The organism is Enterococcus sp. DJ147D b (genome assembly GCF_058216655.1).
Window position 1 is genome coordinate 1 of record NZ_CM177104.1, and the last position, 461,373, is coordinate 461,373.

A 461,373-nucleotide genomic window follows, 5' to 3' on the forward strand; every position below is an offset into this window, starting at 1 on the left:
ATGGTATCCCTCGATGCTTTATGGAACGAATTAAAAACTACTTATCAAAGAGATTTATCTCCAGCGAGTTATAATACTTGGATTGAAACTGCAATACCTCGCTCACTAGACAAGCATCAATTTGTCTTAGAGGTTCCAAGTAAGATTCACAAAGAATATTGGGAGAAAAATCTAGCTACAAAAATTGTTGAAGTTGGCTATATGTTGACTGAAGATGAAATTATTCCACGTTTTGTCACTGGTGATGAGATTAAACAAGAAGAAATCGTTATTGAAAAAAATGAGAAGCCAGCTGTCGTTGCCCCGATAAAAAAAGCCATGTTAAATCCTAAATACACTTTTGATACATTTGTCATAGGTAAAGGAAACCAAATGGCGCATGCTGCAGCATTAGTTGTAGCAGAAGATCCTGGATCTATTTATAATCCACTCTTCTTTTATGGTGGTGTTGGTTTGGGTAAAACTCACTTGATGCATGCAATTGGTCATCAAATGTTGTTAAGCCAACCAAATGCAAAAGTAAAATATGTAAGCAGCGAAACTTTCGCAAATGATTTTATCAATTCAATCCAAAATAAAACTGCTGAAGAATTTCGCCAAGAATATCGGAATGTTGATTTACTATTAGTAGATGACATTCAATTTTTTGCAGAAAAAGAAGCTACCCAAGAGGAATTTTTCCATACATTTAATGCACTGTACAATGAAGGTAAACAAATCGTATTAACAAGTGATCGTTTGCCCAATGAAATTCCAAAACTACAGGAACGCCTAGTTTCACGCTTTGCTTGGGGACTTTCTGTCGATATCACGCCACCAGATCTGGAAACTAGAACAGCAATTTTACGAAAAAAAGCTGCTGCTGAGCAATTAGAGATCCCAGATGACACCTTAAGTTATATTGCAGGTCAAATAGACTCGAACATTCGCGAACTTGAAGGAGCTTTGGTTCGAGTTCAAGCTTTTGCCGCAATCAATAGCTCAGATATTTCAACTAGCTTGGCCGCTGATGCTTTAAAGACATTAAAATCTGGAAAAGGTCATTCTCAATTGACTATTTTACAAATCCAAGAAGAAGTTGCTAAGTATTACCATGTTCAGCTGAAAGATTTAAAAGGGAAGAAACGTGTCAAGTCTATTGTTGTTCCACGTCAAATTGCGATGTATCTTGCACGCGAGCTCACAGACAGTTCATTACCAAAAATTGGTGCTGAATTTGGCGGAAAAGATCATACAACTGTCATCCATGCACATGAAAAAATTCAACATTTGATGGATTCAAGCATGAGCATGCAAAATGAAGTTTCAGAAATCAAAAATTTCTTACTTAATTAGTTTGTGGATAAATATGAAAGTTTTTCTTTTTTTATCCACAGTTTGTCCACAGTCTTTTTTTCTACGGACAATTATGGTTTCACTAGTTTTCCACAAAATTAACATGCCCTATTACTTTTATTATTTTAATTAACTAATAATAAATTAACTAATCAAAAGGAGATTCATCATGAAAGTTACTTTAAATCGAGCTAGCTTTATGCAAGAACTACAAACTGTTCAAAGAGCTATCTCAAGTAAAACGACTATCCCAATTTTAACTGGGGTCAAAATCACGTTAACTGACGAAGGTTTAACTTTAACAGGGAGCAACGCAGATATCTCAATTGAAACACTTTTATCTGTTGAAAACGAAAAAGCTCAAATGCAAATTGAATCTACAGGTTCAATTGTTTTACAAGCACGCTTTTTCAGTGAAATTATTCGTCGTTTACCGGAAGAAAATTTTACTTTGGAAGTTTTAGAAAATAAACAGGTAGCAATTACTTCTGGTAAAGCTAACTTTACTGTCAATGGATTAGATGCAGATAATTACCCACATTTACCAGTTGTTGAAAGTCATAACCAAATGAAATTACCAGTACATGTATTAAATAAACTGATTAATGAAACAGTTTTTGCTGTTTCTCAACATGAAAGTCGCCCAATTTTAACTGGGGTGCATTTAATTTTATCGGATGAATCTTTATTGGCTGTTGCTACAGATTCACATCGTTTAAGTCAACGAGTTATACCAGTAGAACAAACAGCTGATCATTTTGATATTGTTATCCCTGGTAAAAGCTTGACAGAACTTTCTCGCTCGTTGACAAACGAAGAAGAGATTGTTGAAATTAGTATCATGGAAAACCAAGTACTCTTTAAGACAGAAACAATGTTCTTCTATTCTCGTTTACTAGAAGGAAACTATCCTGATACAAATCGTTTAATCCCATCAAGCTTTAACACAGAAGTTGAATTTTCAGTACCAAGCTTATTAGCTGCGATTGAACGTGCTTCATTATTGTCTCATGAAGGTCGCAATAACATTGTTCGTCTATCTATTAATCCAGATTCAGTTGTGTTATATGGAAACTCACCTGAAATTGGTAAAGTAGAAGAAAGCCTAACTTATACGACTAGTAGTGGAGATCCATTAGAAATTTCATTTAATCCAGATTACATGAAAGCTGCTTTACGTGCATTTGGGGATATGAGTATCAAAGTTAAATTCATTTCAGCTATTCGTCCATTCACACTAGAACCAGCTGAAGAAGGTGTTCAATTTATTCAATTAATCACGCCAGTTCGAACAAATTAATCTTTTTTTTCACTCTTTTGCAAAATACTTTGAAAAGAAATAGAAAAAATAAATTTTTAAACAGAGGGCCCTAAAATCAATTTTAAGGCTTTCTGTTTCTTTTTATTCAAAAGACCTTTTTAGAATTAAATCTTCTTATATTTGAAAATATGTGGGAAAATTTGTTTTATTCCTCAAAAAAAGGTATAATAATGCTATGTTTAATAATGAAAATGAGGGATGGATATTGAAACAACAAGTCATTTTAGAAACAGAATTTATGACGTTGGGCCAAATGTTGAAAGAAACTACTGTTATTGGTAGTGGTGGCCAAGCAAAGTGGTATTTAGCTGAAAATACTGTTTTAGTTGACGGTGAACCAGAAAACCGTCGTGGAAGAAAACTTTATCCCGGGATGATGATTGAAGTTCCAGATGTAGGAACTTTTTTTATGGTAAAAAAAGGAAAAGTGAATAATGAGGCTGAATAAGCTCCACCTTAAAAATTATAGAAACTATGATGAATTAACTATGGATTTCTCCAAGAATTTGATTATTTTTTTGGGGGAGAATGCTCAAGGAAAGACGAATCTATTAGAAAGCATTTATGTACTGGCTATGACACGAAGTCATCGTACAACCAGTGAGCAGGAACTAATTGGCTGGGAACAAGAACAAGCGCTTGTTCAGGGAGAAATTAGTAAAGGTTCTTCTAAACTTCCTTTAGAGATTTTACTATCTAAAAAAGGACGTAAAACTAAAATCAATCATATTGAACAAAAAAAATTAAGTAGTTATGTTGGGCAGCTAAATGTCATTTTATTTGCACCAGAAGATTTATCATTAGTGAAAGGTAGCCCTCAGATACGACGAAAATTTTTAGATATGGAATTAGGCCAAATTAATCCTATTTATCTGTATAATTTGGTTCAATATCAGTCAATTTTGAAACAAAGAAATCAATATTTAAAGCAATTGAGTGAAAAAAAACAATCAGATTTGCTTTATCTAGATATTTTATCGGAACAATTGGCAGACTTTGGAAGTAAAGTGTTAAAAGCTAGAAGCCAATTTATTAAAAGATTAGAATTTTGGGCCAATTCACTACATCAACAAATCACGCATCAAAAAGAACAGCTAAGAATTGAATATGTGACTACGCTTAATTCTTTAGAAAATCAAACACAAGAACAAATTCAAAAACAATTTTTAGAAGAATTAGTGAAAAATCAAAAAAAGGATCTATTTCGAGGTACGACAACAGTAGGACCCCATCGAGATGACCTTCATTTTTTTATCAATGAAAAAAACGTTCAAATTTATGGTTCACAAGGACAGCAGAGAACTACTGCTTTAAGTGTAAAATTGGCCGAAATCGATTTGATTAAAGAAGAGACAGGTGAGTATCCAATTTTGTTATTGGATGATGTGATGAGTGAATTAGATGATAACCGCCAATTACATTTGTTGGAGACTATTGAAGGAAAAGTCCAAACTTTTTTAACAACGACAACACTTGACCATGTAAAAAATAAAATGACCGTTGAGCCAGAAATATTCTATGTTCAACAGGGAAAAATAAAAGGAGACGAAACTGAATGACAGAAGAAAAAAGTTTAGTGGATCGCGCTAAAGAATATGATGCCAGTCAGATTCAAGTATTAGAAGGACTGGAAGCCGTTCGTAAACGTCCAGGGATGTATATTGGGACAACAAGCTCAGAAGGATTACACCACTTAGTATGGGAAATCGTTGATAATTCAATTGATGAAGTATTAGCTGGTTTTGCTACTTCTATTCATGTAATTATTGAAAAGGACAACAGCATAACAGTCATTGATGATGGTCGTGGTATACCTGTTGGTATTCAGGCTAAAACAGGTCGTCCTGCTGTTGAGACAGTTTTTACTATTTTGCATGCTGGAGGTAAATTTGGCGGTGGCGGATACAAGGTGTCTGGTGGTCTTCATGGTGTAGGATCTTCTGTTGTTAATGCATTGTCTACGTCGTTAGATGTCAGAGTTTATAAAGATGGAAATGTTTATTATCAAGAATATCGTCGAGGTGCAGTTGTCGATGATTTGAAGATTATTGACACAACTGATCGTCATGGAACAACTGTTCATTTTATTCCAGATCCAGAAATATTCACTGAAACAACTGTTTTTGATTTTAATAAATTGGCAACACGTATTAGAGAATTAGCTTTCTTAAATCGTGGCATGCATATTTCAATTGAAGACAAGCGTGAAGAAGAACCGGTTATTAAAGAATATCATTATGACGGTGGTATTAAGAGCTACGTCGAATTTTTAAATAACAGTAAAAATGTCTTGTTCCCAGAGCCAGTTTATTTGGAAGGTGAGCAGCAAGATATCACAGTCGAAGTATCAATGCAGTATACAGATGGTTATCATTCAAATATTATGAGTTTTGCCAATAATATTCATACATATGAAGGTGGAACACATGAATCTGGATTTAAAACGGCACTGACACGCGTTGTTAATGACTATGCAAGAAAACAAAAATTGATGAAAGAAAATGATGACAATTTAACTGGGGAAGATGTTCGCGAAGGTTTAACAGCTGTTATTTCAATTAAACATCCCGATCCACAGTTTGAAGGTCAAACGAAAACAAAACTAGGGAATTCTGAAGTTCGTACTGTAACAGACCGCTTGTTTAGTGAACATTTTATGAAATTTTTACTTGAAAATCCAAGTGTTGGGCGACAAATCGTTGATAAGGGATTACTAGCATCTAAAGCACGTTTAGCTGCTAAACGGGCACGTGAAGTTACTCGACGCAAAGGCGCACTAGAAATTAGTAATTTACCAGGAAAATTAGCGGATTGTTCAAGTAATGACCCTGAAAAGTGTGAATTATTCATCGTCGAAGGAGACTCTGCGGGAGGATCAGCAAAACAAGGACGTGATCGACAGTTCCAAGCAATTTTGCCAATTCGTGGGAAAATTTTAAACGTCGAGAAAGCAAGTATGGATAAAATTTTAGCCAATGAGGAAATTCGTTCATTATTTACAGCAATGGGTACAGGGTTTGGAGCAGATTTTGATGTATCAAAGGCACGTTATCACAAATTAGTCATCATGACCGATGCCGATGTCGATGGCGCTCATATCAGAACATTACTATTAACACTGTTCTATCGTTACATGCGTCCAATCGTAGAGGCAGGCTATGTTTATATTGCACAACCACCTTTATACGGGGTAAAACAAGGAAAGAAAATCACTTATGTTCAGCCTGGAAAAAATGCAGAAGAGGACTTGAAAAATATTATTGCGACCTTACCTTCATCACCTAAACCAAATGTTCAGCGTTATAAAGGTCTAGGGGAAATGGATGACCATCAACTATGGGAAACAACCATGGATCCTGCTAATCGAATGATGGCTCGTGTAACTGTAGATGATGCAATTGCTGCAGACCAAATTTTTGAAATGCTGATGGGGGATCGCGTAGAACCTCGACGTGCGTTCATTGAAGAGAATGCACACTACGTTAAAAACTTAGATATTTAATCATGAAGGGGGAAAAGAATTGTGAGTGAAAAATTTAGTGAAAACATCCATGATGTCAATCTAACCAATGAAATGAAAGACTCCTTCATCGATTATGCAATGAGTGTTATTGTAGCTCGTGCATTACCTGATGTTCGAGATGGATTGAAACCAGTTCATCGTCGTATCTTGTACGGAATGAATGAATTAGGTGTGACACCTGATAAACCACATAAAAAATCAGCCAGAATTGTTGGGGATGTTATGGGTAAATACCATCCCCACGGTGACAGTGCTATTTATGAATCTATGGTTCGGATGGCTCAGCCATTTAGCTATCGCTATATGCTAGTTGACGGTCATGGAAACTTTGGCTCTGTAGACGGTGACGGAGCTGCCGCAATGCGTTATACAGAAGCTCGAATGAGTAAGATTGCTATGGAAATGCTAAGAGACATTAACAAAAATACAGTTGATTTCCAAAGTAACTATGATGATACGGAAAAGGAACCAGAAGTTCTTCCTGCTCGGTTCCCTAACCTTTTGGTCAATGGAACAACTGGTATTGCGGTAGGAATGGCAACAAACATTCCACCACATAATTTATCAGAAGTTGTGGCAGCAATTGATTTATTGATAGAAAACCCAGAAGTTACGACAAATGAACTAATGGAAGTGTTACCCGGACCTGATTTTCCAACTGGTGGTCTAGTTATGGGGAAATCTGGAATACGCCGTGCATATGAAACAGGTAAAGGATCAATTACTGTTCGTGCAAAAGTTGAAATCACTGAAATGCCAAATGGGAAAGAACGAATTTTAGTTACAGAATTACCATACATGGTAAATAAAGCGAAACTAATTGAACGAATTTCTGAACTTCATAGGGATAAGCGAATTGAAGGAATTACTGATTTACGAGATGAATCTTCTCGTGAAGGAATGCGTATTGTTATTGATATTCGCCGTGATGCTAGTGCTTCTGTTATTTTGAACAACTTATATAAAATGACTTCACTACAAAACTCGTTTGGATTCAATATGTTAGCAATTGAAAAAGGTGTTCCAAAAGTTTTAAGTTTGAAAGAAATTCTTGAAAATTATGTTGAACATCAGCGTGAAGTAATTACACGTCGTACAATTTTTGACAAAGAAAAAGCTGAAGCAAGAGCACACATTTTAGAAGGTTTACGAATTGCGTTAGATCATATTGATGAAATTATTGCTATTATTCGTGGATCAAAATCTGACGATATTGCAAAAGCAACAATGATTGAACGATTTGCTTTGTCAGATCGTCAAGCACAAGCCATATTAGATATGCGTCTTCGTAGATTAACTGGTTTAGAACGTGAAAAAATCGAAAATGAATATCAAGAGTTACTAAAACTAATTGCAGATTTGACAGATATTTTAGCTAGACCAGAACGAATTACTGAAATCATCAAAACGGAACTTGCTGAGTTAAATCAACGTTTTGGCGATAAACGTCGGACAGAACTTTTAGTTGGTGAAGTTTTGAGCCTAGAAGATGAAGATTTAATCGAAGAAGAAGAAATCGTTATTACTTTGACAAATAATGGTTACATCAAACGTGTTGCTAATAACGAATTTAGAGCCCAAAGACGTGGTGGACGTGGTGTACAAGGTATGGGCGTTCATAATGATGATTTTGTAAAAAATCTAGTATCTTGTTCAACCCATGATACTTTACTATTCTTCACGAACAATGGAAAAGTATATCGTGCAAAAGGATATGAAATTCCAGAATATGGGAGAACTGCTAAAGGAATTCCTGTTATTAATTTACTTGGAATTGATTCTAGTGAAAAAATCCAAGCAATTATTGCTGTGACAGGGAAGGCAGAAGAAGGCCATTATCTGTTCTTTACTACTCGCCTCGGAACTGTAAAACGGACAGCGGTGACAGCATTTTCTAATATTAGAAGTAATGGTTTGATCGCCATCGGATTAAAAGATGGTGATGAGTTAGTCAATGTCTTACTAACAAATGGCGAATCGAACATTATTATTGGAACACACAATGGTTACTCTGTTACGTTCAAAGAAGAGGCTATCCGTGATATGGGTAGAACAGCTTCTGGTGTAAGGGGAATTCGTTTAAGGGAAGAAGACTATGTCATTGGCGCAGCTTTGATGACAGAAAATCATGAAGTTCTTGTAATTACAGAAAAAGGATATGGAAAACGCACAAAAGTATCCGAGTATCCTGTAAAAGGTCGTGGTGGTAAAGGAATTAAGACGGCTAATATTACAGAAAAGAATGGTCCTTTGGCAGGATTAACGACTGTTACTGGTGAAGAGGATATCATGTTGATTACGGATAAAGGTGTCATTATTCGATTTAATGTATCAACTGTCTCTCAAACTGGTCGTTCAACATTAGGTGTTCGTTTAATGAAAATGGAAGCTGATACGAAAGTTGTAACGATGGCAGCAGTTGAACCTGAAGCGATTGAAGAAGTTGCAGATGTAAATTCAGAAAATGATGTAGAAGAAACAACAGAAGAATAAAAATTTTCTTTGAAAATCATGTATAATAAGAGTACCTTAATTTTTAAGGTACTCTTATTTTTTTGTTGCGCAAAGAGTGGCTTACGTGTATAATTAAAGATTGTGAGTAGTCTAATTATATTAGAAAACTCTCCTTGCTCTTGGAATAACAAGAGCCTAAAGTCCATAGGGAGGTGAAATCAATGGAAAATACGAAATATGAAATCATGTATATTATTCGTCCAAACATTGATGAAGAAGCAAAAACTGCTTTAATCGAACGTTTCGATACAATCTTAAAAGATAACGGAGCTGAAGTTATCGAATCTAAAGATTGGGAAAAACGCCGTTTAGCTTATGAAATTAACGGTTACCGTGAAGGTATCTATCACATCGTTAAAGTGTCTTCTCCATCAAATGCAAGTGCAATCAATGAGTTTGATCGTCTTGCTAAAATCAACGACGATATCGTTCGTCACATGATTGTTAAAGAAGAAGCTTAATTTGTTTCACATGGAACAAAAGAAAACGATGAGAGGAGATGGCTGTTTTGATTAATAATGTTGTACTAGTTGGACGTCTGACTAAAGATCCGGATTTACGATATACATCAAACGGAACTGCAGTAGCAACGTTTACTCTGGCCGTAAATCGTAATTTTACAAACCAAAGTGGAAATCGAGAGGCTGATTTTATTAACTGCGTTATTTGGCGTAAATCAGCAGAAACAATGGCTAACTATGCACGTAAAGGTACACTCTTAGGTGTTACCGGACGTATTCAAACACGTTCTTATGATAATCAACAAGGACAAAAAGTTTATGTTACAGAAGTAGTAGCTGATAACTTCCAATTATTGGAATCTCGTTCTGCATCAGAGAATCGTCAACAAAGTGGCGGGTATCAAAGCTCAAACCAATCAACAAACACATTTGGTGGAAACAATAACTTTAATCAAACATCTCAATCATCCAACGGTATGCCTGATTTTGATCGTGATACAACTGATCCATTTGGTTCAAGTTCAACGATTGACATTTCAGATGATGATTTACCATTCTAAACGAATTGATAGGAGGGAAATAGAATGGCACAACAAAGAAGAGGCGGACGTAAACGTCGTAAAGTAGACTACATTGCTGCTAATCATATTGAATATATCGATTATAAAGATATCGAATTGCTAAAAAGATTTATCTCAGAACGCGGTAAAATTTTGCCACGTCGTGTAACTGGTACTGGCGCTAAAAACCAACGTAAACTTACTGTTGCAATTAAACGCGCTCGTATTATGGGCTTACTACCTTTCGTTAGTGAAGACTAATAAATTGTAAAAGTTGAAGCAACAACCTAAAAGGTTGTTGCTTCTTTTTTATATAAAAGAGAACTAGTTTTTGATTTAGTGAGCAATATAGATGTTAGTCGCTTGTAATGATGAAAATATGGTAAAATTGAACTAATTATTAGTGGGAGGGAGAACATGGAAAATGAAAATTTAAATTTTACCCCTAAACCATTCTTCTTTTTTTTATTTATTCTAATTGAAGTTACGGTCATTCTAGTGTTTCCATTTCGATTAATTAGTGCATTAATTGTACTGATCATGAATGCGCTTTGGTTCCGTTATTGGTTGAAAGTGAGTCGATGGTTAGTTTTAAGGAATCGAGAGAAAATTCAACAAGCATCAACTGTGGCAGAAACCAACCTTGCATATGTTTCAGAAATTATGCCTGTAGGGGTAATCGCTTACCAGCCAACAACACAAAAAATCGAATGGTTAAATCCCTTTGCTCTAGATATAAAAGATAAGAGTGCGTTATCGGAAACTGAATTATTGGATGCTTTTTTCTCTGCAAAGGAAAAAAATAAAAATCAATTATATTTAGCAGATAAAACCTTTCAGTTTGATTTAGATACAATCAAAGGGGTTATTTACTTCAGTGACGTTACACAAAATCAATTATTAAAATTGCATCAAACAAATGTACAACCCGTGATTGGAATTTTGTCAATTGATAACTATGCAGATGCAATTGATAAATTAGATGATAAAGAAATTTCTTATCTAAATTCATTCATTACCACCTTGATTTCTGATTGGATGGACGAATATCATATTTTTTATAAGAGAATAAACGCAGAGCGTTTTTTCTTTTTTGCACAAATGATTGACTTAAAAAAGATGATGGAAAAGAAATTCGATTTGTTGGACCGATTGAGAGCTGAAGCGGAGAAACAAAATTTACCGATTACACTAAGCATGGGTGTTGCATATGGGCAAAAAACGTTAGAAGAAATTGGCGATGAAGCGCAGAATAATTTAGATATTGCTCTAGTTCGCGGGGGCGACCAAGTTGTTGTTAAAGAAGTTCATGAGGGATCAAAACCAACTTACTATGGTGGGAAATCAGCAAAAAATGTAAAAAGAACAAGAGTAAGATCCCGTGCAATGAGTACTGCATTACGGAAAATATTTACGGAAACAAGTGATGTGTTTATTATGGGACATCGTTTTCCAGATATGGATGCTTTAGGTTCTGCTTTCGGTGTTAGTTGTTTGGCACGATTCAATCAAAAAAAAGCATATGTTGTGATTAATGAAGACGAAATTATACCAGATGTTTCCAGATGTTTAGAAGAAATTCATAAGCATCCAGAACTAGAAGCTCAAATAATTTCGCCAGAGCAAGCGATGGAGATTAAACAGGATAATGATTTGTTAGTTATGGTAGATTATCATAAACCGTCATTATCAATCTCACAGAGCTTATACGACCAATTTGACAAAATTGTTATCATTGATCATCATCGACGAGGAGAAGAATTTCCCAATAAACCATTATTAACTTATATTGAATCCTCCGCGTCATCAGCCTCAGAATTGGTCACAGAATTGATTCAATATCAAAGTACGAGAATCAATAAACTTGATCGTTTTGAAGCAACTCTTTTGCTTGCTGGGATGACTGTAGACACGAATAGTTTTAATGTGAGAACTACAGCTCGAACATTTGATGTGGCTAGTTATTTAAGGTCTTGCGGAGCAGATGCATCATTAGTACAATATTTATTAAGTTCTGATTTAGATACTTACTTAGAAATCAGTGATCTAATTGCGCACAGTGAGTATGTGACAGAAGATATTGTTGTAACAGCAGGAACAAATGAGAAAGAGTATAATAGTGTTATTGCCGCTAAAACAGCTGATACACTGCTGTCAATGATTGATATTAATGCTGCATTTGTTATTACTAAGCGAACGGATGGCTTGATTGGGATTAGTGCAAGAAGTAGCGGAACAATCAATGTCCAACTCATCATGGAATCTTTAGGTGGCGGTGGCCATTTTACTAATGCAGCGACACAATTGGAAAATACCACGGTTGAAGAAACAAAAGAGCAGTTATTGGCAGCAATTCATAACAATATAAATCAAATATATGATAAGGAGTAGGCCAAATGAAAGTAATTTTCTTACAAGATGTAAAAGGAAAAGGCAAAAAAGGGGACGTTAAAGAAGTTCCAACTGGATATGCACAAAACTATTTATTAAAAAATAATTTAGCCAAGGAAGCTAATAAAGGAAGCATCAGTCAATTAGCTGGACAGAAAAAAGCGCAGGAAAAGCATGAAGCAGAAATTTTAGCTGAAGCAAAAAAATTAAAAGATTTTCTTGAAAAAGAAGACACAGTTGTTGAAATCAAAGCAAAAGCTGGTGAAGACAGTCGTTTGTTTGGATCAATTCCATCAAAACAAATTGCAGAAGGCTTGAACAAACAATATAAAGTAAAAATTGATAAACGAAAAATAGAATTGGAAACACCGATCAGAGCTTTAGGTTACACCAATGTGCCAGTTAAATTGCATCATGATGTAACTGCGATAATTAAGGTACATGTTATACAAGAATAAAAAGTACAAAGCGGCTGTTTTGAGAACACCGTGAATAAAGTTGTGGCTCCAAATGATCAGCTTCGAAAAAAAAAACTGTCAAAAATAGCTCCACATGTTTTTGAACAATTATGAATTATCTGAGGCGTTGCTTGGGAAACACTATTTATTTGGAGAAAGGAGGTATGACAATTCCTTGTCACACCTCCTTTCTTACGGTGTACATTTCAGTTATTTTCTTGTAAAATGAAGCAACTGAAGACAAGGAGCGATAAGTATGAGTGAAGTGTGGCAGGATCGAATCCCACCGCAAAATATTGAAGCGGAACAAGCAGTCTTAGGCTCTGTTTTTCTTGATGCAGAAACGATCATTGATGCCATGGAATACATAGAGCCAAAAGATTTTTATCGTCGTGGTCATCAAATTATTTTTGAAACAATGATTGAATTGAATGATCGGAATGAAGCAATAGACGTTGTGACTGTGAAAGATCGATTAGAGCAAGGAAATCTTTTAGAAGATGCCGGAGGATTGAGTTACCTTTCAGAACTTGCTTTGGCAGTACCTACAGCTGCAAATGTGGCTTATTATGCCAAAATTGTTGAAGAAAAATCTTTACTGCGAAATTTAATCCAAACCGCAACTGGAATTGTAACTAAGGGTTTCGAGCAAGGTGAAGAAGTTCAGTCGATTTTAGATGATGCGGAACGAAGTATTTTAGAAGTATCTGAAAAAAGAAATCGTAGTGGTTTTTTATCAATTGCAGAAGTTTTGAACTCTACGATTGAAAATATAGATCAGCTTGCACAAAATAATGAAGAGATTACTGGTTTGCCGACAGGGTATCAAGGTTTAGATAAAATGACTGCAGGGTTCCAAGCGGAAGAATTAATTATTATTGCTGCTCGTCCTGCAGTAGGTAAAACAGCATTTGCTCTGAACATTGCTCAAAATGTGGGAACAAAAACAGATCGTTCTGTAGCAATTTTTAGTTTAGAAATGGGTGCGGAATCGTTAGTAAATCGTATGCTTTGTGCAGAAGGATCTATTGAAGCTAGTCATTTACGAACGGGACAGTTGTCAGAAGAAGAGTGGTCCAACTTAATTGTCGCTATGGGAAGCTTGTCACGAGCAAATATTTATATTGATGATACTCCGGGTATTAAAATTTCTGAAATTCGTGCGAAGTGTAGAAAACTGGCACAAGAAAAAGGAAATTTAGGGTTAATCTTGATTGATTACCTACAATTGATTGAAGGAAGTGGACGAGAAAATCGCCAACAAGAAGTGTCTGATATTTCACGTCAGCTGAAAAAATTGGCAAAAGAGTTAAAAGTACCTGTCATTGCTTTATCCCAACTTTCACGTGGTGTAGAACAGAGACAAGATAAACGTCCAGTTCTTAGTGATATCCGGGAATCTGGATCCATTGAGCAAGATGCCGATATCGTGGCGTTCTTATATCGTGATGACTATTATGATCGTGAAGGCGGCGAAGACGGAGAGGCGACAGAACCGCAAAATGATAATGTAATCGAAGTGATCATTGAAAAAAACCGAAGTGGCGCACGTGGGACTGTTGAGTTACTTTTTATAAAAGAATACAATAAGTTTTCTTCACTTTCACCAAGGGAAGAATTCTAAATGATTTTATTTGAGAAAAGTTTGGTTTTATTGTGTAGACAGTAAAGCCGAGCTTTTTTATTATAGAAATTTTTTAAATAATTAGTAAATTGTTCGTAAATAAACCGTTTTTACGAAATAAAATAAAATATCATTCGATTTTGTTTGAATATATAGGTGTAAATTGGTACAATAGTTCAGGATCAAATAATATAAAATGAGGTGTTCGAATGTCATCTGTAGTAGTAGTAGGTACACAATGGGGCGATGAAGGGAAAGGAAAAATCACTGACTTCCTTAGTGAGAACGCAGAAGTAATCGCACGTTACCAAGGTGGCGATAATGCAGGACATACAATTAAATTTAGTGGTGTTACGTATAAACTGCATTTAATTCCTTCTGGGATTTTTTACAAAGATAAAATCAGTGTGATTGGGAATGGTGTTGTTGTTAATCCTAAATCTTTAGTAAAAGAGCTTGCCTATCTACACGAAAAAGATATTACGACGGACAATTTAAGAATTTCTGACCGTGCGCATGTCATCTTGCCATACCACATTAAATTAGATCAATTGCAAGAAGATGCGAAAGGCGAGAATAAAATTGGAACAACGATCAAAGGAATCGGACCTGCATACATGGATAAAGCAGCACGTGTAGGGATTCGAATCGCAGATTTATTAGATAAAGAAATTTTTGAAGAACGTTTACGTATGAATTTAGAAGACAAAAATCGTCAATTTGTTAAAATGTTTGACTCTGAACCAATTTCATTCGAAGAAATTTTTGAAGAATATTATGAGTATGGTCAACAAATCAAACAATATGTGACAGATACTTCAGTCATTTTAAATGATGCGTTAGATGCTGGGAAGCGCGTGTTATTCGAAGGTGCACAAGGTGTTATGTTGGATATTGATCAAGGAACATATCCATTTGTTACTTCATCTAATCCAGTTGCTGGAGGCGTAACAATTGGTAGTGGCGTTGGCCCATCAAAAATCAATAAAGTGGTTGGTGTATGTAAAGCTTATACTTCACGTGTAGGCGATGGTCCTTTCCCAACTGAATTATTTGATGAAACTGGTGAACAAATTCGTAAAGTTGGTCGGGAATATGGTACAACAACTGGCCGACCACGTCGTGTTGGATGGTTTGATACAGTTGTTATGCGTCATTCAAAACGTGTATCAGGGATTACGAACCTTTCACTTAACTCTATTGATGTTTTAAGTGGCCTAGACACAGTAAAAATCTGTACAGCTTATGAATTAGATGGAGAATTAATTTATCATTACCCAGCTAGCTTGAAAGAATTAAAACGTTGCAAACCTGTATATGAAGAATTACCAGGTTGGTCTGAAGATATTACTAGTTGTAAAACATTAGCAGAATTACCAGAAAATGCTCGTAATTATGTAAGACGTATCTCAGAGCTTGTAGGCGTGCGTATTTCTACTTTCTCAGTTGGACCAGATAGAAACCAAACAAACATCTTAGAAAGCGTGTGGGCGCAAATTTAAGACACTTTTAGCCCATATAGATAACTGAATCAGGACATTTCTTTTAGAAGTGAGTTATCTTGGGAAAACTTTTTAATATAAAACAACTGAAACTTGAAGTAACCTTGAATTTATTCATGTTGCTTCAAGTTTTTTCGTAAATAATAGCCATAAATTCCTTTTGATTACAAGACGTTTGTTATAATGTAGTAGTTAGGCGGGTTAAGAATAAAAAAGGAGTTGAATCATGTGTATCAAATAGTGACTGATTCTTGTTGTGATTTACCTTATCAGGTATTAAAAGAAATAAATGTCGACTTTTTATCAATGAAAATCCAGCTAAATGGCGAAGAATTAATTGACGACTTAGGAAAAACTTTTGATTATGAAAAATATATGAATGAATTAAAAGGTGAAGCAATGCCAACCACTTCACAAATAAATGTGGGTGGCTATTTAGAATTTTTCCGATCATATGTTGAAAAAAAGATTCCTGTCCTTTATGTTGCTTTTTCTAGCGCAATGAGCGGTTCTTATAGTAGTGCAATGCAAGCTGTTGAGCTATTGAAGGAAGAGTACGAGAATCCAGAAATTTATGTTTTTGATACAAAGGCGGCTAGTATTGGTGAAGGACTGTTGGTTTTAGCTGCAGCCAGATTAAAAGAAGAAGGAAAGCCTCTTGAAGAAGTTTTAGAGTGGTTGAAGAATAATTATTTAAAAGTTCGCTCTTGGGTAACTGTTGATGATTTAAAACATCTTGAGCGTGGGGGAAGAATTTCTAAGACAAGTGCGACATTAGGAAGTATTTTAAGTGTAAAACCTATCATTACCGTTGATGAAGCAGGACGTTTAACAAACGTTGATAAGGTTCGTGGAAGAAATAAATCCATTCAAAAAATTGTTGATGAAACGATCCAATCAATTGTAGCACCTCTTGAACAAACCATTTATATTGCTTATGCAGGAGATTTAGAAAGTGCTGAAAAAGCTAAGAAACAATTAGAAGAAAAAATCCAAGTAAAAAATATTGTGCTTTATCCATTAGGACCAACGATTGCTAGCCATACTGGTTATGGTTGCATTGCTATCTTTTCAATGGGGACGAGTCGTTAATCCATAATAAAAAAAGCGTAGGGCAGTTAATTGTCCCTACGCTTTTTTGTGGGTTTTATGAAAATAATACATCCATATTTTTCTTGACATCAGGATTTTCTAAAAACTCATCATAGGTTGTATCTGCTCGATCAATTACACCTTTATCAGAAACAGCAATAATACGGTTTGCTAGTGTTTGGATAAATTGATGGTCATGAGAAGCAAATAGGATAGAACCAGTGAAAGCCATCAATCCATCATTTAGAGCAGTAATTGACTCTAAATCTAAATGATTTGTTGGATCATCGAGCACTAAGACGTTTGCTTTTGAAAGCATCATCTTTGAAAGCATACAGCGAACTTTTTCTCCCCCAGATAAAACGTTAACTGGTTTTAAGACTTCTTCTCCAGAAAAGAGCATTCGTCCTAAGAAGCTTCTCAAGAAAGTGTTGTCGTCTTCTTCTTTACTTGCATACTGACGTAACCAGTCAAGGATCGTTAAATCAGTATTGAATTCTTTTGTAGTATCTTTCGCTAAATAAGAGTGACTGGTTGTTACACCCCAGCGAACAGTCCCAGTATCGGGTTTGATTTCGCCCATGATTACTTTAAACAATGTAGTAGTTGTAATATCATTATCTGCTATAAAAGCAACTTTGTCTTCCTTGTTTAAAGTAAATGATATATCTTTTAAGATTTGTTTACCATCAATGGTTACACTCACATTATCTACTTGTAAAAGATCATTTCCAATTTCACGTTCAGGTTTAAATCCAACAAATGGATAGCGCCTTGAAGACGGTTGAATGTCATCTAACGTAATTTTTTCTAGCATTTTTTTACGTGAAGTTGCTTGTTTAGATTTCGAAGCATTTGCACTGAAACGCGCAATAAAGTCTTGCAGTTCTTTGATTTGTTCTTCTTTTTTGGCATTTGCATTTGCTTGAAGTTTTGTTGCAAGTTGGCTAGATTCTAACCAAAAATCATAGTTTCCGACATAAAGTTTGATTTTACCGAAGTCCAAATCTGCCATGTGCGTACAAACTTTGTTCAAAAAGTGACGGTCATGTGATACTACGATTACAGTGTTTTCAAATTCAATTAAAAATTCTTCTAACCAATTGATTGATTGAATATCCAGTCCATTGGTAGGTTCGTCCAGCAGTAATACATCAGGTTTACCAAAAAGTGTTTGCGCCAGTAAAACTTTTACTTTTTGACCAGCAGTTAATTCACTCATTAATTGATGGTGTAGTTCTTCAGGGATATTTAAGCCTTGTAATAAAACTGCTGCTTCTGGTTCAGCTTCCCAACCATTTAGCTCAGCAAACTCTCCTTCTAATTCTGCAGCACGAATGCCGTCAGCATCAGAAAAGTCTTCCTTCATATACAAAGCATCCTTTTCTTTCATTACTTCATACAATCGTTTGTGTCCCATGATAACAGTTTCTAAAACAGTATATTCTTCATAATCAAAATGATTTTGTTTCAAAACAGCCATACGTTCATTAGGACCTAAAGTAACATTCCCAGTTGAAGGTTGTAAATCTCCAGATAAAACTTTAAGGAAAGTTGATTTACCTGCTCCATTTGCACCAATCAATCCATAACAATTTCCCGGAGTGAATTTAATATTAACGTCATCAAACAGTTTGCGATCTGAAAAGTGCAAACTTACATCATTTACAGTAATCAATTTTTTTCCTCACTTATATTTATAGTAGTTTTGACGAATTTGAGTCTTATAGAATTATAAAGGGGAAAGGTAAAAGTTTCAAGGTAATACCAATTTTAATTGTGTTTCACGTGGAACTTAAAAATTTTGCTGAAAAATTTTTAGCGAGATAGACAGCATAACTTTTGACGCACGTCGAAAGTGCGTCTAGTATTAGTTATGTAAATAAAAGAAAGAAGGTATGAAAATGAATGAAAATAGAAGAATGGTTGATTGGGGATCACTACTGATAGGTATTTTATTTGTAATTGTATCGCTATTATCATTTCAAGACCCAGTTGGAAATTTAGTGGCAATTGTTATGGTATTTGCAGTATTTGCTTTTTTAAAGGGAATTTTTGAAATTATTGGTCGTAATCGCTTGAAAGAATTAACCGGTTATAAAGCAAAAATGCCTTTAGTAGTTGGAGTTATTGATATTCTAATTGGACTCTTTTTGCTGTTTAACGTAAATGCAGGTGTGATGGCCTTGCCTTTTGTATTTGCTATTTGGTTTATTATTGATTCGGTGTTTGCTTTATTTGTTACTGATCTGGCAAAAAATATCAGTACAGGATATTATTGGTTTACAGTTATTATCAATATTTTAGGTATCTTTTTAGGTATCGTGTTACTTTTTAACCCAATTTCTTCAGCATTAACTTTGAGTTTCTTAGTTGGTTTTTACTTTATGATGTTTGGAATCACTCATATTGTTTATGCATTTAGATAAAAAAACAAAAAAAATGCGTATGCTTTTTGAGCATACGCTATTTTTTTATAGACTTTCGTAAATTTCATGAAGGACTGGCATGTCATGTACTTCATATTTTTGTTTGAAACTTTCAATTTCTTCAGTTGAATAAAGACGAGGATCCAGATGTAGATCTTCAACTGGTAATGGACGCTTATCTGAAATTTTGACATCGATGACTACTGGGCGAGTTGATTTTGCCGCAGCATCAAATGCAGGTCGCAATTGTGAGAATTCAGTGATTGTGAAACCATCAGCCCCCAACGCTTCTCCTGCTTTTCCAAAATCAGCACCTTCCAAAAAGACGCCAAATTTATTTTGCTCAGAATCTTCTTGCTCAGCTTCGATAAAACCAAAGGATTCATTTGAAAAAACAACATTGATAATAGGTAATTGATATTTTACTTGAGTAATAATATCTTGCATGACCATTGCAAATCCACCATCACCACTGAGTGTAAAAACTTGTTGTTCAGGATAACTTAATTTTGCAGCAATCCCAGCCGGAACGGCGTAACCCATCGTGGCAAACCAACCAGATGTTGTATGCTTTTGTTGACCATTTAAATCTAATAGACGAATAGATTGGATCGTTGTATTACCGACATCTGTTACAAAAATAGCTGATTCTTCTGCAATACGATTGATTTCATTGTATACAGCTTCGGGACGAATTGGCTTATCAGCTTTGGTTGCAAATGATTGAAGCCAGTTGACCCAATTTTCTTTGTTTTTTTGGTTCGCAAGTAACCAGTTATCTGAAGGACGTGATTTTCCAACTTCAACCAGAGTTTGCAATGTTGTGATAGCATCTCCTAAAATAGCTAATGAAGTTTGGTGTCGACGACCAAATTTTGACGCATCAATATCTACTTGTACAAATTTAGCATCAGGATTGAAGAAGTATTTGGCAAAAGGAAAATCACTTCCTACGAAGAAAATTAAATCAGCTTCAGCCAATGCTTCATTTGCAGGTTTGGTAGCGACACGCCCAGCAAAACCAAGAAAATTAGGATAGTTATCTGGAACAATCCCCTTTCCTAATACAGAAGAAACAACAGGCATTGAAAAATGTTCTGAGAAAGCTTTGATTTGTTCAAACCCTCCACGAGTCCCTTGGCCAATATAGAGTACAGGTTTCTTTGCTTCACTGATGTATGGTAAAGCTTTGATTACTTCCTCTTTTTTTGGTAGCAAAACATTGTTCTGGTGGGTAGAGGCTGTACTGAATTCTTGGTCTTCGATATCTGCATAACCAAAATCAACTGGGATAGTTACTATGGCAACACCATTGTATTTATAAGCCGCTTTGATAGCTTCATCGGTTACATGAGGGAGACTTTCTGGTGTCATTACTGTTCTATTATAGACACTAACATCGGCAAACATAGGGTTTTCATTTAATTCTTGGAAAGCATTATAATTCATTGCAGTCGAAGCGACTTGACCAAGAAATGCAACTACTGGTACATGATCCATTTGTGCGTCATACAGCCCATTGATTAAGTGTGTAGCTCCAGGACCAGCCGAGCCAAATACAGCACCAATTTTACCAGTCAATTTTGCATCTGCCGCGGCAGCAAGTGCTCCTACTTCTTCATGACGAACTTGAATATATTTAACAGAGTGTTTTTCTTGGTATAAAGCATCCATGATGGAATTAAAAGAGCCGCCAGGGATACCATAAATATGATCAATGCCCCAACTTTCTAAAACTTTGACCATAGCTACGCCTGAATTTATGGTTGACATATGATGTATCACTCCTTTTATTTTGTTAGACTCAGTATAACTCTTTCTTTATTTTGTCCCAACTAATTCGTTTTTTCACATAATAAGTTGTGATAGGTGTCGAAAAAATACTTTTTTTAGTATGATGAATAAGTAAACGAGAAAGGAGAAATCAATGGTTACTTGGTTATTAGGGTTAGATCCATGGGTACAAGCATTAGTGGGAACAGGATTCACTTATTTTATGACAGCGCTAGGCGCAGCACTTGTATTTTTCTTTAAAGACATCAAGAAAGAGTTATTAAATTTGATGCTAGGATTTGCTTCGGGAATAATGATTGCTGCCAGTTTTTGGTCATTGCTAGATCCAGCAATCTCAAAGGCAGAAGAAAATGGTGACATTGCCTGGTTGGTTGTAAGCATAGGATTTGGTTTAGGGGGTGTCTTTCTTTACATAGCAGATAAGACGTTACCTCACATGCATTTTGGTCCAAAACATGAAGTAGAAGGATTCCAAACACATTTGAAACGAACGATTTTATTGGTTTTTTCGATTACATTACACAATATACCAGAGGGATTGGCAGTAGGTGTAGCGTTTGGGGCAGCTACGAATGCTAGTGATCCTAAGGCAGCAACGTTAGCCGCTATTTCAGTAGCTTTAGGAATAGGCATCCAAAATTTCCCTGAGGGTGCAGCAGTATCGATTCCATTGAGACAAGAAGGGTTAAGTCGAAGAAAAGCGTTTTGGTATGGGCAGGCTTCGGGAGTGGTCGAACCAATTGCAGGAGTGTTAGGTGCATTGCTTGTAACGAGAGTTTCGCTATTATTGCCTTATGCGCTAGCTTTTGCTGCGGGTGCAATGATTTACGTTGTTGTAGAAGAATTGATTCCAGAAGCGCAACAAACGTTGTCAAGCCGACGACACTTTGCGGTATTTGGTGTCATGCTCGGTTTTATGATTATGATGATTTTAGATGTAGCATTAGGATAACAGACTTGATTAAACTTTTATTCAAAGAAAAAACCAGAGAAAAATTTCTCTGGTTTTTTTACTTTTTGAATAAAAATCATAAAAAATTGAAGGCTCTCTAGTTGTAGTTAGAAAATATTTTTTGAGATCTCTTCTTTTTTCGTGCAATAATTAGTAGTATCGTCTATTGTTACCGGACGTGCCTGTAATCAATCGGACTAGCCAAATAGCAATAGCCAATGGGATGAGTAATTTGATTGCAAACCACAAGAATCCGCTTAGTAAACCAACAAACAGACTGATAACAGAGCTAGCGATGATTAGAAAAAGAATTAACAAGAATACTTTTCCGATTATATTTTTTTGTCCCATGAACTATTCCCTCATTTCATATGTTTTTTCTATATAAAAAGTTTAACAAATTTTTACTTTTTTCACGTCCAACTAAAGACTGATTATTTCATCAGACTTCAGATGATTATCTTTTGCTTTTTTTGAATGTTTCCATATAAAATAAGCGAAAGGAGAGAAAATTATGACAAAGAATCGTTTAGAAGCATTTACAGATGCAGTTATTGCAATTATTATGACCATTTTAGTTTTAGAATTACATCAACCAGGTTCAGATACTTGGTCGGCATTAATTGGACTTGAACATAAAATTTTGATTTATGTAATCAGTTTCTTTACACTGGTTATTTATTGGAATAACCACCATCATTTATTTTTAGTGGTCAAAAGAATAAACGGACAAGTATTATGGCGAAATAGCGTTTTTATTTTTTCTTTATCTTTATTCCCATTTGCAACTGCTTGGATCAGTGAATATATTAATAGTCTAGTGCCTGAACTTGTGTATGGGTTAGTGACCTTGTTTGCTAATGTTACCTATTATTTTCTAGCAAGAGAACTCGCTAAAGTAAATAAAAAAGAAAGTGTTGTGAAAGAATTACTGATTGATTACCGGAAATCTTATCTGTCCATTGGACTGAATATTTTAGGATTATTATTGGGATGGTTAGTCGCACCTATAGCAGTTTTAGTTGTAAATGTATTGATTTTATTGATGTGGTTCATTCCAATAAAAAGAGTAGAACAGTATTTTGGATGAAAAGAAAGGTGTAGGACAAACAGTCTTGCACCTTTCTTTTGTGGATTAAACATATGCATAAAAGTTTTCCACAGTGGATAACTTAAAAAACATCAAAACAAGGAGGGCAAACGTGTTATTTATAAATGATGAATTAGCACATTTTTACCGTATTCATTTAAGAGATAAACATCTAGTTTTTTATACCTTTGGGGGGTATTTTTAGTAGTAAGTAGTGGCTAGAATGGTTAGGTAAAAGAAATGTTATGTTGTTGAAGGAAAAGGGAACAGTTTTCTTATACTGAGATAGATAGGTTACAATAAATAAAAAGGAAAAAAATAATGAATAATTTACGTAAATTGCGATTAGAACACCAATTAACTATTCGAGAGTTAGCTGACATTTTAGCTTGTGACTTCTCTTTATATTCAAAATATGAACGCGAAGAGCGGAGTATTCCAATTAAATTACTGATCATACTATCCGACTTTTATGGAACGAATAGTGATTTTCTACTAGGACGGACAGATTATCCCAAAAAACTTCCATCGTCTAAAGAGCCATCTGAATATGATCGTACATAGAATTACTAATAAAAGAATGCTAACTAAAATTTGATATATCAAATTTTAACTAAAGATTAGATAAACAGTAAATAAAAAATAGATAGATCAAAACAATAGTTTACTTTGGTAATCTTATCAGATTGCTGAGCATTTTCATAAAGATAAAAATGCGGAATTTATTAGCTTTGCAATGTATGAGGTTTTTACTACATAAGCTATTACATGGATGTTAAATAACATAGAAATCTTCCATAGTGGAAAGGAATAAAAAAATGTTTGTTGAGTAAAGAAAGAGTGAGTCTAGCAAAAGATTCATTGTCAAACTATTCTTCAAGGAGTACATTGATGGTAGAAAATAAAAGAATTGAGACAATCAAAAAATGACACAAAAAGCATCAGCAGAAATCCTAAATGTCACACCTCAATCAGTATTTAAAGAGGAGTGAAATGTGGTAATCTGGATATTCAAACACGTTTAATACTAAGCAGATATTTTTGAATTTTCTTTTTTCAAAAATGAAAAGGGGTGAGCAGATGAAAAGGTCTCAAAATACGAATATAGAACAAGTTTCAACTGATATAAAAGTCTTGATTTTTGACTTGAGTGGGAGTTTCATGAGTGATAAAGGCTTGTTACAAACACAAATTTTGAATAGTAAATTACAGTCACTGATGAATAAAAACGAAAAAAATATCATAGTAGACACATATGGATCTAGTCAGATAAATAAATACGGAGAACAAGCAGATGTTATTCTATTGACGCCTTCATTTAGTTTTGCACGAAAAGAAATTGAAAAACAATTTCCTATAATACCTGTGATTGAAATATCAAAGAGGGACTATGGCTTGTTGAATATTGAAAATATTTATCAAGAGATTCTCAACTTAGTAAAGTAAAAATTAAGAAATAACTAAGTAAAAAAAGGCAGCTTTTGAGTAAACAACTCAGAGGCTGTTCTTACACAAGGTGTTGCTAGTTTTCGTACATTTCCTACTTCTAGTAACATTATAGCCACAGCAAGAGAGTACCTATATATCATCAGTTGTTAAAGTGCTTGAACTAGGTGTCGTTAAAATTAACTCAGAAAAAGCTTATGACCATTATTTTACATAAATCATCAAGTGGCAGCAGCTTTTTCTAATTGTTTTTTGAGTAACTAAATTTAACTACTAAATTTGCTATACTAGTAGATGAAAGCGAAAACAAGTTATTGCTATAACTCAAAAGGACTGATTTTATGAAAAAAGTTTTTTCTCGCGTATTTATTAAAGACACCGCTGGGGATTTCTTGGTGATTAGGGACAGAGTAGATGTTTGGAATTTTCCAGGTGGGAAAAAAGAAATTGGTGAAACTACAATGGAGTGTGCCATACGTGAAGTGTACGAGGAAACTGCGTTACGAATTTCTCAAGTGGAAGAAGTTTATCAAGCGGATTTTCTTTTTGAAGAGGTGGAATGGGAAGGACATTTCTATTTTGCTTATCAGGCTTCAGGGCGTCCAACATTGAATGAGCCTAATAAAATTAAAGGTGTACAATTTATTTCTGAGCTAAGCTCTGTTGAATTTTCTCCTAGTTTAGCTTCGTTGTTTCAATGGCTTTCTAGACAAGATGATTTAAAGACAGCACAGACAACTTGGTGTTAAAAAATACGCAGTTACTTTTATATTTAACTTTTTAAATATGTTATCTTCCTGACTAGATAGTCAGTTTTTTTATGGTAAATAAGTCACTCTGTTTTTACCTTAGAAAGAAAGATGGTACGCTTGTTTTATTCGATAGAAGGTAAGGAGGAACGTCATGTTTTTAGCAATAAACGAAATCAGGTATTCAAAGTTGAGGTATGCTTTGGTAATTGGGGTTATGTTTTTGATTGCATATCTAGTATTTTTTTTAACAGGCTTAGCTTATGGATTAGCTCAAGACAATCGGACAGCGATAGATAAGTGGCAAGCAGACGATATATTATTAGCAGATGAAGCGAATAATAATTTAAATATGTCAATGATTCCATTAACGAAATTTGATGAGGTAAAGGCGGAAAAGAAGGCCTACCTAACACAAACTGCAGGTGTGATACAGAAAGAAAAAGGAAAAGAAAAAATTGATGTTACTTTTTTTGGAATTAATCAAGATCAATTTTTAGCTCCGAAAATCAGTGATGGAAAAATGTTCCAGTCTGATGATGAAACAGTGGCGGATAGTAGCGTAAAAGAGCAGTATGGCTTGAATTTGGGTGATACAGTTCAGCTTGCGGGGAGTGATAAAAAATTAAAAATCGTAGGATTCACGAAGAATGCAAAATTTAGTGTTGCTCCAGTTTTATATATAACAGTGAGTGCTTATCAAGAAATTCGTTTTGAAACACAAGGTAGTCAGACTAGCGAAAAAACGAGAGTCAATACGATAATTACTAGAGGACATGTAAGTAAAATTCCTGATAATCTAAAAAAAATTAGTATTAAAACATTTATAAATGATTTGCCTGGATATAACGCACAAGTCTTAACATTTGGTTTTATGATTGGCTTTTTGATTGTGATTGCTGCAATTGTGATTGGGATATTTATTTATGTTTTGACTATGCAAAAGGCAGAAATCTTTGGTGTTATGAAAGCGCAAGGGATTTCTAGTAGATACATCGCCAATTCAGTAATTGTTCAGACTTTTTTATTGGCTATTATCGGCGTGGTAGCGGGATTAGCAGGAACGCTGGGGACAAGTTTATTGTTGCCTGAAGCCGTGCCGTTTCAAATAAATCTTCTGTTCTTTTTAAGTATTAGTATCTTGATGATTGTGATAGCTGTTTTAGGTGCCTTGTTCTCTGTAAGGACAATTGTAAAAATTGATCCATTAAAAGCTATCGGATAGGAGAAGACAATGAAAGCAATTGAATTCAAGCAAGTAAAAAAATCATTCAAAGATGGTGATTCCGTTATTGAAGCTTTAAAAGAAACTGATTTTTCAGTTGAAAAAGGAGAATTTGTAGCAATTATTGGTCCTTCTGGTTCTGGCAAAAGTACACTTTTAACGATTGCTGGAGGGTTACAGGCTCCTTCTGCTGGACAAGTATTGATTAACGATCGTCCATTTAGTGAAGAAAAAGAAAAGCAGCGTGCAGCTTTGCGCTTTAAGGAAATTGGCTTTATCTTGCAGGCATCTAATTTGGTTCCTTTTCTAACTGTAAAAAAACAATTGAAATTAGTTGATAAAGTTAGTAAAGAAAATCGATTAGATAATGGGATTAAGCTGTTAGAACAGTTGGGTGTAGGTAGATTACTTGATAAATACCCTGAAGAATTATCAGGAGGAGAACGTCAACGTGTAGCAATCGCTCGAGCATTGTACCATGATCCGACAATTATTTTAGCAGATGAACCAACAGCAAGTCTTGACTCAGAAAAAGCTTATGAGGTAGTAAAAATATTAGCTGAAGAAACCAAAGAAAAACAAAAAGCAACGATTATGGTGACACATGATACACGTTTGATTGAACATTGTGATCGTGTGTTGGTGATGAAAGATGGTCAGTTAACAGAACAGAAAGAGTAATTAATTATTAAAAGTGATCATTAATTTGTTTTAAAAATAAAAGCACTTAGGAGTTATTTCTCCTAAGTGCTTTTATTTGAATTAATAAGGGAGATATTTCGAGTAATTTTCAGTAAGAGAATTTATACCTAAAGCAGGGAAGGCTACTTTAGGTATAAGTTATTATCTTACAAAATTAAAGTTCGCAAACAAAAAATAGTCTTGCCTGCTCAATTTTTAACGCCAACCTAGACCAGGAGCGACATCTTTTACAATGGATTCAAGCAAATGAACGTTATATTCAACTCCTAAAGTATTCGGAATAGTTACAAGAACGGTATCTGCTTCTTTGATTGCTTCGTCTTCCGCTAATTCTTTTACGATTTGATCGGGTTCGCCAGCAAATGTTCTACCAAAAATTGTTGGATTTTGATGATAAGCTAAGAAACCAACTTGATCATACTTGGAATCATCATTTCCACCGAATAAACGACGATCTAAATCACTTGTAATTGGTTGAATGGAACGAGTAACAAGTGTTCTTGGTTCAAAATCATGACCTGCTTCTTTCCAAGCTTCTTTGTAGACACGTAATTGTTTTGCTTGTTGGACGTGGAAAGGTTCGTTTGATTCGTTATTAACAAGTGTAGATGATTGAAGATTCATTCCATGTTTAGCTGCCCAAATAGCTGTTTCTTGTGAGCCTGCTCCCCACCAAATACGTTTTTCTAAACCTTCTGAATAAGGTTCAATACGCAATTTTCCAGGTGCTTGTGGGAACATTGGTATTGGATTTGGTTCAGCAAAACGTTCACCTTTCAATAACTCTAAAAATTCCAGTGTTCGTTCACGTGTAACTTCTTTGATTTCTTCTTCACTGTAATCATAACCAAAGTATTTCCAACCATCGAGAACTTGTTCAGGTGAACCACGACCGACGCCTAATTGCACTCGTCCTTGAGTAATGATATCTGTTAATCCAGCATTTTCTGCCATGTAGTAAGGATTTTCGTAACGCATGTCGATTAATCCTGTTCCAATCTCAATCTTACTTGTTTGTGCACCAATCGCAGAAAGTAGTGGAAATGGTGAGCCGATTTGTGGTGCAAAATGATGGACACGGAACCAAGCACCATCAATGCCGAGTTTTTCTGCTTCAACAGCTAGCTCAATTGATTGTAGATAAGCATCTTGAGCTGTTTTTACTAAAGAACCTTGATCCATCCAATGACCGAAACTTAAAAAGCCAATGTTTTTCATAATTGAAATCCTCCTTAATCTTGAATAATTTTACTTACTTTTAATAAGTTGGATTCATTCTACTACTTTTTGTTTAAAAACGCGAATAATTGTTCCGGTGGTGAAGTGAGCTAAAAATAGTTGGCTTTTTTGACAAAAACAGGAACTACCTGATCTTCCATAGGACTTTATTTATTATCTATACTCGACTGATCATAAAGGGGTTACATTCGTAATACCTTTTAAAATCATTTATATTTATAGTAACGAAAATTATTTGAATCAGATATTTCTGACATGTTTGTAAGTATCAGTCATGCTTAAAAAGTGTGAACGTTAGCCATTTCAACAAATGTGTGGGGATGGTTAAGAATATCGTGATTACCGAAAAAGACTAGAACAATATAGATCAAAAATAGAAGGAATACTGATTTGATTGTAGGAGGTGGAAAGGTGATAGGGATTCTTTACTTTATTGTCATTGTTTTAGCTAATGCCGTTGGGGCAATTTCTGGAATGGGTGGTGGCGTGATCATCAAACCTGTTTTTGATTTTATTGGCGCACATGACGTGGCGGCTATTTCTTTTTATTCTGCTACAGCAGTATTTACGATGTCTATTGTTTCTACTGCGCGTCAATTGGCGAGTGGTCGAAAATTTGATTGGCAAATTGTCAGTTGGGTATCAGCTGGGGCAGTATTAGGAGGAATTTTAGGAAACAGTGCATTTGAAGCTTGTTTAAATTGGTTTGGAAATAATGATATTGTGCAGTTGATTCAAATCATATTGACTGTGTTTACCTTGATTTTTGCTTTTGTTTATACAAAATATGATTGGAAAAATTTTCAACTCATACACGTTGGTTGGTATTTTATTTGTGGATCGATCTTAGGATTTTTAGCTAGTTTATTAGGGATTGGCGGTGGTCCAATCAATGTCTCGTTACTCATGTTGCTATTTTCACTACCAATTAAAGACGCAACAGTTTATTCTATTTGTACCATTTTCTTTTCACAATTTGCAAAATTACTTACGATAGCTTTTACCACAGGATTTAATCGCTATGATCTAACTATGTTGTGGTTTGTGATTCCAGCCGCAATTATTGGTGGTTTACTAGGAGCAAAATTCAGTAATATTTTATCGCCGAAAAGAGTTACGGCTGTCTTTCAAGGAGTGATTATCCTTGTACTATTCATTAATCTTTACAATGCTTATCAGTTATTACAATAGGAAGATACGGAAGATTACTTTAGACAATTGAGAAGTTATAACATGAGCCTTGTACCACTATCGTCAAGAACACTATAAGTTTTAAAAAAGAAACCATGAGTTCCTATCAAAGGACTCATGGTTTCTTTTTTTTCTTTCCACTCAATAGCTTATTGGGTTTTTGAACAGTAGAGCTAGCGTGATTAGATTTAAACTGTGACCAAAAGTGTGATTATATATCACGTGATTCAAGTGGTTTATATCGGTGTACTGTGATATGAATTTTTAGTGATGAACAATTATTTTTCAAAAATTTTAATTGAAAATTGCAGTAATAACTTTTTTAATTGTTATTTTTGAGCATATACAGAATGAAAAAATTTTTTTAGTTCCATTGCTTTATCGTTGTTATCTAAAAGATAGAAAATATTAATTAATCCCTCTATTTTGTTAATGTCGATGGTCGCTACGTTTTCTTCGCAAATCGGTGATAATGTGCTAAATATTTTATAGTAAATTTGTTCATATACATTTTTAGATTTTACTGCAAGTCTCTTTAAAGGAGCTAGAAAAATAGAAAGTAAATCTAAGTTTTTTCTTTCAAAGCTTAAATAGCAACCATTTATTAAAAATGATGTATAAAGAGATGGATAAAAATTATTTTTGTAAAATAGTTTCATTTTTTCTTCACTATTTTTAAACAGCAATTTTATTGTGTCAGTTGGAAAGATAAACATTAAATTATTAAAAGTCGTCAATTCAAAATAGCCCCAGGTTTCAATTCTAAATAGCCGGTCCCTAATGTATCTAATCTCTTTTTCAAATACTTCCAAATTTAATACATCCTTTTCTTTAGCTAGTAGCATATTAAATTGGATAAGTAAAATAAAATAGTACTCATCATTTGTTTGTTTAAACAGAGAAAGTAGTTGATTTCTAAATTCTTCTATTTTTTGGGGGGTAGAATTCTTATAAAGAATTTCTACAAAATTTTTGGCTGTAGCTTCTTTCAAAGTAATCTTGTTGTTTTGCAGATAAAACATAAATTCTGGTAATTTTATATTCATTCTGTCTAAGTATCTAAGTAATATTTCAGAAGAAAGAAGTGTGTGTCGGGTCTCGAATGAACTTAAAGTTGTTCTAGAAGAAATTTGTTTTGTTAAATTTGCTTGAGATATTTTACGTTCAACTCTTAACTTTTTTAACAGGTCAGCTTGATCCATAGATACCTCCTAAAACAGACGCATTTTTGTTCATTTTAACACATGAATAAGAATTAATAATAAACTAATTTTGAAAAAATGAAAAGGAGGAAATAATTATGAATCCATATACATGGGAAATTGAGCCACCACAAAAAATTGAGAAGTAAAAAGTAGAAAGAAATCGGAGGGAAAATATCATGATGAGAAATTTCAACCTAGAAAAAATTATAAAAATAATGTTGCTAAGTATGTTGTTAACATTAGTATCCCCCGCAGTGACTAATATTGTATATGCTGAAACAGATAGTCAACCTAAAGAGACTGAAGTAAACAACCCTGAAAATGTAAATAAATCTTTTGATAAAATGCAATCGATTGCGTCTCAATCACAAGAAATTACTAGTCCAACAGTTATTGAGACGATGAAAAATAACACATTAAATTCTATCAAAGAAAAAAAACTAATTCTTAATGGACAAAATATTAATTTACTTTGGAATGACTCAAAATTTTTATCTATAGATGAAGAAGAGACAAATTATAAGTCCATCTCTGTACCAATAGAAGGGAAAGAATACAGTTACTTTAGTAATTTAACAGTAGTATTTGATAAAAATGAAAATGTAGTAACTTATTCAGAAAGTTTAATCACAAAAAATCAAGTAAATAAGTTTGTTATTGATACGTACATTGAAGGTAAAAAAGTTAGCACTCAAAATACGGATATAGATTATATAAATAATTCTAAATTAAAAGAAGGCTTGTTCAGTCTTAAACAAAGTGTGAAAGAAAGTAAAAATGTAAATACTAGAGGTATCGGAGCAATCGCAGGATGTATAGCGGCAATCGCAGGAATAAACGGAACAATAGCATATTTGATTGCAGGAACTTGCATTGCAGCATGTCCAGCTGTTGCACCGATTTGTGCAGCTTGTATAGCAGGTGTTTGTACAATAGGCGCTGCAGATATTGGTGGGGTCATTGCTTGTTTTAAATTATAATGAGGGAGAGTGGTTAAATTGTGATAGGAAAGAAGAGAAAGATTATTTTCTTATTGTTTGTTATTATTTTAATGAGTGGTGAAACATATTTTTACGCTAATCAAAAAGAAAAAAATTTTAATCCCTTGAATAGTATAAATAGTAATCAAATTCAAAAGCTAATTGATAATACCGATACTGGATACATTTATATTGGTAGACCTACATGTGAAGAATGTCAGGAATTTCTCCCCAAATTAAGATCTGTTTTAATAAAAAAAAGACAAAAAGTATTTTATTATAACACTGATAATGCCCGTAAGGAAAATCAAGACAAACTTGTAAAAGAATTAAATAATTTAAACGTAAAGATAGTACCAACAATTCTTTATATGAAAAAAGGAAAGATAGACGAGAAATTAGAAGGCTCTACTAATAAAAGTGAGATTGAAAAGTTTTTAGCGTACGAATAAAACTGTTGGTTAGAGAAGGTGTAGACTCTGGAAAAAAAATCTAAATTAATATTTTTTGTTGGAATTTGTAATTTTATATTGGCCATCTATTGGTTAATCTCGAATTTCAATGAAATGCATCCACAAGATATTTTTATAATTGGTTGGCTTATCGTAAATTTTATTTTCCTACTTAGTAGTACTATAAAAAAATAGTTCGAGAACAGGGGTAAAAATAAAAAATAGTTGAATACTGTAACCACAAAAAAAGAAAACCGCTAGAAAACCTATAAATTAGGCATTTCTAGCGGTTTCTTTTTTTATTTCCATTCAATGATGTATAAAAAGAGAGAAATCGGGAAACTTGATTTTAAGATAATTTACTAGATTAAAAAAGTATAGCTTTGTACTAAATTTATAAGAACTGTGATAAAAGTGTGATAATTATTTTTTCATTTCAGTAAACTATATAAAAACTAGCAAAATAAAATAAAATTAAAAGCTCACATTGTCCTCTGTATCTATATTTATTTACCAAACAATGTGCATAGTTTAGGAATCAATTTTTTACAAAACTAAGGTACTCTATCAATCTATTAAATAAAGCTGACCTACTCATGAAAAAATACTTAGCCACTTCTTCAAAAGAATTAAACTTCAAAACTACTTTCCTAACAAAAAAATTTTTTGAAATATATAAATAACTCTTGTTTAGAGTTATTATAATTATATATTGTGAAATAGAATATATATTAGGAGGAGTATTTATGCTTAAAAATTTTTTACAAAAAGTTACACATAAAACAGAAGAAATAAATTCAAAAGAAGTTTTATCTAAAAATTATCGTGAAGTAAAAGGATTATCTTTTGTACAGAACAGTGATGAAACAATAGTGATAGATTTTTTAAATAATATGGATAAAGAGTTTCCGGTAGGAAAAATAGGTTGGAGACAGCAGGGAGATTATTTTGAACAATTTCTAGCAGCTGTTTTTCGATTAGCTAATTATGAAGTTGAAATAACTAAAAAAGAATATAAAAAAGACAGATATGTATATACTGGGGATAATAATATAGACTTAATTATAAAAAAAGATAATGAATGTATTGCAGTGCAAGCAAAACATTATCGTCTAAACACTAAAGCACCAAAAATTATTACAGTGGATTATATTAAAAATTATTCTGGAATCTCAGATAAGGGATGGACAAATAAACTATTCATTACTACTTCTTTATTTAATCCATATGTATACATAGAAATAGAAAAAAATGAAAAGGCACAAAATATTGAGTGGTATGATAGATATGGTCTGTTACAGCTACTGAATCAGCTGATCCCAAACACTATGGAAAAATATATTTTTTTGAAAAGTTTGCCTGAAAAAGTTGTTAAATGTCCAAAATGTGAATCTGGATTTATTGTAGATAAATGGAGTGAGAGCAACCATAGTTATTTTAGAGCTTGTACTATGTATCCTGAATGTAGACATACAGAAAAGATTCCTAGTAATTAGGAAATTACAATAAGCGTTCATTAGAAACTAGGGGGAACGAATGCTTATTTTTAACTTTATGAAAGATAAAAGTGGAATAGTGTTAAAAATCAATTTAAGAAATAAAAGGAATAACTGTGATAAAAGTGTGATAATGAAAAAATAAACAGCCAACAAACATCGATTTAACAACGTTTGTTGGCTGTTTTTTATTATTCCCACTCCACAGTTGCAGGTGGCTTAGAAGTAATATCGTACACAATACGGTTTACGTGTGCGACTTCATTTACGATGCGGACAGAGATTTTTTGTAAGACATCCCAAGGAATACGAGCAAAGTCAGCTGTCATTCCGTCAATTGAAGTAACGGCACGGATACCGACTGTGTAATCATACGTACGTCCATCACCCATAACACCAACTGAACGGATGCCAGGTAAGACAGTAAAGTATTGCCAGATATCACGGTCAAGTCCAGCTGCTGCAATTTCTTCACGCAAGATAGCATCTGATTCACGAACGATTTCTAATTTTTCTTCGCTAATTTCACCTAAGACACGGATACCAAGACCAGGTCCAGGGAATGGTTGGCGCCAAACGATAGAGTCAGGCATTCCAAGTTGAGTACCTAATTCACGTACTTCATCTTTGAAGAGTGTATTCAGAGGTTCAATTAATTCAAATTGCATATCTTCAGGTAATCCACCAACATTGTGGTGAGATTTGATTGTTTGAGCTGTTTCAGTTCCACTCTCGATAACATCAGTATAAAGTGTTCCTTGCGCTAAGAAAGAAATACCTTCTTCGCCAGCCAATTTGGTTGCTTCATCATCAAAAACATAAACAAATTCATTCCCAATGATTTTACGTTTTTGCTCAGGATCAGAAACACCTTTTAGTTTGTTTAAGAAACGTTCACGTGCATCTACTTTAATGATATTTAAGCCAAATTTTCCACCTAAGCTTTCCATTACTTGATCTGCTTCGTTTTTACGTAACAAACCGTGGTCAACAAAGATTGATGTTAATTGGTCACCAATTGCTTTTTGTAAAAGAACACCGACAACACTAGAATCGACTCCGCCAGAAAGGCCAAGTAAAACTTTTTTGTCGCCAACTTGTTCACGGATTTTTTCAACTTGCATATCAATAAAGCTATCCATTGACCAATCACCTTGGCAGTGGCAGACATCGAATGCAAAGTGACGTAATAATTCGATTCCGTATTCAGAATGACGCACTTCAGCATGGAATTGGATTCCATAAAAGTTACGCGTAGTATCTTGAATCGATGCGATAGGACAGTCTTTACTTGTACCAACGATTTCAAAACCTTCGGGAACTTTTGTTACGAGGTCACCATGACTCATCCAAACAGTCTGTTCTTTTGGTGTATCACTAAATAACACAGCATCATCTGTTGTAACTTCCAATAAAGCTTTTCCGTATTCACGGTTTTTAGCAGGTTCAACTTTCCCACCAAGATTGTACGTAATTAACTGCATTCCGTAACAAATTCCTAATACAGGTATACCTAAATTGAAAATCTCAGGATCAATGCTAAAAGCACCTTCGTCATAAACACTGTTTGGTCCACCAGAAAGGATAATTCCTTTTGGATTCATAGCTTTAACTTCTTCTGCAGTAATTCGGTGGCTCAATAATTCAGAAAAGACTCCTAGATCACGGATGCGTCGTGTAATCAATTGATTATACTGGCTACCATAATCTAATACGATAATCTTTTCAACGTTCGTCATATCGGCAACGTTTGTCACATTTATTACCCCTATCCATTTAAATTTATCTCAAAATAGTTTTACTATTTTAAAATGCTAATATTTGCGCATGAAAATCGAATCAATGATATGATTTTCAGTTTTATGGAGAATTATATCCGCTCTACCACGTGTAGGCAAGATATATTCCTCTAAATTTTTTAAATTCACATTTTTCCAGACTTCTTTGGCCATTTTAAAGGCATCTTCACGATTACCGATTGCAAAACGATAATAATAATTCTCAGGATTTTGAAAAGCTGTGTCTAACAGCGCTGCAAAACGATCAAGATACCATTTTTCAATCAAATCGGGTTCAGCATCAACAAAAACAGAAAAATCAAAAAAGTCACTAACGTAAATTTGTTGGTTAGCTGGGAGTTGTAAAGTATTAATTCCTTCAACTATTAAGATATCTGGTTGCTGGATGACTTCATACTCGTCAGGAATAATGTCATAAACATCATGAGAGTAAATTGGAACTTTCAGCTCATCTTTTCCGGACTTCACTTGATTTAAAAAATCAATTAGCATTTCCATATCATAGCTTTCAGGAAATCCTTTACGATCCATGATTCCTTTTTCACGCAAGACCTTATTGGGATACAAAAAACCATCAGTCGTAATCAACTGAACGTTCCGTCGTTTTAACGTACGCGACAAAATCGTTTGTAACAAGCGTGCAGTTGTACTTTTTCCGACAGCAACACTCCCTGCAATTCCAATAATGAAAGGTGACACAGGTACATATTTATGGAGAAAGAGTCCTTTACTTAATGATAAAGATTCGAATTCTTTCATATAAAGATGAATGAGGTGCGTTAAAGGAACATAAATATCTTGAACATCTTGCATCGAGATTCGATCATTCAAGCTTTTGATACTGTCTAGTTCCACTTGTGTCAGTGGTGCTTGTCCATTACGATAAAATTCTTGCCATTCTTCCCTTGCAATACGATAATAGTTCATTGGGTCGTTCATAATAGCCTCCTGCGTTCTCTCCCGTCAATGGATTTATTCTAACATAAAATAGTGTTAAACCCTACCTCTTATAAAGGGAATGAAGAGACTTTTTCACGAATTTAGAAACATAGCTTTAACCTATCAGTTTGATTTGTTAAAATCAAAGAAAGAAACAGCTGAAACAAAGAAACTTGAAACGAAAGAGCGCTTGTTTGTTTTCAATGAAAACGGTAGACTATGTACAGCAAAGACAGAAGAAGGATGGAAAAGATGACAGATCATTATTATACAGAGCGTCCCAATGTTGCCCATGACTTTGAGCAATGGTCGTTTGAATTAAAAGGGAAATTATTTCACTTTGTGACAGATGCTGGCGTATTTTCACGTGAAACGGTGGACTATGGTTCGCGTGTGTTAATCGACGCGTTTGATTGGCAAGAAATCCCAGCTAAAGGAAACGTCTTAGATGTTGGCTGTGGTTATGGACCAATTGGATTAGCCATTGCATATGCCAGCCAACGTATGGTTGAAATGGTAGACATTAATTTACGTGCAGTGGAATTAGCACAAGGAAATGCGAATCGTAATCAACTGGCGAACGTGGACATTCATCAATCAAATATTTACGAAAACGTGCATCAAGAAAAATATGCAGCGATTATTAGCAATCCACCTATTCGTGCTGGAAAAAAAGTTGTTCACGAAATATTGACAGGTGCCTATCCGCTCTTAGAAACTGGTGGAACGCTAACAATTGTCATCCAGAAAAAACAAGGCGCACCAAGCGCACAAAAGAAAATGGAAGAAACTTTTGGTAACGCAACAATTGTTACCAAAGATAAAGGTTATTACATTATTAAAAGTGTAAAAGAATAAGTTTGGTTATCGATTATTATTGCAAGGGACATTCAACTTTCGAATATTCCTTGCAATTTTTTTGTCCAAAAATTATTTTCATTTTAAGAAAGTGCTATCAATTAACTATTTTTTTAGAAAAGGTTTTGTTACACTGATTAAAAGTTCAAGTTGAGGAGGAGAAAAAGTGAAGTTAACAATTAGAGATATTGCGGAGATGGCTGGTGTATCAGTTACAACTGTTTCGCAAATTTTGAATAATAAAGGTAGTCGCTTTAGTGACAAAACTAGAAAAAAAGTTTTGAATATTGTCAATGAACATCATTATAAGCCAGATTATTTTGCTTCAAATGTAATCAACCGACATTCAAAAACAATTGGAATGATTGTTCCAGATGTAACAGACTTTTTTTTCTCGAAACTAATTGAAGGTGTCGAAAGCTATTTAAATCCACTTGGATATATAATTATGTTGTGTAATTCAAGACACAAACAAGAAAATGAAATCAAATATTTACGTGAGTTGGCACATCGTTCAGTGGATGGGATTTTATTAGCTACGCCAAACGTTTTACCAGAGGCCTATGCGCTAGACAGTGGATTTTATAAAAATATGCCGATTATTTTGATTGATCGTGGCTTAAACCGTCGAGATAGTGGTCGTTTAATTGTCAAAGAATATGAGGGAGCGTATCAAGCTGTTTCACTATTTATCAAACAAGGACACACAAAAATCGGTATGTTAAAAGAAACAACTGGCTATTATCAACTAGAAGAGCGTTTCAATGGTTACCGACATGCACTAAAAGATCATGGACTACCATTTAATGGGAAATTCGTTGAGCATGGCGAATTAACGGTTCAAGGTGGATACGATGCGACTAAAAAATTATTGGAACACAAAGATATTACAGCAATTTTTTGTGGAAATGATGCAATGGCAATTGGTTGTTATCAGGCCATTCATGAAATGGGAAAGACAATTCCTGATGACATTTCAGTTATTGGCTTTGATGGATTAAAATTATCTGAGTACATGATTCCACAATTAACAACTGTACAACAACCTAGTTTTGATATTGGATTTTATGCAGCTCGTTTTCTAATCGATACAATTGAATTCCCTCAACGCAAAGTTCCGAACAAAGTCTTTGAGACAAAATTAATTATTCGTGAGAGCGTAAAAGCATTGACAAATAGCTAAGTGGGCGTTATATTGCTTATGTAAGTGTTTACAAATGCAGGGCAAAGCCTTTTGCGTTTTTAGTAAACCAGTTTACTAAAGTGGTTTACCTTTTATGAAAATAATGTATAATACCGAATGAAGGCTAGGAGGATCAAGCGATGCGAATGGTAGATTTGATTGAAAAAAAGAGGGATGGAAAAACCTTAACAAAGGATGAGATTGATTACATAATTACTAATTATACAGACAATCAAATTCCGGATTATCAGCTCAGCGCATTATTGATGACAATCTTTTATCAAGATATGACTGATGAAGAAATTACAAATATGACTTTAGCAATGGCAAATTCTGGTGACGTGATCGACCTTAGTTCTTTGAATGGTATTAAAGTTGATAAACATTCTACTGGTGGAGTTGGAGATACGACAACTTTGATCTTAGCGCCGTTAGTTGCAAGTGTGGGCGTGACTGTAGCAAAAATGTCAGGACGTGGGCTTGGATATACTGGTGGAACGTTAGATAAATTAGAGGCGATTCCTGGATTCAAAATTGAACTTTCTGACGAAGAATTTATTCGGATTGTCAATGAAAGTCAAGTTGCTGTTATTGGACAATCAGGAAATTTAGCGCCAGCAGATAAAAAACTATATGCTTTACGTGACGTAACGGCGACTGTTGATTCAATTCCTTTAATTGCTAGTTCAATTATGAGTAAGAAAATTGCAGCTGGTGCGGATGCAATTGTTCTAGATGTAACAACTGGTGACGGAGCTTTCATGAAAAACATTGAAGATGCGAGACGCTTAGCAAAAACAATGACAAGTATTGGCAAACTTGCTAATCGTCAGACAATAGCAGTGATTTCTGATATGTCTGAGCCATTAGGGGAAGCCATCGGAAATAGTTTAGAAGTAGTTGAAGCAATTGAAACATTACAAGGACATGGACCAGAAGACTTGATCGAAATGTGTTACGTATTAGGTAGTCAAATGGTTGTTTTAGCTAAGAAAGCTGATTCCGTGGAAGAAGCGCGTGTGATGCTACAAGAAGCCTTAACTTCTGGTAAAGCCTTAGAAAAATTCAAAGAAATGATTCAAAATCAAGGTGGAGACATTCGCGTAGTTGAAAAACCAGAATTACTTTTGACAGCGCGACATCAAGTAGAACTTCCTGCAAGATCTGCTGGATTAGTTTCTAAAATCGTTGCTAACGAGTTAGGTATCGCAGCAATGATGCTGGGAGCCGGTCGTAAAACAAAAGAAGATGCAATTGATCATGCTGTGGGTTTGAAATTACACAAAAAAATTGGTGATTCAGTACAAGAAGGTGAATCATTATTAACTATTTATAGTAATACAGAAGAGCTTTCACAAGTTATCGAATTATTATATCAAAACATTGAAATTAGTGATTCAGCTACAAAACCAATTTTAGTACACGATATTATTACTGAGTAGGAAGGAAGAAAAAGATGGAATTAAATCGAATGATTGACCACACAATTTTAAAAGCAGATGCGACAGAGGAAGATGTGTTACGCATTATTGAAGAAGCAAAAAAATATCATTTTTATTCTGTATGTATCAATCCAACCTGGGTTTCATTGGCAAAAGAACAGTTAAAGGGTGAACCTGTTGCAGTTTGTACAGTAATCGGTTTTCCTTTAGGAGCAAATACTTCCGCTGTTAAAGCATATGAAACAACAGATGCAATCAATAATGGTGCAGACGAAGTAGATATGGTTATCAATATTGGCGCATTGAAATCAAAACAATTCAATAAGGTTCAAAAAGATATTGAGGCAGTAGTTGAAGCAGCAAAAGATCGCGCACTTGTTAAAGTGATTATTGAAACAGCATTGTTGACAAATGACGAAATTGTCAAAGCTTGTGAACTTGCAAAAATCGCAGGAGCAGATTTTGTTAAAACTTCAACTGGATTTTCAACAGGTGGTGCTAAAGTAGAAGATATACGTTTAATGCGTGCAACTGTTGGTCCAGAAATGGGTGTGAAAGCTTCTGGTGGTATCCATAACGAAGAAGAGGCCGTGGCAATGGTTGAAGCAGGTGCAACACGAATTGGTACAAGTGCTGGAGTTGCTATTATGTCTGGTGCTGTTGGTGAAGGATACTAAAATGAGTGAAGTGACAAAACAAGAATGGATTGACATTGCGGTAGCAGCACTCGACAAAGCATATGTTCCGTATTCACATTTTCCAGTGGGTGCATGTCTAGTAACTGATACAGGGAAGATGTATCAAGGTGTAAATATTGAAAATGCTTCTTTTGGATTAACAAATTGTGCTGAACGAACGGCATTTTTCAAAGCTGTATCAGAAGGCGAGAAACAATTTTCTCATTTTGTTGTTGCTGGTCACACACCAGAACCAATTTCACCATGTGGTGCTTGTCGTCAAGTGATGGCAGAATTTTGCTCACCAGAAATGCCAGTCACGTTGGTTGGCGATGAAGGTGTGACAAAAACAATGACGGTTAGAGAACTACTACCGTATGCATTCACAGAAAAAGATCTATAACCTACGTTCATTCAGTCAGCTGACTGTTGAAAAAACAATTATTTTAGGGGGCTTTACAGAAATGAAAAAAGCAAAATTATTTGGTTTGGGTGCCGTAGCATTAACAGCTGGATTACTTCTATCTGCATGTGGCAATGGCAATAGTGGAACAGATTCAACTGATGGTGGAAGTTCATCAGCAGGAACAACTGCAGCATTAATCACAGATACAGGCGGTGTCGACGACCGTTCATTCAACCAGTCAGCTTGGGAAGGTCTAGAAGCTTGGGGTAAAGAACACAAGCTTTCACGTGGAAACGATGGCTACCAATATTTCCAATCTTCAAATGAATCAGATTATATTCCAAATATCGACCAAGCTTTAACAGCGGGATTCCAAACAATCTTTGGAATTGGGTATAAATTACAACCTGCTATTAAAGAACAAGCAACAAATAATCCTGAAACAAACTTTGTTATTATCGATGATGTTATTGATGGTGTAGATAACGTAGTTTCTGCAACATTTAAAGATAACGAAGCTTCTTATCTAGCTGGGATTGCTGCAGCTTACACGACTGAAACAAACGTTGTTGGTTTCATTGGTGGAGTAAAAGGTGAAGTTATCGACCGTTTTGATGCTGGATTTACAGCTGGTGTTGAAGCCGGGGCGAAAGAATTAGGTAAAGAAATTGAAGTGAAAAACCAATATGCTGGTGATTTCTCTGCGCCAGATAAAGGACGTTCAATTGCACAAGGTATGTACGCACAAAATGCAGACATTATCTTCCATGCTTCAGGTGGAACTGGTAACGGCGTATTCCAAGAAGCAAAATCATTAAATGAATCTGGCGACAAAAAAGTTTGGGTAATCGGTGTTGACCGTGATCAATCAGACGAAGGTGGCTATACTCTAAACGGCGAAGATAAAAACTTTACATTAACATCTACACTTAAAGGGGTAGGAACTGTTGTTGAAGATTTAGCTCAAAAATCTGCAGATGGTGATTTTCCTGGTGGAGAACATACTGTTTATGGCTTGAAAGAAGATGGTGTTGGCTTAACAAAAGGTCAACTTTCTGATGAAGCACTAAAAGCAGTTGATGCTGCTAAAGAAAAAATCATTGCAGGCGATGTAAAAGTTCCAGAAGTTCCAGAAAGCAAATAATAATTTTTCTATAGCCTTGTTAGACAACTGTTTGACAGGGCTATGGTTTCAATTTTAGTAGTTGTTTGTTTATTCAAGTGGTCAAATTTTGACTATTTGAATAAGGGAACACCCCCTGAAGTGAGTTTACTTCAATTTGCGAGGATAGATTTCCGATAGCCAGAAATCTTTACTCATCGTTGCCCTAGATAGAAATCGTTAGGATGTGAAAAATGTGGTTCAAGAAAATATTGTCATCGAAATGCGGAATATTACCAAGCAGTTTGGAACATTCAAAGCAAATGACAACATCAATTTGCAAGTAAAAGCTGGGGAAATCCATGCGTTACTTGGAGAAAACGGTGCTGGCAAGTCAACATTAATGAACGTTTTATCCGGTCTTTTAGAACCAACATCAGGAGAAATTTTGATGCATGGGAAACAGGTTCAAATCACAAGCCCGACTAAAGCCAATCAATTAGGGATTGGGATGGTTCACCAACATTTTATGTTAGTTGATGCGTTTACTGTTACTGAAAACATAATTTTAGGTAGCGAGCCAAGTCGGATGGGAATCGTTGATCGCAAAAAGGCACGTGAGGAAATTCAAAAAGTATCAGAACAATATGGTCTATCAGTTAACCCGGATGCTTATGTTCGTGATATTTCTGTTGGAATGGAACAGCGTGTCGAGATCTTAAAAACACTTTATCGTGGTGCAGATGTCTTGATCTTTGATGAACCAACAGCTGTTTTAACACCACAAGAAATTGATGAACTAATTTTGATTATGAAAGAGTTAGTTAAAGAAGGTAAATCAATCATTTTGATTACCCATAAATTAGATGAAATTAAAGCAGTAGCGGATCGTTGTACAGTTATTAGACGGGGTCAAGGGATTGGAACTGTTAATGTGAAAGATGTTAGTTCACAACAACTTGCTGACATGATGGTTGGACGTACTGTTTCGTTTAAAACGGATAAAAAAGAGGCTCGTCCTCAAGAAGTTGTCCTGGCAATTGAAGATTTAGTTGTAAATGAAAATCGGGGATTAGAGGCAGTGAAAAGTCTGAGTCTTGAAGTTCGTGCTGGAGAAGTTTTAGGAATCGCGGGAATTGATGGTAATGGGCAATCTGAGTTGATTCAAGCATTAACAGGCTTACGAAAAGTTGAAAGTGGCAGTATTCGCTTAAAGGGTGAGGAAATCAGTAACAAACGTCCGCGGAAAATTACGGAGTCTGGTGTCGGGCATGTTCCAGAGGATCGTCATAAATATGGTTTAGTTTTAGACATGACATTGTCAGAAAATATTGCTCTTCAAACGTATTACCAAGCTCCTTATAGTAAAGGTGGGCTATTAAATTATTCAGTTATCAATGAACATGCAAGAGACTTGATTGATGAATATGATGTGCGAACAACGAATGAATTAGTCCCTGCTAAGGCTTTATCAGGTGGAAATCAGCAAAAAGCAATTATTGCACGTGAAATTGATCGCGACCCTGATTTGCTGATTGTTGCGAATCCAACACGTGGATTAGACGTAGGTGCTATAGAATTTATCCATAAGCGTTTGATCGAGCAAAGAGATAAGTTTAAAGCAGTGTTGTTAGTCAGCTTTGAATTAGAAGAAATTTTAAATGTATCTGATCGAATTGCCGTGCTTCACCAAGGTAAAATCGTTGGAATTGTTAATCCAAAAGAAACATCTGAAAATGAATTGGGACTATTAATGGCGGGCTATTCTTTAGAGGAAGCAAGAAAAGAGTTAGAAAAGGCGGGTGGCGCACATGAATGATCGTAGCGAAAAACTCCGTAATTTACTTGTACCTATTTTTTCAGTAATTTTAGGATTAATTTTAGGTGCATTATTGATGGCAGCTTTTGGATATAATCCAATTCAAGGCTATTCTTCTATGTTGGAAGCTGCGCTAGGTTCACAACGAAGTATTGGTGAAACTTTACGACAAGCAACACCGCTTATCTTTACAGCATTAGGATTTTCAGTGGCGAATTCAGCGGGATTCTTTAATATCGGGCTTTCTGGACAAGCGCTATGTGGTTGGATCGTTAGTGTGTGGTTCGCGTTGGCTTTTCCAGATTTACCAAAAGTGATTTTGCTTCCAGCTTGTGTCATCTTAGGCGCTTTGGCTGGTGCAATGGCCGCGGCGATTCCCGGCTTGTTGCGTGCGTTCTTTGGAACCAGTGAAGTAATTGTCACGATTATGATGAATTATATTTTATTATATTTAAGCACTTATGCTTTACATGACATAATGCCAGAAAGTTATCGTTCAAGTTTGGATTCATCAAATCTAATTAGTCAAAATGCTTCATTAAGAGTTCCTTGGCTAACTCAAATGTTTGGTGGCTCACGAGTAAACGCTGGTTTATTCTTAGCTTTGATTGCTTTGTTCCTTGTATGGTTACTTATGAAAAAGACTACTTTAGGTTATGAAATTCGTTCCGTTGGACTAAATCCTTTTGCATCAGAATATGCGGGGATGAGTAGCAAACGAACAATTGTTTTATCCATGGTTATTTCTGGAACACTTGCAGGATTAGGGGGCGTAGTTGAAGGTTTGGGAACGTACCAAAACTTCTTTGTTCAAACAACTTCTTTAGCAATTGGATTTGACGGAATGGCAGTATCTTTATTGGGATCTGGTTCAGCAATTGGTGTGTTGTTATCAGCAATTTTATTCAGTATTTTGAAAATTGGTGGTTTGGGAATGCAAACAGGCGCCGGTGTGCCATTTGAAATCGTGAATGTATCGATTGCATTGATTATCTTCTTCATTGGTATTAATTTCTTAATTCGCTTGATTATGGCAAAATTTTTCCAAGGTAAAAAACAAGTAGCTGTAGTTGAAACAATTGAATCTAAATCAACGCATCAAGATCAAGAAGGAGGGAATTTATAATGACAGCTGTAGAATTGATTGCTCTAATCCTTACGTCAACATTAGTTTATTCCACACCTTTGATTTTGACATCGTTAGGTGGAACGTTTTCTGAACGAAGCGGAATCGTTAACGTTGGTTTAGAAGGAATTATGGTAATGGGCGCTTTCAGCTCAATCGTATTCAACTTAACAATGAGTCCATCTTTAGGTGCGATGACGCCTTGGATTGCCATTCTAGTTGGTGGGATAGTTGGTGTTTTATTTTCATTACTTCATGCAGTGGCAACTGTTAGTCTTCGTGCAGACCACATCATTAGTGGTACGGTCATCAACTTGATGGCACCTGCGTTAGGGGTATTCTTAGTTAAAGCATGGTACGGAAAAGGACAAACAGATAACATCACAAGAAATTTGGGCTACTTCTCATTTCCTGGGTTATCAAAAATTCCTGTAATCGGTCCAATTTTCTTTAAAAATACTTTCTTGCCAGCTTATTGTGCCATTTTAATTGCTGTAATTGCTTGGTTTATCATTTTTAAAACAAGATTTGGCTTACGTCTTCGTTCTGTCGGAGAAAATCCACAAGCTGCAGACACTTTAGGTATTAACGTTTATGCGATGCGTTATTCAGGCGTTTTACTTTCAGGTTTATTAGGTGGCATGGGTGGAGCAGTATTTGCTCAATCAATCTCAGGTAATTTCTCTGCTGGAACGATTGTTGGTCAAGGTTTCATCTCGATGGCAGCAATGATTTTTGGTAAGTGGAATCCTTTGGGCGTAATGGGTGCATCACTATTCTTTGGTTTTGCACAAAGTTTGAGTATTATAGGAGCACAGCTTCCAGTAATTTCTTCCATCCCGCCAGTGTTATTACAAATTGCGCCTTACTTGTTAACAATTATCGTCTTAGTTGTTTTCTTAGGACAAGCATCTGGTCCAAAAGCAAATGGAAAGAATTATATCAAATCCAAATAATTTTTAGTTAATAAAAAGGGTGGGACTATGGGAAATGTTTCTTCGTCTCGCCTTTTTTGTTTAGTTTAAAGTAGAAAAGATGAAAAGAAAGAAGGAATCGAAATGTTTAAACGCGTACACTTAATTGTAATGGATTCAGTCGGAATTGGGGAAGCACCTGATGCAGACAAATTTAACGATGTTGGGTCAGATACTCTAGGGCATATTGCAAAAGAAGCAGGTTTAACAATTCCTCACCTAGAAAATTTAGGTTTAGGTACGATTCGACCATTAGACGGTGTAAAGGCTGTAGCTGATCACCAAGGCTATGCAACAAAATTAGAAGAAGTTTCTGTTGGTAAAGATACTATGACAGGGCATTGGGAAATTATGGGATTGAATATCAAGACACCATTTCGGGTATTTCCTAATGGATTTCCTGATGAGCTATTACAACAAATTGAAGAGTTTTCTGGACGAAAAATCGTTTGTAACAAGCCTTATAGCGGAACAGCTGTAATTGATGATTATGGTGAACATCAAATGAAAACAGGCGACTTGATTGTTTATACGTCTGCAGATCCTGTTTTGCAAATTGCTGCACATGAAGAAATTATTCCTTTGGAAGAGTTGTATCGTATTTGTCAATTTGTTCGCGATATTACGAAAGATGATCCATATATGATTGGCAGAATTATCGCACGTCCTTATATTGGAGAACCAGGAAACTTTACTCGAACAAGTAATCGCCATGACTATGCTCTTGATCCATTTGGTCACACAGTTTTGGACTCATTAAAAGAAGCTGGTAAAGATGTGATCGCTGTTGGTAAAATTAATGATATCTTCAATGGTCAAGGAATCACTCAATCTGTCCGCACTAAAAGTAATATGGATGGTGTAGATCAACTGTTAAATGTGATGAAGCAAGACTTCAATGGATTAAGCTTTACTAATTTAGTAGACTTCGATGCTTTATTTGGTCATCGTCGTGATGTTGTTGGTTACGCACATGCAATAGAAGAATTTGATTTACGTATTCCGGAGTTGCTTGATGCAATGAATGATGATGATTTATTGTTGATTACAGCAGATCACGGAAATGACCCCACATTCCCAGGAACAGATCATACACGTGAATACGTACCATTATTGGCTTATAGTAAAAAAATGAATGAACAAGGAAGTTTACCACAAGGTTACTATGCGGATATCTCAGCAACAATTGCTGAAAACTTTGAAGTACCAGCAACGGAAAATGGTGAAAGCTTCTTAAAATTACTGAAATAATTGTTACTAAAAACCATAACTTAGGAGAAAAAGAATGAAAAAATTAAGCGAAATGTTACAAGAAACAACTCAATTCATCCTTGATAAAGGGGTAAAAGAAATTGAATTTGGTATGATTCTTGGCTCAGGTCTTGGTGAGTTGGCAGATGAAATTGAAGATGCAATTAAGATTCCATATGACACAATTCCTTTCTTCCCAGTTTCAACGGTTGTTGGACATGCGGGACAACTAGTTTACGGTACATTATCAGGTAAAAAAGTTTTAGCGATGCAAGGACGTTTTCATTTTTATGAGGGGCATTCGATGCAAACAGTTACTTATCCAGTCCGAGTAATGGGTGCACTTGGTGCGCATTCAGTGATCGTAACAAATGCTTGCGGTGGCGTAAATGAATCTTTTGTACCAGGTGATTTGATGTTGATTAGTGATCACATTAATTTTACAGGCACGAATCCATTGATTGGTCCAAATGAAGATGAAATCGGCCCACGTTTCCCAGATATGAGTCAAGCTTACACACCTGCATACCGAGAATCTGCAAAAGAAGTTGCTAATAAGCTAGGGTTAGACTTAAAAGAAGGTGTTTACATGGGGTATTCAGGTCCGACTTATGAAACGCCAGCAGAAATCAAAATGTCACGTGTCATGGGTGCTGATGCAGTCGGAATGTCGACCGTTCCTGAAGTAATTGTTGCGGCACATGGAGGTTTAAATGTATTAGGTATTTCTTGTATCACGAATTTAGCGGCAGGAATGCAAGCAAATTTAAATCATGAAGAAGTAGTGGAAACAACGGAACGTGTTAAACAATCATTTAAAGCTTTAGTGAAAGAAACACTAGCAGTATTATAAAAAAGAGTATTAGTTGAAATTGAAGGAGAGATAAACTGAATGAGTGTTCATATCGAAGCAAAACAAGGTGAAATTGCTGACAAGATTTTACTTCCAGGAGACCCGTTACGTGCAAAATATATTGCAGAAACTTTTTTAGAAAATCCTGTTTGTTATAATCAAGTTCGTGGAATGCTAGGTTACACAGGAGAGTATAAAGGTGAGCGTGTTTCTGTACAAGGTACAGGGATGGGTATGCCTTCAGCAACGATTTATGCGCACGAACTAATTAATTCTTATGGCGTGAAAAAATTGATTCGCGTGGGGACTTGTGGTGCATTATCAACCGATGTCCATGTGAGAGATTTAGTGATTGCTCAAGGAGCAGCAACAAGTTCATCTATGATTGAAAAGAATTTTCAGCAATTCCATTTCCCGCCAATTGGTGATTTCGATTTATTATTGAAAGCTTATGAATTTGCTAAAGGAAAAGGGTACACAACTCATGTAGGAAATGTTTTGTCAGAAGATACATTTTATAAGGATGATTTAACTGAAACACTAAAATTAGCTGAACTTGGTGTTTTGGGTGTTGAAATGGAAGCTGCAGCACTTTATTATCTAGGTGCGAAATACAAAGTACAAACGTTAGGAATTATGACAGTTAGTGATCATTTGATTACTGGAGAAGAAACAACGGCACAAGAACGTCAAACAACGTTTAATGAAATGATTGAAGTTGGTTTAGAGACAGCAATCGCAAAATAATTGTAGAAAAAGCTTGGAACGACTATTATTAATATTGGTTCCAAGCTTTTTTAATAAGTAAGGAGGAAAAGAAATGGAAAATTTTCGCTTTGATGTAGCAACAGATATTCGTTTTGGAAAAGATCGTTGGGATGAATTACCAGAGGTCTTAAGTCACTTTGGAAAAAATGTTTTACTTGTTTATGGTGGAGGAAGTATTAAGAAAAATGGTGTTTATCAAAACATCATGAGTCGTCTACAAGATCATGACTTTAATGTAACAGAACTAAGTGGGGTAGAACCCAATCCTCGTATTGAAACAGTTAGAAAAGGGATTACTCTTTGCCAAGAAAATCAAATTGATGTGATTCTTCCAGTTGGTGGAGGGTCAACGATCGATTGTGCTAAAGTAATTGGTGCAGGTTTTTTCTATGAAGGAGATCCATGGGATTTAGTTATCAAAAAAGCAAGTGTTGGGAAAGTGTTACCCTTAGTAACAGTGTTAACACTTGCAGCGACAGGGAGTGAAATGAATCGAGGAGCAGTCATTTCAAATCCAGAGACCAATCAAAAACTTGGCCTAGGTGGTTGGGAAATGTTACCTAAAGTTTCATTTCTTGATCCAACCACAACATTCACTGTACCAAAGAATCAAACTGCGGCAGGTTCAGCAGATATTTTCAGCCATCTAACTGAAAATTATTTTAAACGGACAACTGGAACAGATATTCAGGATTTCGTTGCAGAAGGGATTTTTAGAACAGTCATTAAAAATTGTCCAATTGCATTGAAATATCCAGACGATTATGATGCACGGGCAAACTTAATGTGGGCTAGTACCTTAGCTTTAAATGGATTAACTGGTAGTGGAAAAACGGGTTCGTGGTCCTGCCATCCAATTGAACATGAGTTGAGTGCATTTTATGATATTACGCACGGCGTTGGCTTAGCCATTTTGACCCCACGTTGGATGAACTATGCATTGAATGAAGAAACTGAAGAAAAATTTGCCCAATTTGCTCGTAACGTGTGGGGAATTCAAGAGTCAGTAAATCATCTTGCTGCAAAAGAAGGAATTCAGAAAACTTATGATTACTTTAAAGCATGTGGTATTCCTATGACTTTACCTGAAGTAGGGATCGATGAAACCAAATTTTCTTTGATGGCAGAACAGGCTGTTAAACACAGCCAAATTGCAACAGATGCGTATGTTCCATTGAACGAACAAGCAGTCGAAGAAATTTTGCGTGAGTGTTTGACAGAATCTAATTATTTATAATTAAAAAAGGAGTGGCGATAAAATCGCCACTCCTTTTTTTGGCTTATAATCAATAAAAATTATAAGTAGTATTTTTTAGCAACAGTTAGATCATCATTCAATTCATAAACAAGTGGTTGACCCGTTGGAATTTCAAGATCCATGATGTCTTCGTCAGAGATACCTTCAATATGTTTTGCTAAAGCGCGTAATGAGTTACCATGTGCAGCTACTAAAACAGTTTTGTCATCTAGTAATGCTGGAGCAATATGATCTTGCCAGAATGGTAAAGCACGTTCCAAAGTAACTTTTAAGTTTTCGCCACCAGGGATATCGCGTTTGTCTAACATAGCGTAACGACGTTCGTTTGCAGCTGAACCTTCGTCAGTTTCATCCAATAATGGAGGAAGAGTGTCGTAAGAACGGCGCCAAATATGAACTTGTTCGTCACCATATTTTTCAGCAGTTTCTTTTTTGTTCAAACCTTGTAATTTACCATAGTGACGTTCGTTTAAGCGCCATGATTTTACTTGAGGTACCCAAAGTTGATCTGAGTATTCTAAGATAAGGTTACAAGTTTTGATGGCACGAGTTAAAACAGAAGTATAGGCAATGTCAAATTCGATTCCAGCTTCTTTGATTTTGCGTCCGCCTTCTTTTGCTTCTTCGATACCTTCTGGTGCTAAGTTTACATCAGCCCAACCAGTAAATTGGTTTAAAGCATTCCATTCACTAAGACCGTGACGAGAAAAAACTAATTTTGGCATGTTTTGTGCTCCTTTTTAAAATATATTTATTTCTGAAAATTTCAGTTCTCGTTTATTGTACAATTTTTTTGAAAAGATTTCCATTGAAAATGATAGAAGATTAGGTTCAGATACGCAAAAAATATAAAAAAATAAGCAATCTTCGAAAAGATTACTTATTTTTAATTAATTATATAATTGCTCAATATCTTTTTCTGGAAGATTTATATATTTATAGCAAGTTCCAACAGAAACCCCACATTTTGATGAAATAAATTGGATTGTTTCTTTTTTTTCATAATAAAGACGACGAATTTTTTTGATAGTTTTGGCATCAATTTTAGGACGACCACCAATTTTTCCTTTTTTACGTGCTTCATTCAAGCCAATTAAAGTACGTTCTTTAATCAATGAGCATTCCATCGTAGCTAGACCTTCCATCAATTGAAAGTAAATTTTGCCCATTGGTTTACGAGTATCGATTTCTTCGGCAATACTTACTAAGTGAAGCCCACGATCGTTAAAAAGTTTTGTGAATTCCGTTAATTGTCTCGTTGATTTGCCAAGACGATGCAGTTGGCAAATGACAAGTGTGTCTCCTTGTTGCATTTGTTCAATGACGGATTCTAATTTGATCATTGTCTCAGCATCTTTTGATTCGTACGTTTCATGGAAAATTTCCTGACAACCAAAGGTAGATAGTTGTTCAACCTGAGTTGTTAAATCAACATCGTTTATGGTTGTGCGTGCATAACCAATAATTTTCATGATGATTCCTTTCTAGCGGTGATTTTTAAACAGAATACAATAGTAAAAATTTAGCATAAAGTCCATAAAAAAGATAGTATTTTAGCGGATTTTATCTAGAAGGTTTATCTGGAAATATTATACTTTAGGAGCGTGTGGTGTATCCAAAATTTGCACCCCATTGTCAGATCCGACAACTACTTTTGAAACAAGATTCAAGAATAAGCCATGTTCAACAACACCAACAAGATTATCTAAGTAGTCGGCAAGTGTTTCTGGCTGTTCAATAGTTTGAAGATGTAAATCAATAATGAAATGTCCACTATCAGTTTTAAGGGTTTCACCATTCGTTGTTTTTCGTAAAACTGGATGAAAACCTTTTGCTTCAAATAGACGTAGCAACTGTTGTGAACCATATGGGATAACTTCAACAGGGAGAGGAAAATTCCCGAGTTTTTCGACTAGTTTTGATTCATCGACGATCCAAATCGTTTCTTTTGAATAGGTAGCGACGATTTTTTCGAATAGTAAGGCCGCACCTCCGCCTTTAATTCCTTGAAAATCAGTACTGATTTCGTCTGCACCATCAATCGTTAGGTCAACTTCAACAACATCATCAATACTCTTTAATGGAATACCGAGTTTTTCGGCTTGTTCTTTCGTTGCATTTGATGTTGTTACACCTACGATTTTTAGTCCCTCTTCTCTCATCCGGCGACCAAGTTCTTCTACCATATAATAAGCAGTAGATCCAGTTCCGAGACCAACGATCATACCATCTTTGACAAATTTTGCGGCTTCGATACCAGCCTGTTGTTTTAGATTCATGTTTGCTTTCCCCTTTTTTTGAGTTTGAGCTTTCCAGCTTATTTTAGCGTTTATTTCAGTAAAAAGATACCTTTCTTTAGAGTCAATTTGAATGATTTTCAAAAAAAATATGGAACAAGTTGACATGGGTTTTCATTCATGCTATTCTAACGAAGGTGCTTTATCTACAGGTCTCTGTAAAGAGACGTGCTGACTGTTTATCAAAGCATATTTGATAAAGATGCAGACATTGCATTTATTTTTTATCGCAAAAAAAGAACCACCTGGATGTGTGGAACTAGATGCGAATGAGGGAAGGAGGAAACAAGGAATGCCTACAATTAACCAATTAGTACGTAAACCTCGTAAATCAAAGGTGGAAAAATCAAATTCACCTGCTTTGAACAAAGGATATAACAGCTTTAAGAAAACTCAAACTAACGTGAACTCTCCTCAAAAACGTGGGGTAGCAACTCGTGTGGGAACTATGACACCTAAAAAACCGAACTCAGCTTTACGTAAATATGCTCGTGTTCGTTTGTCAAACTTGATTGAAGTTACTGCTTATATCCCAGGGATTGGTCATAACTTACAAGAACACAGCGTTGTATTATTACGCGGTGGACGTGTAAAAGACTTACCAGGGGTACGTTACCACATCGTTCGTGGTGCACTAGATACTGCTGGTGTTAACGATCGTAAACAAAGCCGTTCTAAATACGGTACTAAGAAACCTAAAGCTTAATTTTAATTAATTAGCCAAACAAACAATTAAACTTTACTTCTATATAAGAGGTAAATACTAAGAACTATATTTCGGAAGGAGGAGTTACGGATGCCACGTAAAGGTCCTGTTGCAAAACGTGATGTTTTACCAGATCCTATTTATAACTCAAAATTAGTAACTCGCTTAATCAACCGTGTAATGGTTGATGGAAAACGCGGGATTGCAGCTAACATTATCTATAATGCCTTTGATTTAATCAAAGAATCTACAGGTAACGATCCATTAGAAGTGTTTGAACAAGCAATGAAAAATGTAATGCCTGTTCTTGAAGTTAAAGCACGTCGTGTTGGGGGTTCAAACTATCAAGTACCAGTTGAAGTTCGCCCTGAACGTCGTACAACTCTAGGTCTTCGTTGGGTAGTAAACTACGCTCGCTTGCGCGGTGAACACACAATGGAAGAACGTCTAGCTAAAGAAATCATGGATGCTGCAAACAATACAGGTGCTTCTGTTAAAAAACGTGAAGACACTCATAAAATGGCAGATGCTAACCGTGCGTTTGCTCACTACCGCTGGTAAGATTCTCTCTGTTTGGTCGGCTTTATGCCGACCTCAGAAGATGTCCTTATTTTTAGCAACTAGATAGTAAAGAGAGGAGAAACAAGGAGAATGACCAGAGAATTTTCTTTAGATAATACTCGTAATATCGGTATCATGGCCCATATTGATGCTGGTAAAACAACTGCTACTGAACGTATCTTGTACTATACTGGTAAAATCCATAAAATTGGTGAAACTCATGAAGGAGCTTCACAAATGGACTGGATGGAACAAGAACAAGAACGTGGAATTACGATCACTTCTGCTGCAACAACTGCACAATGGAAGGGTCACCGAATCAACATCATCGACACACCAGGACACGTAGACTTCACTGTTGAAGTTGAACGTTCATTACGTGTACTTGATGGTGCTGTTACAGTTCTTGATGCACAATCAGGTGTAGAACCTCAAACTGAAACAGTTTGGCGTCAAGCTACAACTTATGGTGTACCTCGTATTGTATTTGCAAACAAAATGGATAAGATCGGTGCTGACTTCTTATATTCAGTATCAACTTTACATGACCGTTTGCAAGCAAATGCTCACCCAATTCAATTACCAATTGGTGCTGAAGATGACTTCACAGGAATTATTGACCTTGTAACAATGAAGGCTGAAATCTATACAAATGATTTAGGTACTGAAATTGAAGAACGAGAAATTCCAGAAGAATATCTTGAACTAGCTGAAGAATGGCGCGAAAAATTAGTTGAAGCGGTTGCTGAAACTGATGAAGAACTTACTTTAAAATACTTAGAAGGTGAAGAAATCACTGAAGCTGAGTTAAAAGAAGGTATTCGTCGTGCAACACTTAATGTAGACTTCTATCCAGTATTGTGTGGTTCAGCATTCAAGAATAAAGGGGTTCAATTGTTATTGGATGCTGTTCTTGATTACTTACCATCACCATTAGATATTCCTGCTATTAAAGGGATTGATCCTAAAACTGATGAAGAAGTTCTACGTCCTGCAGACGATGAAGCTCCATTCTCAGCATTAGCATTTAAAGTTATGACTGACCCATTCGTAGGTCGTTTAACTTTCTTCCGTGTGTACTCTGGTGTTTTAAAATCAGGTTCATACGTACAAAACGCAACAAAAGGCAAACGCGAACGTGTTGGTCGTATCTTACAGATGCACGCTAACTCACGTTCAGAAATCTCTGAAGTTTACGCTGGAGATATCGCTGCTGCTGTTGGTTTGAAAGATACAACAACTGGGGACACACTTTGTGACGAAAAGAATTTAGTAATTCTTGAATCAATGGAATTCCCAGAACCAGTTATCCAAGTCGCTATTGAACCTAAATCAAAAGCTGACCAAGATAAAATGGGTGTTGCTCTTCAAAAACTATCTGAAGAAGATCCTACTTTCCGTGCTGAAACAAACGTGGAAACAGGCGAAACTGTTATCGCTGGTATGGGTGAACTTCACTTAGACATTATCGTAGACCGTATGCGTCGCGAATTTAAAGTTGAAGCTAACGTAGGTGCTCCTCAAGTATCTTACCGTGAAACTTTCCGTGCTGGTACTCAAGCCGAAGGTAAGTTTGTACGTCAGTCTGGTGGTAAAGGTCAATACGGTCATGTATGGATTGAATTTACTCCAAACGAAGAAGGCGGCGGCTTTGAATTTGAAAATGCAATCGTCGGTGGGGTTGTTCCACGTGAATACATCCCAGCTGTTGAAACAGGTTTGAAAGATGCTATGGAAAATGGTGTCTTAGCTGGATATCCATTAGTTGATATCAAAGCAAAACTTTACGATGGTTCATACCATGATGTCGATTCAAATGAAACTGCCTTCCGTGTTGCTGCTTCTATGGCATTACGTGCGGCAGCTAAGAAAGCTAATCCAGTTATCCTTGAACCAATTATGGCTGTTGAAGTAGTTATTCCAGAAGATTACTTAGGTGATGTTATGGGACACGTTACTGCACGTCGTGGTCGCGTTGAAGGTATGGAAGCTCGCGCTGGCGGACAACAAGTTGTTCGTGCTATGGTTCCTCTTGCTGAAATGTTTGGTTATGCTACAACGCTTCGTTCAGCTACTCAAGGTCGTGGTACGTTTACTATGACATTTGACCACTACGAAGATGTACCAAAATCAGTTCAAGAAGAAATCATTAAGAAAAACGGCGGAAAAGCTGAATAATTTCTTAAAAACTTGATAATCACGTAAAGAGATTATCTAAAGAGACTATATTTTTAATATAGTTTCGTGTAAAATAACTATCGATGATATGGGCATGTGATGTACGTTGAGTACATCATGTTCCTATCAGATAAATAAAAAATTATATTGTATTTTGGGAGGACATTTTAAAATGGCAAAAGAAAAATTTGACCGTTCTAAACCACACGTTAACATTGGTACTATTGGCCACGTTGACCATGGTAAAACTACATTAACAGCTGCAATCACAACTGTACTATCTAAGAAAAACGGCGGCCAAGCTATGGCTTACGATCAAATCGATGGTGCTCCAGAAGAACGTGAACGCGGAATCACTATCTCAACAGCTCACGTTGAATATGAAACTGACACACGTCACTATGCTCACGTTGACTGCCCAGGACACGCGGACTACGTTAAAAACATGATCACTGGTGCTGCACAAATGGATGGAGCTATCTTAGTAGTTTCTGCTGCTGATGGTCCTATGCCTCAAACTCGTGAACATATTCTATTGTCACGTCAAGTTGGTGTTCCTTACATCGTTGTATTCTTGAACAAAGTTGACATGGTTGACGATGAAGAATTATTAGAATTAGTTGAAATGGAAGTTCGTGACTTATTAACAGAATACGAATTCCCTGGTGACGATGTTCCTGTTGTTGCTGGTTCAGCTTTGAAAGCTTTAGAAGGCGACGCTTCATACGAAGAAAAAATCCTTGAATTAATGGCTGCAGTTGACGAATATATCCCAACTCCAGAACGTGACAACGACAAACCATTCATGATGCCAGTTGAAGATGTATTCTCAATCACTGGTCGTGGTACTGTTGCAACTGGTCGTGTTGAACGTGGACAAGTTCGCGTTGGTGACGAAGTTGAAGTTGTTGGTATTGCTGAAGAAACTTCAAAAACAACTGTAACTGGTGTTGAAATGTTCCGTAAATTATTGGATTACGCTGAAGCAGGCGATAACATTGGTGCTTTATTACGTGGTGTTTCACGTGATGATATCCAACGTGGTCAAGTTTTAGCTAAACCAGGTACAATCACACCTCATACAAAATTCTCTGCAGAAGTATACGTGTTGACTAAAGAAGAAGGTGGACGTCATACTCCATTCTTCACTAACTACCGTCCACAATTCTACTTCCGTACAACAGACGTAACTGGTGTTGTTGAATTACCAGAAGGAACTGAAATGGTTATGCCTGGCGACAACGTAACTATGGAAGTTGAATTAATTCACCCAATCGCTATCGAAAACGGTACTAAATTCTCAATCCGTGAAGGCGGACGTACAGTTGGTGCTGGTGTCGTTACTGAAATCAAAGCTTAATTTTTAAGCTTACTCAAAGCAACATTATATTCGGACTTAAAAGCTCGAAACAATCATTGTTAGTGATTGTTTCGAGCTTTTTCTTTTTTTATGAAAAAATATGAAAATAAATTGAATTTCCAAAGAAAAAGCCTTGCGTTGTATGTTTTAATATACTATAATTACAAAGGTGCGTTTACCTTGGTGAATTGCACAGACGGAATCAGGTTGATTCTTGTCGGCTAAGAAACGAGAGGTTGCGACACGCCCGGACGCTTTGCCACGAACGAGCGTGACGGAAATTTTCGTGGAGCTATGTCTACTTTTCAAAATAGGCGAAGGAGGGAACAAGATGGCAAAACAAAAAATTCGTATCCGTTTAAAAGCGTATGAACACCGTATTTTAGATCAATCAGCGGATAAAATTGTAGAAACTGCAAAAAGAACTGGAGCTAGTGTATCTGGTCCAATTCCATTACCAACAGAACGTAGTCTTTACACTGTTATTCGTGCGACTCATAAATACAAAGATTCTCGCGAACAATTCGAAATGCGTACTCACAAACGTCTAATTGACATTGTGAACCCAACACCAAAAACTGTTGATGCTTTGATGAAGCTAGACTTACCATCTGGTGTAAACATCGAAATCAAACTATAAAAAATTAAATTAATGGAGGTGTACTCATGACCAAAGGAATCTTAGGGAAAAAAGTGGGAATGACACAAATCTTCACTGAATCTGGTGAATTAATTCCAGTAACTGTTGTAGAAGCTACTCCAAACGTAGTACTACAAGTGAAAACAATGGAAACTGATGGCTACGAAGCTATTCAAGTTGGTTACCAAGATATGCGTGAAGTTTTATCAAACAAACCTGCGAAAGGTCATGTTGCAAAAGCAAACACGGCTCCTAAGCGCTTCATTCGTGAATTCAAAAATGTTGAGCTAGGAGAATATGAAGTAGGAAAAGAAGTTACAGTAGATGTTTTCCAAGCAGGAGACATTATTGATGTAACAGGTACTACGAAAGGTAAAGGATTCCAAGGGGTTATCAAACGTCACGGCCAAAGCCGCGGACCAATGGCTCACGGTTCTCGTTACCATCGTCGTCCTGGGTCAATGGGTCCAGTTGCACCTAACCGTGTATTCAAAAATAAACGTCTTGCTGGCCGTATGGGTGGCAACCGCGTGACAATCCAAAACTTGGAAGTTGTTCGCGTTGACGCAGAAAGAAACGTAATCTTAATTAAAGGTAACGTTCCTGGAGCTAAGAAATCATTAATCACTATCAAATCAGCTGTGAAAGCTAAATAATAGTAGGAAGAAAGGAGGAACTAAGGAATGCCGAATGTAGCATTATTCAAACAAGATGGTAGCCAAAACGGTGAAATCACACTTAACGAAGAAATTTTCGGAATCGAACCTAATGAAAGTGTTGTTTACGATGCAATCGTTATGCAACGTGCTTCATTAAGACAAGGAACACATGCGGTTAAAAATCGTAGCGCTGTTCGCGGCGGTGGACGTAAACCATGGCGTCAAAAAGGAACAGGTCGTGCTCGTCAAGGATCTATCCGCTCACCACAATGGCGTGGAGGTGGCGTAGTTTTCGGACCAACACCACGTTCTTACAGCTACAAACTTCCTAAAAAAGTTCGTCGTTTAGCAATGAAATCTGTTTTATCAGAAAAAGTTGCTTCAAATAACTTGGTTGTTGTTGACGCATTAAGCTTTGACGCACCAAAAACAAAAGAATTTAAAGAAGTTCTTGCTAACTTATCTGTAGACGCTAAAGTATTAGTAGTTTTAGAAACTGGCAATGAGTTCGCTGCTTTATCTGCACGTAACTTATCAAACGTTTCTGTAGTAACTTCTGATAATGTTAGTGTTCTAGACGTTGTTTCTAACGTGAAAGTGTTAGCAACACAAACTGCTCTTACTCAAATTGAGGAGGTGCTTGCATAATGAACTTACTAGACGTAATCAAACGCCCAGTGATCACTGAAAAATCTATGCTTGCTATGGATGATAAAAAGTATACTTTCGAAGTTGACACTCGCGTAAACAAAACTTTAGTAAAACAAGCGGTAGAAGCTGCTTTTGACGTTAAAGTCAAAAACGTGAACATCGTGAATGTTCGTGCGAAATTCAAGCGTATGGGCAAACATGCGGGATACACTAAAAAACGTCGCAAAGCGATTGTTACATTAACAGAAGATTCAAAAGAAATTCAATTATTCGAAGCTGCTGAATAAGCACTATCTTGAAAACTTATTATAAATAGGAGGGAAAAACGTGGCGATTAAAAAGTACAAACCTACCTCAAATGGTCGTCGTAACATGACAGGTTCTGATTTTGCTGAAATCACAACATCAACACCTGAAAAATCATTGTTACAACCATTGAAAAACCATGCTGGTCGTAATAACAACGGTCGCATCACTGTACGTCATCAAGGCGGCGGACACAAACGTCAATACCGCGTAATCGACTTCAAACGTAACAAAGATAACGTTGTTGCTACTGTTCAAACGATCGAATATGATCCAAACCGTTCAGCAAACATCGCGTTAGTACACTACGAAGATGGAGTGAAAGCTTACATCTTAGCACCAAAAGGACTACAAGTTGGAATGAAACTTGTTTCAGGTCCAGATGCAGATATCAAAGTTGGTAATGCTCTTCCTTTGGAAAACATTCCAGTTGGTACTGTTATCCATAATATCGAAATGAAACCTGGTAAAGGTGGACAATTAATTCGTTCTGCTGGTACAAGTGCTCAAGTACTTGGTAAAGAAGGCAAATATGTATTGATCCGCTTAAACTCTGGTGAAGTTCGTATGATTTTAGCTGCATGCCGTGCAACTATCGGTTCTGTAGGTAATGAACAACATGAACTTATTAACATCGGTAAAGCTGGACGCTCTCGTTGGATGCGCAAACGCCCAACAGTACGTGGTAGCGTAATGAACCCTAACGATCACCCACACGGTGGTGGTGAAGGTAAAGCTCCGATCGGACGTAAAGCACCAGTTTCTCCTTGGGGTCAACCAGCTCTTGGTTACAAAACTCGTAACAAGAAAGCCCAATCAGACAAACTTATCGTACGTCGTCGCAAGACTAAATAATTTCTTTGACCATGTGTCGCACATTTTGAGAGGAGGTTCACCATGGGTCGTAGTTTAAAGAAAGGACCTTTCGTCGATGAGCATTTAATGAAAAAAGTTGAAGCTCAAGCGGGGGTTGAAAAGAAAAAAGTTATCAAAACTTGGTCACGTAGATCAACAGTATTCCCAAGTTTTGTTGGATATACCATCGCAGTTTATGATGGACGTAAACATGTACCAGTTTACATCCAAGAAGACATGGTAGGACACAAATTAGGTGAATTTGCACCAACAAGAACTTATCGTGGCCACGCTGCAGACGATAAGAAAACTAAACGTTAATTTGAGGGGAGGATAAATCCAAATGGCAGAACAAATCACATCAGCTAAAGCAACTGCAAAAACAGTTCGCACTTCACCTCGAAAAGCCCGTTTAGTAATTGACCTTATCAGAGGTAAAAGTGTTGCGGATGCAATTTCAATTTTGAAATTCACACCGAACAAATCTGCTGGAATCATCGAGAAAGTCTTGATGTCAGCAGTTGCAAATGCAGAAAATAATTTTGACTTAGACGTTGAAAATTTAGTAGTATCTGAAGCTTTTATTAACGAAGGACCAACAATGAAACGTTTCCGTCCACGCGCAAAAGGTTCAGCTTCTCCAATCAACAAACGTACAAGTCATATTACAGTAGTCGTATCAGAAAAATAAGGAGGGATAATCAGTGGGTCAAAAAGTACATCCAATTGGAATGCGTGTAGGCATCATCCGCGACTGGGATGCTAAATGGTATGCTGAAAAAGAGTATGCTGAATTCTTACACGAAGATCTAAGAATCCGTAAATTTATTTCAACTAAACTTGCTGATGCCGCTGTGTCAACTGTTGAAATCGAACGTGCTGCAAATCGCGTAAACATTTCAATCCACACAGCTAAACCAGGTATGGTTATTGGTAAAGGCGGTTCTGAAGTTGAAAGCCTAAGAAAAGAATTAAATAAATTAACTGGTAAAAGAATTCACATCAACATCGTGGAAATCAAAAAACCAGATTTAGATGCTAAATTAGTGGGCGAAGGAATTGCACGTCAATTAGAAAACCGTGTAGCTTTCCGTCGTGCGCAAAAACAAGCTATCCAACGTTCAATGCGTGCAGGCGCTAAAGGGATCAAAACTCAAGTATCTGGACGCTTAAATGGTGCTGATATTGCACGTTCAGAAGGATACTCAGAAGGAACTGTTCCTCTTCATACATTACGTGCGGATATCGATTATGCATGGGAAGAAGCAGATACAACATACGGAAAACTAGGAGTTAAAGTGTGGATCTATCGTGGAGAAATTCTTCCAACTAAAAAAAACACTGAGAAAGGAGGGAAATAATCATGTTAGTACCTAAACGTGTAAAACACCGTCGTGAATTCCGCGGAAAAATGCGTGGTGAAGCTAAAGGTGGTAAAGAAATCGCATTTGGTGAATATGGCTTACAAGCTGTTGATTCACACTGGATTACAAACCGACAAATCGAAGCTTCTCGTATCGCAATGACTCGTTACATGAAACGTGGTGGGAAAGTATGGATTAAAATTTTCCCTCACAAATCTTATACTGCCAAAGCAATTGGGGTACGTATGGGTTCTGGTAAAGGGGCACCTGAAGGATGGGTTGCACCAGTAAAACGTGGTAAAATCATGTTTGAAATTGCAGGCGTTCCTGAAGAGGTAGCTCGTGAAGCGTTACGTCTAGCTTCTCACAAATTACCAATGAAAACTAAGATCGTAAAACGTGAGGAAATGGGTGGTGAATCGAATGAAGGTTAAAGAAATCAGAGAATTAACCACTGCCGAAATGCTTGATCAAGAAAAACAATTAAAAGAAGAATTGTTTAATCTTAGATTCCAATTAGCAACAGGTCAATTAGAAAACACTGCACGTATTAAAGAAGTACGTAAATCGATTGCACGCATCAAAACTGTATTGCGTGAACAAGCTAAGTAATTATGGAAGGAGGCCATTAAGCGTATGACTGAAGAAAGAAATCAACGCAAGGTTTATCAAGGTCGTGTAGTTTCAGACAAAATGGATAAAACAATCACCGTTGCTGTCGAAACTAAGAAAAATCACCCTATCTATGGCAAACGCATGAACTATTCTAAGAAATACAAAGTGCATGATGAAAACAACACTGCCAAAGTGGGAGATATCGTGAGAATTATGGAAACTCGTCCATTATCAGCTACAAAACGTTTCCGTTTACTAGAAGTAGTCGAAGAAGCAGTTATTATCTAATAACACGAGATTTTCCTATATAGATTGAATGCAAAATCTGAAAGGAGGATACACAACGTGATCCAAGCAGAAAGTCGTTTAAAAGTCGCTGACAATTCAGGCGCACGTGAAATTTTGACGATCAAAGTCCTTGGTGGATCTGGTCGTAAAACTGCTAATATCGGTGATGTTATCGTTGCTACGGTTAAACAAGCAACGCCAGGTGGGGTTGTCAAAAAAGGTGACGTCGTTAAAGCCGTTATCGTTCGAACAAAATCAGGAGCTCGTCGTACAGACGGTTCATACATTAAGTTTGATGAAAATGCTGCAGTGATTATTCGTGATGATAAAAGCCCTCGTGGAACACGTATCTTTGGGCCAGTTGCACGTGAACTACGTGAAAACAACTTCATGAAGATCGTTTCACTAGCACCAGAAGTTTTATAATCTTGAGACACTTATCAAAGGAGGTGCGAAACAGTTATGTTTGTTAAAAAAGGCGATAAAGTTAAAGTTATCACTGGAAAAGACAAAAATAAAGAAGGCGTTGTATTAGCAGCGTTTCCTAAAAAAGATAAAGTCATTGTCGAAGGTGTGAATATTGTCAAAAAACACCAAAAACCTTCTCAGGCTGCTCCTCAAGGTGGTATTGTTGAGATGGAAGCTCCAGTTCATGTTTCTAACGTGATGGTGATCGACTCTACTGGTGTAGCTGGCCGAGTTGGCTACAAAGAAGTAGATGGCAAAAAAGTCCGTGTTTCTAAAAAAACCGGTGAAGTTCTAGATAAATAATAATTTTAAGGAAGGAGGGTCTTACTGAATGAACCGCCTAAAAGAAAAATATCTTAAAGAAATTACTCCATCATTGATGGAAAAATTCGACTATAGCTCTGTTATGCAAACACCTAAAGTTGAAAAAATCGTCATCAACATGGGTGTTGGTGATGCGGTATCAAACGCTAAAAACTTAGACAAAGCAGTTGAAGAATTAACTTTAATCACTGGACAAAAACCAATGATTACTAAAGCAAAAAAATCAATCGCTGGATTCCGTTTACGTGAAGGAATGCCAATTGGTGCAAAAGTTACTTTGCGCGGAGAAAGAATGTATGAATTCTTAGACAAATTGGTTTCAGTTTCACTACCACGTGTACGTGATTTCCATGGTGTAAGTAAAAAAGCCTTTGACGGTCGTGGAAACTATACTTTAGGTATTAAAGAACAATTGATCTTCCCAGAAGTAGATTATGATTTAGTAGATAAAGTACGCGGTATGGACATCGTTATTGTAACAACAGCTAACTCAGATGAAGAATCTCGTGAGTTGTTAACACAATTAGGTATGCCATTCCAAAAATAATTAAAGGAGGCGAACTACGTGGCTAAAAAATCAATGATTGCTAAAAACAAACGTCCTGCAAAACATTCAACACAAGCTTATACTCGTTGCGAACGTTGCGGACGTCCACATTCAGTTTATCGTAAGTTCCATCTTTGCCGTATTTGCTTCCGCGAACTTGCCTATAAAGGTCAAATTCCCGGCGTGAAGAAAGCTAGCTGGTAAAAAGTAAATTCGCATAAGAAGGAGGTAATTAGTTCAATGGTCATGACAGATCCAATTGCAGATTTTCTAACTCGTATCCGTAATGCAAACATGGTTAAACATGAGTCTTTAGAAGTACCTGCATCAAAAATCAAACGTGACATCGCTGAAATCTTGAAACGTGAAGGTTTCGTCCGTGATGTTGAATATATCGAAGATGACAAACAAGGCGTAATCCGTGTTTTCCTAAAATTTGGTAAAAACGGTGAACGTGTTATCACAAACTTAAAACGTATTTCTAAACCAGGATTGCGTGCTTATGTCAAAGCTGACGAAGTACCAAAAGTATTAAATGGTTTAGGTATCGCAATTATTTCGACTTCTGACGGTGTTATCACTGACAAAGAAGCTCGTGAAAAAAATGTCGGCGGCGAAGTTATCGCTTACGTATGGTAATTAAGTAGAATCTACAAGGAGGTGTCTTTAAGTGAGCCGTATCGGAAATAAAATCGTAGTCATTCCTGCAGGAGTAACTGTTACTCAAGATGGAAATGATATTACAGTTAAAGGACCTAAAGGTGAATTAACACGTACTTTTTCTTCAGATATTACTATGAATATTGAAGGAAATGAAGTTACTTTCACTCGTCCAAACGACAGTAAAGAAATGAAAACAATCCATGGAACAACTCGTGCTAACTTCAACAACATGGTTGTCGGTGTTAGTGAAGGTTTCCAAAAAGCATTAGAACTTATTGGGGTTGGATACCGTGCACAATTACAAGGTTCAAAACTTGTATTGAACGTTGGTTATTCTCATCCAGTAGAAATTACACCACCAGCTGGTGTTACAGTTGAAGTTCCTGCCAATACACAAGTAATTGTTAAAGGTGCGAACAAAGAAGCAGTTGGCGAATTAGCTGCGAACATTCGTGGTACTCGTCCTCCAGAACCTTATAAAGGTAAAGGTATTCGCTATGTTGGTGAATATGTACGCCGTAAAGAAGGTAAAACTGGTAAATAATCGTAATTTGTTCAAATTACGATTCGCGGCCTAACGGCTAGCATTATTAAAGAGGTGACAATTGTGATTACAAAACCAGATAAGAATAAAACACGTCAAAAGAGACATCGTCGTGTACGTAATAATATCTCTGGTACTGCTGAGCGCCCACGCTTGAACGTTTTCCGTTCTAATAAAAACATCTACGCGCAATTAATTGATGACGTAGCGGGTGTAACGCTAGCAAGTGCCTCTACCTTGGATAAAGAAATTTCAGGTGGAACAAAAACAGAAACAGCTACTGCTGTGGGTAAATTAGTTGCTGAACGCGCAGCTGAAAAAGGCATTAAAGTAGTAGTCTTTGACCGTGGTGGATACCTTTACCATGGCCGTGTGCAAGCTTTAGCTGAAGCTGCTCGCGAAAATGGACTAGAATTTTAGAAGAAGGAGGAATACCATTCATGGTTTACATTGATCCAAAACATTTGGAATTAGAAGACCGCGTTGTTGCAATCAACCGTGTAACAAAAGTTGTTAAAGGTGGACGTCGTCTACGCTTTGCTGCTTTAGTTGTTGTCGGTGATAAAAACGGACACGTAGGTTTCGGTACTGGTAAAGCTCAAGAAGTACCAGAAGCAATCCGTAAAGCAATTGAAGATGCGAAGAAAAACTTAGTTGAAGTACCAATGGTCGGTTCAACAATCCCACACGAAGTTATCGGTACTTTTAGTGGTGGTAGAATCCTAATGAAACCTGCTGTAGAAGGTTCTGGGGTTGCTGCTGGTGGACCAGTTCGTGCCGTATTAGAATTAGCAGGGGTGGCTGATATCACTTCTAAATCATTAGGCTCAAATACACCAATCAACGTTGTTCGTGCAACTGTTGAAGGTTTGAAACAATTGAAACGTGCTGAAGAAGTTGCAGAACTTCGTGGCAAATCAGTTGAAGAAATTATCGGATAAGGAGGACAAAAATAATGGCTGAATTAAAAGTTACTTTAAAACGCAGTATTATCGGACGTCCTCAAAACCAACGTGACACTGTTAAAGCGTTGGGTCTTACAAAGATTAACAGTTCAGTGGTTAAGCCTTCTAATGAAGCTATTAAAGGTATGATCAATACTGTTTCTCACCTAGTGGACGTTGAAGAAGTCTAATAATTAAGAACTAGATTATTTAAGGAGGTGCCAAACCTATGAAACTTCATGAATTAAAACCTGCAGAGGGTTCACGCCAAGTACGCAATCGCGTTGGTCGTGGTACTTCATCTGGTAACGGAAAAACTTCTGGACGCGGTCAAAAAGGTCAAAAAGCTCGTTCAGGCGGTGGTGTACGTTTAGGATTCGAAGGTGGACAAACTCCATTATTCCGTCGTTTACCAAAACGCGGATTTACTAACGTAAATCGTAAAGAATATGCTGTCATCAACTTAGATATTTTGAACCGTTTTGAAGATGGTGCAGAAGTAACACCTGTTGCTTTAGTTGAAGCTGGAATCGTTAAAAACGAAAAAGCTGGGATTAAAGTATTAGCTAACGGTGAATTAACTAAAAAATTAACTGTTAAAGCAGCTAAATTCTCGAAAGCAGCTCAAGACGCTATTGAAGCGGCTGGTGGTTCAATCGAGGTGATCTAATGTTTAAACTATTAAAAGATGCTTTTAAAGTAAGAGACATTCGATCTAAAATTTTCTTTACTGTATTTGTACTATTTGTTTTCCGTCTGGGTGCCCATATTACGGTACCAGGCGTGAATGCTAGTACATTACAAAATCTTTCTTCTTTACCATTTTTCAACATGTTGAACTTGGTAAGTGGTAGTGCAATGCAAAACTTTTCTATTTTCTCAATGGGGGTCTCGCCATACATTACTGCTTCAATCGTCATTCAATTATTACAAATGGACATTGTTCCTCGTTTTGTTGAATGGTCGAAGCAAGGAGAAGTTGGACGTAAGAAATTAAATCAAGCTACTCGCTATTTAACATTAGTTTTGGCTTTTGTTCAATCAGTAGGGATTACTGCTGGATTTAATCAATACGCTCAATTAGGCTTTGTAAGCAATCCAAACGTGTCTACATATGTAACGATAGGTTTAATTTTAACTGCCGGTACAATGTTTGTTACATGGTTAGGAGAGCAAATTACAGAAAAGGGAATCGGAAACGGTGTATCAATGATTATTTTCGCAGGTATCATTTCTCGATTACCTGATAGTATCAAAGAAATTTACGAAGATTACTTTGTAAATATTGATTCTTCTGATATTTGGAAATCTGCAATTTTTATTGCCGTTTTACTTATCGCGGTTTTATTGATCGTGACATTTGTAACATTTTTCCAACAAGCTGAACGCAAGATTCCAATTCAATATACGAAGCGTGTAGCAGGTGCACCAACAAGTAGTTATTTACCATTAAAAGTAAATGCTGCTGGTGTTATTCCGGTTATTTTCGCTAGTTCGTTTATTGCTACTCCTAATGCTGTTTTACAAGCATTAAGTGGTAGATTTGGGTCTGAAAATTGGTATAAAATCATGATGCAAATTTTCAATTATAATACGGTGCCTGGTGCAACGATTTATACTGTTTTGATTATTGCATTTACATTTTTCTACGCTTTTGTCCAAGTTAACCCTGAGAAATTAGCGGAGAACTTACAAAAACAAGGAAGTTATATACCTAGCGTGCGCCCTGGTAAGGGGACTGAGGAGTATGTCTCAAGCTTATTAATGAGATTGAGTACAGTTGGTGCAATCTTCCTTGGACTTGTGGCTTTATTACCAATTATCGCTCAGATGATTTGGGATTTACCACAATCGATTGGGTTAGGTGGTACAAGCTTACTGATTGTTATTGGTGTAGCTTTAGAAACTGCAAAACAGTTAGAAGGCTTAATGCTGAAACGCAAGTATGTTGGCTTTATCGAATAAGTAAGAAAGCGTGTTGAGGTTCTTTCCTCAACACACGTTCTCACATTTATTAGGAGGGAAAGCAATGAACCTCATTTTAATGGGGCTGCCAGGTGCGGGAAAAGGAACACAAGCTGAAAAAATCATTGATGCTTATGGTATTCCTCATATCTCAACTGGAGACATGTTTCGTGCGGCTATCCAAAATGAAACAGCTCTAGGCTTGGAAGCAAAGTCTTATATGGATAAAGGTGCATTAGTTCCTGATGAAGTAACAAATGGAATCGTGAAAGAGCGCCTAGCAGAACCTGATACAGAGAAAGGCTTTTTATTAGATGGCTTTCCTCGTACAATCGAGCAGGCTGAAGCTCTAGACGTAATGCTAAAAGATTTAAATAAAAAAATTGATGCTGTCATTGATATCCATGTTGGTGAAGAAGTTTTGGTTGAGCGATTAGCTGGCCGTTTCATCTGCAGCAATTGTGGAGCAACTTATCACAAAATTTTCAATCCTACAAAAATTGAAGATACATGTGATCGTTGTGGGGGGCATGAATTCTATCAAAGAGAAGATGATAAACCTGAGACGGTTAAAAATCGTCTGGCTATCAACATCAAAAATAGTGAACCAATCCTTGCTTTTTATAAAGATCACGGTTTGCTTCATACTATTGATGGTGATCGTGAAATCGATGCTGTGTTTACTGATGTACAAAAAATCATTGAAAAATAGCATGATTGCCCGTAGCCAACTTGCTTTATGCAGTTACTCTTGTAAAGTTCAATAAATTATGATAGAATATGTCAGTCCGACTTCTAGAGATTCCTCTAGATGATCCATTTTGAGAATTTTGAGGTGGGAACTGCAGTTTCCGCCATTTTATCGTGTGAAAATGCGAAACAAGTACAAGGAGGTACTGTGCGTGGCAAAAGAAGATATGATTGAAGTCGAAGGTACAGTCGTCGAAACTTTGCCGAATGCAATGTTTAAAGTTGAACTAGAAAACGGACACCAAGTTCTTGCTACTGTTTCAGGTAAAATTCGTATGCATTATATCCGTATCTTACCTGGTGACAAAGTAACGGTTGAATTGTCTCCATACGATTTAAGCCGTGGCCGTATCACTTATCGCTTTAAATAATTGTACTCCGTAAAACTACAGGAGGTATTATCATGAAAGTAAGACCATCAGTAAAACCAATGTGTGAACATTGTAAAGTAATTCGTCGTAAAGGACGCGTTATGGTGATTTGCCCAGCAAATCCAAAACATAAACAACGTCAAGGATAATTGGAGGTGTAACAAGTATGGCTCGTATTGCAGGAGTAGATATTCCTCGTGATAAACGTGTAGTAGTTTCACTTACTTATATCTATGGTATTGGTAACACTACTGCTCAAAAAATCTTGGCTGATGCTGGTGTATCTGAAGATGTTCGTGTTCGTGATTTAACGAATGAACAAACAGATGCTATCCGTGCTGAAGTTGACAAATTAAAAGTTGAAGGTGACCTTCGTCGTGAAGTGAACTTAAACATCAAACGTTTGATGGAAATCGGTTCATACCGTGGTATCCGTCACCGTCGTGGTTTGCCAGTTCGTGGACAAAACACAAAAAACAATGCACGTACTCGTAAAGGTCCAGCTCGTTCTATCGCTGGCAAGAAAAAATAATTCTTAAGTGAAGGAGGTTAGAACTTCATGGCAGCAAAAAAAGTGAATCGTAAACGCCGTGTGAAAAAGAATGTAGAAGCAGGGATTGCACATATCCACTCTACTTTCAACAACACAATCATCATGATCACTGATACTCACGGAAATGCATTAGCGTGGTCATCAGCTGGTTCATTAGGTTTCAAAGGAAGCAAAAAATCAACTCCTTTTGCCGCTCAAATGGCAGCAGAAACTGCTACTAAAGCAGCAATGGAACACGGATTAAAAACTGTTGAAGTAACAGTTAAAGGACCTGGTTCTGGACGTGAAGCAGCAATTCGTTCATTACAAGCAACAGGTTTAGAAGTGACTGCAATTCGTGACGTGACTCCAGTTCCTCATAATGGTGCCCGCCCTCCAAAACGCCGTCGTGTTTAATGAGTGCCGCTCATTTTGAGTTTCTATAGTAACGTCATTGAACAAGACACTTTTCGTTTTGAAAGGGGTAAAGATAAGAATGATTGAGTTCGAAAAACCAAGAATCGCAAAAATTGATGAAGAAAAAGATTATGGCAAGTTCATCGTTGAACCTCTTGAAAGAGGGTATGGGACTACTTTAGGGAATTCCCTACGTCGTATTTTATTATCTTCTTTGCCAGGTGCTGCCATCACTAATATTCAAATCGATGGTGTACTGCATGAATTCTCTACTATTAAAGGTGTTAGAGAAGACGTCACTCAAATCATCTTGAACATTAAAGGCTTAGCGCTTAAAATGTATGGCCAAGAAGAAAAAACCCTTGAAATCGATATTACCGGACCTGCTACAGTAACTGCTGGCGATATTATCGTTGATAGTGATGTAGAGATTCTGAACAAAGATATGTATATCTGTAGTGTCTCTGAAGGAGCTACGTTCCATGCTCGCTTAACTGTGAAACCTGGACGTGGTTATGTTCAAGCAGATGAAAATAAAAAAGAAGATATGCCAATCGGTGTTCTTCCAGTCGATTCAATCTACACACCAGTTCGTCGTGTAAACTACCAAGTAGAAAACACACGTGTTGGTCACCGTGAAGATTTTGATAAATTGACGATGGAGATTTGGACAGATGGTTCGATTGAACCATTGGAAGCAATGAGTTTATCTGCGAAAATCATGACGGAACATTTAGATATTTTTGTGAACTTAACTGATGAAGCAAAAAATGCTGAAATCATGGTCGAAAAAGAAGAAACACAAAAAGAAAAAATGTTAGAAATGACAATTGAAGAATTAGACTTATCTGTTCGCTCTTATAATTGTTTGAAACGTGCAGGAATTAATACTGTACAAGAACTTACGAATAAATCTGAGCCAGAAATGATTAAAGTCCGTAACTTAGGTCGTAAATCATTGGAAGAAGTTAAGGCAAAATTGCATGACTTAGGTTTAGGTTTACGTAAAGAAGATTAAAACCTTTTACGAAGGAGGGAAACCAACGTGAGTTATCGTAAACTAGGACGCACATCTAGCCAACGTAAAGCGATGTTGCGTGATTTAACAACTGATTTATTAATCAACGAACGTATTGTGACAACTGAAGCTCGTGCGAAAGAAGTTCGCTCAACTGCAGAAAAAATGATCACTTTAGGTAAGCGTGGAGATTTGCATGCTCGTCGTCAAGCGGCTACTTTTGTACGTAATGAAGTTGCTAGCGTGCGCGAAGAAAACGAAGACATCGTTATTGAATCAGCTTTACAAAAATTATTCAATGACATTGCACCTCGTTATGCAGAACGTCAAGGTGGCTACACTCGTATCTTGAAAACAGAACCAAGACGCGGTGATGGTGCACCAATGGTTATCTTAGAACTTGTCTAAAATCACACTAATAACATCACTTTATAGATGATTCTTTTAGAGTGTTATGATGTTGGAGCTTTGCTCCGAGTCTAGCTCAGCGCTACTCCCCAAGTTTTTAGCTTGGGGAGTATGCACTCATCATAAAGTGTTTTTTTGTACCTTCAATTAACTGTCTTGACATGTTTTATTGAAGGTACAAAAAAACATTTTATTCAAACAATAAATAATTGAAAATTTAGTTTTTTTTTGATAGTGTTAGAAAGAACTTTAGGATGAAGAAGGAGTAAGCATGGAGCCAATTATTGATTTGAAACATATAAATTACACATATCAGCCTGATGACCTTCGACCAGCATTAAAAGATGTCTCATTTACAATTAACAAAGGAGAATGGGTTGCAATTATTGGGCACAATGGTTCTGGAAAATCGACTCTTGCTAAAACGATTAATGGTTTGATTTTACCAGAATCTGGTACAGTAGCAGTAGAACAACAAACACTTAACGAAGAAAATATTTGGACGATTCGGCAAATGGTTGGAATGGTGTTTCAAAATCCAGATAATCAATTTGTTGGTTCAACTGTGGAAGATGATGTTGCTTTTGGCTTGGAAAATCAAGGTATTCCTCGCGAAGAAATGCTCGTACGTGTAAAAGATGCGTTAGAAAAAGTTCGTATGAGCGAATTTGCAACTCGAGAACCCGCTCGCTTATCTGGTGGACAAAAACAACGTGTAGCAATTGCTGGTGTAGTTGCTTTACGGCCAGATATTATTATTTTAGATGAAGCAACTAGCATGCTTGATCCTGAAGGTCGAGAAGAAGTTATTTCAACTATCAAAAAAATTAAAGAAGAAAGTCAATTAACTGTCATTTCTATTACACATGATATTGACGAAGCTGCAAATGCAAATCGTATTTTAGTCATGCGTGAAGGAGAACTAGTTGGCGAAGGGACACCGGAAGAAATATTTTCTGCTGGTCCAGATTTGATTCGTCTGGGATTAGACTTACCATTTCCAGAAAAGTTAAAAAGCGCGTTAAAAGAGCGTGGGATAGATGTTCCTGATGAATATATGACAGAAGAAAGGATGGTGAATTGGTTATGGACATCCATTTTGAGAAAGTAAACTTTACTTATCAACCAAATACACCATTTGAACAAAGAGCATTATTTGACATTGATCTGTTAATCAAAGAAGGAAGTTATACTGCTTTGGTCGGGCACACAGGAAGTGGAAAGTCGACATTATTACAACACTTGAATGCTTTGGTTAAACCAACGAGTGGTTTTGTACAAATTGGTGATCGAAAAATAACTCCGGAAACTGATAACAAGAATCTAAAACCAATTCGTAAAAAAGTGGGCATTGTGTTCCAGTTTCCAGAAGCGCAATTATTTGAAGAAACAGTTGCTAGAGATATCGCATTTGGACCAAAAAACTTTGGTGTAGGGGAAGAAGAAGCTTTAGAAATTGCTAAGGCAGCATTGATTCAAGTTGGCTTAGATGAAACATATTTGAATCGATCACCTTTTGAACTATCTGGTGGACAAATGCGTCGGGTTGCTATTGCAGGAGTTCTTGCAATGAAACCTGAAGTGTTAGTTTTAGATGAACCAACTGCAGGGTTGGATCCTCAAGGAAGAAAAGAAATGATGGAGATGTTTTGGCGGCTTCATAAAGAACAAAATATTACTATTGTATTGGTTACTCACTTAATGGATGATGTGGCTAACTATGCTGACTTTGTTTATGTTTTAGAAAAAGGGAAAATCGTTAAGAATGGTGAACCGAGAGAAGTCTTTCAAGATTTAAATTGGTTAAAAGAAAAACAATTAGGTGTGCCTACTGCAACGGAATTTGCTGAATTATTGAGTGAAAAAGGAATTAGAATGTCTGAAATACCTTTAACAGCTGAGGAATTAGCAGACGAAATTGTACGTTTGTCTGGGGGAATTGCTCATGATGAATAAATTGATTTTCGGACGGTACATGCCAGGGGATTCATTCATTCACAGATTAGACCCTCGAGCAAAGTTATTAGCTAGTTTTTATTTTATTGGGATTATTTTTTTAGCAAATAATTGGCAAACATATCTTCTTCTAGCGGTGTTTACTTTATTCGCTGTTTCATTATCAAAAGTGGACATGAAATTTTTCATTCGTGGCATTCGCCCATTGATTTGGTTAATTTTATTTACTGTAGCACTACAAGTTTTATTTACAAGTGGTGGCGAAGTTTATTGGCATTGGGGAATTTTTAATATCACCCAATATGGTGTATTGAATGGCATTTTCATTTTTTGTCGATTTGTTTTGATTATTTTTATGTCAACATTACTTACTTTGACAACCCCACCTTTAGAATTATCTGATGCAATTGAATATTTATTGCGTCCGCTAAAAGTTGTTCGTTTTCCCGTCCATGAAATCTCACTGATGTTGTCTATTGCATTACGTTTTGTGCCAACATTGATGGATGAGACAGAAAAAATTATGAATGCGCAACGTGCACGTGGTGTTGATTTTGGTGAAGGTAACTTAGTTCAAAAAATGAAGGCCATTATTCCTTTATTGATTCCTTTATTTGTAAGTAGCTTTAATCGAGCAGAAGATTTAGCAACTGCTATGGAGGCACGAGGTTATCGAGGCGGTGAAGGGCGTACGAAGTATCGGATGCTTCATTGGCACAATCAAGATACGATGGTTATGGGCGCTTTTGCTCTATTAACAGTCATTTTAGTGGTATTACGTGGTTGATAAAAATTAGTAAATTGATTATTATATGAAAAAAGAGAGGCGCCGTGACGATGTCACAGCCTCTTTTTTATGGAAAGATAAGGAGAGAAAAAATGGTACGTTACAAAGCAATCATTGCGTACGATGGTACAAATTTTCATGGTTTTCAAAAGCAACCAAATGGTCGAACTGTTCAAGATGAGTTGGAAAAAACATTAAAAAAAATGGCGAATGGACAAACTATTACTGTTTTTGGTTCTGGTCGAACAGATTCTGGTGTTCATGCAGTTGGACAAGTTATTCACTTTGATTATCCGCAAGAACGGCCTTTAGAACGTATGCGATTTGCTTTGGATACTCAATCGCCAGAAGATATTGCAGTTAAAGAAGTGGAACTTGTTGCGGAAGATTTTCATGCGCGCTATATGGTTCATGAAAAAACGTATCAATTTCGAGTAGATATCGGCAAGCCGAGAAGTCCGTTCCGTCGACATTACGCGAGTTATTACCCTTATCCATTAGATTTGAAGAAGATTGAACGAGCTTTGCCAGACTTGCTTGGTACGCATGACTTTACTTCGTTTTGTGCTGCAGGTAGTTCAATTGAAGATAAAACACGGACAATTTATGAAGCAACAATGCAAGTAAATGATGCAGGAGATGAATTGTTGTTTACATTTAGAGGAAACGGGTTTCTGTACAAAATGATTCGTATTTTGGTGGGTACTTTATTGAAAATCGGGAATGGTCGTATACCGGAAGATGCAATTCCAGAAATTATCGAAAAAAAAGATCGTAATTTAGCAGGTCCAACGGCACACCCAGAGGGTTTATACTTGTATGAGGTAAAATATAAATAAATAGTATGATACTTCGTTAAATAGCCATTAGAGGGCAAAAAAGCACACCAACTACTTTAGTTGGTGTGCTTTTTTCGTCTAAAACATTTAATTGAGGGAATCTGTGCCGTCTAAAATTCTTTTTCGACCTAAAAGATAAGAATACAGAGCAAAAAGTAAGATGCAAATGACGAATAGAATACTGCCAAGCTTAAATCCTTTTGGTAAGTAACTAAAAGTAATTGTGTGTTTGCCTTTTGGAACTTTGATCATTACAAAAGCATCTTGGAAGCTTTCAATAGGTACAGCTTTTCCGTCAACTTTTGCTTGCCAACCTTCATCATAAGGAATGGTTGTCACAAGCATGCTGTCTTGGTTTGAATTGACTGTGCCAGTTGCTTTGTGACCTGAAGTGGTCAGATCAACACCTTTATTTTTAATCTGATTCATAGCAGCTTGATAGGCAATAATATTTAGTCCAAGAACTTCTGGTTCCATGAAGCTCACTTCTTTTGTTCCATAAAAACTAGTTGTAAAAGTTACTGTAGTATCAGTAGGATAGTAGCCTAAATCATAATATTGACCAGAGATATTAATTTGAGTTTGTCTTGAAGTTCCATTTACTGTAATAGTTGCACTAGAGCTTTCCAACTGGGCATAATTTGTTGGGAATAAGCTTAAATAAGCCTGTGTATTTGCAGGAACTTGGACTTCCCAAGTCAATTCTTTTGCTTGATTGTCGGTTATTTCAGAATAAGTGACACCAGTTGTTGTATTAGTGATTTTCGTATTTGTTTGTTTTTTCAATGTAGGTTTGTAGAACGAGTAATACTCTTCTTGTAAACCGGAAAGTTCATTGATTAAGTTTGTCTGACTCGTTAAATTATCAGTTGCTGGTTGTTCGATATCATCGACTGTCAATGGAGCAGTGAAAGCAAGAGGTAGAGCATTGATATTTTCATATAGTGTGTAATCACCACTTTGTCCAACTTGATTGAAGCCGTATTTGCTGAAAGTATTTCCATTTTTGCTGATGTTATATTTAATACCAGTAAATCCATCCATTAGCAATGTATTATTTGCATAACGGATATTTAAATTGGTACCGCGAGAACGAAAGCCAAGTCGGTCAAGATAAGAAGAAGAGTTACGATTACGGATTGAAGAAAACATACTGATGCCACTATAACCATAGTTTAATGAATCATTGGCAGAAACAGGATCTAAATTTTCTAACCGATAAAATGTGTCAGATTCTTTCTTAGTTTTTTGGACTAACTCTTGAATATTTGGATAAGGATCTGTAAATAAACTGCGTGAAGCATAGTTCCAATCATCTAAAATGCCGTGAATCATGCTATTCGTATTGACTACTGCCTCAGAAGACATTAGAAGCAATAATAAAATACTTAAATGTTTCATAGGAATCTTTTTGAGTTGGAAAAATCCAACAGCAATCGCATAAAGAATCAAAAAGACGATTGTTAAAATAAAGGATGTTGACGTTACATATGTGTAGCTTTCAGCTGGTTTAAGCGCCCAAGAAATGGAGAAGATGGCAGCTAATATGAGTGTGATACCAACAAAAAGTCCGTGATCGTTCTGTTCTAACTTTTCCCAACCATAACCGGCAAGCAAAATGACCAGAAAAGAAAACAAGTAGGCATAGCGGAATAAGAACATATTAGGTGCGTGCATCCCGTGCCAGAATAAATTTAAGGGGACAAGATAGAAACTTGCAATTAAAATTATGAACAAACTTCCAAACAAAAGTTTATTTTTTAATTTGATTTTTCGACTAACAAAGTAAAAAATACAAAGAACTAGTGGAAACAATCCCGCGTAGACAAATGGAATCGATCCGTATTTCGTTGTGTCATAGACACCGATCATGTTTTTCATCGCTAAATCCAAGAAGGAAGTTGCTTCCGTTTTTAAGGTAGTTATTTGGCTCAGTTCCTCACCATTAGATCGTAAATCAAGTATAGCGGGTAAGATGATAATCATTGATGCACCACCAGCTAATAACGAAGTAATCCCGTAAGGTAGAATAGTTTTTTTGTATTTGGACCAATTGGTAAAAAGTCTCGCTAAGAAATAAAGAAAAGAGAAAACGCCAATCATGAAGCCCATATAAAAGCTAGATAAAAATAATAATAAGTAGCTAACAAATAAAACAAGAGGCTTTTTCAAATCCATCACGCGATGAATACCTAAAATGACTAGCGGTAGATAAACGAAAGCATCTAACCACATAATGATTTCTGAGTGTGCTGTGATAAAAGAAATCAACGCATAACTGATACTAAGTGCCACTTGGCCCCAGTGTGGGATTTTAAATGTTCTTCCTAAAAACCAAAAAGCTAAACCCGCACTAGCTACTTTGATCAAGGTTAAAAAGTAAAGTGCATCAGGCATGTACTGATTTGGAAAAAGGAAGACTAAGGGTGTAAAAATTCCTCCAAGATAGTAGGAGATTAGGGATAAATAGTTTAATCCCAATGAAGCATTCCATGTATAGAAAATACTTTGTTTTCCTAAAAGCATATTTCGGAAGCTGGCATGGAAATTCGAAAATTGTGAGAATGCATCACTTGCTAAAATACTTCTGCTACTACCAGGATAAATTCCGATGCTTAAATAAATAAGTGCCAGAATAATTAGTGGAATGAAAAAGCTAGCAACCATATATGGCCAATTTTCTTTGAAGAATAGTTTGTAATTTTTTTTCATTTTATTTTTCACCAAATTTCTATTAAGTTGTTTTAAGTTTATCATACTCAGGTTTTTCTCCACCAAAAAAGAGCACAATTTTCATGAAAAAATAAAAAAATGAAATAAATAACACTGGTAAGTTTAAAAAACCTAGGAATTTATGATCTGATAAAAAATAAACCAATCGAATTTTTGTTAATTTTACAAGGTTTAACCTATTGACAGCATTTGAATATAAGCGTATATTTTAGATGTAAAAAAAACATATATTACTCATTTGCGTTTAGAAGCAAGTGGCACATAAAAAAGAACTTAGAACAGCTATCTCAATGGATAATTGCTCTAAGTTCTTTTTCTTTCCTAGATGTTTTTAGTTGATATCATAGTATGTAAGAACGGTTTAAGAAGTTGTGCTCCAAGCACAACTTCTTTTTTTGAAGAATCAATAACGATCCTGAAAATAAATCCAAGAAAAAAACCGTTCATACGATGAACGGTTCGCAGTCCTGATTCAATTAAACGCGTTCAACTTTTCCTGATTTCAAAGCACGAGTTGACACCCAAACTTTTTTAGGTTTTCCGTCGATCATAACGCGAACTTTTTGTAAGTTAGGTTTAACAGTACGTTTTGTTGAGTTCATAGCGTGTGAACGGTTGTTTCCACTTGAAGTCTTGCGACCTGTAAAGTAACAAACTTTAGCCATGTAAATTTCCTCCTTTGCCTTGATATTGGAGCAATAGAATAATTAAGCTCATACCAAACTAACTTATCATATAAGGAGGTAATTTGCAAGCACATTTATCGAGTTATAATTGACATTTCTGCATAATAATTGTAAATTATACAGGGTTGCTAATAAACATTTTGAGGGTTTTAAGGTACTTTGAAAGTAACTGCCTTTTATTTCACGTTATGCTATGATAAAATATTATAGAAGAAAAATGGGCTATTTTTGCCCGTTAAGGAGGCTTATTCATGGCTGTAAAAATTCAAACTTCAGCTGGAACCATTGAAATTACCAATGATGTGATTGCAACAGTTGTTGGTGGCGCTGCAACGGACGTTTTTGGTGTTGTTGGCATGGCCAGCAAGAATCAAATTAAAGATAATATTACTGAGATTTTGCGCAAAGAAAACTATTCTCGTGGAGTAGTTGTTCGTCAAGAAGAAAATGGTATTGCAGTTGATGTATATACAATTATTAGTTATGGAACAAAAATTTCTGAAGTTTCACGTAATGTTCAGGAAAAAGTAAAATACAACTTAGAGGCATTATTAGGTGTAACAGCCAATTCAGTTAATGTCTTTGTACAAGGTGTTCGTGTACTGCCAGACTAGGCAGGAGACTTGCTAGTAACTCAGCAGTCGATCTGAAGGAGGATTATCCAGGTGAGTGTAACAGAAATCAGTGCAAGCCAGTTCCAAGAAATGGTTCAGGCCGGTGCGAATCGTCTGCAGGCAAATGCAGAGTATGTCAATTCATTAAATGTCTTTCCAGTACCAGATGGGGATACTGGAACAAATATGAACTTATCAATGACTAGTGGCGCAAAAGCCGTAGTCGACTCAACTTCTGAAAAAGTTGGCGAATTAGCCGCTGTGCTTTCTAAAGGACTTCTTATGGGAGCTCGAGGAAACTCAGGAGTTATTTTGTCTCAACTATTTCGCGGATTTTCAAAACAAATTCCAGAAGTAGAAACATTGAATGCAACAAACTTAGCAGCAGCTTTCACACATGGGGTTGAAACTGCGTATAAAGCAGTGATGAAACCAGTTGAAGGAACGATTTTAACTGTTGCTAGAGAAGCAGCCAAAGCAGGTGAAAAGAAAGCGAAGTCTACGGATGACGTAGTCGAAGTAATGACTGCTGTTGTTAAAGGTGGAAAACGCGCATTAGCGAAAACACCTGATTTATTACCTGTACTAAAAGAAGTTGGGGTAGTAGATAGTGGCGGTCAAGGGTTATTGTTTGTATACGAAGGTTTCTTGAGTGCATTAAATGGTGAATTCCAAGTTGATGACGTCTATGAACCATCTCCTGCAGAAATGGATGAGATGGTAAATGCAGAGCATCACCGTAGTGTACAAGGACAATTAGCAACGGAAGATATCCATTTTGGCTATTGTACAGAAATCATGGTTAAAATTGGCGAAGGTCCGACTGTTGACAGTCAATTTGATTACGAAGGCTTCCGTAATTACTTAGATGGACTTGGTGATTCATTATTAGTCGTAAATGATGATGAGATTATCAAAGTACATGTTCATACAGAACATCCCGGTGAAGTAATGAATTATGGTCAAAAATTTGGTTCATTGATTAAAGTAAAAGTTGACAACATGCGCTTACAACATGAAACGATTTTAGAACATGATGAAGATGTCCAAGAATTTACAGAAGAAAAAGCACGTGTTCCTTATGGCGTGGTAGCTATCGCGGCAGGACAAGGAATCCAAGAACTTTTTGAAAGTCTAGGTGCTAACTATGTGATTAGCGGTGGACAAACAATGAATCCAAGTACAGAAGATATTTTGAAAGCAATTAAGGATGTTAATGCTGACCAAGTAATTGTTTTACCAAATAACAAAAATATTTTCATGGCTGCAGATCAAGCAGCTGAAGTTGCTGAAGTTCCTGTTGCAGTTGTTCCGTCTCGAACGATTTCTCAAGGCTTGACAGCGATGTTATCATTCAACGATCAAGCTTCATTAGAGGAAAACAAAGCAACGATGACTGATGTATTAAGCAGTGTCATAAGTGGTCAAGTAACCCACGCAATCAGAAATACTTCAATTGATGGAGTAGAGATTGTTGAAGGCGACTTTTTGGGAATGATCGATGGGAAAATCGTTATTTCAAATCCTGATATTTTGGCTACTTCTTTAGCTACTTTAAAACAAATGATTAATGAAGATACTGAAATTGTGACAATCCTTGCTGGTGAAGGCGGTACAGTCGCACAAGCAGAGGAGTTGGCAGCAACGCTAACGGAAAAATATCCTGATTTAGAAATCGAGATTCACCAAGGAGATCAACCAGTCTATCCTTATCTGTTTTCTGCTGAATAGGAGAACTTGTCACTAAACTATCATTTTATGGTGCAGAAAGTATGAAGGACCTCGGTTTTCGATTCACTTTGATCGAAAACCAAAGTCCTTTTTTTGTTAAGAAAGGAGTGAAGTTGATGCGAACGTTAATGGATCCAGTTACTGTGCTAGCTGGTGTAGGAGAAAAAAGAGCAGAAAGTCTGGCTAGTTTGGGCATACATACAATTGAAGATTTGCTAACGTATTATCCTTTTCGTTATGAAGATATACAAGAAAGAAATTTAATCGAGATCCAAGATCAAGAAAAAGTAACGTTAAAAGGATTGGTTGTTTCACCGCCGGTATTGAGTCGTTTTGGATACAAAAAAAGTCGGCTACAGTTTCGGATGATGCAAGACCACGCTGTTTTTAACGTTTCGTTCTTTAATCAGCCTTATCTTAAAGATAAAATTATTTTGTCTGAAGAAATTGCGGTTTACGGTAAATGGGATTCCAAAAGAAAGGCACTGAGCGGGATGAAAGTCCTTGGCTCAAAGACGTTAGATGATTTTTCACCAATCTACCATGTCAATAAGTCAATCAGACAAACAACGTTGGTTGATTTGATCAAAAAAGGTTTTGACGAGTACGGTGATTTAGTTGAGGAAAATCTTCCTTATACATTAGTGGACAAATATCGTTTGCTTGATCGTCAAACGGCAGTTAGAAGTATGCACTTTCCCAAGAATCATGAAGAAAATCATCAAGCCAAACGACGTGTTGTTTTTGAAGAGTTTTTCTTGTTCCAAATGCAGTTACAAGGACTTAAACATGCTGAAAAATCCGAAAAAAATGGAATTGAAGTTTTGTATGACGTTCAAAAGCTCAAAGAATTCACTCAAAGTTTGCCATTTGAATTAACGGAGGCTCAAAAACGAGTAACAAATGAAATTTGCCGTGATTTACGTAGTCCTCAACATATGCAACGTCTCCTGCAAGGGGATGTTGGTAGTGGGAAAACGGTGGTAGCAGCAATTGCTTTGTATGCAACCGTTACAGCAGGATTCCAAGGTGCATTGATGGTGCCCACTGAAATTTTAGCTCAGCAACATATGGAAAGCTTTGTACAATTATTTTCAGATAAACTTTCTGTTGCATTGCTAACGGGTTCGACAAAAGCGAAAGAAAGACGTGAGCTATTAGAACGTTTGGAAAATGGCGAAATAGATGTAGTGATTGGGACTCATGCATTGATTCAAGAAGGCGTGGAATTTAAAAATCTTGGGCTAGTCATAACAGATGAACAGCATCGTTTTGGTGTCAACCAACGCAAGGTTTTACGAGAAAAAGGATGGCAGCCAGATGTTTTATTTATGACAGCGACGCCGATTCCAAGAACACTTGCTATTACTGCCTATGGTGAAATGGATGTATCCATTATTGATGAACTTCCAGCAGGACGGATTCCGATTGAAACTAGATGGATTCGCACACCGCAATTAGATAGTGTCTTAGAGTGGACAAGAAAAGAGTTACGTAAAGGACATCAGATGTATGTGATTTGTCCATTGATTGAAGAATCAGAAGCACTCGATGTTAAAAATGCTGTAGAAATTTATGAAAAACTCAGTAATTTATTCGCATCAGAGTACGAAGTGGGTTTACTGCATGGAAAAATGAAGAACCAAGAAAAAGAAAATATCATGGAAGACTTTAAAGAAAATCAAACACAAATTTTGGTTTCTACCACAGTAATCGAAGTTGGAGTGAATGTTCCAAACGCAACGGTTATGCTGATTATGGATGCAGATCGGTTTGGTTTAGCGCAGTTGCATCAGTTGCGTGGTCGGGTTGGTCGTGGAAGTGACGCTTCATTTTGTATTTTGGTTGCTAATCCAAAAAACGAAATGGGTGTAGAACGGATGAAAATCATGACGGAAACGAATAATGGTTTTGTTTTAAGTGAAAAAGATTTAGAATTACGAGGGCCAGGAGAAGTTTTTGGTTTCCGACAATCTGGGTTACCGCAATTTGCGATTGCAGACTTAGTAGCAGACGGAAATATTTTAGAAGTAGCTCGTGAGGAAGCGACAACCATTTGGCAGAAAGTTAATTGGCAAGTCTTGCCGGAATACCGAGTGTTAGTCCAAAGCTTACAATTAGAAAGTCAAGACAATCGTTATTTTGATTAGCAGATGTGCTATACTTTGAAATGATGAACGAAAGAGGAGTGAAGACAATGAGAATTGCGGTAGATGCAATGGGCGGCGATCATGCACCACAAGCAATTGTGGAAGGTGTTGCTTTAGCTCGACAAGATTTTCCAGAGATTGAATTTTTATTGTATGGGAAAGAGTCAGAAATCAAAAAGTATTTAACAAATGAAAAAAATATTACGATTATTCATACAGATGAAAAAATTAGTAGTGATGACGAACCAGTGAAAGCAATCCGTCGTAAAAAAACAGCCTCAATGGTTCTTGCTGCACAAGCTGTTAAAAATGGGGAAGCAGATGCAATTTTTTCAGCAGGAAATACAGGTGCGTTACTTGCTGCCGGTTTATTTATCGTTGGCCGAATTAAAAATATTGAACGTCCTGGTTTGATGTCAACCTTACCAGTCATTGGAAAAGAAAATGCTGGTTTTGACATGTTAGATTTAGGTGCGAATGCTGAAAATAAACCAGAGCACTTACTTCAATATGGAATTTTAGGTTCGTTCTACGCACGAAAAGTTCGTGGAATTGGGCGTCCTCGTGTAGCCTTGTTGAATAATGGAACAGAAGCGACAAAAGGTAGCGAATTAACGAAACGTGCATACGAGTTATTACAAAATGAAACAAGCTTGAACTTCATTGGAAATGTAGAAGCACGCGAATTGTTGAATGGTGTGGCTGATGTGGTTGTGACAGACGGCTTTACTGGAAATGCTGTTTTGAAATCAATTGAAGGAACAGCGCTAAATATGATGGATTTATTGAAATCTGCAATTTTGAATGAAGGAATCAAAGGGAAGATGGGCGCTTTATTATTAAAAGATGGATTACGTTCATTAAAATCTGAGATGGATTATTCTAAACATGGCGGTGCGGTTTTATTTGGATTAAAAGCTCCTGTGATCAAAACACATGGCGCAACTGGTCCTGATGCCGTTCGTTATACGATTCGTCAAATCCATACAATGTTAGAAACAAATGTTGTGGGACAGTTAGTTGAGCAATTTGAAAGCTCTGCAGATTAATTATCATTTAATGTAAACGATGTGAAATATGAGATAATGAAAAAAAGGTAGACATTTTCAAGAAATGTCAGTAAAATTAGCCTTGGTTAAGGCAGTTGTCTCGATTGTTGGAGGTGAAAACATTGACTCGTGAAGAAATATTTAATAAAGTAGCAAAAATTATTTCAAACCATTTTGAAATGGATACAGATAAAGTTACAGATGACTTGAATATCAAGGATGATTTGAAAGCTGACTCAATTAGTATCATGGAATTTGTTTTGGAGCTTGAAGACGAATTTGGAACAGAAATTTCGGATGAAGACGCAGAACAAATTGAAACTGTGGGCGGCGCAGTAAATTATATCTCAGAACATCTAAAATAATTTAAACCCACGTATAACCAAAAGACCTAAAAATCTTCGTTGATTTTTAGGTCTTTTTCTTTAAAAGCACCTTTTTTAATCTAATGCAAATGGTAGCGGTTGTAGTAGATTCAGTTTTCAGACAATTCAGGCAACAATTTCAATTGTGCTTGCAAAGTAAAACGGTTTTCTATATAATTATTAAGAAAATATTATACTTCGTTAAGAATAGGATTGGTTTAAATGATTTTATTCTGTGTGAGTATTATTTTATTAACGAAAAACTTCCATCTAGGGAGCAGAGAGGGGTATTCGATTGTCGGATAATCAATTATTAGATGTTCAGAACCTACACACAGGCTTCCGTATCAAAGATGAATTTTACGATGCAGTAGACGACGTTTCTTTTACTTTAGATAAAAACGAAATCTTAGCAATCGTTGGAGAATCTGGTTGCGGAAAAAGTACATTAGCTACCACTATTATGGGGCTACTGGATCCTAACAATACCAAGATTACAGGAGAAATTTTATATAATGATTTAAATCTAATTGATTTAAATGAAACACTTTATAACAAGATTCGTGGAAATGATATTGGAATGATTTTTCAAGATCCATTGTCAGCATTGAATCCTTTAATGAGAATTGAAGACCAAATTAAAGAGGGTCTTTCTTATCACACAAAAATGAATGCAGAAGAACGCCAAGCAAGAGCACTAGAATTATTAGATCAAGTAGGGATTCCTAATCCGACTCGAGTGGGACGTCAATATCCGCACGAATTATCTGGTGGGATGCGCCAACGTGTCATTATTGCGATTGCAATTGCATGTAAACCGCCAATTGTCATCGCTGATGAACCAACAACAGCGTTAGATGTGACAATTCAAGCACAGATTCTTGATTTATTAAAAGACTTACAGGAAGAGACAAAAACAGGAATTATTTTGATTACTCATGACTTAGGTGTCGTGGCTGAGATGGCAGATCGCGTAGCCGTTATGTATGGTGGACAATTCGTTGAGGTTGCTGAAGTTGAAGAATTGTTTGAAAATCCAAAACATCCATATACACGTTCATTATTGAACTCCATTCCTCAAGAAGGTCAACATGAAGAAGAGTTACATGTAATTGAAGGTGTTGTTCCTTCACTGAAAAATATGCCACGCAGGGGTTGTCGTTTCGCTCCACGAATTCCATGGATTCCAGAAAGTGATCATGAGAAAGACCCAATTCTTCATGAAGTAGCACCGAACCATCTTGTTCGTTGTTCATGCTATAAACATTTTCATTTTAGAGACGAAAAAGGAGAGGTGTAGATGACAGAATTAATCACAATTAATGATTTAAAAGTTCACTATCCGATTCGCAGCGGTTTTTTCAATCGAGTAAATGATTATGTTTATGCTGTAGATGGCGTCGACTTCGTTATTGAAAAAGGAAAGACGTATGGTTTAGTTGGAGAATCTGGTTCAGGAAAATCAACGACGGGTAAGGCGATTGTTGGGCTAGAAAAAGTGACGGATGGTCAAATCATTTATCAAGGAACAGATGTAACAAAGCGTAGTAATCGTAAGAAAATCGAGTACAACAAAGATGTTCAAATGATTTTCCAAGATTCAATGTCTAGTTTAAATCCTAAAAAGCGAGTATTAGATATCATTGCGGAACCAATTCGCAATTTCGAGCGGTTAAGTGACCAAGAAGAGAAGAAAAAAGTAAAAAGTTTACTTGATATTGTTGGGATGCCAGAGGATGCACTGTACAAATATCCACATGAGTTTTCTGGTGGTCAGCGTCAACGTTTAGGTGTTGCTCGTGCTGTAGCAACAAATCCAAAATTGATTGTAGCAGATGAACCAGTTTCAGCGCTTGATTTATCTGTACAGGCGCAAGTTTTGAACTTTATGAAACGAATCCAACAGGAATTTGGACTTAGTTATCTATTTATTTCCCATGACTTAGGTGTTGTTAAACACATGTGTGACAATATCGCTATCATGTATAAAGGTCGTTTCGTTGAAATCGGAACAAGGGAAGATATTTACAATGACCCACGTCACATCTATACAAAACGTTTACTGTCTGCAATTCCTCGAATCGATGTTGAGAATCGCGAATTGCATAAAGAGAATCGCCGAAGAGTTGAACAAGAATACATCAATAGTCAAAAGGATTATTACGATTCAACTGGTCGGGTGTACGATTTACGTACGTTATCAACTACTCATAAAGTAGCGTTAAAAGATGGAGGTGCTAGCTAATGTGGAAAACAATCCTACGTCGTGTGTTATTGATGATTCCTCAAGTTATTATTCTTAGTGTTTTAATTTTCATGTTGGCAAAAGCCATGCCTGGTGACCCATTTACTGGATTGATCAATCCAAACCAAGATCCAGCTGTAATTGAGCAAATGCGACAAGCTGCTGGGCTAAATGATCCGTGGTATGAACAATATTTCCGTTGGATTGGAAATGCGTTACATGGAGATTTTGGACAAAGTTTCTTATACAAACGTTCAGTTGCTGACTTGATTGGTGAACGGATCGTCAATACGTTGTACTTATCTATTTTGACAGTTATTCTAACGTATTTGATTGCTGTACCGTTAGGAATGTTAGCAGGGCGTTACCAAAATTCGTTTTTGGACAAAGCTGTAGTTATCTATAACTTCTTCAGTTTTGCTGTACCATTGTTCATTTTCGGTTTAATCATGTTATTCATTTTTGGTTACCGTTTAGGTTGGTTCCCAACAAGTGGTTCACAGACTTTAGGTTTAAGTGGTGGATTTTTTGCTCAATTTGCCGATCGAATGAAATATATTTTATTACCGTCAATCACGCAAGCATTCTTGGCTACGGCGGTTACGATTCAATATCTTCGAAGTGAAGTAATTGATTCAAAATCATTAGACTTTGTAAGAACAGCACGTTCAAAAGGTGTACCAACTAAGAAAGTTTTTAGTCGTCATATCTTTAGAAATGCTGCTTTACCAATGGCTTCACAGATGGGGTACGAAATTACTTCATTGATTGCCGGTTCAGTGGTTATCGAGAAGATTTTTGGTTATCCGGGTGTTGGTAAATTATTTATCGATGCGATTGGTCAACGTGATTATGCTGTTATTACTTCTTTAGTATTGATTTTAGGGATTGCAACATTAGTGGGAACCTTGCTTTCAGATATTATCATGAGTATTGTTGATCCACGTATTAGAATCCAATAAAAATCAATCAAAAAAGGAGGATGAGTCAAATGAGTGAAAAGAAAGATGTCGTAGCGCAAGAAAGTGTCCCACCAATGGGCTTGCGTATGATTGCACGTGAATTTAAAAAAGACAAAATAGCCATGTTTTCATTGGGCTTATTAGTTCTTTTATTGTTGTTTGTCTTTATTGGTGCTATTTTAACAGACCAAGATAAAGTAATGTATGTAAGTATTTTTGATAAATACGCTGAACCTGGAGCAATTTCTACACAAGGTCATAAATTTTTGCTTGGTGCAGATGAAGGCGGACGAGATGTTTTTGGTCAATTAGTGATTGGTGCTAGAAACTCTGTGTTGATTGGTTTTGCGATTACGATCATTACTTCGATCATCGGGGTTGGACTAGGAATCATTTCTGGTTATTACGGTGGAATGATTGATAATATTTTGATGCGAATTGTTGATTTCGTCATGATTTTGCCAATTATGCTGATTATTATCGTATTTGTTTCAATTATTCCTAAATACAATGTTTGGTCATTCATTTTTATCATGAGTGCATTCTACTGGGTAGCGAAAGCACGACTCTTTAGAAGTAAAACATTGTCAGAAGCAAGACGTGATTACGTTAGTGCATCGAAAACAATGGGGACAAGTGATTTTAAAATCATGTTCCGTGAAATTATGCCCAATTTAAGTTCATTGATTATTACCAACTTAACAATGAACTTTGCAGCAAATATTGGAATTGAAACTACTTTGACTTTCTTAGGTTTTGGATTACCTACGAATGTACCAAGTTTGGGAACGTTAATTGGTTACGCAAGTAGTGGTGAAGTGTTAGTTAATCGTCAATGGATCTGGTTACCCGCGTCAATGCTAATTTTAGTTTTGATGTTGTGTATAAACTATGTTGGTCAAGCATTCAAGCGTTCTGCTGATGCGCGTCAACGTTTAGGATAGAACGAATAAGGGGGATATAGGAATGAAGAAAACGATTTTTGGAGTAGTAACATTGTTATCTGTCGTAACGCTCGCAGCTTGTGGCGGCGGCAGCGGTACGGATTCTTCTGGAAATGCTTCAGGAGATAAAGGGGATAGCCAAGCTTTATCATTCCCACTTGCAACAAAAAATGATAAAGAGGCAATTAAAGATGGTGAATTAGAAGCCGCAGTTGCAACAGATAGTCAATTCGCTGGGTTGTTCCAATGGGAATTCTATCAAGATGCGTTTGATGCAGCATTCATGGCACCATCACATGAAGCATTGTTTTCAAATGATACAGATTTCAAAATCACTGATGATGGAGCAGCTACTTTAGACTTAGACCAAGATAAAAAAATTGCAACAATCAAACTGAAAGACAATGTGAAATGGTCTGACGGAGTGGATGTTACGGCAGACGACGTGATCTTCTCTTACGAAATCATCGGTCACAAAGACTATACAGGTATTCGTTATGATGATACTTTCCGTAATGTAATTGGTATGGAAGAATATCATGATGGCAAAGCAGATACAATTTCTGGAATTAAAAAAGTAGATGACAAAACAGTTGAGATTGAATATAAAAAAGTTGAGCCAAGTATGTTACAAGCTGGCGGTGGCGTTTACTCATATGCTGCTCCAAAACATACACTTGAAGGCGTAGCAATCAAAGACATGGAATCAAGCGATCAAGTTCGTAAACACCCCGTAACTTTTGGTCCTTATTACATGAGTAATATTGTCGCTGGTGAATCAGTAGAATATTTACCAAATGAGTACTACTGGAACGGCACACCAAAACTGAAAAAAATTACTATGAAATCAGTACAAACAGCAAGTGCGACAGAAGCATTGAACTCTAAGTTGTATGACATGATTTTCCAAATGCCAACAGATACTTATGAAACATATAAAGATATCGAAGGCTATACAAACTTAGGTCGTGAACAAACTTCATACACTTACCTTGGATTTAAATTGGGTAAATGGAATAATGAAGAAAGCACAGTGGAATATGATCCTAATTCAAAAATGGCTGACAAATCATTACGTCAAGCAATGGGTTATGCTTTAGACAATGACTCTGTAGGTAGCAAATTCTACGCTGGCTTAAGAAGCAATGCAACTTCATTGATTCCTCCAGTATTCGAGTCTTACCATGATTCTAAACTAAAAGGTTATACACAAGATATCGATAAAGCAAACAAATTATTAGATGACGCAGGATTTAAAGATGTTGATGGTGATGGCATTCGTGAAGACAAAGACGGCAAAGAGTTAACAATTAAATTTGCGTCAATGTCAGGTGGCGAAACAGCACAACCATTAGCTGATTACTATGTACAACAATGGAAACAAATTGGTTTAAATGTTGAATACACAACTGGACGTTTAATTGAGTTTAACTCATTCTATGACAAACTAAAAAATGATGATCCTGAAATTGACGTTTACCAAGCAGCTTGGAATACAGGAACTGATCCAAATCCAAGTGGACTATGGGGACCAAATGCAGCATTTAACTACACACGTTACGAATCTGAAGAAAACACAAAATTAATTGATGCAATCAATTCAAGTGATGCGTTTGATGCAGATTTCCAAAAAGAAGCATATCAAAAATGGCAAGAATATGCGTTTAAAGAAGCCTTTGCAATTCCAACATTATTCCGTAATGAAGTTTTACCTGTAAATAATCGCGTAAAAGACTGGAACTGGGCATACGACGAACGTAATCCTTGGGCAGAAGTTTCTGTGACAGATGCTTCACGTTAATCAAAATTTTTAACAGGAACTATTTTCGCTAATGATTTTACGATGAATAAGGTCAACCACTTGTTGGTTGGCCTTATTTTTTAGTTAGATATAAAAAATGAGGAAGAGTAAGATAGGCGACCACAAGTTTTCGAAAATTTGAGAACTTTTTTCTAGAAACAAATCTAATTGTTCAAAGCAAACTATGTTGAACCACAACGTTTTTCTTAAAGCTTTCTTACTTTTTAGCCAAACATTTCAAAATTATCAAAAAACCAGTATAATAAGGAAGTATGAAAAATATCCTATAAAAGGAATGTGGAAAATGGACAATCAGCTGACAAAAGAACTCAAAGAAAAATATACAATCGTTTTTCACGATCTAAATTTACTTGAACAAGCTTTTACTCATTCATCCTATGTGAATGAGCATCGCAATTTACACCTATCAGACAATGAACGTTTGGAATTTTTGGGAGACGCAGTATTAGAATTGATGGTTTCTCAGTATTTGTATCGCTTGTATCCAGATTTACCAGAAGGAAAATTGACAAAAATGCGTGCAGCAATCGTTCGTGAAGACAGTTTATCAAAATTTGCAAAAGAATGTCATTTTGATAAACATGTCTTGTTAGGTAAAGGTGAAGAAAACTCTGGTGGACGAACACGCCCTGCGTTACTATGCGACCTATTTGAAGCTTTTCTAGGTGCTTTGTATCTGGACCAAGGCTTCAAAACAGCACACGCATTTATCGAGCAAGTTATCTTCCCAAAAGTCAAAGCAGGTGCTTTTTCACATGAGATGGATCACAAAACCAAATTGCAAGAAGTCTTGCAAAAATCAGGAGATGTTTTTATTGAATATCGCTTGATTAAAGAGGAAGGCCCCGCCCATGAACGTATCTTTTGGATTGAAGTCTATGTTGATGATCAATTAATAGGTACGGGTCAAGGAAAATCAAAAAAATTAGCAGAACAAGCTGCCGCTGAAAATGCATTAGCAGCCTTGGAAGAGTAAGTGAGGGAAAGCTTTCGTGTATTTGAAACGAATTGAAATCGCTGGGTTCAAGTCATTCGCTGATAAAACAGTGATTGACTTCGAAAACAGTGTTACAGCAGTTGTCGGCCCAAATGGTAGCGGAAAAAGTAATATCACGGAAGCCATTCGTTGGGTCTTAGGTGAACAATCGGCGAAAAGTCTGCGTGGTGGAAAGATGCCAGATATTATTTTTGCAGGTTCAGATTCCCGTAAGCAACTAAATGTAGCAGAAGTAACAGTTATTTTAGATAATGAAGACCATTATCTACCATTGGAATACAATGAAGTCAGTGTGACACGTCGTTATCGTCGAACAGGGGAAAGCGATTTTTTTATCAATAAACAATCTTGTCGTTTGAAAGACATCCAAGAATTGTTTTTAGATTCTGGGTTGGGAAAAGAATCTTTTTCAATCATCTCACAAGGGAAAGTTGAAGCGATTTTTAGTAGTAAACCAGAAGACCGTCGTGGAATCTTTGAAGAAGCGGCGGGTGTTTTAAAGTATAAACAACGTAAGAAAAAAGCTGAACAAAAGCTTTTTGAAACAGAAGATAACCTTAGCCGAGTTCAAGATATCATCTATGAATTAGAAGAACAGCTAACTCCTTTAGCTACTCAAAGTAAGGCAGCAAAGGAGTTTTTACGCTTAAAAGAAGAGTTGACTGAAACAGATATTGCTCTAATGATTGCTGAAATCGAAACGGCGAGAACTGAGTGGACACAACGAGAAGCTGAATTAAAACAATTTAACCAAGAATTAGCGAACGTAACTGAACAAATACAAGAGCATGAATCAATACTTGCAACTTGGCGTAAACAAAATGCTCAAGCAGATCGTGTGATTGAAAAGAATCAGCAAAAATTACTTGCTTTGTCAGAAAGTCTAAAGCAAACAGAAGGACAAAAAGATGTCTTACTGGAACGCTCAAAACATACGAAACAAAGTACACAAGAATACCAAGCATCTTTAGCGGAAGCGCAGAAAAAAGTTCAACACTTTGAAAAACAACAAGCTAGTTTAACAAAAGATGTCGACAAGAAAGAAGCGGAAATCCAGCAAGCAGAAGCACAATTGATGGTGACCCAACAAGAACTTGAAAAATATCAAAAATCGACAAAAGAATTATTAGCTGAATTACGTGATCAATATGTCGATTTAATGCAAGAACAAGCTGCTGTCGGAAATGAATTGAAATATTTAGAACGTCAGTATCAGCAAGAGACAGCAAAGAGCCAACAAACACTGGCAAAACAAACAGAAGTTCAAGCAACTGTCGCAGAATTGTCGACAAAAAAAGCAGAATTAGTGGAGCAACAAACGAAACTGGCTCAATCATCAGAAGAAACAAAAGCAAAAGTGGCAGCTATTCAGACTGAAGGAAAGAAATTCCAAGAACGGTTGAATACTGAGCACCCCAAAATGTATCAACTGATGAATCAGGTGCAACAGTTACGTGCACGACAAAAGAGTTTGCAAGAAATCCAAGAAAATTACTTTGGTTTTTATCAAGGTGTACGTTTAGTATTACAACACAAACAACAATTATCTGGCGTTGTAGGTGCAGTTGCTGAATTAATCGATGTTCCAGCGGATTTCACCTTAGCGATCGAAACCGCACTAGGCGGGGCTGCACAACATATTATTGTTGAAAATGAAGTGGATGCAAGACAAGCAATTACTTATTTGAAACAACAAAAAGGTGGGCGTGCAACTTTCTTGCCATTGACAACGATTAAACCACGTCAATTACCTGCTCATGTTGCAGCACAAGCAGCGACTATCGAGGGTTTTTTAGGCGTAGCAAGTGAACGAGTGACTTACTCAGATGCAATCCAATCAGTAGTGAATAATTTATTGGGAACGATTCTTTTAGCAAAAGATCTAGCCAGTGCGAATGCAATTGCACAAACGATTCATTATCAATATCGCGTGGTTTCCTTAGAGGGAGACGTGATGAACGCAGGTGGTTCGATGACTGGTGGAGCCAATAAACGTGGAAATCAAGGAAGTTTATTCGCTCAAAATCAAGAATTGAAACAATTGACTAGTGAGTTTGACCAAGCAAATCAAGAACTACAAGTTCAAGAAAAGAAAGTGCAAGTTTTACAAGAAAAAGTGACGACACTTAGTGAAGAATACGAAGCAGCACGAAGTGTGATGGAACAGTTACGTTTTGAAGAGCAAGAAGTTGCAAATAAACTTCAAAATATCTCAAATGATTTAACACGATTTGAAAAAGAACAACAGATTTCTAATTTTGAGACCCGTGAGTTAAATCAATTTATCGAAACTTATGAAAAACAACGTACAGAATTAGCAACGAAGCAACAAGAATTGGAAGAACAACGCACGAAAATTGACGAAGAAATCAAATCTTTAAGTCAAGAAAGCGATCAAATGGAAGCCCGTCGTGCGCAAATCCAAGGACAAAAAGCGCAACAGCAAGCGGATCTTGCTGTATTAAAAGAGCAATTTAACCACTTGCAGATCCAGTTACGTGGTGCGCGTGTCCAAAAAACAGAGGCAATGGAGCGCCAGACAAGTTTAGAGAAACAGTTAGCAGCGTTAACTGCAAACTTTTCTGATCATGAGTTGACAGAAGAAAGTTTAGACGAAAAAATTCACGAATTATCTACCCAACGTGAACAGCTCCAGATTGAGCTTCAAGAAGTGAAAACGTCTCGCGACGCAACCCAAGTTGAAATCGATCAATTAGCTGAAGTATTGGCACAACAAAATCAAGAACACAAAGTTCGTTTAACTGAGCAATCAAAACTTGAAGTGAATAAAGACCGCGCAGAAATGCTGTTAGACCAGCATGTTACGTACTTAGAAACAGAATACCAAATGACCTTTGAAAAAGCTGTGGTCGATTATCAACCAACAACAGATGTTTCAGGTAGCAAAGAAAAAGTAGCGGCATTGAAACGAAGTATTGAAGCACTGGGACCAGTTAACTTGAATGCAATCGAACAATACGAACAGGTGAATGAGCGTTATACGTTTTTATCTACTCAACGAGATGATTTGCTTTCTGCGAAAAATCAGTTGTTTGAAACAATGGATGAAATGGATGACGAAGTTCGCACACGTTTTAAAGAAGTTTTTGAAGCAATCCGCAAAGAATTCAAAGTCGTCTTTCCGAATATGTTTGGTGGTGGTCGAGCAGAACTTGTCTTGACTGATCCAACTGATTTATTGAAAACAGGAATTGAAATCGAAGTTCAACCTCCAGGTAAAAAATTACAAAGTCTAAGCTTACTTTCGGGTGGGGAGCGCGCATTAACGGCAATTGCTTTGCTGTTCTCAATCATTCGTGTTCGTCCAGTACCATTTTGTATTCTTGATGAAGTAGAAGCAGCTTTGGATGAGGCAAATGTGACACGTTTTGGTAACTATTTACGTAATTTCCAAAATGATACCCAATTTATTGTTGTCACACACCGTAAAGGAACAATGGAAGCTGCAAATGTTTTGTATGGCGTAACGATGCAAGAATCTGGTGTTTCAAAAATCGTTTCTGTCCGTATGGAAGATCTTAAAGAAGACGAGAATCTTGTTGTGAAAGAGTAGGAAGTAAATATGATTAAATTAGTAGCCATTGATTTAGATGGAACATTACTAAATGAAGAAAAACAAATTTCTGCTAGAAATAAAGAAATTTTAGCGCGAGCAAAAAATCAAGGAGTCAAAATCGTTTTGTGCACAGGTCGTCCACTGGCGGCTATGGCACATTATTTAACGGAATTGGATCTGCTTGATGCAGGTGATTACAGCATTACGTTTAATGGTGGGCTTGTTCAAAAAAATGACACAGGCGAGATCATGGCGAAAAAAGTAATGACTATTGCAGATATTGAGCAATTGGCCCAGTTAGCACAAGAGTTGTCTTTGCCGCTAGATGTGTTATCTGATGGTATTGTTTATCAATTGCCAACAGCTCCTGAAAAACAATCACTTTATAATGTGTTGAATAAAGTTTTGGATTTCCGTCCAGGAACTTTGATGGACGTTAAAAAGGCAAATGTTTTGAATAAAGCAGTTATTGCTTATGCACAAGAAGAACTAGATCCAAAAATTAAAGAAATTCCAAGTGTGTTCCATGAGCAATTTGAAATCATCAAGACTCGTAGTATGTTGCTAGAATTTATGCCAAAAGGTGTTACTAAAGCGTATGGAATTTCTTTACTAGCAGAAGAGTTAGGGATCACCCAAGCAGAAGTCATGGCAATTGGTGATGAAGAAAATGATTTACCAATGATCGAATACGCTGGAATGGGTGTTGCAATGGCAAATGCTGTTCCTTTAGTTAAAGAAAGTGCAGACTATTTGACTGCAAGCAATATTGAAGATGGTGTTGCACAAGCAATTGAGAAATTTGTTTTAGCATAGGGGGGAATCAAATGGGATTTTTTGACAAAATCAAACGAGCATTTACTGGTGAAGAACAACCAGAAGAAGTCGTTGAAGTCCAAGAAAAGTATGACAAAGGATTAGAAAAAACGAGAAAAACTTTTGGCGAGCGAATGAATGAATTGTTTGCCAATTTTCGAACAGTTGATGAAGATTTCTTTGAAGAGTTAGAAGAAACATTGATTGGTGCAGATGTTGGTTTTGAAACAGCAATTCAAATTACAGAATCTTTGCGTCAAGAAGTGAAACTGCGCAACGCGAAGAAACCAGCAGAAGTTCAAAATGCCATCATTGAAAAACTAGTTGATTTATATGAACAAGAAGGGCTTAATGAAGTGAATGAGTTGAATATTCAACCAGAAGGTCTGACGGTCATGCTTTTTGTTGGTGTGAATGGCGTGGGTAAAACGACAAGTATTGGGAAACTTGCGCATCAATACAAAAATGAAGGCAAAAAAGTTTTGATGGCGGCAGCTGATACGTTCCGTGCGGGAGCGATTGACCAATTAGTAGTCTGGGGCGAACGCGCAGGTGTGGAAGTCGTTCACGGAAATGCTGGTGGCGATCCAGCCGCAGTTGTTTATGATGCGTTGGAACGTGCAAAAGCAGAGGAAGCAGATGTTTTGCTTGTCGATACAGCGGGGCGCTTGCAAAATAAAGTTAATTTGATGAAAGAATTAGAAAAAATCAAACGTGTGATTCAACGTGAGTTACCAGATGCACCACATGAAACATTATTGGTATTAGATGCAACAACGGGGCAAAATGCAATGGTCCAAGCAAAGCAATTTAAAGAAACAACAGATGTAACTGGCTTAGTTTTGACTAAACTAGACGGGACTGCTAAAGGTGGAATTGTTTTAGCTATCAGAAATGAATTGCATTTACCAGTAAAATTAGTTGGATTGGGTGAAGGAATCGATGACCTAGAACCATTTGATCCCAATGATTTTGTTATTGGGTTGTTCAAAGGACTACTTAAAGAAGAATAATCAATTAAACTGTGAACATGGTGTTTTGAAATGTATGAAGTATGCTGGGAAAAGACTGGCATACTTCTTTTTTTGTGCAGTTTTTCATAATCTCCTCATTTTAAAGCAAGATCGTTCTTTTTCTGGTTGTTTTTTACTATAATGTCAATGTATGAAGTGGAGGACATGTAATGATGAACTTTAAAAAATTATTAGAACATTCAAGTGTCATACCGTTTATCGATCAAGCTCGATTTGGAATTGAACGCGAAGGACAACGGGTAACACACGATGGAAAGTTAGCAAAAACAGATCATCCAGCTATTTTTGGAGATCGCACGTATCATCCATATATTCAAACTGATTTTAGTGAAACTCAGGTGGAAATGATTACACCAGTAACAGATTCCATTGAAGAACTTTTTCAATATTTAGATGCTATTTATGATGTGACTTCTCGATCAATGTCAGATGAGGAAATGATTTGGCCATTAAGTATGCCACCTGCTTTGCCACAAAAAGATGAGGAAATCATGATTGCCAAGCTAGCAACGTTTGAAGATGTTTTGTATCGTCGCTATTTAGCAAAAGAATATGGTAAACGAAAACAAATGGTTAGTGGTATTCATTTTAATTTTGAATTTGGTGAGGAATTAATTCGTACTTTGTTTGTTCAACAAACAGAGATTCAAGAATTTGCAACTTTTAAAACAGAAGTGTATTTAAAAGTTGCAAGAAACTTTTTGCGCTATCGTTGGTTGATTACGTATTTATACGGGGCTTCCCCATTAAGCGAGGCAAATTATTTCGTTGATGAGTTACATCCTCATGAACCTGTTCGTAGTATTCGAAACAGTGAATATGGCTACACTAACCATTCAAACGTAAAAGTTTCTTATGCTTCAATGAATCAGTACTTAGCAGATATTGAACAAATGATTGAAGAAGGAAAGTTATCTGAAGAAAAAGAATTCTATGCACCTGTTCGTTTCCGTGGAGGTAAAAGAGTTGCGGACGTTGCGAAGATGGGTGTACGTTATATCGAGCTGCGAAATATTGATTTGAACCCTTACCACCATTTAGGAATTAGTAAAGAACAAGTGCAATTTTTACAATTATTTTTAGTGTTTATGTTATGGACACCTGAAGGATCATCTGTCGACGAATGGGTAGAAGAAGGAACGCTTTACAACAATCGGGTTGCTTTAGAAGGGCCTTTGGATCAAACGGCCATGTATGAAGAAGGTCTGACGCTCTTTGCACAAATGAAAGAGATGGTTCAAGCTTTACAACATGAAGAATTATTGCCTATAATCGACAAGTTAACTGAACGCTTAAATAACCCCTCTCAGACGATTGCTGCCCAATTATATACAGAAGCACAAAGTGATAGCCAAAAGGCTGTTGCCGTTGCCTTAGGCAGAAAATACGATGCTGAAAGTCATGAGCGCCCTTATCAATTGGCTGGTTTTCGTGAGATGGAGCTATCCACACAGATTTTCCTTTTTGATGCAATTCAAAAAGGAATTCAAGTGAAAGTGATTGATGAAGCAGATCAGTTTTTACGCTTGCAATTTGAAAAGCATGTCGAATACGTTAAAAATGCAAATATGACAAGTAAAGATAGTTACATTGTGCCTTTGATCATGGAAAATAAAACAGTGACCAAAAAAATTCTGGCAGAAGCAGGCTTTCGCGTCCCTGCTGGTGCAGAGTTTACTTCAATGGCTGACGCCAAACGTGCCTATTCCCGTTTTGCCAATGAAGCATTTGTCATTAAACCAAAATCAACGAATTACGGATTGGGTATCACCATTTTTAAAGAAGGGGCGAGTGAAGAAGACTATCAAAAAGGATTAGAAATTGCTTTTCGGGAAGACACATCTGTTTTAGTTGAGGAATTTTTACCTGGAACGGAGTATCGCTTTTTTGTGATTGATGGACAAGTTCAAGCAATCTTACTTCGGATACCTGCAAATGTTATTGGCAATGGGGAACAAACTGTGGCGGAATTAGTTGCTCAAAAAAATCAAGATCCTTTACGTGGGACGAACCATCGCGCACCATTAGAATTAATTCAGTTAGGGGATCTTGAACAATTGATGCTGAAAGAACAAGGATTAACAATTGATTCTATTCCTGCGAAAGATCAAATCGTTTATTTACGGGAAAATTCTAATATCAGTACTGGTGGAGATTCAATTGATGTAACAGCTGAGTTTTCTAATGCGTACAAAGAAATTGCCGTTGCAGCTGTTACGGCGTTGGGAGCAAAAGTCAGTGGAATCGATTTGATTATTCCAGATAAAGAAATGGATCCGGCAACAGATGAGAAAGCTTATGGGATCATTGAAGCTAATTTTAATCCTGCCATGCACATGCACGTCTATCCATTTTCTGGGACGGGACAACGACTAACATTAGCGGTGTTGAAACTTTTATATCCGGAAGTCTGGGCATTGAACCATTGGAACGAAGAAGAAAAATAAGTTGAATTAAATAAAAAAGCTCGTGTAAAATTCTTCAATGAATTTACACGAGCTTTTTGCTATCTTAGTGGAATAATTTGTCCCAAAGACTTTTTTTCGGTTTTTCTGATTGTTCAGATTCTTGTTCTTTTGGGTATTTTTTTTCAATATCAATGACGGGCTCATTGACCGCTTCTTTAGCAGTTAAAATCAGACCAAGACTATCGTCATCATTTTTGACAAAGTCATTGATTACTGTGAAACGAACTTTTTGTTTTGTTGCCAATTGGATATAGCGTGCTTGAAGGTCTTCAGGCATGCTGCCATTTAATAAGATTTGTTCATCTGGATGTTTTTCAAGTTCTTTGATGAAGTTTGCTTGATTCTCAGCTTTTTCCATTTCGCCAATGGTCATACTGACATAGCAACGCTCACGAAAAGTTCCTAGATATTTATGTTGTTCATCTGGGTTGACCAAAGGTGTTCCGTAACGACCTTTGTCCAAGTGACTTTGCAATTCATCTTGTGGCAAAAGAAGCCCTCCTTTATAGCGTTTGATACAGCGATTATAACACAAATTATTTGAAATAAGACAAATGACAAAAAAGCGGTTGCTTTTGCTCAGTTTCTCACTTAGAATAAGAATGAAAATCATTCTCAATTAGAAAAGAGGGATTTTATGCGTTATCGCTGGTTGATTACCAGCTTAGTGGGATTCAGTTTACTTTCATTATTGATTGGAGTGTCATCGGTACAAGTAACAGAATTTTTTCAAGCGGATACCCAAAGTGCACAATTGTTCCTTATTAGTCGATTACCTCGCACTATTTGTATTGTTCTAGTAGGAGCCACAAGTAGTATTTGTGGGCTGATTATGCAGCACTTGACACAGAACAAATTTGTTTCACCAACGACTGCTGGAACGATGGACAGTGCACGTTTAGGAATTTTGGTTGTGATGCTTTTTCTGCCAAATGCGTCAATTGTCACGCGTTCAGTAACGGCTTTTGCATTTGCTTTTTTAGGGACAGGATTGTTTCTTCTTTTTGCACGAATGATTCCACAAAAAAATCAATTGATGTTGCCACTGATCGGTGTGATGTGGGGAAATATTATTGGTTCCGTCGCAACTTTTTTTGCTTACCAAAATCAGCTAGTCCAAAATATGTCGTCGTGGTTACAAGGCAACTTTTCCACTATTCTGCGTGGCAACTATGAATTGCTTTATCTAACGATCCCCTTACTAGGAATTATTTATTATTTTGCATATCAATTTACGATTGTGGGATTGGGTGAATCATTTGCGGTGAACCTTGGTATGAATTATCACCAAATGCAGTTATTAGGAGTAGGATTAGTTTCTTTAGCTAGTGCAGTCGTATTGATTATGGTTGGAACGATGCCATTTTTAGGTGTTATTGTTCCCAATTTAGTGGCGAGAATGTATGGAGATCAGGTCCATCAAACTTTAGGAATAACTGCATTGTTTGGAAGTATTTTTTTATTAATTTGCGATATTTTGGCTCGCATTCTAATTTATCCTTATGAAATTCCAGTGAGTGTCATTGTTGGAATAATTGGTGGAATTATTTTCCTCTTTTTATTAGTGAAGGGGGAGAAACGATGAAAAAAAATAGATGCTGGCGCTTATTGTTATTAGTTAGTGTAGTGTGCTTGGTTACGATAAGTTATTTAATCATCAATACTTATGGGAATTGGTCGTTTGCTTGGGCATTGAGAAGTAAAAAAATTGGTGCTTTTTTCTTAGTTTCATTAGCAGTGAGTGGGGCAACAATCAGTTTTCAAACTATCAGTCAGAATCAATTTCTAACTCCGTCCGTTTTAGGACTAGATTCGTTGTATGTGCTTGTTCAAACAATTTTATTTTTCTTATTGGGCGGTGTGACGATGCTACAACAAACAGGCCTTGTCTTTTTTTTGCTGACAATTAGTCTAATGGTTGGCTTGAGTTTGATTTTATTCTATTTTTTATTAAAAAAAATGCAAGCTAGCTTGTTTTTATTATTGATGACTGGGATGGTCCTAGGAACGTTGTTTGGGAGTATGAGTACGTTTTTACAAGTCATAATGGACCCTAATGAATATGATTTGTTACAAGGTCGGTTGTTCGCGAGTTTTGGGAATATCCAGAGTCAATATCTCTTGCCGGCTGCTTGTTTGATTGTTACTGGCTGGTGTCTACTGTTTTATTTACATCGTTTTCTAGATGTTATTCACTTGGGAAGAGAACAAGCAACGAACTTAGGTGTAGATGTTGCGCGATTACAATTCCTTGTGCTGTTTGTGGTTAGTTTACTGACGGGAACAGCGACAGCCTTAGTAGGTCCTATGACCTTCTTAGGGTTTATCGTAGCAAATGTTAGTTACCGGTTATTTGCAACGTATCGACATAAAGTTTTATTTGTGGGTAGTTTTTTAGTGGCGATGTTGTTATTGACTGGAGGCCAGCTACTTGTTGAACAACTTTTTGGTTGGAATACAACAATTAGTGTGGTGATTGAATTTCTGGGTGGTAGTTACTTTTTACTAAAATTAATTCGTGAAAGGAAGCAAGCGGGATGATTGATTTAGCTGATGTGAATAAAGCTTATCAAGGAAAAGCAGTGGTAGATAATATAAACTTGACGATCCAAGAAAAACAATTAACAGCTTTTATTGGACCAAATGGCGCGGGAAAATCAACTTTGCTTTCCTTGGTTAGTCGTTTAGTCCCAAAAGATACAGGGGAAATTTATTTAGATCATAATGAAGTACGAACATGGAAGTCAAATGACTTAGCGAAAAAATTAGCTATTTTACGTCAATCTAATGAATTGAATTTACAAATTACAGTTAGAGAATTGGTTGAATTTGGTCGGTTTCCTTATACAAAAGGACGTTTGACACAAGAAGATCATCAGCTTGTGGAAGAAGCGCTCAAACATTTGGGACTAACTAAGTTGGCAGATCAATTCGTCCATACCTTGTCTGGCGGACAACTCCAACGTGCATATATTGCGATGGTTTTAGCACAAGATACCGATTATATCTTGCTAGATGAACCTTTGAATAACTTAGATATGAATTTTGCAGTTCAAATCATGCAGATTTTAAAAAAATTGGTGACTGAACTTGGAAAAACAGTAATAATTGTTCTTCACGATATTAATTTTGCCGCTAGTTATGCTGATGAAATTGTGGCAATGAAAGAAGGAAAATTGTTTACGCAAGGGAAAACCAATGAGATTATCCAAAAAGCCGTACTCGACGAATTATATGAAATGGACATACGAATTTGCGAAATTGAAGGTCGCAGATTCTGTCTTTATTTCTAAAAATAAATGTTAGGAGAATAAAGAATGAAAAAATGGATGTTTAGTTTCGTGGTTGTTGCATCATTGTTAACAGCTTGTGGAACAGGGAATAAATCAAAAGATACAACAGCAACAAAAACTGCCAGCAGTGAAGAAACGACGTTGACAGTCAAAGACAGCAATGGTGAAGTAAAAGTAACGAAGAATCCTCAGAAAGTTGTCGTTTTTGACAATGGATCATTAGATACACTTGATGCATTGGGCGTAGGAGATCAAGTTATTGGTGCCGCAACGCAAAATTTACCTGGTTATTTATCAAGTTACAAAGAAGTGGAATCTGCTGGGGGAATCAAAGAACCAGATTTAGAAAAAATCAATCAAATGAAACCAGACTTAATCATTATTTCTGGTCGTCAAAGTGATTTTCAAGAAGAACTAAGTAAAATCGCACCGACTTTATTTTTATCAGTTGATACGAAAAAACCATGGGAATCAATCCAACAAAATGTCTTAACTTTAGGTGAAATCTTTGATAAAGAATCTGAAGCAAAGAAACAAATCAAAGAATTAGCTACTGAAATCGAAAAAACAGCCGATAAAGCAAGGGAACTTGATCAAAAGGCTTTAGTTGTTTTAGTGAATGAAGGTCAACTATCTGCTTATGGTTCTGGCTCACGTTTCGGATTTGTACACGACGTTTTTGGCTTCCCACAAGCAGATGATACAATTGAACCTTCAACACATGGTCAAAGTGTTTCATTTGAATATGTTTTAGAAACAAATCCAGACTTACTATTTGTGATTGATCGTACCAAAGCAATTGGTGGAGATGACAGCCAAAATAATCTGGCAGAAAACGAATTGATTGCGCAAACGAATGCAGGAAAAAATGGGAAGATCATTTCACTACAACCAGATGTATGGTATTTGAGTGGTGGCGGATTAGAGTCAATGAAATTAATGTTAGATGATGTGAATCAAGCATTTAAATAAGAGCTAGAGAAAAAGCCAAGACAAAACGACTAATGGTTTTGTCTTGGCTTTTTGCTATTTTGCACTCAGTTCGGAAAATCAGTTGGCAACAGGCATTCGCTGTCAATCTCATAAGGACTGATTCGCGGCGTTTCATCGGTTAAAAAAGTTGCGATCCAGTGTAAGAACATCGTTCATCGCCTCCTTTAGGATAAATCGATTGTAAGTGATTCACCTTAAAGAAAGCTTAACTTTACCTCATGCATAGTATTCTGCAAGAGGTTGGTATTGAACGATATTCATTTTACGATAAAAATCGGCAGGTAAATGGCTCCAGCGTTTTAATAGTTGATAGAAATAACTTGCTTCGGCCTTGATTTTATATTCACTGAGCGTCAAACCAAAGGACTTTTGTTGTTTCTTTGTCTGTGTTTCGTAAAATTGAAGAGCCGTTTCTTTGTCTTCATTGACAAAAAGAGTTTTGACTTCAATATATGAACCTTCTATGTTTTGTGTTTCTTCAATAAAATAAATATTTTTGATTTGCTCGTTCATAATGATTCCTCCAAATACTTGATTTGTTTTGATAAGAAAACTATAGCTAAGAGATATTAACAAACTGTGAACAAAACATTATTCTTTTTCAACTAGTTATTAAAACTTTCTTGTTTTGTTTTTTATTCTTTTTCTTTTAAGAAAAGGCTAAGGAAAGTCAGGTAAATACTTGCTTCTTCTGTTAAATTTCGCTACAGTAATTAGAAAACTAGCGATTGGTGCGTGATGCAGATGGAATTAAAAGTAAACCGAAACTTGATTTTTGCTGAGCATCAACAAATAGAGACAGCTCGACTATGGTTGCGCCCTATTTCGATCATGGATGCGGAAGATATGTTTGAATACGCGAACGATGAAGAAACGACTCGTTTTGTTTTTATTCGCCATCAAACATTAGAAGAAACAAAAATTTCAATCGCCAATTATTTTATGAATGCTCCTTTGGGAAAGTATGCCATTGAAGTCAAAGAAACGGGTAAGATGATTGGTACGATTGATTTGAGAATTGAAGATGTTGCAGCAGTTGCTGAGCTAGGGTATGTGCTGAACAAAAACTATTGGGGAAATGGATACATCGCAGAAGCAGCGGAAGCTTTACTTACTTTGGGATTTACTAAGTTGGATCTCGTACGCATTTTTGCTTACCATGATGTTGAAAATCCAAACTCTGGTCGCGTGATGGAAAAACTCGGAATGAAACAAGAAGGAATGATTCCTGATGCACGACGTTGGAAAGAAAAAATGATTTCGGTTATATTAAGAGGCATTACAAAAAGTGAATGGGCGAAGGCTCATCAATAAATGTTAGGAGAGAATCGACTATGGAATTAATAGTGACAAAGGAAGCACAAAGCTGGTTAGAAAGCCATCGAGAAGAAGATGAACAAATTTTGCTGGATCTAGAAAATGGCGACGGGCCGTTTGCTGATAGTCGGATCACTTGTCAATTAGATACGGCTTTTCGCTTGATTTTGATCAAAAAACAGTCAACGGTTGATCTTAGTTTGTACTCCATTTTAGTAGATACGCCATTAGGACCAATCCGTATCAAAAAAAGTGCTGAAATGTATTTAGATAATCCGACAACTTTAGCTTTAGAACCAACGTATCAAAGTTTGCAATTGAAAGGTCCAAGCGGGTTATTAAAGGGCAATCTACCTGTTGTTAGAAAAGATTAAAAAATTTCAATTAAGAAGGTAACAATAAATGGGGAAACTGGCAGTAATTAGTGATTTACACGTAGATATCAATAAATTTGGCGAATCACAATTGAATGATTTATGGCAAGTGTTACAAAAAAGGGATATTACGCGCCTACATTTGGCAGGTGACATCGCCAATAAGGTCAGTCAGGCTTTGGCAGTTGTTGATTTTTTTGCGATGAGAGGATTGCCCACGACGTTTAATTTTGGCAATCATGAACTCGCAGATGTGACAGGTGAGCCAATGATGAATCATTTTCCAGATAACCATTTTTTGAATGAACGTTATCTTGCATTAAATGACCATACTGTTCTACTTGGAATGAATGGTTGGTATGATTACCAGTTTTCTGAACTAACTGATGAGGAACAAATTTTACGGATGAAGCGTTTATATTGGTATGACCGAATGATTGAACGAGAGGGGACAGATTTGGAAGTCAATGAGCAAGTGCTAGTGGCAACTAACCAACTTCTTGAAACACTTGCGCAAAAAAATTTAGCTGTCATAATGGCTACGCATTTTGTCCCAAAAAAAGAATTTATTGTCTATCAATCTGCGCCTTATGAACGTTGGAATAAATTGAATGCCTTTTTGGGTTCTGCTTCAATGGGGGAGCTTTTAGATCAGTATGACAATGTAAAACAAGTCGTTTTTGGGCATACCCATCGTCGATTTGAAGATCAGGTCATTCATGGAACGAAATATAGCTGTCGCCCATTTGGCTATTATTATGAATGGCAACTGACAAGAAAATTTGTACTGCAAGAAAAGTTGGTAGAAAAATATAATCCAATGAAATTACGTGGTGTTTTACGTGACCATTATCCAGCATTTTTGACCTATCAAAAAAAGCATTTGCAAGAAGAGTTCGAGCAAGCACTTACGATAATTGACTATTGAATAACGAATTGAAAAGGGGGTGACAAGTGGTGTCTTTGTCCTATCTTTTTTATCAAGTTTTCTCGTTTCTGTGTCAATGATTCTGTTATTGAGAAAAGTGAAGCAAACTTAGCAGGATAAGTAAGAAGTTGCTTAAATTGAAAGGACCATACATTAACAAAAAAAAGCGCACAATGAAATTTTTCATTGTGCGCTTTTTATCGATAAGATTAAGCCATGAATAGTGCTTTGTATAAGAAGACTGCAACGATCCCAGCGCAGATAGGTGCAATAACTGGTACCCAAGCGTAGCTCCATTGTGATGAACCTTTGTGCTTCAATGGTAAGATTGCATGTAACAAACGAGGACCAAGGTCACGAGCTGGATTTAATCCAGGACCAGTAGGACCACCTAGTGAAGCTACCAGTGTCCAAACAAGGAAACCAAGTGCTAAGTGAGCAGTTCCAAGATTGTCTTGGAAGAAAGGTGCTTTGGTAATTCCTAAAGCGCCAAAGAATAAAACGAATGAACCAAAGAATTCGTTAACGAAGCCGTTGAACTTAGAACCAACACTATTGATCGTTGAGAAAGTTCCTAACACGTGGTTTACGTCTTCTGTTTGATCGTAGTAAGGTTTGTAACAAGCAACAACGACTAATTGTCCAATGATTGCTCCAAGGAATTGTGCGCCAATGTAAGGTGCAACTTCTGCCCAAGGGAATAATCCGTTCATTGCTAGAGAAATAGTAAATGCAGGGTTGATGTGGTTTCCACTAATCCCACCAAAGATCATTGCTGGAATCATAACCCCACAACCGTAACCAACAGCAATCAGCATCCAGTCGCTACCATAACCTTTTGTACCTTTTAAATCTACATTGGCTACAGCACCGTTACCTAAAATAATCAATAAAGCTGTACCCAACACTTCCGCCGCAAGACGAGTCATTAATGAGTAATCCATATATACCTCCAAAAATTTATAAAAGTGCAAAAAAAAAGAAACATCAACACAAAAGCAGGTGCGGTGTCTCGTGCTAGCCATTCTTCGAGGTCGTAATAAGTGCAATCAATCAAAAGAAAAAATGATTTAGACCAACTGGAACAAGCTAACCCTTTTTTTAGAAAAAAAGTCCCCTACAACTCACCAACTTCACCTTTAAATATACCAAATAAAACTTATTTATTTTTTCAAAAGATGCTTCTTAGAAACAGCACGTTTTGAAACTTTCAGAAAAAGATTGTTAGTAAAATGAAAATCAGACGTAAGGAGTGTATTACATGAAATTTTTTCAAGAGTTTTTCATTATTCTTTTTTTCTCTGTCTTAGGCGAGGGAATACGAGTGTTTGCCCATTTACCAATTCCAGGAAGTATTTTAGGTATTATCTTTTTATTTCTAGCATTTGAAATGAAATTAGTAGATCCTGAAAAAATTGGAGCAACTGGTGATTTTTTATTGAACAATCTGACCATTTTATTTGTGCCTGCTGGCGTGGGGTTATTGGAATATTATGACGACATCGCAACTATCTGGCCTGTCTTATTGGGGGCAGTAGTCGTTTGTGCAATTTTTACGATGGTGGCTGCTGGGAAAACAGCAGAAGGTGTCGAAGCAGCAATCAATTATTTGCAAGAGCGAAAAAACCAAAAAAATGAAGTGGAGGATAACCAAGTTGAGTGAGTTTCTTAAAAACCCATTGTTTGGTCTTAGCCTGACTTTAGGTGTGTATGTATTATCAGATAAATTTTTGCGGAAATATAAATTACCAATCATCAATCCTTTAGTGTTGTCAATTGTTGTTATTATTTTCTTTTTGCATTTTACGGGGATTAGTTATGCTGACTATAATGTTGGTGGAAATTTTTTAACGATGCTAATTACCCCTGCCACGGTTGCTTTAGCGATTCCTTTATATAAGAATCTACATTTACTGAAAGAAAATTTTCTTCCGGTCATTTCGGCTATTCTTGCTGGAATTGTGGTGAATTGTTTGGTTAGTGTCGGAATTGGTTATCTTTTTTTGTTGAAGAAGGAGATGGTGATTTCTTTGCTACCAAAATCTGTGACGACAGCAATTTCCGTTGATCTTTCTCATACAATGGGCGGCGTTAATGCAGTCACTTTAGCAATTGTTGTATCAACGGGTATTTTTGGATCATTGATTGCCACACACATCTTTCGTTTATTTAAAATCAAAAGTCCAGTTGCACGAGGAGTTGCTTTAGGTAGTACGTCACATGCTATAGGAACTGCAAAAGCGATTGAGATTGGCGAAGTGGAAGGAATCATTTCTGGACTTGCTATTTGTGTGAATGGAATGCTCACAGTTTTCTTATTACCGTTGATTTTCCAACCTTTTGCTAGCTGGTTTTAATGCGAGAAATGGCGTTTTGTGCTACAATAACCAAAAAGTTCTAGCACAAAGGAGCCGAGCAAATGTATTTGTCATCAGATTACCTCAAGACGTTTGATAAAGACTTATATTATCAGATTCTCCTGCTGGAAAGCTTTGAGGATCATGAGTGGCACACTGCGGCTCAGCTTGCACAAAGTGTACAGCTTGACGCGCGGAGTGTCACAAAATATTTGAGTGAATTAACGAAAAGTTATCAGCACTTCAGCGGGAAGGCACAAGCACTTTTTAGCAAAAATCGCCGATCAGGCTATAACTTTTCAACGACGTTAGATCCGATAGAACATGAACGATTTTTAATCTATCTCGTGCAAAGTACGCTGAAGTTTCAGTTGTTGCACGACATTTTTTTTGAAGAGTTTCGGACGATGTACCAGTTTGCTCAGAAAAATTATATCAGTGAGTCAACTGCGCATCGAAAAATCAATGAATGGAAACAAGAGTTGCATTCATATGGAATTACATTACAACGAAGAAGTTATGTCGCAAAAGGGGAAGAAGAAATCATTCGCTTATATTTACATATGACTTTTTGGCAATTGTTCCGTGGAAAAATTTGGCCATTCGAAACAATTTCGCAAACAGATGTCAAAAAAATCGCCGATCAAATTATTGATTTTTTCCACGTTCAACTGAATGAAATCAAGAAAAGACGACTAGAGTACATGCTAGGTGCGTTCTTTTTGCGAAAATCACAAAAACATTTTGTTATTTTAAATCGCAGAAAACGAGAGTTGATTTCTAATAACTTGTTATTTAAACGTTTTTGCCAAGCAATGGCACCAGTGTTTCCCAATTATTTTCAAGTTGAGGATGAATTAGGAGCATTGTTTTTAGTATTGATGACTAGAGAAGAATATTATTCTAATTCTCAAATCAGAGAAATGATCTACTCATTCCATCATTCAGCAGAGACGCCGCCATTTAAAGCTCTGCGAGAAGCAGAACGTGCCTTGCTTCTTTATCAAAAAGAACAGCATCTACCTGAGGAACCTTTGTCGATGGAAGCAGAAAATTATTTATTTAGTAGCCACATCTTTACTTTTTTATTTCCAGATGCAAAGGCAACGATTGATGGAAACAGTAGCGACTTTCATAATCACCTGATTGTGAGAAATCCTAAGTTGAACCAATGGTTACTATCTTTTTTTGAAGAGGCAAAAGAAACCGAAGCTAGCTTAGCATTTCAAAATCAAAGTTTTTTGATGGCTCGTTATTTGACGGTTATGAAAACCTTGGGCGCATTTATGACGCAATTACCAGAAATTACTGTTTTGCTAATGACTGATTTTCCGGTCTTTGAAGAAGAATTATTGATGGCAAGTCTCCGTAATTTTTTCCGCAATGATTATCGACTAGTTTTTTTGCCGGCGAATTATCGCGGACGAGCAGTTGATTTATTGATCTCCACAAGTAAGGTACACAAAAAACCTTGGGCCGACTTAGATTATTTTATTGTTGCTCAGGAATTACAGCTGACAGATTATATTCAGTTGACTCAAAAATTACAGGCAATTCAAAAAGAAAAAAATGAGAAGGGGTACAACAATGACATTTGAAGAAATTTTACCAAAAGTGAAACAAGGAGCAAAAATGATTCGTAAGGGCTGGAGTGGCTTTGAGTTATATGTTGTTTTAGTCACAGATGATGAGTTTGATGGTTGTCCAGTAACACCTTATTTTTTAATCAAGACGAGTGATGAAGGATTCTCAAGTTTTGCGCCAACTGTTTGTGATATTTTAGCAGATGACTGGGAAGTAGTTGAATGAATAACCAGTATCCAGACTTAGATAGACAAGTCGTTTTTGTAACTGGTGCAGCTTCGGGCATTGGTGAAGCACAAGTACACGCTTTTTTAGCGCAGGGTGCTTTTGTATTTGGGTTTGATCGACAAGTCGGAAAAATGGGAACAGTTGCGCAACATTTCTCTGAGCAATTTTCTTTTTTTGTAGGTGATATAAGAGATCAATCCTCATTGGAACAAGCAATTAGACAATGTCATGAGTATTTTGGTACTGTGACTATTTTGTTAAACACTGCTGGCATTTTGGACGACTATAAACCGCTACTTGAAACAAGTGAAGAATTGTGGGAAAGCATCTATGAAACAAATGTAAAAAGTATGTTTCGCGTAACAAGGTTACTTTTACCTGAAATGATTGCCCAACAAGCAGGTGTGATCATCAACATGGCTTCTATTGCCGGCTTAGTAGCTGGTGGTGGCGGAATTGCCTACACGAGTGCCAAACATGCAATTGTTGGTTTTACGAAACAACTTGCTTTGGATTATGCTGCAAAAGGGATTCGGGTAAAAGCGATTGCGCCAGGTGCAATCGAGACACCGATGAACGCAGCTGATTTCGCAGGAACAGGAGAAATGGCTCAGTGGGTAGCAGATGAAACACCAGTTAAGCGTTGGGCAAAACCAGAAGAAGTGGCAGAACTGACTTTGTTCTTGGCAACGCCTCAAGCGAGTTACATCCACGGAGCAATCGTGCCAATCGATGGTGGCTGGTTGCTAAAATAATCTTGAGTTTTTTCTTGATTCCTGTATGATAAATGTAGCGGAATTTCCGCACTACGGCACTTCAGTTGGAAGAAGATTCCCATCCTTTGGTCGTAGTTATTACCAAGATGTTGATCTTGCAAAGGAGAACAATTATGGAACAGAAAAATAGCCAGGCTGCTAGTCGCTGGACGACGACGGAAATGGCAAGAATGGCGTTAGTTACTGGACTTTACGTAGCAGTGACCGTCTTTTTAGCTGTCATTAGCTTTGGCGCAATCCAAATTCGTCTATCAGAAATGTTTAATTATTTATCATTGTACAATAAGAAATATATTATCTCAGTAACTCTTGGTGTCGCTTTGGCCAATCTGTTTTCTCCGTTAGGCCTCGTTGATGTTGTCATTGGGAGTGTCAGTACCTTGCTCGTTTTATTGATCAATTATCAAGTAACCAAACGAGTCAAGAAGATGAAAACGAAAATGATTATTACTGCATTGATTTTTGCTTTTTCAATGTTTACGGTGGCAGGTCAGTTGACCTTTTTCTATCAAGCACCCTTTTTCTTTAACTGGGCGATCATTGCCTTAGGAGAATTGGTGTCGATGGGCGTTGGCGGTGTGATTATCTATTGGATGAGTAAAAAAATTGATTTAACAAAATAAATGATTCGTCTGTTGCAGGTTTGATGGGAACTTGCAAGTGGACGATTACGTGAAGAGCTTAGGGATTGCCTGAAGCTCTTTTTTTATTTTAAAGTTAAAGTTATACTAAATATAATGATAGGATAAAAATGAAAGAAGTTTTGTGCATGGAAAAAAATCAAACGAAAGATAATTTTAATGAATACATAGAGAAAAGGATCAAGCAACCAATTACTCATTTACGCAAAAAAAGAAAACGATTAAAGAATATCATCTTTGTTAGCAATGCATCAAAATTGATTTTGTCTTCCTGTATACCCGTTCTGGCATCAATGGTACCTGAGCACATGTATTTATTAAGGGTGATCTCAATTATCAGTGCAATCGTGGCTGTGCTTCAGGGATTGCAAACGTGGAAAAATTTTGAGGAACAAACGTTAGCTATTTCCAAGTTTATCAATGAATTGGAAAAAGAATATTTTCTCTTTTATGTAAAGTGGGAAGAGGGAACAAGTACGAAAGCTGAAGTTGAAAAATTTGTCGAAAGCGTTGAAAACTTATACGATGAACAAATCAATGAAATGCTTGATTCTAGTTCAAATTAAAGATAATAAGAAAGAGTGGAACAAACAAAAAGTTGTTTTGTTTGTTCCACTCTTTTTTATGCTGAAAGTTGGCCGTGTTTCAATTTTTTAAATCAGCAACAAAAATCAAAATGGCTAAGACTTTCCATTTTATGATTGTTGCTGTTCAAAGGCAAAATATTTTGGTAAACGATGGCGAATGAGCGTTCCTAGATAACCAGCAGCGATCGCTTTGATGATTCCCGGGAAAATGAATGGAACGAAGCCACTAACCATGGCTGTATGCCACGACAGGTCACCACTGACTTTTAGCCAAATGACACCGAAAATGAGTGTAACAAATGAACCAATCACGTTAGCAATGATAACCCAAATATAGCTAGAAACATTTTTTTCCACGAGGTAACCAGTCAGCCAGGCTTGGAAAATAAAACCAAGCAAATAGCCACCAGTAGGACCAAAAACAATACTCAACCCACCTGATAATCCTGCAAAAACAGGAAGCCCAATAATTCCTAATAATAAATAAATCAAGACAGACAGTGTTCCGTTACGTCGACCCAATAAAGTAGCTGTTAATCCAATCGCGAAAGTTTGTCCAGTTAATGGCACAATCCCTAATGGAATCGTAAATTGAGACAAAATAGCGATGATAGCTGCAAATTCTGCAGCAATAATAAGTGGCTTCAATGACGTTTTCATAATTTCCTCTTTTCGTTAACTTTAATTTTTATTTTGGTTAACGATAGTTTAGAAGAAAAAAGTTAGTTTGTAAAGTATTTTTGCAAAAAAAAAAACCAAAGCCAACCATCCGAAAATGGTTGCTTTGGTTTTGAAGCCATGAATTATAGGCTTTGGTTGTAGTATTCAACGACAAGAGCTTCGTCGATTTCTGGATAAAGTTCGTCACGTTCTGGTAAACGAGTTAATGAACCTTCCAATTTTTCAGCGTCAAAGCTTACAAATGCTGGACGTCCAACAGTAGCTTCTACAGCTTCTTTAACAGTTACGATGTTTTGTGATTTTTCACGAACACCGATTACTTGACCGATTTCTACGTGGTATGATGGAATATCAACACGTTTGCCATCAACAGTGATGTGGCCATGGTTAACTAATTGACGTGCTTGACGACGAGTAGTTGCAAGACCTAGACGGTAAACAACATTGTCTAAACGTTGTTCTAGTAAGATCATGAAGTTAACACCGTGTTTACCTTCTTTGATTTTGCTAGCTTTAACGAACAAGTTACGGAATTGACGTTCGTTCATTCCGTACATGTGACGAAGTTTTTGTTTTTCAGTTAATTGCATGCCGTATTCAGATTGTTTGCCACGGCTGTTAGGTCCGTGTTGACCTGGTGCGTAAGGGCGACGTGCTAATTCTTTACCTGTGCCTGATAATGAAATACCTAGGCGACGAGAAATTTTCCATGATGGTCCAGTATAACGAGACATTGAGATTTCCTCCAATAAATTAAGTTTAGTTTTTGGAGTAAAATAATCCGTTAAAAAATTCATATTCGTATAGTTTGTTCTTCAATCTTCACCTTTGCAGCCGCGGTTACACAATTGAACCCGAAACGGGGCAACAAACTAGGGACGAGCTATTATTTTCCTGCTGCATTATTTTACACAAATTACAGTATAGTTGATGTAAAGGGCAAGTGTCAAGTAGAGAAACGCGTAAAAACGCTTTACAAACGATCGTATGCTCTATAAAATGAGAAGGTATCTGTCCAATCGATTTAACTGACAATAAAGGGGCACTTTTAAAATAAAAATAAATCGTGAAATGGTAAGGAAACTGTAAAAGTGAATTGCTTATTATTTTGAGCGGAGGAGCTAACTTGGACGAACTTATTTTTCCTAAAAATGAAGAACAGGCTGTAACCATGGAAAAGTACATGAAAAATCATTTCATTTTTGCAGGTGTGCCAAAACCAGAACGCGCGCGTTTACAAAAAATGTTTCTGGCGCAAAGCAAACAACTAGAAGTAACAGAAATTTTGTCACTTGCAAAAAAATATTATCAAAAATCAGAAAGAGAGTATCAATATGTAGCAATCGAGCTGATTCAACTTCATGTGAAACGTCTGGCATTTTCTGACTTGGTAATGTTGTTATCACTTGTACAAGAAAAAGAGTGGTGGGACAGTATTGATTCTTGGCGTAAAGTATACACGACGTGGTGTATGGCACATCCAGATCAGTTGGAGCAAGTGTTTAACCTATTCATTCAGCAAGAAGATTTTTGGTTACGGAGGATCGCAATTACTTTACAGTTAGGATTAAAAGAAAAGGTAAACCAGTCACTATTGAAAAAAGCGATCCTACAAGATATAAAAACAAACGAATTTTTTATTCAAAAAGGGATTGGCTGGGCCTTGCGCGATTACAGCAAAACGAATCCCGGCTGGGTAAAAGATTTATTAGAACACGAAACATTCAGTAAGTTGGCAGTAAGAGAAGCAAGCAAATATCTATAAGAAAGCGAGACGATCAGACATGGAACGAAGCTTATTTGCCTTTGATATTGACGGAACGTTATTGGACACAAACAAACAAGCATTAGATAGCACAAGAGAAGCATTGCAACAATTGCGACGAGCAGGACATTTAGTGACAATCGCAACAGGGCGTAGTCGTTTTCATGCGCAAGAAATTATTCGTGAATTAGAATTTGAAAATTATATTTTGTGTAATGGCGCAGCTGGATTCTTGGATCATGAACAAGTTTACAAAAATTTGTTGGATCGTGACCAGCTAGACACGTTTGTTGAAGAAGCTCAGACAAAAGAAATTGATACAGCGTTTGTTAGTTTGGATAATATGAAGCGATCTTCTTCTAATGATGTTCAAATCATGGAAGAAGCGATGCATTCCTTTGGCGCGGTGTTGCCTGAATTGGATCAATTTTTTGTTGAAGATCAAGACATTTATCAAGCTTTAGCATTCTTCAATAAAAGTTATGACACACAGTTTCAAAAATACGACAAACTTCGTTTTGTTCGTTGGCATGAAAACAGTGTAGATGTGGTGCCTCATGATGGTTCAAAAGCTGCAACGATCCTTCATTTGGCAGACCAAGTCGGAATTCCACGCGAATCCATCATCAGTTTTGGCGATGGATTGAATGATCGAGAAATGTTACGTGAATCGGGTATTGGTGTGGCAATGGGAAATGCGTCAGCAGAAGTTCAAGCTACAGCCGATTTGGTGACTGATACGAATGATCAAGATGGTATTTGGAAAGCACTCAAAAAATTAGCTGTAATTTAAATACAATTAGTCAATGAGTAATCAAAAATTGATGACTAGCCCTTGATAAGAAGTCCGAGACGAAAGAAAGTCTCGGGCTTTTTTGTTCCACAGTTTGTCTTATGACTCATGGTTACAACCTTCTCAGAGAGCTTTTCTTTCTTAAAAAAAACTACTATAATAATAGAATGATGTTAAAAAGAGAAGAGGAATCAATGTGCGGGTATTGTTTATTGGTGATGTAGTGGGATCTATGGGAAGAGAAATGATTACGGAATATGTCCCTCGTTTGAAGAAAAAATATCGTCCACAAGTAACTATCGTGAATGGTGAAAATGCTGCTTCTGGAAGAGGTATCACGGAAAAAATTTATAAAAAACTTTTACAAGATGGTGTTGACGTTGTGACTATGGGAAATCATACATGGGACAATCGCGGTATTTTTGAATTTATTGATGACGCGAAAAAAATGGTTCGTCCAGCGAACTTTCCAGAAGGAACACCAGGTCAAGGAATGGTATTTGTCAAAGTCAATCAAGTGGAACTTGCCGTTATCAATATGCAAGCTCGTTCATTTATGACTGATTTGGATGACCCATTTCGTAAAATGCAAGCACTAGTTGCTGAAGCACGAAAAAGAACGCCAATCATTTTTGTTGATTTTCATGGAGAAACGACTAGTGAAAAACAAGCAATGGGCTGGTTTTTAGATGGTGAAGTGTCAGCCGTTGTGGGAACACATACACATGTTCAGACAAATGATGCACGTATTCTACCAAATGGAACAGCTTACTTAACGGATGTCGGTATGACAGGTCCATACGATGGTATTTTAGGAATGCGTCGTGACGTGGTTATCGAAAAATTTTTAACAGCAATGCCAAAGCGCTTTGAAGTTGTGGAAGAAGGTCGTGCTATTTTATGTGGTTGCTTGCTGGAGATTGACGATACAACTGGAAAAGCAAAAGACATTCAATTGATCCAAATCAATGACGACCGACCATTTATGGAGTGAGGTAGATCAATGGCTTTTTTAGAAAATGAACCAGAAATACAAGAAACAGTTGACCAACTGACGAAACTTCTAGGTAAAAACGAAATTATTGTTCGCTATAAGGAATTAGAAGAAAAAGTAAATCAAAATAACTATTTAAAAGAATTGACCGAGGAGATCAAAGTGGCGCAAAAAGAGGCAGTCCAATTTGGTCATTATGGTAAAGTGATTGCTGAGCAAGCAGCAATTGCTCGTGCGAATCAATTGACAAAAACATTTGAACAACATCCTTTAGTGATTGCATATCGTCGCCAATTACTAGAGGCAAATGATCTTTTGCACTATTTGACTGGGTTGATTCAAGATGAAATCAATGAATTATTAGAGGAGGAAAACAATGCCTCAAAAAACAAAGAACACACCAATGATGGAACAATATCTAAGCATTAAGGCACAATACCAAGATGCTTTTTTGTTTTATCGTCTTGGTGATTTTTACGAACTATTTTATGAAGATGCAATCCAAGTTTCACAGCTACTAGAGCTAACATTAACGAGCCGAAATCGCAATGCGGATGATCCAATCCCAATGTGCGGCGTGCCACATCACGCTGCACAAGGGTATATCGATAGTTTGGTTGAAAAAGGCTATAAAGTGGCCATTTGTGAACAAGTTGAAGATCCAAAAACAACGAAAGGCATGGTTAAACGTGAAGTTGTTCAGTTAGTGACACCAGGAACAGTTATGGACAGTAAAGGTCTTTCTGCAAAAGATAATAATTACTTGACTGCTGTTGTACAAGAAGGTGATGAGTTTGGTTTTGCCTATGTTGATTTGAGCACTGGCGAGTTAAAAACAGCACATCTTTTTGATGAAGAAGGCGTTTTAAATGAAACTTCTGCATTGCAGACAAAAGAATTAGTATTGGGCACAGAGATTTCTGTTAGCTTACGTGAACAATTAAGTATTCGTTTGGGTTTAGTTTTTTCTTCTCAAGAGACATTGGAGGAAAATGCCGAATTTAATTTTTTGACGCGTGAAATAACAGATGGACTTGAAAAAGAAGTGACAGGAAAGCTATTGACTTACTTAGCGGTGACGCAAAAGAGAAGTTTAGCCCATATTCAAAACGCAGTGGAATATCAACCAGATCACTATTTAAAAATGGACTATTATTCCAAATTCAATTTGGAATTAAGTCAGTCGATCCGAACAGGTAAAAAACATGGGACTTTATTGTGGTTATTAGATGAAACCAAAACAGCAATGGGTGGTCGCATGCTCAAACAATGGCTTGATCGACCATTGATTCAATCACATGCAATCAATACCCGCCAAGAGATGGTTGCTTCTTTAGTTGATAGTTATTTTGAACGAATTGATCTGCAAAGTGCGTTGACTAAAGTTTATGACTTAGAGCGCTTAGCCGGCCGAGTGGCATTTGGAAATGTGAATGGTCGCGATTTGATTCAATTGAAGACGTCACTTGAACAAGTGCCAATGATTCGTCAACTGATTGAAGGAATCGACCAAGGACAATGGCAAGCACTATTAGAAAAAATGCAACCAATGGAAGGTCTTGTTCAGCTAATCAACCAAGCAATCAATGAAGATCCTCCATTACAAATCACAGAAGGTAACGTGATTCGCGATGGATTCAATGAACAATTAGACGCCTATCGTTCAGCCATGAAAAACGGGAAACAATGGCTAGCTGAACTAGAAGCTCGGGAACGAAAAGAAACTGGGATCAAAAACTTAAAAGTTGGGTTTAATCGTGTGTTTGGGTATTATATCGAAATTACAAAATCAAACTTAGCGAGCTTAGAAGAAGGCAAGTATGAGCGGAAACAAACATTAGCAAATGCAGAACGCTTTATTACGCCGGAGTTAAAAGAACTAGAAACTCAAATCCTTGAAGCCGAAGAAAAGTCTGTCGATTTAGAATACCAACTGTTTTTAGCTGTTCGTGAAGAAGTGAAAAAAGCTATTCAACCTTTACAAACATTGGCAAAATCAATCAGTACAGTTGATGTTTTACAAAGCTTTGCGACAATCAGTGAACGTTACCAATATGTTCGTCCAGTCTTAACGAATAATAGTCAACAATTATGTATTCAAGAAGGTAGGCATCCAGTAGTTGAAAAAGTACTAGGCCACCAAGAATACATTCCAAATAGTGTCGAGATGGACGAACAAGAGATGATTCTGTTAATCACAGGGCCGAATATGTCAGGGAAAAGCACATATATGCGCCAACTTGCATTAACTGTCATCATGGCACAAATGGGGTGTTTTGTTCCGGCACAGAAAGCTGTTTTACCGATTTTTGATCAAATCTTTACTCGAATTGGAGCGAGCGATGACTTGATTGCTGGTCAAAGTACTTTCATGGTTGAAATGATGGAAGCCAATCAAGCACTGCGCAATGCTACACCAAATAGCTTGATTTTATTTGATGAGCTGGGTCGTGGAACGGCGACATACGATGGGATGGCACTAGCACAAGCGATCATTGAATATATTCATCAAAATGTTCAGGCAAAAACACTTTTCTCGACGCATTATCATGAACTAACAGTCTTAGACGAAGAACTTTCTCAATTGAAGAATGTTCATGTCGGAGCAGTTGAAAAAGACGGGGAAGTTGTCTTTCTTCATAAAATGATGGAAGGTCCAGCTGATAAAAGTTATGGAATCCATGTGGCGAAAATTGCAGGATTACCAACAGACTTGTTGAAACGAGCATCAACGATTTTAGCAACACTTGAATCTGGGGAAGAAAAGCATCACCAAATCCCTGTTGAACCAGTTAAATCTGTTGTGGAGATGCAGGAACGGCCTGCACAAATCTCGGAAGCACAAGTAAATGAGGAAACACAACAACTTTCTCTATTTGCTGAATTGTCAGATGGAGAACAAGAAGTTGTGACATCATTGAAGAAACTTAATTTATTAGAAATGACGCCAATGGATGCACTGAATAAATTATATGAATTACAAAAACAACTTTAGAAAGAAGGCGTAGACCCATGGCGAAAATCCAAGAACTATCAGAACGTTTAGCCAATCAAATCGCAGCCGGTGAGGTTGTCGAACGCCCAGCCTCTGTTGTGAAAGAATTGGTCGAAAATGCGATCGATGCAGGAAGCAGCCAAATCGATATCTTAGTGGAAGAAGCTGGTCTGCGAACAATTCAAGTGATAGACAATGGTGAGGGAATTTTGACTGATGATGTTGAAAGTGCATTTAAGCGTCATGCAACAAGTAAAATCCATAATCGAGATGACTTATTTCGGATTCGTACACTTGGTTTTCGTGGCGAAGCACTTCCAAGTATTGCTTCTGTTTCAGAATTAACGATTGAAACAGCTAATCAAGAAGAAAATCAAGGAACGTTCGTAGCACTAAAAGGCGGGGAGGTTACGGAACATCGCCCAGCACCATTACGTCAAGGAACGAAGATTACTGTAAGCAATCTTTTTTTCAACACACCTGCTCGCCTTAAATATGTCAAAACGTTGCATACAGAACTCGCAAATATTGGGGACATTGTGAATCGCTTGGCGTTAAGCCATCCAAATATTGCTTTTCGTCTCATTCATGATGGCAATAAGATGTTAGCTACTGCGGGAAATGGTGATCTCAAGCAGACTATTGCTGGTATTTATGGCTTAACTACTGCCAAAAAAATGTTGAAAATCGAAGCAAAAGATTTAGACTTCGAACTGGTGGGCTATGTCTCGCTTCCAGAGGTAACTCGTGCGAGCCGGAATTATTTATCAACGATCATTAACGGACGCTATATCAGAAACTTTGCTTTGAATAAAGCAATTGTAGCTGGTTATGGCTCAAAATTGATGGTTGGTCGATATCCAATTGCTGTTTTAGAAATCAAAATGGACCCACTATTAGTGGATGTAAATGTTCATCCAACAAAACAAGAAGTCCGCTTATCCAAAGAAAAAGAATTGACTGACTTGATAGCAAATGCAATCCAAGAAGCGCTTAGTCAAGAAAATCTGATTCCTAGTGCTGCAGACAATTTAAGATTTAAAAAGAAAGTCACAGACCAGCCAAAAGTCGAACAAACAGAAATTGATTTATCTTATGCATTTGAAGATGAAAAACCAAAGAAACCACAAAGTCTAAATTTTGATCGAGAAACAAGTAGTTTTTATGTGGAAGAAACAAAACAACCTAATTTTGGAAAAACTGTTGATAACTCTGTGGAAAATGTTGAAAACTTTGTTCCATTTTCTGAAGAAATGACGAATTATCCAGAAAACGGTGGGAAAATGGTGGATAAACAAGAAAATACTGTGGAAAACTTTGTAGAAAAGTCTGTGGATAAAATCACAGAAGAAACATTATCCACTGTGGATAATGTCGAATTTCAAGAAGAACAACCCCAAACAGTAGAAAGAAATGCCTCAGAACAAGTTTACGAAGACGAACTTGCCTTGCATCCGGAATTTGGCCAAGGAAATAGCCGGGCATTGGATCAAGCCATTCAAAAGTTGGAAACAGAAAAAGTAACTGAACGCTTTCCACAACTGGAATATTTTGGACAAATGCATGGCACTTATCTATTTGCACAAAGTAGTACGGGCTTATATATTATCGATCAACATGCGGCACAGGAACGTATCAAGTACGAATATTTCCGTGAAAAAATCGGCGAAGTGTCGAATGACTTACAGGAATTGTTGGTACCTTTTGTTTTGGACTATCCTAACAATGACGCATTGAAACTAAAAGAAAAGAAACATTTGCTTGAAGAATCCGGGATTTATTTGGAAGAATTTGGGCAGAATAGTTTCATTGTTCGCGCACATCCAACTTGGTATCCAAGTGGCGAAGAAGAGTCGATCATCAGAGAAATGATTGATATGCTGCTGACAACAGGTAGTGTTAGTGTGAAAAAATTTCGTGAAGCAACGGCAATCATGATGAGCTGTAAACGTTCAATCAAAGCAAATCATTATTTGAATGAAGCACAAGCCCGCGTATTACTAAAGGACTTAGCACAATGTGAAAATCCATTCAATTGCCCACATGGTCGACCGGTATTGATCCATTTTACTAACTCGGATATGGAGCGGATGTTTAAACGTATCCAAGATCCACATTAAAAAATAGGAAAGAGGCAGAAAATGAAAATAATCTTAGCTTCTCAATCTCCTCGAAGAAAGGAATTGTTGAGTCGTTTAGTTTCTGAGTTTGCAATTCAACCAGCTGACATTGATGAGACACCGATCGACGGTGAAGACCCTGTCGCGTACGTTCAACGAATGGCGTATGAAAAAGCACAAGCAGTCGTGGAGCAGCAAACGGAACAAACATTAGTGATTGCTAGTGACACTACGGTTATTCATCATCAAAAAATTTTAGGGAAACCAGTGGATTTAGCCGATGCAAAAGCAACGCTTCGCTCATTAAGTGGGGAAACACATCAAGTGTATACTGCTGTTGTCTTAAAATCGAAAGAACGAGAAGAAAGAATTTTAGCGCAAGCTGAAGTAACTTTTTATCCACTAACTGAAAAAGAAATCGATACGTATTTGGCAACAGGTGATTATCAGGATAAAGCTGGTTCTTATGGCATACAAAGTTTTGCTGGTGCATTTGTTAAAGAAATAAGTGGCGATTATTACAGCATTGTTGGCTTTCCAATTGGTGCAGTGAACCAAGCACTTAAAGAATTTTTACTTTAAAAAAAACAAAAAATAAGAGTCACGACAATTGTCGTGACTCTTATTTTTTGTTTATGAATCAAAGAGCAAAAGACCTAGCGAACTTCAGCTTGACCAACTTGTTCTTCTGGGCGAACAAGTCCAGTTTCATCAAGTGAGAAGCTGTCAATTTTTTCGGTATTTGTTAAGACAACAAGAATGTCTGTTTTCTTCCCTGCTTGTTCTACTTGTTCAACAGCCATTTCTGCAATCAGTGAACTTGGGGTTACTAACTCACCTTCTTGAACGTGAACGGTGAATGGAGTTCCTTTTAGTTCAACTGTATCTAAGCCCATGTGTACTAAAACTTCAATGCCTTCTTTAGAAAGAATACCAATGGCGTGTTTGGTTTCAAAAATGTTAGTGATTGTTCCAGTAACTGGGGAGAAAACTTTGTTGTTCGTTGGTACGACAGCATAGCCGTCACCCATCATTTTTTGTGAGAAAACAGGATCATCTACTTGAGTGATTTCTTTTAGTTCACCTGCAGCTACTGCAAATAATTTTTCTGTTTTAAGTGTGGAAGTAGTAGCTTCGAATTGTTTTTGTTCTGGAACAGCTGTTGTACCGTTTGCTGTTTCAAATTGTGCACCGATAGCTTCAGCAGCTGGAGAAACAGGATCGATTTTATTTAAGATTCCTTGACGTCTGAAAATAACTGTTAAGCCGAACGGGATAAAGATGGCAATAATCATTGAGATGATGAAAGGTACCCAAGACTCTGCCTGAATCGCTAAAATCCCTGGTAAGCCACCAACACCAATTGCATTTGCGCGAACGCTCATCAATGTGGCGAACATGCCAGCTAAACCAGAACCAATCATTGCCGCAACAAATGGATAAACATATTTTAGATTGATCCCGAACATCGCAGGCTCAGTTACTCCTAAGTAACAAGAAATCATAGCCGGAATCGAAATTTGTTCTTCTTTTTCATTTCCACGATGTAAGAAAATAATTGCTAAGACGGCTGAACCTTGAGCAATGTTAGATAGTGCAATCATTGGCCAAAGGTTTGTAGAACCAAAGTCTGCAATTAACTGCATATCGATCGCGTTTGTCATGTGGTGGAGTCCTGTGATTACGAGTGGAGCATACAAGAAACCAAAGACAGCGCTGAATAACCAACTAATGGAAGAAGTCAACCCAGCATTAACGACAGTAGAGATCCAACTTCCGATTGTCCAACCAATTGGTCCTAAAATGACATGCGCGGCTAAAACAGTTGGAACTAATGAGAAAAGTGGAACGAAAATCATTGAAATGGATTGTGGAATAATTTTTCGGAAAAAGATTTCTAGATACGCAAGCATAAACCCAGCTAACATCGCAGGGATAACTTGTGCCTGGTAACCAATCATATCAACTTGAGCGAAGCCAAAATCCCAAAATGGAATATCCGCAGCTGCGGTAGATGCAACGCTATACGCATTTAATAATTGCGGAGAAACTAAGGTAATACCTAAAACAATTCCTAATATTTGCGTAGTACCCATCTTTTTCGCGATGCTCCAAGTAATACCAACTGGTAGGAAATGGAAAATCGCTTCACCAGGTAACCATAAGAACGCATTCACACCGCTCCAAAATTGTGAGTGTTCAACGATTGTGCCACCTAGACTATCAAATTGGATTCCTTCCAATACATTTCGAAATCCTAAAATCAGTCCACCAACAATAATTGCGGGAATCAATGGGGTAAAAATTTCAGCTAAAACAGCGACTGCTCGTTGAATAGGATTAAGATTTTGTTTTGCATACGCTTTACTTTGTTCTTTTGAGACACCTTCTACACCAGATACAGAAACAAAATCGTTGTAGAAAGTTGCTACATCGTTACCAATAATAACTTGGAACTGTCCAGCATTAGTGAACATTCCTTTTACACTTGGAATATCTTCTATTGCTTCCTCATTCGCTATTGCTGGATCATTTAAAACAAAACGCATCCGAGTGGCACAATGGCTGACTGCAGCAATATTTTCTTTTCCACCGATTTCTTTTAACAATTTCTCGGCATCTGCTTGGTACTTTGTCATAAGAAAAACTCCTTTCACTTAACTTGTCTATGCAAGTTTCTTTAGTTAACTATACTGGAATCAAAAACGAAATGCAAGCGTTTTATTTCAAGTGCTGTTATTTGTCCTCGTAATCGATTTATTCTCTGGTGATACGCGACTTTCCTCATCTTTTTTGAACATTGAAATGAAAACAATGCTATAGTATAGTGGAGCAATAATCGAAAAAATAATTGGGTGGAGGAATCAAAACAATGAATAAATTTAATGAAATTTTTTTGGATCTGGAGAAAAAAATTTTAGCAAAGCAATATCCTCCGCACACACTTTTACCAAGTGAAAATCAATTAATTAAAATATACGGCGTCTCTCGAGAAACGATCCGAAAAGCACTGCAGCTATTGACAACAGAAGGTTATATTCAGAAAAAACAAGGAAAAGGATCGATTGTCTTAGAAAGAAGTCGTTTTGATTTTCCAATTTCAGGACTGACGAGCTACAAAGAATTGCAAGAAACTCAAAATATTCCAAGCAAAACGATTGTTCAAGAGTTAGTTGAAACAAAAGTCGATAAAGAATTAAGCGAAATTACCGGATGGACAGTTGGGACGCCAGTTTGGCATTTAGTTCGACAGCGAAAAATCGCAGGTGAGGTTGTGATTTTAGATCGTGATTACTTATTGAAAGAAGTTGTACCGACTTTGTCAACTGAACAAGCAGAAGCATCTATCTATGATTATTTTGAAAATAACTTGGGATTGACGATTGCTTATGCGCAAAAAGAAATTACGGTAGAACCTGTGACACCAGAGATCTACGATGCAATGACCTTAAATGATGATCCCTACGTGGTGATTGTTCGAGGATTAGTTCACCTAGAAGATACGCGTTGCTTTGAGTATACAGAATCCATTCATCGATTAGATAAGTTTCGCTTTGTTGAATTTGCGCGTCGTCGTAAAGTTTGATTCTTAGCAAGAAGTGAGCAGATTAGTTGCCTCTTTTGGTTGTTGGTCAGTAAGATTAACAGAAAAGGAGATGACGTCAATGGCAAAAGAAAAAAATCCAGTAACTGATGAAGAATTGAAACAAAAATTATCGCCAATCGCATACGCAGTGACGCAAGAAAATGCAACTGAACGTCCATTTAGTGGAAAATATGATGACTTTTATGAAAAAGGAATTTATGTTGACATCGTGAGTGGAAAACCTTTATTTAGTTCAACGGAAAAATACGATGCAGGCTGTGGCTGGCCATCTTTCAGTAAGCCGATTAGTGACGATGAAATTGCTGAAAAAAACGATCGCTCACATGGCATGCACAGAGTAGAAGTTAGAAGTCAAAGTGCCGATTCACATCTTGGTCATGTTTTTAATGATGGTCCAGCAGATAAAGGTGGATTACGTTACTGTATCAATTCAGCTGCGTTAAAATTCATTCCATATGATGAAATGGCTGAGCAAGGTTATGAAAAATATAAATCACTTGTTGAATGATCCACCTAACGAAAGGAAGAGAAACCTCGAAATAGGCAAGCCGAAGCGAGGTTTCTTTTTTATTCGCTTTTTTTAGTTTTTTGTTTGAATTTGCTTAAAAGGAAGCTACTTTTTTCAGTCGTTGAAATGTGCTACAATAAAGCGAACGTATGTGTGTGAAAGAAAGAGGAAAATTGAATGTATGAATATCTAAAAGGGATGGTTACATTTATCAGCCCCTATTATATTGTGGTAGAAAATCAAGGAATTGGTTACCAAATCGCCTTAGGAAATCCTTATCGTTATAGTGGTAAGATGAACAAAGAAATAACTATCTATTTACACCAGGTCATTCGTGAAGACGGTCATCTACTTTATGGTTTTTCTAGCTTAGAAGAGAAGCAATTGTTCTTAAGACTCGTTAGTGTTTCAGGAATTGGCCCAAAAAGCGCGTTAGCAATTATGGCGAGTGATGATCACTCGGGTTTGATTCATGCAATCGAGTCTGGCGATGTTACTTATTTAACAAAATTCCCAGGTGTTGGTAAAAAGACCGCACAACAAATGATTTTGGATCTAAAAGGAAAATTAGGTGAAATCAGTATCGAAGCACCAATCAATTTATTTGATGAAGCCAATACACAAGATACGACGGCATTAGCTGAAGCAATGGAAGCTTTAACTGCGTTGGGATATAGTGCAAAAGAAGTGAAACGTGTAGAAAAACAATTACAAGCACAAGAAAATTTGACTACCGATGAATATCTACGCCAGGCGCTAAAATTGATGATGAAAAAGTAGGAGGGAAGCACGATGACAGACGAACATATTCTATCACCAGAAACTGGCGAGAATGAACTTAGTTTGGAAAAATCTCTCCGACCACATTTATTGTCACAATACATTGGACAAAATAAGGTGAAACAGGAACTTCAAATTTATATCGAAGCCGCTCGTAATCGTGAAGAACCACTTGATCATGTACTATTGTATGGTCCGCCAGGGTTAGGGAAAACGACGATGGCAATGGTAATCGCAAATGAGATGTCTGTAAATATCCGTACCACGAGCGGGCCAGCGATTGAACGACCTGGCGATCTTGTTGCAATTTTGAATGAATTGGAAGCAGGCGATGTATTGTTCATTGATGAAATCCATCGCTTACCACGAGTGGCGGAAGAAACATTGTATTCTGCAATGGAAGACTTTTACGTAGATATCATGGTAGGGCAAGGTCCCACAGCACACCCCGTTCATTTCCCTTTACCTCCATTTACATTGATTGGAGCGACGACGCGTGCTGGGATGCTTTCAGCACCATTGCGTGACCGCTTTGGGATCATTTCACACATGGAATACTACGATGAGGGAGATTTACGAGAAATCGTTCAGCGTTCTGCTTCTATTTTTCAAACAGATATCGTAGAAGACGGGGCAATTGAAATTGCACGTCGTTCTAGAGGAACCCCACGGATTGCGAACCGTTTGTTAAAAAGAGTGCGTGACTTTGCACAAGTTCAAGCAGATGGAAAAATCGACCGAAACATCGCGGACCAAGCGCTGACTCTTTTACAAGTCGATCATGCGGGACTAGACTACGTTGACCAAAAGCTATTGCGAACGATGATTGAATTATATGGTGGTGGACCAGTCGGTTTAAGCACGTTGTCTGTAAATATTGGTGAAGAACGTGAAACTGTTGAAGATATGTACGAACCATTCTTGATTCAAAAAGGTTTTTTAAAACGAACACCTCGTGGGAGAATTGCTACTGCATATGCTTATGAGCACTTTGGTTATCCCTATAATGAATAGTTATTGAAGTAGAAATTTACTGAGATGGGAGGAAAAAAAATGGGAGATTCCATTCATACGAAACAAATAATCAAACATTCACTGATTCGCTTGTGTCAACAAAAGACATTTCGCAAAATAACTGTTCAAGAAATTGCGTACGAGGCGAATATCAACCGTCAAACATTTTATTATCATTTTACAGACAAGTATGACTTGCTTCGTTGGGTGTACTTTGAGGATGCCTTTCACTTTTTAGATGCTCATAATTTATCATTAGATAATTGGGAAGAACAAGCCTTAAAAATGCTGAAGGCTATTGCTGATAACAAGGAATTTTATAGCAATACAGTTGCATCAGACCAAGAAGTCTTGCAACAAGAATTTTCGACAATCATCCAACAATCTTTTATAAGTATTTTTAATCAAATGGATCAAGAAAGGCAATTGTCGCAACAAGACAAACTTTTTTATGCTCGCTTTTTCTCTTATGGCTGTAGCGGTGTTTTGGTAAATTGGATAACGCATGACTATCAGGAAACACCAATGGAAATCGCGATGCAATTATTTCGATTGGCAAAAGATACGGAGCTTTATTCTTACCGATTATATGCTCAGGAAGAATCAGAGACAGATGAGTAAGGAAATGAAGAATGTTTTATAAAATGGAGGGAAAAAAATGACCAAAGTTTTATTTGTTTGTTTAGGCAATATTTGTCGCTCACCAATGGCAGAAGGATTGCTACAAAAAAGAGTTCATGAAGCAAAGCGGGATGCTGACTTTTTGATTGACTCTGCTGCTACAAGTTCTTATGAAATCGGTTCTTCACCACATCCCGGAACGCAAAGAATTCTTGACCAAGAAGACATTGATACAGGCAACATGATTGCTCGCCAAATTACCTCAAAAGATTTCGAGACCTTTGATTGGATTATCGGCATGGATCAAGAAAATGTACGAGAATTACAGCGAGTCGTGCCTAAAAATACTCAAGCTAAAATCAAATTGTTTATGAGTGTTGTTCCTGGGAAAGAAACGACAGATGTTCCTGATCCCTATTTTACAAATAACTTTGAGGAAACATTTCAGTTAATCAATGAAGGATTGGATCATTGGAATTTTACGTAAAAAAGAGAATATAAAATAACATTTTTTATATTGGGGATAAAAGAGCGAGTTTTAGTTAGAAAGCTTATTTTCTTGTTTTTTTCATTAAATTTAGGTAAAATAAAATTACTTAATTCATTACTTTCTTAGCAAAAGGAGGAGTACATTCGATGGACGAGGAAACAGTATCACCAATGAAGAAACTTACCAAGTTAGTGACGCACACGTCGTATCAGTTTTTTGATTCTTTTGTCAATGACACAGAAGAAAAAGCCAAGAATGTACGCAAGCAAGGAGAGTTTGTTCTTGAGCTTCAAAAGGCTGCGGCAAAAGATAGTTTAGTTGTTTTGCAAGTGAGAGAAAATCGTTTAAGTAATAAGCATGAAACTGTATCTGGATGGGTAGCGACAAAAACCGTTGAAAAAGAGCGTGTCATGATTCGTTTACGAAATGATGAGCAACAAATTCGAATGATTCCCATTGAGCAAATTGAGAAAATCACGAGTCTATCGCCAAGTGGAGAACAAGAACGTTTATCACGTTAAGATGTGTGTTTTATTTTAAGAAAGCTAAAAGAGCTTTTCTATCTTTTGATAGAAAAGCTCTTTTTTGATTTGTTCTCTAAAAAAAGATCCTGCTAGCTGGGGGGCTAGCAGGAAAGGAGTTAAAAAATGAAAAAGTGTTGTTAGGGTTGTTTGTTGGTATGTGTATATAATAGAGCGAAGTTGTGAATATTTTGTGACGATTTTTTTCGAAAGTTGTTAAGTTTTAGCAATAAAAAAATGTCTTTTTTATTTCGTGTAAAAAAATTACTCAATTGCTGAGGGCGCAGTTTCTTTTTTTGCGAAGCTCCAAACCAAGCCAATAACGAAGCCAATAATTGCGGGAACAATCCATCCCATGCCAAAAGAAAAGAACGGCAAATAGCTTGTAGCAAATCGTAAAATTGTTTGAACGAACGGTGTATCTTTGATTACAGCAGGTGCGGCATTTAACGCATCAAGAACAGAAGCAATCAAAGTAAAATACGTAGTCATTCGATAAACACATGCTCTTTTTTTAAACAACGGCTCACATAATACCAATAAAATCAATGTCATTGCTAAAGGATAAATAAACATCAAGACAGGTAAAGAAATCTGGATGATATTTGTTAAACCAACATTAGCAACAAGGCAAGCAAGGACACTTGCAAGTGTCACATAAAATAAATAGCTTCTCTTTGGGAAAAGCTCCGAAAAGGTTTCGGCAAATGCCGTGATCAAACCAATCCCAGTTTTTAAACAAGCCAGAATTACAATCAGTGCTAACAAGATGCTTCCATAAGTTCCTAAATAGTGATCTGCAATTTGTGCAAGAGCGATCCCACCATTTTCACTCAAAGGAAACGTACCTAAACTCATCGTTCCTAAGTAAGAAAGCAACGTATAAATGATTCCCATCAAAAGGACACTGATGGCGCCAGATTTGATTGTACCTTTTGCAATATCTGAGGATTTAGTAATTCCCATCCCACGAATCGTTGTCACGATGATGATTCCAAAAGCTAATGAAGCAAGAGCATCTAATGTATTGTAGCCTTGAGTGAAACCGGTGAAGAAGGCATGGGTTTGATAATTAGGCTGGATTGGAGTATCAGCGATAGATCCAAGTGGATTCAAAAATCCTAGTAAAAGTAAGATTCCTAGTAAGATTAAAAAGATCGGATTCAAAAATTTACCAACGTAATCTAAAATTTTAGTTGGTTTGCGCGATAGCCACCAAGCAGTAAAGAAGAACAAGATACTAAAAAGTGCTAGAAAAAGTGACTGTTGCTTTGGTGCAATGAAAGGTGCTAATCCGATTTCAAAGGAAGTGCTGGCTAACCGTGGTAAAGCAAAAAAAGGGCCAACGACTAAATAAAGTAAAATAGTAAAAATAATAGCATATTTTCGATTCACACGTTGTGCTAATTCATAGACCCCAGAGCTTTTTGATACGCCAATAGCGATAACACCCAAGAAGGGCAAGCCAATTCCAGTAACTAAGAACCCAAGATTTGCCCAAAAAACGGCAGAGCCAGCCTCTTGTCCCATGTGAACAGGGAAAATTAAGTTTCCTGCTCCAAAAAATAATCCAAAAAGCATTGAACCAATAAAAATACTTTCTTTAAATGACAGTTTTTTTGTCATAGACGAGTCTCCTTTAAAATTCATTTTTTTTAAGGTAACAGAAATTGTGTGTGCACGCAACAATTTTCTGAAAATTTATACAGTATTATCGGTAAGTATTTTTTTAGAACCAGTGCTAAAATGTAATCAGCATTGAAATAAGGGAGAAAAAAATGACTAAATCAAGGTTAGAAGCTTTTACAGATGGTGTGGTAGCTATTGTTTTAACAGTGCTAGTGCTAGATATTGAAATTCCTGCTCCTGCTAACTTTCAATCTTTGTGGGGAATCAGAAATACTTTACTTGCCTATTCAATCAGTTTTCTCTTTGTTGCAGTAATTTGGGTCAATCATCATCGCATCTTTCAAATGGCAGATAAAATTAACTATCGAGTGGTGTGGGCAAATATTTTTTGGTTGTTTTGGTTGACACTTTGTCCATCAGTTACGAGCTGGGTCGGAAGAAATCCGACAGCATTTTGGCCTGAGATGTCTTATGTCATTGTTTACACAATGTGGAGTCTATCTTTTGGTATTTTGATCAAACAAGTGTTGAAAGCAAATAACAAAGATTCTCATGTCGTCAAAACAGTTTCAAAGGATCATCGCAGCATGATTTCGATGATTATCAATATTGGTTTGATTATTGGGGTATTTGTCCAGCCGTTGATTGGTTTGTTTGGGCGTTTTCTTGTATCAGGTTTGTGGATATTATCCTACAAAAAAGCAGATTATTACTATCAGAAAATCGTTTTACGCAAAAGAAGTGAAGTGAGCAAATAAAAAAACTCTTTTTCCAAATATAATTTCTTTTGGAAAAAGAGTTTTTTTATTTTTTTCGTTCATATCTCAAATGATAGATGGTTAATAAAGCAATAAACCAAATTGGAGTCAAGAAAAATGCTAGTCGAGTGTCTTCACCTAAGATCAATACACCACAGACGAATAACATATAGACAAAGACGAGGTAGTTACTAATCGGATAAAAAGGCATTTTGAATGAATGTGACTTTTTGCCTAAGATACTCCGACGATATTTTAAATGAGTGTATACAAGCATGCTCCAGATAAATAGAAAACAAGTGGTCGCAATACTACTAACTAAAGTAAAGACCTCACTAGGCATAATGTAGTTAAGAACAACTGAAATAAAAATAATGATTGTCGAAAAGACTAGTGCTTGTCCTGGCACATGATGCGTGGTTAATTTTTTAAATCGTTTAGGTGCGCTCCCTTCTTGGGAAAGAGAACGAAGCATTCGTCCAGTACTATAAATCGCACTGTTACAAGCAGAAGCCGCGGCACTTAGAACTACTAAATTGATAATGGATGCTGCCATCGTAATACCAATCTCAGAAAAAACTTCTACAAACGGACTTTCATTTGCATTGAGACTGTTCCAAGGATAGATGGACATGATAACAAATAGAGATCCTAAATAAAATAAAATGATCCGGATTGGAATATTGTTAATTGCTTCTGGCAAAACTTTTTCTGGATTTTTTGTTTCACCAGCAACCAAGCCAACCAGTTCAATCCCAGCAAAGGCAAAAGTGACCATTTGAAAAGAAAGAATAAATCCTTTAGCACCTTTTGGAAAAAATCCTCCATGTGACCATAAAGTTGAAATAGCAGCAGGACCAGCACTCGTTTGATAATGAGTGAGAATCATGTAGACACCAACAAGAATGAAGGCAATGATGGCGACCACTTTGATCAATGCAAACCAAAATTCCAGTTCACCAAACAATGAGACAGCAACCATATTCAAAGCAAGCAGTAAAATGAGTGCAACTAGTTCTGGAAGCCACTGAGGAACACCAGGTGCCCAATAACGAACGTACATCCCAATTGCGGTTAAATCCGCCATAGCAATTGCAATCCAGCAAAACCAATAAGTCCATCCTGTAACAAAAGCCGCTTTTTTCCCAAGATACTCAGCAATAAAATCTAAGAAAGAGTGATTGTTTGTATTGGATAAAAGCAACTCCCCTAGCGCACGCATAATGAAAAAACAAATACAACCTGTGATCAAGTAAGCGAGTAAAATGGAAGGCCCCGCTAATTGAATCGTCTTTCCGGAACCTAAGAAAAGACCAGTACCAATCGCTCCTCCAATTGAGATCAGTTGGACATGTCGATTCTTAAGTCCCCGCTGTAATTCTTGTTCGTTTTCGTCCATAAAATAATCATCCTAACTAAAAAGTAATTACCTTAAGTTTAAGAGAATTTTCAGAAAATTACAACTTTGTTTTCTAATTAATAGAAAAAAGCGCATGGGATAAACAAAGGCCCTCACAAAAATAGGGAATAGCTATTCAAAAAAATTTTTATGGATTGTGAGAAGGGAAAACATAGGGCAATCAATTATTTTTGAATTTGGATAGAAGGACGACAATAAAAAAAGCTAGGATCTTGTCTGATCCCAGCTTTTTTTGTACATTCATTTATTTATTTAAAATACGTGATAAGAATTCTTTTGTTCGTTCTTCTTTTGGATGAACGAAGATATCTTCAGGTGATCCTTCTTCAGCGATGATTCCTTTATCCATGAAAATGACACGATCCGAAACATCTTTTGCAAATTCCATTTCGTGTGTCACGATAATCATAGTTAAACCAGTGTGAGCCAAGTCTTTCATAGTGTTTAGAACTTCGCCAACCATTTCTGGATCTAGTGCCGAAGTTGGTTCATCGAATAATAAAACATCGGGGTCCATTGACAATGCACGAGCGATAGCAACACGTTGTTTTTGACCGCCAGATAATTGGGAAGGTTTTGCTTCGATATAGCGATCCATACCAACTTTTTCTAAATTTTCAATGGCAATTTTTCGTGCAGATGTTTTGTCACGTTTTAAAACTGTCAATTGGCCTGACATACAATTTTCTAAAACATTCATATTATTGAATAAATTAAATGACTGGAACACCATACCCAAGTGTGTGCGGTACTTAGGTAAGTTATATTTAGGAGTTAAGACATTTTCGCCTTCATAAATAATTTCCCCACCTGTTGGTTTTTCTAGAAGATTGATACAGCGTAATAAAGTGGATTTACCTGAACCAGAAGATCCGATAATTGTTACAACTTCACCTTTATTAACCGTCACATTGATATCTTTTAATACTTCGTTGTCACCGAAGCTTTTTCTTAAATGGTTGATTTCAATAATTGTTTCGTTCATGTTTCTTCCTCCTTATTCTTGCAAGTTTGAATTTTCGACTTCCTCAATTTTTGTGTAAGCTGAAGGGCCATCGATTTTCTTTTCAACAAAACGCAAGATTCTCGTAATTGTAAAGGTCATAACTAAATAAATAATCCCTACAATCGTAAAGGTTTGGAAGAATTGGAAGTTTGCCCCAGAAGCAGAATTACCTTGGAAGAACAAGTCTGCTACACCAATTACACTCAATACAGCTGTGTCTTTAATGTTGATTACAAATTCATTACCTGTTGCCGGTAAGATATTTCGTAGGACTTGAGGAATCACAACTTTACGCATCGTTTGACCATGTGTCATCCCAATGGCTTGTGCGGCTTCAAATTGTCCTTCATCAACTGCAAAAATACCACCACGAACGATTTCTGTCATATAAGCACCTGTGTTGATCGAAACAATAAATAATGCAGCAATCGTCCGGTTCAATGAAATACCAAATGCCAAGGCCAATCCATAAAAGATAACCATTGCTTGTACCATCATTGGTGTGCCACGGAAAATTTCAATATAAATCGAAAGTAAGCCGTTAGCGATTTTTTGGAAGAAGCGGGTCACTTTATTGTCTGATTCTGGAATGGTACGGAAAACGCCAATGAGTAAGCCAAGAGTTGTACCTACTATTGTACCGATCAATGCGATGAATAACGTAAGGCCTGCCCCACGGAGAAACATTTCTCCATATTGATTCCAAATGTTTTTAAAGTCTGTGAAGATGCCAGATTGTTCTTCATCATCACTCGAAGCAGGTTGGTCTTTGATTGCTTGGTCCATCAGTGCTGTACGATCATCTTGTGAGATACCTGAAAGAATCTCATTGACTTTTTGAATATCCCCATCATTTTTGCGCATCCCGATAGCAATTTGAACATCTTCAGCATTTGTTTCAAAACCATTGTCACCTGTGAATTCTAACATTTTTAAGTCTTTATTCACGCTAGTAGCTGTAACTCCTTCAGGACGTTCACTGACGTAACCATCGATCATTCCAGAAGCTAAGGCAGTTCTCATAGCAGAGAAATTATCCATTGCTTGTTGTTTTTGAACGTTTGGAATTTGATCGATGACGCTATAATGGAACGTATTTAGTTGTGCAGTGATTTTTGCATTTTCTAAGTCAGCTAATTTTTTTGCATTCGCAAAGTTACTGTCTTTTTTTACTACGACAACTAATTGAGATTCATAGTAAGGATCTGTAAAATCAATTTCTTTTTTTCTTTCCGCAGTTGGGCTCATCCCTGCGACGATTGCATCAATTTTTCCTGATTGTAGGGCAGGTGCTAGACCGTCCCATTTTGTTTGGACGATAACCAAGTTTTTGCCTAAGCCGTCAGCAACTTTTTTAGCAATTTGAACATCATAACCACCGGCAAAACTTTTTTGTCCATCAATTGGCAGTGCACCGTTCTTATCTGTTTGCTGAGACCAGTTGAATGGTGCATAACCAGCCTCCATTCCCACGCGAAATTCGTTGTCGGGTGTTTTTTCGTCTGCAAAACCAGATGTGCTTAAGCTAAATAATGAAAAGATAAATGCAAATAACACGGTAACTGAAACAAAATTTTTATTCATGTTCTTTCTCCTCTTCTTTCTGATACATCTTGAACGAGCGGTCCGATTGAACAATGAGTTGCAGCTGCTTATCTAAAAAAAAAAAAAACGACCATCAAACTTGTAAATACAAAATGGTCGTTAAAATTATCGGTCGATAAACCCCTCACAAACCATAGCGCAACTTAGCATCACTGCTAAGACAGTCCGCAAGCTATTAACTTGCGTCCCAACGTAAACTTTAAGCAAAAAAGAGTACATTTCGGCGATCCTCCCTAGTCCTGTTTCAACATGTTTGCTTCACTCCACAGGGGTAATGATTCTCGCGACCTCTACCTCATTGATTGAGGTAATCCCGTATTCAGTTATTTATACAAAAAGAAGTTTACGTTATTCTGAAGGCTTTGTCAATCAATTCCCATTATTTTACTGAAAATTGTTGATAAACATAGAAAACATTGGATAAATTTAAAGAGTTTATGAAAAGAAGGGGAAAGATATGTAGCGGAAAAAGAGAATAATTATGCAATTGGTGAATGTGAAAAAGCAAAAAAGAAACTACGGCAATCATCAAAAAAACGAAAATTGCTGTAGTTAGTCAAACTAGATTGATCGTTTATTAACTGTTAGGCTGCGGCTTTTGGTTCGCGACCTAAGATTGCTTGTAAAATAACTGTTACACCATAAATTGCTAAGACTAGATAAATTAGGCTAGAATACTGTGTGATTCCCCAACCCCATGTGCGATAAACGGCTAATGTGATAGCTAAAACAATTGCAGCAATAACGTTAAATAACGCGAATGCCCATAGATTGCCGTTTTCTTTACGTACGAAATAGAAGATAGAGAAAAAGACACTTAAGGCTAGCCAAGCGATGCATGCTAAAATAACGCCCCAGTAAATGAAAAATGGTACCATATTGATTCACCTCTCTTTTATACAGCCTGTATTGTAGCACGTTTTCATTTCTTTGTCAGTCGTCATTGTGATAAAATTCGCAATGACTGGAATCGTTTTACTTTTTAAGCATCTTTTTCTGCTAAATTTTGATTGTTTACTAAGTGCAAATGACAGATAAAGTATCATAAATCGTAAATGAAAGACGCACACATTTTGGCAAATGAAGTGTCTGGCTAACAAAACAAAAAATTTAGCTTGGTTGTACAGATAGGCAATAAATTTTTTAATAAATTGTTTCTCTCACTTTCTTTTTTGTTGAAATCGGTATAATAGAGAAGAGGTGAGGAAGATGAGTAATCAAAAAATTAGAAAAGTAGCGCAAGAAATTTTAACCCATCATTCGGTAACTTTTTTAACAGGAGCAGGGGTTTCGACACCTTCGGGAGTTCCAGACTATCGTTCGTTAAAAGGTGTCTACGCAGGATTGGAACAGCCAGAATATTTATTAAGTACTCAAGCAATGGAACACGAACCAGAAAAATTTTATTCTTTTGTAAAAAAACTATATCATCCTCAGGCAGAACCTAATATCATTCACTTAGAAATAGCACAATTAGCAACAAGTAAGCAAGTTGCTGTTGTATCACAAAATATTGATGGGTTACATGAGCGAGCAGGAAGCAAGCAATTAGTCAATTTTCATGGGAGTCTGTATCATTGTCATTGTCGAAAGTGTGGCGAGGCTGTATCGTGGCAAACGTATTTAGAAAGTGACAGACACCAAGGATGCGGGGGGCAAGTTCGACCAAATATCGTTTTATATGGTGAAGGATTTCAACAATTGACGATTGAAGCAGCAGTTTCTGCAGTAGAACAAGCTGATGTCGTTGTTATTGTAGGAACAAGTTTTCAAGTACATCCTTTTTGTGATCTGATAGAGTACAGGAAAAAAAATTCTAAGATAATCGTTATCAATCAAACACCAATTTTACTTTCAATGGAATATTCATTTATTCAAGAAGATGGTGCAAAAGTATTTCAAAAAATTCATGAAATGAGGATCAATAATGACAGAGTTTAAAACAGAAAAAGAAAAAATGATTGCAGGTGAACTTTATTTTGCAGGTGATCCTGAATTAGTGGCAGATCGAAATTTTGCACGAGAACAAGCAAAATTGATTAACCAATCAGAGGATTCAGCGATTCGCTCACAATTAGTCAAAGAGACTTTTGGTAAAACGGGCGAAAACATCTATGTTGAACCAGCAATCAATTTTGATTATGGATACAATATTTGTGTTGGCGAAAACTTTTATGCCAATTTTAATAATACTTTTTTGGATGTAAGTACTATTGAAATTGGTGATAATTGTATGTTCGCACCGAATGTTCAATTGTATACGGCAACCCACCCACTGCATCCAGTGAAAAGAAATAGTGGTTTAGAGTATGCAAAACCAATCAAAATTGGAAACAACGTATGGTTGGGCGGAGGAGTCATTGTTACACCTGGTGTTACTTTGGGAAACAATGTTGTTGTTGGTGCTGGTTCAGTTGTAACAAAATCTTTTCCAGATGATGTTGTCATTGCGGGGAATCCTGCACGAGTAATCAAAACGCTTAGTGTGGAAAAAGCAGCGCCATCATTAGCAAATTTACGTGAGCAAGTGGATGTTATCGACCGAAAATTAATTGAGTTGTTAGAAAAACGATTGGATGTAGTTACCGAAATCAGTCAGTTGAAACAAGAAACTCATCAAGCGATTTTAGATGAGAAACGTGAACGAGAAGTTTTAGAAAAAGTAAAAAAATGGGTGAAAAATCCAGATTATGAAGAAACAACGTTAGCTATGTATAACGACTTAATGAAGCAATCACGCGATTATCAATTAAAATTACGTGAGGAGGAGTAAGGATGGTAGAAGGGGAACTACGTCGGCAACAAATCATGCAGACATTGGCAAGTGCAGAAAAACCAGTTAGTGCAAGCAAGTTTGCTAAAAAATTTGGTGTTAGCCGCCAAATCGTCGTAGGGGACATTGCCTTGCTCCGCGCAGCAGGAGAAGAAGTGGTTGCAACAGCACGTGGATATATTTTGGAATCAAATGAAACAAATACAGGTTTTGTTAGCAAGATTGCTGTACAACATGAACGTCAACAAACGGAAGAGGAGTTGCGAATTATTGTTGAACACGGGGGGGAAGTAATTGATGTTATTGTAGAACATCCACTGTATGGTGAACTTGTGGGCATGTTACACTTAAAAACGAAACAAGACATAGCTTCCTTTATGAAACGTTATGAAAAAAGCCAAGCAACGTTACTATCAGAATTGACCTCAGGCATTCATTTACACACCATTCGCTACCCTGATGAAGCTACTTTAAAAAAAATCAAACGTGCATTGTCAGCTGCACATATCCTTTATGAAGACTAAAAAATGAAAAAAGTTCGCTTGAAAAATCAACTATTCGGTCGATTTTTCAAGCGAACTTTTAGCATTATTTAACTTAAATAATTAGGTGAAGCTAATTGTTGTTGGATGATTTTGGTTGGAATCACGAATTCAGGCGTTCCCATATAATAAGGTGCTACTTCTCCTTGAGCAAAAGTAATAGTCAATTGATGTTTGGCATTGATATAGAACGTTTGATTTGGCTTGATTTGATTGAATGGTTGGACATCAGTTGGTTGGTCAGTTGCTTCAGACCAATAAATTTGATTCGGGTCAGCTTGCATCTGTTCATTCATTTGTTGTTTGATCTCTTCACTGATGATAGACAGATAATCTTCATTTTTAAAAATTAATGGTAAAGATACCACGACATTCAACTTTTTATCAATCGTATCGTATTGGGTCGTTGTGGCAGAACTTCCTTGAATCTGAGTCAATGTTCGTTTGACTACTAAAAACCGAGAATCATCCACAACTTTTTCAAAATCTCCAGTAACAGAAACACGCGAGCCATCATAAAATTGTTTTTTGACTTGTTGAAATTCAGCTTGAGCTTCTTTTAGGTATTTTTGATTTAAAGCATTGGCAACTTCTGTTGGTGTAGCTGTTTCGATTTTTGGTACATCAATCGCTATCTGGCTATTTTCTTTTTTGGCTGTTAAAGTTTGCAACGTAACCAATTGTACTAACTTATCGAAACCGGGAAGGACACTAGCAGCTTCACCAACGCCCGGAAATAAATTGACAGCTAGTATAAATGTTAATGCGAGTGCCAAAGCACTTTGAGCGGTATGATTTCGAAAACGTCTCCAAGAATATTTTCTCTTTTCTTTATGAAAGAGATCAGTCACTTGTGTGTGTAAGTCTTCTGGCAATGTTTGCTGACGATATTGCTTTGAAAAATTTCTGATTACTGTTTTTACAAAGTCTTTCATGGAAATCTTCTCCTTTGATTATTTTAGTTTGCTTCTTAATTCATTCAAGCTTCGATATAGTTTTGTTTTGATCGTGTTCTCATTTAGCGATAAAATGACAGAAATCTCTTTGAGGGTAAAGCCTTCAAAAAATTTTAATAAGATGATTTCACGATTAGGACTGCTGATCTGATTGATGATTTCTTCTATTTCAATATAACTGTGTTGCGAGTCATTCAAGAAAGACCATGACTGTTCACTTTGATCAAGATGTTCGGCTTCGCGTTTGTTTTTTCGCCAAAAATCAATGGAAACAGAAATGAGGATTCGAAAAAACCAACCATTAAATTCTTCGATTTCCTGAAAATTTTTCTTTTGAATAGCTTTCAATGCTTTTTCAAAACTTTCTTGGATGATATCTAGTGCATCTTCCTTTGAATGGGAATAGTTAAAGGCCAGACGATACATTTTTTCATACTGTGTGTCCGCCAGTTCTTCTAACGCTTTTATATATTTTCTTCTTTTCCAACCATCGAAAACCATTTGTCTGGGGTACCCTCCTTTCTCATCTACTTATATAGACGAATTAGGTTGTTAAAAAGTTTCATATTTTTCATTTTATTTATGCAGAATGGATGATATGTAAGAAAACAAGCGAAATTGGGGTAGGAAAGCTTGTTCTTTCTGAGAATAAAAAACAAAAAAATAAACTCGTCAACCAATGAGAAGGGGGCGAGTTTATTTTTCGACGATATTTTTTTCTGTTGAACCAAGAAGTGCTAACCTAAATCATCTACCTTAATCGATGACAAGCACGCCTTCTTTAAGCGAAAATGGATTAGCTTCATTGATGTGGTCATAGAACATAACCCCATTGATGTGATCGATTTCGTGTTGAACAACAATCGCTTCGTAGTTTTTTAAACGAATTTTTTGTTTTTGTCCGTTTGCATCATAATAAGAAATCGTTACTTTTGCATGACGAACGACATAGCCTGGAACTTCACGATCGACAGATAAGCATCCTTCGCCTTCACCAAGACAAGCGTCTTGAACAGAGTGGCTTAAAATTTTTGGATTATACATTACTGTACTTAAAGTGGGTTCTGTTACTTCGGGATCTGCACTAGGTACATGAACGGCAATGATCCGTTTTGAAATGTCTAATTGAGGTGCAGCTAGACCGACGCCTCCACGTAAGTTTAGTTCTTCTGCTTTAACAGGATCTTGACTGTTTTTTAGAAATTCAATCATTTCTTTTCCTAATGCGATATCTTCCTCACTAAGTGGAAGAGAAACTTCGCTTGCTACTTCACGTAAAGTTGGATTGCCTTCACGAATAATATCATCCATTGTAATCATGGAAAATGACTCCTTTCATCTAAGACTTGAATAAGACAAGTCACTTTTCGCACTATAGTGTAACATAAAATAAAAAAAGTAGTAGTTAGATTGTTTGAAAACTATTCTTCTTAATGATTCTTTACTTGATTTATAGCATCATTTCAGGTAAAGTATAGCTGTGTGTTTAAGCACACGTCCTGTCACTTGGTTAAGCGAATCACCAACGTTTTACTCAGTCACAGGGAAATATTCGAAAGAGGTGGAAACAATGGCAATTTCAAAAGAACGTAAAAACGAAATCATTAAAGACTATGCACGCCATGAAGGAGATACTGGTTCTCCAGAAGTACAAATCGCTGTATTAACTGAAGAAATCAATCACTTGAATGAACATGCACGTGTTCACAAAAAAGATCACCATTCATACCGTGGCTTGATGAAAAAAGTTGGTCACCGTCGTAACTTGTTAGCTTACTTACGTAAAACTGACGTTCAACGTTACCGCGAATTGATCCAACGTCTAGGTCTACGTCGTTAATTTAATTTAAAGAGAGTGAGGTTCACATGAATCTCACTTTTTTTACTGTGAAACTCAAAGAAACTGTGATCAAGCATGATGGACTCCTACTAACCAAATGAAAGTTGCTAACTGGCTAAAAAGGATTGGCGGTTTTCATTTGTTTAGTAGCGTCTTGCTTTCACGAAAAGGAAAAGGAGAAGTTATGTCAGAAAAACAAGTATTTAAAATGATGTGGGGAGGCCGTCCCTTAGAAGTAGAAGTCGGCCAATTAGCAAAACAAGCAAATGGAGCTGTTTTAGTTCGTTATGGAGATACTGTGGTATTAAGTGCGGCAGTTGCCTCTAAAGAAGCAAAAGATACAGACTTCTTTCCATTAACAATCAACTATGAGGAAAAAATGTATGCGGCTGGTAAAATCCCAGGTGGGTTCATCAAACGCGAAGGTCGTCCAAGTACAGAAGCAACGTTGACAGCACGTTTGATTGACCGCCCAATCCGCCCAATGTTTGCGGAAGGCTTCCGTAATGAAGTTCAAGTGACAAATATCGTAATGAGTGTTGAGACAGATTGTTCACCAGCGATGGCTGCTATGCTAGGTTCATCTTTAGCATTATCTATTTCTGATATTCCTTTTGATGGCCCAATTGCAGGGGTTGAAGTCGGTCGTGTAAATGGCGAGTATGTCTTGAATCCAACTGTTGAGCAAGCAGAACAAACGGATATCGAGCTTTCTGTGGCAGGAACAAAACAAGCCATTAACATGGTTGAAAGTGGTGCTAAAGAAGTTTCTGAAGAAGATATGCTTGGTGCATTGCTTTTTGGTTTTGATGCAATCAAAGAATTAGTCGCTTTCCAAGAAGAAATTGTTCAAGCTGTCGGCAAAGAAAAAATGGAAGTTACTTTATTGCAAGTAGATGCAGATCTTAAAAAAGAAATTTTTGCTGCTTCATACGAAACAATGAAAACTGCCGTGATGACGGAAGAAAAACTTGCGCGTGAAGACAATATCGAACAAGTAAAAATCGATATTCGTGAAGCATATGCTGAAAAATTTGTGGATCATGAAGATGAAGCACATTTAGCTAAAGAAGTGAAACAAATTACAGAAGACCTAGAAAAAGATGTTGTTCGTGAATTGATCACGATTGACAAAATTCGTCCAGATGGTCGTAAATTAGATGAAATTCGTCCACTTGCTTCAGAAGTTGGTTTATTACCACGTGTTCATGGTTCTGGTTTATTTACTCGTGGACAAACACAAGCATTATCTGCTTGTACACTGGCACCATTAGGAGAACATCAAATTATTGATGGCCTAGGGGTTGAAGTAAGCAAACGATTCATTCATCACTATAATTTCCCACAATTTTCTGTTGGTTCAACTGGTCGTGCAGGTTCACCTGGCCGTCGCGAAATTGGACATGGTGCTTTAGGTGAACGTGCATTGGCACAAGTTATTCCGGCTGAAGAAGATTTCCCTTACACGATTCGTTTAGTAGCAGAAGTTTTAGAATCAAATGGTTCTTCTTCTCAAGCAAGTATTTGTGCAGGTACATTGGCATTGATGGATGCAGGTGTTCCAATTAAGGCACCAGTTGCTGGTATTGCAATGGGACTTGTTTCTGATGGCGAAAACTACACAATCTTAACAGATATCCAAGGGCTAGAAGATCACCTTGGCGACATGGACTTTAAAGTTGCTGGAACAAAAGAGGGAATCACTGCTTTACAAATGGATATCAAGATTCAAGGGATCACTGAACAAATTCTAAAAGAAGCATTGGCTCAAGCAAAACAAGCACGTATGGAAATCTTAGAAGAATTGACTTCAACGATTGCTGCACCACGTGAAGAATTAAGCCAATACGCACCGAAAATTGAAATGATCCAAATCGAACCTTCTAAAATTAAAGATGTGATTGGTAAAGGTGGCGACACGATTAACGGAATCATTGAAGAAACTGGTGTTAAAATTGATATTGATCAAGATGGTAAAGTAAGTATTGCCTCTGCTGATTCAGAAATGATCAAAAAAGCAATCAAGATCATCGAAGATCTTACAAAAGAAGTGAAAGTTGGCGAAGTTTACTTAGGTAAAGTTGTCCGAATCGAAAAATTTGGTGCATTCGTTAACCTAATTAAAGGAAAAGATGGCTTAGTTCATATTTCTCAATTAGCAAACGAACGTGTCAACAATGTTGAAGATGTCGTTAAACTTGGTGACGAAGTTCTTGTAAAAGTAACAGAAATCGACAAACAAGGTCGTGTAAACTTATCTAGAAAAGTTTTATTGAACGATGATGAAGCTTCAAAAGAAACAAAATAAAAATTGATTTGTTAAAAGCTGAAAGCGAGACATTCTAAATGTTTCTGCTTTCAGCTTTTTTTGTGAGAAAAAATAGCTCGTGAAATTTCCACTAGAAAAAGGTTATCCATTGGTAAGACGGACTGAATAAGCGTAAAATCATTTATAGAAAGACTGGAGGAGGACGTGACATGTTAAGCTTTTTGGGTGTGCTCATTATTGGTGGTATATTAGGAATGATAGCCGGAGCCATTTTGGGAAAAGATGTTCCTGGTGGCTGTACAGGAAATATTGTCATAGGTGCTCTGGGTAGTTGGTTGGGTGAATGGATTTTAGGTGAATTTGGCCCAGTAGTTGTAGACGTTTATTTGATTCCAGCTTTGCTTGGTGCAATCTTGTGCTTAATCATTTATTACTTTATTATTGAGCGCTTATTTCGTAGCTAAAAGACTTACTAAAAGTGGTTGACACATAGAAGGTTTCCTAAGATAATGAGAGGAAGTTTAGGAAATAAACGGTAAAAATAATGATTTTAGGTTGCTAGCGGAGCAAAAATATCGCTGGTTTGATGCTTTTTATCAGATTCAAGTGATAGTTGTTTTGGCTGTTGCTTGAATCTTTTTTATTTTGTTTTCTAAATGCTAATTGGGGACAGAAATGAGGGAGAAAAGTTGACAACAAAAAAGAATGTCAAAAAATTGTCAGCTGCAGGTCTTTTGGTAGCAATGGGTGTAGTTTACGGTGATATCGGAACTAGCCCATTATATGTAATGAAGGCAATTGTAGGTGATAACGGAGGGCTGCAGGGAATTAATCCTGACTTTGTCATTGGGGCAGTTTCGCTAATTTTTTGGACATTGACTTTATTAACAACAATTAAATACGTTGTGATTGCATTAAATGCGGATAATCATGGAGAAGGTGGTATCTTTTCCTTGTATACCTTAGTGAGAAAAGGCGGTAAATATTTAATTATTCCGGCAATGATAGGTGGCGCGGCATTACTTGCTGATGGTGTATTGACACCAGCAGTGACAGTCACAACCGCAATCGAAGGATTGAGAGGAATCCCACAGTTCTTTGAACGATTTGGAAATGATCAAACAATTATTGTAATCATTACTTTAGTGATCATCTTGTCCTTATTTATGGTCCAACGTTTTGGTTCCGAATTGGTTGGGAAAGCATTTGGTCCAATCATGTTCTTATGGTTCACTTTTTTGGGCGTGATGGGGGTCATGAATTTTAGTCAAGACTGGACAGTGTTACGTGCACTCAATCCTTATTACGCAATTCAGTTATTACTTAGTCCAGATAATCGGCTAGGTTTATTTATTTTAGGAAATGTTTTTTTAGCAACAACCGGGGCAGAAGCATTGTATTCAGATTTAGGTCATGTTGGGAAGATGAATATTCGTTTGAGCTGGCCATATGTTAAGCTTTGCCTGATGTTAAATTACTTTGGACAAGCAGCTTGGTTAATCAATGTCTATCAAAATCCAGATATTCAAGAAATTGAAAATCTGAATCCATTTTTCCAAATGATGCCAAATAGTTTAACTGGTTTTGGAGTTGGATTTGCCACAGTCGCTGCGGTAATTGCTTCACAAGCATTGATTTCAGGTTCGTTTACGTTAGTCTCTGAAGCAATCAAATTGAAACTATTGCCAAGATTGAAAATTATGTATCCCGGAAGTAGCATTGGCCAGATGTACATTCCAGCAGTAAACTTTATGCTATGGCTAGCTTGTTCGATTATCGTGATTACCTTTAGAACGTCACATCGTATGGAAGCAGCATATGGATTATCAATTACAGTTACGATGTTGATGACGACGGCACTGCTCTATTTTTATTTGATTCAAAGTGGACATAGTCATTGGCTGGCGCATCTTGTGACCTTTTTCTTTGGGGCAATTGAAATAGTTTTCTTTTTATCAAGTATTGTGAAGTTTTTCCATGGTGGTTTTGTGGCGGTCTTGATCGCTTTACTTATTTTGACTGTCATGTTTATCTGGGAAAGAGGAAATATTATTCGAGAGTCTGTGGCAGAAGATGTGCCACTTCGTGAGTATATCCCTCAATTAGCAAAATTGAGAAAAGATACTTCATTACCTGTTTATCAAACAAATGTAGTCTTTTTGGTTCCTAATATGGAAGACGACCAGATTGGAAAACAATTTGTTTATTCGATTTTAGATAAGCGACCAAAACGTGCAGCTGTTTATTGGTTTGTGCATGTAGAAGTTACGGATGAACCTTACACGAAAGAATATCAAATTGAAATGATGGATACAGATTTCATTGTTCAAGTAAAACTGTTCCTTGGTTTTCGTGTAGAGCAGGAAATCAATGTCTATATCCGTCAGATCATTCACGATTTGATGAAGGAAGGCCGATTGCCAAAACAACCACAACGTTATTCACTCACGCCTGGAAGAGAAGTGGGCGATTTCCAATTTATTCTGATTGATGAAGTGTTGTCGAATGTCACGTCCTTAAACAAATGGGATCGACAAATCATGCAAGCAAAACTCGCTATCAAAAAATATGCAACATCGCCAGAAACATGGTTTGGTTTAGAGTACAGTGAAGTCAAACATGAAACAGTTCCATTATTTATTGGGCGTACACGTAAAACTTGGTTGAAAGAACGAAAAGAAAATGAGTAAAAAAAGGTTGGGACAAAATTTTGTCCCAACCTTTTTTATGCTTCCATAGTACGCTCTAACTGTTGTTGCTCATCCAATTTGCGTAGCTTTTTCATTGCTTTGAAATAAGAATAAAGTAATACGGCAACGGAACCAATCCATGCTAAAGGTGAGGCGGCAGCAGCACCAGGATAGCCCCATAAAGCGGTTAGGAAAATGGCCGCGAATGAACGCATGATAAGTTCCATAATCCCAGCAATTGTCGGAATCTTACTTTGACCAAGACCTTGCAACGTATAGCGTAAAATAAATAAAATTGCTAGTATCCAGTAAAGCGAACCATTGATAGTAAAATAAATTTGTGCTAACTCAAATACACGCGTTTCACTGGCATCTACGAATAGGTGGACAAAAGAGTGACCAAAGATGATCACAACAGCCCCTGCAACGAGACTAAAGCCACCACTCATCAAGAGGCACTGCTTCACCCCTTTTAATATACGGCCATATTCTTTGGCACCATAATTTTGAGCGGTAAATGTCGCCATCGTGATGCCAAACGACATCATTGGTTGCGTGGCGAATTGATCGATTCGACCTGCTGCTGCTTGGGCGGCCACAACGTCTGTCCCTAGACTATTAAGAGCTGATTGTAAGATGATTGCTCCAATAGCGATAATTGATGCTTGAAAGGCCATTGGTAACGAAATATTTAAGTGGGTACGAATCTCTTTTTTATCGAAAACAAAATCTTTTTTTCGTAATTGAAGTAGCGGAATTTTTCTTTTGATATAGACCAAACAAAGTAGACTCGATGCGACTTGCGCAATCACTGTTGCAATCCCAGCACCTTCTACTCCCATGCCAAAATGAATAATAAAAACTAAATCTAAAACCACATTGATAATAACAGCGATAATCAGGAAAAAAAGAGGTGTACGACTGTCCCCTAAAGCACGAATGACATTTGATAATAAATTGAAACTCATTGATGCGAAAATCCCCATCAAAATGATTGAAATAAATGATTGGGCTTGATCAATAATTTCTGAAGGAGTTTGCATGAGCTGTAGCATCGGACGGATGAATAAGAGACTGAGAACGGTTAAAACGATTGTAACGACGAGACTAATGATGATGCTAGTAGCAAAACTTTTCTTTAGACCACGATAATCTTGGGCACCAAAACGTTGAGCTGTGATAATTGCTAAACCTGCTGTGAGCCCTTGGGCAAAACCGATAATCAAAAAAGTTAAGCTTCCAGTTGAACCAACAGCGGCTAAAGCATTCTTCCCTAAAGTTTGACCTACAATGATCATGTCGACCATATTGTAAAATTGTTGGAAAATATTCCCAATCAAGAGGGGAATCGTAAAAATAAAAATTAGTTTTGCTGGATTCCCTTTGGTTAATTCACGCATCTGTACAACTCCTATTCGTAACATATTTAGTTAGTAGTATAGAGTTTTTATTGTGGAAATACTATAGAAAATTCGTGAAAATCAAAAAAGCTAAGGCTTGGAATTTTCTCCAAGTTCTCAGCTTTCTTTTTTCATTAAAACCTAAACTATTTTTAGACTAGTATTGTTTAATTTCGCTAGGTAAAAGAATCGTTTCTCTTGTCCCATCATCATAAGCATAAACTTGTGTAGGAAACTGACTAGAATATGCAAATGGCAAATCAATATCCATCTCAACAGAACTTCCTGGTTGAGAAAAGTGTATAGTTACTTTTCCATGATTGTTAACAATATCAAAGGCAAGGATATTGTCTAATGGAATAACTCCCTTGAGGTCTAAGTCAATAATAAACCAGATACTGTCGATCAATTCACCGGGCATACTCGATACAACACCGACAGAGGCATAACGATTGCGTTCGCTGTCAAAACTTTCAAACATCTGTTTAACCTCCTTAGTTTCTTCAATCCTTCTACAAATAGTATAAGACAAATTGAAAAAACTTGCTTTTGTGAGGGTTTATTCTAATAAAGATTAGTTAAAAATGCAACAATAAGTAGTCAATTTGTCTTAAAGGATTCTTTTTTTAATGATTTTTAAAAAAGTAGAGGAGGTCGGACGTGTGACGTCGACCCCCTCTAAAATTTGTGCGTTACTTGAAGTGGTGTTAAAAACAAGCCTAAATTTCACAAAAATATGAAAAATAAATTCTGGGAATGTATTTTTCTTTATTGGAGCTGACTGATTGGCACCACAACCTTTATGCACGGTGTTCCCCAAGCAACTCCTCGAGATAGCTTGAGTCATTCCAAAATATGAAAAGCTATTTTGAGTGACTACTCACCATCTATTCGGAGCTGACCGCTTGGCATCACGACCTTTATTCTTCAGTTGAACCAATTACTTCTGGTTCACTTGCTTCGGCTGTCTCAGTTTCTTCTACTTGTGCTTCGACAACTGCTGCAATTTGTTCTTCACCATCAGTAATCACGGTGTAATCTTTGTTTGCAGGAAGATCAGCAACTGTAATTGAGTCGCCAATGTTCAAATCAGTTACATCGACTTCGATACGTTCTGGTAATTTATCTGGTGTAGCTGAAACAATTACTGTATACAAGTTTTGAGCTAATACACCACCAGATTTAACGCCAGCAGATTCTCCCACAAGAAGAACTTCTGTTTCAACTTCGGTATCTTCTGTCATGTTGACAGATAAAAATTCAACGTGTTCGAAATGATTGTTGAATGTATTGGTTTGAACTTTATGAACTAAAGTGTTCACTTTTTTGCCATCAACGTCCATGGTAATAACTGTATTAGCACCATTTTCACGCAACATTTTGCTGAATGTTTGTCCATCAAATGAAATAGGTGTACTTTCCATTTGGTAGCCATAAACCACTGCAGGGACCTTTCCTTCGTGACGCAATTGATTTCTTAATGAACGGGGACGTACTGCTCTTTTACTTACTTCTAATGATACTGACATAACCTAAATTCCTCCTTAAAATGTGATTGTCTTAGGTCATAAGACAAGTTTTATTTAAGTGAATTTGCATGGCTAATCTCTTGCACATTATTGGGTTGTGCGTTTAAAAAAACGCAAAAAGACAGATGCGTACATCTGTCTAAGGAAAGTTATGATTCAACTTTTCTCCACCAGGTCATTACGCTGTGTATGAGAAATCCGATTCACTTTACCTATTAACCGTAGCGCGAATCAAAAGTTAAGTCAAGGAATAAGGTGTTTGTTCGTTTGCAAGCGACTGATTTCAAGTTATAATGCTCTTTAGTAAGAGAGGAACTGGTATGCGATTAGACAAATTGATTGAGAAAGAATTACAAACAACGAGAAAAGAAATGAAACGCTTGTTTACGATGAAAAAAGTCAAGATAGACGGTGTAATCGAATTTCAAGAAAATCGGAATGTCGATAGTTTATTACATGAAATTGAAGTAGCGGGCGAGAGATTGCAAACAAATGAGGTATATTATCTTTTGAATAAACCAAGTGGTGTGGTGACGGCTGTGAACGATTCAAATAGGGTAACAGTCATCGACTTGATTGCATCTGCAGATCAACAACCAGCACTTTATCCTGTTGGTAGGTTAGATCGAGATACGACAGGGTTATTATTGCTAACAACCAATGGACAGTTGGGGTACGAATTACTTTTGCCTGATAAAAAAGTAGAAAAAACATATCAGGTTACTGTAAATGCTCAATTAGGGGAAGAAGATATTCAAGCTTTTGCTTCAGGAATTATTTTTGCAGATGGGACGAAATGTCAGCCAGCGAGATTAACAATTAGTTATGCTAATTCAAAAGAAAGTCAGGCATTGCTGACGATTCAGGAAGGAAAATTTCATCAAGTGAAGAAAATGTTTTTGGCGCAAGGAAAAAAAGTGAATGCTTTGACCCGAACCTCAATGGGACCTTTAACGTTAGATCAACAATTGGCACCAGGTGCTTACCGCGCACTGACATTGACTGAGCTGCGACAACTGAGTGATTATTTTAAATGAGAGAGGACGAAAATTAAATGAAATATACTACTTTATTATTTGATGTGGATGATACTTTATTGGACTTTCAAAAAACAGAAGAACGTGCACTTAATGAATTATTCGCTGAGCAAGGAATCGCACTGACTCCGGAAGTAAAAACGAGTTATAAAGCATTGAATCATCATTTATGGCAAGAATTTGAAAAGGGAAACATGACAAGAGAAGAAGTAACAGGAAATCGTTTTGGTTTGTTGTTCCAACAATTTGGTCAAACGGTAGATGGCCCTCAAATGGAAGCAAGATATCGTCATTACTTGAATCAAGGTCATGACTTAGTAGAAGGCAGTCGTGAATTGATCCATTCTTTAGCGCAAAAAGCGAATCTTTATATTGTAACGAATGGTGTTTCACAAACACAGTATCAACGTCTAACAGATGCGGAATTATTACCTTACTTCAAAAAAATATTTGTTTCTGAAGATATAGGTGCGCAAAAACCAATGAAAGAATTTTTTGATTACGTGTTTGATCGAATCCCAGAGTTGGATCGAGAAAAAACTGTCATCATTGGTGATTCACTAACTTCAGATATCCAAGGAGGGAATCAAGCGGGCATTGATACGATTTGGTTCAATAAAAATCAATTGCCAGAAAGCGATAAGATTACACCTACTTACCGAATTGATTCATTAGCTGAAATCCATACTATTTTAGAGAATGGAAATGAATAATTTTCAGAAAAATCGTAGCATTTTCATATTTTTCCGCTATAATAGATAGGAATGAAAAATAGGATATGAAAGAGGTTTTAGTTAATGACAAAAAGCAAGCCAATTATCATTGGTGTGACGGGCGGATCAGGAAGCGGAAAAACGAGCGTCAGTCGTGCGATTTTTAGTAATTTCCCGGATCACTCGATCATGATGCTTGAACAAGATTCGTATTATAAAGATCAAAGTCATCTTAGTTTTGAAGAGCGGTTGAACACAAACTATGACCACCCATTTGCTTTTGATAACGACTTACTAATTGAGCATGTCGAAAAATTATTGAACTATGAAGCCATTGAAAAACCCGTTTATGACTATGTAGAGCATACTAGAAGTCAAGTGACGATTGTTGAAGAGCCAAAAGAAGTCATTATTCTTGAAGGAATTTTGATTTTGGAAGATGAACGTTTACGTGAGTTGATGGATATAAAATTATATGTTGATACGGATGACGATATTCGCATCATTCGTCGTATCAAACGAGACATGGAAGAACGAGGCCGTACGTTGGATTCTGTTATTGAACAATATTTAACGGTAGTGAAACCAATGTACCATCAATTTATTGAGCCAACGAAACGATATGCAGATATTATCGTTCCAGAAGGTGGCGAAAATCACGTAGCAATCGATTTGATCAATACAAAAGTGGCTAGCTTCTTAAATCATAATTAGGTACGACTTTTTACTAATAGCAGTTGGCTGAATCAATATTTCCGGTTGAGTTTTGACTAGAAGATTCAGCAGCTGCTTTTTTCTGTGGAACTTTTTCTAAAAACGTAGGTATGAGAAAATTTAAGAGAGATGGAGACTTGCTATGGAAAATTATCGATCAGCAATTCGGCGAATCATTCAGTTTTTACCTATAGTTGGTTTTAGCTTGTTTTTCATACTTGCCATCTATGCGTATCGCCATGGAATTTTTCAATCAACGGATTCGTTACAAGTATTTATTCAACAATTTGGTCAATATGCTGTATTGATTTTTATTTTGTTACAAATTATCCAAGTAATCATTCCTATTCTGCCCGGTGGTATTTCATCTGTTGTCGGCATGTTGATGTTTGGAACGGGATGGGGACTGGTTTATAGCTACATTGGTTTAGTGATTGGTGAAGCACTTGGCTTTTTACTTGTGCGATACTATGGCGTAAGCTTTGTTCAATTGATCCTATCACCAAAAAAATATCAAAAATTTGATCAATTATTGACCACACATACTCAAAACATCCGCCGATTTTTGATTTGGACATTGATTTTACCTTTTGCACCAGATGATCTCGTTTGCTTAGTGGCTGGTCTAACAAAAATGTCTTTTCGTGAATACATACGAATTATTTTGATTCTAAAGCCCTGGTCAGTCGGAGTGTATGGACTTCTGATGCTTTATTTATTTAGAAAAGCACAAGGTTTGTAGCATTTGTTTTTTCATGGAATAATAGCAACAACTTGTACAGAAAGGAAGTCAGTCAATGTTAGAAAAAAAGCGTGTAACAACAGAAGAAGAACTAGACCAGCTTTTACCAATCATTCATGATGTTTGGCAAGAAGCATTTGTTCCGATTATTGGTCAAGCGCAAGTGGACTACATGTTAGCTACTTATCAATCAAAAGAACAAATCCAAAAAGAATTAGGCAATGATGTGTATTATTTTTTATTGATAAAAGATGATCAACCTGTTGGGTACACAGCATATGAAAAATTCGAGTCTAGCATTTACTTAAGCAAATTATATTTATTAGCAAGTGTGCGTGGTCAAGGACTAACTTCAGCAGTTTTCGATTGGTACGAAAAACTTGCAAAAAAAGAAAAAGTATCCGAAATTTTCTTGCGTGTGAATCAAGATAACCTTCATGCAATCGACGTTTATAAACATCAAGGGTTTCAGTTGGAAGAAGAATTAATCTCAGATATTGGCGAAGGATTCCAAATGGTTGACTATAAAATGAAAAAAGAACTCGCATACCGGTGAAACTTGTGATAAAATAGTCACATGCGACGGGTCGAGAAGGTCTCTGGTTTACAGAGTGCCTAATTGATTTTGGAGGCACGCGATGTTTTTCATCACCTACCGGATGTAGGCAGTGTCGGGTAAGACTTTTGTGGAGAAGGGCTTATCTACTTGTTTATTCAAGTACCAGTTGAGGCACGACAAAATGTCGTGCCTCTTTTTTTATCAAGATGTTTGGAGTGCGACAACAGGCTGATAAAATTGGTTTGTCCACTCTTTAATGTTAAACTTGAACTAACTAAAGGTCATGAGAGTTTGTCATTGACCGTCTGAGGAGTTTTGATTATGTTAGACAGACTGAAACAAATTGGTCGTAATTTTACTGAAACCGCCCCTTTTGTTTTGAGTAATACGGTGATTTTTATTCCGTATCTTTTATTTTTGAGCTTAAATAATGGTTATGGTTGGGCAACCGTTTTACCATTTACTTTGTTTTATACCTTTCGGATGACAGGGCTATTTTTGATTCGCGGAATACATGCTGGCTTAGACAGCTATACTTTGCTGATGATCTCGCTTTTAGTTGGTGGTGCAGGCTCCCTGTTTGGCTTGTTCGGGTTATTGTCATTTCCTTTGTTCTATCTCTCGGCGATTTGCCTAGGACTTAGTGCTGCTTGGCTAGTCCCTGCAAATGTTACAGTTAACTTCCACGAAAAACAACAGGGATTTATCAATATCAAGGGCAAAAAATATGTTTATGCGTTAATTATGCTAGTACTTCTATATGAGGTTGTTCGCTTGCCGATGCCTTTGCAATTAGCGGCGACATTAGCTTTTTATACGTTACTTTATGTGATGGCTTATCATACAGTCAAACATTATCCACGGTATGAGTTAGATTTCAAAGATGTACAAAGAAATTTGGTTGAAAAGAAAGAATTGCTTTTATTTTTTGGCTTTTTCATTTCTCTTTTCTTATTGCGAACTGCGCGATTGTTGATGGACACAGCATTATTTGATGTTGCTATTTTCAGTAGTTTATTGTTGTATATTTTGATCACATTTTATTTAAGTCGCAAGAAACAGTCATGGGTGTTACCCAATTGGTTGAATTTATTAACTTTTTTAGATGGTATGATTGGTAATTTTCTGTTTTTATTTGGCACTTTTTATCTAGGGATCACTGCTGGTTTTGACCAATTAGCCACATCTCTTTATTTTCCATATATTACTGGGCTGATTTTGGCAAAGCTAGTTGGACCAGCTTTAATGAAGAAATTACCTGAAAGTCATTCGATTGCTAGTCACTGCTTAGGATTACTTATTTCATTTGGGGTATTCTTTATCCCAAATGCTTTCTCAATTGGAATATTTCTATTAAGCTTTGTTCACACATTGCTTGGTAGCAATTTAAATAAAATGTACGAACAGTTAGATGAAATTTCACCAAATCAACGTTTAATCGTGAAGTATACAACGCAAAATAAAGGGAGTTTGACCCATCAATTTTTCTTGATGGGTGTCCTACTGTTCTCAACGAAACAGTTGGGGCAACCTATACGGTTTTTATTACGAATGATAGGTACTAGGAAACAGTCCGCTGGAAGCATTCAATTATTAGAACAGGCAAAGTGGCTCAACTTAAGTATGCTGATTCTTCTGACAGTTATTGTTTATTATTTATGGAAGGAAGCGAAAAAGAATGCGACTATTCATTGATGGAGATGGCTCCCCAGTTAAAGATGATGTGATTCAAGTGGCACGATCTTTTGATTTGGAAGTCGTAATTGTAACGAGTGTCGATCACTATACGACGAAGGAGTATCCCGAAAATGTACGCTTTATTTATGTTGATCGTGGTGCAGACAGTGCAGATTATAAAATTGTTGGTTTGATCCATGCGGGTGACTTTTTAGTTACACAAGATTATGGCTTGGCTTCTCTAGTATTAGCGAAAGGTGTTCGTGTATTTCATCAAACAGGTAAAGAATTTGATGAAACAAATATTGATACCTTATTAGAACAACGTTATCATAGTAGCAAGTTAAGGAAAGCGGGTTTGCGGACAAAAGGTCCCAAACCGTTTACGCAAAAAGAGCATGAGGCTTTTGTATCTGCGTTAACTAATGCAGTGAAAGAAATTTGTAAATGAAAACATCTTTTTGTACGAAATTTTTTAATACTAATTGAATAAAATAAAAAAGATCAGGTTGGAAAATTACTTGGTCTTTTTCTTTTGGTTAGCGTAATGAGGAAAAGTAAAAAATATTTTCAAAGGTGTTTATCGTGAAAAAAATTTGAGAATGATTTTTGTCGCACTTTTTTGCAAATAAGTTGGTCGATTATTTTCATTTTGTGCTAAAATATGGAGGTAAATCACTGAATGATTTGAAAATACAGGAGGACAATCTTTTGAAGATTACTTTACTATATGGTGGACGTAGTGCAGAACACGACGTATCTATTCTTTCGGCGTTTTCTGTTTTAAATGCCATTTATTATGCATATTACCAAGTTCAACTCGTTTTTATTAGCAAAGATGGACAGTGGGTCAAGGGTCCTTTATTAACAGAAAAACCTGATAGCAAAGAATTGCTGCACTTGACATGGGATCCAAGTGGCAAAGTAACAGAAGGATTCACGGGAGAAGTCATTAATCCAGGTGAAATCAAAGAAGAAGGAACAATCGTTTTTCCAGTTCTTCATGGGCCAAATGGAGAAGATGGGACGATTCAAGGATTTTTGGAAACATTGAATCTACCTTACGTTGGTGCAGGTGTACTGACAAGTGCTTGTGCAATGGATAAGATTATGACGAAGTACATTTTACAAGCCGCTGGTGTACCACAAGTTCCTTATGTACCCGTATTAAAAAATCAATGGAAAGAAAATCCGAAAAAGATTTTTGATCAATGTGAAGGTTCCCTATTGTATCCAATGTTCGTCAAACCAGCAAATATGGGTTCCAGTGTTGGAATTACTAAAGCTGAAAACCGCGAAGAGCTTCAAAATGCGTTGGAGACTGCTTATCAATTTGATTCTCGTGCAATCGTAGAACAAGGAATTGAAGCGCGTGAAATCGAAGTAGCTGTTTTGGGTAACGAAGACGTGCGAACAACGCTACCAGGAGAAATTGTGAAAGATGTTGCTTTTTATGACTATGATGCAAAATACATTGACAATAAAATAGAAATGAAAATTCCTGCTGAAGTACCTGAAGAAGTACATCAAAAAGCGCAAGAATATGCAAAATTGGCTTATACAATGCTTGGTGGCAGTGGGTTAAGCCGTTGTGACTTCTTCTTGACAAGTAAAAATGAGTTGTTCTTAAATGAGTTAAACTCAATGCCAGGATTCACTGAATTCAGTATGTATCCTTTATTATGGGAAAACATGGGATTAAAATACGGAGATTTGATTGAGGAATTGATTCAACTGGGAATGAACCGTTTTGAACAGCGACAAGGATTTTTTGAGGCACACGAATAAAAAAGAAGGGGTGTGACAGTTACTGTCGCAACCCCTTTTTATGAATAGACAGGCGTTTTAGAAAAGAGAACTTTTTTATGAAACGACCTTTTTGAGGAGAGAAAATACATGAAGGTAACGAGTCAAGAAATCGCAGAAGCTCTTTCTAGTCAGTGCGAGAAGATCGTTGAAGTCACAAATGTTGAATTTGATAGTCGTAAAGTCACAGAAGGTAGTTTGTTCGTGCCACTTGCGGGTGCACGTGATGGCCATGAATTTATTCAACAAGCCATTGAAAATGGAGCAGTAGCTACTTTTTGGAGTTGGGATATGGCTCAAGCACCTACAGAAATTGCAGTGATTCCAGTCAAAGACACATTGAAGGCAATGCAAGAACTTTCAACATACTATTTAGCAAAAGTTGGTGCAGAAGTTATTGCAGTTACAGGGAGCAACGGAAAAACAACAACGAAAGACTTGACTGCTTCTGTTTTAGCTCAACGATACCGGACGTATAAAACACAAGGGAACTATAACAATAACATTGGCTTACCCTATACTATTTTGCATATGCCTGAAGAAACAGAAAAATTAGTTTTAGAAATGGGGATGGATCATGCGAATGAAATCACGGAGTTATCTCAAATGGCACAGCCAAAAGTTGCTGCAATCACTATGATTGGGGAAGCCCATATTGAAAATCTTGGTTCGCGTGAAGGAATTGCAAAAGCAAAAATGGAAATCGTTGATGGTTTGGCAAAAAATGGTTTGTTCATTATTCCAGCGAATGAGCCATTATTGCAACCACTAATTAAGAATCTACCACAGAAAGTAACAACATTTGGGCTTTCGGAAGGCGACATACAAGGAGAGGTAACAAAGGAAGAAAAAACAGCTACGACATTTAAAGTAGCGGACGAATCATTCACGATACCACTACCAGGGAGTTATAATGTAACGAATGCGTTGATTGCTTACACGATCGGTCGTTTCTTTGATCTATCAATTGAAGAAATTCGCCAAGGTTTGACGACAGTTGCAATCACGCAAAATCGAACGGAATGGTTAACAGCTGGAAATGGTGCAGCGATTTTGAGCGATGTTTATAATGCAAATCCAACAGCGATGGGATTAGTTTTAGAAACTTTCCAAAACTTACCAACTAATGGACACCGTTTCGCAGTTCTTGCTGATATGCTAGAACTTGGTCCTGACTCGCCAACAATGCACGCCCAAATGAATGAACATATTGACCCTGATAAATTTGCAGGAATCTTTTTATATGGTAGTCAAATGAAACATTTACGTGATGCACTGCAAGCAAGTAGTGAACTACCTGTTTTTTATTTTGAAAAAGATAAGCAAGCTTTGATTCAAGAAATTGAAACGCAATTGGAAGCAGAAGACAGTATTGTTTTAAAAGGAAGTAATGGAATGGGCTTATACGAAGTGGTCGAAAGATTACAAAAGTTCAATTAAATTTATGGTTACAGCATGGGTACGAGAAATCGTACTCTTTTTTGTTTAAATTTTTATTGCTTTTCGATGTATCTATATTGCTTAACGATATATAGAAGACGATACTATTTTTATCTTAAAAATAGAGAGGTTTGTATTTATGAAGGCAAAAACAACTTTTTTAAAATTTATTTTAGCTGGCTTAGTAGCATTTATTTTGTTTCTCAGCTTTTTACTAACGATGGGACTGCTGTTTTCAATCAATGAGCGCTCAGTTTTTCCACAGCAAATACTTGCTAGCATTTCACTTTATTTGTCAGCGATTGCTTCACTTTTAATCATTTATTATATGTATCGCATGCTAGGTTTGGTCGATAGCAACACTGCATTTTCAGCGATGAGTCTGGTATATGTCCATACAATTTTTCGTTTAGCACTTATAGAATTCATTGTGCTCACGGGAACATTGCCTTTTGCTTATTTTATTGCAGATAATGATGATGCTCCAGGTGTAATGATCATTGGTTTGGGCATGTTGATCATTCCTTTGGCAGTAGCTACTTTCGTTTCGATTATCGAAAAGCTTCTTAAAAATGCAATTGAGTTGAAGTTAGATAGTGAGTTAACTATCTAGTAGGTAGAGAGAATGCTAAATTTCTTAACTAAACTGAAGAGGTGTGAATAAAGATGATAAAAGTGAATCTTGATATCATGTTAGTCAAACGAAATATGAGTGTTACAGAATTGGCTGAGCAAGTAGGAATCACCCAAGCAAACATGTCCATTTTAAAAACAGGTAAAGCCAAAGCAATTCGTTTTTCAACACTTGAAAAAATTTGTCAGGTATTATCGTGCCAACCCGCTGATTTATTGGAATATGTTGATGAAACGTCATAGAAAGATTGCTTTCCAATAAAAAAGCTTCTAGAAAAGTCTAGAAGCCTGAAAGATAACCAAATTGATTCAATAAAAAAATAATTAACGCAGCTAAATTACCTAGAAAAGATAAAATAATCAGTGCAAAAGGAATCGTCCAGATCGTATACCAGCCACCATCGTAACTTGGGCGAGAACGCTTGCCTTTGTAACTAAGCAAAGAAATCAAAGTTAATCCGAAAAGAAACAATTGAATAAAAATTGCTAATGGTAAGGGATAAGTTTGATTGACAATAGCAAAGTAATTGAAAAACGTACCAATACCTGTCAGCAGTGCAAGAAGTAGCATAAATGAGATCTCCTTTCAGTTTTCATGAATTATAGCAAAGAAAAAAGGAAAGAAGTTCATTTATTTTATGTTAGCTAAATTCGTTTTGTAAAAAAGAATTTTCTTGATTGAAATAAAAACTGGAAACTTGCAGAAAACAAGATATTATGGTAGAATAACCTATTGCCGAAAGATGAAGATAAATTGGACTGACTTTGAATGTCGTTGCATCCAGAGATCAGATGTCATAACAATGATAAAGCTGAACGTGACCCGTTTGGCTTTTCTAATGCCTAACTAAACTTCGCAAAGTGATTTTTCGGTGGTGTCACAGCGGCTCTGCGCGTAAATAGTTATAGTGGCCACTGTCAAAAAGAGAACGACTTCACTTTGACCGAACAAATCGACGGGGTAGCAAAAAAGAAGCTACATCCTCAGTTAACAACCATATTAGGAGGATTCATTTGAAATTTAAAGAATTAGAATTATCACCAGAATTATTGAAATCAGTTGAACGTGCTGGTTTTGAAGAAGCAACACCGATCCAATCGGAAACAATTCCTTTAGCATTAGCTGGGAAAGACGTTATTGGTCAAGCACAAACAGGTACTGGTAAAACAGCTGCCTTTGGACTACCAATGCTAGAAAAAATCGACCCTCAACGCCATGAATTACAAGGTTTAGTTATTTCACCAACACGTGAGTTAGCTATCCAAACACAAGAAGAACTTTATCGTTTAGGTCGCGATAAAAAAATTCGTGTACAAGCTGTTTACGGCGGAGCAGATATCGGCCGTCAAATCCGTGGCTTAAAAGATCGCCCACATATCGTTGTTGGAACACCAGGACGTATGTTAGATCATATCAACCGTCACACATTGAAATTAGGAACTGTTCAAACATTAGTTTTAGATGAAGCAGATGAAATGTTAAATATGGGCTTCTTGGAAGATATTGAAAAAATCATTTCAACTGTTCCAGAAGAACGCCAAACATTATTATTCTCTGCAACAATGCCACCAGCAATCAAAAACATTGGTGTCAAATTCATGAAAAATCCAACACACGTAAAAATCAAAGCAAAAGAAATGACAGCTGATTTGATTGATCAATATTATGTACGTGCCAAAGAATATGAAAAATTTGATATCATGACTCGTTTATTTGATGTTCAAAAACCTGAATTAACAATTGTGTTTGGTCGTACAAAACGCCGTGTAGATGAATTAGCTCGTGGATTAGAAGCACGTGGCTATCGCGCAGAAGGAATTCACGGTGATTTATCACAACAAAAACGTATGAGCGTGTTACGTTCATTCAAGAGTGGTCATTTAGATATTTTAGTGGCAACTGACGTAGCTGCCCGTGGATTAGATATCTCTGGTGTTACACATGTGTACAACTACGATATCCCTCAAGATCCAGAAAGTTATGTTCACCGTATTGGACGTACAGGACGCGCAGGTAAAGGCGGAATGTCAGTTACTTTCGTTACCCCAAACGAAATGGGTTACTTACATGTAATTGAAAACTTAACGAAAAAACGTATGACTGCTTTGCGTCCACCAACTGAAAAAGAAGCATTTAAAGGCCAATTAGGCGCGGCTTTTGATGAAGTTGAAGCAAAACTTGAAGAAAATGGCTTGGATAAATACTTACAACCAGCAGATAAGTTGTTAGAAAAATATTCAGCACAAGACTTAGCAGCATTATTATTAAAAACTGTTGCAAAAGATCCTTCAGATGCTATTCCAGTAAAAATCACACCAGAACGACCATTACCATCTCAGAAAAAAGGATTCAACAAAAATGGTAAACGTGGTGGCGGCAATAATCGTAATCGTCGAGGCGAAGGCGGAAATTACCGTGGAAATAAATCTAAAGGCGGATATAACAAAAATAACGGAAATCACAAAGACGGTGGCCGTCGTCAAAATGATAAAAAACGTGGATTTGTCATCCGTTCAAACAACGATTAAAAAAACAAATGAAAGCTTCTCTTATCTTAAGAGAAGCTTTCATTTTTGTTATATATATACTTAATTGTGGCAAAATGACAGGAATTTGGTAGAATGAGATTGTTCTAAATTTGATGAAGAGAGAAGATAGATGATAAAAGGGATTGGAATCGACGCAGTTGAACTACCCAGGATTGCTAAAATTATTCAAGAAAAAACAAATTTTATTGATCGTGTACTGACAGTCAATGAGATTGAATTGTTTCGTGCATTACCTTTTCATCGCCAAGTAGAATTTTTAGGTGGGCGTTATGCATGTAAAGAAGCTTTTTCAAAAGCTTGGGGTACAGGAATCGGTAAAGTAACGTTTCAAGAAATTGAAATTTTAAAAGATGTGCTAGGCCAGCCAATCGTCACACAGTCACCACATCAAGGAACTGTTTGGGTAAGTATTACACACACAGATGAATTGGCATTTGCACAAATTATTTTGGAAGAATAGAAAGAAGGAAAGAAAATGGTTGTCGCTTGGAATCGTCCGACAAAAGCAATTATACATACACAAGCTATTACAGAAAACGTGGCAAATGAATTGGCTAGACTTCCAAAGGGGAAAGAATTATTTGCAGTTGTAAAAGCAAATGGTTATGGACATGGTGCGATTGAAACGGCACATGCAGCGATTGCAGGAGGTGCTACGGGTTTTTGCGTAGCTAACTTAGATGAAGGGATAGAATTAAGAGGAGCTGGATTCACCCAACCAATTCTAGTCTTGAATATGATTCCTTTTTCAGCAATCGAATTAGCTATTAATAATGATTTAGCAGTAACAGTGGGTACAAAAGAATGGCTGGACGATGCAAAAGAGTATTTTTCAGAACATGCAATCGAAGGACAGTTGAAACTTCATTTAAAAGCAGATACGGGAATGGGGCGTATTGGCTTTTTAACACCGAAGGAAGTCAGAGAAGCAGTTGAATTTGTTCAGAAGACACCCTATTTCGAGTGGGAAGGACTATTTACCCATTTCTCTACTGCTGACCAAGAAGATGCTACTTATTGGAATTTACAAAAAAATCGTTTTTTAGCTGTCCTTGAAGAATTACCAGAGCTACCTCGCTATGTGCATGTCAGTAACAGTGCGACAGCTTTGTGGCACGATGAATCGATTGGAAACATGATTCGCTACGGAATTGCGATGTATGGATTGAATCCATCTGGGCATGCGTTACCAGAAGTTTATCCATTACAACCAGCACTTGAGCTTGTTTCTGAATTGATTCAAGTGAAAGAATTAGCTGCTAATGAAGGAATTGGTTATGGTGAAACCTACATCACACCAAAACCTGAATGGATTGGAACAGTACCCATTGGTTACGCAGATGGTTGGTTAAGAAAGATGCAAGGATTTTCTTTATTAGTTGATGGGAAATTTTGTGAAACAGTTGGGCGAGTTTGTATGGATCAATTGATGGTTCGCTTACCTTATAAATTACCTGTAGGAACAACTGTGACTCTGATTGGAAAAAATCAAGATCAGGTGATTGCTATGCAAGATGTAGCGGATCAATTAGAAACAATCCATTATGAAGTAGCTTGTACACTAGGAACACGGATACCAAGAGAATATCAAAAATAAGGAGGGTCCTATGGTAAAAAGAGGAGATATTTACTTTGCTGATCTTTCTCCAGTCGTGGGATCAGAACAAGGCGGAACGCGTCCTGTGCTGATTATTCAAAATAATTTAGGAAACCATTTTAGTCCAACGGTAATCGTAGCAGCAATTACTGCAAAAATGGCGAAACCTAAATTGCCCACACATATAGGGATCAAAGCAACGGGAACGGGTATAGACCGAGACTCCGTCATTTTATTAGAACAAATTCGAACTATTGATAAATCAAGATTGAAAGAAAAAGTGTGTCACTTAGATCGGGAAATTATGCAAGATGTCGATCGTGCACTAAAAATCAGTGTTGGTGTGGAGGCAATTGCTCCAGTATCAAATTAACGATGATGTGACTTGCCTGAATGAAATTTAGTCGATATGTAGCAGCTCTGACTAACTTGATAAATTATATTTACATAGAGAAAAGCAGTGTTCGCAAACAATTGTGATATGAAGGCAAAAAAAAGGAAGACTCAAACGAAATTTCGTTTGAGTCTTCCTTTTTTATCTCTTAGCGACTTTAGTCATTTTTCTTTGTAAAGGATGCAAAACAATCCGTTAATTGTTTGAGTAAAAAATGCCTTTTCTTTTTTATGCGACAGCAACCTTCAATTAATTCAACGGTGAATTCTAGAAATTACCAGCTGGCTTTTTTGACGCCGGGAATTAATCCTTTATGAGCTAATTCACGGAATTTCACGCGAGACATTCCGAATTTACGCATGTACCCGCGTGGGCGACCATCAATTAAGTCACGGTTTTTCAAACGTTCTGGGCGCGCATCTAAAGGTAGCTTACGCAATCCTTCATAATCATGGCTTGCTTTTAATTCTTGTCGTACTGCTGCATAACGTTCAATCGTTGCTTGCTGTTTCTTTGCTTTTGCGATTTTTGATTTTTTTGCCATTGTGTTTCCTCCAATTGTTTAAAATTTATTTTTATTTTGATATAAATCGTAATTGTTACGATTATGAGATGTCCGTTCATAATTTAGCACGTCTGACTAAAAAAAACAACTAATTTTACTCATACACTTTTTTTGTAAAAAATAGCACTTCCTCGTAAACTAATAAAGAGGAGTGTGACAACTATGAAAAGATTTGCGATAAAAGAGTATGGTTTAGCACAAGATGTATTTGGAGAAATTGATGCGAGTCCGCGAGAAGTAAAAGAGGGCCACCTTCGAGTAGCGTTAAAAGCATTTAGCATCAACCCATATGATGTATCTCTTCGACTTGGAAACATGAAAGAGGTTCGTGCGTTAAAGTTTCCTTATGTTTTAGGAAATGATGGTGCTGGAGTGATAACTGAAGTTGCCTCAGACGTGACTGATTTTGCTGTTGGTGATCGAGTAGTTGTCCACGCAGTTGGTGGAACTTATGGGGAAGAGATTGTTGTTCCCGCCAAAAAAGTGGCAAAGCTTCCTGATCAAATGGACTGGGCGCAAGCATCAGGTATGGTGACAACAGGATTGACTGCGTATAATTTATTGACACATTTACTTGATGTTCAGCCAACGGATGTTGTGATGATTGAAGGGGCTTCTGGCGGTGTTGGTTCAAGTTTGGTCCAATTATTGCATGCTAAGGGAATCAAAGTATTAGCGAGTGCTTCCAAAAGAAATGAAGAAAAAGTGCGTGCACTTGGGGTATCAGAATTTGCTGCTTACGATCAAGAAGATGCAGGAGAACGTTTTGCTAACCAAGCAGATGTTGTCGTTGATGCAACGAAAGGTAGCAGACGTGGGATTTCAGGTATCAAGATTATGAAACCAGGAGGTCGCTATGTCGCGTTGACGCAACTACCAGATTTAGAGCTACGGGAGAAAAAAAGTGGCTTTTATGAATCATTTGTTCCCAGAAAAGAATATCAGGACCAAGAAGCATTTTCTTATTTATTACGAGAATATGAAAAAGGAACATTCAGTGTACCTATCAGCCAACTATTGCCAGCAACATTAGAGAATGTCATCCAAGCACATCAGTTAATGGAAGGACATCCTCCTGCTGGAAAAATTGTGTTAACACTTGCTTAATTATGCTATACTTTCGCATGAGGTGAGAGGATGAATGAAAATTGGCAAGAAATCAAGCAACAGTTAACTGAAAAAGAATGGCTAACGGATGGTTATTATCGTTTACGTAAGCAAGGCGAATATTATGAATTTGCTTTTTTACAACCAGGCGCCTGTGGTGATTTCATGTATCATCCGCAAATCACTGTTCAAGAAATAGCAAATGAGCCAGTACCAATCAAATATTTTGACAATGGTAGCTCTCCTGTCCAAGCTTTCGTAAGTGACGAAAGGAATCAGCAACAGCTAAATGGATTATTTGAGCAATTGATGCAAACTTATCTTGAAGAAAAAAGAGGTAATTGATTTTTACTTCTGTCAGAAATTTTTAAGTGAGGACAAAACAGGAAAAAAGTTTTGTCCTCACTTTCTTATGTTTGTCAAAAAGATTTCGTTTACTAAGGCTAAAGTTTTATCATAAAATTATCATTCCACGTTATTTCATGATAAAGTGAAGTAAATAAAATTTAATAGTTTTTTAAGTTGTAAGAGATTACAGTTCGACAGTTGTCCTTATATGTCAAAATTCTCGCTTTTTTTGGTTAATGTTCATTGAAATCATAGAGAATTGCATGGTAAAGTAGTTCAGCTAGAAAAAAAGAAGGGGAAAATTATGGGATCAATCAAAAATACATTCAAACTTTACTTACTTGATTGGAAACGAATCTTTAAAAACCCGATTGCGACACTTCTGATTATCGCTATTATGATTATCCCTTCACTGTACGCATGGTTTAATATCAAAGCTTTGTGGGATCCATATGGAAATACTGGGGAATTACCAATTGCCGTATACAGTGCGGATAAGCCAGTTGAATTTCAAGGAAAAGAAGTAGCTATTGGGAAAGAAGTAATAAAGTCACTACACAAAAATGACCAGCTGGGTTGGCAATTTGTTGACTCAAAAGCTGAATTAGAATCTGGCGTTCGTTCAGGAAAATATTATGCAGGTATTTATTTGCCAACTGATTTTTCTGAAGACTTGTTAAGTTTTACTAGTGGGGACATCAGGAAACCAAAAATCGAATACACTGTTAATGAAAAAATCAACGCGATTGCGCCGAAAATCACTGATAAAGGTGCAAGTTCGATTCAGTCACAAATTACAGAAGAATTTATTAACACAGCAAGTTCGACCTTGCTAAAAGTTTTTAACGAAATTGGTTACGATATTGATTCCAACTTAGTGAGTATCAATAAAGTAAAAGATATGATTCTTTCGACGGATGAAAACTTAGATGATATTGAAGGATACACCAAAAAAGTGCTAGAACTGCAAAGTCAGCTTCCTGGAATCAAAGAAAAACTCAACAAAGCGAATGAATTTGTTGACTATCTACCAAAAGTAGACGAAATGGGTGAAAAAGTCATTGCATTGAATGACAAGATGCCTGAACTTCAAGAACAAGCGAAGATCATTTTGGATTTACAAGAAAAAATTCCTGAAATCCAAAACGCTGGGAAGCAACTAGCGATGATCGATGAAGATTTTGCTTCAATCCAAGACACAATGAATCAAGGAATTGATGAAGCCAAACAAGGATTAGTAATCATTGGTCAAGTACAAGATGCTTTGCCTGATATCAAAAGATTAGAATCTCAGGCAAGTAATCTTGCAGCAACAACCGAAAATGGCGCGACACAATTAAAAGAGGCTGTTCCAAGTATTGTCAGCAGTGTACAAGTTACTTTGAAATCAATTGGAGAAGTTGCCACTACGACAAATTCGATTGTTGAAACAATCGAAGGAGCGATTGCAGACAACGAACTAACAGATAATGAAAAAGCAACAATTCAACAAATTTTAACCGATTTTTCTAGTAGTCTGGCTCGACAACAAGACGCAATCGACAAAGTTATCAAATTTATGCAAGATCTGCAAACAAATGCGGGAAATAATAAACTAGACGATGTGATTGCAAAACTAGGAGATATCAAAGGCTTGTTAAACAATTTGGATAAACGAGTAAATGAGTTAAGTACAGCAGTGAGAGATAATAATTTTGATCAAATCAAAGACTTATTAACCCAGATTGGAAGTATTGCTTCAAAAATCGGGGAAGCAGCAACTAATTTGAATGTTAGTGCAGTTGGCTCAACTGTTGAATCTATCTTAGATCAGTTGATTCACACGATTCAAACAGCAAATGGGGTCTTAGACAAAGCAGACCAAATTGATTTTGATTCGTTATTAAGTTCGACAAAAACAACTGTTTCAAATGCAGTTGGTATTCTAGAAAAATATCAAAAAGAAATGCCCGCCATTGGTCAAGAAGTCCATGACGCGAACACAATGTTGAATGGAAATATGAACACGATCGTTGATGGTATCAATAAAGGGGCTGACTTGTATAACAACGACTTACCAGCCGTGGCTCAAAAATTAAACACAGCTGCTGATTTTATTAAAAATGATTGGCCAACTTTGAAAGGTGAACTAACGGGTACACTGACAACGGTCAATGAAAAAATGCCAGAAGTCGAGACAGCTGTCAATGCGGCAGCAGACTTGATTACAAATGATTGGCCAAGTATCAAAGCAGGAATTGAAAAAGCTGCTGATGCTATCCGCAAAGGAGAGGAAGAAGTCGATCTTGGTGAAGTTATCAAGTTATTGAAATTAGATGCAACAAAAGAAAGTGATTTCTTTACCAAACCAGTTGAGTTAGTAACAAATCAATTGTATCCAATTGCCAATAATGGTTCAGCAAGTACACCTTTCTATACAGCACTATGTATCTGGGTTGGTGCAGTCTTGCTTTCAAGCGTAGCAACCACGGATTATTACCTTGAGAAAAAAGACAAGACAAAATTCACGAAGCGAGAACAATATGTTGCTCGAATGTTGACCTTCTTAACGATTGGTTTAGCCCAAGGATTGATTGTTGCTCTTGGGAATATCTTCTTATTGGGTGTAGACGTTCATGATCCAGTGTATAGCGTGTTATTCGCGTTATTAGTATCTTTGTCCTTCATGATGATTGTTTACGTGCTAGCGTCCTTATTTGGCAACGTAGGGAAGGGTCTGGCAATCATTATCCTCGTATTGTCAATCTCTGGTGGTGGAGGAAATTATCCAATTCAAGTTTCTGGAAAATTCTTCCAAATGATCAATCCATTTTTACCATTCACTCACGCAGTGAACTTATTGCGTGAATCAGCTGGTGGAATTTATTGGCCAACAGCAACAAATGCCATTTGGATCATGATTGGATTATTCATCGTTTTTGGCATTGTCGGAACGGCTGTTTATCCGTTTATTGAATCTAAAATGAAAAAATTACAAGAATACTCACACGAGAGCCATATCTTCCACTGAGTATTTTAGAATGAATTAGAAATTAAACTGGGATCTCTTTACTAAATGAGGTCCCAGTTTTTTAGAATGAAAAATCTTTTTGCTTTTTGGAAGATTTTTTAGGTAGCTTGTTGACTTTTATATTTGATGAGCGTACTATATCATTTTGTTTACTGTAAATTTTCGAAAATGACATTTAAAAAGGAAAAAAATGTAAAGGGGTTTAAGAGTTGGATTACTTAAAAAGGTTATTAGTAGGTAAACCGTTAAAGTCTGCCGAAAATGATGACCAAAAATTGAGTCGTTTTGCTGCATTAGCATTATTGTCTTCTGATGCACTGTCTTCGATTGCGTATGGGACAGAACAAATCGTTGTCGTGTTGGTGGCTTTATCTACTGCAGCAATTTGGTATTCATTACCTATTGCAGCATTTGTTATTATTTTACTCATTTCATTAACTTTATCTTATCGACAAATTATTCATGCTTACCCTCATGGTGGTGGGGCCTATGTGGTTAGTAGTGAAAACTTGGGGAAAAACGCCGGTCTGATTTCTGGTGGCTCATTGCTCATTGATTATATGCTGACTGTTGCGGTATCTGTTTCTGCTGGGGCAGAGGCGATAACCTCAGCGATACCTGCTTTATATGGGCATCAGGTAGGTATTTCTGTCGCAATCGTTTTACTATTGATGATGCTTAATTTGAGAGGATTACGTGAGTCAGCCTCGTTCTTGTTAGTTCCCGTCTACACTTTTATTATCGTGATTACCTTGCTGATCGTTGTTGGTTTATTCAATATTGTAACGGGGACTGTACCATTGAATGCGACTGCTTTACCAGGTGCGGCAATTCCGGGTGTCTCAATTGCTTTGATTTTACGTGCATTTTCATCTGGTTCTTCTTCACTAACTGGGGTCGAAGCAATCAGTAATGCGGTTCCCTTCTTTAAAAAACCACGGGCGAAAAACGCTGCTGGTACGTTAACGATGATGGCTGTCATCTTAGGCTTTTTCTTCGTTGGAATTACCTTCATTAACTACTGGTATGGAATTGTGCCTGAAAAAGAAGTGACGGTTTTATCTCAGATCGGTAAAGCTGTTTTTGGACAGGGTGTCTTGTATTATGTTTTACAATTTGCAACTGCTTTGATTTTAGCGGTGGCTGCGAATACTGGTTTTTCTGCGTTTCCAGTTTTAGCATTTAATTTGGCAAAAGATAAATTCATGCCACATATGTATCAAGATCGTGGTGATCGTTTAGGTTATTCAAATGGGATCATGACTTTAGCATTTGGCTCGATCATTTTGTTGTTTATTTTCCAAGGATCAACGGAACGATTGATTCCACTTTACTCGATTGGTGTATTTATTCCATTTGCTCTTTCTCAAACAGGAATGGTGGTTAAATGGCGAAAAGAAGGTAAGAAGTGGTTACAAAAATCAATTGCAAACATTGTCGGAGCGTTTATTTCTTACTCAATTATTATTATTTTGTTCATCTATCGTTTAGGGGATATTTGGCCATTCTTTATCATCATGCCAATTGTTTTGTTTGTTTTTTACAAGATTCATGGACACTACAAAAACGTGGCAGAACAGCTTCGCTTAGAAGAGGATGCTAAATTACATGATTTTAATGGAAATACAGTTTTAGTTTTAGTGGGAAATGTTACTCGTGTAAACATTGGGGCGTTGAATTACGCGCGTTCGATTGGAGACTATGTAGTGGCAATGCACGTTTCTTTAGATGAAGATGTAGCAAAGGAAAAAGAAATCGAAGCCGAATTCAAAAAACATTTTCCTGATGTACGTTTTTCTGTTGTTCATTCTTCGTATCGTTCAATTGAAAATCCAATTATTCGCTATGTGGATCTAGTAAGCAAAAACGCTGCAAAACAAAACTATACGACAACGGTATTGATTCCTCAATTTGTACCAAACCGTCGTTGGCAAAATATTTTACACAACCAAACAAGCTTACGTTTGCGTTTGCGACTTTCTTGGCGAGAAAATATTGTCATTAGTACCTATAGTTACCATCTGAAAAAATAAGTAACTGGGTGTAAAATTACTTTATCAATAAATAAAAGATGGGACAAAACGAATTTTCGTTTTGTCCCATCTTTTTTCCCATCATTTAACTAGTACGTTAAGCTTTTTTTGCCGCCGGATCTAAGCGTCGTTCTACGATACCAAGTACCCAGTCAGTAATGATTGCCATCAAAGCTGTTGGTAACGCACCTGCAAGAATGATTGAAGCTCCATCCGTTGCATTGGTTCCACGGATAATGATGTCACCGAGACCACCTGCACCAACGAATGCACCGATTGCAGTAATTCCGATTGCAACAACCAAAGCGTTACGAATTCCAGCCATAATGACCGAAACAGATAAAGGGAGTTCCACCATCATTAAACGTTGACGAGCAGTCATGCCCATTCCTTTACCGACATCCAAAATGTTTTTATCTACTTGGATCATGCCAGTATAAGTGTTCTTGATAATTGGTAATAAGGAGTATAAAAAGACAGTAACAATAACTACGTTAACGCCTAGCCCTAATCCAATCATCAAAATGGAGAGCATTGCTAAAGAGGGTACAGTTTGAATGATATTTGCTAAGCGAATAACCCAATTGGCAAGTTTGCGTTTACGAGAAATCAATATCCCGATTGGAATTGCTACAACAGCGGCGAAAAAGACACCGTAAATTGAAATCAAGAAGTGACGGATAAATTGGCTAAAGACATAGGCGCCATTTTCTTGAAAATAATAGACGAATTGTTGAAATATATTCATTTTATCCACTTAATCACTTCCCTTCCTCAAAATAATGATGTTCTTTCAAAAACCGTTCAGCAACGACAGAAGGTTCTACCAAATTGTTGTCTGCCTCATAATTTAGTTTTTGCATTTCCTCTGTAGTGATCGTACCACCTAATTTCTGTAAAGCTTCTTCCAGATGAGGCGTGTCTTTTAAGACCTGGTTCGCAACGACCGGTGCAGCGTCATAAGGTGGGAAGAAACTTAAATCATCTTCTAGCATCACTAAATCATAACTTGCAATTCGCCCATCAGTAGAATAACCCAATACGATGTCCATTTTTCCCGCTTCAACAGCGTCATAGACTAAGCCAATCTGCATCGGCAAAATCGATTCAAATGAAAAACCATAAGTTTCTTGGAAACCATCATAGCCATCGCCTTTACGGTTGATCCAAGAAGTATCGACACCAGCAACGAGTTCATTCGCTACATTTTTCAAATCACTGACTTTCTTCAGGTTGTATTTTTCAGCTGTGTCTTTGCGAACGAGAAAGACGTACGTGTTTTCAAAGCCATAAGAAGGGAACCATGTTTGATTGTAACGTTTTTCAAATTCCTCTTTTACTATGGCAAATGCTTTTTTAGGATCTTTTTCAGGTGGTAATCCTAAGGTAGTCGTTAAGTCTGTTCCTGTATAACGCGCCGCGGAAATTGAAGCATCACCGTTGATCATCGCTTGGTGATTGATCGTTGTTGTTGCTAAATTATTGATAATCGTTGTGTTTTTGTCGGTATAATGTTCGACCATTCCAGCAACCATTCCAGCAAGAATTTGTGCTTCTGAAGTAATTCCACCAGTAATTGAGATGGTTTGGTCATCCGTATTACTTGCTAAACCTGGCAAAGAACAGCTACCGAGAATGAGTGAGAGACCAAAAAGTAAAATGAGTTGTTTTAATCGTTTCATTCATCATTCTCCTTTCTAAGTGCAATCGGAGTGAGCCGTGTTTCTAACAAACCAAGTAAAAAGTCTGCAAGTAAGGCCAAAATAGTTACAGGAATCGTTCCAGCAAAAATTAAATCTGGTTGATAATTATTTAAACCGCTAAAAATCAGATCACCTAAACCACCAGCACCAATGTAAGAGGCTAAAGTTGCCCAAGCAATCACATAGACTGCGGCCAAACGAATCCCTGCCATAATAGTTGGCATTGCAATAGGTAGTTCCACAGAAATAATAGATTGCAGATTCGTCATACCCATTCCTTTGGCGACATCTCGATAGTTCCAATCTACATTTTTCATCCCAATATAAGTGTTTCGTAAAATAGGTAATAGTGAATAAATAAATAGGGCAATAATTGCGGGTGTTTTTCCAACGCCTAGTAAAGGTATCATCAAAGCTAACAATGCCAAAGAAGGAACTGTTTGAAGTGCGCTACTAATACCAATCACAATCGTTGCCGCTTTTTGAAAACGAGTCAAAAGAATCCCTAGCGGAACTGCGACCAAAATACCAAGTGCTAAAGCGAAGAAAGAAATATAAAGATGTTCAGCACTTTTTGTTAATATTTCAGCGCCATGCTGATTAAAAAACTGCTGCATGAGCTAGACCTCCTTTGTTTCTGCAGGCTTCGTCGACTCAATCGCATCTGTGATGGATTGCTCTTCTCCCCAAATAACATCGTAAACAATATCGACAAGTGAAGCACGCGTTAAGATGCCAACTACTCGGTTTCGATCATCAACGACAGGGACGTATTTTAGTCCACGTTTTAAAATCCGTTGTAAAGTGTCACGTAAATAAGCAGATTCTTTTACGTAAAATACATGAGGATTTAAGATGTCTCCTACACTTGAAACTTTGCCACGTTTTCGGTCAAGAGTCTCAACATCGATGAAGCCTTTTAGTACATTGGAATTGTCTGTTACTAAAAGGGTATCCACACGTTTTTCACGCATGAGTTTGATTGCTTCTTGCAATGATTTTTCCGGCGTAATCGAAATGGCCGTATTCAACATTACTTCGTTAACGCGAGTCGTGTCTGGTTTTGCTTGCAGCAAACGATCCTCACCAATTAGTTCTTCCACGAATTCATTGGCTGGGTTACGTAAAATATTTTCTGGTGTATCAAACTGGATCACTTTTCCTTCACTCATGATAGCGATTCGACTTGCCAGTTTCAATGCTTCGTCCATATCATGAGTAACAAAGACAATCGTTTTTCCCAAGCGTTCTTGCAAATCTTTCACCAAATCTTGCAATGCGTCACGAGTAATGGGATCGAGTGCGCCAAATGGTTCATCCATCAAAATAATATCTTGATTAGCAGCTAATGCTCGAACAACACCAATCCGTTGCTGTTGTCCACCAGATAGTTCACTTGGATAGCGGTCAAGCATCTCACGAGGTAATTCGACAAGGTCAATCATTTTTTCGGCAGTTTTATTTCGTTCTTCTTGACTGACTTTGAGTAACTTTTGAACAAGTGTGATATTTTCTCTAATGGTCATGTGTGGCATTAAACCAATATTTTGGATAACGTAACCGATTTGTCGGCGCAACTCAACGGGATTGATATCTAGGATGTTTTTCCCATCGATTAAAATCTTTCCTTTAGACGGATCAGTCATTCGATTAATCATACGCATTGTCGTTGTTTTTCCACTACCACTGGTTCCGATAAAGCAGATGAATTCTCCTTTTTCAAACGAAAGATTCACATCATCGACAGCAACTTTGTTTCCTTTATAAATTTTTGATACATGTTGAAATTCAATCAAAATTTCTCACCTCAAATTATCATTTTTTTAATCTTCACATAACTAGTATGGCTGAAAATTCGTTAACATACAAATCGAAGGGTTTGGAAGAAAAAAATTTTTCGTTTCAACATGGAATTATATGGACAAAAAAGTATAGGCGAAGCTGTTCGCCAAGTTTCTGAAAAAGTGTTAGAATAGCTGAAGATAAATGACTAGAAAGAGTGGATAAGATGTTAACAACAGAGGATTTTGATTTTGATTTGCCAGAAGAACTCATTGCACAAACACCGTTAAAAAATCGTGACCAATCACGTTTGTTAGTGGTAGACCGTACAACAGGAGAGTTAAAAGATAAACATTTCCATGATATTATTGATGAATTGAACCCGGGGGATGCCCTAGTCATGAATGACACGCGCGTACTACCTGCACGCTTATATGGAGAAAAGCCAGATACTGGTGCTCATCTGGAAGTATTACTTTTAACGAATACAGAAGGGGATACATGGGAAACGTTGATCAAACCAGCTAAACGTGCCAAAGTAGGTACAACGATTTCGTTTGGTGATGGTCGACTAAAAGCTGTGGTGGAAGAAGAACTAGAACACGGCGGACGTATCATTACGTTTAAATATGACGGAATTTTTCTTGAAATTTTAGAATCGCTGGGTGAAATGCCTTTGCCACCTTATATCAAAGAACGCCTAGAAGACCCAGATCGTTACCAAACAGTGTACGCCAAAGAAAATGGTTCTGCGGCAGCCCCAACAGCGGGATTACATTTTACAAAAGAACTATTGGAAGAAATTGAAGCCAAAGGAATTGAATTAGTCTATTTGACACTTCATGTTGGCTTAGGAACGTTCCGTCCAGTTAGTGTGGATAAGATTGAAGATCATCACATGCATAGTGAATTTTATCGATTAACAGAGGATGCTGCGAAACGTTTGAACCAAGTTCGCAAGAATGGTGGAAAAATCGTAGCAGTAGGAACCACTTCGATTCGGACGTTAGAAACAATTGGAACGAAGTTCAATGGTGAAATCAAAGCAGACAGTGGTTGGACCGAAATTTTTATTACACCAGGTTATGAGTTTAAAGTCGTCCAAGCATTCTCAACAAACTTCCATTTGCCAAAATCAACATTGGTTATGTTAGTAAGCGCGTTTGCTGGTCGTGAATTGATTCTGTCTGCATACCAACATGCGATTGACGAACGTTACCGCTTCTTTAGCTTTGGTGATGCGATGTTTGTCAAATAAATTTCCAAATGAACACAAAAGAGTGAACGATTCTCGATCGTTCACTCTTTTTTTCTAGAAAAAAGTTCTATGTAGTTTTCGACGAAATAAAAAAAGCTGGACTCTCGACAAGTCCAGCCTCTGTATTTCGGAAGGAATCAAATAAGTAGAATTTTTGTTACTTTCCATGATACATGTAAAGCACTTTGTTGAATTTCTTCTTGATAAACAAAAAATCTTGTTTTCGTTACATCTTCAACACTCATTGACACATCTTTTACTAGTATTCAATTTTCAGATGTTCACTGTTTATTTTACGTATCTTTGTTACTTCTGGTTTTGGGAAACGAATCATCCAAACTTTTTATACGCATTCACTATTTTCATCAATTTGACGCTGTGTACTTCACACGTATACTTGGTGAAACCTGTACTTCTAACAACTTTGTTTGCTTACAATACTTCATCGAGAAATTCTTCGACTTATTTGATGTTATCCTCCTTCCTTACACCTATATAATAGCATATTTTGTTAGCGCTTGCAAACGGAATGCTTGCAATTTTGTGCCTTTTTTATGAACAAAATCCATAAATTGTCCGAAATAGTTTATTAAGTTGAAAAAAATAAAAAAATGATGTTATATTTAATATAGGATTATTATTTAATGAAGATTAAAGGAGGAATAGGATGGAAGAATATAAAAAAACAGTGAGAGAAGTCCGAGAAGAAACCAATGTAAACTTAGAGCGTGGATTGACTTCCCAAGAAGCAACTAAGCGAAGCAAGGAACAGGGGCCTAACCGTTTTGATGAAGCAAAGAAAGAATCATTAGCCAGAAAATTTTTTAGAAGCTTAGCCGATTTTACAACAATTATTTTATTAGTTGCTGCTGTAATTTCTTTTTACACGGCCTTTGCAACAGAACATGGAGATTTGTTTGAAGGTCTGTTGATTATCGCTATCGTTGTCATCAACTCTGCACTTACAATTGTTCAAGAAGGAAATGCAGAAAAAGCTTTAGAATCGTTACAGGATATGAATAAGCAGACGGCGCTAGTTTTACGAGATGGTAAACGTGAACAAGTTGATGCCGAACAATTAGTTGTTGGAGATATCTTGATTTTAGAGTCTGGGGCAACCATTCCTGCAGATGCTCGTTTGATTCAAAGTTCACAACTTCGAGTGGAAGAATCGGCGTTGACTGGTGAGAGCGAAGCAGTTGAAAAAGATGCCACTTATGTTAGCGAAGAAGAAGTACCTCTAGGTGATCAAATCAATATGGTCTTTAAAGGATGTAGTGTAGCTGCCGGTCGTGGTCAAGCAATTGTTACGGCAATTGGGATGCAAACTGAAATGGGAAAAATTGCTGGACTATTAAGTGGCGATATGATGCAGAAAACACCTTTACAAGTTCGCTTGAATCAGTTAGGTAAACGAATTAGTTTTATTGCATTAGGAGCTGCTGCATTAGTCTTCATTATTGGTGAACTGCAAGGGGAACCATTACTAGAAATGTTTATGACGTCTGTCTCTTTAGCAGTTGCTGCAGTACCAGAAACATTGACAGTTATCGTGACATTGACTTTAGCATTTGGTGTTCAGAAAATGGCAAAAAAACATGCAATTATTCGTCAACTGCCTGCAGTTGAAACATTAGGAACAGCTAACGTAATTTGTTCTGATAAGACGGGAACTTTAACCCAAAATAAAATGCGTGTGCGTCGAGTTTGGAGTCGCGGAGATGAAGTTACTGACACAGAAGATGCTATGACAGATAGTGCGATGGAAGTCTTAAAAATGGCAGCTTTGTGTACAGATGTAAGTGTTGAAAAAGAAAACGATGAGCTAATTATCAAAGGCAATCCAACAGAAGCCGCAATTGTGCGTGCAGTGGAAGAAAACTATCATACAAAAGCAGAGTTGGAAGAAAATTATCCTCGAATTGGAGAATTGCCGTTTGACTCAGAGCGAAAAATGATGACAACGGTACATAAGATGGGAAAAAAATATATTTCCATTACTAAAGGTGCTTTTGATGTATTAGCTCCGCGTTTCCGTTATGGAGATATCGAACAAGCGACAGTTGTCAATGACCGTTTCGGAAAACGTGCACTCCGCGTGATTGCAGTTGGCTTTGCTGTCTATGATGAAGAACCACAAGATATTCGTTCAGAAGTCTTAGAAAAAGATTTACGTTTGATTGGTTTGATTGGTATGATTGATCCACCTCGTCCAGAAAGTAAAGGAGCAATCGCTCGTGCGAAAAAGGCTGGAATCAAAACAGTAATGATTACTGGTGACCATGTGGTGACAGCGAGTGCGATTGCTAAAGAACTTGGGATTCTGGAACATTCTTCTGAAGCTTTAACAGGTGCAGAACTACATGCGTTGACGGATGAAGAATTAGATGAACGAGTGAAAGAATTGGCTGTTTATGCACGAGTAACGCCAGAAGATAAGATCAGGATCGTCAAATCATGGCAACGAACGGGTGCGGTTGTGGCGATGACTGGTGACGGAGTAAATGATGCGCCTGCGTTAAAAGCAAGTGATGTTGGCTGCGCCATGGGAATCACTGGGACGGATGTAGCTCAAAGTGCGTCTGATATGATTTTAACCGATGATAATTTTGCAACGATTGTCGATGCAGTTAGCCAAGGTCGTTCTGTTTATCAAAATATTCGAAAAGCAATCAACTTCCTTTTGAGTTGTAATATCTCAGAAATTTTCATTGTGTTGATTGCTATGCTTCTAGGATGGGGCGCGCCATTTACGGCAGTTCAATTATTATTTGTCAACGTAGTAGCTGATGGCCTACCAGGATTTGCGCTTGGAAGAGAGCCAGCAGAAGCAGGAATTATGGATCAAATGCCAATTCCTCGGAATGAGGGGATCTTTGCGCGCGGATTGTGGCAAAAAATTGCAGTGAATGCAAGTGTGTTTACGGTTGTGACACTCTTCGGATACTATTTAGGAAGTTTTGTTGATACAATCAGTCCTTGGGTCGATGCTAGTCAAGAAGTTGGTCAAACAGTTGCTTTTCTAGTATTAGCTTACTCTTCCATTTTGCATGTCTTTAATGTGCGAAGTAGCCAATCCATATTTAAGGTCAATTTATCTTCAAATAAATCATTATTAGAAATGGCAGTGTTGGCGGTAGTGATTACTACGGCAATGGCACTATTCCCATTCACACAAGAACTTTTTGGACTTGTTCATATTAGTTTGAATCATTGGTTACTGGTATTCATTTTATCAGTCACACCAATTGCAGTGAGTGAACTAATTAAGTTCCATCAACTGCCAGATGTGGATGATGAAGAAGAATAAACAAAAAATGAACACAAAAAAGCTGCGGTAACTAACCGCAGCTTTTTGTATACCTGTTGTGAAGCTTAGTACGCAACGTCTTTTGGCAATTCATTGTAGAAAGCAGCTTTTGTTGCTGTAATATACGGATTCAACCATAAGTAGCCGATTCCTGCGGTCATCAATGCAAGAATATGCCAACCGATAAATGATAAATCCAACCAGAACAATTTTCCTTTGTAACCATCCATTAGCTTGCGACTTGCTGTAATCGTATCAAGCACACGAGGTTTTTGTCCTGTTTCTTGAATCGTGTCGTAGTAGATAAAGTAGCTTTGAGAGTAAGCATAACTTTTGATAATCCCAGGGATAATAAACAACAATGTCCATAATGTAGTGAATAACCAAATCAAAATGGCTAGGCCAATAATGCCTCCAATAAAGAGACCTGAAAATCCACGGAATGCATCTTTAAATGGTTCAATTTGTGATTTTTGTCCACGTAGCACATCAAGGTAAGTCCAAGAAATACCACTCATAAACAATGCAGAAATAATGCCGGAAACAACTCCGCCACCACTGCTGCCAGCACTAGAACCGCCATTGTCATTCACCATCGTTTCCTGAAGGCTTGTAACATCTGACATACTTGCAATAAACAAGATGAATGGTACAAGAATCAAAAGAATAAGTGCTATAGCAATTAATGACGGAATTAAATTCAATAATACCGCTTGCCCCCAACGACCTTTCAAACTAGCTTTTGCTTGTGATTTTAATTCAGCAGAAGATTTCATCTATTTTTCACTCCTTTTCCATAAGTTAAAATTATTATAACAAAGATTAACTTTTTTGCCTCTCTTCTTGCATTGCTTGTTCCAGAAATACTTCTAAAAAAAGAGGATTAAATAGAACAAGAGCCACAGATAAACTCTTGCAAAAAAGTGCTGAAACGATTATGATTGTGTGAGTTGTCAACGCTATTTTATAGAGAAAGTAGGGAATTGAATGTCACAACCTGCCATTCGCTATCGTTTAATCAAAAAAGAAAAACATACTGGTGCTCGTTTAGGTGAAATTATTACGCCGCACGGTACTTTTCCAACTCCCATGTTCATGCCTGTAGGAACATTGGCGACAGTCAAAACTATGTCTCCTGAAGAATTAAAGGAGATGGGGGCAGGTATCATTTTGAGTAATACGTACCATCTGTGGTTGCGACCTGGAGAAGACTTGGTTGCTGAGGCTGGTGGTTTGCATAAATTTATGAATTGGGATCAACCGATTTTAACTGATTCAGGTGGTTTCCAGGTATTTTCATTAAGTGATATGCGTAATATTGAAGAAGAAGGCGTCCATTTCAAAAATCATTTGAATGGCTCTCGCATGTTTTTATCACCTGAAAAAGCAATTGATATCCAAAATAAATTAGGCTCAGATATCATGATGAGCTTTGATGAATGCCCGCCATTTGACGAGAGCTATGATTATGTGAAAAAATCCGTAGAACGTACGTCACGTTGGGCAGAGCGTGGACTAAAAGCTCATGCAAATCCAGCAACACAAGGTTTATTTGGAATCATCCAAGGGGCAGGATTTGAAGATTTGCGTCGCCAAAGTGCAAAAGACTTAGTCAGCATGGATTTCCCAGGTTATTCAATCGGTGGTTTGTCTGTTGGAGAACCAAAAGCAGATATGAACCGAGTTTTAGAATTTACGACACCATTGATTCCAGAAGATAAACCACGCTACTTAATGGGAGTCGGCGCAGCTGATTCCTTGATTGATGGAGTAATCCGTGGTGTAGATATGTTTGACTGTGTATTGCCAACCAGAATCGCACGTAATGGAACTTGTATGACGTCGCAAGGTCGTTTAGTTGTCAAAAATGCAAAATATGCACATGATTTTCGTCCAATTGATGAAAAATGTGATTGTTATACATGTAAAAACTATACCCGTGCTTATATTCGTCATTTAATCAAGTGTGATGAAACATTTGGTATTCGTTTGACTTCTTATCATAATCTTTATTTCTTATTGAATTTGATGAAACAAGTTCGCCAAGCAATCATGGATGATAATTTGTTAGAATTTAGAGCAGCCTTCTTCGAGGAATACGGTTTTAACAAAGAAAATGCTAAGAGTTTCTAAATTCATGAATTTTATGTGAAATTTAAGTAAAAAGCTAGTGTAGATAGTACTTTTTATGCTAAAGTGGTTTTTGTAGATAGATTGAGTGAGGTGAAAAAAATGGGATCATTACCAATGATTGTGATGTTCGTTGCGTTGTTAGCGATGTGGTACTTTATGTCACGTACACAAAAGAAACAACAACAAGAACGTCAAAATTTGTTAGATAGTATGAAACCAGGTGATGCAGTTGTTACAATTGGCGGCTTGCATGGCGTAATTTCAGAAATCGATGAAGACAAACGGACAGTGGTTTTAGACTGCGAAGGTATCTTCTTAGAGTTTGACCGTGCGTCAATCAAAACGGTTAAACCAGGAGTGACTGTAGAAAACGATGCTACGGTGACAACTGTCGAAGAACCAGTTGATGCAAAAGAAGAAACAATCACTGAAGAAGTAACAGAAGTAGTTTCTGAAGACAACAAAGACGAAAAATGAGCATAGGCTCTACAATTATTTTTCATCTGAAGAGGTACAGCTATTTAATTAGTTGTGCCTCTTTTTTTATTTGAAAAACAAAAGCATGAGAACAAGTTCAATAGTGAACGTGATAACCAAATAAAAGATATTTTTTTCTAAGACAATGAAAAAAATATTGATAGCTAGATAACTTTATAATATCAGTGTTTATCTTTATTTTTAAAACTGTGAAAAAAATCACAAAAAACTATTTACAACCAAAATAAATTATTGTATGATACATATGTGAAATAGTTAACAAACAATAAGTGATACCCACTAGGAGGAAGACAATGGCTAAGACATTGGAAAAAGAACAAGTAAAAACGATCGACGTGCAAGCAATGATCGATGACCTTGCAACAAAAGCAAATGTAGCCCTAAAGGAAATGGAAGACTTTGATCAGGCAAAAGTGGACCATATCGTACATGAAATGGCAATGGCTGCCTTAGATCAACACATGCCTCTAGCAAAAATGGCAGTTGAAGAAACTGGTCGTGGTATTTATGAAGATAAAGCAATTAAAAATATGTATGCTTCAGAGTATATTTGGAATAACATTAAACATGATAAAACAGTTGGAGTAATCAATGAAGACGTTCAAAAAGGATTAATTGAAATCGCTGAACCAGTAGGAGTTGTTTGTGGTGTAACACCAACAACTAACCCAACTTCAACAACGATTTTCAAATCAATGATCGCATTGAAAACAAGAAATCCAATTGTGTTTGCTTTCCATCCAAGCGCACAAAAATCTTCTGCAGAAGCAGCGCGTGTTGTCCGTGATGCAGCAATCGCAGCTGGTGCACCGGAAAACTGTATCCAATGGATCGAACATCCATCAATTGATGCAACTTCAATGTTGATGAATCATCCCGGCATTGCAATTGTTTTAGCAACAGGTGGAGCAGGAATGGTTAAATCTGCTTATTCAACTGGGAAACCAGCTTTAGGCGTTGGACCAGGGAACGTGCCAGCGTACATTGAAAAAACTGCAAAAGTAAAACGTGCAGTGAATGATTTAATCGTATCAAAAACATTTGATAATGGAATGATTTGTGCATCTGAACAAGCGGTGATAGTTGACAAAGAAATTTATGCAGCTGTGAAAGCAGAATTCCAAGCTCATCAAGTGTATTTTGTAAAACCAAGCGAACTTGCAAAATTAGAAGATGCGGTGATGAACGAAGGCAAGTATGCTGTTAACCCAGCAATTGTTGGGCATTCTGCAATGGAAATTGCTAAATTAGCAGGCATCAAAGTACCAGAAGGAACAAAAATGCTAGTTGCTGAATTAGAAGGTGTTGGTGCTGATTATCCACTTTCACGTGAAAAATTATCACCAGTTTTAGCAATGGTTAAAGCAAATAATACAGATCATGCATTTGAATTATGTGAAGGTATGTTAAATCTTGGTGGATTAGGACATACAGCTGTTATCCATTCAGAAAACGAAGATTTACACGTGAAATTTGGTTTACGAATGAAAGCTTGTCGTATTCTAGTTAACACACCATCAGCTGAAGGTGGAATTGGTAATATCTACAATGAAATGATTCCTTCATTAACTTTAGGTTGTGGTTCATATGGTAAAAATTCTGTTTCTCGTAATGTATCTGCTGTCAACTTAATCAACGTCAAAACTGTAGCGAAACGGAGAAATAACATGCAATGGTTCAAATTACCGCCAAAAATCTTCTTTGAAAAGAATTCATTACTTTACTTAGAAAAAATGGAAAACGTTGAACGTGTCATGATCGTTTGTGACCCAGGAATGGTTCAATTTGGTTACTGTGATACAGTTCGTGAAGTGCTCGCTCGTCGTAAAAACGACGTGAAAATCGAAGTTTTCTCTGATGTTGAGCCTAACCCTTCAACAGATACTGTTTATGCTGGAACAAAACTAATGGCTGATTTCAAACCTGATACAGTAATCGCATTAGGTGGTGGATCTGCAATGGACGCTGCAAAAGGAATGTGGATGTTCTATGAACACCCAGATACTTCTTTCTTTGGAGCAAAACAAAAATTCTTAGATATCCGTAAACGTACGTACAAAATTGCAAAACCTGAAAAAACTCAATTTGTATGTATTCCGACAACTTCAGGAACAGGTTCGGAAGTAACTCCTTTTGCCGTTATTACTGATAGCGATACACATGTTAAATACCCATTAGCAGACTATGCGTTGACACCAGATGTTGCAATTGTTGACCCACAATTTGTTATGTCAGTTCCGGCTTCTGTGACTGCAGATACTGGTATGGATGTCTTGACGCACGCAATTGAATCATATGTTTCTGTCATGGCATCTGATTATACTCGTGGCTTAAGTCTACAAGCAATCAAGTTGGTCTTTGATTATTTAGAAAAATCAGTAAAAACACCTGATATGGAATCACGTGAAAAAATGCATAATGCGTCAACAATGGCTGGTATGGCGTTTGCAAATGCGTTCCTAGGGATTTGTCATTCAATCGCCCACAAAATTGGTGGTGAATATGGTATTCCTCATGGACGTACAAATGCAATCTTGTTACCACACATTATTCGCTACAACGCAAAAGATCCACAAAAACACGCAATGTTCCCTAAATATGACTACTTCCGTGCAGATACAGATTATGCAGACATTGCTAAATTCTTAGGATTAAAAGGTGAAACAACTGCTGAGTTAGTAGATGCATTAGCAGAAGCTGTCTATGAGTTAGGTCAAAATGTAGGTATTGATATGAACTTGAAAGCACAAGGCGTAACACAAGAGACACTTGATACAACAGTTGATCGTATGGCTGAATTAGCTTACGAAGACCAATGTACAACTGCTAATCCAAAAGAACCATTAATTAGCGAATTAAAACAAATCATCATTGATGCTTACAAAGCTTAATGATTGTTAAAAGATAGCGTACGGCTGACAGCTGTCCGCTACCGGAATCCCCCACACAAATTTCCGCTCAAATTTGTGTGGGGGATTTAAAACTATATGGATTCATGTAAGTTTGTCTGAATGATTCTCTCATTCAGACAATTTTTTTGTGTAAAGAGAAAATATGCGTTCAAATATGTACTTGTGAGATTACTTATAAAAAATTTTGTCATTGAAAAAGAGAGAAACATTTCGATGACCACTTAGCTATCAATTATTAAGATAGGTAAAAATTTCAAACATAAGATCAACTTTAGATATTTTTTTCTCAATTTATCCTATTTATAGGGTATAGGATTCTTGCTATATTAAGGATATCAATAAATGAAAGCGTTTTAGAAAGGACGTGGATGAAATGTCAATTATTAAAGAAGAAATTTTTGTACCAAAAGAATTAGTAAAAGAGAAAATTGCTTTACTTTTAGAAAATTTAACAACCATAAAAGATGAAAGTGGCGATTTTCTATTGGATTTTGATGGATTAAAGGTTGATGATAAAAGCTGGACAGTATGGAATTGGCCACAAGGAATTGGTCTGTATGGGACCTATAAGAATTATCAATTAACTAAAAATCATCGAGCTTTAGAAGTTGTTAATGATTGGTTTGAAGCACGTATGGAAGAAGGCGCACCACCAAAAAATGTAAATACGATGGCTCCATTATTAACAATGGCTTATTTGTATGAAGATACAAAGGATTCACGCTATTTACCTTACTTGGAACAATGGGCAGAATGGGTAATGTATGAGATGCCTAGAACAAACGAACAAGGGTTACAGCATGCGACATATGGTCCAGAAAATAAAAATCAGTTATGGGATGACACCTTGATGATGACAGTATTACCTCTGGCTAAAATTGGGAAGTTATTAAATCGCTCAGAGTATTTAGAAGAGGCTCGTTATCAGTTTATGATCCATATTAAATATTTGATGGATAAACGTACTGGTTTGTGGTATCACGGTTGGACCTTTGAAGGAAATCACAATTATGCGGAAGCGTTTTGGGCGCGTGGTAATTGCTGGTTAACAATGGCAATCCCTGAAATCATTGAGATTTTAGAATTATCTAAAGATGACGCTCTACGAAAACTTTTAGTTGAAACGTTAGAAGCGCAGGTTCAGACATTAGCTAAATATCAAGCAGAAAGCGGTTTGTGGCATACATTATTGGATGATGAGTCCTCTTATGTTGAATCATCAGCAACAGCTGGCTTTGCATATGGCATCTTAAAAGCTGTTCATAAGAGATATTTGGAACCAAAGTATAAAGAAGTTGCTTATCGTGCAATACAAGGTTTATTAGAACAAATTGATGAAAATGGTGAAGTACACAATGTTTCGATCGGTACAGGAATGGGGGACGATTTAGAATTTTATCGCAATATTGGAATTACTGCTATGCCATATGGTCAATCGTTAACGATGCTTTGTTTAACAGAATTGTTAGTTTCGTATTGTTAAAAAAGAAAGGAAGACAAAATGAAAAAAGTAATCTTGCTAGCAGGAATATTTGGCTTGAGTTTACTGGGATTAAATGGTTGCGGTAGTGCTGTAAACGTTACAGCTACAGATGAAAAAGAAACAATCAATTTACGTTTTGCTTATGCTAGTAATAGTCAGCCTGTGATTGATGCGATGAACGAATTTGGTCGATTAGTAGAGGAAAAGACAGACGGAACAGTTAAAATTCAATATTTTCCAGATGGTCAACTTGGCGGTGAAAGGGAATTGATTGAATTAACTCAGTCAGGAGCCGTAGACTTTACAAAAGTCAGTGCCTCTGCTTTAGAAAGTTTTTCAAAAAATTACTCTATTTTTTCTGTTCCATACTTATTTGAAAGTGAAAAACACTTTTTTGACGTAATGGACAATGAAGAAATAATGACGCCGATTTATCAATCAACCACAGATTTAGGTTTTACTGGTTTAACCTACTATGATTCAGGTCAGCGAAGCTTTTATATGGTTGATGGTCCTATTCAAACACCATCAGATTTGTTAGGAAAGAAAATCCGTGTTATGCAAAGTGAAACAGCTATTAAAATGGTAGAATTACTTGGCGGATCTGCGGTACCTATGGGAAGTGATGAAGTTTATACTTCTTTACAATCGAATTTGATCAATGGTTCCGAGAATAATGAATTTGTGTTACATACAGCAGGGCATGGAGGAGTTGCGAAATACTATTCTTATGATGAACATACTCGTGTACCGGATATTATGATTATGAACGATGCAATCAAAGAGCAACTAACAGAAGAGCAAGAAACGGCGATTTATGAATCAGCAAAAGAATCGACAGTTTTTGAAATTGAAGCCTTTTCTAAGGCTGTTGAGGAAGAAAAAGCAACTGCGCAAGAAGCATATGGGGTTAAATTTAATAAAGTCGATAATACGCCATTTCGTGAAGCAGTGGCTCCACTTCATGATGAATTCAAAAATGATCCAGTTTATCAACAACTGTACCAGCAAATTCAAGATCAAGGAGCCTAATAAATGAAAAAAATAATGAATCAATTGTTAGAAATTATTGGTGCTGTATTGTTACTTGCAATGGTAGGAGTAGTTTTGTGGCAAGTGTTTTCTCGGACGGTATTAGGTAATCCCAATACCGTGACAGAAGAATTTGTTCGTTTTGGACTTGTCTGGTTTGCCATGCTTTCTTCAGCTTACGTTGTAGGACAAAAAGCACATTTAGCTGTAACAATTTTAAGTGAAAAATTAACAGGAACTAGAAGTTGGGTGTTAGAGATAGTAGTACAAACATTGTTTCTATTATTTGCTACTATTATTATGGTTTATGGTGGAATGAATGCGGTTACCTTGACGATGGGACAATTATCTCCCTCGTTAGGAATACCTATGGGCTATGTTTATTTATCGGTACCTGTATCAGGCTGCCTGATTGTTGTTTACAGTTTAATAAATTTGATTGATACATTCAATACTGTTAAATAATTGAAAAAGTATAGAAATGGAGAAATAATATGGCATTAGAAGCTGGAATGGTTCTGTTTTTCGTTTTTGTTATATTGCTTATTGTAGGGATGCCAATTGCAATTAGTATTGCATTTTCATCAATGATGGCGCTGCTGCTAGTGATTCCTTTTGATGTTGCTACCTTTAGTTCAGCACAGAAAATGGTTGGGAGTATTAATAGCTTTTCTCTAATAGCGATTCCATTTTTTGTCTTTTCAGGAATAATTATGAATAATGGTGGGATAGCGAAAAAGTTAGTAGATTTTTCGATGCTTTTTGTCGGACGTATTCCGGGCTCTCTAGCGCATACGAATGTATTGGGAAATGCTTTATTTGGCTCAATTTCGAGTTCAGCAATTGCTGCTTCAACAGCCATTGGTGGCGTACTAATTCCTCAACAAGTGGAAGAAGGCTATGATCGCAAGTTTGCAACGGCAGTGAACATTGCTTCGGCACCTACTGGAATGGTTATTCCGCCAAGTACAGCATTTATTATGTATTCATTAGTTGCAGGTGGGACTTCTATCTCGGCTTTGTTTATGGGAGGATATCTCGTAGGCGCACTTTGGGCATTAGGAATCATGGTAGTTGCTTTTGTGGTTGCTAAAAAGAATAAATACCCTACAGTACAAAAAAATCAGATAAAACATTCAGGTAAAGTATTGAAAGAAGCAATTCCCAGTTTATTGTTGATTCTTATTATCATTGGTGGGATTTTAACAGGCATATTTACTGCAGTAGAAGCTTCAGCAGTTGCTGTGATTTATTCATTACTGATTTCGATGTTTTATTATAAAACGGTTAAGTTAAGAGATATTCCAAATATGTTGGTTCAAGCGGTTGCGATGTCAGGGACAATTATGTTTTTGCTGGCTACTTCATCAATGATGTCATTCTCAATGGCTTTTACAGGAATACCTCAAGCAATTAGTAGTATGATTATAGGGATTACTGATAACAAAATGATTATTTTATTATTGGTCAATGTCGTTTTATTGTTAGTCGGGATGTTTATGGATGTGGCGCCAGCAATTATGATTTTTACTCCCATCTTTTTACCAATCGTGACAAGTGTGGGTATTGACCCTGTTCATTACGGTTTGTTTTCGATAATGAATTTATGTGTAGGTTCGATTACTCCTCCAGTTGGCACAGGATTATATGTTGGAGCTAGTGTAGGCGGAGTAAAAGCAGAATCCATGCTTAAACCACTATTACCTTTTTACGGCGTGATATTAGGTGTTTTATTCTTAATTACGTACTTCCCACAGCTTGTAATGTGGTTACCTGATATATTAGGATAGGAGAAAGAAAATGTTAAATCTAACGATACGTGGACATGATCTTTCTGGTGTTCATACAGCCGAAGAACTGGCTAGAAAAACAAGTGATCAAGGAGTGCATACACTACAACTAGCGTTAGGACTATCTTTTAAAGGTCTCAATTCCGATGCTTCTGCCATCAATGCCGGGATGGGTAATTTTATGAAGCGGACATTATTGCAAGAAAATGTTCATATAGGTATTTTGAGTTGTTATATCAATATGATTCATCCGGATTTAGAAGTCAGGGAACAGTTGTTACTCAAATTTGAACATTATTTACAGTATGCTACTTCTTTTGGTGCCGCTATAGTTGCCACAGAGACAGGTTGTGTTTTTCCAGAAATACGTTATACAGAAGAAAATTTTACAGACAAAGCTTTTGAAACTGCAGTTACGGTAATCCGTCGATTAGTGAATGCAGGAGAAAAGTACAACATGGTGGTAGGAATCGAACCGGGTTTGAACCATCCAATCTATTCGCTAGAACGTGTTTGTCAGCTAATTGAAGCTGTAGATTCTGATTATTTAGGCATCATTTTAGACCCAACGAACCTGATTAGTAGTGATAATTATCAACAACAAGTCCAACTTGTAGAAAGCGCCTTTGATTCATTTGGCGAAAAGATATGTGCGGTTCATTTAAAAGACTTTATTGTAGAAAAACAACAAATTATACCTGTAAATTTGGGTGAAGGAATGATGGACTATCAAAAAATCATAAAGCTGATTGCACAGAAGAAGCCTTATTTATTTGTTGTTTTGGAGGAGACAAAGGACCGAGCTATTCAACGTGCCGTTAAGTTAATTGAGGACTCATATTCGTTTGGATAAAAGTTACTAGCCAATGAATCAAGAGAGCGATACTTAAGAGGAAAGTAAAATGGGCTATGATATTGTTTATTCACCATTGAATAAACGAGGCTTTGGGAGGGACGATCAATGAATCAAAAAAAAATAAATGGTGAACAAGTCAATACGATGGTGTCAAATCAATATGAAATTTATCATGTGAAAAATGTCGTTAGCCAAAGTCAAACACTTTATCATTATCATGATTTTTATGAAGTCCATGCAACTTTGAAAGGGAAAGCAACTTTTTACTTGAACGGCCGACAATTTACGATTGAAGAAGGAAATATTTTGTTGATCCATTCCAATGACTTACATCGTATTGTTCGCCAATCCTCAGACGTTTTTGAGAGAGTATACATATTTATTACATCCTCATTTTTAGAAAGTCGATCTACACAATGGTCTAATCTAACTTCTTGTTTTAAACCACTGGGGGATAAGCGGAGCCGTATCTTGAAAGTCCCTCCTAAATTATTAAGAGAAAAATTAGCCTTTATTGATTATCCACCTAATAAACAGAGTTATGGAGAGGATATTAAATATGAACAAACATTAGTGGATTACTTTATTTTTTTGAATAGGATCGTTCAAAAAGAAGAACAGACTCACGTAGAAAATGCCGTGATTCTGAATGAACGAGTTGAACAAATGCTAGAATATATCTCAAAAAATTTGTCACATCCACTGACTCTAGAAGAGATGGAAAAAAAGTTTTTTGTAAGTAAATATCACATTACAAGAGAATTCAAAAAATATACAGGTTTTACGTTCCATCAGTATGTTATGAAAAAGAAATTACTTTATGCGAAACAACTATTAAAAGAATATCATAGCTCTAGTGCTATTTATAGTAAATGTGGGTTTACATCTTATCCACATTTTCTAAAAGCTTTTAAAAAAGAATTCGGACTGACACCGAAAGAATTTTTAAAACGGAATACGCAAAATCAGATTGTTCATTATGAACATTTTGAAGATGAGCGGTGAAAATCAATTCAAAAGAAATCGTCACACCTGCAAAAAGAACTTGTAGGTGTGACGATTTCTTTTCTTTTTTGTGTTCTTAAACAGTTCAGGAACAATCTCATATTTTTAATTAAATTGCCGAAATTCTCTTGGGGAGCGTCCGGTCTTTCGCTTAAATAGCCGACTAAAGTACGCAAAATTATCTATCCCTATCTCTTCGGCTATCGCACGAATCGTAAAGTCTGTATAGCGAAGTAAATCTTTTGCATAAGACAATTTTTTATTAATTAAATAATCAATTGGTGGAGATCCAATAAATTTAGAAAAGTCTTTACTTATCTGATACTTATTCAGTAAAAATCGCTGCTCTAATTGTCTTAAAGTAATATTTTCTCTGAAGTGTTCATCTAAGTAGTGCTGTAAATCACGAATGTAGTTTGGAATATCTTCTTCTTTGAAATCCAATTGATATTTTTGCAAAATCAGTTCATTAAGTAACTCGTGGATGACTAACGAAGATTGAAATTCAGTACGTGTGTTTGCTTGTTGTTGTGTATGTATCAGTTCGGTTATTAACTGGTGAATTTTGTTATCGAATGGATCAGTTGGTGTATGAAAAATTGGCTGACCATCTTTGATGAATTCTTCATAAAAATAAGCAACATTGCTACCGTTAAAATGAACCCAATCCATTTCCCAAGGTGTGTCACTGATTGTTTGGTAATATTGATATTCCTGACAATCAATGAAGAAAATATCCCCTGCACATAAATGATACTTATTTTCTTTATAAAGCAGCATACCTTCGCCAGACAACGTAAATTTAATCAAGTAAGAAGGTAAGTTTGTTCGCTCAGTGTAGTAAGGAATAGATGCTTTGAAATGTCCAATCTCTTGAATATAAAAAAATAAATTTTGACTTCTTTGAGTGGGCGTCAAAATAACGCGACAAGAATCTTCTGACCAAGTATGATTTGCTTTTTCCCAGTAATTCATCTCTTTCTCCTTTTTATCAAGATAGTGCAATTGTAAACCAATATAGTGTGCAGAGAAATGTCTATAGTTGTACTATAATTGCCTTATTCAACAAATGATAACGCTTACTAAAAGGCGTAATAAAAGAGGTGGAAAATGAAATCAGCATTTGTTGCAATCGATATTGGTGCCTCTAGTGGAAGAGTTATCGTTAGCTGGCAAAATGTGCAAGGTCGATTGTGTCTAGAAGAAGTTCATCGATTTAAAAATGGATTTATAAAAAAACAGGGACATGAGCGCTGGCAAATGGATTATCTGATTCAAGAAATTTTGATAGGTTTAGAGAAAGTCAAGAAAGTTGGAATAGAGTCATGCTTTGTTGGGATTGATACTTGGGCGGTAGACTATTGTCTGATAAATAAGCATGGGGAGCGGATGGCGGAACCAATTGCTTATCGAGATTCGCGAACAAAACTAGCTGTTCAAAACTTTGCGCAAGGATATCCATTAGCAAAACTATATCAGAAAACAGGTATTCAGATTCAACCATTTAATACATTATTCCAGTTATTTGTGGAGGAGAAGAGTGTCTTAAAAGAAGCAGATAAATTGTTATTGATACCTGACTATTTAGGATATGTTTTAACGGAGAAAATGGTCACAGAAAAAACAAATGCGTCGACTATGCAGTTATTAAATGTCGAAACAAAAATTTGGGATGAAGACTTATTAACCATTTTGGATATTGATAAAAAGTTGTTTGCTCCATTAGTGGATCCAGGCACAATTTTAGGTCCAGTGAAAAAAATAAATTTTCCTAATTATGATTTACCAGATGCAACAGTAATCAATGTTGCAAGTCATGATACAGCTTCTGCTATTTTAGGGACTCCTGGAAGCAATGACACATGGGCATATTTAAGTAGTGGCACGTGGTCATTGTTAGGAATTGAAACAACTAAATTCGAATTATCAAAACAAGCTTTTGATGAAAATTATAGTAATGAATGGGGAGCCAATCAATCGGTTCGCTTTTTAAAAAATATTATGGGGATGTGGTTGATTCAAGAAGTTGCTCGTTTACAAAAGTATCGTTATTCTTATGCACAACTTGCTGAACTAGCTTGCAAAGAAGAACCTCTTCAACAAATCATTGATATCAATGATGTACGTTTTTTGAATCCACAAAATATGATTGAAGAGTTACAAGATTATTGTGTCGAAACCAATCAAAAAATACCAAAAACAGCAGGTGAAATTGCGCGGTGTGTCTATGACAATCTAGCATTATGTTATGCAAAAGAATTAACAAAACTCCAACAGTTGACCAAGCAAGAATTACAAAAAATTGTGATTGTCGGAGGTGGAACAAACAATCATCTACTAAATCAACTGACAGCAGATTATGCAGGTATTGTTGTAGAGTCTGGACCAGGAGAGGCGACTGCTATTGGCAATATTTTGCAACAAATGCTTAGCGTTGGTGAATTTGCAACAGTTGAAGAAGCACGTGAAGAAGTTCGAAAATCATTTCCTAGTCAATTTTTTTATCCAGAAAAGCAACAACTAAAGTATTTAACAAGTGATGGAGGAGTAAGCAAATGAAGACAGTTGAAAAAAATTATGCGTACGCAAAAGAAAAATATGCAGAAATCGGCGTAGATACAGATGAAGTCCTTGAGCAGATGCAAAAGGTTAAGATTTCTGTTCATTGCTGGCAAGGTGATGATGTAAAAGGTTTTTTAAATCCTGATGGCGAACTAACAGGTGGCATTATGGCAACAGGAGATCAACCTGGTGTAGCGCGAACACCAACGGAGTTGCGTCAAGATTTAGAAATCGCTTATTCCTTGATTCCTGGCAAACATAAACTGAATTTACATGCGATTTATCTCGATACACAAGAGTCAGTGGAGTTAAATCAACTTGAACCTAAACATTTTCAAAAGTGGGTTGATTGGGCAAAAGAAACTGGATTAGGTCTTGATTTTAATCCTACTTTTTTTTCACACCCAATGATGAAGGACGGCTTTACATTGGCACATCCTGATGAAAACGTTCGTCAATATTGGATTGAGCATGGCAAGAGGTGCCGAAAAATTGCAGAGTATTTTGGAAAAGAAACAGGTCAAACGTGTATCAATAATTTTTGGGTACCTGATGGAATGAAGGATCTTCCGATTGATCGCTTCACTCCGCGGCAACGTTTGATGGAATCACTAGATGAAATTTTTAAAGAGAAGCTAAACGAAATAGATGTGCAAGATGCGGTGGAGAGTAAATTATTCGGTTTAGGGGCAGAAGCATATACTGTCGGTTCGCATGAATTTTATTTAGGTTACGGACTTACTAGGGATAAATTGATTTGCTTGGATGCTGGACATTTTCACCCGACAGAAGTGATTTCCAATAAATTATCCGCTTTAGCTTTGTTTAGTAAAGGGCTAATGTTACATGTGAGTCGACCAGTGCGTTGGGATTCTGATCATGTTGTTTTGATGGACGACGAATTGCAAGAAATTGCAAAAGAATTAGTCCGTGGTGATTTACTTGAAAAAACGAACATTGGTCTTGATTTTTTTGATGCAACAATCAATCGAGTTGCAGCTTGGGTTATTGGAACACGTAATACGCAAAAGGCATTGATGAAAGCAATGTTAGAGCCAATACAACAATTAAAGAAATGGGAAAATAATTTTGATTTTACTACACGAATGGCGTATACCGAAGAGCTTAAAGATTTTCCTTATGCGGATGTTTGGAATTATTTTTGTTATCAAAATGATGTTCCAATTGGTTTAGATTGGCTTGAAGTCGTTAACAACTATCAAAAAGAAGTTTTAGATTTAAGAAAGTAGTAGGTGATCATAGTGAAAAAATTATCAATTCTACAAGCTCCTTTTGTTCAAGAAATGATGAAAACAACAGCGAATCTTTATCGTTTGGGGTGGGATGAACGAAATGGTGGGAATATTTCCTATTTGCTGAAGGAAGAAGAAATAACGCCATTTTTAACGACGACGGATGTACTTCGAAAGATTCCAATGGATTTTAAGACAGAAAAGTTAGCTGGATGTTATTTTATTGTGACAGGATCGGGTAGGTATTTTAAAAATGTTTGTGAGGAACCAGCAGAAAATTTAGGTATTGTACGAGTATCAGAGGATGGACGGTCGCTAGACTTATTATGGGGATTAGAAAATGATGCTTTACCAACAAGTGAGTTACCTAGTCATTTAATGAGTCATTGCGCACGATTGTCTGTTGACCCAGAACACCGTATTATCATGCATAATCATGCGACGCACTTACTAGCGATGAGTTTCACTCATTCATTAGACGAAAGAGAGTTTACGCGTACGTTATGGCAGATGTGTACAGAATGTTTAGTTGTATTTCCAGAAGGGGTTTCGATTCTTCCTTGGATGGTGCCAGGTAGCAATGAGATTGGGGAGGCTACTGCAAAAAAAATGAAAAAAACACGTCTGGTTTTGTGGCCACAACATGGAATTTATGGTGCAGGAAAAGAGATGGATGAAGTGTTTGGCTTGATTGAAACAGCTGAAAAGGCAGCAAAAGTGTATACCTATGTGTGCGCGCAGGGGGGGATACAACAAACAATTACAGACGAAGATCTATGGCGTTTATCAGAGACCTTTGGGGTATCACCAAGAGAGGGTTTCTTGAATGTTTCTCAAGATAAAGTGGGTGTCTAGAGTGCCCGTAAAAGTATTTTGTATGAGAATCTATCCGGATAAACAAGAAGAGTACCAAGATAGACATGAGCACCTGTGGCCTGAAATGCGACTTGCCTTACGAGAACACGGAGTAGTAAATTATACTATTTATCTTGAACCAAGTAGTTCTACTTTATTTGCTTATCTTGAAATAACAGATGAGGTACTTTGGCTAAAAATGGCAAATACGCCCATCAATCAAAAATGGTGGAAATACATGGAAGACATCATGGAAACGAATGTTGATGCATCACCGATTAATTGGGAGTTAAAACCAGTGTTCCAGCTTTAGGGATCATGCAGGCTATTTTAGTATGAATCCAACTGTAAATAAGGAGGGAAATAAAATGAGTAAACGAATGGTTTTAAATGAAACAGCCTATTTTGGCAAAGGGGCAATTAAGTCAATTGTGTCAGAATTTCAAAAACGAGGATTTAAAAAAGCATTAGTGGTTACCGATAAAGGCTTGATTGAGCATAAAGTAGCCACTAAAGTAACGGAACATTTAGATGCTGCGGATATTGCTTATGAGATTTATGAGGATATTACTCCAAACCCTACTATCCAGCAAGTACAAGCTGGTGTAGCTTTTGCAAAAAAGATTGTTTAATTGCTATCGGAGGAGGCTCACCAATTGATACAGCCAAAGCAATTGGTATCATTGTAAATAATCCAGAATTTTCAGATGTCGTCAGCTTAGAGGGAGTAGCCGATACAAAAAGGCCCTGCTTACCTATTTTGGCTGTACCAACAACTTCTGGTACTGCTGCAGAAGTAACCATAAATTACGTAATCACCGATGAAAATAATCATCGTAAATTTGTATGTATTGATCCGCATGATATTCCAATTGTAGCATTTATTGACAGTGATCTCATGATGGGGATGCCTTCAAAATTAGCCGCATCAACAGGTATGGATGCTATGACACATGCAATTGAAGGTTTTATTACAAAAAATGCTTGGGAAATGACAGATATGCTTCATTTAAAAGCAATTGAAATCATCGGTCATGCTTTAGAGGCATCTGTCAATGGTGAACAAACTGGTCGTGAAAAAATGGCATTGGGTCAGTATATTGCTGGGATGGGCTTTTCAAATGTGGGGTTAGGATTGGTTCATGGAATGGCGCATCCTTTAAGCGCTTGGTATGACATTCCTCATGGTGTGGCTTGTGCCACTTTGTTACCAACGGTGATGAAATACAATAAAAACGAAACTGGCGAAAAGTATCGTGAAATTGCACTTGCCTTAGAAATTACTGAAGCAAAAGAGATGGCATTAGAAGAAGTAAGAGAAGCAGCTTGTAGAGAAATCAATCGTTTAAGCCAAGCTGTCGGAATTCCAGCGACTATTTCAGAATTGGGTGTGAAAGAAGAGGATATTCCAGCAATTGCAGAAGATGCCTTACGTGATGTATGTACACCAGGAAATCCAAAAGAAACATCATTGGAAGATATTATCACTCTTTATCGGAGTTTGATGTAAATCGTAAAAAAATGGAGGTATTTTTCTTATTGAGAAAGAAAAATACCTCTTTGTTCCATGGTTGGTTCTTTTAATATTTAAAAACTTCCGCTATAATTTTCCTATAAAGAAACGGGAGTGTACAATATGGAAAATAAAAAACCTTATGGAACAGTTTTGATTAAAGCATCATCTATTTTAGATTATTTAGCAGAAACGCCAGATTCTTCCTTACAAGAAATTGCTAAAGGCACAGGAATGACTGCTTCTACTGCTTTAAAAATTTTAGATACATTAACTTTAATAGGATACACAAATAAAAACGTTGACAAAAATTATCGTCTAGGCAGTAAATTTATCCGTTATGCGAATAAAAGTATTGAAGAGCAAGATTTAGTGGAAGCAACGCGGCCGTATCTTGAACAACTCCAAGACACAATTGATGAAACCATTCATCTAGGAGTTTTAAATAATGAAGAAATTTTATACGTCAATAAACTAGAAGCGAAAAATCAAACGATCCGAATGTCTTCAAAAATCGGAGTGACTAGACCACTCTATAGTTCTGCTATGGGAAAAGCCGTACTAGCCGAGTTTGATGAGGAACAATATGATGCATATTTGACGAAGCATCCGCTCGTTCCATTTACGGAGTATACGATTACTAACCCATTACGTTTAAAAAGTGAGATTGAAAAAGTACAACAATCCAAAATTGCTTATGATGACGAAGAAATGGAACAAGATATCTTTTGTATCGGAGCAGCTATTGTCAAAAATGAAGAAATTATTGGTGCTTTTAGTATCAGTATGCCCAAATATCGTTTAACAGGTGAAATTAAAAATCAAATTGTGGCAACGGTAAAGCAAACGAAACAAAAAATAGAAGAAACCTTAACGAAAAAATGAAAAAGCGTTTGCATTTTTTCTTTTCTCCTTTATAATACGAGTATAGATTTCCAAATTATAAAACTTAATTTCTAAATAGGAAATAAGAGGTGGAGAAAATGAAAAAATTTGATATTTTATCTCGATTGAAAAATGCCGGTGTGATTGCTGTAGTTCGTGGAAAAACAAGTGAAGAAGCTCTGAATGCTTGTCATGCAATTATCAAAGGTGGCTTAACAGGAATCGAGCTTACGTTTACTGTGCCACAAGCAGATCAAGTTATCAAAGAACTTTTAGCAACGTATCAAGAACAAGAAGAGATTGTCATTGGAGCTGGAACGGTTTTAGATGCAGTAACTGCTCGTTTAGCGATTTTAGCTGGTGCAGAATATATTGTTAGTCCATGTTTTGATAAAGAAACGGCGGAGTTATGTAATTTATATCAAGTGCCTTATTTACCAGGGTGTATGACGATTGATGAAATCAAAACAGCACTGAAGAGTGGTGTAGATATCGTGAAATTATTTCCTGGTAGTGCATTTGGTCCAAGTATTGTTTCGGCATTTAAAGCACCTATGCCACAAGTCAACATTATGCCAACTGGTGGTGTAAGTTTAGAAAATATGCAGGACTGGTTTGATGCTGGTGTGGTAACTGTGGGTGTGGGTGGTAATTTACTTGCGCCAGCTGCTACAGGTGATTTTGAGAAAGTGACAGAAGTAGCAAAGCAATACGCAGCGAAAATGAAAGAAATCGCGGGGTAATTCATGATGGGGAAAGTGGTCACTCTTGGAGAAATCATGTTGCGGTTATCGACAACTCAAGGAACACGTATCATAAAAAGTGAACAGTTCAGAGCTGATTATGGTGGCGGCGAAGCTAATGTTGCTATCTCATTAGCAAATTATGGACATGAAACCATTTTTGCTAGTAAAGTTCCGACTCATGCACTAGGCGACGCAGTTCAGAAACATCTTCAAAGCTATGGTGTGTCAACAAATTACTTGTTACGCGGTGGTAAGCGATTAGGGACATATTACATGGAGGCTGGAGTTGGAGAGCGAGCAGCCTCAGTCATTTATGATCGAGCGGGTTCCAGCTTTGCGACAATGACAGAAATTGAATGGTCATTAAAAAATTTATTTGAAGGCGTTGACATCTTCCATGTCTCTGGAATCACACCTGCTTTGTCTATCGAATGGCAGCAGATGACAAAAAGATTGATGGAAGTGGCGAAAGAAGCAGGATGTTTGATCAGTTTTGACATCAATTATCGCGGAAAACTATGGTCGCAAGAAGAAGCAAGCCAAGTAATCAAGCAATTGCTACCTTTAGTAGATATTTGTTCAGCTGGAGAAATGGATGCGCTTTACTTGTTGGGAGTAAATCAAGCACCAGAAGAAGAAATAGAACCTCTGATTTATTATTATCAAAAAATGCAAGAGAAGTTCCCAACGATTAAAGCATTCTATTCAACTAAAAGAAAAGTTTATTCAGCTAGCGCAAATCAACTAGTAGGAACCTTATGGATGGACGAAACTTATTTTGAATCACAAGTTCATGAAATCGAACCGATCGTTGATCGTGTTGGAGGTGGTGATGCTTTTGCTGGGGGGATATTACATGGTATATTGTCGGGCATGTCGCCGCAGGAAATAATCAACTTTGCGACAGCTGCGTCCGCGTTAAAACATACGGTTCATGGTGATTGCAATCAATTCAGTCAAGAAGAAGTCATACAATTTTTAACCTGTGGTTCTGGAAAAATTATACGATAGGGAGAGTATTTATTATGCAAGAAATGAAAACACGTTATACACATAGTCCGAAAGATATCTGTCATTATTCTACGGAACAGTTACGAGATGAATTTTTAGTTGAAAAAGTATTTGTTCCTGGAGAAATTCGTTTGACTTATACGCACAACGATCGCATGATTTTTGGCGGAGTGACACCTACAACAACTACTTTAGAAATCAAATTAGATAAAGAACTAGGTGTTGACTATTTCTTAGAGCGTCGTGAATTAGGTGTCATCAATATTGGTGGTCCTGGTTTTATTGAAATTGACGGACAAAAAGAATCGATGCAAAAACAAGATGGTTACTACATTGGGAAAGAAACGAAAGAAGTAATTTTTTCTTCTGAAGATGCTGAAAATCCAGCAAAATTTTATTTGAGTAGCGCACCAGCGCATCATAAATATCCCAATGTAAAAATTAGTATTGATCAAATCAAGCCAATGGAAACGGGTGAAGGTGTTACATTGAATGAACGAAAAATTTATCAATACATTCATCCAAATGTTTGCGAAAGTTGTCAGCTTCAAATGGGTTATACGATTTTAGAACCAGGTAGTGCTTGGAATACCATGCCTTGTCATACGCATGAACGTCGAATGGAAGCGTATGTTTACTTTGATTATGCAAATGACGACACTCGTGTATTCCATATGATGGGTAAACCAGATGAAACAAAACATTTGGTGGTTGCAAATGAACAAGCTGTTATTTCACCAAGTTGGTCGATCCACTCAGGTGTTGGGACAAGTAATTATTCATTTATTTGGGCAATGTGCGGAGAAAATATCACTTATACAGACATGGATATGGTTCAAATGGATCAATTAAAATAAACCAATATAAAGGAGAAATCATTATGGATTTTACAATGGATAGCTTTCGATTAGATGGAAAAGTTGCACTTGTTACAGGTGCGGTTTATGGAATTGGTTTTGAAATTGCTCGTGCATTAGCATCAGCAGGTGCAACAATCGTTTTTAATAATTTGACACAAGAATCTGTTGATGAAGGAATCAAACACTATCAAGAAGCTGGTATTGATGCAAAAGGATATGTTTGTGATGTGACGGATGAAGAAGCTGTTCAAGCGATGACAAAACAAATCAAAGAAGAGGTTGGTTCGGTAGACATTTTGGTGAACAATGCCGGAATCATCAAGCGAACACCAATGATTGAAATGAGTGCTGCTGATTTTCGACAAGTCATTGATGTTGATCTGAATGCGCCGTTTATCGTAGCAAAAGCCGTTATCCCAGATATGATTGAAAAGGGTGGCGGAAAAATTATCAATATTTGTTCGATGATGAGTGAGCTAGGTCGTGAAACTGTTAGTGCATATGCTGCTGCAAAAGGCGGTCTGAAGATGTTAACAAAGAACATTGCTTCTGAGTACGGACAATACAATATTCAATGTAATGGTATTGGCCCCGGTTACATTGCAACGCCACAAACAGCGCCTCTTAGAGAACTACAAGAAAATGGCGAACGCCATCCATTCGATCAATTTATCGTAGGGAGAACACCCGCTGCACGTTGGGGTGAACCAAGTGATTTAGCTGGCCCCGCAATTTTTCTTGCTTCAAGTGCTTCAGATTTTGTTAATGGACACATCTTATATGTGGATGGTGGAATTTTGGCATATATTGGTAAGCAACCATAGGAAATAGCAGATTGTTTCTTTCAATTAAACTAAAAAGTGTCTGGGACATAATCAAAATGATTATGTCCCAGACACTTTTTTACGAATACACGGTATTCTAAGAACTACTTAATACGAAACTATGCCGGATAATCTCGAATAGTATAAAAATTATTTTGAGAGGAGTTTTTTTCTTAGTAACCGATTTTAGTTTAACTTAGTTTAAGAACAGTTATTTTCGACGACCGTATTTTACTAAAGATATTTCTCTAGCTTCACACCAATCTTTGACTGCACCAGAAAAAATAAGTGACTGATATTTTAAATCATTTGTTGTTCTAGCACCAACTAAAGTATAGAGTAAGCGTAGTTCTTCTTGCCATTGTTTAATCAATGAAATGGTTTCTTCTACGCCATGATTCATTAGGTGTGTTAAAACTGTACCAGAAGTACCAGCAGCTTGAGCACCTAAACAAAGAGCTTTGAAAATATCATATGCAGAACGTATACCGCCAGAGGCAAGCACCTCAACAGTAGCATTGGCTTCGTGTGCTTCGAGTAATGAGGTGACGGTTGACTGTCCCCAGTCAGCAAGATAAGTTAATTCACGGTTTTTTCGACGAGCATTTTCAATTTGAGTAAAGCTAGTACCGCCACGTCCACTGACATCAATGGTTTTGACACCGATTTGTGCGAGTTGTTCGATTGTTTCACGTGTCATACCGAAACCAACTTCCTTTACGATTAAAGGTACGCTGATCGTTTGCTGAATTTCTTGAATCAATGCCAACCAGTTTGAAAAGTCACGGTCCCCTTCAGGCATGACTAATTCTTGAGGAGCATTGAGATGGATTTGCAAAGCGTCTGCATGGAACAATTGGATCGCTTCTTGTGCTTTTTCAGCAGAAGTTCCAGCACCAATATTAGCAAGAATCTTTCCTTCAGGATATTCTTCACGCATCACGGCATAACTGTCAATTAAACTTGAATCTTTCAAAGCAGCACTAACTGAACCTGTTGCAATCATCAAATCAGTTTCTCGCGCAACAATTGCGAGGTCACGATTGATTTTTTTTGTTTTTTCGCTACCACCCGTGATAGCGTTGATATAAAACGGACTGGTCAAGGTAAAGTCAGCAACATTCGTTGATAAGTCGACATCCGTTGTCGCTAATTGTGGCAACGCAGTATGAACGAGGTGAACAGAGTCAAATTCATTTTTTTGCTTATTATGAAAAGCCTTAGCTAATGAAACGTGTTCGTCTTTTCGATTCATGATTGGTCCTTTCTTCGATAACTATAAACGTGAAGTGGAAGTGGTGTGATTTCTGCATTTTCCCATGCACTCATTAGTGGTAAAATCCCAGATTTTTGATCAACGATCACGATTCCACAATCACCACCACCAGCGCCAGAGGACTTAGCAGCACCTTCGTATTCTTCTGCTAAGTTACATAATTCATTTAACGCGGGTGTTTCAATCACCACACCGGTAACGTTAGACAAGTTACGTAATAATTGCCGATTGTGCCGAATTTGTTTTTGAATTAGAGCAACATCGTTCTGCTTGAATCCTTGAATCATTTTATTGACGCAACTTTCGCTATTGCTAAGAAATATTTCATAAGCAGACCTTTTGTCTTCTCGTGAACGATGAACTTGATCAACTAAATCAGAAGTAGAAGCTGGGCTGCCGGTCCAACCAATGAGCAACCGTAAATCTTTTGGTGCTTCAAGGGGCTCAATCGAAAGTCCCGGCCAATCCATTGCAAGTAATTCACTAATTGTGTGTTGTTTTTCTTGTTGTTGGACCCAACGATGATCAAAAGTCGAAAAAGCAATCCAACCACCATAACAACTAGCGGCAATATCCCCGCAAGAGCCATTGTCTTGAACAGCTAAATTTGCTAAGGCAGCAATTTTAAAAATTTCCAACTGGCTTAGGTGCAAATCATAAAAAATATTTAATGCTTTAACAGTTGCCACTGTCACTGCGCCGCTTGAACCAAGACCATATTTTCGACCATTTGAACTATCCAACTCGCTGGTTACTTTCAAGTCATAAAAAGAAAGTAAACTGTTTTTTTCTTGGGCATATTTTTCAGTTAACCGAATTGCTGCCAAAATATAATGAAATGGATTTTCTCGAATATCTAAAACTAGCTCCCCATTTCTTCTAGTCCAGCGAATCGGCATCTCACTATATTGAGCAGACTGGATACTTCCCACTTTTCTCGCCGCTTCGACTGTTACTGTGACAAATTGGTCAACAGCCACGATGATGGCAGGATGCCCAGTTTCTACAACTGCATACTCACCAGCAATGTAAAGTTTTCCCGGTGCAGATACTTCAATCATAAAAATCTCCCTTTACTTGATAATCGTCATTCCAGAACCTGCTTGGGCTGAAACGACTTGTTTTTTGCTAAATAAATGACTACAAGCTGTTTTGACTGCAGCGACATGTTTTTTTTTAACTAAAATTTTTACATTTGGACCAGCATCCATTGTAAAGTAACATGGAATGCCTTGTTTTCTCAAATTACGGACCGCTTGCATGGCTTTTAAACTATCAGGAGACCAATAAGTAAATGGTGGGTTCGCTGCTAGTGTAGTTCCATGCATCTTTAATGCGTTTCGTTCCATTGTTTCACCTAAAGATTGGAAATTTTTGTCGGCAATTGCTTGTTTTAACTGAGCTAAATCTGCATCTAGTGAGTCAAGCCAACCTTGATAAAAGCTTGAAGTTTCAACTGTGCGACGCATGCCATCCCGACTAGAAACGTCTTTTTGCTGATCGTTTAGTAGTAAAAAGACCATAGCTAGATCATCTTCAAAACCATCAGAAGGAATTTGCTTTGCATAGGAGGTAAGATCGTCAACTCCTTTTTCCCACTCAACAAATCCGCCGTAAATACTCCGACAAGCTGAACCAGAGCCTCGACGAGCTAATCGAGATAATCCTGTCTTATCTAAACCTAATTGAAGTGCTTCATTACAAGCACCAGCTAACGCAGCTAAGCCACTCGCCGAGGAAGCAAGTCCTGCAGCTGTAGGAACAAAATTCTGACTGATAACTTTCGCGTTGAGCGTTGTTTGGCCTTTTTCTCGTACGAGATCGAGAAAAGTACTTATTTTTTTCGTTGCTTTGTCATTTTGTTGCTCACCATCCAAATAAAATTCATCCTTTGTGAAAGTATCAGAGAAAATAACTTCTGTTTCAGTATAAAAAGCATCTAGTGTAAGGGATAAACTATTATTCATTGGTAAAATGAGCTCTTCATCTTTTTTTCCCCAATATTTGATGAGCGCAATATTCGTGTAAGCACGAGCTTTTCCTTTAAACATGGGTATGTACTCCTAATCCTTGAATCCAAGTAGCTACAGCACCAGCATCTTCCAAAGCGGTACAAATTGCTTGGGCTTCTGTTTTTGTTTTAGCAAGAGCGAGCATGCAACCACCACGTCCGCCCCCAGTTAATTTTGCTCCCAGAGCACCAGCAGTTAACGCTGTTTCAATCAACAAATCTAGAAAGTGATTACTGATTGTTAATTCTCTCAAAGTCACTTGTGCAAGATTCATGACTTGTGCTAAATTTTCGGGATCATTCTCGATAATTGCTTGTTTTGCTTTTTGTGTGAGTTGTCCTAATTGTTGAATTTTTTGTCCAGTTTTGTGTGAGTTTTTTTCAAATAAATGAGCGACATCTTTAACAGCTTCACGTGTCTGTCCTTTGATTCCAGTATCAGCAACAATCAAAAAAGCATCCAAATTGATTGTGAAATACTCGAAAGGTTGCCCTTTAACAAAATAGATTGGATTATGACTACTGGTAGCAGCAGCATCGATGCCACTTGGGTTGCCATGAGCAATCTTTTCAGAAATCTGAACATAGCTTAACAACGTTTCATGTGTGAATGAAAGTGAAAGATAATCATAAAAAGCGCGTGTGATTGCTACTGCCACGGCAGCACTAGATCCCATTCCGCGTTCAGAAGGTATCGTACTTTCAATAGTGAGACTGATTGACTCCTTGATACCGTGATCTTGTTTTAACTGTGTGACTAGAGCTTTGATATTTTTGAGTGATTGTGGTGCATGAATCAATTTTCCTACATAATAAGCTGAAAACAATTGATCTTGATTGACGTCTTCAACTAACGTTTCAAATTGTGCAGTGACTTTCGTTGCATAGAAGGGAAAGGCAATTGCCGGTTCACCATATACAACGGCATGCTCACCCATCAAGATAATTTTTCCACTTGATTCCCCTTGGCCATAGTTTGCCATAACTTAACTCCTTTTCCTCACATAACAGTAACTTTTAGACAAAAAATAAAGCGCCCTAAATAGTTGCGCTACTCAACGAGAATTTGGTTTAATACTATAGAAAAAAAACAAACCAAAAATCATTTCCTCCTTATTTTACTAAATCCGCTCAATAAGTAAAACCAAGAATACGTTTTCTAACCAAAAATCACTGTTTTCTTAAGAATTTTTTTTAGTTTTTCGTCAAATAATTTCAAATGAATTCTATTTGACACTACTAGATATTGGGGGTATATTTAAAAAGATTGAAAAACATATACAATATTTAGTGATGAAGTGAGTTGGAGGTAAATGAGCGTGATCGTTTTAGCTGGTACAATTGGCGCAGGAAAGTCAAGTTTAACAGAAATGATAGCTGAAGAATTTAATAGTCAGGCTTTTTATGAATCAATCGATGATAATGAAGTATTACCTTTGTTTTATGCTAACCCTGAGCAATATGCTTTTTTATTACAAATTTATTTTTTAAATAAACGTTTTGCAAGTATTAAACAAGCAATGAAGGATGATAACAATGTTTTGGATCGTTCAATTTATGAAGACTCTTTATTGTTCCATTTGAATGCAGATTTAGGAAGAGCGACAGAGACAGAAGTGCGTGTCTATGATGAATTACTAGAAAATATGATGGAAGAATTACCATATGCAGCGCATAAAAAAAATCCTGATCTACTGATTCATATTCGCGTTTCTTTTGATACCATGTTGGAGCGAATCGAAAAGCGTGGCCGTTCGTATGAACAATTATCCTTTGATCCATCTTTATATGACTATTATCAAGAATTAAATCGTCGATATGATCAATGGTACGAAGACTATGATGAAAGTCCTAAGATTCAAATCGATGGAGATCGTTATAATTTTGTCGAAGATCCACAGGCAAAAGAAGAAGTCATCCGACTTGTGAAAGAAAAATTAGCGGAAATTCGTCAAGAACAACTTGTATATTAAACAAAAACTATTCAAGCAATGGCTTTTACCTTGTTTGAATAGTTTTTTTATTTATACTAGTAAGAGAAACCGTTATGAGGAGGTAAATAATGAGTAATAAACGCTTTTTTAATTATGACCAGAATTTTTGGTTAAACATTCAAAGAGACAATGTTATTGGTGTTAAAAACCTAAAAGAAGAGTACAAGTTAAGTGATGAGATGTTGACTTACTCTCTTGATAAAAATGAACGCGCACGTGTGGAGTATGATGTGCTCGATGAGGCGATGCTTCTTGTTTACAATGTTCCTCATCAAAGAAAAAGTGAAAATCATTACGAGACAACACCAATGGCTTTTATTTTGAAAGAAAATGGGATTTTTACATTTACTACAGAAAATACTGGTTACGTAGTACGTCTTATGGAGTCGTTGCTACAACGTACGCCGAATATGAGCGTATACAGCCTATTGTTTCAAACCTTATTTTTAATATCAGATTCCTTTTTCCCATTAGTTGAAGAAGTAAATAGTGAGCGGCAAAGATTAAATCAAAAGTTACGAGAAAAAACCAGTAATCAAAACTTGTTACAATTATCTGATTTAGAAATCGGATTAGTTTATTTAGTGACAGGAACAAAACAAAATGCCGTGTTGATTGAGCAAATAAAAGCATTGGCTATCTATCGTAAAATGTCTGAAGGCGAAAAAGAACAACTGGATGACGCATTGATCGAGGCGAAGCAAGCAGTCGAGATGACGAACTTGGCATCTCAAATTTTAGATCAGTTATCTGGAACTTATAATAACTTGCTGAATAACAACTTAAATGACACGATGAAATTTTTAACTGTCTGGTCATTATTATTGACTGTTCCGACAATCGTCACTGGCTTTTTTGGAATGAACTTACAGTTACCCTTTACTCATTCCGTGTTTGGCTGGGGAATTGCTTTGGTTATTAGTTTAGTTTTGTCGGTTTGGATGCTAGTCGCTTTGTGGCGGCGCATCAAATAGTTATTCTTCAATAATCAGTCCCAAGTTAGCGGCGATGACTAAAGCTTGTTCTTGGTCAACCAACAAACCCGCGAGATTTTCTAGAGAAAGTGCAATTTTAGTAAAATCATTTGTTCTAAAATCTAACTCTTTTAGAGGGGTCCGGAACCAATTAGAACCTGTGAGTTGGTTGCTACTTAAAGCTAAGTTTTTCCAACGAACCTCATAAAATTCGGTGTCTTCCAATTGACAATCAGAAAAGCGGACTGTTTTTAAATTCGTGTTACTGAAAGAAGCCATTGATGCTAAACACTCATTGAACGAGCAATCACGGAGGTAGCTTTCCGCAAAATTTGTTCCGGTTAACTTACATTGCTGAAAAGTCACCTGATGAAAACTTGCGCCAATCCATTCCAAATTGGAAAAATCACAGTGGTCGAAAATGACATTGCTACATTCAAAATTTTCCAAAATAGTCTTTTGCATGGTTAGTTTTTGAATGTGACTATCTCTTATAATCAAATTCTTTGCTGACAAATAACTTTGGTCGCTATCTTTGACTAAAAGATTTGAAAAAAGTTCTTCATCTTCTAAATAAAAATTGCCTTCTTCTAGGTGAGATAAGATAGGTGAAATAGGATCATTCTTTTTCATAAATTGCCTCCAAATTATTTTCTTATCTTAAAGATAAATAAAATTAAGAAAAAATGCTAGATTATCTTATTAAAATAGATCCTTTATTTTAATAAAGAGTTGACATGTTCAAGGGAATTTGATAAACTAGTGGAGTTGAGAAATAAAAGCAGAAGCACGCGCTTCTCGCCTTAGTTGACGTAGTCACTGGGCTAGATAGTTTTCGCCGGTTATTTAGGTGGATTATGCGCGGGTTCTGATAAAAAGAACTCGTTTTTTTATTACCGAAAATTCGGTAAGCTTTTCTTTCTCTCATAATATTTGGAGGTGAATGACCATAGCAAAGGATATGATGGTTAACGACGGCATTCGTGCACGAGAATTACGATTGATCGGTTCAGAAGGCGAGCAGTTAGGTGTTAAAACAAAAGCAGAAGCATTACAAATTGCTGAACAAGCAAACTTGGATCTTGTGTTAGTTGCCCCAGGTGCGAAACCACCAGTTGCGCGAATCATGGACTACGGTAAATTCCGTTTTGAACAACAGAAGAAAGACCGTGAAGCGCGTAAAAAACAAAAAGTGATCAATGTTAAAGAGGTACGTTTAAGTCCGACAATTGACGTAAATGACTTCAATACAAAACTTCGTAATGCACGTAAGTTCTTAGAAAAAGGCGATAAAGTGAAAGCTTCTATCCGTTTTAAAGGCCGTGCCATTACCCATAAAGAGATTGGTCAAAAAGTCTTAAATCGCTTAGCTGAAGAAACTGCTGATATTGCAACAGTGGAACAAAAAGCGAAAATGGACGGACGCAGCATGTTCTTGACGCTGGCACCGAAAAACGACAGTAAGTAATTTGAATGACTAACTGATTGTTGAACAGTCAATGGTCGGATAACGAAAGATTTTGAGGAGGAAATATAGTCATGCCAAAACAAAAAACACACCGCGGATCAGCAAAACGATTCAAACGTACTGGTAAAGGCGGATTGAAACGTTACCGCGCGTTTACAAGTCACCGTTTCCACGGCAAAACAAAAAAACAACGCCGTCAATTGCGTAAAGCACGTATGGTTGCTAGTGGCGATTTCAAACGTATCCGTCAACAACTAGCAAAAATGAAATAAGCAACGCAAATTTAGAAAAATTTCAATGAGAAGATTTATTTTTAGGAGGAATTAAACATGGCACGTGTTAAAGGTGGAACAGTAACTCGTAAACGTCGTAAAAGAATGCTAAAACTAGCAAAAGGTTACTACGGTTCAAAACACACTTTATTTAAAACAGCAAAAGAACAAGTAATGAATTCATACAACTACGCATATCGCGATCGTCGTCAAAAGAAACGCGACTTCCGTAAATTATGGATTGCTCGTATCAACGCAGCAGCTCGTATGAATGGCTTGAGCTACTCAAAATTAATGCACGGTTTGAAATTGGCTGAAATTGACATCAACCGTAAAATGTTAGCTGACCTTGCTGTTAACGATGCAGCAGCTTTTACTGCATTAGCTGACCAAGCAAAAGACGCTTTAGCTAAATAATTCAGATTTTCGTTAAGTATTCTTGATGAAATTCTAGTTAAGTAACTAAGTTAAAATCAATTTAGGCAGAGACTGCTTAAATTGATTTTTTTTTTTGCAGTTTTTATCAAGTAACGTAAATTGTTATTTTCACATAAATGTTGATTTACTTAAAAGTTACGAGGAAACGTTAGTCGATCTATTCTCACAGTCAAGCAATCTATTTACAGAAAACGAAAAATTATTTATCATGTAAATAAACGGTTAACAGGTTAAGGGAGAATAACATGGCATCCAAGTACGAAATAATCAAACAGGATATTATCAAAAAAATTGAATCAGGAGAATTTAGTGCAGGTGAAAAAATTTACTCAGAAGGTGATTTAAAAAAAATCTATGGCGTCAGTAACACAACAGTAGTAAAAGCATTAAATGATTTGGTCAATGAAGGTTACTTGATTCGTCGCCAAGGAGAAGGGACTTTTGTTAGAAAAAATCTGAAACACAGAAAGGTCTTTTTTTCTGAACAGCTTTCTTTACCAAATGATCCTAAGAAAAACTCAATTGAAAAAACGATCACTTTGAATTTTGGACAAATAAAGGACAAGTATATTGCACAACAACTGGGGGATAAAACGGGGCAAAGAACGCTAGTAAAAATAAGTCAGATTGCATTGACTAACGATCGTCCATGGAAAATACAAAATCGGTATCTTTTTCGAGATAAATTGGCAAAAGATTCTTTAGAACGTTGGGTGAATGGCGCAAGTCTGTCAGAAGAACTTGGGTTAGTTGGACACATGTCGAACCTTCCGATGACTATGGAAGTTCGAACGATTTTATTAAGAGAGGGAATGAAAGAACTTGAACCACTAAAGCTGATTGATAAAAGTTTTGGTGACGAAAAAATCTATTCTTTATTTGACATTCGGCGTTTGATTTCAGGAAATGATGGCATACCGATTGAGTACAGTCGAAGTTTTATCCATCCAGATTTCTATCAAATTGAAATTGTTGGAGAATAATTTTTTAGTAGAAAATAATTGAATGTTTCAAACACTGAGAAGTTATCAACCCTTTTCAGTGTTTTTTTTTGTATAAAAAATAAAATAAGCAAATTACCTTCTGAAAAAGAAAGGGTTTACAAAGAATGAAAAATAAGCTAAGATGTTTTTACACCGGTTAACACGTTAAGTGATGGAGGGATTTTTTTGAAGGAAAAAAAGAGAGAAAAGTTATTGTCTAGTGAGAGATACTTTGGTCAAGGATTGATTTCAGAAGAAGTGATTGATCAAGCGATAGCTGATGTAGTGAGGAAAGTGAAAAAAAATATTTCTCAATTGAATGATCAATATCCTACACCAGCGACTAAGAATAATTCGTATGTACCAATGGCCAATACGGAATGGACAAATGGTTTTTGGACAGGCATTCTCTGGCTTTGCTATGAAGTTACACAGGATGAAGATTTTAAACAAATGGCAGAAAAAAATGTTCAAAGTTTTATTCATCGGATGGATCAGAATATTGAGATTGATCATCATGATTTGGGTTTTCTGTACAGCTTGTCTTGTGTGAGTGCCTACAAACTTATGGATGACCAGCAAGCCAAGCAAGTGTCTTTAAAGGCAGCAGAAAAATTATTGTCACGTTACCAAGAGAAAGGGCAATTTATTCAAGCATGGGGGGAGTTAGGAAAACAAGATAATTACCGTTTGATTGTCGATTGCCTTTTAAATATTCCATTACTTTTTTGGGCAACAGAAGTGACGGAAGACAAAAAGTATCGTGAAGTCGCAATCAAGCACTACTATACGACTATTGAATATGCAATTCGGGAAGATTCTTCTGCTTATCATACATTCTTTTTTGATACGAAAGATGGACGGCCTCTTTATGGAAAAACACGTCAAGGCTATTCAGATTCATCAAGCTGGGCACGTGGACAATCTTGGTTAATTTATGGAATTGCACTTTTTCGTTCTTATTGTCCAAATGAACAGAATACTGAATTATTTGAAGCAGTCACAAATTATTTTTTAAATCGGCTACCAAAAGATTTTGTAAGTTATTGGGATTTGATTTTTACAGATGGTTCCAATCAACCCAGAGATACTTCGGCAACAGCCATTGCTGTTTGTGGAATGAATTTGATGGATAAATTTTTACCTGAAGCAAATCAATCCAAATTGGTTTACAAGTATGCACAACATTCAATGCTGAAAAGCTTAATCGAAAATTATACGGAATCTAAAACGGAAGGTATTACAGCTTTAATAAATGAAGGTGTGTATTCATGGCATAGTGGCAAAGGAGTAAATGAAGGGAATATTTGGGGAGATTATTTTTACTTGGAGGCTTTAGTTCGATTCAAAAAAGACTGGAAAATGTATTGGTAGAACAATAACAGGAGGGAAAAATATGGATAAACCAAATGTAAAAATGGTACGAGTAGATGCACGTCTGATACATGGACAAGGGCAACTGTGGATCAAAAGCTTAGGAGTCAATTTAGTGATTTGTGCAAATGATAAAGCAGCCGAAGATAGTGTACAACAAATTTTAATGAAGACAGTTTTACCTAAAGATATCAACGTTCGATTTTGGACAATTGCACGAACTGCCGAAGTGATTTGGAAAGCAGCTCCGCATCAAACGATTTTTGTGGTTGTTGAAAATTTACACGATGCGTTAAAACTTTGCGAATTAGGTTTCCCAATGGAACAACTAAATATTGGGAACATTCATGCTGCTGAAGGAAAAGAAAAAATTTCTCAATTTATCTATTTGGGTGAAGAAGACAAAAATGATTTGAAAAAATTGAAAAATGAACATCACGTGATATTTACTACCAAAACGTCGCCAATGTCTAATGATGGCTCGCAGCATTTAGATGCTCTAATGGAAAAAATTAAAAACAGCTAATTTAGAGAGGAAATAAAAAATGGAGATTACATTAGTACAAGGAATACTTATAGGATTAATCACTGCATTTTGTTATTCTGGACAATTATTGGGAATCTATACGAACCGAGCACTGGTCATGTCCTTTTTTGTTGGCGTTGTTTTAGGAGATATTCCAACAGCTTTGAAATTTGGTGCCTTAGCAGAGTTAGCTTACATGGGATTTGGTGTAGGTGCGGGTGGAACAGTTCCACCAAATCCAGTGGGTCCGGGAATTGTTGGGACGATTATGGCGATTACGTTGAGAGATCAAGGTGTAACAGCTGAGTCTGCGTTAGCATTGTCATTTCCATTTGCAGTTTTATTCCAATTAGTGACAACTGCATTGTATACGTTCTTTTCAGGAAGTGCTAAGTGGTCTAAAAATGCTATTGAAAGTGGACAATTTAAAAAATTCACACTTATTTCTCACTCAACTTATATTGCGTTTGCTTTAGCAGGGTTCCTCATTGGTATACTGGCAGCATTGAGCCGTCCAGGATTACAAGCATTTGTGGAAGCGCTACCTCAGTGGCTGATTAATGGTTTCTCAGTAGCTGGTGGGCTTATCCCAGCGATTGGTTTTGCAATGATCATGTCTGTCATGTTAGAAAAAAGTCTGATTCCATATGTGCTGTTAGGTTATGTTTGTGTAGCATATCTTGAGTTACCAACGATGGCAGTTGCAATGGTTGGTGCAGTTTTTGCACTGATCCAGTATTATGGAAAAGATAAAACACCTGTAGGAGAGAAAAGCTTAGTAGCAAACAATCAAAGTTTATTAGATGAAGAGGAGGACTTCAGTAATGGAATCTAAAAACCTTAAATTGACACAAAAAGATTATATGATGACTGCTCTTCGGTCATACTTTCTACAAAATGCGTTTAACTATACCTCTTACCAAGGTGTGAGTTATTTAAATACGATTATGCCTGCTTTGAAGAAAATCTATAAAAATGATCCAGAAAAATTAAAAGAAACAGCAACAGCCAATTTAGAATTCTACAATACAAATCCTCAAATGGTACCGTTTATCACTAGTATGCAGTTAGCGATGTATGATAATGATCAAAGTATCTCGGATACTCGCAGTATCAAAATGGCACTCATGGGTCCGATGTCAGGAATTGGAGATTCTATCGCTCAGTTTGGGATTGCTCCCTTATTCTCAACGTTATTTGCAGGGTTAGCATTAGATGGTCTGGGATTCGCTCCAATGGGCTTTTGGTTCTCAATGGTAGTGACGATGCTAGCAATTAAAATTCTTATGGGCTATTTGGGATTCAAATTAGGCACTAGTGTTATTGAAACATTAAGTGATCGAATTGGAAAAATCTCTGCTGCTGCAAATATCGTAGGAGTAACAGTTATCTCAGGCTTAGCCACATCGTTTGTAAAAGCTAATATTGCTATTCAATACGCTAGTAAAGTGGAGTCGGGAGAAAAACAAGTCATTGCTATTCAAGATATACTGGACAAAATTATGCCGAATATGTTGGCTGTTCTACTTACTATCCTTGTGTTTTATTTGATTAAAAAGAAAAAATGGAACACATATCAGCTATTGGTACTGTTATTTGCAATTGGTATCTTAGCATCTGTATTTGGCATTTTGGCGTAGGCAATTTGAAGTCATTGAAGAAAAAAGGAGAAGAGAGTGGACTTTCAAAGAGTTGAGACATACCAACAGAAATTTTTCAAAGATGATTGGGTGTCAAATTATGCTGAGCAACAAAAAAAATTTTTAGAACCATTGTTTGCTCGAGTAGATTTCTTAATGAACGATCAGATTATTTATACTGATGCAATGGATATGGAAGCATGTTCAACACCTTATTCATTGAAGAATGCTGGTTGGAATAATTTTCCTGAAGAGGATCCAGAATGGTTATTCATGCTTAGCAGACATGGGTTTATGGTGGATCTAGCACAATGCTATGCTTTAACAAAAGAGCAATGCTATATGGAGAAATGGACAATGCTACTGTTGGATTTTATTACAAACTGCGAAAGCGATAGTCCAGCGAATGAAAATAGTTGGCGCCCGCTAGATGTTGGTCTGCGTTTAACTAATTGGATGAAAAGTTTAACTTATCTTCCCATTTCACACATGAAAAATGCGGAAGTTGAAAAAATGTTACACCGGTCAATCCAAGAACATCTTGTAATTTTAGAGAATAGTTACATTGATAAATATCGTCTGAGTAATTGGGGTGTTCTAGCAATCGGAGGGATGGCTGCGGTAGACTTGTTTTTCCCAGACTTGGTAACAGAAACGCAAAGAGCATTCATCTGGAAGCGATTGACGGAACAACTTGATTTACAGTTTTATGATGACGGTATGCATTGGGAGCAAAGCCCGCTCTATCAACATGAGGTTATCATGACTTATGTTTATTTATTACAGATTTCAGAGTATCTTGAGCAGCCTCTTCCTATAGATTTAAGGGGAAAATTAGCTCAACCTATCCAAACTACTTACTATTTAGCTGATAATCAAGAAAAGTTGCTTCCATTGAATGATAGTGATCACGTGGATTTTCATTACGTTTATGCTATTTATCGAAATCTAGGCTTTTTAAAAAAGAGGAAAAAGGATTCGAATCTGGCAGTCCTTTGGACAGGGAGCTTGTATTCTGATTATCCATCAGTAGGCATAAAACTAGCTCCTATTTTTGCCGGTCGAGATAGTGGAATGATGGTGTACAAAGATCAAGATATTTATTTTACACTTTTCAATGGTCTACATGGTAGCGGTCATGGGCATGCGTCAATAGGTAGCTTTACTTTACAGCTGGATGGACAGGATATAATCGTTGATAGCGGTCGCTATACTTATGTAAATAGTGAACAAAGAATTCAATTAAAGGAGCTAGCTGCCCATAATACGTTATTTGTTGCTAAGGAACCACATACTATAATTAGGGACACTTGGGGATATGATAAATTACCAAAGCCACTATTCCATAACATACGAAATATTCCTGAAGGTTTTTTTGCTGAATGTGGTTGGTCTGCTAAGAGTGATCAAGAATGGACGATTTTTGAACGACGATTTTTATATTTAGAAAAAATAAATTCTTTAATCATTTTAGATAACTTTTCTGGTCAAAAAAATACTGAGGTAACTTCTAGTTATAATTTATCCTCAATAGTTACTTCTCAAAAAATGGATAATCAAGTTCATATAAAAATCAAGGAAAATCAGTACAAGATTCATTTTTCTGAAGGACAAACGATGCAAGAAACTGCTGAAAGTTCAGAGATATATAACCAACTGACTACGCATCAACGAATCGAAAACAAAGTTCAATGCCAAGAAACAGCTCATACTTGGGTGACTGTAATCAGTCCAACAGATGTCAAAATTTCTCCAGTAGAAGTCAAACAGGTTGGTGAAACAAAAAAATTTGATCAAGCAATTGGCTTAAGATTGGAGAACCAAAAGGAGAAGTTTGATCTGTTCATACTGCAAGAAGATATTGTTAGCGGAAATAAACTGCTGGTTAGTGAATTCGACCAATTCTTTTATGGTCAGGTCGTACTAATTGATCAGGATGAAAGAATGCAAAGAATAAAGTAAAAGGATAGGAGATAGTACATGAAATTTTTGATAACAGGACATAATGATTTCTCAATTGGGATGAAAAGTGCATTGACAATGATTGCAGGATCTCTTGAAGAATTAACCATCGTTCCTTTTAGCGCAGAAGAAACAGTGGAATCTTATCGTAAAAAAATTGAGTTAGAACTACAGACAAAGGATAGTGTCATCTGTTTTACTGATTTATTGGGAGGCACGCCGTTTAAAATTTGTGTAGAATTAGCCATTACAAAAAATCAGGTTTTTGTATTGAGTGGTACCAATCTAGGGATGTTACTGGAAGCAAGTTTGTTGAGAGAATCGGTTAAAGAACCAGCTGAATTATGCCAGTTAGTTTTGCAGTCTGGTAAAGATAATATCACGCTGTTTAGTCAGAATACTAAGACTTTGATAGAAGAAATTTCTGAGTCAGGAATCTAATGTTGTTTATTTGAAACTGACATTTGTCAAATGACTAGAGAAATTATTTATCTATGAAAGAAAAAAGCAATACTCAATAGATAAGAGTATTGCTTGATAGATGTGGTTTAAGTATTTTTTAGTCAGGGCGCATCTCTTGCAAGAGCTTCACGCGACCACCGATTTGTTTGGCGAAAGTTTCAGATTTCTTTTTGTCTTTAAAAACGAGTAGATTGTCAGGATTCTTTTCACGAGTGCGGCAGCCAGTTTTGTCAATATAACCATGTAATACTTTAACAACGTACATGCTCATCACCTGCTTTTTTCTTATAATTATACGAACTTGACGGTATAAAACAAGAAAAATGCTTGGACATTTTTTATTTTTCTTTGGCATTGTCCAATTTTGCGTAGCTTTTAAAACGTGCATCAAGTGTTGGCAGAATTCGACTAAGCTTTAATAAACGCTGATTTTCTGCGGAGAGAAAACAATGTCTGCTGCTGCCAATCGTGCGTAATTTTTGATCTTCAGTACCATAAATCTGATAACTAAAGTCTAAGCGTGTACCAGTATATTTTTCAATTGTTGGATAAATAATAACTGACTCGCCATAGCGAATCATTTCTTTATATTGGCAACTGACTTCAAGGACGGGAATAATTATTCCAGTTTCTTCAATTTTTTGGTAACTAAAATCAAGGTGATCCAGTAATGCGACACGAGCTTCTTCAAACCAGCGAATATAATTGCTGTGATGAATAATCCCCATTTGATCCGTTTCGTAGTAAAAAGGTGTACGAAGATATCCTGTAAATTTGTCCATAATCAAACTCCTATTTTTATTCTGTACAAAAGTGTGCCATCCATTGTGGAATGGCTTGGCTAATCAGTGTCGGCAGTACGACATAGTGTGTTTGTGCTAAGTGATCTCCAATCAAGCTGTGTAAATAAACCGCGGCTGCGACCGTGTGATCGTTTTTAGAAAATTGGGCAAGAAAAGCCGTGATCATTCCTGCCAAGGTATCACCAGTTCCTCCGGTTGCCATTGCTGCAGACCCAGCCTGATTATAATAGATATTATCTTTATTATAAATAGTAGTTTGATGACTTTTAACAACAAGAATCGCGCCCAGTTCGCTTTGTTTCTCTTGATTTGAACGGTCTGTTTGCGCAGCAATAGAAATACCGCTTAGACGTTGCCATTCCATTTGATGCGGTGTTAATACAGTATGCTCAGGGTAAGGTAAAGAAAGTTTTGTTTCAGCAAGCAAAGTTAATGCGGAACCGTCAATAACTAACCACTGTTGTTTTGTTTGAACTTCTAAAATTGTTTGGAGTAAACCTAAACTGAGAGCAGAAGTACCTAATCCTGGACCAATCAATACCACATCAGCTTGTCGAATGGCTGTTAGACAAGTCGCTTGATCCTGCCAGTCAACAACCATTGCCTCAGGAAGATGAACATGGAGTGGAGCATGGTTCTTCTCATCGGTTATAACCGTGGTCAGCCCAGCGCCACTATTAACTGCAGCTAAAGCACTCATGATAATTGCGCCACCATACTGCTGATTTCCTCCAATCAAAACAACTCGACCAAAAGTACCTTTGTGAGAGTGACTAGGCCGTTTAGTAATTACCTCTCGTAATAGTTGTTCATCAAGAATCATTAAATATCCCTCCAATAAGTTGAACGATTCGAGTATTTGTAAGGAACGGCAAACTGACGAAATTGTCAGACTTTTTGAACTATTTTTTTCTTGATTTTATGGTATCATAAAACACGAAGACTTAATAAGGTGGAGGATTAACTTTATGACAATTGATTGGCAAAAAGAAGTAGAAGCACGTAAAGAAGATTTGCTTGAAGATTTAAAAAATTTATTACGCGTCAACAGTGAACGTGATGATTCTAAGGTGACGGAAGATGCACCATTTGGTCCTGGCCCACGTGACGCATTAAAACATATGCTTGCTTATGGTGAACGTGATGGTTTTGTAGTGAAAAACGTTGATAATTATGCGGGACATATTGATATGGGTGAAGGCGATGAAACGTTAGGTATCTTTGGTCACATGGACGTTGTTCCTGCTGGTGATGGTTGGGATACCGATCCTTATGAACCAGTAATCAAAGATGGAAAAATCTTTGCTCGTGGGTCAAGTGACGACAAAGGTCCAAGTATGGCTGCTTATTATGCAATGAAAATTATCAAAGATTTAGACTTGAAATTATCTAAAAAAGTTCGTTTTGTTGTTGGTAGTGATGAAGAAAGTGGCTGGGGCGACATGGCGTACTACTTCGAACATGAAGAAGAGCCTGATTTTGGTTTTTCTCCAGATGCAGAATTTCCAATTATCAATGGTGAAAAAGGAAATGTTTCTTTAGGACTGCACTTCCAAGGAAATAATGCAGGCGACTATGTTTTAAAATCTTTCACTTCTGGTTTGCGTGAAAACATGGTTCCAGGAACAGCTGAAGCAAAACTTGAAGTACCGAATACTGATGCTGCAATCGCAATGGAAGAAGCATTCTTCAAATTTACGGAAGCAAATCCTGTTAGCGGAATGATTGAAGCAGATGGAACATTCGTATCAATTGAATTAGTCGGAAAAGGTGCCCATGGTGCAAGCCCTCAATCAGGAATCAATGCAGGAACATTTTTAGCAACATTCTTAGATACTTATGCTTTTGGTGGTGCTGCGAAACAATTTATCCATGTAGCCGCTGCTTATGTCCATGAAGATTTTTATGGTGAAAAATTAGGTGTGGCTTATGAAGATGAAAAAATGGGCAAACTAACGATGAATGCTGGATTATTTGCGTTTAAAGCAGACGAAGAAAGCACACAAGCAGAAAACTTCATCAATATGAACTTCCGCTTCCCTAAAGGAGTAACTGTTGAAGGATTAGAAATCGGCGTAGAAAAAACAGTTGGGATGGAAGGTGCTACTGTTACACGTGGCGCGCGTGTAATGGAACCACATTATGTGCCAATGGATGATCCATTGGTTGCAACACTCTTACAAGTTTATGAAGATCACACTGGTGAAAAAGGCTATGAACAAATCATTGGTGGTGGGACTTATGGCCGCTTATTAAAACGTGGTGTTGCTTATGGGGCAATGTTCCCAGGCTATATAGATACAATGCACCAGGCAAATGAATTTATGAGCCTCGATGACTTGTTCAGAGCAACTGCAATTTATGCAGATGCCATTTATCGTTTGGCGAAGTAAAAGTTGTGATTAGTCAACTAAAATAAAAAGGTGAGACAGAATTTTTTCTGTCTCACCTTTTTATTTGACTATTTTTTTAGGTGGAATAAGGCAAGCAAAACCACCTAATATAGCAAACGTGGTAACGATTTGTGTCCGATAAGTAAACCAATGATGGATTTGTGAGTGGTTAGCTAAAACGTTATACCAAATATAAGGTGTGATGGCAATAAGTAAGAACACTAAAACAAATTGAAACGGTAAATGCTCTGTTCGGTTTTTATATGCAAGATATAGGAAAATAAAACAGGTTATTGCTAACAATAAGATAATTACTTTAGGATACATTAAAGTGAAGTTGTCCTTAAGCATTGCTAATCGATGTAAAGGATATTTTTCATTTCCCTCTGTTCGAAAAAGAATCTGATTGAAAGCATCCTTTACGATATTTTGTTTAAGAATGACTGAAGAAATGATCCATTTACTCAACCAAGTTAAGCCGTAGCCGATTGACCAGAAAAAACCAGTGGATAAGAATATTTCTATTTTTTTGCCTAAAGAAGTATCCTGCTTTTTAACATCTTTACTATTTAGATAGAAAAGGACAACAATCGGAATTCCCCAAGAAATCAAAGGTGTTGTTAGTAAATCAAAAAAGTTTGCTAGAGAACCAATACTAAAAAAATAAAGAAGAATGCTACTTTTGTCTTGAAATAGTTTTGGTTTTACTAAAAGTAATAATAAAGCGAATAAGGTCAGAATCAAAATATTTGAAAACTGCATACTGAAAAAGAAAACTGACACGTTAGCTGCAGCTAACGACAATAAGAAAGCAATCCCCAAATAAATGTCTGTTCTTTTTATTAAAAAGTAGGAGACAATTCCAATCAAAAGAAATAAAAGAGAAGCATAAATCATTCGGATACTGCCAAGAGACATAGCTGCTAACAATGGACGTAAAAATACTTGATAACCATGCCAATACCGAGGATAGCCGTTTATCGACATAATATTTTCTACAAGGGATAATTTATGATCTTTCATTGATTTCTTTACCATCAACTTGTCTGTAAAATTATCTAATTTTGTACCATTTTCATTCGCTGAATTGATTGTAGGATAATTGCCTTCTTTTTCAAATACTTTGACTGAACTGGTTACATGAGACGAAAGAAAACGATCTGGAATGCTATAAGCGATAGTTAAAGTTAGACAATAACTAAAAATTAATAAAAAGAAAATAATCGTAGTTTTTTTAATTAGTTTCATAATCGACTCCTTCTTTTTTTTCAAAATCAAATTTGATAAATGGTATCAAAAGATAAATAGGTAGCCCCAATGCTAAAATAAAGACATAGCGTAAGCTAAACGCAACAGGAGTGGCAATCATGATAGTTAGAAAGACAAGTATTCCTGGTGATAGAAGTAATAAAAATCGATATTTTTTTTGAGATAGTAAAAGAAAAACACTAAAAATAAGTAACCATAATAAGGTGCCAGAACCCAAAAAATTTCGTGCGTCAATCAATTTTGTTGTGCTTGAGATACCCATAAAACGCTCAATTAAATTAATTTGAGTGATACCATAATTATTGGTGTTGACACGAGTATCAAGAAAACCATAGTTATTTTTTACGCCAGGAACCCAAAAACCAAATGTTTCTAGAATATAAGCGTCAGTGTAAATAGAAAGGTTTTTTGGTAAATTTCTACCCCATAAGAGTAAGAATTCTTTATTATGTTCGTCTAAGAAAGTATTGTTAAAATTTTTATGCCATTTAATGGAGTCAGCTAGACTTGGTGTATAAGCTTCATAGTCTTGTAGAGGTAGGATTTTATCCATTAAGGCTAAATCATCTTTAGCTAAATCTCCATCCATAACGATTGCTCTGGTGATCTGTTGCATTGGTACGCCTAATCGTTCAGCGGAAGCTGTTGGAACTGCATATCTAGTCATGAGTGGTTGAATAACTAAGACTGTGAGTAAAAGATAACCTGCAATCACTTGGGAAATGGCTTTGATTTGTCGGTTCTTGAGTGAAATAACTAGAGCAATAATTCCTGTCCCCACCACAACATACAACCCATTATTTCTTAGATAAGTGGTTAGTAAAGCAAACAAAATAATAACTAATTTTCTTGTGAAATTCACTTTACTCTCAACGATAAAATCAAATAATGTTAACGAGAATAATAGACATGCAATAGAAAACAAAATATCTTTTTGCATATTCAATGCATAGATTGGAAAAACAGGTGCTAAAGCAAAGTAACTAGTTGCGAGAAGAATGACAAATTTATTCACTTTCTTTTTTAGTAACCAGCAGAGAGAATAACTGATGGTAGTTGCTAAAAGAATTGATTGTATAATTGAAAAAAGGAAAACGCCATGATTGATGCTCTTAGTAGGCAAATCATGAACGAAAAATTTTACGATCAATGTAAATAGAACTGGATGATGATTATTTATTGGTTGATCTCCCATCGCTTGTGCGACTGAACTTAATGAATCAGGTAAAACTACACCAGGATATAAAGTTAGCGCATAAGGACTCCAACAAATTAATAGAAGTAGTGTGAAGAAGATGAAGTATCTACCAAACGAAAAATACTGAGTTTCAAATCTTTCCAGTTTCACTTTCATCTTAGGTAATAAGATTTGTGCATATTGTAAAATCAAAAAGAAATAAAATAACATTGCAACAAAAAGTGTGAATTGAAAAATACCGAAAGAATCAATTGTTGTTTCGTGATAGTTTCCAGAGACCCTTTCAAAATGAATCCGATTTTTAGTCATTAAAGTCAGTGCAAAAATCATTGAAAAAATCACATTTAAAAAAGCAAGTCTAGGTTGTTTAAATGATAACAGATGTTTTCCTTCTTGCATCAATGCGATTAGAAGTAATCCTACTAGAGATATAATAACTACTGGATTCAGTGAACCAAAGCCGTAAGCTGTTAAAAATGAGAGGAAAAAAGTAGCCAATAGTAATAGAAACTTAGAAAAAGGATAGGCGATAGTTAAATTCATACGAACCTCCTCAAACTACTTTTCTTTTTGTTGTTCATGGTAGACATGGTATAAATTCAGCTCGTATTCTTTTTTTGCATTCGACACGACAGTATCTAAGATCAAACCAGTAATCAAAGAAAGCATAGCCATTGTCATTAACCCAGTGCTCAGAATAGCAGAAGGAATACGTTCGATGAATCCTGTCACCATAAACTCACGTATAACTGGAATACCTACAAGTAAACCTAATACGAAGAAAAGGATTGTCCAAATACCAAAAAAAAGTAATGGTTTGTAGTCTTTACACATCTTGATAATCATCATAATTACTTTAAAACCATCTGAAAAAGTATTTAATTTTGACTCGCTACCTTCTGGGCGGTCACGGTAGTCAATTGGTACTTCGACTAGTTTGAATTTTTTATCCAAAGCATGGATCGTTAATTCAGTTTCGATTTGAAAACCAGAGCTCATAATCGGAAAGCTTTTGACGAAAATTCGATTGAAACCGCGATAACCAGTCATAACATCTTTAATGTCTGTTTTATATAATTTTGCGATCGAGTTTTTGACTAGGTTATTACCAAGATCATGAAAGGGCCGTTTGTTTTCATCAAAATACGTACCGTTTGATAAACGATCACCGATTACCATGTCAGCTTCACCAGAACGTAATTTTTCTAATAAGCCATGAACAGCTTCAGCTGGGTACGTATCATCGCCATCAACCATCAAGTAATAATCGGCATCAATATCAAAAAACATTTGGCGAATCACGTTTCCTTTACCTTGTCGTGGTTCTTTTTTGACGATAGCGCCACCTTGAATGGCAAGATCATAGGTTTTGTCGGTTGAATTATTGTCATAAACATAAATATCTGCCTCAGGTAGTTCCCGTTTAAAATCAGCAATAACTGTTGAAATCGTTGCTTCTTCATTGTAGCAGGGAATCAATACAGCAATTTTTTCACGTTGTTCCATGTTGCACTCTCCTTAATTTAAAAACTAGTTTAAGAATAACGTATATTAGCTTAGAATGCTAGATAAGTTCAGATAGATAAAAATCATTTTTGCTAAAAGTAAAGTTATTTTTTAACGAAAAAGTCCCTTAGAAAAACTGCAGATTTTTTCTAAGGGAGAGGTGTTTTTCGTCTTAAAAAGTGGATTCATACTTTTCTCGGGAAATATCTAACACAGTTCCAGTATGAGCATCGGCTAAGAATTCATAGTAGACGATTTCGCCATCTTCCATTCGAGAAATTCCCCCGCGATAACCATTTGAGTGGATCGCAAATTTTCTAATTGGTTCTTTTTCAAAAGAGATCCATGAACCTTCAATTGAGCCTTCTTTTAAAAAGGCATTTTTAATCTTGGAAAGGACTTGATCCGCGGTCAATGATTTTTTGTGATGATACCAGACTGTGGAAGCAACACCAGTTAAGAGACCAAGGCCAACACCAAGCACTAATCCGCCTTTAAAATAATTGTAGTCTTTTTCTTTGGACATTCAGGTAATCCTCCTTCTTTCACTTCATGTATCTGGGTTTATTCTACCATACTCTCGGTTTTTCTCAGAAATAAATAACCAATCTTTCGCAAAATAAGTTATAATGAAAACGTCGATTTATTCGGAGAAAACTTTTTTTGAATGGATCAAATAAAAGTCTGAGAGGAGTTTAGTCTGAAATTTAGACGATATATTATGGAAGAAAAAACATTTCAACGTATTAAAGAACTAACTGAATTACAAGGAACAAGTGGATTTGAACAAGATATTCGTGCATACATGGAAGGACACATGGAACCATTAGTGGATGAGTTACAACTAGATGGTCTTGGTGGCATTTTTGGGTTGCGTAACCATGAAGATGCAGATGCACCACGAGTAATGGTGGCAGCACACATGGATGAAGTTGGATTTATGCTAACTCAAATCCAAGATAATGGTTTATTTAAAGTAGTTCCTTTAGGTGGCTGGAATCCTTATGTTGTTTCGGCACAACGTTTTACTTTGAAAACATCATCTGGTAAAAATTATCCTTGTATTTCTTCATCAGTTCCACCACATTTACTACGTGGAACAAGCGGTCAAAAATCAGTCGAAGTAACAGATATTTTATTTGATGCAGGATTTGAATCACGTGAAGAAGCCATGAGCTATGGCGTCTTACCTGGTGATACGATCGTACCTTTTGCTGAAACGATCAAAACGGCAAATGGGAAAAATATTATCAGCAAATCTTGGGACAATCGTTATGGTTGTACAATGGTTTTAGAAGCACTAGAAGCGTTACAAAATGAAAAATTAGGCCACACTTTGATTGCAGGGGCGAATGTGCAAGAAGAAGTTGGCTTGCGTGGATCAAAAGCATCTGTCAATAAATTTAAACCTGATTTATTCTTTGCGGTAGACTGCTCTGCTGCAGATGATACTGTAACGAAAAAAGGAACCTTTGGACACTTAGGAGAAGGTACACTGATGCGTATCCAAGATCCTGGTTTGATCATGTTGCCTCGTTTACGTGAATATCTGTTAGATGTTGCAGAAACAAACAATATCCCGTACCAATACTTTGTTTCAAAAGGTGGAACAGACGCAGGTGCTGCTCATACTCAAAACGAAGGAATCCCAAGTACAGTTATTGGCGTAGTAGGACGTTACATCCACACACACCAAACAATGTTTAGCATCAGCGACTTTGAAGCAGCAAGAGAAATGCTGATTCAAACACTGAAAGGCTTAGACAAATCAACTGTAAATACGATTGTTTACGGAAAATAATTGAAGCTAAATATAAGAAATCTGATAAGATAGAAATTTTCTATTTTATCAGATTTTTTTTATCAAAACAAAAATCTTCAAACGTTTGTCAGTTTGTGAGAAAGGTGTATAATTTAAGTAAAGATGATAGTAGGAGGAAAGAAAACGGATGATTATTCCAAAAAGTCTAGAGGAATTAGCAAGTTATGTAGAAAAAGGAAAAAACGTATTTTTCTTTACAGCCGATTGGTGCGGTGATTGTCGTTTTATCAAACCACAGCTACCAGAAATTGAACAAGATTTTTCTGATTGGCATTTTATTGAAGTCGATCGTGATAAATATATCGATATTGCTGCAAATTGGAGTATTTTTGGTATCCCTAGTTTTGTAGTCATTGAAGATGGTAAAGAGTTAGGACGATTAGTGAATAAAAATCGTAAAACGAAGCAAGAGATTGAAGATTTCCTAAAAAGTGTCACAGTTGATTAACATCTATTAGGAGGGGTCGAAATGGATCAAGAGTATAAAAATATTTTAGTAGGTATTGATGGTAGCGAACAAGCCAATGCTGCATTTAAAAAAGCAGTAGAGGTTGCTCGTCGAAATAACGGAACAGTTTATGTGGCCAACGTGATTGACCAACAATTTTATAATTTTATGGGTTATGCACCAATGGATCAAAATTTGATCGATCAAGGAACGGAAAACGCTAAAGAAATGATTCAAAGTTGTAAAGACTATGGAAAATCAGTCGACTATACAAAGATTGAAGGAATTATAGCTTACGGGTCAGTCAAAGAAGCAATGGCTGTTAATTTACCAAAAAAATATCAGATTGACCTTATCATGGTTGGGCAATCTGGCTTAAATGCTGTTGAACGTTTTATGACCGGTAGCGTGGCTAGCCATGTTATTCGTCGAGCACCTTGTGATGTATTGATTGTGACCGAAGAAAAAGACGAGGAAGCATAGAATCTTCGCTTTCTTTTACTCAATGATTGTTGAAAAGTACTATGTTGAAAAAAGTGGGTGGCAAACTCAAAAGTTGACTTTTGTCACTCCCTTTTTTTGGTCATTTTTCATGACGCGAATGAAAAAAATCTCATGCAGAAGTGTGTTTTTTTTGTTAAGATAAACCCCAGCAAGAGATAATGGAGGAAAGAACATGATTTTTGCTTATAACAAAGCACACGTCGGAGATACCTTAATGGTAGTTGTAGCCGACGACAAAGGAACTGAAAATAAAGTTGAACGGAAATGGAATGTAGCTCAAGTGAAAGATGCTTCTGGTCAAATCGTTGCTTGGAACTTTTTCCACATTTCTGATCATTTGGCTATTGAAGGAAATGGACAAGTAACAATTAACCAAGAACAATTAGCGGAATTAAATCGTTTGATTAAAGAAGCTGGTTTTACCGAGACATTGATTGCGGATAATGAACCTAAAATTGTTGTTGGCTATGTTAAAACATGTGTCCCACATCCTGATTCTGATCATTTATCCATTACAGAAACAGAAGTTGATAATGGAAATGTTTTACAAATCGTTTGTGGCGCGCCCAATATCGAAGCTGGACAAAAAGTGGTTGTGGCAAAACCGGGCGCAATGATGCCTGATGGCTTGATGATTTGGCCTGGATCATTACGTGGCGTAGAGAGCTACGGTATGATCTGTTCGGCTCGCGAATTACATTTGCCAGATGCGCCAACAGAAAAAGGAATCTTAGTCTTACCAGAAGATGCAGTTGTTGGTGAAGCATTTCCTAAATAGAAATTAAATGAATCGAAAAAGGTGGGACAAAACGTCGTTTCGTTTTGTCCCACCTTTTTTGTTACACATTATTATTGATTTGAATTATTTTGTTTCAATGAAGATTGATCGATTGTCAATTCTACCGTAGCAGTTTTTTCTTCAGATCCTCGGTAGTAAGTTACTTTGACACTGTCACCAACTTTTTTCTTGTAAAGTGCAGTTTGTAACTCTACCCCAGAAGAAACTTCAGTATCATCAATTTTAGTGATAACGTCGTATTGTTTCAATCCTGCTTTTTCAGCAGGAGTAGCTGCTTGAACATTAGTTACGATGACACCATTTGTCACTGAAGTTGGAATCTTCAATACTTGTTCTTGTTGTTGTGTAGAGATAGCAGACAAGTCGACCATTGTGATTCCTAGTGCAGGACGGGTTACTTTTCCATCTTTTTCTAATTGATTGATTACATTCACTACATCATTACTTGGAATTGCAAAGCCCATGCCTTCCACATTTACGTCAGATGAAGATTCTGATGTACTAGCAATCTTGCTTGAGTTGATTCCGATTACTTGTCCTTCAATGTTTACTAATGGACCACCTGAATTCCCAGGATTGATTGCCGCATCGGTTTGGATTGCATTGATATTGACTGTTTCGTTTGATTCGTTGGTACTAGTTACTTGACGATTTAAAGAAGAAACGATACCTGAAGTTACTGAGTTAGCATAAGCTGAGCCAAGTGGCGAACCGATCGCAATAGCAGGCTCACCAACTTTTAAGGATTCAGAGTCACCAAATGAAGCAACTGTATCGACTTTATCAGCATTGATTTTTAGTACTGCTAAGTCAGAATAAGCATCCGTTCCCACTAATTCGGCCTTTACTTTACTTCCGTCTTTCAGTAAAACTTCTAAACCTTGTTGGCCATCGACTACGTGATTGTTTGTAACGATATAGGCAGAGTTTCCATCTTTCTTATAAATGACACCACTACCTTCGCTATAAGCTTCTAAATTCTCATCAGAACTGCTTTGTTCCTGTTGTCCAAAGAGCTGACCGAATTCGCTTGATTGATTTTGGTTTTGCAAATTAATGACTGAAACGACAGCGCCTTGTACTTTATCAACAGCACTAGTAATATCAGATTCAACATTAACTTTGACATTCTCAACGACTGTTTCACCAGCAGAATTTTGATTGCCGCTTGCGCTGGTTGAAGAAGTTGTAAAAGACGAGCCCATAGCACCATAAAATATACCTGCAGTAATCAATCCGCCAAGGACACCACCAACGAGGCCAAGTCCTAACTTTCTCCAAAATCCCTGATTATTTTTTTTCATTTTAGGTGTCACATCTTTTTTATCCATGTGTTCCTCCTCCGTTCACTTTTTTATCTATCATTAGTATAGACTCATTTGATAAATTTAGTCTACTTTTAGACTGTGAACTTTTTATGAAAAACTTTAGGAAAAATATTTGTTTACAGATGAAAAAATTTAGTTGTTGTTTTCCACAGTAGTTGTGCAAAACTTTTTGTTTTTATTGAGGAAAACTAAGTATGAAAGTTATACACAGGGTGTTGATAAAGTGGATAAAAATGGGAGAAACATATGTTTGTATCAAAAATAGTGATAAAACAAGGAAAAAAACAGGGGTTTCTGTGGATAAACCTGTGGATGTTGTGCATAACTATGTGTGCAAAACTTTTCCACTTGTGCGGAAGAAAAAAAGAAAAAAGCATGATAAACTAAAGTGAAATGTTAATAGCAGTAATTTTGTGTGGATAAAGGGGTAGAAGATGAATATTAAAATAATATCTGTTGGGAAATTAAAGGAAAAGTATCTAATTCAAGGAATCAACGAATATGTAAAACGTCTTGGGGCGTATGCAAAAATGGAATTGATTGAAGTGCCTGATGAAAAAGCGCCAGAAAATTTAAGTGATGCACAGATGCAACAAGTCAAAGACAGGGAAGGTGAGCGTATTCTTTCGAAAATCAAAGAACATGATTATGTTTTTGCATTGGCAATTGATGGAAAAAACCCAACGAGTGAAGCATTTGCAAAACAAATTGATCAATTAGGTATCCAAGGGAAAAGTCATCTGACATTTGTGATTGGTGGGTCACTTGGGCTAAGCGAGTCTGTGGTGAAACGAAGCAATACGCAAATCTCATTTGGTAAAATGACTTACCCACACCAATTGATGCGCCTTATTTTAGTGGAACAAATTTACCGTGTGTTTCGGATCAATACGGGGGCGCCTTATCATAAATGATACGTTTTTATTATCAATATTGAATCAAATTTTAGAGAAGCTAAGGTATGTAAGGAAGTAAATATTAAATACTTAGGAGAAGTAAATGAATAACAACGATAGATTATTGCGACTACGTTATGCCATTGATTTGAAAGATGCAGATTTGATTAAAGCTTTTGAACTGGGCGGTGTACCATTAACTAAAGAAGAAGCTAGGGCGGTACTGACAAAAGTCCAAGACAAGCACGAAGACAATGCAGAAAATAATGTGTATGAAAAAGCCATCAACAATCAGATTTTTGACGCATTCCTTAATGGTCTGATTCTCTTAGCTCGTGGTCCGCAAAAAGATAAGTCAACAGCAAGCACGCCACAAAAGAGTAAGGAAATAAAACATATCAACAATGTGTTGCTAAAAAAACTAAAAATTGCCTTGTCTATGACCACTGATGATATTTTAGATGTTTTTTCTGAGGCAGAAATCTATCCATCAAAAGGAGAAATCGGTGCATTTTTGAGAAAAGAAGGACAACGAAATTTTAAGTCTTGCGGAGATAAATATATGCGTAAGTTTCTCAAGGGGCTTGGAATTTATAATCGTAAAGGATAAATGGCACACGACAGAGAAAAGTTTGTTGTTTCGATGAGAGCTAGTGTTGATAGCAGATGAAATTTAAGGAGATAGAGGGGTTCTATGAATAACGAAGATGAGATACTTTTCAAAGAAATAAAAGATCGATGTAGGCTCAGTTTTGAACTTCGTGGCAAAATGTCCTTGATACAAGAAAAAAAGTACGTAGCTAATAAATCAAATTTTACGCTAGAACATGTGAAGAAATTAATTGCAAATTGGATTAATAGTAGAAGTGAATTTACGGAAATAAAACAACCGATTGCATTTGACATGAAAAAGCTTTTGCTAAATAAGAGTGAGAGAGAACTAGCTTTTAGAGATAAAGGGCAAGAAATAATTGATTCATTAAGTGAAGTGAGGCCGTATGAATATTTGTACGTAACACATAGGGAAGATGGAATGGTCGTTACCGTGGGTAAATCATCTTCTGATGGTATTTTTTTAGGTGGAGATCTTTTTTATCAACTCAATACAAATCGTTTATCCGGTACTGAAAATATAATTTTAAGGGCTCAATATGGCAATGAACGATTGGCAAAATATGATGAACTTTTACGAAATTATTTAGTTTGGGCTTGGATAGTTCCCGTCGAGTCAGGAAAAGCTAAGAAACTGGAGAGATTATTAGGAGATGAACTAATTAATCAAGAAGTACCAATTTTAAATTATTATTCTCATAGACAATAAAAGGCAGTTTCTCATGGTAATGCTCGCTATAACTGTGAAAATGGAAGAAAATCTGGGGTAAAGTTTTTTTGAAAAGGAAACTCCCAATCAAATGAATAAAAGACTTTCATAGATACGAAATTCAATCCTCTACTCTTTAGATAGAAGAAGTAGGGGAATTTTTTATGAATGTATCGTTTTTCTTACTGCCAGTTTGGTTTAAGATAAACTAAGAATATGATACCTGTTTTATTGATGCGCTGATAAAACAACGGAAACTATGGATATAAGTATGGAAGACGAGTGGAAAATAATGAAACAAGATTGTGAAATCGTTCTCAAATGAGTATAATAGAAAGAAAAAAGGAGGAAGAGTAAATGAAAATAGCAATTGCAGGTGCTGGCGCAATGGGAAGTCGTTTTGGCTTAATGCTTCATCAAGGAGGAAATGACGTATTATTAATTGATGGTTGGGCAGACCATGTCCAACAAATCAAAGAGCATGGCTTAAAAGCCAATTTTAATGGTGAAGAAGTGATAGAACAGTTACCAATTGTTCTTCAATCTGAAGTAGAGAAAAAAGATCAGGTGGATTTGATTATTCTGTTTACCAAAGCGATGCAGCTAGAAAAGATGCTACAAGATATCCAATCGTTGATCAAAAAAGATACAGAAGTTTTATGTTTGTTAAATGGTATCGGGCATGAAGATATTATTGAGAAGTTTGTACCAATGGAAAATATTTATATTGGAAATACAATGTGGACTGCAGGTTTAGAAGGACCAGGTCAGGTCAAGTTATTTGGCAATGGTTCAGTAGAGTTACAAAATCTAGGTGCTGGAAAAGAAGCAGCTGCGAGAAAACTGGCGGATAAATTATCTCAATCAGGACTAAATGCTCATTTTTCTGATAATATTCATTATTCTATTTATCGTAAAGCCTGTGTGAATGGAACCATGAATGGGCTATGTACGATCTTAGATGTTAATATGGCTGAGCTAGGAAGAACATCAACTGCTCATAAGATGGTGGAAACGATTGTTAATGAATTTGCCAAAGTGGCAGCAGTAGAAAACATTGAACTAGATATTCCAGAAGTCATTGCACATTGTGAATCTTGTTTTGACCCAGAAACAATCGGGCTACATTATCCTTCAATGTATCAAGACCTAATCAAGAATCATCGATTAACAGAAATCGATTATATCAATGGGGCAATTTCTAGAAAAGGTAAGAAATATGATATTGCAACACCTTATTGTGATTTCTTAACTGAACTTGTCCATGCAAAAGAAGATAGTTTAAATGTAAAGTAAAGGAGAGATTGAATGGAAACTTCACAAAAAATATCACCGAAAATTTTTCTGAATAAAGTTCTTGCTGGTACAGCAACGGGGATCATTATTGGATTGATTCCGAATGCAGTATTAGGTGCCATTTTAAAATATTTTAGTGCGTATCCTTTTGCGGTAACAATCGCACAGTTAGCAGTTATTTTTCAACTAGCAACTCCTTTGATTATCGGTAGTTTGATTGCTTTACAATTTGGCTTTGATCCAATGAGAATGATGGTTGTAGCTGGCGCTTCTTTTGTAGGTTCTGGTGTCGTCAAATTCACACCTGAGTTAGGTGAAACAGGTGTTTATGTTGGTGCTGGCACAGGTGATATTATTAACACGATGCTGACAGCGTCGATTGCTGTCGGGCTGATTTTACTAATTGGAAATAGTTTCGGATCGGTTTCGATTGTATTAACGCCAATTGTTGTAGGTGTAGGTGCTGGGTTACTTGGTTTTTATCTGTTTCCTTATGTAACAGCGATTACTTCTGCAATTGGTGCATTAATTAATAACTTCACTACTTTACAACCGTTGTTAATGTCTATCCTGATTGGTTGTTCTTTTGCCTTTTTGATTATCTCGCCTATCTCAACAGTAGCAATCGGAATGGCAATCCAATTAGATGGTGTTTCTGCTGGTGCAGCTGCGATGGGTGTAGCGGCAACGACTTTTGTTTTAGTAGTGAATTCTTGGAAGGTAAACAAATCAGGTGTGACAATTGCGATTGCTTTAGGCGCGATGAAAATGATGATGCCTAACTTATTTAGAAAACCAGTAATTCTTATTCCTTGTTTAGTTAGTGCAGTGATCACAGCTATTCCTGTTGCACTCTTTTCTATTTCAGGTACACCTGCTTCTGCTGGATTTGGTGTAGTCGGGCTTGTTGGTCCGTTGGCTTCTTTAGATGCAGGGTTAAATGTTGTTCTTGTTGTTCTTTGTTGGTTAGTCATTCCTGTTTTTGCGGCACTGATTACCCAATTTTTATGTGAGAAAGTATTTAAACTGTATGACCGAGAAGAAGTGTTCAAATTTTTAGGTTAGTAGATGTTGCTAATAAATTTTTGATTGAGGGAGATGTATGCGTAAGTCAGATGTTGTTGACATCTGACTTACGTTTTTTTGATTGAGATGGAGTTTGACAAATTGATTCTTCCGTTCAAGACAAATTCTAAGTTGTGGATGAAACTTGCTTTACGTCTGTTGATTGTTCAAAAGACAACTATACTAAGATTATGTGTTAAAATAAAAAAAATTTGATCATTAGATTATTGAATGATCACAAAAAGTAGGGGATAAAATGATTGTTTTACAAAAATACGGTTTTTATTTTTTATTATTAGGTGTGATTAGTGATTTGTTGACCCCTTATATCCTTGGTCTTTTTTATCCTAAGCTAAATCAAATGACTACCGTGATAAGCTTGTTTGGTGACGTAAATAGTCCAGTCAGAAGTGCTTTTTTGATTTGGTCAGTTGTATCTGGACTTTTTTTTGTTCTGTCATTGCCTGCGTTGTATCAACTATTTGTCGGAACATCAAAAACACTTGCGATACTTGCAGTCGCAGCAGTTGGTCTATATGGGATAGGTGATTGTATTTTTACTGGGTTATTCAGTATCAATACGAATGAAAGTTCTTGGAATTTTTCGACTTGGGTTCATAACACAGGTTCTGGACTAGGCTATGCAGGATTTTTACTTTTCCCATTGTTACTTGTTTTGCTCTATCGACAAAGGGGTCAAACCACACTTAGCCATGTTTATCTTGTTTTAACTGTTATTAGTTTGCTGATCGCAGGTCTTTACGGATTAGCACGGATTCCGTCAATTAGTCAGTTCACATTTTTTAAACAATTGGGCTTTTTTCAACGTTTGAGTTTTTTCTTTAACTATTTGCCGATGATTTGTTTAAGCTTTTTTCAATTACGAAGTTAGAAAACATAGGCAAGCTTGACTAAATAAGAGATTGTTATGCTTTGTGCTAAATATCAAGTAATTATTTTTAAGTAAACGAGAAGGAAAGTTGAAAGAAGGGCATTGTATGTTGGATATAACACAGGTGGAAGCAGATATTTATAATCTTATTTTGAATCCAAACACAAGAGAATGGGAAAGAATACAATTTGAAGAAGCAAAAGAAAATATAGTAAGGATGCCAACGAAGCAGGCAATAGAAAAACTGGAGGTCAACTTGCGTCCTTTAGCATTGCGAGATAATTTGACACCGGATGTGATGGATTTTTATTTAAGGATCACAGGGGAGTCGGCGAGCGCGAGCGCTTATGATTACGGTAAACATAAGATAACTTCAACCTTGTATCAGGAACGTGCGATTTTTGCCGGAGGCTGCTTCTGGTGCATGGTTGAACCTTTTGAAACAAAACCGGGTGTGATCTCAGTATTATCTGGTTATACAGGAGGCGAAACCAAAGCACCCAATTATGATCAAGTCAGTGGTGGCTATACTGGGCATGTGGAAGCTGTAGAAATCATCTTTGATACACGTCAAATAAAGTATGAAGAATTACTGGAAATTTATTGGCAAATCTCAGATCCTACAGATGCCTTTGGCCAATTTCAAGATCGGGGAAAACAATATCGTTCAATTCTATTTGTTGTGAATGAACAGCAAAGACGATTGGCTGAAAAATCAAAAGAACAACTGATTCAATCTAAACGATATAGCCAACCTATCGTCACAGAGATTCGCCAAGCAAAAACGTTTTGGCCAGCTGAAAATCATCATCAACAATTCTATCAGAAACAACCTCAAAGATATAAGAAGATTAAACATTCGCATCAGCTTCATCTATTTTTTCAGCGATGCAAATAAAAGAAGATTATGAAAGAAATGGCTAGTTTCAATCAATAAAGAACACCATGTGTTTGGAAACAGGAGGTATGACAAAGTTTTTGTCACAACTCCTGTTTTTTTTACTCATCTTTTTTACAAAGAAAAGGCAAATTGACTTACAGAATATTGATTTTCTGTGTGTTCTTGGAGAGAATCTTCCTGATAATTGCTAGATGCCTGATGGAGTTCCACATTAATGATGAACTAAATTCCGTATGAAAGCGCAAACAATAGTTATAAAATAAAAATGTATTCAGGAGGTGCTTATGTGAGTATCAAGTTAGACGATCGTCAAATGAGAATTTTAAATTTTCTGTTGGAAAATAATCACACTACTTATCAAGAATTAGCTAAGCAACTTCAAGTTTCGACAAAAACAATTAGTAAAGCTATTTTTAATTTAAAAGCTGTAATTGAAAAGGATATAGATCTACAAATTGTTGTCCAACCAAAAAAAGGTGTTTCATTAGTAGGTGACAAAGAACATTTAAGAAAACGACTACCAGATTTTGAGATTACTAAAGTGGATACATCAGAAGATCGCATCACTTATGTATTTGCCAAGTTACTGAATACAAATAGTTCTTTGAAAATACAAGATCTTGCAGATGAGCTTTATGTTAGTAGATCAACGATGGAAAGTACGATTAAGGAAGTAAAAAAGAGAGTGATGAAACACGGAATGGTAGTGGTTTCTGACCGCAATGGATTGAAGATCAATGCGAGTGAGAAGGGCAAGCGCAAATTAATGTCAGAAGTATTGAATTATTATTGGGGCGGTTTTACTGCTTCTAGTAATAAATCAGATTTATTGGATTTGAATATTAATCTCTTAGGCGAAGCAAATAATTTTTTAGATAAGAAAATTTTGAAAAAAGTAGCAATGATTCTCAATCGTTTTATGGAAGAAACCCAATTACAATTCACGGATTACGAGTTTCAAACACTAGCGATCCATCTAGCAATCGCACTGGAACGAATTGATTCTAATAATTTTTTATTACAAGAAGGCGGAACAGAAAAAGAAATTTTAGTAAACACTAGCTATTTGATTGATATGTTGGAAAAAGACTTTCATTTTAGTATTCCTCAATATGAACAAGAATATATTGATATTCATATCTCGGCGATTGAAAAAAATGCCATGAATCATAATTTGAGTGAGTCTTCTTTACCTAATCTTGATATGGGAGAGCAACTTAAGCAACTGGTACTTGACGAGCTGAATGAGTTTAGTGCAGACGCAGAACTCATTAATAACCTTGTCCTTCACCTCAATGCAGCTGTTAAACGGTTGCGTTTAGGTGTGAATATCCATAATCCGTATACAGAAAAAATCAAATCATCATTCAAACAAGCCTTCTTTCTTAGTGTCGAGTTGCTCGGAAAAATAGAAGAACAATTTTTGGTGAGGTTTGACGATGACGAAATTGCTTATGTAGCACTTCATATTCAATCCTTTTTAGACAGATATAGACCTAATAAGTCTGATGTGTTGTTAGTTTGTAGCAGTGGATATGGAACTTCAAAATTATTGGAACAGCGAATCAATAGAAATTTTGCAGATTCGATAAAAATCAAAAAAGTCTTGAGTATCAATGAACTTCAGGAAGAAAATATCACAGACGAATTAGTAATCAGTACGATTCCGATCAAGAACGCTAAATTTCCGGTAGTAGTCGTAAGTCCGTTGATGCTTGAAACAGATATCAAAAGAGTTCAACGATACTTGAAAGTTTCGTTAGATCCAGATAGTGCATTTTTCTCATTACTTGATAAGAAGTTTTGTTTTTTTAGCAAGAAAAACGAAGATACTCAGGAAAACGTTCTTAAAACAATTGCCTATACTCTTCAAGAAAAAGGCTATGCAAAAGTAGGTATCTTAGAAAGCGCCACTCGACGAGAAACGTTGTCTTCTACTGCACTCAACGATTTTGCAATGCCTCATGCAGAGATAGCGTATGTCAATGAACCTATTATTAGCATTTATGTTAATCCGCAAGGTATTGACTGGAACGGGATCATTGTCCATTCGGTGTTCTTCTTCGCGTTAAACGAACAGGTAAAACCTGAATTAAACAGCTTGTATGAAACATTTAATGAAATTGTTTCGAACCAACAAGCCTTAACAACACTAAGAGCTAGTTCCTCTTTTGAAGAATTAGTAAAAATATTGAAAGAGGCGGTATAGATGATACGTGAAAAAATCGACGAACGAAATGTCGTATTAGACTTAGAGGCTGGCTCTAAAGAAGAAGTAGTAGATAAATTAGCAACGTTACTGACAGCTAATGGGTTTGTCTCTGAAGTTAATCGATTTAAGAAAGATGTTTTTGAACGAGAAGAACATATGACAACAGGAATTGGCCATAACATAGCGATTCCGCATGGGAAAAGTCAAGCAGTAATTGATTCAACAGTTGCAGTTGCCAAACTAAAGAATGAAGTTGACTGGGGTTCCTTAGACGATCAACCAGTAAACATTGTTTTCTTATTAGCTATCAAAGAAGCGGATAAGGGAAACGAGCATTTACGTGTCCTTGCAGAGTTATCTGGCAAACTAATGGATGATGATTTTGTGAAGGAGATTAAAGAATCAAAAAATAAAGAGGAGTTAATCAAAGCATTGACTTTTTAATAATTGGAGGAGAAGGAATATGACAAAAATGGTTGCAGTAACAGCATGTATCGCAGGAATCGCACACACTTATATGGCAAAAGCAAACTTGGAAAAATTTGCTAAGAAAAATGGCATTGAAATCAAGGTTGAGACACAAGGCGCAATGGGAATGGAAAATAAATTGTCTGAGGCAGAAATTGCTGATGCTGATGTAGTTATCTTTGCGGTGGATACGAACGTAGCAGAACGCAGCCGCTTTGACGGAAAAGAAATTCTTACTGTGAGCACTTCTGAAGTGGTAAAGGATGGAGAAGAGACAATCAAGAAAGCAATTGCACGAATCAATAACTAATAATTTGTTGGAGGTAGGATCAATGGATATCAAGAAACAGGGGAAAGAAATATTAAACCATTTCCAAAGTGGAGTTTCCTATATGATTCCACTAGTAGTAGCTGCAGGTTTGTTAACTTCAATTGCCGTCATATTTGGCGGGACTGGTGTTTGGGATCAAACAGATACTTTTTGGGGTGTCTTGCGAATGATTGGTCAAACAGGATTACAATTTATTGTGCCAATGATCTCGGCCTATATCGCGTATTCCATAGCTGATCGTCCTGGTTTAGCACCTGCTTTTATTACAGGTATGATGTGTCAAAATTTAGGAATGGGCTTTATTGGAGGAATGGTTGCTGGTTTAGCCTGTGGGTACTTAGCAAATGCATTGAAAAAAGTAAAAGTTCCGATGCAAGTAATTAGTTTAAAATCAATCATGCTGATTCCTTTTGTAACGACCTTAGTAGTAGGGGTAGTTTTATGGTATGTATTAGCAACGCCAATTCAAGGAATGACAGCAGGCTTGACGGCTTGGTTAGAAGGAATGTCTGGTGTGAATGCAGCGCTAATGTCCGCGATTTTAGGTGCTATGATGGCCTTTGATATGGGGGGACCAATCAATAAAATTGCCTATGCTTTTGGAGTTGCATCATTTTCAAGTGGAAGTTTCGGACCAAGTACGGCCATGTTATTGGCTATTGCGATTCCGCCATTTGGCATGTTTTTAGCAACTTTATTGAATAAAAAATTATATGATGAAGCCGAACGCGATAATGCCAAGACGGCAATGATTATGGGGTTAGTTGGTATCACAGAAGGGACGATTCCTTTTGCGGTAAAAGATCCATTACGTGTGATCCCTAGTATTGTGGTTGGAACTTCAATCGGCTGTGGTTTAAGTGGTTTCTTTGGAATTACGCAAGAAACGATGCTTTCAACTTTCATGGCGATTCCATTTGTCACAAATATTCCATTGTACCTCGTGTCTATTGCAGTTGGCGGAATGATTACTGCGTTAATGGTAAATGCTTTGAAATCGATCAAATATAAGAAAAATCTAAAAACGACACAAGAAACATCAGTCGAATAAAGAAAGTAGGGCAATCGTAAATGGTAAAAGCACACGTCATTCAACATACTCATTGGGATCGCGAGTGGTATTTTACAAAAGAAGATGCTATCGTATTATCCGATCAAGTGTTTGCTGAAGCTTTGGATGAATTAGAACGTAACCCAAACGTGAATTTTTGTTTGGATGGTCAAACGTCTATTGTTGATGAATATGTTGAAGTCAATCCTGAGAAACTAGAAACAATTCAACGATTAATGAAAGAAGGTCGGCTCTTTGTCGGTCCTTGGTACGCGCAAACAGATGCTTTGTTAGTTGATGCAGAGTCAATTTTGCGTAATTTAATGATCGGTATCAGCGACACCATCAATAAATATGGTGAACCAATGATGGTGGGCTATTTACCGGATACATTTGGGTTTAATGCAAACTTACCAACCTTGTTGCAGCAAGTAGAAATTGATAATTTTATGTGCTGGCGGGGATTGAATTTCGAAACGATGACACCGTCACCCTATTTTATTTGGAAAGGTTTAGGAGATAAAATTGTTTATGCGATGAACTTTCCGTATGGATATATGACTGGCATGATGAATCTTGATGCCATTCATGATGTGCCGAAGTTTGTGAAAGACAAGTTGGATGTTGCGGTGGAAATGCTTCATACGCATGGGAATAATGAAGATATCTTGGTTCCATCTGGTGTGGATCAAAAGTCAATGGTACTTAATTTTGATCAAATCATCAATGAAATTAATCGTTCAAGTAAGTATGACAATGTAATTTCGGATTATCCTTCTTATGTGGAAGTCATTCGCAGTAAAAAGAACTTACCACATTACGAAGGAGAATTGAGACAACCTGTTTACTCTCGTGTTCATCGTTCGATTGGTTCTGTTCGAACACAGATGAAATTAGCTAATTTCAAACTCGAACAAAAGATCTTGAAACGGATTGAACCATTGATGCTGATTGCTGAAAAAAATGGGATTCGTATTGGGAGAGGGGTGCTGCGTCGTTTATGGAAAAAAGTGTTAGAAAATCAAGCGCATGACAGCATTGGTGGATGTGTCTCTGATAATGTCATGGAGGATATCAACCATAGGATCAAGGAAGCTAATGAAATCGCAGATGGAATAGAAAACTTAATCGTCAAACGAATCGCAGATGCTTTAGATTTAGATGCTAATCAAGTTTTAGTATTCAATACGACAACGACAAAGTATCAAGGACCAAAAACGGTTCATATTGTTGCTCCTTCAAAAAAAATTCAATTCAAAGAAAGCTCTTATGCCATTGTTGAAAAAGAACTATTTTATCCTGAACGTCAAAATGCTTATCGGATGACGGCTATTGGATATGAATATTTTGACGAACCAGCTTACTACGAGCTGGATGTCAAAGTAGAAGTAGAAGTTCCCGCATTAGGATATACGATTGTTGAATTCGAGGAGAGTGAAGCTGAACTAGAGAAAGCTATAAAAACGAATAAGACGGAAATCAAAAATGGTGCATTAGCCATTACTTTTAGCGAAGGCTCTCTGATCCTAACAGTCGGCGATGTTGAATACACTGATTTTATTCGTTTGGTTGATTCAGGAAATGCTGGCGATACGTATGATTATTCACCACTTGAAGGAGATCACGAAGTACCTTTGAACTTTGACAAAGCAGAAGTGTTACTGGATTCTTCTAAAGAAACTTTGATTATTACTGGAAAGACTAAGCTACCGAAAAATTTGGAAGATCGATTAGCAGAACATCCAGAGAAAATAGAATTGGACTACGAAATCACGCTAAGCATTGGTGCTGGCGATGTTGTGGAAGGTACTATTGCAATAAAAAATACTATTTACTCGCATCGTATTCGAATGGCCGTGAATGTTCTAGATGACTCAGAGAAATCGATTGCTCAAATTCAAAATGGTTTTATCAAAAATAAACCTGCTGTTATTCCTGTAGATTGGCAAGAACGAATGGTTGAAAAGCCCGTGAATTTAGAAATTTTTGATAAAAGTATCTCGGTTGTAAATGAGGATTCTTATTTAACCGTCTATGCAGATGGTCTGAAAGAGTATGAACGAATCGGTCGAAAATTATACATCACATTGATGGCAACAACTGGTGAACTTGGAAAACCCAACCTTGGATGGCGTCCAGGACGTGCTTCCGGTGATACGACTAATGAAGGGCATATCATGATGCAAACACCATTAGCACAGGAAATAGGTGAACATCACTTTACTTTTGGATTTACAGTCAGTCAGGGTGTGTTTGATGAATGGAAAGTAGCCAAACTAACCGAGTCACGTTTAGATCAATCGATTTCCTATCAAAAGCAAAGTTTAAACGTCTTTATTCATCGGATAGACAATAAGATTTGGCCATTGCAAAACGAGTTAACTATCCCAAGAAAGTTTTCATTGATTGAATTTCCCGAAGAATTACTCGTGTCAGCCATTTACCCATCCTACTTTAATGAAGGGCATTATGTAGTTCGTTTCGCTAACCCAACAGCAAAAGAAGTTACTTTGCCAAAAGAAATTTTGAAAATGGGTGACGTGGTAAATGCAATTGAAAGAAAACAAGAGTTAACAACGATCCAACCTTATGACTATTTATCTCTTTTAATAACTATAGAAGAAAATAACTAAATATTATTCAAAAACAAATGGCAAAAAAGGACTCTGTCAGCATTCTCACCGAGTCCTTTTTTTATTTTGTTTTTGTTCTTTTTTTTTACATGGATAAAAGCGAATACTTTATCGAATGAATAGCAGTTAAAAGTATCAGATATCTTAATCAATTGGAGTGTTCCCAAAGAAAACTTGTTAAAATCGAGACAGAAATGATTTTGTTGTGAGGTCTGATTGAAGCTAAAATGAGGAACATTGAAAAATTTATTACGGCTAGAAAGGCTGCGAATTTATCTCAAAAAGTGTTTTCTGAAGGATTATGTATGTAAGCGACATTGAGTAAATTTGAGAATAATGGTCAAGTTCTTCGTTAAAAGTTTTGATCAAATTATATAGTCGAATCAATTTTTCATTGGTCGAACTTTTTTCTTTGATAAATGTAATCAATACATAACTGGACGAGCAATTAGAAAAAGCAGAGTTTTTGTTGATTATGAGTGAATATGAATAATCGACACAGATTTTAGCAGCCATTGCTCCTAAGGTGATTGCTGTTCTGATTGTTTTTTATTAGCGCAGGAAAGTTATTAGTAGAAAACAGTTGTTTTTTTTAATACCAGCAATGATCTTTGGTATAATGAGCGATGAGTTAAGAAACGATTTTGCGTTATTCACAACGCATCATTCATAATAAGAGGAGCAAGAAAATGAGAAATATCAAACTAACAATCGAGTATGATGGGCGTCGTTATCTTGGTTGGCAACGTCTTGGGGATTCAGATAAAACGATCCAAGGTAAAATTGAAGCCGTATTAAAACAAATGACGGGTGAACCAATTGAGATTATTGGTTCAGGGCGTACAGATGCTGGTGCACATGCCAGAGGACAAGTTGCTAATTTTAAGACAGAATCCACAATGGACCGAGTAACAATGTGTGAATTTTTGAATCGTTTTTTACCTGGCGATATTGTCGTTAAGAAGGTTGAAGAAGTACCTGAAAGATTCCATGCTCGTTACAATGCCAGTGGGAAGCAGTATAGCTATTACGTTTGGAACAACCCAATTCCAACAGCTTTTGAACGTTATCATAGCTTTTATGTTCCACAAGAATTAGATTTGGATAAGATGAACGAGGCTTGTAAACGATTAGTAGGTACACATGATTTTATTGGTTTTTCTGCCTTGAAGAAGAGTAAGAAATCTACAACAAGAACAATTGAAAAAATTACGATTGAAAAAGACGGAGGTATGCTTCATTTCACTTTTGTTGGCAATGGTTTTTTATATAAAATGGTTCGAATCATGATGGGAACATTGTTAGAGATTGGTGTAGGAAAAATGCCAGTGGATGCTATTGAGGAGATTTTTGAACAAAAAGTGCGAAAAAGTGCGGGAGAAACCGTGCCGGCGCAAGGACTGTTTCTTGATGAAGTGTATTATATTTGAGCTAGTTGTTAATAAAAGAATTAACTAAAATTTTCAGGGGTTAAATAGTTGGTCGAAACTGAGAGGGTACATCAAACGCTTGATATTTCCGAAGTGATTAGTCGCTTCGGTTTTTTTATTGTTTATAAATAGTTATTTTTTAACTATTGAATATTATTTCAAAACAAACAATAAAAGAAATGGATTTCATTTGAAATGAAAATGATAAAAGTTTTATATCAAAGTTCATCTTTGGATATTATCAAATTGTATGGTCGTAAAAAATAATAAAAAACGCTTTGAAAGCGGATTTAGTAAGCTTTTTATTTATTATAAATAGAAAAAATGACACTTAAGATAAAAAAATACTATCTTATGAAATATTTTTTATTTTTGAAATATATACATATAATTTTATTTGAGGAGGGATAAGATGCAATAATATATATATAATTATGTTTTTTTTTAAGTGTTTTTTGATATTTTTATAACCTTAAAGTGTTCTTTTATTTAAAATGGATTTATTTAGCGATTTATTAAGATTGCGAGGTGTTCTTTTGGAGTATGGGGAATTAATGAAAACTATGCGTTTGGAACGAGGAATCACACAAAAACAGTTGACTGATGGGATAACATCTAGAACAACTTTGGCAAACTTTGAAGCAGGGATATCCAGACCCTCATTTGAGGTTATTGTTTCTTACTTGGATAGATTAAATGTTGATATTAATGAATTCTTGTTTCTAACAAACTCAAATAGAATAAATGATAAACAAACTGTAAGTAATTATTTTGAACAAGTAAATATCGAAGGAAACAAACACAAACTAAGAATTTTTATAAAAGTTTTAGAAAAAAAGTATTTAGAGAGTCAAGATATTTTTTATTTGTACATGTACGTTTATTCAAAAAATTTATTAAGTAAAAATTGTGATTTTTCTAAATTAGAAAAAAAAGATGAGAAGTATATAGTGGAATTAATGGCTTATTTAAACAAGTGTGAAACTTGGGGGGCATTTGAACTTCAGATGTTCTGCACTATCTTATTTATTTTTCCTAAGGAATATATCAACCATAAAAAGAACTATGTTTTAAAAAAATTAAAACAATATACAAAATATAAAAATTACAGATATTCATCAAATAAAAACATTATAAACTTGGTTATCGTTTGTTTGAAACATAAATTGTTTGAAATTATTCCAGAATGTTTAGCATTAATTGAACGAGATAGTAGATCGGGTAGAAATTTCTATGAGTTAGTTATAGAAAGGATTCTAAAAGAAATATATGTACGTAGAAGAGACAAGACTAAGACGAACATAATTGAAATCACTTATTACATAGAGATTTTATCTATGTTTGATGAACAATATATGGAGTTAACGACCAAATCGGTCATAGAGAGGATTGGAATGCTTTTAACAGAAAGCAGTACTATCAAAAAACATAAGGTTTTTGATGAATAGTATTCACTAAAATCAGGCGTGTCATTATTTTGTACAAAATAAACAAATGTTAACAGAAAAGGTTATTCTTAAAAAGTAATAAAAAGTATTCTTTGATTCAACAGAGCAGGGAAGAAATGAAATCATAGGAGGTGAGAAAATGACAGCATTTATTACGAAAATTGGTCTTTATTTGATGAGTTCTTGGAATACATTGCCATTACCATTTCGAACACTAATCGACACATTAGTAGGATCTGATATGGGAAAAGCAGTGCAAAAAGGATTGGAAGCCGTTATTGAACTATTAACAACATGTTCAATTTCTGTACTTAACCAAATTGCGAATTTACTAGGACTAGCTTAATTACTGTATAGCTAATCAAAATTATAGGAGATGAGAAAATGACAGCATTTATTACGAAAATTGGTCTTTATTTGATGAGTTCTTGGAATACATTACCATTACCATTTCGAACACTAATCGACACATTAGTAGGATCTGATATGGGAAAAGCAGTGCAAAAAGGATTAGAAGCCGTTATTGAACTATTAACAACATGTTCAATTTCTGTACTTAACCAAATTGCGAATTTACTAGGACTAGCTTAATTACTGTATAGCTAATCAAAATTATAGGAGATGAGAAAATGACAGCATTTATTACGAAAATTGGTCTTTATTTGATGAGTTCTTGGAATACATTACCATTACCATTTCGAACACTAATCGACACATTAGTAGGATCTGATATGGGAAAAGCAGTGCAAAAAGGATTGGAAGCCGTTATTGAACTATTAACAACATGTTCAATTTCTGTACTTAATGAAATTGCAAGTTTGCTAGGGTTAGCTTAATTTTAGCTTCTTCCCTGCTCTGTTGGATCAAACATACGCTCATAAAATAAAGGAGAAATTATATGTTTGCAGTAGCAAAAGAGGAATTTAGAAATCTAGCAATTAATATAAAAATGATACTATTAGTAATCTTAATAGCCCTTTTTAATTATAATATATCGAATATGCTGACTAGTCAATTATCAATTGATGGTATTCCAAAAGCTTACGCAGGGTTACGTATTATTTTCTTTATTTTAGGTTATCTGTTGATCTCTATATTTTCTCACAGTGTGTTAAATAAAGAAATAGCTGATGGAACATTGAAATTTATACTATCTAAAGTTTCTCGCGAGGAATTTATTGTAGGTAAATTTTTAGGGATTTTCCTTTTTTGGACAATGTGCATGCTGATAAATATCAGTATGTTAAGCATTTTAGGGGTCACATTTAGTTTTTATATACTGTGGATGCTGTGTAGTGCGGTTTCCTATTTTATTTCAATTGTTATGCTATTGTCTGTACTAATAAAGAAAGAAAATTTTAGCAATTTTATGGGACTTTTTGTAGGGATACTATTCCCAACAATAGGTCTTTACGTGACAGAGTCATCTAATATGTTAGTCAAGTACTTCCAGTATATATTTCCATATTTTTATCTATTAAAGGGTGGCATCTATATTATGATTCCATATATTCTTTCTTTTATTCTTTTATTATTCGTTGTAATCATATTTAACAAAAAGGAAGTGTAATCTTGAACCCTAAAATAGCAATTAAAAATATAAATAAATCTATTTCAAAGCATCATTTACTAAAAAATATAAATTTTGAAATAGCTGATGGTGAAATCGTCATGATCAATGGCAAAAACGGTTCGGGAAAGTCTACATTATTAGAAATAGTAGCCCAAGTTTCAAATGCTACTAGTGGCGAAATTGACATACCAAAGAATAAATATGATTCTATTGGCTATATGCCTGATACAGATGCTTTGTACAATCAAATTACTGGTCCACATTTTATGAAATATATGGCTTCTCTCAAAGGGAAAAAAATAAGAAAAAACGAAATAGTAGATTTATTTAAACGTGTTAATTTGGAAGTTCCGGATAGACTCTTAATCAAAAACTACTCATTTGGTATGAAAAAAAAACTAAGTTTAGCTCAAGCATTATTGTTTGATCCTAAATTTTTAATTTTAGATGAGCCTACTTCAGGAGTAGATGAAGAGACAGTGTTTAAATTTGTAAATCTATTTAAGGAATTAAAACGAAAAAAAGTGAGTATGATTGTTTCTACCCATGACTGGCAATTGATTGAGTCATTGGCAGATAAAGTATTGTTGATCAATAAAGGAAAGATAGTTTTTTCTGAAGAAAACTTACTAACCAGTGAAGAAAGTAAGAAACCTATTCAAGTAACGGTAACTTATCCACAAACAAAAATTGAATTATTGGGAGAATACTTTGCTAAAAACAAAGTAGATTTATTTGATTTTGATTTATCTGAAAATCGTGTAGAGTTTACTTGTTACAAAAAAGATGTTTTGAAATATGTGCGGCAATTTAGCTCGGAATTACCTGTTGAAATCAAAAGTATCAAAATCAATCCTGATATTTTAAATCTAGTTGTTTAGAGTGAGTGATGATATGTTGATCTTATTCTCAATTTTAGAATGGCTTAATCAGTATTTAGGGCCGCTTGTTTCCATATTTATTACCACTTTTTTTGTCAAAACATTGACGATACCTACCCGAGTTTACAGGTACAAAAATAAATTATTAAAAAAAATAATAAAAGAAAATCAAGCACAATATCAGAAATCAACAAGTACAAAACTAGAGAATCTAGAGAAGTTAAATGTTGTATATTCTTTTTCGAGGAATGGAAGTACTTTGCTTAGTTTTGCATCTATAGTTTTTGAGGGTGTAATCATCGCAACATTTTTAAATGCACTGCACAAAATGAAAGACTATCCTTATTTGTGGTTTAATGTTTCAAAACCAGACGCGACTATAGTAGCTCCAATGATTTATTTAGTCATACTTTTAGTGGTAGGGTGCTTGAATGCAACTAAAATAGGTACAAGAAAAGAAAAATGGTTGAGTATCGCTATAACTACGATTATCTCTATCATCATGTTTCGCTTTTCACTTAAAGTCAACGTAGGAATCGTCATTTATTGGTGGTATGCAAGTATTTTTAATTTTTTAATACAAAATATGTTATTAGAGAAATATATTTATTCGTCTTTTAGTAGTACTTATAAATATTATATAAAAAATATTTACCCAATAATAATATAAACATTAAGGAGAGAATAGAATGGACAAAAAAATTTTAACAACTATGTTAGTAGGTGCGACACTGTTAGCAACTAATTTAGGAAGTGTTAACTCTTTTGCAGATGTAGTATCATCTACTGAAAATCAAGTAAGTACGCATGATCGCGTAGCAACAAATTCCAGAACGCTTATTGGTATTGCCAAAGGTACTCTAGAAGGAATGATGACTCCTTATATTGAAGGTGTACCCGGAACTGGTAGCTTGACTTTACATTATCATTCAGAAGATTTTGGTTTCGTTGACGGTGATGAGGCAGCTTTAACAATCAAATTACCTAAAGAATTTAAATATGCTGCTTCTGTACCAAGTTTTGTTTCAGGAATTAGTGGGAAAATCTCAGTTACAGGTATTTTAGGGATGGGTGCTGAAGAAAAAATCACTGCTGCGAACTGTGAAATCTATGCTGATCGATTGATTATTAAGGCACCAAGTTCATTTTGGATTGGTTCAGGTGGTGTAGATGCACATATCACAATTGATTATGGTCAACTTTTAGCACAGTATCCTCAATTACCTATTGCGGATGCCCCTGCTGGATATCAAGTAATTACGCAACTGAAATATGCTGGTGCGATGTGGGATATTATTCATGATCCAATTATTGGTACAAATGATGATACTATTTATACCGATGAACACTCAGCTATTCTATAGTAGAAAAACGAAAAAATGTAGTTCTTCTATAATTTTTGACTAAATGTTTAATAAAAAATACGATGCTTATGGGCATCGTATTTTTTATTTTGGGTTGAATGAAACGCTCCTTCTTAACTTGCAACTATTTTCAAAATATAAAAATAGATTCATGATAACAAATCACAAGCTAGTCAATTAAAAAGCTGTGCTACACTTTGGTTGAACAAAAAATGAAAGGGGTTTCTTTTTATGAGAAAGTTAGTTTGTGTACTGGCTGTGGCAAGTGTTGGATTGAGTTTAGGAAAAGTGGTAGAAGCAGAAGAACAAATTCCAGAAAAAAACGGATATACACTAGATTTTCACGATGAATTCAATGGACCAACTTTAGATCGATCAAAATGGAATGACAAATATTTGGAACATTGGGCAGATGATCCGAATGATGCTAAAGCGAATTATCGCTTTGAAGAAGGAAATTTGATTGAGTCCATCCAACCAGATCAAAAAGCTTGGGCGCCAACACTAGATAAGGATAATTATGGATACGGAACAACAGGTGTCAAATCCAGTGCAATTCAATCATTTAATAAAAACTGGATTCATAATTTTAGTGGCAGCAAGAAGCTGATGTCTCCTATCTCACCTGAAAATGAAATGCTGGGGGATGAGAAAACTGGTGGGTATGCAACGACATATGGTTATTTTGAAATCCGAGCAAAATTATCAAATAGTAGTGGTGGCGGCCATCAGGCATGGTGGTTAGTTGGTATGCAAAATGATACGAATGATTGGGAAAATTCAAGAGAAACAGGCGAAATTGATATCATTGAAACTTTTTTTGATTACAGTGAAAATGTTCAGCGACCAGTTGGAACAAAGAACGTTACAGAAGCCAATCGCCAGAAAGGCTTATGGCAAGTATGCACATATGGTTGGAATGACCCGTTCTTTTCAAGATCGTGGACAGATAGTACAACAGCAACAATTGGCGGTACAGAAGCTGTGGTTCCAGGAGAAGTTGGAATAGATAGCTTAACGAATGAATTCCATACTTATGGCATGGAATGGGAACCTGGTTCACTTAAATTTTACTTTGATGGTCAATTATTCAGGACAATTAATCAAGCACCCGATTATCCAATGGGGATGATTTTAAATATATACACAGACGCAGGATCAGGAAAACACAATGAGGTTTATCCTAAAGAATGGGCAATTGATTATGTACGGGTTTATAAAAAAGATGCTGGCTATGATATACCAAATCAAGGAATCAAAAATCGTGAGACAGGCGAATTTCTTAGTTTAGCTACTGAATCAGACAAGGTTATTCTGTCAACGACAAATGAAAATCTTGAAAGATGGCAAATAATTCCTAAAGGTGAGTATTTTCTGATTAAAAATACAAAGACAAATGAGTTGCTACACAATGAGCATCAAAAAGGATATGTCGAACACGGTGTAGTGCCAGAAACGTATTACAGCGCACAGTGGAAAAAAGAAACAGTTGGTAATTACACTCGGTTCGTGAATCGTTGGAAACCGACGCAAGTAATCCATATAGAAAATAATCTAGGTTATCTTGAATGTAGCCCTATTCATGCTGGTGCTTGGAGAAGCCAATGGCAAATGATTGACTAAAAATGCAAAAATAAATTCTGCTTTTGCTATGAAATTTGAAAGAATGGCAAAATAAAAAGGATATACGAAAAAGGACGTAAAGAGATGTACCACTCCAAAAAGATAGACTAAAAATCTAACATTTTGGCGGTCAGTACAAGATTAACGTCCTTTTTTGCATCATTGATTGGTAAAATTCGATGTGTTGATCCAATAACAAGAAACAGTAGAGAATTTAGAATGTTATCAATTGGCATAACGGGCAATCAGATACTCAATCAAATTTAAAGCATTACCGAAAAAATAATTAAGTTGTTGATTTTCTGGTCCAGAGTCAGCAGTACCACTTTCGACCAGAAACGAGAGATCTCCTTTTTTAGCATAGCTACTATTTTCGTTAGCCGTGATCGTGATGACGTGTCCACCGTAATTTTTGCACTCTTTCATTTTGATCAAACCATTTTGATTTTCACCAGATTGAGAAAAAGTAATCAAGGTGTGTGGGGTTTCGTCAGTAACAAGGCTAATTTCCACTCCCTCTAAGTCGATTGCATAAATTTTTTTTAGTAATAATTTTCGGTAAGTATAATCAACGAGAAACTGGCAAAATCCCTCGCCAAATAGATAAATCTTTCTCTCAGAAAAAGCTTCATTGAAGTAACAATCAATTTTTTCCCACCCATGATTAGTTGTCACAAAAGAAAGTTCTTCGATTTGATTGACTGAAGAGGCAGAAAACTTATTGGAAAGAAAAAAAATAAGTTCTTTGAAATTATTAAATCCTGCTCGTTTAGCTAGACGACTGATTGAGGAAGGAGAGGTGTAATTGATCTTGGCAATGTTGCGAATATCTAAGTCTTCATTACTATGGATTGCTTCGACAATTTTTTCAATCATTCGTTCATCGTCCGAATGAAATGAATTGTTTGGAAATAAACGATTAAGATAATAAATTTTGGTCATTGAATAGTCCCTCTCTTGAAAATATTTTCAGTGTGTGAAAACGAAATCAACCTGTTAAATAAGCATTGTATGCGCTTTATTAAGATACTATACTATGGCTATAAAGAAAGCAAATACAATTGTATGAATCTATTTTCTTTGATGAAAGAAGGATAAGTATGAAAAAAGTAATTATCAATGCAGATGATTTTGGTTATTCTGCAGCTGTCAACGCAGGCATTATCAAAGCGTATCGAGATGGAGCACTAACTTCGACTACTCTGATGGCGAACATGCCAGGAAGAGAGGAAGCAATCCGGCTTGCAAAAGCGAATCAGGGACTTGGCGTAGGTGGGCATCTTGTGTTGACTTGTGGCCAACCATTGACACTTGCAACCTCATTAACAAATGAAGAAGGACAATTTTATCATTTGGAGGATTATAAAAAAAATCGTTCACTTATGAAAGAGGAAGAGATTTTCCATGAATGGTCAAGTCAAATCGATTACTTGTTGGAAAACGGGTTGAAATTAACTCATTTAGATAGCCATCATCATGTGCACACATTCCCAGAAAATTTAGCGATTACGAAAAAAATTGCTGAGAAATATCAGCTATGCTTTCGAAATGCATTTGATTTGGAAAAACAAATCAAGTTACCTTATCAAAAAAATATCAGTGGATTTCTCGACTTGATGAATTATCCTTCGATTCGTGATCTGAAGCAACCGTTTGCTGAAAATATGACTGCTTGTTTAGTTGAAATCCAATCAGTATTGGAGCAGGTAGAGGATGATGCGGTAACTGAATTGATGGTTCACCCGGCATTTGTTGATGAGTCGTTATACTTTGGCTCAAGTTTTCATCTTCAACGAACCAAAGAAGTTGCTATTTTGTGTGCTGAACAATTAAAAAATCTATTGGATGAGCAAGAGATCACACTGTGTAATTATCAAGAGGTCTCGACAGATCACTTGATTGTCAATTAGCACGTAGTTTAGTTGCATAAAGCCAAATTAAAAAAGGAGAAATAGAATGAAAGAGAAAGTTATGAAATCGGCTAGTGTTTTTTCTAAGGCAATTATCCAACCAGTGATGTTCATGGCTGTTACAGGAATTATTTTGTCTGTCTGTGCGATCTTAAAACTTGAGATGATGCCAACTTTTACCAAAGATGTCGGGAATTTTGTATTTAATATTTTGTCTTCAGGTATGATTGGCCAGCTAAGTGCGATTTTTTGTGTGGGAATTGCTGCAGCTTTGGCAAAGCCAAAGTTCAAAACGGATGCCGCCATTTTAGGAATTATTACTTACTTGATTTTTTTATACGCAAACAATTCATGGTTAACAATAACCGATCGCTTAGCAATCGCAGGTGAGCAAGGTCTTTATGGGACTGGTCAAGGAATGGTTTTCGGGATTCAAGTTACGGACATGGGAGTCTTTTTAGGAATCTCATTAGGAGTTATGGTTGGTTGGATGGTTAATCGATTTGGTGAGGTTAAATTGCACCGGTATCTTTCGCCTTATTCTGGGACAAAATCTGCTTACTTATTGATTGTATTTGTTACGATTTTGTTTGCAATGGGAATCACTTATGTTTGGCCAATAATCAATTTTGGCGTTGAAAGCCTAGTTAAGGCAACGACAACTGCTGGCTCAGCCGGATTTTTCTTCTATGGTTTCTTAAATCGTTTATTGCTGCCACTTGGCTTGCATCATTTCTTATGGATGCCGATTTTTTATACACCATTAGGGGGCAGCGCTGAAATTGCGGGTCAAGTGTATGAAGGAGCTTACAATATTTGGTTGGCAGAATTGGGAAATGCTAGTCAAATCACGTCAATGCATCCCTCTATTGGTTATCTGTCTAATTTTGGTTCGATTTCGTTGCCTATCGGGATTGCTTTTGCTATTTGGAAAACAGCCAGAATCGAGAATCGTAAAAAAGTTGCGGCCATTTTGATTCCAATGGTTACAACGGCATTTTTGGCGGGTGTGACTGAACCATTAGAATTTTTATTTTTATTCTTGTCGCCTGTTTTGTGGTTAGCACATTCAGTTGTTTACGGACTAAGCTTATTCTTCACTAATTTAGTGGGCATCAATATTCAATTTGATACAGGTATCAACATGATTATCAACAGCTTTGCATTTCCGAGTCGTCTCGGGCATCAATATTTGATCCCTATTATGTTTTTTGCAACGGCAGTCTTGGAATATATCGTATTTAAGCAATTGATTATTCGTTTAGATATTCCGACTTTAGGACGCGAGAAAAGTGAAACTCAGCTTGCAGGACTTGATGAAACAGTTGTTACAACAGGTCTCGATAGTGAATTTGAGCCACAAACACAGATAATTGTTGCTGGTTTAGGTGGTGCGGAAAATATTGAAAGTATCGTTAACTGCTATACGCGTCTACGAGTGGATGTAAAAGATGAACAAAAAGTTGACATCGATTTACTGAAACAAAAAGTGAAGGCGTCAGGTATTGTAGATAAAGGAAAGCATATCCAGATCATTATTGGGATGGGTGTTGAAGAAGAACGTGAAAAAGTAGAAGCGTATGTGACGCATCTAAAAGAAATTAATAATTAAAATAAATGGAGGAAAACAACAGTGGGAAATAAATTTGTAATGATTGGTGGAGGTTCAACACAATCACCAGGAATTTTAGAGGTTTTACGAAAACGTGCGGAAGAATTGAATCTAAGCGAATTAGTTTTATATGATATTGATGAAGAAAGAGTTTCACTACTTGGTCAATATACGAAAATGTACTATCAGGAATTAGGTTCAAAAGTGATAGTTAGTTATACAACAAATATTGATGAAGCGTTAGTGAATGCTGATTTCTTATTTATGCAAATTAGACCAGGCTTGAATAAGCAACGTGCAATTGATGAAAAAATTTGTCTTAACAATGGTGTCGTTGGGCAAGAAACTTGTGGACTAGGTGGATTTTCATTTGCCATGCGTGTGATTCCAGCAGTGTTAGAAATTATTCGAAAGGTAAAAGAAATTTGTCCAAAAGCTTGGATTCTCAATTACACAAATCCAGAAGCTATTCTTTCTGAAGCGATCTATCGAGAATTTCCTGATGCAAATGTATTGTGTATTTGTGATATGCCGATTTCGATTGAAGGCGCGATAGCCAAGTATTTCAACAAAGATTTACGTGACTTAACATTTAAGTATTTTGGAATGAACCACTTTGGATGGTGGACGAATATCATTGATGAGAAAGGAACCGACCTTTTACCAATCTTAAGAGAAGACGTTCTTTCTGGTAAAACTGATACACTATTACAATCAAATGATGAAACGAAAGAAGATCAGTATTGGATTGATACCTATCGCCAGATGATTAGCTTATTCAAACGGTTCCCGGAATATTTCCCAAATTGTTACTTGCAGTATTATTTAACACCAGATGAAATGATTGCACATGATGATCCCTCATTTACTCGTGGCGATTATGTGATGCAAGGTCGTGAAAAACGAATTTATGAAGAATGTCGTCGTGTGATTGCTAATGGCAGCGCCAAAGATTCAAGCTTGCACGCAGGTGTTCATGGAAATTATATTGTGGATATTGCGTATGCTATTATCCATAACACGCGCGAACGCTTTACAGTCAATAAAAAAAACCAGGGATCAATCGCAAATTTTGATCCAGAAGCAGTGATCGAAGTTCCGGCATATGTTGGAAGCATGGGGGCAGAAACAATTACCATCGGACACATACCAACTTTCCAAAAAGGACTGATGGAGATGCAGAAAGCTTACGAAAAAATGACAGTCGATGCAGCTTTGTCAGGTTCTTATCAAACCGCATTAGAAGCAGTTATGTTAAACAAAACAATCCCTAACTATACGGTGGGTAAAAAAGTTTTAGATGAACTTCACAAAGCAAACAAAGAATTCTGGCCAGAGTTAAGTTAACTCAACAGTCGCCAACCAAAAAATAAAGAAAGCGGTTGACAAAACACTGTTTGGTCTATACAATTTAGTTGTTAACAATATTGATTTCATGTGACTAGATCATACTAGGCATGGAAAGATGACGTGGGAGAGGAATTTTCCAGGTGATTTTTCCATGCTTTTCTTTTGTCTAGAAATTTTTTAGGCCAAAAAATTTCTGGAAAATGATTATTAGTTGAGAAATCAAAAACCTATTTCTGCAGAAAAGGAACTCATTATGAAAATTAAAAAAATCTTTAATCAGAATGCCGTGTTGGTAGACGATGACGGACAAGAAAAAGTTGCAATTGGAAAAGGAATCAGCTTTGATAAAAAAAGAAATGACCTTATTTTTATGAAGGATATCGAGCGCCTTTTTGTCATGGAACCAGAAGGACAACTTCGATTGCAAAACTTATTGAATCAAATCGATGAAAAATATTTATTTGCAGCTGAAGAAATCATTCAACATGCAGAAACGGTTTTGATGGAGCCGTTGAATGAACATATTTTGATTGCATTAACAGATCATATCGCATTTGCTGCCGAAAATATGAAAAATGGTATCGTAATTCGCAACAAATTGTTACGAGAAATCGAAGTTTTATATGACGAAGAATTTCAAATTGCGCAATGGGCTGTAGAACATTTGACGAAAACATTAGATGTGCCTTTCACCTATGATCAAGCAGGGTATATCGCCATTCATATCCATTCAAGTCGTAGAAATCAATTGAATAATCATCGAAGCATTCGAGAAGTGACGATTATTTCAGATGTGATTCGTTTGATCGAGGCAGAACTTGAGGTGGATTTGCACACACAAGAGATGTCTTTGAGCTACACGCGTTTAGCAAATCATTTGAGATTATTATTACAACGTTATAAGAACCAACAGTACGCTGTTTTGGATGAAGATATTTTAAAAATGGTCAAGAAAAAATATATAGCAAGTTATGAAATGACGAAAAAAATTCGTGTTTTATTACTTAAACAATATCAAATGTCTATTACGAGTGAGGAAATGGGTTATTTAGCAATCCACATCGAACGCTTACGTAGTGCCGTTTGTGATTAAAAAATAGGGAGAGAAAAAAATGAAAGCTTATATGCAAAGAATGGGTCGCTCATTGATGTTGCCGGTTGCAACATTACCTGTAGCAGCTTTGTTCATGGGGATTGGTTATTGGATTGACCCAAGTGGTTGGGGTGGAAATAACATTTTGGCGGCTTTTTTAATTAAAGCTGGTAGTACAATTTTAGATAATTTAGGATTATTATTTGCAGTCGGGTTAGCATTAGGGATGTCGAAAGATAAAGATGGTTCTTCTGCTTTAGCAGGATTAGTTGCTTTCTTGACACCGATGACTTTAGTAAGTAGTGCATCAGTTGCATTGTTCACAAAGGTTGATGTTGAGCAAGTAAACGTTGCGTTTGGCGCAATCAATAATAAAAATGTTTTTATTGGGATTTTAGCTGGGCTAGTTGCAGCAGCAATGTACAATCGTTTTAGTAAAGTAAAATTACCAATGGCATTATCTTTCTTTAGTGGAAAGCGCGCGGTTCCAATTGTAACTGCTGGTGTGATGACTTTGATTTCGGCATTATTGATTTTTATTTGGCCGCCAGTTTACAATACCCTTGTTTCATTTGGTGAATTGATTTCTGGAATGGGCGCAGTGGGTGCTGGATTATATGGCTTCTTTAACCGTTTGTTGATCCCAACAGGCTTGCATCATGCGTTGAACAATGTGTTCTGGTTCAACCTTGCAGGAATTGATGATATTGGTAAATTCTGGGCAAGTGAAGGAACAAAAGGTATTACTGGAATGTATCAAGCTGGATTCTTCCCCGTAATGATGTTTGGTTTACCAGCAGGGGCGTTAGCAATCTATCAATGTGCTCGTCCAGAGAAGAAAAAACAAACAGCATCATTGATGTTAGCAGCTGCATTTGCTTCATTCTTTACAGGTGTGACCGAACCATTAGAATTTTCATTTATGTTTGTTGCTTGGCCATTGTATGTTGTTCATGCCGCTTTAACAGGTATTTCAATGTTTGTAGCAGCACTTTTCCATTGGACAGCAGGATTCAATTTTAGTGCAGGTTTTATTGATTTCTTCTTAAGTTTACGTGTACCAATTGCGAATAAACCATATATGTTGATCCTACTCGGCTTGGTGATGGCTGTTGTTTACTATGTTACTTTTATGTTTGTTATCAAAAAGTTCAACTTGATGACACCAGGACGTGAAGAAGGTACAGGTGAAGAAACACCTGATTTAGCAACTGGTAACGATAAGTTTTCTGCTTTGGCAGATAATATTTACGCTGCTCTTGGTGGTGCAAGCAATGTAACATCAATCGATAATTGTACAACACGTCTTCGTTTACAAGTGAAAGATACAAAGCAAGTTGATCAATCAAAAATTAAAGCAACTGGTGTTCCAGGAGTGAAAGTAATTGATGATCAGAATATCCAAGTTATTGTTGGGACAGAAGTGCAATTTGTTGCTGATGAAATGAGTAAATTACATGGAAGTCCTGTCAGTCAATCAGCAGGAACAGTAGTAGTTACGGAAGAGATCAGCAAGCCTGAAGGGCCACAAACACAAGATGTATATGCTGTAGCTACTGGGAAAGTGATTCCAATCACTGAAGTCGGTGATGAAGTATTTTCACAAAAAATGATGGGAGACGGCTTTGCGGTAATTCCTGAATCAGGTGAAATTTTTGCACCGGTTGCTGGGAAAGTTACAAGTGTCTTTCCTACTAAACATGCAATTGGTTTAGTAACTGACTCTGGGATTGAAGTATTAGTTCATATGGGAATCGATACCGTTCAATTAAATGGTGAACCATTCACTGTCTTTGTTAAAGAAGGTCAACAAGTCGGGCGAGGACAAATGCTTGCAAAAGTCGATCTAGCAAGTTTGAAGGCAAACGGTAAAGAAGCTGACATGATCGTTGTCTTCACAAATCCAGATAGCATCGATACGTTTTCAGTAACAACTGGTCAAGAGGGTGAAGTGAATGAAATTATTGGGACAGTCACGAGTAAGTAATAAGTTTTGGCACCAAACGACCAGCTCCGAGCAAAAAGAAATGATTTTCTAAAAAATGTTTCCATATTTTTATGAAAAGTGGGCATATTATCCAATAGTAGTAGCGTTAAACTATTTATTCTAACAATAAAAAATACAAAGAATATACTAAGAGGCAAAGGCAATCAATTTGATTGTCTTTGCCTCTTTCTAATGACTTTAGTCGGTTTCAATCGCTAAAGCGATTGAAACAAAAAAACCACGCGTCCTGCGCGTGGAATCAGTTGCTTCTTTCTAGTTAAGATAAGGTAATAAAGTTTGGAACAAAATGGCGCTGGAAGCAGCTCCCGGATCAATATGGCCAATCGAACGTTCACCAAGGTAAGAAGCGCGTCCTTTTTTGGCTTGTAAATCTTTTGTATGTTCTTTGGCAGCTGTGATTTCTTCTGCAGTTAGAAGTTGATTTTTTTTGAGTATTTCAGCTACAGGAGCCCAAACATCGACCATTGTTTTATCATCTACATTGGCTTTTCCACGTAGTTGGATCCCATTCAACCCTTCTTGTATAAGTTCACCTAACTGTTCTTCATTTGTAATGGCAGTAACTTCTTTTGTTGCTTTAGCAAAATTCATGAATGCCGTACCATATAATGGACCGGAAGCTCCACCTACTTTTGAAATCAAAGACATAGCTAAGATTTTAAACGTATCAGTAATGGTTTTTGGTTGTTGTGCAACAAATGCTTCTTGATAAGCTGTCATGCCACGAGCCATATTATTTCCGTGATCGCCATCACCAATTGGTGTATCTAATTCACTAAGCATGTGTTTGTTTTGTTCGATTTCTTGAGAAAAATCATTCAACCATGCTTGTACTTTTTCAACTGTCAAATCCATTGTTATTCTCCTTTTGTCAATCATTCTTTTAAGTTAGCCCCATGAGATGGTTGCAACTGGACTTGTTAAAGCTTCCACCCAAGCTGGTGTTGTCAAATCAATCAGTGTTAGAGAAAGACCTTGCATGTCAATAGAGGTCATATAGTTTCCAACTTTGTGGAAATAAACGTCAATCTCTTTATCCGCAAGTAAAGTTAATACATCATTGATAAAGACAAACTGTTCCATTAAAGGGGTGCCACCCATACCGTTGACTAAGACACCAACTTTTTTAGGTGTTTCTGGATAAGCCTGAACTAATTTTTCAACTAATTCTTGTGCTAATTTTTTTGAAGGTTGTAATTTTTCACGACGGTAGCCTGGTTCCCCATGGATACCAACGCCAAATTCGATTTCATCTTCCGCTAAAGTAAAACCAGGTTTTCCAACTTCAGGAACAGTTGCAGCCGACAAAGCAACACCAATCGTTTTGGTTGATTGGACAACTTTTTCGCCTAACTCTTTTAGTTCTGCTAGAGAAGCACCGTTTCGTGCGGCATCACCTAAGATTTTATGAACAAGGACGGTTCCGGCAACACCTCGTTTTCCAGCAGTATAAGTGCTGTCTTCTACAGCAATATCGTCGTCAACAACAACGATTTCTGTTGGAATGTCGTTCATTTCGGCTAAATCTTTTGCCATTTCAAAGTTCAAGATGTCACCAGTATAATTTTTAACGATTAATAAAACACCTTTTCCCTGATTGGTTGCTTCGATAGCACGTTCGATTTGATCTGGTGTAGGAGAAGTGAAGACATCACCTAGAACAGCTGCACTTAACATTCCATCACCGACAAAACCAGCGTGTGCAGGTTCATGCCCGCTTCCGCCACCAGAAACTAATCCGACTTGCACATTATCTGTTTGATTCTTAGCAATGACTCTGGAATCATCGACTCGATGAACAAGTGTCGAATAACTTTTTACCATTCCTTCAAGCATTTCTTCAATAATATTTTGTGGTTCATTAATGATTTTTTTCATTTTAGTTCCAACCTTTCTGTGCTGCTTGTTTTGCTTCATTGACAATATGGTCGGGATCATCAGAAACACTTGCTGTGATTCCAGCTGCGAATGCTCCTTCAACTAAAGGAGCGTCTACTAGAACATATTTTTCTTGTAGCTCTGGTTCTAATAAATCATAAGCAAGCTCAGCACTTAAGACCGCGCTGCCAAGATCAGCGAAGACAAAAAAGATATCGCTATCAGTTGCTTCATTGACTGCATCTACAATTTTGGTTGGATCGCTACCTAATTCTCCATCAGAAGTTCCACCTAGAGAAAAGAGTACGACATTCTCACTTTTGCCCATTTGCTCGATCATTTCTTTGAGCCCATCTGTAATCATTTGACTATGAGAAACGAGTAAGATACTTTTTTTCATTCTAAAAAACTCCTTTTTAGTTACGCATTCTATCTTTGTAGGTTTGTCCAATTCGATCAGCGACGATTAGAGCATTTGCAACATCTTCGACAACAATTGGGAACGGCATTGAATGAATGGATTCTTCAGGAATACAAGCGATTTTTGCTACTTCAAGTGCTTCTTCATAAGTAATGTGATCCACACCTAAATCAGCTAGCGTCAATGGTAACCCAACAGAAGCCATAAAATCCATGACGGCATTCATTTCTTCTTTTTTTGCATCTTCCAGAACTAACTGAGTTAATGTTGCAAAAGCTACTTTTTCACCATGAAGGTAGCTATGTGCACCAGGTAAAACGGTCATTCCGTTATGAATGGCATGAGCTGCAGCTAAACCGCCACTTTCAAATCCTAAACCAGATAACAAAATATTTGTTTCGACAATTTTACTCAATGATTCAGTCACTAAATTTGCATCGCAAGCAATTTTTGCGTTCAAGCCGTCTTCTTGTAGGTGTTCCCAACATAATTTTGCCATTGCTAAGGCAGCATAAGTACCACTAGCAGGAGGAGTTAATCCTTCTCTTGAGCCCATTGGCAAACTTGCATTAACGCGGGAATAAGAATGATGTGTTGCACGTGCTTCAAAATAAGTGGACAGTGCATCACCCATACCAGCAACTAAGAAACGAGTAGGTGCTTTTGCGACCACTTTTGTATCCACTAAGACAACGCTTGGACTTTGTTTAAAATAAGCATAGTCGTCAAATGAACCGTCTTCATGGTATAAAACAGCCGAGTGAGAGGTTGGTGCATCTTGCGCTGCAATCGTTGGAACAATAATTAGTTTTTCACCCTCAGCGACCACTTTTGAAGCATCAATCGCTTTTCCGCCACCTAAACCAATAATGCAGTCAGTGTGTTGTTCTTTAGCTACTTCTTGCAATCGTTTTGTTTCTGCTCGAGTGACTTCACCACTGAAACCGCCTTCAACAAATGATACGCCAAATTTTTCTGCGGTAGCATCAAGTTGTGGTCGAATACGAGCCACATCAGCTGGATTTGCAATCAGTAATGCAGAAGAACCAAAAGTCGATACGAAGTAACCTAAGTTCAGTAATTCATCTTCACCTTGTACATATTTAGTTGGTAAAATTAGTGCTTTTCTCATCAGTAGTTCCTCCTTGTTATCGTTTACTATTATAGCATAAAGCGTTATCATCAAAGAATCATTGAGTTTTGACGTCGTTTTCTTTTGAGAATGTGTTGAATTATTTTGCGAAACAGGAGTATTTTGTCATTTTAGCAAAATACTCCTATACTACTAACTAGAGGTGAAGAAATGGGCACAACTTTATTTGATATCGAACAAGTTTTAGATCTAGATAAATGGGAAAAAGTTCAAGAAAGTCTAGCTCTTGCTACTCATTTGGCTATTATTTTAGTTGATTATCGAGGTAGACCAATTACGAAACATAGCCAAGTCCAACCCTTTTGTCAGTTTGTACGCAATCATCCTGAATTGGCTGTGTATTGTGAAAAATGTGATTCAAGAGGAGGCCTGGAAGCCGTTCGAACAGGAGAGCCGTTTATTTACCGTTGTCATTTTAATATTGTTGATATGGCAATTCCAATCATGGTTGATAATCAATATGTTGGTGCAATCATGGCCGGAGAAGTTCTGCTTGTAGATGGGCAAGAAAAGCTAGAACAAGTATTGCAAGTAGAAAATCAAAAAAGACTAGAAGCATTTAAAGACGAGCACCACGAATTATTTGAACAATACCCGAAATTTACGCTGGATGATTTACAAAAAAACGCGACAATGTTAGAAAGTTTAAGTGAATACATCGTAACAGAAGCAATCAAAAAAGATTATTTGATTAAAGCGTATAAGCAGACACTCCGTATTTCCAAAAAAGCAGAAGTACCAGATCAATCAGTTGATTTAAAAACAGTGCAAGCAGATATTCGTCACTCTTTATTGGAAAACCAACTAGCGGCAGAAAAAGATAGTTATCTAGCCAAAAATAAAATGCTCCAACCGGCAATTGATTTGATTTTTGCCAATAAAGGAAGTCATGTCGATTTAAATATGTTAGCCACTGTGACGAATTTGAGTCCAAGCTATTTAAGTCGGCAATTGAAAGAAGAATTTGGAGAACCTTTCAGTCAGATGTATGCTAAATTAAAAATTTATTGGGCGGAACAATTATTGAAGACCACAGATTTAACAATCAGTGAGATTAGTGATCAATTAGGTTATGTTGAAGCTAGTTACTTTGTTCGTTCATTCAAAAAAATCAAGGGAATTACACCATTGAATTACCGGAAGCGACACAAACGTTCTCCGATGACTTGAAGCAAGTTGCCAATCAAGTGCAAGAAAAAAGCCGTTGACATTCTTTTTTCGTTAATTGAATATGTTTCTTCGGGGTAGGGTGTAATTCCCGACCGACGGTGACAAGGCTAATTTGAAGTCCGTGACCCGCAATAGTTGCGGTTGATCTAGTGAAAACTAGAACCGACAGTTAAAGTCTGGATGGGAGAAGAAAAACTTATCGAAACAAACGACGGGAAAAGTGTCTCTATTTTTGTCGTACTTCTTTGAGTTTATTTTGACTATTGGTCTCGTGTAATTACACGAGGCTTTTTTGTTTGGAAAGGAGGATTTCAATTGGATGAACGATTGATGAAACAAACGATTCTAGCAGCAGAAAAAGGACGTGGAAAAACATTTACGAACCCTTTAGTCGGTGCAGTCATTGCGAAAGACGATCAAGTCCTAGCGGTCGGCGCACATTTAGCATATGGCAATGCACATGCAGAAAAAGCAGCAATTGATTATTTAAAGAAAACTTTTATGACATACGAAAAAATTGGGATTGTCATTGTACGAGTTAACGAATGTATTACATCAAAACTATTAAGTGGAGCAGTCGATAACTTACTCCGTCACGGTGTGAACGAAGAGGATATTGATGTTTATTGGATTCCTGGATCATTTGAGATCTTGTTTATGACCAAGAAAATCTTGGCAATGAAACAATATGATGACGTACTGACTCTTGGTGCAGTGATTCGTGGAGCAACGACGCATTATGAATTGGTTAGTAACGAAGTGGCAAAAGCAAAAGGTGTGGCTCAAGTTGGTTTAGCCTCGGAAACGCTAGTTATGTTTGGCGTGCTAACAACAGAAACGATTGAACAAGCAATTGAACGCTCAGAGACGAAAGCTGGAAACAATGGTGCGAGTGTGGCTCAAGGATTGCTTGAAATGATTTCTTTCACACAACAACTCACTAATAACTGAGTACAGTAGTACTTTGCCCATTTGCTTCCTTAAAAAATTAGAAAAACTAGAAGTTGCATTTTCTACCATTACACAATCGGGTAGAAGGTTCATTTTTTTTAAGTTCTGTGATTCTTGCTAATAAATGGCTGATTTTAATAACGATTGTAATAAAAAATAAAAAACGGTTACATTTGTTGTTGACTTTTGTGGTAGATACCGTTATGATGTTCACATAAAAGGCGTGTTACTGGTCCGACCAGGCATCAACCAACATGTAATAGACTGTGGAAGCAGTTTATTAATGTTGGCTTTTTTATTGTCTTAGATTGGGGGTGGCGAGTTGGAGATCATCAAGAGTATCAATAACAATTTTGCATTAGCGATGAAAGATGGCAAAGAAGTCATTGTTGCAGAAGTAGGAATTGGCTTTGGAAAATTTCCCAAAACGATTGCAGAAGATGAAGTCGAAAAAGTGTATCAACTAAATGACTCAAATCTAAAGGGAATCAATTTGGCTCAATTTCCGTTAGAAGTCATGAATTACGCTCATCAAATTGTCAAAAAAGCTGAGCAAGAACTCCAGTTACCAACGACAGATCTTTTGTTTTTAAATGTTGCAGATCACACCAACTATATGTTGCAGCGTTTGGATCAAGGAATTTCTTTGAGCGCACCGTTTCGAATTGAGATCGAAAAATTTTTCCCAAAAGAATTTGAATTGGGTAATTGGGCGGTGAACTACTTGGCTGAAGAAACAGGTAAAGAAATACCGAGACAAGAAGCACACGCCTATGCCTTACATTTTATCAATAGTCAAGCAAGTCTTGGTGAACGTGAAAAAGTGGATCCTTACATTAAAATTATCAGTGATGTGAACAATATTATTACGTATCATTTCCATAAAGAGTTCCCAGAAGATTCGTTTTATTATTTGCGTTTTGTGACACATCTTAAATATTTTATTGCTCGAAAGCTTAATCATGAGACAACTGAGTATCGAAAAAATGAATTGTATCAAACACTGCGAGCACAATATGTACAAGAAGCGCAGTGTGTCAAGAAAATCGAGCATTACTTACAAGAGTCTTACGGTTGGACGTTGGACGAAGAAGATTTGCTTTATCTGCTGATCCACATTAAAAAAATAAGTGAAATTTGAGTGTAACTGGTTCGACCAGGCATAACCAAAAAAACGACTCTCTTTTGATTGAAGAGGGCTAGTTTTTTTGGTTTTTTGTTTTTTACGAACAATTTTCAAGGAGGAAAAAGAAATGGACGATCGACAAAGAGCACAAGCAATTTTAGAAGCAGTGGGAGGAAAAGAAAATGTTTCGTCATTAACACACTGCGCAACACGCCTGCGTTTTTATTTAAATAATGGACAAAAAGTTGAGAAAGAAGAAATCAAAGAAGTACCCGGCGTGATTCAATACGTGGAATCTGGTGGGCAACATCAAGTAGTGATTGGTAGTGACGTGGTGGATGTCTTTGATGAATTAGTTAAACTATTACCAGAAGATGCAGAAGAACAAGGAGATGAAACAAAAGAGAAACAAAAATGGTACGATGAATTATTTGCGACAATTTCAGCTATTTTTACTCCTTATATCGGAGTGCTGGCAGCAGCGGGGATTTTAAAAGGTTTTTTGATTCCACTTTCTATGTACAACATTTTGCCGGTAGATAGTGGATTATATCAATTATTGAGTATCTTAGCCTCTGGTATCTTTACATTGTTACCCTTGTTTATTGCAGTAACAGCAGCGAATCGATTTAAGACAAATCAATTTATTGCGTTGGCAATAGCAGCGGCAATGATCTATCCATTGACTGATGCTAGTATTTTAGATAGTGCCTCTTTGTTAGGATTAACGATTAGTTTCAAAACTTATGGTGGTGCTGTAGTGCCAACAATCCTAGCGATTTGGGCGCAAAGTTACATTGAACGTGGCGTTAAAAAAGTATTGCCTAAAGTTACTCATACCGTATTTGTTCCCTTTTTTACAATTATCATCACTGGGATTGCGGTGTTTGCTTTGATTGGCCCGCTAGGAAATGGGATCGCAAATCTGATTGGGACAGCATACTTCAGCATGTATGCGTTTAGTCCGATTTTAGCTGGTGCTTTATTAGGTGGTTTATTCCAATTATTAGTAATGGTTGGTTTACATTGGGGAATCTTACCGATTGCTTTAATCAATATTCAAAACACTGGTGCAGATACGATTTTACCGATTGGATCAAATGGTGTATTTGGTCAATTTGGTGCGGTAGTGGGTGCTTGGTTGTTTTTGAGAAAAGGAAAAGATAAAGAAATTGCTGCATCTGCCTCATTATCAGGATTTTTTGGAATCACAGAGCCTGCTATCTATGGGATTAACTTGAAGTATAAAATGCCCTTCATCATTGGTTCGATTTCTGCAGCACTTGGTGGAGCAATCAGTGGATTTTTTGAAACTAAAGCCTATTCATTTACACCAGTAGCTAATATTTTTACATTCTCAATGTTTGTAGGACCAGGAAATAATTTTAGTGCACAACTGTTAGCGAATGGCGTGTCGTTTTTCGTAGCGCTAATTGCCACTGCTTGGTGGATGCGTAAGCAAATGAAAACAACTAATGAAGAAAAGAAAAACATTCCCGCAGAACCAGTTGTCTCTACTGGCTTAGGTGAAGCAGACTTAGTAGTAGCTCCTTTAAATGGAGAGTATTTACCAATTTCAGAAATCAATGATCCGGTATTTTCTTCAAAAAGCATGGGAGAAGGATTTGCAATCAAACCAAGTGATGGCACTGTATATGCACCTGTTAACGGCATCGTGGAACTAATTGCTCAAACAAAACATGCGATAGGATTTACTGCTGATGATGGCAAGCAATTGTTGATCCATATTGGTTTGAATACAGTAGAATTAAATGGGAAAGGTTTTTCTTGGCAAGTCAAGCAAGGTGATCGAGTAACTGCAGGACAAGTCATTGGACAAGTCGATTTCAGTCAACTGACTGACTACGATACGACAACAGCAGTCGTTTTGACAAATACGCTTGATTATCCAGAAGTCAAGATTTCATTAACCGATAAAAATCATCTGATTCAAACGAAATAAGTGAAAAAGGAAGGCTGAATGATGAGAAAATTTATTTTAAATGCAGATGACTTAGGGATGTCAGAAGCTATTAATTTTGGCATTGCAAAAAGTGTGCGAGAAGGAATCGTGAAAAGTACCTCGTTAATGGTGAATATGCCTGAAGCAAAAGCCGGAGCATCATTGATTCAAGCAACTGATCCAACAGTGGAAATCAATCTGCATATCAATTTTACTTTAGGGAAACCAGTGACGGATGCGAAAAAAATTCCTAGTTTAGTGGATGCAAACGGCATATTCCTCTCTTCTAGTCATTACAAAAATGGTGGGACATTGACATTTGACTATCATGAAATCAAACAAGAAATGGAAGCACAAATTTTATGTTTTAAAGAATTACTTGGTGAATTTCCAGTACACATGGAAACACATTCCGTCGGGGATCAAGCAGTTGGTCAAGCTTTATTTGAATTAGCCGAGAAGTATGGCATCCATGCTAATTTATTTTATGGCTACCAACCACCAAAAGAATTACCTTATCGATTAGCAGAAATTCCTGATTTTGGTAAATTGATGACAGTCCTCAACCGCGGGACGAAGCTTAGTGACTTCGTAGACGATGCGTTTGGTTACGAAACATTACCAGAAGAAACAGTCATTGAATTGCATCTTCACCCTGGTTTCCTAGATCAATACGTGTTAGACCACAGCACATTAACCTTGCCGCGTTGTCAAGACTTAGAAACTTTGACTTCTTCTGCGTTAAAAAAATGGTTTGAAACAAAAGGCTATCAAGTTGTTGATTTCGCCAGTTTAAAATAATAAAAGAAGAAGCGGAACAAAGCGCAGTTACGCGCTTTGTTCCGCTTCTTTTTTGATTTTTTGGACTAATGTTTTTAGCGCATCTAAACGTGTGGGTGTTAAGGAGGAAATACGAATACACGTTTTACCCAAATTGCTTTTGCCAAAGATGCGGGTATATTGTTCAACCAAAGGCGGTTCATTTTCGGCGATAGGTACATAAATATTAACAGTTTTGGCGTATTGCTTGACTGCAATCAACGGTGAAACTGGATCATCTGGTGAATATTGGAGAAATAACCAGCCAATGCCTGTGAACTTTCCAACAGTGAAACTTTTACCTGCTTGATTTGTTTCTTGTTCAATAAGTTGTTTGATCTGAGTATATGATTTTTCACTATTCACTAGACGCCACCTCTTAGTTATTTCCTATTTTCTATGCACTTATTGTATCATGTTTATAAGGGAAAAGACTCATTGGAAGAATTAGATGAGCAAAGGAGCTTGTTATGAAGAAAAAGTGGTTAGACAAGAAAAAGGTAATTTTTTATTTAGTTTTTATTTTACTAGCGATTTCTACTATATATGCGGTAGTCATGATGATTCAAACACCATCTGGAACGTCAACAACGGAGCACGAACACGTCAAAAGTGATTATGTGTTGATGATTTTACAATGTGTCGCAGGAATGATTATCATATTTTTACCAAAACAAGTAGAACAAAAGTTTGATATTGAGATTCCTGATACGATGGAGATCCTTTTCTTCCTCTTTTTATTTTGCGCCATTTATTTGGGAGAAGTACGAAACTTTTATTACAAAATACCGTTTTGGGACATGATCTTACATGGCTTTAGTGCGGCGATGTTAGGAGCCTTAGGGTTTATTGTTGTCGCATACCTAAATCGAAGTCAGCGCATAACCTTACAGCTGAGTCCATTTTTTATTAGTTTGTTTGCTTTTTGTTTTGCAACAACGGTTGGGCTATTTTGGGAAGTATATGAATTTCTAGCAGATCATTTGTTGGGAACGAATATGCAAAAATTTATGACAGGAGAAGGTAAAGTCTTAAGTGGACACGAGGCGCTGATCGATACAATGAAGGATTGTATCGTAAATATGCTTGGTGCATTAATCGTCGTTAGTTGGGGATATATTCATTTAAAACATCAAGAAAAAAGATTAAATAATCTTTCACGTGTAAATGAAAAAGCTGAGGAAACTAATTTAGATAGAAATAAGAAGGAAGACTAAAAAATGACGGATATATTTTTAGGTGTCGACATTGGGACCACTGCAATCAAATTTGGCGCAATCGCTGAAGGGGAAACTATTTTTTATCATCGCGTTCCATTGGAAACTTACAATGAGGCTGGGGGGGTTCGTTATCAGAAAGCTTCTGAAATTTTAGCACTTATCCAAAATGAATTACAGACGCTACCTACTTCATTAAGAAAGAGAGTCACGAAAATCAGTTTTAGCGTGGCGATGCACAGTTGCATGCCTGTGGTCGATGGACAATTTGAGCAGGTGTTTATTTGGTCTGACACCCAAAGTATGGAGGAAATAACAGTATTCAAACAGACGAGTAATGCCGAACGTTTTTATCAAAAAACAGGGACACCGATCCATGAAATGACACCTTTTGCTAAAATCCTTTATTTTCAAAAAAGGCGAATGTACCCAGAAAAAACGAAATGGTTGGGTCTAAAAGAATTGCTCATGGAATTTTTCACTGGAATTTCAGCTATTGATTTGTCTACAGCATCTGCTACAGGTTTATTGAACTTAGCCATGCAGCAATGGGATACAGAAATTTTAGCTTATCTTGGCATCAGTCAGGAACAATTAGGGCAGTTAGTGGCGCCGACGACGCCATTTTTGATCAAAAGAGAATTAGCTGATAAGTTTAACTTTTTACCTGGTGTACAAGTTTTTGCAGGAGCAAGTGACGGTTGCTTAGCGGCTTATGGTGGCTACCTAGCTAATGGATTGTCAGCAAGTTTGACTATTGGTACAAGTGCTGCTGTTCGAGAAATAACTGATACACCGATTTTTGATTGGCAACGTCAAAACTTTTGTTACTATTTGACTGAAAATGTTTATGTGATTGGAGCGCCATCAAATAATGGTGGTAAAGTACTTGAATGGGCAAGCCAAATCTTTGCAGATGAGCCAATGCAGTTTTATGAAAAAATTCCTGACTACTTAGCGCAATCATCAATTGGTGCTAAGGGCCTACGTTTTTTTCCGTATGTCAATGGAGAACGAGCACCATTATGGAAAGCCAATCAAAAAGCAGAATTTAAAGGATTAACGATCCATCATCACAAAGCAGAGATGATTCGTGCGGTGATTGAAGGTTTGCTGTTCAACATTAAGCGACTTCATGAAATGGTAAAAGAACCACGTACTTTAGCAATCAGTGGTGGATTTTTTGAGTCTACTGTTTTATGTCAGTTAACAGCAGACATTTTAGGCGCTGATTGTTGGTTAGCTGGTGAAAATGAACCAATCTATGGTCTGTATGGGTTAATTAATCAGATAGTCCCGAAACAGTCGCCATCGAATCTGCAAAAATGGTCAGCTGATCAAGAAAAACAAGCAGAATTACAACAAATATTTCAGACCTATTTTGATTGAATTGTGTAAGTTGTTCAGTGTGTAAAAACGTAGGAATCATTTCTGGTTCTTCTAATTTGGTCGTGTTTCCTCAGGTGATGGAGAGCAACAATCATTTTTGAGAACGGAACTGGAAATTTTTTAGTTCAAAAGGGATGAGCAAGGAGGACTTTATGACTTTTTACAGCATTTCATATTTGGAAGCACAAACGAATTTAAATGATTATGTAAAATACTTTTTTATTTTTGGTTCGTTGATTCTATTAGTAGTGGTCTTTAGTTTGTATTTAAGGCATCGAATACAAACGAAGTATCGGGATCTTAGTATTATTTTTTTCTTATTTTTATTGTTTGTTTCTGGTGTGCAGTATTCAGATTATCAAGTGAATCAAAGTCGTCACTCCCAGTCTTCTCAAATGGTTAACTTAGTAGAACAAATTTCAAAAGAAAAAAACTTAGCAAAAAAAGAAATCTTGGTCAATTCCACTCAACTGGCCGACGGGATCATTGTGAAAATCGCAGATGATTTTTATAAAGTCAATTTAAGTGGAGATCAGGCGTCCTATACGCTAGAACGAGCATATGTTACTAATCCAGAAATTAAAATTATCAACGAATAAGGAGAAAAAATATGCAGTTTTATACACCAATTATTATTAAATTTGCACTAGGGATCATTTGTTTGATTATTCAAATTAATTTGATGGGAAAAGGAAATTTAGCTCCTTCTTCAGCGATGGATCAGGTCCAAAATTATGTTTTAGGTGGTATTATTGGAGGCGTAATCTATAATGACTCAATTACTGTATTGCAATTTGTATTGGTATTGATTATTTGGACGTTGTTAGTATTAGTTCTCAAATTTGCTAAAGAGCATAATCGCTATGTGAAACGAGTAGTGGATGGTCGACCCATTACTTTGATTCAAAATGGGGTCGTTGATGTCAATGAATGTTTGAAAAATGGAATCTCAGCCAATGAATTGATGTTTAAGCTTCGAGCAAATGGTATTTACGAAGTAGAAAATGTAAAGCGTGCTGTCTTGGAACAAAACGGTCAATTGACACTGATTGAATTTGGTGATGAAAATATTCGTTATCCAATTATTGTTGATGGCCAGTCGAATGAAGACGTATTGGAATTGATAAAAAAAGATGAAGCTTGGTTGGAAGAACAAATTAAACAAAATGGATTCCAAAAAATCAACGAAATCTATCTTGGAGAGTATTTATCTGGAAAATTAAATCTCTACGGCTACAAAAAATAAACTAGACTAAATAGCTTTGTTAGTAAAAAATACTTGAAGTGTGAAACAGTTGATTGAAAGAAAACTGTTTCATACTCTTTTTTTGCACAGAAATCATGTATGAAACCGAAAACACTGCACACTAATAATAACTTGTGTATTTTAATTTGTTAGTGTGCGCACTGACGGATGACATCTGTACCCCTTGATAGAGTAGTAATGTAAAGCGCTTTTATTTTTGGCACGGTACTTGCATTATATAAAAGTGTAAGTAAGAAAAAAGGATGTGTTCGAAATGGAAAAGAAAACAATTATGCTTGTCTGTTCAGCAGGAATGAGTACTAGTCTATTAGTAACTAAAATGCAAAAAGCAGCTGAGGAAAAAGGTGTGGAAGCAGATATCTTTGCTGTATCAGCATCTGATGCTGACCGTCATCTAGAAGAAAAAAATGTAGACGTTTTACTTTTAGGTCCACAAGTTCGATTTATGAAAAATCAATTTGAAGAAAAACTTGCACCAAAAGGGATTCCGTTGGATGTAATCAATATGCAAGATTATGGCATGATGAACGGTCCCAAAGTTTTAGAACAAGCAGAAAACTTAATTAACCAATAAAACTTGAATAAAAATAGAGGGGATGAAGAATAATGGAAGATCAAAAAAATCTTGAGGCAATCATGGGATTGATCATGTTTGGCGGAAATGCAAAAAGCGATGCAATGGAAGCGATTGCTGCCGCAAAAAGTGGTGACTTTGAATTAGCAGATGCAAAAATCAAAGATGCAGAAGAATCTTTAGTACAAGCACACCATTCACAAACAGAAATGCTTACGCAAGAAGCACAAGGAAACCATGTGGACGTTACATTATTGACTGTTCATAGTCAAGATCACTTGATGACATCAATCGCGTTTACTGATTTAGCAAAAGAAATTATTGATTTATATCGTCGAATTGACGTGTAAAAGGGGTAAAAGAAAGAGGTAGGAAAGATGGATAGATTTGTTGCATTTATGGAGAAACACTTTATACCTGTAGCATCAAAAATTGGTGCTCAACGACATTTAGTTGCTATTCGTGATTCATTTATGGTAAGTATGCCGTTGATGATTTTAGGTGCGTTAGCAGTTATGATTAATAATTTACCAATTCCTGGATTCCAAGAATTAATGAATTCGATTTTTGGTGGAGAAGCGTGGAAAGGCTTCGGAGGCGCAGCGTGGAACGGAACATTCGCAATCCTTTCGGTTTTGATTGCTTTCTTGTTAGCTTATCATCTAGCGAATAGTTATAAAAAAGACGGCGTGTCTGCCGGTGTCATTTCATTAGGATCATTCTTCGCTTTAGGCGGAGCATTGGGCATGAGCTCGACTGGTTTATTTATTGCAATTATTGTTGGGATTGTCTCAACAGAAATTTTTGTTCGATTAAGTGGAAATGAAAAATTAATTATTAAAATGCCTGATGGTGTTCCACCAGCAGTTGCAAAAGCATTTGCTTCATTATTACCTGCAATGATTACTATTTCATTCTTTGCATTGATTGCTGCGATTTTTGCTGCATTTGGTGTAGCTGATATTGTAGGCGCATTTTACACATTAGTTCAAGAACCATTTATGGGACTTGCAAACTCATATCCATCAGCATTATTATTAGCATTCATCACACCATTCTTATGGTTCTTCGGTTTACATGGAGCAAACATGGTTGACCCATTGATGCAAACAATCAATGCACCTGCAATCGAAGCAAATGTGAAAGCGATTGCTGCAGGACATGATGCACCATTTATCGTTAATAAACCATTCTTTGATAGTTTTGTTAACTTAGGTGGTACAGGTGCGACATTAGGTTTATTATTAGCTATTTATTTAGTTGGCCGTAAAAACAAACCTTATATGGTCGTAACAAACTTATCAATCGCGCCAGGTATCTTTAACATCAATGAACCAACGATGTTTGGATTGCCAATCGTATTGAATCCAATTATGTTTATTCCGTTTATTTTAACACCAATGGTTTTAGTTAGTGTTGCTTATTTTGCAACATCTACAGGAATCGTTCCAGCAGCGACAGTTATGCCTCCTTGGGTAACTCCACCGGTTATCGGCGGGATTTTGGCAACTAAGAGCATGGCAGGCGGTGTGTTAGCTGCTGTCAACTTGATTCTTTCCGTTTTGATTTACTTGCCATTCGTAAAAGTTGCGACAGTGCAAGAACAACGTAAAGTAGCACAATAAAAAAATGTGTTATTTCACAAAAATGAAATAGCTTGAAAGCAGTGAGGTTGTGACATTAGTCGCAACCTCTTTTTTGTGTCCGCCAATCAATTAAACTAGTTTCTTAAAAATAAATTAGTGTGTAAATACATATATATTGTGAAAATAATACATGTTATAAAAAAACTTTCAAAATATTATTTCATTTTAATTTCATAAAAAGATAATTTTTCTATCTATTAGAAATCACTATATAAACTGATTTAAAAGAATTAAATTAAAAAATAGTGAATTTGTATTTGTTTTTGATTAGAAAATAAAGTATACTCTAATTGTAAATATTAGAGTATGATTAAATTGATTGTTAGTTGATGAACTTTTAATAAGTGAGAGAAAGGGTGAGCGATAGTGAAAGTTGTTTCTAAGTGGATGATGCCTTTGGTTGCAGTGGGGATGATTCTTGCACCATACATCGAAACAGCTGCGAGTGTCCAACAGGTGTTTGCTGAATCTCAGACAACAGAGAGCCAAACAGTGCAAGAAGAAGCAGAAGTGAACTTGGAAGTTTTGTTAGATGAAGATTATGCAAAGGTGGAAGGAGGCTACATTGAAAAAGAGAATTCCTTAGAGTGGACGATTCAATTTGAAAAAAAGGCTAGTGTCAATGAAGGACGAATCAGATTAGCCATTGATACTGCAGCTGCTGGGATCGGTACGGTAAAAAATGTTCGTGGGAAAGGTCTGTCTTCTTATGATGCAGAAGGAACGGAGTTAAAGACAGAGGAAATTTCTGGTACCACTTGGTACATTGGAAAGATTTATTCGGCAGAAGCAAAGAGCGGGATACTGACTTTCGAAACAGAAAAAGGGACAAAAATCACAGACGGGGAACTTCCCCTGCAAGTTGTCGTAGATGAAAAAGTGCAAGAAGAAAGCAACAAAGAAGAACTAAAAAAAACTGACACAGAAGTAAGTAGTACAGAAAACAACGCAACACAAAATACCACAGATGAAAGCTCCCAAAATGAGGATGCTGAAAAAACGAACACCGCAGAACAATCCAACGAAACAAGTGAAGTAGAAAGTCAAGGAACACCATTGGTTAGAAATCAAAGTCCGCTGTTTGCGGGTATCCTTGAGAGACTTGGCCCCACATCGACAAATGATCCTTACAAATACATTTATCCACAAGATGGAGATACACAACATCGTTATCCTTATTTTGCAACGAATGATTATACGAAGGTGTTAGCTGATAGACAGGAAACAGCTACATATACTGGAGATAAGGGCGAACTATACGAGGATGGCAGTGACGAACCGATTTCAGATGAAGATTACCATGCTGGTGGCGCAAATTGGCGGAATTATAACTACGCAACTGATAATGATTCAACAGCAGGAAATGACGAAACAGATACGCACGCACCGACAGTTCAACTGTGGGGGAATGATCGAACTTTTGAAAATAGTTATTTAGACTATAGTGGTGCTTATATCAAAAAATGGGTAGAACCTGTTTTGCAGGAAAGCGCTAATAATAATGAGATACATTCTGAAGATAATACCACGCTATACAACGTTTATCTTGATGTGATCGGTGGAGAAAATCGAGATGTTCAACCAGTAGATGTCGTTTTTGTACTAGACAAATCAGCAAGTATGAGTGAAACGACGGGAACAAATAACCAATCAAAAAATAATGCGTTAGTAGAAGCTGTTGAAGAACTCAGTCAGAATCTACTGTCCAATCCAACAATGGACGCACGGATCGGGATGGTCAATTTTTATTCCAATGGTAAAGCAGGTATCGATTCGAATGTAACAGAAATGACGAATGATATTAGTAAACTAACTGATCGGGCGAGTAATAATGCCTTATACAGATCACCCATTGGCGGAACACCTCTTTCCTTGGGATTAAGAAAAGGTTATGAAGTTTTATATAAAGACAATGGTGAAGCTGAACGAGAACCAGAGAAAATTTTGATTGTTGTTGGTGACGGTATTCCAACGTATAGTTATGGACCAGTTAAATATAATAATGTTGTTATGTCAGATAAGGTCGTCACAACAGCAGCGAATAATATTGAACCTTTTAAAAATTTTGAAACTTACTCTGGAAATACGTCAGGTGCAGGTTTTGTTGGGCCTTTGACTTATCCAAGTGATTTTGATCGACCATCTGGTACACGTTACACTGGTGGTGAGGTTAAAGATAATGATAATACATCTCTTTGGATTGGTGATGGTTCAGCTAATAACAACACAGCTGGAAATTCGAATTCAGATGAAAAAGCGGCAGCAATTAACACAGTAGCTTATCATCACTGGTTGAAAAATAAGATGGACGATCCACCAAATATTTTCACGATTGGTCTAGGAATTGATGGCTCTGTTAGCAGCCGTCAGCGATTAGATGCGATTGGTCGGAATGTATTACAAAATATTGCTGATGCAAAAGATGATGGTAGCCCATATTACTATAATGCAAGTAATAAAAGGGATATTGTTACAGCGCTAGAATCGATTTCTTCAACATTTACGAAAACGATTCGTCAAGCAACTTTATATGATGAAACAGGCTTTAATGTATCCTTATTTAATGGCGGAACATCGGCTGAAATCAACTATTACCATCTTGATAATAGCTCGGATGGTAACGTTCGCTACCAAGCACCAGAATTATGGGATGAAGCGAAACATGGGCAAAGACCGGCTGATGTTGTGGCAATGCCAACCAGCTATCAAGGACGAGATAATCATGCCTATAAATTTTCACCAATATCATTAGGTGAAGGAGAAATGGTACGAATCAAGTATCAAGTGAAGTTAGATGGTGGCGCTCAAGATGGAAAGTTTTACACCGTCAATAACTTAGCTTATATCCAAAATCAAGAGGATTATGACAACGATGTCGAGTCAGGGAAAATGTTTTTCCCGGCACCATCAATTCGTTTTGAACATCCTGATCGTAATTTACAAATTAAGAAAATTGGAGAAGATGGCAAGCCATTAGCCGGTGTTTTGTTTGGTTTATATGATGCAGATCCGAAATCATCTGGAGCAAACTTGATTGAGAAAAGTGTGACGACAGATAGTGGGCAGGCTATCTTTAATACGAAGATTGATGTACTAAGTGATGGTGAAGACGCTACGAGTGATGTTTATTGGGTGAAAGAAATTGGCGGACCTGAAAGATATGAGTTAATAGAAGAAGCCTTGAAGTTCCAAATTAAAAAGTATATCGCAAAACCTGGTGAAACATTAGGCCATTATGAATTAACTGTGGCAGGAACTTCTGGTGAACGAGTAAGTACGGTCAATGTTACTGAGGGTGATGATCCTAATTCGTACTTTGAGGGTAGTCATCATAAATTATCAATTGTTCAGGAAAAAAATGAAACAGAAACAGATTTTGAAGAATTATACGTGCAATTAGAAATGAAAAATGAATATAAACCTATTCAACTAAACTTGAAAAAGGTAGCAAAAGAAAGTCGATTAGCAATCGATGGTGCTGAATTTTCTCTTTATGAAACAAATGGTTCAGGCGAACTTCAAGGGAAGCCCATTGCAAAAGGTATTTCTGGTGAAAATAAAGAATCTGCTAAAGGACTGCTGACTTTTTATGAAGTTGATGACACTGGTGAATACGTCTTAGACGGAAATGGACAAAAAAAAGTTTATTCTTTAGCCAAATCCGGTAGCTTTGTCATACTGGCGATGGTTATCAATATGTAGAATATCGAATTGTTGAGACAGAAAATCCTGCGGGGTATCAAGATCCGGTAAAAGAAGAGGATTGGTTATTACAGGTCCATAATAATGATCGAATCCGATTAAAACAAATAAATGCAACAGATTGGACATTTTTAGCTTATACCGTTGATGAAACTGATGATACGCTGTGGATCGAATTTGAGGTTGAAAATACTTTCTTATATCGAGAAGTCCGCGTAAAAAAAATAGATAAGAATAATCAACTATTAAATGGTGCAGGATTTACGATTACAAAAGAAAATGATACGTCTTTCCCTGCTTATCGTGCTTATACAGGGAATCCGTTAGAGCCAAACACGGAACGACAGGCGGATGGTATCGGTTATTTCTACGCTTATCGTTATCACACTGAAAAATATGCTGATTTAGACTATGACATACCACTGAGATTGATGCCAGGTGAATACACAGTTACAGAAAACGTTGCGCCAAATGGCTATCAATTATCTGATAAAGTTTTTCGATTTGAAGTTAATGAAGAAGGTAATTTTATTGTTGATGGAATAAATCTTGATAAAGAGTCAGCTCAATTCCCAACTGGCTACCAACTGATTGACGATATTTTAGAATTAACTTTAACAAATGATTTAGCACCAATAGATTTAATGCTAGAAAAATTAGACAGTGTAACCAAGAAAAAACTGGAAGGTGCAAGTTTTAGTATTGAAAAGCAACTAGACAATGGCTTCGAGTTGATTGAAGAAGGCTTGACTGTGGATGAAAAGGATCCAGCAAGTTTTATCTCCAAAGATCTAGAAGCTGGTAATTATAGAATTATTGAAACAAGTGCACCTAAAGGGTACCGAAAATTGCCGGGCTATTTCTTGTTAACTATTAGTTACCGAGAAGAAGCTGAGTTAGATGAAAATTCAAAAGTCATTCCTGGAAAGGAAAAAGGAAGTTTGAAAGCAGAAATTGCTTATTATCCAACAATGGATGCAAGCTCTCCAGCTGAGACAAAGGAACTTACGTATGAGTTGATTGATAACGAGAGAATCGAGTTGTCCGTTGAGGTAGGTAATGATACGGAAAATCCACTTCCGGCTACAGGTGGTCGTGGTAGGCAGATCTTTATGTTGATTTCAGCGATTTTAGTTGGCTTGGCTGGAATAGTCGGTGGAAGTTATTTCTATTATCAAAACAAAAGAAAGAAGGGATTGAAATGAGTCGCAAAATAGTAAATCTAGTTGGTGTGATACTGGCGACTCTTTCTTTTCTGTGCATTCCTTTGACGATCGCTCAGGCACAAACAAATGATGAAGTTGAGATTATTTTGCATAAGCGCATCATTCGTGATGTAGATTACAGTCAGGAAAACTTCGAGATGTATGAAAATGACGGCAAAGAAATTGATAAAAACATGACTGAGGTAGATGTCATCACACAAACAACGCCATTGAACGGAGCAAAATTTCAGGTGTACGACCTGACCGAATACTATGGCAAAACAAACACGGAAACAGCGAAACAATTTGTTCAAACAATGGCGAATTATAGTTTTCAACAGATTAATAACTTAGTCGAAAAGGAAGGCATCCCATTAGTTGGCACGATCCAGACGCAAAATGAAGGCGAAGTGAATGGAAAATATGGTGGGGGGATTGGCAGAATTCATCTTCCACGAAAGAGTAATAACCAAGATGCGGTGTATTTGTTTGTTGAGCAAGATACCGATACTGGAAGTGGAACGAATTTGGCTAAAGACACACTGACTACGCCCTTAGCAGTTGTTTTACCAATTATGGACCCAATGGATGCAACAAATGAATTACAGGAAATCCACTTGTATCCCAAAAACATCGGGTATTTACGAGATCCTTATTTCTTTAAATATGGCAGAACGAAAGGGACAAATGAAGAAGGCACTCCAATAGCAGGAGCAAAATTTGTTCTGTATAAAATTGAAAATGGAGAAAAGCTGTATTTGACAGCTGATTCTACTAAAAGTTTTAACAGCAAGTGGAAAAAAGCAAAAAATAATGAACCATTGACTGACGAAAATATTCGTAAATATCAGTCAAAAGACAATGGACTGGTTGATACAGATGGGTTACTTCTAGCACCGAATACTTATTATTTTGAAGAAGTTCAGAGTGTGGAAGGGTATGAAATCAATGAGGCGAGTAAACAAATTGAAGTGAAGATTCCTGCTTCATGGGTTGATGATGAAGGAAATGAAACCTTTGTAACTGTCGCTGGACAAAAAATGTTAGAACTGCTTTCAGGAAAAGTACCTGAAGAAGCAGAAGAAAGTGCAACACCGCGCATTTATAATGAGCGGCAAGCAACTACGAAAGATTCAGAAGAGCCAGCGAATATGGGGAATAAACTGCCGTTTAGTAAGTTTCCGCAAACAGGTGCAGTTAAGACAGGTGCATTTTTGTTTGGTGTAATGATTCTGTTAGGTGTTTGGTATTACTTGAGAAGAAAAAAAACAACTAAAAAAGATTTATAGGAGGAAAAAATGAAAAAAATTTGGAAAGTACTAACGATTGCGGGGATGCTTACCCCGCTCTTTCAAGGATTTGGTACAACTGTAGATGCAGCAGCAGTAGCAACGAAACCAGAAGAAGTAGCAATCACGCTACATAAGCGTAGTTTTTCATCGATGCCATCTGATACCCTTAATAATGGTTTGGTAAATGATAATTTTGGTGGCGAGCCACTTCCAGGTGTTGACTTTAGTTTATTTGATGTAACAGACGTCTATTATGCTTTGTTAAAGGATAATCCAACGACAGTTGAAGTGGACGATGGGATGACTTCACCAGAAGCAATCAAATTGATTCAAGAGGAGTATACAGCTACTTGGTTCCAAGACTATAATCTAGTAGCTGAAAGAACTGTCACAACGAATGATAAGGGGGAAGCTGTTTTTAATCAATTAAAAGTGACAGAAGCGACTAATGAAAAACGGGATAAAGCGTATTTATTTTTAGAAACATATTCGCCAGCTGATATTGCCAAAGTGGCGGCACCGATGGTTGTGCTGATGCCAGTGATGATGCCGAATACAGCTACCCCTGGAGAATGGCTAGATACGTATAATGATGATATTCATTTATATCCAAAAAATGAAACGCAAGAGTCTAGTAAGGCAATGAATATTGATCCTTCTGAATTAAGAAAAATCACATTAAGCAACGGCACAGAAATTAGTTATGCAGATTTAGAAAAAGGATATTTGATCAATTATACGATTACTGCACCAATTCCTTACTTTATTGATTCAGTGAATGATGATGACACACCAGTAATCAATAACTTTATTATTGAAGATAAACCAACTGCTGGCTTGACTTATTTTAACCAACAACTTGTTGTGACAGCAGGTACGACAGAACTAACTATAGATAACGATTATTCATTGGAAGAAGTGGGTAATGGATTTATACTAACGATTTTAACGGAAAAAGATGGGAAAGCTAATGTGGATACATTGACTAAACTTGCTGCTGCACGTGGGGGGCAATTAACTGTCCACTATGCGATGAAACTAACAGCAACGATCACACCTGATGAGCTACAAGAGAATACAGCGAAAATTGCGATTGGTCGTGGAGATGCCTATGACTACTCAGAAGATGTGCAACCTCCAGAAAAAGTAGTTACAGGTGGACGTCAATTTGAAAAATATGATGCATCAAGTAAAGCCAAACTTGCTGGAGCAGAATTTGAATTATGGAATGCAACGAAAGAAAAATATGCTGTTTTCTATAAAGATAATAAGGAACTAAGTAATTATCAAAACGATGCAGATCGTGTTGAATGGGTCGATGACCAAACAGGTGCCACTAAATTTGTATCTTTGGCAGACACTGGAAAATTTGAAGTTCAAGGATTAGAGTATGGTACTTATTACATGAAAGAAGTGAAAGCTGCTGACGGTTACGCATTACCAACTGGGGATGCTGCATTCACAGAGTTTACAGTAGAACTTGGAAGCTACAGTGGGTTTGAAACAATTGGGCAACCAAAGGATGTAGAAGTTCCGAATACGAAAAAAGGTGCATTACCTTCAACAGGTGGAAACGGAATTTATCTATTCTTGTTGATTGGTTCATTCCTAATGCTAGCGGCTTATGGTGGGTATCGTAAATTAAAGAAACCAACAGAAATTTAAGGATATGAAGGGTGGACGATGATAACCAATGGTAAAGTTGTCATTGTCCATGTTTCGCTAGAATTTGGCGAAAGAGGTGAGGGATGTGAAGAAGTTGAGAAAAAAAGAACAAAATCAAGTGCAAGAAGAGCCACTGGGGTTGTTTTTAAAGGGCAGTGCTTTGATGTTGTTCTTGATTGGTTTCTTTATTTTTTTGTATCCCTTTGTGGCTGATTCATTGAACAATGTGGTTGACCAAGTTAGGCTACAAACTTACCAACGAGAAGTTCATCAAAAAGGTGAGGAAGAACGGAAAAAACGGCTAAGTAGCATGGCTAAAACAAATCAACAACAACGAGAAAAAGGTTTGCTGATTGGTTCTGAAAAATTAGGGGATTATTTCTCGAAACGTTCTCAAAAGAGTGAGGGAAAACAAATTCAACACTTAGACGATCACTTGATCGGCGCCATCCATATTCCTAAAATCAATGTCAGTTTGCCAATTTTTGATCAAACGAATGAATTATTTTTGGAAAGAGGAGCGACTTTACTGCAAGGAACCTCTTATCCAATTGGTGGAAAAAGTACACACTCAGTGATTACGGGGCATAGCGGCTTGCCCAAAAAAAAATTATTTACTGATTTAGAGAAATTAAAAATTGGCGATCAGTTTTATATTGAAACTCTTGGCAAAAAGCTTGCGTATGAAGTTAGTCAAATCACGATTGTTTTGCCAACTGATGTAGATGCGTTAGCCATAAAAGAAAAGGAAGATTTAGTGACTTTAGTGACTTGTACGCCTTATGGTATAAATACGCACCGTTTACTAGTCACAAGCAAACGAGTCCCTTACGAAGAAAAAAAAGCACAATCGGCGGAAAAACAAGTAGCGACTTATCATCTCAGCAGATTTATTTTACTTGGACTGATTTGTTTGATTCTTTTAGTTATCGTTATTCACTGGAGCTGGTTAAAATGGAATCAGATAAAAAGTAAAGATTTTCATTATTCTTTAGCATTTACATTTTGTGTGGACGGTCAACCTCAAAAAGATCAACAAGTATATCTGACTGATTGGGATCAACAAATAATCATGGATGCGCAAGGGCTGCTCCTTCAACAAAGCAGTGATGCACAAGGACATATTTTATTTGAACAACTGCCAGGCGGACGCTATAAGATAATCATCAAAGAGAAATCAAAAGAGCAGATTATAAAAGCTAGCATCAACAATTATAAGAAATCAGCTTTTGTGTTAAAGGCGAATCGCTTTGATGACTATCATCTTAAAAAACAAAATAAGCAATTTGTTTTATGGAAGAAAACGAAGAAATCTTATCAATAAAAAAAGACTGAATTTTTTCAGTCTTTTTTTCGTATCTAGTTATGAATCAGAAACAAAAGTAGAATTAGGGAGTCATGAGTGTGGAAAAATAATCTGTTTTATCTGCTTCAGTAATTGTTCGCAGTACATGACAAGGGTTTCCAACAGCGATGACGTTTGCAGGAATGTTCTTTGTAACGACACTACCAGAGCCGATAATCGTATTTTCGCCAATTGTCACTCCTTGATTTACCGTCACATTTGCCCCTAGCCACACTTTGTTACCGATTGAAACTGGTTTTGCATAACAAGCACCAGCCACTCGTTCTTCTGGATCAATTGCGTGATTGGTTGTAAAAATTCCAACACGTGGTCCAAATAAGACGTCATCACCAATTCGAATTTCCGCGCCGTCTAATAAGATACAATCGAAATTGCTATAAAAACGTTCGCCAATATGAATATGTTTGCCAAATTCACAACGAAAACCCAGTTCAAAAAAAACAGATTCTCCAACAGAACCAAGTAATTCGGAAAGAATCTCTTTTCTAGCAGACTCATCTGTTCCGTAGAGGTTGTTGTAAGTCAAAACTTTTGCCATTGTTGCCTGGCGGGCTTGTATCAGTGTATTAGCCAAATCATTGTACATTTTTCCAGATTGAATAAAATCAAGATAGTTCGCTTCCATTAGGACACCCACTTTGCTTATTTTAGTCTTGCTTTCAGTTAAACATAGTCTATTGACAAAGACAAATGAGTTTATAAATGGAAGGGCATTTTGCTTACTGACAAGGCAAGTCTGTACTACAAAAGGAATTAGTTCAAAGAATGTGTTCATTGATGGTACACTTAACGACGTAATTAGTCGAAAATTAAATCACTCAATGCATGCTATTTTTATGAGAAAGATGGGTGAGTAAGATGCTACGAAAAAGTTTAGTAACAGACACTGTAGCATTAGTTACAATTAATGCTTAGGATTCGGGCTATGAATGGAACAAGCAATGCGTTCAAGAAAAAATCCGAGAGTTTCAACAAGATTCGTTTCATCATTTTTTACTTGTTTTTGAAGATCTTGATGAAGAAGTGCAGGATACGTTCACGCAGAAGTTTATTTAACCTTGTATTCCTTGTATTTTTGGGTTTAACTGTAGGAAGAAAAGTACGATATCAAGGTATTGGAGACGGCCTTGAGCAAGAAGGAAGACGCCGAAAGTATGCGGGGGTTCGTCTGAACTTTGGTCAAGAAAGAGTGGATGCGCATCAATTTTATGAAGTAGGTTATCAGTCTACCAAGAATCAAAAAAAAGCTTGATCAAATATCTTTAACTATGAAGAGTGTGTGCATAAAAAACGAGAGGCTAGGAGGTTACGTTTCCTAGTCTCTCATTGATTGATTCGTTATTACAAGCCAACAATGTTTATTCAAACATTTTCTTAGCTGCTCTTGCAAGTGTTGGGATGTCTTTATCATAACGCGGTGTTTTGACAAGACGTGACATTGGGATCCCAGCAAAATGGAATGCGGCAATTTCACCAGAACGAACAGCACTTTGTTCTGTAAAAATCATTTGATAAGGTTGTTCGACAAACTCGCCAGTGAAGGCAAGGTTTGTTGAATGTTTTGGAATAACTTTTGGACGATCTGTTTTTGCCCGATTATTGAACAACGCAGAAGCATAAGGCATATATACTGGAATGTTATTAATAACACTAGCAAAAATGTCTTCTTCTTTTTCTCTGATATTTACTGGACCAGGATCAACTTTTGATAGTTGACCAATAAGTTCTTGCAACATTTCTCGGCCAGTCATTTCAATATAAGGTTTATTCACAAACTCGCCATGACGACGTGGGTAAAGGAAGTAACCCCAAATAACCGTTTCATTTGGTTTTTGTGAAGTAAAATGTGGTTGATGATGAACCACGATCGACATATTGACATCTTTATGACCTAAAGGGGTGATTGGCGTTGTTGAAATAAATGAATTCAACGCGTTGCCGGGTTCTTGAGTGGTAATTCTTGCAATTTCATTCAGCAACAAATGGTTTTTAGTTGTTAAAGTAAAGCTGACCCATTCGCTAGTATCTCGATCAGCAAAAAACTTGTCGGGATTTCCCAAATTATAGAAACGTTCACTTGCTTTTTTCCACAAACTTGAAGCGGCACCGTAGTCCATATTTTCGGCAGCAGGTGTTTCGTAATCGCCCAAAGTTGCTGAGTCAGTGATTGAGCCATTGGTAAAGATAACAGCGGTATCGCTGTCAACAATAATATGTTCTTTTTCATTTGTTTCTGTATTGATCATTTCTAAACCAGTTACAGTGATTTCATCTTGCATAGGTGTTTCTTTGAATTCCCAGTCAGTGACTAAACGATTCAAGATGATCTGACAACCTTGGTCTTTTAAATAATTGATCAATGGCAACATGATGCTTTCATATTGATTGTAGCGTGTACGGTTGACACCTACTAAATGTTCGATTTGTGTAAATTCATAAATCATTTGGTGCATGTAACGACGAAGTTCTTGAGCAGAACTTTGGGTACGGAAAGCAAAAGTTGTTTCCCACATGAACCAGAAATTTGTTTCAAAGAAATGAGGAGATTCTTTGAAATATTCAGCTATTGTTACGTTGTCTAATTTTTCTTCTTCTGAATCAGGCATCGAAATTAGTTTTGTTAAGAGTAAGCGGTCTTTATTGTTGAATCCTAGTTTTCCACCATCAATAATTCCTTTTCCACCTTCTAACAAACGTGCCTTGTCGTATGTTCGATGTTTGGCATCAAAGTCGCGTGTGTCTTCCGCTGCAGTCATTCCTGGTTCTGTTGCAGATGGAATGCGACTGAGTAAATCCATCAAGTCAACATAGGTTCGATAGTTCAGCATTCGACCACCACGAGCAATATAGCCTTTTGTATTTTCCATCGGATGGTTTTTATTCCAATATTCATCTGTGACGGTGTCTGTTGGTGCGCCATCATTTGCACCGTGGTCATCTAACGAGTAAAAAGTGATTTGATTTCCTTGCCATTTTCCTTCTTGAATTAAATACACAGCAGCAGCCATATTGGCAATGCCTGCCCCGATCATGATTGCTTTACTTTTTTTCATTGCGATTCTTCCTCCAGTACTTGGCTTTGACAACTCTGATGATTGGACGACTAGATTGATTCATATTCGTCATATAAATGACTGTCATCTTCAAAGAAACCCGTCTTCTTTCCAACGATAAGTGCACTAATTGCTAGAACACCTAAACCAATGCTTAATTTTAGTAGTTTCTTGTTCATAAGAAAATCCTCCTTTATTTCTCGTGACATCTCTCTTATGTTTTAAATGATAGACCCAATAGTTAAAACTACCAAATGATACGCGTGTCAAAAAAAGATTTTTTTGACACGTTTTGTAGTCTGTCTAATTTATATAAGTAAACATGACAAACGAATTTTTTTGTTCTGATTGGACGAGACCTCTTGCATTCTTTACAATAAAGTTATGGATAATGGAAGAGGTGTGATATGTGATGTTTGATGAAACGTTTATTTTCTATTTGGAATGGGCCATTTTTGTTTTAAATATTTTTTCCATTTTAATTTTGATCGTGGGAATATTTTTAGTGCTTAAAACGTTATTTCAGTTTCAGTCGATAAAAAAAAGTTATGTACAAAGAAATCAGCGCAATGCAGAAGTTAGAAAATTGCTGGCTAGCTATATTTTATTGAGTTTGGAAGTGCTAGTTGTGGCGGATATTGTTGAATCAATTATTCGACCAACTTGGGCAGATATTTTGAAGTTGGCTGTGATGGTTATCATTCGAACAGTGATCTCTTATTTCTTGAACAGAGAAATTTCGGATAAACAAAAACGAGTAAGGGGGAGTGAAGGATGAAGGATATGTTGAATGAACAATTCTTGTCTTATGCACAATACCTCGTTTTAGGATTTAATTTTTTGGCTATCTTATTGTTACTGTGGGGAGCGGTATTATCCGCAAAAGATTTCCTCTATTTTTCATTTGATAAACAATTAACTAAACAGGAAAAAATCAAAAAGAACACGGAAATTAAAAAAATGTTAGGTGGCTACATTCTACTAAGCTTGGAAATTATTATTTCTGCTGGAATCATCGAGTCGATCATCAAACCAACATTGAAAGATATTTTTCAATTGGCGGCATTAGTAGGAATTCGCACGATTATTTCTTATTTCTTGAATGAAGAGTTGGGTGCTTTTGATTCTTCTGAAAATGAAAGATGAATAGGAAGGAAGCAAGGAAAACCAGCTAATAGATAAGCTAAATAAAGATGATTGAATTATTTTCACAAGTATAAATTGATGTTTAGTTTCAGTCTGAAAAAAACTATTTGAATCTGTGATACTAAAAAAGTGAGGCAAAACAGATAATGTTTTTGTCTCACTTTTTTTATTTGGATAAAAATAACTTGATATGGATTGATGTAAAGTTATTTTAAATTCAATAAATGTTTTGTTTTTATTCTTATTTTAATAAGAATAAAAATTGTTTGTATATCAATTGAAAAGGCTTGCTTGTGAAGTGGGTAGTGGTATAATTTGAAATGATTAAGTAGCAATTTCTTGTTCTAAAAACAACATTCAATTAAAAAAAGAGTACAAAAAAAGCACCGAATACAGTGCCAAAATTTGTTTACGGACTAAGCCTTATTTTAACTTGCTATGTTGTTTTGAATGCTACCAACAAGTACATTTTATCACATATTCGAGAATACACAACAGAAATATTCTTTTTATTTTTACAAAAGAAGTTACAGAAGCAAATTTGGGAGGGGTAAAGATGAGAAAAAATTACACGATTGGTCTTGACATCGGCACAGCAAGTGTCGGATGGGCAGTGCTGACAGAAGATTATGATTTAGTAAAACGAAAAATGAAAATTTCAGGTAATACTCAAAAAAAAGCAGTCAAAAAAAACTTTTGGGGTGTTCGCTTATTTGAACAGGGTGAAACCGCTGAAGGACGACGATTGAAACGGACGACTCGTAGACGAATCGCTCGACGCCGACAACGAATTCAATATTTACGTACGATATTCGGTGAAGAAATGAATCAAGTCGATCCGAATTTTTTTGCTCGTTTGGATGAAAGCTTTTCTATCACAGATAAAAAAGAAAATGAACGTCATCCGATTTTTGGAAGTATAGCTGAAGAAGTAGCTTACCATGAACAGTTTCCGACGATTTATCATTTACGTGAGCATTTAGCTAATTCCTCTGAGAAAGCAGATTTACGTTTGGTTTATCTTGCCTTAGCGCACATTATTAAGTTCAGAGGACATTTTTTGATTGAAGGAGAACTGAATACAGAAAATTCTTCTGTTTCTGGAACGTTTGAACAGTTTATCCAAGTCTACAATGAAACCTTCAACGTTGAAAAAGAGCTGGACTCACTGACCGCTTTAGATAGGATTGCCGAGCAAAAAATTTCTCGTATGAAGCGAGCTGAACTGATTTTAAGTCTATTTCCTGAAGAAAAAAGTACAGGAGACTTTGCGCAGTTCATTAAAATGATTGTTGGAAATCAAGGGAATGTCAAAAAAACATTTTCGTTGGATGAAGATGCTAAAATCCAATTTTCAAAAGAAGAGCATGAAGAAAATTTAGAAACTTTACTCGCTGAAATAGGTGAAGATTTTCGCAGTGTGTTTGATGCAGCAAAAAGTGTCTATGATGCGATTTCGTTGACCAATATTTTGAAAGTAACTGAAGCTTCCACACGAGCAAAATTATCAAGTAGTATGGTTGCGCGTTTTACAGATCACAAAGAAGATCTAAAAGCATTGAAGCGATTTGTTCGTGAAAACATACCAGACGAGTATGATGATCTATTTAAAAACAAAAAAGTAGCTGGGTATGCGGGGTATATCGATGGCGGTGCGTCCCAAGAAGCATTTTATAAATATTTGATAAAAACGCTAACGAAAACGACAGGTGCGGAAGATTTCTTAGCAAAAATAGAACAGGAGGATTTTTTACGCAAACAAAGAACTTATGATAACGGTGTGATTCCTTATCAGCTCCATTTAGAAGAATTAAAAGCAATTATCAAAAATCAAAAACCATATTATCCCTTTTTAGAGGAAGCAAAAATTAGCCAGCTCATGACATTTAGAATTCCTTATTATGTAGGACCATTAGCACAAGGAGAAGGGGGCTTTTCCTGGCTAACTCGAAAAGAATCTGGAAAAATTACACCATGGAATTTGAATGAAAAAGTAGATATCGAAAAATCAGCAACGGACTTTGTGGAACGGATGACCAATAACGATTCTTATTTGCCAATGGAAAAAGTCTTGCCTAAACATAGCTTATTATATGAAAAGTTTACTGTTTACAATGAATTGACCAAGGTAAAATACATTGATGATAACGGACGTGTGCAGAATTTTTCGAGTAAAGAAAAACAGCAAATCGTCAATGATCTATTTAAACAACAACGAAAAGTCAAAAAAGAAATACTAGAGGCCTTTTTAAAAAATGAATATGGCATTGAAAATCCAAAAGTGGAAGGAATCGAGAAAGCTTTTAATGCAGGTCTAGGAACGTATCATGATTTAGTCAAACTGGGTATCCGACCAGCGTTATTTGAACAACCAGAATACGAACAACACTTTGAACAAATCGTAAAAATTTTGACTGTCTTTGAAGATCGTAAAATGCGTCGTAAACAATTAGAACAGTTTTCCGACTTATTAACTGAAGAAGAACAAAAGCAATTGGAACGTAAACATTACAAAGGGTGGGGACGTTTATCAGCCAAGCTGATTCATGGTATTGTTGACCAAAAAACACAAAAAACGATTCTCGATTACTTGATTGATGATGATGATCTACCAAGAAATCGTAACCGTAACTTTATGCAATTAATTAACGATGAAAATCTATCCTTTAAAGAAGAAATCGAAAAAATAGCTTTTGACAATGACAAGAATACAGAAGAACGTGTCCAAGAACTAGCAGGTAGCCCCGCAATCAAAAAAGGAATTTTACAAAGCTTGAAAATCGTGGAAGAAATCATTGAGATCATGGGGGAATTACCAACAAATATTGTGGTAGAAATGGCGAGAGAAAACCAAACAACCGCGCAAGGAAACCGCGCTTCGCGGGCACGCATGAAATATTTAGAAGAAGCGATCAAAAAATTTGGTAGTAGTATTTTGGAAGATGAACCGATTAGCAAGGACGCTAATTTACTGAGAAATGATCGCTTGTTCTTATACTATCTCCAAAATGGGCGTGATATGTATACCGGCGATGAGCTAGACATCAACAACTTATCTTCCTATGATATTGATCACATTATTCCCCAAAGTTTCGTAAAAGATGATTCCATCGACAACCGTGTATTGACTACATCTCGTATGAACCGTGGCAAATCAAACACGGTACCTGCTGAAAATATAGTGAAAGAAATGCAACCTACTTGGGAAAGACTTTTGGCTTCCGGACTGATCAGCAAAAAGAAATTCAGTTATTTGACGAAAGCAGTCAATGGCGGTTTGACGGAAGAGGACAAAGCATACTTTATTCAACGTCAATTAGTTGAAACACGCCAGATCACAAAAAATGTTGCTCAGATTTTACACCAAAAATATAACAATCAACAATCATCCGAAAAACCTGTTCGTGTGATTACGTTAAAATCTTCTTTAGCAAGCCAGTTTCGAAAAGATTTTTCGTTATATAAAATTCGAGAACTCAATGATTACCATCATGCACAAGATGCTTACTTGAATGGGGTCATTGCACAAGCTCTATTGAAAGTTTATCCTAAATTAGCACCTGAATTTGTCTATGGGGATTACACGAAAGTTTCCATTCGTGCACTGAACAAAGCGACCGCCAAAAAAGAGTTCTATTCAAATATCATGAACTTTTTTACAAGCGATGAGGTGTTAAAAAACAAAGAAACTGGCGAAGTCCTTTGGAATCGCCAAAGAGACATCAAGACGATCAAAAAAGTGATGAACTATCATCAAATGAATATCGTAAAGAAAGTTGAAATACAAACGGGTAGATTTACGAAAGAATCAATCTTACCTAAAGGACCTTCAAAAAAATTGATTGCTAGAAAAAACAACTGGGCACCCGTCAATTATGGTGGGTTCGACAGTCCAACAGTGGCATATTCTGTTATTATTACTCATGAAAAAGGAAAAGCGGCGAAAGTTGTTCAACAATTAGTGGGAATCAAAATTTTAGAACGACAAGCGTTTGAAAAAAATGAAGTCGGCTTCTTAGAAGAAAAAGGCTTTATCCATCCTGAAGTTCAATTGAAGCTTCCAAAATATTCTTTGTATCAATTTGCCGATGGTCGTCGTCGTTTATTAGCAAGTGCAGATGAATCTCAAAAAGGCAATCAAATGGTCTTGCCAGATGACTTAGTTGAACTATTGTACCATGCCAAACATGTGGATGATTCCGGTGGTAAAAGCTTGCTTTATTTAGAAAATCATCGCGCAAAATTTACTGAATTATTAGAAGTAATCTTACAGTTTACCGATCGCTATGTTGGTGCGGAAGACAGACAGAAAAAAGTCCGTGATTTATATGAAAAGAATCGTGATGCAAATATGAAAGAATTAGCATCATCATTTATTCAATTACTTCAATTGAATAAACAAGGTGCACCAGCAAGCTTTAAGTTCTTCGGAGAAACAATCGAACGAAGTAGATACAAAAACACAGCAGAACTATATAAGGCAACATTTATTAATCAATCAATTACAGGGTTATACGAAACTCAAAGAAGGTTGGTCTGAGTCAATGGGGTGGCGGACAGTAGTAGTAAATACGCATTCTAAATTGACTTACAAAAACAATCATTTAGTTTTTCGGACATATGATCGCCAAGAATTGATCCACCTGTCTGAAATTGATGTTCTCCTACTGGAAACAACAGATATTACGTTAACTACCATGCTGATCAAACGCTTGATTGATGAAAATATTCTGATTCTTTTTTGTGATGATAAGCGTTTGCCTATTGGTAAATTGTTATCTTTCTATGCACGTCATGATAGTAGTTTGCAATTAGCTCGGCAATTGGAATGGAAAGAAAACAGAAAAGCGGAAATTTGGACTGAAATCATTTCACAAAAAATCTTGAATCAAAGTCAGTTACTAGCTGGCTTTGACCTTCAAGAAAAAGCAGCCTCACTTCTTAACCTGCAAAATGAATTAGAAATTTTTGATCCTAGTAATCGCGAAGGTCATGCTGCAAGAATTTATTTCAATGCTTTGTTTGGTAAGGAGTTTACACGTGAGGCGGACAATTCAATCAACGCCGGTTTGAATTATGGCTACACGTTATTATTGAGTATGTTTGCAAGGGAAGTTGTTCAAACAGGTTGCATGACGCAATTTGGGTTAAAACATGCAAATCAGTTCAATGATTTTAACTTAGCAAGTGATTTTATGGAACCATTTCGACCACTAGTTGATCACATCGTTTATGAGAATCAGCATCGGGAATTTCAAGTAATCAAACGAGCACTATTTGATTTGTTTACGAATAATTACCCTTACCATAACAAAAAAATGTTTTTGACCAATATCGTTAGTGATTATACGAAAAAAGTAGTGAAATCACTAAATAACGAGATAGAAAGGGCGCCTAATTTTAGGATATGAGCTATCGTTATATGAGAATGATTTTGATGTTCGACATGCCGACAGAAACTGCCGAAGAGAGAAAAATTTATCGGAGATTCCGAAAGTTTTTACTTAGTGAAGGGTTTATTATGCACCAATTTTCTGTTTATAGTAAAATTTTGCTGAATAACACTGCTAACACAGCTATGATTAATCGATTGAAGCAACATAATCCTAAAAAAGGATTAGTAACAATTTTGACAATTACGGAAAAACAATTTGCGCGAATGCTCTATTTGACAGGAGAACAGGATACTTGCATCGGAAATTCAGATGCAAGGGTCGTTTATTTAGGAGAAGCACATGATGAATTTGAACTTTAAGCTACTGGATGAATCATTAAAATTAAATTTATCAACAATTTTAGTGATTGAAGATGTAAAGACTTATGCACATACTGTTGAACAGTTCTATCATTATGATGAGACGAGTGATCTAAAATTGTTTGATAAAAATCAAAAAAACCTCAAAGAATCTGAACTGATTTTGATTACAGACATTTTGGGGTATGAAGTGAACTCACCTGCAACATTGAAATTTATTTACGCTGATTTAGAAAATCAGTTGAATGAAAAGCCAGAAATCAAAACGAAAATTGATTACCTGTCGATGGAAATTGCCAAAGTGATGCAGCATGAGTTGTTAGAACATGCGCTAGATCTTGAAGAAGATGAGTTGACCCTCATGGAGATATTTAAGTGTTTAGGAATACGGATCGAAACAAAAAGTGATACTATTTTAGAAAAAATGATTGAAGTAATCCAAGTATATCGTTATCTAGTGAAAAAGAAATTATTAGTATTTGTGAATGCTTGTTCTTATTTAACAAAGGCAGAATTACAAATATTAATTGACCATATTTCTTTATACAATGTGGATGTATTATTTTTGGAACCTAGACCAGTTGAGGGTGTTACTCAGCAAATTCTAGATCAAGATTATTTTTTGACAACAAAATAACAGATATCACTTATCTTTTCGTTCTTTGACAAGTAAATCGAACTAATGAAGCATTTATGCTGAAGCCTTGCTATGGGCGAATAGTGCGATTACGGAACCTCAAAAATATTTATCCGAGGTTTTAGAGCTATGCTGTTTTGAATGCTTCCAAAACTGTCGTGTAACTAATTTTTTTCAAGTCTGCGTTTTAGAGCTATGCTGTTTTGAATGCTTCCAAAACTTGACAAATCTTTATTCTGAGAACACAATAGTTTTAGAGCTATGCTGTTTTGAATGCTTCCAAAACAACATCGGCAACGATAATATCAGGTTCATAGTTTTAGAGCTATGCTGTTTTGAATAGATACAAAGATTATTTTTCCTGTTGTAGATTGAAAATATGTTTGATTTAGTATTGATAGCAGGTGTGTCGCTCTCAGTAATATTTCTTTCATGATGAGTCTACCAAGCTTTCTAAGACAAATGGGAATCCTTCGTGAGTTCGATACGATGATCCTCACTACCGCATACACACTGTTCCCCGACAAAAGATAGTTGATGTCAAGTAAAGGCTATCTGAATTTTCTGTACGATGACACTAGCGAATTCTTGATATAATCAGAGAAGTAATTGTTATGGATTTAAAGTATGGTTACTTGAGATTTATGATAATCATGTTCGACACAGTTTTATAAAAATAAAGACAAAATCCTACAAACACAGTATTTTTTCTGTGTCTGTAGGATTTCTTGCTTATCATAAAATGAAAAACCGTAGAGCCGCCAAAGAAATCATTCCCACGATGACGATTACTAATAAGTTTTTAGAAATGATTGCACTGAGAACAGTTGGCAAGGAAGCAAGTAAGTTTTCCCAGTCGATGCTTGGAAGATGTCCCAAGTTTTGAACGAATAAACTATTGAACCATAGCGCAGACATGATAACGATTGGAACGAAACTTAAAAATTCTGCTACGGGTTGAGAAAAGTTCATTCGCTTAATGAACAAAAAAGGTAAGACCCTTGATAACCAAGTTGCTAAGCCGCAACCTAAAATAGTAAAAAAGAGATAACTAGTAGTATACATGTTTCATCATCACCCCAAATCCACAGCCTAAAAGTGTTACTACAATAATTAATAAGTTACTTGGTATAAAAATCAATCCGAGAACGATTGCTATTAACGTAAATAAAATAACGGAAAATTGTAGAGAAAGAGGTAATGTTCGATCTGCGATTACCTGAAGATAAAGTAGGCCAATAAACATTGCAACAATTGCAAAATCAAGTCCAAATTGTTTGGGGTCATTAATAAAATTACCCATCAGAGCACCAATCATTGTTGCGCCGATCCATGTCAAATAAGAAATAATATTTGCTGTGTTGAGCCACTCAAATGATAACTTTCCTTTACTAAAATTCAACTTGTTCATCCCTAACGCAAAACTTTCATCTGTTAGCAGTGTTCCTAGCATTACATTTTGTGCTAATGAGTTTTCTTTTAAATAATTTGCTAAAGTTGTACTCATGAGGATCATGCGTGAGTTGACTAGGAAAGTAGATAAAATAATTGATAATACAGGGCTTGAAACAGTTAACATACTGACAGTGATGAATTGTGCAGAGCCTGCATAAACAAAAGCTGAGAGCATGAAAATAACGAATAAATGAAGACCAGCAGCATGTCCAACGACCCCGAATGCAATACCAATTCCGATATAGCCAAAAACAGTAGGCAAAGTGTCTTTGATGGCAGTTTTATAATCTAATTGTCCGTTCATCTTTATTCTCCTTTCTTGATGTGCCACTAAGCATAGCAGAAAACTTATTGTGATTCTACTACTGTGTCAAAATAAATACGCGGAAATTTTCTCTAAATTTTTGTCAAGAAAAGTGAAACATTTAGTTAAGTGTAAACGATTGCGTTAAACTAAAAATAGATGATTGGATTTTTGGGAAGGAGAAAAGAAGTGTGAGTGATTTAGAGATGTATCGCAGGTTATTAGCAATTGCTGAAGCAGGTTTGTATTATGGAAAAGATGAATTTGACAAAGAACGGTATCAAGAATTAAAGAAACTTTCTTTGGAACTACTGAGTAGGGTTGGGCAGGAATCTGTTGCTGAACTATTTCAATTAACAGAACAAAATGAGGGATACCCGACACCTAAAGTTGATGTACGCGCGTATATCAAGCAAGAGGATAAGGTGCTGCTAGTTGAAGACAAAAAAACAAAAGAATGGGCACTTCCTGGTGGCTACGCTGAAGTAGGTCTGTCGCCCAAAGAAAACATTCAAAAAGAAGTGTTAGAAGAAACAGGATTAATTGTTCAAGTAGATGAGTTATTGGGTATCTTTGATACGAATTTGAGAAAAGATATTCCACAAGTCTATCAATATTATAAACTGATTTTTAGTTGCTCAATTATTGAAGGCTCCTTTGTTGAAAATAACGAAACTTCAAACATGGATTTTTTTGCGTTAGACAACTTACCTAAACTATCGGTAAAACGAACGACGAGAGAACAACTGGAATATTTGCATAAACAAAAGAATACTTATTTTGAGTAAAGTGATTCAAACGATTGAGTCAAATTGACTGGCAGATGTGCTGATTGATTTGGCTTTTATTTAATTAAAATAAATTGTTGCATTTGCAACAAAAAAGAGTAAACTAGAAAATAAATAAATGAAAAGAGGAATTTGATTGGTAGAGATTCTTCGGGATATTGGTGTGATTGCTCGAGCTTTAGATTCCATCAGTAACATTGAATTCAAAGAAGTTGATTTGACACGTGGTCAGTATCTTTACCTTGTTCGTATTTGTGAAAATCCCGGAATCATCCAGGAAAAATTAGCAGAAATGATCAAGGTGGATCGAACTACAACTGCTCGTGCCATTAAAAAGTTGGAAAAAAATGGGCTGATCGAGAAAGAACAAGATCAAGAAAACAAAAAAATAAGACATCTTTATCCAACAAGTAAAGGAAAAACTGTTTATCCATTAATCATTCGAGAAAATGAGTATTCAAATCAAGTTGCTCTACAGGGGATTACAGAAGAAGAAGCACAGCAATTGAAAATTTTATTAGAAAAAGTGAGTGCAAACGTGAGTGATGATTGGAATTTTGTAAAAAAAGGAAATAAACGAATTTATTGAGAGGAAATTATACTTTATATGGCAGAAATAACTCTAAAAAAACTAACAGAAGATGATGCACAACAACTGCAAGCAATCAGTATTGAAACATATGAAGATACATTTGGAGAATTTAATACAGATGTAAATATGACGATTTATTTGGAAGAAGCTTATGAAATCGGCAAGTTGCGTCGAGAACTAATGACGACTGGTTCGGAATTTTATTTATTAATGGTATCTGATGTACCGGCAGCTTATCTAAAAATCAATATTGATGAGCAACAGTCAGAAGAGATGTCAGCAGATTTTTTAGAAATTGAACGTATTTATGTACGAAAACAGTTTAAACGTATGGGTTTAGGAAATCGTTTGATGGAACTAGCTGTTGCGAAAGCGAAGGAGAAGAAAAAAAGAAAAATTTGGCTAGGTGTTTGGGAACACAACAAAACAGCGTTAGCTTTTTATCGTAAATGGGGATTTACTCATTTTAGTGAACATATTTTTTATATGGGTGATGATGCGCAAACAGATTATATTTTTGTCAAAGAACTTATTAGAGAGGATGGAAAGTGAAATGAAAAAGGTGATAGTTGATCAAAGCTTTTGGGAAATTTTTCCGAATGCAACAATTGAATTATTAGTTATCGAAGGAATCAATAATCAGGTTGATCCGTCCAATGAGGCGAAAGCTACTCAGTTACTGGGTCAAGCGGCTAAAAAAGCACAAGTTTATCTAACGGAGGAGCCATTTAGTCAAAATGAAGTGATTGTACAGTGGCGACAAGCTTTTACGAAATTCAAAACGAAAAAAGGTGCGCGTTCATCCATTGAAGCTTTATTAAAGCGAGTCAGTCAAGGGCGTGAATTCTCACCGATCAATCCATTGGTGGACTGTTACAACAGTATTTCTTTGGAATATGGCGTGCCGTGTGGGGGAGAAGATCTAGAAAAAATAAAAGGTGATTTACAGTTGGGAAAAGCAATTGGTGGCGAAAAATTCTTACCTTTAGGTGCGCAAGAAGATGCGCCGGCTTTACCAGAAGAACTAATTTATTTTGATGAAGAAGGAGCAATTTGTCGTTGCTTGAATTGGCGTGAAGCACAGCGGACGATGTTGACGGAAGAAACAACCAAGGCGATCTTGGTGATCGAATCAATCAATGAAGAACAGGCAGCCCGGGGTACGCAGGCAATGGAAGCTTTGAAAGAATTAACGGAGAAGACATTCGATGTAAGTGGAAAAAGAAGTACGTTAACAGCCAAAACCCCTGAAACAATTATTTGATAAAAATACTAATGTTAGCGTGCTAGTGTTAAATGGAATATGAGTTTGGAAAATGTTCGTGTTTTACTGATTATTCTAAATTTTAGTTTACTTATGTTGCTAATTATTATATGATTAAACACGTTGTTTTAGTGTTTAATCATTTTTTTACGGACTTATTTTTTAATGTTCGGATTTTTAGGAGGATGTCAGATGAAGGAAAAAATACTTTCCTACTTCGAGCTAGAAAAGCTAAATACTACGGTCAAACGTGAGGTATTAGCTGGTTTTACTACGTTTATTTCAATGGCGTATATTTTATTTGTTAATCCAACTGTATTGGGTGCTTCTGGTATGGATGAAGGAGCGGTCTTTACAGCAACAGCCTTAGCGAGTGCATTAGGTTGTATTTTGATGGGAGTTTTAGCACGTTATCCAATAGCAACTGCGCCAGCGTTAGGAATTAATGCATTTTTTGCGTATTCCGTTTGTTTGGGAATGGGTATTCCTTGGGAAACAGCACTAGCAGGAGTATTTGTCGCTTCATTGATTTTTATTATCATTACGATTTTTAAATTGCGTGAGATGATTATTGATGCGATTCCAGCAGATTTAAAGTATGCAATTTCTGGTGGTATTGGTCTATTTATTGCTTTCTTAGGTTTGAGTGAAGGCGGAATTATTGTAGCAAATGAATCGACATTGGTTGGTTTAGGCCCCTTGAACGTTGGATCTACTTGGTTAACTATTTTTGGTTTGGTCGTGACAGCTATTCTATTGGTTCGTCGTGTGCCAGGTGGAATTTTTATTGGGATGATTGGGACTACATTACTTGGTTTAGTTACTGGCTTGATCCAAATGCCAACACAAATTATTTCAGCTGCACCAAGTTTGAAACCAACATTTTTGGTTGCTTTGAAACACATTGGGGATATTAATTCTTTACAAATGTGGGTCGTTGTTTTAACTTTCTTATTAGTTACGTTCTTTGATACGGCTGGAACTTTAGTTGGTTTAGCCAATCAAGCAGGATTCATGCGAGAAAATAAAATGCCTCGAGTTGGTAAAGCATTGGCAGCTGATTCAACAGCGATGTTGGCTGGTTCATTGTTAGGAACTTCGCCAGTTGGCGCTTATGTAGAATCTTCTGCAGGGATCGCGGTTGGTGGCCGTTCTGGTTTGACAGCTATTACAACGGGTGGATTTTTCTTATTAGGCTTGTTCTTCTCGCCTTTATTAGCAATCGTGACGCCACAAGTGACAGCACCTGCATTGATTATTGTTGGTGTATTGATGGCTCAGTCACTTCGCCAAATTGAATGGGGAAAAATGGAAATTGCGATTCCTTCTTTCTTGATTTTGATTGGCATGCCGTTAACTTACAGTATTTCTGATGGGATTGCGTTAGGATTTATTTTCTATCCAATCACAATGATTGCTGCTAAACGTGGAAAAGAAGTTTCGCCTATCATGTATTTATTATTCTTTGTTTTTATTGGCTTTATGTGGATTTTAAATGTGAATTAACAAATAAATCGTTACCTATTTGTAAGTGAACTAACTTACAGATAGGTTTTTTTTAATTAAAACAGAAGAAAAGAGACAATTTATTGATTTGTAGGCGTTTTATTAGTAAAATTGTGATGAGGAAAACTAACTCACAATAATTGGAGGTAACATCATGAAACACACAAAATTAGCAACAACAGTCGTAACTTTGGCAGCAGCAGGAATGTTTTTAACAGCTTGTGGCTCAGATTCAGATAAAGGAACAGCAGCATCTTCAAGCACTGCTTCAACAACAGAAGTAGTTTCAGGTGCATCAGTAAGTGATAAAGCAAGCGACTTAGAAAAAGCGTTAGGTGCTGATGGTAACTGGATCGTTGCAACAACTGCAGACGTTACATTTGATAACGATGTAACAGTTGCTGGTGAATTCCATGACAAAGGTGAAGCAGGTAACGATATCTATCGTAAATTTGCTTTGTACGCACAAGATGATAAACGTAATGTAACAGATGAATACACAGTAACAGTTCCAACATTGATCGTTGAATCAGAAAACTTCAACATCGTTCACGGAACAGTTAAAGGAAATATCGAAGTAAAAGCAAATGGTTTTGTTTTAAACGGTGCAAAAGTTGACGGAAACATCACATTTGAAAAACAAGAATATAAAGATTCTGCTGTTTTAGATAAAGATGGCGCATCAGTAACTGGTGACGTAACAGTCGCTGAATAAAGCAGTATTTCTAAATAATATCAGGTTCTTCATCAAGTGGTTTTGATAGAGAAAAGCATGAGGTGTAATCCAGAGGAGAAGTCCTCTGGATTTTTTTGTCTTCTTATAAAGAAATTTTAATTGCTTCAAAAATTGTTATCGTTAACATTCATCACGAATATTCTTTCTAGTGATTGTGATGAAAGGCTTTTTGTTTTTTTTATGAAAAATGACAAGAAAAGGTCTATTTACTATTTGATTTAGTCACGCTACAATTCAAGCAACCAGATCTAAAGTGAAAAAGCTAATTTCGTTGAATAAAAACGTAAGCGATTTCTTTTTTACTTGAGCAAATGTATAGGAGGAATGAATATGAAGGAACAATGGTGGCAACGTGCGGTCGTTTATCAAATTTATCCAAGAAGTTTTCAAGATACGAATGGGGACGGAATTGGAGATTTACAAGGAGTTATTTCGCGTTTAGATTATCTTGAACTTTTAGGAATAGACGCTATTTGGCTGTCGCCAGTCTATCAGTCACCTAATGATGATAATGGGTACGATATCAGCAATTACGAAGAAATCATGAGTGAGTTTGGTACGATGACAGATATGGAAGAGTTGATTGCAGAAGGAAAGAAAAGAGACATCCGAATCATTATGGATCTAGTAGTCAATCACACTTCAGATGAACATGCTTGGTTTGTTGAAGCACGAAAGAGTCCAGAAAATCCTTATCGTGATTACTATATTTGGCGTGATCCTGTTGCTGGTCAGGTGCCTAATAACTTACGCTCCACATTCAGTGGTTCTGCTTGGGAATTTGATGAAGACTCAGGACAATATTTCTTACATTTATTTAGCAAAAAACAACCTGATTTAAATTGGGAAAATGAAAAAGTTCGTCAAGAAGTCTATGACATGATGAATTTTTGGATTGAGAAAGGTGTTGGCGGGTTTCGGATGGACGTGATTGACTTGATTGGCAAACTTCCAGATCAAGAAATTACAGGAAACGGACCAAAACTCCATGAATACTTACAAGAGATGAATGCTGAAACATTTGGTGGCAAAGATCTTTTAACAGTTGGAGAAACCTGGGGGGCAACGCCAGAAATTGCGAAATTGTATTCTAATCCACAACGAAATGAATTGTCCATGGTTTTCCAATTTGAGCACGTTGGTTTAGATCAGCAAGAAGGAAAAGAAAAATGGGATTTAGCACCATTAGATTTAACCAAATTGAAGGAAGTATTGTCAAAATGGCAAACTTCTTTAGGAAATGAAGGGTGGAATAGTTTATTTTGGAATAACCATGATTTGCCACGAATTGTTTCAAGATGGGGAAATGATCAACAGTATCGAGTAGAGAGTGCCAAAGCTTTTGCAATTTTATTACACTTGATGAAGGGGACGCCCTATATTTATCAGGGAGAAGAAATTGGAATGACCAACTATCCCATTACTGATATCAAGCAAGCAACGGATATTGAAACTATCAATATGTACCAAGAAAGATTATCGTTAGGTTTTTCTAAAGAGGACTTGATTGAATCAATCAATGCTAAGGGGCGAGATAATGCTCGAACACCGATACAGTGGGATGAAAGTACAAATGGCGGTTTTACGACTGGAACTCCGTGGCTACACGTGAATCCAAATTATCAAACAATCAACGTAGAACAAGCATTAGCAGACGCGAATTCGATTTTTTATACCTATCAGCAATTGATTGCTTTACGAAAAGAACATGATGTTATTGTTTGGGGGGAATATGAATTAGTGCACACACCAACAGAAGTTTTTGCTTACTTGCGTAGTTTAGGTGACGAAAAATGGTTGGTCGCATGTAATTTATCGGAACAGAATCAGACAGTTTCAGTTCCACAGAGTACAGAAATTATTTTAACAAACTATGAATTGACAGAGGTACCTGTTGGAGAAGTGACGATGCGTCCGTATGAAGCATTTGTGTTGAAGGTTTGATAAGAAGTAGCTAATTGAGAAAAGTCAGGCAAATGCACTAAACAAGCTGCCTGACTTTATTATCAAGTCAGCACGATAAAATAGGTATAGATTTTTGACAAATAATCCAAAAAATCATATGATATGCACACATGATTTTTACAGCAAAAGGATTCAACTGTTTTGTAACTTTAAATAACGAAAATTAGTATGCTTGTATCAGTTTTTCGTGAAAAGAAAATTAGTTAACAATTGCAACTGACGTTGTTCAAATCATTGGAAGTTTTTGCTTAAGTAATCATTCTTGATCAGAAACTTTACATAAATTCAATCCAATTCATTCACAATTCCAACACACACGAGAAAACTTAGCGAAAGAGAACAATTTCATCCGAGAGGAGGAAGAATCTCTTTTACTGAGTTTTTTTGTTTTTTTTAAGGAAAAAATCGTTAAGAAGAGTGATATTTTTGAAACATTTTGACTGAAATGCTATTCTGCAAATAAGAAGATTAGAAAAGGAGAACATAGATGAAAATTGTGATCATTGGCGGTTCATTCGCAGGAATCCACGCAGCTCAATTACTTAACGAAGCTTGTCCACAAGCAGAAATTTATTTGATCGAAAAACAAAATGAAATCGGTTTTATCCCAAGCAGCTTTCATTTACTCTTGACGCAACAAATCATTGACAAAAAACAAAGCCATTGGATAACAAAAGAAAGACTTGAAAAAAATAGTCGAATCAATGTAATGACACAAAAGGCAGCGATTGGGTTAGTGAGAAATGAAGTGATATTAGACAACGGGGAAAAATTACCTTTTGACCAATTGATTATTGCGACGGGTTCCGCGCAAAGTTTTAGACGATTGGAGGAGCCAAAAGCACAGTACATTTATTCCGTTAAGAGGGGAAACGATTTTACTGAGTTGGAAGCAATACTTGCACAAGCGGATAAAGTAGCAGTTGTAGGGGCAGGGCAAGTAGGTGTGGAGCTAGCAGAAGACTTAACAGCTTTAGGAAAAAAAGTTGATCTTTATGAAAGCCGCAATCAAATTTTGTTTCGTTATCTTGATGAACAAATGACAGAGTCAATCGTGAATGAAATGACCAAAAGCGGTGTACAGCTTTTTTTGAATGAACAAGTCCAAGTTTTAGCCGATAAAAATGGTGCTATTTTAGAGTCTGAAAAACGCAAAGCTCATTATGATCTAGTTTTATTAGCTAATCATACACGACCAGATAACAGTTTATGGGCAGAGACTATCAGTCTGAATGATGATGGAACGATTTGGGTGGACGACTATCTGCAAACCTCACGAAAAAATGTGTATGCCATTGGAGATGCTATTCAAGTAACCTTTCGACCAACACAAGAAAAAATGTATGTTTCACTAGTGAATAATGCTATTCGAACAGCACAAGTAGTTAGTCAAACAATCAGTGGGAAACCGACGAAAGATAGTGGTACCTATCGTCCAGTTGGTAATAAATGGTTTGGACATTTTATTGGTAGCGTAGGTTTGACCGAAAGTGAACGCTTTTTTTATGCAGGAAGAGTTCGGAAAATCAATCAAGAACATCGTGTTTCGCTTACGAATAATGAAAAGATTTACCTCCAGTTATTGGTTGATCAGGAAACAGATCAATTGATTGGTGCACAACTTCAAAGTAAGTCATCTGTTTTTCGATTATTGGATCTATTGACGATTGCGATCGAACAGCAGTGGACGTTACAACAATTGGGGGCGCATGAGTTATTTTTCCAACCAGAATACCGAACTCCAGAAACGATTTTAGAGATGAGTGAGTCTTCTTATGAGAGTTGAAGAATTACTAGAAAAAAAAGAACAACTACAAGTAACAATTTTACGTCAATTAGTCTTACGAGGTGGACAATCTTCCTTGAATGAATTGCGTCATGAGGTGGAGTTGTCTAAATCATCCTTTGATTCCTACTTGGAAGAGATTGAACTGATTGGTTTGAGTATGCAAAAAAAAGTAGAAGTTTTTCGAACTGATTATCAAGTCATCTTGTCTTTGGATGAAACAGTAAGTTTGGAACAAATCATATTGCACCTTTTACAAGATAGCTTGAAATACAAATTACTGACATATCTATTGGAACATCAACAAGCTTCAATTGTCCAATTAGCAACGGCTTTTTCTATCAGTGAATCGTCTGTTTTTCGGAAGATTAAAGAATTGAATCGATTACTGAAAGAGTTTGGAATCCAGATAAAAAATGGTCAACTTTACGGAGAAGAACTGCAAGTAAGGTACTTTTATTACGAATTATTTCGATTTATTCCTGAAGAACAACGTCCACTTTACCTCCAAAATACACCAGATAAAAAGACGATTATCTTAGGGTTGGAGCATGTGTTAGAAACAACTTTTTCTACATTTTCGACTGCTCAATTAGCTTGTTGGGTGGGAATTACGAAGAAGCGATTAGTGAGCGAAAAAACGACTTTTTCAACTTTGCGGGAAAAGAAACAGCTATATCAAGAAGATCGGTTGTATCAAACAATCGATGCAATCTTGATTTTATATCTGAGTCGTTTAGCAGCGGATCTAAGTGCGTACGAAACGCTGATGTTTTATAGTTTTTTTGTTTCTTTTTCAATTTTAGAAGAAGAAGTTTTTTATCAGTATGAGTTGACTCGAAGCAAAAAATTACCAACTGCAGTTTTGGATACATATATTCGAGAAACGATGTTATGGCATTATCGTCCAAGGCGACTAAAAATCAGTGAAGAAAAAGCTGTTGGGTATCAACTCTCACAAATCAATAATGAATTATATTTCTTTTATGGTAAATTAACGATTTACGATCGTAAACACTTGCTTGAACAACAGAAAAAGATGCTTGGGCATTCTTTGAGCAAGTTATTGGAACAACTAAAAGAAACAGCTATCAAGCAGCTACCTACGAAAGAATTTGATGTTCAAACATTGGATAACTTAATGATTTTATATGCTAGTGTTCTGATGATGATTGATTTTTACATTGCGAAATTAGTGATTATCGGGATTGATTTAACGACTTTACCGATTTATCGCATTGCTTTCCAGCAATTTTTATTGAGCGAACTTAAGGGAATTAGTGGTGTGCAAGTAGAATCATACCAAGAAGGAAAAAAATATGATCTTATCATAACGTTTAATCAAATTAACAAAGAAGAAAATTGCTATTATCTTTCAGAATTTGCTTCTAGTTATGATATTGCACGATTGAAAAATCAGATTGAACGTTACAAAAAAGAAAAAAATTAACATCTTTGAAAGTCATTCGTATCAAGGAATTGAAAGAAAACTGTCAAAAATAATTCAAAAAAATCAATTTTTGGCAGTTTCTTTTTTTAATTACATTGTATGATTAGTTCAGTTAAAGAAAGCGTTTGCAAAAAATGGAGGGATAACAATGACAGAATCAACTTACATTATGGCCATTGATCAAGGGACAACGAGCTCACGAGCGATCATCTTTGACAAAAAGGGAAGACACATCGGCAGTTCGCAAAAAGAGTTCACTCAACATTTTCCTCAAGATGGTTGGGTCGAACACGATGCAAATGAAATTTGGAACTCAGTTCAATCAGTTATTGCAGGAGCATTTATTGAATCGGGGATCAAACCCAATCAAATCGCTGGGATTGGTATTACGAATCAACGCGAAACGACAGTTATTTGGGAAAAAGACACGGGACGACCAATCTACCACGCAATCGTTTGGCAATCTCGTCAATCAGCGGATATTGCGAATCAATTGAAAGAAGAAGGCTATCAAAAATTCTTCCATGAAAAAACAGGATTAGTGATTGACGCGTATTTCTCAGCTACTAAAATTCGCTGGATTTTAGATCATGTGGAGGGCGCACAAGAGCGTGCAGAAAAAGGTGAATTACTTTTTGGAACAATTGATTCATGGTTGGTTTGGAAGTTGACAGATGGACAAGCACATGTAACAGATTATTCCAATGCTAGTAGAACGATGTTGTTCAATATTCATAATTTAGAATGGGATCAAGAAATTCTTGATTTGCTGAACATTCCTCGTGCAATGTTGCCAAAAGCAACGTCTAATTCAGAAGTTTATGGCTATACACAAGGTTATCATTTTTATGGTAGTGAAGCACCAATTTCAGGAATGGCAGGCGACCAGCAAGCAGCATTATTTGGTCAGATGGCATTTGAACCCGGCATGGTAAAAAACACGTATGGTACAGGTTCATTTATTGTCATGAATACAGGTGAGACACCGCAATTATCAAAAAATAATTTATTAACTACGATCGGTTATGGAATCAACGGTAAAGTGTACTATGCCTTGGAAGGAAGTATTTTCGTGGCAGGTTCTTCGATTCAGTGGTTACGTGATGGGTTACAGATGATGCAAAAAGCAAGTGACTCAGAAGAAGCAGCAAAACGTTCAACAAGTGATGATGAAGTTTATGTTGTTCCAGCGTTTGTAGGGTTAGGCGCACCTTATTGGGATCAAGCAGCACGCGGAGCGATGTTTGGGATTACTCGGGGAACGACGAAAGAAGATATCATTAAAGCAACGTTACAAGGAATTGCTTACCAAGTTCGTGACATCATTGAAACCATGCAGGCAGATACGGGTATTCAAATTCCTGTATTAAAAGTAGATGGCGGAGCAGCCAACAATGAGTATTTAATGCAATTCCAAACAGATATTTTGAACACACCAATCCAACGAGCTGAAAACTTGGAAACAACTGCTTTAGGAGCAGCTTTCTTGGCAGGTTTAGCAGTAGGTTATTGGAAAGATATGGATGAAATTCGTGAATTTTACGAAGCTGGGAAAATGTTTGAGGTTCAAATGGAAGAACAAAGACGTGAGAAACTTTACAGTGGTTGGAAAAAAGCTGTAGAAGCAACACGCGTATTTGAATAAGGGAGGAAAAACCATGTTCTCAAAGAAAACACGACAAGCAAGTATTCAAGCAATGCAAAAAGAAGAATTAGATTTACTCATCATTGGTGGTGGGATTACTGGTGCTGGGGTAGCAGTGCAAGCTGCTGCGGCTGGTATGAAGACTGGCTTGATTGAAATGCAAGATTTTGCTGAAGGCACTTCTTCACGTTCAACTAAGCTAGTCCATGGTGGCATTCGTTATTTGAAAAATTTTGATGTTGAAGTTGTAGCAGACACAGTGACTGAGCGTGCAGTGGTTCAACAGGTTGCACCACACATTCCTAAACCAGATCCAATGCTACTACCTATTTATGAAGATGAAGGTGCAACGACTTTCAATATGTTTTCTGTCAAAATTGCTATGGATTTATATGATCGTTTGGCTAACGTGATTGGGACAAAGTATGAAAATTATACATTGACGCCAGATGAAGTTTTAGAGCGTGAACCATTTTTAAAAAAAGAAGGACTACTAGGTGCAGGTGTTTACCTTGATTTTCGTAACAATGATTCACGTTTGGTGATTGATAATATCAAAAAAGCAGCTGAAGATGGTGCTTACTTGGTAAGTAAAATGAAAGCGGTTGGCTTCTTGTATGAAGGAAATCAAATCGTTGGCGTTAAAGCAAGAGATTTATTAACTGACGAAGTAGTTGAAATCAAAGCAAAAGTTGTAATCAATACAAGTGGACCTTGGGTCGACAAAGTTCGTAATATGAATTTCGCTCGGGCAGTTGTGCCGAAAATGCGTCCGACAAAAGGGATTCATCTAGTAGTCGATAGCAAGAAATTACCAGTTCCACAACCAACCTATTTTGACACAGGTAAGCAAGATGGACGTATGGTTTTTGCTATTCCTCGTGAAAACAAGACGTATTTTGGAACAACAGATACGGATTATCAAGGAGAATACACAGATCCAAAAGTAACGCAAGAAGACGTTGACTATCTTTTAGATGTTATCAACCATCGTTATCCAGAAGCAAATATTACGTTAGATGATATTGAGTCAAGCTGGGCAGGGTTACGTCCATTGTTAATTGGAAATTCTGGTTCAGATTACAATGGTGGTGACAATGGTTCGATCTCAGATAAAAGTTTTAATCAAGTGATTGATGCAGTAACTCAATTTAAAGAAAATCAAGTTTCTCGAATTGAAGTAGAAGATGTTTTGAATCATTTAGAAAATAGTCGTGGTGAAAAAGATTTAGCACCATCTGCCATTTCTCGAGGAAGTTCTCTTGAAATCGAACCAGATGGATTAGTAACTTTATCTGGTGGGAAAATTACCGATTACCGCAAAATGTCTGAAGGGGCATTGGCTTTGATTCGCCAACTATTACAAGAAAAATATGACTTAACCTTCAAAGAAATCGATTCAAAAACGTATGCTATTTCTGGTGGCGATTTTGATCCAACAAAACTAGAAGAAACGGTCGAAGAATTAGCAAAAATCGGTGTGGAAGCTGGCTTGTCTGAAGAAGATGCACATTATATCGCTGATTTTTATGGAACGAATGCTAAGCGAATCTTTGAATTAGCTAAAGAAATGGCACCATATTCTGGTTTGAGTTTGGCAGAATCTGCTCGGTTACGTTATGGTCTAGAAAATGAAATGGTCTTAACACCAGGTGATTACTTCATCCGTCGAACAAACCATATGTTATTTGAACGAGATCAACTAGATGAATTAAAACAACCTGTGATTGACGCAATGGCTGCTTATTTCGGTTGGTCTGAAGAAGAAAAGGAACAAGAAACGAGTCACTTAAATCAATTAGTCGATGAGTCAGATTTACGTGAATTAAAGGAGGAGAATAAATGAGCGCAGAAATGACCCAAATCATGGGAGAGTTTATTGGCACGTTGATTTTAGTATTGCTTGGTGATGGTGTCTGTGCAGCGGTTAACTTGAATAAGAGTAAAGCACAAGCATCTGGTTGGATCGTCATTGCTTTAGGTTGGGGGATGGCAGTAACGATGGCTGTTTACATTTCGGGATTTATGGGACCTGCTCACTTGAACCCCGCAGTTAGTATTGCAATGGCGATGACTGGTGCAATTGGGTGGAACCTTGTTTTCCCATTTATTATTGCCCAAATGCTAGGTGCATTTCTTGGTGCAGTATTAGTATGGCTATCTTACTTACCACATTGGGAAGCAACGAAAGATCAAGGAGCTATCTTAGGAACGTTCGCCACTGGACCAGCAATTAGAAATTATCCTGCAAACTTTATCACTGAATTGATTGGTACGTTTGTTTTAGTTTTAGGTCTATTAGCGTTTGGCGAAAATGCATTTGCTGATGGAACAAATGTATTTGCTGTTGGGGGCTTGATTTTAGCAATCGGTCTATCACTTGGTGGTCCAACGGGATATGCCATTAACCCAGCACGTGACTTAGGTCCGCGTATTGCTCATGCGGTGCTGCCAATTGGGAACAAAGGAACTTCGGATTGGGCATATTCTTGGGTACCGGTTCTTGGACCTGTTGCAGGTGCAATCGTAGCGGTTGGCGTTTTTTCATTGATGGTTTGATAATCAGATAAATTAAATCGTGAATCTCTAAGTGTGGGGTGAAAGTTCATCTCGCACTTTTTTTGGTGAACAAGCATTTTATTTCAACTTACAAAAAGTAAGCTGTATACTGGATGTAATCAAATAAATAGAAAATGAGGATAAAGCGATGGCGATTTTAATACCAGATTTTCAATTAGCAGCTACAGCACACATCGGAGTAGTCGCATTAACTGTTTCAAACTTAGTGAAAATGACTGATTTTTATGAACGTGTCATTGGGTTGACGTTACTGGAATCAACAGAAAATCAAAGTTTTTTAGGCGTGGAAGATCAAGTGTTGCTGATTTTAACCAAAATCGAAAATCCATTACCAGTTACTAGAAAAACTGGACTATATCATGTCGCCTTTTTATTACCGACGCGAGAAGCATTGGGTGATGCCTTGCTTCATTATTTACAAGTCAAAGCGCCGATTGCTGGTGCTAGCGATCATGGGTATAGTGAAGCCTTGTATTTAACCGATCCAGAAGGAAATGGCATCGAAGTTTATCGAGATAAGCCGATGCGCGAATGGCAAATCAAAGAAGATGGCGAAATCGTCGGAGTAACCGAAGCATTAGATGGCGATGGTGTACTAGAATCAGCTAGTCGCCATTGGCATGGATTTCCTAAGGGATCGATTGTAGGTCATATTCATTTAAAAGTCAGAGATTTAGATCAAACACAAACATTTTTTACAGAAGTGCTAGGCTTGAGTTTAAAAAATGATTTTGGTAACCAAGCAAAATTTTTTGCGGCTGGTTCTTATCATCACCATATTGGCAGCAATATTTGGTTAGGTACACATATTCCAGCAATGGCACCTAATGATCTGGGCTTGAATTACTATACGTTTGAAGTACCGCTAGCTGAATTAACTCGTCTAGAAGAATATTGGAAAACAAAAGCAATCGACTATGAGAAAAATGAAGAAGGACAATTGATTCTCTTTGATCCAAATGGAATCCAAGTCAGAATCACTGGTAGAAAATCATAAATTGAGGGATAAAATTGACAAAGTATCGTCTCCTTGCTATAGTTAAGTGGAAAATAAATAAACCTAGATGAATGGGGAATTTTTGTGAGTGTAGTAGGTATCTAATTAGTAAGTTGAATAACCGATGAACCAATAGAGGTTTATTTGGTGTGCTTATGAGTGATACCTGTCAGAAGAACATATTTTTTGACTTTTTAAGGATGGGACACAACTTTTAAGCTGTGTTGCGTCCTTTTTTTGTACGGAAAAAGACGTAACAAGCGATAGTGGTTTGTGTTATTTCATCGTACTTTGAAAAAGGCTTAAGGTAAGTGTTTGTTTTTTACAATAAAAGTTTTCTAGGGATTTATTTATTTTAGGACGGGTATCTCTTCGTAGAAAAGGAGAGAATATGAATAATCAAATGATTGAAAAATTACAATTTAATGAAATCAAAGAAGAAGTAAAAAAACGTGCGATCGGACAATACACCAAGGAGCGAATTGAACAAACAACTGTTCAAACAAATTTGCAAACTGTTCAAGTTTGGCAAGTGGAGACGAAAGAAGCACGGACAATTTTAGAAAGTAACCAACACGTACCATTTATGGGTCTTAGTCGAATTGGTCATTTAACAGAGCAAGTGAAAAAAGGATTGATTTTAACCCCTGCAGACTTGATTGAGTATGCTGATTTTTTGAGAAGTAGTCGAATGATTACGAAGTTTTTTGAGAAAAATCAATATCAAACACCCACTTTACATGCGTATACCAATCATTTGCCAGACTTGTTGGCAGTGGAAGAAATGATTTATCAAAAAATCACGAACCAACAAGTGAGTGATGACGCTTCACGAAATTTACGAAAAGTACGAAAACACCTACAGAATTTAGAAAAAGAAATTCAAGAACGTTTATTAAAAATTTTACGTCATCCAAATCATAAAGAAATGATCCAAGAGGCAATGATTGTTCGAAAGGGTGAGCATTACACGATTCCGATCAAGGCAAGTTATAAAAATAAATTTTCAGGAACGATTATTGAACAATCAAATAAAGGGACGACCGTTTTTATGGAACCAGCAGTTATTGCTAAGTCAAATGAGCAATACCAGTTGCTAAAAGCAGAAGAAATTGCGGAAGAATACCAAGTGTTAGCTGAATTAACTGGATTGCTAGCAGAAGAAGAACAAGCAATCAGTTTGATTATTGAAACGATTACAGCGTTAGATATCATTTTTGCTCGTGCGAAGTATAGCCGTGAATTACAAGGTGTCACACCACGAATCAATAAATCAGAAAGAATTTCAATCAAGCAAGGGAAACATCCTTTCTTAGCTGAACATGCAGTGCCGTTAGACTTTGACTTAGGGATTGATTATCGTGGCTTGGTGATTACAGGTGCGAACGCTGGTGGGAAAACAGTTGTATTGAAAACGGTAGGATTATTTACACTCATGGCGATGTTCGGTTTACAAGTCCCAGCACAAGAAGGTACAGAACTCGCTATTTTTGACGAATTATTTGTAGACATTGGCGATCAACAAAACTTAGAAAATGCTTTGAGTACGTTCTCTGGTCATATGCAAAATATTGCAGAAATTTTAAAAAAGGTGAACAGAAATACGTTAGTTTTACTTGATGAAATCGGCAGTGGAACAGAGCCTAATGAAGGCGCAGCGTTGGCTGTTGCAATCATGGAAACGATGTATGAGAAAGGCGCCTTGCTTGTTGCAACGACTCATTATGGTGAAATCAAGAAGTTTGCTAAGGAACATGAAGATTTTATCCCTGCAGCAATGGCGTTTGATAGAGACGCTTTACAACCAAAATACTTGTTACAAGTAGGTGAAACAGGTGATAGTCAAGCGTTGTGGATTGCGAAAAAAATGAAAATGTCTTCCGCGCTGATTGACCAAGCGCAAAAATATATCCAACAAAAAACGTATCAAACAGAGAAAAAAGATTTTGCAGAACTAGGCTCAAAAGTAGGAACTAACGCGACTGAGTTTGTCAAACGATGTTTTGATAAAGGAGATCGTGTATGGTTAACAGAATATCAAAAAGAGGGACTAGTATTTGAAGATGATGGTTCAGAAAGAGTAGTGATTTACTTAAACGACGAAAAATTAGCAGTCCTTCGTCAACGCGTGCAGTTCAGACGAAGTGCAAGTGAATTGTACCCTGAAGGATACGATCTAGATAGTCTATTTGTAGACTTTAAAACAAGAAAAAAACAACGTGATTTAGAAAGAGGATCGAAAAAGGCGCAGAAAGAGCTGTTGAAAGAAATGCGTACACGACAACATCAAAAGAAAAAAGAACCCGATATTCACTAAAGGAGATAACCCGCTATGATAGTGTTTTCGTGGGGCTTAAGTTAAAATAAATGGAACGAGTTTTGAGAAAGGAGTTGTTAACAGATGAAAATTACGCAAAATTGGCGAGAAGAAATCAAAACAATTCCCAATGGGCTTTCGCTTTTTCGGATCGTTTTGTTGCCAATATATCTTTATTTTGTTTGGCAACGTGCCTTTTATTTGGCGGGAATAGTGATTGCTGTCTCAGGATTAACTGATTTTTTAGATGGCTACATCGCGCGTCGTTTTAACCAAGTTACCGAATTAGGAAAATTGCTAGATCCTTTATCTGACAAACTTACACAATTTGTGTTGATTTTATCAATGGCATGGTATCGACCATGGATCTGGCTATTGTTAGGATTATTTGTAATAAAAGAGGGCTTTATGCTAGTTGCAGGGATAATTGGGCTGAAACATAAGGTGAAATTAAGTGGAGCCAAATGGTATGGAAAATTGGCAACAGCAGTGATTTACTTAGGTATGGTGATTTTATTAGTCTTTCCTCGATTGGCTGAAACTTGGGTAAGAGTCATTTTCAGCGTGATTGCCTTATGTTTGATGTTATCATTTATTCTATATGCATTAGAGTATCGAAAAATGTTGCGTTCGACTAAACTTAATTAGCTGTTTATAAAAAAAGTTGTGGCACAAAGCGTTAAGTTTCAAACAATCAAGGTGCTTTTCCGAAAATAGTTTTCATATTTTTAAGAAAAGAAAATTTATTTTGGAGAAGTTGCTTTGGAAACACTGTTTATTCGGGGAAAAAGGCTGTGACAATATATTGTCACAGCCTTTTTTTGTGGAAAAGATTCAATAATCTTTATTTTTTGATAATCATATTGATTGCTTGTTCTAATTTTTTTGCTTGTTCTTCAGGATTGGTTTCAGGTTTTTCAAAACAATTTTTAAGATTGTCAGCAACAATCATTCCCATTACTCGATCGATACTTGAACGGACTGCGGTTAGCTGAGTGATGACGTCAATGCACTCTTGTTCATTTTCAATCATTTTTTGAATACCGCGGATTTGTCCTTCAGTCCGTTTCAGACGATTCATGATTTTTTTTGTTTCTTTGGCTTCTTTTTCCAATATGACGTCCTCCTTTGATGATAATAAATGAAATATACCTTAGGTAGGTATTTTTTGCAAATAAAAATCTTTTTTTCAAAGTGAAAAAACTATTTCTCTTGACAGTTTCGAAATCCTCCTGTTAAATATACCCCGTGAGGTATATTTGTAAAAAAGAAAAGAGGGAAGGTAATGTTTTCATTTTTTAAGGTCATTCCGACAATCACTACACAAGAATTAGCTGAAAAACTACCAACTAATCCAAAGATTGTTGATGTTCGAACAAATTCTGAATACCAAGGGGGGCATATTCGACAAGCTAAGAATCTTCCTTTGGCCCGGATTAATCATTATCGTGGGAATCAAGAAGAAACCATTTATGTGATTTGTCAATCTGGTATGCGGAGTAAACAAGCTGTTAAGAAGTTAAGAAAAGCAGGCTATCCTGCAGTGAATGTTCGTGGTGGCATGAATCAATGGCGTGGAACGAAAGTGAGAGGGAAATAAAATGAAAATTATTATTATTGGTGGTGTAGCTGGTGGGATGTCTGCTGCTACGAGATTACGACGCTTGATGGAAGAGGCGGAGATTATCGTGTTTGAAAAGGGCCCGTTTGTTTCATTTGCAAACTGTGGATTACCCTATTTTGTTTCAGGAGAAATTGATGAGCGAGAAAAATTATTAGTTCAAACACCGGAAGCTTTGGCTGCTCGTTTTCGCTTAGATGTCCGACCAAACCATGAAGTAGTGAATATTTCTCCCGAAGAGAAACAGATCGAAGTGGTAGCAAATGGGCGAAAAGAAATAGTTGCATATGATGTACTGATTTTATCACCAGGGGCAAAACCATTTGTTCCTAATATTTCGGGGATTTCGACAGCAGAAAATGTTTTTTCAATCAGAAATGTACCTGATATTGACCGAATCATGCACGCGTTGGAAGCAAAACCTAAAAATGCGGTTGTTGTTGGCGCAGGCTTCATCGGATTAGAGATGGCAGAAAATTTACAAAAGATCGGGTTGCAAGTCACGATTGTGGAGCAAGCCCCCCACGTCTTACCGACCCTTGACGAAGAGATGGCAGTCTATGTTCAACAAGAACTAGTCAAACAAGGTGTAGCGGTCTTGACGAGTCAATCAGTCGTGGGATTTGAAGAAAAAGGGAAAAAGCTTCGTTTAGCAAATGGTGAAACGTTGACTTCTGATTTGACGATTTTATCAGTTGGTGTTCAACCAGAAAGTACGTTAGCTGAAAAAGCTGGATTAAAATTGGGCTTACGTGGTGGGATCATTGTGAATGAAAACTATCAAACAAGTAACTCTTCAATTTATGCTGTGGGAGATGCAATTGTAGTCAAACAACAAATCACTGGTGAAGATGCATTGATTTCATTGGCTTCTCCAGCCAATCGTCAAGGGAGACAAGTTGCTGATGTTATTGCTGGGTTACCGAGAACAAATCAAGGAAGTATCGGAACAGCAATTGTTCGAACGTTTGATTTAGCTGCAGGTTCAACTGGTTTAAGTGAAAAAAGTGCGAAAGCAGCTGGGTTGCCAGTGCAAGTGACACATGTGCTTGGAAAAAGTCACGCTTCTTACTATCCGGGAGCAACTGAGTTATTGTTAAAATTAATTTTTAATCCAATGACTGGTGAAATTTATGGCGCACAGGGTGTGGGAGCTACAGGAGTTGATAAGCGTCTAGATATTTTAGCAACAGCAATCAAAGGACAGCTGACGGTTTTTGATTTGCCTGAATTAGAATTGACGTACGCGCCACCGTTTGGTTCGGCAAAAGATCCAGTGAATTTATTGGGATATGCGGCGATGAATATCGTGGAAGGAGTCAGTGAGACTATACAGTGGCATGAACTTGCTACGGCATTAGAAAACGGAAAGATTCTTTTAGATGTGCGCAACGAGAATGAACTAGCTAACGGAAAATTTAAAGAAGCAATCAATATTCCTCTCAATGATTTGCGCGAGCGTTTAGATGAGTTGGATCAAAGCAAAGAATACATTGTAAGTTGCCATAGTGGGTTGCGTAGTTATCTTGCAGAGCGTATTTTGAAGCAAGCAGGGTTTCGTGTGAAAAATTTAGATGGTGCATTTGAACTGTATAAAATGGTGTTGCCAGAGGAGATTAGTTATGTATAGAAGTATTGGTCCTGCAGAATTTTATCAAGAAACAAAAAAGAAAAGTGTACCTATTATTGATGTCCGTGAATCGGTAGAGTACCAAATGGGGCATGTGCCAAATGCAGAATCGTTTCCACTAAGTGAGCTAGAATCGATCAGCTCACAATTGACCAAAGAGAAGACGTATTATGTTATCTGTCAATCAGGTGGACGTTCAGCAACTGCTTGTCATTGGTTAGCTTCAGAAGGATTTGATGTCATTAATGTGATGGGTGGAACTTCCGCTTGGCCAGACCGTTTAGTTTAGATGGAACTGAGTGACAGAACTTAGTGACTGTGAGTGATTTTAATAAATGATTTAAAGAAATAATCTGCTTGTAGCTTTGGGGACTTGGTTTTATTAGACAAATTCCATAGAGTGTTTATGTTTCTTTTTCTTGATTTGTTTTATACTAAAACGAATATTGAAGAATAAGGACGGGATCCAGACATGAAGAAATTTGTTACAAGTCTAGCAGTGACCGTTACTGCTTCGGGATTGTTTTTTTTAGCACAACCAGTCTTGGCAGAAACAACGGGAATAACACAAACAACTAGCTCGACAAGTATCGAGGAAACAGTGGCAACGAGTGAGTCACAATCAGTACCACAACCAATTGAGTCAACAGAATCAACGATTACTTCTGATGCAAACGAAACGATGACATCTTCAACACAGCGGTTCGACCCTGATTGGTTTCAAAAATTGGAAGAACGACGAAAAGAAATCGAACAGTCTTTAGAGGATGCCAAGAACAAACTGAAAGAAAATCAAGAAACGATCCATCAAGATTTGACTGAATTAAAAGAGAACGCCCAAAAAAATCATGAACAATTGGAACAAAATTTAGCTCATGCACAAGAAATTGCTGATGCGACACAAAAAGATATTGATGGAAAAATTCAAAAAGCAAAAGAGATTCAAGAACAAATCCATTCATTGGGGACAGACGCATCCACGACTTTAACTAATACACAATCAGATATTGAAGCAGCGAGTGCTGAAATTGATGCAAAAATTCAAGATGCACAAGCGGCAATTGAAGACGCAAAGGCAAAGAAAACAGATCTTGAGTCAAGTATCGGGCGAATCAAGTCGATTTTACATTCAGCTGGTTCTAACATAGAGAATCAAGACGTTTATGCAACTGATACGAAGCAAAGTGTGGAGCCTTTGGCAGCTAGCTCTACGGTAAAAGAACTACCAAAAACAAACGACGAACAATCAGTTGGGTTAGCTGTCTTAGGATTCAGTTTGATTAGTCTCACAGCTTTTTTAATGAAAAAAAGAGCCTAAACAGGTTTAGTTAGACTAAGCAGGAAGAAATTGATTCTAGTGTTTCAAACGAAAATAGGCTAAAGTAATTTAGAAAAAGGAGTTGCATCAGTAACTCCCCAACAGCACCGTTTAAGACGGTGACCAGATTTATTTAACGAAAAAATAATCGTCCTAGTTAGAGGAAGTAGACGGTTATTTTTTTTGTCTTGGTTGACTACTGCTAGGATGCCAAAAATAATCGTTGCGATTAACGAGCCGAAAACAATCATTCGCTCCAAAGCTGATCCAACAGGCGAAAAGGCTTCTCTTCTCTCTGAATGTTGGAAGTACGCACATACGCATCCCCTCACTTTTAATTGGATAACCACCATCATAAACTCTACTGTCATTTGTTGGTATACCATGTGCATTAGTAAAAAAACTTGGCTTTAAAATCATCATGGATGTTTTTTTATAGCGCATTCATTCATTTTTAGAAACGGAATAAAAGCATAGCTTTCTCAAAAATAGTAATCTATTTGAGGAGCTATGCTTTTGTTTTTTGCTAATCTGTGGAAAAGCTGTTTATCGTGTGATTACAGCGGTTCCGCTACAAGTAACCATTAACATACCATTGTCACTACCAAGAACCTCATAGTCCATTTTTACACCAATGATGGCGTTAGCACCAAGGGATTCTGCACGACGTGCCATTTCAGCTAGAGCTTCTTCTCGAGCTTGTAATAGTTCATCTTCGTAACTCTTTGAGCGTCCACCAAATACGTTCCGTAATCCTGCACCGATATCTTTAAAAACATTGATACCAGTAATCACTTCACCAAAAACGATCCCTTTATAGGCCTCGACCGTTGTTCCTTCAACACTATTTGTAGTTGTTGTAATCATATGATCACTCCTTTCATAGCAAAAGTATAACAAATTTTTTAATAAAGCGCTCTTTTTCAACTAAGGTGAGGATAAACTAAGTAAAAATTGCAACTTTGACTCGCGCTGTTTACAATGAAACTGGTGATAGAAAGAGGTGCGCACATGAAATTGAATCAAACCGATTTTCAATTATTTGATCGAGAAATATACACATTCAAACAGTTAAAAGAACAGTATTCAGCACAAGAAATCGAAGAAATCAAAGCGAAGTATAAGAAACAGTGGCAAAAATGGAAAACGTTACAGTTGGAAGTTGCAAAAGAATTGCCGGCAGAGTATGGAATGAAAAAACCAAAAGTTGAGAGTTGGACGAATGGTTGGAATTTACGAAGTCATTTTTGGAGTGCTTACCGCAGTGAAGATCGTCAGCAAGAAAATGCGTGTTTGGCTGTGTTATTAAATAAAAAACAATTTCAAGTTTATTTGATGTTTCAACATTACAAAAGTGACGAGCGAAGTGGTGGGGTAGAAGAATACAATGAATTGTTAGCTACATTATCAGAATGGAGCAAGCAAGTTGCGATCGAAAGGTATTACATTTGGCCTCAAGTAGAACACGAGTTGATTGATCACTTACCTTTGGCTACTTATTTAGCGGATACGAAAGGTCAAGAAACATTGAGAAAAGCAATGGGGGATCGTTCGTTTCAAATTGGTCGCTTGTTTTTTGAAACAGATGGTCCAGTAGAAGATCTTGTAACGGAAACAGCCAAAGCATTAAACGAGTTAGCTCCTCTGTATTTTGCATTAAAAAAATAAACTTGTTTCTACTTTTCTAGCAAAGCTTGGGAAAAATCGCAGCAGATAGCTTATCGATTTTGCCTTTATCCCAGAACTACTTCTTTTGAAACCAAATCAAAAAGTGTTAGGAAAAGGAAGTGAGTGCGAGAACTAGCTCGTCAACTAGCGATCCAACAAACAAAAGAAACCACAGACGTAATTTGCAGAAAGTTTGTTGAATGAGAAGGATAATGTACCAGTATTTCTAGAAAAACAAGACAACTCAAAGCCAGTGACTGAGACGCTCGCGTACGCTTTTCTCTGAAGGAAAAGAACAGGTTCGCGAACGACATCCGTGATTGGACGAGAAGTGGTAAATTGTCATCCGCCAAAGAGCTTGCACATTGTTCAGCAAATCTTAGATGATTTTCGTTCAGGTATCTGTTCCGAAGTCGAATTTTAGATTGGCATGCGCGAAAAAAATCTATATTCGCTACTTTGTGTTAAAAAATGAAGTAAATAACTATCTCGGTGGTTTAGAAGTTACTCAAGATGTGACAGAAGTTCAATCACTTAGATTATTAGACTTAAACATCAATGACATAGGGTTGTAATGAGTGAAAATGCTCATTGCAGCCTTTTCTGCTTTCTTGATAGCTATCAATGTTTCCTGTCTCTTTTTTGATTATTCTGTTATTGGAAAGTAAAGGAGGAATTAGGATGAAGAGTCAAAAAATGATTTTAAGTCATAAGAAGCAATTGATGATAGTGAGTGGTAGCTTTATTATTTTAGCGCTTGCTGCTAAGTTTTTTTTGTATCAAGAAGCGTATCGTTTAAGTATGGCGATTTCTGCTGTTTTTGGGCTTCTGCCAATTGGGCTTCAAGCATATCAAGCACTTAAAGTGAAAGTTATCAGTATTGACCTGTTAGTGACGATTGCGATTTTTGGTGCGTTTGCGATTGGTGAGTACAACGAGGCTGCAATTGTTGCTTTCTTATTTTTATTCGGTCATTTTCTTGAACAAAAAACATTAGAGAGAACGCGATCGGCTATTCAAAGTCTTGTTCAATTAGCCCCAACGACAGCTTGGAAATTCTTTGGAGACGCGTTGAAAAAGATCCCGATTGATGAGGTCGAGGAAGATGACTTGTTATTAGTTAAAACTGGTGCCCAAATTCCAGTAGATGGCGTAGTCATAGAAGGCGAAGGTTCAATTGACGAATCGAGCGTTACCGGTGAAGCAAAGCGAGTAGTGAAAAAAGCCAAGGATCAAGTATTTGCTGGAACGATTTTAGAAAATGGGACATTGAAAGTACAGGCAACGCGAGTCGGTGAAGAAACAACCTTTGGGAAAATCATTGAATTAGTTGAAGAAGCGCAAGACGCTAAATCGACAACTGAACGCTTTATTGATCGGTTTGCGACTTATTACACACCATTTGTGTTCATTCTTGCACTTTTAATTGGGGTGTTTTCTAAGGATATTCGTTTAGCAATCACAATTTTAGTTTTAGGATGCCCAGGAGCGTTAATCATTGGTGTTCCAGTGTCCAATGTTGCTGGGATTGGTAACGGTGCAAAAAACGGTGTGCTGGTCAAAGGTAGCGAAGTAATGCAGGCATTTAATCGAGTAGATACCATGGTTTTCGATAAAACAGGAACGTTAACTAATGGAAAACCAAGTGTTTCAAGTATCAAGTCTTATGGTCGATCAGAGACAAATATTCTACCACTCGTAGCTAGAATCGAACAAGAGTCGGATCATCCCTTGGGGCAGGCAATTGTAAAGTATGTGGAAAAACAAGTAGAAAATATTGAACAATACCAAGTAACAGATACCACTGTGATCAAAGGAAAAGGAATTATTGCAACAATAGCAGGAGAAAAGCTATTTATAGGTAATCGCCAATTGTTAAGCGATCAAGACATCTCTTTGACAGAAGCTGAATCAGATGAGCAACGACTACAAGAAGAAGGGGATTCTTTAGTATTTGTAGCAACAGAAAATAAAGTCGTCTTACTGATTGGAATCAAAGATCAACTTCGTGAGGGAGTCAAAGAAACTTTACAGAGTCTGCAAGAAAAAGGAATCAAACGACTAGTGATGTTATCTGGTGATAATCAACTGACTGCTGAAAGTGTAGGGAAAGAAATTGGTCTCTCGGAAATACATGGAAATTTATTACCAGAAGACAAAGCAACCTACATCAAAAAATTACAAGAAAAGGGTCAAGTCGTTGCTTTTGTTGGCGATGGAATCAATGACAGTCCTTCTTTGGCAATTGCAGACATTGGAATTGCAATGGGAAATGGGACAGATGTTGCGGTGGAAACGTCTGATATCGTTTTGATGCAATCTGATTTTAAAAAATTGATTTATGCGTATGATTTAACCAAAAAATCAGTTTTGAATATGAAAGAAAATATTGGAATTGCGTTAGGCACAGTTTTACTTTTACTGATTGGACTGATTTTTGGCTATGTCTATATGGCAAGCGGGATGTTATTTCATGAGTTAAGTATTTTACTAGTTGTTTTCAATGGAATGCGTTTATTATCTTATCGTCAAAAAAAGAAAAAACTTGATAGAAATCAATTATTTAAAGAAACAGAGGAATTAAACTAAAAGTGTAGTGAAAGGGAGGAATCTATCATGAAAAAAGTAATTATCCAATTAGGGACATTAACTTGTCCGTCTTGCATGCAAAAAATCGAACAAGGACTTAGTCAACAAACCGGTGTTGAAAAAGTAACAGTTTTGTTTAATGCCAGCAAAGTAAAAGTTGAAATAAATGAAAAGGATATTCAACCAGAAGACCTAAGCAAAAAGATCGAAGCATTAGGTTATAACGTCGAAGGAATGAAAGTAAAGGAGTTAGCATAAGATGAACTCAATCCAAAAATATGAACAAGAAAAAATCCAAAGTGAACAAGATCATCATACGCCTACCGCTGCAGCGATGATTAGTCATATTTTATCTAACTTAGTTATTCATCGTATAAAACTTAAACAAACAAGAGCATACCTTAAAGGAAATCAACGTGGTTATTTAGAAACCAAGTTACCGACAATCATTTTCAAAGAAGATGAGTTGTTTGACGAATTAAGTCAGTTGGTATTAGATGAAGGAGAACTCATTCCAACAACGACTGCTGAATTTGTCGATTATGCCATGATTAAGGAGAGTGGGCAGTTGAAATATGATTCTCCTGAAAAAATGTTGACTGAGATGGTCACTGATTTTGCTACTCAAAATTTATTTGTTACTCGTGGAATTGTTTTGGCGGAAAAAGAAGGTAAATATGGATTAGCAAAATATCTCAAAGAATTATATGCTTGGCTTAATCACCAATTGTATACTTGGCAAAGTTATTTAGGAAAAGATATTCAAGAAGGATTAATGGAGGAAGAATAAGGAGGGGGTTACGTGGATCATCAACATTTGTGTGTCTCAGTCGTGCCATTGTTCAATCATCTGGCAGAAGCAGAACAGCAAAAAATCCATGAATTAGTGAGCCATCGAAAGTTTAAGAAAGGTGAACAAATCTTTTCGCCAGCTGATGATGCTCAATTAGTGATTGTTGCTCATGGAAAGTTGAAAGTGTATCAGCTTTCTTCTAGTGGCAAGGAGCAGTTATTGCGTGTTGCTTTGCCAGGAAGTTATGAGGGAGAGAGCCAATTGTTTGGTGTTCCCAATGATTCCTTATTTGCTGAAGCATTGGAGCCCACAGAAATTTGCTTGTTAAGACAACGAGATTTTTCAAATCTATTACTTCATTATCCAGCATTAAGTTTGAAATTGTTAGAAATTAATGCAGACAAAATGGCGAAGATTGAGCAACAAACACAATTTTTGATGATGGAAAAAGTGGAAGAACGTTTAGCTACGTATTTGCTTGATCTGTTTCAGGTAGAAGAAAATCCGCAATTGACACTACCAATGAAAATGAAAGAATTGGCTGCCTTTTTGGGAACTACGCCTGAAACGTTATCTAGGAAATTCAAGTTGTTGGAGAAACAACAACTCATTCAACGAAAGGGACGAAACGTTGAATTGATGGATATAGAGGGATTAGAAGATCTATAAGATAGGTGCTGAAAAAAGAGGTTGTGGCGCAAAGCAATCAGCGCCGAAAAGATAGCTTACATTTATTTCAAAATAGTATTTTATATTTTGAAATAAATATAAGCTAGAATGAGAAGGCGCTTCTTGAATACCGTTTAATCGTAAAAAGGAGGTATGACAAGATTTTTGTCATACCTCCTTTTTTAACCGATAATCAAATCTCTTTGACGATAACCAAGAGAACCTAAGAAAATCATGCCTATACTAATGAACATTATCGTGCTAAACGTGGGAAAATCAAATGTTTCCGTTGGTAACTTTGGAAACCAACTTTGGATAGCTGTCTTGGCAAACCAATCAGGTAAATTCAAAATACCACCGAAGTAATTCAACATAAATGAATAACCTAAATAGATGTAACTAATTTTACCAAGCTTGGGTACCCAACCTAAGAATAATCCAGTTAACCCAATGAAAAATAAAATTGTTGGGAAAAGATTAAAGCCTGCTGCAAAAAAAATAGACAATGTCATAGATGTTTTAGCAGCCATGACAGACAATGCTGTCATACCGAGGGCGCCTGCGCTCAATAGAGTTGCTACTCCGCCAACAAGTACAGCTAGACTAATTGTAGTCCAATAAAACGTACTACGAGAAGTCTTAGTTGAAAACAATTGATCCATATGGCCACGAGCTTCTTCTGAGAATAATTTATTCGTTATCGCAATAGGTAAAATAGCGGAAAGACAAATCAGTACCATGATAATCGTACTAGTAAATGACTCTTCTATAGAAGAACCTGATTGCATAAACATGTGTTTCATTAACTCATTACTTTCTAAAAAATCTTGCATATCTCCGTAAATCGAACCATAAGCAGCTCCCATGATAACAATGGCTACGAACCAACTAATGATTACTCCACGATTTAGCCGTAAAAATAACCATGGAACAGACAATAGCGACTGTTTTGCTGTTGCATTTCCTTCGCTTTCTGGAAAATAACCAGAATTCAAATCACGATGCTCTTCTAATAAATTGGCACAAATACAAACTACAATACTAAATAAGAACAGATAAAGAAGTGGTATCCAGTTATTTTTAGTAAAAGGAAACGTTAAATAAGTCCAGCTCAAGGGATTCAGCATGGACAAGTTGTTGTTGCTGACATCACTCCATGCTCTTAGTAAGTACATCACTCCTACTAGTGAAAGTGATGCGCCAGTTGCACTTGATGAAACCGGCATTACCTGAGCGAAAAATAAAGCAATTCCGCCACCTAAAAAACCAGCAGCTCCAACTGAAAAGCCAAATAGCAAAGAGCCCTCTACTGTTATAGAAGAAGCTTGAAAAGCAATCATCATTCCGCTGGTCAATCCTGCTAGTAACAAATTGATTAACAGCGTTTCAGTTAAAACAGCAAATGAATTGGCTTGGCGGCCAACTCTGAAGGAGCGAATCAATTCTGCTAAGCCAAGATCTTCTTCTTTTCTTGTATGACTGACTACATGTAAGATAGACAACACAACTGCAAATAACCCGCAGAAAAGTAACATTTCGTTCGCATACATCGCACCTAGTGTGTAATCAGCTGCTGAATGGACAGGTGAAGGACCGACCATGGAAACCATCGCTGGATTTTGCATCGTTTCGTACATTCCAGCTAAGCCATTTCCCTTTGCAATTTCTTCAAAGGCTGGAACATAGGCACCAGAAAATAAGCCTAATCCAATGACCCAAAAACTTATTTTTTTCCAGTCACGCCTGAGATATTGTAAAAAAAGAACAGACCAACGTGAAAATCGTTTATTCATAATAAAAAACCTCCCAGTGACTTAATTTTCATAATGACGCATAAATAAGTCTTCGAGTGTTGGTGGAATAGACTCAAATTTTTTTACTCCTAGTTTTGTAGCGGCAAGTAAAATTTCATTGAGTTGTTCGGTATCCGCAGAAAAATGTGCTTGATTTTCTTTTTGAACAAAGTCGTAAACGCCAGACAAACTTGCGAGGGCTGCGACATCACCTTGTGTTTCAATAGTGATCGTCGAGCGAGTCAAGTGTCTTAATTCGGCTAATGAACCCTCTTCGACAACCTTTCCTTTCCGGATAATAACAATCTTATCTGCCAAACGTTCCACTTCACTGAGAATATGTGAAGAAAGCAAAATTGCTTTCCCAGCCTGTTTGATTTTTTCGACTTCTTCTTGAAATATTGCTTCCATTAACGGATCCAGACCTGAAGTTGGTTCGTCAAATAGATACAAATCAGATTCTACTGACAATGCCGCAATCAATCCAACTTTTTGCCGATTCCCTTTTGAATAGTTTTTGGCTTTCTTCTTAGGATCTAATTCAAAACGCGTAATCAATTCATCACGTTTTTCTTTGTTGCCGTTTCCATGTAATTTCATAAATAAATCAATAATTTCGCCACCAGTCAAATTCCCCCACAAAGCAACATCTCCTGGAACATACGAAAGACGTTCATGGATGGCAAGACTTTCTTTAAACACATCTTTACCAAAAATTTCAGCTTGTCCACCATCTTTCCGAATGATTCCTAACAATGTTTTGATAGTGGTCGATTTTCCTGCCCCATTTGGACCAATAAAACCAACAACTTCACCAGCGTTCACAGAAAAAGACACATCTGTTAGTGCATCAAATTTTCCAAACTTTTTTTGTAGATGCTGTACCTTAACAACTTCGGACATTCCCAACTCACTCCTTCCATCTTCTACTGCAGGTCAATGTTTGGTTCGCTGCAATGAATCTTGTCACTGATAATATTCCTTTTGTTTTTTACTGTCAATGAAAATCATTGTACAAATAAAACTGAAATGCTGTTGTTGGTTTAATTTTTTGGGTGTATAATACCTTTGCTTATAGAAATGAACTATTTAAGGTAGCAAAGTTTAAAAAAGAGGCTAGTAGAATGAATGGTTTTGAAAAAAGAACAGAAGAAAAAAAGAAACAAATTGTTGAAGCAACATTCGATATAATCAACTCTGAAAATGGTTTGGCAGCTTTAACGATCGATGAAGTAATCGCTAGGGCATCTGTCAGTAAAGCGACAGTTTTTAAGTATTTTGGGAACAAAGAAGCGTTGATTTATCAAGTGTTCTTTGAATTTATGGACGAGTTGAAAGATTCAGCAAAGCGAATTATGGAACAAAATCTTTCGTTTGAAGAAACGTTAATCAAGATGAGTGAAAATAAAATCAATTATTTAAAACAAGTGGATCAACAATTTTATCTTGATTTGATGGCTTATTATACGAAAAAAAGTAACCAACGATTTTCAGAAATGATGGACGAATATACGAAAGAGAGTTTAGACATGATGTTGGATCTTTTTCATCGTGGCAGAAAAGAAGGAAAAGTGGACTTAAAATATTCAGATGAATTTTTGTTGCTGTACTTCCAAGCGATGATCGAAGGGATTTCTAAGCCTGCTATTTACAGTAAATTATTACCTTACACAGCGGAGTGTACGGAGTTATTATTAAAGGGAATCTCTCCTAGTAATTAAAATTGGTATAGATTGATTTTGGTGTATGCTTATTACTACAGTAGAATAAAAATTTACTCTTAAGTATGGAAATTGGTAGATAAGAAATGATTTTTCTTGTTCAATCAAATTTTCATGCTTTTTTTTATTTGAAATGGTATACTTTCTTTTGTTGGTTTTTTCATGAAAATTTTCTATGAGCGGAAATCAATAATAATTTAGACTAGATCAGGTAAATAAATGGTCTTGTTTTTTGGAGGAAGAGAATGAAAGCATACATGCAAAAGATGGGTCGCTCATTAATGCTACCTGTCGCAGTTTTACCAGCGGCATCACTTTTAGTAGGGATTGCGAATTGGCTCGTAGGGATGGGTATCAGTAATGCAGGAACAACTTTTTTGATGAATGCTGGGTTAGCCATTTTAAATCACTTGGCATTACTATTTGCTGTTGGTTTAGCGTTGGGAATGTCTAAAGATAAGGATGGATCAGCCGCTTTAGCTGGTTTAGTCGCTTATTTAGTTCCGCAAACTGTTTTAGCGCCACTGTCTGTTCAAGGGTTATTTGGCATAACCAATCTTGCTGACGTCAATCCGGCGTTCAATAGCATGGATAATAATGTTTTTGTGGGAATCGTGGCTGGCTTAGTAGCTGCTGAAATGTACAATCGTTTTAGTCAAGTCAAATTACCCATGGCTTTATCATTTTTTAGTGGGAAGCGGCTGGTTCCAATTATGTCGGCATTAGGAATGCTTCTAATTTCGGCTATTCTATTATTCATTTGGCCGAGCGTATATGATGTGTTAGTTGCACTTGGGAAAGGAATTTCTGGATTAGGATTTATTGGTGCTGGCTTATATGGTTTGTTTAATCGTTTATTGATTCCAACAGGTTTACATCATGCGTTGAATTCAGTTTTTTGGTTTGACGTAGCTGGAATTAATGACATTGGAAACTTCTTAGCTGGTCAACAAGCGTTGGATACTGGCAAAGCAATTATTGGAAAAACAGGGATGTATCAAGCAGGATTTTTCCCTGTGATGATGTTTGGTTTACCTGCTGGAGCGTTTGCTATTTATCAAAGCGCTCGTCCTGAAAAGAAAAAGCAAACTGCTTCGCTAATGCTTGCGGCAGGCTTTGCTTCATTTTTTACTGGTGTAACAGAACCATTAGAATTTTCATTTATGTTTGTTGCTTGGCCGTTGTATGTTTTACATGCTATTTTTACGGGTATCTCATTAGCAGTTAGTGCCTTTTTCCATTGGACAGCTGGTTTTGCGTTTAGTGCAGGATTTGTTGATTACTTCTTGTCATTGAAAAATCCAGTAGCAAATCAACCTTTGATGTTGCTTGTACAGGGAGCTGTGTTTGCAGTTATTTATTATTTTGGTTTTCGATTTGCTATTCAAAAGTTCAACTTGATGACTCCGGGAAGAGAAGCCGGTACTGGAGAAGAAACGCCAGAAGTTGCCACGGGAGAAGATAAGTTTTCGCACTTAGCAACTGAAATTTATCTAGCGCTTGGCGGCATCGAAAACGTTCAAGTAATCGATAATTGTACAACTCGTTTGCGTTTACAAGTAAAAGATACTAGCCAAGTGAATCAAGAAAAAATCAAAGCAACTGGTGTCCCAGGAGTTAACGTAATTGATGATACAAATATTCAAGTTATTGTTGGGACTGAAGTACAATTTGTTGCTGATGAAATGAGTAAATTACATGGACAACCAGGGAGTTTCAAGTCGGCAAACGAATCGAGCCAACCCACTGAGATGAAAACACCAGTTGTTAAGGAAGTTACAAAAACAACTGAACTTTATGCTGTAGCAAATGGAAAATTGATTCCAATTAGTGAAGTTGCAGATACAGTTTTCTCGGAAAAAATGATGGGAGATGGCTTTGCGGTTATCCCGACCTCAGGAGAAATTTTCGCACCGGTTTCTGGAACAATCGCAAGTATTTTTCCAACAAAACATGCTGTTGGTATCAAGACGGATAGTGGTGTTGAAGTATTGCTTCATATGGGAATCAACACGGTTGACTTAAAAGGAGAACCATTTACGATCTATGTCGAAGAAGGGCAACGCATTGCGCGTGGGCAACTAATCGCAGAAGTGAATCTGGCCATGTTAGCAGTGAATGAGAAAAAAACTGATATGATTGTTGTTTTCACCAATAAAGAGGCAATTAAAACAATAGCAATAGATACTGTAACTTCTGTTCATGGCAATGAAATTATCGGAAAAGTGGAAGCAAAATAAAAAAAAGAAGCTGGGATTAACATCCCAGCTTCTTTTTTGACTAATTTTATATTTAGCTTAATCCGCGAGCTTGTTTATCCACAACGGAAGGCACATTGATGAACTGCTCTAAGACTTTATTTTGACCTGAAAGTTCAGATTCAAAGCGAATACCATCAATGTTGATCCGTGCTTGACGGTAATAGTTTGCACCCAATTGCCCCCAAGAAGGCGTAGACGCATCTACGTTACAGAAAATTGAAAAGCCTTGCGATTTTAAGTAATCAAATTTTTGGTTTTCAGCTGTATAGTCGTGCCAATCACTGATGTCTGCACCAAAAGGATAAATCAACATCGTTGTTTTTCCTAAGATTGGAGCGACTTCTGTTTGCCAAAGTTCATTGTCACGTTTTACATCTTCTAGAGAAGCATTTGTCATATTCAGATGACCCCAAGTGTGAGAAGCGAAGGTCCAGCCATCTTTTTTCAATTGTTCAGCAACTTTTGTCGCTTTTTTGATTTCTGTGTTCGTTTTCTCATTATCCCCGTATTCGGATTTGGAAGTTCGATAACCAAGCACGCCATTGTAGCCAGTTAATGCCAGCGTGCCCTTCGCTCCTTGATAAGAAAAATCAGGATGTTCTTCGACAAATGTATCAATCAAGGGAACCATATCAAAATCACCGATTTGTTCTTTTTTGTTATTAACATACACATTCTTCACTTTGTCCTTATCAATGACCAATTTGTCAGGAAAGCCTGAATCTTTCATGTATTCATAGTAACTGACATCATCTTCTGAAAGGACGAGTGGTTTTTTATCTTTAGGCAAAGAAACGCCTACAAAGGAAACATTTCCTTGATCATCAATCGTAACTAAGTCTGGTAAGTTGACTAAAACATAATTATTTTTATAAAGCTGTTCGATTGTTTTGTTGAATTCAGGGATTGTCACCATGTATTCTTTGTAGCCTTGTGCTTGTTGTGATTGGAATGCTTTAGCTGGATCAACAATCAAGCTATGGAAAAACAAATGAGAGATTTTTGTTGGATCATCCCATTTGACTAATTGTTCTTTTTCTTTTTTGATGGTTTGAAGGAGCTCCTTCGCTTCAGTGGAATGCGCGTCAGCTAATTGCTTGATCGCTTCGTCATAGTGATAACTTTTGACTAATTGTTGTGCTTTACTCAGTTTTTTATCATCGGAATTGGCAGTTGTTGGTTGGCTTTCGGTTGACTGTTCAGCCGTCGTTGAAGAGACTGACTTTTCATTAGAAGTTGCATGAATAATCAAAAATAAGCTGAAGATTGAAATTAGTACTGTTATACCAGCAGTGACTCCAAGAATTTTTCTTTGTTTTGGTTCCATTAACTTATACCCCTACCTTTACACTTTTACTCAAATAATAGAATAACTTTGTTTCTTTTATTGTAACGAAGACAGGAAAGAAGTAAAAGTGATACGCTGATTTATGAGAAAATCGGCTATTTTTTTCATCAACTCTAAGAGAAAAAATGATGTGTTATAAAATTGTCTAGAAAACTAATCAAATGTGGGTTTGAACGTTTTATTTTTTTGTTTTATAGTTATTTAATAAAAAAATATTTGTTTTGTGTTGACAAAGAAAAAAACGGGCTCTATGATAGACACATGTTAATAGATAACAAGACGAAGAACGAAACGAAGTAGTGATTAAGGTCGATGTTTCAGAAAGCTAGTGGTTGCTGCGAACTAGCACATGCCTTAAAACGAATTACATTTCAGGAGTCTTTGACAATTTTTTGTCACGCGACAGCGTTAGATGTTTGAGAGATATGTTCTTAAAGAGCATATAATTTGGGTGGTACCGCGAATTTTCGTCCCTTGACTAGTTATTAGTCAAGGGACTTTTTTTGTTCACTCAAAAAAGTTTTACTAATTTTACGAATGCTAGCAGGTTCCTGCTTTCATAAAAACTATACGGAGGTCAATATAATGAATATTATTGATGAATTAACTTGGCGTGATGCCATTAATCAACAAACAAACGAAGAAAGACTTCGCGAACTCGTTGAAGAGAAGAGTATTTCACTTTATTGTGGCGTTGATCCGACAGGCGATTCTATGCATATCGGACATTTGATTCCCTTTATGATGATGAAAAGATTTCAATTGGCAGGCCATCATCCATATATTCTTATTGGTGGTGGAACAGGAACAATTGGTGATCCAAGTGGACGACAAACAGAGCGTGTTTTACAAACAATGGAACAAGTACAACATAATGTGGATGCACTTTCAGCACAAATGGGTAAATTATTTGGCGCAGATGCAAATATCACATTTGTAAACAACTACGACTGGTTATCAAAAATTTCTTTACTAGAATTTTTGAGAGATTACGGTAAAAACTTCAACATTAATACGATGTTGGCAAAAGATATCGTTGCAAGTCGTTTAGAAGTAGGAATTTCATTTACTGAATTCACTTACCAAATCCTTCAATCAATTGATTTCTTGCACTTGCACAAAACATTTGATGTGCAATTACAAATCGGCGGCGCTGACCAATGGGGAAATATTACTGCTGGTTTAGATTTGATCCGTAAACTAGAAGGTCCTGAGGCAGAAGCCTTTGGACTAACGATTCCATTAATGCTAAAAGCAGATGGAACAAAATTCGGGAAAACAGCTGGTGGCGCAATCTGGCTAGATCCTAAGAAAACATCACCATTCGAATTCTACCAATTCTGGTTGAACCAAGATGATCGTGATGTTGTAAAATACTTGAAATTCTTCACATTCTTAACAGAAGAAGAAATCAATGACTTAGCTAAAAAAGTTGAAACTGAACCTGAAAAACGTGAAGCACAAAAACGTTTAGCAGAAGAAGTAACTGCTTTTGTTCATAGTAAAGAAGACTTGAAAGAAGCGCAAAAAATAACAGCAGCTTTGTTCTCAGGAAATATTAAAGAACTAAACGCTGAAGAAATCGCGCAAGGCTTTGGTAAAATGCCAAACGTTGACATTTCAAGTACACCTGAAAATATCGTGGAACTACTTGTTTCAACAAAAATTGAACCATCAAAACGTCAAGCACGAGAAGATGTTTCAAACGGAGCTATTAGTATTAACGGTGACCGTGTTACCGATTTAAATTTTGTCGTAAATCCATCTGATGAATTCGATGGTAAGTTTGTGGTTATTCGAAAAGGTAAGAAAAATTACTTTTTGGCCAAAGTAGTTGATTAGAATTTAGTAATTTTTTGCCTTGAAAAAGGGAAGCTCTATTACAAGATTCAAACTTTTGAAACCCATCCTAAAAGGGAACGACGGTTGTCGTTAATACAATCTTTAAGAGGGAATTTACTTTTGTAAATTCCCTCCTTTTTTTTAATTTTTTTAAAATCATATACAATTCACTCAATTACATATTATTAGAAAACGATTATAAAATCGTCTTATTTTTAGTTTACAGAATTAAAGAACAGGTGTAATGTAGGGCTCGACAAAATTTAAATATTTTTTTAGGAGGGTTTCACATGAGTGAATCATTGTCAAATGATCTAAACCTGAATGCACTATTCATTGGTGACAAAGCGGAGAACGGCCAAATCTATAAAGCTTTGTTAAATGAGTTAGTTGATGAACATTTGGGATGGCGTCAAAACTACATGCCTCAAGACATGCCTATTATTACGCCGGAAGAAAAAAGTAGTGCTAGTTTCGAGCACACTGTAAATAAAACGAAAGACGTTTTATCAGAAATTTCAGCACGTATGCGTACTCATTCTGTTCCTTGGCACAATGCCGGACGTTATTGGGGACACATGAACTCTGAAACATTAATGCCATCTTTACTAGCGTACAATTTCGCAATGTTATGGAATGGTAATAACGTTGCCTACGAATCTTCTCCAGCAACAAGTCAAATGGAAGAAGAAGTAGGACATGAATTTGCAAAATTAATGAGCTATGAAGATGGCTGGGGACACATTGTTGCCGACGGTTCTTTAGCAAACTTAGAAGGTCTTTGGTATGCTCGTAATATCAAATCTTTACCTCTTGCAATGCAAGAAGTAACACCTGAATTAGTTGCTGGTAAGAGTGATTGGGAATTGATGAACATGTCAACAGAAGAAATCATGAATCTGTTAGATAGTGTCCCAGAAAAAATTGATGATATCAAAGCCCATTCAGCACGTAGTGGTAAACATTTAACAAAATTAGGTAAATGGTTAGTACCACAAACAAAACACTACTCATGGCTAAAAGCAGCCGATATCATTGGTGTTGGTTTAGATCAAGTTATTCCAGTACCAGTGGATCATAACTATCGTATGGATATCAACGAATTAGAAAAAATCGTTCGTGAACTAGCTGCTGAAAAAACACCTATCTTGGGTGTAGTCGGAGTTGTTGGTTCAACTGAAGAAGGCGCAATCGATAGCATCGATAAAATTGTTGCTTTACGTCGTGTTCTAGAAAAAGAAGGAATTTACTTCTACTTGCACGTAGATGCTGCTTATGGTGGTTATGGCCGCGCAATTTTCTTAGACGAAGACAACAACTTTATTCCTTTTGAAGAATTAAAAGATGTTCATGCGAAACATCATGTCTTTACTGAAAACAAAAATTATCTTTTAGAAGAAGTTCATCATGCATATGAAGCAATTTCTGAAGCTGAATCTGTAACAATTGACCCACACAAAATGGGATATGTACCTTATTCAGCTGGTGGGATCGTTATTAAAGATATCCGCATGAGAGACGTTATTTCTTACTTTGCTACTTACGTATTTGAAAAAGGAGCAGATATCCCTGCTTTACTTGGTGCGTACATTCTTGAAGGTTCAAAAGCTGGAGCAACTGCTGCGAGTGTTTGGGCTGCTCATCATGTATTACCATTGAACGTAACTGGTTACGGAAAATTAATGGGTGCATCAATCGAAGGTGCACATCGTTTCTTCAATTTCCTAAACAACTTGTCATTTAAAGTTGGTGACAAAGAAATCGAAGTTCATCCATTGACTTATCCAGACTTCAACATGGTTGATTATGTATTCAAAGAAAAAGGAAACGATGACCTAGTTTCTATGAATAAATTGAACCATGACGTATATGACTACTCTTCATATGTGAAAGGTAGCATTTATGGAAATGAATTCTTAACTTCACATACTGATTTTGCTATTCCTGATTACGGTAACAGCCCATTACAATTTGTGAACCAATTAGGCTTCTCAGATGATGAATGGAACCGTGCTGGAAAAGTAACAGTTCTACGTGCAAGTGTAATGACACCATATATGAATAAAGCAGAAAACTTTGAAGAATATGCTGAAAAAATTAAAGCTGCTCTTCAAGAAAAATTGGAAAAAATCTACGCAGACCAATTATTGGCAAGCGAAGCAAAATAATTTAATCGAGATGGAGTACCCGTTTATTTCGTGAAGGTAGGAGAAGTCTGGGAATGATTGCCCAGGCTTCGCTTCTCCATTTCTTAGTTTTGAGGACGTCTTTGGAGCATTGTCGTTTAAGCGATAGGCTAAAGCATGAAACCGAACTTTGAATCGATGGAATTACTTTTGTTTATTGCTAACTTAGATTGCTTCAAAGACACTATTTTATCCAACAAATCAAGGAGAGTGTCAACCGTGAGTGAATCTAAAGTAAGTAAGATGGGTCTTGGAACCTTTATTGGTCTGACAATGGCACTGTGTGCTACAGTTCGGAGTATTCCGACTTTGGCAGCAGTAGGTTGGACGTTAATTTTTTATTCGATTTTTGCAGTTTTATTTTTTGCTGGCCCGATCTCAATGGTTTCTGGTGAACTTTCAACAATGCTTCCTCAAGAAGGTGGCCCACAGTTATGGGTAAAAACAGCTTTGGGTAGCAAGTGGGGATTTGTCGTTGCTTGGTTGCTATGGGTTCAAATGTTCCCTGGTATGGTAATGGTCGCTTCAACATTAGGCCCATTGCTTGGAAATACCTTTGGAAATGTTGAACTAGGAAATAACCATTGGTTCGTATTAGCTTGTATTTTAGTTATTTATTGGATTATTACTTTATTGAATTTAAAATTTGATATGGCAAAAGTTGGCGGAAATATTGGTGTTTGGTTGGGTGTATACATTCCCGTTGTCATTATGTTTGTGCTTGGTTTATTGGCAGCATTTAAAGTTGGCTTGGTTTCAAACGGCTATTTAGGTGCATTTTCTTGGTCAAAAGCTTTCCCAGACTTAGAACACGTGGAATCATTAAAATATCTAGCTGGTATCACTTTTATTTTTGTTGGGATTGAAATGAGCTCGGTTTATATGCCTCGCTTGAAAGATGCAACGAAAAACTATACTAAAGGTGTATTCATTGCCTTGATTGGTCTAGTTTTATTGAATGTCATCAATGCGATGTTAGTTGCTAACGTTGTTCCGAATGGAAAAATGGAATTGGCTAACATCACACAACCAATCTTGATTGATTGCCAAATTTTAGGTTTACCAGAAGTTATCGGAAATATTTTTAGTTTCATGGTCTTCATTGGTGTATTGTTACAGCTATCTGCTTGGGTTACTGGACCATCAAAAACCATCATCCAAGTGGCCAGAGAAGGCTTCTTACCACCAAAATTTGGTTTCCATAAAGAAAACAAATATGGTGTTTCTAAAAATGTCGTGTTAACACAATCTATTGTTATTTCATTGTTTGCGCTACTTTATGGTGTAATGGATGACGTTAGTGCGGTTTTCTTGACATTAACAAATGCAACTACAGTCATTTACTGTATTGTTTATGTGTTGATTGCTATTTCTTTACTTGAAATGAGAAAAAAACATCCAGAATTGAACCGACCTTATCGTATTGGTAAATCAGGAAACTTCTTTGCTTGGGTTATTAGTTGCATGTTGATTTTCTCAATCGTTGTCGTTGTTTTTGCTACATTAGGAACAGCAACAATGAGTGATGCATTACTTGTAACAGCTATCGCAGTTGTTATGTTTGTAATCCCATTGATCATCAACCATTTCAAGAAAGATTCTTGGAATACTGCAGTTGAAGCAAGTTTAGAAGAAAATTTAGATGAATACTCTGATCAAGTGACAAATAGTCACTAATCCAGATTGTCCTACCAAGAGAATAATATTTTCGAGGTGGGACTTTTTTCATGAAAAAAATAATGGAGAAGTGAGAACAAGTGAATAAAAAAAGTTCGATTAAAGAAAGTATCGCTGTCTTGGTGGTACTATTAGCGATATTAGGTATTTTGATTATTGGGTTTCATTTAACACCACACATCCCAATTTTAATCGGTTTTATGGGTTTGTTATTTTATGGTAAATTTAGAGGTTTTACTTGGGATGATATCCATGCAGGGATCGTCCAAGGAATCACACCGGGAATTATCCCAATTTTGATTTTTTTGCTGATTGGCGTGTTAGTCGCTTCGTGGATTTTAGCCGGAACGATTCCAACAATTATGGTTTATGGTTTTCAATTGATTTCTATCCGTTTCTTTTTACCCACAGCGTTTTTAGTTTGTACGATTGTAGGGATTACGGTAGGGAGTTCATTTACGACGATTTCGACAATTGGAATTGCCTTTTTAGGAATCGGTCATCTACTAGGCTTTTCTGATGCCATGACAACAGGTGCTGTAGTTTCTGGAGCTTTTCTTGGAAACAACTGTTCACCGTTATCTGATACCACGAATTTAGCAGCTGGAATTGGTGGGGTAAATTTATTCGATCACATTGCAGCAATGCGTTATACGGATTTACCAGCTTTTATTGTGTCTTTAATCTTGTATACACTATTAGGTCAAAATAGCCATTCGGCCGATTTATCAAATATTACTGGGATGATCGATAAGATGCAGGCAAACTTTTGGATATCCCCTTGGACGTTGATTCCATTAGTTATTTTATTTGGTGGTGCCATCAAAAAAATCCCAGCTATTCCAACTTTATTAGTGGGTTCTTCAACAGCAGTTGTATTGGCATTTATTCATCAAAAAATAACGATTCAAAAAGTCGCTGATATCTTGATGAATGGTTATCTTGCTCAAACTTCAGATGAAAAGTTGAATACATTGCTTTCTCGAGGAGGAATCATGAGTATGCTTGGTTCGGCCAGTTTGATTCTGTTAGCTTTGGCATTAGGTGGTTTATTGATCAAATATGAAATTGTTGGGACAATTGTTCAAAAGCTACGCGAAAAAATGGATCGGCCTTCACGTTTGATTGGCTTCACTGCATTAAGTAGTATCGGAATTAATTTGATTGTTGGTGAACAATATCTATCAATTATTTTGCCAGGAGAAACCTTTAAAGGGTCGTTTGAGCAAACTGGCTTACGTAAGACTTATTTGACGCGCACGCTAGCTGATGCGGGTGCTGCGGTCAATTCTTTAGTTCCGTGGGGAGTTAGCGGGACGTTTATTATGGGAACCATGAAAGTCAGTGCATTACAATATTTACCATTTGCTTATTTTCCATTGTTTGCGCCAATATTTACAATAGTAATTGGTTTTCTTTTGAATAAGAAAATTAAATTGGAAAAATAAAAATAATCGGCACTGAGACAAGAACATGTTTCAATGCCGATTATTTTTATTGAATAGATAAATGAGAACTTAACCATTTTTGTTATAGCGAAGTAAAAAAAGTGATAGCACCTAGAAAGATTCCGGGCACATTGGCTATGATGATTGGCCAATCTTTTTCTTTTTTTAACGTACCGTAAATTGTCCAGATGATACAGTTGACCATTGCTACTAATGGTTGGATAGGATTGCCTTTTGAACCCGCTAGATTATCCATGATTTGTGGGATATAGGAAACATACATCATCACTGAAAGAATCGATGCGATACGTCCGATATGCCCAATAATTTTTTCTCTTTTTTCTTCGTTTTCCATATAAACACTCCTTAATTTTCACAATCGTTCTATCTAACAGTATAGAGTTTCTTGTGATAATCGTCTAACTAAAAGAAATCGACTGTTATTAAACAGAATAAAAAGCGTTAGGATGAATGCCCTAACGCTTTTTTCTTTGCTCAATTATGTGGTTATTTCGGCTAATGGAATGACTGTCTCTCTTTTAATTAATTTATGAGGAATGACCATACGAACACCACTACTTAATTCGTCATGGATAATTTCTCGTAGCTTCTGCATAGCCATTCTACCTAATTCTGAAATATCGATATCAATACTTGTTAGGTAAGGGTGCGTTAATGTTGAAAAAATTGAATTATTAAAACTTATTACTGACAAATCATCAGGAATAGTGTAGCCATACATTTCTGCAAGCTGCATCGTACGTAGTGCAAAAATATCATCAATGACAACCAAGGCAGTGGCTCTCGTTGTTGTTAATGTATCATTAAAAGTTAGATAGTCTTCTGGATTTTCTAAGACAATACTAGGGAAAGTGGGTAATTGATTGAGCATCAGTGCTTTTTGGTAACCAAAATAACGCTCGAAGTATAAACTTTCATGCGTAGTATTTGTAACGAATAAAATATTTTGATGCCCATTTTGGATTAAAAACTCGGTTGCCTGTTTCCCAAGTAATTGATTGTCGTTATCGACATAAACAATATCATTTTCATGTTGATAAGGTTGACCAATCAGGGTGAACGGAATCTGATTTTTATATAAATAATCAATTACTGGATCAGCGCTATCTGAATAAACGAGAATAAAGCCGTCGACCTGTTTTTGTAGGTGCATGCGTTTGACGTTCTCAAGCAAAAGCTCAAAGCTTTTAGCCGTTGCAATCGCTGTCGTCATATCATAAAGTCGAGCTTCGTCGTTGATTGCTTCCATGATTTCAAGGTAGAACGGATTACCAAGTCTTTCTTTAGAATCTAGTGGGGGCAAAATAACGCCTACGGCATTCGATGTCCGCTTTCCGAGATTTCTGGCAGTCATGTTTGGAACGTAGCCAAGGTCATCCATTACTTTTCGAACTTTTTTCTTGGTTGTTTCCGAGATGCTTGGATGATCGTTGATTACACGCGAAACAGTTGAAGTAGCAACGCCTGCTTTTTTTGCGACATCTTTTACAGTGATAGCCATTATTTGCCACGCCTTTCTTGTGATTATGAAGTAGTCATGAATTGATAAGTTGTTTGGGTGATACGTTCTTGTCCAGGATGCAGTGTAATCGAACCCCATTCTGGAAAGTGAACGATGTCGGGTACTTCCTGTGGTTCAATAGCTAATCCGTAGTTTGAATGCATTTTCTGACCATTCAATGTAAAATCAGCATCAAACCCAGTCGTAGAAAATAATACCACACTTTTATTAGAAGTTGCCACAGACATCTGTCTACCTGACTCTTTTTCTTCCAGAAGAAGTGAAGGTTTAGTTACTTTAGGATAACGTAATAAAAAAACATCATCTAAACCAAGTGGATAAGCATCGAGAATTTGTTTTATCGAGTTCGTTTTTTTGAAGTTTATACGTAAGTCGTTTTCTTCGAGCAAGTTTCCTGTAGGTAATTTCTCAGAATCTAGCTCCAACATTCCCAACGTATTTAAGGTCAAAGAATGCGTTAAAATATCCCTTTGTCCGTTCCCTGAAAGATTGAAATACGCATGGTTGGTCGGATTCGTAATAGTAGTCACGTTGCTAGTTGCTTTAGTGGTCATTTGAAGCTGGTTATTTTGTAAACGGTACGTTATGGTAGCTTTTATCGGGCCTGGATAACCAGAAAATGTATCTTTTAAATAAAAGACAACGCCGATTGCATCTGGTTCTTCAAAAATTTCGATTTCCCAATATTGAAAAGACCAGCCGTTTGTTCCACCATGAATGTGATGTATGCCATTGTTTTTTTCCAGTTGATGATTTTTCCATTTGCCGTCGCGGATTCTCCCCGCGACAGGGCCGACAGTTGCACCAAAAAAACTTTTGTCAGTTAAAACATCTTCGTAATTATCATAACTTAGTAAGATATTTTCAACGTTTCCATCTTTGTCAGGCGCAAATAGTTGATGAAGACGAGCGCCATAATTGAGAAGAACGACTGTTAAAAAGTCGTTCTTCAAAGTGATTTTTTTTAAATTATGAGTAATTGGTGTAACGAGGATATGCGGTTTATTCATGTTCATGCCACACTTCTTTAAGGTAGGCTAGCGTTAACGCAGTTGTGTCAGAAACGATTGGGATGTTTTCACCAAGATCTTTTTTTTGACCGACGCCTACAGGTTGAGCACCACTTGCCATGATTGCTTGGATTCCGGCACGTGCGTCTTCAATACCGATGCAGTCTTTTGATGTTAAACCTATTTCTTTAGCAGCTAGCAGAAAAATATCCGGCGCTGGCTTACCATGAGCAATTTTCGCAGGGTCCGCGAGTGCATCGAAATAAGAAGTTAAGTTCATTTTTTGAAGTAGAAAAGGCCCATTTTTACTTGCGGAAGCAAGAGCAATTTTCAGGTTGGCTGCTTTCAAATCTGTAAGTAGTTCTAAAATTCCTGGGTAAACATCTCTGGGAGTGATTGCTTGAATCATTTCCAAGTAATAATCATTTTTTCTTTGAGCTAGTTCAGCAAATTCTTCAGCTGTAAAATCGTTCTCTTTATTTCCATAACGTAGCATTAAAGATAAAGAATCTTCACGGCTAACACCTTTCAATTGTTCGTTGAATCGGCGATCAATTGTAATACCGATTTCTTCACCAAGTTTTTTCCAAGCGTGGTAGTGATACTCAGCTGTATCAGTAATAACACCATCTAGGTCAAATAGAACGCCCTTAAACATAGTCATCTTCCTTTCTAAGCGGTAGAGATAATGTATTTGCTAATTCATAGGTCTGGTTATAGACAACGAAACTGAAAGGTTCACCTTCTAATAAAGTGAAAGTGACTTGATCACTTTCAACAACAACAGAAATCAAACGATTCCGATAGTTGATATGGAAAGAATAGGCTTCCCAAGTTTTAGGTAAAAATGGTGCAAAACTTAATGTTTCCTGGTCTGTTTTCATTTGCGCAAAACCTTGAACGATGGCTAGCCAGCTACCAGTCATTGAAGTAATGTGAAGTCCATCTTCGGTATCGTTGTTATAATTATCCAAATCTAAACGTGCAGTACGTTGATACATTTCAACCGCCTTTTCTTCCATACCTAACTCTGCAGCCAAAATGGCATGGATACTTGGAGAAAGGGAAGACTCGTGAACGGTCATTGGTTCGTAAAAATCAAAGTTACGACGCTTTTCTTCAGTTGTGAATTGGTCATTGAAGAAGTAGATTCCTTGTAAAACATCCGCCTGTTTGATGAAACAAGAACGCAAAATTTTATCCCAAGACCAATGTTGATTCAAAGGTAGATCACTTGGAGAAAGATTTGCTACTGGTTGTAGATCTTTATCTAAGAAAGTATCATGTTGTACAAAAATTCCTAATTCTTGATCTATTGGGAAGTACATATTTGCGGCGATTTCTGTCCATTTCGCTAATTCTTCGTCTGAAATTTTGACAGTTGCCTCTTTTTTGAACTCAGAATATTTTTCAGCTGTATAACGTAAAACCCAAGCAGCAATCGTGTTCGTATACCAATTGTTATTGATATTATTTTCATATTCATTTGGTCCAGTAACTCCATGAATCATATATTTATTTTGTCGTTTGGAAAAATGAACGCGATCTGCCCAGAAACGTGCGATCTCAGTCAAGACTTCCAGACCTTCTTTTTTCAAGTATTCTTGATCGCCAGTGTAATTTGTATAGTTATAGATGGCATAAGCAATCGCGCCATTTCGATGGATCTCTTCAAAAGTAATTTCCCATTCATTATGGCATTCAACACCTGTGAAGGTAACCATTGGATAAAGTGCGCCTTTTAGTCCTTGTTGTTGTGCGTTGTGAATGGCTTGTGGTAATTGGTTGTGGCGGTATTTTAAAAGATTTTTTGTTACTTCTGGTTTGGCTAAAGCTAGATAAAGTGGTACGGCATAAGCTTCTGTGTCCCAATAAGTTGCGCCACCATATTTTTCACCAGTAAATCCTTTTGGTCCAATGTTCAATCGTTGATCTTCTCCATAATAAGTTGAGAATAGCTGGAAAAGATTGAAGCGAATTCCTTGTTGCGCTTCATCATCACCTTTAATGATAACATCCGCCAATTCCCAGCGTTTTGCCCAAGCTGCTGTTTGATCTGCTTTTTCTTGTGCATATGTTTGATCAAGCTGATTAAGCATCTCCATTGCTTGTTGAACTTGTTTTTCTTTTTCAACATCACGGCTAGTTAAAACAACGACTTCCTTATCAATCGTAAATGATTCACCAGCTTGTAAAGTCTTGGTAAATGTTGCAGATAAAGTCAATTCAGTTTCTTCATATGTTGGTACGGCTAGTTTACCGTCGATTAAATGACGAACGGCAGAAGTAACGGCAAAAGTTTCAATTCCAAAGTTATTAGGGATTGTTTCAGTAGTTAAATAGCCGATACCATCTTTTGAACCAACGGCGATCGGTAGCCAAAAATGTTCTTCATAATTGCTGTCCTCATTTTGAACATCCCCGTCTAATTTTGAACGAAGATCAATTGTGCCTGTGCCTTCAAGCATTTCGACAGTTAAGTGGATAAATGCAGATTCTTTTTTAGAAATACTTAGAAAACGCTCAAAAGAAAAGCGTACTTTATTTGTGTCAGTAGTGATTGTAAATTGGCGTGATAATAGTCCGTTCCTCATATCTAATTCTAGATAAAAATTTTCTGGCTGGTGCGTTGCTAAGTCGACTGGTTGCTCATCGATAAATAAATCCATCGCGATAAAGTTCACCGCATTGATCACTTTACCAAAGTATTCTGGATAGCCGTTTTTCCACCAGCCAACTCGAGTTTTGTCTGGATACCAAACACCTGCAAGATAAGTTCCTTGATGGTGATCGCCAGAATAACTTTCTTCAAAGTTACCACGCATACCCATGTAGCCATTTCCGATACTTGTAAGGGATTCTTGTAGGCGTAGTTCATTTTTATTAAGTTGATTTGTTTTGATTTTCCATGGATCGATTTGAAAAAGACGTTTGATTTGTTTCATGATTTGCCTCCTAGTGAATTCATATTGATACGTTTATAATAAACGCAACCGATTGCGTTAGTCAATAAAAATAATTCAAGAAATCTTTTTATTTTGACTGAAGGATGATAAAAAGGATTAAATACTGATTGTTGTTGCTTTTCAAAAACTAACGTGATGTACAGAGAAAAATCAATATAAGAAGTAGGGAAAATTTTTTTGTCGTTGATTAAAAATAAAGCATTTACAAAAAATAAAACCCAAGCTATAATGACAATATAGCGAAACCGATTGCGTAAAGGAGAGAGAGCATGAAGAAATTATTTAGTTTTGAATTTTGGCAAAAATTCGGAAAAGCATTAATGGTTGTTGTTGCAGTTATGCCAGCTGCAGGGTTAATGATTAGTATTGGGAAATCACTGCCACTGATCAATCCAGATTTTGCACCGTTAGTTACAACAGGTGGTGTAGTTGAGAGCATTGGTTGGGCAATTATTGGTAATCTACATCTTTTATTTGCACTGGCTATTGGAGGCAGTTGGGCAAAAGATCGTGCAGGAGGAGCATTTGCTGCAGGGATCTCATTTGTATTAATCAATCGAATCACTGGAGCGATTTTTGGTGTTACTGCGGATATGTTAGCGAATGAAGAAGCATTTACGCATACCTTATTTGGTACGAAAATCATGGTTAAAGGATTCTTTACTAGTGTTTTAGAATCACCTGCTTTAAACATGGGCGTTTTTGTTGGGATTATCGCCGGATTTGTTGGGGCGATGGCTTACAATAAATATTACAATTATCGAAAATTACCTGATGCATTATCATTTTTCAATGGGAAACGTTTTGTACCATTTGTTGTAATTTTATGGTCTACAATTGTTGCTTTGATTCTTGCTATTGTGTGGCCAAATATCCAAGCAGGAATCAATAACTTTGGTTTATGGATCGCTCAATCACAAGATAGTGCACCAATTTTAGCACCGTTCTTATACGGAACACTTGAACGCTTACTTTTACCTTTTGGGTTGCATCATATGTTAACGATTCCAATCAACTACACACAATTGGGTGGAACGTATGAAATTCTATCTGGTGCACAAGCTGGAACACAAGTATTTGGTCAAGATCCATTATGGCTTGCTTGGGCAACAGACTTGGTTAATCTTAAAGGTGCTGGCGACACATCACAATATGCCTTTGTATTGGAAAACTGGACACCTGCACGTTTTAAAGTTGGACAAATGATTGGTTCGTCTGGTATTTTAATGGGCTTAGCTTTAGCAATGTATCGTAATGTGGATGCTGACAAACGTTCAAAATATAAATCAATGTATTTCTCAGCAGCGTTGGCAGTTTTCTTGACAGGTGTGACAGAACCTCTTGAGTTTATGTTTATGTTTGCAGCAATGCCATTATATATCGTGTATTCTTTTATCCAAGGGGCAGCTTTTGCAATGGCAGATATCTTACCATTACGAGTACACTCTTTTGGGAATATTGAATTATTGACACGAACACCACTAGCTATCAAAGCCGGTTTAGGTGGCGATTTACTTAACTTTGTTCTGTGTGTTGTAGTATTTGGTGTAGGAACTTATTTCTTATCAAACTTTTTAATCAAAAAATTCAATTTTGCGACACCTGGACGTAATGGAAACTATGATAATGATGGTGGCGATGCAACAGAGACAACAAATGCTGGTGAAGGCGTAGCAAGTGAACAAGTTATTCAAATTATTCATTTATTAGGTGGTAAAGAAAATATTAGTGAAGTAGACGCGTGTATGACTCGTTTACGTGTGAGCGTCAATGATCGTGAAAAGGTCGGTACAGAAGATGCTTGGAAACGTGCTGGAGCAATGGGGTTGATTGTAAAAGATAATGGGGTACAAGCTGTTTATGGACCAAAAGCGGATGTTTTGAAATCTGATATTGAAGATTTGTTGCAATCTGGTGCAGCTATTCCCTTGCCAAAAAATAACCTAGTAAGTTCAACAGAATCACAAACGACATTTTTAGGCAAAGAACAAGCGATTCATGCGGTAACAACAGGAAAGTTGATTGCACTTGAAGATGTTGATGATCCTGTGTTTTCACAAAAAATGATGGGTGAAGGATTAGCGATTGTCCCAACTCAAGAGACAGTGGTAGCACCAGTTGATGCGAAGATTATTAGTATTTTCCCAAGCAAGCATGCGATGGGCTTACAAACGGTAGATGGTATTGAAATCTTGATCCATATGGGAATCGATACGGTTGAGTTAACGGAATCGGCTTTTGAAGTTTTTGTTAAAGAAGGGCAAATAGTTACTGCAGGAACAAAACTTGCATCTATGAATTTAAATGTTATCGAAAAAGCTGGTAAAGAAACAACGATTATGGTTATTTTCACGAACAGTGATAAGGTTGAAACATTAGAAATCCCACGGTTTGGAAATGTGCAAGAGAATGAAGTCATTGGAACTATCCACATTTAAATTGAATACTTGTGAAATGAAAAAGGGGTCAGATAAATGAATTTGCTCACACTAAATACACATAGTTGGCTAGAAGATGAGGCGGAACGGAAGTTACAACAATTAGTTGAGAAAATTGTGGAAGCAGACTATGATATCATTGCATTGCAAGAAGTGAATCAACTAGTGGAGTCAGCTGTTGTTTCTCAGAGTGACCTTGTTAATTTTTGTTCAGTAAGTGGACAAAAAAGTATCCATGAAGATAATTTTGCCCATTGTTTAATCAAAAAATTAGCAATGGAAGGACGCTCCTATTATTGGAGTTGGGACATGAGTCATATTGGCTATGATATTTACGAAGAAGGAAATGCGCTACTTTCAAAAAATCCTTTGACAAGTGAGGCAATGATCGTATCTGAAACAAGTAACTATCAAGATTATCGAACGAGAAAGTTACTAATTGGCAATACGTTATTCCAAGGAAAAGAAATTTGTGTTGTAAGTACTCACTTTTCTTGGTGGCAGGATAAAAATTCCGGTTTTGCTTTTGAATGGCAACAGCTAGAACAACGATTATTAACGGAGAATAAGCCGCTTTTCTTACTTGGGGATTTTAATAATCCAGCGCAAGAAGCAGGTTACTTACTTGTTGAAAAAAGTCCACTTGCAATAATAGACAGCTATTCCATAGCGAAAACAAAGAATGGTGAAGCAACAGTAGAGCAAGCAATCGATGGGTGGAAAGAGAATACTCGGAAATTAAGAATTGATTATATTTTTGTTCCAGAAACTAGTATTGTTTATTCCCATCAAATTTTATTTGATGGAGAAAATGCTCCAATCATTAGTGATCACTTTGGAATTGAGATAGAAATCGCTAAATTTTAAACAAATACATGGTTGATGAAAAGATGACCAACTATTATGAAAACTACCGACTAGAAAATTTTAGTCGGTAGTTTTTTTGTGATATTTTATTCATGATAACTGATTTTTCAAAAGACATTTATAGAGTGCAAAAATATGAATCATCTATAAACATAAAGATATTTCTTTTTTTGTGCATATGGATAAGTTTAATCTATAAAATGGAATACAGAGATAAACGCTCATTGTTGGAAAATACGTAGGACTCATGAATGCCAAATATCTCAGTTTTTCTAGATCGTCCATAATTCATAAGAGATTTTATTGTTTTAACATTAGCAATATTTATTCTAAATAATAATGATTTTTTTCAAGTGAATACTAGTAGTCAACTAAAAAGAGGACAAGAATTTGAATGAAGAGGAGCTTTCATAAATCGGAAGAAGAGACATAGTGAATGCATGACCGATTGATTGCTACAGATACAAAAGGTAAAGTAAAATTTTATGTTCCGAAAACAGAAGAAACGATTGATGAATCATCTGAAGAGAACAAGGTAGAACAGAGTTCAGCTAGTTACCCGTCATCTAGTAAAGAAAAGTTGGTTGAAAGCGTAGAGAATCAATTCTTGGTATCTCTTGGAGAAAATGTTTATGTTGAATTGGTCGTGGCAGAAATCATCTTGATTATTATCACAGTTTTACTTGTTTTGGGAAAGAAACGAAGAAAGTAAACTAAAAGCTCATTCATCCACCTCTCGTTTCAGAATGAAAGAACTACTGTCACCTTTAAATGGTTCCTTTTTACTCAAGTTAGATAATTTAAACAACAAGTCCCCTTACGGTAGTTGAGAAACATAACCATAAGGGGACTTGTTGCACTTATATGTGTGAATGACTTCTTGTTGAAGGGGACAATAACTACTTGAATAATTCCTTTTTTTTGCGCCAAAGCGTATATTTTTCATAAATAGGAGACAAAAATAGAATTCCCCAAGCGACAAGACAGATGACAAGAGAAACATAAAAATAGAACGGTGGAGAATAATGAATCGTCACTTTGTTAATACCTTTGTGCTGCTTGATAATGGGCGTGCCAATATCAGTTAATTGATAGTCTGTGATCGTATGGCCATTTCGAACTAATCTTGTTCGATCATAGACAATAATTGGTAGTTTGACTGTTTCGGTTCCCGTATTTTTCCATTTAACAGTTAAATCACCTTTTGAATAACTCTTGATATATTTTGTTTCATTATCTAGAATATCTTGGCTATAACGATCATATTTATTTGCAGTTGTTGCTTGATAGATTGGTAGATAATCTGGTGTTGTTTTTTGAAAAGCAAACAAACTGGTTGCTAAATCTTTATTAAAAAATGTTTTTCTCGTGTCGGCTTGATTCTCAAATAAATAAGTATGCCTGCTGACAAATTTTGTTTGTTCCCACTGGGCTAAGTGGCTAGAGAGAGTTTGGACAGTTTGACCAGTACAAATAATCACTATAAATATACCGATTATCTTCAGCCATTTCTGAGAATGCCAATGGCTGGAGACCAATGCAAAGAGTAGCAAAAATAGTAGCGTGAAAGGCACAAAAAAACGAAAAGGAAATTGAATCAAACGAACAAAAGGGACACCTTTTGCTACCAATGTCGTCCAAGGCACCAAACTGGTTGAGAGAAGCAAGAAGAACAAGCTTGTTCCAAAGAGTAATTTCTCAAAGAGTGTTAGCTTTTTCCGGAATAAAATTAATAACAGAACGCCTATAGCTAAAATAATAGGAAAGATTCCTGGATAGCGTAGCCAATAACTTCCACCGAGATCAATCGCTTTTTCGCTCATGTTTTTATTAACGAATGGTGCTAAAATTTCATTTCCAGTATAGACAATTAGTAAACTAGCCCAAACGTTTGCAGTCAGGCAGAGGTAAAGTAAAATTGATTTTCCAAGTTGTAGTAATTGGCTTCCACGATTTGTTTGCGAAAAAAAGAAAGTGATATAAAAAGGTACATACATTAAAATAAGCATGATAGTTGAAAGTAAATGAATCTGGGTCATTATAGCTATAGAAACTGCTACTTTTTTCAAAGGAAACCTTTTGTTAACGACAAAATCAACGATGGGGAGTAAGCACAAAGGAAAAAACGCGGTTCCCCAGCTAGTAAATCCTTGATTGATTGCCCAATATTGTATGGAATAAGTACTCATAAAAATGACAGCAATCGGTATAGCAATCGAATCTTGGACTTTCGCATACTTCAATAAAACAATCATAGAGCAACCAGCTATCAAGTATAAAAGAAAATTAGAAAGTATTTGGTAATGAAACCAACTACCAGAGATCAGGACAAGTAGCCCTTGAAAATAAGCAAAAAATGGACCGTAAACAGCATTGACAATCCGACCACTTTGCTGGAAACCATAAATGGAAGTAAAGTAATGAAAGTTGTGATTTTTAATTTGCTGAGCTGTTTCATAAAAGCGATTATAATGAAAAGAAGCATCTGCGCCAAGGATCAGTTTATGTGTAAATAAATGTGGAAGAACAAAAATAAGTGCAATCAAACTAATCACCATAAAAGGTCTGATTTTTTTCAAATAGAAAGCTCCTTTCAATTGGATGAATTAGTTATATGATAAAGCCAATTGAAAACGGAGGCAAGAATTTTGAAAGAAAATTGAAATTTCTTTCTATTATTGAAAAAGGTTACTAACTATGTAATGATAAATGAAAAGGGTACCAAAGGGGGGCGGACATATGAAAAATGAAAAGCCATTTAAAAGGAAACAAAAGATTAGAACATTATTGTTAAAAATAACATTGTTATTCGTAATCCTCCTAGGATTACTGATTGCACTCTATCCTTTTTATGTTGATTCGCTGAATGGATTGATTGATCAAAAAAGAATTGAGCAGGCGCAGAAGAAATCAGTTGAAGAAACTGCTTCCTTACAACAAAAAATGACAATGGAAAATGAACGCTTACGAAAAAATGGGCTCAATCCTGGTTCTGACCCTTTTAATGATGAAAAAAAGGGAGAAAGTGTGCAGGCTGAATTAATTGGTAGCATCAATATTCCTAAAATCAATATCCATTTACCACTTTATGATGAAACAACTACTGATGTTTTAGAAATCGGTGCAGGCGTTTTACAAGGGACATCTTTTCCTACCGGTGGGAAATCGACGCATTCTGTTATTTCGGCACATTCGGGTTTACCCAATCGTCTGTTCTTTACTGATTTAGAAGAAATGAAAATTGGGGATCAGTTTATTTTGACAGTCTTAGATAAAAAATTAGCTTACCAAGTCGAGAACATTGAGGTGGTGACACCAGATGATACTTCTTCATTATCGATTCAAGAAGACAGAGATCTAGTTACATTGTTAACTTGTACACCATACATGGTTAATTCTCACCGTTTATTGGTTACGGGTTACCGTATTCCTTATAATGAATCCGTAAAAGTGAGTGAAATAAAAGGAAATCAATGGCGAATTTTGCGTTATGTTTTGATTTTGATTGGTGTGATTGTTGCCACACTATTTTTGATTTATTTGGTGTATCGTTTGATTTATCATCATCAATTAAGTCAAAAAACATTTGATTTTTCTTTTATTATACGTAACACATCCGAATTACCAGTAATAGGATCAACTTTTCGCTTAATGCAAAAAGGACGATTGGTTTTTAGAGAGGGTGAACCGATTGAATCAACAAGTAATCAGTTTGGTAAAGTAGAATTTAAACAATTGCCAGGCGGACAATATCAATTAGTTGATGTATCCCATAACAACGTCAAGATTAAGTTTGGTGTGAAAAAGAAAAAAGAGTCAGCTATGTTATTTATTAGTAGAAGAAAAAGAGTGAAACAACTAATAGTTGATAATCGAAAATTTATTGTTGAATAGAATCAAAAAAATGGGACAAATGATGCGTACATTGTTTGTTCCAGTTTTTTTGTAAAAAAATCTACTTTTTTGACACACAAAAATGAAAAAAGGCGTAACTACATGATGAAAGGAATTAAAATTGTTTGTTTGAGTGATCAGAGGAGGAAATGCATTTGATGGGATATGTGGTAGGAATTGATTTGGGGACTAGTTCACTAAAAGGAATCGTGACTAATAGAAGTGGAGAGGTCGTAGCCTGTGCAAGTGAGAGTTATTCTTTTTTTCAGAAAAAGACTGGCTGGAGTGAGCAAAATCCAGATGATTGGTTCCTTGCTTTACAAAAAGTATTAAGAAGGTTTGTAGTGGAGATAGCAGATTTCAGTGAAAATCTAAAAGGAATAAGTTTTTCGGGGCAAATGCATAGTCTAGTTTTATTAGATGAACAAAAGCAGGTATTACGTCCAGCTATTTTGTGGAATGATGTTCGTACAAGTCTGGAGTGTGAACAGATTAAGGAAAGTTGTGGAGACCAGCTTTTAGAAATTACAAAAAACCAAGTTGTGGAAGGCTTTACTCTCCCAAAAATATTGTGGGTAAAGAAAAATGAACCAGAAATATGGTCGAAAGTTCGCCATATTTTATTACCTAAAGATTATTTGAGATATCGTTTGACTGGAAAAATAAACATGGATTTTTCAGATGCAGCAGGAACTTTGTTGTTGGATTTTGAACAACGATCTTGGTCAGAAGAAATTGCTGAAATCTTCGGCATTCCATCAATATATTTCCCGCCATTAGTCGAATCGACAAAGTGTGTAGGGATGTTGCTGCTTGAGTCTTTAGACGATGTGAGAATCAATCAAAAAGTAAAAGTTATGGCTGGAGCGGCAGACAATGCTTGTGCAGCGCTAAGTGCGGGGATTTTTTCTTCAGAAAAAGGGTTAGTGAGTATCGGTACTTCAGGTGTATTTTTGACTTGTGGTAAGAGTCAAAAACAAACTACTGGAAAACTTCATTGGTTTGATCATGCAGTTTCTGATAGCTATTATTTGATGGGTGTCACCTTGGCAGCAGGATATAGTTTGCAGTGGATGAAGCAAACATTTGCTCAAGAGAAGAGTTTTTCAGAAGCGCTATCTGAAATTGAACAGATTTCGCCAGGAGCGAATGGCTTGCTCTTTACACCATATATCATAGGAGAAAGGACACCTCATTCTGATGGCCACATTAGAGGGAGTTTTTTAGGGATTGATACGAAACATACATTTACACATTTTATGCGTGCAGTGGTTGAAGGAATCACTTTTTCCTTGAAAGACATTCAATTATTGCTCGAAGAGATGCTACAACAAACATTTACTCAAGTTATTTCCGTTGGTGGAGGTGCAAAAAATAAAGAATGGGCACAAATCCAAGCTGATGTTTTTGATGTAGACATTTTTGGTCTGGCTGTTGAAGAAGGACCAAGTATGGGTGCTGCGATGATTGCGGCAGTAGGAGTCGGATGGTTTGATTCGCTGGAAAATTGTACAGAAATTTTTGTTAGTTATCATAAAGTAGCAACGCCAAATACTGATAATGTTCGAGTATATCAAAAAATTTATTCAATTTATCAACAAGTTTATGGACAGACGAAGGAACTGAGTCACCAGTTACGTGTATTTGATGAGGAAAAAGGGGGAAAAGAGTAAAAAAAAAAGAACCACTCACTTATTCTCAAAATAAATTGAGTCGAGGAAGAAAATGAGTGTTCCAAATTATTGAAATTTATTTTGAGTGGATAAGACTAAGCTTCTCTGACTAATTTCTTAATATCTACATTCTCAGCTATAGGGACGATTTTATACGTTAATTCATCTGTTTTATCATCATGAATAATGTAAATTTGGGAATCATCTTCTTTGAAATCTCCAAAAGAAATTGCTGTGTAGCGCTGATCGAACAACTCGATTTCTTTGATACATTTTGAAAAAACTTTGCGAACATGGTGCATTTTTTGGATATGAGCAGTTGCTTTTTCAACAGCTTTTGTCAACGTATATCCTTCGTCCAGATACTGTTTGATGATTTCAACCTTAACAACTGTAGGCAATCGATACTTTCTTGGTCCGTTGGAATCGGTTTCGACAGATTGAATAAAACCTTTCTTTTCCCAATAACGCAATTGACGTGGAGAAACACCAACAAGTTCACTAAGTTCACTGATACCAACAAGCAAATGATCATTTTTTAATAGTTCTTTGAGGTGGTTATGAATCACTTTTGTCACTCCTTTTGACCTTCTTCTTTCTTTAATTATACTTTTGTTGACTTTTGTGTCAAGTAGGTTGACAAACTATCTGATTAGGAATAAAGTATTCTAGTGATTTCGCAAAAATAATTAGAAAGAAGGAGACACATGAGTAAAAAACAGCCCGTAGATATTTACGGCAAACCATATAACCGCTCATTACTAGTGGTTGTTTTACTAATTGGTACCTTTTGTACCGTATTGAATCAAACGCTGTTGACAACAGCTTTTCCTACGTTAATGAAAGCTTTTGATATCACAGCTTCAGATGTACAGTGGTTAACAACAGGATTTTTATTAGTGAATGGGATCATGATCCCTATTACAGCTTGGTTGATTAACAAGTTCAGCTCACGCAGTTTATATCTTTCAGCAATGACGGTATTTTTAATTGGAACAATTACTTGCTATATCGCACCTAATTTTTCTACCTTATTGATTGGCCGTTTGATTCAAGCTGCAGGTGTTGGTGTTTCAATGCCATTATTGCAAAATATTATGTTATCGATATTCCCACCAGAAAAAAGGGGTTCTGCGATGGGAATGTCTGGAATTGTGATTGGACTTGCGCCAGCATTAGGCCCAACGTTATCTGGTTACATCATTGATAATTATCAATGGCGTGATTTGTTTGGGATGATTATTCCAATCGTTGTATTAGTTTTAGTGTTGGCAATCTTCTTGATGAAGAGCGTGATTCCGTTGTCAAATCCAAGTATTGATTTACTTTCAGCAATATTATCAACAATCGGATTTGGTAGCTTACTTTATGGATTTTCTAGTGTAGGCAACGAAGGTTGGGGAAGTGTCCAAGTAATTGGCTTCTTGATTGTTGGGGTTCTTTTTATTATCTTATTCTCATTACGTCAGTTGCGTCTAGAACATCCTTTCTTGGAACTTCGGGTCTTTAAATCAACAACATTTACTATTGCAGCTATTTTAGCTGGAGTAACCAATATGGCGATGGTTGGCGCGGAAATGGTTGTTCCTTTGTATATTCAAAATATTCGTGGAGAGTCAGCCTTTCATTCAGGATTGATGTTACTTCCAGGTGCATTGATCATGGGGGCAATGATGCCAATCACTGGGATGATTTTTGACAAACATGGTGCAAAACGTTTAGCTATTACAGGTATGTTTATTTTAACTGCCGCTACTGCACCATTTGCATTTTTAACAGAAACAACACCAGTCGTTTATATCGTGCTTTTATACGCGATTCGGATGTTTGGGATCTCAATGGTTATGATGCCAGTTACAACTTCAGGTATGAATGCTTTACCAAATAATTTGATTAGTCATGGTACGGCGGTCAATAATACTTTCCGTCAAATTGCTAGTTCAATCGGTACGGCAATTTTGATTAGTGTATTGACCAATGTTACAAAAGACAATTTACCTGACAAAGAAATATTAAAAGCAACACCATTGGCTTATAAAGACCAAGCAATCAATGCAACTTTATCTGGCTATCATGCTGCATTTGTAGTAGCGATTATTTTTGGGATCATTGGCTTTGTTATTGCTTTCTTCTTAAAGAAAAAAGAACCACTTAAAGAACTTTCAGTGAAGGGGGATCAAGCATGATAATTGGTATTTTGATTATTAGTTTAGTTGCCTTTGCTTTGATTAATGTTTTTGCCAAAAAAGCATGGCAAACAGTCCTTTCATTGATCTTTGGTGCCGTTTTTGTTGGAGCTTTAGGATTGATTGTAGCGAATATTTCTAACCATTTTGGGATGGAAAGAGTGACGGAAACAACAACGAAAAAAATCGTTTCTAGCGCTGATTCAGGTGCCAATCTGTTACTTTATAAAGAACTTGGTGATGGAACTGAAAAGATTTACTTGTATAAGACCAAAGAAAGTCAGAAAAAACCAACAGCTACTGGAACTGACAATGTAACGAACAAAGTGGAGTCAACTACTGGAGCTGCAGAAAAAGTCACAAAAACGACTTATTGGGTATACAAGAATGATCATTATAAATTTTGGTTTAATATAGCTGATAATAATCATGAGTTTGATAAACGTGTGAATACATTTAAATTACCAAAGGACTGGATTACTTTAAATACAGATCAAGCAGAAAAATTAGCAAAACTTTCCAAAGAACGTCAAAGTACTATGGAAAGTGAAGCAAAAGCTTACGTACAGGACGGCTTAAAGCAAGCAATGATGGAGAATCCACAAATGAGTCAATCTGAGCAAGAAGCGCTAATCAAAAAATTAACAGCTGCTTATCAACAAGAAGCGTTTACCAAATTGATTCAAGAAGTGAAAGAAAAATAAATGCTAGAAACAGTTGTTTGACCAACTGTTTGAAAAATAGACTAGGACCTGTAAAGGTTCTAGTCTATTTTTTTTGAATGATTGTAGGAACATTTCTAACATGTTAAACTGGCGGGGGATAGCGCTTTCTTTTTGTGGCATGGGAGATATCTTAAAAAGGATTGGAGGAGTAGAAATGAAAGAGCAAGTACCGAAAGCAATAAAAGTGGAAAATGTAGCCAATATTTTGAAAGTAGATTTTGATAATGGTCAGACAAAATACTTAAAATCACACTGGGTTGAAGACCTCGGAGATGCATTCAAATTAAACAGCAAAGGAGCACGCAAAAATCTTTTAGGAATGCCAGCAAATATGTGGATTGGGAGTAAAACTGAAATTGAATTAGATGGAACGGTCGTGCTGAACGAAACCGATCGATATACTTCAGAAGAACTTTGGTATAAGGGACAAGATAGTATACCATATACCAAAGCTGTAAGTAGCTAAAACGGAAATAAAAAGCAGCTGAAATCATTAGTGATTTTAGCTGCTTTTTTGTTTATAAATATAAATTTATTCAGCGCGTAAAGCAATAGCGGCATCTTTTTTCGCTGCCATACGAGCTGGAATGTGTCCACCAAGCATTGTTAAAATAGTTGAAACCACTACTAAAATCAATGCGTGAACAGGGTTTAATTGAGCGACATTTTTCAAATCAGTCATACTATATAAGATACTGTTGATTGGAAATGTAGCTAACCAAGCAATTAAGATTCCTAAAATACCAGAAGAAATTCCTAAAATGCAAGTTTCAGCATCAAAAACTCGAGTAATATCTTTTTTACGAGCACCCAAAGCTTTCAATACACCAATTTCTTTTGTTCGTTCAATTACTGAAGTATAGGTGATGATACTAATCATGATCATACTTGTCACCAGTGAAATACCTGCAAAAGCGACTAATACGTAAGTGATGGCATCCATCAATCCACCAGTTAATTCAGTCATTGTACCTGCGAGGTCAGAATAAATAATTTTATCTTCTTCTGATTTGCCTTTGTTGTAGTCATCCAGATAATCAAGAACTTTATCTTTGTCTTCAAAATTATTTGGATAAATCATAATACTTGAAGGCAAGCTATCACCACCAAGGTAACTAATAAATGTTTCTTTGGCAGAAGCATCTAGTTTTTCAGTGGTCATCACATTGGTGTCACTATCTCTTTGTGCCTTAACGATTTCAGAATCCTTGTTTTTGTCAACAATTTGTGTTGTTAACTGGTCGCTGTAAGCAATACCTGGAGATAAAAGATTCATTGTTGAAGATGATTTCACACGCAAAATACCTGCTATTTTTAATTCTTCAGTCGAGTCATTGTACATTTTGTCGTAGTCAGAATTTGGAATAAATGTTCCAGTTGGCAATTGTGAGTAATAGTCATTATTGTTCACTAATTTTAAAGTAGTACCAATAATTTGATCAAAATCAAATTTTTGATCTTCTTTTACATCAAAACCAAGATTTTTTAGTGCGTTGATATTCGTATTATTGTTTCCATCGACAATCAGAACTACATCAGTTGTTGCACTTGGATAACTACCAGCAAGTAGTGAATAGTTATCTTTTAAAAAGTTTCCTTTATCAGCTGCTAATTGTGTTGGGAAAGTTGAGACACCGACACCTGTCATGGAAGCCATTGTGCTTGAAAAAGAAAGAGCGTCGTTATCAGGACTCGCATTGGAGAAGCTTACTGGTTGAGCTTTTCCATCAATTTCACGAAGCAGATTGATTCCCGTTGATCGAGTAAAGCCAATATTATTACTTAAATCAGGATCAATATCATTTACATAATCGACATATTTTTGATCAATTTTGTTTGTGTGTTGTGCCTTATCTTCATCACTAGTTTTAGCGGTGATTGTTTTTTTATTTGGGTAGTCCGCTTTACTTGCACCAAGTGCGGCAGAGTTATTTGTTTGACTAGTTGTCACTTTTGAAATTGTGATTGGGAATTTTGACATTGTTTCTGATTGTGTACTATCAATTTGTTTTTGGAACCCTGTAGACAAGGCTAAGACGATCGCAATCCCGATAATTCCGATACTTGATGCAAAAGAGGTTAAGAACGTTCGTCCTTTTTTTGTTCGGATATTATTGAAAGAAAGTTTTAGAGCTGTCCAAAAACTCATTTTCGTACGGCGCAAATTGAACTGATCATTTTTTGGTCGCTCGATATGTGGATGAGAGTCTGCTAAAATTTTTCCGTCTGAAAATTCAATAATTCGATCAGCATATTGGTTAGCTAGTTCAGGATTATGCGTGACCATGATGACTAATTTCTCTTTAGAAAGTTCTCGAATCAATTCCATAATTTGAATACTTGTTTCGGTATCTAATGCCCCAGTTGGTTCGTCGCATAATAGAATATCTGGGTTGTTTGCTAAAGCACGGGCAATTGCGACACGTTGCATTTGTCCACCAGAAAGTTGATTTGGTTTTTTGTGCATATGGGCAGAAAGTCCAACACGATTTAAAGCTTCTTCTGCTTTTTTTCGCTTTTCTTCTTTAGGAACCCCACTTAAGGTCATTCCAAGTTCCACATTTTCAATAATTCCTAGATGTCCAATCAAGTTGTAGCTTTGGAAAACAAAGCCAATCGAATTATTACGATAGGCATCCCAGTCGCTATCTTTAAAATCTTTTGTTGATTTTCCGTTGATGACCATGTCGCCTGAATCATAGTTATCTAACCCGCCGATAACGTTTAGCATAGTTGTTTTCCCAGAACCACTTGGACCAAGAATTGCGACGAATTCTTTTTGTCTAAAAGCAACGGAAACGCCATCTAATGCTTTAGTTGTCGTTTCGCCAACTTTATAATACTTTTTAATATCCTTTAGTTGTAGCATCTTCATCCTTCTCTCATTAAAAATATTCTGTATAATAACAACTATAACAGAATGATAGTGAAAGTATAACGAATGAATGTTAACTGAATATGAACTGAGTGAAACATTCAAGAAATTTTTTAGAAAAATGAGGAAAAGCGCAATGAACCGACTTTTAGTTGTTGAAGACGATGAGAATCTACAATTATTGTATCAATCTGTGTTAAAACGAGCTGGTTTTTCCACTATTCTCGCCTTTAATGGTGAAGATGCACTGAAAAAACTTGAAAATAATCATGTTGATTTGATTATAACTGATGTGATGATGCCAGCAATGGATGGGTATACATTGTTGGAGAATTTACGAGGGAGTAAGATTGAGACGCCTGTATTGATCATTACTGCGAAGCATGACTTTGAGGACAAGAAACGGGGCTTTCATTTGGGCGCAGACGACTACATGACGAAGCCAGTAGACGTCAACGAAATGGTCTTGCGGGTGGAGGCTTTGTTACGTCGAGCAAAGATCAATCATAGTCAACGCCTGATAATTGGTGAGACTTGTTTAGATCAAGAAACCTATGAGGTGACGAGTAAAGAGGAGTCAATGATTTTACCGCAAAAGGAATTTCTATTATTGTATAAGTTGCTATCTTACCCTAATAAAATATTCACGCGCCAACAATTAATGGATGAGATTTGGGGGATGGATACGAATACGGAGGAACGAACGATTGATGTTCACGTGAAACGTTTACGTACGCGTTTTGAAAACAATCAAGATTTTCAAATTGTAACGATTCGTGGACTCGGATATAAGGCGGTTATCAAAAAATGAAGAAAAAAATATTTTCACAGCTCTGGATCTATTTTGCACTGATTGTTTTTTTGTGCATTATAGTGACGCTAGCTTGTTTTGTAGGATTGGTTTATTTGTTGGCAAATCAACGTTCTTGGACACCAACAGAACGGCCGACGCTTTATCCAATCATGGTTTTAGCAGGATTTAGTGCAGTCGTTGGAACAGGAATCTCTGCGTTTGTTGGTAGAGGGATATTGTATCCAATTAGTGAACTAAGAAAAAATATGAGCCAAGTAGCAAAAGGCGATTTTACAATCCAAATGAATGAGCAACAAAAAGTAGCTGAAGTTCAGCAACTGTATCAAGATTTCAATGTAATGGTTCAAGAGTTGAATAGCATCGAAACTTTGCGCAATGACTTCGTCTCAAATGTTTCGCATGAATTCAAGACACCGTTAGCAACTATCCAAGGCTATGTCCAATTATTACAAAATCCCGATCTTTCAGACGAAGAACGACAGGTATTTTTACAACGAATCATCGAAGGAATCACGCAACTTTCTCAATTAACAGAAAATGTTTTGAAATTGAATAAGCTAGAGAATCAACATATGCTAATGGAGAAAAAAGAATTTCGTTTAGATGAACAAATTCGAGAAGTGATTTTATTTTTACAACCGAAGTGGGAAAAAGAACAATTACAGTTGGATATCCAACTGGAAAAAGTGAAGTATGTTGGAAATGAAGAACTCTTGTACCAAGTTTGGTTGAACATTATGGATAATGCCATCAAATATAATCGTCCAACTGGTAAAATTTCGGTAAAACTAACGCAGAAAAAAGACGAAATCGTATTGGAAGTGACAGACTCTGGTATCGGTATGGATGAGGAAACTTCGGCAAAAATTTTTGATAAATTCTATCAAGGCGATACGAGTCATCAGAATGCGGGGAATGGTTTGGGCCTTTCGTTAGTGAAGAAAATTTTGGAATTGCATCAAGGACGTATTGACTACAGTAGTATTGAAGGTGTGGGGACGACGGTGATGATATGTTTGAAAAATGTGGAAGAAGTTGTGAAGGAAGCGCTTCTTGAACACTGAGAAAAAGGTTGTGGCACAAAATGCTTAGTCCGAGCAGATAGTGCGCACACAAAACGACTAACAAAAATCTCCTCATGATTTTGACATCAGAGAAGCGAATAGAGTGACACTATTTTATACAGTTTCTTAGAAGTTGAACAAGAAAGTTAACTTCTAAGAAGCTGTATATTTTGTTTTAAGTATTTCCAAAACGTATTTGAGGCTAAAGAATGTTCCCCTTGTTTTCTAGCGAATGCCAGAAAACTTTCTCTGTTTGGTGTGATGGGAACGAGTACCGTATCTTCCTTTAATAGATAATTAACCGTTTTTTCCATCACGATCGAGATGCCCATATCGTTTGCAATCATGTTGAGAATCAAGTCCATTCGAGACCCGTTGTAGACAATGTTAGGCTCAAATCCGACTTCGTGGCAAAGATCAATCACTGGTTGATAAAGATTGGTTTGCTGTCCAAGTAACAGAAAGACTTCATCTTTTAGTTCACGTAAATTTATTTTTTTTTCATGCGCTAAAGGGTGATGAGCTGGGAGTACGGCAACAAAGTAATCTTTTTCAGTGGGAAGCCATTCAAAGTTTGTCGGTGGCTCATGAAAATTTCGACCAAAAATAATTGAATCAATTTGTTCAGTTGAGTAATAAGGGACTTCCGCACTTTCAACTTCTTTGAGTTGAATAGAAAATTCAGGATGAAGTTTCAAAAATTGGGTAATATGACGAAATCCAGCATAGTGGGTCATAGTAGGAATCGTTAAAATGCTTAAAGAGAGATTTTGTTTTTTGGTATACATTTCTAGGGCATCCGTCATGCCTTGGTATTGTTCGACAATTTTTTTCGCATAGGGCAGAATGAGCTGTGCGGTTTCTGTTAACTCGATTTTTCGATGCGTGCGGTCAAATAATTGAGTGTCTAGTTCCTTTTCTAAAGCAATGATTTGTTTGGAAATCGTTCCTTGTGTCATGAAAAGATGTTCTGCTGTTTTAGTAAAGCTTAACGTCTTTGCTAGATCAAGAAAGACAACAAGTTTTTGAATATTCAAGGAAACCTCTCCTAACTATTCCGTTTATGAATACTTTAACATGAAATTTGAATTGGTTGAATGAAAAAACTTTGATAGACTAAAAAATGCAGCGAAAAGGAACGCTTTGAAAGAGTAAATGAAGCGCGTTAAGGTAGAAAGGAGTTTTTTTATGCCAACTGGAGTATTAATCAACGTCGGAACGGTCTTTTTTGGAGGTCTGTTTGGAGGTCTTTTAGGAGAGAAATTAAGTAATCGATTTAAAACACAACTAATGATGGTGTTTGGTGTTTGTTCAATGGGGATGGGGATTTATTCGATGGGCCCGATGAAAAATATGCCACCTGTCATTTTTGCTTTAGTGATCGGGACAGTGATTGGACTAGTCATTCATCTAGGAGAGCGGATTGATCAAGGCGCAAATTTGATGCAAAAGCCAATTTCAAAATTATTTCCTAGTGAAAAGCTTGATTTATCTCATGAAGAGTTCATTAATACCCTAGTCACAGTGATTGTGCTATTTTGTGCAAGTGGGATGGGGATTTACGGAAGTATTGATTCAGGAATGACAGGAGATAACACGATTTTGATTTCAAAATCTGTTTTAGATTTTTTTACAGCAACAATTTTTGCTTGTAATTTAGGATTTGTAGTTTCCGTCATTGCGATACCGCAATTCATTATTTTTTATGCTTTGTTCTTATTAGCAAAATTCATTTTTCCAATGACAACGCCAGCAATGATTCTAGATTTTAAAGCTTGTGGTGGCTTTTTGATGCTTGCAACTGGTTTTCGAATGATTCATGTCAAAATGTTTCCAGTTGCTGACATGATTCCAGCGATGGTTGTAGTAATGCCTTTTAGTTGGTTGTGGACGACAATCATTTTGCCTCTATTATAAAAGCCAGAATAAATAAGAAAAAATTTTATAAGACAACAAGATTATTTTAAAGTAAAGTATTTTCATTTATACCCATGCTATACTAGTAGGTGAGATGACAGTATAGTTTGTGGTTATCCAAGCGAAAGTTCATGTTTTTCTAACAATCAGTTTGTACGAAGAAAACTATTCAAAAAAATTGGTTATTAGTGGATGGAAAAAACTACCAAATTTAGTTGGTGAGAAGGTGTAAAGACCTTCTCTTTTTTTTTACTCAACTAAAAATTAGAATACGTTGCTCAAACTATATTATATCTGATATAATATAGTGGAATTAAAAATATTGTAAAAGAAGGTGTCGCTATGCATATTCAAATTCCAACGGTTCTTCTTGATGGAACGGTGTTAGCAGCATTGAGTCGAGAAGATATGTATGGATATGCACTAACAAAAATTGTGCAGGAAAGTTTATCAATTAGTGAATCTACCATGTATCCCGTATTAAGAAGATTGAAACAAGAAGGATATTTAGAAACCTATGATGAACCATTCGAGGGTCGAAACCGAAGATATTATCGCTTAACACCAATCGGACATACACATTTAGAAGAAATTATTGATGAATGGATCGTTTTTCGAGACTCTTTAGATCGGTTATTGGAGGATAATAGACATGAATGAATATTTAAGTGAAGTCTTAGACGAACTTCAAGAAATTCCTGAAGCTGACCGCTTTGATTTGATCCAATATTATGAAGAGTATTTTTTGGATTCAGGTAAGACAGTCGATGAAATTTTAGAAGAATATGGCACACCTAAACAGTTTGCATTGAAGTTGAAGATCAATTATTTTTCTGAAGCAGATGACTTAGGTCAAGAAGAGATTCATCAAAATAGTCCGAAAAGACAAATGCGTTTGATTTGGTTAATTTTACTTGGCTTATTTGCATCGCCAATCTTAATTCCTTTAGCATTGCTATTTATTGCTGTATTGGTTGGTTCGGTCATCGCATTATTTGCGGTTATTTTTAGTATCTATGTTGTTTGCATTGTGATTTTAGGAGTAGGCGTGGTTATGGCGTTAGCAGGACTGATGATTTTAGGACAATCAGTTGTCAGTGGTTTGTTTTTCGTTGGCTTAGGTCTGTTTGCGACTGGTGCAGCTATCTTTTTTACTCCGATTTTAGTGAGATTGACAAAATGGTTGGCTCAGTTGATGATGCGTTTTGTGAAATGGGTCGGTCGTCGCTTTGTTACTAACCGTGGTCTTCATCCAACACACGATGGAACGGAGAGGTGAATGAAATGAAACTAAAACAATTTTTATTGATTGGTAGTGGCTTGATGCTCTTTGGTGGAATTTTGGCAGCAGAGACATATACGGCAGGTGCACAAAAGACAATCGTTTGGGAAAATGGTCCTAAGTTATTAGAGATGCAAGAGCATACAGAAAAATTTAAAGCAAATGAAATCAAAAAATTAGTGATTCAGGCAGAAAACCAAGAAATCAAAATCAGACAAGGGATTGATTTTGAAGTCACGACTCGTTATGAAAAGTCAGATGCACCAAAAATTGATTTAAAGAATCAAACATTAGCCATTCAAGCGCAAGGTCAGCCGGAATATCCAGTTCAGCTTAGTTTGGAAGAAAATCAGCCACAGATAACGATTACGGTACCAAAAGAAATGTCTCTCAGTGATGTTACGATTGAAAGCAGTAATAGTCGATTAACGATGACAGATATTGCAACAAAAAATCTAACTGTTGACGCTTATGCAAATAGTTGGTTAAGTTTTATTGGCTTAACGACGGACTCAGTGACAGCCAAAGATCAATTTGGTTCGCTTGATTTTAGTCGTTTGAAAACTAAAAAGGGAAACTTTACTGGTGAGGGAAGTAATTTTTATTTTTATGATAGTGCGTTAACAGAATCAAGCACGATTGTTGCTAAAAATGGTTCTGTTCAGTTGACGGATTTAGCTGTTCCTGGCTATCAACTAACATTGATAGGCGATTCAACTTTCCAAATGAACAATGAAGTACAAGCAGGCGTATCTTTTGAAAAAGGAAATGCGGAAAAAGGATTGACTGTTGAAGGAACAGACACCTTTATTGGATGGATGGACGATGAACAAGAATATTCGATGAATGAGCAAATGGACGACGATATGGAAGACATGAATGATCATATGGAGCAAAAGATGGATCACATGGACAACCATATGGAAGATGAAACTGAATAAAATTTCGTAAAATGATATTGAGACATTTTTTTGTTTCAATATCATTTTTTGTTTCGCTTAAGTTGTTTTCTTATAGTAAGATAGGTATAGACAAATGAAAAATTGAAACTTAGCAGAAGAATTAGGGTGGGGAAAATGAAGACAGAAGATGTTCAACGAGAACAACTACGAGAAAAAATGCTCGAACTACATGCGCAATTAAAGTCATTGAACGAATTATACTATGATGATGATAAGGAAAAAGTAACGATTGAGTATCCCAAAAATTCAGAAGGACGTCAATTAGAACAAGTACATAATGAAATGTTTCGCCATTTAATGAAAGTAAAAAAGGAGATGGATTATTACTCATTGCCAATCATAGATACGGGTGTTTTACAATATGATCCAAGTAAAGAACGCTTTATTTTTAAGTCTGTCCGAAAAAATATCATTCTCAATGCGGGAATGTATTTGGAAATTTTAGTTGAAGATTACTTTACAGAACAAAAACACTGGGTTAGAACCCGATTAGAGTATTTACCAAAAGCTGCGGGAGGAACGCACTCAACGGGATGGTTCATTAGCGAAGATAAAGGTTTAGAATTAGAAGGTGCTTTAGCAAGACTGAGAATAACTGAGTAGTCAGGAAAGAAAGTTTATGCTAGTACGTAAGAGGAGGAAAGACATTGAAAATGAATGAGAAAAAAGCGCTCTATATCAATGGGTATATTGGATGAGTTGGTGTCGTTGTTTTGGCAATCGCGGGTGCCATCTTGTTTTATTTTGGCACAGTAGCAACTAGCCCAACATTAATCATTCTAAGCATCGTTTTGTGGGGAATTGCTTGTTTATTAGTTAGCTCAGCAACAGTGGTCAGTCCAAATCAATCAAAAGCTATTTTGTTTTTCGGTAACTATTTAGGAACAATCAAAGAAAATGGCTTTTTTTTAACCGTTCCGTTAACTAATAAAATCAACGTGTCACTTAAAGTTCGAAATTTCAATAGTTCTGTTCTAAAAGTAAATGACTTAGATGGAAATCCCATTGAAATTTCTGCTGTTGTCGTTTTCAGAGTGGTGGATACGGCGAAAGCTTTGTTTGATGTTGCTTATTATCAAGACTTTGTAGAGATCCAAAGTGAGACTGCTGTTCGTCACATTGCAAGTCAATATCCTTATGATACTTTCAATGATACTGATATTACTTTACGCGGAAATACGACCGAGGTTTCGGATAAATTAGCAACGGAGCTTCAAGAACGACTAGCTGTTGCGGGAGTTGAGGTCATCGAGGCACGATTGAACCATTTGGCTTACGCAACTGAAATTGCGAGTGCCATGTTGCAAAGACAGCAGGCAAAGGCAATCCTCTCTGCACGTCAAACAATCGTTGAAGGCGCGGTCACAATGACGCAAATGGCACTGGAACAGATTGAGTCGGGTCAAGAAATCAATTTTACAGATGATCGAAAAGTTCAACTAATCAACAACTTATTAGTATCGATTATTACAGACAAAGGGACGCAGCCGGTAATTAACACGGGGGATTTAACTGATCGAAAATAACCCATGATTGAAAGTGAAAAATAGCGGGGTGAGGCAAGTTTGCTTCACTCTTTTTTAATTGAATAAGTCTATTGTCAGGTTGACTCATTGGATAAAAGCTAACAATATTGAAAGATGACTGACAGAGGAATCTAAGGCATGTTCGTTCTTTTTTTTCTATACTAAGTTCATCAAGTTAAAAGAGAGGTATAGACCGTGAAAAAATTTCTGATTGGATTATTGGTTGTCGTGGGTATTGGAGTAGCAGGTTTAAAAATAGCAGATGCTGTTATTATGGGCGGAGATGATTACTATGTACAGATCACGACAAACGGTGAAAAAATTGTTCAAAAAGATGAGCAAAATCAAGATGTGATCACTTACCAATATAATTTATCTGGATTTAATAAAGAAGGCGCTAAAAAAGAATTAGAATTTCAAGGGATGCAAGCACGCCCATTACGAAAAAATGCGTATCTCAAAGTAGTCTGGAATAAAAATAAAGGTGTAACTGGTTATGAAGAAGTTGAAAAGTCAGCAATACCTAAAGCAGCACAAGAAAAATTAACTAAAGGGTAGGCGTAAAAAATGGAAAAAATTGTTGAAATCCAAGACGTAACAAAAGTGTATGGTAAAAATAATGAAAAGAAAACGACAGCTTTAGCGGGCATTTCATTTTCAGTGGAAAAAGGTGAATTTATCGGAATCATGGGTGCATCCGGTTCTGGTAAATCAACTTTGTTGAATATTTTGTCTACCTTAGATAAACCAACAGATGGTCGTATTCGGATCAATCAAAAAGATGTAACAGCTTTAAAAGGAAATCAACTGGCAGATTTTCGTGCGAAAGAAATCGGGTTCATCTTCCAAGACTTCAATTTATTGGAAAACTTAACCGCGCAAGAAAATATTGCCGTACCACTATCTTTACAAGGGGTTCGTCCAAAAGAAATCAAACAAAGAGTCAAACAAATTGCTGAACGCTTATCAATTAGCCATATTTTAGATAGCTATCCTTCAGCTATTTCCGGTGGACAAAAGCAACGTGTCGCAGCTGCTAGAGCATTGATTACTCAACCAACGATTTTATTAGGCGACGAACCAACTGGTGCACTCGACTCTAAGAGTGCGCGTGATCTATTGGACACGATGGATGAATTGAACCAAAAAGATAATGTTTCTATTTTATTAGTAACACATGATCCTTTTTCAGCAAGTTATTGCCAACGAATCTTATTTATCAAAGATGGCGGCATTCATCAAGAAGTTAAACGAGGCGATCAAAGTCGTGAGTCGTTCTATCGCCAAATTTTAACTATTCTAGGAAATTTGGAACAGTAAGGGGGAGAAAAATATGCTTTGGAAACTATCACTTACTGGTATCAAAAGCCGCTTGCGTGACTATCTAGTCTTGTTTTCAGGATTAGTTATGGCGTCAGCAATTTTTTATATGTTTGAGTCAATGGCAAGTAATGAAGCTTTTCTGAAAAGCAATTCGACAATTGCTTCAACGGTAATCATTTTTCGCTTAGGATCTGTCTTATTAGGAATCATCACCTTTGTGTATATTCTTTATGCCAACTCATTTTTAATGACGATGCGTCAAAAAGATTATGCGATGTTTATGATGTTAGGTGCGAAAGGACGAAAAATCGCACAAATGATTTTTTCAGAAACATTTATCGTGGGGATTTTAGCAACGTTAGTTGGCTCCGTTGTCGGCATTGGTTTAACGAGTGTGGTCAATCACTTATTAGTCCAACAATTGAATGTTAAAATTTCAAATTTTTCACCATTTAGTGTACATGGATTATTGATTACAATTGCGTTTTTCTCTATTTTATTTTTATTAGCAGCTATTGTTAATGCTTTTTCAATTGTAAAAAAACCAATTTTAACTTTGATTCGTGCAGATCAAACACCAACACAAATGAAACAACATAAATTTCTCTTCTTTCTTGAAGTGGTATTGGGGATTGCCTGCTTAACATGTGGTTATTACATGATGCAAAACTTAGCGAAATTTCAGTTGTTTGGAATTGGAGTAGCTTTAGTTACTATTGTTTTAGGAACATATTTCATCTTCCATTCCGTTATTATCTTCTGCTTATCTTTATTGAAAAAAGCAGATAGTATTGCATTAAGAAAACTAAACAACTTTACTTTTTCACAACTAAGTTTCCGTATTCGTGAGTATACACAAATGCTTTCAATGGTAGCAATGCTATTTGCTCTAGCACTAGGGGCTTTGACTGTTGGCTTAGGATTTAGAAATGAAATTTCAAAAGTAACAAATAGCTTTACTGTTTATGATCTTGTGCTAAACAATGCACAAAAAGTTGACCAACAAGAAGTAACGAAATTAGCCCCCAAATTAAATGTTTCTTACACGCAAAAAGAAGACGAGCAAACGATATATTATGTGACAGAAGAGTTTGAACAAACACCATTTTTGATTAAAGAAACAAGTACAGATCGAGCAGTTGAACCGAAAGACAAAGAAATCACTGCCGATCAATTAGCAAACGAACTGAAATTTCAAGATAGCTTAAGAGATTACGAGTTGCCTGAACAACAACCAAAAGAAATCAAATTAATTTCGCAAGCAGAATTTGCTCAATTGAATTTACCAGAAACGTCACTACAATTAGTTCAAGTAACTGATTTTGAAAAACAATTAAGTAACATTGAAAGACTGGTAGCAACAAATAAAACAAACAACCCAGCACTTCAAGACGTGAACTATAGCTTTACTCAAAAAGCAGATGTGTACAACACATTCAATGGTGCATTTTCTGGATTTGAATTTATGGGATTCTTCTTAGGTTTAGCCTTCTTGACGATGTTAGCAAGTTGCTTGATGTTCAAGATCCTTTCAGGAAGTAAGAGTGACCAAGTACGTTATGAAATGTTGCAGAAGATTGGAACACGACAAGGTTTATTAAAACAATCGATTCGTAGAGAAATTGGTGTCTTGTTCTTAGCACCTGGTATTTTAGGTGTTGTTCACGTCTTGTTCGGCTTACAAATGTTCAAGTTATTGATGAGTGATCCTTATGATAACTTATGGATTCCATTTACAATTTTCTTTGTCCTATACTTTATCTATTATGTGATAACGACATGGTTGTACACAGGAATCGTTTTAAAGAAACAAGCATAAATAAATGAGTTAGAAGTGTTTGAAACAGAAGTAGTTTAACGTCAAAACAGACTAAAGTTCTGAATTTCCGTCTGAACCTTGGAAGGTTTTCAAATTGACAAGTTTTGTTTTATCGTTTATTTAATCGAAGTTCAAAAAGAAAGAGGTTGGGAAAGTTTATGATCCCAGCCTCTTTCTTTAGGTGTTGTGCAAGTAAAAATGAAAATATACTAGTCATTTTATTTTTGATGATTCGTTCTAGTCTGATTTTTAATGCGAAACTCAAGTAGCTCGGCCTACGATTGCTTGATGTTCTAATAACTCCATAACAGATTCTAATGAAAGATTGTTATGTTTTTTCTGACTAGCTCGTTTGCGATAAGCCGTTGGTGTTTCGCCAGTCTTCTTTTTAAAAGTCCGACTAAAGACAACTAAGCTATGAAAGCCTGACTGAAAAGCAATATTTTCAACTGAATCGTCTGACATCAGCAATAAAAAAGCAGCTCGATTGATTCTGATACCCAGCAACCATTCTTTGACACTTACTCCGATATTTTCATGGAAGGTGCGAGAGAGGTGACTGCGGTTGACGGATAATGCGTCAGCAATTTCTTGAATAGTGAGTTCCTCTGTTGCATGCGCTTGGATATATTCGATTGCTTCAATCGTCAAACGCGAGATATTTTGAGGTGTACTTAAGTGATTTTTTCCACCATCTACTAGCAATTTTTCAAAAAAACGATACAATAACTCGTTCAATTTGATTTCGTTCAGTAGTGTATCTGGTGCATAATCAAAACAAGTTAAAATCAACTGACTATAGTCAACTAACTGATTTGAACGAAAAGTATACTCATCTTCTTTAAAAGGTGAGTGTTTAATTAGTTCCTCAGCTTCTTTTCCACCAAAGGAAAGCCATGCGTAGACCCAAGGATTGGTCACATCGGAACGATAAAAAGTTTGATCACCAGGGCGAATGAGAAATAAATCTCCTTTTTTTAGATGATACTGTTGCTGATTGACCGAATACACACCTTCCCCATCCAAGATGATATGTAGGACAAAATGCTGCCGGATAGCTGGACCAAAAGAGTGGAAAGGCATCGTTTTAGAAAATCCACAAAAGTTAAAGTAAAGTTCACTTGATAAAAAATGATGTTCTTTTCGTAAAAATACAGTTTGTTCCATCTGCTCAGCTCCTTTTCTTCAAGGTACGCTTTCTCGAAAAAAAATGCAACAAAAAGTTAAATTTGTATCACATGATAGCAATAAAAAGAAAGCGATTACTTGTTATAATAAACATGAAGTAATCAACTATGGAATGGAAAGAGGGCGGCAGTATGCAAGTCAAAGAACAAGAATTTGGAAATAATTCTCATTTGATCACATTGATCAATGATCAAAAAACAGAATTAGCCGTTACGGATTTTGGCGCACGAATTGTACATTTACAGACGTTAATTGATGGAACAAAACGGGAATTGATCCTAGGATTTGATCAAGCAGAAGAATATCTTGCAAAAGACGCATATATCGGTGCAACAATCGGTCGAACAGCTGGTCGAATCGCTAAAGGAAAATTTGTTTTAGACAATCAAGAGTATCAGGCGAAAATCAGTGAAGAAACAGGTCATTGTTTACACGGCGGAGATCCTAGCTTTGAAACGAAAAATTGGCCGTATACGATTATCAAGGGTGAAAATGAAATTTCTGTTATTTTTTATTTAACAAGTCCTGATCAAGATAATGGTTTTCCTGGTAATTTAGATGTAGAAGCGCGCTATACTTTAACAAATGATGATGTTTGGCGGATGAGCATTCGTGGAATTAGTGATCAATTGACTTTATTCAACCCAACCAATCATGTGTACTTTAATCTAACCGGTGATGTAACTGAACCAATTGATCAGCACGAATTGTGGTTAGCAAGTCGCTTTTTTGCTCCTTTACAAAAAGATTTGATTCCAAAAGGAGAAGTAGCACCAGTTAAAGGGACAGCATTCGATTTTACAACACCAAAAGAACTTTCAGATGTTTTTACTAGTGACTTTCCTCAAGCTAAAATGGTTGGTGGAATGGATCATCCATTTTTTTTACAGAAGACGAGAGAAATGAATCCAGTAGCGAAATTAACTAGTCCTGATAAAAAGGTTGCAATCCAAATAGCGACCAATGCAGGAAGCATCGTTTTGTTTACTGCTAATTTTGGTGATGAGGCACCAGTTATGCACGGAGACAAATTAGTGAACCATGGCGGAATCACTTTTGAAACGCAAGAAGCTCCTGGGTCAGAACGATTTGAAAGTTTTGGCGATATTACGCTTTTACCTAATCAAGCACGTGTATTTGTGACGGAATATCAAATAAAAAAATAGATGAATGAGGGATACAGATGGAAAAAATAGCTGAAGTAACAGCAGCATTTCATAAATTATTTGGAGAAAAAGCAACTAGTTCTTTCTTTGCTCCAGGTCGGATCAATTTGATTGGGGAACATACAGACTATAATGGTGGACATGTGTTTCCAGCATCCATTACGTATGGGACTTATGGTGTAGCTGCACCACGAGATGACAATCAAGTAAAAGTTTATTCCCTAAATTTTGAAGAAGTTGGCGTAATTACTTTTTCTTTGGATAACTTAAACTATACAAAAGAAGATAATTGGGCAAACTATGTAAAAGGATTCATTTTAAAAGTCCAAGAAGCAGGCTATCCGATTACTCACGGCTTTGAACTTGTGATTGAAGGAACGATCCCAAATGGTGCTGGTTTATCAAGTAGTGCTTCGTTGGAACTACTAGTAGGCGTCATGTTAGAGGAACTGTATGATTTACCAATCAGTCGTTTGGAATTAGTTAAAATCGGTCAAAAAGTTGAAAATGAATTTATTGGAGTCAACTCAGGAATCATGGATCAATTTGCAATTGGTTTTGGCCAAAAAGAACAAGCTATTTTATTAGATACAAATACATTAGTCTATGAAATGGTACCGACTGAACTGGGAGACTATGCAATTGTCATCATGAATACGAATAAACGTCGCGAACTAGCAGACTCGAAATATAATGAACGTCGTGGTGAGTGCGAGGAAGCATTGAAACGTCTACAAAAAGTTGTCGATATCCAATCATTAGGAGAATTAGATGAAGAAACATTTCAACGTTACAGCGAAGTGATTAAAGATGCTATTTTAACAAAGCGTGCAAAGCACGCAGTGACAGAAAATCAACGAACGTTGAAAGCAAAAGATGCTTTAGTAGCGGGTGATTTAGTTTTATTTGGCCAACTATTGAACGCCTCCCATGATTCCTTGCAGCACGACTATGAAGTGACAGGTATTGAGCTGGACACTTTAGTTCAAGCAGCGCAAGCACAAACAGGGGTTTTGGGTGCTAGAATGACAGGAGCAGGCTTTGGTGGATGTGCGATTGCATTAGTGAAAGAAGCGGCGATTCCAATATTTGAAGATAACGTTAAAGAAATTTATCTAGAAAAAATTGGTTATGCGCCTGATTTCTATGTTGCTCATATTGGGGATGGCGCACAGAAAATCTAATAAGTGAAAGAAGACATAAAAAAGAGCTTCAGACAAGTCTTGTCTGAAGCTCTTTTACTTTATTTAAAAAGTGGAAAGTCTAACCAAAATGATTTGTTTAAACTTAAGAAACTAACCATTGGTAATTCATTTGATTGAGCTGTTAGTGTTCGTGTTTCTGGAATCTGATTCACAGTAAAGTGATACCATAATTCCCAAACATTTGCGACTTTCAATTCAGAAAGGAAAGCTGGTGAATTGATATTAGATTTGACGATAGGTAAATCTAATACGTCACTAAACGTTAAATGATTCTTTTTCCAAATAGTTGGTACAATCAGAAGTTGTTTAGTTGATTTTGTTTGTGTTTTAATCGGTTCTTCTTTAGCTTCATCATATTTTGTTAAATCGTACGCTTTGATGATTGCATTTAATTTTTTCGAATATTGTTTGTCTGTTGCATAGCGACCTTCAAGATATTTTGTAGCATCCTGGTAAGATTTAGCTTCAGATTTCCAAATTGGTTTATAGAAATCTTTATTTCCAGATAAACCATTTTTGATTAAATCAGCGTAATCTTCCAAGCTTTCTTTGTAAGAAGGGTATTTGCGGAACTGAGCTTTGATTTGATAGCTTTGGCCATTTTCGTCTTGTTCAAGTGTGTTAAAAGAAACACTTGAACCTTTAAAATCACCTTTGATTCCAAAAAGATTATAATTTGGCTCGCTAGCTAATAAGCTATTTCCTGAACCACTTTCCAGAATAGCCTGTGCCATCATTACTGAAGCGTAGATTCCTTCTTTTTGTCCAATCTCTTGAGCAAAATCAGCAATTTCCTTTAAAAAATCATCGGTTGATTGATTTTTAGAAAAAGAAAAATCACCTAGATTATCTAAAGCAGAGGAACCAATAGAATTAGCTAATGAACCAGATGCTACTGGCAAACCAGCTAAGTTCACCCGAACAGCAAAGTCAGGCGTGTAATCAGCAATAGAAGTGATACGAACGTGATCACCTGGTTGAGGGGCATGAATGTATTGTCCATTACCAATGTAGATAGCTACATGATGTGTCACACCAGAAGATGGTCCCCAGAATAACAAATCACCCGGTTGTGCTTGGCTAACTGGAATTTGAGTACCAGCGTATTGTTGTTCACCTGTCCAGCCACCAATATAATGACCAGTGGCTTGCATGTACACATAATAAGCTAGTCCAGAACAATCAAAAGTTGAAGCGCCTTTTGCTCCCCAAACATAAGGACTTCCAAGATATTTGTATGCTTCTTTGACGATTGCCTGTTGAACACTTGTAGTATTCGCTGGTAAAACGGCATCTGTTGGTGTTTTTGTAACAAAGTCAGAAGTTGAAGCAGAAGGACTTTCTGTCTTTGGTTGTGTTACGTTTGTTGAAGAGTTGTTTCCAGTGTTTGGTTTAGAACCCTTTTGTGAACTATTCGTTGATCCAGCAGGCTTTGATGGTTTATTATTGCTGGAATTCGATGTATTCCCTTTACCAGAAGAGTCTGTTGTACTACTGCTTTCTGTAGTACTTGAATCAGGAGTGGTACTTTCTTCTGTCGGAGCTGTTGAGCTGTCTGAAGTACTACCTGTGCCTTCACTTGGACCAGTCGAAGGTTCTGTTGGCTCTTCTGTTGAAGACTCAGGAATAGCTTCAAAGGTTGCATCGATTACTAAGTTGGCCCTACCAACAACAAATGTTTGATTTGTGTAATCAACTGTTTGAACACCATCGATTTGAACAGATGCAAGTTGTTCTCCAGCACTTGGTGTAATCTTGTAGTTCAGTTGTGTCCCTTCTGTTAACCCAGTTAAGACACCACTTTCATTAACTGATAAAGTTTGCCCATCCATTGTTGTAATAGTGATCTTACCAATCAATGCGGGATTAATTGTTGCTGTGTAAGTAGCTTCTGCTGGTGTTTCGCTCTCTGACTGAGAGGAAGAACCAGTAGAAGTTGTCGCGTTTGACGTGCTAGTCTCAGGTTGTTCCGAGGCTACGACTGAACTTTCGGTCGTTGCAACTGGCTGTTCTTCTGTTGCAAAAACGGATTGAGTAGATAAGACAGTCGGAGCAATGAGCCACGTAGCTGCTAATAGGCGAATTGCCTTGTTATTCTTCATAGTCATCTAATCCTTTTTGTTTTTTTTTTTGCTCATATCCAAGTAGTTCATAAAATACTCTCTAACTGGTAAAGTGACTCTCCATTTTCAATGAAAGAATCAACTTTTCTGACAGAGTAGCTGGCATAGTTACGAGTAAAAGTTGTCTGGCTTAAATTTTTGGGTACCGTTCTTACTTTGTTGGGGAAAAGGTGTGGTTCAAAATAAGATACGCATACTCTATCCAATTGTACCAGAAGATGAACATTTCGACAAAAAAATAGTGAAATAAAGGGACGTAAAAAATAAAAAAAACTCCAAACAGTGAGAAAACTCATTGTTTGGAGGAGAAAGTTATTCTTGAGGCATCAAAGTTTCATCAAACCCGCTAACTAAAGTGGTGATCATTGCAACTACTAAGCTGACCGCAAGACCGATGACGTACCACCAAAAAGTACTTGAAATAAATGCAGGAAGAGTGGTCAAGCTGCCAAAAACAAAGGCAATTGCTTTTACTTTTGCAAATCCCATGACCGCGCCACCAGCCGCAGCACCGACACAAGCAGCTATAAAAGGTTTTTTCAAAGGAATGGCAATGCCATAAACAGTTGGTTCAGTGACGCCAGCTAATAAAATGGAAGCAAATGCCGAGCCAGATATCGAGCGTGTTCTTGACTGTTTACTTTTTAGAAACACACCTAAAGCTGCTCCAGCCATCCCAAAGTTTGCTGCCCCAGTTAATGGAACGATGCGGTCAAAGCCAAAACTTGAAATGTTGCTAATCATGACTGGATTGACAGCCCACTGAATACCGAAAATCACTAAGATATTCCATCCACCAGCAATGATTGCACCACTAATTGGTCCATTGATATCCATCATCCAAGTGATAACAGCGGCTAATCCTTCACCCAAGTACACACCTGCAGGGCCAAATACCATCAACGTCAATGGCACTGTAATCACTAATGAAAGCAAGGGAACAAAAACTAATTGCATACTTTCGCGAATATATTTTTTTAGAAATTTTTCAACAAAAGAGTAAAAGAAAATTCCTAAAATAGCTGGCATCACCGTGGAAGTATATTGCATTAGTACCACGGGGATACCTAGAAAATCAGTCGAAGCTTTCCCACCGTTGGTCAAAAGACTGGTTAAATTTGGCTCGATTAAAGCAGCTGCAATGACACCAGCAATATAGCCATTGACTTTAAAAGTCTTGGCTGCAGAAAAGGCTAGAAAAATAGGTAAGAAATAAAAGACAGCGTTGGAAGCAGCAGCTAAGATATGGTAAGTTCCGCTAGTTTCATTTAACCAACCAAGCGTCGTTGCTAATACAACTAATCCTTTTAAAATCCCTGAACCGGCAAAAAGTGGGATGATTGGTGTAAAGATCTCAGAAATCAAGCCAAATAATTTTTCGATGGGGTTCAGTTTTTCTTTGGTTGCAGTTTGATCCAGTTGTTGACTTAAAGCTTCATATGTTTCATTTAATCCTTGTTCCATAATGAGTTCTGCATATTTCTCTAAAAGAATGAAATATTTTACATTGGGAATTTGTTGAATAATTTCTTTTGATTCCGTTGCTGGTTGTTTTTTTAGTTGAATGCGTAATCGAGTGGCACAAGGTGTGATAGATTCAATATTATTTTTCCCGCCTAACTGAATAAGCAAAAGTTGAACTTGTTCCGACAATAAAAGTTGTTCTGGCTGAATGATTTTTTCCATTAGAAAACCACTCCGCTCACCAAAATAATATTTGCATAAGGTGTCATTTCACCAGTACGGATAAAAGCATGGCAATGAGTTAGGTCTTGTTTCATTTCCTCATGAGGTATAAACACGATAGGCATTTCAGGCATCAATTGTTTGATTTGCTCTAGTACATCAGGATTCAATGTCTTTATTTCTTCTGCTAGTTCAATTGATTGAACTTCTAGTTCTTCTAGGACGTTTTCTAAGACAGTCATAAAGCTGGGTACGCCGTTTGTGACAGCAAGATCGATTTTTTCAGTTCCAAATGGTACAGGCATGCCAGCATCACCAATACTTAATTTGTCAAAGTGTCCCATTTGTGAAATAACTCTAGAAATATCTGAATTAATAACTTTACTTTTTTTCATATCAAGATCCATCCTTTTCATTCATTGTTTGTGGTCTGTTATTCAAATGTTAAGTCTGTACGATAAGGGATTGATGGTTGAGCACCATAACTTTGGACAGCAACAGAAGAAGCAAGGTTACCATACCGAACGGCTTCTGGTAAATTGTTGAAATCTGGATTCAATTGGCTACTTAAAGCACCAATGAACGTATCTCCTGCAGCGGTAGTATCAACTGCTTTTACTTTGAAAGCAGGCACGATACCATGTTCAGTCGCAGTATGATAGAAGGCACCTTTACTTCCTAAAGTAATAATCACTGTCTCAATTCCAAGCTGATGAAAAGCAGTTGCAGCTTGCAATAAACTTGCTTCATCTGTCACTTCAATCCCAGTAATAATTTCTGTTTCAGTTTCATTTGGAATAATGACATCGGTTTGTGCCAGTAGTTCCGCTGGAATTGTTTCAAGAGCGGGTGCAGGATTTAAGATTGTTTTTTTTTCAGCTTTTTTAGCAAATTTAAATGCAGCCAATGTCGCATCTAAACTACTTTCAAATTGTGCAATCAGGAAGTCACTGTTTTCAATCAACGCTTTTTGTTGCTGAACTTCTGCTTCATGAAAGGCATTATTTGCACCAGCATGGATCAAAATACTATTTTCGCCCGCATCATCAACCATGATCATTGCTTGACCAGTTGCGGTGTCAGGGATTGTGGAAATACCTGAGATGTCGATCTGTTCCTTTGCCAATAACTCAAGTAAAGTAGTGCCTTCGCTATCAGCGCCAACTGCGCCGATAAAAGCCGTGTTTGCACCAGAACGTTTTGCAGCAACAGCCTGATTGGCACCTTTTCCTCCGCCTGAATGGAAGATGTCGCTTGTGTGCATAGTTTCGCCCGGTTTAGGCATTTTTTTTAAACGTAAAGTTGTATCCATATTGATACTACCAATAACTGTAACCGTGTTCATTTTTCAAACCTCCAAAAAGTTGATGACATTTTTCCTTGCAAGAAAATAGATTAAAACGTTTTATTAAAACGTTTTAATAACTTGGCTAAAATATAGCACACCTTGAAAGCTATTTCAAGGGTGCTGTTGAAAATCTTTTTTCTAAATGAACTGGAAGCAGTTTTTCTTCCGGTTTTTTTTCAGGATGCTGGATACGTTCTAGTAAAAGTTTCGCTGCTTCTTGACCCAGTTCGAAGATTGGTTGTGCAATCGTTGTAAGTTTAGGCTTTACATACTCAGACATATCTACATTATCGTAACCAATAATACTATAGTCCTCAGGTATTTTTTTACCTAATTCCTCTAGTCCACGGTACAAGCCAAATGCTAATTCATCGTTCAATGCAAAAATAGCAGTTGTTTTAGAACCAACGATTTGGTGAGTTGCTTGGTAGCCACCTTGTTTTGAAAAAGCTGTTGGAATGAGAAGCAGTTGACCATAGTCAATTTGATAAGCATCAGCTGCTGATTTAAACCCTTCGATACGTTCTTGGATATTTGCTGGCGGATTTTCTGGGTAAACGAGGGCAACTTGTCGATGCCCTAAAGAGAACAGGTGCGTGCCAGCTAAGTAGCCTCCACGAAAATCATCCGTACGCACGGAGTCACTAAACTCTTCTGCTTTTTTTTGATCTAAGACGATAAATGGGCGACCCTGTTGTTGTAAGTCCTGCTTGATTGCCTGAGTAGAAATGACAGAAGAAGCAATGATAAAACCATCTACACCACGACGAGTTAGTTCTGAAAGGTACTGGACTTCTTTTTGCTGATTAGAGTCAGCATTGCAAAGAATGGTCACGAAATGCTGTTGATATAAAATTTCTTCGATCCCTCGCATGAGCAGATTGAAAAAAGGATTCGTAATATCAGGAACAAGTACACCAATCGTTTTTGTCTCTTTCGTAATCATCTGACGCGCAAAATAATCGGCTTGATAACCAAGTTCATTTTTGGCAGCTAGGACTTTTTCGACTGTCTTTGAACTAAATTTATCTTGGTTACCATTTAGAATTTGCGAAACAGTGGCAATCGAGACACCGGATCGCTGTGCGACATCTTTAATCGTTACTTTTTTTTTCACCATAACTTTTTATACTCCTAACTAAATCTTGTGGTTATTTTCCCATGAAACGTTAAAGAAGTAAACGAAATCATTTGATAAAGAGAAACTAAGAATGATTTTCAAAAAAGAAAATTAGGGTACCTAAAAAGAATAGGTTATCTGATTGAGAGTAGTCGAGTAAGTTTTACAAACGCTTCCTTTTCAGTTATAATAATTTTGAATAACTTGTATATATAAGTTCGAAGGCGACTAATTTAATGGAGGCGAGTATATGTCATTTAAAGAAAAAGTCATTTATCAAATTTATCCAAAATCATTTAACGATACGAATCATGATGGAATTGGCGACTTGAATGGTATTCGAGAGAAACTACCTTATTTACATGAGTTAGGTATTGATATGGTTTGGTTAAATCCAGTTTATCCCAGTCCACAAAAAGATAATGGGTATGACATTTCAGATTATTTAGCGATTGATCCATTGTTTGGGACGATGGATGAATTTGAAGCATTAATCAAAGAAGGGAAAGAGTATCAAATCGAGTTTATGCTTGATATGGTTTTGAATCATGTTTCGATTGAGCATGAATGGTTTCAAAAAGCACTAGCGGGTGATAAATACTATCAAGATTTTTTCTATATTCGTGATGAACCAACTGATTGGGTTTCAAAATTTGGTGGAAACGCATGGGCACCCTTTGGAGAAACAGGAAAATATTATTTACATCTATATGATATTACTCAAGCAGATTTGAATTGGCGTAATCCGGTAGTTCGCGAAGAGTTGTTTAAAGTCGTTCGTTTCTGGATGGAAAAGGGCGTGAAAGGATTTCGGTTTGATGTCATCAATGTTATTGGAAAAGATGAAGTGTTGAAAGACAATCCAGTGAATGATGGGAAACCTGAGTATACGGATAAGCCAATCACTCATGATTATTTAAAATGGTTGAATCAAGAAACTTTTGGACGAGATCCAGAGATTATCACAGTTGGCGAAATGAGTGCAACTACCGTTGAAAATTGTATTTTATACACTGAACCTAACCGTCATGAGTTGACAATGACTTTTAACTTTCATCATTTGAAAGTTGATTATGAAAATGGAGATAAGTGGACAACTCCAGCTTTTGATTTTGAAGAATTAAAACGTTTGTTCCATACGTGGGGAGAAGAAATGAGTAAGGGGAATGGTTGGAATGCTTGGTTTTTAAATAACCACGATCAACCACGAGCTTTGAACCGGTTTGTTTCAGTAGAAAATTATCGAAAACAAGGGGCAGAAATGTTAGCGACGTTGATCCATCTGAATCGGGGAACACCCTATATTTATATGGGGGAAGAAATCGGGATGATTGATCCGGCGTTTACATCTATGGATGATTATGTTGATATTGAAAGTAAAAATGCTTATCAAATGTTAGTAGAAAAAGGTCTATCAGAGCAAGAAGCCTTTCATAGAATCCAAGCTAAATCCCGTGATAATTCACGAACACCGATGCAGTGGACCAACGAAAAACATGCTGGTTTTACTGAAGGAACACCATGGCTGAAAGTGGGCGCCAGTTATCCTGAAATCAACGTCGAGGCAGCAAAAAATGAGCAAGAACAATCAATTTTTGCCTATTATCAGCGCTTAATTCAGCTACGCAAAACACATCTGGTGATTTCTGAAGGTGATTATCAAGCCTATGCACCAGAACATCCACAAGTTTATGCTTTCTTACGATCTTATGGAGATGAAAAATTACTTGTTTTAACTAATTTTTATGAAAAGACAACTAAAATTGATCTTCCAGAAAAATTTGTTGAAGGCGAAAGACTGATTGATAACTATTCTGATACAGTGATAAGTAAAGAATTGACGCTAAAACCGTACCAAGCGATTGCATTGCTTGTGAAATAAAAAGAATTCCTACTCAGCGAATAATTGAGTAGGAATTCTTTTTATTGTCAGATAAACATCAATCAAAGTAATCGTCTTCTGAAAAATCTGCTTCTTCGTATTCTCCTTTATCACCGTAATACTTATTGTAACGTTGCTTGAATTTTCTAAAAGAAAAGACAACCAGTAATTTTAGTAAAGTATAGATTGGTATACCAAAGATAACGCCCATGATTCCAAGTAAGTCACCCATAACAAGCAACACAATCAAAATCGTTATAGGATGAACTTGTAGTCTGTTCCCAATCACACGCGGAATAACTAAATCACCATGGAGTAACTGGACAATGAACCACACAAGGACAAATTTGATGACCATAAATGTTGAATCTTGGAAGGCGATAAAAAGTCCGGGGAAGAAGGCAATGAACGGCCCGATATAAGGAATGATACATAATATACCAGCGGCAATAGCTAGGATACTAGCAAAATCAATACCAATGAGTAAAAATGTGACCCAGTAAATGGCTCCTAAAATAAACGAAGAAATAATTTGCCCTTTCAAAAATGCACCCAATTGTTGATTAGCAATTTTAGTCAATTCTTGGAAATCCTGACGAAATGCTGGTGGTACGATTTTTAAGACCGATCGGTAGAACCCATGTGGATTTTGAAGTAAGAAAAAGGCAACAATAGGACCAGTAAACAGAGTAATAAAAGTAGTTGTTACGGCAGAAAACAGATTACTGATACTTTGTGCCCCACTTTCCCAGTAATTACCGATGAAAGATGTTGCTTGATCTGTAAAATTATCAATGGAAGAAAAGAATTCATTGAACTTATTGGCGAAAGGTGTGTGTTCTAAAATATTTCTAACACCTTCTTGAAAATCATTGAATAAGTTCGGTAAGCTATTAAATAATTCAGTTGCTTGCTGTTGTAAGAAAGGAGCGAACCACACGCTTCCTAAACCAATTACAGCAAAAATCAAGACATATACCAAAATGACGGCAATGTTACGTGACATTCGTTTACTCAGGCGTCGAATGAGTGGATCTAGTAAATAATATAAAATAAGTGCAAATAGTACAGGTGGTAATGATGCTGCAAAAATAACTCCTAAGGGTTGAAAGATAAAGGCAACTTGCCAAAACACATAAATGACTAAGGCAAGCATAACTAATAAACCCAGTACGTAATAAGAGGTTTTTCCCCCTAAAAATTGAATCAGTCGAGAGTTCGATTTTTTGTTCAATTTTTTTCCTCCTTTTTTCTCTTTTGTTTTTATTATAGTCAGAAGTTAAACGAAAAAGAAAATGAAACAAACTAAATGCGAAAGAAATCTTATTTTTTGAAAAACTCCTCAACGAATCAGCAAAATGCTAACAAATTGAGGAGTAAGTTTGTTATGAGATGATTTTTTTTAAACCACGAATCGAGATAGGAACTGTTTCACCATTTGCTAAAGTGACTTCCCTTTTTTTCTTGTCAATAGCTCGAATGTTGAGTTTATTAATAACATATGACTTATGGCAACGAATAAAATAATTATTTCTTTTCTCAATGTCTTTGATTTTATCATAAAACTGTAGATGGGCATGTGTCATGTGTACTTCAAGCTTATGAGGTGTAATTGATGACGTAGAAAAATATTGAATTTCGTTTAGTGGGAGAAACTTGATTTCCCCGTTGAATTCTAGCTTAAAGATGTCCTTTTGAGGTTGAGAGTTATGAAAGTTAAGAAAGATTTTACTTAAGATATGTTCTAAACGATCTTTTAACTCAAAGACATCTTCTTTCGAAATATAATCGGTGGGTTCAATACGATTTTTTAGAATCTCTAAAGAAAAGTCAGGGTTAGCTGTCACATAAATGATTTTACCTAACGGGTCCATTCGACGAATATCTTTCCCAAGCGTAACACTAGTCAATTCATGATTTTTAATGTCTGTATCCAAAAAATAAATACCGAAATCAGTAGTTCGATGACGGGCAATTTCAAGAAATTCAATTGGATCAGTTGAAGAAACAGCAACGTAACTATCGAGATCTTCAAGCGTGATCTGATTTTTTATAACGGTTGTGATAATTTCTAATTGCCGTGGATTTTTCTCACAAATGTAAATCGGGATCATATCAATACTCCTTTACTTAAAATAAATTGGCTATGTATCAAACATGTTTCAGTAAATGAACTGTATTATTTGTTATGTTCATATTTTGGTTGGTTAAAAATCTGAGTGTTAACTTGCCGTTGGAATCTGATGTTTCGCGCGAGAAGACATATATATAAATTTTAGGGATCATCGCTAATCAAAGATTTTCCCCACATTATACAAAATAGCTAAAAACTCTTAGTTAAAAGTGTAATAAAAAAAAGAGAATAAAAACGGTTCACTCATAAAATGTGTGTTTCAACTCATAACTGTAGAATTTCACTTAATTGTTATGCAAAATGACCGATTCTTGTGAATTTTGTGAAAAAATTTCACAGTTTTGATGTTAGAAAGGCTTTTTTTGAGCGTGTGAACTAATTTTTTATTTCTATGTTAAAAAAGTACTAACCTGATAAAAGGTGATGGAGGTATTCTTATGGAAAATGAACAATTATTTGAAGTAGGCGAAACTTACGAATTTCATTCGGATTTGTTTGAATCACCAGTCAAAGGGAAAATCGAAAAAATATATGAAAATAGTGTAATGATTCGCGTAATGAAATGTGCGACAGATGAAACTGAAACAGCTGATAATCTACAATGGCAGCTGATTGTTCGCAAATCGAACGCTTTAATTGAAAATAACTAAGTAAACAGGAACTAGTTGTTTTCAAATAGTTCAATTTTGTAATTAAAAAGACTAACTTTTCAAGAAATAGCAGAAAAATTGTTATTATCTAGTGAAAAGCTTGGTCTTTTTTTGTGTTAAAATAGGGAGCAGAATTTATAAAAGGAAGGATGCCGATAATTGTGATTATTGTTGCGGGAACTATCGGAGCTGGAAAAAGTACACTGACTGAAATGTTAGCACAAAATTTAGAAACTAAGCCATTTTATGAAAATGTTGAGGATAACGAGGTCTTACCTTTGTTCTACTCAAATCCAGAAAAGTATACTTTTTTATTACAAATTTTCTTTTTAAATAAACGATTTTTAGCAATCAAAGATGCGTTTGGTCATGATGATAATGTACTGGATCGCTCTATCTACGAAGACAGTTTGCTTTTTCATTTAAATGCGGATTTAGGAAGAGTATCAAAAGTAGAAGTTGAGCAATATCAAGGATTACTTGAGACGATGCTGAATGAACTAGAAGATATTGCACCCCAAAAAAAGCCAGACTTATTAGTTTATATTCGGGTTTCTTTTGAAACGATGCTAGAGCGCATCAAAAAGCGTGGACGGGAATACGAACAAATTGAACAAAATCCTGAGTTATTTTCTTATTATCAAGAATTAAACCGCCGTTATGAGAAATGGTTTGATGCGTTTGATGTCTGTCCCAAACTAGTGATAGATGGAGATCGTTATGACTTTGTAGCGGAACCAGAATGTGGTGAACAAATCGTTCAGTTGATTAAAGCCCGAGCTAAAGAGATGGGCGAGGTAGCAACGAACGAAAAAATTCAGTATACAACCTTAGTTCCAGAAGCAAAAGGAATTTTTTCTTGCGAAAAGTAAATAAGAAAAAGGCACGACAAAGATATTTCTGCTTTGTTGTGCCTTTTTAAATTAATCACTGTATTCCAATCGCTTAAAGTGGATATTGATTGGTTCTGAAGAACCGCCAAAGTTGAAATGTTTGGCTGAGGGCCATTACTAAAAAGAGAAATGATACTAATAAAATAGCTCGTGCGCCGAATAGATGGTAACAAAAAACGGAAGCGACTGCTCCTAAAATGAAAGCTAGTACAACTGTGAGAAAGTGAAAAAATTGGTCAAAATCAGATTTTTCTTTCGAAATCAAAAAATCATAAAGATTAGTTGCCACACCTTTCAAATTTCCGGTTGTAAAAAGATTTGTATAGGCACGTCCATTGATTTTGTCAAATGATACCCACTGGATTGCAGCTGTAAAGGCAATTAAAATTGTTACCAGTGAGGGATGGATATTGATTATTTTTAAGCTAACGATGAAAAAAATCAGTGCTTCATAATAAAGAACAAATAAACGCCAAAAATGCTTCTCACGTTTTTTAAAATAATCAATCAAAAACTTAGTTAATAAAATACCTATGAAAAAGAAAAGAGTTGATAACACCTTTTTTCCAAAACTAATCCATTCCCCGTCGAAGGCTTGAATAATTGCAAGAATAATATTACCAGTTTGTGCAGAAGCAAAAGCATCATAATGAATATAAGTATAACTATCCATTGCACCACCAATAAAAGTTAGTAACAGCCCGATAGTACGATCCTCGTGAAACGAAGTACGCATGATTTTTCCACCTTCAATTATTATTTTACTTAATTTAACTGCCTCTATCTTAGCATAATTTTCCGAAAAAAATGATAAATTTTCTGAAACAAAGTGATTGAATAACGGCGTTTCATTTTCAATAAAGGTCTGGTAGTATAAAGAAAACAAGAGTGACAAGATAAATAAGAAAATTTTGAAAAGAAAGTTGGTGGCACTAATTACTCAGCTAAATGAAAAAGAAATGTTACGGTTAAAAAATGAGCTGAAGTCTTGGAAAAACAGATACCATAAACTTCAACAAATCTTTCGACTACAAGAAGAGATAATTGCTAGTTATGAGGCTGCTTACGGGGAAGCACCTGGATTGATTGAAGAAGAACAGCCAGCTGATGTAGTGGATGATTCGTTTTTTAAAATGATGGAAAAACGATCTTATAATCAGTTTAACTTAGAGCAAAAAGCTGCAATCACCTACGATATGAAAAAAAATCTTCGTATTATTGCTGGTGCCGGCAGTGGCAAGACGCAAACGATTTGTGCAAAAGCAGTCTACTTGATGACCCAAAAACAAGTTGCTGAACAACGGATTTTGATGATTACATTTACTCGAAATGCAGCGAACGAATTGAAAAAAAGAGTGGATAATTTTAGCCAACATAAAACAGCGGTACATATCGGAACATTCCATAGTATTTTCTTTCGTCTTTACAATGAAATTTGTAAAGAATTTCCAGACATTGCGATGCAAGGTATCCATGGAGATTTTTCCAAAGATTCAAGCCAAAAAATTGGAGCAATTCTACAACACTTGATTCGTAAATATAATCTTTATTCTTTTGACCAGCATGGTGAGAAAAATTTGTCGGCACGTTTGGATTATTGGCAGAATATGAATCTTTCTGTAGAAGAAATTATCCATTTGGTAAAGGAAAAGTTTGATAGTACAGAAAAGAACACAAATCAACCACTTTCTGAGCGTATCGGACTGTTGATGATGGAGTTGAAAGAGTTAAAACAGCAACAACATCTAGCTGACTTTAATGATATTTTGCAAAACTTAAAAGAAGCATTAGCTAATGAAAATGTTCGCCAGTTTGTTGGTAAGAAGTATGACTTTTTATTTATTGATGAGTTTCAAGACACAAATCCCCTACAATGGGCAGTTGTAAAATTGATTACTAAAGGAACAAACATCAAGCTTGTCGTAGTTGGGGATGACGATCAAAGTATTTACGGGTTCCGCGGATCAGAGCCAGCCTACATCAAGGAATTTGAACAAGAATATCCGACTGAAACACTTTTTTTATTAACAAATTATCGTTCTCGTGCCGCGATTGTTCAAGGAGCAAACCGGTTGATTAGTTACAATAAGGGTGATCGCATTCCCAAAGCTATGATTCCTGCACAAAAAGAAGAGGGTGTTATGGAGGCCATTTCTTTTAAGGATTCACAAACAGAAAGCCAATGGGTGATTCGCCAGATTCAAACGTTTATCAGACAAAAAGGTAAATACAAAGAGTCTATTATTTTGTACCGTTCGCTTTCGCAAACACAAAAATTAGTCCAAAATCTTTTACAAACAGATATTCCATTCGTCCTTGAGGCAGATACACCTTATGAAGGGATTTTTGGTGTACGAAACTTTCAACAACTATATAGAAGACTTCTTGACTGGCAAAGAGCAACAACTGGTCAGAAAAAAGATCAAAACTACCAACAAATTTTGAGGCAAATCATGATTAATTGCTACTTGAAAAAATCAGAATGTGATCGTTTCTTCTTCCAAAAGCACTCAGATAATGAACTCACTACGTACATTATTCAAGCGAAACCCTCATTAAAATCACGGCATAAGGAATTTCAACAATTAGTAAAAGAATTGCAAGATTTCACTCAGCAACCAAGAAAAAACATGTACCTGTTTTGGCAACTATTTATCAATCTTCCACGAGTAAAGAAAGAACTCGAGCAAGGAGAGCGTGATTGGTTACTAGAAGAAATCAAAAAACAACCAACTTTACCACAATTGATTGACTTAGAAAAATCGATTCAATCTCAAGCAAAACAACTAAAAACACGTTTGATTGCTTACCGACAAGGGAAATTAGATGCGTTATGTATTCAGAGTATCCATAAAAGTAAAGGGTTGAGCTATAGAAATGTTTTCTTGATCGGCTGTAATGAAGGAGCATTGCCACATAACGGTGCAGCAGAAAAAGAAGCCGTCTCATCTGAGGAAATCAAAGTGGAGCCTGTGACGACGATTGAGGAAGAACGTCGCTTATTTTATGTTGCGATGACTCGGGCTCGAAATCGGCTGTATTTGTGTGTGCCGCAGCTGAAAGGAAATAGGCAGTTAAAGCCCTCTCGTTTTATTAAAGAATCGGGTATTCAATTAAGAAAATAACTAAAAAGACTATGATGCACTAGATACTTGCGTCATAGTTTTTTTTAGTTTGGTTAGCGAATGAGTGGTCTTTTTTTTATAATTCAGTTAAAATGGGATTATAATTAAAGAGGAGTGAGAAAATGATAAAAGTATACACCTCACCTAGTTGTACTTCTTGTCGTAAAGCTAGAGCATGGTTACAAACGAATCAACTTGAGTTTGAAGAAAAAAACATTTTTGTCGATCCGTTACTTGAAGAAGAAATAAAAGAAATTCTAGCAGCAACTGAAGGCGGGGTTGAGGATGTTATTTCCACTCGGTCAAAAATTTATGAAAAATTGTGTTTAGATTTCAATGAACTAACACTTAAGCAAATGATTGTATTGTTTAAAGAGTATCCTTCGCTGATTCGTCGTCCTATTCTAATTGATGAAAAGAGAATTCTGATTGGTTTTAATGAGGATGAAATTCGTTCATTCGTTCCTAGAGAAACCCGCTGTGTTGAACGAAACCTAATTTATTTGCAAGACTATGGTACGGTAAACTCATGACCAACTAAAAGAAAGAGGGAGGTCCTGTGAAAATAAAAGTATTTGGATCGAAAGATTGTTTAACTTGTTTGAAAGCTAAAAAGTGGTTAGAAAATCATCGTTTAGCTTATCAATTCGTTGACTTAGAAAAAACAACATTAAGTATACAAGATGCTAAAGAGCTATGTAGCTTTAAAGAAGTTCAAGCAACACAGCTATTTGCTACTTGGTCTGAAGCATTTCTTAAAATGCAAGTGGATCTATCAAACTTAAAAGATTCTCAGCTAATGTCACTTTGTAGAGAACATACAGAAATTTTGAGACGTCCATTGATTATTATTGATGATGTTTTATTTATTGGATATGATGAACAATTGTTAGAGCAACTAGTCGTTCATGAATAAGATTGAGTAAAGAGCAGAGTGTAACCGTCTCTGCTCTTTTTATTGTTTCTAACATTTTAAAATTATTGTATAGAAGCAAAGACCGATACTTGCAATCGCTTTAAGGAATCATTATAGTTAACTGTTGATTAGTTAACTATAATGATTGAGATGAACGATAATTAATTATATAGAAGAAAAGTGAGGAACTTTTTATATGAAAAGACAAGTACAGTTTCTATCTGCTGACGAAAAAACTACGATAGAAGTAAGTTGCTGGTATCCTCAACAACAGCCGGTGGCAACTTTACAGATTGTCCATGGGATGGTTGAGTTTATCGAACGATATGATTTATTTGCTGACTATCTCAACCAAAAAGGAATCATTGTGATGGGGCACGATCATTTAGGACACGGACATTCTATCCAATCTAAGGAATATTTTGGTCATTTTGCAGATAAAAATGGTTCAGAGTTTTTACTTTCAGATATTCATACAGTGAACGAAAAAATCAAGGAACAATATCCAACGCTACCGCATTTTATTTTGGGACATAGTATGGGCTCTTTTTTGGTAAGAAATTATTTGGCACAGTTTGAGACAGATTTTTCTGGGGTAATTATTATGGGAACTGGGTGGCACAATCCTAAAGAAATGAGAGCTGCTGAAGCAATTGCTTCTACAATCGCTTCTGTTCATGGAGCGAAATATCGTTCAAAATTTCTAGATCAATTAGCATTTGGCGGTTTTAATCGACAATTTGAACCAGCAAGAACGTCAAAAGATTGGCTTACGCGTGATCAAACAGAGGTGGATAAGTATCTGTTTGACCCAAGAACACAATTTATTTTTACCGCTGCTTCTTATAAAGAGTTATTCCGGTTAGTTCGACAAGCGTGTAGTCTTGATCAAGTAAAGCAAATTTCAGATTCGCTTCCAATGCTAGTTGTTTCGGGAGCAAAAGATCCAGTAGGTGCGAATGGTCGAGGTGTTCGAACTTTCATCCAAGCAATGAAAGAATATACTACTAGTCAATTAACACTTTTGCTATATGAGGAAGCGCGCCATGAACTACTTAATGAAATCAACCAAGAGGTGGTGTACCAAGACCTTTATTTTTGGTTAAAAAAATATATTGATACTTATTGACAGGTAAAAAATTACATGATATATTTATTCCCGTTGTTGCGAAAGTAACATTCATGAAACTTTCGTAAATAACATGAAAAATAGTTGTTGACTTGTGAGTTATCACATGATAAGATAACTAAGTCGTTTAGAAAGAACTTCTTAAGAAGCATGATTTCATCAAGAAAAGCTTCAAAAAAATTCTTGACAAATAACAAATGATGCGATATGATAAATGAGTTGCCGAAAGATTTCTTAAACGAAATCGGAAAAACTTTTTCAAAAAAGAGTTGACATTTAAACGTCGCTCTGATATGATATAAAAGTTGCTACGGCAATTTAAGTAGACCTTTGAAAACTGAACAAAGTAAGACAAACCAAATGTGTAGGGCGTCTTGATTCAATTCAAGACAACAAACATTTTTAAACAGCAAGCAATATGCTAGCAAACAAATTGAGCTTAACAATCGAAAGATTGTTCTAACTTTTATTATGAGAGTTTGATCCTGGCTCAGGACGAACGCTGGCGGCGTGCCTAATACATGCAAGTCGTACGCTTTTTCTTTCACCGGAGCTTGCTCCACTGAAAGAAAAGGAGTGGCGAACGGGTGAGTAACACGTGGGTAACCTGCCCATCAGAAGGGGATAACACTTGGAAACAGGTGCTAATACCGTATAACAATCGAAACCGCATGGTTTTGATTTGAAAGGCGCTTTCGGGTGTCGCTGATGGATGGACCCGCGGTGCATTAGCTAGTTGGTGAGGTAACGGCTCACCAAGGCCACGATGCATAGCCGACCTGAGAGGGTGATCGGCCACATTGGGACTGAGACACGGCCCAAACTCCTACGGGAGGCAGCAGTAGGGAATCTTCGGCAATGGACGAAAGTCTGACCGAGCAACGCCGCGTGAGTGAAGAAGGTTTTCGGATCGTAAAACTCTGTTGTTAGAGAAGAACAAGGATGAGAGTAACTGTTCATCCCTTGACGGTATCTAACCAGAAAGCCACGGCTAACTACGTGCCAGCAGCCGCGGTAATACGTAGGTGGCAAGCGTTGTCCGGATTTATTGGGCGTAAAGCGAGCGCAGGCGGTTTCTTAAGTCTGATGTGAAAGCCCCCGGCTCAACCGGGGAGGGTCATTGGAAACTGGGAGACTTGAGTGCAGAAGAGGAGAGTGGAATTCCATGTGTAGCGGTGAAATGCGTAGATATATGGAGGAACACCAGTGGCGAAGGCGACTCTCTGGTCTGTAACTGACGCTGAGGCTCGAAAGCGTGGGGAGCAAACAGGATTAGATACCCTGGTAGTCCACGCCGTAAACGATGAGTGCTAAGTGTTGGAGGGTTTCCGCCCTTCAGTGCTGCAGCTAACGCATTAAGCACTCCGCCTGGGGAGTACGACCGCAAGGTTGAAACTCAAAGGAATTGACGGGGGCCCGCACAAGCGGTGGAGCATGTGGTTTAATTCGAAGCAACGCGAAGAACCTTACCAGGTCTTGACATCCTTTGACCACTCTAGAGATAGAGCTTCCCCTTCGGGGGCAAAGTGACAGGTGGTGCATGGTTGTCGTCAGCTCGTGTCGTGAGATGTTGGGTTAAGTCCCGCAACGAGCGCAACCCTTATTGTTAGTTGCCATCATTAAGTTGGGCACTCTAGCAAGACTGCCGGTGACAAACCGGAGGAAGGTGGGGATGACGTCAAATCATCATGCCCCTTATGACCTGGGCTACACACGTGCTACAATGGGAAGTACAACGAGTCGCGAAGTCGCGAGGCTAAGCTAATCTCTTAAAGCTTCTCTCAGTTCGGATTGTAGGCTGCAACTCGCCTACATGAAGCCGGAATCGCTAGTAATCGCGGATCAGCACGCCGCGGTGAATACGTTCCCGGGCCTTGTACACACCGCCCGTCACACCACGAAAGTTTGTAACACCCGAAGTCGGTGAGGTAACCTTTTGGAGCCAGCCGCCTAAGGTGGGATAGATGATTGGGGTGAAGTCGTAACAAGGTAGCCGTATCGGAAGGTGCGGCTGGATCACCTCCTTTCTAAGGAATATTACGGAGACTACACAGGTTTGTCATTATTACTTTGTTCAGTTTTGAGAGGTTTACTCTCAAAACATTTTGTTCATTGAAAACTGGATATTTGAAGTAAGATCAAAACAAACCGAGAACACCGCGTTGAATGAGTTTTTTAATAAGTTCAATTGCTTATTTTTCTTGACACGTTTCTATCGCTAGAAATGAAGTCAAAACCCAACCGTAAGGTTGATAAGGTTAAGTGAATAAGGGCGCACGGTGGATGCCTTGGCACTAGGAGCCGATGAAGGACGGGACTAACACCGATATGCTTTGGGGAGCTGTACGTAAGCTATGATCCAGAGATTTCCGAATGGGGGAACCCAGCATCTTTTATAGGATGTTACAAATATGTGAATACATAGCATATTTGAGGTAGACGCAGAGAACTGAAACATCTAAGTACCTGCAGGAAGAGAAAGAAAATTCGATTCCCTGAGTAGCGGCGAGCGAAACGGGAAAAGCCCAAACCAACAAGCTTGCTTGTTGGGGTTGTAGGACTCCGATATGGTAGTTTTTTCAGATAATCGAATGACTTGGAAAAGTCAGTCAAAGAGGGTAAAAACCCCGTAGATGAAATTTGGAAAGCACCTAGGAGGATCCTGAGTACGGCGGAACACGAGGAATTCCGTCGGAATCCGGGAGGACCATCTCCCAAGGCTAAATACTCCCTAGTGACCGATAGTGAACCAGTACCGTGAGGGAAAGGTGAAAAGCACCCCGGAAGGGGAGTGAAATAGAACCTGAAACCGTGTGCCTACAACAAGTCAAAGCCCGTTAATGGGTGATGGCGTGCCTTTTGTAGAATGAACCGGCGAGTTACGATTGCATGCGAGGTTAAGTCGAAGAGACGGAGCCGTAGCGAAAGCGAGTCTGAATAGGGCGTTTGAGTATGTAGTCGTAGACCCGAAACCATGTGATCTACCCATGTCCAGGTTGAAGGTGCGGTAAAACGCACTGGAGGACCGAACCCACGTACGTTGAAAAGTGCGGGGATGAGGTGTGGGTAGCGGAGAAATTCCAAACGAACTTGGAGATAGCTGGTTCTCTCCGAAATAGCTTTAGGGCTAGCCTCGGAATTGAGAATGATGGAGGTAGAGCACTGTTTGGACTAGGGGCCCATCTCGGGTTACCGAATTCAGATAAACTCCGAATGCCATTCATTCATATCCGGGAGTCAGACTGTGAGTGATAAGATCCATAGTCGAAAGGGAAACAGCCCAGACCACCAGCTAAGGTCCCAAAATATATGTTAAGTGGAAAAGGATGTGGGGTTGCACAGACAACTAGGATGTTGGCTCAGAAGCAGCCACCATTTAAAGAGTGCGTAATAGCTCACTAGTCGAGTGACCCTGCGCCGAAAATGTACCGGGGCTAAACATATTACCGAAGCTGTGGATAACACCTATGGTGTTATGGTAGGAGAGCGTTCTAAGGGCGTTGAAGGTAGATCGTGAGGACTACTGGAGCGCTTAGAAGTGAGAATGCCGGTATGAGTAGCGAAAGACAGGTGAGAATCCTGTCCACCGAATGACTAAGGTTTCCTGGGGAAGGCTCGTCCGCCCAGGGTTAGTCGGGACCTAAGCCGAGGCCGAAAGGCGTAGGCGATGGATAACAGGTTGATATTCCTGTACCCGTTGTTTTTGTTTGAGCAATGGAGGGACGCAGGAGGCTAAGGAAAGCAGACGATTGGAAATGTCTGTCCAAGCAGTAAGTCTTAGGTTGAGTCAAATGCTTAATCTTTTAAGGACAAGCTGTGATGGGGAGGGAAATAATAGTACCGAAGTTCCTGATGTCACACTGCCAAGAAAAGCTTCTAGTGAGAAAACAATGGCCCGTACCGCAAACCGACACAGGTAGTCGAGGAGAGAATCCTAAGGTGAGCGAGAGAACTCTCGTTAAGGAACTCGGCAAAATGACCCCGTAACTTCGGGAGAAGGGGTGCTGATCGTCAGATCAGCCGCAGTGAATAGGCCCAAGCGACTGTTTATCAAAAACACAGGTCTCTGCAAAATCGTAAGATGAAGTATAGGGGCTGACGCCTGCCCGGTGCTGGAAGGTTAAGAGGAGTGCTTAGCGTAAGCGAAGGTACGAATTGAAGCCCCAGTAAACGGCGGCCGTAACTATAACGGTCCTAAGGTAGCGAAATTCCTTGTCGGGTAAGTTCCGACCCGCACGAAAGGCGTAACGATTTGGGCACTGTCTCAACGAGAGACTCGGTGAAATTTTAGTACCTGTGAAGATGCAGGTTACCCGCGACAGGACGGAAAGACCCCATGGAGCTTTACTGTAGTTTGATATTGAGTGTCTGTACCGCATGTACAGGATAGGTAGGAGCCGTAGAAATCGGAACGCTAGTTTCGATGGAGGCGCTGGTGGGATACTACCCCTGCGTTATGGCCACTCTAACCCGCACCACTAATCGTGGTGGGAGACAGTGTCAGATGGGCAGTTTGACTGGGGCGGTCGCCTCCTAAAAGGTAACGGAGGCGCCCAAAGGTTCCCTCAGAATGGTTGGAAATCATTCGAAGAGTGTAAAGGCAGAAGGGAGCTTGACTGCGAGACCAACAAGTCGAGCAGGGACGAAAGTCGGGCTTAGTGATCCGGTGGTTCCGCATGGAAGGGCCATCGCTCAACGGATAAAAGCTACCCTGGGGATAACAGGCTTATCTCCCCCAAGAGTCCACATCGACGGGGAGGTTTGGCACCTCGATGTCGGCTCGTCGCATCCTGGGGCTGTAGTCGGTCCCAAGGGTTGGGCTGTTCGCCCATTAAAGCGGCACGCGAGCTGGGTTCAGAACGTCGTGAGACAGTTCGGTCCCTATCCGTCGCGGGCGTTGGAAATTTGAGAGGAGCTGTCCTTAGTACGAGAGGACCGGGATGGACTTACCGCTGGTGTACCAGTTGTTCTGCCAAGGGCATTGCTGGGTAGCTATGTAGGGAAGGGATAAACGCTGAAAGCATCTAAGTGTGAAGCCCACCTCAAGATGAGATTTCCCATTTCTTTAAGAAAGTAAGATCCCTGAGAGATGATCAGGTAGATAGGTCAGAAGTGGAAGTACAGTGATGTATGGAGCGGACTGATACTAATCGATCGAGGACTTAACCAAGAATGGTAAAAGAAAAAACTCGGAAGAGTTTGAGATTACTTCAAATCCAGTTTTGAGTGAGCAAAAGCAAACTCAATAAGATAACACCACAGTGTGGTGGCGATAGCGAGAAGGATACACCTGTAACCATGCCGAACACAGAAGTTAAGCTTCTTAGCGCCGATTGTAGTGAGGGGTTGCCCCTTGTGAGAGTAGGACGTCGCCACGCAACGGTAAAAAAACAGATGAGCAATTAAGCTCATCTGTTTTTTTGTATTCTTTTTACTATGATTATTCAGCAAGAAGTTTCTCAATGTCATCAACCATTTTTTCAGGAGAAGTTTGTGGAGCAAAACGTTTAACGACGTTCCCATTTTTATCAATTAAGAATTTAGTGAAATTCCATTTAATTGCATTGGTCATGGTACCTGGTGCATTTTCCTTCAAATAGGCGAATAATGGATCAGTAGTTTCCCCATTCACTTCGACTAATTGATGCATCGGAAATGAAACTCCATAAGTCGTTCGACAGGCTTGTGCCGCTTCTTCAGCAGAATCTAGTTCTTGTTTAAATTGGTTAGACGGAAAGCCTAAAACAACCAATCCTTTTTCTTTATAAGTAGTGTAAATTTGTTCAAGTTGTTCAAATTGTGGTGCAAGTCCGCATTTTGTTGCAGTATTAACGATGATCATTGGATGATTCTGGTAGTTGCTTAAAGAATAAGTGGTTCCATTTTCTAAAGTCGCATCAAAATCATAAACTGTCATAAAAATTCTCCTTTACGAATTGAGTAAGTACACATTTATTATAGAACAAAAAAACTGAGAAGCTTATGTAAAAGCTCTCAGTTTTTTGTTCAATTATGCAAAGACTTCAGACCATTCGTCGCGTTTTGCTAAGAATTCACGTGCTAACTCTTGTGCACCTTCTAAAGTATGGCTTGCAGCCCAACCACATTGTGTTTCATTACTTGCAGGCACTTCAGTAGCTTCAAGTACATCATTCATTGTCTTTTCTAAAACATCTAGTACATCATCATAGCTTTCATGATTTAGCACAGTTAAGTAAAATCCTGTTTGGCAACCCATTGGAGACCAGTCCACAATGTAGTCAGCATGATTACGAATTAGTTCAGCAGTTAAATGTTCAAGTGAATGTAAGCTGGGCATATCCATATGCTCTTTGTTTGGTTGCTTGAAGCGGACATCGTATTTAATGATTACATCACCATTTTCACCAGTTTTGCGATCTGCAACACGGATATAAGGTGCTTTTACTTTTGTGTGATCTAGATTGAAACTTTCAACGTTCATTTTCATGTAAATTACCTCGATTCATTTTTTGTTCAGTGGTGATAGCTAAATTCTAACATTTATTTGGACTAAGTTGTAGGTACATCCATGATTTTTAACCTTATTTCTATAAATAAGAACATTTACTTAGTGATTTTTATTTTATCAAGCGCTTGAGTTAAGTCTGCTAATAGATCCTCTACATGTTCGATACCTACAGAAAGACGAATCAATCCATCTTTGATTCCCGCTTTTTCCCGTTTATCTTTTGGAATAGAAGCATGTGTCATAATCGAAGGAACTTCAACTAAACTTTCCACGCCGCCTAAACTTTCTGCTAGAATAAATAATTTTAATGATTCAACAAAAGGTACTGCTTCTGCATCTTCTTTTAAGTCAAAAGAAACCATACCGCTGAAACCACTCATTTGTGCTTTTGCAATCTGATAGTTTGGATGGCTTGTTAGTCCAGGGTAATAAACAGTTTCAACAGCTGGATGATTTTCAAGAAAATTTGCTACTGCCAAAGCATTTTTTTGATGTGCTTCCATTCGCACACTTAGAGTTTTGATCCCTCGTTGGATAAGCCAACTATCCTGAGGGCCTAAGACTGCGCCTATCGCATTTTGTAAAAAACCAATTCTTTCTGCTAATTCTGCTTTATTAGTGGTGACTAAACCAGCAACAACATCACTGTGCCCGCCGAGATATTTTGTTCCACTGTGAACGACGATGTCTGCACCAAGTGCTAGTGGCTGTTGGAAATAAGGTGTCGCAAATGTATTGTCAACAATCGTTAAAAGATCATGTTTTTTTGCTATGGCAAGACTGGTTTTTAAATCAGTGATTTTAAGAAGTGGATTACTTGGTGTTTCAAGGTAGAGTGCCTTAGTGTTTGACTGAATCGCTTGTTCAATTTGGTTAAGATCACTTGTATCAATAATTGTGTACACTAAGCCAATTTTAGAAAATACTTTATCAACTAGTCGAAAAGTTCCGCCATAAACATCATCACCAAGTAAGACGTGATCACCGGGTTCAAATAGCGAGAAAACCGTATGGATTCCTGCCAAACCGGAGGAGAAGGCAAAACCTTGAATTCCGCCCTCAAGGTCTGCAATTAGTTCTTCCAATGCGAACCGTGTAGGGTTACCTGAACGAGAATACTCGTATTTTTTTGGTTGACCAACACCATTTTGTCGATAAGTGGATGTTTGATAAATTGGAACGCTCACGGCACCTGTAGTTTGGTCTTCACTAATACCACCATGAATTAATTTTGTTTGAATATGCATGATAATTCCTCCTATAAATAAATGTTTTTTGAAAGATAACGGTCACTTGCATCTGGGAAAATAGTTACGATTGAGCTTCCTGCTGGCAATCGTTGTGCTTCTTTGAGTGCTGCTGCAAAGGCGGCACCACTTGAACTGCCAACTAATAATCCTTGATTCTTAGCCAAAGCACGCGTGTAATAAAATCCTTCCTCATCTGAAATAGTTTCAAAACGAGTAATAGGTAAGGAGTCAAGAAATGGAGGAATGAATTCCACACCAATTCCTTCGATTTCATGAGAACCTGCTTTACCACCATTTAAAATCGAGCCCTCCGGTTCCACACCAATTAGTTGAATATCACTTAGTTGTTCCTTAAGATAACTTGCTGTGCCAGAAAAAGTACCTCCACTACCAATTCCGGCTACAAAACTATCCATTTTTCCTGCTAGTTCGTCAACTAATTCTGGCCCGAGTGTGTGATAATAAGTGGCTGGATTATCAGGATTTTCAAATTGTTTTGGTAGATAAACGTTTTCTAATTCAGCTGCTAATTCCTGGCTTTTTTTGATAGCACCGAGCATTCCGAGCGAAGTAGGTGTATGAATGATCTCTGCACCTAACGCTTTCATAAGCTGTTGTTTTTCAATACTAAACTTTTCTGGTACTACAAAAATCGTTTTTAAACGATAATTTAAAGCAGCTAAGGCTAACCCAATTCCGGTATTGCCGGCGGTTGGTTCAATGATTGTTGTATCTTGATTGATTTTTCCAGTTTTCAATCCTTGCTCAATCAAATAAAGACCTAGTCGATCTTTGACGCTACCTCCAGGATTCAAATATTCAAGTTTTGCATAGATTTTAGATCCTTTTGGTATTGCATATGCATTGTGTGTAAATTCAAATAAAGGTGTTTTGCCAATATAGTCTTGAATCCTTGTTAATATCATAGCTTCCTCCTAAAAAATTCGATAAAAAAGGAGCTGACTATTAAATCAGCTCCTAACTATCATAAATTAATCATGTATTCCAAGAGAATACACGTAAATTATGAAGGGCAGTTAATAGACACGACAAATAGTATGCTGCTTTTTTGCACCATACAACAACAAGTAGTCAATTGGACAAAGTTATGTTGTTTGACCATCATGTCTGTTCCTCCAGTAATATTTTCATCAAAAATAGCATGAAAAAATATCAGAGTCAAAGTATTTGATGGTTTTTAGTGATAGGAATAATTGAATAGGGTGCATGATAAAGTGGATCACAGAAGCAAATGAAGAAGTGTTGCTAGATAAAAATGAAGATTTGCTAGTTTTATCCACTGTTGTTTGATACAATAAAAAAGATGATGATAAACAAAAAAGGAGCAATTTAAATGATTTCAGCAAGCGATTTAAAAGCCGGTATGACATTTGTACAAGATGGAAAATTAATTAAAGTTTTAGACGCAAGTCACCACAAACCCGGTAAAGGAAATACGGTTATGCGTATGAAACTAAAAGATGTTCGTTCTGGTGCAACATATGATACAACTTTCCGCCCAGAAGAAAAATTTGAAAAAGCACACATTGATACAAAAGCAGTTCAATACTTATACACAATGGATGATACAGCATTCTTCATGGATTTAGAAACATATGAACAATATGAAATTCCTGTTGAAACAGTTGAAGAAGAAATGAAATACATCTTAGAAAATATGGAAGTAAAAATCCAATTTTTCGGTAGCGAAGTAATTGGTGTACAATTACCAACAACTGTTGTTTTACGTGTTGTTGAAACACAACCTTCAATCAAAGGTGCAACAGTAACTGGTTCAGGCAAACCAGCGACAATGGAAACTGGCTTAGTTGTCAACGTTCCTGACTTTGTTGAAGTAGATGAATTATTAGAAATCAACACAGCTGAAGGTTCTTATATCAAACGTGCCTCAAAATAATGAAAGAAAAAAAGTGCCGCAAAGACCTACTCAGGTCTTTGCGGCACTTTTTTCTAAGGAGGAAATCATTTTTAAACTTCATCAGAACGTGACAGTGGTATCTTCATTGGTAATTAGTTGAATAACATGAGCCAAAAATTTTTCAGGATCTTCTCCTGTTAATTTTTCCTCACGTTTCCCATCGAGTAAATGATACATCTTTTGATCATCTTGTAAGAGATAGTAGTCATTTTCACCTTCAATATGGAATGCTTGAAGATCATCTGGAAATTCAATATGGATGTCAATTACGCTGATACCACCCAAACGACTGGTCAAATAATCTTCTACTTCTTTTGCTGTTACAGTTTTCATATTTTTCGCCTCTTTGTTTTAATAATTTTATTATATACCTATCAAAAAAGATTGGGGTAAAAAACGTCTTGCTGAAATTGAAGCATAATGATCAACGAAGTTCATCTGTTATGCTAAACTATGAAACAGTACGAAGAAGAAAGGACGTAATCGTGATGAAGACATTAGTAATTGTCAGCCATCCCAATCTTCAAGAATCATTGAATCAACAATTTTTTAAAGAGGCATCCAAATCGCTTGCGATTACATGGCATCATTTAGAATCTGTCTATCCAACCGGAGAAATCAACTTAAATGACGAATTAGCGTTGTTAGCGATGCATGATCGAATCATCTTTCAATTTCCTCTTTATTGGTATAGCGCGCCTGCACACTTAAAAATATGGCAAGACACAGTTTTGGCTAAAGCAAGTAAAGTATTGAAAGGGAAAGAATTTGGTGTCGTAGTAACGACTGGTGTGGCGGAAAAAGAATATCAAGCAGGTGGTAAAGAAGAGTTCACCTTGTCTGAATTTTTGCGCCCGTATCAGCGAATTGCTCACAAATTTCAAATGAACTATTTACCTCCATTTGTGTTAGCACAATTTATGTATCAGACTTCTGAGGTACGATTTGAACGCTTGATTGCTTATCAGCAATATCTTTCTTTAACTAGAAAACCAAGTCTTGTTCAGCGAATCAACTGGTTTCTTGAGCAGATAGAAAAAAAATCGTATTTTTCAGAACCGCAAAAGTCCTATCTCCTAGATGGCTTAAAAGAACAACAAGAAATGATCGAAGACTTGACTTTCACACTGAGGGAATTAAAGGAGGAAAATGAATGAATAGTGAGTGGTTACAACAACAAATTGATGAGCTCAATGAAAAAAATGTTCATTATGAAGATGCTGCTTTGTTATTTGAATTGAAAAAATTAGTCAAAGAAAGCGATGAGCGTATCACTCAACTTCAGGGAGAAATTGATGGGAAATCATGGAATCATCGTGAATGGTAAAAACGATTAGAAAATTTTAAGAAAAAAATGTGCATAACTATTGTTATTTGTTACAATGAAGATAAGGCATAACACTATTTTTAACATAAATTATTGGTGGTGAACTTATTGAAAAATAAAAATGAACGAGAAGAAAATGTTCGGATGTCTAGAAGACGTCAGCAAAAGCAACGAATGCAAAAAAGATTATTGATTATTGGTGCTTGCTTGGCAGCAGTCTTGGTGATTGGTGGCTCAGTTTGGGGATTGACGCAGTTCGGAAAATCAAATTCTAGTGCCGAAGAAACGCTTGAAACAACTGTTTCTTCGACGCCAAAAAATGAAAAAAAAGAGAAGAAAAAACAAACCAAACAAGCGACAAAAACAACGGATAGTTCAACAAAAGCATCAACAGAAACAAGTAGTACAGACAAAGAGTCAGCTGATGAACTACAAACAATTCTAACGACTTACTCAAAAAAATTAGCGGAACAAACACCGATCTTGATTGATGAATACCAAACAGAAATCCAATCAAATCAAAATGGGGTTGCAGGATTATCTTCGATTGCGAATCAGAAAGCATTAGCGCTGCAAGCAATTTCAAATGAAGGAATCAGCAAATTAAAAGCTGCACACCAAGCAGATACTTCTTCAACTGTCGATATCAATGCTTTAGTTGATCAATTATCAAGTAAGTACACAACTGAAGTAGCAAAAATATCAGATATTTATTTACGGACAAGTAGCGCGCTACAAGCTGAAGAAGCGAACAAGCAAGAAACAAGTAGTTCAACTTCAGAAGAAACAATGACTTCAGCAGACGAACCGACGGCTGAAACAATAAATAGTCAAACGACCGATACCTCAGAGGCTGGGACAAGTCAAGCTGCAACAACTGTTGTCTTAGCCGGTGAAGGCCCTAATCAAGTTGCACAACGTACGGGTGTACCAGTGGAAACGATCTTAGCGCTGAATGGGATGACGATGGATGATTACTTCTTAACTCCGGGCGCTGTCCTTCAACTGCAATAAGTAAAAAAAACTGCGAGATGTTACTACCTCTAGAAAATTTCTTTTCAAGAGTAGAACAGACTCGCAGTTTTTTTGTTTAAGCTTTCTTCACTCGTTTTTCACGAAGAAAGTAATGAATCATCATGAAAAATAAAAAGGCTAAACCAATCAGCAAGGAAATTCTTGTTTCAGGATTGATGAACATAAAACAAAGAATAATGGCTAAAAACAATAAAGTTAAATAATTGGTATAAGGGGATAACGGCATTTTAAATGGATGCTCAGTCATCTGTTCCGCATGGATTTTACGGAATTTGATTTCACTGATCAAAATGACAATCCAAGGAACCATTCCTGGTAAAATACTTGAACTATAAACAAAGACAAAAATATTTTCAGAGTGAGTAACAAACATTGGTAGCAAATAATTGATGACCAAGCCAATCAAGATACCTCCTGAAATTGCAACAACTGGGTAAAAGGGAACTCCATGTCGAGACAATTTTAAGAAACGTTTAGACATTTTTCCATTAACTGCTAAGGTGTAAATCATGCGACTTGCGCTGAAAATGCCTGAGTTACAACCAGACAAGGCAGCAGTGATTACGACAAAGTTGATCAATCCAGCGGCAAAAGTGATCCCAATTTTCGCGAATGTTTGAACAAAGGGAGACCCAATCTCACCAAGTTGATTCCATGGATAGATACTTACAATAATAAAAATAGCACCGATATAAAAAATAAGAATGCGTCCAATTGTAGATTGAACAGCTTCAACGATTGTTTTTTGTGGATTTTTTGCTTCACCAGCAGTCATCCCAATTAATTCAATTCCTTGATAAGAAGCAATCACGATGGATAAAGCAAAAAAGAAACCTTTCACGCCACCGGTAAAGAAGCCACCATTTTTCCAAAGATTTGAAATACCAATAGGTTGACCGTGATTACCAAAACCAAAGAAGATAACGCCTAAACCAGCAACAATCATTAAAATGATCGTTACGACTTTGATCATCGAAAACCAAAATTCTAATTCACCGAAGGCTTTTACTGAAAACAAGTTAGCTAACATCAAGAAAAGTATCACAGTGATACCAGGAATGATGGTTGGTAAATTCGGCCACCAATAATTCATATACTCACCAACGGCAATGACTTCACTAATTCCAACTACGACATATTGAAAAATATTGCTCCAAGCCGTTAAATAACCAGCAACTGGATGGATATAATCACTTGCGTAATTAGCAAATGAACCTGTAGAAGGGTCGACATAAAGCATCTCGCCCAGTGCACGCATGATCAAGTATAGGAACAATCCGGCAACAGCATAAGCAATCATTACAGAGGGGCCAGTCCAGCGAATGGTTGAAGAGGCACCCATAAACAATCCAACGCCGATTGTCCCTCCCAACGCAATCATTCGAATATGACGTGCGCTAAGACTTCGATTTAATTTTCCTTCTTCCATACAAAAACTCCTTTCATAATTTAGAGAATAAGCCAATATATTTGATTAGATTTATCAGTTAAAAAAATAAATTATTGATAAATAAAAACAGTTATTAAATTAATCTCTTGATGTGATTTTACAGAAAGGATTCAAAAAACGCGAGAAGAATTTTAATTTAACCACAAATTTTTTTGTTGAAAATGTTTTCTTAATAGGTTAAACTATCTTTAAATAAAAAGTTAGGTAAACCTAAAAAGGAGTGCTTGGAATGGTGAAACCAACAATCAGCGTACAAAATCTTTCCGTGGCCTATCAAGGAAAGATTGCTTTGAAAAATATATCTTTAACAATTCAATCAGAAAAAATGACAGGAATCATTGGACCAAATGGTGCGGGAAAATCAACTTTTATGAAATCTTTATTAGAATTGATTCCCAAATCTTCTGGCACTGTGACGTTTTCAGGAAAATCAGTAAAAGAAGTACGAAAAAAAATTGCTTATGTAGAGCAACGAAGTGCAATGGATCTATCCTTTCCGATTGATGTTTTTGGGGTTGTGTTACTTGGAACATATCCTTCGTTAAGAATTGGAAAAAGACCCGGAAAACGAGAAAAAGAGCGAGCAGCACAGGCGTTAGTCAAAGTAGGTATGGAAAAATATGCTGATCGACAAATCAGCGAATTATCTGGTGGCCAATTACAACGAGTATTTATTGCACGAGCGTTAACACAAGGTGCGGAATGGATTTTTTTAGATGAGCCATTTGTGGGAATCGATGCTGTTAGCGAGAAAAAGATTTTTTCAATTTTACAAGAATTGCGTGCAGAAGGTAAAACGATTTTGATCGTTCATCATGATTTGCATAAAGTAAATGAATATTTCGATGAAGTGATTTTATTAAATCGTGAGCTAATTGCGGCTGGGACGGTCCAAGAGACCTTTACTTCAAATAATCTGCAGCTAGCTTATGGTGAAGTAATTGGTCAATTGGTAAAGGGGGAGTAAGCATGATTCAATCGTTTGTTGATGGTGTGTTAAACTATCAGTTTTTACAATATGCACTGATTACATCTATTTTAGTCGGATTAGCTTCAGGAGTGATTGGTTCATTTATTATTTTACGTGGGATGTCTCTGATGGGTGATGCGATTTCTCACGCAGTTTTACCCGGAGTGGCAATTTCTTATATGTTTGGGTTTAGTTATATTTTGGGTGCAACTGCTTTTGGGGTGCTGACTGCCGCATTGATTGGTTTCGTCACACAAAAGAGTCGCTTAAAAAATGATACGGCAATCGGAATTGTTTTTAGTTCATTTTTTGCACTAGGGATCATTCTTATCTCTTTTGCTCAAAGTGCAACTGATCTTTACCATATTCTATTTGGTAATGTTTTAGCTGTTCGCGAGAGTGATTTATATCTCACGGCAATCGTTAGTGCTGTTGTCTTATTATTTATTTTTGTTTTTTATAAGGAGTTGAAAATTACTTCCTTTGATCCAATGATGGCAAAAGCCTATGGATTAAATACAACATTTATTCATTACGCATTGATGTTCTTCTTAACGTTAGTTGCTGTAGTAAGTCTTCAGACAGTAGGAACGATTTTAGTGATTGCCATGTTGATCACACCAGCTGCAACAGCGTACTTGTTAACGAATCGTTTATCAACAATGATTGCTTTATCTGCGAGTTTTGGTGTGTTGAGTGCAATCGTTGGTGTATTTTTCAGTTACAGTTATAACTTACCTTCAGGGGCAACTATCGTGTTAGCATCAGCTGTCTTTTTTGCCCTAGCGTTTTTATTTTCACCAGCAAAAGGTATTTTGTTTCAAAGAAAGGAGCAAACAAATGAAAAAATCTAAATTACTAATCTTGTTATTCGCACTAGGGATTTTCCTGGTAGGTTGCTCAACAAAGAGCGAAAAAGCAGAACAAACAAAAGAAGGAAAATTGACGGTTGTTGCGACAAATTCCATTCTGGCAGATATGGCAAAAGAAGTTGGCAAAGACAAAGTAACGATTCATAGTATCGTACCCGTGGGAACTGACCCACATGAATATGAAGTTTTGCCAGAAGATATCAAAAAAGCCAGTGATGCAAAAGTTATCTTGTATAATGGGCTGAATTTAGAAACAGGCAATGGTTGGTTCAATAATTTGATGGAAACAGCTAAAAAAGTCGAAGAGGAAGATTATTTTGCTGTTAGCCGTGAAGTAGAGCCACTTTATTTAACAAGTACTGGTCAAGAAACACAGGCAGACCCACACGCATGGCTAGATTTGTCTAATGGAATTAAATATGTTGAAGAAATTACTCGGATTTTGAGCGAAAAAGACCCAGAGAATAAAGAAGTGTATGAAAAAAATAGTCAAGAATATCGCCAAAAACTTGAATCATTAGACCAGCAAGCAAAAGAGTCATTTGCTACGATCAGTGAAGAGAAAAAGTTATTAGTCACCAGTGAAGGCGCATTTAAATACTTTTCCAAAGCGTATCAATTACCAGCGGCTTACATTTGGGAAATCAACACAGAAAGTCAAGGAACGCCTGATCAAATGACCGCAATTATTGACCAAGTCAAAGCGTCAAAAGTCCCCGGTTTGTTTGTAGAATCGAGTGTGGATCCTCGAAGCATGGAACGTGTATCGAAAGAAACTGGTGTCCCGATTGCTGAAAAATTATTTACAGACTCAGTCGCTAAAGCCGGTGAAGAAGGCGATTCGTACTATGGAATGATGAAATGGAATATTGACGCAATCCATAAAGGTTTATCAAAATAAATGGATCTCAAAGTTGGGCTGAAACATTCTTTTGTTTTGGTTCAACTTTTTTCTATTTTTCTGAATTAGTTGTTAAAATAATGTGTCGATAGCAGACAACGAGTTGAAATAAAAAATGTCTTACAAAAAATGTATTTTTAATTCAATGAGATGATTATTTGAGAGCATAATTTTTCACGTTTTTTTAGGCTAATAATGTTTTTTTGTTTCGATTTCCGTCATAGTTAAAGGTAAGAAGGAGAGGTGTAGCTATGAATTTCACACGTAAAGATAAGCAACAAATAAAAGAAGAAGTCTTTCGTTTGCTTGACCAACAAGAAGCAACTGAAAAAGACCAAGACCTTCAATTTCTTGAAACTGAGATGGCAAAATTATTCATAGCGAATGCAGCAGATGATGTAGTTGAACCAGAACGTTATGTTGGAAAGTGGATTTTTGATGAGTTTCAGCCACTAGATGAAATGACTGGAATTGGTTACTTTGTTTTCATTTCTGCAGTTGGATTCATACCGGGAGTCTTAGTTAAACAGAATCAAGAAATTCAAACTAAAGCTTGGCCAGCACTTTTTTCTGTCATTGGAACTGAAAATGTTATTCAGAAAATCCAAGCAGCTTATTACAAGAGCTCATTTATTGCCCACAGTAAATTAATGAATAGCTATTATAATCAGTTGATGTTAGTGGCACGACCAGGAAAAATCCCACAAACATTTACTTATACACAACAAAAAAATTTACATGAAGATGTTTTATACTCTCGAGATTTATCGGAACTTTCTCAAACAGAGCAAGTACGTTTGCATCAATTGTTGAATACAAAACCAGTTTCTTGGAACTTTTTTCAAGCGTTGGATGATAAGAAAAAGCTGATTTCAACGAATTATTGGGAAGTTTTTGTCACTCGTAATCGTTGGTTAAAGGAAAAGAAAGTCGCCGATCAACAAATTGAGTTTGTTCAATTGAAAAAAGATAAATTATATTATGGGTTATATAGTCGGTAATCTTGATACCAATAACCTATTACTTATTTACAATAGAAGAAAAATGAAATAAGCGAGGCAATTTATGACTTTAAAGAAAGAAATCATTCGCGAAAGTAAACGACTAGGCATTGATAAAATCGGGTTCACGACTGCGGAACCGTTTGATCATTTAAAGGAATCTCTGGAAGAACAAAAAGCCGCAGGTCATACTTCGGGCTTTGAACATCCAGTGATTGAAGAACGACTTTACCCAGAAAAAACATTTGATCACCCCCAATCAATTATTTCCATTGCCTTAGCATATCCTACAAAAATTCATGAGGAAATTCCAAAAGATGAAAAAAGAGGACAGTTTGCCCGTGCTTCTTGGGGAATCGATTATCATGATATTTTACGAGATCGTCTAAATCGTTTGATTGAATTTATTACGATCCGTGGGAAACAGTGGCAAACGGAGGAAGAGTGGCGCTTTGCTCCACAAGTGGACACGGGAGAATTGATTGATGTAGCAGTCGCACAGCGGGCAGGTTTGGGTTTTATTGGGCGCAATGGTCTATTGATTACGGAGGAGTTTGGCTCTTTTGTTTATTTAGGCGAAATTGTTACAAATATCGTTTTCGAACCGGATGAACCTGGTGTATTTGGTTGTGGCGACTGCACCCGTTGTATCGACGGGTGCCCCACGAAAGCATTGCTTGGTGATGGACGAATGAATGCCCAAAGATGCTTGTCTTATCAGACCCAGACAAAAGGGATGATGCCAGAAGAGTATCGAAAAAAAATGCGTAATGTCATTTATGGTTGCGATATTTGTCAGTTAGTTTGCCCATATAATAGAGGTAAAGATTTTCATTTCCATGAAGAAATGGAGCCGAAAGTTGATGAAGTATACCCAAAACTAAAACCAATGCTTTCCATTTCGAATAAAGAATTCAATCAGCAATTTGGACATCTAGCTGGCTCGTGGCGTGGGAAAAAGCCACTTCAAAGAAATGCACTGATTGCCTTGGCGAATCTAGGGGATCGAGAGTCATTACCAGAAATTGCTAATTGTCTAAAAGATATTCGTCCTGTGATTCGTGGGACAGCGGCTTGGGCAATTGGACGCTTAGGTGCAAGAGACCCAGAAGAATGGCTAACTATTCTGCAAGACGCATTGGTGAAAGAAATAGATGAAGAAGCGAAGCTAGAATTTGAAAAAGCAATTGAAACTTTACAAACGAAACAAAGAAAAAAACGGAGATAGCTAAAAAGTGTAAGGTTTTTCCTAATTTTTGCTAATTCACTCATTTTTAGTCAGTAATTGTTGTAACAATGGCTGACTTTTTTGCTGCTTTTGGGCTTTTTTGACTGAAATTTGTTATTTAAGCAAAAAAAAATCGTGTTTTTCTTCTAGATTTTTTGTTCTAATGTTACAAAATGTCAATTTTTTGTGAAAAAACATATTACTTGTTGAAAATGTTTTCTCCTTTGACGCCAAAGGTTTCTACGACTTTAGACTGAGATGATAGACTGGTGAAATGTTACAAATATTAAAAAAATTGTCATTTTGTCATCAAATGTCATCATTCTTTTACCTATGAAATATTTTCAAATGTTAAAGTTAATGACGTTGAAAGAAACTAAGAGGACATGAGGGAGTTTAATATATGAATTCAATGAAGAAAATCGTTTTAGGAACAACTTTTGCTGCAGGTGCTGCAATGTTTGTGGGAGCTACAGAAGCTCATGCTGACGAAACTTACACAGTTAAATCAGGTGATACTTTATCTACAATTTCACAACAATTTGCAGGTGACAATACTTTAATTGACACAATTGCAGAAAAAAATTCTATTTCTGATATTAATCGTATCTACGTTGGTGAAGAATTAACAATCCCAACATCAGGTGAAGTTTCAACTAAAGCAGAAGTAAAAACTGAAACTAAACAAGAAACAGCAACAACTGAACAAGCAACTCAACAATATACATACGTTGCACCAGTTGAAACTGTTGAACCAGTAGTTGCAACACCAGCAACTCCTGCAGCTTCAACAAGTGATGCAAAAGAATGGATCGCTCAAAGAGAATCAAGCGGTTCTTATACAGCTACTAACGGACGTTATATCGGACGTTACCAATTAGATTCATCATACTTAAATGGTGACTACTCAGCTGCCAATCAAGAACGTGTTGCTGATGAATATGTATCATCACGCTACGGTTCATGGGACGCTGCTAAAACATTCTGGTTAGCAAACGGCTGGTACTAAGCCGAGCAACCAACTGAAACCAAAATAGTTGAATCCAAGAAAATCACTTTTGAGTGATTTTCTTGGATTTTTTTTTTAAATCGTAAATTTCTCATATCAATTGCTGTAGAAGAATCGATAAGGGATGCCGTAAGACAAAAAAATAGTGCTGAGATATAATATTTATAAAGCGTTTTCTATTTTTTGACTTAAAAGGAAGGTGAGCGAATGAGTACGATATCAGGACATTCACAAGCGACAATCAACTTGAATAACAATTTATTTTCGAGTATTCGAGTAATTATTGAAACAGCATTTTATGGTAATAATGTACAATTGATTGATCATTTAGCACAGGCATATCAGTTAGCAACCAAGAGTCCTGGAACGATTGTCACAGATTTAGCTGTATCTCATACCGAAGAGTTAAAACTACCAAAGGATAGTAAAGTATTAGTTTTTAATGATGGTGAAATCGTTGGACGAACAGCGGCAGCTCGTAGAGTGATCGGTGAACCAGGAATTAGTCAAGTGAAGTATGAAAAAATTTTGCGGGAAGCAATTTATCAAAGTAGAATACGTCAGTTTTACCATGGCAAAGTCATAGTTGGATTGGACCAGGAATTTTCGGTGAAAGCACATGTGCTGGTTCCAGAAGGATTTGAGAATAATTTGTACTCTTATTTATTAAATTTTGAAGTGCTAACAGCAGAGAGTGAAACTGACTATCAGCATTCGCAAACATATAATGAGGGGGATCTGTACATTTTTGCTGATCCAGAATGGCAGCATCCAGCGTTTCCTGATGGTCTGGTGTTGATTGATGCTATGCATAATGTTGCAGCTGTTTTGGGTCTGCGTTACTTTGGCGAGTTAAAAAAAGCTACGTTGACTCTTGCTTGGGCGTTAGCCAATCGGAATGGTTTCATTGCATGTCATGGAGGATTGAAGCAATATCAATTTCCAACACATCGTTACACAATGGCAGTTTTTGGCCTATCTGGTTCTGGGAAATCAACGATCACTTTAGCGAGAAGTGCAGATGATGTAGTCACTGTATTGCATGATGATGCATTTGTCATCTCAAAAAAGAAGGGATCGACCACAGCATTAGAACCAGCATATTTTGACAAAACACAAGACTATGCTTCAAATGATCTAACAGTTTCATCATTTTTAACTTGTCAAAATGTAGGCGTTACGTTGAATGACTCTGGGGAAAAAGTATTAGTGACTGAAGATATTCGGAATGGCAACGGTCGAGCAATCAAATCAAGGTTTGTTACGCCAAATCGTGTGGATCATTTGGACGATAAAATCGATGCAGTTTTTTGGATTATGAAAGATGATGTTTTTCCACCGGTTGTTAAAATCAATGATCCTATCTTAGCTGCAATTTTTGGTGCAACTTTAGCAACAAAACGGTCAAGTGCAGAAAATATCCGGAAGGAAGAGGTCGATCAATTAGTATATGTTCCATATGCTAATCCGTTTAGAGTATATCCATTAGCTGAGGACTATCAGGCTTTTAAAGAACTATTTGAAAAACAAGATACTGATTGCTATATTTTAAATACAGGATATTTTGACCAAAAAAAAATTACGCCTGAAGTCACTTTGAAAAGTGTAGAGGCTATAGCTAAAAAACAAGCGCAATTTCTGCCACTAGGAAAGCTATCAGAGCTGTCTTATTTGCCGGTGACTGGGTTTCCTGAGCCATTCAATGAAGCAACTTATCAAGAATGTTTGTATCAGCGGTTGACTTCAAGATATCAATTCATTCTGGAACAAGAAGAATTGTTGGGTGGTTATCATGAACTTCCTGCTGAAGCAATAAAATCATTGAAAGGATTGCTAAAAAAATTGAAGAAATAAAGGATGTTGATAAGAACCAAAAAGTTATTTTTAGTGTGAAGACAGTGATTCACAGATAATGTATTCAGGCGAACTATTTCCAACAGCTTTTTTCGGTGGGAGGAAAGTTAAATAATCAATCAAATGAAAAAAGAGCGAGACAGAAGTCCGCTCTTTTTTGTGTTTACAATCAACCAACCGTCTTTGAAAGATAAGTTTTTATTTCTTTTTGATATTTTTTTTTCGACCAATTTCCTGTGTTTAGGTAATCTGCTAACAAATACCCGATGTAAGGACCAGTTGTTAAACCGGATGATCCTAGTCCGCTTGCCACTAGTAAAGTAGGATCATCTGGTACTAAGCCAAAAAATGGTGAAAAATCAGACGTATAAGCACGAGTACCCACACGGAAATGGTAACGCCAAGCGGTAAGTTGTTCCGGATTGGCTAGAAAATCTTTCGTGTGAGTAGTAAGCATTTCATAAGCAGTTTCGGTAGGGGATAAGTCCCAACCACCATCGTTTTCGTGTGTTGCACCAATCAAAATTTTACCAGACATGAATGGAATAAAATCGGCTTCGCCATCCAGCATCGCTACGGGCCATTTGCTACTATTTTGATAAGGAGAATCAAAAACTAGAAGTTGTCCTTTTTGAGGCCGAATATCAACTGTATAGCCAATAGTTTCCAGCAAAGGTTTTAATGCGGGGCCAGGTGTAAGGATGATTCGATCAACTAGTTTTTCGCCAAACGCACCTTGAACCAACCATGCATCACCTTTTGGCTGAAACGCAACACGGTCATTGATGATTGCTACTTGCTGATGTGTTAAACGTTTTGCTAGTTGTGTTAAATAAGCTTTGCCATCAAGCTTTCCACCACCACTAATGTGAAGTGAAGGTGCTGGTTTAAGTAGTTCAAGTTTAGCAGTTGTTTGAGCGGGTGTTAATAGTTCAATGTCACCGATTTCTGGTGCTTCTTTTTTACGTTCCTCCGCTAGTTCGGCAAGTGAAATCAATTCATCTTGCGGTCGTAATAAAAGTGTTCCTGAACGATCATAAATGGTTGAATCTAATTGGAAATCTTGAATCAATTTATCGAAGAAAGCAGCACCATCTTTAGCTAGTTGATACCACTGTTTGTTTCGTCTTTTTGAAAGCCAAGGAGAAATAATTCCCGCACTGGCTTTGGTTGCTTGACCAGTGGAGTCATCAAATAATGTGACTTCAAACTTGGTTGTATCTAAATAATTTGCAAGGGTCATACCGATGATGCCACCGCCAATAATGGCAATTTTTTCCATAAAAGAGCCTCCTTTTTCGTTTTCATTCTTACACAAAAAGAAGATGGATGCAAACACCCATCTTCTTTTTGTTTATTGTTGTTTTTTCTTTAAATAGTAAGGCATAAACTGGGCAAAGCTAATAATCAGTAAGATAAGTAAAACACCCAATGCTGCTTTTGAACCTAAAGTAGTAGCTGCTTCGTAGTGCAACGTGGAGTGGTCTTGCACAAGGTTGATAATGATCGCTACTAGCGAGGTGGCAATCGCACCAGAAAACTGTTGAAGCGTGTTGAATAGTGCATTTCCATCGCCTTGGAACTCTTCGCTTAATGCATTCATTCCAGTAGTCATCATATTACTGTAAGAAAGACCAATACCAATCATGTAGAAAACATGACAAGCTACTAACCAAATCAAGGATGCATGACCAATCAATAAAACGAGAGCTAGCCAACCAATCGTCGATAAGATTAAACCAGCTAAGATTGGTTTTTTAGGTCCATGTTGATCGAGTAATTTTCCGGAGAAAGGAGACAAAATCGCACCAATTGCGGCTCCCGGAAGCATGGACAAACCAGCAATAAATGCGGTATCTCCTTGAACGATTTGAATGAAGTTTGGCAAGACAAATGAAACACCGAGTAGTAAAAATTGATAAACTAAGAAACTAAATAAAAATAATCGGAAGGTTTTATTAGATAGAATCGATAAGCGAATCAAGGGTTGATCAATTGTTTTTGAACGTTGATAGAACACTAAGAAACCAATGATTGCAATAATCAAAGAAACCCAGCTAATTAGTTGACCAATCGTGCTCAGGAATGTTAAAGCACCACTGAAAAGTAAGCATAACCCTAATACGCTAAGTAAATCTAAATGACCACCCTTTGCTACATTTGTTTCAGGGATGGCAAATAGGCCAATCACTAGTGATACCAGTAAGACTGGCACAAGAAATAAGAAAATATGATTCCAAGTAAAAGCGGAGGTCAAAATCCCACCATAGGTTGGTCCAATAGCTGGCGCAATCGCTGTAGTCAATGTTCCGACACCAATCATCGCACCGCGACGATTCATAGGTGCATACGTCAAAATGATATGAAACATCAATGGAAGTGCGATACCAGTTGCAATCCCTTGTAATAGTCGTCCCATTAGAAGAAACATGAAAGTTGGTGAGAAGAAATCAACTAAGATGCCGGCAAGAAACAGAAGATTTGAAAACAAAAATAATTTTCGAATACTAAAATTGCGGTTTAGATAGGTTGATAATGGTACGATGATTGAAATCATCAATAAGTAAATCGTTGTTACCCATTGGACTTGAGCAGTTGTCAAATCAAATTGCTTGATCAACGTTGGGAAAGTTACATTCATCGCAGTTTCAATCAGAACACCTGCGAAGGACATGATCCCAGTTGCAATCACTGCGGGAACAAGTAGTAGTTCTTTTTGTTTTGTCATACATTTCACCTCTTAAAAATTTCGCAAAAAAAGAGAGAAGATTTCTATTGTCAATAGAAATCGCCTCTCTCTCGACACGCATTTACGTGTTATCTGTACGATTGTTTGCTGGAGTTATTTTAGCATAGACTCAAATTTTATGTCAATAAAATTAGTCAAGACATCTCAAAAAGGTTATGATTAAATGGAGTTTAAAAATGGAAACAAAACAAGAAAAAATCGTAAATATATAAATAGGCTAGGAGAAAAAGAAAATGGATAAAATTGAATGGCGTAAAGCTGAATCTGGCTATCGAGTAACAAAAAAACCACAGATTTTAGAATTGCCAGCACAAAATTTTTTTACGATCAAAGGTGTAGGTGATCCAAATCAAGAGGATTTCCAAAGACGCATTGGAGTGTTATACCCAGTGAGTTATGCAATCAAAATGTCACCGAAAAATAATTGGGCTATTCCTGGTTACCAACCATACACAGTTTACCCACTAGAAGGTCAATGGGGATTACAAGAAAAATATTTGCAGGAAAAAGTGATGTTGAAGGAACACTTTGCTTATCAACTGATGATTAAACAGCCTGATTTCGTGACACCGGAGATTGCCCAACTTGCAATGAAGCGTTCAGCAAAAAAGATTCCTGAAGAGTTACTTGCACAATTACAATTTGAGACAATCGAGGAAGGATTAGTTGGACAAATTTTACACATTGGTTCTTACGATGAGGAGCAGAAGAGTTTTGATAAATTAGCAGTCTTTCTCGGAGAAGAAGGATATCAGCGGATAGGAAAAGAACACAAAGAAATTTATTTAAGTGATCCTAGAAGAGTAGCGCCAGAGAAACGAAAAACAATTTTACGTGTGCGCATTGCCAAAAAGTAAAGGATCAAAAGTAATTTTCAAAGTAAACACGCCAATAATTGAGTAAATTTGTTATAATTATGGATGAGAGAGGTGTCCAGGATGAAAAAAAGTCAACGACAGGCATTGATTCGCCAAATAATTACAGAATATCCAATTAGTACACAAGAAGAATTACTTGCACGCTTAGAAGAAGCAGGTGTTAGTGCAACTCAAGCAACAATTTCTCGAGATATTCGTGAAATGAAAGTAATCAAGGTTCAAGATGAAGAGCAACGAGTTCGTTACTCTCTTTTTAGTCAACCATCTGTTTCATTGAATGAACAACGTTTGCGTTCAGCCGTTAAGCGGGAAGTTTTACGAATTGAGACCGTTCAATTTATGGTTGTGGTGTTGACTGAAAAAAATGGCGCAGACGTGGTGACAAACTGGTTAGATGAAGTTGCTTATCCAGAAGTTGCAGCGACAATTGCAGGTTTTGATACATTTATCGTTGTTTGTCGTTCAGAAAGTGAAGCTCAAGCATTCGCGGAAAAATTAGAAAGTATGCGCGAATAAATAATTAGTGAATAGCTAAGACTGTTTTTAACACAAGGATTGTGGATTTGGATTTTTGGTAGTTATTTACAGAGTCCATTTATGAAAGCGTTCTACAAAGAACCTGAGTTGCTGAAAGTTCTATCTGAGTGTTATGGTAAGTATAAAGTCAAGAACGGGGAAGTTTCGTAGTTTTCCAGTAATGGAGGAGGAAGAATGATGACGGGAATGATTATTTTTTTGACTGTGTTGGTGTATGGAGTAAATTTTTTAGTATATATGTATCTTAAAATCAATAAGATCAAAGATTATTTAGAAAAAATAGCTATTTATTTTGGAACAAATATGACGCTGTTATTTACAAGTGGCATTTTTATGTTTTTTGGTAAATTAGTTGAAGATGGTATTTTAGTATTTGAATGAGCAGATTCTTTGAATAAACCGCTCCACTAGGCTTACACTAGAAATGTAGTAAGAAAGTCGAAAGGAGTAGTACAATGAAAAAATTATACGAAACAGCGATGATTAACCACGGCGGACGAGAAGGTTCAGTCGAAGCACCAAATGGTTCGATGCACATGAAAATTACACCACCAGGAATCCATGCGGAGGGAACTAATCCTGAACAATTATTTGCAGCAGGATATGCTTCATGTTTTAATGGTGCATTACAACATATGGTCAAAGAAGCAGGCTTAGATGCTGACTCAACAGTTAAAGCACGCGTTTCACTTTACACATTAGATGACGGTGGCTACCAGATTGGTGTCATTCTAGAAGCTCATGTTGAAGGCGTTAGTGAAGAAGAAGCACGAAAATTAGTTGATGATGCACATGAATTCTGTCCGTATTCTAAAGCAACTAAAGGAAATATCGAAGTACAAGTAGACCTTGTCTAAAAATACAATGAAGTAATACTTAAGCGTAAGAGCTGACTAGCTGTCAGTTTTTACGCTTTTTATTTTTGTTCTAGACAAACATTTATAATCAATTATAAAGAAAAGGAAACCATAGTTGTCATGGGCTGTGGGGTTTGCTATTGTAGATGCAAGAAGAAAAACTAGGAGGAGCAGTCGATGGCAAAAATCATGGTAGTAGAAGACGAAGAAGTCATTCGTCAACTAATTATGGAAGAGTTAGAAAAGTGGCAATTTGAAACATTTGGAACAACTGATTTCAATCAGGTTTTTTCAGATTTTGAAGAAGAAGCACCGCAATTAGTGTTGTTAGATATCAATCTTCCAGTTTTTGATGGGTATTATTGGTGTCAAAAAATTCGCGAAGTATCAAAAGTACCAATTATTTTTATCTCAAGCCGCAATACAAATATGGACATGATCATGGCAATGAATATGGGAGCAGATGACTTCGTAACCAAGCCCTTTCAAGTAGATGTCTTGATTGCTAAAATCAATGCCCTATTGCGTCGTTCATATAATTATACAGAACTTTCTAGTGAGATGATGAGTCATAATGGAATCACGCTAAATGTAGATAATGGAAGCATGGAGATTAATGGAGAAATCATTGATCTAAGTAAAAATGAGTACCGACTATTGTTCATTTTGATGAAGCAACATGGAAAAATTTTGAGTCGTGAAAAGCTATTACGTGCTTTGTGGGATGATGAACGTTTTGTGGATGATAATACATTAACAGTGAATATCAATCGCTTGCGAAGAAAAATCGAGCAAGCTGGGATCATGGGATACATCGAAACAAAAGTTGGACAAGGATATATCGTTCCTTAGAAAGGGCGGAAAATAGCCAATGAATTTTTTTAGGTATTTAAAAGATCAATGGTCTTTGATTTTAGGCTGGCTTTTTTTTGTAGTATTAACGGCTTTTGTTATGTGGTTAGCCCCTAATATAGAAGTAGATTGGGAAACGATTGCTTATTTAGCTGTTATCCAGAGTGTTTTTCTAGCTTTTTATTTACTGGGTGGTTATCTTGGAAAACGTCGTTGGTGGGCACACTTGGCAAATGTGAAAGAGCATTCTCCATTGCAAAGTTATTTGGAGGGTGGTCATACGGAAGAAGAAAAACTGGTTGAAGAATATATCAATCAACTGATCCGAGAACATCAGGAACTGATGCAACAAGCAATCAGTAATCAACAAGATCAAAAAGATTATATTGATTCATGGGTGCATGAAATCAAAGTGCCATTAGCAGCTTCAGAATTGTTAGTACGTTCGATTGAATTTGATATTGATGACAAAAAATATATGTTGTTAGAAAATGAACTGTCAAAAATCGATGAGTATGTCGAACAAGTTTTATATTATGCACGCTTAGATAGTTTTTCGAGAGATTATTTAATTCAAGAGTACAGTCTAAAAGGAATCATCCAACCGGTGATTCGTAGTCAAGCTAATTATTTTATTCAGAAACAAATCCATTATGAGATCGTTGGCGAAGATGCGATGGTATTAACCGACGCAAAATGGGTTGCTTTTATTTTTAAACAATTATTAAGCAATGCAATCAAATACACATCAAGTTATGGGGAAATCATCATTTTAATTGAAGCGACAAATCAAGGAGTAACTTTAGCTGTGAAAGATTCAGGTATCGGGATTCCCGCCGAAGATGTGAAGCGAATTTTTGATAAGGGCTTTACAGGAATCAATGGGCGATTGACACAGCAGCATTCAACTGGGTTAGGCTTGTACTTGGCAAAGAATCTAGCAGAAAAATTAGGACTGAAGTTAACAGCAGAATCAATCCAAAATCAAGGTACAACAATGACTATATTATTTCCAACTTTAAATTTCTACAATGAAGAACGTTAGAAAATCGTTAGAAAAGAAAAAATTTGCTTGTGTTGTTAACGTTTTCCCTGATAAGTTTCTTTACATGTGAAATAAAAGGAGAAAAGTTATGGAAATATTAATAGCATTAATCCCTATGCTTGCTTGGGGAAGTATCGGCTTAGTCAGCGGGAAAATTGGTGGCGATGCCAATCAACAAACGTTAGGAATGACAATCGGTGCATTCTTGTTTTCTTTAGTCTTGTTTTTTGTAGTAAACCCAGTAATCACCCCTTGGATTTTCTTGATTGGATTTTTATCCGGTTTAGCATGGAGTGTTGGACAAAATGGTCAGTTTCATGGAATGAAATTCATGGGTGTATCCGTAGGGCTACCATTATCAACAGGTTTTCAGTTGATTTTGAATACGATTGCGGGTGCGGTGTTCTTCCATGAATGGACACAAACAAAAGATTTTATTTACGGTTTCATTGCTTTAGCATTACTTGTAAGCGGTGCTTATTTGACTGCTCGTCAAGATGAAGACGGAAAAGTAAATACAGATAATAAAATGCTTGATTTTGGAAAGGGTTTTAGAGCGCTAATCTATTCAACGCTAGGTTACGGCGTCTACACCATCATTATCACTTGGGCGCATCTTGACGCATGGTCGATCATCTTGCCACAAAGTGTAGGGATGATCTTAGGTGCAAGCTTTTTTGCCTTCAAAAAAGTTAAAGTCGATCAATTTGTTTGGAAAAACATGATTTCTGGTTTACTCTGGGGAATCGGAAATATTTGTATGTTGTTAACAGTTAAATCACTTGGTTTAGCGGTAGGATTTTCTTTATCACAAATGGGGATCATCATCTCAACTTTAGGTGGTATTTTCATTTTGGGTGAACACAAAACCAAAAAAGAAATGGTTTATGTGATTGTTGGTTGCCTTCTAGTCATTTTAGGTGGTATCCTTTTAGGGTATATGAAAACAGTTTAGCCACTGTTTTCCAACCTAAAATGGGGAGGAACTTCAATGGATTTATTTCGTAAGAAAAAGATCGAGCTCAATCAAACGAGTGGTATGAAAAAAGAATTAAAAACAACGGATTTGATTATGCTAGGTATTGGTGCAATCATCGGAACCGGGATATTTGTAGTGACAGGAGTTGCGGCCAATCAAAATGCAGGCCCGGCGCTGTCACTTTCGTTCGTTCTAGCGGCAGTTGTTGTCATTTTGTCAGGATTAAGCTTTGCTGAATTCGCGTCACGTGTGCCAATTCTTGGTGGACCATATGCATATCTATATGTTGTATTCGGCGAATTTATCGCATGGTTGACTGGTTGGTTACTGATTAGTGAATTTCTATTAGCTGTTTCATCCGTTGCATCTGGTTGGTCTGGATACGTTCAAGGATTTTTAGCTAGTCTGGGTGTAGAGTTACCTACAGCGTTGACTGGAGGATATAATCGTGAAAATGGCACCTATCTGGATTTAATTGCAGTCTTGGTTGTTGTGTTTGTAACGTATATCGTTTCACTAGAAGCAAAGAAAGCTTTGCGTTTAAATAACGTGATGGTATTTGTTAAATTTGGAATTATTGCTTTATTTATTATTGTAGGGATCTTTTTTGTGAAACCTGCAAACTGGACACCGTTTACGCCATTTGGTTTTTCAGGAGTCCTTGATGGTGCAGCATTGGTTTTCTTTGCCTTCTTAGGTTTTGATGCGGTAGCGATGGCAGCAGAAGAAGTGAAAAATCCGCAAAAAGATGTACCAAGAGGAATTATTGGTTCGATTTTGATTGCGACCGTTTTATACATTGTAGTGACGTTGATTTTGACTGGAATCGTACCATTCACAGAGTTAGGTGTAAGTGATCCGGTAGCTTTTGCAATGCGTTATGTAGGCCATGGAACTGTCGGAGCGGTTATTGCAGTTGGAGCGATTTTAACGTTATTAACAGTGACCATTTCAATGATGTATTCTTTGGCACGCTTATTGTTTGCAATTAGTAAAGACGGCTTATTGCCAAAATACATGACGAAGATTGATGAAAAACATCGGACGCCTAAAAAAGCAACTTACACAGCTGGTGTGGTAGCAGTCTTCTTTGCGGGGGCGTTTCCACTTGATGTCTTAGCTGAGCTGACAAATATCACCGCATTAACGTACTTGATTTTGGTAAGTTTAGGGTTATTGAAATTAAGAAAGCAATTTGGACAACCAAAAGCGGGTGAATTCAAAGTACCGTTTGTGCCAGTTCTACCGATTATCTCTATTTTGACTTGTGTCATATTGATGTTACGTTTACAGGCGATTACGTGGATCGTTTTTGTAATCGTTATGCTGATTGGACTGATTATTTACTTCACGTATGGTTATAAAAATAGTGTCATGAATCAAAAACAGGGTGAATCACATTTAAAATAAGTACGAAATAAAAGCTAGAACAAATAGGTTACTATTTGTTCTAGCTTTTTTGATTTTATTGAGTTAGATCAAGTAATTTTTGTTTTAAGTCTTCTTCCATATTCGACAATTCAAGTTCGGCATGACGACGTTTTTCTTTACCTTCTTGTTGGATACGCAAGGTTTCTTGAATTGTTTCAACAAGGTCATTTTGTGTTTTTTGCAATGTTTCGATGTCCACGATTCCTCGTTCGTTTTCTTTCGCTGTTTCAATAGCAGAAATTTTCAACATTTCTGAGTTTTTCTTCAATAAGTCATTGGTTGTTTCAGAAACTTGGCGTTGCGCAGTGACTGCGTCCTTTTGACGAAGCAACGTCAACGCAATAACAACTTGGTTTTTCCATAAAGGAATCGCTGTTGCAACCGAAGCTTGGATTTTTTCCGCCAGTGCTTGGTTCGTGTTTTGGATCAACCGAATTTGTGGTGCTTGCTGAATCGTAATTTGTCGGGCTAAACGTAAATCATGCGTACGTTTATCTAAACGATCTAAAAATTGGGTGTAGTCGTTCGCAATTTGAACATCCATTTGATCGCCTGTTTCTTCAGCTTTTTTCATTGCTTCAGGAATCGTCGTTTTTTGCAATTCTTCCATTTTTAGTTCGCCAGCGGCAATATAAATGTTTAAAGCATCAAAGTAGTCTTTATTTTTTTGATAAAGTTGCTCAAGCATTAAATTATCTTTTAATAATCCATCCTTTTCCTTATCTAATTTGACAGCAATTTTGTCGATCTGTGCACCTATTTTTTGATATTTCGCGGTTACTTCATAAATGGATTGTTTTACTTTACCAAAAACACGTTGGAAAATATTTCCTTCGCCAGCTCGTAGCTCGTCGGGGTTTGCTTCTTGTAAACGGTACATCAACTCTGTTAACGAATCTCCAACCGGACCAATATCTTGTACTTGCACATGATTCAGCATAGATTGTGAAAATTCACTTAGCTTAGTTTGCGCAGCAGAACCATAGCTGATAACAGATTGTGCATCGGTAGCATCAATCTTTCCGGCAAGCTGTTTTGCTTGTTCTTGTCTTTCTGGGGGTAATTTGTCAATCAAACGTGCGGCTACTTGTTGTTCTTGTAAAGCATTGATTTCTGCTTGTTGTGTTTGAGTTAAAGTATCTGTCGGTGTTGAAAAAGGATTGTTTAACAGGTCGTCTAACGTACTATCTACAGGTGTAACATTTTTTAGTTCATTTGGATTGTTCTTGTCCATCTGAATTCCTCCTTAGGGCTTGTGGTGAACTTTATAAAAAATCTGAGAGACAAAAAATGTGCAGCTAATTTTGAAAATAACTCGAAGCACACCGAAAAAGCGGCAACTGCTTCGAGTCATTAGCTGACAATTTAAGTGACTCAGAAAAGATTAGTTTTCTTCACTTCTATTATCACGTTTTAAGTTTTGTTTCGCAACTGATATCTCTAAATCTAAGTCATCTAGATCATCTGCTACAAATTGTTGATAATCTTGTGTAATCAAGCTAGCAAGTTGATCGATGATTTGCGCACTTTCTTCTAGTTTGGCATAAGTCTGCTTATTTTTGATTTCATGGTCATTGATCTCAATATATTTATCTGTCAAATCAATGAGGTTTGGCAGGTGGGTGTAAAGAAAGTGACTCGCATCATGTAAGCGATGTGGTTCTTTGACTAATTCTTTAAAGAGTGCCTTGGCAGCTTTAACTGTGTCATGACGAAGATCAATTGCTTTTAGTTTTGCTGTTTGATTTAAGTTTACTTGAAGTCGATTGATTTGTGTTTTTGTGTGATTCATTGTTTCACGGAAAAAATTGATTTCGCTCGGCGTCATGCCAACTTCTGTATAGTGAACTTTTAAATCATCTGATAGTTCAGGAATTTCTTTTGAACGTTTCTTATTCTTTCCAGAACTAAATAGTTTCCATAAGACTAATAAAATTCCGGCCAAGATGATGATGCTACTAATTAGTGAAGAATCTCCACTAAATGAAACAAACATCAGGATTAGTCCGATTCCTAAAATCCATGGCCATTTTCGTTTTTTCATAATATGCCCTCCAGATCGTTCTTTCCATTGAGTATCTATCATTGTTTCTGTTGTCTCGGCTCAGTTCCCGTTTACATCTTTTATTTTAGCATATCCAACTTAAGAAAGAGTATCGGGCTAAGGATGGATTTTCATATTTTAGGAAAATTCTAAGGTTTTTCTATGGTAAACTAATAAGGAGTTTTTAGGAAAATTGAAAAAATAAAAAAAAGCGGTTATTATTACAAAAGAAAGCAGGGAGCAGAATGCTTAGTTATGACCAATTTGAAGAAAAAACAATGACGCGTAAAGAAATTTTTCATGGAAAAATTATTGACGTCGCTTTAGATGAAGTTCGTTTACCTGATGGAAAAACTGCTCAACGTGAATTAGTTTTTCATCCGGGTGGTGTAGGAATCATTGCCTTTGATGAACAAGAACGTTTATTGTTAGTCAAACAATTTAGAAAGCCACTCGAAAAAGTGATTTTAGAAATTCCTGCTGGGAAAATTGATCCGGGAGAAGGACAAAAACCTGAACTGACTGCACGCAGAGAACTCGAAGAAGAAACAGGTTATCGTGCGCAGGATATGATTCACGTCACTTCAATGTATTTATCACCAGGATTTGCTAATGAATTGTTGCATGTTTATCACGCAACAAACATCGAAAAAGTTGTAAATCCACTAGCCCAAGATGAAGATGAAGTATTAGAACTTTATGCGTTGACGATGGCAGAGGCAAAACAAGCAATGACGGATGGAATCATTTGTGATGCAAAAACCATTTTTGCGATTCAGTATTGGGCATTATTGTCTAAAGGAAAGTAGAGGGATCGGCTGATGGCCAAGGGACCGCTGATTACGCGTTCAGAATTACGAAAACGACAAAAAGAACGGATGAGAGAACCAGTTGATGAAGCCAATTATCAGATAAGCAATCAGAGTGAGCCAGAGCCGGCTAACAGCTCAAATTTTTATCGTAAAGTAAGTAAGAATAAACAAAAGACAACCAAGACTCGAACAAGTGAGCGAGAAAAAACACATAAATGGAACGTTTTTTTGATGAAAGCATTAGGGATTGTGATCTTGTTGCTTTGCGTTGTGATCTTAGCAATCATATTTATTTAAGAGAGAAGGAAATTTTATGAAAATCGGTATTATCGGAGCAATGGAAGAAGAAGTAAAAATTTTGCGAGAAAACTTAAGTGAGCCTCTATCTTGGGAACGTGCTGGGGCATTGTTTATTTCTGGATCACTAGGGAAACACGAAGTTATTGTTGTTCGTTCAGGCATTGGCAAAGTATTAGCATCTGTCACGACTAGTTTGTTGATTCAACAATATGGTGTGAATATGGTTATCAATACTGGCTCTGCTGGTGGTATTGGTGAGGGCTTAGCTGTTGGTGATATTGTCATTTCAGATAAAGTTGCCTACTTTGATGCAGATGCCACAGGATTTGGTTATAAACCGGGACAATTACCAGGAATGCCTCTTTATTATGAAGCAAGCACTTATTTACGTTCAGAAATGGTGAAGGCAGCAAATGCAACGAATCTGAATGTAAAAGAAGGCCTGATTGTGACTGGTGATACTTTCGTAGATTCTCCAACAAAAGTACAAGAAATCTTAACGAACTTTCCAGAAGCACTAGCATGTGAGATGGAAGGGGCAGCGGTAGGGCAAACTGCACGTCAATTCAATATTCCTTTCTTGATTGTACGTGCAATGAGTGATACAGCAGATCATTCAGCTACACAAACATTTGATGAATTTATTGAAGATGCAGGTAAACGCTCAGCAGAAATGGTTATCCAATTTGTTAAACATCTTGTTTAAGGAGGAAACACATGAAAGCATTAGTGTCGATTGATTATACAAATGACTTCGTTGCAACTGATGGTAAATTGACAACGGGTGCCGCTGGACAAGCGATTGAAACAGCAATTACATCACATACCCGTGAATTTATGGAAGAAAATGAGTATGTGGTATTTGCAATTGATGCCCACGATCCAAAAGATTTATTTCATCCAGAGAATCATTTGTTTCCACCTCATAATGTGATTGGAACTGATGGTCGGAAATTGTTTGGGAAATTAGCACTGCTTTATCAAAAATACCAAGAACGGGAAAATATTTACTGGATCGATAAAAGACATTATTCTGCTTTTAGTGGGACAGATCTGGACATTCGTTTGAGAGAAAGAAAGATTACAGACGTATATTTAACAGGTGTTTGTACTGATATTTGTGTTTTGCACACGGCTGTTGATGCGTATAATTTAGGCTATAACTTATTTATTTATAAGGATGCTGTGGCAAGCTTTGATGAAATTGGTCATGAATGGGCACTCAGACATTTTGAAAAGACGTTGGGGGCAACGATTATCTGAAAGCTTGTGAAAGAAGTGCTCAGCTCATTTAGGGGTTACGCAATAAATAGTCAACTTTGAATGGATAATAAAAAGTTACGCTCACCAAGAAAAACAAAAAAGAGGACTGTTCAATCAGTCCTCTTTTTTTATTCTTTCGTTACCAAATATGCACACGTTTTTCTGGGGCACGATACATAGCATCATCTGGAGTAACGTCGAACGTAGCATAAAATTCTTCCAAATTTTGTGGTTGGATATTTGCACGAAGTTTTGCTGGTGCATGAACATCTACTTGCAATAGCAGTTGTTGATATTCTTTTTTTGCTTTGGTACGCCAAATGGTTGCCCAGTTAACAAAGAAAGCTTCTAACGAAAGATCTTCTTCGCCTTTTGCGGCTTCCAAAGCACAGCTTAGCCCGCCAGCATCCGCGATATTTTCTGAAACAGTGAGTTTTCCATTCACAGCGCCATCTGCAAATTCAATTCCATCAAATTCTTCGATCATTGCTTTTGCTTTTTCTTGGAAATGAGCCAAGTCGTCGTCTGTCCACCAATTGTTCAAATTTCCATACTCATCAAAAAGTGCACCGTTATTATCAAAGGCATGCGAAATTTCGTGTGCAATGACAGCTCCGATGCCCCCAAAGTTTGCAGAACTTGATTGGTCCAAACTATAAAAAGGTGCTTGCAAAATCGCTGCTGGGAAAACAATGATATTTCTAAATGGATGATAATAAGCATTGACTGTGTCAGCACTCATTTCCCATTCTGTTCGATCAACTGGTTTGTTCCATTTGCTGAAACGGTCAATCAACACTTTTCTACTAAAATCAAAGGCATTTGAAAGCAGCGTACCGCCTTCTTCAGAGGAGACTGTTTGGAATTGATCAAAAATCGCTGGGATTTTATCAGGATAACCAACTTGAATACCTAATTTGTTTAATTTAATGATTGCTTTTTCACGCGTTTCGTCACTAAGCCAATTGTTTTCTTCTAATCGTTTTTGATAAACAGCGATCATTTTTTCTACCATTTGTTCAACATCTTTTTTGGCAGCCTCACCAAAATATTTTTTGCCGTAATAATCTCCTATGACTTGGTCGAATTGACCAGAAGCTAAATAGAAGGCTGCCTTCTTTTGTGGCATTGCTTCATCAGCGCCAGAAAGGGTACGAGAATAGATGCTACCGATTTGTCGAAAGTCTTCTGAAAGGTAGCCACTTAAAGAACGTACCGTTTTAACCAATAACCAACTTTTCAATAATGAAAAATGGGTATCAGTTAGTAACTCATTCAAATGTTCAAAGTAAACGGGATCTGTTACGATTACTTTATCTGGCTGTGTGCCAAGCAAACCAATTGTCAATTTTTCTAAGTCTAATTTTTCGCTGTAACCGATAAATGTTTCAAATGATTTTGGATTATACATTTTGCTGTAATCGGCATTTTCTTCTGCACTTTTTACGTGTGGAGCAATCAGTTTATCAAATTGGATAGCTTGTTCCACGATTGCTTCGGCCTGTTGTTTTTCTTTACCAGTAAGCTCTAATAATTGAACCATCATGTCAAAAAATACCGACAAAAGTTGTGCACCGTTTGGATGTTCAGGTGTGTAATAGGTTTTATCAGGCAAAAATAATGAAGGAGAATAAGCAAAATAAGCATTTGTTTGTGCATTTTTCATATCTGCATCAACATCAACTGTGAATGGCAACGCAAAGCCTTCCAACGTCCAATCAGGAAACAACGCATTTAAATCAGAATAAGAATGGAGAGCTTCGATTTTTTCTAACAAAGGCAAGAGTGGCGTTGCGCCTAAGTCGTTTCGTTTGGCATAATCGTTTGCCAGTTGATAGTAGGCTAGAAAGTTTCTCATTTTTTCGGAAGAAACTTTTTTAGGATGTGCGAGCAAGTCGTCTACTTCCCCCATCAAAAGCTGATCGATTCCTTCGACTAAATCTTGAAATCCACCAGTAGCAGGTTTGTCAGCTGGGATTTTTGCTGTCTTGAGCCAGTCCTCATTGACTGCTTCAAAGAAATCTTGTTTCAATCGTTCTTTATTCATTCTTCAGTCACTCCTTTTTTCTCGTGAACTCATTATCTAACAAAAAGTTTTTTTAAACAAATACTATGGTATGTATCGATTTTTTTTTGTGAGAAGTGAACAATCAAAGTCATTTGTTTTTTAGTTGGCATCTATTATAATGAAAAAAAGGAGGCGAAGACGACTGAAATCAGAAATGAAAGAGTTTTCTTTAGCTGGAGCAACCAATCAAACAATGAAAGATCAGTGGGTTGGTTTGCCAGAAGAACGTTTTGAGAAGTACCAGAATTGGAAAACCCCATCAGGCTATTTATGTGGGACTTATGCGGCGGCAGTTTTGCTAGCTTATTATCAAGATTACCGACAAGACTTCACATTGCCGGAACGGATTCGTGTCAAAGAAAGCCCAGATGAAACTATACTAATTGATTTATTACGCGCCTATATCCAACCACTAGGAATGCCGACAATTCCATTACAAGTTAGTCATGGACTCTCTCTGTTTTTTAAAGCAATGGGAAAAGAGCAGCGTGCTAGAGGAACCTTGCTTGGATCATGGCAACGTGCCACCAAACGGATTCGCCAAGGAAAACCAGTACTAGTTGGCTTGTTGAAAGGACTAGGGAGTACCTACGGAAACCATTGGGTGGTTGCTTACGCATATTTTGAGTCATCAACGGGAAAACGTTATTATAAAGTGCATGATAATTGGGGAAATACGAAAAAAATCATACCAGCAAACTGGACGAATGGAACTGTTTCACTTTCGTAACAATTTGCTGAAATTACCAGAAAATATGTTGAAAGTATGTTAAACTAACGTGGAATAGAAGTTTTAGGGAGGCCTACATGAGTAAAAAGTATCAGGATGACACGCTGAAAATATTTAGCTTGAATGGAAATCGGCCATTAGCTGAAAAAATTGCAAAAGTGTTTGGGACAGAACTAGGAAAAAGTGTGGTAAAACAATTTAGTGATGGCGAGATCGCAATCAATATTGAAGAAAGTATTCGTGGGGATCATGTTTACATCGTTCAATCGACGAATGCGCCGGTAAATGATTATTACATGGAACTATTGATCATGATTGATGCAATGAAACGTGCAAGTGCTAAAACAATCAATGTTGTTTTACCTTATTATGGCTACGCACGTCAAGATCGGACAGCAAAGCCTCATGAACCAATCACAGCAAAGTTGATCGCTAATTTAATTGAGGAAGCTGGAGCAACACGTGTTTTAACATTAGATTTACACACAGTTCAAGTACAAGGATTCTTTGATATTCCTGTAGATAATTTATTTACGATGCCGCTTTTTGCACATTACTATCGCGAACTCGGCTTGACAGGTGATGATATTGTCGTTGTGTCTCCGAAAAACAGTGGCGTCCAACGCGCACGTAGTCTTTCTGAATATTTGGATAGTACTTTGGCAATTGTTGATCATGCAGACGATGCTGACTTAGATAGCGGCTATGTGATTGGTGATGTTGAAGGAAAAACATGCATCATGGTCGATGATATCTTAAACACAGGTGCGACATTTGCACGCGCTGCGAATATTTTGAAAGAAAATGGGGCGAAAGATATTTATGCTTGTGCTTCTCATGGATTACTTTCAGTACCTGCAAAATCCATTTTAGATGGCGCACCGATCAAAGATATTTGTATCACTGATTCTGTTTGGACGAAGGACGAGTTCCATCCAGAAAACTTGACGATCATTACTTGTTCGGAACTAATGGGTGAAGCCGTGAAACGAATTCACGAAAACACACCAATGAGTCCATTGTTCAAGTTAGAAGAAAAAGCTTTTGACTAAATCAATCGAAAGGTTGCTAATCAAAATGTGAGAAAAGTGAGTAGTTTCCTCAAGTTGTTTGAGGCACTACTCGCTTTTTATATTCAGAGAACTGGACGCCTTTTGCGAGAAAAAAGGATTTATTTTTGGTAAGTAAGCTATTCTGTGCTAGAATGTGCCTAGTTATAAGTGGAAGGGATGAAACAAGGTGGAAAACATTTATTTGGATCATGCGGCGACAACACCGATGCATCCTCAAGTAGTCAAAGCAATGACTGACATCATGAATGAAACATTTGGCAATCCTTCAAGTATTCATGGCTTCGGAAGAGTCGCACACGAAAAACTTGAAACAGCACGTCAAATGATTGCGGACACATTGCAAGTGAAGTCGCACGAAATTATCTTTAATAGTGGTGGAACTGAAGGCGATAATACAGCAATTCTTGAAACAGCTTTTGCAAGACAAAATGAAGGAAAACATTTGATTACCACTGCAATCGAGCATCCTGCAGTATTGAATACGATGAAATATTTAGAAACGCAAGGATTTGAAGTGACTTATTTGCCTGTTGATGAAAACGGGAATCTTTCAATCATTGACTTCCAACAAGCGTTACGTGAAGATACAATTTTAGTTTCAATTATGTATGGGAATAATGAAATTGGAAATTTAATGCCAATCAAAGAAATCGGTGAGTTGTTGGCAGATCATCCTGCTTATTTTCACACTGATGCTGTCCAAGCCTACGGAAATCAAACGATTCGTCCCGAAGCTTTGGGAGTGGATTTGTTGAGTGTTTCTGCACATAAAATCAATGGACCAAAAGGTGTCGGGTTCTTGTACAAACGTGATGGTGTAATGATTCCAGCCTTGCTTTTAGGAGGAGAACAAGAAGAAAAACGACGCGCAGGAACAGAAAATCTAGCAGGTATCTGGGGCATGGCAACTGCTGCAACGATTTTAGATGAGGAAGAACGCCAAGTTAGAAGTGAAAAATATCAAACATTCCAACAAATGATTTTAACAGCGTTAGGAGATCACGGAATCGCGTGTCAAGTGAATGGTGATTTAGCGAATAAATTACCTCATGTTTTGAATTTGAGATTACCCGGTGTGACGAATGATTTGTTGCTCATGAAGTTGGATCTTAGAGGAATCGCTATTTCAACAGGATCGGCATGTACAGCAGGAAATATTGAACCTTCTCACGTGTTAGAAGCAATGTATGGCGAAAACACACCGATTTTAAAAGAATCCATTCGAATCAGCTTTGGTTTTGGGAATACGGAAGAAGAGATTCAATACTTTATCGAACAATTGATTTCAATTTTAGCAAAATAAAAAAAGGACGGAAAACGGGAGTTCGTTTGACCGTCCTTTTCTTCTTTGCTCTTTTGTAAATATTTTGTCAAAGAAGCTAGTAAATTAATTTAGAACCTTTTATAATTGAGATAGAAAATAATTTTATCGAGGTGAAAAACATGGCATTTGAAAAGACAGCGACAGTTCTTGGTGCAAAAACTAGTTATCGCATAGCACCAAGTGCAAAACGATATACACTGAGAGATAATGGTTTTATTGAAACAAATGGGGGAAACTACCAATTGATCCGCCCTTTAGATGCAACTCCACAAAGTAAAGAAGGATTTAAATTAAAAATAACTGTCTCAAAGGACATTCAAACGTTAAAGATGTCGATCACGACAGCTAATGGTTTAAAGGCTGTGAATATTTTCAAAGATCCGAAGCAAAAAATGAGTCAAGATAAGTTTTACTTCTTGATGGACGGAATGATTAGCCGAGGCCTATTTGAAAAAATTGAAGATTAAAAAAAGAAATAACTCACCTCTTAGATGAATGAGAGGCGAGTTATCTCTTTTTTTATAACAAACATATCTATAATTAGATTATTCTACCCTATTTACAAAGCTTGGATACTCAATATTTATCTAGAAAAATAATTTGCGTATTTTTGGTAAAAAAACACCCCAATTTTTTGTGGTTTTTATGTTTTTCTTGACTACTGGATACGCTATCAGTATTATAAGTGGCAGATAGAAACAGCCAAATAAAAAAGGCACCTCAGCAAATGGTGGCAGCCAAATGCTGAGGCCTTGAATCAGTCAACCAAACGGACCAATCAAGTTTGCCATAGTCAACGCAATGCATCGACCTCGTTCATTGTAACGAATCTGGAAGTATAAATCTAGTTTTTTTAGAGAAATTTTCGAGGGAATGTATTCGTTTTATTTGCTATGTTGAAAGGTATTGGACTGATTGGTGTCCGATGCCTTTTCTTTTGTCTTAAAATACGCGTAAGAGACAAAAACGACTAAGACATAGCATGATTTTTGCTACAAAATTACAGTAGTGAAGATTTTTTTATGATTTTGTTGTCTTTTTTCATTATTTGGAATATAGTCTGCGTATTAATTTACGAAGGCGCATTTCAATGTGGCTGTTTCTGTCATAAAAAGGAGGCATGCAGGTGCAAGTGATTTTGATATTGAATCATAATGCAGTCGTTGCAAAATCGAAGAAAGGAGAGTGGGTGCTCATTAGACGAGGAATCGGATTTGGTAAGAAGATCGGTGATATCGTCGAACCGAAGAATGTGGAATGTATGTACCAAAAAATATCAACATGAAATCTAGGGGAGTTACTGTCTGGCAGGCTTGACCCATTCCAAAGTTTGGAGTGAGTCAGGTCTATTTTTTTTAGGAGGATGATTGGTTGGAAGCACTTGATATTCGGGAAATTATTCATAAAGACTTACTTGTTGTAGATTCAAAAGCAACGACCAAAGGGCAGATTCTGAAAGAACTTGCTGATTTGCTAGAACGTAAAGGCTACGTAGCAAGTTCAGAAATCTTTTTAACAGATGTTTACCAGAGAGAAGCAGAGGGCACTACCGGTATTGGGCAGGGAATCGCGATACCTCATGGCAAATCAACTACTGTTAACCAAACTGTAATTATCATCGCTACTTTAGCACAACCAATTCCTTGGGAAACACTTGATGATCAAGATGTCAAAGTTGTTCTTTTATTTGCAGTAAAAGCGGAAGATGCCAATCTTAAACATCTGCGTTTATTACAAAAAATTGCCAGTTTGCTTGCAGATAATGAATTTATCAATGAATTAAAAGAAGTAGAAACAGTTGAAGCTTTATATCAATTAATGATTAACAAATAAAAAGGAGTGTCGATCAATATGTTAGTAACAGGAAAAGAAATTTTAGCAGTGGCAAAAGAAAAAGGATTTGCAGTACCAGCATTCAATGCGGGCTCTGGTCAGTTGTTGAATGCAGTGATGGAAGCTTGTGAAGAAGCAAATGCACCTGTCATGATTGCGATTCACCCAGAGGAATTACGTTTTTTAACAGATAGTTTTGTTTCACAAGTAAAATATCTAGCAGAAAAAGCAACGATTCCTGTTTGTATCCATCTGGATCACGGAGCTAGTTTTGAGCAGGTCATCCATGCAATTCAATTAGGATTCACATCTGTAATGATTGATGCCTCCCATCATTCGTTTGAGGAAAATGTAGCGATTTCTCAAAAAGTTGTGGAAGCAGCACATGCAGTGGGCGTCTCAGTTGAAGCAGAATTAGGGACGATTGGTGATACAGGGAACACTGTTGAAGGTGGTGTTAGCGAAATCATTTATACAGATCCAAAAGTTGCACAGAAATTTATTGAAGAAACAGGTGTAGATAGTTTAGCTGTGGCAATTGGAACAGCCCATGGAATTTATCCGAAAGATGTTGATCCAGAGTTACGTTTAGATATTTTAGAAGAGATTGAATATTTGACGGATGTACCATTGGTTTTACATGGTGGTTCAAGTAATCCGGATGATGAAATTGCAAAAGCTGTAGTTATGGGAGTCAATAAAATCAATATTTCTAGTGACATCAAAATTGTTTTCGCAGACAAACTACGTGAAATCTTAAATGAAGGAAATCTAGAAATTCGTGAACCAAATGTTTTGTTCCCACCATGTATGGAAGCTACAAAAAAAGTTGCATTACAAAAAATCCACTTATTTAAAGCTGACAATAAAGCTAAATACTACACTATATCTAAATAGGAGAGGAGCTTAGTCTATGAAGATTGTTGGGATTGCTGCATGTACAGCGGGAATTGCGCACACTTATATTGCCCAAGAAAAATTACTCAAAGCTGCTAAGGAACGAGGTCATGAGATCCATGTGGAAACACAAGGATTGGCTGGGACGCAAGATACCTTGCTAGCAAGAGATATCGAAGCTGCCGACATTGTATTGATTGCTGCAGATATCAAGGTAAGCGGTCGTAGTCGTTTCACAGGAAAACGTATCGTTGATGTGCCTACAAGTTTAGTGGTCAAATCACCAAATAAACTGATAGAAAAACTAGAAGAGATGCTCAAATAAATTTCAGGAGGACAAAATGGATAAAATCAAGACTTTAGGCATCAAAAAACATTTGATGACTGCAATTTCATTCTTTTTACCAATCGTTGTTGCTTCAGGTTTTTTATTGGCAATTGGGAATATGTTAGATGGTGTTGCCATTGAAAATTTTTCCGAGGGTTTTGAATTTGCAGATACCTTGACCTCAATGGGGAATTATGGGTTAGGTTTGCTGCCAATGATTGTTTCTTGCGCAATTTCTTATTCTATTGCTGACAAACCGGGAATCGCCCCTGGTTTGATTATTGGGATGGTTGCAAAAGGAATTGGCGCTGGTTTTCTAGGAGGAATGCTTGGTGGATATGTCTCGGGAATCATCGTAGTACTTTTGACGGCGGGGATCAAAGTACCTAAATGGATGGAAGGGCTGATGCCAACGCTTGTTTTACCATTTCTTAGTTCATTGATTGCGGGTTTAGTGATGTACTATGGGATTGGCACGCCGATCAATTGGTTTACGAATTTGATTACGAACTATTTGACTGGCTTAGATACTTCTTCACTTTTCTTATATGGTGCAGTAATTGGCGTGCTTTCTGCCATTGATTATGGCGGAGCAATCAATAAGGTCGTCTTTGCTTTTGTTTTTGCTTTATTCTCAGAAGGAATCTATGAACCAGTAACCGTTCTGATTTTAGCATCAATGGTAACTCCTTTTGGTTTGACGATGGCATTTTTCCTTGGAAAGATCATTCAAAAAGAAATTTTTAACCGTCAAGAAATCGAAACGTTAAAAACCGCTTTTCCGATGGGCATTTGTCAAATTACAGAAGGTTGTTTCCCTATTGTGTTGAATGATTTAGTCCGAAATGTTATTGCTACTGGTGTTGGTGGTGGAATCGGTGGCGGATTAAGTATGTTATGGGGAGCTGATAGCCATATTCCTGCTTCTGGGATGTTCGCTGTCGCTACGATGACTAGACCTTGGGCGTTCATAGGTGCATTAGTGATAGGTTCGTTTGCTACGGCTGTGACGATTTTGGTTTTGAAGAAACGCGTGGATCCAAATGCAGAAGTTATAGTAGTCGAAAAAGCAGAAGAAGAAATTTCTTGGGATGATCTGACAATCAATTGAGGAGAATAATGATGGACTATCAAACAAAAGTAAAGCAACTTTTTTTGGATTCCGGAATGGTTTTTACAAATAAAGAGCTAGAAACAATTGAATTTGTTGACTTTGGCTTAGGTGCTATCGAAATTGAAGGACTAAACTTATTTGTATATGAAAATAATGAGCGATATTGTGGGAAAGAATTAGCTTTGTTACCTTATCAAACGTGTCCAGAGCATCGACATCCGCCGAGAAAAAATGATCTTGGTAAAAGAGAAACTTTTCGGTGTCGGAAAGGAATCGTTTATTTATATGTCGAAGGAGACGGACCAGAAGTTCTATCATGCAAATTGCCTGAAAAAAGTCAAGCAACTTATACAGTAAGAAAAGAAATTGTTTTATACCCTGGTGATCAGTATACGATTGAGCCCAATATCAAACATTGGTTTCAAGCAGGTGAGACCGGGGCTGTAGTAACGGAATTTTCTTCTAGTAGCGATGATGCGAGTGATATTTTCACTAATCCGCTGATTCAACGGTAGTAAAAGGGAAAACCAAAATACTTGAAGAATGAAAAGATAGTTAGTTCCTTTTGTCAAAAAAAGATGGAAGAGGTCTAGAATTTTTCTGGCCTCTTTTTTTTGCGTTTTGCGAAACATATTTATTTGGTGAAACATAACAAATAAAAAAATTTTTAGAGAAAAATTTGAACATAGGTTAATCAAGTGGAATAGACGAAACAACCTGTGTTTTAAAAAAATGTGTTATTCTTTCACACAAGATAATAAATAAGCGAATGGGAAAGAAAGTCATTTCAATTATCTGTAAATATGTTATTTTTTTATCTTTTTCATGAAAAAGATAAAATAAAAGTTTTATAAACGAAGCACTATATATAGTGTGTTTTTTACTACATACCACTAAAAATGCACAAAATCTAGTCTTTTATTTAAAAAAAACAAGAGTAGAATGAAGATAGATTTTAAAGCGAGGAAGTGTTTTTTTGAAACTGACTGTTTTTTGCGGTTCCCGTTTTGGCGAAAAAGAAAGTTACAAATTTATTGCCCAAACGTTAGGAAAATATATGGCACAAGAAGAAATAGAGCTGGTTTATGGTGGTTCAAATGCGGGAATTATGGGAATCATTAGCCAAACTGTGCTGGAAAATGATGGAAAAGTTACTGGAATCTATCCAACTGGTTTATTCAAAGCAGAAACGCCAGCCGAAGAAGTAACAACGTTCATCTCAACAGAAACAATTGATGAACGAAAAGAGTTATTGTTTAGTGAGGGTGACGCTGTTTTAGTGTTTCCAGGAGGATTAGGCACACTAGAAGAATTTTCTCAACTGCTTTCTTGGATCGCTATCGGATTAGTGCCAGAAAAACCAATCGGTATTTTGGATATTGGTGGGTATTATGCAGGATTAGAGCAGCTATTGAAGAATTTTGCCAAAGAAGGATTTATGGAAGAAAAATGGCTGGATCAAGTCGTTTTTTCAAATAACCCATTAAAGTTAGTTGATTTATTAAGAGGGACGCATCATGAGAAACGTCCTTTAGTGAAGGAGATTTATTAATGAGCCAGATTTATTTAGCAGGACCATTTTTTTCAGAGGATCAAGTTGAACGTATTCAACGGATCGAACAAGCACTAGAAAACAATACAACCATTTCAACCTTTTATTCGCCACGACATCATCAAGAAAGCAATTATGAAATGTTTAGTGCAGGATGGGCATAGGAAGTGTATCAACGAGATATGACGGAAGTAACCGATGCTCAAATCGTAGTGGCTATTTTGGATTTTGAATATCAAACGATTGATCCTGGTACTGCTTATGAGCTAGGCGTTGCGACAATGTTAAACAAACCAATAATTATTTTTCAAGAAGAAACAGTACCAGTGAATTTGATGGTTACAGAAAGCCTTCATGCTTATTTAAAAACTGTCGAAGAAATTCAGCAATATGATTTTGAAAAAATGCCGAAACAAGCATATATTGGTGAGTATTTATAGAAAAGGAAGGGTTGTATGTCAGTGATTTTAATTTCAGGAACGATTGGTGCAGGAAAAAGTAGTTTAACAGATATGCTTGCAACTGAAATCCGCTCAAAACCATTTTATGAAAGTGTAGAAGATAACGAGGTGTTACCACTTTTTTATTCCAATCCAGAGCAGTACGCATTTTTATTGCAAATATTCTTTTTGAATAAACGATTTTTGGCGATGAAAAACGCGTTGATCAATGATGATAATGTTCTTGATCGTTCAATTTATGAAGATAGTTTATTGTTTCATCTAAATGCAGATCTTGGTCGTGTGACGGATATCGAAGTACAGCAGTATGATAACTTATTGGATACGATGTTGAATGAGTTAGATGACGTAGCACCTAAAAAGCGTCCTGATCTAATGGTTCATATCAAAGTTTCTTTGGACACGATGTTAAGTCGAATCAAAAAACGTGGTCGTGATTATGAACAATTAGAAAGTGATGAAACATTATACGATTATTATCAACAATTGAATGAACGTTATAACCAATGGTACGAAAACTTCGATGTGTGTCCTAAGATCCAAATTGATGGGGATCAATTTGATTTTGTTGAAAAACCAGAGCATGCGAAAGAAGTCATTGAACAAATCAAACAAAAATTGATTGATTTAGAGGGAGCGCCTGCTGGAAGTTATTACACAGATAATCATTTAGCAAAAGGACAAGAATTAGGATAAATAAAAGAGACATCGTGATTTTCTCACGATGTCTCTTAATCAATTATTGTGGCTTATTGCTCACTTTTTGAATGTTATCTGTAACATACGCATCAAAAGATTTGAACGAGTCTTGAATCAGTTTATGGCAGTTATCACAAATGCTTAAACTTCCTTGATCGCTAAATTCTGTATGGATATTTTTATTACTGGTGCATGTACAATAGTCATGACTATCAAATATATTCATTTTTTTCTCCTTAGTAACCAATCTAACTTTCCCAATATAACAGAAAAAAAGAAAATAAGGAGAAAAATTAAGATAATTTAACGTGTTATAGCTTTTTATTTTTTTATAAAAAAAGCAATGACGAATTATGGATTGTCATTGCAAATCATATGCTGGAACATTATTGTTCAAATACTATAAACGTTTCCATCTTCATCTTTTATCTGATAGTTACCAATTTTAGTAAAGACAATGGAAACTTCTTTTTTGTCTGCCATCCCAGTAATTGTGTAAGTGTCCCCTTTTGTGTCAATCTTAATGGATGTTAATATAATGTTTTCGCTGGACTCAGAAGAAGTTGTACTGTCTTCATTGTAGGTGCGTAACCATTCCATCTTATCCTCGGTAAACGTGATTTTCCCACTAACTAAATTCATGTTTTTACGCACTTTCAAAGAATAAACACTATTTGAAATATCAGTTTTTTCTGCTTTAAGCGTAGAAGATTCGGTGGTTTCGTTCGTTGATTGGTTTGATCCACCCAGCATATTACAGCCAGTTAAGGTAAAAAGTACCAGTCCTAGAGTAAATATAGCCAATAGTTTCTTCAAAATACTGCCTCCGTCTAATAGGATAAAGAAATTATACCATTTGAATGAAAAACAGGAAACTAAGGATTGCAAAAATGTTTTTAAAGAAAACGCTTAGAAAATAGTTGCAACTTAGAAAAGTGTTTGTTATATTGTTTTTGAACCGGTTCAAAAATCGGTAAACAAATGAATATACTTCACTAAAAAAAGAGGTGAACAAGTTGAGTTCAATTCGTGAAGTAGCCAAATTAGCAGGCGTTTCTACAGGTAGCGTCTCACGTTACCTGAATGGTCAGACACTAAAAGTAGCCAATATGGAAAAGATTGCTGCAGCAATCGATCAATTGAATTACAAAGAGAATATTATTGCTAAGGGGTTAAAAAACAATCGAAGTTTTTCAGTCGGATTGTTAATGAATAATTTATCAAGTCGGCTAAGTGCGGATATCGTAGCAAGTATTGAAGCATTGATGGAAGCCAATGGCTACAGTTTATTTTTAAGTTGTTTCAATGGTGAAGCACAATTAGTTTCACAAAAAATCGACTATCTACTTTCACATGCTATTGATGGACTGATTCTTTTTGAAGCAGACGAAACTTGGCCGGGAATGGAAAAACTAGCAGAGCTGACGATTCCAATCATTTCATTAAATACACCTAATCAGTTGGAAAATGTGGATTCGATTTTGGTCAATGATCGCAAAAGTGTACGCGAAACAATTGAACAAATGATTGTGATGGGACATCAGTCAATTGGTATTATCGCAGCACCACAAACAGAATATGTAGCCAGAGAGCGATTAGCTGGAGCTTTGGAAGCCAAAAAATATAGCGCAAAAGAAATAACTATTAACGTATACACTGGTGATTATTCACGATTGAGTGGTTTTGATGGTGCAAAAGAATTGCTAGCAAAAAACATAACAGCCTTATTTGTTTGTAACTATAATATGTCTATTGGAGCACTGGAATATTTTAACAAAAGTGATCAACAAATTGACCAAGAAATTTGTTTTGCACACTACGACTACCTAGATGAACTGCAAACAGTATTACCAGAACGAATGATCATTCAACAGCCCGCTGCAACGATTGGCGAATTATGTGGGAAGCGTTTGATTGAAAGAATGGAATACCCGCGTACAAGTGGTAAAACGATTCTTTTAGAAAATAAAATTTATGGAATGACCAAAAATAATAAAAAAAAGAGGACGAGCAAATGACAAACTATCAATTTCCTGAAAACTTCTGGTGGGGTTCAGCTGCAAGTGGACCACAAACAGAAGGACGCGTAGCAAACGATGGTAAAGGTGATAATATTTTTGATTATTGGTATGCACAAGAGCCAGAAAAATTTTTTGATGAAGTAGGACCAGGTACAACATCACAAGTTTATACCAAGTACAAAGAAGATGTTCAATTAATGAAGCAGACAGGACACAATTCTTTCCGAACATCGATTCAATGGAGTCGCTTGTTACCAGATGAATCTGGCGAAATAAACCAAAAAGCGGTTGATTTTTATAATAGTTACTTTGACGAGTTAATTGCAAATGGTATCGAACCGTTTGTAAATCTGTATCACTTTGATATGCCGATGTACCTTCAAGAAAAAGGTGGCTGGTTAAATCGTGAAACTGTTGAGGCTTATGAACGATATGCAACGATTTGTTTTGAGTTATTTGGACAAAAAATCAAGAAATGGTTTACTCACAACGAACCAATCGTTCCTGTTGAAGCCGGCTACTTGTATCGTTGGCACTACCCTGAAGAAGCAAACATGAAACATGCGGTGCAAGTTGGTTATCACGAAGCTTTATCGTCTGCGCTTGCAATCAAAGCATATCATTCGTTAGCTTTACCTGGAAAAATCGGGATTATTTTGAATCTGACACCTAGTTATCCACGTGATGAGAATAATCAGGAAGATGTCAAGGCAGCAAAATTAGCCGATGCATTCTTTAATCGATCATTCCTTGATCCAGCTGTTAAAGGTGAGTTTCCACAAGAACTGATTGACGTATTAAAACAATTAGATTTGTTACCTGAAGTCAAAGAAGGTGACAAAGAAATTATCAAAGAAAATACAGTTGATATTTTAGGAATCAATTATTATCAACCACGTCGAATCAAAGCAAAAGAAACACCAATTGATGAAGCTCTCTCTCCGATGCCAGAAGATTTCTTTGATAACTATGAAATGCCTGGTAGAAAGATGAATCCTTATCGTGGATGGGAAATCTATGAAAAAGGAATCTATGATATCTTGATCAACGTTCGTGACAATTATGGAAATATTGACTGCTTCATTTCTGAAAATGGCATGGGTGTTGAAGATGAAGCAAGATTCATTCAAGAAGATGGTATGATTCATGATGACTATCGAATTGAATTTGTAACCGATCACTTGAAGTATGTGCACCAAGCAATTCAAGAAGGAGCCAATTGTTTAGGATATCATATGTGGACATGTATGGATAACTGGTCTTGGACGAATGCTTACAAAAATCGTTACGGGTTTATTTCCGTTGATTTAGCTAAGGATGGCGAGCGTACGATTAAAAAATCAGGTCATTGGTTCAAACAAGTTTCTGACCAAAATGGATTTGATGCGTAAGAGATATGAATAAAATTTGTTTACATTGTTAAAAATAAAATAAAAACAGTGTTTAAATCACATAAAGATTTAAACACTGTTTTTTTATTAGGGAAAGTGTTATTGATTACAATGAAATTTTACAGGCACGTTGCCTTGTTAATGATAGTTTGCTTATTAAAAAAATAACTTGTTATTTTTTGTTTTTTTTACAGCTTTTTTACCTTTAGGTTTCATTTTTTGTATATAATAGAACAGGTAAATTCAAATAGGAGTGGAAGAAGGTATGAGAAAGAAACGTCCCGTTCTTCTCTTTTGGTTAATTGGTTTTTTCCTTTTACTTACTTTATCTGTAACAATTTCTGGACGAATGACAACAGAAATCGTTCATACAAAAACGGAAAAAATCGTTGCAAGTAAAGAATCAGTAGATAAATTTAGAAAAGAATTCTCAACGTATTGGTGGGAAGACTATAAATTTGAAGCCGACTATGATCAAGGCGAGTTAATGATTTATTTACCAAAAGGAAAAGAAGAAAACCAGTTTACAAATATCGATGATGTTTTAAGTGCAATCTCTTTGAGACAATATCAGTTTAAAGATGAGCGACTCACAGTGTTACTATTGTCAAATTCGGGAGATCAACTAGCCCGATTAAAAAATGGAAAAGTGATAGAAGAATATTCTGACAAGGTAGATAAAACAGTAGTAGCCAGTCGTTTAGCAGAATGGAAAAAAACAAACACGCCAACGAAAACCAGTGATTCAAGTCATCAAAAAACAAAGACAACTGACTCAACAAATACACTAGTATCAACAAATTCATCTGAAAGCGCAGCTACAAGTAATCATCTTTCTGGAACAAGTCAGTAATCAAAAATAGCGAAAAAAGTTGTGACAGCTGTCGCAACTTTTTTTTAGAAAAGAGGGATAAAATGATTTCGTATCTGAAAACTAAAGAGTTAACACAACAACAATTATTTGAGTTATATGAAGACGTTGGCTGGACAGCTTATACGAAAGATATTGAGCAATTGCAGCAAGCAGTTCAACAATCCTTATCTGTTATTACTGCGTGGAAAAAGAACGAACTAGTTGGTTTGATTCGAGTCATTGGCGATGGGTTAACGATTATTTATATCCAAGACCTTCTAGTCAAAAAAGAAGTTCAAAACCAAGGAATCGGTTTTGAATTGATGCAGCAAATATTATTAGAATATCAAACAGTTCGCCAAATAGTCTTGTTGACAGAAGAGGCGCCAGCTATACGTCATTTTTATGAAAAATGTGGGTTTACTTCGGCAGATAAAGGCGATACAGTCGCTTTTATCAATCTATCTTAAACTATAAAAATTTATTAAAAAAAATCATCTTTTAGCTTATTCTCATTTTTGAAGTTCAAAATGTACGAAAAAAGTGAATAGAGAGAAGTGATGGTCGTGACTCCAATCAAAAAGTGGTGTCAAAATCGTTTGTTTATTGTTATTTTAGCAGGTGTATTTTTTTGGTTAAAAACTCTTTTAGCCTACTATGTTGATTTTTCTTTAGGTGTTGAAGGAATTGTCCAAACATTTATTCTATGGATTAATCCAGTTGCAACAACGTTGTTATTATTTGGGCTATCTTTGTATGTGAAGAAAGCGAAAACAGCACTATTTTTGCTATTTTTTGTAGATGTATTGAATACAACTTTATTATATTGCAATATTATTTTTTATCGAGAATTTACTGACTTCATCACAGTTAAATCAGTTCTAGGTTTTTCAAAAGTATCACAAGGACTGTCAGGAAGTTCCTTTTCTTTAATGAAACCTCACGACATTTTGTATTGGTTGGACATTCTGATCTTTCTTGGCTTGCTAATTTGGATAATTGTCAAAAATGTCCCCGTTAAAAGCCAGCCAGTGAGGAAACCAATGGCAATTGCAATAAGCTGTCTTGCTGCGTTTATTTTTTCTGGAAACTTAGCATTGAGTGAAGCGAATCGTCCGCAATTATTACAGAGAACCTTCGATCGCTCTTACATTGTTAAGTATTTAGGTATTGACGCGTACACGATTTACGATGGAATCAAAACCGGAATGACAAGCAGTGTTCGTGCGCATGCAAGTAGTAACGGAATCACTGAGGTCTTAGATTACACGAAAGACCATTATGCGGAACCTGATACAAGTATGTTTGGAATAGCAAAAGGAAAAAATATTATTGTGCTCCATTTGGAAAGCTTTCAACAATTTTTGATCAACATGAAGGTTGATGGAGAAGAAGTGACACCCTTTCTTAATAGTATTTTTGATAATCAAGCAACCATTAGTTTTGATAATTTCTTCCATGAAGTGGGACAAGGAAAAACAAGTGATGCGGAAAATATGCTAGAAACTGGTACATTTGGTCTGCCTCAAGGATCATTGTTTACTGAACTAGGTTCTGATAATGTTTTTCAAGCAGCGCCAGCTATTCTAAAGCAAAGCCAAGGCTACACAAGCGCTGTGTTCCACGGAAATGTTGCTAGTTTTTGGAATCGAGATCATGTGTACAAAAATTTAGGTTATGACAATTTCTTTGACCGTTCTTACTTCGAAGATACAGATGAAACTTTGGGCTATGGTATTTTAGATAAAAATCTATTCAGCGAGTCGGTCGGCTATCTTGAACATTTGCAACAGCCATTTTATACAAAATTCTTATCTGTAACAAACCACACGCCGTATTATACTGATGATAAGAACTTTGATTTTCCAGGATTAAATACTGGTAACAGTACAGTAGATAATTACGTACGCACAGCTCATTATCTTGATCAATCATTGGAACAATTTTTCACTTATTTGAAAGCTTCGGGTATTTATCAAAATTCAATGTTTGTTATTTATGGTGATCATTTTGGAATTTCAAATTCTGATAACAAAGATCTAGCGGCAGCACTGGGCAAAGATGCGAATACTTGGAATGAATTTGATGATGCTCAAATGCAACGTGTTCCACTGATGATTCATATTCCAGGGTATACAAACGGAAAAGTTAGTCACACATATGGTGGAGAGATTGATGTTTTACCAACATTACTTCATTTAGTTGGTGTAGACGATAAAAATTACGTTCATTTTGGGACAGATTTATTGTCTGCTAAACATGATCAGGTCGTTGCGTTTAGAAATGGTAATTTTGTTACTCCAAATTACACTGTTTTGGGGAATAAAACATATGATAATAAATCAGGAGAGATTCTAGATACTGAGGCTCTGGGCATTCAAAAAGAAATCACGAAAGATCAAGAGAAAGTGAAAAAAGCGTTAAGTTTATCGGATAAATTGAATCAAGAAAACTTATTACGTTTTTATGTACCAAATGGATTTACGACGGTGGATCCACAAAAAATCGATTATCAAAAAGAAGCAGAAAAAAACGAAACAATTGAACAGCGAAAAGGAAAAGAATCAACTAGTGTCTATTCCAAAAATGGAAATAAAACGACTAAAAATCTATATCCTAAAATTACAGACTCTACTGTGAATTAAATGGCCAATTTGAACTTCTGAAAAACAAATTTTTGTTTTTCAGAAGTTTTTTTTATGTTTTAATATTTTTCTCCTTTTTTACGTATGTAAATAGTGAACCCAGTACTTTTTTTATTACACGTATCAGAAAAATTGATAAATTTGGTAGCCATTTTTTACCGACAGTACATTAATTTAAGGAGGAACACAGCAATGCATGACGGGAGATTGATTAGAAGCCTACGAATCAGTAAAAAATTAACTCAAGCCGAATTGGCAGAGGGGATTTGTTCGAAAACATCATTAGTAGGACTGGAAAAAGGAACGGTAAGGAAAATTGCATTTACGACTTTACAAGCAATCTTAGCTCGCTTAAATGTGTCTTTAGCAGAGTACGAAGTTTTGCGCCATCGATTAGAAGAGCCAAAGAAAAGTAGAAGAGCGAGACGTTTATTAAGCAAGGTGCAAGAAGAAAATTTCGATCCATATAAGGAAGTGGGAAACAATCGAAAACGATTCAAGCAAACGGGAGATTTGTATTACTTAGTGTTGAATATTCACATGTTTTTAAAAACTGATAGCCAATTGCAAAAAGAATTACAATTTGAATTTTTACGTTACGAATGTAAAAAAATTGAAGACTATTTTATGCGAATACAAGAATACAGTCAGTTTGAGATGACAATTCTAGCTGAGCTACCTTTTTTATTTAGTGAGTCCTTCATCGAAAATAACTACGTGAAAATCAAAAAAAAATTGCGGAATTTTTCTTTAACAAATAATCCTGATCAGTATATGGATTTATTTTTATTAAACTTAACTAATCATTATATTAAGAAAAAACGATTTAAAAAAGCGCGGAATGTCAATGATGATTTATCAAGGAGTCTTGCGGCAAAAGCAAAAAATTTAATTATTTATGAAACATTAATGATGAATTATCAAAAACAGATGATCCTTGTTGGATTGGGCGAGTTAATTGATGAGGACGAGTGCGACCAACTGTTTTCTGTTTTGGAATATAGTTTGGGCAAACAGCAGCGTAAGCAGTTGGAAGAACAGTTTCGCGTACTTTTACCCTGAGAAAAAGGCCGTGTAAGAAATGTCTCGTTCAATAAATAAAAATATAATTTCAGAAATTACTTCTCAGATTCTTGAATAATTTAGATGAGTTTGGAAGGGCTTTTTTTGAAGCACAGTGGATAAAGGTTGTGGCGCAAAGCGCCTAGCTTAAAGTAATAAGGATGTTTTTCTAAAAATAGTTTTTCATGTTTTTATGAAAAGAGGATTTATTGCTAAAGAAGTTGCTTTGGGAATACCGTAGATAAGGTTGAGGCTCTAAGAGCTATCTTTTGAAGTAAGGTAAATGATCAGTAGAAAGAATATTTGGATAACCAGAAAAGGATGGTAATGATTCAAAAAAGATACTTAATAGATTATTTTGACAGATTTTCTTTGAAAAAAGTGGGTTGTTGAATTGCGATGTTCGGGAACTAGTTGGGACAAAAAAGCTAGGAGTGGAATATCCTAGCTTTTGGTAGTGTGTTTTAAGATGGAGAACTGCTACTTTCTAGCAAATCCTTCTGTTCGTATTGATAAGGTGTTGATGGGAAAAATCGAGCAATCTCATTTTTTGAAGCATCACGAGAGTCTGAAGCATGAATGATGTTTGCTGTTCCAGGAAGTGCAAAATCTCCACGAATCGTGCCGGGCATTGCATCTACAGCCTTCGTAGCGCCAACCATTTTTCGGACAATATCAATAACGTCATCACCCTCTAGTACAAGATAAACGACAGGACCAGAGATCATGTAGTCAATCAATTCTTGGAAAAAACTACGACCAGCTAAGTGTTGATAGTGTTCTTTTGCAAGCTCAGGAGTCATTGTTGCTAGTTTCATGTCAACGATTGTTAACCCTTTTTCTTCGAATCGTTGAATAATACGACCAATTAGATGTCGGCGGACACCATCTGGCTTGATAATCACAAGCGTGTGTTCCATAAGATCACTCCTTTTATCCATTACTATAGTTTCATTATAGTAATGAAAAGCTTTTATGACAAATGAAATTCAAAAAAACATAGTTTTTTGTTAAATGATCCAGGAAAATAAATGTGCTTCATTTGTGAAAAAGCAAAAAATTTGAAAATAAATTTGACATTTCTGTCAATCGTTGTTACAGTAACCACTGGAAAACTAAATAAGATTTGTTAGGTGAGGCTCCTATACAAACACAGGCTACTGCCCAAAAATGTCGAGAGACGCCAATGGGTAGAACAGGAATTGTCGATCTAAGGCTTTTCATAAGGTAGCTAAAGGCAAAGGTATTTGCTTTTTACGTTGTATAGTGTCAAAACTCAACGATGAGATCGAAATAGCTTCTTTTTGCTGTGCTTATTTCAACCTTTCGCTGAGTTTTTGGCGAAAGGTTTTTTGTTGTCAACCTAACAGCTTAAATGTTAGTAATCCAAAAATTAAGGGAGCTGATTTTTGTTGGGACATTGATGTGGCAAGTACGAGCAGATTTTTGTAAAGAAAAAGAACAGATTTATGAAAGCGTAAGGGAGATGAGAACAAATGGATGACAGTTTACCGAAACCAAAGGGACAAGAGAAAAGTAACAGTTTGCTGAAACTATTATCTATCTGTTTTCAGCTCACTTATGTAAAAATGCTTCTCTCTTGACCCGAAAAATAGGAAAAACAGTACAGTAAATGTCTGTTTTTCTGATACAAGGGAGAGATTGACAATGGAAAAAAAGAAAGATACGCAAAAATTATATGCAAGTTTTGCACAAAAAAGCGAACGTGCATTATTCGACTTATTCCATAGCAGCGAAAAAGGAATGGGTACAGAACAAATTGAACAATCAAAAGAACTCTACGGAGATAATACGATTTCATATGGAAAGAAAACACCTTTTTTAATTGAAGTATTGAAAGCTTATATTACACCATTTACTTTAGTACTAATTGCTTTAGGGATTATTTCGTTTATTACAGAATATTTATTACCAGCTCCAGGTGAGAAGGATTTATTCGGCGTAATTATTATTTTTAGTATGGTAATTGTGAGTGGGACAATGACCTTGATTCAGTCAGTTCGTTCAAATCAAGCAGCTGAGAAATTAAAATCATTAGTAAAAGTGACAGCCGCTGTCAAGCGACAAGGTAAATACCAAGAGATTCCAATGGAAGAAATCGTTTGTGGTGACTTGGTACGATTATCTGCGGGTGATATGATTCCTGCAGACATGCGATTACTCTCTGCAAAAGATTTATTTATTTCTCAAGCAGCTTTGACAGGCGAAAGTTATCCTGTCGAAAAAAATGCGTTAGTTGCAACGGACGGGAGTAAAAATGAAACAAGTTATGAAAATCTAGCGTTTATGGGAAGTAATGTAATTAGTGGAAGTGCCACAGGAATTATCGTAGCCGTGGGAAACCAAACGTTGTTTGGTCATGTAGCACAAACGTTATCTGAAAAACCAATCAAATCAAATTTTGAATTGGGTATCCACAAAACATCAATGCTATTGATTAAGTTTATGGCATTGATGGCCCCAACTGTGATTGTCATCAATGGATTGACTAAAGGAGATTGGCTAGAAGCGTTCTTATTTGGACTATCTGTTGCAGTTGGTTTAACACCAGAGATGTTGCCAATGATCGTGACAACCAATTTGGTTAAGGGCGCTAGCGTGATGGCAAAAAAAGGAACAGTTATCAAAAATTTGAGTGCAATTCAAAACTTTGGCGCGATCGATATTTTATGTACAGATAAAACAGGAACATTAACTCAAGATAAAATTATCTTAGAATATCACATGAATTGTGAAGGTGCTGAAGACGACCGAGTGTTGCGTCATGCATATTTAAATAGTTATTATCAAACGGGTTTGAAAAATTTGCTTGATGTCGCAATTATTGATGAAGCTGAAGAAACACTTGATACAACCAATACTCGTTACAGAAAAATAGATGAAATCCCATTCGATTTTGAACGTCGTCGAATGAGTGTTGTTGTAGAAGATATAACAGGCAAGACACAGATGATTACCAAAGGCGCGATTGAAGAAATGTTGAGTATTTCTAAATTTATCGATTTAGAAGGAGACGTTACACCTTTAACGAAGGAAAGAAAACAGGAAGTTTTGGAAAAGGTAACAGCTCTTAATGAAGATGGATTACGCGTAATTGGTGTGGCACAAAAAACAAATCCAAGTGTAGTTGGAGAATTCTCGGTTAAAGATGAATCAGATATGGTGTTGATTGGTTACTTAGCATTCCTTGACCCACCAAAAGAAACAACGAAACAAGCACTACAAGCATTGAAGGATCACGGAGTAGCTGTTAAAGTGTTAACTGGAGATAACGAACTAGTAACACGCTCTGTTTGTCGCCAAGTTGGTTTAGAAATCGATGAGCTAATTACCGGTGAAAAAATTGCTTCTATGGATGATCACCAACTTTCACAAGTCGTTGATGAAAATGATGTTTTTGTAAAACTAAACCCACAACAAAAAGCACGCTTAACTACAGCGCTTAGAAATAATGGACACACAGTTGGGTTCTTGGGAGATGGCATCAATGACGCCCCTGCGATGAAAGTAGCAGATATTGGTATTTCAGTTGATACAGCTGTTGATATTGCAAAAGAATCAGCAGATGTCATCTTATTAGAAAAAGACTTGATGATTTTAGAACGTGGACTTTTAGCTGGTCGCGAAACATTTGGTAATATTATGAAGTATATCAAAGCGACGGCTAGCTCAAATTTTGGAAATATGTTTTCTGTTTTGATTGCTAGCACCTTTTTGCCATTCTTACCAATGTTACCTTTACAAATTTTATTCTTGAATTTAATCTATGATGTTTCTTGTATTTCATTACCATGGGATAAAATGGATCCTGAATATTTAGTAAAACCTAAAAAATGGGAAGCTTCAAGTATTGGCAAGTTCATGGTGTATTTTGGTCCAACAAGTTCTGTCTTTGATATCACAACGTATTTATTGATGTATTTTGTTATTTGTCCAGCAGTTGTTGGAGGAGATTTCCATACATTGAATGGCGCACAACAAGTAGTATTCATCGCCTTGTTCCATGCAGGTTGGTTTGTGGAGTCACTTTGGTCACAAACTTTAGTATTACATGCGTTACGTACACCAAAATTACCGTTTATCCAAAGCAACGCAACTTTTGCTATGACAGCAATCACTACGTTAGGAATTGTCGTGGGTTCAGTTTTGCCATTCACAAGTTTTGGCGCAGAATTAGGTTTGATGCCATTACCAGGTAGTTATTGGATTTGGTTAATCGTAACTGTCTTAGCTTACTTAACACTGGTTACGGTAGTTAAGAAATATTATATCCATAAATTTGGCGAATTGTTGTAATTCAAAAATTAAGAAAAGCACAAGCATGTGGAACAGTTTTTCTCAAGAAAAATTTCTACAACTGCTTGTGTTTTTTTAATTTCAATCAAGTTACAAAACGTTACTGGAATGTATCATTTTTAAAATTCCCTTAAGACGAGTATATTTTTTTGTTAAAATAAAAGTTAGTTGATACATACATCAAATAAAAATACGCGGGAAAAAGGAGAAAAAATGAAAAAAACAAATTTTTTACTTAGTGTAATAGTACTAGGCGGAATCGTTTCAACTGCTACTCCTGTGAGTTTTGCAGATGAAACTGGAGTGAGCGATGAAACAGTCGTTCAATCAACAATTAACACATATGAGGATGCGATTGCTACAACTGAGACACAAAACAGCACAGCCACAACTCAAACAAGTCCTATCACAGGTACCACTGAATCAACTACTGTGGAATCAAGTGAAGTAGTTGATTCCACAGTGGAAGAAACAACACCCGAATCAGAAGAACCATCTACTGAAACACCAGAAGCTACGGAAACGGTGGAGAATCAGTTGGATAATGGAGAGGTACTTGTTCACACCACTCAAACAGATCTTTCGCAATTTGAAGTTTCTGTTGCTTCACGCTTTGCACGTTCATCATCAACTACACAACAGCAATTCATTGATAGCATAGCACCTTCTGCAAGAACGCTAGCAAGCCAAAATGATTTGTATGCTTCTGTTATGATTGCTCAAGCGATTGTGGAAAGTGGTTGGGGAAAGAGTCAATTAGCTTCGGCACCAAATTATAATTTATTTGGAATCAAAGGTAGCTATAATGGGCAATCTGTTACCTTTCCAACAGCGGAGTTTGTGAACGGTCAGTGGATTACAGTAAATGCTGCATTTAGAAAATATCCATCCTACAAACAATCATTAGAAGATAATGTTCATATTTTAAAAACAACTTCTTTCCAAGCAGGAACTTATTATTATTCTGGTGCGTGGAAAAGCAATACAAAATCTTACAAAGATGCGACTGCTTGGTTAACAGGACGTTACGCGACAGCACCAAATTATGCGTCCACTTTGAACAACGTGATTGAAACATACAATTTAACGCAATATGATGAAAACCAAGCACAAGTTACTACCTCACCAATGTATCGTTTATATAACCCAAATACCGGTGAACACTTGTATTCATTAAACGAAGGTGAAAAAAATAATTTGCCAAAATATGGCTGGAAATATGAAGGTGTAGCTTGGTTGGCACCAAATAGCGGCACAAAAGTTTATCGTATGTACAATCCATACAGTGGCGATCATCACTACACGGCAGCTCAATCAGAAATCAATTTCTTGAAGAAACTAGGCTGGCGCTATGAAGGGCTAAGTTTTTATTCTGGTGGTTCAAAGGCTATCTTGCGTTTGTTCAATCCAAATGAAAAAACAGGAACGCATCATTACACCATGAGCACGAAAGAAAGAGATTACTTAGTGAAATTAGGTTGGCGCTATGAAGGAATTGGATTTTACGGTAATTAATAATTAGGTAATCAGGCAGAGAATTTCATGAACAAAGAAATGGCTTTGCACGTCTTGGACAAATAAAAAGTAATAAGAAATCATTGCTTAGAGATAGAGTGCGTAAGTGCTCTGTCTTTTTTTGATTTGAAATGAAAAAAATAGAATAATTTTCGTGAAACTTACAAGCGTTCGATGATTTTATCAATAAATCATGCTAAACTAAGGTTATTGTTTTTTGAAAGGAAACGTGGGGAAATGAAAGGCGCAATATTTGATTTAGATGGATTATTAGTTGATAGTGAAAGAGCTTATCGTGATGGTTGGGTTTGGGGCTTTGCACAATTTGGGATAGAGGTTCCACGAGAAATCGTTAATGCTTGGGGTGGAAAAAACTGGAAACAAAGTTTTGATATCTTAGTTCAATTAGCTGGTAGCCCAGAAAAAGTGCAAGAAGTACGAGCAAAACGAGAAGAATTTTTTTATGAAAAACTAACGACTGGAGAAATCCAGCTTAAACCATATGCCAAAGAAGCATTGAGTTATTTAAAAGAACAGAATTTTAAACTTGGTTTAGCAACGACAACTGTTACTAAAAGAGCGACAGCTATTTTAAATCAATTTGAACTAATGGATTATTTTGATACTTTTACTTTTGGAGATGAAGTATCAGAAAATAAACCTTCACCAGTACCTTATTTAACCGCATTGGAACGAACTGCATTAGCAGCAGATGAAGCTTTTGCAGTTGAAGATTCATTAGTGGGTGCCACTTCAGCATCGCGTGCGGGCATGGGGGTGTTTCTGATACCTGATTCAAGTTTTGAGCGGAATTATTCGGAAAAAGACAAAGAAAACTTACGAATTATCGAGCAAGGAACAGATTTGAAAGTTGTTATTGATTTTGTGGAAAAAAAAACAGCAGAAAACTCTTAGAAAAAAAGAATGAATTTTATGCTTGACTTTCATTTATTCATCCTGTAAATTAGTCGTCAACAACCAAATATTTTTTTCGATGAAAAGGAAAGTAAACTTGAAGACTGCGTAGAGAGACTCTGGCTGGTGAAAAGAGTTCAGTATAAGAAAAGTTGAAAATGGCCTTGGAGAAAAATTTGTCGACAAGTAGGCAAATTCGGATTCGTTCGACCGTTAAAACGAACACCAATCTCTCATTACAGATGAGACGTTGGGCTGAGGGAAGGAAACTTCCGAATAAAGGTGGTAACACGATACGTCGTCCTTTTACTAGCATTTGCTAGTAAAAGGACTTTTTTTATATATTTTTCGCGATGAAATGGTAAGTACATTTGTAAAATCTTTAACAGAGAGCTTCAGCATGCTGAGAAGAAGCAAGATTAAACTTTTGGAAAATGGCCATTGAGCGATTCACCCCGAGCAAGTTGTAAGGCGGTGACGGCTGCGTCCGATAGCACGCTAGAGTATGTTTGTACTTGAAGAGGAACTGTGTGTGAATACAGTTCGAACATGAGGTGGTAACACGCAAAAAGCGTCCTCAAGTAAGCGACACTAGTCGTTTGCTTGAGGATGCTTTTTTTTAGTATCGATAAGGGAGGAGAAAGAATGATTGATTTACGAAATATCTCTGTCACTTTTCAACAAAAGGGGCAGGAGATCCATGCAGTAGATTCCGTTAATCTAACGATTGATGAGGGGGATGTTTTTGGTATTGTTGGCTATTCTGGGGCTGGGAAAAGTACGTTGGTTCGGGTAATTAATTTACTTCAATCACCAAGTAATGGCGAAGTTTGGATGAACGATGTGGAGCTAACCAAGCTCTCACCCAAAAAATTACGTGAAAAAAGAAGAAAAATCGGGATGATTTTTCAACATTTTAATTTGATGAATAGTCGGACAATTTTTGATAACGTTGATTTTTCGTTGAAATACACAGGAAAATCCAAACAGGAACGTCAACAAAAAGTGACCGAATTATTAGATTTGGTAGGACTTTCAGACAAAGTCAACGCGTATCCAAATCAATTATCAGGAGGTCAAAAACAACGTGTGGCAATTGCCAGAGCACTAGCCAATGATCCTGAAATTTTATTATGTGATGAGGCAACTAGTGCTTTGGATCCAAAGACGACGCTTCAAATTTTAGCTTTATTGAAACAACTAAATCAAAAATTGGGTTTGACCATTGTCTTGATTACTCACGAAATGCAAGTAGTCAAAGAAGTTTGTAACAAAGTAGCAGTGATGGAAGAGGGGAAAATCATTGAACAAGGAAGTAGCATCCAGATATTTAGTCGTCCGAAACAAGCGTTAACAAAAGATTTTATTCGAACAGCCACACATATCGATCAGGCATTGGAAACAATTACTGCATATCCTGATTTTGCTGAGCAAATAAATGACAAATGGCTAGTGGAATTGTCTTATGTGGGAGAGCAAACTAATGAGCCATTAATTGCACAACTTTACAGTAAGTATCAAGTAACGACCAATATTCTTTATGGAAATGTTGAACTGCTTCAAGATGTCCCGCTAGGAAGTTTGATCGTGACTCTAGCCGGTGAATTAAATCAACGTCAAAAAGCTTTAGACTATTTATTTGAACAAGGTGTGACAGTTCATGTATTAAAGAAAAATGAACGCAGTGAACAAATAAAAGTGATTGAGGGAGGAAGATAGCATGACCAAATTCCTAGAAACATATTTACCAAATGCTTCTGCGATTCCTGATGAATTTATTGAAGCAACAAAGCAGACATTGTATATGTCATTTTGGACAGCATTAATTTCTGGAATTATTGGTATCACGCTAGGTGTGATCCTAGTTGTGACTCGACCGAATGGATTATTAGCGCATCGATTATTCTATGAAATTTTAGATAAAACAATCAATGTTATTCGTTCGATTCCGTTTATTATTTTATTGTCGCTTTTAGCACTTACTACGCGCTTTTTGGTTGGGACGACAATCGGTGCTAAAGCAGCGTTGGTTCCACTAATCGTTGGTGTTGTACCATTTTTTGCTAGACAAATTGAAAATGCTTTGTTAGAAGTTGATCCTGGAGTAATCGAGGCCGCAGAGTCAATGGGGACGAGCCCATTTGGAATCATCGTGCGTGTTTATTTATTAGAAGGATTACCAGGGATTGTCAGAGTATCTGCTTTGACGATTATCAATGTTATTGGATTGACCACGATGGCAGGTGCGGTTGGTGCCGGAGGGCTAGGTAATTTAGCCATTTCTCGAGGGTATAATCGATTCCAAACAGATGTCACGATTGTTGCGACCTTATTGATTTTGCTTTTGGTATTTTTAAGTCAATTTATTAGTAATCAAATTATTAAAAAAATTAGTCATTAATTGGGGGAAAAAGAGATGAAAAAAATTATTCGTTTAGTAGCAGTTGCACTTATTGCTGTAGTTTGGTTAGCAGGATGTAGTAAAGGGTCAGCTGAAACCACTGATAAATCAAAGGAAACAACAGTTAAACTAGGTGTGATTGGCGAAGACACCGATGTTTGGGATGACGTGAAAGATCGTTTGAAAAAAGAAAATATCAATTTGGAATATGTTAAATTTACTGACTATAACCAACCAAATGCAGCATTAGCAGATGGTTCAGTCGATCTGAATGCTTTTCAACATCAATTCTTTTTGGATAACTACAATGAAGAGCATGGAACAGATTTAGTTTCCATTGGAAATACAGTCAATGCACCATTAGGTATTTACTCAAATTCACTCAAAAAAATAACAGAATTGAAAGATGGCGCAAAGGTTGCTATTCCCAATGATGTGACCAACGGTGGCCGTGCATTATTGTTATTACAAACGGCTGGCTTAATCAAAGTAGATGACTCAAAAGGACCAGCACCGACTGTTTCTGATATTACTGAAAACAAAAAAAATCTAGTGATTTCTGAATTAGATGCTTCACAAACGGCACGTGCATTATCTGATGTAGATATTTCTGTCATCAATAGTGGTGTCGCAGTCGATGCAGGATTTAATCCAACGAGTGATGCTATTTTCTTAGAACCTGTTGATGAAAATGCCCGTCCTTATGTCAATATCATTGTTGCAAGAAAAGAAGATGAAAACAATAAAACATATCAAAAAATTGTCGATGCGTACCAAACAGAAGATACAGCTAAAGTAATCGAAAAAACATCAAAAGGCTCAAGTGTTCCTGCATGGAAAACATTTGGGCGTAAATAAACCAGCCAAGACTAAGGGAGGAATTTTTTATGAGTACAACACAAACGACAACATCTGTGAAAGAATTTATTGCTGAAAGATTACCAGAATATCAAGAGCTAGCCTTAACAATCCACGATCATCCAGAAGTTAGCAACTATGAATTTTTTTCTTCAGAAGCATTGATTAAACAACTGGAAAAAGAAGGATTTACTGTTGAAAAAGAAGTCGCGGGTCATCGAACAGGTTTCGATGCTCGTTATGCTTCAGGAAAACCTGGGCCAACTCTTGCTTTCTTAGCTGAATTTGACGCATTGCCAGGCATTGGTCATGCATGTGGACACAACTTATTTGGAACGTATTCAGTATTAGCGGCTAGCGCAGTAAAAGAATGGATCAACGAATTTGGCGGAGAGATTCGAGTCTATGGGACACCTGGCGAAGAAGGCGGCGAAAATGGCTCAGCGAAAGGAAGTTTTGTTCGCGAAGGACTTTTTGAAGATGTGGATGCTGCGCTTTGTGTTCATCCAGCCTATCGTTATGGAAAAACTACTGAATCTTTAGCAAATGATCCAGTTGATATCAAATTTTACGGGGTTGCTTCCCACGCTGCAGGAGCACCGGAAAAAGGGATCAATGCACTTGAAGCGTTGATTCAAGTATTCAACGGGATCAACGGGTTAAGGTTGCATTTGCCAAAGGATGTCAATATTCATGGCATTATTACAGACGGCGGAGTTGCCGCTAATGTTGTACCTGAATATGTAGCTGGACGCTTCTACTTGCGAGCAGCTAACCGTGAAACGTTGAATGAAGTCTATCAAAAAGTTGAAAATATCGTGAAAGGTGCGGCACTCAGCACTGGAACTTCTTATGAATTTGGATTGTTCCAAAATGCAGTAGATGATGTGGTGGTCACTCCTTCGTTTGATGCTCTCTTTTTTGATCATCTTCAAGAATTGGAGATTCCAGATGAAGAGATTGAAACACAACAACGTACAAGCTTAGGTTCATCTGATGTTGGAAATGTTAGTCAGGTAATCCCGACAATTCAACCAACAGTCTCTATTTCTGATTCGTATATTGCAGGGCATTCAACTGAATTTAAAGCAGCAGCAAGAAGCGAAAAGGGACTAGCATCGATTGCGATTGCAGCAGAACTTTTAGCGAAGACAGCACTTGATTTGCTTCAACAACCAGAAACATTAGCCAGAATAAAAAAAGAGCATCAAGAACAGCTTGCGAAGAAGAAAGAACAGGGATCTTCTTTCTAAACTGTTATCTTTTATTTTGAGTGAAGAAAAATAAATCAGATTTTTTTGTTGACAAATTTTTCTTGAGGATGTAAACTTCATGAAAGTCATCTTTTCAACAGTAGTAGCAGAGGTGTTTTGTTCAGAAAGTCGGTGGTTGCTGCGAACCGATCAAGCCTTGTTAACGAATTACATGAAAAGTTCAAACAATAAAATATGTTATTTAAAGTGAAAAACAGATCTGTTTTTAATTAAGGTGGTACCGCGGAGCAATTCGTCCTTAGTTGAAAACGGGTCTTTTTATTTTTAGTCAGAGGAGGAAGCCAAAATGAATTGTGGCGGGATGATTCGATATTATTTCTTTTTTAGTACCTAATATTTTTAACTAAAAAAGGAGAAATTATCATGGAGAAAAAAGCAAATCCGAGTTTTGTAGAAGCAACATTAGTATTAGCAGTCGTCGTATTGAGCATTGCAGTTGGGGTCGTGGGATTGAAAATCTCACCAAATATTGCCATTTTAGCAGCTATCGGGATGGTCATGATTTACGCTGTTGTAAAGAAATACCCTTCAGAATGGTTGCATGAGGGAATTATTAATGGAATCAAGCCAGGAATTATTCCGATTTTTATTTTTATTTTAGTTGGTTCATTGATCGCAGTTTGGATTCAAGCGGGCATTATCCCAACCTTGATGGTGATTGGGTTTGATTTGATCAGTGTTCAATGGTTTGTCCCATCTGTCTTTGTCGTTTGTGCGATTGTAGGTAGTGCAGTTGGTAGTGCTTTTACAGTTATGTCAACGATTGGTATTGCCTTTTTCGGTATCGGAACAACGCTAGGTCTAAGTCCAGCTTTAGTCGTGGGAGCCATTGTTTCTGGTTCTGTCTTTGGAGATAAGATGTCTCCGTTGTCAGAATCAACGAACTTGGCAGCAGCGATTGTCGATGCAGATTTATTTAAACATATCAAACATATGATGTGGTCAACTGTTCCGGCATTCGTACTTTCATTTTTCTTATTCATGTTCTTGGGTCATACGGATAAAGGTGCAAGTCTTTCAGCTATCCGTGAAGTCACAACTACGTTGGAAGCCAATTTTACAATTTCATTTTGGTCGTTGATTCCACTTGTTTTAATGTTAGTATGTGCATGGCGAAAGGTACCAGCCATCTTAACCATTTTATTGAATATTGCTGTAGCAGTAGGAATGATTTTTATTCAAAATCCACAAACATCTGTGAATCAATTAGCTTCTGTAATTGAATCAGGATTTGTGGCAAATACTGGGAATGAGCAAATTGATGCGTTGCTAAGCCGCGGAGGAATCGAAAGTATGATGCCGACCGTTGCATTGATCATCTTGACTTTATCTCTAGGTGGTTTGTTAATTGAATTTGGGTTGATTTCAACTGTGATGGATGTTGTTTCTAAGCGAATGACCAGCACACCAAAATTGATTTTTACAACATTATTAACAAGTATTGGGGTCAATGTTTTCATTGGTGAACAATTCTTATCTGTCATTTTACCAGGAAATGCATTTAAAGATACCTTCAAAAAAGCTGGACTTGATCCAACCGTTTTAGGAAGAACACTGGAAGATGGAGGGACAGTTATTAATTACTTAGTTCCTTGGGGGATTGCCGGTAGTTTCGTGGCAAGTACGTTTGGTGTTCCAACGTTAACGTACCTACCATTTGTTTTCTTTAGTTTGTTATCGCCAGTCTTTTCAATGGTGAGTGCTTTCACTGGTTTAGGTATTTCAAAAATTGAAACAGAAGATGAAACAGAATTAGTTTCTGAATAAGAGCGGCATATTTAAAAACAGGAAGAATAGGTCGTGAAAAATAAGATTAGAGGTTAAAATCAAAAGTTGTTGATTTTACCCTCTAATTGTCTAGTAAAGTTGTGGTTCTAAGTGATTAGTTCCAAAAAAAAAATGAGTGACTAGCAAAAATAGTTTTTTATATTTTGAAATGAATACAAGCGACATTGAGGAGTTACTTTTTAAACACCATTAAAGTAATTAGAAAAAAGAAGGATGACGAAAGGTTTGTCATCCTTCTTTTTTGTTAGGATTTATCAGATAAAGTTAAAGGTTCCTTTGGTTTTCGATAGCTAAAGAAAATAATTAAGTAAAGTAAAGCAGTCAATAAAGTAACACCAAGTATATTGGTCATTAGGATACCAATGAAGATTAACGACAATGCAACTAACGCAAAAAGATTGAGGCTCTTATCGAACAAAGTACCTTTCTTTAGTGAAAGAACAAAAGCAGCAGAAACAATCATCAACCAAATGACTAAAACGGTGTAAGAAAGTGAGCCTGCTAGATAACCAAATAACTCATCACCAACAAAGTAAGAAAGGATGACACCAAGGTAAAGAACGCTGGTACAAAAGAACACTGAACGTTGAGGGACTTGATGTTTGTTTAAGACCGCAAATGTTTTTGCAGCACCTGTTTTATCCTTCAATCGGAAAAACAGTGTACGTGAAGCTGCATAGACGCCTGAATTGATGGAAGAAAACAAAGCTAAAACGATGACAAAATTGACAATGTCCGCAGCAAATGGAATATTCATTTTTTCAAAAACCATTACGAAAGGACTGACGTTGCTGTCAGCAAGTGTGTTCCAAGGGAAAATGATCAAAAGTAGAAATAAAGGAATAATATAGAAGGAAACAATTCGTCCCATCACACCTTTGACTGCTTTTGGGATGGCTTTTTTAGGATCGTCTGCTTCACTAACCGTAATAGCAATCAATTCAGAACCACCGTAAGAATAAATCACAACTAATAAAGAATTAATGACCCCTTTCATTCCCTGTGGAGCAAAGCCACCGTGGTTCGTCATTTGTTGTAAGGTGGGAAAAACGCCATGTCCAAACATCTGTTGTCCAACTAAATAAAGTCCGAAAAGAATGAGTGCAATAATGACACTGATTTTAGCAAAAGCTAGCCAATATTCTGTTTCAGCAAAAAGTCGCACAGAATAAAGATTAATCAGTGTTGTGAGGAGCGCTAAAACCAATACGAAGATCCAAGCAGGGACATTAGGAAACCAAAGTTGTAAAAAAGATGCCGCTGCGACTGCTTCTGCAATAATATTGATCATCCATAGTGACCAGTAAACCCAGTCAATAAAGTCGGCAGAGTGATCGCCAAGATAAGGGCGGATCAACCCAGACAAGCCATGTTGGTTCTCACCAGCTAAGACAAGTTTTCCTAAACCAGTCATAACAATAAATAAAACAATCCCACCAATAGCAAATGCTAATAAAACGGAAGGCCCCGCGATGCTGATGGCTTCACCACTTCCCTTAAATAAACCTGCACCAATCGCGCCACCTAATGCCAGCATTGTAATATGACGTGAACTCATTTGTTTTTTTAATTTTGTATTTTCCATAAACAACCTCTTTTCTTTACATATTTCATGAATGAAAAATAACATTGCTTAATAATACCAAATATTCTGACAATTTCAACTATTCTAAAAATTTCTTTGGATACTTTAATCAAATCATCATAAAATTAAAAGATAAAAATGAAAAGAATTGATAAAAAGAGAAATTAATTTTTATCAATTCAGAGCATAATACTCGCTTTTCTATTTCTATAAGAGCTATGATTAGGAAAATTCTTTATGGAAAGTGAGGAGAATAAAATGACTGACAATCATGAAATTTTACTTGTTGCGAAAGACAAAAACTTATATTTTTTTCCCTTCATTGATTCATTTGAAGTGATTTCTGGGAAAGAGCTATTTGACGAACAGTTTCTGCAAATAAATGCTGCTAAATTTCGCCAATATCAACTGATTATTTTTTTGGATTTTGGATTTGAGGTAGCGATGGCTATGCAAGTTCGTCCATTGACACGTGCAAAAATTGTCGTCTTTTTTTGGAATCACTTTAAAGAGGAACATTATGAATTATTGAGGCAAATACAAAACGAATCAGTAATTGATGAAGTTTATCATTTTGATGCGTTGGAAGCACATACGTTAGGTTTAAAACATAACAGCTCTTTTTACTCTGCCAATGTTCAATTACCACAGGAACAAATCACAACAGATTTATTTTTTGGCGCGACTGACAATGGTCGAAAGGAAATTGCAAAACAGTATCAAGCAGAATTTTCGTCAAGGGCGGTAACCACTAATTATTTTATTTTACCATTGAGAGGTAACGAACAAGCTGGTTATTTAAGTTACTCGGAATATTTGAGATTAGTGGCAAAAAGCCGAGGAATTTTGGAATTATTGCGCGCAGGACAACAGGGTGTGACATTGCGAACGTTTGAATCTATATACTTCCAGAAAAAATTAGTGACTGGAAACGATGTGATTTTTGATTATCAATGCTATCATCCAGATAATATCTTTTTATTGTCGCAACGGTCTTTGGATGAGTTACCCGAATTCCTTAACCAAGCTTATCAACCAATTGCGCCAGAAATTCTTGATTTCTTTGATGCGCCAAACTGGGCACAGCGTTTCTTAACTATTGATGAATCAATTTTTGAGCGCTACGAGTATCAAGCAGATTTGTTGGCAAGGTTGAAAAAGTGAAGGTAATTAAAAAGATACATTAAAAAGAGCGTAAGCCACTTGGTTTACGCTCTTTTTTTTATTTTGCGCCCAAAAGCCCTTCTTTTGCATGAACGAGTTGTGTTAAGAAAGCACAATAGGGTGTTTGTATACCATATTTTTGTCCTTTACGCCAAACAGCACCGTTAATGTAGTCGATTTCGGTCAGACGGTGATTTTTGATTAAATCTTGATACATTGAAGGATAATGAAGACCGATATTGGCAGGATCATAAGTTGCTGCAATATGCTCGTTGACTTCTGGTTGGTCAAGTTGAATACCTTCTTCAGCGGCAACAGCGGCAAATTCTGCAACAAGCGTTTCAACGATGGCATTTGCGACAGGTTGTTCACCAAAGCCAGCGATGTTGGAATCTAAAATCGTACATAAGCCATTTAACGTACCATTGACACAAGCTTTACGCCAAATCGAATAACGAACATTTCGGCTATAAACAGGATTCAAGTTTGCTTCATCAAAAATGCGAACGATCTCATGCGCAAACGCTTCGCCTTCAGGTTCAAGATTTTCTAATTCGATTTCACCATTGCCTAATAATGTTACTTTTCCTGGTCCATCCAACCCGGCAGTCCACATCGTGATACCAAATAAAATATTTTTCTTCGGTACATATTTTTCTAACACGTCTTCATGTCCTAAGCCATTCAATAAACAAAGAACGTGGGTTTGCTCGGTAATAATTGATTGAATCGCATGAAACATGTCGTCTAATTGATTTGCTTTTGTTAAGGCAACGATCAAATCGACTTGTGTGTGACTTTCAATCATTTCTTCAGGTGAATAAATAGGGATTTTGGCAACAACTTCTTCCCCATTGAAGTCTGCAACCAAACCATTTTTGCGAATAGCTTCAATATGTGCAGGCCAACGATCAATCAAAATCACGTCATTCCCACTTTGATGAAGCATTAGTCCGATTCGGCTACCCATTGCGCCTGCACCAGCGATAGCAATTTTCATGTCAAATCTCTCCTTTGAAATTTGTTTCTTAAACAGTTCTATTCTAGTATATAGAAAAAGTGTAAAAATTAGGATTGTTTTGTTTGATAAAAACGAATAAAAGTGTCTAACTGAGAGAAAGAGAATCCCAAAATCGTACATTAGGAGGCGAAAGTAAATGAATATTTTAGTTGCAATTGATTCATTTAAGGGAAGCGCGACTTCATTTGAATTAAATCAAGCAGTCGCTCAAGGTTGGCAAGCTGTTCACTCAGCTGACCAGTTGGTGAACATCCCTATTGCAGATGGTGGAGAAGGAACAGCGCAGGCTTTGTTCCACTCGTTAGGCGGAAAATGGCAAAATTTTTCTGGAATCGATTTGTTATTTAGAAAACATGAAAGTCGCTATTTGATTACACAGTGGCAAGGGAAAAAAATTGCGGTGATTGAGTCAGCTGAAGTGATTGGAATTGATTTACTGAAACAGGCAACCGATCAGACGATTCGGCTAGCTTCTAGTTTTGCATTGGGAGAAGTGATTAAGGACGCACTAGCGCAAGAAGTCGATGAAATGATTGTTACACTAGGTGGCAGTGGCTGTTCAGATGGTGGGTTGGGCTTACTGCAATCTTTAGGTGCAAAGCTAGAAGGCATAACAGATGGCAACCCATTGCTTACAACGAAAAAAGTCGATCTTCAAGCAAGTAAAGCACACTTTTTCCGTACAAAATTATGGATTGCTGCGGATGTAACTAGTCCATATACCGGTGAATATGGAGCAGCAAGATTATTTGGGAAACAAAAAGGAGCGTCATCTGAAACAATTGAATTTTTAGATAAACAAGCAAAAAAGCTAGCAGAACAATGGTCCAAGGAATAT

The 461,373-nt window shown here is 36.6% G+C and carries 439 protein-coding genes, 3 rRNA genes, 7 pseudogenes, 3 riboswitches and 4 other annotated features (1 of these 456 only partly in view); of the genes and pseudogenes, 349 read left to right on the forward strand and 100 right to left on the reverse strand.

Annotation, left to right across the window (positions count from 1 at the left end):
- The 14 genes from dnaA (at window position 1) to AC4BD1_RS00070 (ending at window position 16,781) form a co-directional block, all read left to right on the forward strand.
- Window positions 1-1,335 (forward strand): chromosomal replication initiator protein DnaA, encoded by a 1,335-nt coding sequence (dnaA, locus tag AC4BD1_RS00005; protein WP_490485657.1) that lies wholly within the window; start codon window positions 1-3, stop codon window positions 1,333-1,335.
- Window positions 1,336-1,504: 169 nt separating this feature from the next.
- The gene (gene dnaN, locus AC4BD1_RS00010) at window positions 1,505-2,635 is read left to right on the forward strand and encodes a DNA polymerase III subunit beta (RefSeq protein ID WP_206907821.1); all 1,131 of its coding nucleotides are present in this window, start codon (window positions 1,505-1,507) and stop codon (window positions 2,633-2,635) included.
- A 226-nt stretch (window positions 2,636-2,861) separates the two neighbouring features.
- Complete coding sequence (gene yaaA, locus AC4BD1_RS00015; protein ID WP_067483660.1) at window positions 2,862-3,104, forward strand: S4 domain-containing protein YaaA; 243 nt, start codon at window positions 2,862-2,864, stop codon at window positions 3,102-3,104.
- The gene (gene recF, locus AC4BD1_RS00020) at window positions 3,091-4,215 is read left to right on the forward strand and encodes a DNA replication/repair protein RecF (RefSeq protein WP_490466659.1); all 1,125 of its coding nucleotides are present in this window, start codon (window positions 3,091-3,093) and stop codon (window positions 4,213-4,215) included. Before yaaA ends, recF begins: the two co-directional genes overlap by 14 nt.
- On the forward strand, window positions 4,212-6,158 hold the full coding sequence (gene gyrB / locus AC4BD1_RS00025; RefSeq protein ID WP_490466660.1) for a DNA topoisomerase (ATP-hydrolyzing) subunit B: 1,947 nt from the start codon (window positions 4,212-4,214) through the stop codon (window positions 6,156-6,158). The genes recF and gyrB overlap by 4 nt, the downstream gene beginning before the upstream one ends.
- 21 nt (window positions 6,159-6,179) lie before the next feature.
- Window positions 6,180-8,672 (forward strand): DNA gyrase subunit A, encoded by a 2,493-nt coding sequence (gene gyrA, locus AC4BD1_RS00030; RefSeq protein ID WP_206907815.1) that lies wholly within the window; start codon window positions 6,180-6,182, stop codon window positions 8,670-8,672.
- A gap of 182 nt (window positions 8,673-8,854) precedes the next feature.
- Entirely contained in the window at window positions 8,855-9,154 is a 300-nt protein-coding gene (gene rpsF, locus AC4BD1_RS00035; protein ID WP_067483652.1) for a 30S ribosomal protein S6, read from the forward strand.
- Between the two features lie 47 nt (window positions 9,155-9,201).
- On the forward strand, window positions 9,202-9,714 hold the full coding sequence (ssb, locus tag AC4BD1_RS00040) for a single-stranded DNA-binding protein (RefSeq protein WP_206898961.1): 513 nt from the start codon (window positions 9,202-9,204) through the stop codon (window positions 9,712-9,714).
- A gap of 24 nt (window positions 9,715-9,738) precedes the next feature.
- On the forward strand, window positions 9,739-9,975 hold the full coding sequence (rpsR, locus tag AC4BD1_RS00045) for a 30S ribosomal protein S18 (protein WP_016623165.1): 237 nt from the start codon (window positions 9,739-9,741) through the stop codon (window positions 9,973-9,975).
- A 156-nt stretch (window positions 9,976-10,131) separates the two neighbouring features.
- Window positions 10,132-12,105 carry a DHH family phosphoesterase gene (locus AC4BD1_RS00050; protein WP_206907813.1) on the forward strand — a complete coding sequence of 658 codons (1,974 nt, stop codon included), beginning with the start codon at window positions 10,132-10,134 and terminating at the stop codon, window positions 12,103-12,105.
- A gap of 5 nt (window positions 12,106-12,110) precedes the next feature.
- Window positions 12,111-12,563, forward strand: a complete 453-nt coding sequence (rplI, locus tag AC4BD1_RS00055) for a 50S ribosomal protein L9 (RefSeq protein WP_206907811.1) — start codon at window positions 12,111-12,113, stop codon at window positions 12,561-12,563.
- Between the two features lie 256 nt (window positions 12,564-12,819).
- Entirely contained in the window at window positions 12,820-14,187 is a 1,368-nt protein-coding gene (dnaB, locus tag AC4BD1_RS00060; RefSeq protein WP_206898959.1) for a replicative DNA helicase, read from the forward strand.
- Between the two features lie 209 nt (window positions 14,188-14,396).
- Window positions 14,397-15,689: an adenylosuccinate synthase gene (locus AC4BD1_RS00065; RefSeq protein ID WP_490466661.1), complete on the forward strand. Its 1,293-nt coding sequence runs from the start codon at window positions 14,397-14,399 to the stop codon at window positions 15,687-15,689.
- A gap of 228 nt (window positions 15,690-15,917) precedes the next feature.
- Window positions 15,918-16,781: a DegV family protein gene (locus tag AC4BD1_RS00070; protein ID WP_206907806.1), complete on the forward strand. Its 864-nt coding sequence runs from the start codon at window positions 15,918-15,920 to the stop codon at window positions 16,779-16,781.
- A 55-nt stretch (window positions 16,782-16,836) separates the two neighbouring features.
- Here AC4BD1_RS00070 and AC4BD1_RS00075 read toward each other — a convergent pair whose 3' ends face one another.
- Window positions 16,837-18,459 carry an ABC-F family ATP-binding cassette domain-containing protein gene (locus AC4BD1_RS00075; protein WP_206907803.1) on the reverse strand — a complete coding sequence of 541 codons (1,623 nt, stop codon included), beginning with the start codon at window positions 18,457-18,459 and terminating at the stop codon, window positions 16,837-16,839.
- Between the two features lie 226 nt (window positions 18,460-18,685).
- Between AC4BD1_RS00075 and AC4BD1_RS00080 the strand changes: the two genes are divergently transcribed.
- Complete coding sequence (locus AC4BD1_RS00080; RefSeq protein ID WP_490485658.1) at window positions 18,686-19,210, forward strand: HdeD family acid-resistance protein; 525 nt, start codon at window positions 18,686-18,688, stop codon at window positions 19,208-19,210.
- Window positions 19,211-19,255: 45 nt separating this feature from the next.
- Here the strand turns inward: AC4BD1_RS00080 and spxB are convergent, their stop codons facing one another.
- Window positions 19,256-20,983, reverse strand: coding sequence for a pyruvate oxidase (spxB, locus tag AC4BD1_RS00085; protein ID WP_206907792.1), 1,728 nt, complete (start codon window positions 20,981-20,983; stop codon window positions 19,256-19,258).
- 154 nt (window positions 20,984-21,137) lie between these two features.
- Here spxB and AC4BD1_RS00090 point away from each other — a divergent pair, with 154 nt between their 5' ends.
- The 7 genes from AC4BD1_RS00090 to AC4BD1_RS00120 all read left to right on the forward strand — a co-directional run bounded on the left by AC4BD1_RS00090 (window position 21,138) and on the right by AC4BD1_RS00120 (window position 27,147).
- The gene (locus AC4BD1_RS00090; protein WP_206907790.1) at window positions 21,138-21,956 is read left to right on the forward strand and encodes a ZIP family metal transporter; all 819 of its coding nucleotides are present in this window, start codon (window positions 21,138-21,140) and stop codon (window positions 21,954-21,956) included.
- A 514-nt stretch (window positions 21,957-22,470) separates the two neighbouring features.
- Window positions 22,471-23,046 carry a TMEM175 family protein gene (locus tag AC4BD1_RS00095; RefSeq protein WP_206907789.1) on the forward strand — a complete coding sequence of 192 codons (576 nt, stop codon included), beginning with the start codon at window positions 22,471-22,473 and terminating at the stop codon, window positions 23,044-23,046.
- Window positions 23,047-23,367: 321 nt separating this feature from the next.
- Window positions 23,368-23,610, forward strand: coding sequence for a helix-turn-helix domain-containing protein (locus AC4BD1_RS00100; RefSeq protein WP_206907787.1), 243 nt, complete (start codon window positions 23,368-23,370; stop codon window positions 23,608-23,610).
- Window positions 23,611-24,126: 516 nt separating this feature from the next.
- Window positions 24,127-24,492 carry a PTS sugar transporter subunit IIB gene (locus AC4BD1_RS00105; protein ID WP_490466664.1) on the forward strand — a complete coding sequence of 122 codons (366 nt, stop codon included), beginning with the start codon at window positions 24,127-24,129 and terminating at the stop codon, window positions 24,490-24,492.
- 341 nt (window positions 24,493-24,833) lie between these two features.
- Window positions 24,834-25,241, forward strand: coding sequence for an NUDIX hydrolase (locus AC4BD1_RS00110; protein ID WP_206907785.1), 408 nt, complete (start codon window positions 24,834-24,836; stop codon window positions 25,239-25,241).
- Between the two features lie 154 nt (window positions 25,242-25,395).
- On the forward strand, window positions 25,396-26,466 hold the full coding sequence (locus AC4BD1_RS00115) for an ABC transporter permease (RefSeq protein WP_206907783.1): 1,071 nt from the start codon (window positions 25,396-25,398) through the stop codon (window positions 26,464-26,466).
- 9 nt (window positions 26,467-26,475) lie between these two features.
- Window positions 26,476-27,147: an ABC transporter ATP-binding protein gene (locus AC4BD1_RS00120; protein WP_490466665.1), complete on the forward strand. Its 672-nt coding sequence runs from the start codon at window positions 26,476-26,478 to the stop codon at window positions 27,145-27,147.
- Window positions 27,148-27,363: 216 nt separating this feature from the next.
- Here AC4BD1_RS00120 and AC4BD1_RS00125 read toward each other — a convergent pair whose 3' ends face one another.
- Window positions 27,364-28,386, reverse strand: coding sequence for an LLM class flavin-dependent oxidoreductase (locus AC4BD1_RS00125; RefSeq protein WP_490485659.1), 1,023 nt, complete (start codon window positions 28,384-28,386; stop codon window positions 27,364-27,366).
- A 432-nt stretch (window positions 28,387-28,818) separates the two neighbouring features.
- On the opposite strand from AC4BD1_RS00125, the gene AC4BD1_RS00130 reads away from it, so the two are divergent.
- Window positions 28,819-29,598 (forward strand): sulfite exporter TauE/SafE family protein, encoded by a 780-nt coding sequence (locus AC4BD1_RS00130; protein ID WP_490485660.1) that lies wholly within the window; start codon window positions 28,819-28,821, stop codon window positions 29,596-29,598.
- A gap of 329 nt (window positions 29,599-29,927) precedes the next feature.
- On the opposite strand, the gene AC4BD1_RS00135 is transcribed toward AC4BD1_RS00130, so the two are convergent.
- A complete protein-coding gene (locus AC4BD1_RS00135) occupies window positions 29,928-30,800 on the reverse strand; it encodes an Rgg family transcriptional regulator (protein ID WP_490466667.1) in 873 nt (290 codons plus the stop codon).
- Between the two features lie 179 nt (window positions 30,801-30,979).
- Between AC4BD1_RS00135 and AC4BD1_RS00140 the strand changes: the two genes are divergently transcribed.
- From AC4BD1_RS00140 to AC4BD1_RS00150, 3 genes are all read left to right on the forward strand, one after another.
- Window positions 30,980-31,783, forward strand: a complete 804-nt coding sequence (locus AC4BD1_RS00140) for a hypothetical protein (protein WP_490466668.1) — start codon at window positions 30,980-30,982, stop codon at window positions 31,781-31,783.
- A 20-nt stretch (window positions 31,784-31,803) separates the two neighbouring features.
- Entirely contained in the window at window positions 31,804-32,235 is a 432-nt protein-coding gene (locus tag AC4BD1_RS00145; protein WP_206898940.1) for a DUF6568 family protein, read from the forward strand.
- A gap of 746 nt (window positions 32,236-32,981) precedes the next feature.
- Complete coding sequence (locus tag AC4BD1_RS00150; RefSeq protein WP_490485661.1) at window positions 32,982-33,731, forward strand: restriction endonuclease; 750 nt, start codon at window positions 32,982-32,984, stop codon at window positions 33,729-33,731.
- Window positions 33,732-33,922: 191 nt separating this feature from the next.
- Here the strand turns inward: AC4BD1_RS00150 and guaA are convergent, their stop codons facing one another.
- Window positions 33,923-35,488 (reverse strand): glutamine-hydrolyzing GMP synthase, encoded by a 1,566-nt coding sequence (gene guaA / locus AC4BD1_RS00155; protein ID WP_206907770.1) that lies wholly within the window; start codon window positions 35,486-35,488, stop codon window positions 33,923-33,925.
- Between the two features lie 57 nt (window positions 35,489-35,545).
- On the reverse strand, window positions 35,546-36,469 hold the full coding sequence (gene coaA / locus AC4BD1_RS00160) for a type I pantothenate kinase (RefSeq protein WP_490466670.1): 924 nt from the start codon (window positions 36,467-36,469) through the stop codon (window positions 35,546-35,548).
- Between the two features lie 252 nt (window positions 36,470-36,721).
- Between coaA and AC4BD1_RS00165 the strand changes: the two genes are divergently transcribed.
- The 13 genes from AC4BD1_RS00165 (at window position 36,722) to AC4BD1_RS00225 (ending at window position 50,165) form a co-directional block, all read left to right on the forward strand.
- Complete coding sequence (locus tag AC4BD1_RS00165; protein ID WP_206907768.1) at window positions 36,722-37,327, forward strand: class I SAM-dependent methyltransferase; 606 nt, start codon at window positions 36,722-36,724, stop codon at window positions 37,325-37,327.
- A gap of 166 nt (window positions 37,328-37,493) precedes the next feature.
- Window positions 37,494-38,510 (forward strand): substrate-binding domain-containing protein, encoded by a 1,017-nt coding sequence (locus AC4BD1_RS00170; protein ID WP_206907766.1) that lies wholly within the window; start codon window positions 37,494-37,496, stop codon window positions 38,508-38,510.
- A gap of 140 nt (window positions 38,511-38,650) precedes the next feature.
- Window positions 38,651-39,952, forward strand: coding sequence for a pyrimidine-nucleoside phosphorylase (locus tag AC4BD1_RS00175; RefSeq protein ID WP_206907765.1), 1,302 nt, complete (start codon window positions 38,651-38,653; stop codon window positions 39,950-39,952).
- Between the two features lie 14 nt (window positions 39,953-39,966).
- Entirely contained in the window at window positions 39,967-40,629 is a 663-nt protein-coding gene (deoC, locus tag AC4BD1_RS00180; RefSeq protein WP_206907764.1) for a deoxyribose-phosphate aldolase, read from the forward strand.
- Window position 40,630: 1 nt separating this feature from the next.
- Window positions 40,631-41,032 (forward strand): cytidine deaminase, encoded by a 402-nt coding sequence (locus tag AC4BD1_RS00185; protein WP_490485662.1) that lies wholly within the window; start codon window positions 40,631-40,633, stop codon window positions 41,030-41,032.
- Window positions 41,033-41,093: 61 nt separating this feature from the next.
- On the forward strand, window positions 41,094-42,179 hold the full coding sequence (locus AC4BD1_RS00190; protein ID WP_206907762.1) for a BMP family lipoprotein: 1,086 nt from the start codon (window positions 41,094-41,096) through the stop codon (window positions 42,177-42,179).
- A 214-nt stretch (window positions 42,180-42,393) separates the two neighbouring features.
- The gene (locus AC4BD1_RS00195) at window positions 42,394-43,956 is read left to right on the forward strand and encodes an ATP-binding cassette domain-containing protein (protein WP_206898908.1); all 1,563 of its coding nucleotides are present in this window, start codon (window positions 42,394-42,396) and stop codon (window positions 43,954-43,956) included.
- Window positions 43,949-45,082 (forward strand): ABC transporter permease, encoded by a 1,134-nt coding sequence (locus AC4BD1_RS00200; RefSeq protein ID WP_490485663.1) that lies wholly within the window; start codon window positions 43,949-43,951, stop codon window positions 45,080-45,082. The genes AC4BD1_RS00195 and AC4BD1_RS00200 overlap by 8 nt, the downstream gene beginning before the upstream one ends.
- A complete protein-coding gene (locus AC4BD1_RS00205; protein WP_206907760.1) occupies window positions 45,082-46,038 on the forward strand; it encodes an ABC transporter permease in 957 nt (318 codons plus the stop codon). Before AC4BD1_RS00200 ends, AC4BD1_RS00205 begins: the two co-directional genes overlap by 1 nt.
- A gap of 102 nt (window positions 46,039-46,140) precedes the next feature.
- On the forward strand, window positions 46,141-47,307 hold the full coding sequence (gene deoB, locus AC4BD1_RS00210; protein WP_206907759.1) for a phosphopentomutase: 1,167 nt from the start codon (window positions 46,141-46,143) through the stop codon (window positions 47,305-47,307).
- Between the two features lie 34 nt (window positions 47,308-47,341).
- The gene (locus AC4BD1_RS00215; RefSeq protein ID WP_206907758.1) at window positions 47,342-48,160 is read left to right on the forward strand and encodes a purine-nucleoside phosphorylase; all 819 of its coding nucleotides are present in this window, start codon (window positions 47,342-47,344) and stop codon (window positions 48,158-48,160) included.
- A gap of 39 nt (window positions 48,161-48,199) precedes the next feature.
- Entirely contained in the window at window positions 48,200-48,907 is a 708-nt protein-coding gene (gene deoD, locus AC4BD1_RS00220) for a purine-nucleoside phosphorylase (RefSeq protein ID WP_206898904.1), read from the forward strand.
- 73 nt (window positions 48,908-48,980) lie between these two features.
- The gene (locus AC4BD1_RS00225) at window positions 48,981-50,165 is read left to right on the forward strand and encodes an iron-containing alcohol dehydrogenase (RefSeq protein ID WP_490485664.1); all 1,185 of its coding nucleotides are present in this window, start codon (window positions 48,981-48,983) and stop codon (window positions 50,163-50,165) included.
- 59 nt (window positions 50,166-50,224) lie between these two features.
- Here the strand turns inward: AC4BD1_RS00225 and gpmA are convergent, their stop codons facing one another.
- The 3 genes from gpmA to rpiA all read right to left on the reverse strand — a co-directional run bounded on the left by gpmA (window position 50,225) and on the right by rpiA (window position 52,465).
- Window positions 50,225-50,911 carry a 2,3-diphosphoglycerate-dependent phosphoglycerate mutase gene (gene gpmA, locus AC4BD1_RS00230; RefSeq protein ID WP_067483560.1) on the reverse strand — a complete coding sequence of 229 codons (687 nt, stop codon included), beginning with the start codon at window positions 50,909-50,911 and terminating at the stop codon, window positions 50,225-50,227.
- Window positions 50,912-51,076: 165 nt separating this feature from the next.
- The gene (locus AC4BD1_RS00235; RefSeq protein ID WP_206907755.1) at window positions 51,077-51,658 is read right to left on the reverse strand and encodes a recombinase family protein; all 582 of its coding nucleotides are present in this window, start codon (window positions 51,656-51,658) and stop codon (window positions 51,077-51,079) included.
- A 117-nt stretch (window positions 51,659-51,775) separates the two neighbouring features.
- Complete coding sequence (rpiA, locus tag AC4BD1_RS00240; protein WP_206907754.1) at window positions 51,776-52,465, reverse strand: ribose-5-phosphate isomerase RpiA; 690 nt, start codon at window positions 52,463-52,465, stop codon at window positions 51,776-51,778.
- Window positions 52,466-52,775: 310 nt separating this feature from the next.
- Between rpiA and rpsL the strand changes: the two genes are divergently transcribed.
- From rpsL to truA (AC4BD1_RS00425), 37 genes are all read left to right on the forward strand, one after another.
- A complete protein-coding gene (gene rpsL / locus AC4BD1_RS00245; RefSeq protein WP_002294318.1) occupies window positions 52,776-53,189 on the forward strand; it encodes a 30S ribosomal protein S12 in 414 nt (137 codons plus the stop codon).
- Window positions 53,190-53,279: 90 nt separating this feature from the next.
- Entirely contained in the window at window positions 53,280-53,750 is a 471-nt protein-coding gene (gene rpsG, locus AC4BD1_RS00250) for a 30S ribosomal protein S7 (protein WP_067483554.1), read from the forward strand.
- Between the two features lie 90 nt (window positions 53,751-53,840).
- Window positions 53,841-55,928, forward strand: coding sequence for an elongation factor G (fusA, locus tag AC4BD1_RS00255; protein WP_206907753.1), 2,088 nt, complete (start codon window positions 53,841-53,843; stop codon window positions 55,926-55,928).
- 172 nt (window positions 55,929-56,100) lie between these two features.
- Window positions 56,101-57,288: an elongation factor Tu gene (gene tuf / locus AC4BD1_RS00260; protein ID WP_206898899.1), complete on the forward strand. Its 1,188-nt coding sequence runs from the start codon at window positions 56,101-56,103 to the stop codon at window positions 57,286-57,288.
- 331 nt (window positions 57,289-57,619) lie between these two features.
- Window positions 57,620-57,928 (forward strand): 30S ribosomal protein S10, encoded by a 309-nt coding sequence (gene rpsJ / locus AC4BD1_RS00265; protein ID WP_005880808.1) that lies wholly within the window; start codon window positions 57,620-57,622, stop codon window positions 57,926-57,928.
- 26 nt (window positions 57,929-57,954) lie between these two features.
- Window positions 57,955-58,584 carry a 50S ribosomal protein L3 gene (gene rplC, locus AC4BD1_RS00270; RefSeq protein WP_067483548.1) on the forward strand — a complete coding sequence of 210 codons (630 nt, stop codon included), beginning with the start codon at window positions 57,955-57,957 and terminating at the stop codon, window positions 58,582-58,584.
- 27 nt (window positions 58,585-58,611) lie between these two features.
- Window positions 58,612-59,235 (forward strand): 50S ribosomal protein L4, encoded by a 624-nt coding sequence (gene rplD / locus AC4BD1_RS00275; protein ID WP_067483547.1) that lies wholly within the window; start codon window positions 58,612-58,614, stop codon window positions 59,233-59,235.
- Complete coding sequence (gene rplW / locus AC4BD1_RS00280; protein WP_067483546.1) at window positions 59,235-59,525, forward strand: 50S ribosomal protein L23; 291 nt, start codon at window positions 59,235-59,237, stop codon at window positions 59,523-59,525. The genes rplD and rplW overlap by 1 nt, the downstream gene beginning before the upstream one ends.
- Before the next feature lie 40 nt (window positions 59,526-59,565).
- A complete protein-coding gene (gene rplB / locus AC4BD1_RS00285) occupies window positions 59,566-60,399 on the forward strand; it encodes a 50S ribosomal protein L2 (RefSeq protein WP_206898898.1) in 834 nt (277 codons plus the stop codon).
- 42 nt (window positions 60,400-60,441) lie between these two features.
- Window positions 60,442-60,720: a 30S ribosomal protein S19 gene (rpsS, locus tag AC4BD1_RS00290; protein ID WP_002288655.1), complete on the forward strand. Its 279-nt coding sequence runs from the start codon at window positions 60,442-60,444 to the stop codon at window positions 60,718-60,720.
- Between the two features lie 22 nt (window positions 60,721-60,742).
- Window positions 60,743-61,090, forward strand: a complete 348-nt coding sequence (gene rplV, locus AC4BD1_RS00295) for a 50S ribosomal protein L22 (protein ID WP_067483544.1) — start codon at window positions 60,743-60,745, stop codon at window positions 61,088-61,090.
- Window positions 61,091-61,103: 13 nt separating this feature from the next.
- The gene (rpsC, locus tag AC4BD1_RS00300; RefSeq protein ID WP_067483543.1) at window positions 61,104-61,760 is read left to right on the forward strand and encodes a 30S ribosomal protein S3; all 657 of its coding nucleotides are present in this window, start codon (window positions 61,104-61,106) and stop codon (window positions 61,758-61,760) included.
- A 2-nt stretch (window positions 61,761-61,762) separates the two neighbouring features.
- Window positions 61,763-62,197: a 50S ribosomal protein L16 gene (rplP, locus tag AC4BD1_RS00305; protein ID WP_067483541.1), complete on the forward strand. Its 435-nt coding sequence runs from the start codon at window positions 61,763-61,765 to the stop codon at window positions 62,195-62,197.
- The gene (rpmC, locus tag AC4BD1_RS00310) at window positions 62,187-62,375 is read left to right on the forward strand and encodes a 50S ribosomal protein L29 (protein ID WP_002288664.1); all 189 of its coding nucleotides are present in this window, start codon (window positions 62,187-62,189) and stop codon (window positions 62,373-62,375) included. The genes rplP and rpmC overlap by 11 nt, the downstream gene beginning before the upstream one ends.
- A 24-nt stretch (window positions 62,376-62,399) precedes the next feature.
- Window positions 62,400-62,666: a 30S ribosomal protein S17 gene (gene rpsQ, locus AC4BD1_RS00315; RefSeq protein WP_067483538.1), complete on the forward strand. Its 267-nt coding sequence runs from the start codon at window positions 62,400-62,402 to the stop codon at window positions 62,664-62,666.
- A 57-nt stretch (window positions 62,667-62,723) separates the two neighbouring features.
- On the forward strand, window positions 62,724-63,092 hold the full coding sequence (gene rplN / locus AC4BD1_RS00320) for a 50S ribosomal protein L14 (RefSeq protein WP_002288669.1): 369 nt from the start codon (window positions 62,724-62,726) through the stop codon (window positions 63,090-63,092).
- 36 nt (window positions 63,093-63,128) lie between these two features.
- Window positions 63,129-63,437: a 50S ribosomal protein L24 gene (gene rplX, locus AC4BD1_RS00325; RefSeq protein ID WP_067483536.1), complete on the forward strand. Its 309-nt coding sequence runs from the start codon at window positions 63,129-63,131 to the stop codon at window positions 63,435-63,437.
- A gap of 28 nt (window positions 63,438-63,465) precedes the next feature.
- A complete protein-coding gene (gene rplE, locus AC4BD1_RS00330; RefSeq protein ID WP_067483534.1) occupies window positions 63,466-64,005 on the forward strand; it encodes a 50S ribosomal protein L5 in 540 nt (179 codons plus the stop codon).
- A gap of 18 nt (window positions 64,006-64,023) precedes the next feature.
- Window positions 64,024-64,209, forward strand: a complete 186-nt coding sequence (locus AC4BD1_RS00335) for a type Z 30S ribosomal protein S14 (protein WP_002356214.1) — start codon at window positions 64,024-64,026, stop codon at window positions 64,207-64,209.
- A gap of 36 nt (window positions 64,210-64,245) precedes the next feature.
- Window positions 64,246-64,644 (forward strand): 30S ribosomal protein S8, encoded by a 399-nt coding sequence (gene rpsH / locus AC4BD1_RS00340; protein WP_067483532.1) that lies wholly within the window; start codon window positions 64,246-64,248, stop codon window positions 64,642-64,644.
- A gap of 31 nt (window positions 64,645-64,675) precedes the next feature.
- A complete protein-coding gene (gene rplF / locus AC4BD1_RS00345; protein WP_067483530.1) occupies window positions 64,676-65,212 on the forward strand; it encodes a 50S ribosomal protein L6 in 537 nt (178 codons plus the stop codon).
- Between the two features lie 63 nt (window positions 65,213-65,275).
- Window positions 65,276-65,632, forward strand: coding sequence for a 50S ribosomal protein L18 (gene rplR / locus AC4BD1_RS00350; protein WP_075491300.1), 357 nt, complete (start codon window positions 65,276-65,278; stop codon window positions 65,630-65,632).
- Between the two features lie 20 nt (window positions 65,633-65,652).
- Window positions 65,653-66,153, forward strand: a complete 501-nt coding sequence (gene rpsE / locus AC4BD1_RS00355; RefSeq protein ID WP_067483528.1) for a 30S ribosomal protein S5 — start codon at window positions 65,653-65,655, stop codon at window positions 66,151-66,153.
- A gap of 14 nt (window positions 66,154-66,167) precedes the next feature.
- Entirely contained in the window at window positions 66,168-66,347 is a 180-nt protein-coding gene (rpmD, locus tag AC4BD1_RS00360) for a 50S ribosomal protein L30 (RefSeq protein ID WP_002290455.1), read from the forward strand.
- 38 nt (window positions 66,348-66,385) lie between these two features.
- The gene (rplO, locus tag AC4BD1_RS00365) at window positions 66,386-66,826 is read left to right on the forward strand and encodes a 50S ribosomal protein L15 (protein WP_206907752.1); all 441 of its coding nucleotides are present in this window, start codon (window positions 66,386-66,388) and stop codon (window positions 66,824-66,826) included.
- Window positions 66,826-68,121 carry a preprotein translocase subunit SecY gene (gene secY, locus AC4BD1_RS00370; RefSeq protein WP_206907751.1) on the forward strand — a complete coding sequence of 432 codons (1,296 nt, stop codon included), beginning with the start codon at window positions 66,826-66,828 and terminating at the stop codon, window positions 68,119-68,121. The genes rplO and secY overlap by 1 nt, the downstream gene beginning before the upstream one ends.
- A 64-nt stretch (window positions 68,122-68,185) precedes the next feature.
- Window positions 68,186-68,833 (forward strand): adenylate kinase, encoded by a 648-nt coding sequence (locus AC4BD1_RS00375; protein WP_206907750.1) that lies wholly within the window; start codon window positions 68,186-68,188, stop codon window positions 68,831-68,833.
- A gap of 190 nt (window positions 68,834-69,023) precedes the next feature.
- Window positions 69,024-69,242 carry a translation initiation factor IF-1 gene (infA, locus tag AC4BD1_RS00380; protein ID WP_010767960.1) on the forward strand — a complete coding sequence of 73 codons (219 nt, stop codon included), beginning with the start codon at window positions 69,024-69,026 and terminating at the stop codon, window positions 69,240-69,242.
- A 32-nt stretch (window positions 69,243-69,274) separates the two neighbouring features.
- A complete protein-coding gene (gene rpmJ, locus AC4BD1_RS00385) occupies window positions 69,275-69,391 on the forward strand; it encodes a 50S ribosomal protein L36 (protein ID WP_002288710.1) in 117 nt (38 codons plus the stop codon).
- 17 nt (window positions 69,392-69,408) lie between these two features.
- Window positions 69,409-69,774 (forward strand): 30S ribosomal protein S13, encoded by a 366-nt coding sequence (rpsM, locus tag AC4BD1_RS00390; RefSeq protein ID WP_067483520.1) that lies wholly within the window; start codon window positions 69,409-69,411, stop codon window positions 69,772-69,774.
- A 27-nt stretch (window positions 69,775-69,801) separates the two neighbouring features.
- A complete protein-coding gene (gene rpsK / locus AC4BD1_RS00395; RefSeq protein ID WP_067483518.1) occupies window positions 69,802-70,191 on the forward strand; it encodes a 30S ribosomal protein S11 in 390 nt (129 codons plus the stop codon).
- 79 nt (window positions 70,192-70,270) lie between these two features.
- Window positions 70,271-71,209: a DNA-directed RNA polymerase subunit alpha gene (locus tag AC4BD1_RS00400; protein WP_002288715.1), complete on the forward strand. Its 939-nt coding sequence runs from the start codon at window positions 70,271-70,273 to the stop codon at window positions 71,207-71,209.
- Between the two features lie 27 nt (window positions 71,210-71,236).
- Entirely contained in the window at window positions 71,237-71,617 is a 381-nt protein-coding gene (gene rplQ / locus AC4BD1_RS00405) for a 50S ribosomal protein L17 (protein WP_067483516.1), read from the forward strand.
- Window positions 71,618-71,888: 271 nt separating this feature from the next.
- Window positions 71,889-72,728 carry an energy-coupling factor ABC transporter ATP-binding protein gene (locus AC4BD1_RS00410; protein ID WP_206907749.1) on the forward strand — a complete coding sequence of 280 codons (840 nt, stop codon included), beginning with the start codon at window positions 71,889-71,891 and terminating at the stop codon, window positions 72,726-72,728.
- Complete coding sequence (locus tag AC4BD1_RS00415; RefSeq protein WP_206907747.1) at window positions 72,704-73,573, forward strand: energy-coupling factor ABC transporter ATP-binding protein; 870 nt, start codon at window positions 72,704-72,706, stop codon at window positions 73,571-73,573. The genes AC4BD1_RS00410 and AC4BD1_RS00415 overlap by 25 nt, the downstream gene beginning before the upstream one ends.
- Entirely contained in the window at window positions 73,563-74,360 is a 798-nt protein-coding gene (locus AC4BD1_RS00420; RefSeq protein ID WP_206907745.1) for an energy-coupling factor transporter transmembrane component T family protein, read from the forward strand. The genes AC4BD1_RS00415 and AC4BD1_RS00420 overlap by 11 nt, the downstream gene beginning before the upstream one ends.
- 92 nt (window positions 74,361-74,452) lie before the next feature.
- Window positions 74,453-75,199, forward strand: coding sequence for a tRNA pseudouridine(38-40) synthase TruA (gene truA, locus AC4BD1_RS00425; RefSeq protein ID WP_490466679.1), 747 nt, complete (start codon window positions 74,453-74,455; stop codon window positions 75,197-75,199).
- An 87-nt stretch (window positions 75,200-75,286) separates the two neighbouring features.
- Here truA (AC4BD1_RS00425) and AC4BD1_RS00430 read toward each other — a convergent pair whose 3' ends face one another.
- Together AC4BD1_RS00430 and rpmB are read right to left on the reverse strand one after the other, a co-directional pair.
- Window positions 75,287-77,911: a YfhO family protein gene (locus tag AC4BD1_RS00430; RefSeq protein WP_490485665.1), complete on the reverse strand. Its 2,625-nt coding sequence runs from the start codon at window positions 77,909-77,911 to the stop codon at window positions 75,287-75,289.
- 497 nt (window positions 77,912-78,408) lie between these two features.
- Window positions 78,409-78,597 (reverse strand): 50S ribosomal protein L28, encoded by a 189-nt coding sequence (rpmB, locus tag AC4BD1_RS00435; RefSeq protein ID WP_067483507.1) that lies wholly within the window; start codon window positions 78,595-78,597, stop codon window positions 78,409-78,411.
- Between the two features lie 272 nt (window positions 78,598-78,869).
- On the opposite strand from rpmB, the gene AC4BD1_RS00440 reads away from it, so the two are divergent.
- From AC4BD1_RS00440 to gshAB, 15 genes are all read left to right on the forward strand, one after another.
- On the forward strand, window positions 78,870-79,232 hold the full coding sequence (locus tag AC4BD1_RS00440; protein ID WP_067483505.1) for an Asp23/Gls24 family envelope stress response protein: 363 nt from the start codon (window positions 78,870-78,872) through the stop codon (window positions 79,230-79,232).
- Between the two features lie 51 nt (window positions 79,233-79,283).
- Entirely contained in the window at window positions 79,284-80,963 is a 1,680-nt protein-coding gene (locus AC4BD1_RS00445; RefSeq protein WP_206907739.1) for a DAK2 domain-containing protein, read from the forward strand.
- Window positions 80,964-81,079: 116 nt separating this feature from the next.
- A complete protein-coding gene (recG, locus tag AC4BD1_RS00450) occupies window positions 81,080-83,113 on the forward strand; it encodes an ATP-dependent DNA helicase RecG (RefSeq protein WP_206907737.1) in 2,034 nt (677 codons plus the stop codon).
- A 47-nt stretch (window positions 83,114-83,160) separates the two neighbouring features.
- Entirely contained in the window at window positions 83,161-84,162 is a 1,002-nt protein-coding gene (plsX, locus tag AC4BD1_RS00455) for a phosphate acyltransferase PlsX (RefSeq protein WP_490485666.1), read from the forward strand.
- Between the two features lie 122 nt (window positions 84,163-84,284).
- On the forward strand, window positions 84,285-84,527 hold the full coding sequence (gene acpP / locus AC4BD1_RS00460; protein WP_067483497.1) for an acyl carrier protein: 243 nt from the start codon (window positions 84,285-84,287) through the stop codon (window positions 84,525-84,527).
- A gap of 295 nt (window positions 84,528-84,822) precedes the next feature.
- The gene (locus AC4BD1_RS00465; RefSeq protein ID WP_067483495.1) at window positions 84,823-85,827 is read left to right on the forward strand and encodes an ABC transporter ATP-binding protein; all 1,005 of its coding nucleotides are present in this window, start codon (window positions 84,823-84,825) and stop codon (window positions 85,825-85,827) included.
- Complete coding sequence (locus AC4BD1_RS00470; protein WP_206898887.1) at window positions 85,828-86,772, forward strand: ABC transporter ATP-binding protein; 945 nt, start codon at window positions 85,828-85,830, stop codon at window positions 86,770-86,772.
- Window positions 86,772-87,734: an oligopeptide ABC transporter permease gene (gene opp4B / locus AC4BD1_RS00475; RefSeq protein WP_490485667.1), complete on the forward strand. Its 963-nt coding sequence runs from the start codon at window positions 86,772-86,774 to the stop codon at window positions 87,732-87,734. The genes AC4BD1_RS00470 and opp4B overlap by 1 nt, the downstream gene beginning before the upstream one ends.
- A 29-nt stretch (window positions 87,735-87,763) precedes the next feature.
- Window positions 87,764-88,678, forward strand: a complete 915-nt coding sequence (locus AC4BD1_RS00480) for an ABC transporter permease (protein WP_067483489.1) — start codon at window positions 87,764-87,766, stop codon at window positions 88,676-88,678.
- 22 nt (window positions 88,679-88,700) lie between these two features.
- Entirely contained in the window at window positions 88,701-90,479 is a 1,779-nt protein-coding gene (locus tag AC4BD1_RS00485) for an oligopeptide ABC transporter substrate-binding protein (RefSeq protein ID WP_206907733.1), read from the forward strand.
- Window positions 90,480-90,783: 304 nt separating this feature from the next.
- The gene (gene rnc, locus AC4BD1_RS00490; protein WP_490485668.1) at window positions 90,784-91,476 is read left to right on the forward strand and encodes a ribonuclease III; all 693 of its coding nucleotides are present in this window, start codon (window positions 90,784-90,786) and stop codon (window positions 91,474-91,476) included.
- Window positions 91,477-91,492: 16 nt separating this feature from the next.
- Window positions 91,493-95,071 carry a chromosome segregation protein SMC gene (gene smc / locus AC4BD1_RS00495; protein ID WP_490466683.1) on the forward strand — a complete coding sequence of 1,193 codons (3,579 nt, stop codon included), beginning with the start codon at window positions 91,493-91,495 and terminating at the stop codon, window positions 95,069-95,071.
- Between the two features lie 9 nt (window positions 95,072-95,080).
- Complete coding sequence (locus AC4BD1_RS00500) at window positions 95,081-95,890, forward strand: Cof-type HAD-IIB family hydrolase (protein ID WP_490466684.1); 810 nt, start codon at window positions 95,081-95,083, stop codon at window positions 95,888-95,890.
- 11 nt (window positions 95,891-95,901) lie between these two features.
- A complete protein-coding gene (gene ftsY, locus AC4BD1_RS00505; protein ID WP_206898881.1) occupies window positions 95,902-96,903 on the forward strand; it encodes a signal recognition particle-docking protein FtsY in 1,002 nt (333 codons plus the stop codon).
- A gap of 170 nt (window positions 96,904-97,073) precedes the next feature.
- Window positions 97,074-99,371: a bifunctional glutamate--cysteine ligase GshA/glutathione synthetase GshB gene (gshAB, locus tag AC4BD1_RS00510; protein ID WP_206907718.1), complete on the forward strand. Its 2,298-nt coding sequence runs from the start codon at window positions 97,074-97,076 to the stop codon at window positions 99,369-99,371.
- Between the two features lie 64 nt (window positions 99,372-99,435).
- On the opposite strand, the gene AC4BD1_RS00515 is transcribed toward gshAB, so the two are convergent.
- Window positions 99,436-99,882, reverse strand: a complete 447-nt coding sequence (locus AC4BD1_RS00515; RefSeq protein ID WP_206907715.1) for a YueI family protein — start codon at window positions 99,880-99,882, stop codon at window positions 99,436-99,438.
- Window positions 99,883-100,029: 147 nt separating this feature from the next.
- On the opposite strand from AC4BD1_RS00515, the gene AC4BD1_RS00520 reads away from it, so the two are divergent.
- The 4 genes from AC4BD1_RS00520 to AC4BD1_RS00535 are packed head-to-tail and all read left to right on the forward strand — an operon-like array spanning window position 100,030 to window position 103,657.
- Entirely contained in the window at window positions 100,030-100,977 is a 948-nt protein-coding gene (locus AC4BD1_RS00520; RefSeq protein WP_206907714.1) for an ABC transporter permease, read from the forward strand.
- Window positions 100,974-101,933, forward strand: coding sequence for an iron chelate uptake ABC transporter family permease subunit (locus AC4BD1_RS00525; RefSeq protein ID WP_490485669.1), 960 nt, complete (start codon window positions 100,974-100,976; stop codon window positions 101,931-101,933). The genes AC4BD1_RS00520 and AC4BD1_RS00525 overlap by 4 nt, the downstream gene beginning before the upstream one ends.
- On the forward strand, window positions 101,930-102,685 hold the full coding sequence (locus tag AC4BD1_RS00530; RefSeq protein WP_490466685.1) for an iron ABC transporter ATP-binding protein: 756 nt from the start codon (window positions 101,930-101,932) through the stop codon (window positions 102,683-102,685). The genes AC4BD1_RS00525 and AC4BD1_RS00530 overlap by 4 nt, the downstream gene beginning before the upstream one ends.
- 24 nt (window positions 102,686-102,709) lie before the next feature.
- Window positions 102,710-103,657, forward strand: coding sequence for a siderophore ABC transporter substrate-binding protein (locus tag AC4BD1_RS00535; protein WP_490466686.1), 948 nt, complete (start codon window positions 102,710-102,712; stop codon window positions 103,655-103,657).
- A gap of 237 nt (window positions 103,658-103,894) precedes the next feature.
- On the opposite strand, the gene AC4BD1_RS00540 is transcribed toward AC4BD1_RS00535, so the two are convergent.
- Window positions 103,895-104,191 (reverse strand): hypothetical protein, encoded by a 297-nt coding sequence (locus tag AC4BD1_RS00540; RefSeq protein WP_490485670.1) that lies wholly within the window; start codon window positions 104,189-104,191, stop codon window positions 103,895-103,897.
- Between the two features lie 231 nt (window positions 104,192-104,422).
- On the opposite strand from AC4BD1_RS00540, the gene AC4BD1_RS00545 reads away from it, so the two are divergent.
- The 3 genes from AC4BD1_RS00545 to AC4BD1_RS00555 are packed head-to-tail and all read left to right on the forward strand — an operon-like array spanning window position 104,423 to window position 106,297.
- Window positions 104,423-104,992, forward strand: coding sequence for a GNAT family N-acetyltransferase (locus AC4BD1_RS00545; RefSeq protein ID WP_490466687.1), 570 nt, complete (start codon window positions 104,423-104,425; stop codon window positions 104,990-104,992).
- Window positions 104,993-105,012: 20 nt separating this feature from the next.
- A complete protein-coding gene (locus AC4BD1_RS00550; protein WP_490466688.1) occupies window positions 105,013-105,369 on the forward strand; it encodes an iron-sulfur cluster biosynthesis family protein in 357 nt (118 codons plus the stop codon).
- Between the two features lie 28 nt (window positions 105,370-105,397).
- On the forward strand, window positions 105,398-106,297 hold the full coding sequence (locus AC4BD1_RS00555) for a metallophosphoesterase (protein ID WP_206907696.1): 900 nt from the start codon (window positions 105,398-105,400) through the stop codon (window positions 106,295-106,297).
- A 209-nt stretch (window positions 106,298-106,506) separates the two neighbouring features.
- On the opposite strand, the gene AC4BD1_RS00560 is transcribed toward AC4BD1_RS00555, so the two are convergent.
- Window positions 106,507-107,241, reverse strand: a complete 735-nt coding sequence (locus tag AC4BD1_RS00560; protein ID WP_490466689.1) for an MIP/aquaporin family protein — start codon at window positions 107,239-107,241, stop codon at window positions 106,507-106,509.
- 317 nt (window positions 107,242-107,558) lie between these two features.
- Between AC4BD1_RS00560 and AC4BD1_RS00565 the strand changes: the two genes are divergently transcribed.
- From AC4BD1_RS00565 to AC4BD1_RS00595, 7 genes and pseudogenes are all read left to right on the forward strand, one after another.
- The gene (locus tag AC4BD1_RS00565) at window positions 107,559-107,960 is read left to right on the forward strand and encodes a CidA/LrgA family protein (protein ID WP_490466690.1); all 402 of its coding nucleotides are present in this window, start codon (window positions 107,559-107,561) and stop codon (window positions 107,958-107,960) included.
- A complete protein-coding gene (locus AC4BD1_RS00570; protein ID WP_206907692.1) occupies window positions 107,953-108,654 on the forward strand; it encodes an LrgB family protein in 702 nt (233 codons plus the stop codon). The genes AC4BD1_RS00565 and AC4BD1_RS00570 overlap by 8 nt, the downstream gene beginning before the upstream one ends.
- A pseudogene (locus AC4BD1_RS00575) lies at window positions 108,654-110,252 on the forward strand (helix-turn-helix domain-containing protein). Before AC4BD1_RS00570 ends, AC4BD1_RS00575 begins: the two are co-directional and overlap by 1 nt.
- A complete protein-coding gene (locus AC4BD1_RS00580) occupies window positions 110,242-110,463 on the forward strand; it encodes a DUF2829 domain-containing protein (protein ID WP_206907688.1) in 222 nt (73 codons plus the stop codon). Before AC4BD1_RS00575 ends, AC4BD1_RS00580 begins: the two are co-directional and overlap by 11 nt.
- The gene (locus AC4BD1_RS00585; RefSeq protein WP_490485671.1) at window positions 110,460-111,221 is read left to right on the forward strand and encodes a 3-oxoacyl-ACP reductase; all 762 of its coding nucleotides are present in this window, start codon (window positions 110,460-110,462) and stop codon (window positions 111,219-111,221) included. Before AC4BD1_RS00580 ends, AC4BD1_RS00585 begins: the two co-directional genes overlap by 4 nt.
- Window positions 111,222-111,355: 134 nt before the next feature.
- Window positions 111,356-111,865 (forward strand): QueT transporter family protein, encoded by a 510-nt coding sequence (locus tag AC4BD1_RS00590; RefSeq protein WP_490485672.1) that lies wholly within the window; start codon window positions 111,356-111,358, stop codon window positions 111,863-111,865.
- A gap of 146 nt (window positions 111,866-112,011) precedes the next feature.
- Window positions 112,012-112,449 carry an SLATT domain-containing protein gene (locus AC4BD1_RS00595; protein WP_490485673.1) on the forward strand — a complete coding sequence of 146 codons (438 nt, stop codon included), beginning with the start codon at window positions 112,012-112,014 and terminating at the stop codon, window positions 112,447-112,449.
- Between the two features lie 129 nt (window positions 112,450-112,578).
- Here the strand turns inward: AC4BD1_RS00595 and AC4BD1_RS00600 are convergent, their stop codons facing one another.
- Together AC4BD1_RS00600 and rpsD are read right to left on the reverse strand one after the other, a co-directional pair.
- On the reverse strand, window positions 112,579-113,130 hold the full coding sequence (locus AC4BD1_RS00600; protein ID WP_490466693.1) for a biotin transporter BioY: 552 nt from the start codon (window positions 113,128-113,130) through the stop codon (window positions 112,579-112,581).
- A gap of 143 nt (window positions 113,131-113,273) precedes the next feature.
- The gene (gene rpsD, locus AC4BD1_RS00605; protein ID WP_067483447.1) at window positions 113,274-113,885 is read right to left on the reverse strand and encodes a 30S ribosomal protein S4; all 612 of its coding nucleotides are present in this window, start codon (window positions 113,883-113,885) and stop codon (window positions 113,274-113,276) included.
- A 392-nt stretch (window positions 113,886-114,277) separates the two neighbouring features.
- On the opposite strand from rpsD, the gene AC4BD1_RS00610 reads away from it, so the two are divergent.
- From AC4BD1_RS00610 to AC4BD1_RS00640, 7 genes are all read left to right on the forward strand, one after another.
- Window positions 114,278-114,916: a DNA alkylation repair protein gene (locus AC4BD1_RS00610; RefSeq protein WP_206907678.1), complete on the forward strand. Its 639-nt coding sequence runs from the start codon at window positions 114,278-114,280 to the stop codon at window positions 114,914-114,916.
- Window positions 114,917-114,935: 19 nt separating this feature from the next.
- Window positions 114,936-115,709 carry an HAD family hydrolase gene (locus AC4BD1_RS00615; protein ID WP_490466694.1) on the forward strand — a complete coding sequence of 258 codons (774 nt, stop codon included), beginning with the start codon at window positions 114,936-114,938 and terminating at the stop codon, window positions 115,707-115,709.
- 196 nt (window positions 115,710-115,905) lie between these two features.
- The gene (locus tag AC4BD1_RS00620; protein WP_206907669.1) at window positions 115,906-116,703 is read left to right on the forward strand and encodes a TIGR00282 family metallophosphoesterase; all 798 of its coding nucleotides are present in this window, start codon (window positions 115,906-115,908) and stop codon (window positions 116,701-116,703) included.
- Window positions 116,704-116,712: 9 nt separating this feature from the next.
- Window positions 116,713-117,132 carry a YlbF family regulator gene (locus tag AC4BD1_RS00625; RefSeq protein WP_206907667.1) on the forward strand — a complete coding sequence of 140 codons (420 nt, stop codon included), beginning with the start codon at window positions 116,713-116,715 and terminating at the stop codon, window positions 117,130-117,132.
- On the forward strand, window positions 117,080-119,698 hold the full coding sequence (gene mutS / locus AC4BD1_RS00630) for a DNA mismatch repair protein MutS (protein ID WP_206907664.1): 2,619 nt from the start codon (window positions 117,080-117,082) through the stop codon (window positions 119,696-119,698). Before AC4BD1_RS00625 ends, mutS begins: the two co-directional genes overlap by 53 nt.
- A gap of 17 nt (window positions 119,699-119,715) precedes the next feature.
- Entirely contained in the window at window positions 119,716-121,818 is a 2,103-nt protein-coding gene (mutL, locus tag AC4BD1_RS00635; protein WP_490485674.1) for a DNA mismatch repair endonuclease MutL, read from the forward strand.
- Between the two features lie 21 nt (window positions 121,819-121,839).
- A complete protein-coding gene (locus tag AC4BD1_RS00640) occupies window positions 121,840-122,400 on the forward strand; it encodes a Maf family protein (RefSeq protein ID WP_490466697.1) in 561 nt (186 codons plus the stop codon).
- A gap of 74 nt (window positions 122,401-122,474) precedes the next feature.
- Here the strand turns inward: AC4BD1_RS00640 and treP are convergent, their stop codons facing one another.
- Complete coding sequence (treP, locus tag AC4BD1_RS00645; RefSeq protein WP_490466698.1) at window positions 122,475-124,457, reverse strand: PTS system trehalose-specific EIIBC component; 1,983 nt, start codon at window positions 124,455-124,457, stop codon at window positions 122,475-122,477.
- Window positions 124,458-124,690: 233 nt separating this feature from the next.
- Here treP and treR point away from each other — a divergent pair, with 233 nt between their 5' ends.
- From treR to AC4BD1_RS00680, 7 genes are all read left to right on the forward strand, one after another.
- Complete coding sequence (gene treR, locus AC4BD1_RS00650; protein ID WP_206908636.1) at window positions 124,691-125,404, forward strand: trehalose operon repressor; 714 nt, start codon at window positions 124,691-124,693, stop codon at window positions 125,402-125,404.
- Window positions 125,405-125,483: 79 nt separating this feature from the next.
- On the forward strand, window positions 125,484-125,933 hold the full coding sequence (gene msrB, locus AC4BD1_RS00655; RefSeq protein WP_206908634.1) for a peptide-methionine (R)-S-oxide reductase MsrB: 450 nt from the start codon (window positions 125,484-125,486) through the stop codon (window positions 125,931-125,933).
- 177 nt (window positions 125,934-126,110) lie between these two features.
- The gene (gene ruvA / locus AC4BD1_RS00660; protein ID WP_206908624.1) at window positions 126,111-126,713 is read left to right on the forward strand and encodes a Holliday junction branch migration protein RuvA; all 603 of its coding nucleotides are present in this window, start codon (window positions 126,111-126,113) and stop codon (window positions 126,711-126,713) included.
- 12 nt (window positions 126,714-126,725) lie between these two features.
- The gene (gene ruvB / locus AC4BD1_RS00665; RefSeq protein WP_206899512.1) at window positions 126,726-127,727 is read left to right on the forward strand and encodes a Holliday junction branch migration DNA helicase RuvB; all 1,002 of its coding nucleotides are present in this window, start codon (window positions 126,726-126,728) and stop codon (window positions 127,725-127,727) included.
- 39 nt (window positions 127,728-127,766) lie between these two features.
- Complete coding sequence (locus AC4BD1_RS00670; RefSeq protein WP_206908622.1) at window positions 127,767-128,348, forward strand: TetR/AcrR family transcriptional regulator; 582 nt, start codon at window positions 127,767-127,769, stop codon at window positions 128,346-128,348.
- 37 nt (window positions 128,349-128,385) lie between these two features.
- Window positions 128,386-128,835, forward strand: a complete 450-nt coding sequence (locus tag AC4BD1_RS00675; protein ID WP_490485675.1) for a low molecular weight protein-tyrosine-phosphatase — start codon at window positions 128,386-128,388, stop codon at window positions 128,833-128,835.
- Window positions 128,836-128,984: 149 nt separating this feature from the next.
- Window positions 128,985-129,359, forward strand: coding sequence for a hypothetical protein (locus tag AC4BD1_RS00680; RefSeq protein WP_206908618.1), 375 nt, complete (start codon window positions 128,985-128,987; stop codon window positions 129,357-129,359).
- A gap of 264 nt (window positions 129,360-129,623) precedes the next feature.
- On the opposite strand, the gene brnQ is transcribed toward AC4BD1_RS00680, so the two are convergent.
- Window positions 129,624-130,985 (reverse strand): branched-chain amino acid transport system II carrier protein, encoded by a 1,362-nt coding sequence (gene brnQ / locus AC4BD1_RS00685; RefSeq protein WP_490485676.1) that lies wholly within the window; start codon window positions 130,983-130,985, stop codon window positions 129,624-129,626.
- A gap of 152 nt (window positions 130,986-131,137) precedes the next feature.
- Between brnQ and AC4BD1_RS00690 the strand changes: the two genes are divergently transcribed.
- Window positions 131,138-131,746 carry a TMEM175 family protein gene (locus tag AC4BD1_RS00690; RefSeq protein WP_490466701.1) on the forward strand — a complete coding sequence of 203 codons (609 nt, stop codon included), beginning with the start codon at window positions 131,138-131,140 and terminating at the stop codon, window positions 131,744-131,746.
- 46 nt (window positions 131,747-131,792) lie between these two features.
- On the opposite strand, the gene AC4BD1_RS00695 is transcribed toward AC4BD1_RS00690, so the two are convergent.
- The 4 genes from AC4BD1_RS00695 to AC4BD1_RS00710 form a co-directional block, all read right to left on the reverse strand.
- Window positions 131,793-133,145 (reverse strand): amino acid permease, encoded by a 1,353-nt coding sequence (locus AC4BD1_RS00695; RefSeq protein ID WP_206911100.1) that lies wholly within the window; start codon window positions 133,143-133,145, stop codon window positions 131,793-131,795.
- Between the two features lie 265 nt (window positions 133,146-133,410).
- Complete coding sequence (locus tag AC4BD1_RS00700) at window positions 133,411-134,151, reverse strand: amino acid ABC transporter ATP-binding protein (RefSeq protein WP_206911102.1); 741 nt, start codon at window positions 134,149-134,151, stop codon at window positions 133,411-133,413.
- 12 nt (window positions 134,152-134,163) lie between these two features.
- Entirely contained in the window at window positions 134,164-135,756 is a 1,593-nt protein-coding gene (locus tag AC4BD1_RS00705) for an ABC transporter permease subunit (RefSeq protein WP_206911105.1), read from the reverse strand.
- Window positions 135,757-135,903: 147 nt separating this feature from the next.
- A riboswitch (Lysine riboswitch) is annotated at window positions 135,904-136,078 on the reverse strand.
- A 283-nt stretch (window positions 136,079-136,361) separates the two neighbouring features.
- Window positions 136,362-136,655, reverse strand: a complete 294-nt coding sequence (locus AC4BD1_RS00710) for a hypothetical protein (protein ID WP_067483415.1) — start codon at window positions 136,653-136,655, stop codon at window positions 136,362-136,364.
- 331 nt (window positions 136,656-136,986) lie between these two features.
- On the opposite strand from AC4BD1_RS00710, the gene AC4BD1_RS00715 reads away from it, so the two are divergent.
- From AC4BD1_RS00715 to AC4BD1_RS00725, 3 genes are read left to right on the forward strand one after another with little or no spacing between them, the layout of a single operon-like run.
- Window positions 136,987-137,718, forward strand: coding sequence for an NAD-dependent protein deacylase (locus tag AC4BD1_RS00715; protein ID WP_490485677.1), 732 nt, complete (start codon window positions 136,987-136,989; stop codon window positions 137,716-137,718).
- A complete protein-coding gene (locus AC4BD1_RS00720; protein ID WP_206911111.1) occupies window positions 137,705-138,550 on the forward strand; it encodes a chorismate mutase in 846 nt (281 codons plus the stop codon). The genes AC4BD1_RS00715 and AC4BD1_RS00720 overlap by 14 nt, the downstream gene beginning before the upstream one ends.
- Window positions 138,551-138,552: 2 nt before the next feature.
- Window positions 138,553-139,074 carry a transcription repressor NadR gene (locus AC4BD1_RS00725; protein WP_490485678.1) on the forward strand — a complete coding sequence of 174 codons (522 nt, stop codon included), beginning with the start codon at window positions 138,553-138,555 and terminating at the stop codon, window positions 139,072-139,074.
- Window positions 139,075-139,142: 68 nt separating this feature from the next.
- On the opposite strand, the gene rsiV is transcribed toward AC4BD1_RS00725, so the two are convergent.
- From rsiV to def, 3 genes are all read right to left on the reverse strand, one after another.
- Window positions 139,143-140,027, reverse strand: a complete 885-nt coding sequence (gene rsiV, locus AC4BD1_RS00730; RefSeq protein ID WP_490466704.1) for an anti-sigma-V factor RsiV — start codon at window positions 140,025-140,027, stop codon at window positions 139,143-139,145.
- 18 nt (window positions 140,028-140,045) lie between these two features.
- Complete coding sequence (locus AC4BD1_RS00735; RefSeq protein WP_206911117.1) at window positions 140,046-140,549, reverse strand: RNA polymerase sigma factor; 504 nt, start codon at window positions 140,547-140,549, stop codon at window positions 140,046-140,048.
- 255 nt (window positions 140,550-140,804) lie between these two features.
- A complete protein-coding gene (def, locus tag AC4BD1_RS00740) occupies window positions 140,805-141,368 on the reverse strand; it encodes a peptide deformylase (RefSeq protein WP_206911119.1) in 564 nt (187 codons plus the stop codon).
- A gap of 250 nt (window positions 141,369-141,618) precedes the next feature.
- On the opposite strand from def, the gene rpsO reads away from it, so the two are divergent.
- The 4 genes from rpsO (at window position 141,619) to AC4BD1_RS00760 (ending at window position 146,847) form a co-directional block, all read left to right on the forward strand.
- Window positions 141,619-141,888, forward strand: coding sequence for a 30S ribosomal protein S15 (rpsO, locus tag AC4BD1_RS00745; RefSeq protein ID WP_010734375.1), 270 nt, complete (start codon window positions 141,619-141,621; stop codon window positions 141,886-141,888).
- 184 nt (window positions 141,889-142,072) lie between these two features.
- Window positions 142,073-144,196, forward strand: a complete 2,124-nt coding sequence (gene pnp / locus AC4BD1_RS00750; protein WP_206911121.1) for a polyribonucleotide nucleotidyltransferase — start codon at window positions 142,073-142,075, stop codon at window positions 144,194-144,196.
- A gap of 170 nt (window positions 144,197-144,366) precedes the next feature.
- Window positions 144,367-144,621 carry a GlsB/YeaQ/YmgE family stress response membrane protein gene (locus tag AC4BD1_RS00755; protein WP_206911122.1) on the forward strand — a complete coding sequence of 85 codons (255 nt, stop codon included), beginning with the start codon at window positions 144,367-144,369 and terminating at the stop codon, window positions 144,619-144,621.
- A 225-nt stretch (window positions 144,622-144,846) separates the two neighbouring features.
- A complete protein-coding gene (locus AC4BD1_RS00760; protein WP_490466705.1) occupies window positions 144,847-146,847 on the forward strand; it encodes a KUP/HAK/KT family potassium transporter in 2,001 nt (666 codons plus the stop codon).
- A 35-nt stretch (window positions 146,848-146,882) separates the two neighbouring features.
- On the opposite strand, the gene AC4BD1_RS00765 is transcribed toward AC4BD1_RS00760, so the two are convergent.
- The 3 genes from AC4BD1_RS00765 to AC4BD1_RS00775 all read right to left on the reverse strand — a co-directional run bounded on the left by AC4BD1_RS00765 (window position 146,883) and on the right by AC4BD1_RS00775 (window position 149,776).
- The gene (locus AC4BD1_RS00765; protein WP_490466706.1) at window positions 146,883-148,247 is read right to left on the reverse strand and encodes an MATE family efflux transporter; all 1,365 of its coding nucleotides are present in this window, start codon (window positions 148,245-148,247) and stop codon (window positions 146,883-146,885) included.
- Window positions 148,248-148,404: 157 nt separating this feature from the next.
- Window positions 148,405-148,728 (reverse strand): DUF960 domain-containing protein, encoded by a 324-nt coding sequence (locus tag AC4BD1_RS00770; RefSeq protein ID WP_490466707.1) that lies wholly within the window; start codon window positions 148,726-148,728, stop codon window positions 148,405-148,407.
- Between the two features lie 439 nt (window positions 148,729-149,167).
- Window positions 149,168-149,776 (reverse strand): 50S ribosomal protein L25/general stress protein Ctc, encoded by a 609-nt coding sequence (locus AC4BD1_RS00775; protein ID WP_206907377.1) that lies wholly within the window; start codon window positions 149,774-149,776, stop codon window positions 149,168-149,170.
- Window positions 149,777-150,096: 320 nt separating this feature from the next.
- On the opposite strand from AC4BD1_RS00775, the gene AC4BD1_RS00780 reads away from it, so the two are divergent.
- The 11 genes from AC4BD1_RS00780 to AC4BD1_RS00830 all read left to right on the forward strand — a co-directional run bounded on the left by AC4BD1_RS00780 (window position 150,097) and on the right by AC4BD1_RS00830 (window position 159,340).
- Window positions 150,097-150,813 (forward strand): 16S rRNA pseudouridine(516) synthase, encoded by a 717-nt coding sequence (locus AC4BD1_RS00780; protein ID WP_490485679.1) that lies wholly within the window; start codon window positions 150,097-150,099, stop codon window positions 150,811-150,813.
- 17 nt (window positions 150,814-150,830) lie between these two features.
- A complete protein-coding gene (locus AC4BD1_RS00785) occupies window positions 150,831-151,526 on the forward strand; it encodes a YjjG family noncanonical pyrimidine nucleotidase (protein ID WP_490485680.1) in 696 nt (231 codons plus the stop codon).
- Between the two features lie 84 nt (window positions 151,527-151,610).
- Window positions 151,611-152,240, forward strand: coding sequence for a uridine kinase (gene udk, locus AC4BD1_RS00790; RefSeq protein ID WP_067483384.1), 630 nt, complete (start codon window positions 151,611-151,613; stop codon window positions 152,238-152,240).
- 142 nt (window positions 152,241-152,382) lie between these two features.
- Window positions 152,383-152,982, forward strand: coding sequence for a TVP38/TMEM64 family protein (locus tag AC4BD1_RS00795; protein ID WP_490485681.1), 600 nt, complete (start codon window positions 152,383-152,385; stop codon window positions 152,980-152,982).
- Between the two features lie 55 nt (window positions 152,983-153,037).
- Window positions 153,038-153,538, forward strand: coding sequence for a GNAT family N-acetyltransferase (locus tag AC4BD1_RS00800; RefSeq protein WP_206907384.1), 501 nt, complete (start codon window positions 153,038-153,040; stop codon window positions 153,536-153,538).
- A gap of 324 nt (window positions 153,539-153,862) precedes the next feature.
- Window positions 153,863-155,236: a hypothetical protein gene (locus AC4BD1_RS00805; protein WP_490466711.1), complete on the forward strand. Its 1,374-nt coding sequence runs from the start codon at window positions 153,863-153,865 to the stop codon at window positions 155,234-155,236.
- On the forward strand, window positions 155,220-155,669 hold the full coding sequence (locus tag AC4BD1_RS00810; RefSeq protein ID WP_490466712.1) for a YaiI/YqxD family protein: 450 nt from the start codon (window positions 155,220-155,222) through the stop codon (window positions 155,667-155,669). Before AC4BD1_RS00805 ends, AC4BD1_RS00810 begins: the two co-directional genes overlap by 17 nt.
- Before the next feature lie 260 nt (window positions 155,670-155,929).
- Window positions 155,930-157,006, forward strand: a complete 1,077-nt coding sequence (locus AC4BD1_RS00815; protein ID WP_206907389.1) for a D-alanine--D-alanine ligase — start codon at window positions 155,930-155,932, stop codon at window positions 157,004-157,006.
- A 108-nt stretch (window positions 157,007-157,114) separates the two neighbouring features.
- On the forward strand, window positions 157,115-158,464 hold the full coding sequence (locus AC4BD1_RS00820; protein WP_490485682.1) for a UDP-N-acetylmuramoyl-tripeptide--D-alanyl-D-alanine ligase: 1,350 nt from the start codon (window positions 157,115-157,117) through the stop codon (window positions 158,462-158,464).
- Between the two features lie 139 nt (window positions 158,465-158,603).
- Window positions 158,604-159,077: a DUF2975 domain-containing protein gene (locus tag AC4BD1_RS00825; RefSeq protein WP_490466714.1), complete on the forward strand. Its 474-nt coding sequence runs from the start codon at window positions 158,604-158,606 to the stop codon at window positions 159,075-159,077.
- Window positions 159,078-159,130: 53 nt separating this feature from the next.
- The gene (locus tag AC4BD1_RS00830; RefSeq protein WP_206907395.1) at window positions 159,131-159,340 is read left to right on the forward strand and encodes a helix-turn-helix domain-containing protein; all 210 of its coding nucleotides are present in this window, start codon (window positions 159,131-159,133) and stop codon (window positions 159,338-159,340) included.
- Between the two features lie 37 nt (window positions 159,341-159,377).
- Here AC4BD1_RS00830 and AC4BD1_RS00835 read toward each other — a convergent pair whose 3' ends face one another.
- Complete coding sequence (locus AC4BD1_RS00835) at window positions 159,378-159,668, reverse strand: hypothetical protein (RefSeq protein ID WP_490466715.1); 291 nt, start codon at window positions 159,666-159,668, stop codon at window positions 159,378-159,380.
- 443 nt (window positions 159,669-160,111) lie between these two features.
- On the opposite strand from AC4BD1_RS00835, the gene cshA reads away from it, so the two are divergent.
- From cshA to AC4BD1_RS00855, 4 genes are all read left to right on the forward strand, one after another.
- Window positions 160,112-161,626: a degradosome RNA helicase CshA gene (gene cshA / locus AC4BD1_RS00840; RefSeq protein ID WP_206907399.1), complete on the forward strand. Its 1,515-nt coding sequence runs from the start codon at window positions 160,112-160,114 to the stop codon at window positions 161,624-161,626.
- 130 nt (window positions 161,627-161,756) lie between these two features.
- On the forward strand, window positions 161,757-162,107 hold the full coding sequence (gene acpS, locus AC4BD1_RS00845; RefSeq protein ID WP_206907401.1) for a holo-ACP synthase: 351 nt from the start codon (window positions 161,757-161,759) through the stop codon (window positions 162,105-162,107).
- A gap of 15 nt (window positions 162,108-162,122) precedes the next feature.
- Window positions 162,123-163,244, forward strand: coding sequence for an alanine racemase (alr, locus tag AC4BD1_RS00850; RefSeq protein WP_206907403.1), 1,122 nt, complete (start codon window positions 162,123-162,125; stop codon window positions 163,242-163,244).
- Between the two features lie 10 nt (window positions 163,245-163,254).
- Window positions 163,255-163,617 (forward strand): type II toxin-antitoxin system PemK/MazF family toxin, encoded by a 363-nt coding sequence (locus AC4BD1_RS00855; RefSeq protein ID WP_206907405.1) that lies wholly within the window; start codon window positions 163,255-163,257, stop codon window positions 163,615-163,617.
- A 295-nt stretch (window positions 163,618-163,912) separates the two neighbouring features.
- On the opposite strand, the gene rpsN is transcribed toward AC4BD1_RS00855, so the two are convergent.
- Window positions 163,913-164,182, reverse strand: a complete 270-nt coding sequence (rpsN, locus tag AC4BD1_RS00860) for a 30S ribosomal protein S14 (RefSeq protein ID WP_206907413.1) — start codon at window positions 164,180-164,182, stop codon at window positions 163,913-163,915.
- A 183-nt stretch (window positions 164,183-164,365) separates the two neighbouring features.
- Between rpsN and AC4BD1_RS00865 the strand changes: the two genes are divergently transcribed.
- From AC4BD1_RS00865 to AC4BD1_RS00880, 4 genes are all read left to right on the forward strand, one after another.
- Window positions 164,366-165,310, forward strand: coding sequence for a quinone oxidoreductase family protein (locus AC4BD1_RS00865; RefSeq protein WP_490485683.1), 945 nt, complete (start codon window positions 164,366-164,368; stop codon window positions 165,308-165,310).
- 30 nt (window positions 165,311-165,340) lie between these two features.
- Complete coding sequence (locus AC4BD1_RS00870; protein WP_206907417.1) at window positions 165,341-165,655, forward strand: hypothetical protein; 315 nt, start codon at window positions 165,341-165,343, stop codon at window positions 165,653-165,655.
- 307 nt (window positions 165,656-165,962) lie between these two features.
- Window positions 165,963-168,668 (forward strand): YhgE/Pip domain-containing protein, encoded by a 2,706-nt coding sequence (locus AC4BD1_RS00875; RefSeq protein WP_490485684.1) that lies wholly within the window; start codon window positions 165,963-165,965, stop codon window positions 168,666-168,668.
- A 209-nt stretch (window positions 168,669-168,877) separates the two neighbouring features.
- Window positions 168,878-170,701: an amino acid permease gene (locus AC4BD1_RS00880; protein ID WP_206907420.1), complete on the forward strand. Its 1,824-nt coding sequence runs from the start codon at window positions 168,878-168,880 to the stop codon at window positions 170,699-170,701.
- Window positions 170,702-170,798: 97 nt separating this feature from the next.
- Here the strand turns inward: AC4BD1_RS00880 and AC4BD1_RS00885 are convergent, their stop codons facing one another.
- From AC4BD1_RS00885 to AC4BD1_RS00900, 4 genes are read right to left on the reverse strand one after another with little or no spacing between them, the layout of a single operon-like run.
- Window positions 170,799-171,449, reverse strand: a complete 651-nt coding sequence (locus AC4BD1_RS00885) for an ABC transporter permease (protein ID WP_206907451.1) — start codon at window positions 171,447-171,449, stop codon at window positions 170,799-170,801.
- A gap of 13 nt (window positions 171,450-171,462) precedes the next feature.
- Window positions 171,463-172,383 carry an osmoprotectant ABC transporter substrate-binding protein gene (locus AC4BD1_RS00890; RefSeq protein WP_206907422.1) on the reverse strand — a complete coding sequence of 307 codons (921 nt, stop codon included), beginning with the start codon at window positions 172,381-172,383 and terminating at the stop codon, window positions 171,463-171,465.
- A complete protein-coding gene (locus tag AC4BD1_RS00895) occupies window positions 172,380-173,021 on the reverse strand; it encodes an ABC transporter permease (RefSeq protein WP_206907424.1) in 642 nt (213 codons plus the stop codon). The genes AC4BD1_RS00890 and AC4BD1_RS00895 overlap by 4 nt, the downstream gene beginning before the upstream one ends.
- A 3-nt stretch (window positions 173,022-173,024) precedes the next feature.
- Window positions 173,025-174,200, reverse strand: coding sequence for a betaine/proline/choline family ABC transporter ATP-binding protein (locus AC4BD1_RS00900; protein ID WP_206907426.1), 1,176 nt, complete (start codon window positions 174,198-174,200; stop codon window positions 173,025-173,027).
- 212 nt (window positions 174,201-174,412) lie between these two features.
- On the opposite strand from AC4BD1_RS00900, the gene queA reads away from it, so the two are divergent.
- Together queA and AC4BD1_RS00910 are read left to right on the forward strand one after the other, a co-directional pair.
- Window positions 174,413-175,444 (forward strand): tRNA preQ1(34) S-adenosylmethionine ribosyltransferase-isomerase QueA, encoded by a 1,032-nt coding sequence (gene queA / locus AC4BD1_RS00905; RefSeq protein ID WP_490485685.1) that lies wholly within the window; start codon window positions 174,413-174,415, stop codon window positions 175,442-175,444.
- Between the two features lie 667 nt (window positions 175,445-176,111).
- Window positions 176,112-178,754, forward strand: coding sequence for a cation-translocating P-type ATPase (locus AC4BD1_RS00910; RefSeq protein WP_206907430.1), 2,643 nt, complete (start codon window positions 176,112-176,114; stop codon window positions 178,752-178,754).
- Window positions 178,755-178,819: 65 nt separating this feature from the next.
- On the opposite strand, the gene AC4BD1_RS00915 is transcribed toward AC4BD1_RS00910, so the two are convergent.
- The gene (locus AC4BD1_RS00915) at window positions 178,820-179,530 is read right to left on the reverse strand and encodes a DUF975 family protein (protein WP_206907433.1); all 711 of its coding nucleotides are present in this window, start codon (window positions 179,528-179,530) and stop codon (window positions 178,820-178,822) included.
- A gap of 211 nt (window positions 179,531-179,741) precedes the next feature.
- On the opposite strand from AC4BD1_RS00915, the gene tgt reads away from it, so the two are divergent.
- The 9 genes from tgt to AC4BD1_RS00960 all read left to right on the forward strand — a co-directional run bounded on the left by tgt (window position 179,742) and on the right by AC4BD1_RS00960 (window position 190,463).
- Window positions 179,742-180,887 carry a tRNA guanosine(34) transglycosylase Tgt gene (gene tgt, locus AC4BD1_RS00920; protein ID WP_067483328.1) on the forward strand — a complete coding sequence of 382 codons (1,146 nt, stop codon included), beginning with the start codon at window positions 179,742-179,744 and terminating at the stop codon, window positions 180,885-180,887.
- 99 nt (window positions 180,888-180,986) lie between these two features.
- Window positions 180,987-181,364, forward strand: a complete 378-nt coding sequence (yajC, locus tag AC4BD1_RS00925; protein ID WP_206907436.1) for a preprotein translocase subunit YajC — start codon at window positions 180,987-180,989, stop codon at window positions 181,362-181,364.
- A gap of 314 nt (window positions 181,365-181,678) precedes the next feature.
- Window positions 181,679-184,276, forward strand: coding sequence for a bifunctional acetaldehyde-CoA/alcohol dehydrogenase (adhE, locus tag AC4BD1_RS00930; protein ID WP_206907438.1), 2,598 nt, complete (start codon window positions 181,679-181,681; stop codon window positions 184,274-184,276).
- Window positions 184,277-184,670: 394 nt separating this feature from the next.
- Window positions 184,671-185,780, forward strand: a complete 1,110-nt coding sequence (bglB, locus tag AC4BD1_RS00935) for a beta-galactosidase BglB (RefSeq protein ID WP_206907439.1) — start codon at window positions 184,671-184,673, stop codon at window positions 185,778-185,780.
- 18 nt (window positions 185,781-185,798) lie between these two features.
- Entirely contained in the window at window positions 185,799-186,812 is a 1,014-nt protein-coding gene (locus tag AC4BD1_RS00940; RefSeq protein WP_206907441.1) for a TRAP transporter substrate-binding protein, read from the forward strand.
- Between the two features lie 3 nt (window positions 186,813-186,815).
- Window positions 186,816-187,277 carry a TRAP transporter small permease gene (locus tag AC4BD1_RS00945; RefSeq protein WP_490466721.1) on the forward strand — a complete coding sequence of 154 codons (462 nt, stop codon included), beginning with the start codon at window positions 186,816-186,818 and terminating at the stop codon, window positions 187,275-187,277.
- A 29-nt stretch (window positions 187,278-187,306) separates the two neighbouring features.
- Window positions 187,307-188,602, forward strand: coding sequence for a TRAP transporter large permease (locus tag AC4BD1_RS00950; RefSeq protein WP_490485686.1), 1,296 nt, complete (start codon window positions 187,307-187,309; stop codon window positions 188,600-188,602).
- Window positions 188,603-188,612: 10 nt separating this feature from the next.
- The gene (locus tag AC4BD1_RS00955) at window positions 188,613-189,455 is read left to right on the forward strand and encodes a sugar phosphate isomerase/epimerase family protein (RefSeq protein WP_206907446.1); all 843 of its coding nucleotides are present in this window, start codon (window positions 188,613-188,615) and stop codon (window positions 189,453-189,455) included.
- 108 nt (window positions 189,456-189,563) lie between these two features.
- On the forward strand, window positions 189,564-190,463 hold the full coding sequence (locus tag AC4BD1_RS00960; RefSeq protein WP_206907449.1) for an AraC family transcriptional regulator: 900 nt from the start codon (window positions 189,564-189,566) through the stop codon (window positions 190,461-190,463).
- A 105-nt stretch (window positions 190,464-190,568) separates the two neighbouring features.
- On the opposite strand, the gene AC4BD1_RS00965 is transcribed toward AC4BD1_RS00960, so the two are convergent.
- Complete coding sequence (locus AC4BD1_RS00965) at window positions 190,569-191,438, reverse strand: helix-turn-helix domain-containing protein (RefSeq protein ID WP_490466723.1); 870 nt, start codon at window positions 191,436-191,438, stop codon at window positions 190,569-190,571.
- Between the two features lie 135 nt (window positions 191,439-191,573).
- On the opposite strand from AC4BD1_RS00965, the gene rhaB reads away from it, so the two are divergent.
- The 10 genes and pseudogenes from rhaB to AC4BD1_RS01015 all read left to right on the forward strand — a co-directional run bounded on the left by rhaB (window position 191,574) and on the right by AC4BD1_RS01015 (window position 200,972).
- Complete coding sequence (gene rhaB, locus AC4BD1_RS00970) at window positions 191,574-193,022, forward strand: rhamnulokinase (RefSeq protein ID WP_490485687.1); 1,449 nt, start codon at window positions 191,574-191,576, stop codon at window positions 193,020-193,022.
- Window positions 193,019-194,275 carry an L-rhamnose isomerase gene (gene rhaA, locus AC4BD1_RS00975; RefSeq protein ID WP_490466725.1) on the forward strand — a complete coding sequence of 419 codons (1,257 nt, stop codon included), beginning with the start codon at window positions 193,019-193,021 and terminating at the stop codon, window positions 194,273-194,275. The genes rhaB and rhaA overlap by 4 nt, the downstream gene beginning before the upstream one ends.
- 12 nt (window positions 194,276-194,287) lie before the next feature.
- A complete protein-coding gene (gene rhaD / locus AC4BD1_RS00980; protein ID WP_206910163.1) occupies window positions 194,288-195,133 on the forward strand; it encodes a rhamnulose-1-phosphate aldolase in 846 nt (281 codons plus the stop codon).
- A gap of 1 nt (window position 195,134) precedes the next feature.
- Window positions 195,135-195,446, forward strand: a complete 312-nt coding sequence (gene rhaM / locus AC4BD1_RS00985) for an L-rhamnose mutarotase (protein WP_206910162.1) — start codon at window positions 195,135-195,137, stop codon at window positions 195,444-195,446.
- A 55-nt stretch (window positions 195,447-195,501) separates the two neighbouring features.
- Window positions 195,502-196,643: pseudogene (gene fucO / locus AC4BD1_RS00990) on the forward strand (lactaldehyde reductase).
- 126 nt (window positions 196,644-196,769) lie between these two features.
- Window positions 196,770-197,531, forward strand: coding sequence for an IclR family transcriptional regulator (locus AC4BD1_RS00995; RefSeq protein ID WP_490466727.1), 762 nt, complete (start codon window positions 196,770-196,772; stop codon window positions 197,529-197,531).
- Between the two features lie 98 nt (window positions 197,532-197,629).
- Entirely contained in the window at window positions 197,630-198,274 is a 645-nt protein-coding gene (locus tag AC4BD1_RS01000) for a bifunctional 4-hydroxy-2-oxoglutarate aldolase/2-dehydro-3-deoxy-phosphogluconate aldolase (RefSeq protein ID WP_206910157.1), read from the forward strand.
- A 6-nt stretch (window positions 198,275-198,280) separates the two neighbouring features.
- The gene (locus tag AC4BD1_RS01005) at window positions 198,281-199,288 is read left to right on the forward strand and encodes a sugar kinase (RefSeq protein WP_206910167.1); all 1,008 of its coding nucleotides are present in this window, start codon (window positions 198,281-198,283) and stop codon (window positions 199,286-199,288) included.
- A 14-nt stretch (window positions 199,289-199,302) separates the two neighbouring features.
- A complete protein-coding gene (gene kduI, locus AC4BD1_RS01010; RefSeq protein ID WP_490485688.1) occupies window positions 199,303-200,145 on the forward strand; it encodes a 5-dehydro-4-deoxy-D-glucuronate isomerase in 843 nt (280 codons plus the stop codon).
- A 23-nt stretch (window positions 200,146-200,168) separates the two neighbouring features.
- Entirely contained in the window at window positions 200,169-200,972 is an 804-nt protein-coding gene (locus tag AC4BD1_RS01015; protein ID WP_206910153.1) for a gluconate 5-dehydrogenase, read from the forward strand.
- A gap of 211 nt (window positions 200,973-201,183) precedes the next feature.
- On the opposite strand, the gene fni is transcribed toward AC4BD1_RS01015, so the two are convergent.
- From fni to mvk, 4 genes are read right to left on the reverse strand one after another with little or no spacing between them, the layout of a single operon-like run.
- Window positions 201,184-202,227 (reverse strand): type 2 isopentenyl-diphosphate Delta-isomerase, encoded by a 1,044-nt coding sequence (gene fni / locus AC4BD1_RS01020; RefSeq protein WP_206910151.1) that lies wholly within the window; start codon window positions 202,225-202,227, stop codon window positions 201,184-201,186.
- The gene (locus AC4BD1_RS01025) at window positions 202,224-203,309 is read right to left on the reverse strand and encodes a phosphomevalonate kinase (protein ID WP_206910149.1); all 1,086 of its coding nucleotides are present in this window, start codon (window positions 203,307-203,309) and stop codon (window positions 202,224-202,226) included. The genes fni and AC4BD1_RS01025 overlap by 4 nt, the downstream gene beginning before the upstream one ends.
- 12 nt (window positions 203,310-203,321) lie before the next feature.
- A complete protein-coding gene (gene mvaD, locus AC4BD1_RS01030; RefSeq protein WP_490485689.1) occupies window positions 203,322-204,299 on the reverse strand; it encodes a diphosphomevalonate decarboxylase in 978 nt (325 codons plus the stop codon).
- The gene (gene mvk / locus AC4BD1_RS01035) at window positions 204,292-205,242 is read right to left on the reverse strand and encodes a mevalonate kinase (protein WP_206910147.1); all 951 of its coding nucleotides are present in this window, start codon (window positions 205,240-205,242) and stop codon (window positions 204,292-204,294) included. The genes mvaD and mvk overlap by 8 nt, the downstream gene beginning before the upstream one ends.
- Window positions 205,243-205,572: 330 nt before the next feature.
- Between mvk and AC4BD1_RS01040 the strand changes: the two genes are divergently transcribed.
- Entirely contained in the window at window positions 205,573-206,232 is a 660-nt protein-coding gene (locus AC4BD1_RS01040; protein ID WP_490485690.1) for a deoxynucleoside kinase, read from the forward strand.
- Between the two features lie 89 nt (window positions 206,233-206,321).
- Entirely contained in the window at window positions 206,322-207,227 is a 906-nt protein-coding gene (locus AC4BD1_RS01045; RefSeq protein WP_490466735.1) for a magnesium transporter CorA family protein, read from the forward strand.
- On the opposite strand, the gene AC4BD1_RS01050 is transcribed toward AC4BD1_RS01045, so the two are convergent.
- Window positions 207,228-207,860: a pentapeptide repeat-containing protein gene (locus AC4BD1_RS01050; RefSeq protein ID WP_206910140.1), complete on the reverse strand. Its 633-nt coding sequence runs from the start codon at window positions 207,858-207,860 to the stop codon at window positions 207,228-207,230.
- Between the two features lie 140 nt (window positions 207,861-208,000).
- Window positions 208,001-208,127: a sequence feature (ribosomal protein L20 leader region), on the forward strand.
- 43 nt (window positions 208,128-208,170) lie between these two features.
- Here AC4BD1_RS01050 and infC point away from each other — a divergent pair.
- The 10 genes from infC to AC4BD1_RS01100 all read left to right on the forward strand — a co-directional run bounded on the left by infC (window position 208,171) and on the right by AC4BD1_RS01100 (window position 216,331).
- Complete coding sequence (infC, locus tag AC4BD1_RS01055; RefSeq protein WP_067483298.1) at window positions 208,171-208,695, forward strand: translation initiation factor IF-3; 525 nt, start codon at window positions 208,171-208,173, stop codon at window positions 208,693-208,695.
- A 71-nt stretch (window positions 208,696-208,766) separates the two neighbouring features.
- Window positions 208,767-208,967 carry a 50S ribosomal protein L35 gene (rpmI, locus tag AC4BD1_RS01060; RefSeq protein ID WP_067483297.1) on the forward strand — a complete coding sequence of 67 codons (201 nt, stop codon included), beginning with the start codon at window positions 208,767-208,769 and terminating at the stop codon, window positions 208,965-208,967.
- 57 nt (window positions 208,968-209,024) lie between these two features.
- Window positions 209,025-209,384, forward strand: coding sequence for a 50S ribosomal protein L20 (rplT, locus tag AC4BD1_RS01065; RefSeq protein WP_144776139.1), 360 nt, complete (start codon window positions 209,025-209,027; stop codon window positions 209,382-209,384).
- A gap of 266 nt (window positions 209,385-209,650) precedes the next feature.
- A complete protein-coding gene (locus tag AC4BD1_RS01070) occupies window positions 209,651-210,388 on the forward strand; it encodes a GntR family transcriptional regulator (RefSeq protein ID WP_490466736.1) in 738 nt (245 codons plus the stop codon).
- Window positions 210,389-210,574: 186 nt separating this feature from the next.
- A complete protein-coding gene (locus tag AC4BD1_RS01075; protein ID WP_490485691.1) occupies window positions 210,575-211,762 on the forward strand; it encodes a glycoside hydrolase family 88 protein in 1,188 nt (395 codons plus the stop codon).
- 22 nt (window positions 211,763-211,784) lie between these two features.
- Complete coding sequence (locus AC4BD1_RS01080) at window positions 211,785-212,288, forward strand: PTS sugar transporter subunit IIB (RefSeq protein WP_206910134.1); 504 nt, start codon at window positions 211,785-211,787, stop codon at window positions 212,286-212,288.
- A gap of 19 nt (window positions 212,289-212,307) precedes the next feature.
- The gene (locus AC4BD1_RS01085; protein WP_206910132.1) at window positions 212,308-213,123 is read left to right on the forward strand and encodes a PTS mannose/fructose/sorbose/N-acetylgalactosamine transporter subunit IIC; all 816 of its coding nucleotides are present in this window, start codon (window positions 212,308-212,310) and stop codon (window positions 213,121-213,123) included.
- Complete coding sequence (locus tag AC4BD1_RS01090) at window positions 213,113-213,928, forward strand: PTS system mannose/fructose/sorbose family transporter subunit IID (protein ID WP_490466738.1); 816 nt, start codon at window positions 213,113-213,115, stop codon at window positions 213,926-213,928. Before AC4BD1_RS01085 ends, AC4BD1_RS01090 begins: the two co-directional genes overlap by 11 nt.
- Before the next feature lie 36 nt (window positions 213,929-213,964).
- Window positions 213,965-215,890, forward strand: coding sequence for an alginate lyase family protein (locus tag AC4BD1_RS01095; RefSeq protein ID WP_490466739.1), 1,926 nt, complete (start codon window positions 213,965-213,967; stop codon window positions 215,888-215,890).
- An 18-nt stretch (window positions 215,891-215,908) separates the two neighbouring features.
- The gene (locus AC4BD1_RS01100; protein ID WP_206910127.1) at window positions 215,909-216,331 is read left to right on the forward strand and encodes a PTS sugar transporter subunit IIA; all 423 of its coding nucleotides are present in this window, start codon (window positions 215,909-215,911) and stop codon (window positions 216,329-216,331) included.
- A 118-nt stretch (window positions 216,332-216,449) separates the two neighbouring features.
- On the opposite strand, the gene AC4BD1_RS01105 is transcribed toward AC4BD1_RS01100, so the two are convergent.
- The 3 genes from AC4BD1_RS01105 to AC4BD1_RS01115 form a co-directional block, all read right to left on the reverse strand.
- Complete coding sequence (locus AC4BD1_RS01105) at window positions 216,450-216,617, reverse strand: hypothetical protein (protein WP_172843716.1); 168 nt, start codon at window positions 216,615-216,617, stop codon at window positions 216,450-216,452.
- 73 nt (window positions 216,618-216,690) lie between these two features.
- The gene (locus tag AC4BD1_RS01110) at window positions 216,691-217,134 is read right to left on the reverse strand and encodes an acyl-CoA thioesterase (RefSeq protein ID WP_206910125.1); all 444 of its coding nucleotides are present in this window, start codon (window positions 217,132-217,134) and stop codon (window positions 216,691-216,693) included.
- A gap of 16 nt (window positions 217,135-217,150) precedes the next feature.
- The gene (locus tag AC4BD1_RS01115) at window positions 217,151-217,978 is read right to left on the reverse strand and encodes an NAD(P)H-hydrate dehydratase (RefSeq protein WP_206910123.1); all 828 of its coding nucleotides are present in this window, start codon (window positions 217,976-217,978) and stop codon (window positions 217,151-217,153) included.
- A gap of 145 nt (window positions 217,979-218,123) precedes the next feature.
- Here AC4BD1_RS01115 and pepV point away from each other — a divergent pair, with 145 nt between their 5' ends.
- Window positions 218,124-219,548: a dipeptidase PepV gene (pepV, locus tag AC4BD1_RS01120; RefSeq protein WP_490485692.1), complete on the forward strand. Its 1,425-nt coding sequence runs from the start codon at window positions 218,124-218,126 to the stop codon at window positions 219,546-219,548.
- A gap of 60 nt (window positions 219,549-219,608) precedes the next feature.
- Here the strand turns inward: pepV and AC4BD1_RS01125 are convergent, their stop codons facing one another.
- From AC4BD1_RS01125 to AC4BD1_RS01140, 4 genes are all read right to left on the reverse strand, one after another.
- Window positions 219,609-220,796, reverse strand: coding sequence for a hypothetical protein (locus AC4BD1_RS01125; protein WP_490485693.1), 1,188 nt, complete (start codon window positions 220,794-220,796; stop codon window positions 219,609-219,611).
- Window positions 220,783-222,558 (reverse strand): DUF6020 family protein, encoded by a 1,776-nt coding sequence (locus AC4BD1_RS01130; RefSeq protein WP_490485694.1) that lies wholly within the window; start codon window positions 222,556-222,558, stop codon window positions 220,783-220,785. Before AC4BD1_RS01130 ends, AC4BD1_RS01125 begins: the two co-directional genes overlap by 14 nt.
- A gap of 15 nt (window positions 222,559-222,573) precedes the next feature.
- A complete protein-coding gene (locus AC4BD1_RS01135; RefSeq protein ID WP_206909445.1) occupies window positions 222,574-223,521 on the reverse strand; it encodes a glycosyltransferase family 2 protein in 948 nt (315 codons plus the stop codon).
- Window positions 223,522-223,693: 172 nt separating this feature from the next.
- Window positions 223,694-224,047, reverse strand: coding sequence for a PepSY domain-containing protein (locus AC4BD1_RS01140; RefSeq protein WP_490466743.1), 354 nt, complete (start codon window positions 224,045-224,047; stop codon window positions 223,694-223,696).
- Between the two features lie 195 nt (window positions 224,048-224,242).
- Between AC4BD1_RS01140 and pepA the strand changes: the two genes are divergently transcribed.
- The 4 genes from pepA to ytpR all read left to right on the forward strand — a co-directional run bounded on the left by pepA (window position 224,243) and on the right by ytpR (window position 227,073).
- Entirely contained in the window at window positions 224,243-225,322 is a 1,080-nt protein-coding gene (pepA, locus tag AC4BD1_RS01145; protein ID WP_206899439.1) for a glutamyl aminopeptidase, read from the forward strand.
- A gap of 148 nt (window positions 225,323-225,470) precedes the next feature.
- Window positions 225,471-225,791: a thioredoxin family protein gene (locus AC4BD1_RS01150; protein ID WP_206909443.1), complete on the forward strand. Its 321-nt coding sequence runs from the start codon at window positions 225,471-225,473 to the stop codon at window positions 225,789-225,791.
- Window positions 225,792-225,812: 21 nt separating this feature from the next.
- Window positions 225,813-226,274, forward strand: a complete 462-nt coding sequence (locus AC4BD1_RS01155; RefSeq protein WP_206909442.1) for a universal stress protein — start codon at window positions 225,813-225,815, stop codon at window positions 226,272-226,274.
- Window positions 226,275-226,467: 193 nt separating this feature from the next.
- A complete protein-coding gene (gene ytpR, locus AC4BD1_RS01160; protein ID WP_206909441.1) occupies window positions 226,468-227,073 on the forward strand; it encodes a YtpR family tRNA-binding protein in 606 nt (201 codons plus the stop codon).
- A 71-nt stretch (window positions 227,074-227,144) separates the two neighbouring features.
- On the opposite strand, the gene AC4BD1_RS01165 is transcribed toward ytpR, so the two are convergent.
- Window positions 227,145-228,425 (reverse strand): S1C family serine protease, encoded by a 1,281-nt coding sequence (locus AC4BD1_RS01165; RefSeq protein WP_206909439.1) that lies wholly within the window; start codon window positions 228,423-228,425, stop codon window positions 227,145-227,147.
- Between the two features lie 431 nt (window positions 228,426-228,856).
- Here AC4BD1_RS01165 and rlmH point away from each other — a divergent pair, with 431 nt between their 5' ends.
- The 22 genes from rlmH to AC4BD1_RS01275 all read left to right on the forward strand — a co-directional run bounded on the left by rlmH (window position 228,857) and on the right by AC4BD1_RS01275 (window position 249,807).
- On the forward strand, window positions 228,857-229,336 hold the full coding sequence (gene rlmH / locus AC4BD1_RS01170) for a 23S rRNA (pseudouridine(1915)-N(3))-methyltransferase RlmH (protein WP_490466746.1): 480 nt from the start codon (window positions 228,857-228,859) through the stop codon (window positions 229,334-229,336).
- A gap of 85 nt (window positions 229,337-229,421) precedes the next feature.
- Window positions 229,422-229,928, forward strand: coding sequence for a YehS family protein (locus tag AC4BD1_RS01175; RefSeq protein WP_490485695.1), 507 nt, complete (start codon window positions 229,422-229,424; stop codon window positions 229,926-229,928).
- 84 nt (window positions 229,929-230,012) lie between these two features.
- Window positions 230,013-230,639: a hypothetical protein gene (locus tag AC4BD1_RS01180; protein ID WP_490466750.1), complete on the forward strand. Its 627-nt coding sequence runs from the start codon at window positions 230,013-230,015 to the stop codon at window positions 230,637-230,639.
- Between the two features lie 357 nt (window positions 230,640-230,996).
- Window positions 230,997-231,935 (forward strand): 2-dehydropantoate 2-reductase, encoded by a 939-nt coding sequence (locus tag AC4BD1_RS01185; protein WP_490485696.1) that lies wholly within the window; start codon window positions 230,997-230,999, stop codon window positions 231,933-231,935.
- Between the two features lie 12 nt (window positions 231,936-231,947).
- Window positions 231,948-233,000 carry a PTS sugar transporter subunit IIC gene (locus AC4BD1_RS01190; protein ID WP_490485697.1) on the forward strand — a complete coding sequence of 351 codons (1,053 nt, stop codon included), beginning with the start codon at window positions 231,948-231,950 and terminating at the stop codon, window positions 232,998-233,000.
- 256 nt (window positions 233,001-233,256) lie between these two features.
- Complete coding sequence (locus AC4BD1_RS01195; RefSeq protein WP_206909431.1) at window positions 233,257-233,892, forward strand: DUF998 domain-containing protein; 636 nt, start codon at window positions 233,257-233,259, stop codon at window positions 233,890-233,892.
- Window positions 233,893-233,998: 106 nt separating this feature from the next.
- Entirely contained in the window at window positions 233,999-234,790 is a 792-nt protein-coding gene (gene msrA, locus AC4BD1_RS01200) for a peptide-methionine (S)-S-oxide reductase MsrA (RefSeq protein ID WP_206909430.1), read from the forward strand.
- Window positions 234,791-235,079: 289 nt separating this feature from the next.
- On the forward strand, window positions 235,080-237,002 hold the full coding sequence (locus AC4BD1_RS01205; protein WP_490485698.1) for a BglG family transcription antiterminator: 1,923 nt from the start codon (window positions 235,080-235,082) through the stop codon (window positions 237,000-237,002).
- Window positions 237,003-237,449 (forward strand): PTS sugar transporter subunit IIA, encoded by a 447-nt coding sequence (locus AC4BD1_RS01210; protein WP_206909426.1) that lies wholly within the window; start codon window positions 237,003-237,005, stop codon window positions 237,447-237,449.
- A gap of 19 nt (window positions 237,450-237,468) precedes the next feature.
- Complete coding sequence (locus tag AC4BD1_RS01215; RefSeq protein ID WP_206909424.1) at window positions 237,469-237,783, forward strand: PTS fructose transporter subunit IIB; 315 nt, start codon at window positions 237,469-237,471, stop codon at window positions 237,781-237,783.
- A 22-nt stretch (window positions 237,784-237,805) separates the two neighbouring features.
- Complete coding sequence (locus AC4BD1_RS01220; RefSeq protein ID WP_206909422.1) at window positions 237,806-238,855, forward strand: PTS fructose transporter subunit IIC; 1,050 nt, start codon at window positions 237,806-237,808, stop codon at window positions 238,853-238,855.
- A 20-nt stretch (window positions 238,856-238,875) separates the two neighbouring features.
- Window positions 238,876-241,488 carry a glycoside hydrolase family 38 N-terminal domain-containing protein gene (locus AC4BD1_RS01225; protein WP_490485699.1) on the forward strand — a complete coding sequence of 871 codons (2,613 nt, stop codon included), beginning with the start codon at window positions 238,876-238,878 and terminating at the stop codon, window positions 241,486-241,488.
- Window positions 241,489-242,177: 689 nt separating this feature from the next.
- Complete coding sequence (truA, locus tag AC4BD1_RS01230) at window positions 242,178-242,918, forward strand: tRNA pseudouridine(38-40) synthase TruA (RefSeq protein WP_490485700.1); 741 nt, start codon at window positions 242,178-242,180, stop codon at window positions 242,916-242,918.
- Window positions 242,919-243,454: 536 nt separating this feature from the next.
- Complete coding sequence (locus AC4BD1_RS01235) at window positions 243,455-244,366, forward strand: helix-turn-helix domain-containing protein (protein WP_206909418.1); 912 nt, start codon at window positions 243,455-243,457, stop codon at window positions 244,364-244,366.
- Between the two features lie 139 nt (window positions 244,367-244,505).
- Entirely contained in the window at window positions 244,506-244,712 is a 207-nt protein-coding gene (locus AC4BD1_RS01240; protein ID WP_430616702.1) for a hypothetical protein, read from the forward strand.
- A gap of 38 nt (window positions 244,713-244,750) precedes the next feature.
- Window positions 244,751-244,957, forward strand: coding sequence for a hypothetical protein (locus AC4BD1_RS01245; RefSeq protein ID WP_430616702.1), 207 nt, complete (start codon window positions 244,751-244,753; stop codon window positions 244,955-244,957).
- A 38-nt stretch (window positions 244,958-244,995) separates the two neighbouring features.
- Complete coding sequence (locus AC4BD1_RS01250; protein ID WP_206909415.1) at window positions 244,996-245,202, forward strand: hypothetical protein; 207 nt, start codon at window positions 244,996-244,998, stop codon at window positions 245,200-245,202.
- A 62-nt stretch (window positions 245,203-245,264) separates the two neighbouring features.
- Window positions 245,265-245,936, forward strand: a complete 672-nt coding sequence (locus tag AC4BD1_RS01255; RefSeq protein WP_206909414.1) for a hypothetical protein — start codon at window positions 245,265-245,267, stop codon at window positions 245,934-245,936.
- Between the two features lie 2 nt (window positions 245,937-245,938).
- Window positions 245,939-246,820: an ABC transporter ATP-binding protein gene (locus AC4BD1_RS01260; RefSeq protein WP_490485701.1), complete on the forward strand. Its 882-nt coding sequence runs from the start codon at window positions 245,939-245,941 to the stop codon at window positions 246,818-246,820.
- Between the two features lies 1 nt (window position 246,821).
- Entirely contained in the window at window positions 246,822-247,490 is a 669-nt protein-coding gene (locus AC4BD1_RS01265; protein WP_490485702.1) for a YidC/Oxa1 family membrane protein insertase, read from the forward strand.
- A 19-nt stretch (window positions 247,491-247,509) separates the two neighbouring features.
- Window positions 247,510-248,184 (forward strand): hypothetical protein, encoded by a 675-nt coding sequence (locus tag AC4BD1_RS01270; RefSeq protein WP_490485703.1) that lies wholly within the window; start codon window positions 247,510-247,512, stop codon window positions 248,182-248,184.
- Between the two features lie 231 nt (window positions 248,185-248,415).
- A complete protein-coding gene (locus AC4BD1_RS01275) occupies window positions 248,416-249,807 on the forward strand; it encodes a family 16 glycosylhydrolase (protein ID WP_490485704.1) in 1,392 nt (463 codons plus the stop codon).
- 225 nt (window positions 249,808-250,032) lie between these two features.
- On the opposite strand, the gene AC4BD1_RS01280 is transcribed toward AC4BD1_RS01275, so the two are convergent.
- Window positions 250,033-250,749 (reverse strand): MurR/RpiR family transcriptional regulator, encoded by a 717-nt coding sequence (locus AC4BD1_RS01280; protein WP_206909409.1) that lies wholly within the window; start codon window positions 250,747-250,749, stop codon window positions 250,033-250,035.
- Window positions 250,750-250,907: 158 nt separating this feature from the next.
- Between AC4BD1_RS01280 and AC4BD1_RS01285 the strand changes: the two genes are divergently transcribed.
- The 5 genes from AC4BD1_RS01285 (at window position 250,908) to nagE (AC4BD1_RS01305) (ending at window position 257,759) form a co-directional block, all read left to right on the forward strand.
- Complete coding sequence (locus AC4BD1_RS01285; protein ID WP_490466759.1) at window positions 250,908-251,717, forward strand: carbohydrate deacetylase; 810 nt, start codon at window positions 250,908-250,910, stop codon at window positions 251,715-251,717.
- A gap of 46 nt (window positions 251,718-251,763) precedes the next feature.
- On the forward strand, window positions 251,764-253,329 hold the full coding sequence (locus AC4BD1_RS01290; protein ID WP_206909402.1) for a PTS transporter subunit EIIC: 1,566 nt from the start codon (window positions 251,764-251,766) through the stop codon (window positions 253,327-253,329).
- Window positions 253,330-253,350: 21 nt separating this feature from the next.
- Window positions 253,351-254,676: a family 4 glycosyl hydrolase gene (locus AC4BD1_RS01295; RefSeq protein WP_490466761.1), complete on the forward strand. Its 1,326-nt coding sequence runs from the start codon at window positions 253,351-253,353 to the stop codon at window positions 254,674-254,676.
- 256 nt (window positions 254,677-254,932) lie between these two features.
- Window positions 254,933-255,772 carry a PRD domain-containing protein gene (locus AC4BD1_RS01300; protein ID WP_206909397.1) on the forward strand — a complete coding sequence of 280 codons (840 nt, stop codon included), beginning with the start codon at window positions 254,933-254,935 and terminating at the stop codon, window positions 255,770-255,772.
- Between the two features lie 19 nt (window positions 255,773-255,791).
- A complete protein-coding gene (gene nagE / locus AC4BD1_RS01305) occupies window positions 255,792-257,759 on the forward strand; it encodes an N-acetylglucosamine-specific PTS transporter subunit IIBC (protein WP_490485705.1) in 1,968 nt (655 codons plus the stop codon).
- 273 nt (window positions 257,760-258,032) lie between these two features.
- Here the strand turns inward: nagE (AC4BD1_RS01305) and dhaL are convergent, their stop codons facing one another.
- From dhaL to AC4BD1_RS01325, 4 genes are read right to left on the reverse strand one after another with little or no spacing between them, the layout of a single operon-like run.
- On the reverse strand, window positions 258,033-258,635 hold the full coding sequence (dhaL, locus tag AC4BD1_RS01310) for a dihydroxyacetone kinase subunit DhaL (protein WP_206909394.1): 603 nt from the start codon (window positions 258,633-258,635) through the stop codon (window positions 258,033-258,035).
- Window positions 258,636-258,668: 33 nt separating this feature from the next.
- Window positions 258,669-259,658: a dihydroxyacetone kinase subunit DhaK gene (gene dhaK / locus AC4BD1_RS01315; RefSeq protein WP_490485706.1), complete on the reverse strand. Its 990-nt coding sequence runs from the start codon at window positions 259,656-259,658 to the stop codon at window positions 258,669-258,671.
- Between the two features lies 1 nt (window position 259,659).
- Window positions 259,660-260,058, reverse strand: coding sequence for a dihydroxyacetone kinase phosphoryl donor subunit DhaM (gene dhaM / locus AC4BD1_RS01320; RefSeq protein ID WP_206909392.1), 399 nt, complete (start codon window positions 260,056-260,058; stop codon window positions 259,660-259,662).
- Window positions 260,059-260,074: 16 nt separating this feature from the next.
- Window positions 260,075-261,211: a glycerol dehydrogenase gene (locus tag AC4BD1_RS01325; protein ID WP_490485707.1), complete on the reverse strand. Its 1,137-nt coding sequence runs from the start codon at window positions 261,209-261,211 to the stop codon at window positions 260,075-260,077.
- Between the two features lie 171 nt (window positions 261,212-261,382).
- Between AC4BD1_RS01325 and AC4BD1_RS01330 the strand changes: the two genes are divergently transcribed.
- From AC4BD1_RS01330 to AC4BD1_RS01355, 6 genes and pseudogenes are all read left to right on the forward strand, one after another.
- Complete coding sequence (locus tag AC4BD1_RS01330) at window positions 261,383-262,402, forward strand: PocR ligand-binding domain-containing protein (RefSeq protein ID WP_490466765.1); 1,020 nt, start codon at window positions 261,383-261,385, stop codon at window positions 262,400-262,402.
- A 61-nt stretch (window positions 262,403-262,463) separates the two neighbouring features.
- A riboswitch (FMN riboswitch) is annotated at window positions 262,464-262,598 on the forward strand.
- 131 nt (window positions 262,599-262,729) lie between these two features.
- Window positions 262,730-262,900, forward strand: a pseudogene (locus tag AC4BD1_RS01335) (bifunctional diaminohydroxyphosphoribosylaminopyrimidine deaminase/5-amino-6-(5-phosphoribosylamino)uracil reductase RibD); the annotation flags it as partial.
- A gap of 3 nt (window positions 262,901-262,903) precedes the next feature.
- Window positions 262,904-263,353, forward strand: a complete 450-nt coding sequence (ribH, locus tag AC4BD1_RS01340; RefSeq protein ID WP_490486005.1) for a 6,7-dimethyl-8-ribityllumazine synthase — start codon at window positions 262,904-262,906, stop codon at window positions 263,351-263,353.
- 322 nt (window positions 263,354-263,675) lie between these two features.
- Window positions 263,676-264,494, forward strand: a complete 819-nt coding sequence (locus tag AC4BD1_RS01345; protein ID WP_206909387.1) for a PRD domain-containing protein — start codon at window positions 263,676-263,678, stop codon at window positions 264,492-264,494.
- A 112-nt stretch (window positions 264,495-264,606) separates the two neighbouring features.
- A complete protein-coding gene (locus AC4BD1_RS01350; RefSeq protein WP_490485708.1) occupies window positions 264,607-266,442 on the forward strand; it encodes a glucose PTS transporter subunit IIA in 1,836 nt (611 codons plus the stop codon).
- 21 nt (window positions 266,443-266,463) lie between these two features.
- Window positions 266,464-267,243 (forward strand): ChbG/HpnK family deacetylase, encoded by a 780-nt coding sequence (locus AC4BD1_RS01355; RefSeq protein WP_490485709.1) that lies wholly within the window; start codon window positions 266,464-266,466, stop codon window positions 267,241-267,243.
- A 27-nt stretch (window positions 267,244-267,270) separates the two neighbouring features.
- Here the strand turns inward: AC4BD1_RS01355 and AC4BD1_RS01360 are convergent, their stop codons facing one another.
- Window positions 267,271-267,627 carry a hypothetical protein gene (locus AC4BD1_RS01360; RefSeq protein WP_490485710.1) on the reverse strand — a complete coding sequence of 119 codons (357 nt, stop codon included), beginning with the start codon at window positions 267,625-267,627 and terminating at the stop codon, window positions 267,271-267,273.
- A gap of 104 nt (window positions 267,628-267,731) precedes the next feature.
- On the opposite strand from AC4BD1_RS01360, the gene AC4BD1_RS01365 reads away from it, so the two are divergent.
- The 11 genes and pseudogenes from AC4BD1_RS01365 to AC4BD1_RS01415 all read left to right on the forward strand — a co-directional run bounded on the left by AC4BD1_RS01365 (window position 267,732) and on the right by AC4BD1_RS01415 (window position 282,542).
- On the forward strand, window positions 267,732-268,478 hold the full coding sequence (locus AC4BD1_RS01365; protein WP_490485711.1) for a DUF2238 domain-containing protein: 747 nt from the start codon (window positions 267,732-267,734) through the stop codon (window positions 268,476-268,478).
- Window positions 268,479-268,481: 3 nt separating this feature from the next.
- The gene (locus AC4BD1_RS01370) at window positions 268,482-269,867 is read left to right on the forward strand and encodes a gluconokinase (protein WP_490485712.1); all 1,386 of its coding nucleotides are present in this window, start codon (window positions 268,482-268,484) and stop codon (window positions 269,865-269,867) included.
- Window positions 269,868-270,019: 152 nt separating this feature from the next.
- The gene (locus AC4BD1_RS01375; protein ID WP_206909377.1) at window positions 270,020-270,466 is read left to right on the forward strand and encodes a DUF3290 domain-containing protein; all 447 of its coding nucleotides are present in this window, start codon (window positions 270,020-270,022) and stop codon (window positions 270,464-270,466) included.
- A gap of 11 nt (window positions 270,467-270,477) precedes the next feature.
- Entirely contained in the window at window positions 270,478-271,113 is a 636-nt protein-coding gene (locus AC4BD1_RS01380; RefSeq protein ID WP_490485713.1) for a DUF421 domain-containing protein, read from the forward strand.
- A 274-nt stretch (window positions 271,114-271,387) separates the two neighbouring features.
- Window positions 271,388-271,708 carry a PTS sugar transporter subunit IIB gene (locus AC4BD1_RS01385; protein WP_206899394.1) on the forward strand — a complete coding sequence of 107 codons (321 nt, stop codon included), beginning with the start codon at window positions 271,388-271,390 and terminating at the stop codon, window positions 271,706-271,708.
- Window positions 271,709-271,740: 32 nt separating this feature from the next.
- A complete protein-coding gene (locus AC4BD1_RS01390) occupies window positions 271,741-272,058 on the forward strand; it encodes a PTS lactose/cellobiose transporter subunit IIA (RefSeq protein ID WP_206899393.1) in 318 nt (105 codons plus the stop codon).
- Between the two features lie 27 nt (window positions 272,059-272,085).
- Complete coding sequence (locus AC4BD1_RS01395; protein WP_206909373.1) at window positions 272,086-273,333, forward strand: PTS sugar transporter subunit IIC; 1,248 nt, start codon at window positions 272,086-272,088, stop codon at window positions 273,331-273,333.
- Between the two features lie 387 nt (window positions 273,334-273,720).
- Window positions 273,721-278,261, forward strand: a pseudogene (locus tag AC4BD1_RS01400) (SpaA isopeptide-forming pilin-related protein).
- Window positions 278,258-279,550 (forward strand): pilin N-terminal domain-containing protein, encoded by a 1,293-nt coding sequence (locus AC4BD1_RS01405; protein ID WP_490485714.1) that lies wholly within the window; start codon window positions 278,258-278,260, stop codon window positions 279,548-279,550. Before AC4BD1_RS01400 ends, AC4BD1_RS01405 begins: the two are co-directional and overlap by 4 nt.
- A 9-nt stretch (window positions 279,551-279,559) precedes the next feature.
- Window positions 279,560-281,218, forward strand: a complete 1,659-nt coding sequence (locus tag AC4BD1_RS01410; protein WP_490485715.1) for a SpaH/EbpB family LPXTG-anchored major pilin — start codon at window positions 279,560-279,562, stop codon at window positions 281,216-281,218.
- 85 nt (window positions 281,219-281,303) lie between these two features.
- Window positions 281,304-282,542, forward strand: a complete 1,239-nt coding sequence (locus AC4BD1_RS01415; RefSeq protein ID WP_490466775.1) for a class C sortase — start codon at window positions 281,304-281,306, stop codon at window positions 282,540-282,542.
- 64 nt (window positions 282,543-282,606) lie between these two features.
- On the opposite strand, the gene AC4BD1_RS01420 is transcribed toward AC4BD1_RS01415, so the two are convergent.
- On the reverse strand, window positions 282,607-283,209 hold the full coding sequence (locus AC4BD1_RS01420) for a sugar O-acetyltransferase (protein ID WP_206909367.1): 603 nt from the start codon (window positions 283,207-283,209) through the stop codon (window positions 282,607-282,609).
- Between the two features lie 300 nt (window positions 283,210-283,509).
- On the opposite strand from AC4BD1_RS01420, the gene AC4BD1_RS01425 reads away from it, so the two are divergent.
- Entirely contained in the window at window positions 283,510-283,836 is a 327-nt protein-coding gene (locus AC4BD1_RS01425; RefSeq protein ID WP_490485716.1) for a hypothetical protein, read from the forward strand.
- Between the two features lie 106 nt (window positions 283,837-283,942).
- Here AC4BD1_RS01425 and AC4BD1_RS01430 read toward each other — a convergent pair whose 3' ends face one another.
- Window positions 283,943-285,637 carry an oleate hydratase gene (locus tag AC4BD1_RS01430; RefSeq protein WP_206909364.1) on the reverse strand — a complete coding sequence of 565 codons (1,695 nt, stop codon included), beginning with the start codon at window positions 285,635-285,637 and terminating at the stop codon, window positions 283,943-283,945.
- A gap of 50 nt (window positions 285,638-285,687) precedes the next feature.
- Window positions 285,688-285,816, reverse strand: a complete 129-nt coding sequence (locus AC4BD1_RS01435; RefSeq protein ID WP_206899385.1) for a methanol dehydrogenase — start codon at window positions 285,814-285,816, stop codon at window positions 285,688-285,690.
- 233 nt (window positions 285,817-286,049) lie between these two features.
- On the opposite strand from AC4BD1_RS01435, the gene AC4BD1_RS01440 reads away from it, so the two are divergent.
- From AC4BD1_RS01440 to csn2, 6 genes are all read left to right on the forward strand, one after another.
- Complete coding sequence (locus tag AC4BD1_RS01440) at window positions 286,050-286,415, forward strand: DUF1622 domain-containing protein (protein WP_490466777.1); 366 nt, start codon at window positions 286,050-286,052, stop codon at window positions 286,413-286,415.
- Complete coding sequence (locus AC4BD1_RS01445; RefSeq protein WP_206909360.1) at window positions 286,412-286,783, forward strand: DUF1622 domain-containing protein; 372 nt, start codon at window positions 286,412-286,414, stop codon at window positions 286,781-286,783. Before AC4BD1_RS01440 ends, AC4BD1_RS01445 begins: the two co-directional genes overlap by 4 nt.
- 556 nt (window positions 286,784-287,339) lie before the next feature.
- Window positions 287,340-291,323: a type II CRISPR RNA-guided endonuclease Cas9 gene (gene cas9 / locus AC4BD1_RS01450; protein WP_490485717.1), complete on the forward strand. Its 3,984-nt coding sequence runs from the start codon at window positions 287,340-287,342 to the stop codon at window positions 291,321-291,323.
- 4 nt (window positions 291,324-291,327) lie between these two features.
- Entirely contained in the window at window positions 291,328-292,194 is an 867-nt protein-coding gene (cas1, locus tag AC4BD1_RS01455; RefSeq protein WP_206909355.1) for a type II CRISPR-associated endonuclease Cas1, read from the forward strand.
- Window positions 292,191-292,538, forward strand: a complete 348-nt coding sequence (cas2, locus tag AC4BD1_RS01460) for a CRISPR-associated endonuclease Cas2 (RefSeq protein ID WP_206909353.1) — start codon at window positions 292,191-292,193, stop codon at window positions 292,536-292,538. Before cas1 ends, cas2 begins: the two co-directional genes overlap by 4 nt.
- Window positions 292,522-293,175, forward strand: coding sequence for a type II-A CRISPR-associated protein Csn2 (gene csn2 / locus AC4BD1_RS01465; protein ID WP_490486006.1), 654 nt, complete (start codon window positions 292,522-292,524; stop codon window positions 293,173-293,175). The genes cas2 and csn2 overlap by 17 nt, the downstream gene beginning before the upstream one ends.
- Window positions 293,176-293,910: 735 nt before the next feature.
- Here csn2 and AC4BD1_RS01470 read toward each other — a convergent pair.
- Window positions 293,911-294,240, reverse strand: coding sequence for an AzlD domain-containing protein (locus AC4BD1_RS01470; protein ID WP_490485718.1), 330 nt, complete (start codon window positions 294,238-294,240; stop codon window positions 293,911-293,913).
- Entirely contained in the window at window positions 294,227-294,934 is a 708-nt protein-coding gene (locus tag AC4BD1_RS01475; protein WP_206909345.1) for an AzlC family ABC transporter permease, read from the reverse strand. Before AC4BD1_RS01475 ends, AC4BD1_RS01470 begins: the two co-directional genes overlap by 14 nt.
- A 206-nt stretch (window positions 294,935-295,140) precedes the next feature.
- Here AC4BD1_RS01475 and AC4BD1_RS01480 point away from each other — a divergent pair, with 206 nt between their 5' ends.
- The 15 genes from AC4BD1_RS01480 (at window position 295,141) to AC4BD1_RS01550 (ending at window position 313,208) form a co-directional block, all read left to right on the forward strand.
- On the forward strand, window positions 295,141-295,722 hold the full coding sequence (locus AC4BD1_RS01480; RefSeq protein ID WP_490486007.1) for an NUDIX hydrolase N-terminal domain-containing protein: 582 nt from the start codon (window positions 295,141-295,143) through the stop codon (window positions 295,720-295,722).
- Between the two features lie 136 nt (window positions 295,723-295,858).
- Window positions 295,859-296,311, forward strand: a complete 453-nt coding sequence (locus AC4BD1_RS01485) for a MarR family winged helix-turn-helix transcriptional regulator (RefSeq protein WP_206909343.1) — start codon at window positions 295,859-295,861, stop codon at window positions 296,309-296,311.
- Window positions 296,312-296,329: 18 nt separating this feature from the next.
- Window positions 296,330-296,866, forward strand: coding sequence for a GNAT family N-acetyltransferase (locus AC4BD1_RS01490; protein WP_490466781.1), 537 nt, complete (start codon window positions 296,330-296,332; stop codon window positions 296,864-296,866).
- 1 nt (window position 296,867) lies between these two features.
- Window positions 296,868-297,578 (forward strand): B3/B4 domain-containing protein, encoded by a 711-nt coding sequence (locus AC4BD1_RS01495; protein WP_490485719.1) that lies wholly within the window; start codon window positions 296,868-296,870, stop codon window positions 297,576-297,578.
- 192 nt (window positions 297,579-297,770) lie between these two features.
- The gene (locus tag AC4BD1_RS01500) at window positions 297,771-299,084 is read left to right on the forward strand and encodes an NCS2 family permease (RefSeq protein WP_067483128.1); all 1,314 of its coding nucleotides are present in this window, start codon (window positions 297,771-297,773) and stop codon (window positions 299,082-299,084) included.
- Between the two features lie 154 nt (window positions 299,085-299,238).
- Window positions 299,239-299,799, forward strand: a complete 561-nt coding sequence (locus AC4BD1_RS01505; protein ID WP_206909338.1) for a bactofilin family protein — start codon at window positions 299,239-299,241, stop codon at window positions 299,797-299,799.
- Window positions 299,800-300,150: 351 nt separating this feature from the next.
- Window positions 300,151-301,764, forward strand: a complete 1,614-nt coding sequence (locus tag AC4BD1_RS01510) for a glycoside hydrolase family 13 protein (RefSeq protein WP_490466782.1) — start codon at window positions 300,151-300,153, stop codon at window positions 301,762-301,764.
- Between the two features lie 508 nt (window positions 301,765-302,272).
- Window positions 302,273-303,571: an FAD-dependent oxidoreductase gene (locus AC4BD1_RS01515; protein ID WP_490485720.1), complete on the forward strand. Its 1,299-nt coding sequence runs from the start codon at window positions 302,273-302,275 to the stop codon at window positions 303,569-303,571.
- Window positions 303,561-305,021 carry a helix-turn-helix domain-containing protein gene (locus tag AC4BD1_RS01520; protein WP_490485721.1) on the forward strand — a complete coding sequence of 487 codons (1,461 nt, stop codon included), beginning with the start codon at window positions 303,561-303,563 and terminating at the stop codon, window positions 305,019-305,021. Before AC4BD1_RS01515 ends, AC4BD1_RS01520 begins: the two co-directional genes overlap by 11 nt.
- Window positions 305,022-305,169: 148 nt before the next feature.
- Window positions 305,170-306,666, forward strand: a complete 1,497-nt coding sequence (gene glpK / locus AC4BD1_RS01525; RefSeq protein WP_206909334.1) for a glycerol kinase GlpK — start codon at window positions 305,170-305,172, stop codon at window positions 306,664-306,666.
- 13 nt (window positions 306,667-306,679) lie between these two features.
- Window positions 306,680-308,512 (forward strand): type 1 glycerol-3-phosphate oxidase, encoded by a 1,833-nt coding sequence (gene glpO / locus AC4BD1_RS01530; protein WP_490485722.1) that lies wholly within the window; start codon window positions 306,680-306,682, stop codon window positions 308,510-308,512.
- Window positions 308,509-309,225 carry an MIP/aquaporin family protein gene (locus AC4BD1_RS01535; RefSeq protein WP_206909332.1) on the forward strand — a complete coding sequence of 239 codons (717 nt, stop codon included), beginning with the start codon at window positions 308,509-308,511 and terminating at the stop codon, window positions 309,223-309,225. Before glpO ends, AC4BD1_RS01535 begins: the two co-directional genes overlap by 4 nt.
- Window positions 309,226-309,373: 148 nt before the next feature.
- Window positions 309,374-310,243, forward strand: coding sequence for a VOC family protein (locus tag AC4BD1_RS01540; RefSeq protein ID WP_490466786.1), 870 nt, complete (start codon window positions 309,374-309,376; stop codon window positions 310,241-310,243).
- A gap of 391 nt (window positions 310,244-310,634) precedes the next feature.
- Entirely contained in the window at window positions 310,635-312,560 is a 1,926-nt protein-coding gene (locus tag AC4BD1_RS01545; protein ID WP_490485723.1) for an endonuclease MutS2, read from the forward strand.
- A gap of 84 nt (window positions 312,561-312,644) precedes the next feature.
- A complete protein-coding gene (locus tag AC4BD1_RS01550) occupies window positions 312,645-313,208 on the forward strand; it encodes a CDP-alcohol phosphatidyltransferase family protein (protein ID WP_206909326.1) in 564 nt (187 codons plus the stop codon).
- Window positions 313,209-313,404: 196 nt separating this feature from the next.
- On the opposite strand, the gene AC4BD1_RS01555 is transcribed toward AC4BD1_RS01550, so the two are convergent.
- Window positions 313,405-313,641, reverse strand: a complete 237-nt coding sequence (locus tag AC4BD1_RS01555; RefSeq protein WP_206909448.1) for a metal-sensitive transcriptional regulator — start codon at window positions 313,639-313,641, stop codon at window positions 313,405-313,407.
- A 204-nt stretch (window positions 313,642-313,845) separates the two neighbouring features.
- Between AC4BD1_RS01555 and AC4BD1_RS01560 the strand changes: the two genes are divergently transcribed.
- From AC4BD1_RS01560 to AC4BD1_RS01575, 4 genes are all read left to right on the forward strand, one after another.
- Entirely contained in the window at window positions 313,846-314,160 is a 315-nt protein-coding gene (locus AC4BD1_RS01560) for a rhodanese-like domain-containing protein (RefSeq protein WP_490466789.1), read from the forward strand.
- Between the two features lies 1 nt (window position 314,161).
- On the forward strand, window positions 314,162-315,811 hold the full coding sequence (locus AC4BD1_RS01565) for an FAD-dependent oxidoreductase (RefSeq protein WP_490485724.1): 1,650 nt from the start codon (window positions 314,162-314,164) through the stop codon (window positions 315,809-315,811).
- Window positions 315,804-316,100 carry a rhodanese-like domain-containing protein gene (locus AC4BD1_RS01570; protein WP_490466791.1) on the forward strand — a complete coding sequence of 99 codons (297 nt, stop codon included), beginning with the start codon at window positions 315,804-315,806 and terminating at the stop codon, window positions 316,098-316,100. The genes AC4BD1_RS01565 and AC4BD1_RS01570 overlap by 8 nt, the downstream gene beginning before the upstream one ends.
- Before the next feature lie 183 nt (window positions 316,101-316,283).
- The gene (locus tag AC4BD1_RS01575) at window positions 316,284-317,129 is read left to right on the forward strand and encodes an LPXTG cell wall anchor domain-containing protein (protein ID WP_490466792.1); all 846 of its coding nucleotides are present in this window, start codon (window positions 316,284-316,286) and stop codon (window positions 317,127-317,129) included.
- 59 nt (window positions 317,130-317,188) lie between these two features.
- Here the strand turns inward: AC4BD1_RS01575 and AC4BD1_RS01580 are convergent, their stop codons facing one another.
- Complete coding sequence (locus AC4BD1_RS01580) at window positions 317,189-317,500, reverse strand: hypothetical protein (RefSeq protein ID WP_242589926.1); 312 nt, start codon at window positions 317,498-317,500, stop codon at window positions 317,189-317,191.
- Window positions 317,501-317,675: 175 nt separating this feature from the next.
- On the reverse strand, window positions 317,676-317,996 hold the full coding sequence (locus tag AC4BD1_RS01585; protein WP_206909316.1) for a putative heavy metal-binding protein: 321 nt from the start codon (window positions 317,994-317,996) through the stop codon (window positions 317,676-317,678).
- Between the two features lie 144 nt (window positions 317,997-318,140).
- On the opposite strand from AC4BD1_RS01585, the gene AC4BD1_RS01590 reads away from it, so the two are divergent.
- The 6 genes and pseudogenes from AC4BD1_RS01590 to AC4BD1_RS01615 all read left to right on the forward strand — a co-directional run bounded on the left by AC4BD1_RS01590 (window position 318,141) and on the right by AC4BD1_RS01615 (window position 322,848).
- Entirely contained in the window at window positions 318,141-318,797 is a 657-nt protein-coding gene (locus tag AC4BD1_RS01590; RefSeq protein WP_490485725.1) for an HI_0552 family protein, read from the forward strand.
- Window positions 318,798-319,086: 289 nt separating this feature from the next.
- Window positions 319,087-319,372 (forward strand): annotated as a pseudogene (locus tag AC4BD1_RS01595) (PAS domain-containing protein); the annotation flags it as partial.
- A gap of 106 nt (window positions 319,373-319,478) precedes the next feature.
- Window positions 319,479-321,386 (forward strand): heavy metal translocating P-type ATPase, encoded by a 1,908-nt coding sequence (locus tag AC4BD1_RS01600; protein WP_490485726.1) that lies wholly within the window; start codon window positions 319,479-319,481, stop codon window positions 321,384-321,386.
- A 27-nt stretch (window positions 321,387-321,413) separates the two neighbouring features.
- Complete coding sequence (locus tag AC4BD1_RS01605) at window positions 321,414-321,644, forward strand: heavy-metal-associated domain-containing protein (RefSeq protein ID WP_206909312.1); 231 nt, start codon at window positions 321,414-321,416, stop codon at window positions 321,642-321,644.
- A gap of 1 nt (window position 321,645) precedes the next feature.
- Complete coding sequence (locus AC4BD1_RS01610) at window positions 321,646-322,176, forward strand: ferritin-like domain-containing protein (protein WP_206909311.1); 531 nt, start codon at window positions 321,646-321,648, stop codon at window positions 322,174-322,176.
- A gap of 12 nt (window positions 322,177-322,188) precedes the next feature.
- Complete coding sequence (locus AC4BD1_RS01615; RefSeq protein ID WP_206909310.1) at window positions 322,189-322,848, forward strand: helix-turn-helix domain-containing protein; 660 nt, start codon at window positions 322,189-322,191, stop codon at window positions 322,846-322,848.
- Between the two features lie 182 nt (window positions 322,849-323,030).
- On the opposite strand, the gene AC4BD1_RS01620 is transcribed toward AC4BD1_RS01615, so the two are convergent.
- Window positions 323,031-324,641, reverse strand: a complete 1,611-nt coding sequence (locus tag AC4BD1_RS01620) for an ABC transporter permease (RefSeq protein ID WP_490485727.1) — start codon at window positions 324,639-324,641, stop codon at window positions 323,031-323,033.
- Window positions 324,642-324,662: 21 nt separating this feature from the next.
- A complete protein-coding gene (locus tag AC4BD1_RS01625) occupies window positions 324,663-325,544 on the reverse strand; it encodes an ABC transporter ATP-binding protein (RefSeq protein ID WP_490466797.1) in 882 nt (293 codons plus the stop codon).
- A gap of 221 nt (window positions 325,545-325,765) precedes the next feature.
- Here AC4BD1_RS01625 and AC4BD1_RS01630 point away from each other — a divergent pair, with 221 nt between their 5' ends.
- Both AC4BD1_RS01630 and nagE (AC4BD1_RS01635) read left to right on the forward strand, forming a co-directional pair.
- Window positions 325,766-326,362, forward strand: a complete 597-nt coding sequence (locus AC4BD1_RS01630) for a TetR/AcrR family transcriptional regulator (protein ID WP_206911095.1) — start codon at window positions 325,766-325,768, stop codon at window positions 326,360-326,362.
- 245 nt (window positions 326,363-326,607) lie between these two features.
- Window positions 326,608-328,602, forward strand: coding sequence for an N-acetylglucosamine-specific PTS transporter subunit IIBC (nagE, locus tag AC4BD1_RS01635; protein ID WP_490485728.1), 1,995 nt, complete (start codon window positions 326,608-326,610; stop codon window positions 328,600-328,602).
- 52 nt (window positions 328,603-328,654) lie between these two features.
- Here nagE (AC4BD1_RS01635) and AC4BD1_RS01640 read toward each other — a convergent pair whose 3' ends face one another.
- Window positions 328,655-329,950, reverse strand: a complete 1,296-nt coding sequence (locus AC4BD1_RS01640; protein ID WP_490466798.1) for a polysaccharide deacetylase family protein — start codon at window positions 329,948-329,950, stop codon at window positions 328,655-328,657.
- A 294-nt stretch (window positions 329,951-330,244) separates the two neighbouring features.
- Window positions 330,245-330,449 (forward strand) — a binding site (T-box leader).
- A 107-nt stretch (window positions 330,450-330,556) separates the two neighbouring features.
- On the opposite strand from AC4BD1_RS01640, the gene tyrS reads away from it, so the two are divergent.
- From tyrS to nhaC (AC4BD1_RS01660), 4 genes are all read left to right on the forward strand, one after another.
- A complete protein-coding gene (gene tyrS, locus AC4BD1_RS01645) occupies window positions 330,557-331,813 on the forward strand; it encodes a tyrosine--tRNA ligase (RefSeq protein ID WP_490466799.1) in 1,257 nt (418 codons plus the stop codon).
- Between the two features lie 290 nt (window positions 331,814-332,103).
- Complete coding sequence (gene tdc / locus AC4BD1_RS01650; RefSeq protein WP_206899346.1) at window positions 332,104-333,981, forward strand: tyrosine decarboxylase; 1,878 nt, start codon at window positions 332,104-332,106, stop codon at window positions 333,979-333,981.
- A 237-nt stretch (window positions 333,982-334,218) separates the two neighbouring features.
- Window positions 334,219-335,676: a tyrosine-tyramine antiporter gene (gene tyrP / locus AC4BD1_RS01655; protein WP_206911091.1), complete on the forward strand. Its 1,458-nt coding sequence runs from the start codon at window positions 334,219-334,221 to the stop codon at window positions 335,674-335,676.
- Between the two features lie 80 nt (window positions 335,677-335,756).
- A complete protein-coding gene (nhaC, locus tag AC4BD1_RS01660) occupies window positions 335,757-337,124 on the forward strand; it encodes a Na+/H+ antiporter NhaC (protein WP_490485729.1) in 1,368 nt (455 codons plus the stop codon).
- Between the two features lie 82 nt (window positions 337,125-337,206).
- Here nhaC (AC4BD1_RS01660) and AC4BD1_RS01665 read toward each other — a convergent pair whose 3' ends face one another.
- The 5 genes from AC4BD1_RS01665 to AC4BD1_RS01685 form a co-directional block, all read right to left on the reverse strand.
- A complete protein-coding gene (locus tag AC4BD1_RS01665) occupies window positions 337,207-337,479 on the reverse strand; it encodes a SemiSWEET family transporter (protein WP_490466801.1) in 273 nt (90 codons plus the stop codon).
- A gap of 144 nt (window positions 337,480-337,623) precedes the next feature.
- On the reverse strand, window positions 337,624-338,646 hold the full coding sequence (locus AC4BD1_RS01670; RefSeq protein ID WP_206911086.1) for a LacI family DNA-binding transcriptional regulator: 1,023 nt from the start codon (window positions 338,644-338,646) through the stop codon (window positions 337,624-337,626).
- Between the two features lie 23 nt (window positions 338,647-338,669).
- Window positions 338,670-339,677 carry an aldose epimerase family protein gene (locus AC4BD1_RS01675; protein ID WP_490467273.1) on the reverse strand — a complete coding sequence of 336 codons (1,008 nt, stop codon included), beginning with the start codon at window positions 339,675-339,677 and terminating at the stop codon, window positions 338,670-338,672.
- Window positions 339,670-340,335: a beta-phosphoglucomutase gene (gene pgmB / locus AC4BD1_RS01680; protein ID WP_206911084.1), complete on the reverse strand. Its 666-nt coding sequence runs from the start codon at window positions 340,333-340,335 to the stop codon at window positions 339,670-339,672. The genes AC4BD1_RS01675 and pgmB overlap by 8 nt, the downstream gene beginning before the upstream one ends.
- Complete coding sequence (locus tag AC4BD1_RS01685) at window positions 340,328-342,622, reverse strand: glycoside hydrolase family 65 protein (protein ID WP_490485730.1); 2,295 nt, start codon at window positions 342,620-342,622, stop codon at window positions 340,328-340,330. Before AC4BD1_RS01685 ends, pgmB begins: the two co-directional genes overlap by 8 nt.
- A 290-nt stretch (window positions 342,623-342,912) precedes the next feature.
- On the opposite strand from AC4BD1_RS01685, the gene AC4BD1_RS01690 reads away from it, so the two are divergent.
- From AC4BD1_RS01690 to AC4BD1_RS01700, 3 genes are all read left to right on the forward strand, one after another.
- Window positions 342,913-345,081 (forward strand): PTS transporter subunit IIBC, encoded by a 2,169-nt coding sequence (locus tag AC4BD1_RS01690; RefSeq protein WP_490485731.1) that lies wholly within the window; start codon window positions 342,913-342,915, stop codon window positions 345,079-345,081.
- A gap of 36 nt (window positions 345,082-345,117) precedes the next feature.
- Entirely contained in the window at window positions 345,118-345,948 is an 831-nt protein-coding gene (locus AC4BD1_RS01695; protein ID WP_490485732.1) for an endonuclease/exonuclease/phosphatase family protein, read from the forward strand.
- A gap of 436 nt (window positions 345,949-346,384) precedes the next feature.
- Complete coding sequence (locus AC4BD1_RS01700; protein WP_490485733.1) at window positions 346,385-346,660, forward strand: hypothetical protein; 276 nt, start codon at window positions 346,385-346,387, stop codon at window positions 346,658-346,660.
- Between the two features lie 187 nt (window positions 346,661-346,847).
- Here AC4BD1_RS01700 and AC4BD1_RS01705 read toward each other — a convergent pair whose 3' ends face one another.
- Window positions 346,848-348,527, reverse strand: a complete 1,680-nt coding sequence (locus AC4BD1_RS01705) for a hypothetical protein (RefSeq protein WP_490466805.1) — start codon at window positions 348,525-348,527, stop codon at window positions 346,848-346,850.
- A gap of 160 nt (window positions 348,528-348,687) precedes the next feature.
- Between AC4BD1_RS01705 and AC4BD1_RS01710 the strand changes: the two genes are divergently transcribed.
- Window positions 348,688-349,842 carry a class C sortase gene (locus AC4BD1_RS01710; RefSeq protein WP_490485734.1) on the forward strand — a complete coding sequence of 385 codons (1,155 nt, stop codon included), beginning with the start codon at window positions 348,688-348,690 and terminating at the stop codon, window positions 349,840-349,842.
- Window positions 349,843-350,000: 158 nt separating this feature from the next.
- A complete protein-coding gene (xylB, locus tag AC4BD1_RS01715) occupies window positions 350,001-351,515 on the forward strand; it encodes a xylulokinase (protein ID WP_490485735.1) in 1,515 nt (504 codons plus the stop codon).
- Window positions 351,516-351,610: 95 nt separating this feature from the next.
- On the opposite strand, the gene AC4BD1_RS01720 is transcribed toward xylB, so the two are convergent.
- Window positions 351,611-352,084: a MerR family transcriptional regulator gene (locus AC4BD1_RS01720; RefSeq protein WP_206910986.1), complete on the reverse strand. Its 474-nt coding sequence runs from the start codon at window positions 352,082-352,084 to the stop codon at window positions 351,611-351,613.
- A 138-nt stretch (window positions 352,085-352,222) separates the two neighbouring features.
- On the opposite strand from AC4BD1_RS01720, the gene AC4BD1_RS01725 reads away from it, so the two are divergent.
- The 3 genes from AC4BD1_RS01725 to AC4BD1_RS01735 all read left to right on the forward strand — a co-directional run bounded on the left by AC4BD1_RS01725 (window position 352,223) and on the right by AC4BD1_RS01735 (window position 354,892).
- Window positions 352,223-353,701: an MDR family MFS transporter gene (locus AC4BD1_RS01725; RefSeq protein ID WP_206910976.1), complete on the forward strand. Its 1,479-nt coding sequence runs from the start codon at window positions 352,223-352,225 to the stop codon at window positions 353,699-353,701.
- Complete coding sequence (locus tag AC4BD1_RS01730) at window positions 353,698-354,405, forward strand: DUF4811 domain-containing protein (RefSeq protein ID WP_206910974.1); 708 nt, start codon at window positions 353,698-353,700, stop codon at window positions 354,403-354,405. The genes AC4BD1_RS01725 and AC4BD1_RS01730 overlap by 4 nt, the downstream gene beginning before the upstream one ends.
- 175 nt (window positions 354,406-354,580) lie before the next feature.
- Complete coding sequence (locus AC4BD1_RS01735) at window positions 354,581-354,892, forward strand: hypothetical protein (protein WP_490485736.1); 312 nt, start codon at window positions 354,581-354,583, stop codon at window positions 354,890-354,892.
- Window positions 354,893-354,958: 66 nt separating this feature from the next.
- On the opposite strand, the gene AC4BD1_RS01740 is transcribed toward AC4BD1_RS01735, so the two are convergent.
- Complete coding sequence (locus AC4BD1_RS01740) at window positions 354,959-357,295, reverse strand: ABC transporter ATP-binding protein/permease (RefSeq protein WP_490466809.1); 2,337 nt, start codon at window positions 357,293-357,295, stop codon at window positions 354,959-354,961.
- A 142-nt stretch (window positions 357,296-357,437) separates the two neighbouring features.
- On the opposite strand from AC4BD1_RS01740, the gene AC4BD1_RS01745 reads away from it, so the two are divergent.
- Complete coding sequence (locus tag AC4BD1_RS01745) at window positions 357,438-358,112, forward strand: response regulator transcription factor (protein ID WP_206910967.1); 675 nt, start codon at window positions 357,438-357,440, stop codon at window positions 358,110-358,112.
- Window positions 358,109-359,179 carry a sensor histidine kinase gene (locus AC4BD1_RS01750; RefSeq protein ID WP_490485737.1) on the forward strand — a complete coding sequence of 357 codons (1,071 nt, stop codon included), beginning with the start codon at window positions 358,109-358,111 and terminating at the stop codon, window positions 359,177-359,179. Before AC4BD1_RS01745 ends, AC4BD1_RS01750 begins: the two co-directional genes overlap by 4 nt.
- Window positions 359,180-359,325: 146 nt before the next feature.
- On the opposite strand, the gene AC4BD1_RS01755 is transcribed toward AC4BD1_RS01750, so the two are convergent.
- Window positions 359,326-360,216, reverse strand: a complete 891-nt coding sequence (locus AC4BD1_RS01755; protein WP_490485738.1) for a LysR family transcriptional regulator — start codon at window positions 360,214-360,216, stop codon at window positions 359,326-359,328.
- A gap of 151 nt (window positions 360,217-360,367) precedes the next feature.
- Between AC4BD1_RS01755 and AC4BD1_RS01760 the strand changes: the two genes are divergently transcribed.
- The 9 genes from AC4BD1_RS01760 (at window position 360,368) to AC4BD1_RS01800 (ending at window position 368,008) form a co-directional block, all read left to right on the forward strand.
- Window positions 360,368-361,096 carry a DUF554 domain-containing protein gene (locus AC4BD1_RS01760; RefSeq protein WP_206910963.1) on the forward strand — a complete coding sequence of 243 codons (729 nt, stop codon included), beginning with the start codon at window positions 360,368-360,370 and terminating at the stop codon, window positions 361,094-361,096.
- A gap of 342 nt (window positions 361,097-361,438) precedes the next feature.
- Window positions 361,439-361,756, forward strand: a complete 318-nt coding sequence (locus AC4BD1_RS01765) for a PadR family transcriptional regulator (RefSeq protein WP_067481404.1) — start codon at window positions 361,439-361,441, stop codon at window positions 361,754-361,756.
- Window positions 361,749-362,375, forward strand: a complete 627-nt coding sequence (locus AC4BD1_RS01770) for a DUF1700 domain-containing protein (RefSeq protein ID WP_206910958.1) — start codon at window positions 361,749-361,751, stop codon at window positions 362,373-362,375. The genes AC4BD1_RS01765 and AC4BD1_RS01770 overlap by 8 nt, the downstream gene beginning before the upstream one ends.
- 5 nt (window positions 362,376-362,380) lie before the next feature.
- Complete coding sequence (locus AC4BD1_RS01775; protein ID WP_490485739.1) at window positions 362,381-363,319, forward strand: DUF4097 family beta strand repeat-containing protein; 939 nt, start codon at window positions 362,381-362,383, stop codon at window positions 363,317-363,319.
- Between the two features lie 135 nt (window positions 363,320-363,454).
- A complete protein-coding gene (locus AC4BD1_RS01780; RefSeq protein WP_490485740.1) occupies window positions 363,455-363,943 on the forward strand; it encodes a DUF5348 domain-containing protein in 489 nt (162 codons plus the stop codon).
- Window positions 363,944-364,053: 110 nt separating this feature from the next.
- The gene (locus AC4BD1_RS01785; RefSeq protein WP_490485741.1) at window positions 364,054-364,866 is read left to right on the forward strand and encodes an SPFH domain-containing protein; all 813 of its coding nucleotides are present in this window, start codon (window positions 364,054-364,056) and stop codon (window positions 364,864-364,866) included.
- Window positions 364,867-365,061: 195 nt separating this feature from the next.
- The gene (locus AC4BD1_RS01790; RefSeq protein WP_206910954.1) at window positions 365,062-365,424 is read left to right on the forward strand and encodes a YxeA family protein; all 363 of its coding nucleotides are present in this window, start codon (window positions 365,062-365,064) and stop codon (window positions 365,422-365,424) included.
- Between the two features lie 9 nt (window positions 365,425-365,433).
- Entirely contained in the window at window positions 365,434-366,186 is a 753-nt protein-coding gene (locus AC4BD1_RS01795; protein ID WP_206910953.1) for an ABC transporter ATP-binding protein, read from the forward strand.
- Window positions 366,187-366,199: 13 nt separating this feature from the next.
- A complete protein-coding gene (locus AC4BD1_RS01800) occupies window positions 366,200-368,008 on the forward strand; it encodes an ABC transporter permease (protein ID WP_490485742.1) in 1,809 nt (602 codons plus the stop codon).
- Window positions 368,009-368,269: 261 nt separating this feature from the next.
- On the opposite strand, the gene AC4BD1_RS01805 is transcribed toward AC4BD1_RS01800, so the two are convergent.
- The gene (locus tag AC4BD1_RS01805; RefSeq protein ID WP_206910949.1) at window positions 368,270-369,175 is read right to left on the reverse strand and encodes an AraC family transcriptional regulator; all 906 of its coding nucleotides are present in this window, start codon (window positions 369,173-369,175) and stop codon (window positions 368,270-368,272) included.
- A gap of 152 nt (window positions 369,176-369,327) precedes the next feature.
- Here AC4BD1_RS01805 and AC4BD1_RS01810 point away from each other — a divergent pair, with 152 nt between their 5' ends.
- Window positions 369,328-370,362, forward strand: coding sequence for an aldose epimerase family protein (locus AC4BD1_RS01810; RefSeq protein WP_206910985.1), 1,035 nt, complete (start codon window positions 369,328-369,330; stop codon window positions 370,360-370,362).
- A gap of 17 nt (window positions 370,363-370,379) precedes the next feature.
- Window positions 370,380-371,546, forward strand: a complete 1,167-nt coding sequence (locus AC4BD1_RS01815) for a galactokinase (protein WP_490485743.1) — start codon at window positions 370,380-370,382, stop codon at window positions 371,544-371,546.
- 59 nt (window positions 371,547-371,605) lie between these two features.
- Here the strand turns inward: AC4BD1_RS01815 and AC4BD1_RS01820 are convergent, their stop codons facing one another.
- The 5 genes from AC4BD1_RS01820 to rbsR form a co-directional block, all read right to left on the reverse strand.
- Complete coding sequence (locus AC4BD1_RS01820) at window positions 371,606-373,669, reverse strand: C40 family peptidase (RefSeq protein WP_490485744.1); 2,064 nt, start codon at window positions 373,667-373,669, stop codon at window positions 371,606-371,608.
- A gap of 333 nt (window positions 373,670-374,002) precedes the next feature.
- Complete coding sequence (locus AC4BD1_RS01825) at window positions 374,003-375,376, reverse strand: PTS transporter subunit EIIC (protein ID WP_490466816.1); 1,374 nt, start codon at window positions 375,374-375,376, stop codon at window positions 374,003-374,005.
- Entirely contained in the window at window positions 375,376-375,771 is a 396-nt protein-coding gene (gene rbsD / locus AC4BD1_RS01830; RefSeq protein WP_490485745.1) for a D-ribose pyranase, read from the reverse strand. Before rbsD ends, AC4BD1_RS01825 begins: the two co-directional genes overlap by 1 nt.
- A 38-nt stretch (window positions 375,772-375,809) precedes the next feature.
- On the reverse strand, window positions 375,810-376,721 hold the full coding sequence (gene rbsK / locus AC4BD1_RS01835; RefSeq protein ID WP_490466817.1) for a ribokinase: 912 nt from the start codon (window positions 376,719-376,721) through the stop codon (window positions 375,810-375,812).
- Window positions 376,722-376,830: 109 nt separating this feature from the next.
- On the reverse strand, window positions 376,831-377,844 hold the full coding sequence (rbsR, locus tag AC4BD1_RS01840; RefSeq protein WP_206910941.1) for a ribose utilization transcriptional repressor RbsR: 1,014 nt from the start codon (window positions 377,842-377,844) through the stop codon (window positions 376,831-376,833).
- 250 nt (window positions 377,845-378,094) lie between these two features.
- On the opposite strand from rbsR, the gene treC reads away from it, so the two are divergent.
- Entirely contained in the window at window positions 378,095-379,726 is a 1,632-nt protein-coding gene (treC, locus tag AC4BD1_RS01845; protein WP_206910940.1) for an alpha,alpha-phosphotrehalase, read from the forward strand.
- Between the two features lie 58 nt (window positions 379,727-379,784).
- Here treC and AC4BD1_RS01850 read toward each other — a convergent pair whose 3' ends face one another.
- A complete protein-coding gene (locus AC4BD1_RS01850; protein ID WP_490485746.1) occupies window positions 379,785-380,960 on the reverse strand; it encodes an AI-2E family transporter in 1,176 nt (391 codons plus the stop codon).
- Window positions 380,961-381,111: 151 nt separating this feature from the next.
- Window positions 381,112-381,840, reverse strand: a complete 729-nt coding sequence (locus AC4BD1_RS01855) for a LytR/AlgR family response regulator transcription factor (RefSeq protein ID WP_490466818.1) — start codon at window positions 381,838-381,840, stop codon at window positions 381,112-381,114.
- 457 nt (window positions 381,841-382,297) lie between these two features.
- Between AC4BD1_RS01855 and AC4BD1_RS01860 the strand changes: the two genes are divergently transcribed.
- The gene (locus tag AC4BD1_RS01860; RefSeq protein ID WP_206899307.1) at window positions 382,298-382,510 is read left to right on the forward strand and encodes a hypothetical protein; all 213 of its coding nucleotides are present in this window, start codon (window positions 382,298-382,300) and stop codon (window positions 382,508-382,510) included.
- Between the two features lie 149 nt (window positions 382,511-382,659).
- Window positions 382,660-383,382, forward strand: a complete 723-nt coding sequence (locus tag AC4BD1_RS01865; protein WP_490466819.1) for a deoxynucleoside kinase — start codon at window positions 382,660-382,662, stop codon at window positions 383,380-383,382.
- Window positions 383,383-383,455: 73 nt separating this feature from the next.
- Here AC4BD1_RS01865 and AC4BD1_RS01870 read toward each other — a convergent pair whose 3' ends face one another.
- Window positions 383,456-384,139 (reverse strand): YoaK family protein, encoded by a 684-nt coding sequence (locus AC4BD1_RS01870; RefSeq protein ID WP_206910924.1) that lies wholly within the window; start codon window positions 384,137-384,139, stop codon window positions 383,456-383,458.
- A gap of 223 nt (window positions 384,140-384,362) precedes the next feature.
- On the opposite strand from AC4BD1_RS01870, the gene AC4BD1_RS01875 reads away from it, so the two are divergent.
- From AC4BD1_RS01875 to rrf, 7 genes are all read left to right on the forward strand, one after another.
- Window positions 384,363-386,528 (forward strand): ATP-dependent helicase, encoded by a 2,166-nt coding sequence (locus tag AC4BD1_RS01875; protein WP_490486008.1) that lies wholly within the window; start codon window positions 384,363-384,365, stop codon window positions 386,526-386,528.
- A gap of 122 nt (window positions 386,529-386,650) precedes the next feature.
- Window positions 386,651-387,061, forward strand: a complete 411-nt coding sequence (locus AC4BD1_RS01880) for a Spx/MgsR family RNA polymerase-binding regulatory protein (protein WP_206910926.1) — start codon at window positions 386,651-386,653, stop codon at window positions 387,059-387,061.
- Window positions 387,062-387,087: 26 nt separating this feature from the next.
- On the forward strand, window positions 387,088-387,444 hold the full coding sequence (locus AC4BD1_RS01885) for a Spx/MgsR family RNA polymerase-binding regulatory protein (protein WP_490466820.1): 357 nt from the start codon (window positions 387,088-387,090) through the stop codon (window positions 387,442-387,444).
- Window positions 387,445-387,640: 196 nt separating this feature from the next.
- Window positions 387,641-388,573: an alpha/beta fold hydrolase gene (locus tag AC4BD1_RS01890; RefSeq protein ID WP_490485747.1), complete on the forward strand. Its 933-nt coding sequence runs from the start codon at window positions 387,641-387,643 to the stop codon at window positions 388,571-388,573.
- A 467-nt stretch (window positions 388,574-389,040) separates the two neighbouring features.
- Window positions 389,041-390,600: ribosomal RNA gene (locus AC4BD1_RS01895) — 16S ribosomal RNA — on the forward strand.
- A gap of 229 nt (window positions 390,601-390,829) precedes the next feature.
- Window positions 390,830-393,743, forward strand: a 23S ribosomal RNA gene (locus tag AC4BD1_RS01900).
- A gap of 92 nt (window positions 393,744-393,835) precedes the next feature.
- Window positions 393,836-393,951 (forward strand): 5S ribosomal RNA (rrf, locus tag AC4BD1_RS01905).
- The 16S, 23S and 5S rRNA genes sit together here, the layout of an rRNA operon.
- Before the next feature lie 62 nt (window positions 393,952-394,013).
- Here rrf and AC4BD1_RS01910 read toward each other — a convergent pair.
- The 4 genes from AC4BD1_RS01910 to AC4BD1_RS01925 all read right to left on the reverse strand — a co-directional run bounded on the left by AC4BD1_RS01910 (window position 394,014) and on the right by AC4BD1_RS01925 (window position 397,239).
- Complete coding sequence (locus tag AC4BD1_RS01910; protein WP_206911055.1) at window positions 394,014-394,490, reverse strand: glutathione peroxidase; 477 nt, start codon at window positions 394,488-394,490, stop codon at window positions 394,014-394,016.
- 93 nt (window positions 394,491-394,583) lie between these two features.
- Complete coding sequence (locus tag AC4BD1_RS01915; protein ID WP_490466823.1) at window positions 394,584-395,042, reverse strand: S-ribosylhomocysteine lyase; 459 nt, start codon at window positions 395,040-395,042, stop codon at window positions 394,584-394,586.
- A 116-nt stretch (window positions 395,043-395,158) separates the two neighbouring features.
- A complete protein-coding gene (locus AC4BD1_RS01920) occupies window positions 395,159-396,310 on the reverse strand; it encodes a cystathionine gamma-synthase (RefSeq protein ID WP_206911060.1) in 1,152 nt (383 codons plus the stop codon).
- 11 nt (window positions 396,311-396,321) lie between these two features.
- The gene (locus AC4BD1_RS01925; RefSeq protein WP_490466825.1) at window positions 396,322-397,239 is read right to left on the reverse strand and encodes a PLP-dependent cysteine synthase family protein; all 918 of its coding nucleotides are present in this window, start codon (window positions 397,237-397,239) and stop codon (window positions 396,322-396,324) included.
- A gap of 428 nt (window positions 397,240-397,667) precedes the next feature.
- Here AC4BD1_RS01925 and efp point away from each other — a divergent pair, with 428 nt between their 5' ends.
- The gene (efp, locus tag AC4BD1_RS01930; RefSeq protein ID WP_206898609.1) at window positions 397,668-398,231 is read left to right on the forward strand and encodes an elongation factor P; all 564 of its coding nucleotides are present in this window, start codon (window positions 397,668-397,670) and stop codon (window positions 398,229-398,231) included.
- A gap of 81 nt (window positions 398,232-398,312) precedes the next feature.
- Here the strand turns inward: efp and AC4BD1_RS01935 are convergent, their stop codons facing one another.
- Entirely contained in the window at window positions 398,313-398,585 is a 273-nt protein-coding gene (locus AC4BD1_RS01935; RefSeq protein WP_206910487.1) for a hypothetical protein, read from the reverse strand.
- A gap of 155 nt (window positions 398,586-398,740) precedes the next feature.
- On the opposite strand from AC4BD1_RS01935, the gene AC4BD1_RS01940 reads away from it, so the two are divergent.
- The 3 genes from AC4BD1_RS01940 to AC4BD1_RS01950 all read left to right on the forward strand — a co-directional run bounded on the left by AC4BD1_RS01940 (window position 398,741) and on the right by AC4BD1_RS01950 (window position 400,593).
- Complete coding sequence (locus AC4BD1_RS01940; RefSeq protein ID WP_490485748.1) at window positions 398,741-399,409, forward strand: NAD(P)H-dependent oxidoreductase; 669 nt, start codon at window positions 398,741-398,743, stop codon at window positions 399,407-399,409.
- Window positions 399,406-399,579, forward strand: coding sequence for a hypothetical protein (locus AC4BD1_RS01945; protein ID WP_206910491.1), 174 nt, complete (start codon window positions 399,406-399,408; stop codon window positions 399,577-399,579). Before AC4BD1_RS01940 ends, AC4BD1_RS01945 begins: the two co-directional genes overlap by 4 nt.
- 108 nt (window positions 399,580-399,687) lie before the next feature.
- Window positions 399,688-400,593, forward strand: coding sequence for a LysM peptidoglycan-binding domain-containing protein (locus tag AC4BD1_RS01950; protein WP_490485749.1), 906 nt, complete (start codon window positions 399,688-399,690; stop codon window positions 400,591-400,593).
- Window positions 400,594-400,669: 76 nt separating this feature from the next.
- On the opposite strand, the gene AC4BD1_RS01955 is transcribed toward AC4BD1_RS01950, so the two are convergent.
- On the reverse strand, window positions 400,670-402,043 hold the full coding sequence (locus tag AC4BD1_RS01955) for an amino acid permease (RefSeq protein WP_490485750.1): 1,374 nt from the start codon (window positions 402,041-402,043) through the stop codon (window positions 400,670-400,672).
- A gap of 250 nt (window positions 402,044-402,293) precedes the next feature.
- Between AC4BD1_RS01955 and AC4BD1_RS01960 the strand changes: the two genes are divergently transcribed.
- The 7 genes from AC4BD1_RS01960 (at window position 402,294) to AC4BD1_RS01990 (ending at window position 409,899) form a co-directional block, all read left to right on the forward strand.
- Complete coding sequence (locus tag AC4BD1_RS01960) at window positions 402,294-403,031, forward strand: metal ABC transporter ATP-binding protein (RefSeq protein ID WP_206910495.1); 738 nt, start codon at window positions 402,294-402,296, stop codon at window positions 403,029-403,031.
- Window positions 403,032-403,033: 2 nt separating this feature from the next.
- The gene (locus tag AC4BD1_RS01965) at window positions 403,034-403,888 is read left to right on the forward strand and encodes a metal ABC transporter permease (protein WP_206910497.1); all 855 of its coding nucleotides are present in this window, start codon (window positions 403,034-403,036) and stop codon (window positions 403,886-403,888) included.
- On the forward strand, window positions 403,875-404,807 hold the full coding sequence (gene efaA, locus AC4BD1_RS01970; protein WP_242589987.1) for an Mn/Fe ABC transporter substrate-binding lipoprotein EfaA: 933 nt from the start codon (window positions 403,875-403,877) through the stop codon (window positions 404,805-404,807). The genes AC4BD1_RS01965 and efaA overlap by 14 nt, the downstream gene beginning before the upstream one ends.
- Window positions 404,808-405,058: 251 nt before the next feature.
- Window positions 405,059-405,808: a hypothetical protein gene (locus AC4BD1_RS01975; RefSeq protein ID WP_206910500.1), complete on the forward strand. Its 750-nt coding sequence runs from the start codon at window positions 405,059-405,061 to the stop codon at window positions 405,806-405,808.
- Window positions 405,809-405,872: 64 nt separating this feature from the next.
- A complete protein-coding gene (gene queG / locus AC4BD1_RS01980; protein ID WP_490485751.1) occupies window positions 405,873-407,036 on the forward strand; it encodes a tRNA epoxyqueuosine(34) reductase QueG in 1,164 nt (387 codons plus the stop codon).
- A gap of 403 nt (window positions 407,037-407,439) precedes the next feature.
- Window positions 407,440-408,045: an aggregation-promoting factor gene (apf, locus tag AC4BD1_RS01985; RefSeq protein WP_206910504.1), complete on the forward strand. Its 606-nt coding sequence runs from the start codon at window positions 407,440-407,442 to the stop codon at window positions 408,043-408,045.
- A 207-nt stretch (window positions 408,046-408,252) separates the two neighbouring features.
- Complete coding sequence (locus AC4BD1_RS01990; RefSeq protein WP_490466833.1) at window positions 408,253-409,899, forward strand: phosphoenolpyruvate carboxykinase (ATP); 1,647 nt, start codon at window positions 408,253-408,255, stop codon at window positions 409,897-409,899.
- 169 nt (window positions 409,900-410,068) lie between these two features.
- On the opposite strand, the gene AC4BD1_RS01995 is transcribed toward AC4BD1_RS01990, so the two are convergent.
- Together AC4BD1_RS01995 and AC4BD1_RS02000 are read right to left on the reverse strand one after the other, a co-directional pair.
- Window positions 410,069-411,181: an NAD(P)/FAD-dependent oxidoreductase gene (locus tag AC4BD1_RS01995; RefSeq protein ID WP_490466834.1), complete on the reverse strand. Its 1,113-nt coding sequence runs from the start codon at window positions 411,179-411,181 to the stop codon at window positions 410,069-410,071.
- A 72-nt stretch (window positions 411,182-411,253) separates the two neighbouring features.
- Window positions 411,254-412,627 carry an MFS transporter gene (locus tag AC4BD1_RS02000; RefSeq protein ID WP_206910508.1) on the reverse strand — a complete coding sequence of 458 codons (1,374 nt, stop codon included), beginning with the start codon at window positions 412,625-412,627 and terminating at the stop codon, window positions 411,254-411,256.
- 254 nt (window positions 412,628-412,881) lie between these two features.
- Between AC4BD1_RS02000 and AC4BD1_RS02005 the strand changes: the two genes are divergently transcribed.
- The 8 genes from AC4BD1_RS02005 to AC4BD1_RS02040 all read left to right on the forward strand — a co-directional run bounded on the left by AC4BD1_RS02005 (window position 412,882) and on the right by AC4BD1_RS02040 (window position 419,206).
- Window positions 412,882-413,505, forward strand: coding sequence for a GyrI-like domain-containing protein (locus AC4BD1_RS02005; protein ID WP_206910509.1), 624 nt, complete (start codon window positions 412,882-412,884; stop codon window positions 413,503-413,505).
- A gap of 81 nt (window positions 413,506-413,586) precedes the next feature.
- Entirely contained in the window at window positions 413,587-414,042 is a 456-nt protein-coding gene (locus AC4BD1_RS02010; RefSeq protein WP_206898625.1) for an arginine repressor, read from the forward strand.
- A 195-nt stretch (window positions 414,043-414,237) separates the two neighbouring features.
- Entirely contained in the window at window positions 414,238-414,444 is a 207-nt protein-coding gene (locus AC4BD1_RS02015; RefSeq protein WP_206898626.1) for a hypothetical protein, read from the forward strand.
- A 74-nt stretch (window positions 414,445-414,518) separates the two neighbouring features.
- The gene (locus AC4BD1_RS02020; protein ID WP_206910511.1) at window positions 414,519-414,920 is read left to right on the forward strand and encodes an organic hydroperoxide resistance protein; all 402 of its coding nucleotides are present in this window, start codon (window positions 414,519-414,521) and stop codon (window positions 414,918-414,920) included.
- Window positions 414,921-415,097: 177 nt separating this feature from the next.
- On the forward strand, window positions 415,098-415,772 hold the full coding sequence (gene sapR / locus AC4BD1_RS02025; protein ID WP_490466836.1) for a two-component system response regulator SapR: 675 nt from the start codon (window positions 415,098-415,100) through the stop codon (window positions 415,770-415,772).
- A 19-nt stretch (window positions 415,773-415,791) separates the two neighbouring features.
- Window positions 415,792-416,817, forward strand: coding sequence for a two-component system sensor histidine kinase SapS (sapS, locus tag AC4BD1_RS02030; RefSeq protein WP_490466837.1), 1,026 nt, complete (start codon window positions 415,792-415,794; stop codon window positions 416,815-416,817).
- A gap of 88 nt (window positions 416,818-416,905) precedes the next feature.
- Window positions 416,906-417,772: a GRP family sugar transporter gene (locus AC4BD1_RS02035; protein WP_206898628.1), complete on the forward strand. Its 867-nt coding sequence runs from the start codon at window positions 416,906-416,908 to the stop codon at window positions 417,770-417,772.
- A gap of 36 nt (window positions 417,773-417,808) precedes the next feature.
- Complete coding sequence (locus AC4BD1_RS02040; protein ID WP_490466838.1) at window positions 417,809-419,206, forward strand: amino acid permease; 1,398 nt, start codon at window positions 417,809-417,811, stop codon at window positions 419,204-419,206.
- A 55-nt stretch (window positions 419,207-419,261) separates the two neighbouring features.
- Here the strand turns inward: AC4BD1_RS02040 and AC4BD1_RS02045 are convergent, their stop codons facing one another.
- Both AC4BD1_RS02045 and AC4BD1_RS02050 read right to left on the reverse strand, forming a co-directional pair.
- Window positions 419,262-420,461, reverse strand: a complete 1,200-nt coding sequence (locus AC4BD1_RS02045) for a toxic anion resistance protein (RefSeq protein WP_206898630.1) — start codon at window positions 420,459-420,461, stop codon at window positions 419,262-419,264.
- 150 nt (window positions 420,462-420,611) lie between these two features.
- Complete coding sequence (locus AC4BD1_RS02050; RefSeq protein ID WP_490467277.1) at window positions 420,612-421,223, reverse strand: 5-bromo-4-chloroindolyl phosphate hydrolysis family protein; 612 nt, start codon at window positions 421,221-421,223, stop codon at window positions 420,612-420,614.
- Between the two features lie 293 nt (window positions 421,224-421,516).
- On the opposite strand from AC4BD1_RS02050, the gene AC4BD1_RS02055 reads away from it, so the two are divergent.
- From AC4BD1_RS02055 to AC4BD1_RS02070, 4 genes are read left to right on the forward strand one after another with little or no spacing between them, the layout of a single operon-like run.
- Window positions 421,517-422,080: an NUDIX hydrolase gene (locus AC4BD1_RS02055; protein WP_490466840.1), complete on the forward strand. Its 564-nt coding sequence runs from the start codon at window positions 421,517-421,519 to the stop codon at window positions 422,078-422,080.
- A gap of 12 nt (window positions 422,081-422,092) precedes the next feature.
- Window positions 422,093-422,380 carry a cell wall synthase accessory phosphoprotein MacP gene (macP, locus tag AC4BD1_RS02060; RefSeq protein WP_206910528.1) on the forward strand — a complete coding sequence of 96 codons (288 nt, stop codon included), beginning with the start codon at window positions 422,093-422,095 and terminating at the stop codon, window positions 422,378-422,380.
- A 16-nt stretch (window positions 422,381-422,396) separates the two neighbouring features.
- Window positions 422,397-423,089 (forward strand): 5'-methylthioadenosine/adenosylhomocysteine nucleosidase, encoded by a 693-nt coding sequence (locus AC4BD1_RS02065; RefSeq protein WP_206910531.1) that lies wholly within the window; start codon window positions 422,397-422,399, stop codon window positions 423,087-423,089.
- Between the two features lie 11 nt (window positions 423,090-423,100).
- Window positions 423,101-423,646: a cysteine hydrolase family protein gene (locus AC4BD1_RS02070; RefSeq protein ID WP_490466842.1), complete on the forward strand. Its 546-nt coding sequence runs from the start codon at window positions 423,101-423,103 to the stop codon at window positions 423,644-423,646.
- 139 nt (window positions 423,647-423,785) lie between these two features.
- Here the strand turns inward: AC4BD1_RS02070 and AC4BD1_RS02075 are convergent, their stop codons facing one another.
- Window positions 423,786-425,693, reverse strand: coding sequence for a M13 family metallopeptidase (locus AC4BD1_RS02075; RefSeq protein ID WP_490485752.1), 1,908 nt, complete (start codon window positions 425,691-425,693; stop codon window positions 423,786-423,788).
- Window positions 425,694-425,919: 226 nt separating this feature from the next.
- Between AC4BD1_RS02075 and AC4BD1_RS02080 the strand changes: the two are divergent.
- From AC4BD1_RS02080 to AC4BD1_RS02140, 13 genes and pseudogenes are all read left to right on the forward strand, one after another.
- Window positions 425,920-426,444 (forward strand): annotated as a pseudogene (locus tag AC4BD1_RS02080) (dihydrolipoamide dehydrogenase); the annotation flags it as partial.
- A gap of 77 nt (window positions 426,445-426,521) precedes the next feature.
- Complete coding sequence (locus tag AC4BD1_RS02085) at window positions 426,522-427,496, forward strand: ribose-phosphate diphosphokinase (RefSeq protein WP_206910538.1); 975 nt, start codon at window positions 426,522-426,524, stop codon at window positions 427,494-427,496.
- Between the two features lie 187 nt (window positions 427,497-427,683).
- Window positions 427,684-428,820, forward strand: coding sequence for a cysteine desulfurase family protein (locus AC4BD1_RS02090; protein ID WP_490485753.1), 1,137 nt, complete (start codon window positions 427,684-427,686; stop codon window positions 428,818-428,820).
- 140 nt (window positions 428,821-428,960) lie between these two features.
- The gene (locus tag AC4BD1_RS02095) at window positions 428,961-429,308 is read left to right on the forward strand and encodes a DUF1831 domain-containing protein (RefSeq protein ID WP_206910544.1); all 348 of its coding nucleotides are present in this window, start codon (window positions 428,961-428,963) and stop codon (window positions 429,306-429,308) included.
- Between the two features lie 653 nt (window positions 429,309-429,961).
- Entirely contained in the window at window positions 429,962-430,126 is a 165-nt protein-coding gene (locus tag AC4BD1_RS02100; protein WP_490485754.1) for a CAT RNA binding domain-containing protein, read from the forward strand.
- 86 nt (window positions 430,127-430,212) lie between these two features.
- Window positions 430,213-430,674, forward strand: coding sequence for a PTS sugar transporter subunit IIA (locus AC4BD1_RS02105; RefSeq protein ID WP_490466846.1), 462 nt, complete (start codon window positions 430,213-430,215; stop codon window positions 430,672-430,674).
- An 18-nt stretch (window positions 430,675-430,692) separates the two neighbouring features.
- Window positions 430,693-431,571, forward strand: coding sequence for a ketose-bisphosphate aldolase (locus AC4BD1_RS02110; RefSeq protein WP_490466847.1), 879 nt, complete (start codon window positions 430,693-430,695; stop codon window positions 431,569-431,571).
- A 16-nt stretch (window positions 431,572-431,587) separates the two neighbouring features.
- A complete protein-coding gene (locus AC4BD1_RS02115; RefSeq protein ID WP_490485755.1) occupies window positions 431,588-431,896 on the forward strand; it encodes a PTS fructose transporter subunit IIB in 309 nt (102 codons plus the stop codon).
- Between the two features lie 16 nt (window positions 431,897-431,912).
- Window positions 431,913-433,010 carry a PTS fructose transporter subunit IIC gene (locus tag AC4BD1_RS02120; RefSeq protein WP_490485756.1) on the forward strand — a complete coding sequence of 366 codons (1,098 nt, stop codon included), beginning with the start codon at window positions 431,913-431,915 and terminating at the stop codon, window positions 433,008-433,010.
- An 11-nt stretch (window positions 433,011-433,021) separates the two neighbouring features.
- The gene (locus tag AC4BD1_RS02125) at window positions 433,022-433,528 is read left to right on the forward strand and encodes a D-lyxose/D-mannose family sugar isomerase (protein WP_490466850.1); all 507 of its coding nucleotides are present in this window, start codon (window positions 433,022-433,024) and stop codon (window positions 433,526-433,528) included.
- Between the two features lie 461 nt (window positions 433,529-433,989).
- Entirely contained in the window at window positions 433,990-434,565 is a 576-nt protein-coding gene (locus AC4BD1_RS02130; protein WP_206910550.1) for an LOG family protein, read from the forward strand.
- Window positions 434,565-435,005: pseudogene (locus AC4BD1_RS02135) on the forward strand (nucleoside 2-deoxyribosyltransferase). The gene AC4BD1_RS02130 and the pseudogene AC4BD1_RS02135 overlap by 1 nt, the downstream one beginning before the upstream one ends.
- Before the next feature lie 15 nt (window positions 435,006-435,020).
- Window positions 435,021-435,722: a deoxynucleoside kinase gene (locus tag AC4BD1_RS02140; RefSeq protein ID WP_206910553.1), complete on the forward strand. Its 702-nt coding sequence runs from the start codon at window positions 435,021-435,023 to the stop codon at window positions 435,720-435,722.
- Window positions 435,723-435,765: 43 nt separating this feature from the next.
- On the opposite strand, the gene AC4BD1_RS02145 is transcribed toward AC4BD1_RS02140, so the two are convergent.
- Both AC4BD1_RS02145 and AC4BD1_RS02150 read right to left on the reverse strand, forming a co-directional pair.
- The gene (locus AC4BD1_RS02145) at window positions 435,766-435,945 is read right to left on the reverse strand and encodes a hypothetical protein (protein WP_206910712.1); all 180 of its coding nucleotides are present in this window, start codon (window positions 435,943-435,945) and stop codon (window positions 435,766-435,768) included.
- 173 nt (window positions 435,946-436,118) lie between these two features.
- The gene (locus AC4BD1_RS02150) at window positions 436,119-436,541 is read right to left on the reverse strand and encodes a hypothetical protein (protein ID WP_206910556.1); all 423 of its coding nucleotides are present in this window, start codon (window positions 436,539-436,541) and stop codon (window positions 436,119-436,121) included.
- A gap of 200 nt (window positions 436,542-436,741) precedes the next feature.
- Here AC4BD1_RS02150 and AC4BD1_RS02155 point away from each other — a divergent pair, with 200 nt between their 5' ends.
- From AC4BD1_RS02155 to AC4BD1_RS02180, 6 genes are all read left to right on the forward strand, one after another.
- Window positions 436,742-437,743: a LacI family DNA-binding transcriptional regulator gene (locus AC4BD1_RS02155; protein ID WP_490466853.1), complete on the forward strand. Its 1,002-nt coding sequence runs from the start codon at window positions 436,742-436,744 to the stop codon at window positions 437,741-437,743.
- Window positions 437,740-439,137: a glycoside hydrolase family 1 protein gene (locus tag AC4BD1_RS02160; protein WP_206910562.1), complete on the forward strand. Its 1,398-nt coding sequence runs from the start codon at window positions 437,740-437,742 to the stop codon at window positions 439,135-439,137. The genes AC4BD1_RS02155 and AC4BD1_RS02160 overlap by 4 nt, the downstream gene beginning before the upstream one ends.
- 265 nt (window positions 439,138-439,402) lie before the next feature.
- A complete protein-coding gene (locus AC4BD1_RS02165) occupies window positions 439,403-439,990 on the forward strand; it encodes a hypothetical protein (protein WP_206910566.1) in 588 nt (195 codons plus the stop codon).
- A gap of 62 nt (window positions 439,991-440,052) precedes the next feature.
- A complete protein-coding gene (locus AC4BD1_RS02170; protein WP_490466854.1) occupies window positions 440,053-440,460 on the forward strand; it encodes a GNAT family N-acetyltransferase in 408 nt (135 codons plus the stop codon).
- A 96-nt stretch (window positions 440,461-440,556) separates the two neighbouring features.
- Entirely contained in the window at window positions 440,557-442,635 is a 2,079-nt protein-coding gene (locus tag AC4BD1_RS02175) for a sulfatase-like hydrolase/transferase (protein WP_206910574.1), read from the forward strand.
- Window positions 442,636-442,827: 192 nt separating this feature from the next.
- The gene (locus AC4BD1_RS02180; protein WP_490466855.1) at window positions 442,828-443,697 is read left to right on the forward strand and encodes a helix-turn-helix domain-containing protein; all 870 of its coding nucleotides are present in this window, start codon (window positions 442,828-442,830) and stop codon (window positions 443,695-443,697) included.
- Window positions 443,698-444,161: 464 nt separating this feature from the next.
- On the opposite strand, the gene ndk is transcribed toward AC4BD1_RS02180, so the two are convergent.
- Window positions 444,162-444,617 carry a nucleoside-diphosphate kinase gene (gene ndk / locus AC4BD1_RS02185; RefSeq protein WP_206910579.1) on the reverse strand — a complete coding sequence of 152 codons (456 nt, stop codon included), beginning with the start codon at window positions 444,615-444,617 and terminating at the stop codon, window positions 444,162-444,164.
- A 198-nt stretch (window positions 444,618-444,815) separates the two neighbouring features.
- A riboswitch (M-box (ykoK) riboswitch) is annotated at window positions 444,816-444,992 on the forward strand.
- Window positions 444,993-445,365: 373 nt separating this feature from the next.
- On the opposite strand from ndk, the gene mgtA reads away from it, so the two are divergent.
- The 8 genes from mgtA to nhaC (AC4BD1_RS02225) all read left to right on the forward strand — a co-directional run bounded on the left by mgtA (window position 445,366) and on the right by nhaC (AC4BD1_RS02225) (window position 456,744).
- Complete coding sequence (mgtA, locus tag AC4BD1_RS02190; protein ID WP_490485757.1) at window positions 445,366-448,014, forward strand: magnesium-translocating P-type ATPase; 2,649 nt, start codon at window positions 445,366-445,368, stop codon at window positions 448,012-448,014.
- 213 nt (window positions 448,015-448,227) lie between these two features.
- Complete coding sequence (locus tag AC4BD1_RS02195) at window positions 448,228-449,529, forward strand: glycoside hydrolase family 73 protein (RefSeq protein ID WP_490485758.1); 1,302 nt, start codon at window positions 448,228-448,230, stop codon at window positions 449,527-449,529.
- A gap of 237 nt (window positions 449,530-449,766) precedes the next feature.
- Window positions 449,767-450,444 carry an HAD family hydrolase gene (locus tag AC4BD1_RS02200; RefSeq protein ID WP_206910588.1) on the forward strand — a complete coding sequence of 226 codons (678 nt, stop codon included), beginning with the start codon at window positions 449,767-449,769 and terminating at the stop codon, window positions 450,442-450,444.
- A 70-nt stretch (window positions 450,445-450,514) separates the two neighbouring features.
- Window positions 450,515-450,753: a binding site (T-box leader), on the forward strand.
- A 35-nt stretch (window positions 450,754-450,788) separates the two neighbouring features.
- Window positions 450,789-451,026, forward strand: a binding site (T-box leader).
- 63 nt (window positions 451,027-451,089) lie between these two features.
- A complete protein-coding gene (locus AC4BD1_RS02205) occupies window positions 451,090-452,163 on the forward strand; it encodes a methionine ABC transporter ATP-binding protein (protein WP_206910591.1) in 1,074 nt (357 codons plus the stop codon).
- A gap of 1 nt (window position 452,164) precedes the next feature.
- Window positions 452,165-452,845 carry a methionine ABC transporter permease gene (locus tag AC4BD1_RS02210; RefSeq protein ID WP_206910592.1) on the forward strand — a complete coding sequence of 227 codons (681 nt, stop codon included), beginning with the start codon at window positions 452,165-452,167 and terminating at the stop codon, window positions 452,843-452,845.
- A 15-nt stretch (window positions 452,846-452,860) separates the two neighbouring features.
- On the forward strand, window positions 452,861-453,703 hold the full coding sequence (locus AC4BD1_RS02215; protein WP_490466858.1) for a MetQ/NlpA family ABC transporter substrate-binding protein: 843 nt from the start codon (window positions 452,861-452,863) through the stop codon (window positions 453,701-453,703).
- 29 nt (window positions 453,704-453,732) lie between these two features.
- A complete protein-coding gene (locus AC4BD1_RS02220; RefSeq protein ID WP_490485759.1) occupies window positions 453,733-454,956 on the forward strand; it encodes a M20 family metallopeptidase in 1,224 nt (407 codons plus the stop codon).
- 384 nt (window positions 454,957-455,340) lie between these two features.
- Window positions 455,341-456,744, forward strand: a complete 1,404-nt coding sequence (gene nhaC / locus AC4BD1_RS02225) for a Na+/H+ antiporter NhaC (RefSeq protein ID WP_206910595.1) — start codon at window positions 455,341-455,343, stop codon at window positions 456,742-456,744.
- Window positions 456,745-457,009: 265 nt separating this feature from the next.
- On the opposite strand, the gene AC4BD1_RS02230 is transcribed toward nhaC (AC4BD1_RS02225), so the two are convergent.
- Entirely contained in the window at window positions 457,010-458,350 is a 1,341-nt protein-coding gene (locus AC4BD1_RS02230) for an amino acid permease (protein ID WP_490466860.1), read from the reverse strand.
- Window positions 458,351-458,608: 258 nt separating this feature from the next.
- Here AC4BD1_RS02230 and AC4BD1_RS02235 point away from each other — a divergent pair, with 258 nt between their 5' ends.
- Window positions 458,609-459,514 carry a WaaS/CpsH family glycosyltransferase gene (locus AC4BD1_RS02235; RefSeq protein ID WP_206910597.1) on the forward strand — a complete coding sequence of 302 codons (906 nt, stop codon included), beginning with the start codon at window positions 458,609-458,611 and terminating at the stop codon, window positions 459,512-459,514.
- Between the two features lie 58 nt (window positions 459,515-459,572).
- Here AC4BD1_RS02235 and AC4BD1_RS02240 read toward each other — a convergent pair whose 3' ends face one another.
- The gene (locus AC4BD1_RS02240; protein WP_490485760.1) at window positions 459,573-460,514 is read right to left on the reverse strand and encodes a 2-dehydropantoate 2-reductase; all 942 of its coding nucleotides are present in this window, start codon (window positions 460,512-460,514) and stop codon (window positions 459,573-459,575) included.
- Between the two features lie 157 nt (window positions 460,515-460,671).
- On the opposite strand from AC4BD1_RS02240, the gene AC4BD1_RS02245 reads away from it, so the two are divergent.
- Window positions 460,672-461,373, forward strand: the 5' portion of a protein-coding gene (locus tag AC4BD1_RS02245) for a glycerate kinase (protein WP_490485761.1). 417 nt of this gene lie beyond the right edge of the window; 702 of the gene's 1,119 nt are visible here — the first part of the coding sequence; it begins with the start codon at window positions 460,672-460,674; its stop codon lies beyond the right edge, outside the window.

What these genes read in the sequence shown, in the direction of transcription:
- spxB (WP_206907792.1), bottom strand. Translation starts at nt 20,983, where the DNA reads ATGTCAACCATAAATTCAGGCGTAGCTATGGTCAAAGTTTTAGAAAGT.
- AC4BD1_RS01865 (WP_490466819.1), top strand. Translation starts at nt 382,660, where the DNA reads ATGCCGATAATTGTGATTATTGTTGCGGGAACTATCGGAGCTGGAAAA.
- AC4BD1_RS00965 (WP_490466723.1), bottom strand. Translation starts at nt 191,438, where the DNA reads ATGAATTACTGGGAAAAAGCAAATCATACTTGGTCAGAAGATTCTTGT.
- AC4BD1_RS02170 (WP_490466854.1), top strand. Translation starts at nt 440,053, where the DNA reads ATGATTTCGTATCTGAAAACTAAAGAGTTAACACAACAACAATTATTT.
- AC4BD1_RS00115 (WP_206907783.1), top strand. Translation starts at nt 25,396, where the DNA reads ATGTTTTTAGCAATAAACGAAATCAGGTATTCAAAGTTGAGGTATGCT.
- rplE (WP_067483534.1), top strand. Translation starts at nt 63,466, where the DNA reads ATGAACCGCCTAAAAGAAAAATATCTTAAAGAAATTACTCCATCATTG.
- AC4BD1_RS01220 (WP_206909422.1), top strand. Translation starts at nt 237,806, where the DNA reads ATGGATATCAAGAAACAGGGGAAAGAAATATTAAACCATTTCCAAAGT.
- AC4BD1_RS02045 (WP_206898630.1), bottom strand. Translation starts at nt 420,461, where the DNA reads ATGGACAAGAACAATCCAAATGAACTAAAAAATGTTACACCTGTAGAT.
- pnp (WP_206911121.1), top strand. Translation starts at nt 142,073, where the DNA reads ATGTCAGAAAAACAAGTATTTAAAATGATGTGGGGAGGCCGTCCCTTA.
- AC4BD1_RS01290 (WP_206909402.1), top strand. Translation starts at nt 251,764, where the DNA reads ATGAAAGAGAAAGTTATGAAATCGGCTAGTGTTTTTTCTAAGGCAATT.
- AC4BD1_RS01910 (WP_206911055.1), bottom strand. Translation starts at nt 394,490, where the DNA reads ATGACAGTTTATGATTTTGATGCGACTTTAGAAAATGGAACCACTTAT.
- AC4BD1_RS01280 (WP_206909409.1), bottom strand. Translation starts at nt 250,749, where the DNA reads ATGACCAAAATTTATTATCTTAATCGTTTATTTCCAAACAATTCATTT.
- AC4BD1_RS00550 (WP_490466688.1), top strand. Translation starts at nt 105,013, where the DNA reads ATGGAATTAATAGTGACAAAGGAAGCACAAAGCTGGTTAGAAAGCCAT.
- AC4BD1_RS01040 (WP_490485690.1), top strand. Translation starts at nt 205,573, where the DNA reads ATGAGCGTGATCGTTTTAGCTGGTACAATTGGCGCAGGAAAGTCAAGT.
- rlmH (WP_490466746.1), top strand. Translation starts at nt 228,857, where the DNA reads ATGAATATTAAAATAATATCTGTTGGGAAATTAAAGGAAAAGTATCTA.
- msrB (WP_206908634.1), top strand. Translation starts at nt 125,484, where the DNA reads ATGGCAAAAGAAAAAAATCCAGTAACTGATGAAGAATTGAAACAAAAA.
- AC4BD1_RS01025 (WP_206910149.1), bottom strand. Translation starts at nt 203,309, where the DNA reads ATGATTGAAGTATCTGCACCGGGAAAACTTTACATTGCTGGTGAGTAT.
- fni (WP_206910151.1), bottom strand. Translation starts at nt 202,227, where the DNA reads ATGAATCGAAAAGACGAACACGTTTCATTAGCTAAGGCTTTTCATAAT.
- AC4BD1_RS02095 (WP_206910544.1), top strand. Translation starts at nt 428,961, where the DNA reads ATGGCATTTGAAAAGACAGCGACAGTTCTTGGTGCAAAAACTAGTTAT.
- AC4BD1_RS01690 (WP_490485731.1), top strand. Translation starts at nt 342,913, where the DNA reads ATGAAGAAATTATTTAGTTTTGAATTTTGGCAAAAATTCGGAAAAGCA.
- rplP (WP_067483541.1), top strand. Translation starts at nt 61,763, where the DNA reads ATGTTAGTACCTAAACGTGTAAAACACCGTCGTGAATTCCGCGGAAAA.
- rpmJ (WP_002288710.1), top strand. Translation starts at nt 69,275, where the DNA reads ATGAAAGTAAGACCATCAGTAAAACCAATGTGTGAACATTGTAAAGTA.
- AC4BD1_RS01880 (WP_206910926.1), top strand. Translation starts at nt 386,651, where the DNA reads ATGATAAAAGTATACACCTCACCTAGTTGTACTTCTTGTCGTAAAGCT.
- AC4BD1_RS02015 (WP_206898626.1), top strand. Translation starts at nt 414,238, where the DNA reads ATGATGACGGGAATGATTATTTTTTTGACTGTGTTGGTGTATGGAGTA.
- AC4BD1_RS02085 (WP_206910538.1), top strand. Translation starts at nt 426,522, where the DNA reads ATGAGTAAAAAGTATCAGGATGACACGCTGAAAATATTTAGCTTGAAT.
- sapS (WP_490466837.1), top strand. Translation starts at nt 415,792, where the DNA reads ATGAATTTTTTTAGGTATTTAAAAGATCAATGGTCTTTGATTTTAGGC.
- AC4BD1_RS01380 (WP_490485713.1), top strand. Translation starts at nt 270,478, where the DNA reads ATGCAGTTTTATACACCAATTATTATTAAATTTGCACTAGGGATCATT.
- AC4BD1_RS00725 (WP_490485678.1), top strand. Translation starts at nt 138,553, where the DNA reads ATGGTAGAAGGGGAACTACGTCGGCAACAAATCATGCAGACATTGGCA.
- AC4BD1_RS01250 (WP_206909415.1), top strand. Translation starts at nt 244,996, where the DNA reads ATGACAGCATTTATTACGAAAATTGGTCTTTATTTGATGAGTTCTTGG.
- AC4BD1_RS01710 (WP_490485734.1), top strand. Translation starts at nt 348,688, where the DNA reads ATGAAAAATGAAAAGCCATTTAAAAGGAAACAAAAGATTAGAACATTA.
- AC4BD1_RS00480 (WP_067483489.1), top strand. Translation starts at nt 87,764, where the DNA reads ATGAGTGAAAAGAAAGATGTCGTAGCGCAAGAAAGTGTCCCACCAATG.
- AC4BD1_RS00095 (WP_206907789.1), top strand. Translation starts at nt 22,471, where the DNA reads ATGACAAAGAATCGTTTAGAAGCATTTACAGATGCAGTTATTGCAATT.
- AC4BD1_RS01750 (WP_490485737.1), top strand. Translation starts at nt 358,109, where the DNA reads ATGAAGAAAAAAATATTTTCACAGCTCTGGATCTATTTTGCACTGATT.
- AC4BD1_RS00675 (WP_490485675.1), top strand. Translation starts at nt 128,386, where the DNA reads ATGACCAAAGTTTTATTTGTTTGTTTAGGCAATATTTGTCGCTCACCA.
- AC4BD1_RS01550 (WP_206909326.1), top strand. Translation starts at nt 312,645, where the DNA reads ATGAAAATTACGCAAAATTGGCGAGAAGAAATCAAAACAATTCCCAAT.
- treR (WP_206908636.1), top strand. Translation starts at nt 124,691, where the DNA reads ATGAATAAATTTAATGAAATTTTTTTGGATCTGGAGAAAAAAATTTTA.
- fusA (WP_206907753.1), top strand. Translation starts at nt 53,841, where the DNA reads ATGACCAGAGAATTTTCTTTAGATAATACTCGTAATATCGGTATCATG.
- AC4BD1_RS01325 (WP_490485707.1), bottom strand. Translation starts at nt 261,211, where the DNA reads ATGAGAAAAGCACTAATTTTACCAACTAAATATGTACAAGGTGAAGAT.
- pepA (WP_206899439.1), top strand. Translation starts at nt 224,243, where the DNA reads ATGGAAGAAAAAACATTTCAACGTATTAAAGAACTAACTGAATTACAA.
- AC4BD1_RS01795 (WP_206910953.1), top strand. Translation starts at nt 365,434, where the DNA reads ATGGAAAAAATTGTTGAAATCCAAGACGTAACAAAAGTGTATGGTAAA.
- AC4BD1_RS02200 (WP_206910588.1), top strand. Translation starts at nt 449,767, where the DNA reads ATGAAAGGCGCAATATTTGATTTAGATGGATTATTAGTTGATAGTGAA.
- yajC (WP_206907436.1), top strand. Translation starts at nt 180,987, where the DNA reads ATGGGATCATTACCAATGATTGTGATGTTCGTTGCGTTGTTAGCGATG.
- rplC (WP_067483548.1), top strand. Translation starts at nt 57,955, where the DNA reads ATGACCAAAGGAATCTTAGGGAAAAAAGTGGGAATGACACAAATCTTC.
- rpsM (WP_067483520.1), top strand. Translation starts at nt 69,409, where the DNA reads ATGGCTCGTATTGCAGGAGTAGATATTCCTCGTGATAAACGTGTAGTA.
- AC4BD1_RS00830 (WP_206907395.1), top strand. Translation starts at nt 159,131, where the DNA reads ATGATAAAAGTGAATCTTGATATCATGTTAGTCAAACGAAATATGAGT.
- plsX (WP_490485666.1), top strand. Translation starts at nt 83,161, where the DNA reads ATGAGAATTGCGGTAGATGCAATGGGCGGCGATCATGCACCACAAGCA.
- AC4BD1_RS01920 (WP_206911060.1), bottom strand. Translation starts at nt 396,310, where the DNA reads ATGCATATTCAAACAAAATTAATTCATGGTGGTATTAGTGAAGACCAA.
- mgtA (WP_490485757.1), top strand. Translation starts at nt 445,366, where the DNA reads ATGGAAAAAAAGAAAGATACGCAAAAATTATATGCAAGTTTTGCACAA.
- ndk (WP_206910579.1), bottom strand. Translation starts at nt 444,617, where the DNA reads ATGGAACACACGCTTGTGATTATCAAGCCAGATGGTGTCCGCCGACAT.
- AC4BD1_RS00400 (WP_002288715.1), top strand. Translation starts at nt 70,271, where the DNA reads ATGATTGAGTTCGAAAAACCAAGAATCGCAAAAATTGATGAAGAAAAA.
- rhaB (WP_490485687.1), top strand. Translation starts at nt 191,574, where the DNA reads ATGAAATCAGCATTTGTTGCAATCGATATTGGTGCCTCTAGTGGAAGA.
- AC4BD1_RS00565 (WP_490466690.1), top strand. Translation starts at nt 107,559, where the DNA reads ATGAAATTTTTTCAAGAGTTTTTCATTATTCTTTTTTTCTCTGTCTTA.
- AC4BD1_RS01975 (WP_206910500.1), top strand. Translation starts at nt 405,059, where the DNA reads ATGAATTTCACACGTAAAGATAAGCAACAAATAAAAGAAGAAGTCTTT.
- AC4BD1_RS00375 (WP_206907750.1), top strand. Translation starts at nt 68,186, where the DNA reads ATGAACCTCATTTTAATGGGGCTGCCAGGTGCGGGAAAAGGAACACAA.
- rplX (WP_067483536.1), top strand. Translation starts at nt 63,129, where the DNA reads ATGTTTGTTAAAAAAGGCGATAAAGTTAAAGTTATCACTGGAAAAGAC.
- rhaA (WP_490466725.1), top strand. Translation starts at nt 193,019, where the DNA reads ATGAAGACAGTTGAAAAAAATTATGCGTACGCAAAAGAAAAATATGCA.
- AC4BD1_RS01630 (WP_206911095.1), top strand. Translation starts at nt 325,766, where the DNA reads ATGAATGGTTTTGAAAAAAGAACAGAAGAAAAAAAGAAACAAATTGTT.
- rpmC (WP_002288664.1), top strand. Translation starts at nt 62,187, where the DNA reads ATGAAGGTTAAAGAAATCAGAGAATTAACCACTGCCGAAATGCTTGAT.
- efp (WP_206898609.1), top strand. Translation starts at nt 397,668, where the DNA reads ATGATTTCAGCAAGCGATTTAAAAGCCGGTATGACATTTGTACAAGAT.
- AC4BD1_RS01730 (WP_206910974.1), top strand. Translation starts at nt 353,698, where the DNA reads ATGATAATTGGTATTTTGATTATTAGTTTAGTTGCCTTTGCTTTGATT.
- rpmB (WP_067483507.1), bottom strand. Translation starts at nt 78,597, where the DNA reads ATGGCTAAAGTTTGTTACTTTACAGGTCGCAAGACTTCAAGTGGAAAC.
- AC4BD1_RS02230 (WP_490466860.1), bottom strand. Translation starts at nt 458,350, where the DNA reads ATGGAAAATACAAAATTAAAAAAACAAATGAGTTCACGTCATATTACA.
- AC4BD1_RS01390 (WP_206899393.1), top strand. Translation starts at nt 271,741, where the DNA reads ATGGAAGATCAAAAAAATCTTGAGGCAATCATGGGATTGATCATGTTT.
- AC4BD1_RS01180 (WP_490466750.1), top strand. Translation starts at nt 230,013, where the DNA reads ATGAATAACGAAGATGAGATACTTTTCAAAGAAATAAAAGATCGATGT.
- AC4BD1_RS00430 (WP_490485665.1), bottom strand. Translation starts at nt 77,911, where the DNA reads ATGAAAAAAAATTACAAACTATTCTTCAAAGAAAATTGGCCATATATG.
- deoD (WP_206898904.1), top strand. Translation starts at nt 48,200, where the DNA reads ATGAGTGTTCATATCGAAGCAAAACAAGGTGAAATTGCTGACAAGATT.
- AC4BD1_RS00765 (WP_490466706.1), bottom strand. Translation starts at nt 148,247, where the DNA reads ATGCGTGAATTAACCAAAGGGAATCCAGCAAAACTAATTTTTATTTTT.
- AC4BD1_RS01815 (WP_490485743.1), top strand. Translation starts at nt 370,380, where the DNA reads ATGGAAAAAATAGCTGAAGTAACAGCAGCATTTCATAAATTATTTGGA.
- AC4BD1_RS01470 (WP_490485718.1), bottom strand. Translation starts at nt 294,240, where the DNA reads ATGTATACTACTAGTTATCTCTTTTTTACTATTTTAGGTTGCGGCTTA.
- mutS (WP_206907664.1), top strand. Translation starts at nt 117,080, where the DNA reads ATGCCTCAAAAAACAAAGAACACACCAATGATGGAACAATATCTAAGC.
- AC4BD1_RS02065 (WP_206910531.1), top strand. Translation starts at nt 422,397, where the DNA reads ATGAAAATCGGTATTATCGGAGCAATGGAAGAAGAAGTAAAAATTTTG.
- ribH (WP_490486005.1), top strand. Translation starts at nt 262,904, where the DNA reads ATGACATACGAAAAAATTGGGATTGTCATTGTACGAGTTAACGAATGT.
- AC4BD1_RS01575 (WP_490466792.1), top strand. Translation starts at nt 316,284, where the DNA reads ATGAAGAAATTTGTTACAAGTCTAGCAGTGACCGTTACTGCTTCGGGA.
- AC4BD1_RS01805 (WP_206910949.1), bottom strand. Translation starts at nt 369,175, where the DNA reads ATGGAACAAACTGTATTTTTACGAAAAGAACATCATTTTTTATCAAGT.
- rpsQ (WP_067483538.1), top strand. Translation starts at nt 62,400, where the DNA reads ATGACTGAAGAAAGAAATCAACGCAAGGTTTATCAAGGTCGTGTAGTT.
- dnaA (WP_490485657.1), top strand. Translation starts at nt 1, where the DNA reads ATGGTATCCCTCGATGCTTTATGGAACGAATTAAAAACTACTTATCAA.
- AC4BD1_RS00080 (WP_490485658.1), top strand. Translation starts at nt 18,686, where the DNA reads ATGAATGAAAATAGAAGAATGGTTGATTGGGGATCACTACTGATAGGT.
- dhaL (WP_206909394.1), bottom strand. Translation starts at nt 258,635, where the DNA reads ATGGATTTGACAGTTGAAAAAGTACAAGCATGGTTGAATGATTTTTCT.
- AC4BD1_RS00695 (WP_206911100.1), bottom strand. Translation starts at nt 133,145, where the DNA reads ATGGACGAAAACGAACAAGAATTACAGCGGGGACTTAAGAATCGACAT.
- AC4BD1_RS01560 (WP_490466789.1), top strand. Translation starts at nt 313,846, where the DNA reads ATGTTTTCATTTTTTAAGGTCATTCCGACAATCACTACACAAGAATTA.
- AC4BD1_RS01100 (WP_206910127.1), top strand. Translation starts at nt 215,909, where the DNA reads ATGAAATTTTTGATAACAGGACATAATGATTTCTCAATTGGGATGAAA.
- AC4BD1_RS02235 (WP_206910597.1), top strand. Translation starts at nt 458,609, where the DNA reads ATGACTGACAATCATGAAATTTTACTTGTTGCGAAAGACAAAAACTTA.
- AC4BD1_RS00140 (WP_490466668.1), top strand. Translation starts at nt 30,980, where the DNA reads ATGATGAGAAATTTCAACCTAGAAAAAATTATAAAAATAATGTTGCTA.
- AC4BD1_RS01175 (WP_490485695.1), top strand. Translation starts at nt 229,422, where the DNA reads ATGAATAACAACGATAGATTATTGCGACTACGTTATGCCATTGATTTG.
- AC4BD1_RS01620 (WP_490485727.1), bottom strand. Translation starts at nt 324,641, where the DNA reads ATGAATAAACGATTTTCACGTTGGTCTGTTCTTTTTTTACAATATCTC.
- coaA (WP_490466670.1), bottom strand. Translation starts at nt 36,469, where the DNA reads ATGAACGACCCAATGAACTATTATCGTATTGCAAGGGAAGAATGGCAA.
- AC4BD1_RS00865 (WP_490485683.1), top strand. Translation starts at nt 164,366, where the DNA reads ATGAAAAGATTTGCGATAAAAGAGTATGGTTTAGCACAAGATGTATTT.
- AC4BD1_RS00200 (WP_490485663.1), top strand. Translation starts at nt 43,949, where the DNA reads ATGAATGATCGTAGCGAAAAACTCCGTAATTTACTTGTACCTATTTTT.
- AC4BD1_RS01505 (WP_206909338.1), top strand. Translation starts at nt 299,239, where the DNA reads ATGAAACACACAAAATTAGCAACAACAGTCGTAACTTTGGCAGCAGCA.
- AC4BD1_RS01375 (WP_206909377.1), top strand. Translation starts at nt 270,020, where the DNA reads ATGACTTTTTACAGCATTTCATATTTGGAAGCACAAACGAATTTAAAT.
- AC4BD1_RS00065 (WP_490466661.1), top strand. Translation starts at nt 14,397, where the DNA reads ATGTCATCTGTAGTAGTAGTAGGTACACAATGGGGCGATGAAGGGAAA.
- AC4BD1_RS01090 (WP_490466738.1), top strand. Translation starts at nt 213,113, where the DNA reads ATGGAATCTAAAAACCTTAAATTGACACAAAAAGATTATATGATGACT.
- AC4BD1_RS00755 (WP_206911122.1), top strand. Translation starts at nt 144,367, where the DNA reads ATGTTAAGCTTTTTGGGTGTGCTCATTATTGGTGGTATATTAGGAATG.
- AC4BD1_RS00615 (WP_490466694.1), top strand. Translation starts at nt 114,936, where the DNA reads ATGGAACGAAGCTTATTTGCCTTTGATATTGACGGAACGTTATTGGAC.
- AC4BD1_RS00710 (WP_067483415.1), bottom strand. Translation starts at nt 136,655, where the DNA reads ATGGTACCATTTTTCATTTACTGGGGCGTTATTTTAGCATGCATCGCT.
- AC4BD1_RS00885 (WP_206907451.1), bottom strand. Translation starts at nt 171,449, where the DNA reads ATGAATATATTTCAACAATTCGTCTATTATTTTCAAGAAAATGGCGCC.
- dnaB (WP_206898959.1), top strand. Translation starts at nt 12,820, where the DNA reads ATGAGTGAAGTGTGGCAGGATCGAATCCCACCGCAAAATATTGAAGCG.
- recF (WP_490466659.1), top strand. Translation starts at nt 3,091, where the DNA reads ATGAGGCTGAATAAGCTCCACCTTAAAAATTATAGAAACTATGATGAA.
- AC4BD1_RS01350 (WP_490485708.1), top strand. Translation starts at nt 264,607, where the DNA reads ATGGACGATCGACAAAGAGCACAAGCAATTTTAGAAGCAGTGGGAGGA.
- AC4BD1_RS01435 (WP_206899385.1), bottom strand. Translation starts at nt 285,816, where the DNA reads ATGAACAAGAAACTACTAAAATTAAGCATTGGTTTAGGTGTTCTAGCA.
- AC4BD1_RS00410 (WP_206907749.1), top strand. Translation starts at nt 71,889, where the DNA reads ATGGAGCCAATTATTGATTTGAAACATATAAATTACACATATCAGCCT.
- AC4BD1_RS01475 (WP_206909345.1), bottom strand. Translation starts at nt 294,934, where the DNA reads ATGAACGGACAATTAGATTATAAAACTGCCATCAAAGACACTTTGCCT.
- AC4BD1_RS00535 (WP_490466686.1), top strand. Translation starts at nt 102,710, where the DNA reads ATGAAAAAATGGATGTTTAGTTTCGTGGTTGTTGCATCATTGTTAACA.
- cas1 (WP_206909355.1), top strand. Translation starts at nt 291,328, where the DNA reads ATGGGGTGGCGGACAGTAGTAGTAAATACGCATTCTAAATTGACTTAC.
- queA (WP_490485685.1), top strand. Translation starts at nt 174,413, where the DNA reads ATGTTAACAACAGAGGATTTTGATTTTGATTTGCCAGAAGAACTCATT.
- AC4BD1_RS01700 (WP_490485733.1), top strand. Translation starts at nt 346,385, where the DNA reads ATGCATGACCGATTGATTGCTACAGATACAAAAGGTAAAGTAAAATTT.
- secY (WP_206907751.1), top strand. Translation starts at nt 66,826, where the DNA reads ATGTTTAAACTATTAAAAGATGCTTTTAAAGTAAGAGACATTCGATCT.
- AC4BD1_RS01965 (WP_206910497.1), top strand. Translation starts at nt 403,034, where the DNA reads ATGATTCAATCGTTTGTTGATGGTGTGTTAAACTATCAGTTTTTACAA.
- udk (WP_067483384.1), top strand. Translation starts at nt 151,611, where the DNA reads ATGACAAAAAGCAAGCCAATTATCATTGGTGTGACGGGCGGATCAGGA.
- AC4BD1_RS00485 (WP_206907733.1), top strand. Translation starts at nt 88,701, where the DNA reads ATGAAGAAAACGATTTTTGGAGTAGTAACATTGTTATCTGTCGTAACG.
- AC4BD1_RS02035 (WP_206898628.1), top strand. Translation starts at nt 416,906, where the DNA reads ATGGAAATATTAATAGCATTAATCCCTATGCTTGCTTGGGGAAGTATC.
- AC4BD1_RS01105 (WP_172843716.1), bottom strand. Translation starts at nt 216,617, where the DNA reads ATGTACGTTGTTAAAGTATTACATGGTTATATTGACAAAACTGGCTGC.
- treC (WP_206910940.1), top strand. Translation starts at nt 378,095, where the DNA reads ATGTCATTTAAAGAAAAAGTCATTTATCAAATTTATCCAAAATCATTT.
- AC4BD1_RS00955 (WP_206907446.1), top strand. Translation starts at nt 188,613, where the DNA reads ATGTTAAATCTAACGATACGTGGACATGATCTTTCTGGTGTTCATACA.
- AC4BD1_RS01285 (WP_490466759.1), top strand. Translation starts at nt 250,908, where the DNA reads ATGAAAAAAGTAATTATCAATGCAGATGATTTTGGTTATTCTGCAGCT.
- AC4BD1_RS00875 (WP_490485684.1), top strand. Translation starts at nt 165,963, where the DNA reads ATGGGATCAATCAAAAATACATTCAAACTTTACTTACTTGATTGGAAA.
- AC4BD1_RS01940 (WP_490485748.1), top strand. Translation starts at nt 398,741, where the DNA reads ATGAAGACATTAGTAATTGTCAGCCATCCCAATCTTCAAGAATCATTG.
- AC4BD1_RS01015 (WP_206910153.1), top strand. Translation starts at nt 200,169, where the DNA reads ATGGATTTTACAATGGATAGCTTTCGATTAGATGGAAAAGTTGCACTT.
- AC4BD1_RS00105 (WP_490466664.1), top strand. Translation starts at nt 24,127, where the DNA reads ATGAAAAGGTCTCAAAATACGAATATAGAACAAGTTTCAACTGATATA.
- nagE (WP_490485705.1), top strand. Translation starts at nt 255,792, where the DNA reads ATGAAAGCTTATATGCAAAGAATGGGTCGCTCATTGATGTTGCCGGTT.
- AC4BD1_RS01150 (WP_206909443.1), top strand. Translation starts at nt 225,471, where the DNA reads ATGATTATTCCAAAAAGTCTAGAGGAATTAGCAAGTTATGTAGAAAAA.
- AC4BD1_RS00165 (WP_206907768.1), top strand. Translation starts at nt 36,722, where the DNA reads ATGACAGATCATTATTATACAGAGCGTCCCAATGTTGCCCATGACTTT.
- rplT (WP_144776139.1), top strand. Translation starts at nt 209,025, where the DNA reads ATGGCACGTGTTAAAGGTGGAACAGTAACTCGTAAACGTCGTAAAAGA.
- AC4BD1_RS01765 (WP_067481404.1), top strand. Translation starts at nt 361,439, where the DNA reads ATGCATATTCAAATTCCAACGGTTCTTCTTGATGGAACGGTGTTAGCA.
- AC4BD1_RS01130 (WP_490485694.1), bottom strand. Translation starts at nt 222,558, where the DNA reads ATGAATTTAACTATCGCCTATCCTTTTTCTAAGTTTCTATTACTATTG.
- tuf (WP_206898899.1), top strand. Translation starts at nt 56,101, where the DNA reads ATGGCAAAAGAAAAATTTGACCGTTCTAAACCACACGTTAACATTGGT.
- AC4BD1_RS01745 (WP_206910967.1), top strand. Translation starts at nt 357,438, where the DNA reads ATGAACCGACTTTTAGTTGTTGAAGACGATGAGAATCTACAATTATTG.
- AC4BD1_RS01735 (WP_490485736.1), top strand. Translation starts at nt 354,581, where the DNA reads ATGAAAGAGCAAGTACCGAAAGCAATAAAAGTGGAAAATGTAGCCAAT.
- glpO (WP_490485722.1), top strand. Translation starts at nt 306,680, where the DNA reads ATGTTCTCAAAGAAAACACGACAAGCAAGTATTCAAGCAATGCAAAAA.
- AC4BD1_RS02180 (WP_490466855.1), top strand. Translation starts at nt 442,828, where the DNA reads ATGCATGACGGGAGATTGATTAGAAGCCTACGAATCAGTAAAAAATTA.
- AC4BD1_RS00825 (WP_490466714.1), top strand. Translation starts at nt 158,604, where the DNA reads ATGAAGGCAAAAACAACTTTTTTAAAATTTATTTTAGCTGGCTTAGTA.
- AC4BD1_RS01945 (WP_206910491.1), top strand. Translation starts at nt 399,406, where the DNA reads ATGAATAGTGAGTGGTTACAACAACAAATTGATGAGCTCAATGAAAAA.
- AC4BD1_RS00715 (WP_490485677.1), top strand. Translation starts at nt 136,987, where the DNA reads ATGAGTAATCAAAAAATTAGAAAAGTAGCGCAAGAAATTTTAACCCAT.
- AC4BD1_RS01385 (WP_206899394.1), top strand. Translation starts at nt 271,388, where the DNA reads ATGGAAAAGAAAACAATTATGCTTGTCTGTTCAGCAGGAATGAGTACT.
- AC4BD1_RS02000 (WP_206910508.1), bottom strand. Translation starts at nt 412,627, where the DNA reads ATGACAAAACAAAAAGAACTACTACTTGTTCCCGCAGTGATTGCAACT.
- AC4BD1_RS01740 (WP_490466809.1), bottom strand. Translation starts at nt 357,295, where the DNA reads ATGCTACAACTAAAGGATATTAAAAAGTATTATAAAGTTGGCGAAACG.
- msrA (WP_206909430.1), top strand. Translation starts at nt 233,999, where the DNA reads ATGTTGGATATAACACAGGTGGAAGCAGATATTTATAATCTTATTTTG.
- AC4BD1_RS02100 (WP_490485754.1), top strand. Translation starts at nt 429,962, where the DNA reads ATGCAGGTGCAAGTGATTTTGATATTGAATCATAATGCAGTCGTTGCA.
- AC4BD1_RS00870 (WP_206907417.1), top strand. Translation starts at nt 165,341, where the DNA reads ATGAATGAAAATTGGCAAGAAATCAAGCAACAGTTAACTGAAAAAGAA.
- AC4BD1_RS01955 (WP_490485750.1), bottom strand. Translation starts at nt 402,043, where the DNA reads ATGGAAGAAGGAAAATTAAATCGAAGTCTTAGCGCACGTCATATTCGA.
- AC4BD1_RS00895 (WP_206907424.1), bottom strand. Translation starts at nt 173,021, where the DNA reads ATGCAGCAGTTTTTTAATCAGCATGGCGCTGAAATATTAACAAAAAGT.
- AC4BD1_RS01190 (WP_490485697.1), top strand. Translation starts at nt 231,948, where the DNA reads ATGGAAACTTCACAAAAAATATCACCGAAAATTTTTCTGAATAAAGTT.
- AC4BD1_RS01300 (WP_206909397.1), top strand. Translation starts at nt 254,933, where the DNA reads ATGAAAATTAAAAAAATCTTTAATCAGAATGCCGTGTTGGTAGACGAT.
- AC4BD1_RS00235 (WP_206907755.1), bottom strand. Translation starts at nt 51,658, where the DNA reads ATGAAAATTATTGGTTATGCACGCACAACCATAAACGATGTTGATTTA.
- AC4BD1_RS01535 (WP_206909332.1), top strand. Translation starts at nt 308,509, where the DNA reads ATGAGCGCAGAAATGACCCAAATCATGGGAGAGTTTATTGGCACGTTG.
- rpsK (WP_067483518.1), top strand. Translation starts at nt 69,802, where the DNA reads ATGGCAGCAAAAAAAGTGAATCGTAAACGCCGTGTGAAAAAGAATGTA.
- AC4BD1_RS01555 (WP_206909448.1), bottom strand. Translation starts at nt 313,641, where the DNA reads ATGAATCGTCTGAAACGGACTGAAGGACAAATCCGCGGTATTCAAAAA.
- AC4BD1_RS00120 (WP_490466665.1), top strand. Translation starts at nt 26,476, where the DNA reads ATGAAAGCAATTGAATTCAAGCAAGTAAAAAAATCATTCAAAGATGGT.
- rplI (WP_206907811.1), top strand. Translation starts at nt 12,111, where the DNA reads ATGAAAGTAATTTTCTTACAAGATGTAAAAGGAAAAGGCAAAAAAGGG.
- AC4BD1_RS01760 (WP_206910963.1), top strand. Translation starts at nt 360,368, where the DNA reads ATGCCAACTGGAGTATTAATCAACGTCGGAACGGTCTTTTTTGGAGGT.
- AC4BD1_RS01775 (WP_490485739.1), top strand. Translation starts at nt 362,381, where the DNA reads ATGAAACTAAAACAATTTTTATTGATTGGTAGTGGCTTGATGCTCTTT.
- AC4BD1_RS01245 (WP_430616702.1), top strand. Translation starts at nt 244,751, where the DNA reads ATGACAGCATTTATTACGAAAATTGGTCTTTATTTGATGAGTTCTTGG.
- AC4BD1_RS00050 (WP_206907813.1), top strand. Translation starts at nt 10,132, where the DNA reads ATGGAAAATGAAAATTTAAATTTTACCCCTAAACCATTCTTCTTTTTT.
- sapR (WP_490466836.1), top strand. Translation starts at nt 415,098, where the DNA reads ATGGCAAAAATCATGGTAGTAGAAGACGAAGAAGTCATTCGTCAACTA.
- AC4BD1_RS00530 (WP_490466685.1), top strand. Translation starts at nt 101,930, where the DNA reads ATGATTGATTTAGCTGATGTGAATAAAGCTTATCAAGGAAAAGCAGTG.
- glpK (WP_206909334.1), top strand. Translation starts at nt 305,170, where the DNA reads ATGACAGAATCAACTTACATTATGGCCATTGATCAAGGGACAACGAGC.
- AC4BD1_RS00720 (WP_206911111.1), top strand. Translation starts at nt 137,705, where the DNA reads ATGACAGAGTTTAAAACAGAAAAAGAAAAAATGATTGCAGGTGAACTT.
- AC4BD1_RS01225 (WP_490485699.1), top strand. Translation starts at nt 238,876, where the DNA reads ATGGTAAAAGCACACGTCATTCAACATACTCATTGGGATCGCGAGTGG.
- AC4BD1_RS01195 (WP_206909431.1), top strand. Translation starts at nt 233,257, where the DNA reads ATGATTGTTTTACAAAAATACGGTTTTTATTTTTTATTATTAGGTGTG.
- AC4BD1_RS01005 (WP_206910167.1), top strand. Translation starts at nt 198,281, where the DNA reads ATGGGGAAAGTGGTCACTCTTGGAGAAATCATGTTGCGGTTATCGACA.
- recG (WP_206907737.1), top strand. Translation starts at nt 81,080, where the DNA reads ATGCGAACGTTAATGGATCCAGTTACTGTGCTAGCTGGTGTAGGAGAA.
- AC4BD1_RS01520 (WP_490485721.1), top strand. Translation starts at nt 303,561, where the DNA reads ATGAGAGTTGAAGAATTACTAGAAAAAAAAGAACAACTACAAGTAACA.
- AC4BD1_RS01870 (WP_206910924.1), bottom strand. Translation starts at nt 384,139, where the DNA reads ATGCGTACTTCGTTTCACGAGGATCGTACTATCGGGCTGTTACTAACT.
- rpsS (WP_002288655.1), top strand. Translation starts at nt 60,442, where the DNA reads ATGGGTCGTAGTTTAAAGAAAGGACCTTTCGTCGATGAGCATTTAATG.
- truA (WP_490466679.1), top strand. Translation starts at nt 74,453, where the DNA reads ATGGTACGTTACAAAGCAATCATTGCGTACGATGGTACAAATTTTCAT.
- AC4BD1_RS01915 (WP_490466823.1), bottom strand. Translation starts at nt 395,042, where the DNA reads ATGAAAATGAACGTTGAAAGTTTCAATCTAGATCACACAAAAGTAAAA.
- gshAB (WP_206907718.1), top strand. Translation starts at nt 97,074, where the DNA reads ATGATGAACTTTAAAAAATTATTAGAACATTCAAGTGTCATACCGTTT.
- AC4BD1_RS01420 (WP_206909367.1), bottom strand. Translation starts at nt 283,209, where the DNA reads ATGGAAGCGAACTATCTTGATTTTATTCAATCTGGAAAAATGTACAAT.
- AC4BD1_RS00780 (WP_490485679.1), top strand. Translation starts at nt 150,097, where the DNA reads ATGCGATTAGACAAATTGATTGAGAAAGAATTACAAACAACGAGAAAA.
- AC4BD1_RS02115 (WP_490485755.1), top strand. Translation starts at nt 431,588, where the DNA reads ATGAAGATTGTTGGGATTGCTGCATGTACAGCGGGAATTGCGCACACT.
- rbsK (WP_490466817.1), bottom strand. Translation starts at nt 376,721, where the DNA reads ATGAACACGGTTACAGTTATTGGTAGTATCAATATGGATACAACTTTA.
- AC4BD1_RS01215 (WP_206909424.1), top strand. Translation starts at nt 237,469, where the DNA reads ATGACAAAAATGGTTGCAGTAACAGCATGTATCGCAGGAATCGCACAC.
- rpsE (WP_067483528.1), top strand. Translation starts at nt 65,653, where the DNA reads ATGGTTTACATTGATCCAAAACATTTGGAATTAGAAGACCGCGTTGTT.
- deoC (WP_206907764.1), top strand. Translation starts at nt 39,967, where the DNA reads ATGGAATTAAATCGAATGATTGACCACACAATTTTAAAAGCAGATGCG.
- AC4BD1_RS01255 (WP_206909414.1), top strand. Translation starts at nt 245,265, where the DNA reads ATGTTTGCAGTAGCAAAAGAGGAATTTAGAAATCTAGCAATTAATATA.
- truA (WP_490485700.1), top strand. Translation starts at nt 242,178, where the DNA reads ATGAGAAATATCAAACTAACAATCGAGTATGATGGGCGTCGTTATCTT.
- nagE (WP_490485728.1), top strand. Translation starts at nt 326,608, where the DNA reads ATGAAAGCATACATGCAAAAGATGGGTCGCTCATTAATGCTACCTGTC.
- ytpR (WP_206909441.1), top strand. Translation starts at nt 226,468, where the DNA reads ATGATTTTTGCTTATAACAAAGCACACGTCGGAGATACCTTAATGGTA.
- AC4BD1_RS01545 (WP_490485723.1), top strand. Translation starts at nt 310,635, where the DNA reads ATGAATAATCAAATGATTGAAAAATTACAATTTAATGAAATCAAAGAA.
- treP (WP_490466698.1), bottom strand. Translation starts at nt 124,457, where the DNA reads ATGACAAAGTACCAAGCAGATGCCGAGAAATTGTTAAAAGAAATCGGT.
- AC4BD1_RS01445 (WP_206909360.1), top strand. Translation starts at nt 286,412, where the DNA reads ATGAAGGATATGTTGAATGAACAATTCTTGTCTTATGCACAATACCTC.
- AC4BD1_RS00775 (WP_206907377.1), bottom strand. Translation starts at nt 149,776, where the DNA reads ATGTCAGTATCATTAGAAGTAAGTAAAAGAGCAGTACGTCCCCGTTCA.
- AC4BD1_RS00735 (WP_206911117.1), bottom strand. Translation starts at nt 140,549, where the DNA reads ATGGTTTTCGATGGTTGGAAAAGAAGAAAATATATAAAAGCGTTAGAA.
- AC4BD1_RS01600 (WP_490485726.1), top strand. Translation starts at nt 319,479, where the DNA reads ATGAAGAGTCAAAAAATGATTTTAAGTCATAAGAAGCAATTGATGATA.
- queG (WP_490485751.1), top strand. Translation starts at nt 405,873, where the DNA reads ATGACTTTAAAGAAAGAAATCATTCGCGAAAGTAAACGACTAGGCATT.
- AC4BD1_RS01080 (WP_206910134.1), top strand. Translation starts at nt 211,785, where the DNA reads ATGGATAAACCAAATGTAAAAATGGTACGAGTAGATGCACGTCTGATA.
- AC4BD1_RS00670 (WP_206908622.1), top strand. Translation starts at nt 127,767, where the DNA reads ATGGGAGATTCCATTCATACGAAACAAATAATCAAACATTCACTGATT.
- AC4BD1_RS00680 (WP_206908618.1), top strand. Translation starts at nt 128,985, where the DNA reads ATGGACGAGGAAACAGTATCACCAATGAAGAAACTTACCAAGTTAGTG.
- AC4BD1_RS02020 (WP_206910511.1), top strand. Translation starts at nt 414,519, where the DNA reads ATGAAAAAATTATACGAAACAGCGATGATTAACCACGGCGGACGAGAA.
- rpiA (WP_206907754.1), bottom strand. Translation starts at nt 52,465, where the DNA reads ATGAATCTAAAACAACAGGCTGGTATCGAAGCCGCAAAATTTGTCAAA.
- AC4BD1_RS01825 (WP_490466816.1), bottom strand. Translation starts at nt 375,376, where the DNA reads ATGGAAAAAATCATTCAGCCAGAACAACTTTTATTGTCGGAACAAGTT.
- AC4BD1_RS01585 (WP_206909316.1), bottom strand. Translation starts at nt 317,996, where the DNA reads ATGATTACAACAACTACAAATAGTGTTGAAGGAACAACGGTCGAGGCC.
- AC4BD1_RS01890 (WP_490485747.1), top strand. Translation starts at nt 387,641, where the DNA reads ATGAAAAGACAAGTACAGTTTCTATCTGCTGACGAAAAAACTACGATA.
- AC4BD1_RS00800 (WP_206907384.1), top strand. Translation starts at nt 153,038, where the DNA reads ATGTTAGAAAAAAAGCGTGTAACAACAGAAGAAGAACTAGACCAGCTT.
- AC4BD1_RS02165 (WP_206910566.1), top strand. Translation starts at nt 439,403, where the DNA reads ATGAGAAAGAAACGTCCCGTTCTTCTCTTTTGGTTAATTGGTTTTTTC.
- AC4BD1_RS01995 (WP_490466834.1), bottom strand. Translation starts at nt 411,181, where the DNA reads ATGGAAAAAATTGCCATTATTGGCGGTGGCATCATCGGTATGACCCTT.
- AC4BD1_RS01240 (WP_430616702.1), top strand. Translation starts at nt 244,506, where the DNA reads ATGACAGCATTTATTACGAAAATTGGTCTTTATTTGATGAGTTCTTGG.
- AC4BD1_RS00175 (WP_206907765.1), top strand. Translation starts at nt 38,651, where the DNA reads ATGCGAATGGTAGATTTGATTGAAAAAAAGAGGGATGGAAAAACCTTA.
- AC4BD1_RS00910 (WP_206907430.1), top strand. Translation starts at nt 176,112, where the DNA reads ATGGAAGAATATAAAAAAACAGTGAGAGAAGTCCGAGAAGAAACCAAT.
- AC4BD1_RS00770 (WP_490466707.1), bottom strand. Translation starts at nt 148,728, where the DNA reads ATGTTTGAAAGTTTTGACAGCGAACGCAATCGTTATGCCTCTGTCGGT.
- AC4BD1_RS00915 (WP_206907433.1), bottom strand. Translation starts at nt 179,530, where the DNA reads ATGAAATCTTCTGCTGAATTAAAATCACAAGCAAAAGCTAGTTTGAAA.
- rpsO (WP_010734375.1), top strand. Translation starts at nt 141,619, where the DNA reads ATGGCAATTTCAAAAGAACGTAAAAACGAAATCATTAAAGACTATGCA.
- AC4BD1_RS01935 (WP_206910487.1), bottom strand. Translation starts at nt 398,585, where the DNA reads ATGAAAACTGTAACAGCAAAAGAAGTAGAAGATTATTTGACCAGTCGT.
- AC4BD1_RS00215 (WP_206907758.1), top strand. Translation starts at nt 47,342, where the DNA reads ATGAAAAAATTAAGCGAAATGTTACAAGAAACAACTCAATTCATCCTT.
- AC4BD1_RS00940 (WP_206907441.1), top strand. Translation starts at nt 185,799, where the DNA reads ATGAAAAAAGTAATCTTGCTAGCAGGAATATTTGGCTTGAGTTTACTG.
- AC4BD1_RS01270 (WP_490485703.1), top strand. Translation starts at nt 247,510, where the DNA reads ATGGACAAAAAAATTTTAACAACTATGTTAGTAGGTGCGACACTGTTA.
- AC4BD1_RS01330 (WP_490466765.1), top strand. Translation starts at nt 261,383, where the DNA reads ATGGGCACAACTTTATTTGATATCGAACAAGTTTTAGATCTAGATAAA.
- AC4BD1_RS00795 (WP_490485681.1), top strand. Translation starts at nt 152,383, where the DNA reads ATGGAAAATTATCGATCAGCAATTCGGCGAATCATTCAGTTTTTACCT.
- AC4BD1_RS00960 (WP_206907449.1), top strand. Translation starts at nt 189,564, where the DNA reads ATGAATCAAAAAAAAATAAATGGTGAACAAGTCAATACGATGGTGTCA.
- AC4BD1_RS01430 (WP_206909364.1), bottom strand. Translation starts at nt 285,637, where the DNA reads ATGAAAAAAAGTAAAGCAATCATGATCGGGGCAGGCATTGCCAATATG.
- AC4BD1_RS01440 (WP_490466777.1), top strand. Translation starts at nt 286,050, where the DNA reads ATGTTTGATGAAACGTTTATTTTCTATTTGGAATGGGCCATTTTTGTT.
- AC4BD1_RS00700 (WP_206911102.1), bottom strand. Translation starts at nt 134,151, where the DNA reads ATGAACGAAACAATTATTGAAATCAACCATTTAAGAAAAAGCTTCGGT.
- rpsF (WP_067483652.1), top strand. Translation starts at nt 8,855, where the DNA reads ATGGAAAATACGAAATATGAAATCATGTATATTATTCGTCCAAACATT.
- AC4BD1_RS02010 (WP_206898625.1), top strand. Translation starts at nt 413,587, where the DNA reads ATGAAAAAAAGTCAACGACAGGCATTGATTCGCCAAATAATTACAGAA.
- AC4BD1_RS02220 (WP_490485759.1), top strand. Translation starts at nt 453,733, where the DNA reads ATGAGTACAACACAAACGACAACATCTGTGAAAGAATTTATTGCTGAA.
- rpsR (WP_016623165.1), top strand. Translation starts at nt 9,739, where the DNA reads ATGGCACAACAAAGAAGAGGCGGACGTAAACGTCGTAAAGTAGACTAC.
- AC4BD1_RS02210 (WP_206910592.1), top strand. Translation starts at nt 452,165, where the DNA reads ATGACCAAATTCCTAGAAACATATTTACCAAATGCTTCTGCGATTCCT.
- gyrB (WP_490466660.1), top strand. Translation starts at nt 4,212, where the DNA reads ATGACAGAAGAAAAAAGTTTAGTGGATCGCGCTAAAGAATATGATGCC.
- AC4BD1_RS02160 (WP_206910562.1), top strand. Translation starts at nt 437,740, where the DNA reads ATGACAAACTATCAATTTCCTGAAAACTTCTGGTGGGGTTCAGCTGCA.
- AC4BD1_RS00950 (WP_490485686.1), top strand. Translation starts at nt 187,307, where the DNA reads ATGGCATTAGAAGCTGGAATGGTTCTGTTTTTCGTTTTTGTTATATTG.
- AC4BD1_RS01045 (WP_490466735.1), top strand. Translation starts at nt 206,322, where the DNA reads ATGAGTAATAAACGCTTTTTTAATTATGACCAGAATTTTTGGTTAAAC.
- AC4BD1_RS01395 (WP_206909373.1), top strand. Translation starts at nt 272,086, where the DNA reads ATGGATAGATTTGTTGCATTTATGGAGAAACACTTTATACCTGTAGCA.
- AC4BD1_RS02195 (WP_490485758.1), top strand. Translation starts at nt 448,228, where the DNA reads ATGAAAAAAACAAATTTTTTACTTAGTGTAATAGTACTAGGCGGAATC.
- AC4BD1_RS01490 (WP_490466781.1), top strand. Translation starts at nt 296,330, where the DNA reads ATGGCAGAAATAACTCTAAAAAAACTAACAGAAGATGATGCACAACAA.
- AC4BD1_RS00555 (WP_206907696.1), top strand. Translation starts at nt 105,398, where the DNA reads ATGGGGAAACTGGCAGTAATTAGTGATTTACACGTAGATATCAATAAA.
- AC4BD1_RS02055 (WP_490466840.1), top strand. Translation starts at nt 421,517, where the DNA reads ATGCTTAGTTATGACCAATTTGAAGAAAAAACAATGACGCGTAAAGAA.
- AC4BD1_RS00585 (WP_490485671.1), top strand. Translation starts at nt 110,460, where the DNA reads ATGAATAACCAGTATCCAGACTTAGATAGACAAGTCGTTTTTGTAACT.
- tyrS (WP_490466799.1), top strand. Translation starts at nt 330,557, where the DNA reads ATGAATATTATTGATGAATTAACTTGGCGTGATGCCATTAATCAACAA.
- AC4BD1_RS01135 (WP_206909445.1), bottom strand. Translation starts at nt 223,521, where the DNA reads ATGGAACAACGTGAAAAAATTGCTGTATTGATTCCCTGCTACAATGAA.
- AC4BD1_RS01605 (WP_206909312.1), top strand. Translation starts at nt 321,414, where the DNA reads ATGAAAAAAGTAATTATCCAATTAGGGACATTAACTTGTCCGTCTTGC.
- rplD (WP_067483547.1), top strand. Translation starts at nt 58,612, where the DNA reads ATGCCGAATGTAGCATTATTCAAACAAGATGGTAGCCAAAACGGTGAA.
- AC4BD1_RS02050 (WP_490467277.1), bottom strand. Translation starts at nt 421,223, where the DNA reads ATGTTTGTTTCATTTAGTGGAGATTCTTCACTAATTAGTAGCATCATC.
- AC4BD1_RS00470 (WP_206898887.1), top strand. Translation starts at nt 85,828, where the DNA reads ATGACAGAATTAATCACAATTAATGATTTAAAAGTTCACTATCCGATT.
- ruvA (WP_206908624.1), top strand. Translation starts at nt 126,111, where the DNA reads ATGTATGAATATCTAAAAGGGATGGTTACATTTATCAGCCCCTATTAT.
- apf (WP_206910504.1), top strand. Translation starts at nt 407,440, where the DNA reads ATGAATTCAATGAAGAAAATCGTTTTAGGAACAACTTTTGCTGCAGGT.
- AC4BD1_RS01875 (WP_490486008.1), top strand. Translation starts at nt 384,363, where the DNA reads ATGTTACGGTTAAAAAATGAGCTGAAGTCTTGGAAAAACAGATACCAT.
- AC4BD1_RS00100 (WP_206907787.1), top strand. Translation starts at nt 23,368, where the DNA reads ATGAATAATTTACGTAAATTGCGATTAGAACACCAATTAACTATTCGA.
- AC4BD1_RS02215 (WP_490466858.1), top strand. Translation starts at nt 452,861, where the DNA reads ATGAAAAAAATTATTCGTTTAGTAGCAGTTGCACTTATTGCTGTAGTT.
- AC4BD1_RS01500 (WP_067483128.1), top strand. Translation starts at nt 297,771, where the DNA reads ATGAAGGAAAAAATACTTTCCTACTTCGAGCTAGAAAAGCTAAATACT.
- AC4BD1_RS00625 (WP_206907667.1), top strand. Translation starts at nt 116,713, where the DNA reads ATGGCTTTTTTAGAAAATGAACCAGAAATACAAGAAACAGTTGACCAA.
- rpsJ (WP_005880808.1), top strand. Translation starts at nt 57,620, where the DNA reads ATGGCAAAACAAAAAATTCGTATCCGTTTAAAAGCGTATGAACACCGT.
- AC4BD1_RS02240 (WP_490485760.1), bottom strand. Translation starts at nt 460,514, where the DNA reads ATGAAAATTGCTATCGCTGGTGCAGGCGCAATGGGTAGCCGAATCGGA.
- rpsL (WP_002294318.1), top strand. Translation starts at nt 52,776, where the DNA reads ATGCCTACAATTAACCAATTAGTACGTAAACCTCGTAAATCAAAGGTG.
- AC4BD1_RS01115 (WP_206910123.1), bottom strand. Translation starts at nt 217,978, where the DNA reads ATGATTCTTGATGAACAACTATTACGAGAGGTAATTACTAAACGGCCT.
- AC4BD1_RS00785 (WP_490485680.1), top strand. Translation starts at nt 150,831, where the DNA reads ATGAAATATACTACTTTATTATTTGATGTGGATGATACTTTATTGGAC.
- AC4BD1_RS00090 (WP_206907790.1), top strand. Translation starts at nt 21,138, where the DNA reads ATGGTTACTTGGTTATTAGGGTTAGATCCATGGGTACAAGCATTAGTG.
- AC4BD1_RS01855 (WP_490466818.1), bottom strand. Translation starts at nt 381,840, where the DNA reads ATGATCCCGATTTACATTTGTGAGAAAAATCCACGGCAATTAGAAATT.
- rnc (WP_490485668.1), top strand. Translation starts at nt 90,784, where the DNA reads ATGGACAATCAGCTGACAAAAGAACTCAAAGAAAAATATACAATCGTT.
- AC4BD1_RS00185 (WP_490485662.1), top strand. Translation starts at nt 40,631, where the DNA reads ATGAGTGAAGTGACAAAACAAGAATGGATTGACATTGCGGTAGCAGCA.
- rbsR (WP_206910941.1), bottom strand. Translation starts at nt 377,844, where the DNA reads ATGGTGAAAAAAAAAGTAACGATTAAAGATGTCGCACAGCGATCCGGT.
- brnQ (WP_490485676.1), bottom strand. Translation starts at nt 130,985, where the DNA reads ATGACAAAAAAACTGTCATTTAAAGAAAGTATTTTTATTGGTTCAATG.
- tgt (WP_067483328.1), top strand. Translation starts at nt 179,742, where the DNA reads ATGTCACAACCTGCCATTCGCTATCGTTTAATCAAAAAAGAAAAACAT.
- AC4BD1_RS00690 (WP_490466701.1), top strand. Translation starts at nt 131,138, where the DNA reads ATGACTAAATCAAGGTTAGAAGCTTTTACAGATGGTGTGGTAGCTATT.
- AC4BD1_RS00835 (WP_490466715.1), bottom strand. Translation starts at nt 159,668, where the DNA reads ATGCTACTTCTTGCACTGCTGACAGGTATTGGTACGTTTTTCAATTAC.
- AC4BD1_RS00945 (WP_490466721.1), top strand. Translation starts at nt 186,816, where the DNA reads ATGAAAAAAATAATGAATCAATTGTTAGAAATTATTGGTGCTGTATTG.
- AC4BD1_RS00420 (WP_206907745.1), top strand. Translation starts at nt 73,563, where the DNA reads ATGATGAATAAATTGATTTTCGGACGGTACATGCCAGGGGATTCATTC.
- AC4BD1_RS01640 (WP_490466798.1), bottom strand. Translation starts at nt 329,950, where the DNA reads ATGGAACCAAAACAAAGAAAAATTCTTGGAGTCACTGCTGGTATAACA.
- AC4BD1_RS01425 (WP_490485716.1), top strand. Translation starts at nt 283,510, where the DNA reads ATGAATGGAACAAGCAATGCGTTCAAGAAAAAATCCGAGAGTTTCAAC.
- bglB (WP_206907439.1), top strand. Translation starts at nt 184,671, where the DNA reads ATGTCAATTATTAAAGAAGAAATTTTTGTACCAAAAGAATTAGTAAAA.
- adhE (WP_206907438.1), top strand. Translation starts at nt 181,679, where the DNA reads ATGGCTAAGACATTGGAAAAAGAACAAGTAAAAACGATCGACGTGCAA.
- AC4BD1_RS01820 (WP_490485744.1), bottom strand. Translation starts at nt 373,669, where the DNA reads ATGAAGAATAACAAGGCAATTCGCCTATTAGCAGCTACGTGGCTCATT.
- AC4BD1_RS01665 (WP_490466801.1), bottom strand. Translation starts at nt 337,479, where the DNA reads ATGGAAAACGAAGAAAAAAGAGAAAAAATTATTGGGCATATCGGACGT.
- AC4BD1_RS01570 (WP_490466791.1), top strand. Translation starts at nt 315,804, where the DNA reads ATGTATAGAAGTATTGGTCCTGCAGAATTTTATCAAGAAACAAAAAAG.
- AC4BD1_RS02110 (WP_490466847.1), top strand. Translation starts at nt 430,693, where the DNA reads ATGTTAGTAACAGGAAAAGAAATTTTAGCAGTGGCAAAAGAAAAAGGA.
- AC4BD1_RS00415 (WP_206907747.1), top strand. Translation starts at nt 72,704, where the DNA reads ATGGACATCCATTTTGAGAAAGTAAACTTTACTTATCAACCAAATACA.
- AC4BD1_RS01365 (WP_490485711.1), top strand. Translation starts at nt 267,732, where the DNA reads ATGAAGAAAAAGTGGTTAGACAAGAAAAAGGTAATTTTTTATTTAGTT.
- AC4BD1_RS01155 (WP_206909442.1), top strand. Translation starts at nt 225,813, where the DNA reads ATGGATCAAGAGTATAAAAATATTTTAGTAGGTATTGATGGTAGCGAA.
- rplW (WP_067483546.1), top strand. Translation starts at nt 59,235, where the DNA reads ATGAACTTACTAGACGTAATCAAACGCCCAGTGATCACTGAAAAATCT.
- AC4BD1_RS01510 (WP_490466782.1), top strand. Translation starts at nt 300,151, where the DNA reads ATGAAGGAACAATGGTGGCAACGTGCGGTCGTTTATCAAATTTATCCA.
- AC4BD1_RS01925 (WP_490466825.1), bottom strand. Translation starts at nt 397,239, where the DNA reads ATGATATTAACAAGGATTCAAGACTATATTGGCAAAACACCTTTATTT.
- AC4BD1_RS01140 (WP_490466743.1), bottom strand. Translation starts at nt 224,047, where the DNA reads ATGTCCAAAGAAAAAGACTACAATTATTTTAAAGGCGGATTAGTGCTT.
- AC4BD1_RS01210 (WP_206909426.1), top strand. Translation starts at nt 237,003, where the DNA reads ATGATACGTGAAAAAATCGACGAACGAAATGTCGTATTAGACTTAGAG.
- ftsY (WP_206898881.1), top strand. Translation starts at nt 95,902, where the DNA reads ATGGGATTTTTTGACAAAATCAAACGAGCATTTACTGGTGAAGAACAA.
- rpsD (WP_067483447.1), bottom strand. Translation starts at nt 113,885, where the DNA reads ATGTCTCGTTATACTGGACCATCATGGAAAATTTCTCGTCGCCTAGGT.
- ruvB (WP_206899512.1), top strand. Translation starts at nt 126,726, where the DNA reads ATGACAGACGAACATATTCTATCACCAGAAACTGGCGAGAATGAACTT.
- gpmA (WP_067483560.1), bottom strand. Translation starts at nt 50,911, where the DNA reads ATGCCAAAATTAGTTTTTTCTCGTCACGGTCTTAGTGAATGGAATGCT.
- AC4BD1_RS00110 (WP_206907785.1), top strand. Translation starts at nt 24,834, where the DNA reads ATGAAAAAAGTTTTTTCTCGCGTATTTATTAAAGACACCGCTGGGGAT.
- AC4BD1_RS00580 (WP_206907688.1), top strand. Translation starts at nt 110,242, where the DNA reads ATGACATTTGAAGAAATTTTACCAAAAGTGAAACAAGGAGCAAAAATG.
- dnaN (WP_206907821.1), top strand. Translation starts at nt 1,505, where the DNA reads ATGAAAGTTACTTTAAATCGAGCTAGCTTTATGCAAGAACTACAAACT.
- AC4BD1_RS01110 (WP_206910125.1), bottom strand. Translation starts at nt 217,134, where the DNA reads ATGGACAAATTTACAGGATATCTTCGTACACCTTTTTACTACGAAACG.
- AC4BD1_RS02125 (WP_490466850.1), top strand. Translation starts at nt 433,022, where the DNA reads ATGGACTATCAAACAAAAGTAAAGCAACTTTTTTTGGATTCCGGAATG.
- AC4BD1_RS01685 (WP_490485730.1), bottom strand. Translation starts at nt 342,622, where the DNA reads ATGAAACAAATCAAACGTCTTTTTCAAATCGATCCATGGAAAATCAAA.
- opp4B (WP_490485667.1), top strand. Translation starts at nt 86,772, where the DNA reads ATGTGGAAAACAATCCTACGTCGTGTGTTATTGATGATTCCTCAAGTT.
- AC4BD1_RS01000 (WP_206910157.1), top strand. Translation starts at nt 197,630, where the DNA reads ATGAAAAAATTTGATATTTTATCTCGATTGAAAAATGCCGGTGTGATT.
- AC4BD1_RS00525 (WP_490485669.1), top strand. Translation starts at nt 100,974, where the DNA reads ATGAAAAAAAATAGATGCTGGCGCTTATTGTTATTAGTTAGTGTAGTG.
- acpS (WP_206907401.1), top strand. Translation starts at nt 161,757, where the DNA reads ATGATAAAAGGGATTGGAATCGACGCAGTTGAACTACCCAGGATTGCT.
- rbsD (WP_490485745.1), bottom strand. Translation starts at nt 375,771, where the DNA reads ATGAAAAAAAGTAAAGTTATTAATTCAGATATTTCTAGAGTTATTTCA.
- efaA (WP_242589987.1), top strand. Translation starts at nt 403,875, where the DNA reads ATGAAAAAATCTAAATTACTAATCTTGTTATTCGCACTAGGGATTTTC.
- AC4BD1_RS00560 (WP_490466689.1), bottom strand. Translation starts at nt 107,241, where the DNA reads ATGGATTACTCATTAATGACTCGTCTTGCGGCGGAAGTGTTGGGTACA.
- mvk (WP_206910147.1), bottom strand. Translation starts at nt 205,242, where the DNA reads ATGGCAAACTATGGCCAAGGGGAATCAAGTGGAAAAATTATCTTGATG.
- AC4BD1_RS00545 (WP_490466687.1), top strand. Translation starts at nt 104,423, where the DNA reads ATGGAATTAAAAGTAAACCGAAACTTGATTTTTGCTGAGCATCAACAA.
- AC4BD1_RS02120 (WP_490485756.1), top strand. Translation starts at nt 431,913, where the DNA reads ATGGATAAAATCAAGACTTTAGGCATCAAAAAACATTTGATGACTGCA.
- rpmD (WP_002290455.1), top strand. Translation starts at nt 66,168, where the DNA reads ATGGCTGAATTAAAAGTTACTTTAAAACGCAGTATTATCGGACGTCCT.
- AC4BD1_RS02140 (WP_206910553.1), top strand. Translation starts at nt 435,021, where the DNA reads ATGTCAGTGATTTTAATTTCAGGAACGATTGGTGCAGGAAAAAGTAGT.
- AC4BD1_RS01405 (WP_490485714.1), top strand. Translation starts at nt 278,258, where the DNA reads ATGAGTCGCAAAATAGTAAATCTAGTTGGTGTGATACTGGCGACTCTT.
- AC4BD1_RS02075 (WP_490485752.1), bottom strand. Translation starts at nt 425,693, where the DNA reads ATGAATAAAGAACGATTGAAACAAGATTTCTTTGAAGCAGTCAATGAG.
- AC4BD1_RS00595 (WP_490485673.1), top strand. Translation starts at nt 112,012, where the DNA reads ATGGAAAAAAATCAAACGAAAGATAATTTTAATGAATACATAGAGAAA.
- AC4BD1_RS02070 (WP_490466842.1), top strand. Translation starts at nt 423,101, where the DNA reads ATGAAAGCATTAGTGTCGATTGATTATACAAATGACTTCGTTGCAACT.
- AC4BD1_RS01495 (WP_490485719.1), top strand. Translation starts at nt 296,868, where the DNA reads ATGAAAAAGGTGATAGTTGATCAAAGCTTTTGGGAAATTTTTCCGAAT.
- AC4BD1_RS00125 (WP_490485659.1), bottom strand. Translation starts at nt 28,386, where the DNA reads ATGAAAAACATTGGCTTTTTAAGTTTCGGTCATTGGATGGATCAAGGT.
- AC4BD1_RS01725 (WP_206910976.1), top strand. Translation starts at nt 352,223, where the DNA reads ATGAGTAAAAAACAGCCCGTAGATATTTACGGCAAACCATATAACCGC.
- rsiV (WP_490466704.1), bottom strand. Translation starts at nt 140,027, where the DNA reads ATGAAAGACTTTGTAAAAACAGTAATCAGAAATTTTTCAAAGCAATAT.
- rpsH (WP_067483532.1), top strand. Translation starts at nt 64,246, where the DNA reads ATGGTCATGACAGATCCAATTGCAGATTTTCTAACTCGTATCCGTAAT.
- AC4BD1_RS01515 (WP_490485720.1), top strand. Translation starts at nt 302,273, where the DNA reads ATGAAAATTGTGATCATTGGCGGTTCATTCGCAGGAATCCACGCAGCT.
- dhaM (WP_206909392.1), bottom strand. Translation starts at nt 260,058, where the DNA reads ATGAAAAAAAGTATCTTACTCGTTTCTCATAGTCAAATGATTACAGAT.
- rpmI (WP_067483297.1), top strand. Translation starts at nt 208,767, where the DNA reads ATGCCAAAACAAAAAACACACCGCGGATCAGCAAAACGATTCAAACGT.
- nhaC (WP_206910595.1), top strand. Translation starts at nt 455,341, where the DNA reads ATGGAGAAAAAAGCAAATCCGAGTTTTGTAGAAGCAACATTAGTATTA.
- mvaD (WP_490485689.1), bottom strand. Translation starts at nt 204,299, where the DNA reads ATGTTTAAAGGAAAAGCTCGTGCTTACACGAATATTGCGCTCATCAAA.
- AC4BD1_RS01610 (WP_206909311.1), top strand. Translation starts at nt 321,646, where the DNA reads ATGAACTCAATCCAAAAATATGAACAAGAAAAAATCCAAAGTGAACAA.
- AC4BD1_RS00820 (WP_490485682.1), top strand. Translation starts at nt 157,115, where the DNA reads ATGAAGGTAACGAGTCAAGAAATCGCAGAAGCTCTTTCTAGTCAGTGC.
- AC4BD1_RS00440 (WP_067483505.1), top strand. Translation starts at nt 78,870, where the DNA reads ATGGCTGTAAAAATTCAAACTTCAGCTGGAACCATTGAAATTACCAAT.
- AC4BD1_RS02205 (WP_206910591.1), top strand. Translation starts at nt 451,090, where the DNA reads ATGATTGATTTACGAAATATCTCTGTCACTTTTCAACAAAAGGGGCAG.
- AC4BD1_RS01695 (WP_490485732.1), top strand. Translation starts at nt 345,118, where the DNA reads ATGAATTTGCTCACACTAAATACACATAGTTGGCTAGAAGATGAGGCG.
- AC4BD1_RS01125 (WP_490485693.1), bottom strand. Translation starts at nt 220,796, where the DNA reads ATGAAACTAATTAAAAAAACTACGATTATTTTCTTTTTATTAATTTTT.
- AC4BD1_RS02005 (WP_206910509.1), top strand. Translation starts at nt 412,882, where the DNA reads ATGGATAAAATTGAATGGCGTAAAGCTGAATCTGGCTATCGAGTAACA.
- AC4BD1_RS01990 (WP_490466833.1), top strand. Translation starts at nt 408,253, where the DNA reads ATGAGTACGATATCAGGACATTCACAAGCGACAATCAACTTGAATAAC.
- rplV (WP_067483544.1), top strand. Translation starts at nt 60,743, where the DNA reads ATGGCAGAACAAATCACATCAGCTAAAGCAACTGCAAAAACAGTTCGC.
- cas9 (WP_490485717.1), top strand. Translation starts at nt 287,340, where the DNA reads ATGAGAAAAAATTACACGATTGGTCTTGACATCGGCACAGCAAGTGTC.
- AC4BD1_RS00590 (WP_490485672.1), top strand. Translation starts at nt 111,356, where the DNA reads ATGGAACAGAAAAATAGCCAGGCTGCTAGTCGCTGGACGACGACGGAA.
- cas2 (WP_206909353.1), top strand. Translation starts at nt 292,191, where the DNA reads ATGAGCTATCGTTATATGAGAATGATTTTGATGTTCGACATGCCGACA.
- AC4BD1_RS01275 (WP_490485704.1), top strand. Translation starts at nt 248,416, where the DNA reads ATGAGAAAGTTAGTTTGTGTACTGGCTGTGGCAAGTGTTGGATTGAGT.
- AC4BD1_RS01185 (WP_490485696.1), top strand. Translation starts at nt 230,997, where the DNA reads ATGAAAATAGCAATTGCAGGTGCTGGCGCAATGGGAAGTCGTTTTGGC.
- AC4BD1_RS01165 (WP_206909439.1), bottom strand. Translation starts at nt 228,425, where the DNA reads ATGGATAAAAAAGATGTGACACCTAAAATGAAAAAAAATAATCAGGGA.
- pepV (WP_490485692.1), top strand. Translation starts at nt 218,124, where the DNA reads ATGACAATTGATTGGCAAAAAGAAGTAGAAGCACGTAAAGAAGATTTG.
- rpsN (WP_206907413.1), bottom strand. Translation starts at nt 164,182, where the DNA reads ATGGCAAAAAAATCAAAAATCGCAAAAGCAAAGAAACAGCAAGCAACG.
- AC4BD1_RS02040 (WP_490466838.1), top strand. Translation starts at nt 417,809, where the DNA reads ATGGATTTATTTCGTAAGAAAAAGATCGAGCTCAATCAAACGAGTGGT.
- AC4BD1_RS00855 (WP_206907405.1), top strand. Translation starts at nt 163,255, where the DNA reads ATGGTAAAAAGAGGAGATATTTACTTTGCTGATCTTTCTCCAGTCGTG.
- macP (WP_206910528.1), top strand. Translation starts at nt 422,093, where the DNA reads ATGGCCAAGGGACCGCTGATTACGCGTTCAGAATTACGAAAACGACAA.
- deoB (WP_206907759.1), top strand. Translation starts at nt 46,141, where the DNA reads ATGTTTAAACGCGTACACTTAATTGTAATGGATTCAGTCGGAATTGGG.
- tdc (WP_206899346.1), top strand. Translation starts at nt 332,104, where the DNA reads ATGAGTGAATCATTGTCAAATGATCTAAACCTGAATGCACTATTCATT.
- AC4BD1_RS01410 (WP_490485715.1), top strand. Translation starts at nt 279,560, where the DNA reads ATGAAAAAAATTTGGAAAGTACTAACGATTGCGGGGATGCTTACCCCG.
- alr (WP_206907403.1), top strand. Translation starts at nt 162,123, where the DNA reads ATGGTTGTCGCTTGGAATCGTCCGACAAAAGCAATTATACATACACAA.
- AC4BD1_RS00520 (WP_206907714.1), top strand. Translation starts at nt 100,030, where the DNA reads ATGCGTTATCGCTGGTTGATTACCAGCTTAGTGGGATTCAGTTTACTT.
- AC4BD1_RS01540 (WP_490466786.1), top strand. Translation starts at nt 309,374, where the DNA reads ATGGCGATTTTAATACCAGATTTTCAATTAGCAGCTACAGCACACATC.
- AC4BD1_RS01050 (WP_206910140.1), bottom strand. Translation starts at nt 207,860, where the DNA reads ATGAAAAAGAATGATCCTATTTCACCTATCTTATCTCACCTAGAAGAA.
- AC4BD1_RS00705 (WP_206911105.1), bottom strand. Translation starts at nt 135,756, where the DNA reads ATGAATAAAAATTTTGTTTCAGTTACCGTGTTATTTGCATTTATCTTT.
- AC4BD1_RS00890 (WP_206907422.1), bottom strand. Translation starts at nt 172,383, where the DNA reads ATGAAACGATTAAAACAACTCATTTTACTTTTTGGTCTCTCACTCATT.
- AC4BD1_RS01565 (WP_490485724.1), top strand. Translation starts at nt 314,162, where the DNA reads ATGAAAATTATTATTATTGGTGGTGTAGCTGGTGGGATGTCTGCTGCT.
- AC4BD1_RS00150 (WP_490485661.1), top strand. Translation starts at nt 32,982, where the DNA reads ATGCTTAAAAATTTTTTACAAAAAGTTACACATAAAACAGAAGAAATA.
- AC4BD1_RS00540 (WP_490485670.1), bottom strand. Translation starts at nt 104,191, where the DNA reads ATGAACGAGCAAATCAAAAATATTTATTTTATTGAAGAAACACAAAAC.
- AC4BD1_RS01860 (WP_206899307.1), top strand. Translation starts at nt 382,298, where the DNA reads ATGGAAAATGAACAATTATTTGAAGTAGGCGAAACTTACGAATTTCAT.
- AC4BD1_RS01810 (WP_206910985.1), top strand. Translation starts at nt 369,328, where the DNA reads ATGCAAGTCAAAGAACAAGAATTTGGAAATAATTCTCATTTGATCACA.
- AC4BD1_RS00600 (WP_490466693.1), bottom strand. Translation starts at nt 113,130, where the DNA reads ATGAAAACGTCATTGAAGCCACTTATTATTGCTGCAGAATTTGCAGCT.
- def (WP_206911119.1), bottom strand. Translation starts at nt 141,368, where the DNA reads ATGATTACAATGGATGATATTATTCGTGAAGGCAATCCAACTTTACGT.
- pgmB (WP_206911084.1), bottom strand. Translation starts at nt 340,335, where the DNA reads ATGTTTAAGGGCGTTCTATTTGACCTAGATGGTGTTATTACTGATACA.
- AC4BD1_RS01780 (WP_490485740.1), top strand. Translation starts at nt 363,455, where the DNA reads ATGAAGACAGAAGATGTTCAACGAGAACAACTACGAGAAAAAATGCTC.
- AC4BD1_RS01085 (WP_206910132.1), top strand. Translation starts at nt 212,308, where the DNA reads ATGGAGATTACATTAGTACAAGGAATACTTATAGGATTAATCACTGCA.
- csn2 (WP_490486006.1), top strand. Translation starts at nt 292,522, where the DNA reads ATGAATTTGAACTTTAAGCTACTGGATGAATCATTAAAATTAAATTTA.
- AC4BD1_RS00995 (WP_490466727.1), top strand. Translation starts at nt 196,770, where the DNA reads ATGGAAAATAAAAAACCTTATGGAACAGTTTTGATTAAAGCATCATCT.
- AC4BD1_RS00205 (WP_206907760.1), top strand. Translation starts at nt 45,082, where the DNA reads ATGACAGCTGTAGAATTGATTGCTCTAATCCTTACGTCAACATTAGTT.
- AC4BD1_RS00500 (WP_490466684.1), top strand. Translation starts at nt 95,081, where the DNA reads ATGATTAAATTAGTAGCCATTGATTTAGATGGAACATTACTAAATGAA.
- AC4BD1_RS01370 (WP_490485712.1), top strand. Translation starts at nt 268,482, where the DNA reads ATGACGGATATATTTTTAGGTGTCGACATTGGGACCACTGCAATCAAA.
- AC4BD1_RS00225 (WP_490485664.1), top strand. Translation starts at nt 48,981, where the DNA reads ATGGAAAATTTTCGCTTTGATGTAGCAACAGATATTCGTTTTGGAAAA.
- AC4BD1_RS00810 (WP_490466712.1), top strand. Translation starts at nt 155,220, where the DNA reads ATGCGACTATTCATTGATGGAGATGGCTCCCCAGTTAAAGATGATGTG.
- AC4BD1_RS01070 (WP_490466736.1), top strand. Translation starts at nt 209,651, where the DNA reads ATGGCATCCAAGTACGAAATAATCAAACAGGATATTATCAAAAAAATT.
- AC4BD1_RS01355 (WP_490485709.1), top strand. Translation starts at nt 266,464, where the DNA reads ATGAGAAAATTTATTTTAAATGCAGATGACTTAGGGATGTCAGAAGCT.
- infC (WP_067483298.1), top strand. Translation starts at nt 208,171, where the DNA reads ATGACCATAGCAAAGGATATGATGGTTAACGACGGCATTCGTGCACGA.
- rplO (WP_206907752.1), top strand. Translation starts at nt 66,386, where the DNA reads ATGAAACTTCATGAATTAAAACCTGCAGAGGGTTCACGCCAAGTACGC.
- AC4BD1_RS01625 (WP_490466797.1), bottom strand. Translation starts at nt 325,544, where the DNA reads ATGTCCGAAGTTGTTAAGGTACAGCATCTACAAAAAAAGTTTGGAAAA.
- AC4BD1_RS01675 (WP_490467273.1), bottom strand. Translation starts at nt 339,677, where the DNA reads ATGAATAAACCGCATATCCTCGTTACACCAATTACTCATAATTTAAAA.
- xylB (WP_490485735.1), top strand. Translation starts at nt 350,001, where the DNA reads ATGGGATATGTGGTAGGAATTGATTTGGGGACTAGTTCACTAAAAGGA.
- mutL (WP_490485674.1), top strand. Translation starts at nt 119,716, where the DNA reads ATGGCGAAAATCCAAGAACTATCAGAACGTTTAGCCAATCAAATCGCA.
- AC4BD1_RS01960 (WP_206910495.1), top strand. Translation starts at nt 402,294, where the DNA reads ATGGTGAAACCAACAATCAGCGTACAAAATCTTTCCGTGGCCTATCAA.
- kduI (WP_490485688.1), top strand. Translation starts at nt 199,303, where the DNA reads ATGCAAGAAATGAAAACACGTTATACACATAGTCCGAAAGATATCTGT.
- AC4BD1_RS01670 (WP_206911086.1), bottom strand. Translation starts at nt 338,646, where the DNA reads ATGGCTATCACTGTAAAAGATGTCGCAAAAAAAGCAGGCGTTGCTACT.
- AC4BD1_RS00640 (WP_490466697.1), top strand. Translation starts at nt 121,840, where the DNA reads ATGAAAATAATCTTAGCTTCTCAATCTCCTCGAAGAAAGGAATTGTTG.
- AC4BD1_RS01590 (WP_490485725.1), top strand. Translation starts at nt 318,141, where the DNA reads ATGAAATTGAATCAAACCGATTTTCAATTATTTGATCGAGAAATATAC.
- dhaK (WP_490485706.1), bottom strand. Translation starts at nt 259,658, where the DNA reads ATGAAAAAAATCATTAATGAACCACAAAATATTATTGAAGAAATGCTT.
- rpsG (WP_067483554.1), top strand. Translation starts at nt 53,280, where the DNA reads ATGCCACGTAAAGGTCCTGTTGCAAAACGTGATGTTTTACCAGATCCT.
- AC4BD1_RS01580 (WP_242589926.1), bottom strand. Translation starts at nt 317,500, where the DNA reads ATGACAGTAGAGTTTATGATGGTGGTTATCCAATTAAAAGTGAGGGGA.
- AC4BD1_RS00135 (WP_490466667.1), bottom strand. Translation starts at nt 30,800, where the DNA reads ATGGATCAAGCTGACCTGTTAAAAAAGTTAAGAGTTGAACGTAAAATA.
- AC4BD1_RS01480 (WP_490486007.1), top strand. Translation starts at nt 295,141, where the DNA reads ATGTATCGCAGGTTATTAGCAATTGCTGAAGCAGGTTTGTATTATGGA.
- AC4BD1_RS00190 (WP_206907762.1), top strand. Translation starts at nt 41,094, where the DNA reads ATGAAAAAAGCAAAATTATTTGGTTTGGGTGCCGTAGCATTAACAGCT.
- AC4BD1_RS01800 (WP_490485742.1), top strand. Translation starts at nt 366,200, where the DNA reads ATGCTTTGGAAACTATCACTTACTGGTATCAAAAGCCGCTTGCGTGAC.
- AC4BD1_RS00805 (WP_490466711.1), top strand. Translation starts at nt 153,863, where the DNA reads ATGTTAGACAGACTGAAACAAATTGGTCGTAATTTTACTGAAACCGCC.
- AC4BD1_RS01770 (WP_206910958.1), top strand. Translation starts at nt 361,749, where the DNA reads ATGAATGAATATTTAAGTGAAGTCTTAGACGAACTTCAAGAAATTCCT.